General features: G+C 73.5%; 414 protein-coding genes, 8 tRNA genes, 1 other RNA gene, 1 pseudogene and 1 riboswitch. Of the genes and pseudogenes, 169 read left to right on the top strand and 255 right to left on the bottom strand.

Annotated features, from left to right (window positions below):
- Nucleotides 1–133: 133 nt before the first annotated feature.
- From K0V08_RS03405 to K0V08_RS03390, 4 genes are read right to left on the bottom strand one after another with little or no spacing between them, the layout of a single operon-like run.
- Nucleotides 134–1063 carry an ABC transporter substrate-binding protein gene (locus K0V08_RS03405; RefSeq protein WP_079533014.1) on the bottom strand — a complete coding sequence of 310 codons (930 nt, stop codon included), beginning with the start codon at nucleotides 1061–1063 and terminating at the stop codon, nucleotides 134–136.
- Between the two features lie 13 nt (nucleotides 1064–1076).
- On the bottom strand, nucleotides 1077–1802 hold the full coding sequence (locus K0V08_RS03400) for an ABC transporter permease (RefSeq protein WP_079533011.1): 726 nt from the start codon (nucleotides 1800–1802) through the stop codon (nucleotides 1077–1079).
- Nucleotides 1799–2500 carry an ABC transporter permease gene (locus tag K0V08_RS03395; protein WP_012038217.1) on the bottom strand — a complete coding sequence of 234 codons (702 nt, stop codon included), beginning with the start codon at nucleotides 2498–2500 and terminating at the stop codon, nucleotides 1799–1801. Before K0V08_RS03395 ends, K0V08_RS03400 begins: the two co-directional genes overlap by 4 nt.
- A complete protein-coding gene (locus K0V08_RS03390) occupies nucleotides 2497–3402 on the bottom strand; it encodes an ABC transporter ATP-binding protein (RefSeq protein ID WP_012038216.1) in 906 nt (301 codons plus the stop codon). The genes K0V08_RS03395 and K0V08_RS03390 overlap by 4 nt, the downstream gene beginning before the upstream one ends.
- 190 nt (nucleotides 3403–3592) lie before the next feature.
- On the opposite strand from K0V08_RS03390, the gene K0V08_RS03385 reads away from it, so the two are divergent.
- Nucleotides 3593–4324 (top strand): SOS response-associated peptidase, encoded by a 732-nt coding sequence (locus tag K0V08_RS03385; protein ID WP_012038215.1) that lies wholly within the window; start codon nucleotides 3593–3595, stop codon nucleotides 4322–4324.
- A gap of 38 nt (nucleotides 4325–4362) precedes the next feature.
- A complete protein-coding gene (locus K0V08_RS03380) occupies nucleotides 4363–5460 on the top strand; it encodes an App1 family protein (RefSeq protein ID WP_231689052.1) in 1098 nt (365 codons plus the stop codon).
- Nucleotides 5461–5530: 70 nt separating this feature from the next.
- Here K0V08_RS03380 and K0V08_RS03375 read toward each other — a convergent pair whose 3' ends face one another.
- Nucleotides 5531–6400: an aldo/keto reductase gene (locus tag K0V08_RS03375; protein WP_012038213.1), complete on the bottom strand. Its 870-nt coding sequence runs from the start codon at nucleotides 6398–6400 to the stop codon at nucleotides 5531–5533.
- Between the two features lie 253 nt (nucleotides 6401–6653).
- On the opposite strand from K0V08_RS03375, the gene K0V08_RS03370 reads away from it, so the two are divergent.
- Together K0V08_RS03370 and pnuC are read left to right on the top strand one after the other, a co-directional pair.
- Nucleotides 6654–6977, top strand: coding sequence for a DUF6504 family protein (locus K0V08_RS03370; protein ID WP_012038212.1), 324 nt, complete (start codon nucleotides 6654–6656; stop codon nucleotides 6975–6977).
- Between the two features lie 136 nt (nucleotides 6978–7113).
- A complete protein-coding gene (pnuC, locus tag K0V08_RS03365) occupies nucleotides 7114–7812 on the top strand; it encodes a nicotinamide riboside transporter PnuC (RefSeq protein WP_079533009.1) in 699 nt (232 codons plus the stop codon).
- An 18-nt stretch (nucleotides 7813–7830) separates the two neighbouring features.
- On the opposite strand, the gene K0V08_RS03360 is transcribed toward pnuC, so the two are convergent.
- Nucleotides 7831–8358, bottom strand: a complete 528-nt coding sequence (locus tag K0V08_RS03360; RefSeq protein ID WP_012038210.1) for a GNAT family N-acetyltransferase — start codon at nucleotides 8356–8358, stop codon at nucleotides 7831–7833.
- A 68-nt stretch (nucleotides 8359–8426) separates the two neighbouring features.
- Here K0V08_RS03360 and K0V08_RS03355 point away from each other — a divergent pair, with 68 nt between their 5' ends.
- Nucleotides 8427–9347: a LysR family transcriptional regulator gene (locus tag K0V08_RS03355; protein ID WP_079533006.1), complete on the top strand. Its 921-nt coding sequence runs from the start codon at nucleotides 8427–8429 to the stop codon at nucleotides 9345–9347.
- A gap of 34 nt (nucleotides 9348–9381) precedes the next feature.
- On the opposite strand, the gene K0V08_RS03350 is transcribed toward K0V08_RS03355, so the two are convergent.
- The 3 genes from K0V08_RS03350 to K0V08_RS03340 all read right to left on the bottom strand — a co-directional run bounded on the left by K0V08_RS03350 (nucleotide 9382) and on the right by K0V08_RS03340 (nucleotide 12971).
- Complete coding sequence (locus K0V08_RS03350; protein WP_043560780.1) at nucleotides 9382–10644, bottom strand: LCP family protein; 1263 nt, start codon at nucleotides 10642–10644, stop codon at nucleotides 9382–9384.
- 108 nt (nucleotides 10645–10752) lie between these two features.
- Nucleotides 10753–11502: a dienelactone hydrolase family protein gene (locus K0V08_RS03345; RefSeq protein WP_079533005.1), complete on the bottom strand. Its 750-nt coding sequence runs from the start codon at nucleotides 11500–11502 to the stop codon at nucleotides 10753–10755.
- Nucleotides 11503–11603: 101 nt separating this feature from the next.
- Nucleotides 11604–12971, bottom strand: a complete 1368-nt coding sequence (locus K0V08_RS03340; RefSeq protein ID WP_012038206.1) for a glucose-6-phosphate dehydrogenase — start codon at nucleotides 12969–12971, stop codon at nucleotides 11604–11606.
- Between the two features lie 114 nt (nucleotides 12972–13085).
- Between K0V08_RS03340 and K0V08_RS03335 the strand changes: the two genes are divergently transcribed.
- From K0V08_RS03335 to K0V08_RS03320, 4 genes are all read left to right on the top strand, one after another.
- On the top strand, nucleotides 13086–16508 hold the full coding sequence (locus K0V08_RS03335) for a DNA polymerase III subunit alpha (protein WP_079533003.1): 3423 nt from the start codon (nucleotides 13086–13088) through the stop codon (nucleotides 16506–16508).
- Nucleotides 16509–16579: 71 nt separating this feature from the next.
- Nucleotides 16580–17626, top strand: a complete 1047-nt coding sequence (locus K0V08_RS03330; protein ID WP_012038204.1) for an FUSC family protein — start codon at nucleotides 16580–16582, stop codon at nucleotides 17624–17626.
- Complete coding sequence (locus K0V08_RS03325) at nucleotides 17623–18555, top strand: alpha/beta hydrolase (RefSeq protein WP_079533000.1); 933 nt, start codon at nucleotides 17623–17625, stop codon at nucleotides 18553–18555. The genes K0V08_RS03330 and K0V08_RS03325 overlap by 4 nt, the downstream gene beginning before the upstream one ends.
- Before the next feature lie 112 nt (nucleotides 18556–18667).
- A complete protein-coding gene (locus tag K0V08_RS03320) occupies nucleotides 18668–19678 on the top strand; it encodes an alpha/beta hydrolase (protein ID WP_231689051.1) in 1011 nt (336 codons plus the stop codon).
- 136 nt (nucleotides 19679–19814) lie between these two features.
- Here K0V08_RS03320 and K0V08_RS03315 read toward each other — a convergent pair whose 3' ends face one another.
- Nucleotides 19815–20381 (bottom strand): YceI family protein, encoded by a 567-nt coding sequence (locus K0V08_RS03315; protein ID WP_012038201.1) that lies wholly within the window; start codon nucleotides 20379–20381, stop codon nucleotides 19815–19817.
- A gap of 154 nt (nucleotides 20382–20535) precedes the next feature.
- Between K0V08_RS03315 and K0V08_RS03310 the strand changes: the two genes are divergently transcribed.
- Complete coding sequence (locus tag K0V08_RS03310; RefSeq protein WP_012038200.1) at nucleotides 20536–21513, top strand: NAD(P)H-quinone oxidoreductase; 978 nt, start codon at nucleotides 20536–20538, stop codon at nucleotides 21511–21513.
- On the opposite strand, the gene K0V08_RS03305 is transcribed toward K0V08_RS03310, so the two are convergent.
- The 3 genes from K0V08_RS03305 to K0V08_RS03295 all read right to left on the bottom strand — a co-directional run bounded on the left by K0V08_RS03305 (nucleotide 21510) and on the right by K0V08_RS03295 (nucleotide 24682).
- The gene (locus tag K0V08_RS03305) at nucleotides 21510–22943 is read right to left on the bottom strand and encodes an MFS transporter (RefSeq protein WP_079532998.1); all 1434 of its coding nucleotides are present in this window, start codon (nucleotides 22941–22943) and stop codon (nucleotides 21510–21512) included. The genes K0V08_RS03310 and K0V08_RS03305 overlap by 4 nt on opposite strands.
- A 31-nt stretch (nucleotides 22944–22974) precedes the next feature.
- The gene (locus K0V08_RS03300) at nucleotides 22975–23709 is read right to left on the bottom strand and encodes an esterase/lipase family protein (protein WP_012038198.1); all 735 of its coding nucleotides are present in this window, start codon (nucleotides 23707–23709) and stop codon (nucleotides 22975–22977) included.
- A gap of 67 nt (nucleotides 23710–23776) precedes the next feature.
- Nucleotides 23777–24682, bottom strand: coding sequence for an alpha/beta fold hydrolase (locus tag K0V08_RS03295; protein WP_012038197.1), 906 nt, complete (start codon nucleotides 24680–24682; stop codon nucleotides 23777–23779).
- Nucleotides 24683–24766: 84 nt separating this feature from the next.
- Between K0V08_RS03295 and K0V08_RS03290 the strand changes: the two genes are divergently transcribed.
- Nucleotides 24767–25885 carry a histidinol-phosphate transaminase gene (locus tag K0V08_RS03290; RefSeq protein WP_012038196.1) on the top strand — a complete coding sequence of 373 codons (1119 nt, stop codon included), beginning with the start codon at nucleotides 24767–24769 and terminating at the stop codon, nucleotides 25883–25885.
- A gap of 15 nt (nucleotides 25886–25900) precedes the next feature.
- On the opposite strand, the gene K0V08_RS03285 is transcribed toward K0V08_RS03290, so the two are convergent.
- On the bottom strand, nucleotides 25901–26830 hold the full coding sequence (locus K0V08_RS03285; RefSeq protein WP_079532995.1) for an SDR family NAD(P)-dependent oxidoreductase: 930 nt from the start codon (nucleotides 26828–26830) through the stop codon (nucleotides 25901–25903).
- Nucleotides 26827–29367, bottom strand: coding sequence for a DEAD/DEAH box helicase (locus K0V08_RS03280; protein ID WP_079532992.1), 2541 nt, complete (start codon nucleotides 29365–29367; stop codon nucleotides 26827–26829). Before K0V08_RS03280 ends, K0V08_RS03285 begins: the two co-directional genes overlap by 4 nt.
- A gap of 87 nt (nucleotides 29368–29454) precedes the next feature.
- Here K0V08_RS03280 and K0V08_RS03275 point away from each other — a divergent pair, with 87 nt between their 5' ends.
- Both K0V08_RS03275 and K0V08_RS03270 read left to right on the top strand, forming a co-directional pair.
- Nucleotides 29455–29730, top strand: coding sequence for a hypothetical protein (locus K0V08_RS03275; protein WP_079532990.1), 276 nt, complete (start codon nucleotides 29455–29457; stop codon nucleotides 29728–29730).
- Nucleotides 29731–29811: 81 nt separating this feature from the next.
- Complete coding sequence (locus K0V08_RS03270) at nucleotides 29812–31359, top strand: SDR family oxidoreductase (RefSeq protein WP_375232099.1); 1548 nt, start codon at nucleotides 29812–29814, stop codon at nucleotides 31357–31359.
- Nucleotides 31360–31433: 74 nt separating this feature from the next.
- Here the strand turns inward: K0V08_RS03270 and K0V08_RS03265 are convergent, their stop codons facing one another.
- The 6 genes from K0V08_RS03265 to K0V08_RS03240 all read right to left on the bottom strand — a co-directional run bounded on the left by K0V08_RS03265 (nucleotide 31434) and on the right by K0V08_RS03240 (nucleotide 37104).
- Nucleotides 31434–31706 carry an HPr family phosphocarrier protein gene (locus K0V08_RS03265; RefSeq protein ID WP_012038191.1) on the bottom strand — a complete coding sequence of 91 codons (273 nt, stop codon included), beginning with the start codon at nucleotides 31704–31706 and terminating at the stop codon, nucleotides 31434–31436.
- A 55-nt stretch (nucleotides 31707–31761) separates the two neighbouring features.
- Complete coding sequence (locus K0V08_RS03260; protein WP_079532987.1) at nucleotides 31762–33819, bottom strand: PTS fructose transporter subunit IIABC; 2058 nt, start codon at nucleotides 33817–33819, stop codon at nucleotides 31762–31764.
- A 22-nt stretch (nucleotides 33820–33841) separates the two neighbouring features.
- Nucleotides 33842–34813, bottom strand: coding sequence for a 1-phosphofructokinase family hexose kinase (locus K0V08_RS03255; protein ID WP_079532985.1), 972 nt, complete (start codon nucleotides 34811–34813; stop codon nucleotides 33842–33844).
- Nucleotides 34810–35598 carry a DeoR/GlpR family DNA-binding transcription regulator gene (locus tag K0V08_RS03250; protein ID WP_012038188.1) on the bottom strand — a complete coding sequence of 263 codons (789 nt, stop codon included), beginning with the start codon at nucleotides 35596–35598 and terminating at the stop codon, nucleotides 34810–34812. Before K0V08_RS03250 ends, K0V08_RS03255 begins: the two co-directional genes overlap by 4 nt.
- A 136-nt stretch (nucleotides 35599–35734) precedes the next feature.
- Nucleotides 35735–36739 (bottom strand): SGNH/GDSL hydrolase family protein, encoded by a 1005-nt coding sequence (locus K0V08_RS03245; RefSeq protein ID WP_012038187.1) that lies wholly within the window; start codon nucleotides 36737–36739, stop codon nucleotides 35735–35737.
- Nucleotides 36740–36780: 41 nt separating this feature from the next.
- Complete coding sequence (locus tag K0V08_RS03240; protein ID WP_012038186.1) at nucleotides 36781–37104, bottom strand: hypothetical protein; 324 nt, start codon at nucleotides 37102–37104, stop codon at nucleotides 36781–36783.
- Between the two features lie 120 nt (nucleotides 37105–37224).
- Here K0V08_RS03240 and K0V08_RS03235 point away from each other — a divergent pair, with 120 nt between their 5' ends.
- Nucleotides 37225–38160: a nuclease-related domain-containing protein gene (locus tag K0V08_RS03235; RefSeq protein WP_043560772.1), complete on the top strand. Its 936-nt coding sequence runs from the start codon at nucleotides 37225–37227 to the stop codon at nucleotides 38158–38160.
- Between the two features lie 59 nt (nucleotides 38161–38219).
- On the opposite strand, the gene K0V08_RS03230 is transcribed toward K0V08_RS03235, so the two are convergent.
- From K0V08_RS03230 to rplU, 11 genes are all read right to left on the bottom strand, one after another.
- Nucleotides 38220–38292 (bottom strand) — tRNA-Ala (locus tag K0V08_RS03230).
- Nucleotides 38293–38393: 101 nt separating this feature from the next.
- The gene (locus tag K0V08_RS03225; protein ID WP_012038184.1) at nucleotides 38394–38810 is read right to left on the bottom strand and encodes a TFIIB-type zinc ribbon-containing protein; all 417 of its coding nucleotides are present in this window, start codon (nucleotides 38808–38810) and stop codon (nucleotides 38394–38396) included.
- 31 nt (nucleotides 38811–38841) lie between these two features.
- Nucleotides 38842–39219 (bottom strand): ribosome silencing factor, encoded by a 378-nt coding sequence (rsfS, locus tag K0V08_RS03220; RefSeq protein ID WP_012038183.1) that lies wholly within the window; start codon nucleotides 39217–39219, stop codon nucleotides 38842–38844.
- A gap of 39 nt (nucleotides 39220–39258) precedes the next feature.
- Nucleotides 39259–40785: a hypothetical protein gene (locus K0V08_RS03215; RefSeq protein WP_012038182.1), complete on the bottom strand. Its 1527-nt coding sequence runs from the start codon at nucleotides 40783–40785 to the stop codon at nucleotides 39259–39261.
- On the bottom strand, nucleotides 40782–41384 hold the full coding sequence (gene nadD, locus K0V08_RS03210) for a nicotinate-nucleotide adenylyltransferase (RefSeq protein ID WP_012038181.1): 603 nt from the start codon (nucleotides 41382–41384) through the stop codon (nucleotides 40782–40784). The genes K0V08_RS03215 and nadD overlap by 4 nt, the downstream gene beginning before the upstream one ends.
- A gap of 17 nt (nucleotides 41385–41401) precedes the next feature.
- Nucleotides 41402–41617: a hypothetical protein gene (locus K0V08_RS03205; protein ID WP_012038180.1), complete on the bottom strand. Its 216-nt coding sequence runs from the start codon at nucleotides 41615–41617 to the stop codon at nucleotides 41402–41404.
- Between the two features lie 100 nt (nucleotides 41618–41717).
- Nucleotides 41718–43016, bottom strand: a complete 1299-nt coding sequence (locus tag K0V08_RS03200) for a glutamate-5-semialdehyde dehydrogenase (protein ID WP_172401739.1) — start codon at nucleotides 43014–43016, stop codon at nucleotides 41718–41720.
- Between the two features lie 47 nt (nucleotides 43017–43063).
- Entirely contained in the window at nucleotides 43064–43843 is a 780-nt protein-coding gene (gene proB / locus K0V08_RS03195; RefSeq protein WP_079532982.1) for a glutamate 5-kinase, read from the bottom strand.
- A 3-nt stretch (nucleotides 43844–43846) separates the two neighbouring features.
- A complete protein-coding gene (gene obgE, locus K0V08_RS03190) occupies nucleotides 43847–45385 on the bottom strand; it encodes a GTPase ObgE (RefSeq protein ID WP_079532979.1) in 1539 nt (512 codons plus the stop codon).
- Nucleotides 45386–45504: 119 nt separating this feature from the next.
- Entirely contained in the window at nucleotides 45505–45759 is a 255-nt protein-coding gene (gene rpmA / locus K0V08_RS03185; protein ID WP_012038176.1) for a 50S ribosomal protein L27, read from the bottom strand.
- Nucleotides 45760–45783: 24 nt separating this feature from the next.
- Nucleotides 45784–46092, bottom strand: coding sequence for a 50S ribosomal protein L21 (rplU, locus tag K0V08_RS03180; RefSeq protein ID WP_012038175.1), 309 nt, complete (start codon nucleotides 46090–46092; stop codon nucleotides 45784–45786).
- A gap of 289 nt (nucleotides 46093–46381) precedes the next feature.
- On the opposite strand from rplU, the gene K0V08_RS03175 reads away from it, so the two are divergent.
- Nucleotides 46382–46660, top strand: a complete 279-nt coding sequence (locus tag K0V08_RS03175; protein ID WP_079532976.1) for a DUF4031 domain-containing protein — start codon at nucleotides 46382–46384, stop codon at nucleotides 46658–46660.
- Nucleotides 46661–46749: 89 nt separating this feature from the next.
- Here K0V08_RS03175 and K0V08_RS03170 read toward each other — a convergent pair whose 3' ends face one another.
- Nucleotides 46750–49779, bottom strand: coding sequence for an Rne/Rng family ribonuclease (locus tag K0V08_RS03170; RefSeq protein WP_079532973.1), 3030 nt, complete (start codon nucleotides 49777–49779; stop codon nucleotides 46750–46752).
- 305 nt (nucleotides 49780–50084) lie between these two features.
- Between K0V08_RS03170 and K0V08_RS03165 the strand changes: the two genes are divergently transcribed.
- Complete coding sequence (locus tag K0V08_RS03165) at nucleotides 50085–50693, top strand: vitamin K epoxide reductase family protein (RefSeq protein WP_012038172.1); 609 nt, start codon at nucleotides 50085–50087, stop codon at nucleotides 50691–50693.
- 61 nt (nucleotides 50694–50754) lie between these two features.
- Here the strand turns inward: K0V08_RS03165 and ndk are convergent, their stop codons facing one another.
- The 7 genes from ndk to K0V08_RS03130 all read right to left on the bottom strand — a co-directional run bounded on the left by ndk (nucleotide 50755) and on the right by K0V08_RS03130 (nucleotide 59100).
- Nucleotides 50755–51174, bottom strand: coding sequence for a nucleoside-diphosphate kinase (ndk, locus tag K0V08_RS03160; protein ID WP_012038171.1), 420 nt, complete (start codon nucleotides 51172–51174; stop codon nucleotides 50755–50757).
- A 9-nt stretch (nucleotides 51175–51183) separates the two neighbouring features.
- Entirely contained in the window at nucleotides 51184–51681 is a 498-nt protein-coding gene (locus tag K0V08_RS03155; RefSeq protein ID WP_012038170.1) for a DUF4233 domain-containing protein, read from the bottom strand.
- The gene (locus tag K0V08_RS03150) at nucleotides 51678–53252 is read right to left on the bottom strand and encodes a bifunctional folylpolyglutamate synthase/dihydrofolate synthase (protein WP_079532969.1); all 1575 of its coding nucleotides are present in this window, start codon (nucleotides 53250–53252) and stop codon (nucleotides 51678–51680) included. Before K0V08_RS03150 ends, K0V08_RS03155 begins: the two co-directional genes overlap by 4 nt.
- Nucleotides 53249–56551: an isoleucine--tRNA ligase gene (gene ileS / locus K0V08_RS03145; RefSeq protein ID WP_079532966.1), complete on the bottom strand. Its 3303-nt coding sequence runs from the start codon at nucleotides 56549–56551 to the stop codon at nucleotides 53249–53251. Before ileS ends, K0V08_RS03150 begins: the two co-directional genes overlap by 4 nt.
- 246 nt (nucleotides 56552–56797) lie before the next feature.
- Nucleotides 56798–57547 carry a class I SAM-dependent methyltransferase gene (locus K0V08_RS03140; protein WP_079532963.1) on the bottom strand — a complete coding sequence of 250 codons (750 nt, stop codon included), beginning with the start codon at nucleotides 57545–57547 and terminating at the stop codon, nucleotides 56798–56800.
- Between the two features lie 76 nt (nucleotides 57548–57623).
- Complete coding sequence (locus K0V08_RS03135) at nucleotides 57624–58385, bottom strand: expansin EXLX1 family cellulose-binding protein (protein ID WP_079532960.1); 762 nt, start codon at nucleotides 58383–58385, stop codon at nucleotides 57624–57626.
- A 109-nt stretch (nucleotides 58386–58494) separates the two neighbouring features.
- Complete coding sequence (locus tag K0V08_RS03130; RefSeq protein ID WP_079532957.1) at nucleotides 58495–59100, bottom strand: TetR/AcrR family transcriptional regulator; 606 nt, start codon at nucleotides 59098–59100, stop codon at nucleotides 58495–58497.
- Between the two features lie 104 nt (nucleotides 59101–59204).
- On the opposite strand from K0V08_RS03130, the gene K0V08_RS03125 reads away from it, so the two are divergent.
- The 4 genes from K0V08_RS03125 to K0V08_RS03110 are packed head-to-tail and all read left to right on the top strand — an operon-like array spanning nucleotide 59205 to nucleotide 64436.
- Nucleotides 59205–60851: an ABC transporter substrate-binding protein gene (locus tag K0V08_RS03125; protein WP_079532955.1), complete on the top strand. Its 1647-nt coding sequence runs from the start codon at nucleotides 59205–59207 to the stop codon at nucleotides 60849–60851.
- Nucleotides 60848–61918 carry an ABC transporter permease gene (locus K0V08_RS03120; RefSeq protein ID WP_079532952.1) on the top strand — a complete coding sequence of 357 codons (1071 nt, stop codon included), beginning with the start codon at nucleotides 60848–60850 and terminating at the stop codon, nucleotides 61916–61918. The genes K0V08_RS03125 and K0V08_RS03120 overlap by 4 nt, the downstream gene beginning before the upstream one ends.
- Nucleotides 61915–62775 (top strand): ABC transporter permease, encoded by an 861-nt coding sequence (locus K0V08_RS03115; RefSeq protein ID WP_012038162.1) that lies wholly within the window; start codon nucleotides 61915–61917, stop codon nucleotides 62773–62775. The genes K0V08_RS03120 and K0V08_RS03115 overlap by 4 nt, the downstream gene beginning before the upstream one ends.
- Nucleotides 62772–64436: a dipeptide ABC transporter ATP-binding protein gene (locus tag K0V08_RS03110; protein ID WP_079532949.1), complete on the top strand. Its 1665-nt coding sequence runs from the start codon at nucleotides 62772–62774 to the stop codon at nucleotides 64434–64436. Before K0V08_RS03115 ends, K0V08_RS03110 begins: the two co-directional genes overlap by 4 nt.
- An 18-nt stretch (nucleotides 64437–64454) precedes the next feature.
- On the opposite strand, the gene K0V08_RS03105 is transcribed toward K0V08_RS03110, so the two are convergent.
- Nucleotides 64455–65882, bottom strand: a complete 1428-nt coding sequence (locus K0V08_RS03105) for a helix-turn-helix domain-containing protein (RefSeq protein WP_079532946.1) — start codon at nucleotides 65880–65882, stop codon at nucleotides 64455–64457.
- Nucleotides 65883–65993: 111 nt separating this feature from the next.
- Between K0V08_RS03105 and K0V08_RS03100 the strand changes: the two genes are divergently transcribed.
- The 4 genes from K0V08_RS03100 (at nucleotide 65994) to K0V08_RS03085 (ending at nucleotide 71427) form a co-directional block, all read left to right on the top strand.
- The gene (locus K0V08_RS03100; RefSeq protein WP_079532942.1) at nucleotides 65994–67934 is read left to right on the top strand and encodes a phosphoenolpyruvate carboxykinase (GTP); all 1941 of its coding nucleotides are present in this window, start codon (nucleotides 65994–65996) and stop codon (nucleotides 67932–67934) included.
- Between the two features lie 135 nt (nucleotides 67935–68069).
- Entirely contained in the window at nucleotides 68070–70715 is a 2646-nt protein-coding gene (gene valS / locus K0V08_RS03095) for a valine--tRNA ligase (protein WP_079532940.1), read from the top strand.
- Nucleotides 70712–71164, top strand: coding sequence for a GNAT family N-acetyltransferase (locus K0V08_RS03090; protein WP_079532937.1), 453 nt, complete (start codon nucleotides 70712–70714; stop codon nucleotides 71162–71164). The genes valS and K0V08_RS03090 overlap by 4 nt, the downstream gene beginning before the upstream one ends.
- Nucleotides 71164–71427, top strand: coding sequence for a hypothetical protein (locus K0V08_RS03085; RefSeq protein WP_012038156.1), 264 nt, complete (start codon nucleotides 71164–71166; stop codon nucleotides 71425–71427). Before K0V08_RS03090 ends, K0V08_RS03085 begins: the two co-directional genes overlap by 1 nt.
- Nucleotides 71428–71439: 12 nt before the next feature.
- On the opposite strand, the gene K0V08_RS03080 is transcribed toward K0V08_RS03085, so the two are convergent.
- Nucleotides 71440–72243 carry a methyltransferase domain-containing protein gene (locus K0V08_RS03080; RefSeq protein ID WP_079532934.1) on the bottom strand — a complete coding sequence of 268 codons (804 nt, stop codon included), beginning with the start codon at nucleotides 72241–72243 and terminating at the stop codon, nucleotides 71440–71442.
- 39 nt (nucleotides 72244–72282) lie between these two features.
- Between K0V08_RS03080 and K0V08_RS03075 the strand changes: the two genes are divergently transcribed.
- Nucleotides 72283–74346 (top strand): M3 family metallopeptidase, encoded by a 2064-nt coding sequence (locus K0V08_RS03075; protein WP_079532931.1) that lies wholly within the window; start codon nucleotides 72283–72285, stop codon nucleotides 74344–74346.
- Between the two features lie 81 nt (nucleotides 74347–74427).
- On the opposite strand, the gene clpX is transcribed toward K0V08_RS03075, so the two are convergent.
- The gene (gene clpX, locus K0V08_RS03070) at nucleotides 74428–75708 is read right to left on the bottom strand and encodes an ATP-dependent Clp protease ATP-binding subunit ClpX (RefSeq protein WP_079532928.1); all 1281 of its coding nucleotides are present in this window, start codon (nucleotides 75706–75708) and stop codon (nucleotides 74428–74430) included.
- Between the two features lie 151 nt (nucleotides 75709–75859).
- Between clpX and sfnG the strand changes: the two genes are divergently transcribed.
- Nucleotides 75860–77002, top strand: coding sequence for a dimethylsulfone monooxygenase SfnG (gene sfnG, locus K0V08_RS03065; protein ID WP_079532925.1), 1143 nt, complete (start codon nucleotides 75860–75862; stop codon nucleotides 77000–77002).
- Nucleotides 77003–77066: 64 nt separating this feature from the next.
- On the opposite strand, the gene K0V08_RS03060 is transcribed toward sfnG, so the two are convergent.
- From K0V08_RS03060 to K0V08_RS03045, 4 genes are all read right to left on the bottom strand, one after another.
- Nucleotides 77067–77747, bottom strand: a complete 681-nt coding sequence (locus K0V08_RS03060; RefSeq protein WP_012038151.1) for an ATP-dependent Clp protease proteolytic subunit — start codon at nucleotides 77745–77747, stop codon at nucleotides 77067–77069.
- A 36-nt stretch (nucleotides 77748–77783) separates the two neighbouring features.
- Nucleotides 77784–78371, bottom strand: a complete 588-nt coding sequence (locus K0V08_RS03055; protein ID WP_012038150.1) for an ATP-dependent Clp protease proteolytic subunit — start codon at nucleotides 78369–78371, stop codon at nucleotides 77784–77786.
- Between the two features lie 220 nt (nucleotides 78372–78591).
- Nucleotides 78592–80046 carry a trigger factor gene (gene tig, locus K0V08_RS03050; RefSeq protein ID WP_079532922.1) on the bottom strand — a complete coding sequence of 485 codons (1455 nt, stop codon included), beginning with the start codon at nucleotides 80044–80046 and terminating at the stop codon, nucleotides 78592–78594.
- 65 nt (nucleotides 80047–80111) lie between these two features.
- A tRNA-Pro gene (locus K0V08_RS03045) sits at nucleotides 80112–80187 on the bottom strand.
- A gap of 191 nt (nucleotides 80188–80378) precedes the next feature.
- On the opposite strand from K0V08_RS03045, the gene K0V08_RS03040 reads away from it, so the two are divergent.
- From K0V08_RS03040 to K0V08_RS03030, 3 genes are all read left to right on the top strand, one after another.
- Nucleotides 80379–80452, top strand: a tRNA-Gly gene (locus tag K0V08_RS03040).
- Nucleotides 80453–80616: 164 nt separating this feature from the next.
- The gene (locus K0V08_RS03035) at nucleotides 80617–86052 is read left to right on the top strand and encodes an SCO7613 C-terminal domain-containing membrane protein (protein WP_079532920.1); all 5436 of its coding nucleotides are present in this window, start codon (nucleotides 80617–80619) and stop codon (nucleotides 86050–86052) included.
- A gap of 152 nt (nucleotides 86053–86204) precedes the next feature.
- The gene (locus tag K0V08_RS03030; RefSeq protein ID WP_012038147.1) at nucleotides 86205–86690 is read left to right on the top strand and encodes a Dps family protein; all 486 of its coding nucleotides are present in this window, start codon (nucleotides 86205–86207) and stop codon (nucleotides 86688–86690) included.
- A gap of 182 nt (nucleotides 86691–86872) precedes the next feature.
- Here the strand turns inward: K0V08_RS03030 and K0V08_RS03025 are convergent, their stop codons facing one another.
- From K0V08_RS03025 to K0V08_RS03015, 3 genes are all read right to left on the bottom strand, one after another.
- Nucleotides 86873–87862 (bottom strand): Fpg/Nei family DNA glycosylase, encoded by a 990-nt coding sequence (locus K0V08_RS03025; RefSeq protein ID WP_012038146.1) that lies wholly within the window; start codon nucleotides 87860–87862, stop codon nucleotides 86873–86875.
- A 6-nt stretch (nucleotides 87863–87868) separates the two neighbouring features.
- Nucleotides 87869–88357: a ribose-5-phosphate isomerase gene (locus K0V08_RS03020; protein WP_012038145.1), complete on the bottom strand. Its 489-nt coding sequence runs from the start codon at nucleotides 88355–88357 to the stop codon at nucleotides 87869–87871.
- Nucleotides 88358–88473: 116 nt separating this feature from the next.
- The gene (locus K0V08_RS03015; protein ID WP_079532917.1) at nucleotides 88474–89100 is read right to left on the bottom strand and encodes a mycothiol-dependent nitroreductase Rv2466c family protein; all 627 of its coding nucleotides are present in this window, start codon (nucleotides 89098–89100) and stop codon (nucleotides 88474–88476) included.
- A 151-nt stretch (nucleotides 89101–89251) separates the two neighbouring features.
- On the opposite strand from K0V08_RS03015, the gene pepN reads away from it, so the two are divergent.
- The 3 genes from pepN (at nucleotide 89252) to K0V08_RS03000 (ending at nucleotide 93672) form a co-directional block, all read left to right on the top strand.
- Nucleotides 89252–91795 carry an aminopeptidase N gene (gene pepN, locus K0V08_RS03010; RefSeq protein ID WP_079532915.1) on the top strand — a complete coding sequence of 848 codons (2544 nt, stop codon included), beginning with the start codon at nucleotides 89252–89254 and terminating at the stop codon, nucleotides 91793–91795.
- A gap of 162 nt (nucleotides 91796–91957) precedes the next feature.
- Nucleotides 91958–93277: a mechanosensitive ion channel family protein gene (locus tag K0V08_RS03005; RefSeq protein ID WP_079532912.1), complete on the top strand. Its 1320-nt coding sequence runs from the start codon at nucleotides 91958–91960 to the stop codon at nucleotides 93275–93277.
- Nucleotides 93277–93672 carry a globin gene (locus K0V08_RS03000; RefSeq protein WP_079532909.1) on the top strand — a complete coding sequence of 132 codons (396 nt, stop codon included), beginning with the start codon at nucleotides 93277–93279 and terminating at the stop codon, nucleotides 93670–93672. The genes K0V08_RS03005 and K0V08_RS03000 overlap by 1 nt, the downstream gene beginning before the upstream one ends.
- A gap of 27 nt (nucleotides 93673–93699) precedes the next feature.
- On the opposite strand, the gene K0V08_RS02995 is transcribed toward K0V08_RS03000, so the two are convergent.
- Complete coding sequence (locus K0V08_RS02995; RefSeq protein WP_079532907.1) at nucleotides 93700–94395, bottom strand: DUF8185 domain-containing protein; 696 nt, start codon at nucleotides 94393–94395, stop codon at nucleotides 93700–93702.
- A gap of 83 nt (nucleotides 94396–94478) precedes the next feature.
- On the opposite strand from K0V08_RS02995, the gene K0V08_RS02990 reads away from it, so the two are divergent.
- Entirely contained in the window at nucleotides 94479–95384 is a 906-nt protein-coding gene (locus K0V08_RS02990; protein WP_012038139.1) for an acyl-CoA thioesterase, read from the top strand.
- A 20-nt stretch (nucleotides 95385–95404) separates the two neighbouring features.
- On the opposite strand, the gene K0V08_RS02985 is transcribed toward K0V08_RS02990, so the two are convergent.
- The 7 genes from K0V08_RS02985 to msrA all read right to left on the bottom strand — a co-directional run bounded on the left by K0V08_RS02985 (nucleotide 95405) and on the right by msrA (nucleotide 100031).
- The gene (locus K0V08_RS02985) at nucleotides 95405–95884 is read right to left on the bottom strand and encodes an acyl-CoA thioesterase (protein ID WP_012038138.1); all 480 of its coding nucleotides are present in this window, start codon (nucleotides 95882–95884) and stop codon (nucleotides 95405–95407) included.
- Between the two features lie 4 nt (nucleotides 95885–95888).
- The gene (gene ettA, locus K0V08_RS02980; protein WP_012038137.1) at nucleotides 95889–97571 is read right to left on the bottom strand and encodes an energy-dependent translational throttle protein EttA; all 1683 of its coding nucleotides are present in this window, start codon (nucleotides 97569–97571) and stop codon (nucleotides 95889–95891) included.
- Between the two features lie 63 nt (nucleotides 97572–97634).
- Nucleotides 97635–98108, bottom strand: coding sequence for a DUF6993 domain-containing protein (locus K0V08_RS02975; RefSeq protein ID WP_012038136.1), 474 nt, complete (start codon nucleotides 98106–98108; stop codon nucleotides 97635–97637).
- Nucleotides 98105–98668, bottom strand: coding sequence for a MarR family winged helix-turn-helix transcriptional regulator (locus tag K0V08_RS02970; protein ID WP_079532904.1), 564 nt, complete (start codon nucleotides 98666–98668; stop codon nucleotides 98105–98107). Before K0V08_RS02970 ends, K0V08_RS02975 begins: the two co-directional genes overlap by 4 nt.
- Nucleotides 98665–99042 (bottom strand): hypothetical protein, encoded by a 378-nt coding sequence (locus K0V08_RS02965; protein WP_128516978.1) that lies wholly within the window; start codon nucleotides 99040–99042, stop codon nucleotides 98665–98667. Before K0V08_RS02965 ends, K0V08_RS02970 begins: the two co-directional genes overlap by 4 nt.
- A 131-nt stretch (nucleotides 99043–99173) precedes the next feature.
- The gene (locus tag K0V08_RS02960; RefSeq protein ID WP_227267253.1) at nucleotides 99174–99398 is read right to left on the bottom strand and encodes a hypothetical protein; all 225 of its coding nucleotides are present in this window, start codon (nucleotides 99396–99398) and stop codon (nucleotides 99174–99176) included.
- A gap of 105 nt (nucleotides 99399–99503) precedes the next feature.
- On the bottom strand, nucleotides 99504–100031 hold the full coding sequence (gene msrA / locus K0V08_RS02955; protein ID WP_012038132.1) for a peptide-methionine (S)-S-oxide reductase MsrA: 528 nt from the start codon (nucleotides 100029–100031) through the stop codon (nucleotides 99504–99506).
- Nucleotides 100032–100199: 168 nt separating this feature from the next.
- Between msrA and K0V08_RS02950 the strand changes: the two genes are divergently transcribed.
- Nucleotides 100200–100436, top strand: coding sequence for a hypothetical protein (locus K0V08_RS02950; RefSeq protein WP_012038131.1), 237 nt, complete (start codon nucleotides 100200–100202; stop codon nucleotides 100434–100436).
- 81 nt (nucleotides 100437–100517) lie between these two features.
- A complete protein-coding gene (locus K0V08_RS02945) occupies nucleotides 100518–101225 on the top strand; it encodes a hypothetical protein (protein ID WP_079532899.1) in 708 nt (235 codons plus the stop codon).
- A gap of 78 nt (nucleotides 101226–101303) precedes the next feature.
- On the opposite strand, the gene nadE is transcribed toward K0V08_RS02945, so the two are convergent.
- The 4 genes from nadE to K0V08_RS02925 form a co-directional block, all read right to left on the bottom strand.
- Nucleotides 101304–102125, bottom strand: coding sequence for an ammonia-dependent NAD(+) synthetase (nadE, locus tag K0V08_RS02940; RefSeq protein WP_079532897.1), 822 nt, complete (start codon nucleotides 102123–102125; stop codon nucleotides 101304–101306).
- Between the two features lie 40 nt (nucleotides 102126–102165).
- Nucleotides 102166–102238 (bottom strand) — tRNA-Arg (locus K0V08_RS02935).
- A gap of 14 nt (nucleotides 102239–102252) precedes the next feature.
- Nucleotides 102253–102552, bottom strand: coding sequence for a thioredoxin family protein (locus K0V08_RS02930; RefSeq protein WP_079533747.1), 300 nt, complete (start codon nucleotides 102550–102552; stop codon nucleotides 102253–102255).
- A 65-nt stretch (nucleotides 102553–102617) separates the two neighbouring features.
- Nucleotides 102618–102833, bottom strand: a complete 216-nt coding sequence (locus K0V08_RS02925; protein WP_079532894.1) for an SCO4848 family membrane protein — start codon at nucleotides 102831–102833, stop codon at nucleotides 102618–102620.
- A 56-nt stretch (nucleotides 102834–102889) separates the two neighbouring features.
- Here K0V08_RS02925 and orn point away from each other — a divergent pair, with 56 nt between their 5' ends.
- From orn to K0V08_RS02910, 3 genes are all read left to right on the top strand, one after another.
- Nucleotides 102890–103510 (top strand): oligoribonuclease, encoded by a 621-nt coding sequence (gene orn / locus K0V08_RS02920; RefSeq protein WP_079532891.1) that lies wholly within the window; start codon nucleotides 102890–102892, stop codon nucleotides 103508–103510.
- Between the two features lie 44 nt (nucleotides 103511–103554).
- Nucleotides 103555–103630, top strand: a tRNA-His gene (locus K0V08_RS02915).
- Between the two features lie 136 nt (nucleotides 103631–103766).
- Nucleotides 103767–104117 (top strand): metallopeptidase family protein, encoded by a 351-nt coding sequence (locus tag K0V08_RS02910; protein ID WP_158219004.1) that lies wholly within the window; start codon nucleotides 103767–103769, stop codon nucleotides 104115–104117.
- Between the two features lie 93 nt (nucleotides 104118–104210).
- Here K0V08_RS02910 and K0V08_RS02905 read toward each other — a convergent pair whose 3' ends face one another.
- The 6 genes from K0V08_RS02905 to K0V08_RS02880 all read right to left on the bottom strand — a co-directional run bounded on the left by K0V08_RS02905 (nucleotide 104211) and on the right by K0V08_RS02880 (nucleotide 108647).
- A complete protein-coding gene (locus tag K0V08_RS02905; RefSeq protein ID WP_012038124.1) occupies nucleotides 104211–104483 on the bottom strand; it encodes a hypothetical protein in 273 nt (90 codons plus the stop codon).
- Between the two features lie 9 nt (nucleotides 104484–104492).
- Nucleotides 104493–105041, bottom strand: a complete 549-nt coding sequence (locus K0V08_RS02900; RefSeq protein ID WP_079532886.1) for a nucleoside/nucleotide kinase family protein — start codon at nucleotides 105039–105041, stop codon at nucleotides 104493–104495.
- Nucleotides 105031–105825, bottom strand: coding sequence for an energy-coupling factor transporter transmembrane component T family protein (locus K0V08_RS02895; RefSeq protein WP_079532883.1), 795 nt, complete (start codon nucleotides 105823–105825; stop codon nucleotides 105031–105033). The genes K0V08_RS02900 and K0V08_RS02895 overlap by 11 nt, the downstream gene beginning before the upstream one ends.
- The gene (locus K0V08_RS02890) at nucleotides 105822–107384 is read right to left on the bottom strand and encodes an ABC transporter ATP-binding protein (protein WP_079532880.1); all 1563 of its coding nucleotides are present in this window, start codon (nucleotides 107382–107384) and stop codon (nucleotides 105822–105824) included. The genes K0V08_RS02895 and K0V08_RS02890 overlap by 4 nt, the downstream gene beginning before the upstream one ends.
- 2 nt (nucleotides 107385–107386) lie before the next feature.
- Nucleotides 107387–108040 carry an ECF transporter S component gene (locus K0V08_RS02885; protein WP_079532877.1) on the bottom strand — a complete coding sequence of 218 codons (654 nt, stop codon included), beginning with the start codon at nucleotides 108038–108040 and terminating at the stop codon, nucleotides 107387–107389.
- 35 nt (nucleotides 108041–108075) lie between these two features.
- Nucleotides 108076–108176: riboswitch (TPP riboswitch) on the bottom strand.
- 138 nt (nucleotides 108177–108314) lie between these two features.
- Nucleotides 108315–108647 (bottom strand): hypothetical protein, encoded by a 333-nt coding sequence (locus K0V08_RS02880; protein ID WP_012038119.1) that lies wholly within the window; start codon nucleotides 108645–108647, stop codon nucleotides 108315–108317.
- Nucleotides 108648–108857: 210 nt separating this feature from the next.
- On the opposite strand from K0V08_RS02880, the gene glgX reads away from it, so the two are divergent.
- The 4 genes from glgX (at nucleotide 108858) to K0V08_RS02860 (ending at nucleotide 116692) form a co-directional block, all read left to right on the top strand.
- Complete coding sequence (glgX, locus tag K0V08_RS02875) at nucleotides 108858–111062, top strand: glycogen debranching protein GlgX (RefSeq protein ID WP_012038118.1); 2205 nt, start codon at nucleotides 108858–108860, stop codon at nucleotides 111060–111062.
- Complete coding sequence (gene treY, locus K0V08_RS02870; protein WP_079532875.1) at nucleotides 111059–113410, top strand: malto-oligosyltrehalose synthase; 2352 nt, start codon at nucleotides 111059–111061, stop codon at nucleotides 113408–113410. Before glgX ends, treY begins: the two co-directional genes overlap by 4 nt.
- Nucleotides 113407–115209: a malto-oligosyltrehalose trehalohydrolase gene (treZ, locus tag K0V08_RS02865; RefSeq protein WP_079532872.1), complete on the top strand. Its 1803-nt coding sequence runs from the start codon at nucleotides 113407–113409 to the stop codon at nucleotides 115207–115209. Before treY ends, treZ begins: the two co-directional genes overlap by 4 nt.
- Before the next feature lie 169 nt (nucleotides 115210–115378).
- Nucleotides 115379–116692, top strand: a complete 1314-nt coding sequence (locus K0V08_RS02860) for a UDP-glucose dehydrogenase family protein (RefSeq protein ID WP_012038115.1) — start codon at nucleotides 115379–115381, stop codon at nucleotides 116690–116692.
- A gap of 48 nt (nucleotides 116693–116740) precedes the next feature.
- On the opposite strand, the gene K0V08_RS02855 is transcribed toward K0V08_RS02860, so the two are convergent.
- From K0V08_RS02855 to K0V08_RS02820, 8 genes are all read right to left on the bottom strand, one after another.
- Nucleotides 116741–117244, bottom strand: coding sequence for a hypothetical protein (locus K0V08_RS02855; RefSeq protein WP_079532870.1), 504 nt, complete (start codon nucleotides 117242–117244; stop codon nucleotides 116741–116743).
- An 11-nt stretch (nucleotides 117245–117255) separates the two neighbouring features.
- Complete coding sequence (locus K0V08_RS02850; RefSeq protein ID WP_012038113.1) at nucleotides 117256–118548, bottom strand: DNA polymerase IV; 1293 nt, start codon at nucleotides 118546–118548, stop codon at nucleotides 117256–117258.
- Nucleotides 118549–118630: 82 nt separating this feature from the next.
- The gene (locus K0V08_RS02845) at nucleotides 118631–119629 is read right to left on the bottom strand and encodes an oxygenase MpaB family protein (RefSeq protein WP_012038112.1); all 999 of its coding nucleotides are present in this window, start codon (nucleotides 119627–119629) and stop codon (nucleotides 118631–118633) included.
- A 116-nt stretch (nucleotides 119630–119745) separates the two neighbouring features.
- Entirely contained in the window at nucleotides 119746–120279 is a 534-nt protein-coding gene (locus K0V08_RS02840) for a DUF1697 domain-containing protein (RefSeq protein ID WP_079532867.1), read from the bottom strand.
- 64 nt (nucleotides 120280–120343) lie between these two features.
- A complete protein-coding gene (locus K0V08_RS02835) occupies nucleotides 120344–121066 on the bottom strand; it encodes an FAD-binding oxidoreductase (protein WP_227325287.1) in 723 nt (240 codons plus the stop codon).
- Nucleotides 121067–121068: 2 nt separating this feature from the next.
- Nucleotides 121069–121695, bottom strand: a complete 627-nt coding sequence (locus K0V08_RS02830) for a sulfite oxidase-like oxidoreductase (RefSeq protein ID WP_079532863.1) — start codon at nucleotides 121693–121695, stop codon at nucleotides 121069–121071.
- 58 nt (nucleotides 121696–121753) lie between these two features.
- The gene (locus tag K0V08_RS02825) at nucleotides 121754–122020 is read right to left on the bottom strand and encodes a GNAT family N-acetyltransferase (RefSeq protein WP_231689096.1); all 267 of its coding nucleotides are present in this window, start codon (nucleotides 122018–122020) and stop codon (nucleotides 121754–121756) included.
- Between the two features lie 63 nt (nucleotides 122021–122083).
- Nucleotides 122084–122296 carry a hypothetical protein gene (locus K0V08_RS02820; protein ID WP_228510687.1) on the bottom strand — a complete coding sequence of 71 codons (213 nt, stop codon included), beginning with the start codon at nucleotides 122294–122296 and terminating at the stop codon, nucleotides 122084–122086.
- 65 nt (nucleotides 122297–122361) lie between these two features.
- Between K0V08_RS02820 and K0V08_RS02815 the strand changes: the two genes are divergently transcribed.
- Nucleotides 122362–122868, top strand: a complete 507-nt coding sequence (locus K0V08_RS02815; RefSeq protein ID WP_079532860.1) for a metallophosphoesterase family protein — start codon at nucleotides 122362–122364, stop codon at nucleotides 122866–122868.
- Here the strand turns inward: K0V08_RS02815 and K0V08_RS02810 are convergent.
- Together K0V08_RS02810 and K0V08_RS02805 are read right to left on the bottom strand one after the other, a co-directional pair.
- Nucleotides 122865–124094 carry a M20/M25/M40 family metallo-hydrolase gene (locus K0V08_RS02810; RefSeq protein WP_231689095.1) on the bottom strand — a complete coding sequence of 410 codons (1230 nt, stop codon included), beginning with the start codon at nucleotides 124092–124094 and terminating at the stop codon, nucleotides 122865–122867. The two genes, K0V08_RS02815 and K0V08_RS02810, sit on opposite strands and share 4 nt — an antisense overlap.
- Nucleotides 124091–124444, bottom strand: coding sequence for a hypothetical protein (locus K0V08_RS02805; RefSeq protein ID WP_079532858.1), 354 nt, complete (start codon nucleotides 124442–124444; stop codon nucleotides 124091–124093). The genes K0V08_RS02810 and K0V08_RS02805 overlap by 4 nt, the downstream gene beginning before the upstream one ends.
- Nucleotides 124445–124565: 121 nt before the next feature.
- On the opposite strand from K0V08_RS02805, the gene K0V08_RS02800 reads away from it, so the two are divergent.
- The 6 genes from K0V08_RS02800 to K0V08_RS02775 all read left to right on the top strand — a co-directional run bounded on the left by K0V08_RS02800 (nucleotide 124566) and on the right by K0V08_RS02775 (nucleotide 132107).
- Complete coding sequence (locus K0V08_RS02800) at nucleotides 124566–125495, top strand: oxidoreductase (protein WP_012038105.1); 930 nt, start codon at nucleotides 124566–124568, stop codon at nucleotides 125493–125495.
- 64 nt (nucleotides 125496–125559) lie between these two features.
- Nucleotides 125560–127248: a long-chain-fatty-acid--CoA ligase gene (locus K0V08_RS02795; RefSeq protein WP_079532855.1), complete on the top strand. Its 1689-nt coding sequence runs from the start codon at nucleotides 125560–125562 to the stop codon at nucleotides 127246–127248.
- Nucleotides 127249–127345: 97 nt separating this feature from the next.
- Nucleotides 127346–128344, top strand: coding sequence for an SDR family oxidoreductase (locus K0V08_RS02790; protein ID WP_079532852.1), 999 nt, complete (start codon nucleotides 127346–127348; stop codon nucleotides 128342–128344).
- A gap of 9 nt (nucleotides 128345–128353) precedes the next feature.
- A complete protein-coding gene (locus tag K0V08_RS02785; protein WP_079532847.1) occupies nucleotides 128354–129802 on the top strand; it encodes a phytoene desaturase family protein in 1449 nt (482 codons plus the stop codon).
- A 73-nt stretch (nucleotides 129803–129875) separates the two neighbouring features.
- Complete coding sequence (locus K0V08_RS02780) at nucleotides 129876–130322, top strand: SRPBCC family protein (protein ID WP_012038101.1); 447 nt, start codon at nucleotides 129876–129878, stop codon at nucleotides 130320–130322.
- A gap of 96 nt (nucleotides 130323–130418) precedes the next feature.
- A complete protein-coding gene (locus K0V08_RS02775) occupies nucleotides 130419–132107 on the top strand; it encodes a long-chain-fatty-acid--CoA ligase (protein WP_079532845.1) in 1689 nt (562 codons plus the stop codon).
- Nucleotides 132108–132154: 47 nt separating this feature from the next.
- Here the strand turns inward: K0V08_RS02775 and K0V08_RS02770 are convergent, their stop codons facing one another.
- Together K0V08_RS02770 and K0V08_RS02765 are read right to left on the bottom strand one after the other, a co-directional pair.
- Nucleotides 132155–132823: a hypothetical protein gene (locus K0V08_RS02770; RefSeq protein WP_012038099.1), complete on the bottom strand. Its 669-nt coding sequence runs from the start codon at nucleotides 132821–132823 to the stop codon at nucleotides 132155–132157.
- 126 nt (nucleotides 132824–132949) lie between these two features.
- Nucleotides 132950–133666 (bottom strand): DedA family protein, encoded by a 717-nt coding sequence (locus tag K0V08_RS02765; protein WP_012038098.1) that lies wholly within the window; start codon nucleotides 133664–133666, stop codon nucleotides 132950–132952.
- Nucleotides 133667–133812: 146 nt separating this feature from the next.
- Here K0V08_RS02765 and K0V08_RS02760 point away from each other — a divergent pair, with 146 nt between their 5' ends.
- Nucleotides 133813–135462, top strand: coding sequence for a hypothetical protein (locus tag K0V08_RS02760; RefSeq protein WP_079532843.1), 1650 nt, complete (start codon nucleotides 133813–133815; stop codon nucleotides 135460–135462).
- A 24-nt stretch (nucleotides 135463–135486) separates the two neighbouring features.
- Here K0V08_RS02760 and K0V08_RS02755 read toward each other — a convergent pair whose 3' ends face one another.
- Genes K0V08_RS02755 through gatC form a run of 4 tightly spaced genes read right to left on the bottom strand, consistent with a single transcriptional unit; the run spans nucleotide 135487 to nucleotide 140546 of the window.
- A complete protein-coding gene (locus tag K0V08_RS02755) occupies nucleotides 135487–137124 on the bottom strand; it encodes an ABC-F family ATP-binding cassette domain-containing protein (RefSeq protein ID WP_079532840.1) in 1638 nt (545 codons plus the stop codon).
- Nucleotides 137121–138623, bottom strand: a complete 1503-nt coding sequence (gatB, locus tag K0V08_RS02750) for an Asp-tRNA(Asn)/Glu-tRNA(Gln) amidotransferase subunit GatB (protein ID WP_079532838.1) — start codon at nucleotides 138621–138623, stop codon at nucleotides 137121–137123. The genes K0V08_RS02755 and gatB overlap by 4 nt, the downstream gene beginning before the upstream one ends.
- Nucleotides 138623–140170 (bottom strand): Asp-tRNA(Asn)/Glu-tRNA(Gln) amidotransferase subunit GatA, encoded by a 1548-nt coding sequence (gene gatA / locus K0V08_RS02745; RefSeq protein WP_079532835.1) that lies wholly within the window; start codon nucleotides 140168–140170, stop codon nucleotides 138623–138625. Before gatA ends, gatB begins: the two co-directional genes overlap by 1 nt.
- Nucleotides 140171–140177: 7 nt before the next feature.
- Nucleotides 140178–140546: an Asp-tRNA(Asn)/Glu-tRNA(Gln) amidotransferase subunit GatC gene (gatC, locus tag K0V08_RS02740; protein WP_079532833.1), complete on the bottom strand. Its 369-nt coding sequence runs from the start codon at nucleotides 140544–140546 to the stop codon at nucleotides 140178–140180.
- 56 nt (nucleotides 140547–140602) lie between these two features.
- Here gatC and K0V08_RS02735 point away from each other — a divergent pair, with 56 nt between their 5' ends.
- On the top strand, nucleotides 140603–141049 hold the full coding sequence (locus K0V08_RS02735) for an META domain-containing protein (RefSeq protein WP_174240535.1): 447 nt from the start codon (nucleotides 140603–140605) through the stop codon (nucleotides 141047–141049).
- Nucleotides 141050–141060: 11 nt separating this feature from the next.
- Here the strand turns inward: K0V08_RS02735 and K0V08_RS02730 are convergent, their stop codons facing one another.
- From K0V08_RS02730 to K0V08_RS02715, 4 genes are all read right to left on the bottom strand, one after another.
- Nucleotides 141061–142443 (bottom strand): alpha/beta hydrolase, encoded by a 1383-nt coding sequence (locus K0V08_RS02730; RefSeq protein ID WP_079532828.1) that lies wholly within the window; start codon nucleotides 142441–142443, stop codon nucleotides 141061–141063.
- Nucleotides 142444–142555: 112 nt separating this feature from the next.
- Nucleotides 142556–145117: an NAD-dependent DNA ligase LigA gene (gene ligA, locus K0V08_RS02725; protein ID WP_079532825.1), complete on the bottom strand. Its 2562-nt coding sequence runs from the start codon at nucleotides 145115–145117 to the stop codon at nucleotides 142556–142558.
- 7 nt (nucleotides 145118–145124) lie between these two features.
- Nucleotides 145125–146288: a tRNA 2-thiouridine(34) synthase MnmA gene (mnmA, locus tag K0V08_RS02720; RefSeq protein ID WP_172405422.1), complete on the bottom strand. Its 1164-nt coding sequence runs from the start codon at nucleotides 146286–146288 to the stop codon at nucleotides 145125–145127.
- Nucleotides 146285–147490 (bottom strand): cysteine desulfurase family protein, encoded by a 1206-nt coding sequence (locus tag K0V08_RS02715; RefSeq protein ID WP_079532823.1) that lies wholly within the window; start codon nucleotides 147488–147490, stop codon nucleotides 146285–146287. The genes mnmA and K0V08_RS02715 overlap by 4 nt, the downstream gene beginning before the upstream one ends.
- A gap of 19 nt (nucleotides 147491–147509) precedes the next feature.
- On the opposite strand from K0V08_RS02715, the gene K0V08_RS02710 reads away from it, so the two are divergent.
- Nucleotides 147510–149567, top strand: a complete 2058-nt coding sequence (locus K0V08_RS02710) for a glycogen debranching protein (protein WP_228510685.1) — start codon at nucleotides 147510–147512, stop codon at nucleotides 149565–149567.
- A 156-nt stretch (nucleotides 149568–149723) separates the two neighbouring features.
- Nucleotides 149724–151022, top strand: coding sequence for an SGNH/GDSL hydrolase family protein (locus K0V08_RS02705; RefSeq protein WP_232265385.1), 1299 nt, complete (start codon nucleotides 149724–149726; stop codon nucleotides 151020–151022).
- Between the two features lie 39 nt (nucleotides 151023–151061).
- Here the strand turns inward: K0V08_RS02705 and glgP are convergent, their stop codons facing one another.
- Nucleotides 151062–153617 carry an alpha-glucan family phosphorylase gene (gene glgP / locus K0V08_RS02700; RefSeq protein ID WP_079532815.1) on the bottom strand — a complete coding sequence of 852 codons (2556 nt, stop codon included), beginning with the start codon at nucleotides 153615–153617 and terminating at the stop codon, nucleotides 151062–151064.
- A 556-nt stretch (nucleotides 153618–154173) separates the two neighbouring features.
- Between glgP and K0V08_RS02695 the strand changes: the two genes are divergently transcribed.
- Together K0V08_RS02695 and glgB are read left to right on the top strand one after the other, a co-directional pair.
- Complete coding sequence (locus K0V08_RS02695; protein WP_183130586.1) at nucleotides 154174–156312, top strand: alpha-1,4-glucan--maltose-1-phosphate maltosyltransferase; 2139 nt, start codon at nucleotides 154174–154176, stop codon at nucleotides 156310–156312.
- Complete coding sequence (gene glgB / locus K0V08_RS02690; RefSeq protein ID WP_079532812.1) at nucleotides 156309–158897, top strand: 1,4-alpha-glucan branching protein GlgB; 2589 nt, start codon at nucleotides 156309–156311, stop codon at nucleotides 158895–158897. The genes K0V08_RS02695 and glgB overlap by 4 nt, the downstream gene beginning before the upstream one ends.
- 75 nt (nucleotides 158898–158972) lie before the next feature.
- On the opposite strand, the gene K0V08_RS02685 is transcribed toward glgB, so the two are convergent.
- On the bottom strand, nucleotides 158973–159977 hold the full coding sequence (locus K0V08_RS02685; protein ID WP_079532810.1) for a tetratricopeptide repeat protein: 1005 nt from the start codon (nucleotides 159975–159977) through the stop codon (nucleotides 158973–158975).
- The gene (locus K0V08_RS02680; RefSeq protein ID WP_079532807.1) at nucleotides 159974–161833 is read right to left on the bottom strand and encodes a DUF8094 domain-containing protein; all 1860 of its coding nucleotides are present in this window, start codon (nucleotides 161831–161833) and stop codon (nucleotides 159974–159976) included. Before K0V08_RS02680 ends, K0V08_RS02685 begins: the two co-directional genes overlap by 4 nt.
- 282 nt (nucleotides 161834–162115) lie before the next feature.
- Between K0V08_RS02680 and K0V08_RS02675 the strand changes: the two genes are divergently transcribed.
- Nucleotides 162116–163891, top strand: a complete 1776-nt coding sequence (locus K0V08_RS02675) for a coiled-coil domain-containing protein (RefSeq protein ID WP_079532804.1) — start codon at nucleotides 162116–162118, stop codon at nucleotides 163889–163891.
- Between the two features lie 29 nt (nucleotides 163892–163920).
- Nucleotides 163921–164979, top strand: coding sequence for an AI-2E family transporter (locus K0V08_RS02670; protein WP_012038079.1), 1059 nt, complete (start codon nucleotides 163921–163923; stop codon nucleotides 164977–164979).
- 28 nt (nucleotides 164980–165007) lie between these two features.
- On the opposite strand, the gene K0V08_RS02665 is transcribed toward K0V08_RS02670, so the two are convergent.
- The 11 genes from K0V08_RS02665 to K0V08_RS02615 all read right to left on the bottom strand — a co-directional run bounded on the left by K0V08_RS02665 (nucleotide 165008) and on the right by K0V08_RS02615 (nucleotide 175402).
- Complete coding sequence (locus K0V08_RS02665; protein ID WP_012038078.1) at nucleotides 165008–165742, bottom strand: alpha/beta hydrolase; 735 nt, start codon at nucleotides 165740–165742, stop codon at nucleotides 165008–165010.
- On the bottom strand, nucleotides 165739–166035 hold the full coding sequence (locus K0V08_RS02660) for a hypothetical protein (protein WP_012038077.1): 297 nt from the start codon (nucleotides 166033–166035) through the stop codon (nucleotides 165739–165741). Before K0V08_RS02660 ends, K0V08_RS02665 begins: the two co-directional genes overlap by 4 nt.
- 35 nt (nucleotides 166036–166070) lie before the next feature.
- On the bottom strand, nucleotides 166071–167801 hold the full coding sequence (locus tag K0V08_RS02655) for a cation:proton antiporter (protein ID WP_079532801.1): 1731 nt from the start codon (nucleotides 167799–167801) through the stop codon (nucleotides 166071–166073).
- A gap of 70 nt (nucleotides 167802–167871) precedes the next feature.
- Nucleotides 167872–168486 carry a lytic transglycosylase domain-containing protein gene (locus K0V08_RS02650; protein ID WP_227267228.1) on the bottom strand — a complete coding sequence of 205 codons (615 nt, stop codon included), beginning with the start codon at nucleotides 168484–168486 and terminating at the stop codon, nucleotides 167872–167874.
- 193 nt (nucleotides 168487–168679) lie between these two features.
- Nucleotides 168680–169225 carry a DivIVA domain-containing protein gene (locus K0V08_RS02645; protein WP_012038074.1) on the bottom strand — a complete coding sequence of 182 codons (546 nt, stop codon included), beginning with the start codon at nucleotides 169223–169225 and terminating at the stop codon, nucleotides 168680–168682.
- Nucleotides 169226–169235: 10 nt separating this feature from the next.
- Nucleotides 169236–170276 carry a phosphatidate cytidylyltransferase gene (locus K0V08_RS02640; RefSeq protein WP_012038073.1) on the bottom strand — a complete coding sequence of 347 codons (1041 nt, stop codon included), beginning with the start codon at nucleotides 170274–170276 and terminating at the stop codon, nucleotides 169236–169238.
- Nucleotides 170277–170795, bottom strand: coding sequence for a ribosome recycling factor (frr, locus tag K0V08_RS02635; protein ID WP_050976299.1), 519 nt, complete (start codon nucleotides 170793–170795; stop codon nucleotides 170277–170279).
- Between the two features lie 152 nt (nucleotides 170796–170947).
- Nucleotides 170948–171664: a UMP kinase gene (gene pyrH / locus K0V08_RS02630; protein WP_012038071.1), complete on the bottom strand. Its 717-nt coding sequence runs from the start codon at nucleotides 171662–171664 to the stop codon at nucleotides 170948–170950.
- 156 nt (nucleotides 171665–171820) lie between these two features.
- A complete protein-coding gene (gene tsf, locus K0V08_RS02625) occupies nucleotides 171821–172648 on the bottom strand; it encodes a translation elongation factor Ts (RefSeq protein ID WP_012038070.1) in 828 nt (275 codons plus the stop codon).
- A 110-nt stretch (nucleotides 172649–172758) separates the two neighbouring features.
- A complete protein-coding gene (gene rpsB / locus K0V08_RS02620) occupies nucleotides 172759–173706 on the bottom strand; it encodes a 30S ribosomal protein S2 (protein WP_012038069.1) in 948 nt (315 codons plus the stop codon).
- A gap of 238 nt (nucleotides 173707–173944) precedes the next feature.
- Complete coding sequence (locus tag K0V08_RS02615; RefSeq protein WP_079532798.1) at nucleotides 173945–175402, bottom strand: sugar porter family MFS transporter; 1458 nt, start codon at nucleotides 175400–175402, stop codon at nucleotides 173945–173947.
- 166 nt (nucleotides 175403–175568) lie between these two features.
- Here K0V08_RS02615 and K0V08_RS02610 point away from each other — a divergent pair, with 166 nt between their 5' ends.
- Nucleotides 175569–176072: a murein hydrolase activator EnvC family protein gene (locus tag K0V08_RS02610; protein ID WP_227267226.1), complete on the top strand. Its 504-nt coding sequence runs from the start codon at nucleotides 175569–175571 to the stop codon at nucleotides 176070–176072.
- Between the two features lie 70 nt (nucleotides 176073–176142).
- Here K0V08_RS02610 and K0V08_RS02605 read toward each other — a convergent pair whose 3' ends face one another.
- The 9 genes from K0V08_RS02605 to K0V08_RS02565 all read right to left on the bottom strand — a co-directional run bounded on the left by K0V08_RS02605 (nucleotide 176143) and on the right by K0V08_RS02565 (nucleotide 183608).
- The gene (locus K0V08_RS02605) at nucleotides 176143–177120 is read right to left on the bottom strand and encodes a tyrosine recombinase XerC (protein WP_172406912.1); all 978 of its coding nucleotides are present in this window, start codon (nucleotides 177118–177120) and stop codon (nucleotides 176143–176145) included.
- A 92-nt stretch (nucleotides 177121–177212) separates the two neighbouring features.
- Nucleotides 177213–178508: a DNA-processing protein DprA gene (gene dprA, locus K0V08_RS02600; RefSeq protein WP_079532795.1), complete on the bottom strand. Its 1296-nt coding sequence runs from the start codon at nucleotides 178506–178508 to the stop codon at nucleotides 177213–177215.
- Nucleotides 178509–178702: 194 nt separating this feature from the next.
- Complete coding sequence (locus tag K0V08_RS02595) at nucleotides 178703–180259, bottom strand: YifB family Mg chelatase-like AAA ATPase (protein WP_012038064.1); 1557 nt, start codon at nucleotides 180257–180259, stop codon at nucleotides 178703–178705.
- Nucleotides 180259–180615 (bottom strand): YraN family protein, encoded by a 357-nt coding sequence (locus K0V08_RS02590; RefSeq protein WP_012038063.1) that lies wholly within the window; start codon nucleotides 180613–180615, stop codon nucleotides 180259–180261. Before K0V08_RS02590 ends, K0V08_RS02595 begins: the two co-directional genes overlap by 1 nt.
- Nucleotides 180616–180726: 111 nt before the next feature.
- Nucleotides 180727–181050, bottom strand: coding sequence for a DUF2469 family protein (locus K0V08_RS02585; protein ID WP_012038062.1), 324 nt, complete (start codon nucleotides 181048–181050; stop codon nucleotides 180727–180729).
- Nucleotides 181051–181123: 73 nt separating this feature from the next.
- Nucleotides 181124–181783 carry a ribonuclease HII gene (locus K0V08_RS02580; protein ID WP_012038061.1) on the bottom strand — a complete coding sequence of 220 codons (660 nt, stop codon included), beginning with the start codon at nucleotides 181781–181783 and terminating at the stop codon, nucleotides 181124–181126.
- Nucleotides 181783–182535 (bottom strand): signal peptidase I, encoded by a 753-nt coding sequence (lepB, locus tag K0V08_RS02575; protein ID WP_012038060.1) that lies wholly within the window; start codon nucleotides 182533–182535, stop codon nucleotides 181783–181785. The genes K0V08_RS02580 and lepB overlap by 1 nt, the downstream gene beginning before the upstream one ends.
- A 66-nt stretch (nucleotides 182536–182601) precedes the next feature.
- Nucleotides 182602–182946 carry a 50S ribosomal protein L19 gene (rplS, locus tag K0V08_RS02570; RefSeq protein WP_012298189.1) on the bottom strand — a complete coding sequence of 115 codons (345 nt, stop codon included), beginning with the start codon at nucleotides 182944–182946 and terminating at the stop codon, nucleotides 182602–182604.
- A 170-nt stretch (nucleotides 182947–183116) separates the two neighbouring features.
- Nucleotides 183117–183608 (bottom strand): hypothetical protein, encoded by a 492-nt coding sequence (locus K0V08_RS02565; protein ID WP_012038058.1) that lies wholly within the window; start codon nucleotides 183606–183608, stop codon nucleotides 183117–183119.
- A 70-nt stretch (nucleotides 183609–183678) separates the two neighbouring features.
- On the opposite strand from K0V08_RS02565, the gene map reads away from it, so the two are divergent.
- Nucleotides 183679–184446, top strand: coding sequence for a type I methionyl aminopeptidase (gene map, locus K0V08_RS02560; protein ID WP_012038057.1), 768 nt, complete (start codon nucleotides 183679–183681; stop codon nucleotides 184444–184446).
- Nucleotides 184447–184465: 19 nt separating this feature from the next.
- Here the strand turns inward: map and trmD are convergent, their stop codons facing one another.
- The 4 genes from trmD to rpsP are packed head-to-tail and all read right to left on the bottom strand — an operon-like array spanning nucleotide 184466 to nucleotide 186420.
- Nucleotides 184466–185152, bottom strand: coding sequence for a tRNA (guanosine(37)-N1)-methyltransferase TrmD (trmD, locus tag K0V08_RS02555; protein ID WP_079532792.1), 687 nt, complete (start codon nucleotides 185150–185152; stop codon nucleotides 184466–184468).
- Nucleotide 185153: 1 nt separating this feature from the next.
- Nucleotides 185154–185789: a ribosome maturation factor RimM gene (gene rimM, locus K0V08_RS02550; RefSeq protein WP_050976297.1), complete on the bottom strand. Its 636-nt coding sequence runs from the start codon at nucleotides 185787–185789 to the stop codon at nucleotides 185154–185156.
- A complete protein-coding gene (locus K0V08_RS02545; protein WP_012038054.1) occupies nucleotides 185767–186003 on the bottom strand; it encodes an RNA-binding protein in 237 nt (78 codons plus the stop codon). Before K0V08_RS02545 ends, rimM begins: the two co-directional genes overlap by 23 nt.
- A gap of 3 nt (nucleotides 186004–186006) precedes the next feature.
- Nucleotides 186007–186420, bottom strand: a complete 414-nt coding sequence (gene rpsP / locus K0V08_RS02540; protein ID WP_015490055.1) for a 30S ribosomal protein S16 — start codon at nucleotides 186418–186420, stop codon at nucleotides 186007–186009.
- A gap of 273 nt (nucleotides 186421–186693) precedes the next feature.
- Here rpsP and K0V08_RS02535 point away from each other — a divergent pair, with 273 nt between their 5' ends.
- Both K0V08_RS02535 and K0V08_RS02530 read left to right on the top strand, forming a co-directional pair.
- A complete protein-coding gene (locus K0V08_RS02535; RefSeq protein ID WP_043560749.1) occupies nucleotides 186694–187827 on the top strand; it encodes a glutamate--cysteine ligase in 1134 nt (377 codons plus the stop codon).
- Between the two features lie 19 nt (nucleotides 187828–187846).
- A complete protein-coding gene (locus K0V08_RS02530) occupies nucleotides 187847–189040 on the top strand; it encodes a MarP family serine protease (protein WP_227267223.1) in 1194 nt (397 codons plus the stop codon).
- A gap of 9 nt (nucleotides 189041–189049) precedes the next feature.
- Here K0V08_RS02530 and K0V08_RS02525 read toward each other — a convergent pair whose 3' ends face one another.
- From K0V08_RS02525 to K0V08_RS02510, 4 genes are all read right to left on the bottom strand, one after another.
- Nucleotides 189050–189427, bottom strand: coding sequence for a VOC family protein (locus tag K0V08_RS02525; RefSeq protein WP_012038050.1), 378 nt, complete (start codon nucleotides 189425–189427; stop codon nucleotides 189050–189052).
- A 143-nt stretch (nucleotides 189428–189570) separates the two neighbouring features.
- The gene (ffh, locus tag K0V08_RS02520) at nucleotides 189571–191145 is read right to left on the bottom strand and encodes a signal recognition particle protein (RefSeq protein WP_079532789.1); all 1575 of its coding nucleotides are present in this window, start codon (nucleotides 191143–191145) and stop codon (nucleotides 189571–189573) included.
- Nucleotides 191146–191206: 61 nt separating this feature from the next.
- Entirely contained in the window at nucleotides 191207–192082 is an 876-nt protein-coding gene (ftsY, locus tag K0V08_RS02515; RefSeq protein ID WP_012038048.1) for a signal recognition particle-docking protein FtsY, read from the bottom strand.
- 20 nt (nucleotides 192083–192102) lie between these two features.
- Nucleotides 192103–195858: an AAA family ATPase gene (locus K0V08_RS02510; RefSeq protein WP_079532787.1), complete on the bottom strand. Its 3756-nt coding sequence runs from the start codon at nucleotides 195856–195858 to the stop codon at nucleotides 192103–192105.
- Nucleotides 195859–196014: 156 nt separating this feature from the next.
- On the opposite strand from K0V08_RS02510, the gene K0V08_RS02505 reads away from it, so the two are divergent.
- Nucleotides 196015–197133: a GNAT family N-acetyltransferase gene (locus K0V08_RS02505; RefSeq protein ID WP_079532784.1), complete on the top strand. Its 1119-nt coding sequence runs from the start codon at nucleotides 196015–196017 to the stop codon at nucleotides 197131–197133.
- A gap of 12 nt (nucleotides 197134–197145) precedes the next feature.
- Here K0V08_RS02505 and mutM read toward each other — a convergent pair whose 3' ends face one another.
- From mutM to K0V08_RS02460, 9 genes are read right to left on the bottom strand one after another with little or no spacing between them, the layout of a single operon-like run.
- Entirely contained in the window at nucleotides 197146–198081 is a 936-nt protein-coding gene (gene mutM / locus K0V08_RS02500; RefSeq protein ID WP_012038045.1) for a bifunctional DNA-formamidopyrimidine glycosylase/DNA-(apurinic or apyrimidinic site) lyase, read from the bottom strand.
- Nucleotides 198082–198087: 6 nt separating this feature from the next.
- Nucleotides 198088–198804, bottom strand: a complete 717-nt coding sequence (rnc, locus tag K0V08_RS02495) for a ribonuclease III (protein ID WP_012038044.1) — start codon at nucleotides 198802–198804, stop codon at nucleotides 198088–198090.
- A 25-nt stretch (nucleotides 198805–198829) separates the two neighbouring features.
- The gene (rpmF, locus tag K0V08_RS02490) at nucleotides 198830–199033 is read right to left on the bottom strand and encodes a 50S ribosomal protein L32 (RefSeq protein WP_012038043.1); all 204 of its coding nucleotides are present in this window, start codon (nucleotides 199031–199033) and stop codon (nucleotides 198830–198832) included.
- 2 nt (nucleotides 199034–199035) lie between these two features.
- Nucleotides 199036–199608, bottom strand: a complete 573-nt coding sequence (locus K0V08_RS02485; protein ID WP_012038042.1) for a YceD family protein — start codon at nucleotides 199606–199608, stop codon at nucleotides 199036–199038.
- A gap of 19 nt (nucleotides 199609–199627) precedes the next feature.
- On the bottom strand, nucleotides 199628–200119 hold the full coding sequence (coaD, locus tag K0V08_RS02480; RefSeq protein ID WP_012038041.1) for a pantetheine-phosphate adenylyltransferase: 492 nt from the start codon (nucleotides 200117–200119) through the stop codon (nucleotides 199628–199630).
- A gap of 26 nt (nucleotides 200120–200145) precedes the next feature.
- Nucleotides 200146–202329 carry an ATP-dependent DNA helicase RecG gene (locus tag K0V08_RS02475; RefSeq protein WP_079532782.1) on the bottom strand — a complete coding sequence of 728 codons (2184 nt, stop codon included), beginning with the start codon at nucleotides 202327–202329 and terminating at the stop codon, nucleotides 200146–200148.
- Nucleotides 202326–204869: a transglutaminase TgpA family protein gene (locus K0V08_RS02470; protein WP_079532779.1), complete on the bottom strand. Its 2544-nt coding sequence runs from the start codon at nucleotides 204867–204869 to the stop codon at nucleotides 202326–202328. The genes K0V08_RS02475 and K0V08_RS02470 overlap by 4 nt, the downstream gene beginning before the upstream one ends.
- Nucleotides 204866–206194, bottom strand: coding sequence for a DUF58 domain-containing protein (locus K0V08_RS02465; protein ID WP_231689094.1), 1329 nt, complete (start codon nucleotides 206192–206194; stop codon nucleotides 204866–204868). Before K0V08_RS02465 ends, K0V08_RS02470 begins: the two co-directional genes overlap by 4 nt.
- 4 nt (nucleotides 206195–206198) lie before the next feature.
- Nucleotides 206199–207173, bottom strand: a complete 975-nt coding sequence (locus K0V08_RS02460; RefSeq protein WP_043561627.1) for an AAA family ATPase — start codon at nucleotides 207171–207173, stop codon at nucleotides 206199–206201.
- 254 nt (nucleotides 207174–207427) lie between these two features.
- Here K0V08_RS02460 and rsmD point away from each other — a divergent pair, with 254 nt between their 5' ends.
- Entirely contained in the window at nucleotides 207428–208039 is a 612-nt protein-coding gene (gene rsmD / locus K0V08_RS02455) for a 16S rRNA (guanine(966)-N(2))-methyltransferase RsmD (RefSeq protein WP_079533735.1), read from the top strand.
- On the opposite strand, the gene K0V08_RS02450 is transcribed toward rsmD, so the two are convergent.
- Nucleotides 208036–209121 carry a thiamine-phosphate kinase gene (locus K0V08_RS02450; RefSeq protein WP_012038035.1) on the bottom strand — a complete coding sequence of 362 codons (1086 nt, stop codon included), beginning with the start codon at nucleotides 209119–209121 and terminating at the stop codon, nucleotides 208036–208038. The two genes, rsmD and K0V08_RS02450, sit on opposite strands and share 4 nt — an antisense overlap.
- Nucleotides 209122–209145: 24 nt before the next feature.
- Between K0V08_RS02450 and K0V08_RS02445 the strand changes: the two genes are divergently transcribed.
- On the top strand, nucleotides 209146–209658 hold the full coding sequence (locus tag K0V08_RS02445; protein WP_012038034.1) for a DUF3515 domain-containing protein: 513 nt from the start codon (nucleotides 209146–209148) through the stop codon (nucleotides 209656–209658).
- Here K0V08_RS02445 and K0V08_RS02440 read toward each other — a convergent pair.
- The 9 genes from K0V08_RS02440 to K0V08_RS02400 all read right to left on the bottom strand — a co-directional run bounded on the left by K0V08_RS02440 (nucleotide 209615) and on the right by K0V08_RS02400 (nucleotide 219055).
- Complete coding sequence (locus tag K0V08_RS02440) at nucleotides 209615–210532, bottom strand: glycosyltransferase family 2 protein (RefSeq protein ID WP_172404017.1); 918 nt, start codon at nucleotides 210530–210532, stop codon at nucleotides 209615–209617. The genes K0V08_RS02445 and K0V08_RS02440 overlap by 44 nt on opposite strands.
- A gap of 102 nt (nucleotides 210533–210634) precedes the next feature.
- On the bottom strand, nucleotides 210635–211744 hold the full coding sequence (locus K0V08_RS02435; protein ID WP_012038032.1) for a D-alanine--D-alanine ligase family protein: 1110 nt from the start codon (nucleotides 211742–211744) through the stop codon (nucleotides 210635–210637).
- A 2-nt stretch (nucleotides 211745–211746) separates the two neighbouring features.
- A complete protein-coding gene (locus K0V08_RS02430; RefSeq protein WP_079532777.1) occupies nucleotides 211747–212793 on the bottom strand; it encodes an NAD(P)H-dependent glycerol-3-phosphate dehydrogenase in 1047 nt (348 codons plus the stop codon).
- A gap of 7 nt (nucleotides 212794–212800) precedes the next feature.
- Nucleotides 212801–213538, bottom strand: a complete 738-nt coding sequence (locus K0V08_RS02425) for a lysophospholipid acyltransferase family protein (protein WP_012038030.1) — start codon at nucleotides 213536–213538, stop codon at nucleotides 212801–212803.
- 123 nt (nucleotides 213539–213661) lie between these two features.
- Nucleotides 213662–215032, bottom strand: coding sequence for a UDP-N-acetylglucosamine 1-carboxyvinyltransferase (gene murA, locus K0V08_RS02420; protein ID WP_015490031.1), 1371 nt, complete (start codon nucleotides 215030–215032; stop codon nucleotides 213662–213664).
- A complete protein-coding gene (gene leuD / locus K0V08_RS02415; RefSeq protein ID WP_012038028.1) occupies nucleotides 215033–215647 on the bottom strand; it encodes a 3-isopropylmalate dehydratase small subunit in 615 nt (204 codons plus the stop codon).
- A gap of 2 nt (nucleotides 215648–215649) precedes the next feature.
- Nucleotides 215650–217131 carry a 3-isopropylmalate dehydratase large subunit gene (leuC, locus tag K0V08_RS02410; protein ID WP_043560742.1) on the bottom strand — a complete coding sequence of 494 codons (1482 nt, stop codon included), beginning with the start codon at nucleotides 217129–217131 and terminating at the stop codon, nucleotides 215650–215652.
- A 65-nt stretch (nucleotides 217132–217196) separates the two neighbouring features.
- Nucleotides 217197–218018, bottom strand: a complete 822-nt coding sequence (locus K0V08_RS02405) for a PP2C family protein-serine/threonine phosphatase (protein WP_012038026.1) — start codon at nucleotides 218016–218018, stop codon at nucleotides 217197–217199.
- On the bottom strand, nucleotides 218015–219055 hold the full coding sequence (locus K0V08_RS02400) for a TerC family protein (RefSeq protein WP_079532774.1): 1041 nt from the start codon (nucleotides 219053–219055) through the stop codon (nucleotides 218015–218017). Before K0V08_RS02400 ends, K0V08_RS02405 begins: the two co-directional genes overlap by 4 nt.
- Nucleotides 219056–219204: 149 nt before the next feature.
- Between K0V08_RS02400 and K0V08_RS02395 the strand changes: the two genes are divergently transcribed.
- Nucleotides 219205–219879: a TetR/AcrR family transcriptional regulator gene (locus K0V08_RS02395; RefSeq protein ID WP_079532772.1), complete on the top strand. Its 675-nt coding sequence runs from the start codon at nucleotides 219205–219207 to the stop codon at nucleotides 219877–219879.
- A 38-nt stretch (nucleotides 219880–219917) separates the two neighbouring features.
- Here K0V08_RS02395 and K0V08_RS02390 read toward each other — a convergent pair whose 3' ends face one another.
- Nucleotides 219918–220715, bottom strand: a complete 798-nt coding sequence (locus tag K0V08_RS02390) for an SDR family NAD(P)-dependent oxidoreductase (RefSeq protein WP_012038023.1) — start codon at nucleotides 220713–220715, stop codon at nucleotides 219918–219920.
- 135 nt (nucleotides 220716–220850) lie between these two features.
- Here K0V08_RS02390 and K0V08_RS02385 point away from each other — a divergent pair, with 135 nt between their 5' ends.
- The 6 genes from K0V08_RS02385 to K0V08_RS02360 all read left to right on the top strand — a co-directional run bounded on the left by K0V08_RS02385 (nucleotide 220851) and on the right by K0V08_RS02360 (nucleotide 227512).
- Nucleotides 220851–222221, top strand: coding sequence for a bifunctional o-acetylhomoserine/o-acetylserine sulfhydrylase (locus K0V08_RS02385; protein ID WP_079532769.1), 1371 nt, complete (start codon nucleotides 220851–220853; stop codon nucleotides 222219–222221).
- 41 nt (nucleotides 222222–222262) lie between these two features.
- A complete protein-coding gene (gene metX / locus K0V08_RS02380; protein WP_079532767.1) occupies nucleotides 222263–223474 on the top strand; it encodes a homoserine O-acetyltransferase MetX in 1212 nt (403 codons plus the stop codon).
- A gap of 119 nt (nucleotides 223475–223593) precedes the next feature.
- Nucleotides 223594–224274, top strand: a complete 681-nt coding sequence (locus K0V08_RS02375) for a response regulator transcription factor (protein WP_012038020.1) — start codon at nucleotides 223594–223596, stop codon at nucleotides 224272–224274.
- A 170-nt stretch (nucleotides 224275–224444) separates the two neighbouring features.
- Nucleotides 224445–225599: a sensor histidine kinase gene (locus K0V08_RS02370; RefSeq protein WP_079532764.1), complete on the top strand. Its 1155-nt coding sequence runs from the start codon at nucleotides 224445–224447 to the stop codon at nucleotides 225597–225599.
- Complete coding sequence (locus K0V08_RS02365; protein ID WP_079532761.1) at nucleotides 225596–226828, top strand: hypothetical protein; 1233 nt, start codon at nucleotides 225596–225598, stop codon at nucleotides 226826–226828. Before K0V08_RS02370 ends, K0V08_RS02365 begins: the two co-directional genes overlap by 4 nt.
- A gap of 78 nt (nucleotides 226829–226906) precedes the next feature.
- Nucleotides 226907–227512 (top strand): LuxR C-terminal-related transcriptional regulator, encoded by a 606-nt coding sequence (locus tag K0V08_RS02360; RefSeq protein WP_174239867.1) that lies wholly within the window; start codon nucleotides 226907–226909, stop codon nucleotides 227510–227512.
- A gap of 39 nt (nucleotides 227513–227551) precedes the next feature.
- Here K0V08_RS02360 and K0V08_RS02355 read toward each other — a convergent pair whose 3' ends face one another.
- Nucleotides 227552–228832, bottom strand: a complete 1281-nt coding sequence (locus K0V08_RS02355; protein ID WP_012038016.1) for an MFS transporter — start codon at nucleotides 228830–228832, stop codon at nucleotides 227552–227554.
- A 75-nt stretch (nucleotides 228833–228907) separates the two neighbouring features.
- Complete coding sequence (locus K0V08_RS02350) at nucleotides 228908–229225, bottom strand: thiamine-binding protein (protein WP_012038015.1); 318 nt, start codon at nucleotides 229223–229225, stop codon at nucleotides 228908–228910.
- 207 nt (nucleotides 229226–229432) lie between these two features.
- Here K0V08_RS02350 and K0V08_RS02345 point away from each other — a divergent pair, with 207 nt between their 5' ends.
- Complete coding sequence (locus K0V08_RS02345) at nucleotides 229433–230113, top strand: YceI family protein (protein WP_012038014.1); 681 nt, start codon at nucleotides 229433–229435, stop codon at nucleotides 230111–230113.
- On the opposite strand, the gene K0V08_RS02340 is transcribed toward K0V08_RS02345, so the two are convergent.
- Entirely contained in the window at nucleotides 230110–230988 is an 879-nt protein-coding gene (locus K0V08_RS02340; RefSeq protein ID WP_375232098.1) for an ADP-dependent NAD(P)H-hydrate dehydratase, read from the bottom strand. The two genes, K0V08_RS02345 and K0V08_RS02340, sit on opposite strands and share 4 nt — an antisense overlap.
- A 137-nt stretch (nucleotides 230989–231125) precedes the next feature.
- Between K0V08_RS02340 and K0V08_RS02335 the strand changes: the two genes are divergently transcribed.
- Nucleotides 231126–232205, top strand: a complete 1080-nt coding sequence (locus tag K0V08_RS02335) for an NADH:flavin oxidoreductase/NADH oxidase (RefSeq protein WP_012038012.1) — start codon at nucleotides 231126–231128, stop codon at nucleotides 232203–232205.
- A gap of 69 nt (nucleotides 232206–232274) precedes the next feature.
- On the opposite strand, the gene K0V08_RS02330 is transcribed toward K0V08_RS02335, so the two are convergent.
- From K0V08_RS02330 to guaB1, 3 genes are all read right to left on the bottom strand, one after another.
- Entirely contained in the window at nucleotides 232275–233318 is a 1044-nt protein-coding gene (locus K0V08_RS02330) for a hemolysin family protein (RefSeq protein ID WP_079532756.1), read from the bottom strand.
- Nucleotides 233311–234741 carry a hemolysin family protein gene (locus K0V08_RS02325; protein WP_079532751.1) on the bottom strand — a complete coding sequence of 477 codons (1431 nt, stop codon included), beginning with the start codon at nucleotides 234739–234741 and terminating at the stop codon, nucleotides 233311–233313. The genes K0V08_RS02330 and K0V08_RS02325 overlap by 8 nt, the downstream gene beginning before the upstream one ends.
- A gap of 113 nt (nucleotides 234742–234854) precedes the next feature.
- Nucleotides 234855–236294 (bottom strand): GMP reductase, encoded by a 1440-nt coding sequence (gene guaB1, locus K0V08_RS02320; protein WP_079532748.1) that lies wholly within the window; start codon nucleotides 236292–236294, stop codon nucleotides 234855–234857.
- A 180-nt stretch (nucleotides 236295–236474) separates the two neighbouring features.
- On the opposite strand from guaB1, the gene K0V08_RS02315 reads away from it, so the two are divergent.
- On the top strand, nucleotides 236475–240293 hold the full coding sequence (locus tag K0V08_RS02315; RefSeq protein WP_079532746.1) for a multifunctional oxoglutarate decarboxylase/oxoglutarate dehydrogenase thiamine pyrophosphate-binding subunit/dihydrolipoyllysine-residue succinyltransferase subunit: 3819 nt from the start codon (nucleotides 236475–236477) through the stop codon (nucleotides 240291–240293).
- Between the two features lie 101 nt (nucleotides 240294–240394).
- Here K0V08_RS02315 and K0V08_RS02310 read toward each other — a convergent pair whose 3' ends face one another.
- From K0V08_RS02310 to K0V08_RS02300, 3 genes are read right to left on the bottom strand one after another with little or no spacing between them, the layout of a single operon-like run.
- Complete coding sequence (locus K0V08_RS02310) at nucleotides 240395–240835, bottom strand: GNAT family N-acetyltransferase (protein ID WP_012038007.1); 441 nt, start codon at nucleotides 240833–240835, stop codon at nucleotides 240395–240397.
- A 35-nt stretch (nucleotides 240836–240870) separates the two neighbouring features.
- Entirely contained in the window at nucleotides 240871–241113 is a 243-nt protein-coding gene (locus K0V08_RS02305; RefSeq protein WP_012038006.1) for a zf-HC2 domain-containing protein, read from the bottom strand.
- A complete protein-coding gene (locus tag K0V08_RS02300; RefSeq protein WP_228510682.1) occupies nucleotides 241110–241868 on the bottom strand; it encodes a sigma-70 family RNA polymerase sigma factor in 759 nt (252 codons plus the stop codon). The genes K0V08_RS02305 and K0V08_RS02300 overlap by 4 nt, the downstream gene beginning before the upstream one ends.
- A gap of 130 nt (nucleotides 241869–241998) precedes the next feature.
- Here K0V08_RS02300 and aroA point away from each other — a divergent pair, with 130 nt between their 5' ends.
- From aroA to K0V08_RS02285, 3 genes are read left to right on the top strand one after another with little or no spacing between them, the layout of a single operon-like run.
- A complete protein-coding gene (aroA, locus tag K0V08_RS02295; RefSeq protein ID WP_079532743.1) occupies nucleotides 241999–243462 on the top strand; it encodes a 3-phosphoshikimate 1-carboxyvinyltransferase in 1464 nt (487 codons plus the stop codon).
- Nucleotides 243459–244535, top strand: a complete 1077-nt coding sequence (rsgA, locus tag K0V08_RS02290; protein ID WP_079532741.1) for a ribosome small subunit-dependent GTPase A — start codon at nucleotides 243459–243461, stop codon at nucleotides 244533–244535. The genes aroA and rsgA overlap by 4 nt, the downstream gene beginning before the upstream one ends.
- Nucleotides 244536–244545: 10 nt before the next feature.
- Nucleotides 244546–245358 carry an inositol monophosphatase family protein gene (locus tag K0V08_RS02285; protein WP_079532739.1) on the top strand — a complete coding sequence of 271 codons (813 nt, stop codon included), beginning with the start codon at nucleotides 244546–244548 and terminating at the stop codon, nucleotides 245356–245358.
- A gap of 31 nt (nucleotides 245359–245389) precedes the next feature.
- Here the strand turns inward: K0V08_RS02285 and K0V08_RS02280 are convergent, their stop codons facing one another.
- The gene (locus K0V08_RS02280; RefSeq protein ID WP_079532736.1) at nucleotides 245390–246892 is read right to left on the bottom strand and encodes an MFS transporter; all 1503 of its coding nucleotides are present in this window, start codon (nucleotides 246890–246892) and stop codon (nucleotides 245390–245392) included.
- A gap of 239 nt (nucleotides 246893–247131) precedes the next feature.
- On the opposite strand from K0V08_RS02280, the gene K0V08_RS02275 reads away from it, so the two are divergent.
- Genes K0V08_RS02275 through K0V08_RS02265 form a run of 3 tightly spaced genes read left to right on the top strand, consistent with a single transcriptional unit; the run spans nucleotide 247132 to nucleotide 251056 of the window.
- On the top strand, nucleotides 247132–248214 hold the full coding sequence (locus tag K0V08_RS02275) for an extracellular solute-binding protein (protein ID WP_012038000.1): 1083 nt from the start codon (nucleotides 247132–247134) through the stop codon (nucleotides 248212–248214).
- On the top strand, nucleotides 248214–249242 hold the full coding sequence (locus K0V08_RS02270; protein ID WP_012037999.1) for an ABC transporter ATP-binding protein: 1029 nt from the start codon (nucleotides 248214–248216) through the stop codon (nucleotides 249240–249242). The genes K0V08_RS02275 and K0V08_RS02270 overlap by 1 nt, the downstream gene beginning before the upstream one ends.
- 2 nt (nucleotides 249243–249244) lie before the next feature.
- Entirely contained in the window at nucleotides 249245–251056 is a 1812-nt protein-coding gene (locus K0V08_RS02265) for an ABC transporter permease (protein ID WP_079532733.1), read from the top strand.
- Between the two features lie 100 nt (nucleotides 251057–251156).
- Here the strand turns inward: K0V08_RS02265 and ssrA are convergent.
- The 5 genes from ssrA to prfB all read right to left on the bottom strand — a co-directional run bounded on the left by ssrA (nucleotide 251157) and on the right by prfB (nucleotide 255965).
- Nucleotides 251157–251532, bottom strand: a transfer-messenger RNA (tmRNA) gene (gene ssrA, locus K0V08_RS02260).
- Nucleotides 251533–251673: 141 nt separating this feature from the next.
- A complete protein-coding gene (gene smpB, locus K0V08_RS02255) occupies nucleotides 251674–252150 on the bottom strand; it encodes an SsrA-binding protein SmpB (protein WP_012037997.1) in 477 nt (158 codons plus the stop codon).
- A gap of 66 nt (nucleotides 252151–252216) precedes the next feature.
- Nucleotides 252217–253134, bottom strand: a complete 918-nt coding sequence (gene ftsX / locus K0V08_RS02250; protein ID WP_012037996.1) for a permease-like cell division protein FtsX — start codon at nucleotides 253132–253134, stop codon at nucleotides 252217–252219.
- Complete coding sequence (ftsE, locus tag K0V08_RS02245) at nucleotides 253131–254786, bottom strand: cell division ATP-binding protein FtsE (RefSeq protein WP_172407305.1); 1656 nt, start codon at nucleotides 254784–254786, stop codon at nucleotides 253131–253133. The genes ftsX and ftsE overlap by 4 nt, the downstream gene beginning before the upstream one ends.
- 75 nt (nucleotides 254787–254861) lie before the next feature.
- A complete protein-coding gene (gene prfB, locus K0V08_RS02240) occupies nucleotides 254862–255965 on the bottom strand; it encodes a peptide chain release factor 2 (protein WP_012037994.1) in 1104 nt (367 codons plus the stop codon).
- Nucleotides 255966–256040: 75 nt separating this feature from the next.
- Between prfB and K0V08_RS02235 the strand changes: the two genes are divergently transcribed.
- On the top strand, nucleotides 256041–257348 hold the full coding sequence (locus tag K0V08_RS02235; protein ID WP_079532731.1) for an MFS transporter: 1308 nt from the start codon (nucleotides 256041–256043) through the stop codon (nucleotides 257346–257348).
- A 7-nt stretch (nucleotides 257349–257355) separates the two neighbouring features.
- Here the strand turns inward: K0V08_RS02235 and K0V08_RS02230 are convergent, their stop codons facing one another.
- From K0V08_RS02230 to xylB, 8 genes are all read right to left on the bottom strand, one after another.
- Nucleotides 257356–257895, bottom strand: coding sequence for a pilus assembly protein TadG-related protein (locus K0V08_RS02230; RefSeq protein WP_079532727.1), 540 nt, complete (start codon nucleotides 257893–257895; stop codon nucleotides 257356–257358).
- Complete coding sequence (locus K0V08_RS02225) at nucleotides 257892–258347, bottom strand: hypothetical protein (RefSeq protein WP_079532724.1); 456 nt, start codon at nucleotides 258345–258347, stop codon at nucleotides 257892–257894. Before K0V08_RS02225 ends, K0V08_RS02230 begins: the two co-directional genes overlap by 4 nt.
- Nucleotides 258322–258699, bottom strand: a complete 378-nt coding sequence (locus tag K0V08_RS02220) for a TadE/TadG family type IV pilus assembly protein (protein ID WP_012037990.1) — start codon at nucleotides 258697–258699, stop codon at nucleotides 258322–258324. Before K0V08_RS02220 ends, K0V08_RS02225 begins: the two co-directional genes overlap by 26 nt.
- Nucleotides 258699–258893 carry a hypothetical protein gene (locus tag K0V08_RS02215; protein ID WP_012037989.1) on the bottom strand — a complete coding sequence of 65 codons (195 nt, stop codon included), beginning with the start codon at nucleotides 258891–258893 and terminating at the stop codon, nucleotides 258699–258701. The genes K0V08_RS02220 and K0V08_RS02215 overlap by 1 nt, the downstream gene beginning before the upstream one ends.
- A 50-nt stretch (nucleotides 258894–258943) precedes the next feature.
- Nucleotides 258944–259894 (bottom strand): type II secretion system F family protein, encoded by a 951-nt coding sequence (locus K0V08_RS02210; RefSeq protein ID WP_079532721.1) that lies wholly within the window; start codon nucleotides 259892–259894, stop codon nucleotides 258944–258946.
- The gene (locus tag K0V08_RS02205; protein ID WP_079532719.1) at nucleotides 259891–260754 is read right to left on the bottom strand and encodes a type II secretion system F family protein; all 864 of its coding nucleotides are present in this window, start codon (nucleotides 260752–260754) and stop codon (nucleotides 259891–259893) included. The genes K0V08_RS02210 and K0V08_RS02205 overlap by 4 nt, the downstream gene beginning before the upstream one ends.
- Entirely contained in the window at nucleotides 260751–261986 is a 1236-nt protein-coding gene (locus K0V08_RS02200; protein ID WP_012037986.1) for a TadA family conjugal transfer-associated ATPase, read from the bottom strand. The genes K0V08_RS02205 and K0V08_RS02200 overlap by 4 nt, the downstream gene beginning before the upstream one ends.
- A gap of 71 nt (nucleotides 261987–262057) precedes the next feature.
- Nucleotides 262058–263491, bottom strand: coding sequence for a xylulokinase (gene xylB / locus K0V08_RS02195; protein ID WP_079532716.1), 1434 nt, complete (start codon nucleotides 263489–263491; stop codon nucleotides 262058–262060).
- Between the two features lie 32 nt (nucleotides 263492–263523).
- On the opposite strand from xylB, the gene K0V08_RS02190 reads away from it, so the two are divergent.
- Both K0V08_RS02190 and K0V08_RS02185 read left to right on the top strand, forming a co-directional pair.
- A tRNA-Leu gene (locus K0V08_RS02190) sits at nucleotides 263524–263608 on the top strand.
- Nucleotides 263609–263749: 141 nt separating this feature from the next.
- Nucleotides 263750–264478 (top strand): DedA family protein, encoded by a 729-nt coding sequence (locus K0V08_RS02185; RefSeq protein WP_079532713.1) that lies wholly within the window; start codon nucleotides 263750–263752, stop codon nucleotides 264476–264478.
- A gap of 54 nt (nucleotides 264479–264532) precedes the next feature.
- Here the strand turns inward: K0V08_RS02185 and K0V08_RS02180 are convergent, their stop codons facing one another.
- The 5 genes from K0V08_RS02180 to K0V08_RS02160 form a co-directional block, all read right to left on the bottom strand.
- Nucleotides 264533–265450: a cation diffusion facilitator family transporter gene (locus K0V08_RS02180; protein WP_012037983.1), complete on the bottom strand. Its 918-nt coding sequence runs from the start codon at nucleotides 265448–265450 to the stop codon at nucleotides 264533–264535.
- A gap of 90 nt (nucleotides 265451–265540) precedes the next feature.
- Nucleotides 265541–266149 (bottom strand): RdgB/HAM1 family non-canonical purine NTP pyrophosphatase, encoded by a 609-nt coding sequence (gene rdgB / locus K0V08_RS02175; protein ID WP_079532711.1) that lies wholly within the window; start codon nucleotides 266147–266149, stop codon nucleotides 265541–265543.
- A gap of 11 nt (nucleotides 266150–266160) precedes the next feature.
- Entirely contained in the window at nucleotides 266161–266898 is a 738-nt protein-coding gene (rph, locus tag K0V08_RS02170; protein WP_012037981.1) for a ribonuclease PH, read from the bottom strand.
- A gap of 8 nt (nucleotides 266899–266906) precedes the next feature.
- Nucleotides 266907–267791 carry a glutamate racemase gene (murI, locus tag K0V08_RS02165; protein ID WP_079532708.1) on the bottom strand — a complete coding sequence of 295 codons (885 nt, stop codon included), beginning with the start codon at nucleotides 267789–267791 and terminating at the stop codon, nucleotides 266907–266909.
- 58 nt (nucleotides 267792–267849) lie between these two features.
- Nucleotides 267850–269313 carry a cryptochrome/photolyase family protein gene (locus K0V08_RS02160; RefSeq protein WP_079532706.1) on the bottom strand — a complete coding sequence of 488 codons (1464 nt, stop codon included), beginning with the start codon at nucleotides 269311–269313 and terminating at the stop codon, nucleotides 267850–267852.
- 90 nt (nucleotides 269314–269403) lie between these two features.
- On the opposite strand from K0V08_RS02160, the gene K0V08_RS02155 reads away from it, so the two are divergent.
- Complete coding sequence (locus tag K0V08_RS02155; RefSeq protein WP_079532703.1) at nucleotides 269404–270720, top strand: nicotinate phosphoribosyltransferase; 1317 nt, start codon at nucleotides 269404–269406, stop codon at nucleotides 270718–270720.
- A 24-nt stretch (nucleotides 270721–270744) separates the two neighbouring features.
- On the opposite strand, the gene K0V08_RS02150 is transcribed toward K0V08_RS02155, so the two are convergent.
- The 3 genes from K0V08_RS02150 to K0V08_RS02140 are packed head-to-tail and all read right to left on the bottom strand — an operon-like array spanning nucleotide 270745 to nucleotide 274501.
- Nucleotides 270745–271032 (bottom strand): DUF3039 domain-containing protein, encoded by a 288-nt coding sequence (locus K0V08_RS02150; protein ID WP_012037977.1) that lies wholly within the window; start codon nucleotides 271030–271032, stop codon nucleotides 270745–270747.
- Between the two features lie 53 nt (nucleotides 271033–271085).
- Nucleotides 271086–272657 carry an ABC transporter permease gene (locus tag K0V08_RS02145; protein ID WP_079532701.1) on the bottom strand — a complete coding sequence of 524 codons (1572 nt, stop codon included), beginning with the start codon at nucleotides 272655–272657 and terminating at the stop codon, nucleotides 271086–271088.
- Nucleotides 272633–274501: an ATP-binding cassette domain-containing protein gene (locus K0V08_RS02140; protein ID WP_231689093.1), complete on the bottom strand. Its 1869-nt coding sequence runs from the start codon at nucleotides 274499–274501 to the stop codon at nucleotides 272633–272635. The genes K0V08_RS02145 and K0V08_RS02140 overlap by 25 nt, the downstream gene beginning before the upstream one ends.
- A gap of 292 nt (nucleotides 274502–274793) precedes the next feature.
- Here K0V08_RS02140 and K0V08_RS02135 point away from each other — a divergent pair, with 292 nt between their 5' ends.
- The 4 genes from K0V08_RS02135 to K0V08_RS02120 all read left to right on the top strand — a co-directional run bounded on the left by K0V08_RS02135 (nucleotide 274794) and on the right by K0V08_RS02120 (nucleotide 277498).
- On the top strand, nucleotides 274794–275486 hold the full coding sequence (locus K0V08_RS02135; RefSeq protein ID WP_012037974.1) for a phosphocholine cytidylyltransferase family protein: 693 nt from the start codon (nucleotides 274794–274796) through the stop codon (nucleotides 275484–275486).
- 36 nt (nucleotides 275487–275522) lie between these two features.
- On the top strand, nucleotides 275523–276323 hold the full coding sequence (locus K0V08_RS02130; RefSeq protein WP_172404016.1) for an ABC transporter permease: 801 nt from the start codon (nucleotides 275523–275525) through the stop codon (nucleotides 276321–276323).
- Nucleotides 276323–277102: an ABC transporter ATP-binding protein gene (locus K0V08_RS02125; RefSeq protein WP_079532696.1), complete on the top strand. Its 780-nt coding sequence runs from the start codon at nucleotides 276323–276325 to the stop codon at nucleotides 277100–277102. Before K0V08_RS02130 ends, K0V08_RS02125 begins: the two co-directional genes overlap by 1 nt.
- A gap of 84 nt (nucleotides 277103–277186) precedes the next feature.
- Complete coding sequence (locus K0V08_RS02120; protein ID WP_012037971.1) at nucleotides 277187–277498, top strand: hypothetical protein; 312 nt, start codon at nucleotides 277187–277189, stop codon at nucleotides 277496–277498.
- Here the strand turns inward: K0V08_RS02120 and K0V08_RS02115 are convergent.
- Nucleotides 277488–277811, bottom strand: a complete 324-nt coding sequence (locus K0V08_RS02115) for a helix-turn-helix domain-containing protein (RefSeq protein WP_012037970.1) — start codon at nucleotides 277809–277811, stop codon at nucleotides 277488–277490. The two genes, K0V08_RS02120 and K0V08_RS02115, sit on opposite strands and share 11 nt — an antisense overlap.
- 154 nt (nucleotides 277812–277965) lie before the next feature.
- Between K0V08_RS02115 and K0V08_RS02110 the strand changes: the two genes are divergently transcribed.
- Nucleotides 277966–278715 (top strand): hypothetical protein, encoded by a 750-nt coding sequence (locus K0V08_RS02110; RefSeq protein ID WP_012037969.1) that lies wholly within the window; start codon nucleotides 277966–277968, stop codon nucleotides 278713–278715.
- Nucleotides 278716–278761: 46 nt separating this feature from the next.
- Here the strand turns inward: K0V08_RS02110 and K0V08_RS02105 are convergent, their stop codons facing one another.
- The 7 genes from K0V08_RS02105 to K0V08_RS02075 all read right to left on the bottom strand — a co-directional run bounded on the left by K0V08_RS02105 (nucleotide 278762) and on the right by K0V08_RS02075 (nucleotide 286384).
- On the bottom strand, nucleotides 278762–280048 hold the full coding sequence (locus K0V08_RS02105; protein WP_079532693.1) for a hypothetical protein: 1287 nt from the start codon (nucleotides 280046–280048) through the stop codon (nucleotides 278762–278764).
- A 97-nt stretch (nucleotides 280049–280145) separates the two neighbouring features.
- The gene (locus K0V08_RS02100) at nucleotides 280146–281021 is read right to left on the bottom strand and encodes a glycosyltransferase family 2 protein (RefSeq protein ID WP_079532690.1); all 876 of its coding nucleotides are present in this window, start codon (nucleotides 281019–281021) and stop codon (nucleotides 280146–280148) included.
- Nucleotides 281018–281839, bottom strand: a complete 822-nt coding sequence (locus K0V08_RS02095; RefSeq protein WP_012037966.1) for a CDP-alcohol phosphatidyltransferase family protein — start codon at nucleotides 281837–281839, stop codon at nucleotides 281018–281020. Before K0V08_RS02095 ends, K0V08_RS02100 begins: the two co-directional genes overlap by 4 nt.
- A complete protein-coding gene (locus K0V08_RS02090; protein ID WP_012037965.1) occupies nucleotides 281836–282909 on the bottom strand; it encodes a glycosyltransferase family 2 protein in 1074 nt (357 codons plus the stop codon). Before K0V08_RS02090 ends, K0V08_RS02095 begins: the two co-directional genes overlap by 4 nt.
- 150 nt (nucleotides 282910–283059) lie before the next feature.
- Nucleotides 283060–284595 carry a S1C family serine protease gene (locus K0V08_RS02085; RefSeq protein WP_079532688.1) on the bottom strand — a complete coding sequence of 512 codons (1536 nt, stop codon included), beginning with the start codon at nucleotides 284593–284595 and terminating at the stop codon, nucleotides 283060–283062.
- Between the two features lie 224 nt (nucleotides 284596–284819).
- Nucleotides 284820–285368: a hypothetical protein gene (locus K0V08_RS02080; protein ID WP_228510681.1), complete on the bottom strand. Its 549-nt coding sequence runs from the start codon at nucleotides 285366–285368 to the stop codon at nucleotides 284820–284822.
- A gap of 350 nt (nucleotides 285369–285718) precedes the next feature.
- Nucleotides 285719–286384 (bottom strand): hypothetical protein, encoded by a 666-nt coding sequence (locus K0V08_RS02075; RefSeq protein WP_227335166.1) that lies wholly within the window; start codon nucleotides 286382–286384, stop codon nucleotides 285719–285721.
- A gap of 72 nt (nucleotides 286385–286456) precedes the next feature.
- On the opposite strand from K0V08_RS02075, the gene K0V08_RS02070 reads away from it, so the two are divergent.
- From K0V08_RS02070 to ypfJ, 10 genes are all read left to right on the top strand, one after another.
- Nucleotides 286457–287662: an aminotransferase class I/II-fold pyridoxal phosphate-dependent enzyme gene (locus K0V08_RS02070; protein ID WP_079532682.1), complete on the top strand. Its 1206-nt coding sequence runs from the start codon at nucleotides 286457–286459 to the stop codon at nucleotides 287660–287662.
- A gap of 129 nt (nucleotides 287663–287791) precedes the next feature.
- Nucleotides 287792–288727, top strand: a complete 936-nt coding sequence (locus K0V08_RS02065; protein WP_012037960.1) for an ABC transporter ATP-binding protein — start codon at nucleotides 287792–287794, stop codon at nucleotides 288725–288727.
- Entirely contained in the window at nucleotides 288724–289563 is an 840-nt protein-coding gene (locus K0V08_RS02060; RefSeq protein WP_012037959.1) for an ABC transporter permease subunit, read from the top strand. Before K0V08_RS02065 ends, K0V08_RS02060 begins: the two co-directional genes overlap by 4 nt.
- 23 nt (nucleotides 289564–289586) lie before the next feature.
- Nucleotides 289587–290903, top strand: a complete 1317-nt coding sequence (locus K0V08_RS02055; RefSeq protein WP_228510680.1) for a sensor histidine kinase — start codon at nucleotides 289587–289589, stop codon at nucleotides 290901–290903.
- Entirely contained in the window at nucleotides 290900–291598 is a 699-nt protein-coding gene (locus tag K0V08_RS02050; protein WP_012037957.1) for a response regulator transcription factor, read from the top strand. Before K0V08_RS02055 ends, K0V08_RS02050 begins: the two co-directional genes overlap by 4 nt.
- Before the next feature lie 88 nt (nucleotides 291599–291686).
- Nucleotides 291687–292061, top strand: a complete 375-nt coding sequence (gene clpS, locus K0V08_RS02045; protein WP_079532679.1) for an ATP-dependent Clp protease adapter ClpS — start codon at nucleotides 291687–291689, stop codon at nucleotides 292059–292061.
- Nucleotides 292058–292573: a DUF2017 family protein gene (locus K0V08_RS02040; protein WP_012037955.1), complete on the top strand. Its 516-nt coding sequence runs from the start codon at nucleotides 292058–292060 to the stop codon at nucleotides 292571–292573. Before clpS ends, K0V08_RS02040 begins: the two co-directional genes overlap by 4 nt.
- A 113-nt stretch (nucleotides 292574–292686) precedes the next feature.
- The gene (locus K0V08_RS02035) at nucleotides 292687–293700 is read left to right on the top strand and encodes an NAD-dependent epimerase/dehydratase family protein (RefSeq protein WP_012037954.1); all 1014 of its coding nucleotides are present in this window, start codon (nucleotides 292687–292689) and stop codon (nucleotides 293698–293700) included.
- A complete protein-coding gene (locus K0V08_RS02030; RefSeq protein WP_128516946.1) occupies nucleotides 293697–294317 on the top strand; it encodes a DNA alkylation repair protein in 621 nt (206 codons plus the stop codon). Before K0V08_RS02035 ends, K0V08_RS02030 begins: the two co-directional genes overlap by 4 nt.
- Before the next feature lie 41 nt (nucleotides 294318–294358).
- Nucleotides 294359–295270: a KPN_02809 family neutral zinc metallopeptidase gene (gene ypfJ, locus K0V08_RS02025; RefSeq protein WP_079532676.1), complete on the top strand. Its 912-nt coding sequence runs from the start codon at nucleotides 294359–294361 to the stop codon at nucleotides 295268–295270.
- 16 nt (nucleotides 295271–295286) lie between these two features.
- Here ypfJ and K0V08_RS02020 read toward each other — a convergent pair whose 3' ends face one another.
- Together K0V08_RS02020 and K0V08_RS02015 are read right to left on the bottom strand one after the other, a co-directional pair.
- Nucleotides 295287–295589 carry a CDGSH iron-sulfur domain-containing protein gene (locus tag K0V08_RS02020; RefSeq protein WP_012037951.1) on the bottom strand — a complete coding sequence of 101 codons (303 nt, stop codon included), beginning with the start codon at nucleotides 295587–295589 and terminating at the stop codon, nucleotides 295287–295289.
- The gene (locus K0V08_RS02015; protein ID WP_012037950.1) at nucleotides 295586–296725 is read right to left on the bottom strand and encodes an iron-containing redox enzyme family protein; all 1140 of its coding nucleotides are present in this window, start codon (nucleotides 296723–296725) and stop codon (nucleotides 295586–295588) included. Before K0V08_RS02015 ends, K0V08_RS02020 begins: the two co-directional genes overlap by 4 nt.
- A gap of 171 nt (nucleotides 296726–296896) precedes the next feature.
- On the opposite strand from K0V08_RS02015, the gene K0V08_RS02010 reads away from it, so the two are divergent.
- The 5 genes from K0V08_RS02010 (at nucleotide 296897) to K0V08_RS01990 (ending at nucleotide 304795) form a co-directional block, all read left to right on the top strand.
- Nucleotides 296897–298162, top strand: a complete 1266-nt coding sequence (locus tag K0V08_RS02010; protein ID WP_079532673.1) for an ROK family protein — start codon at nucleotides 296897–296899, stop codon at nucleotides 298160–298162.
- A 177-nt stretch (nucleotides 298163–298339) separates the two neighbouring features.
- Nucleotides 298340–299731: an extracellular solute-binding protein gene (locus tag K0V08_RS02005; RefSeq protein ID WP_012037948.1), complete on the top strand. Its 1392-nt coding sequence runs from the start codon at nucleotides 298340–298342 to the stop codon at nucleotides 299729–299731.
- A gap of 2 nt (nucleotides 299732–299733) precedes the next feature.
- Nucleotides 299734–300738 (top strand): carbohydrate ABC transporter permease, encoded by a 1005-nt coding sequence (locus tag K0V08_RS02000; protein ID WP_079532670.1) that lies wholly within the window; start codon nucleotides 299734–299736, stop codon nucleotides 300736–300738.
- A gap of 2 nt (nucleotides 300739–300740) precedes the next feature.
- The gene (locus K0V08_RS01995; protein WP_079532668.1) at nucleotides 300741–301649 is read left to right on the top strand and encodes a carbohydrate ABC transporter permease; all 909 of its coding nucleotides are present in this window, start codon (nucleotides 300741–300743) and stop codon (nucleotides 301647–301649) included.
- Between the two features lie 119 nt (nucleotides 301650–301768).
- Nucleotides 301769–304795, top strand: coding sequence for an alpha-mannosidase (locus K0V08_RS01990; RefSeq protein ID WP_079532665.1), 3027 nt, complete (start codon nucleotides 301769–301771; stop codon nucleotides 304793–304795).
- Between the two features lie 27 nt (nucleotides 304796–304822).
- Here K0V08_RS01990 and K0V08_RS01985 read toward each other — a convergent pair whose 3' ends face one another.
- A complete protein-coding gene (locus K0V08_RS01985; protein ID WP_079532662.1) occupies nucleotides 304823–305470 on the bottom strand; it encodes a DinB family protein in 648 nt (215 codons plus the stop codon).
- 164 nt (nucleotides 305471–305634) lie between these two features.
- Here K0V08_RS01985 and K0V08_RS01980 point away from each other — a divergent pair, with 164 nt between their 5' ends.
- The 3 genes from K0V08_RS01980 (at nucleotide 305635) to K0V08_RS01970 (ending at nucleotide 308892) form a co-directional block, all read left to right on the top strand.
- Nucleotides 305635–306378 carry a hypothetical protein gene (locus K0V08_RS01980; RefSeq protein WP_079532660.1) on the top strand — a complete coding sequence of 248 codons (744 nt, stop codon included), beginning with the start codon at nucleotides 305635–305637 and terminating at the stop codon, nucleotides 306376–306378.
- Between the two features lie 49 nt (nucleotides 306379–306427).
- Complete coding sequence (locus K0V08_RS01975) at nucleotides 306428–307471, top strand: NAD(P)-dependent alcohol dehydrogenase (RefSeq protein ID WP_079532657.1); 1044 nt, start codon at nucleotides 306428–306430, stop codon at nucleotides 307469–307471.
- A 317-nt stretch (nucleotides 307472–307788) separates the two neighbouring features.
- Nucleotides 307789–308892, top strand: coding sequence for a fatty acid desaturase family protein (locus tag K0V08_RS01970; RefSeq protein WP_012037941.1), 1104 nt, complete (start codon nucleotides 307789–307791; stop codon nucleotides 308890–308892).
- Between the two features lie 124 nt (nucleotides 308893–309016).
- Here K0V08_RS01970 and K0V08_RS01965 read toward each other — a convergent pair whose 3' ends face one another.
- From K0V08_RS01965 to K0V08_RS01950, 4 genes are all read right to left on the bottom strand, one after another.
- Nucleotides 309017–310195 carry an AAA family ATPase gene (locus K0V08_RS01965; protein ID WP_079532655.1) on the bottom strand — a complete coding sequence of 393 codons (1179 nt, stop codon included), beginning with the start codon at nucleotides 310193–310195 and terminating at the stop codon, nucleotides 309017–309019.
- Nucleotides 310196–310250: 55 nt separating this feature from the next.
- A complete protein-coding gene (locus K0V08_RS01960; protein ID WP_079533727.1) occupies nucleotides 310251–311267 on the bottom strand; it encodes a diacylglycerol/lipid kinase family protein in 1017 nt (338 codons plus the stop codon).
- Between the two features lie 129 nt (nucleotides 311268–311396).
- On the bottom strand, nucleotides 311397–313226 hold the full coding sequence (locus tag K0V08_RS01955; protein ID WP_012037938.1) for a BCCT family transporter: 1830 nt from the start codon (nucleotides 313224–313226) through the stop codon (nucleotides 311397–311399).
- A gap of 136 nt (nucleotides 313227–313362) precedes the next feature.
- Complete coding sequence (locus K0V08_RS01950; RefSeq protein WP_079532652.1) at nucleotides 313363–315009, bottom strand: sensor histidine kinase; 1647 nt, start codon at nucleotides 315007–315009, stop codon at nucleotides 313363–313365.
- Nucleotides 315010–315366: 357 nt separating this feature from the next.
- Between K0V08_RS01950 and K0V08_RS01945 the strand changes: the two genes are divergently transcribed.
- From K0V08_RS01945 to K0V08_RS01930, 4 genes are all read left to right on the top strand, one after another.
- Nucleotides 315367–315912, top strand: coding sequence for an alternate-type signal peptide domain-containing protein (locus tag K0V08_RS01945; protein WP_079532649.1), 546 nt, complete (start codon nucleotides 315367–315369; stop codon nucleotides 315910–315912).
- Between the two features lie 96 nt (nucleotides 315913–316008).
- On the top strand, nucleotides 316009–316611 hold the full coding sequence (locus K0V08_RS01940) for a TasA family protein (RefSeq protein WP_012037935.1): 603 nt from the start codon (nucleotides 316009–316011) through the stop codon (nucleotides 316609–316611).
- Nucleotides 316608–317510 carry a hypothetical protein gene (locus tag K0V08_RS01935; RefSeq protein WP_079532647.1) on the top strand — a complete coding sequence of 301 codons (903 nt, stop codon included), beginning with the start codon at nucleotides 316608–316610 and terminating at the stop codon, nucleotides 317508–317510. The genes K0V08_RS01940 and K0V08_RS01935 overlap by 4 nt, the downstream gene beginning before the upstream one ends.
- A 26-nt stretch (nucleotides 317511–317536) precedes the next feature.
- Nucleotides 317537–318337 carry a signal peptidase I gene (locus K0V08_RS01930; RefSeq protein WP_079532644.1) on the top strand — a complete coding sequence of 267 codons (801 nt, stop codon included), beginning with the start codon at nucleotides 317537–317539 and terminating at the stop codon, nucleotides 318335–318337.
- 9 nt (nucleotides 318338–318346) lie between these two features.
- On the opposite strand, the gene K0V08_RS01925 is transcribed toward K0V08_RS01930, so the two are convergent.
- The 8 genes from K0V08_RS01925 to K0V08_RS01890 form a co-directional block, all read right to left on the bottom strand.
- The gene (locus K0V08_RS01925) at nucleotides 318347–318631 is read right to left on the bottom strand and encodes a hypothetical protein (protein WP_079532642.1); all 285 of its coding nucleotides are present in this window, start codon (nucleotides 318629–318631) and stop codon (nucleotides 318347–318349) included.
- A gap of 120 nt (nucleotides 318632–318751) precedes the next feature.
- Nucleotides 318752–319960: a multiple monosaccharide ABC transporter permease gene (mmsB, locus tag K0V08_RS01920; protein WP_079532639.1), complete on the bottom strand. Its 1209-nt coding sequence runs from the start codon at nucleotides 319958–319960 to the stop codon at nucleotides 318752–318754.
- Complete coding sequence (gene mmsA / locus K0V08_RS01915) at nucleotides 319957–321501, bottom strand: multiple monosaccharide ABC transporter ATP-binding protein (RefSeq protein ID WP_079532637.1); 1545 nt, start codon at nucleotides 321499–321501, stop codon at nucleotides 319957–319959. The genes mmsB and mmsA overlap by 4 nt, the downstream gene beginning before the upstream one ends.
- A 123-nt stretch (nucleotides 321502–321624) precedes the next feature.
- Nucleotides 321625–322767: a substrate-binding domain-containing protein gene (locus K0V08_RS01910; protein ID WP_079532636.1), complete on the bottom strand. Its 1143-nt coding sequence runs from the start codon at nucleotides 322765–322767 to the stop codon at nucleotides 321625–321627.
- 300 nt (nucleotides 322768–323067) lie between these two features.
- Entirely contained in the window at nucleotides 323068–323742 is a 675-nt protein-coding gene (locus K0V08_RS01905; RefSeq protein WP_079532634.1) for a response regulator transcription factor, read from the bottom strand.
- A complete protein-coding gene (locus tag K0V08_RS01900) occupies nucleotides 323739–325004 on the bottom strand; it encodes a sensor histidine kinase (RefSeq protein WP_174240320.1) in 1266 nt (421 codons plus the stop codon). Before K0V08_RS01900 ends, K0V08_RS01905 begins: the two co-directional genes overlap by 4 nt.
- A 39-nt stretch (nucleotides 325005–325043) precedes the next feature.
- Nucleotides 325044–325907: an ABC transporter permease gene (locus tag K0V08_RS01895; protein WP_012037926.1), complete on the bottom strand. Its 864-nt coding sequence runs from the start codon at nucleotides 325905–325907 to the stop codon at nucleotides 325044–325046.
- Nucleotides 325904–326830: an ABC transporter ATP-binding protein gene (locus K0V08_RS01890; protein ID WP_079533725.1), complete on the bottom strand. Its 927-nt coding sequence runs from the start codon at nucleotides 326828–326830 to the stop codon at nucleotides 325904–325906. Before K0V08_RS01890 ends, K0V08_RS01895 begins: the two co-directional genes overlap by 4 nt.
- A 129-nt stretch (nucleotides 326831–326959) precedes the next feature.
- Between K0V08_RS01890 and K0V08_RS01885 the strand changes: the two genes are divergently transcribed.
- The gene (locus K0V08_RS01885; RefSeq protein ID WP_079532629.1) at nucleotides 326960–328198 is read left to right on the top strand and encodes a DUF418 domain-containing protein; all 1239 of its coding nucleotides are present in this window, start codon (nucleotides 326960–326962) and stop codon (nucleotides 328196–328198) included.
- Here the strand turns inward: K0V08_RS01885 and K0V08_RS01880 are convergent.
- Both K0V08_RS01880 and K0V08_RS01875 read right to left on the bottom strand, forming a co-directional pair.
- Nucleotides 328185–329315 carry an SDR family oxidoreductase gene (locus K0V08_RS01880; protein ID WP_079532627.1) on the bottom strand — a complete coding sequence of 377 codons (1131 nt, stop codon included), beginning with the start codon at nucleotides 329313–329315 and terminating at the stop codon, nucleotides 328185–328187. The genes K0V08_RS01885 and K0V08_RS01880 overlap by 14 nt on opposite strands.
- Nucleotides 329316–329381: 66 nt before the next feature.
- Complete coding sequence (locus K0V08_RS01875) at nucleotides 329382–329651, bottom strand: hypothetical protein (RefSeq protein ID WP_079532625.1); 270 nt, start codon at nucleotides 329649–329651, stop codon at nucleotides 329382–329384.
- A gap of 105 nt (nucleotides 329652–329756) precedes the next feature.
- Between K0V08_RS01875 and K0V08_RS01870 the strand changes: the two genes are divergently transcribed.
- On the top strand, nucleotides 329757–330197 hold the full coding sequence (locus K0V08_RS01870; protein WP_043587511.1) for an iron chaperone: 441 nt from the start codon (nucleotides 329757–329759) through the stop codon (nucleotides 330195–330197).
- Between the two features lie 5 nt (nucleotides 330198–330202).
- Here the strand turns inward: K0V08_RS01870 and K0V08_RS01865 are convergent, their stop codons facing one another.
- Nucleotides 330203–331330 carry a hypothetical protein gene (locus tag K0V08_RS01865; protein WP_079532622.1) on the bottom strand — a complete coding sequence of 376 codons (1128 nt, stop codon included), beginning with the start codon at nucleotides 331328–331330 and terminating at the stop codon, nucleotides 330203–330205.
- Nucleotides 331331–331412: 82 nt separating this feature from the next.
- Between K0V08_RS01865 and K0V08_RS01860 the strand changes: the two genes are divergently transcribed.
- The 5 genes from K0V08_RS01860 to K0V08_RS01840 all read left to right on the top strand — a co-directional run bounded on the left by K0V08_RS01860 (nucleotide 331413) and on the right by K0V08_RS01840 (nucleotide 335640).
- A complete protein-coding gene (locus K0V08_RS01860; RefSeq protein ID WP_079532620.1) occupies nucleotides 331413–331976 on the top strand; it encodes a hypothetical protein in 564 nt (187 codons plus the stop codon).
- 61 nt (nucleotides 331977–332037) lie between these two features.
- Nucleotides 332038–333015, top strand: coding sequence for a ring-cleaving dioxygenase (locus K0V08_RS01855; RefSeq protein WP_079532617.1), 978 nt, complete (start codon nucleotides 332038–332040; stop codon nucleotides 333013–333015).
- Nucleotides 333012–333635 (top strand): alpha/beta hydrolase, encoded by a 624-nt coding sequence (locus tag K0V08_RS01850; protein ID WP_079532615.1) that lies wholly within the window; start codon nucleotides 333012–333014, stop codon nucleotides 333633–333635. Before K0V08_RS01855 ends, K0V08_RS01850 begins: the two co-directional genes overlap by 4 nt.
- Nucleotides 333636–333795: 160 nt before the next feature.
- Nucleotides 333796–334011, top strand: a complete 216-nt coding sequence (locus tag K0V08_RS01845) for a hypothetical protein (RefSeq protein WP_128516947.1) — start codon at nucleotides 333796–333798, stop codon at nucleotides 334009–334011.
- Between the two features lie 138 nt (nucleotides 334012–334149).
- Entirely contained in the window at nucleotides 334150–335640 is a 1491-nt protein-coding gene (locus tag K0V08_RS01840) for a Stk1 family PASTA domain-containing Ser/Thr kinase (protein WP_079532610.1), read from the top strand.
- Here the strand turns inward: K0V08_RS01840 and K0V08_RS01835 are convergent.
- Complete coding sequence (locus tag K0V08_RS01835) at nucleotides 335637–336266, bottom strand: helix-turn-helix domain-containing protein (protein WP_079532607.1); 630 nt, start codon at nucleotides 336264–336266, stop codon at nucleotides 335637–335639. The two genes, K0V08_RS01840 and K0V08_RS01835, sit on opposite strands and share 4 nt — an antisense overlap.
- A gap of 47 nt (nucleotides 336267–336313) precedes the next feature.
- Between K0V08_RS01835 and K0V08_RS01830 the strand changes: the two genes are divergently transcribed.
- The 3 genes from K0V08_RS01830 to K0V08_RS01820 all read left to right on the top strand — a co-directional run bounded on the left by K0V08_RS01830 (nucleotide 336314) and on the right by K0V08_RS01820 (nucleotide 339859).
- The gene (locus tag K0V08_RS01830; RefSeq protein WP_079532605.1) at nucleotides 336314–337171 is read left to right on the top strand and encodes a class I SAM-dependent methyltransferase; all 858 of its coding nucleotides are present in this window, start codon (nucleotides 336314–336316) and stop codon (nucleotides 337169–337171) included.
- A 97-nt stretch (nucleotides 337172–337268) separates the two neighbouring features.
- The gene (locus tag K0V08_RS01825; protein WP_079532602.1) at nucleotides 337269–338006 is read left to right on the top strand and encodes a hypothetical protein; all 738 of its coding nucleotides are present in this window, start codon (nucleotides 337269–337271) and stop codon (nucleotides 338004–338006) included.
- A 92-nt stretch (nucleotides 338007–338098) separates the two neighbouring features.
- Nucleotides 338099–339859 carry a DEAD/DEAH box helicase gene (locus tag K0V08_RS01820; RefSeq protein ID WP_012037911.1) on the top strand — a complete coding sequence of 587 codons (1761 nt, stop codon included), beginning with the start codon at nucleotides 338099–338101 and terminating at the stop codon, nucleotides 339857–339859.
- 92 nt (nucleotides 339860–339951) lie between these two features.
- Here K0V08_RS01820 and K0V08_RS01815 read toward each other — a convergent pair whose 3' ends face one another.
- A complete protein-coding gene (locus tag K0V08_RS01815; protein ID WP_079532599.1) occupies nucleotides 339952–340146 on the bottom strand; it encodes a hypothetical protein in 195 nt (64 codons plus the stop codon).
- Between the two features lie 170 nt (nucleotides 340147–340316).
- On the opposite strand from K0V08_RS01815, the gene K0V08_RS01810 reads away from it, so the two are divergent.
- Both K0V08_RS01810 and K0V08_RS01805 read left to right on the top strand, forming a co-directional pair.
- Nucleotides 340317–340883: a GNAT family N-acetyltransferase gene (locus K0V08_RS01810; RefSeq protein WP_079532597.1), complete on the top strand. Its 567-nt coding sequence runs from the start codon at nucleotides 340317–340319 to the stop codon at nucleotides 340881–340883.
- Complete coding sequence (locus K0V08_RS01805; RefSeq protein WP_079532595.1) at nucleotides 340880–341731, top strand: alpha/beta fold hydrolase; 852 nt, start codon at nucleotides 340880–340882, stop codon at nucleotides 341729–341731. The genes K0V08_RS01810 and K0V08_RS01805 overlap by 4 nt, the downstream gene beginning before the upstream one ends.
- Nucleotides 341732–341741: 10 nt before the next feature.
- Here the strand turns inward: K0V08_RS01805 and K0V08_RS01800 are convergent, their stop codons facing one another.
- Nucleotides 341742–343058, bottom strand: a complete 1317-nt coding sequence (locus K0V08_RS01800; RefSeq protein ID WP_079532593.1) for a carboxylesterase family protein — start codon at nucleotides 343056–343058, stop codon at nucleotides 341742–341744.
- Between the two features lie 77 nt (nucleotides 343059–343135).
- Between K0V08_RS01800 and K0V08_RS01795 the strand changes: the two genes are divergently transcribed.
- Nucleotides 343136–343762, top strand: a complete 627-nt coding sequence (locus tag K0V08_RS01795; RefSeq protein WP_012037905.1) for a TetR/AcrR family transcriptional regulator — start codon at nucleotides 343136–343138, stop codon at nucleotides 343760–343762.
- A 31-nt stretch (nucleotides 343763–343793) separates the two neighbouring features.
- Here the strand turns inward: K0V08_RS01795 and K0V08_RS01790 are convergent, their stop codons facing one another.
- Nucleotides 343794–344231, bottom strand: a complete 438-nt coding sequence (locus tag K0V08_RS01790; RefSeq protein ID WP_012037904.1) for an arsenate-mycothiol transferase ArsC — start codon at nucleotides 344229–344231, stop codon at nucleotides 343794–343796.
- A 110-nt stretch (nucleotides 344232–344341) separates the two neighbouring features.
- On the opposite strand from K0V08_RS01790, the gene cmtR reads away from it, so the two are divergent.
- Nucleotides 344342–344695, top strand: coding sequence for a Cd(II)/Pb(II)-sensing metalloregulatory transcriptional regulator CmtR (gene cmtR / locus K0V08_RS01785; protein WP_012037903.1), 354 nt, complete (start codon nucleotides 344342–344344; stop codon nucleotides 344693–344695).
- Nucleotides 344692–345396, top strand: coding sequence for a cation efflux transmembrane domain-containing protein (locus K0V08_RS01780; protein WP_079533723.1), 705 nt, complete (start codon nucleotides 344692–344694; stop codon nucleotides 345394–345396). Before cmtR ends, K0V08_RS01780 begins: the two co-directional genes overlap by 4 nt.
- Before the next feature lie 57 nt (nucleotides 345397–345453).
- Here K0V08_RS01780 and K0V08_RS01775 read toward each other — a convergent pair whose 3' ends face one another.
- Nucleotides 345454–348807 (bottom strand): sialate O-acetylesterase, encoded by a 3354-nt coding sequence (locus K0V08_RS01775; protein ID WP_231689092.1) that lies wholly within the window; start codon nucleotides 348805–348807, stop codon nucleotides 345454–345456.
- Between the two features lie 380 nt (nucleotides 348808–349187).
- Between K0V08_RS01775 and K0V08_RS01770 the strand changes: the two genes are divergently transcribed.
- Nucleotides 349188–349703, top strand: a complete 516-nt coding sequence (locus tag K0V08_RS01770; RefSeq protein WP_227325233.1) for a DUF3817 domain-containing protein — start codon at nucleotides 349188–349190, stop codon at nucleotides 349701–349703.
- Between the two features lie 10 nt (nucleotides 349704–349713).
- Here the strand turns inward: K0V08_RS01770 and K0V08_RS01765 are convergent, their stop codons facing one another.
- The 4 genes from K0V08_RS01765 to K0V08_RS01750 form a co-directional block, all read right to left on the bottom strand.
- On the bottom strand, nucleotides 349714–350376 hold the full coding sequence (locus K0V08_RS01765) for a YitT family protein (protein WP_079533719.1): 663 nt from the start codon (nucleotides 350374–350376) through the stop codon (nucleotides 349714–349716).
- Nucleotides 350377–350519: 143 nt separating this feature from the next.
- The gene (locus K0V08_RS01760) at nucleotides 350520–351041 is read right to left on the bottom strand and encodes a hypothetical protein (RefSeq protein ID WP_079532589.1); all 522 of its coding nucleotides are present in this window, start codon (nucleotides 351039–351041) and stop codon (nucleotides 350520–350522) included.
- A gap of 58 nt (nucleotides 351042–351099) precedes the next feature.
- Nucleotides 351100–351678, bottom strand: a complete 579-nt coding sequence (locus tag K0V08_RS01755; RefSeq protein ID WP_079532586.1) for a hypothetical protein — start codon at nucleotides 351676–351678, stop codon at nucleotides 351100–351102.
- Nucleotides 351679–351831: 153 nt separating this feature from the next.
- A complete protein-coding gene (locus K0V08_RS01750; protein ID WP_079532584.1) occupies nucleotides 351832–352731 on the bottom strand; it encodes a siderophore-interacting protein in 900 nt (299 codons plus the stop codon).
- Nucleotides 352732–352834: 103 nt separating this feature from the next.
- On the opposite strand from K0V08_RS01750, the gene lipB reads away from it, so the two are divergent.
- The 4 genes from lipB (at nucleotide 352835) to K0V08_RS01730 (ending at nucleotide 356947) form a co-directional block, all read left to right on the top strand.
- Nucleotides 352835–353536 carry a lipoyl(octanoyl) transferase LipB gene (gene lipB / locus K0V08_RS01745; RefSeq protein ID WP_079532582.1) on the top strand — a complete coding sequence of 234 codons (702 nt, stop codon included), beginning with the start codon at nucleotides 352835–352837 and terminating at the stop codon, nucleotides 353534–353536.
- Nucleotides 353533–354528 carry a lipoyl synthase gene (gene lipA, locus K0V08_RS01740; protein ID WP_079532579.1) on the top strand — a complete coding sequence of 332 codons (996 nt, stop codon included), beginning with the start codon at nucleotides 353533–353535 and terminating at the stop codon, nucleotides 354526–354528. The genes lipB and lipA overlap by 4 nt, the downstream gene beginning before the upstream one ends.
- A 128-nt stretch (nucleotides 354529–354656) precedes the next feature.
- On the top strand, nucleotides 354657–355229 hold the full coding sequence (locus tag K0V08_RS01735) for a PadR family transcriptional regulator (protein ID WP_079532577.1): 573 nt from the start codon (nucleotides 354657–354659) through the stop codon (nucleotides 355227–355229).
- The gene (locus tag K0V08_RS01730; protein ID WP_079532575.1) at nucleotides 355226–356947 is read left to right on the top strand and encodes an ABC1 kinase family protein; all 1722 of its coding nucleotides are present in this window, start codon (nucleotides 355226–355228) and stop codon (nucleotides 356945–356947) included. Before K0V08_RS01735 ends, K0V08_RS01730 begins: the two co-directional genes overlap by 4 nt.
- A 174-nt stretch (nucleotides 356948–357121) precedes the next feature.
- On the opposite strand, the gene K0V08_RS01725 is transcribed toward K0V08_RS01730, so the two are convergent.
- The gene (locus tag K0V08_RS01725; RefSeq protein ID WP_128516948.1) at nucleotides 357122–357916 is read right to left on the bottom strand and encodes a hypothetical protein; all 795 of its coding nucleotides are present in this window, start codon (nucleotides 357914–357916) and stop codon (nucleotides 357122–357124) included.
- Between the two features lie 296 nt (nucleotides 357917–358212).
- Between K0V08_RS01725 and K0V08_RS01720 the strand changes: the two genes are divergently transcribed.
- Nucleotides 358213–358878, top strand: coding sequence for a peroxiredoxin-like family protein (locus K0V08_RS01720; protein ID WP_079532573.1), 666 nt, complete (start codon nucleotides 358213–358215; stop codon nucleotides 358876–358878).
- A gap of 78 nt (nucleotides 358879–358956) precedes the next feature.
- On the opposite strand, the gene K0V08_RS01715 is transcribed toward K0V08_RS01720, so the two are convergent.
- The 3 genes from K0V08_RS01715 to K0V08_RS01705 all read right to left on the bottom strand — a co-directional run bounded on the left by K0V08_RS01715 (nucleotide 358957) and on the right by K0V08_RS01705 (nucleotide 363371).
- A tRNA-Met gene (locus tag K0V08_RS01715) sits at nucleotides 358957–359030 on the bottom strand.
- A 157-nt stretch (nucleotides 359031–359187) separates the two neighbouring features.
- A complete protein-coding gene (locus tag K0V08_RS01710; RefSeq protein WP_012037890.1) occupies nucleotides 359188–362139 on the bottom strand; it encodes a UPF0182 family membrane protein in 2952 nt (983 codons plus the stop codon).
- 140 nt (nucleotides 362140–362279) lie between these two features.
- Nucleotides 362280–363371: a YlbL family protein gene (locus K0V08_RS01705; protein WP_079532570.1), complete on the bottom strand. Its 1092-nt coding sequence runs from the start codon at nucleotides 363369–363371 to the stop codon at nucleotides 362280–362282.
- A gap of 212 nt (nucleotides 363372–363583) precedes the next feature.
- Between K0V08_RS01705 and K0V08_RS01700 the strand changes: the two genes are divergently transcribed.
- Together K0V08_RS01700 and K0V08_RS16115 are read left to right on the top strand one after the other, a co-directional pair.
- Nucleotides 363584–364987: a zinc-dependent metalloprotease gene (locus K0V08_RS01700; protein WP_012037888.1), complete on the top strand. Its 1404-nt coding sequence runs from the start codon at nucleotides 363584–363586 to the stop codon at nucleotides 364985–364987.
- Between the two features lie 142 nt (nucleotides 364988–365129).
- Nucleotides 365130–365906: pseudogene (locus tag K0V08_RS16115) on the top strand (TOMM precursor leader peptide-binding protein); the annotation flags it as partial.
- Here K0V08_RS16115 and K0V08_RS01690 read toward each other — a convergent pair.
- Entirely contained in the window at nucleotides 365881–367794 is a 1914-nt protein-coding gene (locus K0V08_RS01690; protein ID WP_079532568.1) for an ATP-dependent helicase, read from the bottom strand. The pseudogene K0V08_RS16115 and the gene K0V08_RS01690 overlap by 26 nt on opposite strands.
- 10 nt (nucleotides 367795–367804) lie before the next feature.
- Complete coding sequence (nudC, locus tag K0V08_RS01685; RefSeq protein WP_012037885.1) at nucleotides 367805–368758, bottom strand: NAD(+) diphosphatase; 954 nt, start codon at nucleotides 368756–368758, stop codon at nucleotides 367805–367807.
- Nucleotides 368759–368893: 135 nt separating this feature from the next.
- Between nudC and K0V08_RS01680 the strand changes: the two genes are divergently transcribed.
- Nucleotides 368894–369970 (top strand): phosphotransferase, encoded by a 1077-nt coding sequence (locus tag K0V08_RS01680; protein ID WP_012037884.1) that lies wholly within the window; start codon nucleotides 368894–368896, stop codon nucleotides 369968–369970.
- Here the strand turns inward: K0V08_RS01680 and K0V08_RS01675 are convergent.
- Together K0V08_RS01675 and K0V08_RS01670 are read right to left on the bottom strand one after the other, a co-directional pair.
- Nucleotides 369883–373158, bottom strand: coding sequence for an ATP-dependent DNA helicase (locus tag K0V08_RS01675; protein ID WP_079532566.1), 3276 nt, complete (start codon nucleotides 373156–373158; stop codon nucleotides 369883–369885). The genes K0V08_RS01680 and K0V08_RS01675 overlap by 88 nt on opposite strands.
- Nucleotides 373155–376424 carry an ATP-dependent helicase gene (locus K0V08_RS01670; protein ID WP_079532564.1) on the bottom strand — a complete coding sequence of 1090 codons (3270 nt, stop codon included), beginning with the start codon at nucleotides 376422–376424 and terminating at the stop codon, nucleotides 373155–373157. Before K0V08_RS01670 ends, K0V08_RS01675 begins: the two co-directional genes overlap by 4 nt.
- Before the next feature lie 193 nt (nucleotides 376425–376617).
- On the opposite strand from K0V08_RS01670, the gene K0V08_RS01665 reads away from it, so the two are divergent.
- On the top strand, nucleotides 376618–376842 hold the full coding sequence (locus tag K0V08_RS01665) for a DUF3107 domain-containing protein (protein ID WP_012037881.1): 225 nt from the start codon (nucleotides 376618–376620) through the stop codon (nucleotides 376840–376842).
- 9 nt (nucleotides 376843–376851) lie between these two features.
- Nucleotides 376852–377139 (top strand): hypothetical protein, encoded by a 288-nt coding sequence (locus K0V08_RS01660; protein WP_079532561.1) that lies wholly within the window; start codon nucleotides 376852–376854, stop codon nucleotides 377137–377139.
- An 81-nt stretch (nucleotides 377140–377220) separates the two neighbouring features.
- Here the strand turns inward: K0V08_RS01660 and K0V08_RS01655 are convergent, their stop codons facing one another.
- Nucleotides 377221–377940, bottom strand: a complete 720-nt coding sequence (locus K0V08_RS01655) for a ferritin-like fold-containing protein (RefSeq protein WP_227267281.1) — start codon at nucleotides 377938–377940, stop codon at nucleotides 377221–377223.
- A 149-nt stretch (nucleotides 377941–378089) separates the two neighbouring features.
- Between K0V08_RS01655 and K0V08_RS01650 the strand changes: the two genes are divergently transcribed.
- Nucleotides 378090–379643, top strand: coding sequence for a DEAD/DEAH box helicase (locus K0V08_RS01650; protein WP_079532557.1), 1554 nt, complete (start codon nucleotides 378090–378092; stop codon nucleotides 379641–379643).
- An 89-nt stretch (nucleotides 379644–379732) separates the two neighbouring features.
- On the opposite strand, the gene K0V08_RS01645 is transcribed toward K0V08_RS01650, so the two are convergent.
- Nucleotides 379733–380608: a PHP domain-containing protein gene (locus K0V08_RS01645; protein ID WP_012037877.1), complete on the bottom strand. Its 876-nt coding sequence runs from the start codon at nucleotides 380606–380608 to the stop codon at nucleotides 379733–379735.
- A 92-nt stretch (nucleotides 380609–380700) separates the two neighbouring features.
- Between K0V08_RS01645 and K0V08_RS01640 the strand changes: the two genes are divergently transcribed.
- Both K0V08_RS01640 and K0V08_RS01635 read left to right on the top strand, forming a co-directional pair.
- Nucleotides 380701–381726, top strand: coding sequence for an endonuclease/exonuclease/phosphatase family protein (locus tag K0V08_RS01640; protein ID WP_043560712.1), 1026 nt, complete (start codon nucleotides 380701–380703; stop codon nucleotides 381724–381726).
- Nucleotides 381727–381774: 48 nt separating this feature from the next.
- Nucleotides 381775–383400, top strand: a complete 1626-nt coding sequence (locus K0V08_RS01635) for an aminopeptidase P family protein (RefSeq protein ID WP_079532555.1) — start codon at nucleotides 381775–381777, stop codon at nucleotides 383398–383400.
- A gap of 28 nt (nucleotides 383401–383428) precedes the next feature.
- Here K0V08_RS01635 and K0V08_RS01630 read toward each other — a convergent pair whose 3' ends face one another.
- Nucleotides 383429–384097 (bottom strand): YflT domain-containing protein, encoded by a 669-nt coding sequence (locus K0V08_RS01630; RefSeq protein WP_012037874.1) that lies wholly within the window; start codon nucleotides 384095–384097, stop codon nucleotides 383429–383431.
- Between the two features lie 58 nt (nucleotides 384098–384155).
- Between K0V08_RS01630 and K0V08_RS01625 the strand changes: the two genes are divergently transcribed.
- Genes K0V08_RS01625 through K0V08_RS01615 form a run of 3 tightly spaced genes read left to right on the top strand, consistent with a single transcriptional unit; the run spans nucleotide 384156 to nucleotide 387199 of the window.
- Complete coding sequence (locus tag K0V08_RS01625) at nucleotides 384156–385502, top strand: magnesium transporter MgtE N-terminal domain-containing protein (RefSeq protein WP_012037873.1); 1347 nt, start codon at nucleotides 384156–384158, stop codon at nucleotides 385500–385502.
- Entirely contained in the window at nucleotides 385486–386034 is a 549-nt protein-coding gene (locus tag K0V08_RS01620) for a DUF1003 domain-containing protein (RefSeq protein WP_012037872.1), read from the top strand. Before K0V08_RS01625 ends, K0V08_RS01620 begins: the two co-directional genes overlap by 17 nt.
- Nucleotides 386024–387199: an Mrp/NBP35 family ATP-binding protein gene (locus tag K0V08_RS01615; protein WP_079532553.1), complete on the top strand. Its 1176-nt coding sequence runs from the start codon at nucleotides 386024–386026 to the stop codon at nucleotides 387197–387199. The genes K0V08_RS01620 and K0V08_RS01615 overlap by 11 nt, the downstream gene beginning before the upstream one ends.
- A 91-nt stretch (nucleotides 387200–387290) precedes the next feature.
- Here the strand turns inward: K0V08_RS01615 and K0V08_RS16055 are convergent, their stop codons facing one another.
- A complete protein-coding gene (locus tag K0V08_RS16055; protein ID WP_255522660.1) occupies nucleotides 387291–387413 on the bottom strand; it encodes a hypothetical protein in 123 nt (40 codons plus the stop codon).
- Between the two features lie 115 nt (nucleotides 387414–387528).
- On the opposite strand from K0V08_RS16055, the gene K0V08_RS01610 reads away from it, so the two are divergent.
- Nucleotides 387529–388446, top strand: a complete 918-nt coding sequence (locus K0V08_RS01610; protein WP_079532551.1) for a LysR family transcriptional regulator — start codon at nucleotides 387529–387531, stop codon at nucleotides 388444–388446.
- A gap of 45 nt (nucleotides 388447–388491) precedes the next feature.
- On the opposite strand, the gene K0V08_RS01605 is transcribed toward K0V08_RS01610, so the two are convergent.
- Entirely contained in the window at nucleotides 388492–388866 is a 375-nt protein-coding gene (locus tag K0V08_RS01605; protein WP_012037868.1) for a twin-arginine translocase TatA/TatE family subunit, read from the bottom strand.
- A 150-nt stretch (nucleotides 388867–389016) separates the two neighbouring features.
- On the opposite strand from K0V08_RS01605, the gene K0V08_RS01600 reads away from it, so the two are divergent.
- Entirely contained in the window at nucleotides 389017–389649 is a 633-nt protein-coding gene (locus tag K0V08_RS01600) for an O-methyltransferase (RefSeq protein WP_012037867.1), read from the top strand.
- A gap of 109 nt (nucleotides 389650–389758) precedes the next feature.
- Here K0V08_RS01600 and K0V08_RS01595 read toward each other — a convergent pair whose 3' ends face one another.
- The 3 genes from K0V08_RS01595 to dapE all read right to left on the bottom strand — a co-directional run bounded on the left by K0V08_RS01595 (nucleotide 389759) and on the right by dapE (nucleotide 392391).
- Complete coding sequence (locus K0V08_RS01595; RefSeq protein ID WP_012037866.1) at nucleotides 389759–389932, bottom strand: DUF3117 domain-containing protein; 174 nt, start codon at nucleotides 389930–389932, stop codon at nucleotides 389759–389761.
- Between the two features lie 147 nt (nucleotides 389933–390079).
- Nucleotides 390080–391312 carry a hypothetical protein gene (locus K0V08_RS01590; protein WP_012037865.1) on the bottom strand — a complete coding sequence of 411 codons (1233 nt, stop codon included), beginning with the start codon at nucleotides 391310–391312 and terminating at the stop codon, nucleotides 390080–390082.
- Nucleotides 391294–392391 (bottom strand): succinyl-diaminopimelate desuccinylase, encoded by a 1098-nt coding sequence (gene dapE, locus K0V08_RS01585; RefSeq protein WP_012037864.1) that lies wholly within the window; start codon nucleotides 392389–392391, stop codon nucleotides 391294–391296. The genes K0V08_RS01590 and dapE overlap by 19 nt, the downstream gene beginning before the upstream one ends.
- Before the next feature lie 80 nt (nucleotides 392392–392471).
- Here dapE and dapD point away from each other — a divergent pair, with 80 nt between their 5' ends.
- A complete protein-coding gene (dapD, locus tag K0V08_RS01580; protein ID WP_079532549.1) occupies nucleotides 392472–393470 on the top strand; it encodes a 2,3,4,5-tetrahydropyridine-2,6-dicarboxylate N-succinyltransferase in 999 nt (332 codons plus the stop codon).
- Between the two features lie 30 nt (nucleotides 393471–393500).
- Here dapD and K0V08_RS01575 read toward each other — a convergent pair whose 3' ends face one another.
- Nucleotides 393501–394337 carry a PP2C family protein-serine/threonine phosphatase gene (locus K0V08_RS01575; RefSeq protein ID WP_012037862.1) on the bottom strand — a complete coding sequence of 279 codons (837 nt, stop codon included), beginning with the start codon at nucleotides 394335–394337 and terminating at the stop codon, nucleotides 393501–393503.
- On the bottom strand, nucleotides 394334–395509 hold the full coding sequence (locus K0V08_RS01570; RefSeq protein WP_079532546.1) for an FHA domain-containing protein: 1176 nt from the start codon (nucleotides 395507–395509) through the stop codon (nucleotides 394334–394336). The genes K0V08_RS01575 and K0V08_RS01570 overlap by 4 nt, the downstream gene beginning before the upstream one ends.
- A gap of 229 nt (nucleotides 395510–395738) precedes the next feature.
- Here K0V08_RS01570 and K0V08_RS01565 point away from each other — a divergent pair, with 229 nt between their 5' ends.
- The 3 genes from K0V08_RS01565 to K0V08_RS01555 all read left to right on the top strand — a co-directional run bounded on the left by K0V08_RS01565 (nucleotide 395739) and on the right by K0V08_RS01555 (nucleotide 397535).
- Nucleotides 395739–396218 (top strand): Lrp/AsnC family transcriptional regulator, encoded by a 480-nt coding sequence (locus tag K0V08_RS01565; protein ID WP_012037860.1) that lies wholly within the window; start codon nucleotides 395739–395741, stop codon nucleotides 396216–396218.
- 106 nt (nucleotides 396219–396324) lie between these two features.
- Nucleotides 396325–396945, top strand: coding sequence for a methylated-DNA--[protein]-cysteine S-methyltransferase (locus K0V08_RS01560; RefSeq protein WP_079532543.1), 621 nt, complete (start codon nucleotides 396325–396327; stop codon nucleotides 396943–396945).
- Nucleotides 396942–397535, top strand: coding sequence for a DNA-3-methyladenine glycosylase I (locus K0V08_RS01555; RefSeq protein WP_079532541.1), 594 nt, complete (start codon nucleotides 396942–396944; stop codon nucleotides 397533–397535). The genes K0V08_RS01560 and K0V08_RS01555 overlap by 4 nt, the downstream gene beginning before the upstream one ends.
- A 12-nt stretch (nucleotides 397536–397547) precedes the next feature.
- Here K0V08_RS01555 and yaaA read toward each other — a convergent pair whose 3' ends face one another.
- From yaaA to K0V08_RS01495, 12 genes are all read right to left on the bottom strand, one after another.
- On the bottom strand, nucleotides 397548–398303 hold the full coding sequence (yaaA, locus tag K0V08_RS01550) for a peroxide stress protein YaaA (protein WP_079532539.1): 756 nt from the start codon (nucleotides 398301–398303) through the stop codon (nucleotides 397548–397550).
- A 118-nt stretch (nucleotides 398304–398421) separates the two neighbouring features.
- On the bottom strand, nucleotides 398422–398691 hold the full coding sequence (locus tag K0V08_RS01545) for a F0F1 ATP synthase subunit epsilon (RefSeq protein ID WP_012037856.1): 270 nt from the start codon (nucleotides 398689–398691) through the stop codon (nucleotides 398422–398424).
- Nucleotide 398692: 1 nt separating this feature from the next.
- Entirely contained in the window at nucleotides 398693–400153 is a 1461-nt protein-coding gene (gene atpD / locus K0V08_RS01540; protein ID WP_012037855.1) for a F0F1 ATP synthase subunit beta, read from the bottom strand.
- A gap of 35 nt (nucleotides 400154–400188) precedes the next feature.
- Nucleotides 400189–401088, bottom strand: a complete 900-nt coding sequence (locus tag K0V08_RS01535) for a F0F1 ATP synthase subunit gamma (protein WP_012037854.1) — start codon at nucleotides 401086–401088, stop codon at nucleotides 400189–400191.
- Between the two features lie 49 nt (nucleotides 401089–401137).
- The gene (gene atpA, locus K0V08_RS01530; RefSeq protein ID WP_079532536.1) at nucleotides 401138–402775 is read right to left on the bottom strand and encodes a F0F1 ATP synthase subunit alpha; all 1638 of its coding nucleotides are present in this window, start codon (nucleotides 402773–402775) and stop codon (nucleotides 401138–401140) included.
- Between the two features lie 55 nt (nucleotides 402776–402830).
- Nucleotides 402831–403622 carry a F0F1 ATP synthase subunit delta gene (locus tag K0V08_RS01525; protein WP_079532533.1) on the bottom strand — a complete coding sequence of 264 codons (792 nt, stop codon included), beginning with the start codon at nucleotides 403620–403622 and terminating at the stop codon, nucleotides 402831–402833.
- Complete coding sequence (locus K0V08_RS01520) at nucleotides 403622–404188, bottom strand: F0F1 ATP synthase subunit B (protein ID WP_012037851.1); 567 nt, start codon at nucleotides 404186–404188, stop codon at nucleotides 403622–403624. The genes K0V08_RS01525 and K0V08_RS01520 overlap by 1 nt, the downstream gene beginning before the upstream one ends.
- Before the next feature lie 11 nt (nucleotides 404189–404199).
- On the bottom strand, nucleotides 404200–404433 hold the full coding sequence (locus K0V08_RS01515) for an ATP synthase F0 subunit C (protein ID WP_012037850.1): 234 nt from the start codon (nucleotides 404431–404433) through the stop codon (nucleotides 404200–404202).
- 46 nt (nucleotides 404434–404479) lie between these two features.
- The gene (atpB, locus tag K0V08_RS01510) at nucleotides 404480–405160 is read right to left on the bottom strand and encodes a F0F1 ATP synthase subunit A (protein ID WP_043561591.1); all 681 of its coding nucleotides are present in this window, start codon (nucleotides 405158–405160) and stop codon (nucleotides 404480–404482) included.
- 322 nt (nucleotides 405161–405482) lie between these two features.
- On the bottom strand, nucleotides 405483–405953 hold the full coding sequence (locus K0V08_RS01505; protein ID WP_079532531.1) for a Cg1360 family ATP-synthase-associated protein: 471 nt from the start codon (nucleotides 405951–405953) through the stop codon (nucleotides 405483–405485).
- Nucleotides 405950–407269 carry an MraY family glycosyltransferase gene (locus K0V08_RS01500; protein ID WP_012037847.1) on the bottom strand — a complete coding sequence of 440 codons (1320 nt, stop codon included), beginning with the start codon at nucleotides 407267–407269 and terminating at the stop codon, nucleotides 405950–405952. Before K0V08_RS01500 ends, K0V08_RS01505 begins: the two co-directional genes overlap by 4 nt.
- Entirely contained in the window at nucleotides 407266–408207 is a 942-nt protein-coding gene (locus tag K0V08_RS01495) for an L-threonylcarbamoyladenylate synthase (RefSeq protein WP_310886194.1), read from the bottom strand. The genes K0V08_RS01500 and K0V08_RS01495 overlap by 4 nt, the downstream gene beginning before the upstream one ends.
- A 71-nt stretch (nucleotides 408208–408278) precedes the next feature.
- Here K0V08_RS01495 and K0V08_RS01490 point away from each other — a divergent pair, with 71 nt between their 5' ends.
- Nucleotides 408279–408932, top strand: a complete 654-nt coding sequence (locus K0V08_RS01490) for an HAD-IA family hydrolase (protein WP_012037845.1) — start codon at nucleotides 408279–408281, stop codon at nucleotides 408930–408932.
- Between the two features lie 27 nt (nucleotides 408933–408959).
- On the opposite strand, the gene prmC is transcribed toward K0V08_RS01490, so the two are convergent.
- The 9 genes from prmC to argS form a co-directional block, all read right to left on the bottom strand.
- Entirely contained in the window at nucleotides 408960–409835 is an 876-nt protein-coding gene (prmC, locus tag K0V08_RS01485) for a peptide chain release factor N(5)-glutamine methyltransferase (RefSeq protein ID WP_012037844.1), read from the bottom strand.
- A gap of 24 nt (nucleotides 409836–409859) precedes the next feature.
- On the bottom strand, nucleotides 409860–410939 hold the full coding sequence (gene prfA, locus K0V08_RS01480; RefSeq protein ID WP_079532526.1) for a peptide chain release factor 1: 1080 nt from the start codon (nucleotides 410937–410939) through the stop codon (nucleotides 409860–409862).
- A gap of 5 nt (nucleotides 410940–410944) precedes the next feature.
- Nucleotides 410945–413416, bottom strand: coding sequence for a transcription termination factor Rho (gene rho, locus K0V08_RS01475; RefSeq protein ID WP_079532523.1), 2472 nt, complete (start codon nucleotides 413414–413416; stop codon nucleotides 410945–410947).
- A 296-nt stretch (nucleotides 413417–413712) separates the two neighbouring features.
- Entirely contained in the window at nucleotides 413713–414663 is a 951-nt protein-coding gene (gene thrB, locus K0V08_RS01470; protein ID WP_012037841.1) for a homoserine kinase, read from the bottom strand.
- A gap of 11 nt (nucleotides 414664–414674) precedes the next feature.
- Nucleotides 414675–415751, bottom strand: a complete 1077-nt coding sequence (thrC, locus tag K0V08_RS01465) for a threonine synthase (RefSeq protein WP_079532519.1) — start codon at nucleotides 415749–415751, stop codon at nucleotides 414675–414677.
- A complete protein-coding gene (locus K0V08_RS01460) occupies nucleotides 415751–417082 on the bottom strand; it encodes a homoserine dehydrogenase (protein ID WP_012037839.1) in 1332 nt (443 codons plus the stop codon). Before K0V08_RS01460 ends, thrC begins: the two co-directional genes overlap by 1 nt.
- Entirely contained in the window at nucleotides 417079–418578 is a 1500-nt protein-coding gene (locus tag K0V08_RS01455; protein WP_079532516.1) for a diaminopimelate decarboxylase family protein, read from the bottom strand. Before K0V08_RS01455 ends, K0V08_RS01460 begins: the two co-directional genes overlap by 4 nt.
- 157 nt (nucleotides 418579–418735) lie before the next feature.
- Entirely contained in the window at nucleotides 418736–419566 is an 831-nt protein-coding gene (locus K0V08_RS01450; protein WP_043560708.1) for an LmeA family phospholipid-binding protein, read from the bottom strand.
- A gap of 12 nt (nucleotides 419567–419578) precedes the next feature.
- Nucleotides 419579–421243 carry an arginine--tRNA ligase gene (gene argS, locus K0V08_RS01445; protein WP_079532513.1) on the bottom strand — a complete coding sequence of 555 codons (1665 nt, stop codon included), beginning with the start codon at nucleotides 421241–421243 and terminating at the stop codon, nucleotides 419579–419581.
- A 199-nt stretch (nucleotides 421244–421442) separates the two neighbouring features.
- Here argS and K0V08_RS01440 point away from each other — a divergent pair, with 199 nt between their 5' ends.
- Nucleotides 421443–422090 carry a hypothetical protein gene (locus tag K0V08_RS01440; protein ID WP_012037835.1) on the top strand — a complete coding sequence of 216 codons (648 nt, stop codon included), beginning with the start codon at nucleotides 421443–421445 and terminating at the stop codon, nucleotides 422088–422090.
- Between the two features lie 27 nt (nucleotides 422091–422117).
- Here K0V08_RS01440 and K0V08_RS01435 read toward each other — a convergent pair whose 3' ends face one another.
- Nucleotides 422118–422912: a transglutaminase-like domain-containing protein gene (locus tag K0V08_RS01435; RefSeq protein ID WP_079532511.1), complete on the bottom strand. Its 795-nt coding sequence runs from the start codon at nucleotides 422910–422912 to the stop codon at nucleotides 422118–422120.
- A gap of 75 nt (nucleotides 422913–422987) precedes the next feature.
- Nucleotides 422988–424016, bottom strand: coding sequence for a LacI family DNA-binding transcriptional regulator (locus K0V08_RS01430; RefSeq protein ID WP_172401797.1), 1029 nt, complete (start codon nucleotides 424014–424016; stop codon nucleotides 422988–422990).
- Nucleotides 424017–424187: 171 nt separating this feature from the next.
- Between K0V08_RS01430 and K0V08_RS01425 the strand changes: the two genes are divergently transcribed.
- Genes K0V08_RS01425 through K0V08_RS01405 form a run of 5 tightly spaced genes read left to right on the top strand, consistent with a single transcriptional unit; the run spans nucleotide 424188 to nucleotide 429068 of the window.
- A complete protein-coding gene (locus K0V08_RS01425; RefSeq protein ID WP_079532508.1) occupies nucleotides 424188–425213 on the top strand; it encodes an asparaginase in 1026 nt (341 codons plus the stop codon).
- Between the two features lie 25 nt (nucleotides 425214–425238).
- Complete coding sequence (locus tag K0V08_RS01420) at nucleotides 425239–426129, top strand: polysaccharide deacetylase family protein (protein ID WP_079532505.1); 891 nt, start codon at nucleotides 425239–425241, stop codon at nucleotides 426127–426129.
- Nucleotides 426130–426163: 34 nt separating this feature from the next.
- Nucleotides 426164–427552, top strand: a complete 1389-nt coding sequence (locus tag K0V08_RS01415) for an MFS transporter (RefSeq protein WP_172405436.1) — start codon at nucleotides 426164–426166, stop codon at nucleotides 427550–427552.
- Nucleotides 427549–428316, top strand: coding sequence for an SDR family NAD(P)-dependent oxidoreductase (locus tag K0V08_RS01410; protein WP_012037829.1), 768 nt, complete (start codon nucleotides 427549–427551; stop codon nucleotides 428314–428316). The genes K0V08_RS01415 and K0V08_RS01410 overlap by 4 nt, the downstream gene beginning before the upstream one ends.
- The gene (locus tag K0V08_RS01405; RefSeq protein WP_079532503.1) at nucleotides 428313–429068 is read left to right on the top strand and encodes an SDR family oxidoreductase; all 756 of its coding nucleotides are present in this window, start codon (nucleotides 428313–428315) and stop codon (nucleotides 429066–429068) included. The genes K0V08_RS01410 and K0V08_RS01405 overlap by 4 nt, the downstream gene beginning before the upstream one ends.
- A 49-nt stretch (nucleotides 429069–429117) precedes the next feature.
- On the opposite strand, the gene K0V08_RS01400 is transcribed toward K0V08_RS01405, so the two are convergent.
- The 3 genes from K0V08_RS01400 to K0V08_RS01390 all read right to left on the bottom strand — a co-directional run bounded on the left by K0V08_RS01400 (nucleotide 429118) and on the right by K0V08_RS01390 (nucleotide 431289).
- A complete protein-coding gene (locus tag K0V08_RS01400) occupies nucleotides 429118–429888 on the bottom strand; it encodes a gamma-glutamyl-gamma-aminobutyrate hydrolase family protein (RefSeq protein ID WP_079532501.1) in 771 nt (256 codons plus the stop codon).
- Between the two features lie 110 nt (nucleotides 429889–429998).
- Complete coding sequence (locus K0V08_RS01395) at nucleotides 429999–430691, bottom strand: pyridoxine/pyridoxamine 5'-phosphate oxidase (RefSeq protein ID WP_079532498.1); 693 nt, start codon at nucleotides 430689–430691, stop codon at nucleotides 429999–430001.
- A gap of 526 nt (nucleotides 430692–431217) precedes the next feature.
- Nucleotides 431218–431289 (bottom strand) — tRNA-Arg (locus K0V08_RS01390).
- Between the two features lie 208 nt (nucleotides 431290–431497).
- Between K0V08_RS01390 and K0V08_RS01385 the strand changes: the two genes are divergently transcribed.
- From K0V08_RS01385 to K0V08_RS01340, 10 genes are all read left to right on the top strand, one after another.
- A complete protein-coding gene (locus K0V08_RS01385) occupies nucleotides 431498–431737 on the top strand; it encodes an antitoxin (RefSeq protein WP_043560705.1) in 240 nt (79 codons plus the stop codon).
- Nucleotides 431734–432291 carry a 2'-5' RNA ligase family protein gene (locus K0V08_RS01380; protein ID WP_231689100.1) on the top strand — a complete coding sequence of 186 codons (558 nt, stop codon included), beginning with the start codon at nucleotides 431734–431736 and terminating at the stop codon, nucleotides 432289–432291. The genes K0V08_RS01385 and K0V08_RS01380 overlap by 4 nt, the downstream gene beginning before the upstream one ends.
- An 88-nt stretch (nucleotides 432292–432379) precedes the next feature.
- On the top strand, nucleotides 432380–434419 hold the full coding sequence (locus K0V08_RS01375) for a TPM domain-containing protein (RefSeq protein WP_079532496.1): 2040 nt from the start codon (nucleotides 432380–432382) through the stop codon (nucleotides 434417–434419).
- An 84-nt stretch (nucleotides 434420–434503) separates the two neighbouring features.
- Nucleotides 434504–435247, top strand: coding sequence for a PspA/IM30 family protein (locus tag K0V08_RS01370; RefSeq protein WP_012037822.1), 744 nt, complete (start codon nucleotides 434504–434506; stop codon nucleotides 435245–435247).
- A 94-nt stretch (nucleotides 435248–435341) separates the two neighbouring features.
- Nucleotides 435342–435992, top strand: coding sequence for an NADPH-dependent F420 reductase (locus K0V08_RS01365; protein WP_012037821.1), 651 nt, complete (start codon nucleotides 435342–435344; stop codon nucleotides 435990–435992).
- Nucleotides 435993–436097: 105 nt separating this feature from the next.
- A complete protein-coding gene (locus tag K0V08_RS01360) occupies nucleotides 436098–436940 on the top strand; it encodes an arginase family protein (RefSeq protein ID WP_079532493.1) in 843 nt (280 codons plus the stop codon).
- 68 nt (nucleotides 436941–437008) lie between these two features.
- Nucleotides 437009–437848: a crotonase/enoyl-CoA hydratase family protein gene (locus tag K0V08_RS01355; RefSeq protein WP_079532491.1), complete on the top strand. Its 840-nt coding sequence runs from the start codon at nucleotides 437009–437011 to the stop codon at nucleotides 437846–437848.
- A gap of 56 nt (nucleotides 437849–437904) precedes the next feature.
- Complete coding sequence (locus K0V08_RS01350; protein WP_079532489.1) at nucleotides 437905–439338, top strand: dihydrolipoyl dehydrogenase family protein; 1434 nt, start codon at nucleotides 437905–437907, stop codon at nucleotides 439336–439338.
- On the top strand, nucleotides 439335–439727 hold the full coding sequence (locus tag K0V08_RS01345) for a Fe-S oxidoreductase (RefSeq protein ID WP_079532486.1): 393 nt from the start codon (nucleotides 439335–439337) through the stop codon (nucleotides 439725–439727). The genes K0V08_RS01350 and K0V08_RS01345 overlap by 4 nt, the downstream gene beginning before the upstream one ends.
- Nucleotides 439724–440602: an SDR family NAD(P)-dependent oxidoreductase gene (locus K0V08_RS01340; protein WP_079532483.1), complete on the top strand. Its 879-nt coding sequence runs from the start codon at nucleotides 439724–439726 to the stop codon at nucleotides 440600–440602. The genes K0V08_RS01345 and K0V08_RS01340 overlap by 4 nt, the downstream gene beginning before the upstream one ends.
- 25 nt (nucleotides 440603–440627) lie before the next feature.
- Here the strand turns inward: K0V08_RS01340 and K0V08_RS01335 are convergent, their stop codons facing one another.
- Both K0V08_RS01335 and K0V08_RS01330 read right to left on the bottom strand, forming a co-directional pair.
- Nucleotides 440628–441032 carry an SIP domain-containing protein gene (locus K0V08_RS01335; protein WP_043560703.1) on the bottom strand — a complete coding sequence of 135 codons (405 nt, stop codon included), beginning with the start codon at nucleotides 441030–441032 and terminating at the stop codon, nucleotides 440628–440630.
- A 2-nt stretch (nucleotides 441033–441034) separates the two neighbouring features.
- Nucleotides 441035–442027, bottom strand: a complete 993-nt coding sequence (locus K0V08_RS01330) for a siderophore-interacting protein (protein WP_079532480.1) — start codon at nucleotides 442025–442027, stop codon at nucleotides 441035–441037.
- A gap of 80 nt (nucleotides 442028–442107) precedes the next feature.
- On the opposite strand from K0V08_RS01330, the gene K0V08_RS01325 reads away from it, so the two are divergent.
- Entirely contained in the window at nucleotides 442108–442845 is a 738-nt protein-coding gene (locus K0V08_RS01325) for a sulfite exporter TauE/SafE family protein (RefSeq protein WP_079532478.1), read from the top strand.
- A gap of 9 nt (nucleotides 442846–442854) precedes the next feature.
- Here K0V08_RS01325 and K0V08_RS01320 read toward each other — a convergent pair whose 3' ends face one another.
- The 3 genes from K0V08_RS01320 to K0V08_RS01310 all read right to left on the bottom strand — a co-directional run bounded on the left by K0V08_RS01320 (nucleotide 442855) and on the right by K0V08_RS01310 (nucleotide 447990).
- Nucleotides 442855–444282 carry an amidase gene (locus K0V08_RS01320; protein WP_079532475.1) on the bottom strand — a complete coding sequence of 476 codons (1428 nt, stop codon included), beginning with the start codon at nucleotides 444280–444282 and terminating at the stop codon, nucleotides 442855–442857.
- A gap of 110 nt (nucleotides 444283–444392) precedes the next feature.
- Nucleotides 444393–446540, bottom strand: coding sequence for a bifunctional metallophosphatase/5'-nucleotidase (locus tag K0V08_RS01315; protein ID WP_079532472.1), 2148 nt, complete (start codon nucleotides 446538–446540; stop codon nucleotides 444393–444395).
- A 124-nt stretch (nucleotides 446541–446664) separates the two neighbouring features.
- Nucleotides 446665–447990, bottom strand: a complete 1326-nt coding sequence (locus K0V08_RS01310) for a LuxR C-terminal-related transcriptional regulator (protein ID WP_094182707.1) — start codon at nucleotides 447988–447990, stop codon at nucleotides 446665–446667.
- Between the two features lie 119 nt (nucleotides 447991–448109).
- On the opposite strand from K0V08_RS01310, the gene hxlB reads away from it, so the two are divergent.
- Nucleotides 448110–448718, top strand: coding sequence for a 6-phospho-3-hexuloisomerase (gene hxlB / locus K0V08_RS01305; protein WP_079532469.1), 609 nt, complete (start codon nucleotides 448110–448112; stop codon nucleotides 448716–448718).
- Nucleotides 448719–448770: 52 nt separating this feature from the next.
- The gene (gene hxlA / locus K0V08_RS01300) at nucleotides 448771–449394 is read left to right on the top strand and encodes a 3-hexulose-6-phosphate synthase (protein ID WP_012037809.1); all 624 of its coding nucleotides are present in this window, start codon (nucleotides 448771–448773) and stop codon (nucleotides 449392–449394) included.
- A gap of 282 nt (nucleotides 449395–449676) precedes the next feature.
- Here the strand turns inward: hxlA and K0V08_RS01295 are convergent, their stop codons facing one another.
- Entirely contained in the window at nucleotides 449677–450777 is a 1101-nt protein-coding gene (locus K0V08_RS01295; protein ID WP_128516949.1) for a hypothetical protein, read from the bottom strand.
- Nucleotides 450778–450951: the final 174 nt, after the last annotated feature.

Below are 450951 nucleotides of genomic sequence, written 5' to 3'. Positions count from 1 at the left end.
CTGCCATCGGGAAAGGTCGTGTGCGGTGGATCCATCATGCTCCGTCGTGCGCACGGGCATCGACGGCGCGAGGGGCCGGCGCTCGCGCGTCGACCCCTCGCGGGTGCCGGGCGTCCCCGCCCGATCGGCGCCTCTAGAAGAGGGCCTTCTCCTTGAGCCAGTCGGCGGCGATCGCCTTCGGCTCGGCCTTCTCGTCGCCCTGGTTGCGGCGGTTCATCTCGGTGAGGTCCTCGGTGGTCAGCGCGGCCGACACCTTGTCGAGGATCGCCGTGACGTCCGGGTTCATCTTCGCGGTGTTCACGAGCGGCACGACGTTCTGCGCCTTGATGAGGTTCTCGGGGTCCTCGAGCGTGACGAACCCGTTGTCGAGGATCGACGGCGTGGTCGAGTAGATGTTCGCCATGTCGACCTGGCCGTCGAGCAGCGCCTTGACGGTGTTGGGGCCGCCCTGGTCCTCGATGGTGACGAGGCTCGCGTCGACGCCGTACGTGCCCGTGAGGCCGGGGATCCCGTACTCGCGCTCGCCCAGCACCGCGCCGCCGCCGACGCGGACCGTCTTGCCCTTGAGGTCGGAGAGGCTCGTGACGCCGTTGGTCTCCGAGTACTCCTTCGTGACGTTGTACGAGTCCTTGTCCTCGGCGGGCGACTCGTCGAGCACCTCGAAGCCGTCCGGCAGCGCGTCGCCGAGAGCGGCGTACACGTCGTCGCTGGAGGTGGCGGTCGAGTCGGCGTCGTACGCGGCGAGCAGGTTGCCCGTGTACTCGGGGATGAGGTCGATGGACCCCTCCTCGAGCGCCTTGAGGTAGACCTCGCGCTCGCCGATCTGCAGGTTGCGCGTGACCTTCACGTCGTTGGCCTCGAGGGCCTGCGCGTAGACCTCGGCGAGGATGACGTTCTCGCCGAACGCGGCCGAACCGACGGAGATGGTGTCGGTGGGGGCGGCCGAGGCCGACTGGCCGCCGGTGGGGTCGGTGGGGTCGCCGGACGCGCAGCCGGCGAGGGCCATCGCGGTGCCGACCGCGACGGTGCCGAGGAGGACCCGGCGGGAGATGCTGAGGGACATTGCTGTGTTCCTTTCAGGAGGTGGTGCTGACCGCCGGCCTCGACGAGGCACGGACGGAGTCGGAGGGGCGGCCCGCCGCGGCGACGACGCCCCGGGGGACGACGAGGCGCTGGACGATCGCGAGCACGCCGTCCACGACCAGCGCGAGGACGGTGACGAGGATGGAGGCGGACACCATGAGCGGGTAGTTGCGCGTGGTGAGGCCGGTGAAGATGTCGGGCCCGAGGCCGCCGAGTCCGAGGTAGGCGCCCAGCGTCACGGTGCTGATGACCTGGAGGGTGGCGGCCCGGAAGCCGCTGATGATGAGCGGCAGGGCGAGCGGGATCTCGACCTTCCCGAGGATCTGCCACTCCGTCATGCCGACGGCGCGAGCGGCGTCGACGGTCGCGCGGTCGACGGCCTGGAGTCCGGCGTAGACGCCGGCGAGCAGCGGCGGGATGCCGAGGATCGCGAAGGTGATCATCGGGCCGGTGAGACCGATGCCGAACACCAGCCCGAAGATCACGAGGACCCCGAGCGTGGGGAGGGCACGGAACCCGCCCGAGAGGGAGACCGCGATGGTGCGACCGCGCCCGGTGTGGCCGATGTAGAGCCCGGCGGGGACCGCGACGAGCGCGGCCAGGAAGATGGCGAGGAACGTATAGGAGATGTGCTCCACCAGCCGGACGCCCGTCCCGGTCGACCCGCTCCAGCGGCTCGCGTCGAAGATGAGGGCGAACGCCTCCGCGAACAGGTTCACGACAGGCCTCCGGTCACGGCGATCGGGGACGCCGCCGTGGAGCTGCGTCGACGCGCACGGGATGACGTCGAGCGCGACCAGGGCATGAGGGCGCGGCCGAGGAGCACGAGGATCAGGTCGAACACCAGGGCGATGACGAGGATGCCGACTACGCCGGTGAAGATCTCGGTGAAGAAGGACCTGCGGTAGCCGCTGAGGATCATGGTGCCCAGGCTCTGCACGCCGATGAGCGAACCGACCGTCACCATGCTCACCGTGCTCACGGAGACCACGCGCAGGCCCGCCAGCAGCACGGGCCCGGCCAGCGGGAGCTCCACGCGCCAGAACCGTGCCCAGCCAGCGTAGCCCATGGCGGTGGCCGACTGCTTCACGTCCCCCGGCACCGAGGCGAGCGCGTCCGTGGTGATGCGGACCATGAGCGCCACGGCGTAGACGGTCAGCGCGATGACGATGTTGCGGGGGTCCAGCAGCGACGTGCCGATGAGCCCGGGCACCACGAGGATCAGCGCGATGGACGGGATCGTGTAGAGCAGCCCGCCCGCCGTGAGCAGGAGGCCACGGGCACGCGTGTAGCGGTTGGCGAGCCAGCCCAGCGGGAGGGACAGGAGCAGCCCGATGACGATGGGCGGCGCGGCCAGCGCGATGTGCGCGACGGCCAGGTCGAGCACCGTCTGGATGTTGGCGATGACCCAGTTCACGCGGGTCCCGCACCCTGCGCCGGAGCACCGGGGGCGTGCGCGGCCCCCGCCTCGGTCGGAGCGGATGCGGATCGGGCGGCGGCGCGGCCCTCGTCGTCGAGCACGCCCACGAGCCGGCCGTCTCGGTCGACGAGCACCTGTCCCGTGCCGGTGTCCTCGACGTGCAGCGCGCGCTTGCCCTTGTCGGCGCCCACGAAGTCGCGGACGAAGTCGTTCGCCGGGTTCGACAGGATCTCCTGCGGCGTGCCCTGCTGGGCGATGCGGCCGCCCTTCTCGAGGATCACGACCTGGTCGCCGAGCAGGAACGCCTCGTCGATGTCGTGCGTCACGAAGACGACGGTCTTGTCGAGCTGGGTGCGCAGGCGGATGAGCTCCTGCTGGAGGTCGTCGCGCACGAGGGGGTCGACGGCGCCGAAGGGCTCGTCCATGAGCAGGATGTTCGGGTCCACCGCGAGGCCGCGGGCGACGCCGACGCGCTGCTGCTGCCCGCCGGAGAGCTGCGACGGGTAGCGGTCCGCCATCGAGCGGTCGAGGCCCACGGTGTCCATGAGCTTCAGCGCGCCCTCGCGGGCCGTGCGCTTGTCCACGCCGGTGAGGCGCGGCACGGTCGCGATGTTGTCGACGACCTTGCGGTGCGGGAGGAGGCCGGAGTTCTGCATCACGTAGCCGATGCTGCGGCGGAGCCTCACGGCGTCCTGGGTGGCGATGTCGGTGCCGTCGATCTCGATGCGGCCCGAGGTGGGCTCGACCATCCGGTTGATCATGCGCATGAGGGTCGTCTTGCCGCAGCCCGAGGATCCGACGAGGACCGTCGTGGTCTGCGAGGGGACGACGAGGCTGAAGTCCTCGATCGCGAGCGTGCCGTCCGGGTACTGCTTGCGGACGTGGTGGAACTCGATCATGGTGGCTCATTCCTCGTATGCGCTACGAATCGACACTTGCCAGGTCCTCCAGCGAACCACGCCGGCGGCGCGGCGACCGCACCGAGCGGTCCGCTGTCGCCACTTCGTAACAAATGGTGCCTGCGCGGATAGCCCACGGATGCCGCGCGCGTGACGGTCGACGGCGGGCGGGTCGGCCAGGATGGAGGGCATGACGCGCATCCTCGCCAGGTCCTCGACCGCCGACGACCTGGTCGGGCTCCTCGACGTGGATCACGCGGGCGAGGCCGTGCCCGCGCCGTCCTGGCGCATCGAGCCGGGCCAGCGCCTGGCGGTCCTGGTCGACACGCTGCCCCGCCGCGCGGAGGGCGACACGGAGGAGCAGGTGCCCGTACGCCGCCTCGAGTCCGCCAGGTGGGGCCTCGTCCCCGCGGGATCGCCCGGCCCGGACCAGGCCCCGTCGCTGGCCGAGGTCCCCGCCGAGCAGCTCGGCTCACGCCCGGAGCTCCTGCAGGCGCTCGTGTCCCGGCGCGCGGCGATCCCGGTGTCCGGCTACTACGAGCACCACGAGACCGACGACGGCCTGCGCACCCCCTACCTCGTCGGCGCGGGCGACGGCATCGTGCTGCTCGCGGCGCTGTACGGGTGGTGGCGGGATCCGGCGCGCGCCGCCGACGACCCGGCCCGCTGGGTGCTGACCTGCGCCGTCCTCACGCGGCCGTCGGCCGGCACCGTGGAGGCGCTCGCGGAGCGCATGCCCGTCGTGCTCTCCCCCGACGTGGTCGAGGCGTGGCTCGACCCCACGGCCGAGGGCTCGCCCGACCTGCTCCGGGCCGTCGCCTCCCAGGCGGAGGACGTGATCGAGCAGCTGGCGATGGACGAGGTCGGACCCGGCATCGACCGGGGCGCGCCCGACACCGCGGAGCTCGCCCGGCCTGTGTGACGACCGGCCGCCTCCCCCGCGTCTGGTTGACTGTGCCCGTGGCCCCCTCCTCGAAGAAGAAGAAGCACGCGACCCGCACGCTCCTCGAGTCACCGGCCGCCGCACCCGTGCTGCACCGGGCGGCGCGCATCGAGGACCGCATCCACGAGATCCGCGAGGGCCGTGCCCGCAAGCGCGGGCTGAAGCCCACCGTCATCCCCTACGCCGGCTACGGATCCGTGCGCTGGGTCCGTGTCCTCTGCCGTGTCCTCCTCACCGACCCGAAGAGCAAGCGCGCGCTGGCCGGCGACAAGGTCGTCCGCGGCTGGCGCAGCTTCACCAGCGTCCCGCTCACCGACGTCGACGTCGTCGTCGAGATCGACGGGACCGAGCACCACGTGCGGGCGGACCGCGGCGGCGTCGTCGACCAGGTCGTCGAGGCGAGCCTGCCGAGCGGCTGGCACACCATCCGCATCCGGGCCCAGGGATCCGAGACCGTCGAGGCGCCCGTCTTCATCGTGGGCGACGACGTGCGCACCGGGATCCTCAGCGACATCGACGACACCGTCATGGTCACCGCGCTCCCCCGGCCGTTCCTCGCCGCGTGGAACACGTTCGTGCTCGACGAGCACGCGCGCACGCCCACCCCCGGCATGGCCGTGCTCTACGAGCGCCTCCGCCTGCAGCACGAGGGCGCACCCGTCCTCTACCTCTCCACGGGGGCGTGGAACGTCGCGCCGACGCTCACCCGGTTCCTGTCCCGGAACCTCTACCCGCCGGGACCGATCCTCCTCACCGACTGGGGCCCCACCGTCGACCGGTGGTTCCGCAGCGGCATTGAGCACAAGCGGAACAACCTGCAGCGCCTCGCGGCCGAGTTCCCGCACGTCAAGTGGATCCTCGCGGGCGACGACGGCCAGCACGACGAGCTGCTCTACGGCGAGTTCGCCGAGCGGCACCCCGACAACGTCGAGGTCGTCCTCATCCGGCAGCTCTCGGCGGGCGAGGCCGTGCTCGCGGGCGGACGGGCGAAGGCGGAGAAGCGCGCGCTCGACAGCTCGATCCCGTGGGTCTACGCGCCGGACGGGGCGAGCCTGCTCGCCCAGCTCGACGACCTCGGCCTCGCCGACGACTCGGGCACGCGGATCGGCACCTGACCCGGACGCCGACCGGCACGACGAAGGGCCCCGCGATCCGCCGCGGGGCCCTTCGTCGTCGTGCGGTGGATCAGACGGCGTCGGTGAGCGCCTGGAACTCGTCGTCGGTGAGCTCGATGCCCGCCGCGGCGATGTTGTCCTCGACGTGGCCGACCGACTTGGTGCCGGGGATCGGCAGCATGACGGGCGAGCGGCGCAGGAGCCAGGCGAGCGCGAGCTGCGAGGCGCGCGCGTCGTGCTGCTTCGCGAGGGCGTCGAGCGGGCCGCCGTCCTTCGCGAGCTCGCCGGTCGCGAGCGGGAACCACGGGATGAAGGCGAGGCCCTCGGCCTCGGCGTAGTCGAGCAGCGGCTCGGCGTCGCGCTTGGCGAGGTTGAAGAGGTTCTGCACGGAGACGATCTCGGCGATCTCGCGGGCGGCCTTCACGTCGTCGACCTGCACCTCGGAGAGCCCGATGTGGCGGATCTTGCCCTCGGACTGCAGGTCCTTGAGCACGCCGATCTGGTCGGCGAGCGGCACGGCAGGGTCGATGCGGTGCAGCTGGTACAGGTCGATGCGCTCGAGGCCCAGGTGGCGCAGGCTCAGCTCGGCCTGCTGGCGCAGGTACTCGGGACGGCCGACGGGCTGCCAGTCGCCGGGGCCGGGGCGCGTGAGCCCGCCCTTGGTCGCGATGACGACGTCGTCGGCGTACGGGTGGAGCGCCTCCTTGAGGAGCTCCTCGGCCACGAACGGTCCGTAGGAGTCGGCGGTGTCGAAGAACGTGACGCCGAGCTCTGCGGCGCGGCGGATGACGCGGACGGCCTCGTGCGGGTCCTCGGGGGCGCCCCAGACGCCCTCGCCGGTCAGCTGCATGGTGCCGTAGCCGAGCCGGACGACGGGCAGGTCGCCGCCGATGGCGAAGGTGCCGGAGGCCCCGGCGGGGCGGGTGGTGGTGTCGGTCATGTGGACCCTCCTCGGGTGTCGATGACGAGGGGGCGTCTGCCGCCCTCGGGACACCGGGGCCAACGCGGCGGGTGGCGGATCCATGCCCGATGCGCGCGATCCGGACCGGACCCTCAGGCTCCGGTCGAGGGTGAGGTGGATCCGCCCGCTCCCCTCGTGGATGTCGGCGGGCGTTCCTACACTCGGATCAGACGTTCGAACATCCGTTCGAACGCGGGAGCGCGGCCGGCGCGAAGGCGAGAGGAGCGGCACCATGCGGATCGACGAGGACGTGGAGGTCGAGCTCTCGGGCGACGGATCGCCGCTGCGGTTCACCTGGCGGGGCGTGGTCTACGGGGTGGTGAGCTCGCCCGAGCGGTGGATCGCGCGGGTCGACTGGTGGCAGCGCACGGGCCGCGCGCCCCGCGGCGCGAGCGCCCACCTGCTGGAGCTGTCGATGTGGCGCGTCGAGGCCGTGCCGCTCACCACGGGCGCGCGCCGGGTCGACGGCTCGTTCGACCTGAGCGTCGACGCGCGCGGCCGCTGGTCGCTCGTCACCGCGTCGGACGAGGAGCTCGACGTGCGCCTGTTCGCCTGATCCCGCCCGCCCCGTCCACCCGGTCCGCACGGGCTGCGGGGAATAGCAGGGGACGCCCGCGCCTTCACCCCATCGGCGCCGCGCACGGCGTCCCGCTCGCTGGCCATCCGGGTCGCGGCGCACGGAGGGATCCCGCATGGCGGCACTCGAGTGGCTGTTCGACGCGCAGCTCCGCATCGGCGACCAGGCCATCCTCTGGCGCGAGATCGTCGGCAACCTCTTCGGCCTCGCCAGCGCGCTCGGCGGCATGCGTCGCAAGGTGTGGGCGTGGCCCGTCGGCATCGTCGGCAACGTGCTCCTCTTCACCGTCTTCCTCGGCGCGGTCTTCGGCACGCCGAACCCCGTCAACCTCCTCGGCCAGGCCGGCCGCCAGGTCATGTTCATCGCCGTGTCGGTCTACGGCTGGTACCGCTGGCAGCAGGCCAGGCACGGAGGCGCGCCCGTCGTGCCGCAGTGGGCGTCCGGTCGCGAGCGGATCCTGCTCGTGGTCGCGCTCGTCGGCGGCACCGCGATCCTGACGCCCGTCTTCCGCGCGCTCGGCTCCTACGAGCCCGTGTGGGCCGACGCCTGGATCTTCGTCGGCTCGCTCCTCGCCACCTACGGCATGGCCAAGGGCTGGGTCGAGTTCTGGCCGGTCTGGGTCGCCGTCGACCTCGTCGGCGTCCCGCTCCTCGTGAGCGCCGGCTACTACGCCTCCGCCTTCATGTACGTCTTCTACGGCGCCTTCACGCTCACGGGCTTCTTCGTGTGGATGCGCGCCCGCGGCACCGACGCGCCCGCGGTCGAGACGGCCTTCCCGGATCCGCGGATCGTCGAGGCGCCCGCCGAGCGCTGAGGCACGGCTCCGGGATCGCTAGGCCCCGGGCGTCCCGCCGAGGTCGTGGCGCATGAACACGCTGGCCCGCGCGTAGGGCATGTGCCCGACCTCCTCGGGCCGCACGTGCCGGAACCCGACGCTCTCGTAGAGGTGGACGGCCGCCGGCAGGTCGACGCTGCTGCCGAGCACGACGGCGCCCGCTCCCCGTCGTCGTGCCTCGTCGAGCGCGGCCAGGAGCAGCCTCCGCCCGGTCCCCCGCCCGCGGACGGACTCGTCGACCGCCATCTTGGCGAGCTCCCACATGCCGTCGCCCTCGGGGATCAGGGCCACGCAGCCGACGACGCGGTCCCCATCGCGGGCGAGGAGCACCGCGCCGCCGCGGTCGACGATCTGGCCGCGGGGGTCCGCCAGCACGCGCTCGTCGTCGGGCTCGAGCGCGAACAGCGTCGTGATCCATGCCTCGTTGAGGGCGCGGAAGGCGTGGGCGTCGGCGTCGCCACCGAGCGGCGAGATCTCGATCGCGGCGGACGGGGACGGGGACGGGCTCTCGGCGTGCGTGGTCATGGATCCAGCTTCCCCGCCGCCGCCAGCCGCGTCCAATATGAAAGACACCGCTCCGATAGCTTTCGTGAATGGATCTCGACCTCCGCCTCGTCCGCTCCTTCCTCGCCGTCGCCGACGAGCGGCACTTCGGCCGGGCCGCCGAGCAGCTCGGCATCGCGCAGCCGGTGCTGTCCCAGCAGGTGCAGCGCCTCGAGCGCCGGCTCGGCGTGACGCTGCTCGTCCGCACCTCCCGGAGCGTCGCCGTCACTCCGGCGGGCGCGGCGCTGCGGGAGCGCGGACGGGCGCTGCTGCGGCAGGCAGAGGCCGGGCTCGACGAGGTGGCGCGCATCGCCCGCGGGGACGCCGGGCGGCTCGAGATCGGCATGGTGCACTCGACCGTCGCGATCCCCGCGGAGCGGACCGGACCCGTGGAGAGCATCCGGCGGTTCCGCGCGCACCACCCGGATGTCGAGGTGCGGGTGCGCGAGGGCCTCACGGCCGACCTGATGGAGTCGCTGGAGCGGGGCGAGCTCGACGTCGCGCTCGTGCGGGACCCGGATCCGACCGACGGCGTCGACCTCGTGGAGCTCCTCACCGAGCCGTTCGCGGCCGTGGTGCCGGTCGCGCATCCGCTGGCCGCCCTGCCCGCGGTGGACGCGGCGCTCCTCGCCGACGAGCCGTTCGTGTTCCCGCCCCGGCGTGCGAGCGACGACGCCTACCGGCGGAACCTCGAGCCCGTCACCGAGCGCGGCCGACTGGTGCGGGTGGTCCAGGAGGGGTCGACCTGGACCATGATCATCCACCTCGTGGGGGCCGGGCTCGGCGTGACGATCGCCCCGCGGAGCGCGACCGTCGGCGCGCCGGACACGGTGCGCGTCCTCCCGCTCCTGGACGCGCACGCGACCTCGACGGTCCACGTCGCGACGCGCGCGGCCGACCCCAACCCCGTCGTGCGGGCGTTCCTCGAGGCGCGCCTGCCCGGAGTCCGGCCCGCGCCCGGCCCGGCCTGACGCTGACGGTCGCCGCGCGAACCGGCGTGCCCGGTCAGCCCTGGCCGTTGGAGCAGGTGCTCTGCGCCGCGGTCTGGCCGGTGATGCTCGGGTCGAGCACCTCGGCCGTCGCGGTGGGCGGCGTCGTCGGGGTCGACCCGTCGGTCGGCGGGGCGGTCGTGGCCGGCGGCGTGGTGGCGCCCTCCGCCGGCACGCTGCCGGACTCGTCGGAGGCCGCCGCCTCGCCGAGCGAGAAGTCGGCGTCGGAGGCGAGCAGGCTCACGAGCTGCGCCGCCGCCGCCTCGTCCGGCTGGACGCGCCCGTTGGCGAGGACCGTGCCCGGGTACTGCAGGAACACGACGTCGTCGAGCGGGATGTCCTTGAAGGTGAGCGCCACCGAAACGAGCGTGTCGAGGTCGGCGAGCGAGGTGGACAGCTGCATGTTGTCGACCACGGCGCGCGCGATGCCGTAGAGCTTGGCGGGGTTCGTCAGGGTGTCGGAGCTCTTGATGGTGCGCACGAGCGCGCTCAGGAACACCTGCTGGTTGCCGATGCGCGAGATGTCGCTGCCGTCGCCCACGCCGTAGCGGGTGCGGAGGAACTGCACGGCCTCCTTGCCCTGGAGCGGGTGGATGCCGGGATCCAGCGAGAGGTCGGTCTTCGGGTCGTAGATGCCGTTGGCCACGCAGACCTCGACGCCGCCGACCGCGTTCGACATCTCGACCACGCCGTTGAACTGCACGACTCCGCCGTACGGGATGTCGAGACCGGTGAGGCCCTCGATCATCCGCACGGTGCACTCGAAGCCGCCGCGCGACAACGACTCGTTGAGCTGGGCGCGGGAGCTGGCGGCGTACTTCGTGCCGTCGGGCCCCTCGCACTCCGGGATGGGCACGAGCATGTCGCGCGGGAAGGAGATGACCGTCGCGCGGCTGCTGTCCTCGCTGATGTGCAGCAGCATCGTGACGTCGTTGAGGGTGGCCGTGCCCACGTCCTTCGCCGCGCCGTAGCCGTCACCCTGGCCGGCGCGGCTGTCGCTCCCGACGATGAGGATGTTCGCGCCGCCGTCGATGCCGCCGAGCGAGGGCGGGAGCGTCTGGCCGCCCGAGATGTCGACGGTGTTGTCGGCGACGGTGCGGGAGAGGTCCACGAAGACGATGGTCAGCAGGGACGCGGCGGCGGCGAACGAGACCGCGGCGACCATGCCGATGCCCCTCATCACGGTGCGTCCCGCGCTCGGGGTGCGCAGGCGGCCATGACGGGCGATGCCGCGGACGCGGGCCCGGTCGGCGCGGGTCCTCTGGGGGGCGTGCTGCATGGGTGGATCTCTCGTCGCCGGGCGGGGAGGGCCGGGCGCGGGCACCCGGATCCTCCACAGGCTAGCCGAGGCCGGTGGAGAGTCCTCTCGGCGCGCGGGCCCGATGCGCTATGCCCCCGTGCGCTCCTCGCCGCGCAGGTGGGCGTCGAGGAACGCGTCGATCCGGCGCCAGGCGTCCGCCGCGGACGCGGGCTCCGGTCCCATCCCCACCGCGCGCAGCACCGGGCGGAGCGGCCGGGGACCCATCTCGGCGTCGTTGAGGAAGGAGTGCCCGGCGGCGGCGTACTCCCGCACGTCGTGGTCGATGCCACGTGCCACGAGCGCGGCCTCGAGACGGTCGGCGGATCCCGCGAGCTGCCGGTCGCGGCCGCCGTAGCTCGCGACGATCGGGCACGCGCCGTCGAGCACCCCGTCGAGGTCCTCCGGGAGCATCCCGTAGTTCACGCTCGATGCGTCGAAGCCGCGGGAGGCCGCCGCGAGGGCGAACCCGCCGCCCATGCAGAAGCCGATGACGCCGACGCGGCCCGTGCAGTCGGCGCGGGCGAGGAGCGCGCGGCGAGCGGACTCGACGTCGACGAACGCCCGGCCCTCCCCCGCCGCGAGCGTGCGGAAGGTCGCGACCAGGCAGCGGCGCGCGCCGCCGGCGGAGAAGAGGTCCGGCATGAGCGCCAGGAAGCCGGCCTCGGCGAGGCGCTCGGCCTGGCGGCGCATGACGTCGGTGACGCCGAAGGCCTCGTGCACCACCACGACCGCGGGCCACGGGCCCTCGCCCTGGGGCACCGCCAGCACGCCGTGCAGCCCGGGCGACGCATCCGGCGAGGCCGCGGGCAGGGGGATCTCGGTGAGGGTCACGGGCATGCCCTCACGCTAGGACGCGGCGAGGGCGCCGCCGCCGGGAGGCGACGACGCCCAGGGAGCCGTCATGCGGGCCCGCCATGCGCGGCGGGAGCACCGGGCGGTCAGCGCCAGGCGGTCGGCCCCGCGGATCCGGCGCGGTACTCGGCCATGGGCACGCGGTCGCCCTTCCAGGCGCGCATGACGGGCGCGACGATGCGCCAGCAGCGCTCGGCCACGTCGCCGCGGACCGAGAGGCGCGGGTCGCCCGCGAGGATGCCGTCGAGCACCTCGCCGTACGGCGTGAGCTCGGGCTCGGCGAACTCCGCGCGGAACGTGGACTGCGTGAGGGTGAAGGGCTCGCCCGTGCCGTCCATGGTGACCTCGAGCGAGATGCCGTCGGGCTTGAGGTCGATGACGAGCCGGTCCGGCCGCGCGGATCCGTGGAGGCCCCGCGGCAGGTGCGCCACGGGCTTGAAGGTGACGACGATGCGCTTGGACGCCTCCTTGAGGGCCTTGCCCGAGCGCAGCCGGAACGGCACGCCCGCCCAGCGCGCGTTGGCGACGCCGAAGGTGACCTCCGCGAGCGTCTCCGTCTCGTTGGCCGGATCCACCCCGTCCTCCTTGGCGTACGCGGGGATGCGGGTGCCGTCGACCGTGGCGCCCGTGTAGCGGGCGCGACGGCTGTACGTGACGGGGTCGTTGTCCCACACCTCGGTGGCGCGGAGGACCGCGGCGATGTTCGAGCGCAGGTCGTCCGGGTCGATGCTCGCGGGCGGCTCCATCGCGAAGACCGCGAGCACCTGCAGCAGGTGGCTCTGGATCATGTCGACCAGCGCGCCCGACTTGTCGTAGTAGGCCGCGCGGCCCTCGAGCGCGAGCGTCTCGTCGTAGACGATCTCGACCTCCTCGATGTCCCTCGCGCTCCACACCGACTCGAAGAAGCGGTTGGCGAAGCGCAGCGACACGAGGTTGAGCACCGTGGAGAGGCCGAGGAAGTGGTCGGTGCGGTGGATGCGGTCCTCCGGCACGAGCTTCTGCAGCTGGCGGTTGAGCTGCGCCGCGCTCCGGCTGTTCGACCCGAACGGCTTCTCGAGCGCGAGCGTGGTGCCCTCCGGCAGGTCGAGCTTCGCCAGCTGCTCGCAGACCTGGATGGAGATGGCCGGCGGCAGCGCGAAGTAGAGCGCGGGCGCGCCCTCGCACGCGGCGAGGATCCGCTTCAGGTCGTCGAGGTCGGTGGGGTCGGCCTGGATGTACTTCGTGGACGAGACGATGCCCGCCGCCCGGCGTCCCGTGGCGTCCACCGAGTCGAACGCGGTCTTGACCGTCTTCGTCCACTCCGACGCCGTGCGCTCGCTCCGGCCGGTGCCGATGAGCTGGATCCGCCGCCCCCGATCGCTCGCCACGAGGCTGCCGAGACCCGGCAGGAGGAGGCGTTCCGTGAGGTCGCCGCTGGCGCCGAGGATGACGAGGGTGGAGGGTTCGCTGGTCATCCTCCGAGACTACGGGTCGCGGCTGCCGGGCAGCCGACCTACACTGGGCGAGTCGAACATCCGTTCGAACATCGCGCCCGGGGAGGACGCGGGCGGACATCGAGGGAGGCGCGCGTGAGCTTCACCCACCTGCACGTCGCGTCCGCCTTCTCCGCCCACTTCGGCACCTCGGCGCCCGAGGCGCTCGTCGACCGGGTCGCGTCCGAGGGCGCGCCGGCCGCGGCGATCACCGACCGCGACGGGCTGTACGGCGCGGTCCGCCACATCCGCCGCTCCCTCGCCGCCGGCGTCTCCCCCGTGGTCGGCGCGGAGCTCGGGCTCACGGGCGAGCACCCGGGCCGGATCACGGTGCTCGCGCACGGCGGCACGCGCGGCCAGGGCTGGGCGGCGCTCAGCCGGCTCATCAGCGCGAGCCACGGGCGCGGCACGGCGAGGAGCACCGCCCGGAGCGCGCAGGCCGGCATCGCGCGCACCCGGCCGCCCGCGTTCCTCCTCGGCGAGGACGGTCCGGTGGGCACGGTCATGCTCGGGCCCGACTCGGACGTCGGCCGCGCCGTCGCGGCGGGCGACCACGCGCTCGCATCCCGCCACCTGGCCGAGTGGGCGCGGCTGCTGCCCGGCGCGGTGGTCGTCGAGGTGGTCTGCCACTTCACAGAGCCCGGCGAGTCCGCGAGCCTCCGCCACGCCGCCCGCATGCTCGAGCTCGCCGACGCCCACCGCGTCCCCGCGGTGCTCACCAACGCCGTCCGCTACCTCGAGCCCGACGACGCGCTCACGGGCGACGTGCTCGACGCGGCCGGCACGCTCCGGCCGCTCGGGTCCTTCCGCCCGCAGCCCAACGGGCAGGCGTGGCTGAAGACCCCTACCGAGATGCAGGGGATCGCGCGGGAGATCGCGGGCGCGTCGTCGCTCGACCGCCGGGCGGGCGAGGCGCTGCTGCGCGCCACCGAGGAGCTCGCCGACCGCTGCCGGCTGGATCCGGACGCCGACCTCGCCTGGAGGAAGCCGAAGCTGCCGGAGAAGTCCGTCATCGGCGTCACGGGAGACCCGGACGAGGCGCTCTGGCGGAAGGCCGAGGCCGGGGCCACCGAGCGGTTCGGGCACGTCGACGAGGCGATGCGGCAGCGCGTGCTCGCGCGCATGCGCACCGAGCTCACGACCATCACGGGCTTCGGCTTCGCCACCTACTTCCTCACGGTCGCCGACGTCTGCGCGCTCATGCGCGACATGGGGGTGCGCAACCAGGCCCGCGGATCCGGCGCGGGCAGCCTCGTCAACTACCTGCTGCGCATCTCCAACGTCGACCCGCTGGAGCACGACCTGCTCTTCGAGCGCTTCCTCGGCAAGGTCCGCTCGACGCTGCCCGACATCGACATCGACGTGGAGTCGGCCAGGCGGCACGAGGTCTACCACCGCGTGTTCGAGAAGTACGGCAGCAACCGGGTCACCCTGCTGTCGATGCAGAACACCTACCGGGCCCGCGGCGCCGCGCGCGACGCGGGGCTCGCGCTCGACCTCGACGAGCAGCAGATCGACTTCATCGCCAAGAACATCTGGCGCTTCAACGCGCGCGAGTTCCGGGCGGTGCTCGAGACGAAGCCCGAGCTCAAGCCCATCGCCGACCTCGTGCGCGACGACCCGAGCATCGACCTGCTGGTCGACCTCACCGAGCGGCTCGACCGGCTCCCCCGGCACATCTCCATGCACCCGTGCGGCGTGATCCTCGGCGACTCCGACCTGCTCAGCACGAGCCCCGTGCAACCGAGCGGCATGGGCCTGCCGATGAGCCAGTTCGACAAGGACGACATCGACGACATGGGGCTCCTGAAGCTCGACATCCTCGGGGTGCGGATGCAGAGCACCATGGCGTACGCGCTGGACGAGATCCACCGCATCCACGGCGCGCGCTCGGCGGTCGCGGGCGGCATCCCGGTCGACGCGCGCTACGTGCACCGCGACGGGCGCATCGAGCTCGACGAGATCCCCCACGACGACGAGGAGACCTTCGCCGCCATCCGCACCACGCACACGCTCGGCATGTTCCAGATCGAGTCGCCCGGGCAGCGCGAGCTCATCGGCAAGATGCAGCCGGACGTCTACGAGGACCTCATCGCCGACATCTCGCTGTTCCGGCCGGGCCCCATGAAGGGCAACATGGTCGCGCCGTTCCTCGACACGAAGCACGGCATCACCCGGCCCGACTACCTGCACCCGCGGTTCGCGCCGTTCCTCGCGCCCACGTTCGGCGTCGTCATCTACCACGAGCAGGTCATCCGGATCTTCGCCGACTGCATGCAGGTCTCCCTCGCGGAGGCCGACGAGCTGCGCCGCAACATGGAGCGGATGGACACGGTGGTCGAGCAGGCGTTCCGGGAGCGCACCGCCATGCACGTGGACGGGCGCACGGGCCGGCGCCCCTTCTCGGACGCCGACGTCGAGCGCATCTGGAAGGCGCTGAAGGGCTTCGGCTCGTTCGGGTTCTGCAAGGCGCACGGCGCCGCGTTCGCGCTGCCCACCTGGCAGAGCGCGTGGCTGAAGACGCACTACCCGGCGGAGTTCCTCGCGGGGATCCTCACGCACGACCCCGGCATGTACCCCAAGCGCCTGCTGCTCACCGAGGCCCGTCGGATGGGCGTGCCCGTGCTGCCGCTCGACGTGAACCGGTCGCGGGGCGTCTACCGCGTCGAGCGCGTCGAGGGCGGGGAGACGACCGGGCGCACGCGCATCGGCGAGCTCGGGATCCGGCTGTCGCTGCAGGACGTGCACGGCATGAGCGAGGCGGAGCTGGAGCGCATCGAGCGGGGGCAGCCCTACGACTCCATCAGCGACTTCTACGCGAAGGCGCAGCCGTCGCGCGCGCTGCTCGAGCGGCTGGCCGCCGTGGGCGCGCTCGACCCGCTCGCCACGAACGAGGACGACCGGGCGGCGCGCGGGGCCGCGTCCCGCGGCGACGTCATGGCGTACGTGCGGCGGCTCACGGCGCGCGCGGCCCGGCCCGCGGATCCGGCCGGGCAGCTGCCGCTCTTCGTCGACGACCGCGACCTCATCCCGCGCGGCTCGCCCGACCCCGACGGCCGCGCGCGCGTCGCCGCCGAGCTCGACATCCTGCAGATGGAGGTCACCGAGCACGTGCTCGAGAGCTACCGGCCCATGCTCGACGAGCTCGGGGTCATCCCGGCGAGCCAGCTGCTCGAGGTGCGCAGCGGCTCCGAGGTGGTGGTCGCGGGGATCCGCATCGCCACGCAGACGCCGCCCATGCGCAGCGGCAAGCGCGTGGTCTTCATCAGCCTCGACGACGGCACGGGCTGCTCCGACTCCACCTTCTTCGACGAGGCGCAGCAGAAGGCCGGGCCCATGCTCTTCGGCACGCGGCTGCTCGTCATCCGGGGGCGCACCCGGCGCACGGGCGAGCGCGGCGTCTCCATCCAGGCGGAGGACGCGTGGGACCTGAAGGAGATGTGGGCGCGCTGGCAGGACGCCCGGCGGCAGGGCGGCGGCGGCCCCGACGGGCTGGACGACGCGGCCCAGGTGGCCTGAGGCCCCGGTCGCCCGGGGCCCTCCGCCCGCGGGATGATGGATCCACCCGAGACCGCCGCCGGAGGCCGCACGTGCGCATCACCACGACCGTCCGCACCACCACGCGGATCCCGTTCGTCCAGGTGGTCAAGACGTCGGTCGCCGCGATCATCGCCTGGTTCGTCTGCATCGCCCTGCTGCCCGCGCAGCTGCCCATCTTCGCGACGATCGCGGCGCTGCTCGTGGTGCAGCCGAGCATCAACCAGACCTTCGGCAAGGCGGTCGAACGCAGCCTCGGCGTGATCACGGGCGTGCTGCTCGCGCTCGGGCTCGGCCTCGCGCTCGGCACGTCGAGTGGGGTGGTCCTGCTCGCGGTCGTCGTGGCGGTGCTGGTGGGCTGGGTCTTCCGGCTGACGCCGGGGTCGAGCACGCAGATCCCGATCAGCGCGATGCTCGTGCTCGCCATCGGCCAGCTCTCGCCCGTGTATGCGGTCGACCGCATCGTGGAGACGATCCTCGGAGCGGCCATCGGCGTGGTCGTCAACATCGCGATAGCGCCGCCCGTGCTGCACGAGGCGAGCCGCCGCGCGGTGGTCGGCCTCGCGGGCGACTGCGCCGCGGCCCTCGACCGGCTCGCCGGCGCGCTGTCGGAGCCCGTCGAGCGCGAGGAGCTCGACCGCATGCTCGTCCGCGCGCGCGAGCTGCGGCCGCGGCACACGAAGGCCGTCGCCGAGGTCGACAGGGGGCTCGAGAGCCTGACCCTCAACCCGCTCCGGCGGCGGCACCGGGCGCTGCTCGAGGCCGACCGGGAGCTGCTCGCGACGCTCACCGTGCTCGTCAACCGCGTGGTCGGCATGACGCGCGCCGTGCACGACCGCTACGACCCGTCGCTCGCCGAGGAGCCCGTGGTGCGTGGGATCGCGACCGAGCTGACGCGCGCCGCCCACGACGTGCGGCTCCTCGCGGAGCACGCGCTGCCGGGCGACGCCCGCGCGGATGGCGCCGACCCGCGGGAGGAGCCCGCGCTCACGGCCCCGCTCGTGGTGCTGCAGCCGAGCGACGAGCACTGGATCCTCATCGGCTCGCTGCTGGAGGACATCCGCCGCATCCGCTCGGAGATCATCGGCGGCGCCGAGTGACCCGGCCCCTGCCCGGCTACAGCCCGCTCGAGCTCGATGCGGATCCCGCCGGATCCGGCCTCGTTCGCGGCACCACGCCCACCGGGCTCGGCGTCGTGCGGCACCACCACGTGCGGGTCCGCGGATCGGACACCGCGACGGTGCTGCTGCACGGCGCCGCGGGATCCTGGACCACCTGGACGCCGCTGATCCGCACCGCGCGCGACGCGGGCGTCCCGTTCGCCGACGTGGTCGCGATCGACCTGCCGGGCTGGGGCGGATCCCCGCTCGACGCGACCGACGACGAGGCGACGGTCGACGCCATCGCCGACGCCGTCCGCGCGGTCGTCGACGGCCTCGGCTACGCGCGCTGGCGGCTCGTCGGCCACTCCATGGGCGGCTTCATCGCGCTGCACATCGCAGCCGGCGATCCCGATCGCGCGGTCTCCGTCGCGCTCGTCTCGCCCACGACGTACTCGGTCATCGCGAGCGTCGCGCATCCCGTGCGGGAGTTCCGGCTCATCCCGGGCTTCACGATGATGCTCGGCGTGATGCGCACCATGCGCCGGCTCGGCCGCCCGGGCACCGCGCTCATCCGCGGCGTCGGCCGCATCCGCCTCATGCGGCCGATCGCGCTGCCGCTGTTCGCCCACGGCTGGCACGTGCGGCGCTCGATCGTCGACGCGATCGCGACCGAGGCCCGGCCCCGCGCGTTCTCGCTCGCGGCGGAGGTCACGCGCGGCTACGACGCCGACGGGCTCTGGTCGCGCATCGCCTGCCCGGTGGTCGCGGTGCGGGGCGACGACGACGTCTTCGTCTCCCGGGACGACCTCGACCTGCTGGCGCGGGCCGTGCCGTCGCTGCGCTCCGCCGTGATCCGCGACGCCGGCCACTTCGCGCACGTGGAGCGCCCCGTCGAGACGCTGCGGGCGCTCGGCCTCGACGCCTGAGGCGCTCCACGTCCTGCGGCGGACGGGCCGGGCGGCCCTGGGGAGGGGACCCGCGCCGCGGGACGACCGTCCGCGAGCATGTCCGGATCCCGTACCGCTCCGGAGGCCGTCCGTGCGCATCCCCCCGCTCCGTCCCCGTCCCGAGGGATCCGCCCCCGTCGTCGTGGACGGCGGTCGGCCGTCGCGTCGCCCGGCTCCACCGGAGGACGGCTACTGCCCCTCCGAGCTCGACCCGGATCCGCGCGCCGCCGGCCTGGTCGCGGGGTCGACCGACACGGCGCTCGGCGTCGTCCGGCACCACCACGCGCCGACGCGTCGCTCGGAGACGGCCACCGTGCTGCTCCACGGCGCGGCCGGCGCGTGGACCACGTGGACGCCCGCCCTCCGCGCCGCCCGGGACGCCGGTCACCCGCTCGAGGACGTCGTGGCCGTCGACCTCCCCGGCTGGGGCGGCTCCGCGGGCCCGGAAGACGCCGCCCGGTCCACCCCGGAAGCCGTGGCCGACGCCGTGATCCGCGTGGTCGACGACCTCGGGTACGTCGGCTGCCTGCTCGTCGGGCATTCGATGGGCGGCTTCCTCGCCCTCGACCTGGCAACCAGGCACCCGGGTCGCGTGCGCTCCGTGGCCCTGGTGTCGCCCACCCTGTACTCCGTCATGCGCAGCGCGGCCCACCCGATCCGGTGCTTCGGCACGCTGCCGGGCTTCAGCATGATGCTCGGCTCGATCCACGTGACGCGCCTCCTCGGCGCACCCGGGCTCGCGCTCGTCCGGATGCTCCAGCGCACGGGCCTCCTGCGTCAGCTCACCCGGCCCCTGTTCGCGCACGGAGGGCGGGTGCGCGGGTCGGTCATCGCCGCGCTGGCCGTGGAGGTGCGGCCCCGCGGGTTCCTCCGCGCCACGGAGATCGCCGTCGCCTACCCCGCGGGTGACCTGTGGCCGCGGATAGCCTGCCCGGTCACCGCCGTGCGGGGCCGCCGTGACGTCTTCGTCACGCCGGACGACCTGGCCCGACTTGCACGCGACATCCCGGGTGCCTCCTCCGCGGTCGTCGCCGACGCCGGGCACTTCGCGCACGTCGAGCGCCCCCTCGAGACGCTCCGCGCGCTCGGCCTCGTGCCCTGACCGGAGGCACCCCCGGCCCGACGCCCCGTGGCACGACGCGTCCGGGCACGACGACGCCCCCGTTCCAGCGAGAGGAACGGGGGCGTCGGATCCGCGCGTGGCGGAGGCGGCCGGACGGAGGCCCGGCCGGCGCGAGCTAGGCCGCGGGGGTCGCGAGGACCGCCTGGATGTCGAGCGTGATGGTGACCTTGTCGCCGAGCAGCACGCCGCCGGTCTCGAGGGCCGCGTTGTAGGTGAGGCCGAAGTCCTCGCGGTTGATGACCGTGGTGGCCGTCGCGCCGAACTTGGTGTTGCCGTAGGGGTCGCCGCCGAAGCCGCCGAACTCGACGTCGAACGTGACGGGCTTGGTGACGCCGCGGACGGTGAGCTCGCCGTCGACCTTCGCGTCGCCGTCCTTCTCCACGCGCACGGCGGTGGAGACGAAGTCGATGGTGGGGTTGTTCTCGGCGTCGAAGAAGTCGTTGGTGCGCAGGTGCTGGTCGCGGTTCGGCTCGTTCGTGTCGATCGAGGCGATGGTCGCGTGGGCCTTGACGGAGCTCTGCTCGGGGGTGGCGCCCGTGACGATCTCGGCGTCGAAGTCCTTGAACGTGCCCTTGACCTTGCTGATCATGATGTGGCGGATGCTGAAGCCGACGGAGCTGTGGGTCTTGTCGATGGTCCAGGTGCCGGCGATGTAGCCGGGGACGGTGGTGGTGTCGCTCATGTGCGTGCCTTTCGTACAGGGGTCATGGGTGCGGGCCGACGGCCTCGAAGGTATGCAAGCGCATGGATCGGAGTCCTATTCCCGGATTCAGTTGCGAGTTCATGTACTTCTGGGGGCGGCCGGATGCGGGCCGCGGCGGGCGTACCGTGGCGGGATGCGCGCGATCACCTTCCCCTCCCCCGGCGGCCCCGACGTCCTCTCCCTCACCGACCTCCCGGATCCGGTCGCCGGCCCCGGAGAGGTCCTGATCCGCGTGGCCGCCGCCGGCGTCAACCGCGCCGACCTCAGCCAGCGCCAGGGCGCGTACCCGCCGCCCGCAGGCGCGCCGACGCACCTGGGGCTCGAGGTGTCCGGCACGGTCGCGGCCGTCGGCGCGGGTGCGACGCGCTGGGGCGTCGGCGACCGCGTGTGCGCGCTGCTCGCCGGCGGCGGCTACGCGGAGCTCGTCGCGGTCGACGAGCGCCACGTCCTCCCGGTGCCCGATGGCCTCGACCTCGTGGAGGCGGCCGGCCTGCCCGAGGTCGTCGCGACAGTGTGGTCGAACGTCGTGCTCGACGCTGGGCTCGCTCCGGGCGAGACGCTGCTCGTGCACGGCGGGTCGAGCGGCATCGGCACCATGGCGATCCAGCTGGCCGCCCGGCTCGGCGCCCGCGTGGCGGTGACCGCGGGCAGCCCGGCGAAGCTCGAGGCGTGCCGGGCGCTCGGTGCGGACATCCTCATCGACTACCGCCAGCAGGACTTCGTCCAGGCGCTCCTCGAGGCCACCGACGGGCACGGCGCCGACGTCGTGCTCGACGCGATCGGCGGCGACTACATCGACCGCGACATCCGGGCCCTCGCGCGCGATGGCCGGATCATGGTCATCGGCGCGCAGAGCGGCGCGCCCACGAGCATCGCGCTCGGCCAGCTGATGGCACGCCGCGGACGGATCTGGGGTACGACGCTCCGGGCCCGCGACGCCGACGACAAGGCGCGCATCGTCGCCGCGATCCGCGCGGACGTGTGGCCGGCGGTCGCCGACGGATCCGTGCGACCGGTCGTCGACCGCGTCTTCCCCCTGGAGGATGCGGCCGCCGCGCACGCCCACGTGGCGTCGTCGCAGCACGTCGGCAAGGTGCTGCTGGCCGTCTAGCCCGCCGCGTCGCCCGAGGCAGGGGCAGCGGCCACGGCGCGGCGCGAGCGGATCCCGACGAGGGACACCAGCCCGCCCGCGATGAGCAGCGCCGCCGTCACGAGCACCACGCGGTGGAAGGCGGCCACGTCGAGGTCGGGCCCGGCGACCAGGCCGATCGCGGCGATCGCGACGAGCCCGGCGACGCGCGAGACGGCGTTGTTGACGGCCGACGCGATGCCCGCTTGCGCGGGCGGGACGGCCTCGAGGATCGTCGCGGTCAGCGGCGCGACCGTCATCGACAGGCCCAGGCCGAAGACGAGGATGCCCGGCAGGAGCTGCCCCCAGTAGTCCACGGGCTCGGCGACGCGCAGCATCAGCAGGTAGCCGCCGCCCGCGACGATCGGACCCGCGCCCATGAGGAGCCGCGGCCCGATCCGCCCGGCGAGGGCCCCGAACCGCGTCGACAGCAGCAGCATGATCACGGTGGTCGGCACGAGCGCGAAGCCCGCGGCCGTCGCCGACAGCCCACCGGTCTGCTGCAGGAAGACCGCGATCACGAAGCCGCCGAGCGACAGCGCGCCGTAGATGCCGATCGTCGCGATGTTGCCGACGAGGAAGTCCCGCTCCCGGAAGAGCGACAGCGGCAGCATCGGGTGCGCGGTGCGCCGTTCGCGCACCACGAAGAGCACGAGGCACGCGACGCCGACGACGAGGCTGCCGACCACGAGCGGGTGCCCGATCCCGAGCCGCGACTGCTCGATGAGCGCGAAGACGGGGCCGCCGATCCCGAGGGCGCCGAGCACCGCGCCCGGCACGTCGACGCGCGTGCCGTCCGCCACCGGCGCGTCGTGCGGGAGCCGCGCGAGGAGCACGAGGGTCACGGCGATGGGCAGCACGTTGATCCCGAACACGAGCCGCCAGTCGAGCGCGTCCACGAGCACGCCGCCGAGCACGGGGCCGACGAGCATGGCCGTACCGGTCCACGCCGTCCACGAGCCGATGGCGCGCGCCTGCGCGGGACCGCGGAAGGCCTGCGCGATGAGGGCCAGCGAGCTCGGCACGAGCAGCGCGCCTGCCGCGCCCTGGGCGGCGCGCGCGGCGATGAGGATCACGGCCGTCGGCGCGATCGCGCACACGAGCGACGTCACGCCGAAGCCGACGAGGCCCCAGCGCAGCACGCGCACGCGGCCGAAGGCGTCGGAGAGCGAGCCGGCCAGGAGGATCAGCGCGCCCAGGGTGATGAGGTAAGCGTCCACGACCCACTGCTGCAAGACGAGACCGCCGCCGAGGTCCTCCCCGATGGCGGGCAGCGCGACGTTGACCACCGTGCCGTCGAGGAACGCGACGAAGGAGGCGAGGATCGCGACGACGAGCACCGTGCGCCCGCGGCCGTCTGCGGTGCCGTCCGGGTGGCCGTCCGCGCGGGCGGGGGCGGCGGGGTCGGGCATGTGCCCAGTATGCGCCGCGCCCGGAGCGGTATCAGGCGGGCGGTGCGGCCGAGGACCCGGCCCGGTCGATCGCGGCCTCGACGCGGCGCAGCACGTCCTCGTCGCCCATGATGCGGAAGTGCCCCGACGCCCGGACGCGCTCGTCCGTCGCGCCGTCGAGCGCGCTCCCGCCGGGGATGTGCGGGTCGAAGCGCGCGAAGAGGCTCGTGATCCGCGCGTTGACCTCGCGCGACCGACCGAGCTCCACGAGCGCGGCGTCCCGCGGCGAGAAGTCGCGGATGCTGCGGACGGGGAACAGGCGCGCGTACGAGGATCCCCCGAACGGCGCGTTGATCGCGACCATGGCGCGGATCCGCCGGTCCGGGTCGCCGAACGCCATGAGGTGCTTGCCGATGAGGCCGCCCTTGCTGTGCGCGACGATGACGACGTCGCGCAGGTCCTCGGCCTCGAGGTACGCGCGGGCCCGGCGCGACATCTCGGCGATCCGGCCCACGTTCGCGCCGAGCGTGCCGACCACGTGCACGCCGTGCCCGCGCGCGTGCAGCCGACGGATGATCGGCAGCATGAACTGCCAGCGCTCGTAGACTCCGGGAAGCACGAGGATCGTCGGCCGGTCGTCGCGCCCGTCCTCGAAAGAGCGCGCGTCGTCGCGGGAGAGCGTGGCGGCGATCTGCCAGCGGAGGACGTAGGCGTAGTCGAGGGCCCAGTCGAGCGCCTGGCGGAGGAGCGGCAGCGGCGGGAGCGGGTCGGGTCCTGCGTCGGTCACCCGTCCATCCTGCCCGGGCGCGGCGGGCCTGACCGGCGCGCGGTGCGTCGGCCGCGCATCCGCCGCCTCAGCTGGCCCGGGCATGCTCCACGATCGCGCGCGCGACCCCGAGGGGATCGGTGTACATCACGACGTGCGGGCCGCGCGCCACGCGGTACGTCCCGCGCGGGATCCGGGAGGCGAGGTCGCGCGCGAACCGGCGGTCGACCACGGCGTCCCGGTCGCCCACCAGGACGAGCGTGCGCGCGCGGATCCGCGGCGCCCGCTCCTCGATCGCGTCCTCGATGAGGTGCGGCAGCTGCCGGAGGTAGTACGGGATCCCGCAGCGCAGGAAGTAGTCGCCCAGCACCACGGCGTTCGCCAGCAGCGGCTCGCGGAGGGTGTCGACCGCGAGCGCGAGGGCCGCCCGCACGAGGCCGCGCGTCCGCGGCGGGAGCGTCGGCGCGATGAGCACGATCCGGTCGGCGACCTCGGGGTGGTCGACGGCGAGCCGCGTCACGATCTGGGTCCCCATCGAGTGGCCGACGACGACGGGATCCACGAGCCCGTGCATGCGGATCACCTCGGCGACGACGGCCGCGTGGTCGTCGAGCGTCACGTCCCGATGGACCCGCGGCGACTCGCCGTAGCCCGGCAGGTCGATCGCGTACACGGTCCCGTGCTCGGCGAGGAACGCGGCCACCGGGTGGAAGTAGCGCGAGGAGACGCCGATCCCGTGCACGAGCACGAAGGCCGGCCGCGCGTCCCGGGGAGCGGCCGAGGGCGTGCGGCCCGCGTTGCCCCCGGGCGACCGGAACACCTTGATCGCGACCCGGAAGCCGAGCACGATGCGCCGTTCGAGGTCGTGCTCGACGGGGATCGCCCGCGACCCGTAGCGGCGGGAGAGCAGGAGCCAGCGCGGCGGCGCGGACTCGGTGCGGTGCACGTCCCCCGGGAGCCGCACGCGGGTGATCCGGGCGAGGGGGGAGCGCATCCGTCGACCCTAGCCGCCCCGCGCCGGGCGTCCGCCTGCCCGGTCGATGGGAGGATGGGGACCCGACCGAACCCGAGGAGACCCATGAGCCCCGACTGGTCCGAGACCACCCTCGCCGACCTGCCCCTCCGCGACGGGATCCGCGGCGAGGAGCCCTACGGCGCCCCGCAGCTCGACGTGCCCGTGCTCCTCAACGTGAACGAGAACCCGTACCCGCTGCCCGAGGAGGTCGCGGTGGCCGTGAGCGAGGCCGTGCTCGAGGCCGCGCGGGGGCTCAACCGCTACCCGGACCGCGAGTTCCTGGAGCTCCGCACCGAGCTCGCGGACTACCTCACGGCGGACAGCGGCCTGGAGCTCGGGCCGGAGAACGTCTGGGCGGCGAACGGATCCAACGAGGTGCTGCAGCAGGTGCTCCAGGCCTTCGGCGGCACCGACCGCGTCGCCCTCTCGTTCGCGCCGCACTACGCGATGTACCCGGAGTACGCGCGCAACACGCTCACGCGCTGGGTCTCGGGGCGCCGCCAGGAGGACTTCACGCTCGACCTCGCGAACGTCACGGCGCTCGTCGAGCAGCACCAGCCGAGCGTCGTGTTCCTCACCTCGCCGAACAACCCCACGGGCACCGCGCTCACGATCCCCGAGATCGAGCACGTGCTCTCGGTCGCCCCCGGCGTCGTGGTGATCGACGAGGCCTACGCCGAGTTCCGTCGCGAGGGCGTGCCGACGGCGATCTCGCTGCTCCCCGACAACCCGCGCCTGATCGTGTCGCGCACCATGAGCAAGGCGTTCGCCTTCGCGGGCGGCCGGCTCGGGTACCTCGCGGCGTCCCCCGCGGTCGTCGACGCGCTCCGGATCGTGCGCCTGCCGTACCACCTGTCCCGGATCACGCAGGTGAGCGCGACCGCCGCCCTCCGGCACAGCGGGGTGCTGCTCGCGCAGGTCGCGTCGCTGCGCGAGGAGCGGGACGCGCTCGTCGAGTGGCTGCGCGGCCGCGGCTTCGAGGTGGCGCCCTCGGACGCGAACTTCGTGCTCTTCGGCCGGTTCCCCGATCGCCACGCGGTGTGGCAGGGGCTGCTCGACCGCGGCGTCCTGATCCGCGAGACCGGACCCGAGGGCTGGCTCCGGGTCTCCGTCGGCACCCCCGAGGAGACGGCCGCGTTCCGCGACGCGCTCGACGACGTGCTCGGGACGCCGCGGGGCTGAGCCGGGCGGCCGTGGTCAGGGCCGGAAGCGGATCCCCGTCGCGTCCTCGGCGGCGGCCCACAGCTGCTCCGCGACGGCCCGCGATCGCGCGTGCTCCGCGACGAACGCGGGAGCAGGCGCGCCCGTCAGCTCGAGCGGACCGCAGGGACCCCAGAAGGCGCCGCCCGTGACGCCGTCCGCGGCCGCGGCGTGCGCGACCGGCCACGCGCCGGCGTCCTTGCCCTGCACGAGGACGCGGCCGGCCCTCGAGAGCCGTCGGCGCGCGGCGTCGAGTCCGTGCGGATGGTGGGCCGGATCCTGCGGCGGCGTCAGCGCGTCCACCGAGTAGCCGGGGTGCGCCGCGAGTGCGACGCGGTCGGATCCCGCGGCGCGCCACCGCCGGTCGAGCTCGGCCGCGATCACCATGCAGGCCGTCTTCGATCGCCCGTACCGGACGAGCGCCGGCATGCGGCGCTCCCCCGCGAGGTCGCCGAGGTCGAGCGGCGAGAAGCGATGGGCGAGGGATCCGAGCATCACCACGCGTCCGCCCGCCCGCAGCCGCGGCGCGAGCCCGGCGACGAGCGCGAAGTGGCCGAGCGCGTTCGTGCCCATGAGCTCCTCGAACCCGTCGATCGTCGTCCGGCGGTGCCGCGCGCGGCCGCCCGCCGGGGTCAGGCCCGCGTTCGCGACGATCGCGTCGAGGTCCTCCCGCACGGCGGCGACGCAGGCGTCCACGCTGGCCAGGCTCGCGAGATCCAGGGACACGACATCCACGTCGGCCCCCGGCACGCGCGCCCGGAGCGTCCGGGCGGCCGCGTCCCCGCGTCCGGCGGAGCGGCAGGCGAGCAGCACGCGGGCGCCCGCCGCGGCGAGCTGCGCGGACGTCCAGAACCCGATGCCGCCGTTCGCGCCCGTGACGAGGATCGTCCGCCCGGACAGGTCGGGCAGACGGGGCGCGACGCTCACGAGAGTGTGCCCACGCGGGTTACGCGCACGACGGCCTCGCCTGCCTCGTTCGACGCGTCGAGGTCCACCGTCGCCTCGATGCCCCAGTCGTGGTCGCCCTCGGGGTCGTGCAGCGCCTGCCGGACGGTCCACGCGGTCGGGCCCTCCTCGATCGTGACGAGCGCCTGGCTTCGGGCGTCGCCGTCGGTGAGGATCCGGTCGTACTCGCCGAAGTAGCCGTCGAGCGCGTCGCCCCACGCGTCCGCGTCGAAGCCCGCCGCCTGATCCAGCTCGCCGAGCGCCTGGAGGTCCTCGCGCGCCGCGAGCTGCACGCGGCGGAACAGCTCGTTGCGCACGAGGATCCGGAACGCGCGCGTGTTCGACGTGAGGAGCTTCGGCGCGGGCGGAAGCACGGGCGCGTCGCCGGGAGCCTGGGTCGGGTGCGACAGCTCCTCCCACTCGTCGAGGAGGCTCGAGTCGACCTGGCGCACGAGCTCCCCCAGCCACTCGATGACGTCGAGCAGCTCCTCGGTCTTCGCCTCGTCGGGGACGGTCTGCCGGAGCGCCCGGAACGCGTCGGAGAGGTAGCGGAGCACGAGCCCTTCGGAGCGCATGAGCCCGTAGAACGAGATCAGCTCGCTGAAGGACATCGCCCGCTCGTACATGTCGCGGACGACCGACTTCGGGCTGAGCGCGAAGTCGCCGATCCACGGCTGGCTCGCGCTGTAGGTCGCGAACGACTGGTCGAGCAGCTCCTCGAGCGGCTTCGGGTGGGTGATCCCCTCGAGCAGCTCCATGCGCTGGTCGTACTCGATGCCCTCGGCCTTCATGGCCTGCACGGCCTCGCCGCGGGCCTTGAACTGCTGCTGCGACAGGATCGGCCGCGGGTCGTCGAGGGTCGCCTCGACGACGCTCACCATGTCGAGCGCGTAGGTCGGCGACTCGCGGTCGAGGATCTCGAACACGGCGACCGCGAACGGCGACAGCGGCTGGTTGAGCGCGAAGTCGGCCTGCAGGTCCACCGTCAGCGTGATCCGGGTGGGCCCGCCGTCGGGGCCGTCCACCTGCTCCACTATCCCGGCCGTCCGCAGCGTCCGGTAGATGGCGAGGGCACGACGCGCGAGCGCGAGCTGGCGGCCCCTGGGCTCGTGGTTGTCCTCGACGAGCGCGCGCATGTCGGCGAACACGTCGCCGCCGCGCGCGATGACGTTGAGCATCATCGCGTGGCTCACCTGCATGCTCGACGTCAGGCGCTCGGGCTCCGCGTCGATGAGCTTGCGGAAGCTCGGCTCGCCCCACGAGACGAAGCCCTCCGGCGCCTTCTTGCGCACGAGCTTCCGCCGCTTCTTCACGTCGTCGCCCGCGCGCTCGAGCATCTTGATGTTCTCGGTCTCGTGCTCGGGTGCCTGCGCGACCACGGTGCCCGCGGTGTCGTACCCGGCCCGGCCCGCGCGTCCCGCGATCTGGTGGAACTCGCGCGCGTTGAGCTGCCGCATCCGCGTGCCGTCGTACTTGGTGAGGCCCGTGAAGAGCACCGTCCGGATGGGGACGTTGATCCCCACGCCGAGGGTGTCGGTCCCGCAGATCACCCGGAGGAGGCCCTGCTGCGCGAGCTGCTCGACGAGCCGCCGGTACTTCGGCAGCATGCCCGCGTGGTGCACGCCGATCCCCGCGCGCACGAGCCGCGACAGCGTCTTGCCGAACGCCGTGCTGAACCGGAAGCCGCCGATGATCTCCGCGATCTCGTCCCGCTGCTCCCGCGTCACGATCTTGATGCTCGACAGCGCCTGCGCCCGCTCGAGGGCCGCCGCCTGCGCGAAGTGCACGATGTAGACGGGCGCCTGCTTCGTGTCGAGCAGCTCCTCGACGGTCTCCTGCACGGGCGTCACCGCGTAGTGGAAGAACAGCGGCACCGGCCGCTCGATGCCCGTGATGCGCGCCGTCGGACGCCCGGTGCGGCGCGTGAGGTCGTCCGCGAGGTCGGTCACGTCGCCGAGCGTCGCCGACATGAGCACGAACTGCGCGTGCGGCAGGAGCAGGAGCGGTACCTGCCAGGCCCAGCCGCGCTGCGGATCCGCGTAGAAGTGGAACTCGTCCATCACCACCTGGTCGACGGGCGTGTCCGCGCCGCCGCGGAGCGACCGGTTGGCGAGGATCTCGGCGGTGCAGCAGATGATCGGCGCGTCCGGGTTCACGGAGGAGTCGCCCGTGACCATGCCCACCTGGGCCGCCCCGAACAGCTCCACGAGGGCGAAGAACTTCTCGGAGACGAGCGCCTTGATGGGCGCCGTGTAGTACGAGCGGCGTCCCCGGGCGAGCGCCGCGAAGTGCGCTGCCACCGCGACGAGCGACTTCCCCGTGCCGGTCGGCGTCGAGAGGATGAGGTTCGCGCCCGACGCGATCTCCAGCGCCGCCTCGTCCTGCGCCGGGTACAGCTCGATCCCCTGCGCCAGCGCCCACTCGGCGAACGCGTCGTAGATGGCGTCGTCGGTCGCCCCGTCCACGGCCAGCCGGGCCGCCTCCTCGGTGAGCGTGGGGGCGAGCGCGGTGTCCGACATGATGCGTCCATCCTCCCCCACGCGTCCCGCTGCGGAGTTCTCCACAGGCGGCAGGGTCCTCGGGGCGCCAGCGCGTACGGTCGCCGGATGCCGTCCCTCCCGCTCGACCCGCGTCCCGACCGCGCCCCGCTCCACCCGACCCCGGCATCGACGCCGCCCGCCGCCCCGGACGAGGCCACCGCGGGTCACGTCGCGGACGACGCGACCGCCGTCGTCGCCGCCCTCGAGTCCGTTCCCGTCGACCCCGAGACGGAGCGGGCTCGCTGGCGCGACCGCCGCACCGGGGTCATCGCCCTCGTGGTCGTCACCATCGCGCTCTGGGCGGTCATCGCCGCCGCGGTGGGCTTCGCCACCACGATGTAGCGCCGCCCGGTCCCCGTCGGCCGCCGCCGCCGTCGAGCCGTCGACGCCCGGGAGCCGTCGACGCCCCGGGTATCATCTCCTGTGCCCTCCGACGCCCTGCCCGACGACCCCGCCCGCCCCGCGGATCCCGTCACCCCCCTGCCCGATGCCATCTCCTCCCCCGACCGGTCGGCCGCCCCCGGATCGGCCATCGATCCCGCCGACCTCGCCGTCGCCCTCCGCGTGCTCGGCTCGCTGGCCGACATCGATGAGGAGCACCCCGACTTCGTCGCCGTCCGCCGCGCCACCGCCTCCATGTTCAAGCAGGTGAAGAAGGCCCGCCGGCTCGAGAAGCGCGAGGCCGTCGCCAGCGCCGACCGCGCCGTCGTCGCCGCCACCGCCACGGGCGCACCCGACCGCATCGACGACGAGACCCGCGGGATCCCGCTGGCCATCACGACCGCGAAGCCCACCGCCGGCACGCTCCTGCGCTCGCGCCCCTGCTACATCTGCAAGCAGCACTACACGCAGGTCGACGCGTTCTACCACCAGCTCTGCCCGGACTGCGCGCTCCTCAACCACGCGAAGCGCGAGGCCCGCACCGACCTCTCCGGCATGCGCGCGCTCCTCACGGGCGGCCGCGCCAAGATCGGCATGCACATCGCGCTGCGCCTCCTCCGCGACGGCGCCCACACCACCATCACCACCCGCTTCCCGCGCGACGCCGTGCGCCGCTTCGCAGGCCTGCCCGACGCGCACGAGTGGGTGCACCGCCTCCGCATCGTGGGCCTCGACCTCCGCGACCCCGCGCAGGTCATCGGGCTCACGGACGCGGTGGCCGCCGCCGGTCCGCTCGACATCCTCATCAACAACGCCGCGCAGACCGTGCGTCGCTCCCCTGGCTCGTACGCGCCGCTGTCGGAGGCCGAGGCGGCGCCCCTGCCCGACGGCGACCTCCCCGAGCTGCTCACGTTCGGCCACACGGCCGATGCGCACCCGGCGGCCCTCGCCGCGTCCGTCGCAGCGCACCCCATCCTCTCGACCGCCACCGGGATCACCGCCGCCGAGGTCACCGAGCTCGCCATGACCGCGGGCTCGTCGTCGCTGGCGCGCCTCGCGGCCGGCACCGCGATCGACGCGGGCGGCCTCGTGCCCGACCTGCACGACGCGAACAGCTGGACCCAGGTCGTGCACGAGGTCGATCCCCTGGAGATGCTCGAGGTCCAGCTCGCCAACGTCACGGCGCCGTTCCTGCTCGTCAGCCGGCTGCGCCCCGCGATGGCCGCGTCGGCGTCGCGCCGGAAGTACGTCGTCAACGTCAGCGCCATGGAGGGCCAGTTCGCCCGCGCGTACAAGGGCCCCGGCCACCCGCACACGAACATGGCGAAGGCCGCGCTCAACATGATGACCCGCACCTCGGCGCGCGAGATGCGCGAGACGGACGGCATCCTCATGACGAGCGTCGACACGGGCTGGATCACCGACGAGCGCCCGCACCCCACGAAGGTGCGCCTCGCCGAGGAGGGCTTCCACGCGCCGCTCGACCTCGTCGACGGCGCCGCCCGGGTCTACGACCCCATCGTCATGGGCCAGGCCGGCGAGGACATCTCGGGCGTCTTCCTCAAGGACTACCGCGTCGCCGAGTGGTGACCAGCCGCGTCGCCTGACACGACGAGAGGCCCGGACCCGCATCGCGGTGTCCGGGCCTCTCGACGTGGGGTCGGCTACTCGACGGCGTCGAGGTCGCTCTCGAGCAGCGCCGCGAGCTCGTCGAGCGCGGCGTCCGCGCCGTCGCCCTCGGCCGTGAGGACCACCTGGTCGCCGTTGGCGGCGCCGAGGCTCATCAGCGACAGGATGCTCGTCGCGTCGAGCGGCGTGCCGCCCGGCTTGCTGATCTTCACCGGCATGCCCGTGCGGCGCACGGCCTCGATGAAGAGGGATGCGGGTCGGGCGTGCAGGCCCACGCGGCTGCCGATGGTGGCGGTGCGCTCGGTCATGGACGTTCTCCTTCAGGTGTTTCGGATGGGACGGGCGGGTTCGGACGGGTCGGGATCAGGACGCGACGGGGACGCCCTGGTCGGCGGCGGACGTCTCGGCGACGGCCTCCGGGCGCTTCGTCGTGAAGCGCTTGAAGAGCACGACGAGGAACGCGGAGATCACCGCTCCGACCGCGACGGACGCGAGGAAGCCGAGGAACGTGCCGTTCATCGCGAAGAGCACGAACACGCCGCCGTGGGGGGCCTGCGACACGACGCCGAGGCCCATCACCATGGCGCCCGTGACGGCACCGCCGACGATGCTGGCGGGGATCACGCGCAGCGGGTCGACGGCGGCGAACGGGATCGCGCCCTCGGAGATGAACGCGGCGCCGAGGAGCCACGCGGCCTTGCCGTTCTCGCGCTCGGCCGGGCTGAACAGGCGGCGGTCGATCACCGTGGAGGCGAGCGCCAGGGCGAGCGGCGGCACCATGCCGGCGGCCATGACCGCGGCCATGATCTCCCACGGCGTCTGGTCGGTGATGGATCCGGCGCCGAGGCCGGCGACCGCGAACGAGTAGGCCACCTTGTTGATGGGGCCGCCGAGGTCGATGCACATCATGACGCCGAGGATGATGCCCAGGACGATGGCCGACGTGCCGGTGAGGCCGGAGAGGAACCCGTTGAGGCCGCGCGTGAGGGCCGCGATCGGGCCGCCGAGCACCATGACCATGAGGCCGGAGGCGACGATCGAGGCGAGCAGCGGGATGATCACGACGGGCATGAGGCCCCGCAGCCAGCGCGGCACGTCGATTCGGCCGATGGCGTAGGCGATGCCACCGGCGACCAGGCCGCCCACCAGGCCGCCGAGGAAGCCGGCGCCCATGATGACGGAGATGGATCCCGCGACGAAGCCGGGCGCGATGCCCGGCCGGTCGGCGATGGCGTAGGCGATGTAGCCGGCCAGCGCGGGCACGAGGAACGCCATCGACGCGTTGCCGATGACGAACGCGACGGCGCCGAGGTACTGGCCGAGGCCGCCCGCGGGCAGGTTCGCGAGCGAGTTCTGCAGCACGACATCGGAGGCGGTCTCGGTGATCCGGTACCCGCCGAGGAGGAAGCCGAGCGCGATGAGGAGGCCGCCGCCCGCGACGAACGGGATCATGTAGCTGACGCCCGTGAGCAGCCAGCGCTTGAGGCGCGCGCCCACCGACTGCGACGCCTGCGGGGAGGCCTGCTCGGATCCGGCGGACGACGACGCGCCACCCGGAACGCGCGGGGCGCTCGGGTCCTTCGCCGCCGCGACGGCCTCGGCGACCATCTGGTCGGGCTGGTCGATGCCGCGCTTGACGGGCGACTGGATGACGGGCTTGCCGGCGAAGCGCGCGCGATCGCGCACGTCCACGTCCACCGCGAAGATCACGGCCGTCGCCCGCGCGATGATCGCGGGGTCGACGGGCGTGACCGAGGAGGATCCCTGGGTCTCGACGTGCAGCTCGACACCTGCGCGCTTCGCCGCCGCGACGAGGGAGTCGGCGGCCATGTACGTGTGCGCGATGCCGGTGGGGCACGCGGTGACGGCGATGAGCACGGGCGCGTGCGCGTCCGGCGCTGTCGCCGCGGGTGCGGACCCCGACGTGGCGGGAGCGGCAGCGGCCGGGGCGCCCGTCGAGGAGGCGGGCTCGTCCACGAGCGCGCCCTCCACGAGCGAGACGACCTGGTCCTCGTCCGTCGCGGTGCGCAGCGCCTCGACGAACTCCGGCTTGATGAGCGACCGGGCGAGGCGCGACAGCAGCACGAGGTGCTCCTGGTCGGCTCCGTCGGGCGCGGCGATGAAGAAGACGAGGTCGGCGGGGCCGTCCGGGGCGCCGAAGTCGACGGCGGGCTTCGGGCGTGCCATGACGAGCGTGGCCTCGGTGACCGCGGCGGAGCGGCAGTGCGGGATCGCGAGCCCGCCGCCCATGCCGGTGTCGGTCTTGGACTCGCGCTCCCACGCGTCGGCGAAGAGGGCGTCGGCGTCGGTGGCGCGGCCCTCCGCGACCACGCGCTCGGCGAGCGTGCGGACGGCGTGCTCGCGGTCGGCGCCGAGGTCGGCGTCGAGGAGCACGAGGCGGTTCGTGATGAGCGATGGCATGTTCTTCTCCTGGTGGGGCGGGTCAGCGATCGGCGGCGATCGGGAGGAGCGGCTGGACGGTGACGCTGTCCGGCCGTGTCTGGTCGGGGGACGGCATGGTGCTGCCGGGCAGGGACGCGGCGGCGGATCCGTGGGCGACGGCCTGCGCCAGCCGCCCCTCGGGTCCTGCCCCGCGGTGGTCGGCGAACAGGTAGCCCGCGAGCGACGAGTCTCCCGCGCCCACGGTGCTCACCGGCACGATCGGGGGCATGGTGGCGAGCCACCCGCCCTCGGACGTGGTGAGGACGGCGCCCCGCGCGCCGAGGGTCGCGAGGACCGCCCGGCAGCCGCGCGAGACGAGGGAGCGGGATGCGTCGTGGGCCAGCCGGGGGTCGGCCTCGAGCGCATCCGGGTCGGGGAGGCCGACGAGCTCGGCGAGCTCCTCGGCGTTGGGCTTGACGAGGTCCACGACCGCGCCGGATGCGACGAGCGCGGCCATGGGCGCGCCCGACGAGTCGACGGCGATCAGCGGCGCGGCGTCGCCGAGCTCGGCGCGCACGGCCTGCACCACGCGGGCATGGAAGTCGTCGTCGAGGCCGGGCGGCAGCGATCCCGCCAGCACGAGCCAGCTCGCCCGGCGCGCGTGCCGGATGACGAGCGCCACGAGCGCGTCCGCCTCGGCCGCGGAGAGCACGGGCCCCGGCTCGTTGACCTTGGTGGTCGTGCCGTCGGGCTCCGTCAGCGTGACGTTCTGGCGCACGCGGCCGTCGATGTCCAGGTGGTCCAGCGGGATCCGCTCGGCGGCCAGCGCCACGAGCATCGGGTCGTCGAGGCGCCCGGGCAGCAGCGCGATCGTGTCGAGGCCCGAGGCGATGAGCGCGCGCGAGACGTTGACGCCCTTGCCCCCCGGCTGCTCGGCGACGCCGCGGGCCCGCTGGACGGCGCCGCGCGCGAGGGCGCCGGCGAGGTCGATGGTGCGGTCGAGGCTCGGGTTGGCGGTGAGGGTGAGGATCACGCGACCATCACCTCCACCTCGGCGGCCGCCAGCGCCGCGGCCAGCGGGCCGTCGGGCGCGACGTCGGTCACGAGCGCGTCGAGGTCGTCGAGGGCCGCGAAGCCGACGAGCGCCTCCTCCCCCGCCTTCGACGCGTCGACGAGCGCCACGGCGCGTCGGGATCCACGGGTCAACGCGGTCTTCACGGCCGCCTCCTCTTCGTCGGGGGTGCTCAGGCCGAACTCCGCGTGGATCCCGTTGGCGCCGATGAAGGCGATGTCGGGTCGCAGGCGCGCGAGCTGGCCGAGGGTGGCGGGGCCGACGGCCGCGCTCGTGATGCCGCGGACGCGGCCGCCGAGCAGCTGCACCTCGACGGCGGGGTTGCGGGTGACGGTCTGCGCGACGGCCATGGAGTGCGTGACGACCACGAGCGTGCGGCCGGGGACCTCGGGCCGCCAGGCGGCGACGCGCTCCGCGACGAGACCCGTGGTGGTGCCCGCATCGAGCGCTATGGATCCCTCGAAGCTCGCGGGCAGGAAGGCCATGGCCGCGTCGGCGATGCGCGCCTTGGCCGCCGTGTTGCGCGCCCCGCGGGTGTCGAGGCTCTCCTCGGCCCGGGTGGACCGGTCGGCCCGGACGGCGCCGCCGTGCACCCGGCGGAGCACGCCGCGGCTCTCGAGCTGCGCCAGGTCCCGGCGCACGGTCTCGGTCGTCACGTCGAAATCGCGGGCCAGGCCGAGGACCGCGACGCGGCCGGTGCGCTCGAGGAGGGCGACCACCCTGTCCTGGCGCTCTTCGGCGTACATGGGCGGTCTCCTTCGACTCCGTGGGGCACTGGCGCCTCGCGTCCTCGCACTGTAGCCCCGATCCGCGGGAGAAGCAACACGATCCCACAGGAACCCACACGAACCAAGAATCGCCGTCCCGGGCCGCGGCCGCGGATCAGCGGCCGAGCGCCGTCGCCTCCTCGCGCAGCACGTCGGCGAGGACCTCCGACTCCCAGGCGAGCCCCGCGGCGTTCGGATGCAGGGGCACGTCTCCCGCGCTGCCGCCGAGCCCCGCGACGTACGGATCCCCGGCATCGCCCGCGCACGCGCCGTGCGCGGCCGTCGGCGTCTCCTGGTCGACGAATCGCGCGCCGGCGTCGGCGGCCGCCCGCGCGATCGCGCCGTCGAGCTCGCGCTGGATCCCTGCGAGCCACGCCGCGTCCCGGTCGGCGAGGAGCACCTGGCCGTTGACCGCCGACGTGGCCGTGGCTCGCAGGCAGCCCTCGGGCGGGAGCGCATCCGGGTCGCCGAGCACGGTGAGGTAGCCGAGCGCGACGATGCGCGCTTCGGGGGCCGCGGCGAGGATCCGCGCGAAGGCCTCGGCGAGGCGCGTCGCCACCTCGCCGTCGATGCGGGCGCGGACGGCGTCGGTCCCGCCCGCGGGCGCGAGCGCGTCCACGCACGTCGTCGGCCCGGCGGCGACGGGTCCCGCAGGATCCCGCGCGAGGCACCCGCCCACGAGGGCGGGGAAGCCGAGGTCGTTGCCCCCGAGGCGCACGAGGACCACGTCGGCGCCGTCGGCGAGGGCGTCCAGCTGCGCGGGCACCGTCTGCCCGCCTCGCTCGCGCGTGCCCACGAGGTCCGCCGTGCTGGCGCCGTCGCAGGCCGCGTCGACGAGATCCGCGCCGACCGCGGCCGCGGCGACCCGGACGGAGGAGGCGACGGTGCGCCCGCACACCCCCGGGTCGCCGGGCAGAGGCTCGGCGGGTCCCGTGCCCGTGGAGTAGGAGTCGCCGAGGGAGACCACCCGCAGCGGTGCCGTCGGCGTCGCGGTCGGCGGTTCCATGGCATCCGGCGAGGTGCAGCCGCTCACGAGGAGGAGGACGGCGGTCGTCGCGGCGAGGAGGGCGGCTCGGCGGATCCGCGGACGGAGACGGAGACGGGCGGGACGGGCAGGCATCGCCTCGACCCTACGCGCGTGCGGCAGGCCGATCGGCCGGGTCAGTCCTCGACGCCGCGCTGACGCGCGTAGACGACGACGGCCACGATGAGCCCGACGAGGAGGCCGGCAGCCAACGGGAAGAGGAACCCGCCCGGGCCGATCTGCGTCACGACGCTGCCGTGGTCGATGCGGGTGTCGACCACGCCCGGCACGTCGAGCCCGGGGTAGCCCTCGGTGCCCTGCGCGAAGGAGGTGATGAGGAGCGTCACGATCACGGCCGCGCCGACCACGAAGGCGGACAGGAACCCCAGCACCGCGGAGCCGACGACCGACGTGCGGTGCGGGTCGGTGGTGCGCGTCCGGTGCAGAGTGGCGTGCGACATTGTGGAGCTCCAGGGGTCGATGACCTGAGCAACGGTACCCGGGTCCTCCAAGTGGAGGACAGCCCCCCGATCGGGGAGCGGATCCTGCGCGGACGGGAGCCCTCGTGCTTGCCTGACCCCATGCAGATCGCCGCCTGGACCCTCGTCGTCCTGCTCCTCGTCGCCATCGCCGTGCTGGTCCGGGTCGGCCGCCGCATCGACGCGCGTCGCACAGAGGCCGCGCGAGAGGAGAGCGAGCTCCACGCACGGCGGGTCGCCGAGCTCGAGGCGGGGCATGCGTCGCTCCTCAGCTCCCGGTCGACCGCCCATGCGCGGGAGCTCGCGCTGCTCGACGAGCGTCTCGCCGCGGCTGTCGCCGACGCGGAGGAGGCCCGCGGCCGTCTCGCCACCACCTGGGAGAGCGAGGCGGTGTCCCATGCGCTGATCGCCGCGTCCTGCGCCGCCGCGCGTCTGCCGGGCCTGCTGGCGACCAACGTGGTCTTCGTCGTGACGGAGGACGAGAGGCGCTTCATGGCGCAGGTCGATCACGTGCTGGTCACTCCGCGGGGTGCCCTCATCATCGAGAACAAGCACTGGGCGGGCGTCGTCTTCGACGGCGTCCGCCCGTCCTCCGTGCACGCGTCGTTCGGCGCGCTCCTGCAGCTGCCCGAGGGCGCCGAGACCTCGGCCGTGCAGGTGCGGCCGGATCCGCAGACCGGGACGCTCGTCGTCCGCACCCACATCGGAGCGAAGGCGCCCGTGAAGCAGGTGCGCATCCAGTCGGAGCGGCTGAGGGCCCACCTCGTGCGGGAGGTGGGCTCGGCGCCCTGGTTCCAGACCGTCGTGCTGTACAGCCACGCGGACGTCGTCCTCCATGCGGCCGCCGAGCAGCGTCCGGGTCATTCGCGGGTGCCGACCCACGTCGTCCGCGGAGCGGGCGGGCTGAGCGCCGTCCTGGCGGGCCTCGAGAGGGGACGGGGCTCCACGGTGGAGGAGTCCGCCATCGAGCGGCTGGAGCGGCTGTTCTCGAGCGGCGGGGCACACGTCGAGCGCGTCGGGCCGGCCCGAGCGTCCTGATCCTCCCGGCGAGACGGGAAGAGCCCCGCGCCTCCGTGAGGAGGAGCGGGGCTCGAGGGTGGATCTGAGGGGATTCGAACCCCTGACCCCCTGCATGCCATGCAGGTGCGCTACCAACTGCGCCACAGACCCGTGATCCGCTTCCCTGCGGAAGCGACTCGTCTACATTACTACACATTCCGACCGCCCCATGACCAGGGCATCCTCGTCGGCGGCCGACCTCCGAGCGTCGCTCAGTCGAAGAGCTCGCTGAGCCAGCTCTCCTTCTTGCGGCGCTTCCCGCCGTGCCCGTCGCCGTCCCCGTATCCGCCCGTGCGGGGGTAGCCCTGCCCTCTGCGGTCGCCGTAGCCGTCCGCGGGGATGCCGTAGCCGCGATCGCAGTCGTCCTCCCGGCGGCGGTCGTCCCCGCGGCGGTCGTCATCCCGACGGCGGTCGTCGCGACCCGGGTCCGGGTACCCGCCGAGCGGTGCCGCGGGGGGAACGGGCGACGCGGCCGCCGGGGCGGACCGCATCTCCTGCTCCGCGCGATCGAGGATCTTGTCGAGCTCGCCGCGGTCGAGCCACACGCCGCGGCAGTCGGGGCAGTAGTCGATCTCGACGCCGGCGCGCTCGCTCATCACGAGCGTGGCCGAGTCGTTGGGGCACTTCATGCGAGCTCCTCGCGGGTCGCGTGGCGGAGGATCAGGATGCGGACGCCGTCGGCTCGATCTCGAGGGCGACGACGGGGCAGTCCTTCCAGAGGCGCTCCAGCGAGTAGTACATGCGGTCCTCCTCGGTGAAGACGTGGGCGACGACGTCGCCGAAGTCGAGGAGGATCCAGCGACCCTCGCTCTTCCCCTCGCGGCGCAGCGGCTTGGCGCCGGCCTCGATCATCTTGTCCTCGATCTCGTCGGCGACCGCCTGCGCGTTCCGCTCGTTGCGGGCCGAGGCGATGAGGAAGACGTCCGTGAGGGGCAGCGGCCCGGAGACGTCGAGCGCGACCAGGTCGATGGCCTGCTTGGAGTCGGCAGCGAGGGCGGCGACCTTGAGCAGGTCGAGGGCGCGGGGAGAAGCGGTCACAGAGTCCTTCCGGGACGGGTGGGATGGTGCATCAGACGATCAGAATACATTCGTCATGAACGCGACGATGACGAGGCCGGCGCCGATGACGGCGACCCCGCCCGCGGCGACGGCCGCGACGACAGGCGCGGTGAAGCGCTTGCGAGGCGGCGGCTGCACCACGGCGCGCGTCGAGGTGTGCGTGCTGACGGCGCGGCTGGCGCGGACGGGCTCCGAGTCGGTGCCGCCCGGCGCGTGGTCGTGGTCGTCGCCCTGCTCGAGGATGCGGTCCATGTCGGCCGTGTCGAAGCGGTCCGGGTGCGTGCCCATGGAGCCGAGGCTGCGCGGCAGGTCGATGGAGCCGGTGATGATGATCTCGCCCGTGCTGTTGAGCGCCTGCTGCATGTCGTTGGCGTGCGGCACGGTCGGGAGGATGAAGTGGTTGCCCGTGTGGGGCTGGTGCTCGTCGACCTGGTCCTGCACGGACCAGTGACCCGTCGGCGGGGTGTACGGCGCGCGGGCGTCGGGCGCTGCGGAGTCCGTCGGGGCGGGCACGGTCGAAGCGGAGTCGGCATCCGGCGTCTCGGTCCGATCGTCCGGGAGGTCCTCCGCGGCGGACGCCCGCGTGCCGAACGCCGGCTCGAGCGCCGGCTCGGCGGATCCCGTGACCCACGGCGTGGCGTCGAGTGAGGGGGTGGGACGCGGATCCTCATCGGAGCGCCGCGAGTGGGCCGCGAGGGGCGGGACGGTCGGCTGCTCGCCCGACGCGTCCACGTCGCGACCCGCGGCGTCGCCCGAGGGGACGATCGGCGCGAACGGCCAGGCCGACGGCGTCTCGGCGGGGGTCGCCTCGCGGTCCGCCGGCACGGTCGCGTCAGATGCCTTCTCCTGAGCCTCGACGTCCGCCGCGGGTGCGTCCGCTGCGGGTGCGCCCGTCGCCTCCGCGGCGGTCCCCCGACGGTAGGCGCTCCCGTAGGGCGCACGGGGCCGCGGCGTCGCGCGGGATCCTCGGCCGTACCGCGCGTACGGCGGGACGGACGTCTCTGACGAGGAGGGAGGCGCGTCGTCCACGGCCGCGGCGGTGGGCTCCACGTCGGACGGTGTCGAGCCCGTCTCCGAGCCGGCGGGCGTCGACTGCGCCTCATCGTGCTCGGATCCGCGCTGCTCGCGGGCGGCCTCCTCGGCCTCGCGGATGGCGCGGAGCTGGCGTCGCGTGAGCACTCCGCCCGACAGGAGGATGGCCGAGGTGTCGGGGCCGATGCCCGGAGCGGACAGCGGGACGGCCGGAGGCGTCGTCGCCTCGTCGGGCCGGGACCCCGATCCGTCTCCTCGCGAGGTGGAGGAGGCTTCGGCGTCGGCAGTGGTCGGCGTCGCGGGGCGCTCGTCGGAGGGACCGGCGGTCGGGTCGTCCGCGGCGGCGGCGGGCTCGTCCGCGGGGGCGTCGTCCGCCTCGTCGATGCCGAGCGCCAGCGCGCGGGCGCGCTCCGCGGCGCGCATCTCGCGGCGGCTGAGGCCGAGGGTCGCGGGAGCGGGACCGTCGTCGAACGAGGTCGGCCCGGTGTCGGGCGCGTCGTGGGAGGGGGTCATTGCGGGCTCCGATACAGGTGGTGCTTGGAGATGTACTGGACGACTCCGTCGGGGACGAGGTACCACACGGGGAAGCCCCGTCCGACACGGGCTCGGCAGTCGGTCGAGGAGATCGCCAGCGCCGGGACCTCCAGCAATCTTACGTCGGCGTGCGGGAGGCCGCTCTCGGTGAGGTCGTGCCCGGGGCGGGTGACGGCGACGAAGTGCGCCAGGTCCCACAGCTCGGCGACGTCCTTCCAGCCCAGGATCTGCTGGATGGCGTCCGCTCCCGTGATGAAGAACAGCTCCGCGTCCGGGTGCGTCCGCCGGATGTCGCGGAGCGTGTCGATCGTGTACGTGGTGCCCGCGCGGTCGATGTCGACGCGGCTGACGGTGAAGCGCGGGTTGGCCGCGGTCGCGATCACGGTCATCAGGTAGCGGTGCTCGCCGTCCGTGACGGTCTGCTTCTGCCACGGCTGACCGGTGGGGACGAAGATCACCTCGTCGAGCTGGAGGTGCTGCTGCACCTCGCTCGCGGCGACGAGGTGGCCGTTGTGGATGGGGTCGAACGTGCCGCCCATGACCCCGATGCGGAGGCGCGGGGCCGCGGGTGTCGTCATCTGGCGGGTGCTCGCGCTCAGTGCGTCGAGTCGGCGGTGCCGTGGCCCTGCTCGGCGACCGGGGGCTTGCCCCACTTCTCCGAGTGGCGGTTCGCCACGTCACGGAAGCTGAACATGACCACCCCGAGCGCGAGGAACGCGACCGCCGCGACCGCGGGGAACACCCAGAGCGGAGCGGCGAGCTCCATGGCGTGCTCGGTCTCGGCGAGGATGGTGGTGGTCAGCGCGTGCATGTGATCTCCGTTCGTGGCACGCCCCGTCGAGCGGAGGCGGCGCCTGCCATCCTACCGGCGGGCCCCCGCACGGGGCGCGCACACGAGCCCGGGCGTGCCGTCAGCCGCGGACCTGCCCGCTCCCCCGCACGATCCACTTGGTGCTGGTGAGCTCCTGCACTCCCATCGGACCCCGCGCGTGCAGCTTCTGCGTGGAGATGCCGACCTCCGCGCCGAAGCCGAACTCGGATCCGTCTGTGAAGCGCGTGGACGCGTTGACCATGACGACGGCCGAGTCCACGGCGGCGAGGAAGCGCTCGGCCACGGCGAGGTCGGACGTGACGATGGACTCGGTGTGGTGCGTCGACCAGCGGGCGATGTGGGCGACCGCATCCTCCACGGAGTCGACGACGCGCACCGCCAGGTCGAGCGAGAGGTACTCGGCCGCCCAGTCCTCGTCCGTGGCGGCGACGGCGTCGGGCCACATCGCGCGGACCGCGGCGTCGCCGTGCACGGTCACGCCGCGGTCGCGGAGCGCGTCGAGCACGGCGACGAGGACCCGCGGCGCCGCGTTGCGGTGCACCAGCAGCGTCTCCATCGCGTTGCACACGCTCGGCCGGCTGACCTTGGCGTCGACCGCGATGTCGACGGACATGCGCGCATCGGCCGACGCGTCGAGGTAGACGTGGACGACGCCGGCCCCGGTCTCGATGACCGGCACGGTCGACTCCGCGACGACGGTGCGGATGAGCTCGGCGGATCCCCGCGGCACGAGCACGTCGACGAGCCCGCGTGCCCGCATGAGCCGGGCAGCGCCCGCGCGGCCGTGCGCGTCGACCGTCTGCACCGCGTGCGCGGGGAGGCCGACGCGCTCGAGGGCTCCGCGCATGACGTCCACGAGGACGGCGTTGGTGCGCAGCGCCGCGGATCCGCCGCGGAGCACGACGGCGTTGCCGCTCTTGAGGGCGAGCGCCGCGATGTCGACCGTCACGTTGGGGCGGGCTTCGTAGATCGCGCCGACGACGCCGAAGGGGACGCGCACCTGGGAGAGCAGCAGGCCGTTCGGGAGCGTGCGGCCGCGGACGACGAGGCCGAGGGGGTCGTCGAGCCCGCGGATCCCGGTGACGGCGTCGGCCAGGGACGCCACGCGCCTCGCGTCGAGCGTCAGCCGGTCGAGCAGGCCTGCTGCCAAGCCGGCATCCCGGCCCGCGGCGAGGTCCTCGGCGTTGGCCGCGACGATGCGATCCGCTCCGGAGACGAGAGCGGCCGCGATGGCGTCGAGCGCGGCGTCACGCTGGACGGAGGTGCTGGCGGCGAGGGAGGTGGATGCGGTGCGGGCGGCCTCGAGGATCCGCTCGAGCTCGTCGGCGGGGAGGACCTCGGCGGTGGTGATCGGGGCGGCGGGCACGTTCGAGGGCATGCACGGCAGCCTACTGACGCGCCGTCGGCCCGATTGGCGCGGGGCGTTCAGCCGCGGGGCGCGAACCACGTGCCGACGTGCTCGCCGGCGAGGGCCGAGTGGACCTGCGCGGTCGATGTGAGGAGCACGCCTGTCCCCGCCTCGGCGGCGAGGCGCGCGGCGGCGACCTTGGTGACCGCTCCCCCGGTGCCGACGCCCGTGCCGGTGCTGCCGATCTCGACGCCGTCGAGCTCGTCGCCGAACCCCACGTGCTCGATGCGGCGGGCGCCCGGCTCCTCCGGCGGTCGCGTGTAGAGCGCGTCCACGTCCGAGAGGAGGAGGAGCAGGTCAGCGTCCACGAGCCGGGCGACGAGCGCCGCCAGCCGGTCGTTGTCGCCGAAGCGGATCTCGTGCGTGGCGACGGTGTCGTTCTCGTTGACGATCGGCAGCAGGCGGAGACCCAGCAGCCGTTCCATGGCGCGCTGCGCGTTCTCCCGGTGGTCGGGCGCGGCGAGGTCGCCGGCTGTAAGGAGCACCTGGCCCGCGACGATGCCGTACCGGTCGAGGCTCTCCTGATACCGGAAGATCAGCACGCTCTGGCCGACCGCGGCCGCTGCCTGCTGGGTGGCGAGGTCGGCCGGGCGGCCGTCGAGGCGGAGGAAGGGCATCCCCGTGGCGATGGCGCCCGACGACACGAGGACGACCTCGGCGCCGCGCGCGTGCACGGACGCGATGGCGTCCACGAGGGGTGCGATCTGCCCGGCGTTGCCCCCGCTGATGGACGACGACCCCACCTTCACGACGATGCGCCGCGCGGACGCGATGCCCGCGCGCGAGGCCGTCCCCATCCGCTAGGCCTTCGCGTCCGAGGACGCGTCCTCGTCCGTCCCGTCCTCGTCCGCCCACAGGCCGGCCTCGCCCTCGCGCACGAGCTGCGCTCGCGCCTCGGCCTTGGCGTCCATGCGGGCGAAGTAGTCCTCGCGGCGCGCCTGGTTGGTGCGGCGGCTGATGGGGTCGACGCGGGCGTCGGCGCCGCGGGGGCTCGTGATGAGCTCCGCGGTCGACGTGAGGGTCGGCTCCCAGTCGAAGACGATGCCGTCGCCCTCGCCGATGACGACGCTGGATCCGGCCACCGCGCCCGCCTTGAACAGGCCGTCCTCGACGCCGAGCTTGGCGAGACGGTCCGCGAGGTAGCCGACGGCCTCGTCGTTCGTGAAGTCGGTCTGCTGCACCCAGCGCTCGGGCTTGGTGCCGATGACGCGGTAGATGTCGCCGTAGCTGCCGCCGTCGACGCGGATGGTGAACGGCTTCTCGTTGACGGCGCGGGGACGCAGCACGATCCGCGGGGCCTCGGGCTCCTCGGCGGCCTTCGTGCGGGCGTCCTCGACGAGCTCCGCGAGGGCGAAGGACAGCTGGCGCAGGCCGTCGTGGCTGACCGTGGAGATGTCGAAGACGCGGTAGCCGCGGGCCTCCAGCTCCGGGCGGACGAGCTCCGCGAGCTCCCGGGCCTCGGGGACGTCGATCTTGTTCAGCGCGATGAGCTGCGGGCGATCGAGCAGCGGCACCTGGCCGTCGGGGACCGGGTACGCGGCGAGCTCGGTGAGGATGATGTCGAGGTCCGAGATGGGGTCGCGACCGGGATCCAGCGTCGCGCAGTCGAGCACGTGCAGGAGCGCGGAGCAGCGCTCGACGTGGCGGAGGAACTCGAGGCCGAGCCCCTTGCCCTCGCTCGCGCCCTCGATGAGGCCGGGCACGTCGGCCACGGTGTAACGCGAGTCCGCGACCTCGACGACGCCGAGGTTCGGGTGCAGCGTGGTGAAGGGGTAGTCGGCGATCTTCGGCTTCGCGGCCGAGATGGCGGCGACGAGGCTCGACTTGCCCGCCGACGGGTAGCCCACGAGCGCCACGTCGGCGACGACCTTGAGCTCGAGGACGACGTCGCCCTCGTAGCCGCGCGTGCCGAGCAGCGCGAAGCCGGGGGCCTTGCGCTTCGTGGTGGCGAGGGAGGCGTTGCCGAGCCCGCCCTGGCCGGCCTCGGCGGCGATGAACCGCATGCCGGGCGTGGCCATGTCGGCGAGCTCGTTGCCGTCGGCGTCCTTGACGACGGTGCCGACGGGGACGTGGAGCTCGAGCGCCTCGCCGAGCGTGCCATGGCGGTGGTCGCCCATGCCGGGACCGCCGTTGCGCGAGGAGCGGTGCGGTCCGCGGTGGTAGGCCAGGAGCGTGGTGACCTGGGGGTCCGCGACGAGGACGATGTCCCCGCCGTTGCCGCCGTTGCCGCCGTCGGGTCCCGCGAGGGGCTTGAACTTCTCACGGCGGACAGAGACGCAGCCGTTCCCGCCGTCTCCCGCCCGCAGGTGGAGGGTCACGGTGTCGACGAATGTCGCCATGGCTGTAGCTCGTTTCTTCTAGAGGTGTTCCCTGCGGAACGCAGACAAGGGCGGGCCGAGGCCCGCCCTTGAAGTGCTGCGCGACAATGCCGCCGCAGCGTCCGTGCTGTCGGCCTGCGCTAGGCCGGGACGACGATGTTGACGACCTTGCGGCCGCCCTTGACCCCGAACTGCACCGAGCCGGCGGAGAGGGCGAACAGCGTGTCGTCGCCGCCACGGCCGACGTTGACGCCCGGGTGGAAGTGCGTGCCGCGCTGGCGGACGATGATCTCGCCGGCGCCGACGACCTGGCCGCCGAAGCGCTTCACGCCGAGGCGCTGGGCGTTCGAGTCACGGCCGTTGCGGGTAGAGCTCGCGCCCTTCTTGTGTGCCATCTATTTCTCCCTGCGGTCTCGGTGCTAGTTGATCTCGGTGACCTGGACGCGCGTGAGGTCCTGGCGGTGCCCCTGGCGCTTCTTGTACCCGGTCTTGTTCTTGAACTTCTGGATGACGATCTTGGGACCGCGGAGGTCGTTCAGGATCTCGGCGCTGACGGTGACGTCGGCGAGCTTCGCGGCGTCGGTGGTGATGGTGTCGCCGTCGACGAGCAGGACCGCGGGGAGCACGACCTTGCCGCTCTGCTGGTTCTTGACCCGGTCCATCGTCACGATGGTCCCGACCTCGACCTTCTCCTGCCGACCGCCGGCGCGCACAACTGCGTAAACCACTTTTCCGTACCTGTTTTCTCTCGCGGGCTTGACTCACTGGGGACTTGACGCCCTGTGGCCCGAATCATTGGAGGAAGTCTGCCGCAGGCGCACGATCACCTGGATCGGCGCATGCCAGCGACTCACGTTACCGGAACGCCGGACAGGGGTCAAACTCCGGACCCCCGGCGTCCTCGGTCGATCATACGCGAGCCGGGGCGTCCTGGCCGCATGCGCGCCGGGCGCGTCGTCGGCGACCCGAGGGCCCGTCGGCGCGCACATCGGGGACGGGCCTGCCTAAGCTCGCAGGATGAGCGTCCTCCTCGATCGACCGGCCTGGCCCGCGCACGGCAGGCTCTGGGCGCACCTGGTGAGCGACGTGTCCCTCGAGGAGCTGCACACCTTCGCCCGCGCCGCCGACATCCCGGAGAGGGCGTTCGACCGCGACCACTACGACGTGCCCGAGGAGCGGCACGCGGAGCTGGTGGCACGCGGCGCCGTGGCGGTCTCGAACCGCGACCTCGTCCGACGGCTGCAGGCGAGCGGGCTGCGGGTCACCCAGCGCGAACGGCGCGGGCTGGGATCCTGACGCGGCGAACGCGCGGTCGCACGAGGGAGGGCCCGGAGCATGCGCTCCGGGCCCTCCCTCGTCCGGCTGCCTGACGGGCAGCCGGCGCGTCAGCTCGCGTCGTCGGCCGGGGCCGGCGTCGTCAGCGTCTGCGTGGAGACCCGGCGGCTGCGCGACCGCCCCTGTCCGGGCTCCTTGGGGTGCGGCAGCGCGTCGAGGACGGAGCCGAGGAGCTGCTCCGCGTCCGCCGAGCTGACGCGGCGCGGTGCTGTGCGCGCGCTCGCGACCGGGATGTCGAGGATCTGCACCGGCTCGAGGCGGATGGCCTCGCGCGGCTCGAGCGTCGACAGCGCGGGCTCCTCGACCGGCGCGTCGGCCGGCGTCGGGTCCTCGACGGGAGCGGACGCCGCCTCGGCGGCGGGGGCCTGCGGCTCCGAGCGATCCTGCGCCTCGACGGTCGCGGACGACGCGCGTCCCCGGCCCCCGCGGCTCCGACGCGGACGGTCGCCGCGGGTCTGCTCCTCGAGGGGGGCCGACTCGGGCTGCACGGCCGCGTCCGTGCTCTCGTCGGGCGTGCGCACGACGTCCTCGACCCGGTCGATGGCCTCGTTCACCGTCTGGATGGTGCTCGTGGCGATCTTGGCGAGGGCGGAGCGCGCGTCGTCCGTGATGCTGTGCGTGCTGGCGGCGGGCGTGCGCTGCTGCTGCTGCGCCTGGCCGCCCCCGTTGCCGCGGCCGCCGCCGTTGCCCCCGCTGCCGTTGCCGTGCTCCTGCTGGCCCTTGCCGCCGCGACGGCGGCCCTGGCCCTGCACGGGCTCCTGCGGCGTCTGCTTGTGGGCCATGAGCGGATCGTGGTGGATGATGATCCCCCGCCCGGCGCACGTCTCGCAGTTCTCCGAGAACGACTCGAGCAGCCCGAGGCCGAGCTTCTTGCGGGTCATCTGCACGAGCCCGAGCGAGGTGACCTCGGCGACCTGGTGCTTGGTCCGGTCGCGGCTGAGGCACTCCACGAGGCGGCGCAGCACGAGATCGCGGTTGGTCTCGAGCACCATGTCGATGAAGTCGACGACGATGATGCCGCCGATGTCGCGCAGGCGCATCTGGCGGACGATCTCCTCCGCGGCCTCGAGGTTGTTCTTGGTGACGGTCTCCTCGAGGTTGCCGCCGGATCCGACGAACTTCCCCGTGTTGACGTCGACCACGGTCATGGCCTCGGTGCGGTCGATGACGAGCGAGCCGCCGGAGGGCAGCCAGACCTTGCGGTCGAGCGCCTTCTCGATCTGCTCGCTGACGCGGTGGTGGTCGAACGAGTCCTTCTCGCCCGAGTACGTCTGCACCCGGTCGATGAGGTCGGGCGCCACGCCGCGGAGGTAGCCCTCGATGATCTCCTGGGCGTCGCCGCCGTCGATCACGAGCTCGCGGAAGTCCTCGTTGAAGACGTCGCGGATGATCTTCAGCAGCAGGTCGGGCTCCGAGTGCAGGAGCGCGGGCGCCTGCGCCTTCTCGACCTGGCGGCTGATCTCGGCCCACTGCGAGGTGAGGCGCTCGACGTCGAGCTTCAGCTGCTCCTCGGTCGCGCCCTCGGCCGCGGTGCGGACGATGACGCCCACGTTCTCGGGCAGCACCTCCTTGAGCGTCTTCTTGAGGCGCGCGCGCTCGGTGTCGGGGAGCTTCCGGCTGATGCCGTTCATGGACCCGTTGGGCACGTACACGAGGTAGCGGCCCGGGAGGCTCACCTGGCTCGTGAGGCGGGCGCCCTTGTGGCCGACCGGGTCCTTGGTGACCTGGACGAGCACGCGGTCGCCGGGCTTCAGCGCGACCTCGATGCGGCGCGCGTGGCTTCCGCCGCCCTTGTCGGCGTTGGCGGCCTCCCAGTCGACCTCGCCCGAGTAGAGCACGGCGTTGCGGCCGCGGCCGATGTCGATGAAGGCGGCCTCCATGCTGGGCAGCACGTTCTGGACGCGGCCGAGGTACACGTTGCCGATGAGGGAGGCCTCGTCGGCGCGTGCCACGTAGTGCTCGACGAGGACCTGGTCCTCGAGCACGCCGATCTGGATCTTGCCGTCCCGCGAGCGCACGATCATGCTGCGGTCGACCGACTCGCGGCGGGCCAGGTACTCCGACTCGGTGAGCACCGGACGGCGGCGGCCGGCGTCGCGACCGTCGCGGCGGCGCTGCTTCTTGGCCTCGAGGCGCGTGGATCCCTTGATGCGCTGCGGCTCGGTGATGCGTTCGGGCTCGCGGGGCGTGCGGACCTTGACGACCGTGCCGGGCGCGTCGTCGCCGTCGCGGCCCTCCTCGCCGGAGCGGCGGCGCGCACGGCGGCGAACCGACGGGGAGTCGTCCTCGTCGTCGTGGTCGTCGTCGTGGGTGTCGCGGCCCCGGCCGTCGCGGCTGATGCCGCGGTCCTGGCTGCGGTCCTGTCCGCGGCCGCCGCGGCGCGAGGAGCGCGAGGGGCGCTCGTCGCGGTCGTGGTCGTCGTCCTCGTCGCGCGAGTCGTCGCGGCGGTCGTCCCGCTCGCGGCGGGGAGGCAGCGGCGCGATGTCCGGGGCCTGGAAGAAGACGGAGAGGGACGGGACGGCGCGGACCGGAGCGGCGGGCGCCACGACGGGAGCGGATGCGTCGACCGGCTCGGCAGCGGCGGGCTCGTCGGCCGTCGCGTCCGCGTCGGGGACACGGGCGAGCGGCGCGTCGGGGGCGGCGGGCGCGGCGGGGGCCACGGCGGCCTTGCGCGGGGCGCGCTTCCTCGGGGCGCGGGCAGCGGGAGCGGCGGGCTGCTCGTCCGCGGGCTGCTCGCCGGCGGCGTCCGCGGGAGCGGAAGCCGAGGCGGACGCGTCGACGCTGGCGTCGTCCGGCTGGGCGACCGCGGACGCGGATGCGGGGGTGCTCGCGCGGCGGGAGCGGCGGGCGACCGGCGCCTCCTGCTCGTCGTGCGTGGTCCGGGTGTCGTCGTTCTCGTTCAGGGTGTGGCCCTTCGCTTCGGAGGCGGCGGGCGTGCCGCTCGCCTCGGGGGTGAGGGAAGCGGGGAACGCGGGCGTGCCGCCGGTCCCCGTCGCCGCGGTCGTGTCGGCGCGGCGGCCCGTGAGCCGCTCGAAGAGGCTGGGTCGCCTCCTGCCGGTGTTCTCGTCTCTCTCCACCATCTCTGGTGCACTCCTCAACCGGTCGGTACGGCCGCGCCGTACCCCGGTAGCTCTCCGAGTGGATCCCCGCGTACGCGGCTCTCCGTCGATCCTGGTCTGCGACGTCCGGCCCGAGGCTTCGGTCGTGCGCACTGGTACGGAACTGGCTATCCGCCGCCGGACGTGCCTGGCGGCCCGGGTCTGCCCCGGGAAAGACTCTTCATGGCGGTCGTGCCGCGCGGCGGTCCGACCTGCCTGCCAGTATCGCACGCCGACGCCCACCTGGCCGTCAGGGTCGGCCCTCCCCCGTCTGCCATGATCGCCGCATGACCGCGACCCGGGCCCCCGCGCACCCCCGCTCCCTGGCCGTCCTGCTCGTCGTCACGGGCGTCGTCGGCTGGATCGGCGCGTTCGTGCTCGTGCTCGACCGGCTGCACCTGCTCGAGAACCCGGGCGCGTCGCTCTCGTGCGACGTGAACCCGTTCATCTCCTGCGCCACCGTCATCGAATCCCCGCAGGGCTCGCTGTTCGGCTTCCCCAACCCGCTCATCGGGGTCGCCGCGTTCGTGGTGCCGATCGTGATCGGCATGGCGCTCCTCGCGGGCGCGCGGTTCGCGCGATGGTTCTGGACGCTGTTCGCGGTGGGGACGTTCGCCGGCTGGGTCTTCGTGACGTGGCTGTTCACCCAGAGCGTGTTCGTCATCGGCGCGCTCTGCCCCTACTGCCTGCTCGTGTGGAGCGCGATGATCCCGCTGTGGTGGGGCACGCTGTCGGCCACCGCTCGCGCGGGGCTGCTGCCGGTGCCCGCGGGGATCCGCCGGGCCGCCGACGCCGTGGCGCCGTACACGTGGGCGGTGGTGGTGCTGAACTACGCGATCATCGTGGTCGCGATCATCGCGACGTTCCCCGCCCTCATCCCGACGCTGCTCGGCTGAGACGACGGGACGACCAGAGGGGCCGACCGGATCCCGGTCGGCCCCTCTGGTCGTGCGGGTCCTAGAACCAGAGCGCGAGCTCGCGCGCGGCCGACTCGGGCGAGTCGCTGCCGTGCACGAGGTTCTGCGCCACGGCGAGGCCCCAGTCGCGACCGAGGTCGCCGCGGATCGTGCCGGGGGCGGCGCCCGTCGGGTCGGTCGTGCCGGCGAGCGAGCGGAAGCCCTCGATCACGCGGTTCCCGGCGACGCGGACGGCGACGATCGGGCCCGACTCCATGAACTCGACGAGCGGCTCGTAGAACGGCTTGCCCTGGTGCTCCTCGTAGTGCTGCTCGAGCAGGGCGCGCTCGGCTTGCACCATGCGGAGGTCGACGATCTGGTAGCCCTTGGCCTCGATGCGGCGGAGGATCTCGCCGGTGAGGCCGCGGGCGACGCCGTCGGGCTTGACGAGGACGAGGGTCTCCTGGACGGGAGCGGACATGGGTGCCTCCTACGGGGTGGGAGCCGGCGGCTCGGTGGTCGGTCGGTGGTCGGTGGGGCGGTCGTCGCCCGGGGCCGGAGCGTCGCCCGCCGCGGCCTGCTCGTCGAGCATGGCCTGCTCCCACGCGCCGCGGGCCGCCGCCTTCTCGCGGTCGATCCGGGCGCCCTGGACCATGGCGTAGATCCACAGCAGCAGGAAGAAGCCGCCGACGGCGAACATGGCGGGCAACACGAAGCCGGTGAGGACGACGAGCACCTGCACGACCCAGCCGGCGCGGATGCCGAGCGGGGTGCGCAGGGCGCCGACGACGGCGAGCATGGCGAGCACGAGGAGCGCACCGCCGCCGAGCGCGGGCAGCGCCGGCAGCGCTTCGAGGCCGAAGGCGACCAGGCTCGCGAGGAACACGACGATGACCTGGAAGCCCATGACGATGGATCCGAGGATCTCGACCGTCGTGCGGGGCGGTCGGGGTCGCCTGGTGCGGGCCGGGCGGCCGTCGGCGCTCACGCGGTCTTCCAGCCCTCGTCGGCGGCGTGGGCGATGGCCTCGCCGACGAGGAGGATCGAGCCCGTGACGAGCGCCGCGCCCTTCTCGGTCTCGCCCGCGGAGTCGCGCGCGTCCTCGAGGGCCGTGCGGAGGTCGGGCTCGACCGTGACGCGGTCGCGGCCGACGACGTCGACGACGATGCGCGCCAGCTCGTCCGGATCCACCGAGCGCTCGGACTGGGAGCGCGTGACGATGAAGTGGTCGACCACGGGCGCGAGCTCGCGCACGATGCCCTCCGCGTCCTTGTCCGCGAGCACGCCGATGACGGCGGTGACGCGGTCGAACGTGAAGTAGACGGGCAGCGCGGCCGCGAGCGACGCGGCGCCCGCGGGGTTGTGCGCGGCGTCGACCAGGACGGTCGGCTCGGTGCCCACGACCTGCAGCCGGCCGGGGCTCGTCGCCGTGGCGAGGCCCTCCGCGAGCACGTCGTCGTGGATGGCGTGGTCGCCGCCGCCGAGGAACGACTCGACCGCGGCGATCGCGACGGCGGCGTTCTGCGCCTGGTGCGCGCCGAACATCGGGAGGAACACGTCGCGGTACGTGCCCGCGAGGCCCTGCACGCTGATGACCTGGCCACCGACCGCGAGGGTCGTGTCGAGGAGGCGGAACCGCTCGCCCTCGATCGACCAGGTGGACTCCGTGAGCTCGGCGGCGCGCACGAGCTCGGCCACGACGTCAGGGGCCTGCGCGCTGGACACGACGTCCGCTGCGGGCTTGACGATGCCGGACTTGGTGCGCGCGATCTCCGCCACGGTGGATCCCAGGCGCTGCGTGTGATCGAGGGAGACGGGCGTGAAGACCGCGACCTGGCCGTCGCCGACGTTGGTGCTGTCCCACTCGCCGCCCATGCCGACCTCGATCACGGCCACGTCGACGGGCGCGTCGGCGAACGCCGCGAACGCGAGCACCGTCAGCGCCTCGAAGAAGGTGACGGGCTCCTCGCCCGCGGCGACGAGCTCCCGGTCGACCAGGTCGATGAAGGGCTCGACGTCTGCCCAGTTGCGGCTGAGGGCCTCGTCGGTGATGGGCAGGCCGTCGACCACGATGCGCTCGTTGAAGCGGACGAGGTGCGGGCTCGTGAAGAGGCCCGTGCGGAGGCCCGCGGCGCGCAGGATGCTCTCGGTCATCCGGCTCGTCGACGTCTTCCCGTTGGTGCCGGTGACGTGCACGATCGGGTACGCGCGCTGCGGGTCGCCGAGGAGCTCGACGACGCGGCGGGTGGCGGACAGGCGCGGCTGCGGCGCCTGCTCCCCCATCCGCGAGAGGAGCGCCTGGTACACGGCGTCGCCCTCGCGCTCGAAGTAGTTCTCGTCGTCGACCTCGCGGCCGGCCACGATCGACTGCTCGGCCTCGCGGCGGAGCTCGGCCGCGTCGTCGGCGAAGAGCTGGTCGTCGCTCAGGCCGTCGACGTCGGGGTCGAGGGCGCGCGCCGCGGCGTCGACGCCCTCGTCCGTCTCCGGCTCGAAGTCGTCGTCGCGCCGGACGTCGTCCGCGTCGTCGTCGAAGGGCTGTCCGCCCAGCTGGTCGCTCATGCTCGCTCCACCTCGATGTACAGGGGCGATCCGCTGCCGACGGTGATGCCGGACTCCGTCGCCTGGTCGTCCGCGTCGATCCGCAGCGCCACCGCCAGGGTCTCACGGGCGATGAGGTCGCGGAACCGCTCGGCCTGCTCGGCGCCCGCGGCGTCCAGCCGGATCACGAGGGAGATGCGGTCGCTCACGTCGAGCCCCGCGCCCTTCCGCGCGTCCTGCACGTTCCGCACGACGTCGCGCGCGAGGCCCTCGGCCTCGAGCTCGGGGGTGAGCGCGGTGTCGAGCAGCAGGAACCCGCCGCCCGGCAGGAGCGCGAGCGCCTGGTCGGCGCGGTCGCCCGCGACCTCCAGCACCAGCTCGTACTCGCCGGCCACGAGAGGCACGCCGCCCGCCACGACCTCGCCGTCGGACTCGGTCCAGTCCCCGGAGCGGGCGGCCTGGATCACCTGCTGCACGCCCTTGCCGAGGCGCGGCCCGGCGATGCGCGCATTCACGGTGAGGCGGCGCGTGATGCCCGCGTCGGAGGCGCTCGTGGGGGTCAGCTCCTCGACGGAGACGGCCTTGACGTTGAGCTCGTCGCGCAGGATGTCCTCGAACCGGGCGAGCCCGTCGGCGTCGTCGCTCACGACCGTGAGCCGCGCGAGCGGCTGGCGGACGCGGAGGCCCGACTGCTTGCGGAGCGAGAGCGCGGTCGAGGCGACCTGGCGGACCCGGTCCATCACCTCGACGAGGCGGTCGTCCGCGGGCAGGTCGTCGGGCTCGGGCCAGTCCTCCAGGTGGACGCTGCGCCCGCCCGTGAGGTCCTTCCAGATGCGCTCCGACACGAGCGGCAGCAGCGGCGCGGCCACGCGCGTCACGGTCTCGAGGACCGTGTGCAGGGTGTCGAAGGCGCGCGTGTCGCCGGCTTCCGTGCCCGCCCAGAACCGGTCGCGGCTGCGGCGCACGTACCAGTTGGTGAGCACGTCGGCGAAGTCGCGGAGGGACGCGGCGGCGAGCGTCGAGTCGAGGGCGGTCATGTGCTGCGTGACCTCGGTGACGAGGCGGCGGGTGCGGGCCAGGATGTAGCGGTCCAGCACGTCGTCGCTCGTCGTGTCGCGGTGCGCCTCGTAGCCGCCCGGCTGCGCGGAGTTGGCGTAGAGGGAGAAGAAGTACCAGGTGCTCCAGAGCGGGAGCAGCACCTGGCGGACGCCCTCGCGGATGCCCTCCTCGGTGACCACGAGGTTGCCGCCGCGGAGCACGGGGCTCGCGAGGAGGAACCAGCGCATGGCGTCGGATCCGTCGCGGTCGAACACCTCGTTGACGTCCGGGTAGTTGCGGAGCGACTTGGACATCTTCTGGCCGTCGTTGCCGAGGACGATCCCGTGGCTCACGACGCTCGAGAACGCCGGCCGCCCGAACAGCGCGGTCGACAGCGCGTGCAGCGTGTAGAACCAGCCGCGGGTCTGGCCGATGTACTCGACGATGAAGTCCGCCGGGCTGTGCTCGTCGAACCACTCGCGGTTCTCGAACGGGTAGTGCACCTGGGCGAAGGGCATGGATCCGGAGTCGAACCAGACGTCGAGCACGTCCTCGATGCGACGCATGGTGCTCTTCCCCGTGGGGTCGTCCGGGTTCGGGCGCGTGAGCTCGTCGATGAACGGGCGGTGCAGGTCCGTCGGGCGCACGCCGAAGTCGGCCTCGAGCTCGTCGAGGCTGCCGTACACGTCGATGCGCGGGTAGGCCGGGTCGTCGCTCTTCCACACCGGGATCGGGCTGCCCCAGAAGCGGTTGCGGCTGATCGACCAGTCGCGCGCGTTGCCGATCCACTTGCCGAACTGCCCGTCCTTCACGTTCTCGGGCGTCCACGCGATGTCCTGGTTGAGGCGCACCATGTCGTCGCGGAAGTCGGTGACGCGCACGAACCAGCTGGAGACGGCCTTGTAGATGAGCGGGTTCTTGCAGCGCCAGCAGTGCGGGTAGGAGTGCTCGTAGCTGGCCTGGCGGATGAGGCGGCCCTGCGCCTTGAGCATGCGCGTGAGCGTCCTCCCGGCGTCCGACCACAGCTCGCCCGCGACCTCGGGAACGGTGTCGACGAAGCGGCCGCCCTCGTCGAGCGACAGGATCACGGGGATCCCGGCCGCGGCGCAGACCTGCTGGTCCTCCTCGCCGTAAGCCGGGGCCTGGTGGACGATGCCGGTGCCGTCGGTCGTCGTGACGTAGTCGGCGACGAGCACCTGCCACGCGTTCTCCGTGCCGAACCTCTCGCTGTCCGCGTAGAAGTCCCAGAGGCGGTCGTACGCGACGCCCTCGAGCTGGCGGCCGAGCACGGTGCGGGAGACGGCGGCGCGGGCCTCGTCGGCGGACGCGTAGCCGAGGTCCTTGGCGTAGTTCCCCACGAGGTCCTGGGCGATGAGGTACTCGGATCCGAGCACCTCGGCCGCGAGCTGCACGCTCGACGCGCGGGGCAGGGAGTCGGGCGCCTCGGCGTCGGGGGTGCCCGCGGGGCCGGCGGGCACCACGGCGTAGACGATGTCCGGCCCGACCGCGAGCGCCATGTTGGTCGGCAGGGTCCAGGGCGTGGTCGTCCAGGCGAGCGCGCGCACCGCGGTGAGGCCGAGCGACTCGGCCTTCGCGCCGACGAGCGGGAACGTGACGGTCACGGACTGGTCCTGGCGCATGCGGTAGACGTCGTCGTCCATCCGCAGCTCGTGGTTGCTCAGCGGCGTCTGGTCGTGCCAGCAGTACGGCAGCACGCGGAAGCCCTCGTAGGCGAGGCCCTTGTCGTGCAGCTGCTTGAACGCCCAGATCACCGACTCCATGAAGTCGACGTCGAGCGTCTTGTAGTCGTCCTCGAAGTCGACCCAGCGGGCCGAGCGGGTGACGTAGTCCTCCCACTCCCCCGTGTACTCGAGCACCGAGCGACGGGCGACGGCGTTGAACTCCTCGACGCCCATCTCCTCGATCTCGCTCTTCTCGGTGATCCCGAGCTGGCGCATCGCCTCGAGCTCGGCGGGCAGTCCGTGCGTGTCCCAGCCGAAGCGGCGGTGCACCTGCTTGCCCCGCATGGTCTGGAAGCGCGGGAAGGCGTCCTTCGCGTAGCCCGTGAGGAGGTGCCCGTAGTGCGGGAGGCCGTTGGCGAACGGAGGGCCGTCGTAGAAGACCCACTCGTCGCAGCCCTCGCGCTGCTCGACCGAGGCGCGGAACGTGTCGTCGCGCTTCCAGAACGCGAGGATGCCCTTCTCGACGTCCGGGAAGCGCGGGCTCGCGGCGACCTGGTCGGGGGCGCTCGGGTCGTCGGGGACGGGACGGGGGTAGGTCATGGCATCTCCTGCGGGGACGGGCTCTCCGCGAGGACGCCCGGATCCCTCATGCGGATCCCCGAGCGCGGTACCACCCCGCTTGCCACGCGATGCGCGACCACTCTCCTGAAGGCGATGACGGGCCCTGTCCGTTCGGTTCTACTCGTCGCGTGCTCCGCGGCTTTCTTCCGAAGGCTCCCCGGTGATGGCCGGATCGGCGCCTGTGCTGACGATCCTAGCGCCCGTCGGACCGCAGCCCGTGGGCGCTCATCCGCCGAGCTGTGCGCGGTACGCGTCGGCGCGGTACGGCAGGTCGAGCGCGTCGCGGCCCGCGGTGTCCGGGTGTCCGGCGAGGAGGGTCCTGATGTCGTCGAGGACGCCGGCGCGCGCGTCGTCGGGCAGCGTGCTGATCCGGCTGATGGATCCGGCGAGGTCCACCACGTCCTCGGGGGTCATGCGCTGCGCATGCGCGAAGGACGCGTGCTCGACGGGGCCGAAGCCGGGGAACGGGCCGGGCTCGGCCGCCCGTGCGCCGCCGCGCCGACCCCCGTCGAGGATCGCGTCGAGCTCGCGGACCCAGTCGACCTCGCCGTCCATGACGTTCCAGACGATGCCGAGGCGACCACCGGGACGGAGCACGCGCGCGGCCTCGCGGGCCGCCTCGCCCGCGTCCATCCAGTGCCAGGCCTGCGCGACGAGCACGGCGTCCTCCTCGCCGTCGCCCACGGGGATCGCCTCGCCGGATCCGCGGACGGCCGTCACGCCCGGCAGCCGGTCCGCGAGCACGGCGCGCATGCGGTCGTCCGGCTCGACCGCCGTGACGTCGAGGCCGCGATCCGCGAGGAGGCGCGTCAGCTTGCCCGTGCCCGCGCCGAGGTCCACCACTCGGCGGGCGCCGGCGGGGAGCATCCACGCCACCGCCTCGTCCGGGTAGGCCGGCCGCACCCGGTCGTACTGCTCGGAGACGCCGCCGAACGAGGAGGACAGGGCGGCGAGGTCGGGCGAGTCGGAGGTCATGCGGACATCCTGGCCGAGAGCGGGACGGCGCGCGATCCACGCGGAGGACGCGGCTCGTCGGGTGCGCGCCGCGCCGTCAGCGGAGGCGCGATGCGGTGTGCTGCAGCCTCATCGGGTCGAGCACGATGCCCTGCACCGTGGCCGTGCGCCCCGTGGTGTCCGTGACGCGCACCGTGAAGGGCCCCGCGCCCACGTACCCAGGAGCCAGCCAGTAGCCGTAGTCCGTCAGGGAGAGCGGCACCCACCGCGCGCCCACCCACAGCTCGACCGATCGGAGCCGCACGCCGGCGTCGAGCACCTGCAGGGCCGCCCAGTACGCCGAGGAGCCGTCCTTGAACCGGAAGGAGAGCGGGGGGACGGTCGACGCCGCGACCGGCACGTACGAGGTGGTGATGATGCCGGCGTCGTAAACGCCGATGGCCCGGAACGCCTCCTCGCTCAGGTCGAGGTGGCCGTGCACGCACTCGTGGCAGGAGTCGGCGACCTCGACGCGCACCGTGCCGTGGGGTCCGGTGACGTCGAGGTAGCTGCCGCATCCGGCACCGCCGGCGTAGAGGTCGGGGCCGACCGCCACGTAGAGGCGGTCCTTCGGGATGGCCGGGAGCGAGCAGTTGCCGTTCGTCGTCCTCCCGTCAGGCCCGAGCGAGTAGTGCGTGGCGTAGCCGGACAGGCGGGCGGGGCCGGCCGCCGGGGCAGCCGATGCGGCCGACGCCGCCATCGCGGGGCCCGCTACCGCGACCAGGACCGCCAGCGCGGCCGACAGGATCCGGCGACGAGCGGCGGTGAACGGGCGACGCGGCGCTCGGGGGCGGCCGGGCAGGGCGGATGCACGGGTCATGGCGTCTCTTCTCGTGGTCGAGGGAGCGGACGCGGTCGGGCCGCGCGCACAGGTTAGGAGACCCGTGGCGGACAGCGGGGCATCCCTCCCGAGGCCTCGAGCCGCGCGGTCAGGCGAGGAGGGCGGCGAGCGCCGTGCGGAGCGGATCCAGCGCCCGGCGCACGGCGTCCTCCAGAGGGCCCCGTCCCACCCCGTCCCCGGCCCACGCGACGACGGCCGCGGCGGTGGCGGCCGCGATCACGGCGGCGGCGATCCGCACGGGGGCGACCGAGGCACGGCGGCCGGACGCGCGCGCGAGGGCCTGCGCGACGGGATCCACGAGCGGCGCCGCGCGTGCCACGCCCTCCCCCGGCACGTCGGAGCCGAGGCCCATGACCTCGTGCTGCGTCAGGGCGAGCGGCAGCCAGCCCACGCCGCGGGAGCAGGCGGCGGCGATCAGCGCGTCGACGACGCCGTCGCCGGGCGCCCCGGCGGGACCCACAGAGGAGAGCGCGTCGCCGAAGGCGCGGAGCGTGTCGTCGAGCCCCGCCCACAGCAGGTCGGCCTTGGACGCGAAGTAGTTGAAGAACGTGGCACGGCTGACCCCGGCGCGCTGGGCGATCTGCTCGACGGTCGTGGCGGCGTAGGTGTTCTCGAGGAAGAGCTCGGCGGCGGCCTCCTCGAGGGTCGCGCGCGACGAGCGACGCGGGCGACCGGCGGGACGGGCGGGAGTCATGCGCCCATCCTGGTGCACCGGGGTGACCGCGTGCGCGTATTGTTGGACGCGGTACAGAAACACCCGCACCAGCGTCCGCCGCGGCGCGCACATCGGAAGCACCCATGATCCACACCCCACGCACCCGCGCGCTCGCGGGCCTCGGCGCCCTCGCCACGACCGCCCTCCTCCTCAGCGGATGCACGTCCGCCACCCCCGAGGCGTCGACCACCCCCGTCTCCGGAGGCACGCTCGTCTACGCGTCCGGCGACGCGGAGCCCGACTGCCTCGACCCCCACGTCGGCGGCAACTACCCGCAGGCGCTCGTCTCGTCCCAGTTCCTCGAGCCGCTCGTGTCGCTCGACGGGAAGGGCGGGATCACGCCGTGGCTCGCCGACAGCTGGACCTGGAGCGACGACGGCCTGGGGCTCGAGCTCACGCTGCGCCAGGGCGTCACCTTCACGGACGGCACGCCGTTCGACGCCGACGCGGTGGTCGCGAACATCCGCCGCGTGCAGGATCCGGCGACGCTCTCCTCCACCGGGTACCTCGCGCTGCAGGCGGTCACGGACGCGACCGCGGTCGACGCGTCCACCGTGCGCCTCACCCTCTCGACGCCCGACAGCGCGCTGCTCGAGTCGCTCTCCCAGCCGTGGCTCGCGATGGAGTCGCCCGCCGGGATCGCCCGCGGCACCGATGCGAACTGCGCCCAGCCCATAGGCACCGGGCCCTTCAGCGTCGAGCGCTGGGACCGCCAGCAGTCCATCTCGCTCGTGCGCAACGACGCGTACGCGTCGCCGCCCACCGACGCCGCGCACACGGGGCCCGCGTACCTGGAGCGCATCGACTGGCGCTTCCTGCCGGACGCCGCCTCCCGGTACGCGGCCCTGCAGAGCGGCGAGGTCGACGTGATCGACAACGCGCAGCCCGACGCGATCGTCTCCGCCACGGCGGGCGGCGCGCTCGGCGAGCTCGACGCGCCCCGGCCGGGCGCCTCGAACCGCATCGAGCTGAACTCCGGCCAGCCGCCGTTCGACGACGAGCGCGTGCGCGAGGCGTTCATCCGCTCGGCCGACGTCGACGCGGGGATCACCGCCCTCTTCCAGGGCACCGCCGAGCGCTCGCACTCGCCGCTCGCGAGCACCGAGCCGGCCGCGGTCTCCGATCCGGACCTGTTCGGCATCGACGTCGACCGGGCGGCCACGCTGCTCGACGAGGCCGGCTGGTCCGCGAAGGGACCCGACGGGATCCGCACGAAGGACGGCGCGCGCCTGACGCTGCGCTTCCCCGTGAGCACCAACCAGTCGATCCCCGCCGAGCAGTCGCTGTTCGAGCAGATCCAGGCGAACGTCAAGGCCGTGGGCTTCGACGTGCAGCTCGAGCCCATGGACCTCGGCTCCTGGTACGAGGCGCTCGGCGACGACGCGTACGAGCTCGTCAGCGCGCCGTACACGAAGGCGGGTCCCGACGTGCTGCGGATCCTCTACGACACCTCCGGCATCACGCCCGCGCCGAGCGGCTACTTCGCCAACCACGCCAAGGTGTCGGTGCCCGAGATCGACCAGGCGCTCGCCGAGGCGCGGGCGACGACCGACCCCGACCGGCGGAACGCGCTCTACGCGGACGTGCAGCAGCGCGTGATGGCCGGGTACTGGATCCTGCCGCTCTACGACCAGCAGAACCACTTCCTGCACGGCACGGCGGTCCAGGGGCTCCGGGCGCTGCCCTCCGTCGCGACGCCGACGATGTACGACACCTGGCTCGCCCGGTGAGGCGCGGCCGCGCCGTCCGCGCGTCCGGCCCCCGTCGATCCGCGCTCCTCCGCGCCGTCGGGGCCCGGATCGGCGGCGCGGTCCTCGTGCTCTGGGCGGTCGCGACCGTGACGTTCCTCGCGGTGCGGCTGATCCCGGGAGACCCGGCGCAGGCGATCCTCGGCGGCCCCGGCTCGCAGGCGCCGCCCGAGGCCGTCGCCGCGGTGCGCGCCGAGTACGGGCTCGACCAGCCTCTCCTCGTGCAGTACCTCGCGCAGCTGGGGCGCCTCGCGCAGGGCGACCTCGGCCGGTCGTACGCGCTGCGCGAGGACGTCGTCGCGGTGCTCGCGCGGCAGCTGCCGGGCACGCTGCTGCTGGCCGTGCTCGCGCTCGCCGTGGCGTGGATCCTCGCGCTCGGCCTCGCCCTCGTCTCCTCGGGCGCGGGCCGGGTCGCCGCGGCGATCGGCGCGGGCGTCGAGATCGTGGCGGCCTCGCTGCCGCACTTCTGGATCGGCGTGGTGCTGATCCTCGTGTTCTCCACCGGCCTCGGCTGGCTGCCGGCCGTGAGCGGATCCTCGCCCGCGGGCCTCGTGCTGCCGGTGCTCACCCTCGCGATCCCCCTCGCCGGGTTCCTCGGCCAGATCATGCGAGAGGCGCTGCTCGACGCGCTCGACTCCCCGTTCGCGCTGGCGGCCCGCGCCCGCGGCGAGTCGGAGGCCGGCGTGCGGCTGCGGCACGCGCTGCGCCACGCGGCCGCCCCCGGGATCGCGCTGTCCGGCTGGGCGTTCGGCTTCCTCATCTCGGGCGCCGTGGTGGTCGAGCAGATCTTCGCCCGGCCCGGCCTCGGACGCACGGCGCTCTCGGCCGTGACCAGCAGGGACGTGCCGGTCATCGTCGGCGTGGTGCTCGTGGTGGCCGTGATCTACATCGTGCTCACGGCCGTGACCGACCTGCTCGCGCGGATCGTGGACCCGCGGCTCGTCGACGCGCGCACCGGGCCCGTGCCCGCGGCCGCTCCGGTCCCCGCGGGCGTCGCGCCCGTGGCCGGCCCCGCGGCAGCGGCAGACGCGACGGCGGCCGCCAGATGAGCGACCCCCGCGCCGAGACGCTCCTCGCCGCCGCCCCGTCGCGCCCCCCGGTCCGGATCCTGGCCGTGGCCGGCACAGCGGGCGCCGCGATCGTCGTGCTCGCGCTCCTCGTCTCCGCCCTCGCCCCCGGGATCCTCGCGCCCGGCGACCCGCTCGCCATCGCACCCGCCGAGGCGTTCCGTCCTCCCGGCGCCGGGCACCTCCTCGGCACCGACGAGTCGGGCCGCGACGTGCTCACGCGCGTCGTGCACGGCGCCGGCCCCAGCCTCGTGATCGGCGTGAGCGCCACGGCCATCGGCCTGGGCCTCGGCGCGGTCCTCGGGCTCGCCGCCGCGCTCCTCGGCCGCGTCGCCGACTTCGCCGTGAACCGCGTGATCGAGGTGGTCTTCGCGTTCCCCGGCCTCCTGCTCGCGCTCTTCCTCATCGTGATCCTCGGGCCAGGCATCGGCAGCGCCACCCTCGCCGTCGGCATCTCGGCCGCCCCTGGCTACGCGCGCATCATCCGCGGCCGGGTCATGTCGGTGCGCCGCTCGGCGTACGTGGAGGCGGCGACCGTGCTCGGCCGCCCGCCGCTCGTGGTGCTCGCGCGGCACATCCTGCCGAACACGGCCGCGCCGCTCTTCGTGCTCGGCACGCTCGGCGTCGGGCAGGCGATCGTGTGGGCGTCCTCGCTGAGCTACCTCGGGCTCGGGACGGTGCCGCCGGATCCCGAATGGGGCGCCATGCTCGCGGCCGGACGCACCTACATCGGCTCGGCGCCGTGGCTCACGGTGGTGCCCGGCCTCATGATCGTGCTGACGGCGACCGCGTCGACCGTGCTCGGCCGGGCTCTCGAGCGACGGGTGCGTGAGTCGTGACGGACGGATCCGGGCCGGTGGGGGCTGCACCCGCCCTGCGCGTCGAGGACCTCCGCGTGTCCTTCGACGGCGTGCCCGTCGTGCACGGCGTCTCGCTGCGGATCGCGCCGGGCGAGTGCCTCGCGCTCGTCGGCACGTCCGGCTCAGGGAAGAGCGTGACCGCGCGGAGCCTCCTCGGGCTCGCCGGCCCGGGCGCCGACGTCCGGGCGGACGTCCTCGAGATCGGCGGCCGCGACCTCCGCGACGCGGGGCCGCGCGAGTGGCGACGCGTCCGCGGATCCGGCGTCGGCCTCGTGCTGCAGGACGCGCTCTCCTCGCTCGACCCGCTCCGCCCCATCGGCCGCGAGATCGGCGACGCCCTCCGCGTCCACGGGATGCGGGACCCGCGCGCCCGACGGGCGCGCGTGCTCGAGCTGCTCGAGCGCGTGGGCATGCCGGATCCCGCGACGCGCGTGCACCAGCGCTCCGGCGAGCTCTCGGGCGGACTGCGGCAGCGGGCGCTGCTCGCGGCGGCCCTCGCGCTGGATCCGCCGCTCCTCGTCGCCGACGAGCCCACGACCGCGCTCGACGCGACGGTGCAGGCGCGCATCATCGACCTGCTCGCCGACCTGCGCTCGCGCGGTCAGGCGACCCTGCTCGTCAGCCACGACCTCGCCGTCGTCGCGCGGCTCGCCGACCGCGTCGCCGTGATGCACGACGGCCGCGTCGTCGAGGAGGGCCCGACCGCGGAGATCCTCCGCACGCCCGCCCACCGCCGGACGCGCGCGCTCGTGGCGGCCGTGCCGACGGGCGTCCCGCGCGGCACGCCCCTCTCGGAGGCCCGGCTCGAGGCCGCCGCATCCGCACCCGCATGGACCGCGGAGCCACGCGCGGACGACCGCGTCGTCCTCCGCGCCACCGGACTGACCCGCTCCTACCGTCGCCCCGGCGGATCCGCGCGCACCGCCGTCGACGGCGTCTCCCTCGAGGTCCGCCGCGGCCGCACGCTCGGCCTCGTCGGGGGATCCGGCTCGGGCAAGACCACGGTCGCCCGCCTCCTGCTCGCGCTCGAGGAGCCGGACGCGGGCGACGTGACGCTCGACGGCGCGCCGTGGAGCGGCATCCCGGAGCGCGAGCGCCGGAGCCGACGCGCGCGGATCGGCGCCGTCTACCAGGACCCGCTCGCGTCCTTCGACCCGCGCTGGAGCGTCGACCGGATCCTGCGGGACGCCCTCGCCGTAGCCGGCCTCCGCGGCGCCAGCGCCTTCGACTCCCCCGGGACGCTCCTCGCGCAGGTGGGCCTGGATCCCGCGCTCCTCCCCCGCCGTCCCGCGCGGCTCTCCGGCGGCCAGCGTCAGCGCGTCGCCATCGCGCGCGCCCTCGCGGCCCGCCCCGACGTGCTCATCTGCGACGAGCCCGTGTCCGCCCTCGACATCGCCGTGCAGGCCCAGGTGCTCGACCTCCTCGACGAGCTGCAGCGCCGTCTCGGCCTCGGCCTCCTGCTCATCTCGCACGACCTCGGCGTCGTCGCGCACATGAGCGACGAGGTCGCCGTCATGTCCGACGGCCGGGTCGTGGAGCGTGGATCCGCCGACGACGTGCTCCTCCGCCCGACGCACCCCGTCACCCGGGCGCTCCTCGCCGCCGTCCCGCGCCTGGATCCGGACGCCGCGCCGCGCTAGCCGCCGCGGGTCCGCGCGTCACGCCCCCGCGTGCCGGTCGAGGAACGCGTAGAGCTCGCGGTCGTCCACCCCGGGGAATGAGCCGCGCGGCAGCGGAGCGAGGATGTGCGCGTGCAGCCGGGCGCTCGGCCACGCCCGGTCGCGCCAGCGGCCGGCGTCCTCGGGATCGGCGCGGCGGCAGCACGACTCGTCCGGGCAGCGGGAGACGCTCCTGGCCGTCGTCTCGCGTCCGCGGAACCACTTCGCGTGCGCGAACGGCACGCCGAAGGAGATGGAGTACTCCCCCTCGGCCGTGGATCCCGTCTGCGTCGAGCACCAGAACGTGCCCGCGGGCGTGTCCGTGTACTGGTGGAACTCGGTCGTGCGGTTGGTGCGGTCGAACGCGCCGCGCGCCGCCCACTCCCGGCACACCGGCTGACCCTCGACCGCGCCCGTGACGTCGACGGGCAGCGGCAGCCCGTCGTTCTCGTACGCCTTGTAGACCGCCCCGTCGCCGCCCACGCGCAGGAAGTGCACGCGGAGGTCGAGGTGCGTGGTGCTGATGTTCGTGAGCCGGAGGGCCGCCGCCTCGTGCGTCACGCCGAACGCGTCACGGAAGTCCTCCACCGCGAGGTCGCGCCGGGACTTCGCCTCGCTGAGGAACTCGACCGACTGCATCAGCGGCATGAGGCACGCAGCGGCGAAGTAGTTGATCTCGAGTCGCTGCCGCAGGAAGTCGGCGTAGCTCGCGGGCTCCTCGTGCCCGAGCACGCGGTGCGCCATCGCCTGCAGCGCCATCGAGCGGAGGCCGTGGCCGCCGGGGATCGACGCGGGCGGCAGGTAGATCCGCCCCTCCCCGATGTCGGTGACCGAGCGCGTCGACCGCGGCAGGTCGTCCACGTAGATGAGCTCGAAGCCGAGCCCCTCCGCCATGCGGCTCACGCTGCGGTGCGAGAGGGCCCCGCTGCGGTGGCCGACGTCGGCCAGCATCCGCTCGGCCAGCTCCTCGATGTCGGGGATGTGGTTGTCCTGCTGCCGCATGCTGAGCCGCTGCTCGGTGTTCGCCCGCCTGGCCTCCTCGGGCGTCGCGATCGACTCCCGCTCGCGTCGCGCCAGCTCGCGGTGCAGCCCCACCAGCGCCTCGAGCGTCTCCTGCGGGAGCGCCCGACTCGCCGGCACCGCGGGCAGGCCGAGGCCGCCGTAGAGCGACGAGCGCTGCGCGCGGTCGAGCTCGATCTCCAGGGCCGAGCGGGCGTCCGGCGCGTCGGCCGCGAGCAGGTGCGTGACGTCCACGCCGAGCGCGCCCGCGATCCGCCCCAGGGTCGACAGCCGCGTCTCGCGCCGGCCGTTCTCGATCATGCTCAGCTGGCTCGGCAGGATCCCCGCCCGCTCCCCCAGCGCCTGGAGCGTGAGCCCGGCGCCCTTCCGCGCGTGCCGGATGCGCCGGCCGATGACGAGCTGGTCCATTCCTTCACCTCTCCGTGAACATCCGCGCTTCTTCACGCGGATGGATCCCCGAACCCCATCCTGACCGGTCGCAGGCTGGAACAACAGACCGATCGACGAGGACGGACCGACATGACCACCATCCAGGACGCACCCCCGCTCACCGCCGACCGCCCGCGCGGCAGCCGGACCGGCACCGAGACCGCCGGCGCGGCGCCCGACGCCCGGCCGCTCCCGCCCGGCGCAGCTGCCCCCGCGCGCTGCCGCGATCCCCGCATCGCCGAGTGGGTCGCCGAGGTCGCGCGGCTCACGCTCCCGGACCGGGTCGTCTGGTGCACGGGCAGCGTCGCCGAGTACGACCGCATCACGCGGCAGATGGTCGACGCCGGCACGCTCATCCGGCTGAACCCCGAGTGGCGCCCGCACAGCTTCCTCGCGCGCAGCGCCCCGGCCGACGTGGCCCGCGTCGAGGACCGCACCTTCATCTGCTCGGAGGATCCCGCCGACGCCGGCCCCACGAACAACTGGCGCGACCCCGCCCAGACGCGAGCGGAGCTCCGCGACCTCTTCGCCGGATCCATGCGCGGCCGGACGCTCTACGTCGTCCCGTTCTCGATGGGCCCGCTCGGCGGCGCGATCTCGCAGCTCGGCGTGCAGATCACCGACAGCCCCTACGTCGTCGCGAGCATGGCGCTCATGACCCGGATGGGCGACGACGCGCTCCGCCTCATCGGCCCCGACACCACGTGGGTCCGCGCGCTGCACGGCGTCGGCGCGCCGCTCGTCGACGACGCCGGGATCCGCCGCACGGACGTCGCGTGGCCGCACAACGCCGACAAGCGCATCTGCCACTTCCCCGAGGAGCGCGAGATCATCTCGTTCGGATCGGGTTACGGCGGCAACGCGCTGCTCGGCAAGAAGTGCTTCTCCCTCCGCATCGCCTCCGTGATGGCGCGCGACGAGGGCTGGCTCGCGGAGCACATGCTCCTCATCCGGATCACGAGCCCCGAGGGCCGCCGTTTCCACGTCGCGGCCGCGTTCCCGTCGGCGTGCGGGAAGACGAACCTCGCGATGCTCACGCCCACCATCCCGGGCTGGACGGTCGAGACGCTGGGCGACGACATCGCCTGGCTCCGTCCCGACGCGCGTGGCCGCCTCCGCGCCGTCAACCCCGAGCGCGGACTCTTCGGCGTGGCGCCCGGCACGGGCGAGGGCACCAACCCCGTCGCCATGTCGACCGTCTGGGGCAACGCGATCTTCACGAACGTCGCGCTCCGCCCCGACGGCGACGTGTGGTGGGAGGGCATGACGCCGAGGCCGCCCGCGGGTCTCGTCGACTGGCAGGGGAAGGCGTGGTCGCCCGGATCCGGCACCCCCGCCGCGCACCCGAACGCCCGGTTCACCGTGGGGATCGAGCAGTGCCCGTCGCTGGCGGACGACTGGGACGACCCCGACGGCGTCGTGGTCGACGCGATCCTGTTCGGCGGCCGCCGTGCGACGAACGTCCCGCTCGTCGCGGAGGCGGACGACTGGGAGCACGGCGTCTTCGTGGGGGCCACCATGGCGTCGGAGCAGACGGCCGCCGCCGAGGGCCGGGTCGGCGAGCTCCGCCACGACCCGTTCGCGATGCAGCCCTTCTGCGGATACGACATGGCCGACCACTGGCGGCACTGGCTCGAGGTGGGGCGGGGCCTCGGGGACGGGGCGCCCCGCGTCTTCCAGGTCAACTGGTTCCGCAAGGGCGACGACGGGTCCTTCCTCTGGCCGGGCTTCGGCGAGAACGCCCGCGTCCTCGAGTGGATCGTGCGCCGCCTGGAGGACCGCGTGACCGTGGTGCCGACCCCGGTCGGCGGCCTGCCGCTGCCCGAGGACCTCGACGTCCGGGGCCTCGACCTCGCCGACGACGCGCTCCACGAGCTCCTCGCGCTGGATCCGGCCCTCTGGCTCGAGGAGCTCGACGCCGTGGAGGCGCACTTCGCGCGCTTCGGCGGCCGGGTGCCGGCGGAGCTGACGGCCCGCCTCGACGCCATGCGCGTGGCCTTCCGGGAGACCGCGACGACCGGGCCCGCCTAGCCGGGAGGCCGGATGCCCGGGCTGCCCATGCCCTCGCATCCGGCCTCCGCGCCCCCATCCGGTAGCGTGAACCCCGCACAGAAGGCACCTCACCACCGACACGGTGCCGTCCACATCGAGGGAACCGGAGCACGCATGGCTGACGAACGACGTCCGGACACCGCGCAGGGAGCGACCGGAGAGGCCGCCCGGGTCCCCGACAAGCCGGCCCTCGAGGGCCTCGAGGCCAAGTGGGGCGACCGCTGGCAGGCCGACGGCACGTACGACTTCCGCCGCGACGAGGCCGCGGCGGGCACCGTCTTCTCGATCGACACCCCGCCGCCCACGGCGAGCGGATCCCTGCACATCGGCCACGTGTTCAGCTACACGCACACCGACGTCATCGCCCGCTACCGCCGCATGCGCGGCGAGAGCGTCTTCTACCCGCTCGGCTGGGACGACAACGGGCTCCCCACCGAGCGCCGCGTGCAGAACTTCTACGGCGTCCGCTGCGACCCCACGCTCCCCTACGACCCCGCGTACCAGCCGGCCGAGACCGGCGGCACGTCGAAGCCCGGCGACCAGCAGCCCATCTCCCGACGCAACTTCATCGAGCTGTGCGAGCGCCTCACCGAGGAGGACGAGAAGCAGTTCGAGGACCTCTTCCGCACGCTCGGCCTGAGCGTCGACTGGCGCCAGAGCTACCGCACCATCGGCGCCGAGGCGCAGGTCGCCTCGCAGCGCGCGTTCCTCCGCAACCTCGCCCGCGGCGAGGCCTACCAGGCCGACGCCCCGACGCTCTGGGACGTCACCTTCCGCACGGCGGTCGCGCAGGCCGAGCTCGAGGACCGCGAGCAGCCGAGCGCCTACCACCGCCTCGCGTTCCACCGCGCGGGCGGCGACGACGTGATCATCGACACCACGCGCCCCGAGCTCCTCGCGGCGTGCGTCGCCCTCGTCGCGCACCCGGACGACGAGCGGTACCAGGGGCTCTTCGGCACGACCGTCACGACGCCGGTGTTCGGCGTCGAGGTGCCCGTGCTCGCGCACCACCTCGCGCAGCCCGACAAGGGATCCGGCATCGCCATGGTCTGCACCTTCGGCGACCTCAACGACGTCGTCTGGTGGCGCGAGCTGCAGCTGGAGAACCGCGCGATCGTCGGCTTCGACGGCCGCATCGTCTCCGAGGCGCCCGCCGCGATCACGTCGGAGGCGGGACGCGCGGCGTACGCCGCCCTCGCCGGCAAGACCGTCTTCTCCGCGAAGGCCGCCATGGTCGAGCTCCTCACGGAGTCCGGCGAGCTCATCGGCGAGCCGCGCAAGATCACGCACCCCGTGAAGTTCTACGAGAAGGGCGACAAGCCGCTCGAGATCGTCTCGACCCGCCAGTGGTACATCCGCAACGGCGGCCGGGACGAGGACCTGCGTGCGGGCCTCATCGGCCGCGGCCGCGAGATCGGCTTCGTCCCCGACTTCATGCGCGTGCGTTACGAGAACTGGGTGGGCGGCCTCAACGGCGACTGGCTCGTCTCCCGCCAGCGCTTCTTCGGCGTGCCGCTGCCCGTCTGGTACCCGCTCGACGCCGACGGCAACCCGGAGTTCGAGAAGGCCATCACGCCCGCCGAGGACCAGCTGCCCGTCGACCCGTCGTCGGATCCCGCCCCCGGCTACGCAGAGGACCAGCGCGGCGTCCCCGGCGGCTTCCAGGGCGAGCTCGACGTCATGGACACCTGGGCCACGTCCTCCCTCACCCCGCAGCTCGCGGGCGGCTGGGAGCGCGACCCCGAGCTCTTCGACCTCGTCTTCCCGTTCTCGATGCGGCCGCAGGGCCAGGACATCATCCGCACGTGGCTGTTCTCCACGGTGCTGCGCGCCGAGCTGGAGCACGGCACCGCACCGTGGAAGACGGCGGCGATCTCCGGCTGGATCCTCGACCCCGACCGCAAGAAGATGTCGAAGTCCAAGGGCAACGTCGTGACCCCCGCGGCCACGCTCGAGCAGTTCGGCTCCGACGCGGTGCGCTACTGGGCCGCGTCCGCCCGCCTCGGAGTGGACGCCGCGATGGACCCGCAGAACCCGACGCAGATCAAGATCGGCCGTCGCCTCGCGATCAAGGTGCTCAACGCGGCGAAGTTCATCCTCTCGTTCGAGGCCCCCGAGGGCGCCCGCGCGACGCACGCCATCGACGTGGGCATGCTCGCCGCCCTCGCGGAGGTCGTCGAGACGGCGACCACCGCGCTCGAGGAGTACGACCACGCCCGCGCGCTCGAGGTCACCGAGAGCTTCTTCTGGACCTTCTGCGACGACTACCTGGAGCTCGTCAAGGACCGCGCCTACTCGGCCGACGCCGACCCGGCCGACCGGGGATCCGCGGTCGCCGCGCTCCGCGAGGCCCTCGACGTGCTGCTGCGGCTGTTCGCGCCCTTCGTCCCGTTCGCGGCGGAGGAGGCGTGGAGCTGGTCGCACGACGGCTCGATCCACACCGCCGCGTGGCCGACCGCGCCGACCCCCGCCGCCCCGGCGACCGGCGGCGCGGCCGACCCGCGGCTGCTCGCGCTCGCCGGCCGGGCGCTCGTGGGCATCCGCCGCGCCAAGACCGACGCCAAGGCCTCGCAGAAGACGCCCGTCGCGGAGGCCGTGGTCTCCGCTTCGCCCGAGGACATCCGCTCGCTCGAGCTCGTGGCGCGGGACCTCCGCGCCGTGGGCCGCATCACCGACCTGACCTTCACCGAGGGGGACGGCCCCGCCGTAACCCGCATCACGCTCGCTCCCGCCGAGCAGCCCGAGGAGAACCGCGCATGACCATCTCGATCCGTCCCGTCCGCGACGGCGACTTCTTCCCCTGGTTCGACCTGTTCGCGGGCTACGCCGGGTTCTACGGCACCGAGCTGACCGACGAGGCGGCCGTGCTCGCCTGGAGCCACCTCATCGACGACGCGCACGCGAGCTCCGCGCTCGTCGCCGTCGACGACGCGCACGAGGGCGCCCTCGTCGGCCTCGCGCACTTCCACCGCTTCGCGCGCCTGGCCCGCGGCACCGACGGCCTGCTGGTCGACGACCTGTACGTGCGCGAGGTCTCGCGCCGCCAGGGCGTGGGCGAGCAGCTCATCGCGGCGGTCGCCGAGGTCGCCCGCCGCGACGGCGCGAGCATGCTCCGGTGGATCACCGCCGAGGACAACGCGGACGCGCAGCACCTCTACGACCGGGTCGCCCGCCGCACGACGTGGGTCACCTACGAGCAGGACGTCTGATGCAGCTCGGCACCCGCTGGCCCGTCGGCGGCACCGCCCCGGCGGACCTGCCCGAGGTCGTCCTCCTAGCTGTGAAGACCGTCGAGTCCGACGTCGTCGCCCTGGAGACCGACACCTCGCAGTGGCGCTGGACGCTCACGTGGCTCGAGCGCAAGCCGGTGGTCGAGCTCGACGACGGCACCGTGATCCGCTACGACCCGGTCGAGGACGCGGCGACCATCACGATCCCCGGCGAGTCGACGGACGACCCCTTCGACGACTGACCGCCCGCCGCGTCAACGCCGGGCGAGGATCTCGCCGTGCGGTATCGCGAGGAAGCCGTCGTCGTCCGCGGCCCACTCCTGCCAGCCGGCGCGGATGGCCTGCAGGTCGTCGTCGGTGGCGAAGCCGCCTTCGCGCGCCTGGCCCGCGAACGACGACGCGACCGCGCGGTCGGCCCAGGCGCCGCCCCACCAGGCGCGCTCCGCATCCGAGGAGAAGCACCACACGGATGCGCTCGACGCGATGTCCGTGAACCCCGCCTGGCGCGCCCACGACTTGAGGCGGGATCCCGCGTCGGGCTCGCCGCCGTTCGCCCGGTGGACCGGCAGGTACACGTCGGCCCAGAGCCGCAGCCCGTCCGACTCGGGGAACAGCGCGACCTTCGAGTAGATGACGTCGCGTGCTGCCACGAGCCCGCCGGGGCGCGTGACACGACGCATCTCCGCCAGCGCGCGGACGGGGTCGCCCACGTGCTGCAGCACCTGGTGCGCGTGGACGACGTCGAACGCCGCGTCGGGGTAGGGCAGCTCGTACACGGATCCCGTGACGAACTCGACGTTCGCCGTGCCCCGCGACGTCGCCAGCTCCGACGCCTGCCGCACGACGTCCTCGGACATGTCCAGTCCGACCACGCGGCCGGGCGCGACGAGGTCGGCGAGCTCCACCGTGATGGTGCCCGGGCCGCTGCCGACGTCCAGGACGTCGAGCCCGGGCCGCAGGTGCGGCTCCAGGTAGGCGGCGGAGTTCCGGACGGTCCGCGCGCTGTGCACGCGGAGGACGCTCTCGTGGTGGCCGTGGGTGTATCGCTCGATCTTCACCCTCCGAGCCTAGGTCGCCGCCCGGCCTAGGCTCGCCGTATGACGACGCCCCCGAATCCCTTCCTCGAACCGAGCACCCTCCCCTACGGCATGCCCCCATTCGCCGACATCCGCGAGGAGCACTTCCGCCCCGCGTTCCAGGCCGGTATCGCCGAGCACCTGGCCGAGGTCCGCGCGATCGCCGACTCCCCCGAGCCGCCCGCCTTCGAGAACACCCTGGTCGCCCTCGAGCGCGCGGGGCGCACGCTCGACCGCGTCGGCCACGTCTTCTTCACGCTCTCCTCCGCGGACAGCTCCCCCTTCACGCGCGAGCTCGACGCCGAGATCGCCCCCGAGCTCGCGGCGCACGAGGACGCGATCCGCCTCGACGCCGCCCTCTACGCCCGGATCCGCGCCGTGCACGACGCACGCCACGACTCCGGCCTCGACGCCGAGTCCGTCTACCTCGTCGAGCGCTACCTGGCCGAGTTCACGATCGCGGGCGCGGGCCTCGACGACGACGCCAAGGACCGCCTGCGCGACCTGAACCGCCGCCTGTCCGTCCTCACCACGCGCTTCGAGTCGAACCTGCTCGAGGACACCAACGACCTCGCCGTCGTGGTCGATGACGTGGCGGAGCTCGACGGTCTGGGCGCGGGCGCCATCGCGGCCGCCGCGCAGGCCGCCGCCGACCGCGGACTGGAGGGGAAGCACCTCATCACGCTGGTGCTGCCGACCGGCCACCCGTACCTCTCGCAGCTGACGGACCGGGGCCTGCGTCAGCGGATCATGGAGGCGTCGCTCGCCCGCGGCGCACGGGAGAACGAGTACGACAACCGCCCCCTCGTGCTCGAGATCACCCGCCTCCGCGCCGAGCGCGCCGCGCTCCTCGGATTCCCGAGCCACGCCGCCGCCGTCACCGCCGACCAGACGGCCCGCACGCCCGAGGCCGTCGCCGACATGCTCGGCCGCCTCGCCCCCGCCGCGGCCCGGAACGCCCGCGCCGAGGCCGTCGAGCTGCAGCGCGTGATCGACCGCACGCAGGAGGAGCGCGGCGAGCCGACGTTCGAGCTCGCGGCCTGGGACTGGGCGTTCTACAGCGAGAGGGTGCGCACCGAGCGCTACGACGTCGACACCGAGCGGATGCGCCCCTACCTCGAGGCCGATCGCGTGCTGCGCGACGGCGTGTTCCGCGCGGCCACCGCGCTGTACGGCGTCACCTTCACGGAGCGCGACGACATCGTCGCCTACCACCCCGACGCGCGCGTCTTCGAGGTGCGCGACGAGGACGGATCCCCCGTCGGCCTGTACGTCCTCGACCTCCACACCCGTGACTCCAAGCGCGGCGGGGCGTGGATGAACCCGCTCATCTCGCAGAGCGCGCTGCTCGACACGCCCACGGTCGTGCTCAACAACCTCAACGTGCCGAAGCCGCCGGCCGGTCAGCCGACCCTGCTCAGCTACGACGAGACCACCACGCTGTTCCACGAGTTCGGCCACGCGCTGCACGGCCTCTTCGCCCGCGTGACCTACCCGCGCTTCGCCGGCACGAACGTGTTCCGGGACTTCGTCGAGTTCCCCAGCCAGGTCAACGAGATGTGGATGCTGTGGCCCGAGATCCTCGCGTCCTACGCCGTGCACCACGAGACGGGCGAGCCCATGCCGGCCGAGCTCGTCGCCGCCGTCCAGGCGTCCAGCGCCTTCAACGAGGGCTTCCTCACCTCCGAGTACCTGGGCGCCGCGCTCCTCGACCAGGCGTGGCACCGCATCGGCGTCGACGACCGGATCGAGGACGTGGACGCGTTCCAGGCCGACGCCCTCGCGGCGGTCGGCCTCGACGTGCCCGCCGTCCTCCCCCGCTATGCGTCGAGCTACTTCCAGCACACGTTCGCGGGCGGCTACGACGCCGGCTACTACTCCTACATCTGGAGCGAGGTGCTGGACGCCGACACGGTCGAGTGGTTCCGCGAGAACGGCGGCCTCACGCGCGATAACGGCGACCGCTTCCGCTCGCTCCTCCTCGGCGTCGGCGGATCGAAGGACCCGCTGGAGGCGTACCGCGACTTCCGCGGCCGCGACGCCGTCATCGAGCCGCTGCTCGAGCGCCGGGGCCTCGCCGACTGATCCGGGCCCCACATGACGAGAGCGCCGCGCCCCTCACGGGGTGCGGCGCTCTCGTCGTCTGCCGGCGGTGAGCCGGCCGGATCAGGCGGACTTCTCCGCACGGAGCATCGACGCGCGCAGCACGATGGTGGGCGCGGCGTTCTGCACGACCGACTCACGGGTGATGACCACGCGGCCCACCTCGTCGTCCGAGGGGATGTCGAACATGATCGGCCCGAGCACCTCCTCCAGGATGGCGCGCAGCCCGCGCGCACCCGTCTGCCGGAGGACGGCGAGGTCGGCGATCGACTCCAGCGCGCCCTGCTCGAACTCCAGCTCCACGCCGTCGAGCTCGAACATGCGCTGGTACTGGCGCACGAGCGCGTTGCGCGGCTTGGTGAGGATCTCCATGAGCGCGCGCTGGTCGAGCTGCGTGACCGTGGTGACGACGGGGAGGCGACCGATGAACTCGGGGATGAGCCCGAACTTGTGCAGGTCCTCCGGGAGCACCTCGCCGAACACGTCGGCGTTCACGTCCTTACGGTGCAGCGGGGCGCCGAAGCCGATGCCCTTCTTGCCCGCGCGCTGGCTGATGATGTCCTCGAGCCCCGCGAACGCGCCCGCGACGATGAACAGCACGTTGGTCGTGTCGACCTGGATGAACTCCTGGTGCGGGTGCTTGCGGCCGCCCTGCGGCGGGACCGAGGCCACCGTGCCCTCGAGGATCTTCAGCAGCGCCTGCTGCACGCCCTCGCCCGACACGTCGCGCGTGATGCTCGGGTTCTCGGCCTTGCGCGCGATCTTGTCGACCTCGTCGATGTAGATGATGCCGGTCTCGGCCCGCTTCACGTCGTAGTCGGCGGCCTGGATGAGCTTCAGCAGGATGTTCTCGACGTCCTCGCCGACGTAGCCCGCCTCGGTGAGTGCCGTCGCGTCGGCCACGGCGAAGGGCACGTTGAGACGCTTCGCCAGCGTCTGAGCCAGGTAGGTCTTGCCGCAGCCGGTGGGCCCGATGAGGAGGATGTTGCTCTTGGCGATCTCGATCTCGTCGCCCACGGTCTCGGCCGGCCCGATGGTGCTGACGGCACGCACGCGCTTGTAGTGGTTGTAGACCGCGACGGACAGGGCTCGCTTCGCGGCCTCCTGCCCGATGACGTACTCGTCGAGGAAGCCGAAGATCTCCTTCGGCTTGGGCAGCTCGAACTCTCCCGTGGTCTCCTCGCTGGCTTCGGCCAGGCGCTCCTCGATGATCTCGTTGCAGAGCTCCACGCACTCGTCGCAGATGTAGACGCCCGGTCCCGCGATCAGCTGCTGGACCTGCTTCTGGCTCTTCCCGCAGAAGGAGCACTTGAGCAGATCCGCGCTCTCGCCGATGCGTGCCATGGAAGCCTCCCGGAAGTCGTGCGGTGTCCCACGAGCCTAACGCGTGCATGGGACATCGCCAGGACCCCTGGGAGCACGGCCCGTCGCGTGCCAGCCGTCACACGGCGCAACACTCGGGGTCCGCCCCAGCGCACGCCCCCACCATGTCCGCATGACCGAGAACACCGCCACCGCATCCCCCGACGCGCTGTCCTTCGCCTACTGGGTCCCGAACGTCTCGGGCGGCCTCGTGACGAGCGACATCGAGCAGCGCACCCACTTCGACTTCGACTTCAACGTCCGCGTCGCGCAGCTCGCCGAGCGCAACGGCTTCGACTACGCCCTCAGCCAGGTGCGGTACGCCGCGTCCTACGGCGCCGACCAGCAGCACGAGTCGACCTCGTTCTCGCTCGGCCTCCTGCTCGCGACCGAGCGGCTCAAGGTGATCGCCGCCGTGCACCCGGGCCTCTGGCACCCGGGCGTGCTCGCCAAGTGGATCATCACGGCCGATCACATGTCCCACGGCCGCGCCGCCGTCAACGTCGTCTCCGGCTGGCTGAAGGACGAGTTCGTCGGCTTCGGCGAGCCGTGGCTCGAGCACGGGGAGCGCTACCGGCGTACCGAGGAGTTCATCCGAGTGCTCCGCGGCCTCTGGACGGAGAAGGAGTTCACGCACCTCGGTGACTTCTACCGGATCCACGACTTCACGCTGAAGCCGCCGCCCGTCGACGTGCCCGGCCGCGCGCACCCGGAGATCTTCATGGGCGGCAATAGCACGGACGCGCGCGAGATGGGCGGCCGGGTCACCGACTGGTACTTCTCCAACGGCAAGGACTTCGCGGGCTTCGAGGAGCAGCGCACCGACGTCCTCGCCTCCGCCCGCGCCGCCGGCCGCGGCGAGCGGGTCAGGTTCGGCCTCAACGGCTTCGTCATCGCGCGCGACACCGAGCAGGAGGCGCTGGACGTGCTCGAGGAGATCATCGCGAAGGCGAACCCCGACGCCGTCGAGGGCTTCCGCCAGGCCGTGAAGCAGGCCGGGGCATCCACCGGCGACGGCAAGGGCATGTGGTCCGACTCGACGTTCCGCGACCTGGTGCAGTACAACGACGGCTTCCGGACCGGCCTCATCGGCACGCCCGAGCAGATCGCGCGGCGCATGGTGGAGTACCGCAAGCGCGGGGTCGACCTGCTGCTCCTCGGCTTCCTGCACTACCTCGAGGACATCGAGCAGTTCGGCACGCAGGTGCTGCCCATCGTGCGGGAGCTCGAGCGGGAGGCGATCGAGCGCGGCGAGATCGCGGAGCCGGCGGCCTGACTCGTCCGGGACAGGAAGAGGGGCGGTCGGCTGATGCCGACCGCCCCTCTTCCGCGGTGCGGGCCTAGCGGGCGGGGATCGCCGCCGTCAGGTTCTTGCGCGAAGTGAGCACCTGGTCGATGAGGCCGTACTCGAGCGCCTCGTCCGCACCCAGGATCTTGTCCCGCTCGATGTCGCGGTTGATCTGGTCGCGGTCGCGGTTGGTGTGCTTCGCGAGCGTGTCCTCGAGCCAGGAGCGCATGCGCATGATCTCCGCGGCCTGGATCTCGATGTCGGACGCCTGGCCGCCGCTCGACTCGCCCGTGGCGGGCTGATGGATGAGCACGCGCGCGTTCGGGAGCGCCAGGCGCTTGCCCGGGGCGCCGCCGGCGAGCAGAACGGCGGCGGCAGATGCCGCCTGGCCGAGGCAGACCGTCTGGATCTGCGGGGAGACGTACTGCATCGTGTCGTAGATCGCCGTCATGGCCGTGAACGAGCCGCCGGGCGAGTTGATGTACATGACGATGTCGCGGTCCGGGTCCATCGACTCGAGCACGAGCAGCTGGGCCATGACGTCGTCCGCGGACGCGTCGTCGACCTGCACGCCGAGGAAGATGATGCGGTCCTCGAAGAGCTTGGCGTACGGGTCCTGGCGCTTGTAGCCGTAGGCCGTGCGCTCCTCGAAGCTGGGGAGGATGTACCGCGACGACGGGCTCGTGGCGGTGGAGCCGGCGCCACGGGCGCCGCCGAAGGTGGGGAGTTCCATGTTCTTCTTCTCTGCCTGTCTCTTCTGTCGCGTGCTCTAGGAGGTCTCGGTGCCGCCGCCGCCGACGACGTCGGTGGCGGACTCTCGGATGTGGTCGACGAAGCCGTACTCGAGCGCCTCCTGGGCGGTGAACCAGCGGTCGCGGTCGCCGTCCTCGTTGATCTGCTCGGCCGTCTTGCCCGTCTGGCCCGCGGTGATCTCGGCGAGGCGCTGCTTCATCGAGAGGATGAGCTGGGCCTGCGTCTGGATGTCGCTCGACGTGCCGCCGAAGCCGCCGTGGGGCTGGTGCAGCAGCACGCGCGCGTTCGGCGTGATGTAGCGCTTGCCCTTGGTGCCGCTCGTGAGGAGCAGCTGTCCCATGGAGGCGGCCATGCCGATCCCGACGGTCACGATGTCGTTGGGGACGAACTGCATGGTGTCGTAGATGGCCATTCCCGCGGTGATGGAACCGCCGGGCGAGTTGATGTACAGGAAGATGTCCTTCTCGGAATCCTCCGCCGCCAGCAGCAGGATCTTCGCGCAGATCTCGTTCGCGTTGTCGTCGCGGACCTCGGATCCGAGCCAGATGATGCGGTCCTTCAGCAGTCGGTCAAAAACACCGGGTACCAGTGTCGGTTCGGCCATTGTTCGAGCTCCCATTCATTCGTCGCTTCGAGTCACGAATCTATCGGAGCGCATCCGCGCCTACGCCCGTGTTCGCCGCGGGCGGAGAGCGCAGCCGCCGCGGGCGGAGAGCGCAGCCGCCGCGGGCGGAGAGCGCAGCCGCCGGACGCGCGAGGGCCCGGGGAGCATCAGCTCCCCGGGCCCTCGCGTCACCGCCCGTCGAGACGAGCGGCGGTGGCGACTACTCGGAGTCGGCGGCCTTCTCGGAGGCCTTCTTCTTCGCGGGCGCCTTCTTCTTCGGCTTCTCGGCCGGGGCCTCCTCCGCGGCGGGGGCCTCTGCGGCCTCCTCGGCGGGGGCGTCGGCGACGACGGCCTCGGCGTCCGCGTCGGCCGGCTCCTCGGACACCGCGTCCGCGTCGCGCACGACGGGGTTCGTGAACTCGGTCACGTCGACGACCTTGCCGTCGGCGTCCACGACCTTCGCCTTGTCGAGCACGACCGCGAGGGCCTTGTTGCGCGCGACCTCGCCGACCATGGCGGGGATCTGGTTGTTCTGCTGCAGCACCTGGACGAACTCGTTCGGCTCCATGTTGTACTGCTGCGCGCCCTGGATGAGGTACTGGGTCAGCTCGTCCTGGCTGACCTTCAGCTCCTCCTTCTCCGCGATGACGTCGAGGAGCAGCTGCTGGCGGAACGCCTTCTCGCTGGACTCCTTGACCTCGGCGCGGTGGACGTCGTCCTCGAGGCGGTTCTCGTTCTCGAGGTGGCGCTGCACCTCGTCCTCGACGAGCTTCTCGGGGACGGGGATCTCGACGCCCTCGAGGAGCTTGTCGACGATCTGGTCGCGGGCCTGGGTGACCTGGCCGAAGACCTTGGACTTGCCGACCTGGACCTTGAGGTCCGCGCGCAGCTCGTCGATGGTGTCGAACTCGCTGGCGATCTGCGCGAAGTCGTCGTCGGCCTCGGGCAGCTCACGCTCCTTGACGGACTGGACGGTGACGGCGATCTCGGCCGTCTCGCCCTCGTTGTCGCCGCCGAGCAGCTTCGACTCGAAGGTGGTGCTCTCACCGGCGGTGAGGGACTCGAGGGCCTCGTCGATGCCGTCGATGAGGTCGCCGGAGCCGAGCTCGTAGGAGATGCCGCTCGCGGTGTCGACGGCGTTGCCGCCGATGGTGGCGGTGAGGTCGATCTGGACGAAGTCGCCCGTCTTCGCGGGGCGGTCGACCGTGATCAGCGTGCCGAAGCGGCTGCGCAGGCTGTCGAGCTCGGTCGCGACCTCGTCGTCGGTGACCTCGACGGAGTCCACGGTGAGCTCGAGGCCCTCGTACGCGGGCAGGTCGAACTCGGGGCGGACGTCGACCTCGATCTCGAGGAGGAGGTCGCCGGTGAGGTCCTTGCCGGGCCACTCCTTGACGTCGGCCTCGGGGCGGCCGAGGGGACGGATGTCCGTCTCCTTGACGGCGGCCTGGTAGAAGCCGTCCATGCCGTCGTTGACGGCGTGCTCCAGCACGGCCTCGCGGCCGACGCGCTGGTCGATGATGGGCGGCGGCACCTTGCCCTTGCGGAAGCCGGGGATGGCGACCTGCTCGGCGATGTGGCCGTATGCGTGGTCGATGTGCGGCTTCAGGTCTTCGGGGGTGGCAGAGATCGCGAGCTTGACGCGCGTGGGGCTCAGCTTTTCGACCGTGGTCTTCACGTGTGGAGTTCTCCTGTAATCGCGGTACGCGCCTCGGCTGAGACGGCATTTCGTCGTCGGGGATGTGGTCGGGGCGACAGGACTCGAACCTGCGGTCTTCCGCTCCCAAAGCGGACGCGCTAGCCACTACGCTACGCCCCGGCTGCCACGCATTCCCTCGGTCGCAGCGGGCGCCGCACCCCTCTTCGTGCAGGCGCGCGGAAGCCGATCCGACCGTGGCACAGCCTATCCGACTCGTGCCCGCCGCTGGTCACCGGCGACGGGAGCCTGCGCTACGCTGGATCCCGCGCATCCGGAGCACGGCCCCTCGAGGGCGGCGGTCCGGGCATCGCGGGGATGTAGCTCAATGGTAGAGCCTCAGTCTTCCAAACTGATCACGCGGGTTCGATTCCCGTCATCCCCTCCATCACGTTCCCGTCGGATCTCCGTCGGCCTCCTCCCCAGGCCCGGCGTCGCATCGCCCATCCCCCGTTCGGGGAGACTCGGCGCCGCAGCCGACGCCGGCCCCGATAGCGTGCCGATCCGTGGATAGCCTGGGAGCTTCCGCATCGGGCGAGCTCGGGGGGCTGCATGGTCGAGGACGACGCACGTGGATCGCGGTTCCCGGCGCAACCGTGGGTCGCGTCGCCGGACGACCTCCTGCGCACGGATCTCTGCCCGGCCTGCCTCGCGCCCCTGGGCGCGCTCGTCTGCGGGCGCTGCGGTCTGGACGTCCGCGCGCCGGGGGCCGCCGCCGTGCTCGAGGCATCGCACCGGGTCGTCGAGGCGATCGCGGAACGCGAGCGCCTCGTCGGTGCCATGCGGCGCTGGAGCCAGGAGGCGGTGCGTCGCCGTCAAGCCGTGGTCGTCGCGTCCGCCGCGGCCCGCGTCCCTGAGCCCTCCGCGACCCGCGTTTCAGAGCCCTCCGCGACCGCGATCCCCGATCCGCGGCGGGCAGCGGCGCTGCCCGCCGCCGGGGCGTCGTCGGACACCGCTCCCGCGATCCTCGCGCCGACCGGCCCCGCTCCCGAAGCAGACGCGCGACGGCTGCAGCGGACGCCGGTCCAGGTCCACGCCCCTGTCTCCGCAGCGCCCACGGCACCCCGGCGTCGCATCAGCGTCCCGGCAGTGCTGCTCGCCATCGGCGTCGTGCTGCTCTCGGTGGCGGCGGTGTTCTACGTGGTCTACGCGTTCGTGACCTACGGGCTGGTCGTCCGGGCGGCGATCACCGCGGCCGTCACGGTGGCCGCGCTCGCGGCGGCGGCGGTCCTCGCCCGGCGGCGACTGCCCGGCACCGCGGAGGCCGTGGGCGTGGTCGGGATCGTGCTGCTGCACCTCGATGTCTGGGCCGTGCGGTCCTACGACCTGGCCGGAGCCGCGTCGAACGACCCGTTCGTCCACTTCGGCGTCGGGACGCTCGTCGTGTCGGCGTCGCTCCTCGTGCTCGCGCCCCTGCTCCGCATCCGCGCGCCGGGCATCGCCGGCTGGGCGGGGCTGACGGTCGCCGCCGGCCTCCTGGTCGGCGCCGTGCCGACAGCCGACGCCGGCACCCGCGTCGCGCTCGCGCTGGCAGCCGCCTCGGCCGTCGCCCTCGTCCACGCCGCGCCCCGGTCGCGCGCGGCCGCCCTCCCGGACGCGCTCGAGCGTCGCGTGCTCCGGGTCGTGGGCGTCGCGACCGCGACCGCCGCCGTCGTCGCGGGAGCCGCCAGCGCCGCTGCACGCGACGCGGTCCCGGCTCTCCCCCTCCTCGTCGCGGCCGTCGCCAGCGGCGCGCACGCCTGGGCGCTCACCCGGCCCGCCTTCCGCGCCGAGCTCCTCGGCCGCGTCACGGACGGGGACGCCGATCCGCGCCTGACCGGTGACGACGTGCCACCATCCGCCGAGGCATCGGTGGAGCTGGTCGCGGCTCCTGACGACGCGACCGACCCCGCGCCGACATCGGCTGATCCTCTGCGCGTCCTCGCCGCCGCCGTCGCGGGAGTCGGAGCATCGGCCGCCGTGCCGGTCATCGCCCTCATGGGCGGACCCGCTCTGCTCACGTTCTGCATGCAGCTCGTGGCGGCCGCGGTCGTCGCGGCCGCGCTGGACGTGGCCGCTCGCCGCCTTCACGACCCCGTCGTCGCCGCGACGGCCCGGGTCGCCGCCGTCGCCGCCCTGGTCGTCACCGTCCTGGCCGGGTTGCCCGCCGCGGTCGCAGGCATCGGCGGGATCACGGCCGTGCTGCTCGTCGGCCTGCCCGCCTGGGACCACGGAGCCCTCGACGACGCGGTGGTCCTCCTCGGCCGGACGAGCGGCGTCGCCGAACTGCCAGGAGACGTCCGCGCGGCGGCCGTCGGACTCGTCCTCGTCTGGATCCTCGCGGCGGCCGCCGCGCTCCTCGGCCGCCGCGTGCGGGCCGGCAGGAGCCTCCTCGCCTGGACCGGGGCCGCCGTCGTGCTCGCCGCGATCCCCGCGCTCGGTCCCGTCGCGGTCGTGGCCGGCGCGTACCTCGCCGCCTCCGCGGGTGCTCTGGCCTGGCGGGTCTCCGCGCGTCGCGCCCCCGGCCCCGCCGTCGTCCCCGCCGCCCCGCTCGTGGCGCTGTCGCTCGCGGCGGGCGCCCTCGCGTGGGCCGCGTCCTGGGCGAGCACGAGCACATGGTGGGTGGTCGCTCCGGCCGTCGTGCTCCTCCTCGTCGCCGGATCCCGGACCGCGCGCTCGGAGGGCACCGCGCGCCTCGCCACCGCCGGCGCCGCCCTCGCCGGCCTCGCCGCGGTCGCCGCCCTCGCGCCGTCGCTCACGGCTGCACGAGTCATCGGATCCGCGCCCCTGTCGAGCGCGCTTGACTCGGCCGGCGATCCCATCGTGCTCGTCCTGCTCACCAGCGGGCTGGCGGCCTCGGTGGCCGGTGCGCTCCCCGGGCGTCCGGGCGTCCGGCGACGAGCGCTGCTCGCGACGATCCTGCTCCCCGCGTGCCTCGCGGCCCTCCTCGTCGCGATCGTCGGCGCCGACCGCGTCGGCGGCGCGCTCACCGGATCGCCGGTCTGGTCCGTCGCGGCGCAGGCGGTCCTCGTGACCGGCCTCGTGGCCTGGACCGTGGGCGGTGCCCGCTGCGTCCCCCTGCCCGGGCGTGCGCCCCGCGCCGACGCGCAGGACGACGTGCCGCGCGCACCGGGGAGCGCCGCCCTGCGCCGCTGGCGGCTCACGACCGCGGCCCTCGTCGCGCCTTCGCTGCTGCTCGCCGTCCTCACCGCCGGCCCGCTGGTCGACCGTGGTGCGACTCCCCACGGCGTGATGCCCGCCGCCGTGGCACTCGTCGTCGCGGTCGCCGCCCTGCTCGCATACCGGCACACGTCCCCGGCGCTCCGCGTGGCCCTGGATGCGGGCACGACCGCCGTGGCGGCGGGGGCGATGCTCGTCGCCGTCTCCTTCGACCCCACGCGCGAGGCCCGCGAGCTCCTGTGGATCCCCCTGCTGACGCTCGCCGGCACCGCATCCACCCTCTCGTACGCGCACGACGGCCTGCTCCTGTCGGGCAGCGCACGCCGCGCATGGGGCTGGACAGCGTTCGCCACGGGGATCGCGGCGTCGTGGTCCCGGCTCCTCGCGGGCGGCGTGGCCTCGCCGGAGGCGTACTGGCTGCCGATCGCGGGTGTGCTGCTGCTCATCGCGGGGCTCATGCACCGCGCCGCGGTACTCGTCGATCGTGACGGCGACGCGACGGGCCCGACGGTCGGGCCACGGGTCCGCCGCGGCGTCACGGCCCTGACCCTCGCGGGCATCCTCACCGCCGTCCTGCCGCTCGTGGCCGCAGGTCGTCCCGGTGACGTGCTCCGGCCGTATCTCCTGACCGGCATCTGCGCGGCCCTCGCCCTCGGGGGCGCCGCGGTGCTGCGGCACGCCGCGTTCCCCGTGCGTCCGCTGCTGCGAGCCGTCGTGATCGGCGCGGGCCTCGGGATCCTGGCCGTCGGCGGCGTGCGTGCGCTGCGCCTCTCCGCGGGATCCGTCGCGCGCGAGACGGCCGTCGACGTGCAGCTGACGGTCACGGCCGTGCTGCTCGTCGGGCTCGGGGCGCTCGTCCTCCGCGGCGCCCGCAGCGCCGAGGACGCGCGGCTCGCGGGCTCGGCCTGGGTGGGCACGAGCGTCCTCGTGGCCGTCGTCATGGCGGCATCCGTCGGCTCTGGAGAGGGCGTCGTCCGCCCGCTCGTCGTGAGCGTGGCGCTCGTCGCGGGTGCTGGGATCCTCCTCGTCCTCCGCTCCGCGCATCGAGACGTGCTCGCGGCGTCCGCCGCGGTGGCGCTCGTCGGTGCCGTGGTCGTGGCGCTCCTCGCCTGGCGCGGCGGGTACACGGCGCTCGACCCCGCAGCGCTGGTCGTGCCGGCGATCGTGGCCGTGCTCGTGGCTGCGGTCGGTGCAGCCGATCGTCTGAGGAACCCGGCACCGGCGACGGTCCCCGGACGCGCGCCCGGTGCGGTCGCCGGCGCCGTCCGGCATGCCGCCGACACGGCGACGGGCGCGCTCGTCGCCGGCACGGTCGCGGTCGGCGTGGCCTCCGACGGCCCCGGGCTCCCCGTCGCGCTGCTGCTGTCGGCGGTGGGCGTGCTCATCGCATCCTCGGCACCGGGCTCGCATGCGCGGCGACACGCGGGCTGGATCGCCCTCGCCCTCGGCACCGCGGCGTTGTGGGTCGCGCTCGGCCGCGGACGCATCGATGCCGTGGAGCCCTACGTCCTGCCGCCCGCAGGCGTGCTGCTCGCCGTCGCGGCGCTCCTCCAGCGGGGGCTCCCCCGCGGGCGCCGTCACGGCGCGACGCAGGTCCCCGCCCGGACATCCGGCGCGGCGCCCGTCGTCCTCGGTGCCCTCCTCCTCGCCGCCCTGCCCACCGCCGTCGCGTCGTGGACGGGGACGCCCGTCCGGGCGCTCGTGCTCGGGGGTGCCGCCGGAGCCGTCCTCCTCCTGGCTGCGACCGCCCTCCGTGGGACGGACGCCGCCTCGCCGACGAGGCCACTGCTCCTGGCGACCGCCGTCGCGTCCGGCCTCGTCGTCCCGCTCGTCGGCTTCGGCCGCGCGGTGTCCGCGCTGGTCGCGAACGATCCGCCCACGTTCGCGCGCATCGACCTCTGGACGCTCTCGGCTGCCGTCGTCCTCATCCTCGCGGTCGGCCTCCTGCCCCCACGCGCGGAGGACCTCCCCCTACGGGACCCTGCCGTGGCGGTGCCCGCGAGCGGTCAGGTCGGCAACGCATCCGACACGTGGACGCCGGGGAACGCATCCGGCGGAGCGCGCACCGCCACGGACACCCTGCTCCGCGCGGCGCCCCGTGTCGTCGGGCTGGTCGCGCTGATCGGAGCGGGATCCGCGGGTGCCGCCGGGATCCTCGTCGCCCACGCCGAGCGCATGGACGGGGTCGGTCTCCGGGCCGCGCTCCTCGTCAGCGTCCTCGCCGCCCTCCACGTCGTGTCCTCCCCCTCCGGGCTGACGACGACCGGCGCCGGGACCGACGAGGCGGGACAGCGCGCCGCATCGCACCCGTCGGGCGACCGCGTCCTCGCGCTCGCGGGGCTCGTCGTCGGCGGGCTGGTCGCCGCGATCCTGGTCGTCGCGGGAGCCGCGGACCCGGTGGAGACCGTCACGGTGCCGATCGCCGTGGCGCTGCTCGTGGTCGGCGCCCGACGCCTGATCCGCGACGCGACGGCAGGCAGCACGCAGCACCTGTCGCCCGGGCTCCTCGTCCTGCTCGTCCCGCCGCTCCTCGCCGACCTCGGCCCGAGCCCGGCGTGGCGCATCGTCGGGCTCGGGGTCCTCGCGCTCGCCACGCTGCTCACCGGAGCCCGCCTGAGGCTGCGCGCGCCGTTCCTCATCGGCGCGGGCGTCCTGCTCGTGCACGCCGTCGCCCAGCTCTGGCCGTGGATACGCGAGGCATCGACGACCGTCCCCTGGTGGGCGTGGGCGGGGATAGGCGGCGTGGTCCTCATCGCGGTCGCGGCCCGCTACGAGCGCCGCATCCGGGACGTCAAGGGGGTGGCGGCCCGCGTCTCGGCGCTCCGCTGAGCGTGGGAGAGTCGCTGCCGGGAACGGATCCGGGAGCGCGCTCGACCCGGTAAGCCATGCCTCAGCTTGCTTGCGGGCGGCAGACGGATGCGCGAGATTGGCGACATCGTCCGCAGCCCGCAGACCCGTCCCGCCGCTCGAGGAGAGAACCCATGACCGACACCGTCCACGTCCCCACCAGCTCCGCATCGGCCGACGTCGCCGCCGGCGTCGCCCAGTTCCTCAGCCCCGTGGTCGTCAACCTCCAGGCCCTCGCCGTCAACGGCAAGCAGGCACACTGGCACGTCCGTGGCGCGAACTTCATCGGCGTCCACGAGTTCCTCGACGTCCTCGTCGCCCACGCGCAGGACTGGGCGGACACCGCCGCAGAGCGCGTCGTCGCCCTCGGCCTCCCGATCGACGCCCGCATCGAGACGGTCGCAGCGTCCACCACCACCGCGCCCCTCACGCCCGGCTTCCGTCCGTCGAGCGCCACGATCGCCGAGGTCATCGCCCAGATCGACGCCACCATGGAGCTCGTGAACCGCGCCGTGCAGGAGCTCGGCGAGATCGACGTCAACAGCCAGGACGTCGCCATCGAGATCGCGCGCGGGCTCGAGAAGGACCGCTGGTTCCTCTTCGCCCACATCAGCGAGTAGCACCGCCCGCGGCAGCAGCACGCCGACGGTCGAGGGGCCCGGATCCGACTGGATCCGGGCCCCTCCGTCTTCGCGCACAGTGTCAGCCGCGGCACCGACTCAGCGGCGGCACCGACTCAGCGGCAGCGCGGACCCCCGGCGACGCAGGTCAGCCGCAGGACCGGCTCAGGACCCGCGGACCGTCACGCCTGGCAGTACGGGCACCAGTACAGCTTCCGGCCGGCGGCCTCCTCCATCACGATGTTCGTGCCGCACACCCGGCACGGCAGCCCCTCGCGGTGGTAGACCCAGTGCCGGTCCGCGCGGTTGCGCAGCGCCGCGTCGAGCCTCTTGCCGCGCAGGCCGTCCATCGTCATCATCTGGCCGACCTCGACGCCCTTGCGCAGCAGCTTCGACCAGTCCTTCCAGAGCCCCCGCACGACGTCCTCGGGCACGTCACGCCCCGGTGTGTGCGGGTTCTGCCGGGCGCGGAACAGCAGCTCGGCGCGGTAGACGTTGCCGATGCCGCTGACCACCGCCTGGTCCATCAGCAGCAGGCCGATCGCGGTCGGCTTCTTCCGCACGGTCGCGGTGAAGCGGTCCTCGGAGCGCTTCCCGCCGTCGACGAGGGGATCCGGTCCGAGCTTGTCGATGGCCTGCTGCACCTCCTCGGGGCTCGCGACGACGCATGCGGTGGGACCGCGGAGATCCGCCACGGCGTGCTCGGTCAGGAGCCGAACGCGCACCTGGCCCACGGGCTCTGGCGGCCACGCCTCGGCCGAGAACGGGTCGTGGACCTTCTCCTGCTCGGCCATGCGGAGGCGCGCCCGGCGGGGCGCGCCGATGCTCGCGAGCGAGTCCTCCGCGTCGGAGTCGACGGGCGCGTCACCGACCCGGTCGTCCACGGGGACGTCGCCGCGCATGCCGTTCTGCCCCATCCGGTTGAGCGTGGAGACATCGCCCGCGAAGTCCCACGCGCCGTAGAGGCCGAGGTGCACGCGGAGCCAGACGTCGCCGTCGAACTCGAGGAACATCTGCTTCCCCACGGCCCGAGCGGCGACGAGCCGTCGTCCGTCCAGCACGGCCGCCCCCTCGGCGAAGCGGCCCTGCGGCGACGACGCCTGCACGACGTCGCCGACGAAGTGCGCCTCGAACTGCTTCGCGATCCGGTGGATCGAATGCCCCTCGGGCACGACGGCCTAGTCGGTGACGGGGTGACCGGCGATGGCCCCCGTCGTCTCGTACTCGGCCAGCTGCGCGATGCGGCGCGCGTGCCGCTCCTCCGCGGAGAACGGCTCGGCGATGAAGGCGTCGATGAAGGCCGTGGCCTCCTCGACCGTGTGCTGGCGGGCGCCGATGGAGATCACGTTGGCGTCGTTGTGCTGGCGCGCGAGCACGGCCGTCGACAGGTTCCAGACGAGCGCCGCGCGGACGCCCTCGACCTTGTTGGCCGCGATCTGCTCGCCGTTGCCCGACCCGCCGAACACCACGCCGAGCGCGGTCGCGCCGTCGCGCTGGTCGGCGACGACGGCTCGGGCAGCGCGGATGCAGAACGACGGGTAGTCGTCGAGCGCGTCGTAGGACGTGGGCCCGTGGTCGACGACGTCGTGGCCGGCGTCGGTCAGGTGCCCGGTGAGGTACCTCGAGAAGTCGAGGCCCGCGTGGTCGGTCGCGATGTGGATGCGCATCGGTGCATCCCTCCTGCCGCGCGTCGCGGCGTCGTGCCCGCTGCGCGGGCGGTGCCGGGCGCACGGCGGCCGGACGCCCGTGGACGCCCGGCCGCCGCGCACGCGACGGGAACGGGTCAGTCGAAGATGGGGCCCACGGTGCGCGAGCGCTTGATCTCGAAGAAGCCCGGGTACGCGGCCACGGCGACGACGCCGTCCCACAGCTTGACGGCCTCCTCGCCCTTCGGCGCGGGCGAGATGACGGGACCGAAGAACGCGACCCCGTCGACCGCGATGACGGGCGTGCCGACATCCTGGCCGACGCGCTCGATGCCGTCGAAGTGGCTGGCGCGCATGGGCTCGTCGTAGCGGTCGGTGCGGCTCGTCTCCGAGAGCTCCGCGGGGAGGCCGAGCTCCGCGAGGACCTCGGGGATCACGACGTCGGCGTCCTTCTGGTCGCGGAGGTGGATCCGCGCGCCGAGGGCGTCGTACAGCGGCTTGACGTGCTCCGCCCCGTGCTCGGCCTCGACCGCGGCGACGAGGCGGGTGAAGCGGAGGGCGCGCGGGAGGAACGCGGCGAAGTTCGGGTCGTCTGCCTTGTCCTCGTTGAGGACGGCGAGGCTCATGACCCGCCAGGTGATGTCGAGGTCGCGGTGGCGGGCGACCTCGTCGACCCAGCGGGAGGTCATCCACGCCCAGGGGCAGGACGGGTCGAACCAGAACTCGACGGCGGTGGTGCGGGGGCTGTTCTCAACGTCGGACATGCCGCAAGCCTAGGTCAGCCGACGCAATAGGATCGGCTCCGAAAGCGGCGCCGCTCCGCCCGCACCCGCGGTCCTCGACCGCCAGGTGCTCCATCCCGCGAGGCGCGTCCGCACGCACGGCCCACCCACCTCACGGACGAGCAGGAGCACCATGCCAGGAGAGAACCTCACCCGCGTCGAGGCTGAGGAGCGTGCCGCGCTGCTGGCCGTGTCCGAGTACGACGTGACGCTCGACCTCACCCGGGGCGCGGAGGTGTTCGGATCCACCACGACCGTGCGCTTCACCGCCACGGCGGGCGCGTCCACGTTCATCGACGCGATCACCCGCACGGTCCACGCCGTGACCCTCAACGGCCGCGAGCTCGACCCCACCGCCGTCAGCGACAGCGTGCGGATCCGCCTCGACGACCTCGCGCAGGAGAACGAGCTCACGGTCGTCGCCGACGCCATGTACACGAACACGGGCGAGGGCCTGCACCGGTTCGTCGATCCCGTCGACGACGAGGTCTACCTGTACTCGCAGTTCGAGGTGCCGGACTCCCGCCGCATGTTCGCGGTGTTCGAGCAGCCCGACCTCAAGGCGGTCTTCCGCTTCACGGTCACGGCTCCCTCGCACTGGGAGGTCGTCTCCAACTCCCCCACGCCCGAGCCCACGCCCGCAGCCGACGGCGCGTCCACGTGGACCTTCGAGCCGACGCTCCGCATGTCGAGCTACATCACGGCGCTCATCGCGGGCCCGTACGGCGTCGTCCGCAGCGAGCTCACCTCGCGCGACGGCCGCACGATCCCGCTCGGCGTCTTCGCCCGCAAGTCGCTCATGGAGCACCTCGACGCCGACTACGTGTTCGAGAAGACCCGCGAGGGCTTCGCGTTCTACGAGGAGCGCTTCGACTACCCGTACCCGTTCCCGAAGTACGACCAGCTGTTCGTCCCCGAGTTCAACGCGGGCGCGATGGAGAACGCGGGCGCCGTGACCTTCGTCGAGAGCTACGTGTTCCGCTCCAAGGTCACCGACGCCGTGAAGGAGCGCCGGGTCACGACGATCCTGCACGAGCTCGCGCACATGTGGTTCGGCGACCTGGTCACCATGAAGTGGTGGGACGACCTGTGGCTCAACGAGTCCTTCGCGACCTACATCTCGACCCTGGCCACGGCCGAGGGCACCGAGTGGACGGGCGCCTGGACCACGTTCAACGCCGGCGAGAAGTCGTGGGCCTACAACCAGGACCAGCTCCCCAGCACCCACCCGGTCTACGCGACCATCAACGACCTGGAGGACGTGCAGGTCAACTTCGACGGCATCACGTACGCCAAGGGCGCGTCGGTGCTCCGCCAGCTCGTCGCCTACGTCGGCCAGGACGAGTTCCTCGCCGGTGTGGCCGCCTACTTCAAGCGCCACGCGTTCGGCAACTCGACGCTGCGGGACTTCACGACGGAGCTCGAGGGCACGAGCGGCCGCGACCTCGAGCGCTGGACCGACCTGTGGCTGAAGACCTCCGGCGTCAACACGCTGCGTCCAGAGATCGAGACGGACGAGGACGGCGCCATCACGTCGTTCGCCGTCCTGCAGGAGGCCGCGGAGGACTACCCGACGCTCCGCCCGCACCGCCTCGCCATCGGCTTCTACGAGCTCCGCGACGCGAAGCTGGTCCGCACGGAGCGCTTCGAGCTCGACGTCGACGGCGACCGCACCGAGGTCGCCGAGCTCGTCGGGCGCCAGCGCCCCGCGCTCGTGCTGCTGAACGACGACGACCTCACCTACGCGAAGATCCGCCTGGATCCCGCGTCGCTCGAGGTCGCCATGCGGCACCTCGCCGCGTTCGAGGACTCGCTCGCCCGCTCGCTCGTGTTCGCCTCGGTCTGGGACGCGACGCGCGACGGCGAGATCCGCGCCCGCGACTACGCGCGCCTCGTGCTCGACAACGTCGCGACCGAGGACGAGTCGACGGCCCTCCGCTACGCGCTCGCGCAGCTCACCGTCGCGGCCTCGTCGTACTCGGCTCCGGACCACCGGGACGAGCTGCTCGCCACGGTCGCCACGGAGCTGTGGGCGCTCACGGCGCAGGCGGTGCCCGGATCCGACAACCAGTTCCAGTTCCTGCGCACCTTCGCGCAGGTCGCGCAGGAGCCGGCCCAGCTGGATCACGTGCAGGCGCTGCTCGACGGCACCGAGACGCTCGAGGGCGTCGAGATCGACGCCGACCTCCGCTGGGAGCTGCTGACCGCGCTCGTCGCGGGCGGTCGCGCCGGCACCGCCGAGATCGACACGGCCCTCGCGGCCGACCGCACGGCCACGGGCGCGCAGTCCGCGGCCCAGGCCCGTGCGGCCCTCCCCACCGCGGAGGGCAAGCGCGCGGCGTGGGCGTCCGTGTGGGAGGCCGACACCGAGCCGAACACGATCGTCCGCACGACGGGCCTCGGCTTCCGCCGCGCCGCCGACTCCGAGCTGCTGCGTCCGTACGTGGGCGCGTACTTCGACGCCCTGCAGGGCGTGTGGGAGTCGCGCAGCTACGCCATCGCGGCGGCGCTGATCGGCGGCTTCTACCCGTCGCCGCTCGCCGACGAGGAGCTGCGCGACGCGACCGTCGCCTGGCTCGACGCGAACCCCGAGCCGCCGGCGCTCCGCCGACTCGTCAGCGAGCTGCTGTCGGGCGTCGAGCGGGCGCTGCGGGCGCAGGCGAAGGACGCCGAGTAGGCACCATCGCTCCACCCGAGGGGGACGGTCGCGCAGGCGGCCGTCCCCCTCGTCTTCCCTCCCGCCCGACCTGCGGACGGACCCAGGGCCGGCCGGGGAGGCCGCCGGTACACTCGGCCGGATGACCTCCCCTCTCCTCACCCCCGTCGGAAGCGCGTCGCGATGGACCTGAGCATGGTGTGCTGCGGCGACGGCTCGTTCTTCTCCACGTGGGGCGTCCTGATCCAGGTCCTCTCCTTCCTGATCGGCGGCTTTCTCCTTCGGTGGATCCTGCTCGTCGTGATCCGCAACACGGTCGACCAGATCGTGTCGGGTGTGAAGAAGCGCCAGAACGTCGACGACACGCAGTCGATCCAGCCTTCGCCGCTCACCGCGGTGCGCGTGGTCCAGCGGACGCGGACGCTGGGCAGCGTGCTCAGCAACATCACGACCGTGGTGATCGTGATCATCGTCCTGTCTCTCATCGTGAACGCGGTCGACAGGACGATCCTCAGCTCCCTCGCCCTCCTCACCGCCGCCCTCGGCGCGGGCCTCGGCTTCGGCGCGCAGAACATCGTCAAGGACATCCTCAACGGCCTGTTCATGGTCGTGGAGGACCAGCTCGGCGTGGGCGACGTCGTCGACGTGGGGCCTGCGACGGGCGTCGTCGAGACCGTCGGCATCCGCATCACGACCCTCCGCGACGTCAACGGCACGCTCTGGTTCGTGCGCAACGGCGAGATCCTCCGCGTCGGCAACATGTCGCAGGGCTGGGCCCGAGTCGTCATCGACCTCGCCGTCCCCTACGACACCGACGTGCAGGCCGTGCAGGAGCGCATGCTCGCGACCGCCACCGAGCTCGCGTCCACCCCGAAGTGGCGCTCGCGCATCGTCGAGAAGCCGGAGCTCTGGGGCATCGAGTCGATCTCCGAGTCGGCCGTCGTTATCCGCGTGGTCGTCAAGACCCGCAGCAACGCCCGGGACGACGTCTCCCGCGAGCTCCGCGCCCGCCTCAAGGCGAGCCTCGACGCGATGGGCGTCACGCTGCCCTCCCTCACCGCCGTCGTCCTCACCGGCTTCGACAGCGCGGCCAGCGTGGGCGGCGCGCACCCGCCGCGCACCGCGTCGACGCCCGTGCAGCAGCCGGAGCAGCCCGCTCCCCGCAAGCGCGCCGCACGGAAGGTCGCGCAGCGGCAGCCCGGCACCCCCGCCGGGTCGACCTCCCCCGTCGTCCGCGGCGCCGCTGGCTCTCGCCCCGACCCGCGCTCGACGCAGATGATCCCCGCCCAGGACCCGGCGCCGGCCCGCGACGCTGACCCGGACGAGGACGAGGTCACCGCGACCTGGACCGTCCTCCCCGAGGACCCGGCGTCCGCGGAGCCGAGCACGAGCACGAGCGCGGACGCGGACACGGGCAGCGGATCCGAGGACGCGGCTCCCCCGAAGCCGCCGCGCGCGCCACGCCAGCCGCCGAAGCCCGCCACGCCGCCCGAGGAGTCCTGATGGCCGACCTGCTCGCGAGCTCGTTCTACGACGACGTCGGCGGCCGGCCCACCTTCGAGAGGCTCGTCCGGGAGTTCTACCGGGGCGTCGCCGACGATCCCGTGCTCGTCGCGATGTACCCGGAGGAGGACCTCGAGGGCGCGATCCAGCGCCTCACCGGATTCCTCGAGCAGTACTGGGGCGGTCCCACTACCTACAGCGACGAGCGGGGCCACCCGCGCCTGCGGATGCGGCACATGCCGTTCCGCGTCAACCCCGACGCCCGCGACCGCTGGCTCGCGCACATGCGCGTCGCCGTCGACTCGCTCGACCTAGCCCCGATGCACGAGGCGCAGCTCTGGGACTACCTGGAGCGCGCCGCCCACGCCATGGTCAACACGTTCGACGAGTCCTGAGGGCGTCCGCCGACTCCGTCTGACGCTCTAGAGGCGTCGCACGAGCACGTGCCCGCGCGCGGTGGTGAGGCGCGTCCACGGGCCGGCGCGGAACACCGCGACGGGCGCCTCCGCGTCGTCCTGCTCCGCGTCGGGGGCGGGATCCGGGCCCAGGAACCCGAGGCTGTAGGCGGCGAACGCGCCACCGGCGACGACGTCGGGCGCGCCCTCCACGGGGCGGCCCCAGACCTCGCCGCGCACGCGCGAGACGATCTGCTCGCCGATGCCCGACGGGACGGCGGCGGCCACCTCGTCGATGCCGGCCCGCGCGGCGGCGCGCAGCGCGGACGCGGCGACGTCCGATGTGCGCTGCCACCCGCCGCGCGGCGGCGAGATCCCCGCCCACGGCGCGGTGGCGGTGTCCGGCGGCACGAGGACGCCTACGGGCTCGCCCGGGGATCCGGTCGCGGGCCCCTCGAGGCGCGCGAGGCGGTCGAGCAGCGCGCGGATCGGGACCACGCTGTCCACGGGCCCCTGCGTCTCGGCCGCGAAGGTACGGAGGCCGAGCACCGTCGGCGACCGGTCGAGGAGACCGGCGGGCTGCAGCACCGAGGTGTAGACGGCGAGGACGCCGCCGGATCCGATGAGGCGCACGGCCCCGTCGTCGACGCGGGCGGAGCGCCCGAGGAAGGTCTGCAGATCCCCGAGGGCGAGGGCGTCCCGGAGGGCGAAGGAGGGCGTCATGGCGTGTCTAAGCTACTGGATGCGCCCGTGCGATCCGCCGGGCGCCCGGCTGCCCGAGGCCGGACCCGCCAGGCGGAGGACCCATGACCGACCACGCATCCGACATCCCGGACGACGGCCCGCTCGCCGGTCTGCTGACCGCCCTCGACCTCACCGACACGGGCGCCCGCACGAGCGAGGACATCTCCACCGGTCCGTCGCAGTGGATGCCCATGGGCCGCGTCTTCGGCGGCCAGGTGCTCGCGCAGTCCCTCGTCGCTGCCATGCGCACCACCGAGGCCGACCGACGCCCGCACAGCATGCACGGCTACTTCCTCCGGCCCGGCGACGTCACGAAGCCCATCACCTTCTCGGTCGACCGGATCCACGACGGCCGCTCGTTCTCCACGCGCCGCACGCAGGCCTACCAGGACGGCCGCCCGATCCTCTCGATGATCGCCTCGTTCCAGGACACGGACGAGGGCCTCGAGCACCAGGCGCCCATGCCCGAGGGGATCCCCGAGCCGGAGTCCCTGCCGAGCGCGCGCGACGTGCTGTCCCGCATCGACCACCCCGTCGCCGCGCACTGGGCCAACGACCGCCCCTTCGACATGCGCCATGTGGAGCAGCCCGTCTACTTCGGCGCCGCGCCCGACCGCGTCGCCCATCAGGCCGTGTGGATCCGCGCGATCGGCCGCCTGCCCGACGACCCGGCCGTGCACCTCGCCTCCCTCGCCTACGCGAGCGACTACTCGATCCTCGAGTCCATCTACCGCAGGCACGGACTCTCATGGGCCACCCCCGGCATCAAGGCCGCGAGCCTCGACCACGCGATGTGGTTCCACCGGTTCGGCCGCGCCGACGAGTGGATGCTCTACGTGCAGGAGTCGACGAGCGCCCAGGGCGGCCGCGGCCTGTCGCTCGGCCGGATCTACTCGCGCGACGGCGTGCTGCTCGCGAGCGTGGCCCAGGAGGGCATGGTCCGGGTCCCGGCCCAGCCGCGGGACTGACGCCCGAGGCCGGAACCGGCTCAGCCGCGTCGGCTGAAGGCCACGGGCTCCTCGACGTACTCCGCCCACGCGGCGCGCTCGTCGCCGGTGATCCGGCGGGGCCGCCCGGTGCCGGAGTCGACCAGCACGATGGTCGAGGTCGCCCGCGCGTACAGCGCCGACGGCTCGACCCCCACCGGCGTGCGCACCTCGTAGCAGGCCTCGAGGCTGGATCCGCCGAGCCGTCCCAGCCACACCTGCACGTCGAGCGGCCGCCTGCCGTAGGAGATGGGCAGCAGGTACTCGATCTCCTGCCGCGCGATCATCGTCATCGTGGCGGCGCCCGCCGTCGCGTCGATGAGCGCCATCCCCGGGTCCACGCCGCCCCCGTCGTCGTCGCCCCGCCAGAAGGCGCGGACGCGCGCCTCCTCCAGGAGCCGCAGGACCTCCACGTTGTTCACGTGGTCGTATGCGTCGAGGTCGGCCCACCTGAGGTGGACCGGGACGTGGACCCGGGTCACGGGATCAGTCGCGCGTGAGCTTGCGGTACGCGGAGCGATGCGGCTTCGCGGCGTCCGCGCCCAGGCGCTCGATCTTGTTCTGCTCGTACGCCTCGAAGTTCCCCTCGAACCAGTACCAGTTCGCGGGGTCGTCCTCCGTGCCCTCGTAGGACAGGATGTGCGTCGCGATCCGGTCGAGGAACCACCGATCGTGGGTGATGACCACGGCGCAGCCGGGGAACTCCAGCAGCGCGTTCTCGAGGCTGCCGAGCGTCTCGACGTCCAGGTCGTTGGTGGGCTCGTCGAGCAGCAGCAGGTTGCCGCCCTGCTTGAGCGTGAGCGCGAGGTTCAGGCGGTTGCGCTCGCCACCCGAGAGGATGCCGGCCTTCTTCTGCTGGTCGGGGCCCTTGAAGCCGAAGGTGGAGACGTAGGCGCGCGCGGGCACCTCCTGCTTGCCGACCTGGATGTAGTCCTGGCCGTCGGAGACGACCTCGAAGAGCGACTTCTCGGGGTCGATGCCGCCGCGGCTCTGGTCGACGTAGGAGATGTCGACGGTGTCGCCCACCTTGAGCTCGCCGGAGTCCAGCGGCTCGAAGCCGACGATGGTCTTGAACAGAGTGGTCTTGCCGACGCCGTTCGGGCCGATCACGCCGACGATGCCGTTGCGGGGAAGCGTGAAGGAGAGGTCGTCGATGAGGACCCGCTCGCCGAACTGCTTGTGCAGCTTCTTCGCGTCGATGACCTGCGAGCCGAGACGCGGACCCACGGGGATCTGGATCTCCTCGAAGTCCAGCTTCCTCGTGCGCTCCGCCTCGGTCACCATCTCCTCGTAGCGGGCGAGGCGGGCCTTGGACTTCGCCTGGCGGCCCTTCGCGTTGCTGCGCACCCAGTCGAGCTCCTCCGCGAGGCGCTTGGAGAGCTTGGCGTCCTTCTTGCCCTGGACGCTGAGGCGCTCCTGCTTCTTCTCGAGGTAGGTCGAGTAGTTGCCCTCGTAGGGGTAGAGGCGTCCGCGGTCGACCTCGGCGATCCACTCGGCGACGTGGTCGAGGAAGTACCGGTCGTGGGTCACGGCGAGGACGGCGCCGGGGTACTTGGAGAGGTGCTGCTCGAGCCAGAGAACGCTCTCGGCGTCGAGGTGGTTGGTGGGCTCGTCGAGGAGGAGCAGGTCGGGCTTCTGGAGCAGGAGCTTGCAGAGCGCGACGCGGCGCTTCTCGCCGCCCGAGAGGTTCGCGACGGAGGCGTCGCCCGGCGGGGTGCGGAGCGCGTCCATCGCCTGCTCGAGCTGCGAGTCGAGCTCCCAGCCGTCGGCGGCGTCGATGGCCTCCTGCAGCGTGCCCATCTCGGCGAGCAGGGTGTCGAAGTCGGCGTCGGGCTCGGCCATGGCCGCGGCGATCTCGTTGTAGCGGTCCACCTGCGCCTTCAGCGGGCCGACGCCCTCCTGGACGTTCTCCAGCACGGTCTTGGACTCGTCGAGCTCGGGCTCCTGCATGAGGATGCCGACCGAGTAGCCGGGCGAGAGCTTGGCCTCGCCGTTGCTGGGGGTGTCGAGGCCCGCCATGATCTTCAGGATCGTCGACTTGCCCGCGCCGTTCGGCCCGACGACGCCGATCTTCGCGCCGGGGATGAACGACATGGTGACGTCGTCGAGGATCAGCTTGTCGCCGACCGACTTCCGGGCGCGGACCATCGAGTAGATGTATTCAGCCATGCGCACGAGTCTATTGAATGCCGCGGGTGCCGGATGCCGCGCCAGGGCCCGTGGGCCCGGGCATCACCAGTCGATCGCGCGCGTCTGGCCGACGAGGCACCTGCCGGACGAGAGCGCCGGCTCGACGTGCGCGCTGAACCCGTCCTTCGCCCGCTGCCCGACGAGGCACGCGTCCGGCATGTGCACGGAGACCAGGATCGAGTCGACCGCGTTGCCGAGGGGCGTCGCGTCCGCGGTGACCTCCATGCGGTCCTTCGGGAAGCCGGCGGCCACGAGCGCGTCCACGAGGGCGCGACCCTGCGCGTTCGCATCCGCGGCGACGACCCCGCCCGCCGTCGCCTCGAAGACGGGGAGGGCGGCCTCGGCCGTGCCATCGGGATCGAGCGGCGCGACGGTGGGCGCAGCGGAGGCGGCGCCGGGGGTCGCCGTGACGGCGGCGGGTGTCGGCTCCGGCGAAGGGGCCGACTGCGTGCAGGCCGAGAGGAGTAGGGCACCGAGGAGCGCCGGCGCCAGGAGGGCGCGGGGAGCGCGGATCACGCGGCGGACTCGTCGGCGCGGTCCGGGCTGTCGTCGCGGTCGGGTGCCGGCGGGATGGCGAGGTCGTCGCCTCGGACCCCCACCTGGCCATCGTCGAGGGGGGATGCGCTCATGCTGGTGAGGATATCCCGCGCGATGGTCTCCAGCTGCGCGGTCTGCTCGTCGGTCAGCGGATCGAACACCGAGCGGAGCACCTCATCCGCGTGACCCGGTGCCGCCGCCTCCAGCGTCGCCCGGCCCTCGTCGGTGAGCTCCGCGAGCAGGCTCCTGCCATCGTGCGGCGACCGCGTGCGGCGGACCCAGCGCAGCTGCTCCAGCCGCGTGACGGCGTGCGAGGTGCGGCTCGCCGACGCCTGGAGCGCGCGGGCGAGGACGCTCATGGGCAGAGCACCGTCCTCCGCCTCGGAGAGCCGGACGAGGATCATGTAGTACGCGTGCGGCATGCCCGAGTCGCGGAGGAGCTGCCGCTCGATGCGCTCGCTGACGTTGTTCAACGCGACGATGACCGTCCGCCAGGCGCGCTGCTGATCCGGCTCGAGCCACCGGGGGGATCCGCTCATGGTGCGATCCTAGGCTCCTCGGCCTGCGTGCCGACGGCGACGGACCTGCGTCGCGCGAGCACCGCGTCCGCCGCGAGCTCGACCGCGTCGTCCTCGGGGCAGACGGCGCGACGAGGCTCGAGGCGCCCGAGGACGACCACCTCGTCCCCGACCGCCAGACGGCCCACGGCGCACGAGGAGCCGGCACCCGTGCACACCACGACGACGGCACCGTGATGCGAGCCGCCGACGTCGCGGGATCCGACGAGGAGGCTCGCGGCCTCCCAGCCCTCCGCCGTGCGGATGCACCGCGGTCGCCGAGCGACCACCCCGTGCAGCGCGACGCCCGTCCCGCTCCCGCCGTCGCGCTCCCGCCCCCTGCTCTCGTCGACCACCGGGCCGCCCCTTCCCGCGACCTCCTGACCGCGTAGCCAGGATGCGTCACAGGGGGTGCCGCGCAACCACGCGGTGCGATCAGCGCGCGCGACGCGTCAGCGTGCACGCCTGTGGAGGAGACGGACGGGGCTCAGTGCTCCGAGAAGCGGAGGTCGTCGTCCCGGCCGGCACGGAGGGCGGCCTTCGCGATCTCCAGCGTCGGGTAGGTGCCCGCGACGACGCCGCGGTGCAGAGACCGCACCTCGTAGCCGTCGTCGTGGGAGTGGATGGAGGCGAGCGCCCCCGTGGCCCCGAAGGCCACCCAGGTCTTGCCCGCGGTGCGCGGGAGCCCGGTCGTGCTCGTGCTGGTGGTCATCGACATCGTCGTCGCCTCTCCTCGCCGGGCCTCGTCGCCCGGACGTGCCGATGGTACGCCGACGCCCCGCGGCCGTACAGGCCGCGGGGCGTCGGCGAGGGTGGCTCAGGCGGCGCGCACGTACTGCGCGAACGACTTCCGCACCTTGTTCACCTTGGGCACGGCGACCGCGTTGCAGTAGCCCTGGCCTGGGTTCTTGGCGAAGAAGTCCTGGTGGTAGTCCTCCGCGTCGTACCAGGTGCCGACCGGCTCGATGGTGGTGACGGCTGTGCCGTCCCACAGCTCGCCGGCGCGGGAGATCGCGTCGCGGAACAGCTGCTCCTGCGCGGCGTCCGCGGGGAACATGGCCGACCGGTACTGGGTGCCGACGTCGGCACCCTGCCGGTTGAGCTGCCGCGGGTCGTGCAGCGTGAAGAAGACGTCGAGGATGACGTCGGCGGGGATGACCTCCTCGTCGAAGACCACCTTCACCGCCTCGGCGTGCCCGGTCGCGCCCGTGCACACGGCGTCGTAGGAGGGATGGGCGGTGTGGCCGCCGATGTAGCCGGAGATGACGTCCTGGACGCCGTCGAGCGTGCGGTAGACCGCATCGAGGCACCAGAAGCAGCCGCCGGCGAGGATGAATGTCTGCATGAGAGATGAACCTACTTCCCGTCGACGCGCGAGGTCCGCGGTGGTCGACATGGGAGGGAACCGTCACCGGACGGATCCCATTCCGCGCCTCCGCTATGTCGGTGGTCGCCCGTAGCTTCGGGGACATCGAGACATCGCCGGGCCGGCGGCGCACGGACGGAGGACACCATGCCCAGCATCACCTACACACCCCTGGCGCGTTCGGCCGTGCAGGTCCGGGAGCTGCACGACGGGCTGCTGCGCGTCACCCGGCCGGACGGTGCCGTCCTCGGCTACGTCGAGCGCATGCGCGAGCCGCAGGGCGAGCGCTTCCGCGCCAAGCGGCTCCGGCGCGACGCGCAGGGGTTCGTGCCGCTCGGCGACTTCTGGTCGCTGCAGGACGCGGTCGACTGCCTGCGGTTCTGACCGGCTGCGCCCGTGCGCGGGTGCGGCGACGCGCCCGCCCGGCCTCCCGGATCGGGCGCGGGCCCGGGGTACGGTCGCCGCATGCAGTGGTGGAATGATCTCCTCGATGCCCTCGCGTCCGAGCGGGGCACGCAGCTCCTCTCCGGCGTCGTCGTCCCCTTCGTCGCCATCGTGGTCGCCGGCGTCCTCGCCGCGGTCATCGCGCGCGGTGCCACGCAGCGGATCCTCACGCGGCACGACCGCGAGGTGAAGGCGGCCGCCATCGGCGTCCTCGTGGATGCGGCGCGCCAGGCCTCCGTCTGGGACGGGCTCACGGCGCAAGAGCGGGTGCTCGCCGACCGCGCGGCGGGCGAGGCGGACATCCGCATCCGCCTCCTCCCGGTCAAGGGCGCCGCCACGGCCGCCACCTGGGCCGCGCACGAGATCACGGAGTTCAAGCGCGGCAGCGGCAGCTTCGGCTTCCAGTTCGACGGGCAGCTCGCCGAGTTCCGCGACCGCATGGTCGAGTGGCAGCACCACCCGGGTCGCGCGCGCAAGATCTTCCAGGGCGACATCTCGCGCTGGCAGTTCGAGGACGACCAGCCCGCCGACACGTCCACCGGGACCCGCACCGCGGCGCGCCCGGAGGAGCCGACCGCCGTCGCTCCCGTGCCGGTGCTGTGGCGCAGCGGATCCGACGACCAGCCCGCCGCCGAGCGCCGCGTCGAGTCCCCCGACGAGCAGTACAGCCCGCCCGTGCCCTCCTCCTCGGCCGCGAACTCGCGCTCCGCAGAGGCCGACCGCCGCTGACGCGGACGCGCGCCGACATGTGACGACGCCCCGCACCTCCTGGGAGGTGCGGGGCGTCGTCGTCGGATCAGGCCGCGATCACTTCCACCAGTCGTCGAACATGCTCGCGGGGACGCGTCGCTTGTGCTCCGTGCTCGCGTATCTCGCCTCGATCGCCTCGGCCACCTCGTCGTCGACGTCGCGGCCCTCGAGGAAGTCGTCGATGTCGGCGTAGGTGAGGCCGAGGTTGGCCTCGTCGGTCTGACCGGGGGTGTCGTCGAGGAGGTCCGCCGTGGGGGCCTTGAGGTACAGCCGCTCCGGCGCCCCCAGGTGCTCGAGCAGCGCGCGCCCCTGGCGCTTGCTGAGGCCCGTGAGCGGGAGGACGTCCGCGCCGCCGTCGCCGTACTTCGTGAAGAACCCCGTGACGGCCTCCGCCGCGTGGTCCGTGCCGATCACCAGCAGGCGGGCCTGCCCGGCCAGGGCGTACTGGGCGACCATGCGGGAGCGCGCCTTGACGTTGCCCTTGGTGAAGTCGGTCATCGCGTGCCCGGCCGCGTCGGCGTACTCCGCCTGGAAGCCGTCGACGGCGCGCTTGATGTCGAAGACGACGCTCGACTTCGGCTGGATGAAGGAGAGCGCCAGCTGCGCGTCCTCCTCGTCGGCCTGCACGCCGTACGGCAGGCGGACCGCGACGAACTCGGCGAGGAGCCCCTCGGACGCGAGCTCCTCGATCGCGAGCTGGGCCAGGCGCCCGGCGAGGGACGAGTCCTGCCCGCCGCTCACACCGAGGACGAAGCCCTCCGCTCCGGTGGACCTGAGGTAGGCCTTGAGGAAGTCGACGCGGTTCCGGACCTCGTCGGCGGGATCGATGGTCGGGCGCACCTCGAGGGCGGCGATGATCTGTGACTGGATGTCGCGCATGCGTCGAATCTACGGCCGATCCCGCGCTTCCGACAGTCGGTCCCCCCGGCGCGACTCGAACGCGCAACCGTCGGATTAGAAGGCCGATGCTCTATCCATTGAGCTACAGGGGGTCGAGACGAGGGTACTACGCGGGGTCCGGACGCCCCGAGGCGCCCGAGGGGCCGGCCGGCGCCGGCCCGTCCATGGCCCGCACCACCGCCTGCAGCACCTGCGGCGCGGTCGGCACGCCCTCGGCGCGGAGCACCTGCCGGTCTCCGGCCCGCACGAGGATCGTCGGCGTCGACCGGATGCTCTCCGCCTCAGCCAGGTCGGGGTGCGCCGCGACGTCGAGCTCCTCCACCGGGAGCCAGGGCAGGAGCCGCTGGACGTCCGCGAGCACGCGCCGGGTCGCCTGGCACGGGACGCAGAAGAGCGAGGTGAACATGACCACGCGCACGCCATCCGCTCCCGCGGGCGCGGCGTCCGCCGCTGGAGCGCCCTCGCCGGGGGTCAGGAGAGGAACGCCGCGACGGCGGCGACGATCGACACGAGGGCGAGGAGCAGCGAGACCGAGACCAGCACGAGGTGCACGGTGAAGAACGGCGTACGCGACCCGTCGGCGGCGCGCGCACGGGGATCCTTCGCGACGCGCTTGAGGAACTGCGGCCACACGACGACGTTCCAGACGCCGTTGACGATGAGGAGGACGGCGAGGAAGGTGATCACTCCCCCATGGTAGGCGGCGCATCGGGGCCGCCCCGGCCCGCCGATAGGATCGGGGGATGGGCAACAACGCGGACCGGCTGGTGTGGATCGACTGCGAGATGACGGGGCTCGACCTCGCGATCGACGAGCTGGTGGAGGTCGCGGTGGTCGTCACCGACTTCGACCTCGTGCCCGTCGACGACGGCTTCACGATCGTGATCAACCCCGACCCCGCGGCGCTCGCCAACATGGGCGAGTTCGTCACCGAGATGCACCGCTCCTCGGGGCTGCTCGAGGAGATCCCCGCGGGCGTGAGCCTCGCCGACGCCGAGTTCGCGGTGCTCGAGTACCTGCTGCAGCACGTGCCGACCGGCGGCAAGGCGCCCATCGCGGGCAACACCATCGGCACCGACCGCGCGTTCCTCGCGAAGTACATGCCCCGCGTCGACGCGCACCTCCACTACCGCAGCGTCGACGTCTCCTCCATCAAGGTGCTCGCCAAGGAGTGGTTCCCCCGGATCTACTTCAACTCCCCCGCCAAGAACGGCGGGCACCGCGCCCTCGCCGACATCCTCGAGTCGATCCGGGAGCTCGAGTACTACCGCCGCGCGGCGTTCGTCCCGGCGCCGGGACCCGCCACGGACGACGTGCAGGCCATCTCCGCGGACGTGACGTCCGCGTGGGCTCCGCGGCTGTAGTATCCTCATCCATGGCCGTCCGCGAGAGCGGGAACGGCCGCATGGTGGGCGTAGCTCAGTTGGCAGAGCGCTGGCTTGTGGAGCCGGAAGTCGCGGGTTCGAGCCCCGTCGTCCACCCCACCGGGAAGGGCCGGGATCCGAGAGGGTCCCGGCCCTTCCGTCGTCTCCCCCTCCGTCCTCTCCTCTCCTCTGGCCCGCACGGCCGGACCTCGCCGCGGCCGGGCTCCGCCGCATGCGCGTGTGCGAGGGTGGATCCGTGCTGCACTGCGAACCCGACGACTTCGAGCGACTGGTGGTCGACGAGCTCGACGATCTGCCGGACGAGATGGTGGACGGGCTCGACAACGTCGTCTTCGTCGTCGAGGACCGGCCCGAGGACGGCTCGCTCGACCTGCTGGGCCTCTACGACGGCGTCGCCATGACGGAGCGCGGGCAGTACGGGTTCGGCGAGATGCCGGACCGCATCGTCGTCTACCGCGAGCCGCACTTGCACGAGGCGGAGGACCTGGACGCGCTGCGCGACCTCGTCCACGTCACGCTCGTGCACGAGATCGCGCACTTCCACGGCATCGACGACGACCGGCTGCACGAGCTCGGCTGGGCCTGAGGCCCCGCGCGGCCCGGACGCACGACGACCCCGGTCGCCGCGTCGCGGGCCGGGGTCGTGGGCGCGGCGCTCAGGCGCCGGGCGTGCCGGGTGTCAGAGCTCGAGGGACTCGTCGTCGCCCTCGCCGAGGACGTCGTCGCTGCCGTCGGCCACGTAGGTGTAGGTGACGCGCTGCTCGCCCGCGACCTCGGACACCTCGCCGGCGCGGTACTGGAACAGGGACTCCTTGCCCTCCACTGCCGACATCGTGCTGATGGTCTCGTCGTGCTGGCCGTCGACGAGGACGCGGGTCTCGGTGGTGCCCTCGAGGGGGCCGTCGGCGAAGACGGCGAGGTAGCGGACGTCGGACGGTGCGGAATCGGTCATGGCCTCAGGCTACCCGGCCGCCGCGACGGCGTCCGTGCGGACGACGACGTCGGCCAGGGCGCGCGGATCGTCCCGGTCGACGTGCGCGCGCCACTGCGCGTCCCAGCGCTCCCACTCCCGCGCGAACGCATCGCCGTCGCGCGCGATGGCGCGGGCCCGGCGGACGGCGTCGTCGGCCTCGACCCAGATGCGGCGCGTGGCGAGGCGCGCGGCCACCCGGGTCAGGGATCCGCAGCCCTCGACCACCAGCGGGCGTGCCGGGTCGAGGTCGTGCCACTCCGCCGGCGCGCCCGCGGCCCAGTCCCAGCGGCGCCACCGAGGGCGACCGTCCGGGCGCATCTCCTGCAGGACGTGGCGCTCGAGGTGCCGGGACGCCGCCGCGAGGCCGTCCCAGCCGGGGTAGACGTCGTCGAGGCGGAGGAGCTGCGCCCCGGGCGGCAGCCCCGCATCCAGGTCGCCGTCGCGGACGAGGGCGTCCGCGAGCGTCGACTTGCCGGAGCCGGACGGGCCGTCGACGAGGACCAGCGCCGGGCGACGCTCCCCCGCGTCAGGACGCACCGGAGCCCCACGTCCCGGCGGCGACGGCGGCCGTCACCGCGCAGGCGGCGACCAGCACCGCGACGATGACGACGAGCGCCTCGCGCCGACCGACGACGCTGGGCCGGGCCCACGTGCGCGCGATGGCGCCGCCGAACCCGCGGGCCTCCATCGCGGTGGCGAGCTTGCTGCCGCGGCGGATGGAGAGCACGAGGAGCGCGAAGGCCTGCCCGGCGAACCGGCGGATGCGACCGCGGTCGGCGACGCCCCGCGCGCGGCGGGCGAGCTCGAGCGAGCGCCAGTCGTCGAGGAGGAGGCCGACGAGCCGGACGCCCGCGAGCGCCCCGAGGACGAAGCGGGACGGCAGGCGCGCGACCTGCGCGAGGCCGTCGGCGAGGTCCGTCGGATCCACGTCCGAGAAGAGCACGAGCGACGCGACGCCGATCGCCAGGACGCGCAGCGTCGTCGCGACCGCGAGCAGCACCGACCCCTCGCTGACGACGACGAGCAGGAACTGCGCGTAGACCTCGCCGGACGTGCGGCCGTAGAGCAGGATCGTGAGGCCCGCGCCGGGGGCCGCGATCCAGATCGGGATGCCGCGCACGAGGAAGGCGCGCGGTCGGAGGCCCGCGAACGGCAGGAGGAGCAGCTCGAGCAGCAGCGCCGCGCCCGCGGAGACCACGTCGAGGCTCAGCACGAGGACCAGGGTCAGCACGAGGGCCGCCGCGAGGCGCGCGACGGGGTTGACGGCGGCGAGGCCGGTGGCGCGAGCGGTGGGGACGACGACGGACGGGGCGGCGCTCATCGCACGACCTCCAGGCGGGCCGCCCGACCGGAGGCGGCGTCGAGGCGGAGGACGTCGTCCGCCAGCCCGCGGACGAGGTCGGCGTCGTGGGTGACGGCGAGGACCCCGACGCCGTCGCGGTCGACGAGGTCGGCGAGGAGCGCGACGAGCTCGGCCCAGGTGCGGGCGTCCTGCCCGAACGTCGGCTCGTCGAGGACGAGGAGGCGCGGCGCGGTCGCGAGGGCGGTCGCCACCGAAAGGCGCCGCTTCTCGCCACCGGAGAGGGTATAGGGGTTCGCCTGCGCGAGGCCATCGAGGCGCAGGCGCACGAGCAGCTCGTCGACGCGGCGGGCGGCGTCTGCGGGATCCATGCCCACCGCACGCGGCCCGACCTCGAGCTCGGCGCGCACGGTGCCGGCGAGGAACTGGTGCTCCGGGTCCTGGAACACGGTGCCGATGCGCGCCGCGAGCTCGCGCGAGCCCCAGGTGGCGGGATCCGCGCCGAGGCCGTCGGCAAGGGCCGCCTCCGCCACGACCCGGCCGGACAGCGCGGGCAGCAGGCCGCCGAGCGTCAGCGCGAGCGTGCTCTTGCCGCCGCCGTTCGGACCGGTGAGGGCGGTGACGCGGCCGGACGCGAGCGCGACGCCGATCCGGTCGGCGACCGCGGTGCCGCGCGCGCCGCCCCTGCCGACCGCGAGGCCGTCCGCGCGGAGGAGCGGCGCGGGCGCGGCACGCTCCCGGACGGGCGTGGCGGGCTCCCGTCCCGGCACCCAGACGCCCGCGGCCGCGAGGGACGCACCCTGGTCGCGCAGGACGTCGTCCGGCGCGCCGTCGGCGAGGATCCCGCCGTCCGCTCCGAGCACGACGACCCGGTCGACGAGGTCCTGCCACACGGCGACCCGGTGCTCGATGACGACGAGGGTGGCGCCGCTCCGCTCGACCACGGACTCTACGGCGCGCCGCACCTCCCCGACGCCCTCGGGGTCGAGGTTGGCAGTCGGCTCGTCGAGGAGGAGGAGCCCGGGCCGCATCGCGAGGACGCCGGCGAGGGCGAGGCGCTGCTTCTGGCCGCCGGAGAGCGCGGTGGTCGAGCGGTCGAGGGCGACGTCGAGCCCGACGGCGTCGAGCGCGGCGCGGACGCGGATCCAGATCTCGTCGCGCGGGACGCCCAGGTTCTCGCAGCCGAACGCGACATCGTCGCCCACGCGGGAGAGGATCACCTGCGCGTCCGGGTCCTGCAGCACGAGCCCCGCGCGGCCGCGGCGGGAGGCCGGATCCTGCCCGTCGACGAGCAGGGTGCCGCGCGCCTCCCCCTCGTCGTCGCCGCCGAGGACGCCCGCGAGGGCGTGCATGAGCGTGGTCTTGCCCGCACCGGACGCGCCGAGCAGCAGCACCCGCTCCCCCGGCTCGATGACGAGGTCGACGTCGCGGACCGCCCAGGCGCTCCGGCCCGCGTGCCGCCAGCCCCAGCCCGCGGCCCGGACGGACGCGCCGCCCGCCGCGTCGGCCGTCGCCTCGGGTCCGGCGAGCGGGATGCGCGACGCGGCGACCGACGACGTGCGACGGCCCGGCCGCCGCACGGTCAGACGCGGGCCGCGGTGTCGCGGCCCGAGGCGAAGCGCGAGAGAGCGCCGGTGCGGGCGAGCGCCCGGGCGACGAGCCACGAGAGCAGCCCCGCGATGACCGCGCCCGAGACGAGCGCCGCGATCGTGTAGATCGTCGCGAACAGCGGGGTGGATCCCGGGTAGTAGGTGATGAGGTCGGTGATCGCCATGCCGAGCCCGGCTCCCATGCCCGCCAGCACGGCGACGTAGGCGCGCCAGTTCGCGTAGAGGAAGACGAGGAGGACGAGCTCGGCGCCGAGGCCCTGCGTGAGGCCGGAGAGCAGCGTGCCGACGCCCCAGACGTTCCCGACGAGCATGGAGACGAACGCCGCGAGCAGCTCCCCGTAAAGAGCGGCGCCGGGCTTGCGGATCACGATGCCGGTGAGGACGCCCGCGAACAGCCAGCCGCCGCCGGCCAGCGCCTGGAGGCCGGGGAGCAGCGGCTGGAAGAAGCCGCCGACCGGCACGGACGCCGTGTTCCAGATGACGAAGACGAGGCCGGAGGCGACGCCGAGGACGCTGGCAACGACGATGTCGATGACGCGCCAGCGGGCGCGCAGGCCGGAACGGGGCGCGCGGACGCCGGTGTCGGCGGGGACGGGGGATGCCGTGGACGACGGTGATGCGGTCATTGGACGTGCCCTTCGGATGAGTGGAAGAGGGCACGGGTGCGAGATGGAAGCCTCCCTGCGCTGGCATGATCCAGATCAGGTTCGACGGTCGAAGACTGGGTGTCTTCCTCTCAGCCCGGCTCACCGGACTCCCGTGTTCGAGGCGATCCTAGCGCGCGGTCGACGCGCCCGGGACGCGGGCCCGGGACGCGAGCCCGGGAGGCGGGCCGCCCCGGACGCACGGGAGCGCGGATGCCCGAGGGCACCCGCGCTCCGCGGTGGTCGTGCGAGCCGGCTACTTCAGCGTCTTGATGAGCTTGACGAGGACCTTGCCGGAGATCCAGATGACGGGGGTGGCCACCGCGAGCAGGGCGATGACGTTGGGCTGGAACCGCACCTCGCCGTCGGTGGCGATGTACGCGCCGATGGGCCAGGTGGCGCCGCCGCCCCCGCCGCCGCCCGCGACGTTGCCGTCGGAGTCGGGGAGGTCGCTGCCCCCGCCGAAGCCGTACCAGGCGAATGCCACGGGCACGATGGTCGAGCCGTCGATGTCGAGGGGGTCGCCGTAGACCGTCCCCACTCCGGCGTTCTTCACGTTCTCTGCGAGCTGTGCGACGAGGTTGGTCATGCGTCCCACCGTACCCCGCGGCGGCGAGACGATGCCGGGCGATCCGCGTCCTCACGGTAACCTCGCCCCTGGTGCGTCGCTGCGTCGCATCCGGCCTCCTGCCGTCGCGGCCCACGCTGATCCACCGCCTGCCCCGCCCCCGACGGACCCCGCGCACGCACGCCCGCCCGCGCGCCGTCGGCGGACGAGTCGACCCAACTGGAGGACCACTTGCACACCTGGCCCGGAAACCCCTACCCGCTCGGCGCGACCTTCGACGGGAGCGGCACGAACTTCGCGCTGTTCAGCGAGGCCGCCGAGCAGGTGCAGCTGTGCCTCATCGACGAGGACGGCACGGAGACCCGCGTGGACGTGACGGAGGTCGACGCGCACGTCTGGCACTGCTACCTCCCGCACGTGCAACCCGGCCAGCGCTACGGCTACCGGGTGACCGGTCCCTACGAGCCGGAGAACGGCCACCGGTCCAACCCCGCGAAGCTGCTGCTGGATCCCTACGCCAAGGCCACGTGCGGGGAGTTCGACTGGGACCCGTCGCTGTTCGCGTACGAGTTCGGCGACCCGTCGAGCCGCAACGACGAGGACTCCGGACCGCACATGATGCTCGGCGTCGTGGTCAACCCGTTCTTCGACTGGGACGGCGACCGCCTCCCCCGCACCCCGTACAGCGAGACCGTCGTGTACGAGGCGCACGTGAAGGGGCTGACGCAGCTGAACCCGCGGATCCCCGAGGAGCTGCGCGGCACCTACGCGGGCATCGCGCACCCCGCCGTCATCGACCACCTGCAGAGGCTCGGCATCACCGCCATCGAGCTGATGCCCGTGCACCAGTTCGTGCAGGACAACACCCTGCTCGAGAAGGGCCTCCGCAACTACTGGGGCTACAACACGATCGGCTTCTTCGCGCCGCACAACGCCTACTCGTCCACGGGCGAGCTCGGCCAGCAGGTGCAGGAGTTCAAGTCCATGGTGCGCGCGCTGCACGCCGCCGGCATCGAGGTCATCCTCGACGTGGTCTACAACCACACGGCGGAGGGCAACCACCTGGGCCCGACGCTCTCCTTCAAGGGCATCGACAACCAGGCCTACTACCGGCTCATGGAGGACGACCCCACCTACTACATGGACTACACGGGCACCGGCAACTCGCTCAACGTGCGCCACCCGCACGCGCTGCAGCTGATCATGGACTCGCTGCGCTACTGGGTCACCGAGATGCACGTCGACGGGTTCCGGTTCGACCTGGCGTCCGCGCTCGCGCGCGAGTTCTACGACGTCGACAAGCTCGCCACCTTCTTCGAGCTCGTGCAGCAGGATCCGGTGGTGTCGCAGGTCAAGCTCATCGCCGAGCCCTGGGACGTCGGCCCCGGCGGCTACCAGGTGGGCAACTTCCCGCCGCAGTGGACCGAGTGGAACGGCAAGTACCGCGACACCGTGCGCGACTTCTGGCGCGGCGAGGCCTCCTCGCTCGGCGAGTTCGCGGCGCGCATCACCGGATCTGCCGACCTCTACGAGCACTCCGGGCGCCGACCGGTGGCGTCGATCAACTTCATCACCGCGCACGACGGCTTCACGATCGCCGACCTGGTCTCGTACGACGAGAAGCACAACGAGGCCAACGGCGAGGACAACAAGGACGGCGAGAGCCACAACCGTTCCTGGAACATGGGCGTGGAGGGGCCGACCGACGATCCGACGATCGCGACCCTGCGGGGGCGCCAGCAGCGCAACATGCTCGCGACCATGATCCTGTCGCAGGGCGTCCCCATGATCCTGCACGGCGACGAGCTGGGCCGGACGCAGCAGGGCAACAACAACACCTACGCGCAGGACAACGAGATCAGCTGGGTGCACTGGGACCAGGCCGACCAGCCGCTCGTCGAGTTCACCGCGTCCGTCGTGCGGCTCCGCAAGGAGCACCCGACCTTCCGCCGCGGGCGCTTCTTCGACGGCCGGCCCGTGCGCCGCGGCGAGGGCGAGCCGCTGCCCGACATCGTGTGGCTGGACGCGGACGCGACGCCGATGGTGGACGACGACTGGGAGTCCGGCCTCCGCGCGATCGGCATGTTCCTCAACGGGAACGGGATCCGCGGGCGCGACCGCCGCGGCGAGGACATCTACGACACGCACTTCCTCCTCTACTTCAACGCGCACGACGAGCCGGTGTCCTTCACGCTCCCGTCGGACGAGTACGCGGACGCGTGGGAGACCGTGATCGACACCGCGGGCGTCGGAGCCGACTCGACGGCCCTCCGCGCGAGTAGCGTCGTGGACGTGGCGGCCAAGGCGCTCGTGGTGCTGCGCGCCTACACCGAGCCCGAGGTGGAGCCCGACCACTCGGTCGCGGCGAGCCTCGCCGTCCTCACCCACGCGCAGGCCGACCGGCCGGCCGCAGACCCAAGGAGCGACATCAGTTGAGAACCCCCATCTCCACCTACCGGTTCCAGGTGCGGGAGTCGTTCGACCTCGCCGCCGTGGCCGAGCAGCTGCCGTACGTGAAGGACCTCGGCGCGGACTGGGTGTACCTCAGCCCGATCCTCGCGGCCGAGCCGGGATCCGACCACGGCTACGACGTGGTCGACCACTCGCAGGTGGACCCGTTGCGCGGCGGCGCGGCGGGCATGAAGGCCGTCGCGGACCGCGCGCACGAGCTGGGCCTCGGCGTGCTGGTGGACATCGTCCCGAACCACGTGGGCGTCGCGACGCCCGTGGAGAGCCTCTGGTGGTGGGACCTCCTCACGCACGGCACCGCGAGCCGGTACGCCGACGCGTTCGACGTCGACTGGGACTTCGGGCAGGGCAAGGTACGGATCCCCGTGCTCGGCGACGGCGAGACCGAGCTCGACGAGCTCACGCTCGTGCGCGGCGACGACGGCACCGTCGAGCTCCGCTACTACGACCAGCGCTTCCCCGTCGCGCCCGGCACGGCCGAGGACGACGCGGACGCCCGCACGGTGCACGAGCGCCAGTCCTACGAGCTGATCAACTGGCGCCGCGCCGACGCCGAGCTCAACTACCGCCGCTTCTTCGCGGTCAACACGCTCGCGGGCATCCGCGTCGAGCTGCCGCGCGTCTTCGAGGAGTCGCACCGGGAGATCTCGCGCTGGTTCCGCGAGGGCCTCGCCGACGGGCTCCGCGTCGACCACCCGGACGGCCTGCTCGACCCCAAGGGGTACCTCGACGACCTCGCGCGGATCACGGGCGGCGCGTACGTGCTCGTCGAGAAGATCCTCGAGCCCGGCGAGACCCTCCCCACCGACTGGGCGACCGCCGGCACCACCGGGTACGACGCGCTCGCCGAGATCGACCGCGTGCTCGTCGACCCCGACGGCCAGGTCGAGCTCGACCACCTCGAGGCGTCGCTGCGCGGCCTGCCGCAGGGCGAGCTCACCAGCTGGGCCGACATGATCCGCGGCACGAAGCGCGGCATCGCGGACGGGATCCTCCGCAGCGAGGTCCTCCGCCTCGAGCGCCTCGTCGAGGACGCCCCGGCGGACGCCGCCGACGCGCTCGCCGAGCTCCTCGCGACCTTCCCCGTCTACCGCAGCTACCTGCCCGGCGGGCTGCATCACCTCGAGGAGGCCGCCGAGGCCGCGCGCGCGAGCCGCCCCGACCTGGTCGCCACCATCGACGCGCTCATGCCGCAGCTGTCCGACCCGTCCACGGCGGTCGCCCAGCGCTTCCAGCAGACGAGCGGCATGGTCATGGCCAAGGGCGTCGAGGACACGGCGTTCTACCGCTACTCGCGCCTCGTCTCGCTCAACGAGGTCGGCGCCGACCCGTCGATCTTCGCGATCGACGTCGACGACTTCCACGCGCGCCAGCAGGAGCGGCACCGCATCGCGCCGCACGCCATGACCACGCTCTCGACGCACGACACGAAGCGCGGCGAGGACGTCCGCGCCCGCATCGACGTGCTCTCCGAGACGCCCGAGGCCTGGCGCGACGCGCTCGGACAGCTCCGCGAGGTCGCCCCGACCGGCGACGGCCCGTTCGAGAACCTGCTCTGGCAGACGCTCGTCGGCACGTGGCCCGCGTCGCGCGAGCGCCTGCACGCGTACGCCGAGAAGGCGTCGCGCGAGGCCGGCGACTCGACCACGTGGACCGCGCCCGACGAGGCGTTCGAGGAGCGCATGCACGCGCTCGTCGACGCGGCCTTCGACGACCCGCGCGCCCGCACGATCGTCGCCGGGCTCTACGACCGGCTCTCCGGCCCGGGCTGGTCGAACTCGCTGGCCGCCAAGGCCATCCAGCTCACGGCCCCCGGCATGCCCGACGTCTACCAGGGCAGCGAGCTGTGGGAGACGAGCCTCGTGGATCCCGACAACCGCCGCGAGGTCGACTTCGGCATGCGCCGCGCCGCCCTCGACGCCGTGCTCAAGGGCGCCGAGCCCGCCATCGACGAGACGGGGGCCGCCAAGCTCCTCGTCACGGCGCGCGCGCTCCGCCTCCGCCGCGAGCACCCGGAGCTGTTCACGGGCTACGAGCCCGTGCGCGCGACAGGCGACGCCGCGGCCCACGTGATCGCGTTCGACCGCGGCGGGGCGATCACCGTCGCGACCCGCCTGCCCGTCGGGCTCGAGACGGGCGGCGGATGGGGATCCACCACCATCACGCTCCCCGAGGGCGAGCTCGTCGACCACGTCAGCGGTCGGCGCCTCGACGGCGGGCGCGTGTCCGTCGCCGCGCTCCTCGCCGACTACCCGGTCGCGATCCTCGCGCCCGCATCCACCGCAGCCGACCTCACCCCCGGGAGCCGAGCATGACCGACGACCGCTTCGACATCTGGGCCCCGAAGGCCCGCACCCTCGCGCTCTCCGTGGGCGACGAGCGCCTGCCGCTCTCGCCCGTCGGCGACGGCTGGTGGACCCTCGACGCCGACCGCGCCGAGGCCCTGCCCTCCGGCGACCTCGACTACGGCTACCTCGTGGACGACGCGGAGACGCCGCTGCCGGATCCGCGCTCGCGTCGCCAGCCCGAGGGCGTCCACGGCCGCTCGCGGACTTACGACCCGTCGTCGTTCGCCTGGACCGACCAGGCGTGGACCGGTCGCCAGCTCGCCGGCGCCGTCATCTACGAGATGCACATCGGGACCTTCACGCCCGACGGCACGCTCGACTCCGCGATCGACCGCCTCGACCACCTCGTCGCGCTCGGGGTCGACCTCGTGGAGGTGCTGCCGGTCAACGGCTTCAACGGCACGCACAACTGGGGCTACGACGGGGTCCTCTGGTACACGGTGCAGGAGACCTACGGCGGACCCGAGGCCTACCAGCGCTTCGTCGACGCGTGCCACGCCCGCGGCCTCGGCGTGGTGCAGGACGTCGTCTACAACCACCTCGGCCCGTCGGGGAACTACCTGCCCGTCTACGGCCCGTACCTCCACGAGGCGTCGGCGAACACGTGGGGATCCAGCCTCAACCTCGACGGCGAGGACTCCGGCCCCGTCCGCGAGTACATCATCGACAACGCGCTCATGTGGCTCGGCGACTACCACGTCGACGCGCTGCGCCTGGATGCGGTGCACGCGCTCGTGGACGACACGGCGACGCACCTCCTCGAGGAGCTCGCGGTGCAGGTCGACGTGCTGTCCGCGCACGTCGGGCGTCCGCTCACGCTCATCGCGGAGTCCGACCTCAACGACCCGAAGCTCATCACCTCGCGCGAGGCGCACGGCTACGCGCTCGACGCGCAGTGGAGCGACGACTTCCACCACGCCGTCCATGTCGCGCTCACGGGCGAGACGACCGGCTACTACGAGGACTTCGCGTCGCTCGGGGCCCTCGCCAAGGTGATCACGCGCGGCTTCTTCCACGACGGCACCTGGTCGTCGTTCCGCGGCCGCGTGCACGGGCGGCCGCTCGACACCGAGCGGATCCCGGCGCACCGCCTCGTGGTCGCGAACCAGAACCACGACCAGATCGGCAACCGCGCGACGGGCGACCGCCTCACGGCGACGCTCGACGAGGGCGGGCTCGCGCTGGCCGCCGTCCTCACGCTGACGTCGCCCTTCACCCCGATGCTCTTCATGGGCGAGGAGTGGGGCGCGACGACGCCGTGGCAGTTCTTCACGTCGCACCCGGAGCACGACCTCGGCGAGGCGACCGCCAAGGGCCGCATCGCGGAGTTCGCGAAGATGGGCTGGGACGAGTCGGTCGTGCCGAACCCGCAGGACCTCTCGACGTTCCAGGACTCGAAGCTCGACTGGTCGGAGCTCTACGGCACCGAGGCCGCCGAGTCGCAGCACGCGCGGCTGTTCTCGCTCTACTCCGAGCTGATCCGCCTGCGCCGCGCGCACCCCGACCTCACCGACCCCCGGTTCGCCGAGGTCGAGGTCGAGGTGCACGAGGAGGCGCGCCTGCTCGTCATGGACCGCGGCGAGCTGTCCATCGTCGTCAACCTGTCCGACGAGGAGCGGCGCGTGCCCGTGGTGGGCGAGCGCCCCGCGCTGCTGCTCGCGACGGCACCGGGCGTCGCGCTCGGCGACGACGAGGTCGTGCTGCCCGCGCGATCCGCCGCGATCCTGGTCCCGGTCGCGGACTCCGCGGAGGCGCTGCTGGCCTGATCCACCGCACACGGGGCGGGGTCCGACGCGGCGTGCGAGTGCACGCCGGGCCCCGCCCCTGGCGCGTCACATCACCGTGATACGGTGCCCACGCCGCCGCCCGGCGACCCGCTCGATCGTCGTCCGGCGCCCGTTCGGCGGCCCTCCCCACGACGCGAAGGACTCCCCCGTGCGCATCTCCGTCATCGGCTGCGGCTACCTCGGCACCGTCCACGCCGCGTGCATGAGCCGCCTCGGGCACGACGTGGTCGCCATCGACGTGGACGCCGCGAAGATCGCGACGCTGCAGACCGGCGTCGCCCCGTTCTTCGAGCCGGGCCTGCCTGATCTCCTCACCGAGCAGCTCGCGACCGGCCGCCTCCGCTTCACCACCGACACGGCCGAGGCCGCCGGATCCCGCGTGCACTTCATCGCCGTCGGCACGCCCCAGAAGCGCGGGGAGAACGCGGCGGACATGACCTACGTCGACGCCGCGGTCGACGCGCTGATCCCCCACCTCGCGCCGGGCGACGTCGTGGCGGGCAAGTCCACCGTGCCCGTGGGCACCGCGCGCCGGCTCGCAGAGCGCATCGAGGCGCGCGTTCCCGGGGCGACGCTCGTGTGGAACCCGGAGTTCCTGCGCGAGGGCTTCGCCGTCGAGGACACGCTCACGCCCGACCGCTTCGTCTACGGCCTGCCCGCGGGCGACGCCGGTGAGGCCGCGCGCACCGCGCTCGACGAGGTCTACGCCACCGCGCTCTCGACCGGCACGGCGCGCGTCACGACCGACTACGAGACCGCCGAGCTCGTGAAGGTGTCGGCGAACGCGTTCCTCGCCACGAAGATCTCCTTCATCAACGCCATGGCGGAGGTGTGCGAGGCCACGGGTGCCGACGTCACGCAGCTCGCGGACGCCATCGGGTACGACGACCGCATCGGCCGCCGATTCCTCAACGCCGGGATCGGCTTCGGCGGGGGCTGCCTGCCCAAGGACATCCGCGCCTTCATGGCCCGCGCGGGCGAGCTCGGCGCCGACCAGGCGCTCACGTTCCTGCGCGAGGTCGACTCCATCAACATGCGCCGACGCGTGCGCGCGGTCGACGTGGCGCGCGAGGTGTGCGGCGGATCCCTGCTCGGCCGCAACATCGCCGTGCTGGGCCTCGCCTTCAAGCCCGAGTCGGACGACGTGCGCGACTCCCCCGCGCTCAGCATCTCCGCGCAGCTGCAGCTGCAGGGCGCGCGCGTGCTCGCGACGGATCCGTACGCCAACGAGAACTCGCGCCGCCGCTTCCCGGAGCTCACCTACGTCGACACCTGGCAGGAGGCGGCGCGCGACGCGGACGCCGTGATGGTGCTCACCGAGTGGAAGCAGTACCGGGCCATCGACCCCGCGGAGCTCAAGGCCATCGTGACGACGCCCGTGATCGTCGACGGCCGCAACTGCCTGGATCCCGTCGCGTGGCGCGCCGCCGGGTGGCGCTACCGCGGCATGGGCCGGCCCTAGCCGTCCGGCGCCGCCCCGCGACCGGGTCCGAGGCGGCGCCGGCGCGGGTCAGCGCGGGGTGGTGGCCGCGATGCCGAAGAGGGTGCCGCCCGCGATGACGATCGAGAGCACGAACGCGACGGGGATGAGCAGCAGCAGGCCGTTGAGGATGAGGCCGGTGATGGCGAAGCCGCGGCCGGCCGGCTCCTTCCTGAAGCCGATGATGCCGAACACGAGCCCGATGAGCGGGCAGAGGAACGTCCAGAAGAAGAACACCGAGACGAGGCCGAGGATCATCGACGTCAGGCTGAGGCCCTTGGGCGGCGCGGCCGCGTAGACCGGCTGGCCCCAGGCGACCGCCGCCGGGGAGGGCGGGACCGGCGCGGGGGCCAGGCCGTAGGGGGCGGCAGCCGGATGGGCGGCGGGCGGCGGGGTCGGGGCCGGAGGGGTCGGGGCCGGCGCGTAGGTGGCCGGCGGCGTGGCGGCCGGCGGTGTGGCGGCCGGTGGCGTCGGCGCCCCTCCCTCCGCCGCGGGGCTGTGGTCGTCGGATGCGGGCGCGGCGGGATCGGTCATGGGGGTCCTCGTCAGTCGGGCGGGTGTCCGGGGAGGGTACCGCGGGAGGCCGCCTCCGTGCGCGGATCCGACACCGTCGCCCGCTTCGCCCCGGGCTTGCGCAGGAGGGACGCCGGCCCGATGGCGCCGCGGCCGAACCGCTGCGCCGCCTGGTCGACCGTGCGCTCGGCCTCGCGCCAGCCCTCGTCCGCGTCCCACAGGGCGACGGCGCGGTTGTCGGCGTCGTCGAGCTGCTCGGCCCGCACGCCCACCAGACGGATCCGGTCGCCGGGTCGAGCGACCTGCTCGTAGACGTCGCGGATCTCGTCGTAGATGCGGCGCGCGACGTCGGTGGGCTCCGACAGCGTGCGGGATCGCGTGATGGTGCGGAAGTCGGAGTAGCGGAGCTTGAGCGAGACGGTGCGCGCCGTGAGCCCCGCGCGCCGCAGCCGCTCGGCCACGCGCGTGGCCTGGCCGAGGAGCTCGCGGCGGACGATCTCGGGATCCGTCACGTCGTCGTGGAACGTGTTCTCGTGCCCCATGCTCTTCTCCTCGCGGTGTGTGCTGACGCGCCGCGGATCCCGCCCCCAGGAGAGGTCGTGCAGCCGGGCGCCCGCGGACTCGCCGAGCATCGACTGCAGCGCGGGAAGCGGGGTGTCGGCGATGTCGGCGACCGTGCGGAGGCCGCGGCGGAGCAGCGCCTCCTCGGTCGTCTTCCCCACTCCCCAGAGCGCGCCGACCGGCAGAGCGTGCAGGAACGGCAGGGTCTCGGCGGCGGGGATGACGAGCAGGCCGTCGGGCTTGCAGCGCGTGCTCGCGAGCTTGGCGACGAACTTGGTGGAGGCCGCCCCGACCGAGCAGGTGAGGCCGGTCTCGGCGTGCACGCGGCGGCGGATCATGGCGCCGATCTCGGCGGGCGAGCCGAAGAGCCCGCGGGCTCCCGCCACGTCGAGGAACGCCTCGTCGATGCTGAGCGGCTCCACGAGCGGCGTGACGTCGCGGAAGATGCCCATGACCACGCGCGACCAGTGCGCGTACTTCTCCATGTGTCCGCCGATGACGGTGGCCTGCGGGCAGAGGCGCAGCGCCTGGGCCATGGGCATGGCCGAGCGGACACCGAAGCGCCTGGCCTCGTAGGTGGCGCTGGTGACCACGCCGCGGCCCGATGACCCGCCGACGATGACCGGCGTGCCGCGCAGCTCCGGCCGCTCGAGCAGCTCGACGGCGGCGAAGAACGCGTCCATGTCGATGTGCAGGATGGTCGCCTCGGAGTCGTCCGCGCTCGCGTCGGACGTGCGCCTGGTCGATCCGTCCTGCCTGCTCATGTCGTCCCCACGCTAGCCCGGGCCGCCGACATCGGCCGCGCGAGCCGGACTGCGACGGGTGCCGGCCGGGAGACCCGCAGGATCAGGCCGCGGGCTGGGCGCGGTGGCCGGTGTCGTCGCCGCGGCCGGGGCACGGCTCCGCCGCGCCGTCGGGCGCCGACGCGCTCGACCCGCCCTCCAGCCGCGCGATGCGCTTGAGCGCCGCCTCGTGGCTCGTGGACTGCTCGCCCATCACGCGCCCGGCGACGCCGAGCATCACCCGGGTCGACGCGAGCGCCGGCAGCGGGAACGGGCCGAACGACGCCCGGTCGAGCCCGAGGAGCTGGCGGTACCTCGGCTCGAGGGAGGCGACGGCGCCCGCGAACAGCACGCGGTAGGCCGGCAGCATGGAGGCGCGGAGCGGCGGCTCGCGGAGGAAGGAGATCGTCTCGCGGGTGCGCTCGTCGGCGCGGAGCAGGCCCTGGTCGTGGAAGGCGTCGATCTGCGCGTGCAGCTCGGCGTGCGAGCGCGGCGGCGCCTCGACGCCCATGAGCTCGCCCGCCTTGGCCCACTCGGCCACGTACCGGTCGGGCCCGCCGGGGATCGGCGGCCCCCACTGCATGTGCGTGCTGAGGAACGCGTCGGTGAAGACCATGTGCACCCAGGCGAGCAGGTCGGGGTCGTTCGCGCTGTAGGGGCGCTCGACGCCGTGGCCGTCGACGTAGGTGCCCTGCACCTTGCGGTGGTAGCCGCGGACGCGCCGGCTGACGTCGACGGCGGTGTCCCGGTCGCCGAACGAGGTGGTGATGACCCAGCGCACGGTGCCGGCGAGCCGGCCGAGCGGATCCTCGCGGTAGCGCGACCAGTCGTGGACCCCGGCCATGGCGCCCGGGTGCAGCGTCTGCATGAGGAGGGCGCGGATCCCCGCGACGAGCGTCGGCATCCCGCCGTGCACGGCCCAGACCGCGGAGCCGGGCCCGAACCAGCCGGCGTCGTCGCCGTCCTCCAGGTCCTGGATCCACTGGGGTCGCCCCTCGGAGTCCGCGGAGAACGTCTCCAGGATGTGGGACTTCCAGCGGTCCGCGAATCTGCTCACGTCCACGAACCTATCCCCCTGCCCGCGCCGTGAGGAGGCCGCGGCACCCCCGATGCGGGCTGGATCCCCTCGGGTGCCCGGCCATCACCCCCGTACTGGGGGACGCGTGCCGGGCGCGGGCGTCAGGCGTCGAGGAGCGCCACGAGCGCGGCGACGGTGCGGGCGTTCCGCGCGGTGACGGATGCCCCGAGCCCGCGCCAGAACGCCGGGGGCACGCGCGACGCCGAGACGCCGTCGGGGTGCCAGGAGTACACGGCGTCGCGGCCGACCGCGACCAGGTCGGGGGCGATCTGCGCCGCCGGTGGCGGTGCGGGCAGCGGGTCCAGCGGCCGGTCGAGGAACGAGACGAGGAGGCGGGACGGGTCGTCGGCGACCGGGCCGAAAGGGATGCCGGCAGCGCTGCGCCGGAAGTCGTCCGCGGGCACGAGGTGGACGTCCGCGGTCACGCCCGTGGCGAGCCGCACCGCGTCCTCGATCGCGACCGCCGCGCCGCGGCCGACCGGCCGCTCGTGGTCGACGACGGCGTTGCCGCTCCGCAGGTGGGTGCGGACACGCAGGTAGCCGAGGCCCTCGAGCGCCGCGGTCAGCTGCGCCATGGGCACCTGCTTGGCCCGCCCGACGTTGATCCCCCGCAGCAGCACGACCGATCGCTCCATGCGGCACCCGCTCCCCGCGGCTCCGTCGCCGTCCGCCCCAGTGTGGCCCGGCGGGACGCCGCCGTCACTCCCCCGACGGGCCGAACTGCTCGATGCGGATCGCGTCGCGGCCGACGCCGGCGTCGAGCAGCAGGCGCGTGGCCCCGCCGGCGAACGCGGTGGATCCGCACACGAGCGCCACCCGCGCGCCCGCCGCGAGCCCCGCGACCTCGTCGGCCCGCAGGCGCCCGAAGCCGCGCGCCCCGTGCCGCTCCCGGGTCGTGACGATGAGCGCGGCGGTGTCCTCGAGCTCCGCGCGGCACGGGACGTCGGCCGCCGTGCGCGCCGAGACGGCAACGCGGACGAGGTGCGGGACGCCGAGGTGCCGCGCGTGGCGGACCATCGACACGAGCGGCACCGCGCCGGTGCCGCCGCCGAGCGCGACCGCGGGGGTCGCCCCGTCCCAGACGAAGAAGCCGCCGATGGGCAGGCGCATCTCGATCGCGTCGCCGACCCGGGCGACGTCGGCGAAGAAGCCGCTCACCTCGCCGTCCTCGTAGCGCTCCATCAGCAGCTCGACGCCGTCCTCGTGCGGCGCGGAGAGGATCGAGTACGAGCGCTGGGCCGTGTACCCGTCCTCCGCGCGCAGCCGCACCACGCAGTGCTGGCCGGGCAGGTGCGGGATCCGGTCGGGCACGTCGAACCGCAGCAGGACGGTGGTGCGCGTGGGGTGCTCGAGCGCGGTGATCGTCGCCGTCCGCCACTCGCCGCCGACGGAGGCCGGGGCGGCGGGCTCGCGCGCGGGCACGCTCAGCGGTCCCCCTGGTAGCGCTGCTCGCGCCACGGGTCGCCGCGGTCGTGGTAGCCGTTGCGCTCCCAGAAGCCCTGCTGGTCGCGGTCGAGGAGCGTGAGGCGGGCGATCCACTTGGCGCTCTTCCAGAAGTAGAGGTGCGGCACGAGGAGCCGCGCGGGTCCGCCGTGGTCGGGCGTGAGCGGGCGGCCGTCGGCCTCCCACGCGATCCACGCCCGGCCGCCGCGGAGGTCCTCCAGCGGGAGGTTCGTCGTGTAGCCGGAGTGCGAGGTCGCGAGGACGAAGCGCGCCTCCGGGAGCGGCCCCGCGGCTTCGAGCAGGGTGTCGACGCTGACGCCCGCGAACCGCGTGTCGAGCCGGGTCCACGTGGTGACGCAGTGGATGTCGCCCGCGTACTCGGATCGGGGCAGCGCGTGCGCCTCGTCCCAGTCCCACGTCGTCGGGCGCTCGACGAGGCCGTCGACGGCGATCGACCAGCGCGACTCCGGCAGGTTCGGGACGGCCTCGGCGGTGAGGACGGGCCAGCCGCCCTGGGTGTCGTACTGGGTGTCGTACTGGCCGGGCGGGAGGCGGTCGGCCGGGCCTTTCCGCGGGCGGCCGACGAAGCCGCGGGTGATGCCGGTCATGGGCGCCTCCTTCAGGGGCGGGCGGTGGACGGGGTCCCGTCCATCATGGCGCGCTGGATCAGCGGGCGGACGGGTCGGACGGGTCGGACGGGTCCGGATCCACGGGGGCGGACAGCATCGCGACCGCGTGCAGCCCGTCGGGGTCGACGACCTCGGCGAGGCGGACGAAGCCGAGCCGGCCGTGGAAGGCGAGCGACCCGGGGTTCGGCGGGAGCGTGTTGACCTCGCACGTGACGGCCGCGCGCCCGGTGCGCCTGGCCTCGGCGAAGACGCGGGCGTAGAGGACCTGCCCGAGCCGGCTCCCGCGATGGCCATCGGCGACCACGATCCGGTCGACGTAGAGGCCGTCGACCCCGTGCTCGGCGAACCAGCGGTAGTTCGGGCTGTCTTAGGCTCCGCCCGGCTGCATCGCGAGGAGCATGCCGACGGGTGCCGCGTCGGGCGCGTCCACGTCGAGGACGGCGATCGCGAGGTCGGCGCGGCCGAGCACCTCGCCGAGGGACGCGGCGTCCATCGCCGGGACCGCGGGCACGGCCGAGTTGTTGAGCGGCACCATCCAGGCGAGGTCGGCGGGCACGAGGTCGCGGGTGGCGGGGGTCACGGATCGAGGGTACGGGAGCCGGGCGACCGGACCGGCCGGCCCGGCGCCCGCGTACCGTTGCCCGGGTGACCGCATCGCTCGTGCTCCTCAGCGACACCCACCTCCCGAAGCGCGCCAAGGACCTGCCGCAGGCGCTCTGGCGCGCGATCGACGTCGCCGACGTCGTGATCCACGCGGGTGACTGGGTCGACGAGCCCGCCCTCGACGTGCTCGAGGCGAGATCCGCCCGGCTGCTCGCGTGCTGGGGCAACAACGACCCCGCGGGGCTGCAGGCGCGGCTGCCGGAGACGGCGCGGGCGGTGATCGAGGGGATCCGCTTGGCCGTCACGCACGAGACCGGCGCGTCCACGGGCCGCGAGCGGCGGATGGACGCCGCGTTCCCGGACGTCGACGTGCTCGTCTTCGGCCACAGCCACATCCCCTGGGACACCGTGACGCCCGCGGGCATCCGGCTCCTCAACCCCGGCTCCCCCACCGACCGGCGCCGTCAGCCGGACTTCACCTGGATGACCGCGACGGCCGACGCGGGGCGGCTCGACGTGGAGCTGCACCGGTCGGCGACGCGCGACTAGGCGATCGGGCGGCTCGTCGGCACGATGCGGTCGCCGCCGCAGAAGTCGAGGATCGCGCCCTCGAGCACGTCGGCCAGCCGCCGGATCGAGTCGACCTCGGCCCACTCCTCGTCCGCGTGCGCGCCGCCGCCGGTGACGCCCAGGAGGATGCACGGGATCCCGGCCTCGTGCACGAGGCCGGCGTCGGTCCAGAACGGCTCGCCGCGGTGCGGGACGGGCGAGCCCGCGACGCGCGCGCCGCTGTCGAGCACGGCGCGCGCGAGCGGTCCGTCGACGTCCGCCTCGAAGGCCGCCCGGGCGACGAGCACCTCGAGCTCGACGTCCATGTCCGGCGTGCGCGCGGCCACCGCGTCGAGCGCCGCGCGCAGCTCGGCCTCGACGTCGGCCGTCGACTGGCCGGGCAAGAAGCGGCGTTCGATCGTGAGGACGCAGGAGTCGGCGACCGTGGCCGCGTCCGAGCCGCCGTGGATCCGGGAGACGCGCACCGCACCCGTGCCGAGCAGCAGGTGGCGGGGACCCGCGGCGAGGCGCCCCGCCAGCGCGTCGAGCTCGCGGAGCACGAGGCCGGCGTGCGCGATGGCGTCGACGCCCTGCTCGGGCATGGACCCGTGCGCCGCGCGCCCGCGCAGCCGGATCCCGTACCAGCCGAATCCGCGGTGGGCGACGATCGCCTCGGACTGGCTGGGCTCGGAGATCACGGCACCGTCGATGCGCCTGCCGTCTGCGGCGAGAGCACGGAGCGCCTCCTCGGTCCCCCGGCTCCCGAACTCCTCGTCGGCGACGAGCGCGAGCACGACGTCGCCGCGCGTGCCGACCCGCCGGGCGCGGTCGGCGGCGACCATCATCGCGGCGAGGCCCGCCTTCATGTCGAAGGCGCCGCGGCCGTGGAGGCGTCCGTCCTCGATCCGCGGGAGCAGGCCGCCGCGCTCGAGGTCGCCGGGCGGCACGGTGTCGAGGTGCCCGTCGAGGAGGATCGTGCGGCCGCCGCCCGTGCCGCGCGCGGTGGCGAGGACGGTCGGGCGACCCGGCGTCCCCTCGAGGACGCGGACGTCGAAGCCACGGGCGCGGAGCCATGCCGCGACGTGCGCGGCGACGGCGGTCTCGCCCGCTGCGCCCGGCACGAGGTCGGGGTTGGTCGAGTCGATGCGGATCAGCTCGGCGGCGAGGTCGACGGGATCCACGATCCCCGCGACGCCCGCGTCGGGTCCCGTCACGGTGCCGGTCACGCGTGCGGCGGCAGGTCGTCGACAGGCAGCGCGGACGCCGTCTCGTCGGCGTCGTCCACCAGGCGCAGGGCGCTCTGCGGCACCACGACCCGGCGACCGGCCGTCCCGTCGTCGTCGGAGCCGAGCTCCACGACCCACGCGCGGCCGCGCGCGGTCGGCACGGGGCTGACGCTGCGCAGGCCGTCGGAGGCGGAGGCGACCACGAGGCCGACGGGCTCGCCGTCGAGCGCGGGGTCGCCCGTGGCGGCGGCGCCGTCGAGGATCACGACGACGGCCCCGACCCCGATCGCGTGCGTCCCGTCGCTCCCCCGCTCGCCCTCGGATCCGTCCCGGCCGCGTCTCATCCACATGCCCCGATCCTCCCATCGGCGGCCTCCGACGGCCGTCCGGCGCGCGGCCCCGCGCCACCCGCACGGGCGACGTCCGGCCGACGTCGCTAGCGTGGGGATCCCACCCGCAAGAGGAGTCCGCGTGCCCCGTCCCACCGACATCATCATCAGCCCGCTCGACGGGAAGCGCGCCGTCGTCACCGGCGGCAACAGCGGCCTCGGCCTCGAGACCGCGCGCCGGCTCGCCGCGGCCGGCGCCTCCGTCGTCCTCACGTCGCGCGACCCCGAGCGCGGCGAGGACGCGGCCGGCACCATCCGTGACCGCCACCCGGGCGTCCACGTGGAGGTCGGATCCCTCGACCTCGCCGACCTCGCCTCCGTGCGCGCCTTCGCCGACCGCGAGATCGAGCGCGGGCCGATCGACATCCTCGTCGACAACGCCGGCGTCATGGCCCCGCCGGACCGGCGCGAGACGGCCGACGGCTTCGAGATCCAGCTCGGCACGAACCACCTCGGCCACTTCGCGCTGACCGGGCTGCTCCTGCCCGCGCTGCAGGCGGCCGACGCGCCCCGCGTGGTCGTCGTCTCGAGCCTCGCGCACTGGATGGGCCGCATCGCGTTCGGCGACCTGCAGTCCGAGCGGCGGTACAGCGCCTGGGCGGCGTACGGCCAGGCGAAGCTCGCGAACCTCCTCTTCATGCGTCGCCTGCAGGCGCTCTCCGAGGAGCGCGGCTGGGGGCTCACGGCCGTCGCCGCCCACCCCGGCGTCACGTCCACGAACCTCGCCAAGAACGGTCCGGGCTCCGGACCCCAGGGCGTGATGAGCGACCTGGCGGCCAGGTTCGGTCCTGCCGCGCTGGGGCAGGACGTGCGCGTGGGCGCGCTCCCGCAGATCCAGGCCGCGACCGGCCTCGGCGTCCACCCGGGCGACTACTACGGTCCCGCGGGCCCCGGCGGGATGAGCGGCATGCCGCACCTGGCCGCGTCGAGCCCGTGGTCGAAGGACCCCGAGCTCGCGCGCCGCCTCTGGGACGCGTCCGAGCAGCTGACCGGGGTCGTGTACCCCGCCTAGCCCGCTGCCGATGCACGGCCGATGCGCCCGGGATCCCCCCGGGCGCATTCCCTATGGTGGGGACATGAGCATCGACGCCGACCGCCCCTGGGTACGCAGCTACGCGGACGGGGTGTCGGCCGACATCCCGCCCGTCATCGGATCCCTGGTCGACATGGTCGAGCGCTCCATCCAGCGGCACGCGAAGGCCGTCGCCCTCGAGTTCTTCGGGCGCGAGACGACGTACCGCGAGATGGGCGACCAGATCGCGCGCGCCGCCGAGGGCCTCCGCCGCCTCGGCGTCCGCAAGGGCGACCGCGTCGCGCTCGTGCTGCCGAACTGCCCGCAGCACATCGTCGCCTTCTACGCCGTGCTGCGGCTCGGCGCGATCGTCGTCGAGCACAACCCGCTGTACACGCCGCGGGAGCTCCGCCACCAGTTCGAGGACCATGGCGCCCGCGTCGTCATCGCCTGGAACACGGTCGTCGGCACCATCCAGGACATGCCGCGGGACGTGCCCGTCGACACGATCGTCTCGGTCGACCTCCCCGCCGCCATGCCGCTCGCCACGCGCCTGAAGCTGCGTCTCCCCGTTCCCGCCGCGCGTCGCGCCCGCGCCGCGATCACCGCGCCCGTGAAGGACACCGTCACGTGGGAGACGCTGGTGGACCACCGCCGCATCGCCGCGTCCCGCCCCAGGCCCGAGCTCGACGACGTCGCGATCCTCCAGTACACGAGCGGCACGACGGCGAGCCCCAAGGGCGCGATCCTCACGCACCGCAACCTGCACGCGAACGCCATGCAGGGCCGCGCCTGGGTGCCCGGCCTCGCGGACGGCGGCGAGACGGTCTACGGCGTGCTGCCGATGTTCCACGCCTACGGCCTCACGCTCTGCCTCACCTTCGCCATGGCGATCGGCGCCCGCCTCGTGCTGTTCCCGAAGTTCGACGTGGACCTCGTGCTCGCCGCCGCGCGGAAGCACCCGCCGACGTTCCTGCCGGCCGTCCCGCCCATCTACGAGCGGCTGGCCCGCGGCGCGAAGGAGAAGCGCGTCGACCTCACGGGCGTGCGGTTCGCGATCTCCGGCGCCATGAACCTGCCGGTCTCCACCGTCGAGCTGTGGGAGGGCCTCACCGGCGGGTACCTCGTGGAGGGCTACGGCCTCACGGAGACGTCGCCCGTGGCGCTCGGCAACCCCATCGGGCCGTCTCGCCGGCCCGGCACGGTGGGCGTCCCGTTCCCGAGCACCGAGGTGCGCGTCGTGGATCCCGAGGATCCCACCGTCGACCGCCAGCCCGGCGAGGAGGGCGAGCTGCTCATCCGCGGGCCGCAGGTGTTCCAGGGCTACTGGCGCCGCCCCGACGAGACGCGCGCGGCGCTCTTCGACGGCGGCTGGTTCCGCACGGGCGACATCGTGCGCGTCGACGCCGACGGGTTCACGACCATCGTCGACCGGATGAAGGAGCTCATCATCACGGGCGGCTTCAACGTCTCCCCCAGCGAGGTCGAGGACGTCGTGCGCGGCGCGCCGGGCGTGCAGGGCGCGGCTGTCGTCGGGCTCCCGTCCGCGGACGGCGGCGAGGACGTCACGGCCGCGGTCGTGCTGGATCCGGGTGCCACGCTCGACGAGGCCGCCGTCCGCGCCTACTGCCGCGCGCACCTCACCGCCTACAAGGTCCCCCGTCGCGTGATCCAGGTGGACGCGCTGCCCACCTCCCTCATCGGCAAGGTGCTCCGCCGCCAGGTGCGCGAGGAGCTGCAGCGCGAAGGCTGACCGCCGCCTGGCAGGACGCGCCCCTGGCCGGGCCGGCGGGCGCGACGGTCCTACGGTGGAAGAGCACGTTTCGTGCACCAACCATCGAAGGAGCCACATGACTCGAGGCATCGCCGTCGTCACCGGAGGATCGGCCGGACTGGGCCGAGCGACCGTGCGGGAGCTCGCGGACCGCGGCTGGGACGTCGCCGTCCTCGCGCGCGGCGAGGACGGCCTCGCGGGCGCCGTCGCCGACATCGAGGCGCGCGGACGCCGCGGCCTCGGCATCTCCACCGACGTCGCCGACCGCCTCGCCGTCGAGGCCGCGGCCGACCGCGTCGAGGACGAGCTCGGCCCCATCGACCTGTGGGTCAACGATGCCATGGTCGGCGTCTTCGGCGAGTTCCTCACCACGGATCCGGCCGACTTCGAGCGCGCCACCGCGGTCAACTACTTCGGCTTCGTCAACGGCACGCGCGCGGCCCTCTCGCGCATGGTGCCGCGCGACCGCGGCCACGTGATCCAGGTCGGCTCCGCGCTCGCCCACCGCGGCATCCCGCTGCAGGCCGCGTACTGCGCCGCCAAGCACGCCGTGCAGGGCTTCACCGAGTCGGTGACGACCGAGCTGATCCACAACGGGAGCAAGGTCGTCATCTCCACCGTCGACATGCCGGCGCTCAACACGATCCAGTTCAACTGGGTCAAGTCGCAGCTTCCGCACCACCCGCAGCCCGTGCCGCCGATCTTCGAGCCCGAGGTGGGCGCGCAGGCCATCGCCGCGGTCGCCGAGAAGCCGAAGCGCCGCAACTGGGTCGGCGAGCCGACCGTGATGACCGTGCTCGGGAACCGCTTCGTCGCGAACTGGCTCGACGGCTACCTCGCCAAGACCGGGTACACCGGCCAGCAGGCCGAGGACAAGACGCAGCCCATGCTCACGACCAACCTCTACACGCCGACCGCGGGCGATCAGGGCGCGCGCGGCATCTTCAGCGACCGCGCGCGCATGATGAGCCCGCAGGTGTGGATCGTCCGCAACCGCGCGAAGACCGTCGCCATCGGCGCGGGCGCGCTCCTGTCGGGCGTCATCGCCGGCACCGCCGCGCTGCGTCGCCGATAGCCTCGACGCATGGCTGACATCGACGCGATCGTGGTCGGATCCGGACCGAACGGGCTGGCCGCGGCCGTGACGATGGCGCGCGCGGGCCTCCGGGTCGAGGTGCACGAGCGGGCCGACACGATCGGCGGCGGCAGCCGCACTGCCGAGCTCACGCTCCCCGGCTTCCACCACGACATCTGCTCCGCCGTGCACCCGATGGCGCTCGCGTCCGGGTTCTTCCGGGCGTTCCAGCTCGACCGGCGCATCGACCTCGTCGTGCCGGAGATCTCCTACGGGCACCCGCTCGACGGCGGCGTCTCGGGCATCGCCTACCGCGACATCGACCGCACGGCCGACGGGCTCGGCGTGGACGGCCGGGCGTGGCGGCAGCTGATGGGGCCGCTCTCCGCATCGGCCGACCGGGTCGCCCAGTTCACGAACGGCCCGCTGCTGCAGGTCCCGCGGCATCCGCCGACCGCCATCCGCCTCGGCCTCCGCGCGCTCGAGCAGGGCTCGCCCGCCTGGAACGCGCGCTTCCGGGGCGACGTGGCGCCCGCCATGTTCACCGGCGTCGCCGCCCACGCGATCCAGACCATGCCGAGCGTGTCGACGGCCGCCGCCGCGCTCTCCCTCGGCGCCTACGCCCACGCGCGCGGCTGGCCGGTGCCGATCGGCGGCAGCCAGTCCATCGTCGACGCGATGGTCGACGACCTGCGGGCGCACGGTGGCGAGGTCATCACGGGATCCGAGGTCCGGACGCTGCGCGAGCTGCCTGCCGCCCGCGCGGTGCTCCTCGACACCAGCGCCCGGGCCCTCTCGCGCATCGCGAGCGACCGCCTGCCCGCGCGCTACCTCCGCGCTCTCCGCCGCTTCCGCTACGGCAACGCCGCCTCCAAGGTCGACTTCGCGCTCTCCGGACCTGTCCCGTGGACCGATCCCGAGCTCCGGAAGGCGGGCACGCTGCACGTCGGCGGCACCCGGGCCGAGATCCAGCGCGCCGAGAGGGATGTCGCCGCCGGCCGCCACAGCGACGACCCGTACGTGCTCGTCGCCCAGCCCTCCATCGACGACCCGGGCCGCGCGCCCGCGGGGAAGCACGTGCTGTGGGCGTACACGCACGTGCCGGCGGGATCCACGGTCGACCAGACCGAGGCCATCACCCGGCAGATCGAGCGCTTCGCCCCGGGCTTCCGCGACCTGATCCTCGCCTCCTCCAGCATCGACGCCGTCGGCATGGAGGAGCACGACCCCAACTACATCGGCGGCGACATCGCGGCCGGTGCCGCGAGCGTCTGGCAGCTGCTCGCACGCCCGGTGCTGTCGCCGGATCCGTGGCGCACGCCGGCCGCGGGCGTCTACCTCGCGTCGAGCTCGGCGACCCCGGGCCCCGGCGTGCACGGCATGGCCGGGTACCAGGCCGCCCGGAGCGCGCTGCGGCACGAGTTCGGGATCGACCGCGGGCCGGATCTCTCGCTGTAGCAGGGCGGTCTCCGGGCGTCGAGCCCCGCTGCCCTGATTACGCGGGCCTGGACGCGCCCACCAGACTGGACCCATGTCCGTCACCCGCCGCCGCATGCAGTGCTCCCCCGCCGACGTCGCCGAGGTGGTGGCCGACGGCTGGCTGTTCCCCTCGTGGGTCGTCGGCGCCTCCCGGATGCGGGCCGTCGACGACGCGTGGCCCGCGGTCGGCGCGCAGCTGCACCACTCGTTCGGCTCCTGGCCCGTCCTCATCGACGACGAGACCACGATGCTCGAGTGGGATCCGCCGCGCCGCGTGGTCATGCAGCCGAAGGGCTGGCCGATCGGCGAGGCGCGCGTGACCCTCGAGGTGCGCACGCTGCCCGACGGCTGCGAGGTGCGCATGACCGAGGAGGCCGTGCGCGGGCCTGGTCGCCTCGTGCCGGCGCCCGTGATGGACGTGCTGCTGCACGCGCGCAACGTGGAGACGCTGCGCCGACTGGCCTACCTCGCCGAGGGGCGGCACGCGGGCCGGGGCTGATCGCCACGACGACCGCGGGTGCGACGCCGTCCGCATCCCCGCACGGTCGCCTCCGCGTCACCGGCGACGACACGCACGCGGCCTAGGGTGGGAGGGGTGACCACCCCCACCGAGCGGCCCTGGCTGGCCAGCTACGCGCCCGACGTCCCGCACGAGATCGATCTGCCGCAGGGATCGCTCGTCGACATCGTCGACCAGTCCGTGCTGCGCTTCCCCGGCGGCACCGCGCTCGACTTCCTCGGCGCGGAGACGAGCTACCGCGACCTCGGCGAGCAGATCGCGCGCGCCGCCCAGGGGCTCGCCGACGCGGGCGTGCGCGCGGGGGATCCCGTCGCGATCGTCTTGCCCAACTGCCCGCAGCACGTCGTCGCGTTCTACGCGGCGCTGCGCCTGGGCGCGGTGGTCGTCGAGCACAACCCGCTCTACACGCCGCGCGAGCTGCAGCACCAGTTCGAGGACCACGGCGCGCGCACCGTGATCGCGTGGGACAAGTCGGTCGCGACGATCCAGGCGCTGCCCGAGGACGTGCGGCCCGAGCGCATCGTGTCCGTCGACGTGACGCGCGCCATGCCCCGGCGCACGCGCCTGCTCCTGCGTCTGCCCGTCCCGAAGGCCCGCGCAGCCCGCGCCGCGATCGCCGCGAAGGTCACGGGCACGATCACCTGGGAGCGGATCTCCGCCGCCGCGCCCCTGCCCGTCGACCACCCCCGCCCGGCGGCGACCGACCTCGCGGTGATCCAGTACACGAGCGGCACGACGGGCGCGCCGAAGGGCGCCGAGCTCACGCACCTCAACCTCAGCGCGAACGCCGCCCAGTCCCGCGCGTGGGTCCCCACGGTGTCGCGCGGCACGAGCGTCGTGTACGCCGTGCTGCCCATGTTCCACGCGTACGGGCTGACCCTCTGCCTCACCTTCGCGATGAGCATGGGCTCGCGCCTCGTGCTGTTCCCCCGCTTCGAGCCCGACCTCGTGCTGCAGGCGATCCGCCGCCACCCGCCGACGTTCCTGCCCGCGGTGCCGCCCATCTACAGGCGGCTGCGCGAGGCCGCCGAGGCGGAGGGCGTGTCGCTCGCCGGCATCTCGATCTCCATCTCCGGCGCGATGGCGCTGCCCGAGTCGGTCGTCGTGCCGTGGGAGGAGCAGACCGGCGGCTGGCTCGTCGAGGGCTACGGCCTCTCGGAGTGCTCGCCCGTGCTGATGGCCAACCCGGTCGGCGACACGCGTCGCGCCGGGACGGTCGGCCTGCCGCTGCCGAACACCGAGGTGCGCGTCGTGGATCCCGAGGACCCGACGATCGACCGGCCCGCGGGCGAGCCCGGCGAGCTCCTCGTGCGCGGGCCCCAGGTGTTCCGCGGGTACCACGGCCGCCCCGACGAGACCGCCGCCGTGCTGCTCGAGGGCGGCTGGTTCCGCACGGGCGACGTGGTGACGATCGACGAGGACGGCTTCGTGCGCATCGCCGACCGGATCAAGGAGCTCATCATCACCGGCGGGTTCAACGTCTCGCCGAGCGAGGTCGAGGACGCCGTCCGCGAGCTCGACGGCGTGCGGGACGCGGCGGTCGTCGGGATCCCGCGCGACGGCGGCGACGAGGAGGTCGTCGCGGCCGTGGTGCTCGAGGAGGGCGCGACGCTCGACGAGCAGGCCGGGCGGACGACGCTGCGCGCCGAGCTCGCGGCCTACAAGGTGCCGAGGCGGATCGTGGTGCTCGACGAGCTGCCGACGTCGCTCCTCGGCAAGGTGCTGCGCCGGAAGGTGCGCGAGGGGATCGTCGAGGCGGGCTAGGCGCCCGGCGTCCCGCCCCGCCCGGGCTGCGCCGACGCGGCGACGCGCTAGAAGAAGTCGCCGCCCCCGAAGTCCCCGCCGCCCATGTCGGCGCCGCCGCCGAAGTCGCCCGCACCGAAGTCGCCGCTGCCGAAGTCGCCGGCGCCCGCGTCGGCACCGCCCGCGTCCGTCGCGCCCGCGTCCGCGCCGCCGTCGGCGCCCGCGTCGGCACCGCCGTCGGCACCGTCCGCACCGGCCTGGTCCTGCCCGACCGCGTCCGGGATGAGCGCCTGCGCGATGGCCGAGCCGACCACGACGCCGGCGATGGTGCCGAGCATGGATCCGGCGATCATGCCGCCCATGCCCATCCCGGCGCCTCCGCCGCCCGCGAGGCCGCCGCGGGGACCGAGGGTGCGCTCGAGCGTGCCGGGCGCGCGCATCTCCGAGCGGGTGGCCGAGCGTGCGAGGGACTCGGGGCGGTCGTCCACGGGCGCGTCGCCCTCGGCGGCGTCCGAGCTCAGCTGGCGGAAGAGGATCTCGCGCTGCTCCGGGGTGAGCTTCCGGAACGCCTCGAGGTGCACCTCCTCGATCCGCTCCGGCGGCGCGGTCCGGAGGAGGTAGCGGTAGCGCTCGACGGCTACCTCGTCGGCGCTGCGCTCGCGCGGGGTGCCGCCCGATGAGCGGTCTCGTCCGTCGGGCTGCTCGTCGCGGCCCAGGAGCCTGTCCAGGAATCCCATGGTGGTGCCTCTCGCCGCGGCCGGATCGGCGGGTGTCGCCGACCGCATCAGCCTCCGGCCACCGTACGCGGCGGGCCCGGGAGCCCCGTGGGAGGCGGATGCGCATCGCCCGCGCGATGCCACGCGTCAGCGGTCGCTCGACCCCCTGCCCCGCTGGGCGCGGCGGCGCACGGCGCGGCCGACCAGCACGAGCAGCAGGATCCCGAGCACGGCGTACACCGCGTAGTCGAGATAGTGCGCGTAGGCGTCGATCAGCTCGTACTGGCTGCCGAGGGCGGCGCCCAGCCCGATGAGGGCGCCGTTCCAGAGGCCGCTGCCGGCGATCGTGTAGAAGCTGAACTGGCCGATGGGCATGCCGGCGGCACCGGCAGGCAGGGAGATCAGGCTGCGGACGCCGGGCACGAGACGGCCGAAGAACACCGCCGAGCGGCCGTGGCGGTGGAACCAGGCAGCCGCGACCTCGAAGTCGTGACGCTCCACGAGCGGCAGCTTCGCGAGCACGCGGATCGTCCGCTCCTCCCCCGCCCTCCGGCCGAGCCAGTAGAGGAGGAGGGCCCCGAGGTACGCCCCGAGCGTGCTGGCGACGATGACGAGCACCAGGTTCATGCGTCCCGTGGCGGCGACGAAGCCGGCCAGCGGCAGCACCACCTCGCTCGGGATCGGCGGGAACACCGTCTCGACGAACGTCATGGCGCCCACGCCCACCTCGCCGAGCGCCTCGATCACGCGGGCCGCGGCGCCCACGAGCCCGTCGAGGCCCTGGAGCGGATCCGCGCCGGTCGCGGCGGGACGGGCACCGGCGATCGTCGTCGGCAGGAGGGTCGGCGGCAGGAGAGCGGTCACCCGGACACGGTACCGGGCGGCTCGAGTCGGGTCCCGGCGGCGACGCCTCGCGGATGCCCCGCGACGTCCCGACGATGCGGCCGCCCCCTCGGGGACGCCTCCGCCGTGTCCGCCCGCCCCCGCCGGGGGTCGCGTAGCGTGGTCGGGTGCCGTCCTCGATCCCCCTCCCCCGGTCCATCCGCACCTCCGTCTCCCTCCTCGCCGTCGTCGGCCTCGCCGTCGGCCTCGGTGCCTGCACCACCCAGCAGGACGCGCTCGGGATCCTCCGACCCGTGACCGCCGCGCCCGACGCGCCCCTCACGGTCGTGGGCCAGGCCGACGACTCGGACGCGTCCATCGCCATGAGCGGGAGCCTCTTCCGCCAGGCGCCCGTCGCGGTGCTGGCACCCGCCGGGGACGTCGCCGCGCAGGAGCTCGGTGCGGAGGCCGCGGTCGCGCTCGGCGCGCCGCTCCTCGTCCAGGGCCAGGGCGCGGAGTCCGAGATCGAGCGCCTGGGTTCCTCGGGCGTGCTCGCGGTCGGCGACCTCGGGGACGACGTCACCTCCGCGCTGCCCGGGTCGACCACGGTCGTGCGGGCCGACCGCGCCGCGGACGTCGCCCGCCTCACGGGAACCGACGTCGCGGACGCCACGGACCGGGATCCGTCCACGGCCGTCTCGCGCGTCGCCGGGCTCGCCGCGCCCGACGGCGACGCGTCCTCGGCGGCCCCGCCCACCGGATCCGGCGACGACGCCCTCCCCGCCACGGCACCCGCGGCCGCCCTCACCGGTGCCCACGCGCTCGCGACCGACGCCGCGTCCTCCCTCGCCGCGGTCGCCACGGCGCGCGCGGCCGGCGTCGGCGTGACCGTCCTGCCCGAGGCCTCCCCGGATCCCCGCGCTTCCGCCGACGCGGTCTCCGCGCTGCACGACGCGGGCGCGACGAGCACCATCGCCGTCGGTGCCGCCTACGCGGACGACGCCTCGCTCGAGGGGCGGATCCGCACCGCGGCCGCGGGCGACCAGCTCCCGGGCGGCGGCCAGCTCGTGCTCCCCGGCAAGCGCTACGTCGCGCTCTACGGCGCCGCCGGCACGGGCGCGCTCGGCGTGCTGGGCGAGCAGGGGCCCGCGGACGCCGTGGCTCGCGCGAAGGCGCAGGCCGCGGAGTACCAGCCGTACTCCGACGAGCCCGTGATCCCCATGTTCGAGCTCATCGCCACGGTCGCCGCCGGTTCGGCCGGCCCCGACGGCGACTACTCCTCCGAGGTCCCCGTCGAGACGCTGCAGCCGTGGATCGACGCGGCCCGGGACGCGGGCGTCTACGTCGTCATCGACCTCCAGCCCGGCCGCACCGACTTCCTCACGCAGGCGAAGCGCTACGAGTCCGTGCTGGCGCAGCCGGGCGTGGGCCTCGCGCTCGACCCCGAGTGGCGGCTCGGCCCGGACCAGGTGCCGCTGAAGCAGATCGGGAGCGTGAGCGCGGCCGAGGTCGACGCCACGACCGACTGGCTCGCGGGCGTCGTGCGCGAGAAGGGCCTACCGCAGAAGATGCTCGTGCTCCACCAGTTCCGGCTCAGCATGATCCAGGACCGCGCGTCGCTCGACATGGACCACCCGGAGCTCGCGATGCTCGTCCACGCGGACGGCCAGGGCGGCCAGCCCGACAAGCAGGCCACCTGGCGCGCCCTGCACGCCGACGCGCCGGCCGGGTTGGCCTGGGGCTGGAAGAACTTCATCGACGAGGACACGCCGATGCTCACACCGGAGCAGACGATGCGCGACGTGTCGCCGGTGCCGGACCTCGTCACCTACCAGTAGCGGCGGGGCCCGACCGGGCGGGCGTCAGGACCCGGTGACGCCGCCCCGGTCCACGTGCCAGTGCCGGTCGAGGCGCACGGCGTCGAGCATCCGACGGTCGTGGGTCACGAGCAGGAGCGTGCCGTCGTAGGAGTCGAGCGCCTGCTCGAGCTGCTCGATGGCGGGCAGGTCCAGGTGGTTGGTCGGCTCGTCGAGCACGAGCAGGTTGACGCCGCGGGCCTGCAGGAGCGCGAGGCCCGCGCGCGTCCGCTCACCGGGCGAGAGGCCGTCGACGGGACGCGTGACGTGGTCGGCGCGCAGCCCGAACTTCGCGAGCAGCGTGCGGACCTCGGCGGGCGACATGTCCGGCACCTGCTCCGCGAACGACTCGGCGAGGGGCGCGTCACCGCGGAGGGCCGCGCGGGCCTGGTCGATCTCGCCCACCTGCACGCTGCGGCCGGGCGACGCATCGCCCGCGTCCGGCGCGATGCGGCCGAGGATCAGCCCGAGCAGCGTCGACTTGCCTGCGCCGTTCGGGCCGGTGATCCCGATGCGGTCGCCGCCGTCCACCTGCAGCGACACGGGTCCCAGCGTGAACCCGCCGCGCGTGACGGTCGCCTCGCGCAGCGTCGCCACCACGGCGCTCGAGCGCGGCGCCTGCCCGATGGTGAAGGCGAGCTCCCACTCCTTGCGCGGCTCCTCGACCTCCTCGAGGCGCGCGATGCGGCTCTCCATCTGTCGGACCTTCTGGCCCTGCTTCTCGCTGGACTCGACGGACGCCTTGCGCCGGATCTTGTCGTTGTCGGGCGACTTGCGCATCGCGTTGCGGACGCCCTGCGACGACCACTCGCGCTGCGTGCGGGCGCGGGACACGAGGTCCGCCTTGGTGTCGGCGAACTGCTCGTAGGCCTCGCGAGCGTGGCGGCGCGCGACCTGGCGCTCCTCGAGGAACGCGTCGTAGCCGCCCTCGTACACGCGGACGCTGTCCTGCGCGAGGTCGAGCTCGACGACGGTCGTGACGCAGCGCGCGAGGAACTCCCGGTCGTGCGAGACGAGCACGACGCCGCCGCGCAGGCCGCGGACGAACGACTCCAGGCGCGCGAGGCCGTCGAGGTCCAGGTCGTTGGTGGGCTCGTCGAGGAGCACGATGTCGAAGCGGCTGAGCAGCAGCGCGGCGAGGGCGACGCGGGCAGCCTGCCCGCCGGAGAGGCCGGCGGTGGGGAGCTCCGGATCGAGGTCGAGCCCGAGCTCCGCGAGCGTCACGGGGAGGCGCTCGTCGAGGTCGGCCGCGCCGCTCGCCATCCAGCGGTCGAGCGCCGTGCCGTACGCGTCGTCGGCGCCGGGCAGGCCCTCGCCGAGCGCGACGGCCGTGCGATCCAGCTCGGCCGAGGCCTCGGCGCAGCCGGTGCGGCGGGCGACGTAGCCCGCGACGGTCTCGCCCGGGATCCTCTCGTGCTCCTGCGGCAGCCAGCCGATGAACGCGTCCGCGGGCGAGAGCAGCACGCGGCCGTCCTGCGGCGCGTCGACGCCGGCGAGGAGCCGGAGCAGCGTGCTCTTGCCCGCGCCGTTCGCGCCGACGAGGCCGACGACGTCCCCGGGCGCGACCGTGAGGTCGAGCCCGGAGAACAGCGTGCGGTGCCCGTGTCCTCCGGCGAGGCCGCGGGCGACGAGGGTCGCGGTCACGAGGCCTGCGCGCGCTCCAGCACGAGCTCGCGGACGCGGGCCGCGTCCGCCTGGCCGCGCATGGCCTTCATCACGGCGCCGATGACGGCGCCGGCCGCCTGCACCTTGCCGTCGCGGATCTTCGCGAGCACGTCGGGCTGCGCCTGCAGCGCCGCGTCGATCGCCTCGATGAGCGGGCCGTCGTCGGACACGACCGCGAGGCCGCGGGCGTCCACGACCTCCTGCGCCGTGCCCTCGCCGTCGATGACTCCCTCGATCACGTCGCGCGCCAGGCGGTTCGTCAGCGTGCCGGCCTCGACCAGCTCGATGACGGACGCGACCTGCGTGGGGCTGATGAGCGTCGCCGCGTCCACGCCGCGCGCGTTGGCGATGCGGGCGATCTCGCCCGTCCACCACTTGCGCGCCGCCTGGGGTGCGGCGCCGGCCTCGACCGTGTCCACGAGCTCGGTGAGGAGCCCCGAGTTCACGACGTCCTGGAACTCGAGGTCGGTGAAGCCCCACTCGCCCTTGAGCCGGCGGCGGCGGATCGCGGGCGCCTCGGGGAGCGCTGCCCGCAGCTCCTCGATCAGCTCGGCGCTCGGCTGCACGGGCAGCAGGTCGGGCTCGGGGAAGTAGCGGTAGTCGTCGGCGTCGCTCTTCGGCCGGCCGGCCGACGTGCGGCCGGTGTCCTCGTGCCAGTGCCGCGTCTCCTGAGTGATCGTGCCGCCCGCGGCGAGGATGGCCGCCTGGCGCTGGATCTCGTAGCGGATGGCGCGCTCGACCGAACGGAGCGAGTTGACGTTCTTCGTCTCCGTGCGGGTGCCGAGCTTCCCGGATCCGCGCGGGCTCAGCGAGATGTTCGCGTCGCAGCGGAGGTTGCCGCGCTCCATCTTCGCGTCGGAGATGCCGAGCGCCACGACGATGTCGCGGATGGTCGACACGTACGCCTTCGCGAGCTCGGGGGCCTCGCCTTCCGCGCCGTAGATGATGTCGGTGACGATCTCCACGAGCGGCACGCCGGCGCGGTTGTAGTCGACCAGCGAGTGGTCGGCGCCCTGGATCCGGCCCGTCGCACCGCCCACGTGCGTGAGCTTCCCGGCATCCTCCTCCATGTGCGCGCGCTCGATCGGCACCGTGACGATGCGGCCGTCGGGCATCTCCACCTCGACGGAGCCGCGGAACGCGATGGGCTCGTCGAACTGGCTGATCTGGTAGTTCTTCGCGAGGTCCGGGTAGAAGTAGTTCTTCCGGGCGAAGCGCGAGCTGGGCGCGATCTCGCAGCCGAGCGCGAGGCCCAGGCTGATCGAGTGCTTGACGGCCTGCTCGTTCACGACGGGCAGCGAGCCCGGGAGACCGAGGTCGACGGGTGTGATGTTGGTGTTGGGCTCGCCGCCGAAGAAGTTCGGCGCGTCGGAGAACATCTTCGTGCGCGTGTTCAGCTCCACGTGGACCTCGAACCCGAGCACGGGCTCGAACATCTCGATGGCCTCGTCGTAGTCCATCAGCTCGGCCTTGGCCATCAGTGCGTGTCTCCGTCCGTGGTGCGCGATGCGGCGCGCGCGAGCTCGGGTGCCTGGGCGAGCAGGGGTCCGCCCCACTGCCGCTCGAGGATCCCCTCGAGCGCGGCGCCGACCGTGTAGAGGCGCGCGTCCGCGCGGGCGGGCGCCATGAACTGGATCCCGACGGGGAGGCCGTCCTCGGGCGCGAGCCCGATGGGGAGGCCGATGCCGGGGACGCCCGCGAGGTTCGCCGGGATCGTCGTGAGGTCGTTGAGGTACATCGCCAGCGGGTCGTCGAGCTTCTCGCCGAGCTTGAACGCCGTGGTGGGCGCGGACGGCGTGACCAGCACGTCGACCTGCTGGAACGCGGCGTCGAAGTCGCGTTGGATGAGCGTGCGGACCTTCTGCGCGCTGCCGTAGTAGGCGTCGTAGTAGCCGGCGCTCAGCGCGTAGGTGCCCAGGATGATGCGGCGCTTGACCTCGGGGCCGAAGCCGGCCTCGCGCGTCGCCGCCATGACGTCCTCGACGGTGCCGCCGCCGGGCGGGTTCACGCGGAGGCCGAAGCGCACCGAGTCGAACTTGGCGAGGTTGCTCGATGCCTCGGCGGGGAGGATCAGGTAGTACGCGGCGATGGCGTGCTCGAAGTTCGGCGCGCTCACCTCGACGATCTCGGCGCCGGCCTGCTCGAGCAGGTCGAGCGCCTCGCGGAAGCGCTGCGTGACGCCGGCCTGGAAGCCCTCGCCGTCGAGCTGCTTCACGACGCCGATGCGGAGGCCCTTCACGGATCCCTCGCGCTGCCCTGCGCGCGCGGCCTCGGCGAACGAGGGCCACGCGTCGGTCAGCGACGTGGAGTCGCGCGGGTCGTGCCCGCCGATGACGTCGTGCACGAGCGCCGAGTCGAGCACCGTGCGGGAGACGGGGCCCACCTGGTCGAGGCTCGAGGCGAGCGCGATGGCGCCGTAGCGGCTCACGCCGCCGTAGGTGGGCTTGACGCCCACGGATCCGGTGACGGCGGCGGGCTGGCGGATGGAGCCGCCCGTGTCGGAGCCGAGAGCGACGGGCGCCTCGAACGCGGCGACCGCGGCCGCGGATCCGCCGCCCGAGCCGCCGGGGATTCGGTCGAGGTCCCACGGGTTGTGCGTCGCGCCGAACGCGGAGTGCTCGGTGGAGGAGCCCATCGCGAACTCGTCCATGTTGGTCTTGCCGAGCGGCACGAGACCCGCAGCGCGGAGCCGCTGGACGACCGTGGCGTCGTAGGGCGGGGTCCAGCCCTCGAGCATGCGCGAGCCCGCGGTGGACGGCATGTCGATGGTGCAGAGCACGTCCTTGATCGCGATGGGCACGCCGGCGAGCGGCCCGAGCGGGGCGCCGTCGGCGCGCTGCGCGTCGATCTCGGCGGCGCGCCCGAGCGCGCGCTCACCGGAGACGTGGAGGAACGCGTGGACGTCGCCGTCGACGTGGTCGATGCGGTCGAGGTGCGCGCGCACGGCGTCGACGCTGGAGACCTCGCGGGAGGCGAGGCGGTCGGCGAGGTCGGCGGCGCTGAGGCGCGTGAGGTCGTCGGTCATGGTGCTCCTACTGCTCTTCGCCGAGGATCGCCGACACCTTGAAGCGGGATCCGTCGTGCTCGGGTGCGCCCGCGAGCGCCTGGGCGGTGGTCAGCGTCTGGCCCGGGACGTCGGGCCGGTAGACGTTCACCAGCGGGATCGGGTGGCTCGTGGCCGGGACGTCGGGGCCGGCGACCGCGGTGACCTTCGCGACCGACTCGACGATGAGGCCGAGCTCGGTGGTGAGCGTGTCGATCTCCTCCGGGCTCAGGCGGATGCGCGCGAGGCCCGCGAGGTGCTCCACCTGCTCCCGGCTGATCTGCTCCGTGGTGGTCGGCGCCTGGGGGGTCTCGTCCCCGCTGGTCGCGTCGGCGGGCTCGGGCCGGGTGTCGGGCATGCGTCTCCAAAGGACTGTGTGCGGGGGTACCGGGAGATTCTATTAGCGTGACCCCCATGCCCACCGCAGCCCGGATCCCCGCCCGCCGTCGATCCTGGCGCCCCCGCGGGGCCGCGGTCGCCGCCCTCGCCGCGCTCGCCCTGGTGCCGCTCGTCGGATGCGCCCCCGTGAGCGACGTGCGCGGCAACTGGCACCTGGTGTCCGGATCCGACTCCTCGGGCGACCTCGGCGTCGGCGACACGCTCATCACGATGCGCGTCGGCGGCGGCGAGATCAGCGGACGCGGCCCCTGCAACGACTACTCCGGGCGGATGGCCGAGCGGGGCGACGGGATGCTCAGCGCGGTGGCCCCCGGCACGCTCCCGTGCGAGGACGGCGGCCTCGAGGCCCGCTACTTCCAGGACCTCGCCGTCGTCTCGTCGCTGCAGGTGGACGACGGCCACCTCGTCGCCACGGGACCGGACGACGTGCGGCTGGAGTACGCCGAGCGCAGCCGCGGCTGACCGCGCGTCCGCTACCTGCCGCTGGCGTCCGAGAGGACGTCGTGCGCGACCGGTCGGTCGATCCCGATGAGCGCGAGGTTCCGGAAGGACTCCGTGCCGCGGTCGAAGTAGCTGTTGTGCCCGACGACGCCCGCGAGGGAGCCGTCGGCCGAGACGCCCGATGCGGTGCCCGTGCCGGCGACGCCGAAGTGCTCGGCGCCGAACGACGCGCTACCCGGGTCCGACCCGAAGTACGACGACCCGACCACGGGATCCCACGCCGCCTCGCCCACGAACACGCGGCCGACGGGCACGTCCAGCTCCGCGGCGTCGCGGACGGCGCCTCCCGGCGACCCGACCATGGCGAGGGCGTCGACGGAGGCCCGACCGCTCGAGAGCGCGAGCAGCGCCGCCGTCGACCCGTAGGAGTGCGCGATCACGGCGAGGTACGGCGGGTCGTCGCGGCGCAGGCCCTGGATGCCCTGGATCGCGTCCTCCAGGTACTGGGCGCCCTCGTGCGCGAGGTCGAGGGTCCCGATGCCCAGCAGGTCGGGCGTGCGGTAGCCGATCCACGCGATCGTCGCGACGCCGGCCCCGCCCGCCTCCGCGCCCGCGCGTGCGCCGAGGAGCGTGGTCTGCTGCTGCTGGAGGCGCGCGGCGACGTCCGTCCAGTCGACCAGGCGGTCGGACACGGAGTAGAACATCCCGGGCACGACGATCGAGACGTACGCCGCGGTGTCGAGGTCGCCCAGCACCACGCCGGCGCGTCCCGGCCACGTCGTGTCGAGCGTGAGCAGCGACCGCGCCGGGCCGCCCGCCGCGGGCTCCAGCGCCCGACGCACCTCGGCGAGCATGTCCATGTCGCGCCCGAGCTCCTGCTGCGCGCCGCGACCCGGCGTCGTGGCGGCTCGGGCGTGCAGCTCGCGCTCGCGCTGGTCGAGGAGGCGGCGGTTGGCGGCGTCGCGCTCGATGACGGGGATGCCCTCCAGATTGCCCACGAGCTCGGGGATCCCCTCCGCCAGCTCGAGGCGCTCCGCCTGCGCGAGACCCGACCACCAGGCGGCGACGCCGGACACGGAGGGCGGACGGCGGATGATCTCGCGGATCGTCGCCGGGATGGCGCGGGCGAGCCGCCGGAGCTCGGGCACGTCGAGCGCGGGCAGCGCGCCCAGGAGCGCGACGGGGGCCGTGTCGCGGAGCGCCCGGTCGGAGACGCCCTCGTCGCGGAGCTGCTGGACCACGCGCGCGGGGCTCGGCAGGTGCGCGCCCGTGGTCGGATCCGCCGCGTCCGGCCCGGCGAGGACCGCGGGCGGACGCGTCGCCGCGACGACCGGGGCCGCGGGTGCCACGAGCGCCCCGACCAGCGCGTAGGCGATGGCCGAGGCGGTGAGCAGCGCGCGCACGCGAGTCGTCACGGTTCAGATCCCCCAGAAGGCGGCGTGGGAGGGCCGGCGACCGAGATCGGCGCGCCCCGCGCCGACGCGTGGCTCCATGCTATCGACGCGGGGTGTCGGGCGGGAGGCCCGATCAGGGGGTCTCTGCGGCGCCGCCCGGCCCGGGCTCCCCCGGCTCGGGGACGGCTGCGGCGTCCGCGTCGACGTCCGCGGCAGACGCGACATCCGCGGCGGCCGGCGCCTTCCTCTTCCGGGCGCGCTTCGGCTTCAGCTCCGCGCTCGCGTCCTCGCCCGCCTCGCCGACCGCCGGGGCCCCCGCCGCGTCGGCCGCGGGATCCGCGTCGGCCGCCGGATCCGCGTCGGCCGCGGGATCTGCGTCCGGCAGCGCGATGGCGTCGGGCCCCTGCTCCACGAGCAGGCGGAACTCGGCCGCGTCGATGATGCGCACGCCCAGCGCCTCCGCCTTCCCGAGCTTGGATCCCGCGCCCGGTCCGGCCGCGACGTAGTGGGTCTTCTTGCTGACGCTGGATCCGGCCTTGCCACCCGCCGCCATGATCGCCTCGAGCGCGCCCTCGCGCGTGTAGCCCTCGAGCGACCCGGTGGCCACGACCGTGAGGCCGGCGAGCACGCCGCCCGCCGCGGCCGCCGCGCCGGGGCCCGGGTGGCCGGGGACCGCCGTGACGACGCCCGCCTTCTCCCAGCGCTCGACGATCTCGCGGTGCCAGTCGACCTCGAACCAGTCGAGCAGCGCGTCGGCGATGATGCCGCCTACGCCGTCGACCGCGGCGAGCTCCTCGCGGCTCGCGGAGCGGATGGCGTCGAGCGAGCCGAACCAACCCGCCAGCGCGCGCGCCGCGACCGGGCCGACGTGGCGGATGCTGAGTGCCACGAGGATGCGCCACAGGTCTTGGGTCTTCGCCTTGTCGAGGTTCTCGAGCAGCACCTCGGCGGACTTCGACGGCACGCTGTCCTCGTCGCCCCACGGCGCGGCCGGATCGAAGGCGCCGTCCCGCTTCGGGGCGCGCTTGCGGCGGAACGGCGTGACGCGCTTGGCCTCGCCCGTCTTCTCGTCGACCTTCACCATCCCGGTCTCGGCGTCGCGGACGACCACGGTGATGGGCACGAGGTCGGCCATCGTGAGCTCGAACAGGCCGGCCTCGGTCTCGAGCGGCGGATCCTCCGGCTCGAGCGGCTGGGTGAGCGCGGCCGCCGCGACCTCGCCCAGGCCCTCGATGTCGAGCGCGCCGCGCGACGCCACGTGCTCGACGCGGCCGCGCACCTGCGCCGGGCAGCTGCGCGCGTTCGGGCAGCGGAGGTCGATGTCGCCCTCCTTGGCGGGGCGCAGCGGCGTCTGGCACTCGGGGCAGAGCGTGGGCATGACGAACTCGCGCTCCGTGCCGTCGCGCAGCTCGACGACCGGGCCGAGCACCTCGGGGATGACGTCGCCGGCCTTGCGCAGCACCACCGTGTCGCCGATGAGCACGCCCTTGGCCTTCACGACCTGCTGGTTGTGCAGCGTGGCCTGGCGCACCTCGGATCCGGCGACCTCGACCTTCTCCATGACGGCGAACGGCGTGGCGCGACCCGTGCGGCCGACGCTCACGACGATGTCGAGGAGCGTCGTGTTGACCTCCTCGGGCGGGTACTTGTACGCGGTCGCCCACCGCGGGGCGCGGCTCGTGGCGCCGAGCTCCTCGTGGAGCCCCAGGTCGTCGACCTTGACGACGATGCCGTCGATCTGGTGCTCGACCTCGGCGCGGTGCGCGCCGTGCCGCCGCACGAACTCCGTGACCTCGGAGATGTCGTCGAACACGCGGAAGTGCGTGGAGATGGGGAGGCCCCAGCCGGCCAGCAGCCCGTACACCTCGGACTGCGCGGACACATGGGCGTCGCTCGCCAGCTCGCGGACGGGCCATGCGCCGATGCCGTGCACGAGCATGCGGAGGCGGCGTATTCGCGCGCGCATGAGCTCGAGGCGCGCCGGGCTCTTGCCCTCCTCCTTCTGGCGCAGGGATCCCGCGGCGGCGTTCCGCGGGTTCGCGAAGACGCGCTCCCCCACCTCCAGCTGCCGGGCATTCAGCTCGTCGAACTCCGCGACGGGGAAGAAGATCTCGCCGCGCACCTCGACGAGCGGCGGGTGCCCGGATCCCGTCAGCCGCTCCGGCACCGTGCCCATGGTGAGGACGTTCTGCGTGACGTCCTCCCCGACGACGCCGTCGCCGCGCGTGGCCGCCGTGACGAGGACGCCGTGCTCGTAGCGGAGGTTGATGGCGAGCCCGTCGATCTTGAGCTCGCTGAGGTACCGGACCCGTCCGCTGCCGGCATCCCGCTCGACCTTGGCGGCCCACTCGGCGAGCTCCTCCTCGCTGAAGACGTTGTCGAGGCTGAGCATGCGCTCGGCGTGCGTCACGGGCGCGAAGAGCGTGGTCTCCGCCCGGCCGCCGACGGTCTGCGTGGGGCTGTCCTGGCTGCGGAGCGTCGGGTGCGCTTCCTCGAGCGCCTCGAGCTCGTGCACGAGCGCGTCGTACTCGGCGTCGCTGAGCGTGCTCGCGTCCGCCCCGTAGTACTCGTCGCGGTGGCGCTCGATCTCGGTGCGGAGCGCGTCCACCCGGGCGGAGGCCGCCTCGAGGTCGGCGGGCGTGGTCGCGGGGACGGCGTCGTCCGCGGCGGGCGAGTCGGTGGCGGTGTCGCTCATGCGCGCGTCACTCCCCCGCGGCTGCGCCGACGAGGGCGGCGTCGCGCATCGGCGGCCGGGCGTCGTCCACGGCGCTCACGGTGCGGTCGATGGTGACCTGGCCGAGCACGCGCGTGCCGGCGTAGACGACGGCGGTCTGCCCGGGGGCGACGCCGTGCAGGGGGTCTCTGGGGGTGATCACGAGCTGCATGCTGCCATCGACCACCGACACCGCCGCCCGCGCGGGCACGGGGTCCGCGTGCGCACGGATCTGCACGTCGCAGTCGAACGGCTGGTCCGGCCGCGTCGGAGGGGTACCCGCCCAGGTGTAGGAGGATCCGGCGATCTCGCGGATGGCGAGCGCCTCCTGCGGGCCGACCACGACCGTGTTGTCCTTGGGCCGGATCTCCAGGACGAAGCGCGGGCGCCCGTCGGGAGCCGGCGTGCCGATCGCGAGGCCCTTGCGCTGCCCGACCGTGAAGGCCGCCGCGCCCTGGTGCGTGCCGATCGCGTTCCCCTCGCCGTCGAGGATCTCTCCCGGCTCCGCGCCGACGCGGTCGGCGAGCCAGCCGCGCGTGTCGCCGTCGGGGATGAAGCAGATGTCGTGGCTGTCGGGCTTCTGCGCCACCTGGATCCCACGGGCCTGGGCCTCGGCGCGCACCTCGGCCTTGGAGGGCGTGGATCCGAGCGGGAAGTAGGAGTGCGCGATCTGCTCGGCCGTGAGCACGCCCAGCACGTACGACTGGTCCTTGGCCCAGGCGGCCGCGCGGTGCAGCTCGGGCTGCCCGTCGGGTCCCTCGATCACGTCCGCGTAGTGCCCGGTGCAGACGGCGTCGAAGCCGAGGTCGAGCGCCTTCTCCAGGACAGCGGCGAACTTGATCCGCTCGTTGCAGCGCATGCAGGGGTTCGGGGTGCGGCCCGCCTGGTACTCGGCCACGAAGTCGTCGACCACGTCGGCCGCGAAGCGCTCGGAGAAGTCCCACACGTAGAACGGGATGCCCAGCAGGTCGGCGGCGCGGCGCGCGTCCATCGAGTCCTCGATGGTGCAGCAGCCGCGGGATCCGGTGCGCAGCGTGCCCGGCATGCGGCTGAGGGCGAGGTGCACGCCCGTCACGTCGTGCCCGGCCTCGACGGCCCGGGCGGCGGCCACGGCGGAGTCGACTCCGCCACTCATCGCTGCGAGGATCTTCACTCCGCGAGCCTACGCGCCGCGCGACCCGCGAGGCCCGCCCGGGAGGCGCGCGCGACGGCGTCGGGCAGCGCCGCCAGGAGCGCGTCGACGTCGGCGTCCGTCGTCGTGCGGCCGAGCGTGAAGCGGAGCGCGCCGCGGGCCTCGCCATCCGGGATCCCCATGCCGAGCAGCACGTGCGACACCTCGGGGACGCCGGCCTGGCACGCGGATCCCGTCGACACAGAGACGCCGGCCATGTCGAGCAGGAGCAGGAGCGAGTCGCCCTGGCAGCCCGCGAAGGTGAGGTGCGCGTTGCCGGGGAGGCGGCCGGCGGGATCCGGGTCGCCGCGGAGCACGGCTCCGGGCACGTCGCGGAGCACGGACTCGACCAGGCGGTCGCGGAGCCGTGCCACGCGCACCGCCTCGGCGTCGAGCTCCGCGACGGCGAGGGTGACGGCCGCCGCGAAGGCGACCGCGGACGCGGCGTCCTGCGTGCCGGAGCGCACCTGCCGCTGCTGGCCGCCGCCGTGGATCTGCGGATCCACGGCGGCCTGCCGCGCGAGCACGAGCGCGCCGCTTCCGACGGGCCCGCCGACCTTGTGCGCCGACACGCTGACGGCATGGACGCCCGCGTCGCGCCAGCGCCGGGACGGGACGGGCATGTGGCCCAGCGCCGCGACCGCGTCGACGTGCACGGGCACGCCGTGCGCCCGGGCGAGGGCGGCGAGCTCCTCGACGGGCTGGATCGTGCCGACCTCGTTGCTCGCGGCGAGGAAGGTGAGGAGGGAGACGGATCCGGGATCCGCGGCGAGCGCGGCGGCGACCCGGTCGACCCGGATGCGCCCGAGCTCGTCGATCGGCAGCCGCTCCACGACGGCGCCGCGCCGCTCGAGCCACTCGACCGTGTCGACCGTGGCGTGGTGCTCGCCGTCGGGCACGAGGATCCGCGTGCGCCGGGGGTCGGCCGCGACGCGCGCGCCGTGCAGCCCCTTGATCCCGAGGTTCACCGACTCCGTGCCGCCGGAGGTGAGGACGACCTCGACCGGGTCCGCGTCGAGCGCGCGGGCGATGGCCTCTCGCGCCTCCTCGAGCACGCGCCTGGCCTCCTGGCCGTGCGAGTGGATGGAGGACGGGTTGCCCACCAGGGTCAGCGCCCCGGCGAGCGCCGCGATCGCCTCCGGCCGCATGGGGGTCGTCGCGGCGTGGTCGAGGTAGACCGTCATGCCCCCTACCCTAGGTCGCATGCCGCGCCCCGGACCGCCCGTGCCCCTGGGGCTGACGCTCCATGACCAGGGCGGAACGCTGCGCGTCGTGAGCCACGGCGCGTCCGCCGTGGAGCTCACCGTCTCGGCCGTCGACGACCCGCGCCGCGTGGTGGAGGTCGTGGCGATGGAGCGGGGCGACGAGGGCGTCTGGACGGGATCCAGCGCCCGGCTCGTCCCCGGCACCGCATACTCGGTGCGCGTCGACGGCGACCCCGCGCCCGGCGACTCCTTCGACCCGACGCGGCACCTGCTGGATCCCTACGCGCGCGGCCTCGTGCAGGTCGGTCCCGCCGCGTGGCGCTCGGTGGTCACGAGCGAGGTGCCCGCCGAGGAGCGCGCCGCCCGCCGTGCCGCGCGACCGGTCGTGCCGCGCGACCGCCAGGTGCTCTACGAGCTGCACGTGCGCGGCTTCACCAAGCTCGACGAGCGGCTGCCCGAGGAGCTGCGCGGCACGTACGCGGGGCTGGGGCACGCGACCACGGTGGAGCGCCTTGTCGACCTGGGGATCACGACGGTCGAGCTCCTGCCCGTGCACGCGTCCACGAGCGAGGAGCGGCTGCGCGCGCAGGGACGCATCAACCACTGGGGCTACAACACGCTCGCCTACCTCGCCCCGCACGCGCCCTACGCCACCCGCGCCGCGCGCGACGCCGGGGCCGACGCGGTCGCCGCCGAGTTCCGCGGCATGGTCGACGCGCTGCACGCCGCCGGGATCCAGGTCGTGCTCGACGTGGTCTACAACCACACCGCCGAGGAGGGAGCCGACGGCCCGGTCACGAGCCTCCGCGGCATCGACGGCTCGCGGTACTACCGGCACACGCCGGATGGGACGCCCATCGACGTGACGGGCTGCGGCAACACGGTCGACCTGTCCCGGCCCGACGCGCAGCGCCTCGTGCTCGACTCGCTCGAGCACTGGTCCGACGTCATGGGCGTCGACGGCTTCCGCTTCGACCTCGCCGTGACCCTCGGGCGCGACGAGCGCGTCGACTTCGACCCCGCGCACCCGCTGCTGCGCGCCATCGTCGAGGACGAGGCGCTCGAGGGGCTCCTCATGATCGCCGAGCCGTGGGACGTGGGCATGGGCGGCTGGCGCACGGGCGGGTTCGGATCCGGCTGGAGCGAGTGGAACGACGGCTACCGCGACGTCGTGCGCGACTTCTGGCTCGCCGACGTCGCCGAGACCCGCCGCAGCGGCCGCGCCCCGAACGGCGTGGGGGCGCTCGCCTCCTGCCTCGCGGGATCCTCCGGCACGTTCGCCGCCGATCGCGGCCCGCTCGCCTCCGTCTCCTTCGTCACCGCGCACGACGGCTTCACGCTCGCGGACCTCACCTCGTACGACCGCAAGCACAACAGCGGCAACGGCGAGTCCAACCGCGACGGCACGGACGCGAACCGCTCCTGGAACCACGGAGTGGAGGGCCCGACGCGCGACGCCGCCATCCTCGCGGCCCGACGCCGCACCTCGCGCAACCTGCTCGGCACCCTGCTCGTCTCCGCGGGCATCCCCATGGTCACGATGGGCGACGATCGCGGCCGCACGCAGCGTGGCAACAACAACGGCTACTGCCTCGACAACGCGGCCACGTGGATGCGCTGGGACGAGGACGCGTGGCGGATGGACCTGCACGCGACCACGCGCCACCTCCTCCGCATCCGGCGGGAGAACCCGGCGCTCCGGCCCGTCCGCTACGCGGAGCCCGACGCGCACGTGCCGAGCGCCTCGGTCCTCGCCTGGCGCGACGCGGACGGCGCGCCCATGACCGAGGCGGCCTGGGAGTCGACGGGCACCCGCACCCTGCAGTGGATCACCACATCCACCCCCGAGACGGAGGACCCGAACACGGTGCTCGTCGTGGTCCACGGCCAGGAGTCCCGCGCGGAGGTCACGCTGCCGGAGCACGACGGGGTGGTGCGCTGGCGCCTCCTGTGGTCGAGCGAGTGGGAGCGGCCCGAGGTCGTGGCGACGGACGACGCGCCCGGCGACCGGGTCGAGGTCGACGGACCGGCGCTGCGGATCTACCGCGCCCGCTGACCCCGTCCGGCCGGGATGCGGCGCGGCCGACGCGGCGTGCCGTCCCGGACGGGGGCCGCGCCGGGTTCGCATCGCGCGGCGCTCGTGTGCTCTCCTGGATGCGCCCGCACGATCCGCCGCGCACCGCCGCGCCCAGAGCTCCCGAGGACGCCGCACATGACCGACGAGTCCCCCGCCCCGCCCGCGGGCCGCCCCACCGATCGACGCCGCACGCTCACGCGGCGCGCGCTCGTCGCGGGCGGCGGACTCGCCGCGGTGGCCGCCGTCGCGGGCTGCACCACGACGCCCCGCCCGGCCCCGCCCACGGGCGGCACGACCGCCACCCCGACGACGGATCCCGGCGATCCGCCGGCACCCGCCGTCACCGCGTCCGGCGGCCCGCCGATCGACCCCATGACCTACGCCCCCGACGACGCGCTCGCGGGCTTCTACGCGCTCCGGGAGCAGGTGCGGGAACGCCGCCTGACCATCGGCGTGCTCGGCGACAGCATCACCGAGGGCCAGGGCGCCACCACGCTGCAGCACGCCTACCCCGCCCAGCTCCGCGACCGGCTGCGCGGCGCGCTCCCCTCGGGCGCGCGGGGTGGCCTCGACTACATCGCCTCCCGGCACCAGATCACGGTGCCGGCCGACCAGGGCTTCGCGTTCGCCGGGACGCCCGCCGCGGGCGGGCGGCACGGCTGGGGGCGGCGCGTGGTCATGCTCACCGAGGCGTCCGGTCCCGGCACGTACACCGCGCGCATGACCTCGGCGCGGGTCTGCTGGTGGGCGCCCGGCCTCGACGCCGCCATCACGGTGCAGGTCGACGAGGGCGAGCCCGAGACGGTGCGCGCCGACGTCGGCGGATCCCTCACCTGGACGAGCCCGGCCATGGACTCCGCCGAGCACGCGATCACGGTGGCGTGGGCAGGCGGCAAGCCCGAGCTCGAGGGCGCATGGCTGTTCGACGGCGACGAGGACCGCGGCGTCCACGTCATCGAGGGCGGCAACTCCGGGTCGCAGCTCTGGCAGCTCTCGGAGAAGGCGCGTCCCGATGGGGTGAGCACGTGGATCCGCTCGGCCCCGCGCTTCGAGCTCGACCTCTGGATGCCCGAGCACCTCATCAACGACGTGGTCGTCCGCACGCCCGAGCAGGTGCGCTCGGACGCGGCGGTGCTCATCGAGCTGATCCGCACCACGAGCGACGCGCCCATCCTCTTCCCGCCGCCCTACGAGCGGACGACGCTGCCGATCCGCGGCACGACCTGGGCGGACTACATCGGCGCGCTGCGGGACGCGGCATCGGCGGATCCCCTCGCCGACGTCTTCGAGATCGGCGCGTACATCCCGCGCATGGTCGGCGAGGGCGCGTCCGACCCGTACGGCTGGATGGGCCCGGACAACCACCCGAACGACCGCGGGTACGCCCGGTTCGCCGAGGTGCTCGCCGCGAAGCTCCAGGCCACCCCGGCCTGAGGTGGGCGGGCGGCGCACCGCGGACGCCGCCCGCCTGCATCAGCTGGCGACCGCGACCAGCCCGGGCTCCGCGCTCGACGCCAGCAGCTCGTGCCGCGGCACGACGCGCACGGTGTACCCGAACGGCCCCGCGGCGGTGAGCCGCACGGTGCCCGCGTACTCCTGCTGCCCGCCGGATCCGCCCACGGGCTCGAGCGCGTGCCGCACCACGTCCGTCAGCACGTCGCCCTCGCCCGTGCGCCCGTGAACGACCTCGACCGTCACGTCGCCGACGCCGAGGCCGCCGAGCGCGACCCACGCGCGCACGCGCAGCTCGTCGCCGACCTGCGCCTGGTGCTCGACGCCCTCCGACTCGACGTGGGCCACCTGCACCGACGGCCATGCGGCGACGACGCGGCCGCGCCAGGCCGCCAGCTCGCGCGCCCGGGCGGATCCGTCCGCCGCGACGACGGCCTGCGCACGCCCGGCGGGCACGTACAGCCGCTCCACGTACTGCCGCACCATGCGGTCGGCGCTGAGCTCGGGCGACAGCGTCCGCAGGGTGTGCCGGATGTCGTGCACCCAGCCGACGGGAACGCCGTCGGCGTCGCGGTCGTAGAAGCGCGGGGCGATCCGGTTCTCGATGAGGTCGTACAGCGCGGTCGCCTCCATCGCGTCGCGCTCGGCGCCGTCGTGCGCGCGGTCGGCCGACGGGATCGCCCAGCCGTTGCCGCCGTCGAAGTACTCGTTCCACCAGCCGTCGAGGATCGACAGGTTGAGCGCGCCGTTGAGCGCCGCCTTCATGCCGGACGTGCCGCACGCCTCGAGCGGGCGCAGCGGGTTGTTCAGCCACACGTCGGTGCCCGGGTAGAGCAGCTGCGCCATGCCGATGTCGTAGTCGGGCAGGAAGACGAGGCGGCCGCGGATCCCGGGCTCGGCCGCGAAGCGCACCAGCTCCTGGATGAGGCGCTTGCCCTCATCGTCCGCCGGGTGCGACTTGCCCGCGACCACGATCTGCACGGGCCGCTCCGGGTCGGTGAGGATCCGGCGGAGCCGCTCCCGGTCGTGGAGCATGAGCGTGAGGCGCTTGTAGGTCGGCACGCGCCGGGCGAACCCGATCGTGAGGACCTCGGGGTCGAGCACGTCCTCGAGCCACGCCGGCTCGACGGCGCCCGGGTTCTGCTCGCGCCAGGCGCGCACGACGCGGCGGCGGGCGTCCTCGACGAGCTGGCGGCGCATCCGGCCGCGCACGTCCCAGAGGTCGCCGTCGGTCACGGCCGGCGAAGACCAGTCGGCCGCAGTGGTGTCCCACGTGCCGAGGCGCTCGCGCGCGAGCGACATGAGCATCGGATCCGTCCACGTCGGCGCGTGCACGCCGTTCGTCACGCTCGTGATCGGCACCTCGTCGGTGTCGAACCCCGGCCAGAGCCCGGCGAACATGCCGCGGCTGACCTCGCCGTGCAGCTGCGAGACGCCGTTGGCGCGCTGCGCGAGGCGGAGGCCCATGAGCGCCATGTTGAAGACGTCGGGCGATCCGCCGTCGTGGGCCTCGGCACCGAGCCCGAGCACGCGCTCCGGCGGGACGCCCGGCAGCAGCCGCTCGGTCACGTGCTTCCGGACGAGCCCGACGTCGAACCGGTCGATGCCCGCGGGCACGGGCGTGTGCGTCGTGAAGACCGTGCCCGCGCGCACCACCTGGAGCGCCTCGTCGAAGTCGAGGCCGTCGGCCATGAGGGTGGAGATCCGCTCGACGCCGAGGAAGCCCGCGTGGCCCTCGTTGGTGTGGAAGACGCGCGGGACGGGCGCACCCGTGACGCGGGCGTGCGCGGCGATCGCGCGCACGCCGCCGATGCCGAGCAGCAGCTCCTGGTGCAGGCGGTGCTCGCCGCCGCCGCCGTACAGCCGGTCGGTGACGCCGCGGAGGTCGTCGTCGTTCTCGGGCACGTCGGTGTCGAGGAGGAGCAGCGGGATGCGGCCGACGCGCGCCTGCCAGATCCGCGCGTGCAGGGTGCGGTCGGCGGGCAGCTCGAGGGCGACGTGGACGGGCGCGCCGTCGGCGTCGCGCAGGACCTGGAGCGGCAGTCCGTCGGGGTCGAAGACGGGGTAGGTCTCCTGCTGCCAGCCGTCGGAGGAGATCCCCTGGCGGAAGTAGCCGGAGCGGTAGAAGAGGCCGACGCCCACGAGCGGGACGCCGAGGTCGGAGGCGCTCTTCAGGTGGTCGCCCGCGAGGATCCCGAGGCCGCCCGAGTACTGCGGCAGCGCGGCCGCGATCCCGAACTCGGGCGAGAAGTAGCCGATCGCCTCGGGCACGTCGCCCTCCAGCTGCTGGTACCAGCGCGGTTCGCGGACGTACGCGCGGAGGTCCGCCCGCTGCTCCTCGGCCCATGCGACGAAGCCCTCGTCGGCCGCGAGCTCCCGGAGCCGCTCCTGGTCGACCGCGCCGAGCAGCGCCACCGGATCGTGGCCCGTCCCCTCCCACAGCTCGGGGCTCACATGCGCGAATACGCGGCGGGTGGGCTCGTACCAGGACCATCGGAGGTTCCCGGCGAGCTCGTCCAGCGCGGACAGCTCCTCCGGGAGGACGGCACGGACGGTGAATCTGCGGATGGCCTTCACGGGACTCCCTCGGACCGGACGGCGGCGGGCGGGCCCGCGCGGATGGCTCCCGAGCCTAGGGCCGCGGGGTGGCAGGGCACCAGGGTCCTGCCGGCGCGTGGAGGCTCCGTGGACGCCTGCCGGACGGACGGTGAAGGCCGGGCGTCGGGCATCCGCGCGGCGCAGGCCACCGCCGCGGCGAGCGACAGCCGGACGGCGCACGGGCTACGGTCGAACAGTGACCACACCCCAGGACGGACCCGATCCCCTCCCCCGCCCGGTGCGCGGCCGTGCAGCGCGCAAGGCCGCCAAGGCCCAGAAGCTCCAGGACGCCCAGAAGCCGCCCGAGCCCCGCCTCCCGCTGATCCCGGAGGCGCCCGCGCAGACGTCGCCCGCGCCCGCCGCGGCGGAGCCCGAGGCCCCCGTGATCCCGCCGGTGCCCGCGGCCCCGCAGCCGCCCGCGGCCCCGCAGCCGCCCGCCGCTCCGGAGCCCGCTCCCGCGGCGGCGACGGGACCGACGCCGACGCGTGATCCGGCTCCCGCCGCCTCCGTCGATCCCGCCGCGCCGGTCGCATCCGTGCCGGAGCCCGTCGCGTCGGCGCCGTCCGCTCCCCGCCACGCCACGCCGGCCGCCGAGCCGACGCCGGCCGCGGCGCCGGCACCCTCCGCCGAGCCTGCGCAGCCCGCTGAGCCCGAGGCCGACGGATACGTCCCCGTCATCGGCCGCATCCCGATCCTGTCGCTCACCCCGCAGATCGAGGACGACCTCTGGCCCGCCAAGAGCTTCGTCCACGACGTGGTGCCGTTCGGCGCGACGATCTTCCGCGAGGGCCACGACCTCATCGGCGCCGACGTGCTCCTCACCGACCCGACCGGTGCCGTCACCGCGCACCGCATGTCCCTCGACGCCACGAAGCCCGGCCTCGACCGCTGGATCACGACGGCCCAGCTCGAGACGCAGGGCGTCTGGACCTGGCGCGTGAGCGCGTGGTCGGACGACTTCGGCACGTGGCTGCACAACGCGGAGATCAAGGTCCCCGCGGGCCTCGACGTCGACGTGATGCTCGCCCTCGGCGCCGAGGCGCTCGAGCGCGCGTCCGCCGACGAGACCCGGGACGCCGCCGACCGCGGCGTGCTCCGAGCCGCCCTCGCCGGCATCTCCGACGCCGACGCCGGGCCCGACGCCCGCCTCGCCGCCGCCACGACCCCCGAGGTCCTCGCGGCCATCGACCGCATCCCCCTCCGCAGCCTCGTCACCCTCTCCCCCGAGCGGACCATCGTGGTCGAGCGCGAGCGCGCCGCGGTCGGATCCTGGTACGAGTTCTTCCCCCGCTCCGAAGGCGCGGTCGAGCACGAGGACGGCTCCTGGACCAGCGGCACCTTCCGGACCGCAGCCCGCCGGCTCCCCGCGATCCGCGACATGGGCTTCGACGTCGTCTACATCCCGCCGGTGCACCCCATCGGTCGCACCAACCGCAAGGGCCCGAACAACACGCTCACCGCCGGCCCTCACGACCCGGGCTCGCCCTACGGCATCGGCTCCGAGGACGGCGGTCACGACTCCATCCACCCCGAGCTCGGCACGGCGGAGGACTTCCGCGCCTTCGTCCAGGCGGTAGCCGACCACGGCATGGAGCTCGCGATCGACATCGCGCTGCAGGCCTCGCCCGACCACCCCTGGGTGACGACGCACCCGGAGCTGTTCACGACGCTGCCCGACGGGTCGATCGCCTTCGCGGAGAACCCGCCGAAGAAGTACCAGGACATCTACCCGCTGAACTTCGACAACGCCCCGCAAGGCTCGTACCGCGAGATGCTCCGCGTGATGCGCGTGTGGCTGGGCCTCGGCGTCAAGATCTTCCGCGTCGACAACCCGCACACCAAGCCGCTCGTGTTCTGGGAGCGCCTCATCCACCAGGTGATGCGCGACGAGCCCGACGCGATCTTCCTCAGCGAGGCGTTCACGCGCCCCGCGATGATGCGCACGCTCGCCAAGATCGGCTTCCAGCAGTCGTACACGTACTTCACCTGGCGGAACACGAAGGAGGAGCTCGAGGAGTACCTCACCGAGGTCAGCCACGAGACGAGCGACTACCTGCGCCCGAACTTCTTCGCGAACACGCACGACATCCTCACGCCGTACCTGCAGTTCGGCGGGCGCGCGGCGTACCGGATCCGCGCGGCCATCGCCGCCACCGCGTCGCCGTCGTGGGGCATCTACTCGGGCTACGAGCTGATCGAGAACGTCGCGCGCCCCGGCGCCGAGGAGAACATCGACAACGAGAAGTACGAGTACAAGCCGCGCGACTGGGCCCGTCAGGAGGAGCTCGGCGGATCCATCGCGCCGGAGATCACGCGCCTCAACGAGATCCGCCGCCAGCACCCCGCGCTCCGGCAGCTGCGCAACCTCGACGTGCACTGGAGCGACGACGACTCGATCCTCGTGTACTCCAAGCACCTCGCGGCCGAGCACACGGGCACGGGCCAGGCCGACACGATCCTCGTCGTCGCCAACGTCGACCCGCACTCCGCGCGCGAGACCCAGGTCCACCTCGACCCGACCCGCTGGGGCCTCGCCGAGGACGCCGTGTTCGACGTCGAGGACCTCCTCACGGGCGACGTCTACACGTGGTCGACCTCCAACTTCGTCCGGCTCGACGCGTTCACGCACCCCGTGCACGTGTTCCGGGTCACCCCGACCGCATCGAAGGGATGACGGACATGACAGACACCACCCCCCAGGACGACCCGCAGGACCCCCAGGGCGAGCTGCCCGGCGCCGACGTGATCGTGCCGCCGGCCGCCGACGCCGACATCGAGCAGGGCGCCGACGTGGTCGTGCCCGCCGAGGACGGCGCGGCGGACGAGGCGCCCGCCTCCGCGTCCGCATCCGCCTCCGGCCCCATCCGCCTCCCCGAGGTCGCCGACGACGATCTGCGCGCCGTCGCCGAGGGCGTCCACTCCGGACCTCACTCGGTCCTCGGCCAGCACCCCGTCGCGATCGACGGCGTCGACGACGACCTCGTCGTCGTCCGCGCGCTCCGCCCCCTGGCGGAGGCCGTGTCCGTGATCCTCTCCACCGGCGCCCGCGTCGCGCTCGCCCACGTGGCCCACGGCGTCTGGCAGGGCGCGCACGTGCTCGGCCTGCAGGACTACCAGGTCGAGGCGCGCTACTCCGACGGCGGCACCTGGACGAGCGACGACCCGTACCGCTTCCTCCCGACCGTGGGCGACCTCGACCTCTACCTCTTCGGCGAGGGCCGCCACGAGCGCCTCTGGGACGTCCTCGGCGCGCACCACCGGGAGCACTGGGGCGTCGCGCAGACGTACTGGGGCGTCTCCTTCTCGGTCTGGGCGCCGCACGCCCGCGCCGTCCGCGTCATCGGCGGCTTCAACGGCTGGGACGGCGTGCAGCACGCGATGCGCCGCCTCGACGGGAACGGCGTCTGGGAGCTCTTCGTGCCGGGCGTCGAGCCGGGCGTCTCGTACAAGTTCGAGATCCTCACGCAGGCCGGGCAGTGGATCGAGAAGGCCGACCCCATGGCCCGTATGACCGAGGTCCCTCCGGCGACCGCGTCGCGCGTCGAGACGAGCGGCTACCAGTGGGACGACGCCGCCTGGCTCGAGGAGCGGGCCGCGCGCGACCCGCACGACTCCCCCATGAGCGTGTACGAGATGCACCTCGGATCCTGGCGTCCCGGCCTCGGCTACCGCGAGGTCGCCGGCGAGCTCGTCGCCTACCTCCAGGAGCTCTCCTACACGCACGTCGAGTTCCTGCCGCTCGCGGAGCACCCGTTCGGCGGGTCCTGGGGCTACCAGGTCTCCGGCTACTACGCGCCCACGTCGCGGTTCGGCTCCCCCGACGACCTCAAGTTCCTCATCGACTCGCTGCACCGCGCCGGCATCGGCGTCATCGTCGACTGGGTCCCGGCGCACTTCCCGAAGGACGCCTTCGCGCTCGCGCAGTTCGACGGCCAGCCGCTGTACGAGCACACCGACCCGCGCCGCGGCGAGCAGCAGGACTGGGGCACGCTCGTCTTCGACTTCGGCCACTCGCAGGTGCGGAACTTCCTCGTCGCGAACGCCCTGTACTGGTTCGAGGAGTTCCACATCGACGGCCTCCGGGTCGACGCCGTGGCCTCGATGCTGTACCTCGACTACTCGCGCGAGGAGGGCCAGTGGCTCCCCAACGTGCACGGCGGCCGCGAGAACCTCGAGGCGATCAGCTTCCTGCAGGAGGTCAACGCCACCGCGTACCGCACCCACCCCGGCATCGTGATGATCGCGGAGGAGTCCACGAGCTTCCCCGGCGTCACGCGCCCCACGAGCGACGGCGGCCTCGGCTTCGGGCTCAAGTGGAACATGGGCTGGATGCACGACACCCTCGACTACGCGGCCGAGGACCCGATGTACCGCTCGTACCACCACGGCCAGATCACGTTCTCGATGGTCTACGCGTACACAGAGAACTTCCTCCTCCCCATCAGCCACGACGAGGTCGTGCACGGCAAGGGATCGCTCGTCGGCAAGATGCCGGGCGACCACTGGCAGAAGCTCGCCAACGTGCGCGCCTACCTCTCGTTCATGTGGTCGCACCCCGGCAAGCAGCTGCTCTTCATGGGTCAGGAGTTCGGGCAGCCGTCCGAGTGGAGCGAGGAGCGCGGGCTCGACTGGTGGATCCTCGACCAGCCCGTGCACCGCGCCCTGTTCGACCTCGTCGGGTCGCTCAACCGCACCTACATCGACACGCCCGCGCTGTGGGCGCTCGACAACGACCCGGCCGGCTTCGAGTGGATCGACGCGGGCGACGCCGGGCGCAACGTGCTCGCGTTCCTCCGCCGCGACCGCGACGGGAACCAGGTCGCCGTCGTGCACAACTTCTCCGGGGCGCCCATCCAGGGCTACCGGCTGGGGCTGCCGCAGGCGGGCGTGTGGGAGGAGATCCTCAACACGGACGCCGAGCAGTTCGGCGGATCGGGCGTGGGCAACCTCGGCGCCGTGCACGCGGGCGACGAGGGCTGGCACGGCCGGCCCGCGTCGGCGGAGCTGACGCTGCCGCCGCTCGCGGGCCTCTGGCTGCGCATGAAGCAGGACCCGGCCGACCTCCGCCCCGTCGAGGCGCCCGCGCACGCGGCACCCGACGCGGACGAGTCGCGCGCCGACGGCACGCCGTTCGCCGAGCCGGACGCCCTGCCCGTGCTGCCGCAGTCGCCCGACGCGCAGCCGCCCGTCGAGGGGCTGTCCGCGACGGACGACGCGCCCGGCTCCGACGACGGCACCCCGCGGGTGCCCACGGTCTGACCGGACCGCGCACATGACGACGGCGCCGCATCCCCTCGGGGATGCGGCGCCGTCGTCGCGCGGGCGGGAGGCGCGTCAGTAGAGGAGGCGCGTGAGCTGGCGACGTGCCACGGCGACCCGCGGATCCTCCAGGCCGACCACCTCGAAGTGCTCGAGCAGGCGCTGGCGGACCGCCTCGCGACCGGCGGCGTCGGCCGACGGGAACAGCTCCAGCAGGCGGGTGAACGCGTCCTCGACGTGCCCGCCGGAGAGGTCGAGGTCGGCGACGAGCAGCTGCGCGTCCACGTCATCGGGCGCGGCCGCGGCGGCGCCGCGGATCTCGTCGGCCGCCTTCCCGTCGAGCCGCTCCAGGAGGCTGACCTGCGCGAGCCCCGCGACCGCGAGGGCGTCGCGCGGGTTCTGCGCGATGGCGGTGCGGTACTCGGCGGCGGCGGACGCGTAGTCGCCCTGCTCGATGAAGGCGTAGGCCTCCGCGTGGTGCGGCGGCAGCGGCTCCTCGACCGGAGCGGCCGGAGCGGCGGATGCGTCGGGGGCGACGGCCTGGCCGGTCACGCCGTTCTGCTGCGCCAGCTCCAGCACCTGCTGGATGACGTCGCGCACCTGGTCCTCCGGGATCACGCCGGCGAAGAGGCCGACGGGACGTCCGCCGATGAGCGCCGCGACCGTGGGGACGGTCTGCGCCTGGAACGCCTGCCCGAGCTGCGGGCTCTGGTCCACGTCGATGCGCACGAGCAGCACGCGTCCGCCCTGCTCCGTGACGACGCGCTCGAGCACGGGCGACAGCTCGCGGCTCGAGGCGAGTCCCGTCGAGACGAGCTCGACGATCACGGGCACCACGGACGAGATGTCGAGGAACTGCGTGAACGAGGCGTCGTCGGCCGCGAGCACGAGGCCGGGGACGTCGACCGTCTGCGGGGTGCCCGCCGCTCCTGCATCGGGGACCGGAGCGCCGGGCGCTCCGGCCGCAGCGGCTCCGGCCGACGCTCCCGCGGGCGCGGCAGGCGCCTGCGCGCGGTTCACGAGCGAGGACAGGTCGACGGCGCCGCGGAGGCTGGCGGCGGAGGGGGGCACGTTCGTCATGGGAGCTCCTTGGCCGAGGTGATGTGGGTGCTGGAGGCGTACAGGCGGATCTTCTCGCCCGAGTTCACGGGAGGCACGTACATGAGCATCTGCGCCGTGCGGACGGTGTCGAAGCCCTTGGCCGAGTCCGTGAGCCCGGTGATCGCCTGGACCTCGGGGTTCGCGTTGACCTTCGCGCCCTCCGCGGTCGGCTTCGCGACGATGCCGAGCTGCACGGTCACGCTGACGAGCGCCCCCGACTCGACGGTCGACATGGCGACGGGAGTGGCGGAGTCTGCCGTGGCCGCGAACTCGACCGTGCCCGTCTCCCCGATGGACGCCGGGAAGTCCACCTTGCGCTTGGCGTCCTGCGCCCGCACGCCGTCGTCGGTCGGGTCGAAGAGGGCGGCGTACTGGCTGGCGTCGCCGTTGTTCAGCACGTCCGCGTAGGCCGCGGAGAGCTGGTCCGGCTGCACGGCCAGGAGCTTCACGTCCGCCGCGAGCCGGGCCGCGCCGATGGCCGCAGGCGCCACGTCCGGGAGCGCCGCCGTGGTCGAGATGGGCATCGCGTAGAGCACGCGGTAGTTGTCGCGCGGGCTGTCCTGCACGAGCGTGAGCGACAGCGTGGGCGCGTCCTCCGTGTCCGGGTCCTTGACGACGGCCGCGACCGTGCGCGGCCATGCCACCGTGGCCTGCGGCAGCGTCAGCTGCAGGTCGCCGGCGGGGATCGCGGGGACTGCGGCGATGTCGGGCTTCGCCTTGCGCACCTGGTAGTCCGAGGTGCGCTCCTGGAGCGCCGGTCCGGCGAACCGGGGCGCGAGGGCGGCGGCGTCGAGCGACTGGTCCGCCGCGGTCGCGACCTCGGAGACGCGGGACACGATGCGCTCCGCCTGGTCCTGCGTCACCACGGGCGGATCCGCGTCCTCCGCCTGGCGGGCGGCGTCGAGCGACGAGGTCGGGGTGGGCGTCGCGGTGGATCCCACGCCAGCGGCGAGGTCGGCCGGCGCGCCCTGGGCGGTGCACCCGCTGAGCGCGAGGCCGGTGACGACGAGCACGGGCAGCGCGATGCGGCTGCGACGACCACGGCCGCGGGGCGTCACGGGTGCGGCGCCGCTGCCGGCCGTCAAGGCCGCTCGACGGGCTGCCGGGCCGATGCGCGGGATGCGCGGACCGCCGCGCGGCGGCAGGTTGCGGCGCGGTCCGCGGCTGCGGCGCAGGTGACGGAGCGCGAGGAGGTAGAGGACGAGCCCGACGACGAGCAGCACGATGCCGCCGACCACGAGCGGCACGACCCAGGGCGACTCGCCCTCGGACGGCCAGGACAGCTCGACGTCGGCCGGCGCGGCCGCCTGCCCGTCGGTGGCGAGGATCAGGCTGACGTCGTCCGGGAGGCGCGTGCTGAGCGACACCTCGCCCTGGCCGGTCTGCTCGGAGAGCCAGAGGTCGGATCCGCGGGGATCGGTCACCGTGGAGGTCGCCGCGGCCGCCGTGCCCGACGCGTCGGTGCCCGAGGCTCCCGCGGTGGGGCTCGGCGTGGGGGTCGGCGTGGTCGCCTCCGGCTGCACGACCTGGCTGGTCAGCGCGCCCTGGTCGTCCATGGCGATGCGCGTGTACGGGCTGCTGCCCACCCACGCCTCGACGTCCGTGGTGGGGCCGTAGGCCGCGAAGACCTCGCCGTCGCCGCGGACGACCGTGTCCTGCAGGCCGGGGTGCGCGTTGAGCGTCTTCCCGTCGACGATCGCGTACGCGGCGTCGCCGGTGGACGACGTGGCGGCGGTGATGCGGTCGGGTCCCGCCAGGAACGTGTGCTGGGCGATCCCCAGCCCGATCATGAGGGCCGCGACCACGAAGGTCGCGATCGCCAGGACGAATCGCACGGGTGTCTCCTCTCGTGTCGTCGCGGGCGGCGGCCGCATGAGCAGCGATCGGATGACGACCGCGGCGGCCGACGAGCACGGGTGCTCTCGCGACGCTCCGCCGTGCTGCAGGCGGACCGGCGGCGGACGACGACATCGAAGGATACCGGACGACCCTGGGAGCGCCTGCCCCGGGAGCCGTCGGCGCCGGGAGACGGACCGGGTCGCGGGCCGCCGACTCGGTAGGATCGGCACCTGCTGCGCCCCGCCCGGCGTCCGCGAGCCGCCCGCGAAGGAGTCCCCGTGCCCCACGACGACACGCCGTTCAGCCCCGCCATGCGCGGCTACAACCGCGACGAGGTCGACCGGGCCGTCGCCGACCTGCGCCGCGAGCTGATCCGCTCGAACCAGCAGGGCGCCGAGCTGCGTGCCGAGGCCGAGCGCCTCCGCCGCAGCGAGCAGGAGCTGCGCGACGAGCTGGATGAGGTCGGCAGCCCCACGTTCGCCGGGCTCGGCAGCCGGCTCGAGGCCACGCTCCGCGTCGCCGAGGAGCAGTCGACCCGGTTGGTCGCCCAGGCGGACGCGGACGCCGGCCGGCTCCGCCGCGCCACGCAGGAGGAGACGGACGCGCAGCGCGCCGAGGCCGAGGCGACCGCCCGCCACCTCGTGGACTCCGCGCGAGCGCAGGCCGCGCAGATCCTCGACGCCGCGCGCCGCGAGGCCGACGACCTGCACGAGCGAGCGGACGACCGCGCCGAGGGCCTCCGCAGCGACGCCGAGCGCGAGGCCGCCGCCCTCCTCCTCCGCACGCGCACCGAGGTGGCCGACCTGCGCGCCACCGCGGAGCGCGAGACGGACGCCCAGCGCGCCGAGGCGGCCCGCGAGGTCGCCGAGCTGCGCGCGCGCGTGGACCGCGAGACCGACGAGGCGCGCCGCGACGCCGCCGACCTGGCCCGCGACACCGTCCTCGCCCGAGGCGCCCTCGAGCGCGAGCTCGCCGACGCGCGTGCCCGGCACGACGAGTCGGTCGCCGAGGAGCGCGCGGAGCTCGACCGCGACATGCGGGAGACGGAGGAGCGGCTGCGGCTCGACGAGGAGACCCGGCGCATCGCCCTCACCCAGCTCGAGGAGCAGACCCGCGCCGACCTCGACCGCGAGATCGAGCAGGCGCGCACCGACTGGGACCGCGAGCTGCAGGGCTCGCGCGACGACTTCGACCGACGGATCCACGCGGAGCGCACGGCGTTCGACCGCGACGTGGAGGAGACCCGCGCCGCCCTCGAGCGGGAGATCGCCGAGACGCGCGAGGCGCTCGAGCTGGAGCTGGCGACCGCGCGCGGCGACCTCGCGCGAGATGTCGAGGAGGCCCGCACCGACCTCGCCCGCGACGTCGCCCAGGGCACCGAGCGCCTGGAGCGCGAGACCCGGGCGACGCGCGCCCAGCTCGAGCTGGAGGCCGTCACCGCCCGGGCGGCTCTCGAGCGGGAGATCGCCGAGGCCGAGGCGCTCGAAGCCGACCGTCGGGAGGCCGAGCGCCTCCGTCTCGAGCGCGAGGCCGCCGAGACCCGGCGCGAGCTCGCGGCGGAGGCCGACGAGGCGCGCCTGCTGCTCAGCCGCGAGATCGAGCAGGGCCACCTCGACCTCGACGCCGAGATCACCGCCCGTCGCGACCACGACGCCCGCGACGCAGCCGAGCGCCAGCGCGAGGCCGCCGAGCGCACGGCCGCCTACCTCGGCGAGGCGGAGGTGCGGCTGCAGGAGGTCACCGCTCTCCTCGCCTCCACGCGCGAGGAGGCGGAGGCGCTCGCGAAGGAGAGCCGCGACGCCGCGCGGAAGGCCCGGGAGGACGCCGACCACGACGCGCGAGCCGCCATCGCCGACGCGGAGCGCCGCGCCCGCGACACCGTCTCCGACGCGGAGCGCCGCGCACGCGAGACCCTCGCCGACGCGGAGGAGCGCCTCGACCGCATTAGGATCGAGCGCGAGTCGGTGGCCGCGTACCTCGAGAACGTCCGCGGCGTGCTGACCCAGGCGGACGACTCCTCATCCGACGACGACGAAACCCGCACCGCGCGCTGAGCGCGCGCCGACTCGAGAAGCCCTGAGACGTGAAGATCCAGAACCCCTACCGCCTCGGCCTCCTGGCCGGTCTCGGCGTGCTCACCGCTCTCGTCATCGGCGGCGCGCTCGTGTCGCTCGGCACCGTCCTCACCTACGTGGGCACGGCCATCTTCCTGGCCCTCGGCATCGACCCGCTCGTGACCTTCCTCGAGCGCAAGGGCGTCCCGCGCCCGGTCGCGATCCTCGTCATCTTCCTGGTGCTGCTCGGCTCCCTCGCCGGCGTGCTGCTGGCGGTCATCCCCGTCGTCGTGAACCAGGCGAGCGCCCTCGTCACCCAGATCGTCCAGTACGCGCAGAGCGTGAGCGGCGACCAGTTCATCGAGAACCTGCAGTCGTTCGTGCCGCGCGAGGTCTTCGACGTGCAGACCGGCGCCGACCAGCTCGTCCAGTACCTCTCCAACGCCTCGAACGTCGCGACCATCACGGGCAACGTCATCACCGTGGCCTTCACGATCGGCAACTTCCTCTTCGGCCTCGTGATCGTCGTGATCCTCACGATGTACTTCACGGCCTCGCTCAACTCCTTCAAGAGCGGCCTGTACAAGCTCGTGCCGGCCACCCGCCGGGCGCGCTTCGCCGACATCGCGGAGCAGATCACCCAGTCGGTCGGCCGCTACGTCATGGGCCAGGTCGGCCTCGCGCTCTGCAACGGCGTGCTCAGCTTCGTCTACCTCAGCATCGTCGGGGCCGCGCTGCCCGCGGTCTGGGCGTTCATCGCGTTCCTGTTCTCGCTGCTGCCGCTCGTGGGCACGATCACGGGCTCGGCGCTCATCGTGCTCGGCCAGATCGTGCTGCTGCCGGAGTCGATGAACACGTGGATCGCGGTGGCGATCTACTACCTCGTCTACATGCAGATCGAGGCCTACGTCCTGAGCCCGAACATCATGAACCGGGCGGTCAAGGTGCCCGGCGTCGTGGTCGTCATCGCGGCGCTCACGGGCGGGACGCTGCTCGGGGTGCTCGGCGCGCTCATCGCGGTGCCGGTGGCCGCCGCCGTGCTGCTCATCATCCGCCAGGTCGCGGTCCCGCTGCAGAACGAGCGCTGACCGCCGCTCGCGGGGATCCTCCGCGGGCTCAGCGCGCGATCGGCCACTCCGTCGGCAGCGGCAGCGCGTCCGGGGCGACCGTGCGCACGATCTCCGTGAGCACGCGCGAGACCTGCGTCTCTCCCACCCAGAGGTGCTTGGCGCCGTCCACCGCGATGAGCTCGGCCTCCGGCACCGACGCGAACCGCTCGCGCGCCTCGGCCGGCTGCAGGAAGTCGTCATGCTCGGGGACGAGGATCACGAGGCGACGCGGGTCGCCGTGCCACGCGGCCACCTCGTCGGCCGTCGCGCGGTGCAGGGGCGGCGACAGCAGGATCGCGCCCTCGATCGGGTGCGCGCGACCGTGCTTCAGCGCGATCTCCGTGCCGAAGGACCAGCCGACGATCCACGGAGCGGGCAGGCCGCGCGCCGCCACGAGGTCCATGGCGGCGGCCAGGTCGAACCGCTCGGCGTCCCCGCCGTCGAATGCGCCGTCGCTCGTGCCGCGGGCCGACGTCGTGCCGCGCGTGTTGAAGCGCAGCACCGCGAGCCCGGCCATCGCGGGCAGGCGGAGCGCGGCCTTCCGGAGGACGTGCGAGTCCATGAAGCCGCCGGCCGTGGGCAGCGGGTGGAGCGTGACGAGCGTCGCCACGGGCTCCCGGTCGGCGGGCAGCGCGAGCTCCCCCACGAGCCGCAGTCCGTCGGCGGTGACGAGCTCGACGTCCTCGCGACGAGCGGGTAGCTCGGTCGAGCTGGTGATGGGGCGGGGCGCGGTGTCCGTCATGAGACCTTCCAGCAGTGGGTGTGCCAGTGGCGGCGGGCGGCGAGGTCGCTCTGCTCGCCCATCATGCCGTCGGCGCGCCAGGCCACCACGTGCGCGTGGCCGGGCTCGATGTCGAGGGTGCAGCCGGGGCAGCGGTAGACCTTGAGGGCACGCGTCGCCGAGACGGGCTGCACGTTCCAGACGCGGCCGCGGCGGGTCTCGGTGTGCTGCGAGCCGCTGAGGAGGCGCGTGAGCACGTCCTCGTCGTCCTCCTCACGCGCGCGTCTCCCCCGGGGTCGATTGCTGCGCGGCATGTTCCGATCCTAGGCGGCGTCGCGCGTGGGTCCGGTCAGCCGGCGTCCGCCTGGCGACCGAGCCGGGCCTCCTCCTGGTCGAGCATGCGCTGGGCCCGGGCGAGCACGCGTGAGGGATGCTCCCCCGTGCCGCGCGCCTCGAGCAGGGCCGCGCGCTCGGCGTCCAGGACGTGTCGTCGGAGCATCAGGTACGCGGCGCGGGGGCTGAGGGGCGCGTCGTCGTCCGCCGCCATGGCGTCCGCGCGCTCCGTCACCCACTCGGCCTTCAGCGCCGTGTCGCGGCGCACCCGCTCGACGACCTCGTCGTCCACCGTCGTCCCCTCCGGCAGCTGACGCACGCCCTCGTCGACGGCGCGGATCCCCGCCTCGGCCAGCTCGGAGACGAGCTCCGCGAGCTGCCGCTGGTCCTCGACGGCGTCGCTGCCGCGGATCCCGCTCAGCCGGATGACCGCGGGTAGCGTGCCGCCGTTGACGAGCAGCGAGACGATCGCGACCGTGAAGGCGATGAGCACGAGCTGCGCGCGGTACGGCGTCCCCGACGGCAGCGACTGCGCCGCCGCGAGCGTCACCACGCCCCGCATGCCCGCCCAGCCGAGCACGAGCCCGCCGCGCCAGCCGAGCCCCTGCGAGCGGAGGGCCTGCAGGTCGGCCCGGCGTCGTCGGAGGATCCGCGCGGCGGCCCGCTCCCGCCGCGACGGACGATCGTCGCCGCGCTCCCGGCGGAGCCGCTCGAGCCCCCGCCGCACCCGACGCGTGCGCGCCGCGACGTGCTCCTCGTGCCGCCGGAGGCCCAGCAGCAGCGGCACCAGGAAGCCGAAGCGGATGAGCGTCAGGACGACGAGCGTGAGGATCCCGTAGGCCACCGCCGTGCCCACGCCGAGGTCGGCCTCGTGCACCTCGTCGATGATGTCGCGGAGCTCCAGGCCCATCACGAGGAAGACGCCGTTCTCGAGCAGGAACAGCACGGTCCGCCAGTTCAGCCGCTCGTTGATGCGCGACTGCGCCGACAGGGTCGAGGCGCTCCGATGACCCGACCAGATGCCCGCCGCCACCACCGCGAGGACGCCCGACGCCCCGACCTCCTCCGCGGGGATGAAGGCCACGAACGGCACGGCGAAGGAGATCGCGGTGTCGAGGACGGGGTCGTCGAGCCGTCGACGCACCTCGGTGGTGACGATGCCGACGACGACGCCGATCGCGAGGGCGCCCACCGCGGAGAGCACGAAGCCCCCGGCGGCCTGCCACAGGTCGACGGATGCGCCGACGGCGGCGATCGAGGTGCGCAGCAGGACGAGCGCCGTCGCGTCGTTCACGAGGCCCTCCCCCTCGAGGACGGTGACGAGGCGCGGTGGCAGGCCGAGCCGGCGCGCGATGCTCGTCGCGGCGACGGCGTCGGGCGGGCTGACCACGGCGCCGAGGGCCAGCGCGCCGGCGAAGGACAGGTTCGGGAAGAGCGCGTAGAGCAGCAGGCCGATCCCGAAGGCCGACACGAGCACCAGCACCACCGAGAGGCTGACGATCGTGCGGAGGTTGCGCCTCAGGTCCACGAGCGGCACCGTCACGGCGGCTCCGTACAGCAGCGGCGGCAGGACGCCCGCGAGGATCAGCTCGGGAGGCACCTCGACGGGCGGCACGCCCGGGAGGTAAGAGATCCCGACCCCGACGAGCACGAGGACCAGGGGCGTGGCCACGCCGATGCGCCGCGCCAGGAGCGTGACGGCCACGAGGGTCGCGATCCCGGCGACGCCGAGAGCCGCGTAGTCCATGCTCAGAGGCTAGCCCGACGGGACGAGCACCCGACGCAGCGTCACCGCCGAGTCAGGTGCGGTGCGGTCGTCAGTACCAGTTCTTGAGGACGCTGTGCGCCTTCGCGCCGCACGGCGAGCCGTAGCGCGAGTCGATGTAGCCGAGGCCCCACGTGATCTGCGTGGCGGGGTTCGTCTGCCAGTCGGGCCCGGCGGACGCCATCTTGCTGCCGGGGAGGGCCTGCGGGATGCCGTAGGCACCGCTGGGGTTGTACGCGTTGACCCGCCAACCGGACTCCTTGGTCCAGAGGTAGTCGAGGCACGCGTACTGGTCGTCGCCCATTCCCTGCGAGGCGAGGATGCTCCGCGCGATTCCCTTGGCGCTGCCGGGATCCGGGATCGCGATGGCACCGCCTCCGCCCGAGCCGGACGACTTCGCGCCGGAGCCCGAGCCGGTGGACGGCGCGGGGGCCACGACGGGCGGCGGGGGCGGCGGGGCCGCGACGGACTGGAAGCCGGGCTCGATCTCCACGACGGTGTCGGCGGAGGCGACGGTGAGGCTCTGCGCATCTGCGCGGGCGAGCTGGGCGACCGTGGCCTGGTACTCCTGGTACTGCGGGTTCGCGACCGCGCCGGACGTGGGATCCACGACGTTGACGAGCATGAACGCCGCAGCCGCGCCGAAGGCGATGGTGGGGGCGGCCACGCGCGAGAACGCGGAGCGCCGTCGGGGGACGGCCCTCGGAGCGGTGGTCAGCGGCTGGCGAGGAGCGAGATCGTTCGTGTGTCTACCCATGGCTCCGCACGACTTTACCCAACCGTTACCCGGATGGCGACTCCCGGACCGGATCGGGGGCGTCCTGCCAGGCGGATCGCGCCGGGGAGGAGTGGCGGAGGGATCAGCGGACGGCGTTCATGACGTCGATGACGGCGTCCAGCAGCAGGTCGACCTGCGCCTCCCGGTACCCGCCGCGGCGCGGGTGGAACGCCACCGTGCGCACGTCGTCGACGCTCATGGGCTTGGTGCCCCGGAAGTACTTGGCGACGCGGTCCGCGAAGCGATCCACCTCGCGTCGGTCGTACCCGGTCGTCAGGAACCCGGCCCGGTCGAACCGCTCCCCCGTGGGCCGGCTGACCCGGTCGAGGATCTCCTGCGCCGCGCGTCGGGCCTCGGCGTTCCACGCGTCGGTGCCTACCCGGGCCACCGTGCGGTCGCGCTCCCGGACGGCGAACGCGTCCTCCAGCCGTTCGAGGACGCGGTCCACGGCGGCGGCCGAGTAGCCCCCGCGGCGCATGTCGAAGGACACCCGGCGGATGGTCTCGGAGGTCAGGGAGCGGTCGGCCTCGTCGTCGTAGCAGCGTCTCGCGTCGCGCAGGAAGGCGTCGACCTGGTCCGGGTCGTAGCCGCGCTCGCGGCGCCCGGCGCTCGGGAAGGTGGTGGTCATCCGGGACATCCTACGAGGAAGCTCCCGTGACGATGAGGAACAGCGCATAGGCCACCGCCGCGGACGGCAGCACGGAGTCGAGGCGGTCGAGGAACCCGCCGTGGCCCGGCAGCCAGGAGCTGATGTCCTTGACGCCGAGGTCGCGCTTGATGAGCGACTCGGCCAGGTCGCCCAGGGTCGCGGTCACCACGATGACGAGGCCGAGCACGACGCCGAACCACCACTCCTGCTGGATCATGAACAGCGAGAGCAGGATCCCGGCGAGCACCGCGGCGACGACCGCGCCGGCGAAGCCCTCCCACGTCTTCTTGGGGCTGATCGTGGGCGCCATGGGGTGCTTCCCGAAGTTGAGCCCCGCGACGTACGCACCCGTGTCGCAGCAGACCACGAGGATGAGGAAGGCCAGGGTCCACCACTCGCCGCCGTCGCCCGCGGTGAGCAGCACGGCGAAGGAGCCGAGCAGCCCCACGTAGCCGAGCAGGAAGACGCTCGAGCCGATGTCGCCGACGAGCGCGCGCGCGGACGTCCGCCGGGCGGGCAGCGCCTGCTCCACCACGCGCCAGAGCGCGACGAAGCCCATGGCCCCGAGGAGGCCCAGCCATTGCCCGTCGGGCCGTCCGAAGTACGTGATCGGCATGAGCACGACGACCGCGATCACCGAGCCCACGCGCGGCACTCGGCGGCCGGCCTGGCGCAGCGCGGTGGCGAGCTCGTACGCGGTGAATGCGACGAGGGCGACGGCGATGACCAGGAAGAGCTGCTTGACGACGACGAGGCTCACGAGGACGACCCCGCCGAGGAGGAGGCCGACGCTCACCGCGAAGAGCAGGTTGCGCCCCGTGCGGGCGTTGATGCGGTCGTTCGTCGCCTCGAGCGAGGCGCGGGTGGCCCGGACCTGCGCCGTCAGGTCGGCACGCGTGGCCTGGACCTGCGCCTCGAACTCGGCGCGCGTCACGCGGCCGCGGTGCCGCCGGATCCGCGGAGCGCCGTCGGGGCCTGACGCGGGCGGCACGACGGGCGCCCGCTCGGCGGGATCCTCGGGGCTGGCCACCTAGACCTCGAGGAGTTCGGTCTCTTTGCGCTTCAGCGCGTCGTCGACCTGGTCGGTGTGCGTCTTGGTGAGGGACTCGAGCTCCTTCTCACCGCGCGCGACCTCGTCGTCGCCGACCTCGCCCTTGAGCGCGTCCAGCTCGTCCTTGGAGCGGCGGCGGATGTTGCGGACGCTGACGCGACCCTCCTCCGCCTTCCCGCGGACGATCTTGACGAATTCCTTGCGGCGGTCCTCCGTGAGCTCGGGGAGCGTGAGGCGCACCATCTCGCCGTCGTTGCCGACCGTGGCGCTGAGGTTCGGGACGTTGACGAGGGCCTTCTCGATCTCCTTGAGGGCCGTCTTGTCGTAGGGCGTGACGATGAGCGTGCGCGCCTCGGGGTTGTTCATGCTCGCGAGCTGGCCGAGCGGCGTCGGGCTGCCGTAGTACTCGACCATGACCTTCTGGAAGAGGGCGGGGTTGGCACGGCCCGTGCGCACGCTCCCGAAGTCCTCCTTCACCGCCTCGACGGCCTTGCCCATCCGGTCTCGGGCATCTGCGAGGACTTCGGCGACGGTCACGGGTTCTCCTTCGGTAGCGCGGGCGCGGTGGGCGCCCGGTCGATCTTAACGCGGATGGGGAGGCGCTCCGGCCGAGACGCGGCCCGTCGGGGCCGGCGGCGGAGCGCGGGTCGTCAGTTGGAGACGATGGTGCCGATGCGCTCGCCGCGGATCGCGCGGGTGACGTTGCCGCCCGGCTCCATCCCGAAGACGACCATCTTCATGTCGTTGTCCATGCAGAGGCTGAAGGCGGTCGAGTCGACGACCTTCAATCCGCGCTGCAGGGCGTCCTGGTAGGTGACGGTGTCGAGGAGCGTGGCCGACGGATCCGTCCGCGGGTCGCCCGTGTAGACGCCGTCGACGCCGTTCTTGGCGACGAGGACCTCGACGGCCTGGATCTCGAGGGCGCGCTGCGCGGCCACGGTGTCGGTCGAGAAGTACGGAAGGCCTGCACCGGCGCCGAAGATCACGATGCGCCCCTTCTCGAGGTGCCGGACGGCGCGGCGCGGGATGTACGGCTCGGCGACCTGGGTCATGGAGATGGCCGACTGGACGCGGGTCGCGGCGCCGGCCTGCTCGAGGAAGTCCTGCAGGGCGAGGGCGTTCATGACGGTGCCCAGCATGCCCATGTAGTCCGCGCGGCCCCGGTCCATGCCGCGCTGCGACAGCTGCGCGCCGCGGAAGAAGTTGCCGCCGCCGACCACGATCGCGACCTCGACGGTCTTCGCGGCCTCGGCGATCTCGCGCGCGAGCGCGCTCACGACGTCCGGGTCCACGCCCATCTGGCCGCCGCCGAAGGACTCCCCGGAGAGCTTGAGGAGGACGCGGCGGGTGGTGGTCTGATCGGTCATAGGTGCTGTTCCCGTCCTCGCGTTCCGGTCGCCGGATCCGGCCCCGGTCCAATCTACTGTGACGTCCGGCGGGGACGGCGGCGTATGGCGGCCGCCCCGCCCGGACATGGAGAAGGGAGCCCGGGTCGCATGCGACCCGGGCTCCCCGTGGTGGTGCTAGGCGCCGACCTTGAAGCGGGCGAAGCCCGTGACCGTGAGGCCAGCGGCCTCGACGACCTTCTTCACGGACTGCTTGTTGTCCTTCGCGTAGTCCTGCTCGAGGAGCGCGACCTGCTTGAAGAAGCCGGTGAGGCGCCCCTCGATGATCTTCGGCAGGGCGGCCTCGGGCTTGCCCTCGTTGCGGGAGATCTCGGTGACGATCGCGCGCTCGGCCTCGACCTTGTCCGCCGGGACGTCCTCGCGGGCGAGGTACTCCGGGTTGGCGAACGCGATGTGCTGGGCGATGCTGCGCGCGGTCTCGGCGTCCGTGCCGCTGTAGTCGACGACGACGCCGACCTGGGGCGGGAGGTCCTTCGACGTGCGGTGGAGGTAGACCTCCTGGTGCTCGCCGGCGAGGCGGGCGACGCGGCGGAGCGCGATCTTCTCGCCGAGGATCGCGGCCTGGTCGCTGATCAGCTGGTCGACGGTCTGCTCGCCCGCGGGGGCCTGGAGGGCTTCCTCGACGGTGGACGCGCCGGCCGCGACGACGGCGGCGAGGACGGACTCGGACAGTGCGATGAACTTGTCGTTCTTGGCGACGAAGTCGGTCTCGCACGCGAGCTCGATGAGGGTGGCGGCGCCGTCCTGCGTGGACGCGGCCACGAGGCCCTCGGCGGTGGAGCGGTCGCCGCGCTTGGCGTTGCCCTTCTGGCCCTTGAGGCGCAGGATCTCGATGGCCTTCTCGATGTCGCCGTCTGCTTCGACCAGCGCGTTCTTGCTGTCCATCATGCCGGCGCCGAGGCGGTCGCGCAGCTCCTTGACGTCAGCGGCAGTGAAGTTCGCCATGCTCATGGACTCCTTCTGTAGGTGATGATCCGGGGGTCTCCCGGTGGTGAGTGCCCGACGGGCGGGCGCGGAACCCGCGCCCGCCCGTCGGGATGGTGCGTGTGGTCGGACTACTCGGAGACGGGAGCCTTCTCGGACTCGGTCGCCTCGGCCTCGATCTTCGCCTCGGTGGCGTCGTCGGACTCGGGGGCGTGGACGGGCGCGGCGACCTCGTCCTCGGACTTCGCCTCGTTCTTGGCGGAGACCTCGGCGTCGACGTCGTTCTCCTCGACGGGCAGCTCCGCCTTCGCGGCGTCGCCCTGCTCGAGCAGCTCGCGCTCCCAGTCGGCCAGCGGCTCGGCCGGGGCGGAGCCCTCGGCGTCGGGCTTCTGGTGGCGCTGGATGAGGCCCTCGGCCGCGGCGTCGGCGATGATGCGCGTCAGCAGCGCGACGGAGCGGATCGCGTCGTCGTTGCCCGGGATCGGGTACTGGACCTCGTCCGGGTCGCAGTTGGTGTCGAGGATGCCGATGACCGGGATGCCGAGCTTGCGCGCCTCGTCGATGGCGAGGTGCTCCTTCTTGGTGTCCACGACCCACATCGCCGACGGCGTCTTGGTCAGGTTCCGGATGCCACCGAGGCTCTTCTCCAGCTTGTCGCGCTCGCGACGCTGGATGAGGAGCTCCTTCTTGGTGAAGCCGCGCGTCGTGTCGTCGAAGTCGACGAGGTCGAGCTCCTTGAGGCGGTTGAGGCGCTTGTGCACGGTCTGGAAGTTGGTCAGCAGACCGCCCAGCCAGCGCTGGTTGACGTAGGGCTGGCCGACGCGCTGCGCCTGCTCGGCGATGGACTCCTGCGCCTGCTTCTTGGTGCCGACGAAGAGGATGGTGCCGCCGTGGGCGACCGTCTCCTTGACGAAGTCGTACGCCTTGTCGATGAGGGCCAGCGACTGCTGCAGGTCGATGATGTAGATGCCGGAGCGCTCGGTGAAGATGAAGCGCTTCATCTTCGGGTTCCAGCGCGTCTTCGGGTGACCGAAGTGGACGCCGCAGTCGAGCAGCTGGCGGATGGTGACGACGGCCATGGCCGTACTCCTGTTCCGGCGCGCGCTGTCGCGGCGCGCCTCGTCGGTTCGCTCGGCGGTCGGGACGACCGCTGATCCTGGTGCCCGGCGCGCATCCGCCCCTTCGGCGACAGGGATCATCGCCACGAGGGGACCGAGTGGATGCGGCGGCCTGATGGGCACGCGTAGTCACCCGACCTGGATCGGGTGCTGGTCGATGCTACCACCCGCCGGAGGACCGACGGGGCGGCGCGTCGGATCAGGCGCGCGCGGCCTTCGAGCGCTTCGTGGGCTTGTCGACGAAGAGCGTCTCGGCCTCCTCGAGCGACATCCCGTTGGTCTCAGGGATCTTCATCAGGACGAAGACGAAGGACAGCGCGGCGAACGCGGCGTACATGCCGTAGGTGAACGGCAGCGAGAAGGCGGACAGCGCCGGGAACGACACGGTGATGGCGAAGTTCGCGATCCACTGGGCCATCGCGGCGACGCCGAGGGCCTTGGCGCGGATCCGGTTCGGGAAGATCTCGCCGAGCAGCACCCAGACGAGCGGGCCCCACGAGGCGCCGAAGCCGATGACGAAGACGTTCGCCGCGATGATCGCGATGACGCCGAAGGGCTGCGGCAGGGCCACCTCGCCGTCGACGGTCGAGGACTGGCTGAAGCAGATCGCCATCACGGCGAGGGACACGGCCATGGCCAGCGAGCCGGACAGGAGGATAGGGCGGCGGCCGATGCGGTCGACGAGCGCGATGGCGATGAAGGTCACGGCGACGTTCGTGACCGCGGTGATGACCGAGGTGAGCAGCGACTGCGACTCGTCGAAGCCGACGGCCTGCCAGAGCGTCGTGGAGTAGTAGAAGATCACGTTGATTCCGACGAACTGCTGGAACACGGACAGGATGATGCCGATCCAGACGATGCCCTGGAGGCCGAGCTTGTTCCCGCGGAGCGTTCCGGTGCGCTTGGCGACGCGGTCCTCCTCGATCTGGCGCTCGAGGTCGCGGCTCGCGCGGTCGATGTCCTCCTGCTTCCAGACGCTCGCGAGGATCGCCTGCGCCTCGTCCTTGCGGCCCTTCTCGACCAGGAAGCGCGGGGACTCCGGCAGGCGGTACGCGAGGACGCCGTAGATCACCGCGGGGATGGCGCAGACGAGGAGCATCCAGCGCCAGGCCTCGAGGCCGAACCAGAACTCCGCCGACGCGCTGCCCGCCGCTCCGGCGAACACGGCGTCCGAGAGGAGGGCGGTGAAGATGCCGAGCGTGATCGCGAGCTGCTGCAGCGACGCGAGGCGGCCACGGAGGAGCTTCGGCGAGATCTCCGCGATGTAGGCGGGGGCGACGACCGAGGCGATGCCGATACCGAGGCCGCCGATGACGCGCCAGATCGTGAGGTCCCAGACGCTGAACGCGTAGCCGGAGCCGAAGGCGCTGATGAAGAAGAAGCCGGCGCCGATGATCATCGTCCAGCGACGGCCGATGCGGTCGGCGATGCGACCCGCGAGGTAGGCGCCGAGCGCGCAACCGAGGAGCGCGCTGGCCACCGCGAAGCCGATGAGCGTCTCGCTCAGCTCGAACCGGCCCTGGATCGCGGAGACCGCGCCGTTGATGACCGAGGAGTCGAACCCGAAGAGGAAGCCCCCCACCGCGGCCGAGACGGCCAGGCCGATCGCGCGTCGTTGGAGCTTCTTGTCATCCTGGGTGGTCGTCGTCTCGTTCACAACGGACCACTCTGCCACTTCTCCGCCGGGGCGGGCACCGGGCGAGGATCCGGCGTTGCAGGGGGCATGATGCGGCCGACCGGAGGGCAGGACGCGGCCGCCGGGGAAGGAGATGCGCATGCGCGGCGGAGCGGCACGATGGAGGGCGTGCGCGGCGGGGCTCGTCGTGGGGTTGCTCGCCGGCGGGATGACGCCGGGCCTCACCGCACGGGCCTCGGTGGATGCGCCGCCTGCGTCGTCGTCCGACGCCGCGACGCCGCGATGGGAGTGGCCGGTCGATCCGCCGCATCAGGTCACGCGTCCGTTCCAGGCGCCGACCACGGCGTACGGTCCTGGACACCGGGGCATCGACATCGCGGTCGCCCCCGGCGACGAGGTCCGCGCTCCCGCCGCGGGGACCGTCTCCTTCGCCGGTGTGGTCGTGGATCGCCCGGTCGTGAGCATCCGGCACGCGGACGGCTACGTGTCCTCCGTCGAGCCGGTCGTCCCCCTGGTCGCCGCGGGCGACGCGGTGGTGGCAGGGCAGGTCATCGGCACGCTCGCCGCGTCGCCTCGCCACGCGCCCGACGGCGGGCTGCACCTCGGGGCGCGCCTGCACGGCGACTACGTGGATCCGGCCCTGCTGCTCGCCGCGCTCCAGCACGCGGTGCTGCTACCCCTGGTTCCCTGAACCCAGCCCCGGCTCGGCCGTCTCCGGAGGGAGCGCGGGCTCGATCCGGTCGCGCGCCCGCCGGTGCGGCTCAGGCGCGCGGGTGGGCGCCCTCGTAGCTGCGCTGCAACCGCTCGATCGAGACGTGCGTGTAGATCTGGGTCGTCCCGAGGCTCGCGTGGCCCAGCATCTCCTGCACGGTGCGGAGGTCCGCTCCCCCGTCGAGCAGGTGCGTCGCCGCCGTGTGCCGGAGGGCGTGAGGCCCCTGCGGCCCCGATCCGGGGATGTCGGCGAGCAGGGAGGCCACGAGGCCGTAGACGGCGCGCGAACCCAGCCGCCCACCGCGCGCCCCGAGGAACAGCGCGGTACCGGTCCGTGGCGAGACGAGCCCGGGACGGCCTCGCGCGACGTAGGCGTCGAGCGCCTCGGCGGCGGGGACGCCGAACGGCACGACCCGCTCGCGATCGCCCTTGCCGACCACGCGCACCGTGAGGCGGGAGGCGTCGACGTCGCCGAGTTCGAGGCCCGTCAGCTCGGAGACCCGGAGCGCGGACGCGTAGAGCAGCTCGATGACGGCGAGATCCCGGAGCGCGGCGGGGTCGTCCTCCGCAGCCCGTGCGGCGAGTCGGGCGAGGAGGGCCGACATCTGCTCGCGTGCCAGCACTCGCGGGAGATGGGATCCCGCCCGCGGCGCCTTCAGCCGCACGGCCGGGTCGGCCTCGACGCGGCCCGTGCGGAGGAGCCACGCGCCGAAACCCCGCACTGCGGCCGAGCGCCGCGCCAGCGTCGCGGGAGCCAGCCGCGCCTGGGATCCCCGCCACAGCCAGTCGCGCAGCACCTCCAGGTCGAGGGCGGCGGACGTCGTGACGCCCTGCCGGCCGGCATGCGCGGCGAGGTCCCGCAGGTCGGCGGAGTAGGCCCGGACGGTGTGGGCCGCGCTCCCCCGCTCCCGGTCCATGGAGGTCCCGAACGCGGCGATGTCGTCCACGAGCGGAGTCGCGGCACCCGCGCCGCCCGAGGACAGCGGACCTCCGCCCGCGCCCTCGACGCGTCCGCCGCCGACCCTCATCCTGTCCATCCACGAAGGCTACGTGGATCCGCGCGCCGTGCGGTGCGGGCTCACCTGCGGGAACGAGGTCGCCTGTCCGGGGCCCGCCCGCGTCACCGCGATCCGGATCGCCGCACCCATCCCCCATCCGCTCGGGCCACTGCCCCCTCGAGCTCGAGCATGCCCAGCACGGAAGAGGTCTCGGCGAGCCCGAGACCGGATCGTGCCGCGACGTCGGCGGTCTCTCGCCCACGGCGTACGGCGAGGGCGTCCAGCACGCGCACGACGCGCGGATCGCCTCGGACCTCAGCGGTGCGCGCGCCCGCGCGCGCGGCATCGGGTGCGCTCGGCGCGGCGCGAGATGGCGCATGCGGGGCTTCCGACGCGCGGGCCTGCGCGCCCGACCCGCTCCAGCCCGGCAGCAGCTCCATCACATCGTCGGCCGACGTGACGCACACCGCCTGGGTCTCGCGGAGGAGACGGTGGCACCCCGACGACGACGCGCTCGTCACCGGACCCGGTACGGCCCCGAGCGGCCTCTCCAGCGCGACCGCGTGGTTCGCCGTGTTCAGCGACCCGCTGCGCGCACCTGCCTCGACGACGACGGTGGCCGCGCTGACCGCCGCGATGAGGCGATTGCGCAGGAGGAACCTCCAGCGCGTCGGCGACGCCCCGCACGGCAGCTCGGACACCACGGCTCCGTCGCGTCGCATCCGCGCGAAGAGCTCCGTGTGACCGGACGGATAGAGACGGTCGACGCCGCCCGCGAGGAACGCCACCGTGCGCCCCGCCGACCCGATGGCCGCGCGGTGCGCCGCGCCGTCGATGCCGTACGCCCCGCCCGAGACCACCGCCACGCCTCGGTCGACGAGGCCGGCGGCCAGCTCAGCGGTGACGTGCTCGCCGTACCCGGTGGCCGCGCGCGCTCCCACGATCGCCACGGACCCCGGGAGCGCGGCCATCGCGTCCGGCGCCCCCGTGCACCACAGCACGAGCGGCGCGTGCGGCCCCAGGTCGTCCGCGCCTACCGGCCAGTGCGCATCCCCGGGCACCACCACCCGCGCGCCGACCGCGCACGCGGCGTGGAGCCGCGCCAGCGCCTCGGTCCGCACGACCCGGGGACGCCAGCGTTCCAGCGCCCCGTCGACCTCGCCGACGAGCGCAGCGCGCCCGTCCGCCTCCAGATGGAGCCCGGCGTCGAGCATCGCCCCGACGACCGCGTCGGCCGAGCAGCCGTCGACCACGGAGGCCAGCGCCGCGCAGGCGCCGAGCACGCCGATGACCGCCCCGGCGACGCGATCGCCGGGCTCGGCGATGCCGGACCATGTGCAGCGCGCCGCCACCTCCTCCGCATCCGCGTCGCTCGAGTCCGCGCCCGGACATGCGGCATCGGGGCGGAGCGCGGCCATCAGCTCCCCGAGATCGCTCGCCGGGAGTCCGAGGCGGGCGACGGCGCGCGCACGTGCCGAGTCGGGCCCCGCGATGCTGCTCCGCGGTGCTTCCGCAGGCCGAGCTCGGCCTCCCGAGCGGGATGGGGAGGGACGGACCGCCCCCTCGGAGGCATGCGCGTCGTCCACCACGCCGCCTCCGTCGTGGTCGGCGCTCACGACGCGCCTCGCAGCAGGAGGGCCCGGCCCAGATGATCCGCGTCGGGGCTCGACGCGCCCTCCAGGTCCGCGAGGGTCCACCCGATGCGGAGGACCCGGTCGTAGCCGCGCATGGTGAGGATCCCGCGGTCCAGCGCTCGATCGAGGGAGACGGTCGCCCCGCGGGCGATGCGGGCCTCGCGCCGGAGCCAGGTTCCCGAGACGTGGGCGTTGGTGCGCCACGGCGTCGCGGCCCATCGCTCTGCGGCCGCCGCGCGAGCTGCGGCGACGCGCAGCCGCGCCGTCGGCGTGGTCACGCGCGGCGCATCGCCCGCCGCGAGATGCACGGCCGTCGTGACCCGGCGGACGCTGAGCCGGATGTCCATGCGGTCCATGAGCGGGCCGGAGAGCCTGGCCAAGTAGCGCCGGCGAGCCTGGGGCGGGCACGAGCAGTCGGCACCCGCGACGCCGTACGAACCGCACGGGCACGGGTTCGCCGCCATCACCAGCTGGAAGCGCCCCGGGAAGTGGGCGACGCCGTTGGCCCGGTGGATGCTGATGACGCCCGATTCGAGCGGCTGCCGCAGGCAGTCCAGCACGGCGCCCGCGAACTCCGGCGCCTCGTCGAGGAAGAGCACTCCCCCGCTGGCGCGCACGGCCGCCCCAGGGCGGATGCGCCCGCTGCCGCCTCCGACGATCCCCGCGGCGCTCGCCGTGTGGTGCGGCGCCTCCAGGGGTGGACGCACGGGCAGCTCGGGTCCCAGCCTCTCCCCGCAGAGCGACCGGATGCAGCCGACCTCCAGCGCGGCCTCCTCGTCGAGGTCGGGCAGGAGGCCGGGGAGCCGCTGGGCGAGCATCGTCTTCCCCGCGCCGGGCGGGCCGAGCAGGAACATGTGGTGCCCGCCCGCGGCCGCGACCACGAGCGCCTCCACGGCCTCCTCGTTGCCGACCACGTCGCCCAGGCAGGGCTCCGCCGGCTCCGTGCCCCCGATCGCCCGCGTCGATCCGCTCCCCGTGGGCGTGGACGGACGGGCGTCGGCCTCCTCCGGCTCCGGCTCGAGCTCGGCGCCGTGGTGGATCGCCGCATCCCGCAACCCCGCCACGGCGATGACCCGCATGTCGGGCACGAGGGACGCCTCGTCCGCGTGGCAGCGCGGCACCATGACCCGGCGGGCGCCCGCTCGACGCGCGGCGAGCACCGCGGGCAGGATGCCGTGCGTCGGACGCAGCCTCCCGTCGAGGCCGAGCTCGCCGAGGTGCACGGTGCCGGCCACCGACTCGGCCGACACCGACCCACCCGCCGCGAGGATCGCGAGGGCTATCGCGAGGTCGAAGCCGGAGCCGTGCTTCGGCAGGACGGCCGGCGAGAGGTTGACGGTGACCCGGCGGACGGGGAACTCGCATCCCGCGTTGCCTGTCGCGGCGCGGACCCGCTCGCGGGCCTGGCTGAGCGCGGCGTCCGGCAGGCCGATGAGCACGAACCCGGGGAGCTGGCTCGTGATGTCGGCCTCGACGTCGACGAGCGCTCCGTCCAGGCCGGAGAGCGCGACGGCGAGCGTGCGACCGACGGCCATCAGCAGGCGCTCCGGACGACCTCGACCGACGGCTGCCCGCCCCGGGGCCAGAGCACTCCCACCACGTCGATCCGCACGGGCCCGCGCCGGTCGGGATGCGCCTGGCACCAGAGGCCCGCGAGGACCCGCAGACGCGAGGCCTTCGCGCGTGTGACCGCCTCGAGCGGATGCCCGTAGCCGAGCCCCGCGCGCGTCTTGACCTCCACGAGCACGGTCGTGCCCGCGTGCGTCATCACGAGGTCGATCTCGCCCTCGCGGCACCGCCAGTTGCGCTCGACGAGCGTGTACCCGCGCCCGATCAGATGCTGCGCGGCGATCTCCTCGCCGCGTCGTCCCAGGTCCTGCTCGCGTGTCATGCGCACCTCCGCGAGGAGGATGCGCCACCGCAGCACCGTGGTCGGCCATGGGCCGCTAGGGCGTGCAGTGCGCGTCGGGCGAGCGCCTGGGGAGGGATCCCCTCAGGGGCCCTACTCGTCGATGGCGAGCTCCTTGGGGAGCTCGAACTCCTTCGCCGACAGCTCCTCGACGTTCACGTCCTTGAAGGTGAGCACGCGGACGGACTTCACGAACCGGTCGGAGCGGTACACGTCCCAGACCCAGACGTCGGTCATGGTCAGCTCGAAGTAGAAGTCGTGCTCCGTGTCGCGCCGCACGAGCTCGACCTCGTTGGCGAGGTAGAAGCGCCGCTCGGTCTCGACCACGTACTTGAACTGGGACACGATGTCCCGGTACTCCCGGTAGAGCGCGAGCTCCACCTCGCGGTCGTAGTCCTCGAACTCGTCGTCATCCATGGTCCGTCGATCCTAACCGCCCGCGGGGCCGCCCTCCGCCGAGGGAGCCGACCCGGGCATCCCTCCCCGGGCGTCAGGGCGTCGCGTCCCCGAGCACGCCGGAGAGCCACGTGCGCCGGTGGAGGGGCGAGGCACCGCGAGCCCGGATGGCGTCGAGGTGCGCGGCGCTGCCGTAGCCCTTGTTGCCCGCCCACCCGTACTCGGGCAGGTCCTCGTGCCAGACGGCCATCATGCGGTCGCGCTCCACCTTGGCGAGCACGGAGGCCGCGGCCACGGAAGCGCAGTCGCGGTCGGCCTTCACACGCAGGCGCACGGGCACGGGGTGGGCGAGATGCGGCGTGAGCCAGTCGTGCGCACCGTCCAGCAGGACGACGCTGTCCAGCAGCGGGACGCCGGCGTGGTGCAGCTCGACGAGCGCGCGGCGCCCGGCGAGGCCGAGGCAGGCCGTGATCCCGAGCTCGTCCACCTCGGCAGCGGAGGCCATGCCGACGGCCGAGTGCCGGACCCACCCGGCGACGACCGGGTGCAGCGCCTCGCGGCGCTTCTCGCTGAGCATCTTCGAGTCACGGAGGCCGGGCGGGAAACCCACGGCGTCCGGCCCCACGACGGCCATGCCTACGGCGACAGGCCCCGCGAGCGCTCCTCGACCCACCTCGTCACAGCCGATCACGAGGGCGGCGCCCGCGTGGAGGAGCTCGTGCTCCAGATCGAGGGTGGGATCCGCGACCGGCATCAGCCCGCGGGGACGGGGTCGGGCACGTCGCCGAACGTCTCGGGGTGGTCGCTGAGGATCGACCAGCGGTCGATGGGCCAGGTGATGACGAACGCACGGCCGACCACGTGGTCGATCGGCACGAAGCCCTTGGTGGGGCCGTTGACGTTGTAGCGCGAGTCCGCGGAATTGCCGCGGTTGTCCCCCATGACCCAGAGCGAGTCGGCGGGGACGGTGACGTCGAACCCGTCGTCGGAGGCCTGCGTGTCGCCGGGCACGAGCTTCAGGTAGGGCTCGTCCAGGGGCACGTCGTTCACGCTCATCTGGCCGAGGGAGTTGCAGCAGACGACGTGATCGCCCGGCAGGCCGATGAGGCGCTTGATGAGGTGGTCGTTGCTGTCGGAGGCGGACAGGCCCACGGTCGTGAGCGCCCAGTCGACCGCGGCCGCGATGGGCGGCTTCTCGACCTGGGGAGACGGGAGGAGCCAGCCGCCCGGATCGCGGAACACGACGACGTCGCCGCGCTCGAGCGGCATGAGCCGCGGCGTGAGCTGGTTCACCACGATGCGGTCGTTGATCTGCAGCGTGTCCTCCATGGAGGACGACGGGATGTAGAACGATCTGATCAGGAACGCCTTGATCAGGATCGAGACGAGGAGGGCCACCACGAAGATGACGAGGACGTCCCGGAGGAACGTCTTCCATCCACGCGACCCGCTGCCGCTGTGCCTGCCCGAGGATCTCGTCTCCATGGGCGCCGTGCTGTCTGTCATTTAACCGCCTGAGCTCCCGGCAAGCATATGCGCCGGGAGCTCAGTGGGATGACAGGTGGGGATGCGCTAGGAGCGCTTCTCCTTGATCTTCGCCTTCTTGCCGCGCAGGTCGCGGAGGAAGTACAGCTTCGCGCGGCGCACGTCGCCGCGCGTCACGACCTCGATGTGGTCGATGACCGGGGAGTGCACCGGGAAGGTGCGCTCGACGCCGACCTGGAAGCTCACCTTGCGGACGCAGAACGTCTCGCGGACGCCCTCGCCCTGACGGCCGATGACGATGCCCTGGAACACCTGGATGCGCGAGCGGCTGCCCTCGACGATGTTGACGTGGACCTTGACCGTGTCGCCGGCGCGGAAGTCGGGGATGTCCGACCGCAGCGACGCCTTGTCGACGGAATCGAGGATGTGCATGGTGTACCGCTCTCTGCAACCGCCACGGGTCGACTGCGCATCAATGTCTGGAAGGGGAACGGCCCGCATGAGTGGTCGACTCCCCCGTGGCAGGGTCGACGGCAGGCACGATCGCCCATTCTGTCACCTCGGGCGCGTCGAGCGCAAAGCGCGGGGTCCGCGCGACGGAGTCAGTCCAGCCGGATGGTGCGCCCGGCGTCGGGGCCCTCCGCGGCCTTCCACTCGGGCGGTCGCGGCTGCGCGTCCCGCTCGATGACCGCGATGACCTCCTGCATGCGCTGCCGCGTCTCCGCGAGCAGCTGCCGGACGGCCATGGCGACGAGCGCGACGACGGCGAGCACCGCGACGACCGCGCACCAGGTGCTGACGACGGAGAAGGTGCCGGTGCCGATGACCGCGAGGGTCAGGACGCCCATGGCGATCGCATCCGTCGGGGACACGGCCCGCGCGGTGCGGACGGAGCGACGGGCCAGGACCAGGCCGAGGGCCGCGAGCAGCGCGATCCCGAGGGCGCCGGAGGCGAGCATCACGAGGAGGAGCTCCCATCCGCCGGACCCGAAGGACGCCCAGCCCACGAGGAGCCAGGCGGGGAGCACGACGACGGCCGCGAACTGCCAGCGGTAGAGCACGCGACGGAGGCCGAGGGCCGGGGACTGCTGCATGGCCTCATGCTACGAGCGGATCCTGGGCGCCCCGGGAGGGCCCGGGCCCGGCTCCCGTAGGATCCTTCGCGTGATGGAACTGCGAACCCCCGCCGAGATGGACCAGATGCGACCTGCCGGGGAGTTCGTGGCCTCCGTGCTCACAGCCCTCGCCGCGAAGGCCGACGTCGGCGTGAACCTCCTCGACCTCGACCGCGAGGCGCACCGCATGATCCGCCAGCGCGGCGCGGAGTCCTGCTACATCGACTACCACCCGTCCTTCGGCGCCATGCCGTTCGGCAAGGTGCTGTGCACGTCGGTCAACGACGGCGTCCTGCACGGGCTCCCCCACGACTACCGGCTGCAGGACGGCGACCTCCTCAGCCTCGACTTCGCGGCGTCCGTCGACGGCTGGGTCAGCGACTCCGCCGTGAGCGTCATCGTGGGCACGCCGCGCGAGGAGGACATCCGCCTCATCGAGGTGACGACGGCCGCCCTCGAGGCGGGGATCCGCGCCGCCCAGCCCGGCGGGCGCACGGGCGACATCTCCGCGGCGATCGGCGCCGTCGCGACGGAGGCCGGCTACTCGGTCAACACCGACTTCGGCGGGCACGGCGTCGGCCGCACCATGCACGGCGATCCGCACATCGCGAACCAGGGCCGGCCCAACCGCGGCGTGCCGCTGCGTCCCGGCCTGGTGATCGCGATCGAGCCGTGGTTCCTGCAGAGCACCGACGAGATCTTCACGGACAGGGACGGCTGGACCCTCCGGAGCGCCGACGGCTCCCGCGGCGCCCACATGGAGCACACCGTGGCCATCACGGAGGACGGACCGCTGATCCTCACCGAGCGCTCCTAGCTCGCCGCCAGGAGACGACTCACTCGGGCAGCAGGTCCGGGCGGACGCGGCGGGTGCGCTCGAGCTGCTGCTCGCGTCGCCATGCCGCGATCGCTGCGTGGTTGCCGCTGCGCAGCACGTCGGGGACGGCCAGTCCGCGCCACTCGGGGGGCTTCGTGTAGCTCGGGTGCTCGAGCAGGCCGTCGGAGTGGCTCTCCTCGACGAGGCTGGCGGGGTTGCCGACGACGCCGGGGACGAGGCGGCCGATCGCCTCGATCATCGCCATGACCGCGACCTCGCCGCCGTTGAGCACGTAGTCGCCGAGGCTGACCAGCCTGACCCGTGCGCGCGTGGCGGTGTGGTCGACGACGCGCTGGTCGATGCCCTCGTAGCGGCCGCAGCCGAACGCGAGGTGCGGCTCCGCGGAGAGCTCCTGCGCCATGGCCTGCGTGAAGACCTCGCCAGCGGGCGACGGGAAGATGACGACGGGATCCGTTTCGTCCGCGAGCACCTCGTCCATGGCCTCGCCCCAGGGCTCCGGCCGCATCACCATGCCGGCGCCCCCGCCGTACGGGGTGTCGTCGACGGTGCGGTGCCGATCGTGCGTGAACGCGCGCAGGTCGTGCACGCGGAGATCGATGAGGCCGGACTGCCGCGCGCGACCGAGGAGGGAGATGTCGAGCACCCCGAAGAACTCTGGGAAGATCGAGACGATGTCGATCCGCATGTCAGCGGGCGTCGTCGCCCTCGGGGGCGGGCTCCGCGGCCTCGGCCGGCGTCGGCTCTGCCGTCGGCGTCTCGTCCGGGATCTCCTCGAAGAGCCCGAGCGGCGGCGTGACGACGAGCGTGCCTGCCTCCACGTCGACCGACGGGACGATGGCCTGCACGAACGGGACGAGCACGGTGCCGGAGGGCGTGTCGACGTGCAGCAGGTCCTGCGCCGGGAAGTGGTCGACGAGAGATACGGTGCCGACCTCGACGCCGTCGCGGAGGACCGTGAGGCCCACGAGCTGGTGGTCGTACCAGGCGTCGGGCTCGGCGGCCTCGTCGGCCGGCGGCGTCATCCAGAGGATGGCCTTGGCGAGCGACTCGGCTGCGGTGCGGTCGGCGACGCCATCGAAGAACCCGACGGGGTGGCTGTTGTACCAGCGGAGCTCGGTCAGCGTGAGCGTGCGTCCGTGCCACGGCGACGACTCGGGGACCTGGAGCGAGAACTCGGCGCCCGGGACGAACCGCTTGTCGGGATCGTCCGTGAACAGCTCGAGCTTGACGGCTCCCTTGAGCCCGTGCGCCTTGGTCAGCCGGCCCACGCGGAACGCCGCGGGGTCACGGACGATGTCCTCAGGAATCGGTGTCCACCACATCGACGCGGACGCGCTGGCCGTCGGCGAGAGCCGAGACGAGCGTCCGGAGGGCCTTGGCGGTGCGACCCGCCCGGCCGATGACCCGGCCGAGGTCCTCGGGGTGCACGCGCACCTCGAGGACCTCGCCCCGGGGGGATCCCTTGCTCGTCACGGAGACGTCGTCCGGGTGCTCGACGATGCCCTTGACCAGATGAGCGAGCGCGGGAGCGAGCATGGGCTAGGCCTGCTCCTCGGTCGACTCGGCCTCGGGCGCTGCGGCCTCGGGCGCGGGTGCGGCCTTCTCGGTCTTCGGCTTGAGGACCGGCTTCTTCTTCTCGTCCGCGACGTAGGCGGGCTTCGCCTCGCGGGTGCGGACGGTGGAGACGGCGTCCTTGTCGCCCTTGAAGCGACCCCAGTCGCCCGTGAGCTTGAGGAGCGCCTCGACCTGCTCGGTGGGCTGGGCGCCCACGGAGAGCCAGTACTGCGCCCGCTCCGACTGGACCTCGATGAACGAGGGCTCCTCGGTGGGGTGGTACTTGCCGATCTCCTCGATGACGCGGCCGTCGCGCTTGGTGCGCGAGTCGGCGACGACGATGCGGTAGTACGGCGCGCGGATCTTGCCCAGGCGCTTCAGACGGATCTTGACAGCCACAATTCTCCTGAATTTCTTTTGTGTGGGGTGAACTGACGGCCGTGAGCGTGGGGGCACACTCGGCATTGGTTCGATGGGGTCTCGCGGCGCCTGATTAGAGGGTCGGACGATCGCGGACTCGACAGATCATTATGGCAGACGCGGCGCCCGGCCGGGACCCCCGCGGTCGGCGCGCCGCACGGCGTCATCGCCCGGCCGCCTCGCGGGGTGCGTGGCATGATCGGACGACACCCGGCGCATGCGCCCCGAGACCCCGTGGACGGCAGGACCCGCATGCAGATCGACTTCGCCCACCAGCCGCCGTCCCGCGTCGGGATCGAGTGGGAGCTCGCGTGCGTCGACCGCGGCTCCGGGGAGCTCGCGGGCGTCGCGCCGGAGATACTCCGCTCCTTCCCCCACGACGACGCCCACCCGCACGTGACCGGGGAGTTCCTCACCAACACCGTCGAGGTCGTCAGCGCGCCGCACTCGCGCGTCGGGCACGCGGTGGACGACCTCGCGCGGCTCATCGAACGGGTGGTGGACGTCGCGGATCCGCTCGGCATCGACCTCATGTGCGCGGGCACCCACCCCTTCAGCGCGTGGCCCGACCAGGACGTCACGCCCGACAACGAGCGCTACGCGACGCTGCTCGACCGCACGAGGTGGTGGGGGCGCCAGATGATGATCTGGGGCGTCCACGTCCACGTCGGCATCGACGACGCGTCCAAGGCGCTGCCCATCCTGAACGCGCTCCTCGTCCACCTCCCCCGCTTCCAGGCGCTCAGCGCGTCGAGCCCGTTCTGGTCGGGGCAGGAGACGGGGTACGCGTCGAACCGGGCGCTCATGTTCCAGCAGCTGCCGACCGCGGGGCTGCCGCCCGACCTCACGACCTGGGCCGACTACGAGCGGCTCGTCGGGGACATGACGCACGTCGGCGTCATCGACCACCACAGCGAGCTGCGCTGGGACATCCGGCCTGCACCCAAGTGGGGCACCCTCGAGACGCGCGTGTTCGACGGCGTCTCGACGCTCGGCGAGATCGCCTCGCTCGCGGCGCTGGTCCAGTGCCTGGTGCACGACATGTCGGCCGCCCTGGACCGCGGCGAGGAGCTGCCGAGGATGCAGCCCTGGTTCGTGCGCGAGAACAAGTGGCGCGCGGCCCGCTACGGGATGGACGCGATCATCATCCAGGACGCCGCCGGCGACGAGGCGCTCGTGGGCGACGACACCCGGGCCCTCGTGGAGCGCCTCTCCCCCACGGCGGATGCGCTCGGCTGCGAGGCGGAGCTGCGCGGGATCCTCGACATCGTCGACCGCGGCGCGAGCTACCAGCGGCAGCTGCGGGTGGCCGAGGAGAACGACGGCGCGCTCGCGCCCGTGGTCACGCACCTCGTCGAGGAGCTGCGCTCAGGATTGGGCCGGTGACGCGGGGCAGACTGTGCAGGTGAGCCCCGCCGTCGACATCGTGATCCTCGTCGTCGCCGTGCTCGCGGCCCTCGCCGGCTGGCGCCGCGGGGCCATCGTGACCGTCGCCGGGCTCGCGGGCATCGTGCTGGGCGTCCTGCTCGCGCTGTGGATCACGCCGGCGTTCCTCGCGCTCCTCGACCAGTTCGGCATCGCCACCGGGATCACCCGCACGCTCGCGGCGGCCGTGCTCATGCTCGTCACGACGTCGCTCGTGAGCGGGATCCTCGCGCAGGTCGCCAGCGTCCTCACCCGCCTGCTGCGCCCCCGGGGCGCCGCGCGCGGCCTCGACCGCGGCATCGGCGCCGTCGCGGGGCTCGCGGCCTGGGCCGTCTCCGTCTGGTTCATCGGCGGCTTCCTCGGCTCCAGCGGCGTGATCCCCGCGGTGCAGCTCGCGTCGTCGTCCCGCATCGTCGCGGCGCTCGACCGGGTCTCTCCCATCTCCAGCGGCACCGCCCTCTCGGCGCTCGACGACGCGCTCCACGACGTCGGGTACCCGCGCGTCTTCGCGAACGGCGAGGAGGCGATCGCCGACACGGCCGCACCCGACGCCGACGTGCCCGAGGCCGTGCGGCGCTCCGCCTCGAGCGTCGTGAAGATCCTCTCGTCGGCACCCGCATGCGGCACCTCGTCGTCCGGCAGCGGCTGGGTCGTGCAGGGCGACCGCGTCGTCACGAACGCGCACGTGGTGACCGGATCCGACCAGGTGTACGTGCAGCAGGGCGGCACGGGGCAGCTGCTCGAGGCGGACCTCGTGGTGTTCGACCCCGCGCGGGACGTCGCCATCCTCGCGGTGCCCGGCCTCACGGCATCCCCGCTCGCTCTCGGCGACGAGCTCGCCGCCTCCGACGAGGCCGTCGTGGCCGGCTACCCGGGCGGCGGGCCGTACCAGGCCACGGGGGCGCGCATCCGCGAGGTGGTCCAGGCGCTCGGCACCGACATCCAGCACGAGCAGCCCGTCACGCGCGAGGTCTACTCGGTCCGCGGCACGGTGCGTCCCGGGGACTCGGGCGGCGCGCTGTTCGACGCCCAGGGGCGCGTCGTCGGCCTCGTGTTCGCGACCTCGACCGTCGACTCGCAGACAGGCTACGCGATGACGCTCGACGAGATCGCGCCCGTGCTGCAGCAGGCGGGCGCGACGACCCCGGTGGACTCCGGGCGCTGCTCCCGCTGACCCCGGGCGTCAGGCCGCGACGACGGAGAGCACGTTGCCGGCCGGATCGCGGAACCAGGCGATGTCGGGGCCGTTGCCGCGCATGATGCCGCGCGCGTCCGTCGGCATCCCCGCGAAGATCGCCGTCTCGACGCCGCGCGCGTTCAGCTCGACGACCGCCTCGTCGACGTCGTCGACCTGGAGGTTGAGGACCGTGAACGTCGCGGGCTCGTGGCCCGGCTTCGGGTAGACGAGGACGCGCGCGCCGGACCCCGGGAGCACGAGCCGCAGCATCCCCATCTCGGGCACCTCCTCGACCTCGAGGCCGAGCGTGTCCCGGTAGAAGGCGAGGGCGGCGGGGACGTCGTCGACGCTGAAGCCGCTGAACGCGGTGGCGGGTGCGAACACGGGTTGCTCCTGACGCGGGATCGCGACGGGCGCCGCGGTGCTCCCCCCACGCTGGCACGTCGGAGGGCGCACGTCGAGCATGCGACGACGGCGCCCTCCGGTGGGGAGGACGCCGTCGCGGGACGTGCGGGTCGTGCGTCGGGTCAGCGCCCGAGGAACTTCTGCAGCGAGGCGAGCTCCTCCTCGCTCGGGGCGCCGTCCGCGCCGCCCTTGGCCGCCCCGGCGAGGCCGAAGCCGGATCCCGCGGGAGCAGCGGGGCCGCCGATGCGCTGGCCCGACGCGAGCGCCGCGTTCTCCTGCGCGCGCTTGGCCGGGTTGCCCGACTTCGAGCCCTTCTTCTTCTTCTGCTGCACGGGCTTGCGGCCCGAGTGCGCGCCCGGCATCGGGCCCATCCCGGGGATCTGCGGCATGCCGCCGCGGGCGACCGTGCGCATCATCTTCGACGCCTGCTCGAAGCGCTGCACGAGGCCGTTGACGTCGGTGACGGTCATGCCGGATCCGCGCGCGATGCGGAGCCGACGCGAGCCGTTGAGCAGCTTCGGGTTCTGCCGCTCGGCCTTCGTCATCGACTGGATGATCGCCTCGGTGCGGACGATCTCCTTCTCGTCGAAGTTCTCCAGCTGCTCCTTCATGGCGCCCATGCCGGGGAGCATGCCCATCATCTTCTTGAGGGAGCCCTTGCCGCGCAGCTGCTGCATCTGCTTGAGGAAGTCGTCGAGCGTGAAGGTGTCGCTCGCGAGCTTCTGGGCGACCTCCATCGCCTCCTCCTCGTCGAAGGCCTGCTGGGCCTGCTCGATGAGGGTGAGGATGTCGCCGAGGTCGAGGATGCGGCTCGCCATGCGGTCGGGGTGGAAGGGCTCGAAGTCGTCGAGGCCCTCGCCCGTGGAGGCGAACATGATCGGGCGGCCGGTGACGGAGGCGACCGAGAGGGCCGCTCCTCCGCGCGCGTCGCCGTCGAGCTTGGAGAGCACGACGCCCGTGAAGTCGACGCCGTCCTGGAACGCCTTCGCGGTCGCGACCGCGTCCTGGCCGATCATGGCGTCGATGACGAAGAGGACCTCGTCGGGGTCGGTGGCCTTGCGGATGTCCGCGGCCTGCTTCATCAGCTCCGCGTCGACGCCGAGGCGGCCCGCGGTGTCGATGATGACGACGCTGTACTGCTTGTCGATCGCGTGCTTCATCGCGTCCTTGGTGACGCGGACGGGGTTGCCCTTGCCGTTGCCGGGCTCGGGCGCGAAGACGGGGACGCCCGCCTGCTCGCCGACGACCTGCAGCTGCTGCACGGCGTTGGGGCGCTGGAGGTCGGCCGCGACGAGCATCGGCGTGTGGCCGTCCTTCGCGAGCCACTTGCCGAGCTTGCCCGCGAGGGTCGTCTTGCCCGCGCCCTGGAGGCCCGCGAGCATGATGACGGTCGGCGGCTTCTTGGCGAACTGGATGCGGCGCTGCTGGCCGCCCAGGATCCCGACGAGCTCCTCGTTGACGATCTGCACGACCTGCTGGGCGGGGTTCAGCGCCTGGCTGACCTCGCCGCCGAGGGCGCGCTCGCGGACGGACGCGGTGAACGCCTTGACGACGTCGAGCGCGACGTCGGCCTCGAGCAGCGCGCGGCGGATCTCGCGGACGGTGCCGTCGACGTCCGCGGCGCTGAGCTTGCCCTTGCCGCGCAGGTTCTTGAAGGTCTCGGCGAGGCGGTCCGAGAGTGTTCCGAAGGTAGCCATGGTGGGTCCAGCTTAACCGGCGTCGGAGCGGGGTCGGGCCAGCGCCCGGGAGGGACGCCGGTCAGCCGACCAGGTTCTGCGCGAAGACGTGCGGGGTGAAGCCCGTGAGGTCGCCGATGCCCTCGCCCTGGCCGATGAGCTTGATGGGGATGCCCGTGCGCTCCTGCACGTTGAGGATGAAGCCGCCCTTGGCTGATCCGTCGAGCTTGGTGATGACGAGGCCCGTGACGCCGCCGTGCTCGATGAAGGCCTGCGCCTGCGCGAGCCCGTTCTGGCCGGTCGTCGCGTCGAGGACGAGCAGCACCTCGGCGATGGGCGACTGCTTCTCGACCACGCGGCGGATCTTCGACAGCTCGTCCATGAGGCCGCCCTTGGTGTGCAGACGGCCGGCCGTGTCGATGATGACCATCTCCGTGCCCGTGCGCATCGCGTGCTCGACGGTCTGGAAGGCGACGCTCGCGGGATCCTGGCCGGGCTGCTGCGGGCGCACGATCTCGGCGCCGGCGCGGTCGGCCCAGGTGGCGAGCTGGTCGACGGCGGCCGCGCGGAAGGTGTCCGCCGCGCCGACGACGACCGTGCGGCCGTAGTTGCGGAGGAACTTCGCGAACTTGCCGATGGTGGTGGTCTTGCCGACGCCGTTGACGCCGACCACGAGGATCACGGCGGGGCGGGCGCTGAGCTTCAGCGTGGGGTCGTGCTTCGCCAGGCGCTCCTCGATGCTCTCGCGGAGCATGCGCTGGAGGTCGCGCGGGTCGGTCGTGCGGTAGCGCTCGACCTTCTGGCGGAGGTCGTCGATGGTGGCCTCGGTGACGTCGGGGCCGAAGTCCGCGGTGATGAGCGCGGTCTCGAGGTCGTCCCACGTGGTCTCGTCGATCGTCGGCTTCGCGAACATCCCGCGGAGCGCGCCGGAGAGGGACCAGGGGGTGCGGGCTGCCATGTGCCCAGCGTAGCCGCGGGTCAGGAGGCGGCCTGCTCCTCGGGGGCGGGCTCCTGCTCGGTCGCGGGCGCGCCGTCGGGCTCGTCCTCGCCAGCGGATGCGGGTGCCGGGTCGGGGCGGGCGTCGCGGCTCACGCGCTGGCCGACGACCGCGCTCACGCCGTCCTGCCGCATCGAGACGCCGTACAGCGCGTCGGCGATCTCCATCGTGCGCTTCTGGTGCGTGATGACGATGAGCTGCGAGGTGTCGCGGAGCTGCTCGAGGATCGTGAGCAGGCGGCCGAGGTTGGCGTCGTCGAGGGCCGCCTCCACCTCGTCCATGATGTAGAACGGGCTCGGCCGGGCGGTGAAGATCGCGATGAGCAGCGCCACGGCCGCGAGCGAGCGCTCCCCGCCGGACAGCAGCGACAGGCGCTCGATGCGCTTGCCCGCGGGGCGCACGCTGACCTCGATCCCCGTGGTGAGCAGCTGCTCGGGATCCGTGAGGTGGATGCTGCCGGTGCCGCCCGGGAAGAGGATCGGGAAGACCCGGTCGAACGCCGCCCGGGTGTCCTCGAACGCGGCCGCGAAGACGCCCTGCATGGTGCGGTCGATGTCGTCGATGATCGTGAGCAGGTCCTTGCGCGTCGCCGTGAGGTCGGCGAGCTGCTCGGTGAGGAAGAGGTGGCGCTGCTCGAGCGCGGCGAACTCCTCGAGGGCGAGCGGGTTCACGCGGCCGAGCTGGGCGAGCTTCCGCTCGGCGGACTGCAGGCGGGCGCGCTGCTCCTCGCGGTCGAACGGGCGGGTGGGGACGGGCGGGGCGTCGCCGTCCGCGTCCAACTCGGCCGCCTCGTCTGCTGTCCCGGACGGCTCCGCGCTCGGGACGGACGTCTCGGCCGACGCGGCGGCGTCGTCGGGATCGGCCGCGGCGTCGCCGACGCCGTCATCCACCGGCGCACGCGGCCGCTGCCGTGGCGGCAGCGGCGCCTCCTCGGGGACGGGCACGTCGGGCCCGTACTCGGCCACGAGAACCTCCTCCCCCAGCCCGAGCTCGCTCGCGGCGCGCTCGAGCAGCTGCGAGACCTGCAGGCGCTTCTCGTAGATCTGCAGCTCGAGTCCGTGGACGTCCTCGGTGATGCCGTGCAGGCGCGCGCGCAGCTCGGCCTCCTCGCGGCGGAGCACCACCAGCTCGGCGTTGCGGCCGGCCCTCGCCTCCTCGGCGCGGGCGAGCACGAGACGCGCCTCCGCGGTGCTGCGGTCGGCGGCGCGCACCACGGCAGGCAGCGCCTCGGCGACGGAGGCGGCCCGCGCGATCTGACGGCGGCGGATCACCTGGCGGCGGGCGGCCTCCTCCGCGGCGGCGCGCTCCGCGGCCAGGCGGCGCTCGAGCGCGACCGTGCGCTCCTGCTCGGCGCGGACGCGCTCGCGCGCGGTCTCGACCTGCAGGCGCGCCTCGATCTCGGCTTCGCGCGCCGCCTCCCACTCGGCGACGAGCGCGTCGCGGCCGCTCGCGTCGAGCACGGGCCGCGGGCGGGATCGGGCCTCGTCGAGCGCGCGACGGGCGGCGTCGTTCGCGGCGACGGCCTCCTCCACCGACGCGCTCGCGAGGTCGAGGCCGCGCTGCACGCGGGCGAGCTCGGCGGCGGCGGACTCGGCCTGCGCGCGGGATCTGCTGAGCCGCTCGGCGTGGGCGGCGAGGCGCGCGTCGGCCTCGCGCAGGCCGCCGAGCGCCGCGGATGCCCGCTCGCGGGCCGCACGGAGGCGCTCCCGTCCGGCCGCGAGGTCCACCTGCAGGTCGTCGATGCGGGCGCGGACGTCGGTCAGCGTGGTCGCGGCGGCCTCGCGCGCGGCGACGAGCTCGAGCTTGGAGCGGGTGGCGCCGGATCCGCCGCGCAGCACGTGCGCCGACACGACCTCGCCCGCGCGGGTGATCGCCGTGGCGGGTGCGTCGGGTCCGTCGAGGAGGGCGACCGCCTCCGCGAGGCCGTCGACGAAGACGACGTCCGCGAGGATCCGCCGCACGCCGTCCGGTGCCTCGACCACGGAGGCCGCGGCGACGGGACCGTCGGATGACGGCACGGCGAGCTGCGCGTCCGCGGACCCGGCCACGACCACCTCCACGCGCCCCAGGTCGTCGTCGACCGCGCGGCGGAGTGCGGCCACCGCGTCGTCGTGCGTCTCGGCGACCACCGCGTCGGCGAGCGAGCCGAGCGCGGCGGCGACGGCGGCCTCGTAGCCGGGCTGCACGTGCACGTGCTCGGCGAGGAGGCCGCGGATGCCGGGGAGGCCCGCGGCGACGAGGTCGCTGGATCCGTCGCGCTGGTCGAGCGCGCTCGCGAGGGCCTGCTCGCGCGCGGCCAGGGCGTCGCGCTCCCGCTCCTTCGCGTGCAGCTCCTCGCGCACGGCCTCGATCGCGGACTCCTCGCTGGCGACGTCGGCCTGCGCGTCCTCGTAGGCGCGCGTCAGCTCGGATCCGCCCTGCTCGTCGGCCTCGCCCTCCGCCTCGCCGCGCTCCCGCTCGGCCTCCGCTGCGGCCAGCCGGGCGCGCGCCGCGTCGAGCGCGTTCTGCTGCCGGAGCACCTCGCCGCGGACGGCCGCGAGCCGGGAACCCGCGGTCTCGGCGCGGCCCGTCAGCCCCGCGATCTCGAGGTCGTGGCGGGAGACGAGCGCGCTCTGGGCCTGGATCTCCTCGTCGAGCGCGTCGAGCGCCTGCCGCCCCGCCGCGGTCGCCTGCCGCGCGGACGCCCAGCCCGCCTCCGCCTCGGCGATCAGCGCGATCAGCCGGGCCGCCTCGTCACGGGACTCCTGCACCTGCCCGGGCGTCGTGCCCGCGGCGGCCTCGGGCGCGTCGTCGGCGGATCCGAGGAGCGCGAGCCGCTGCTGCGCGAGCGACAGCAGGTTGCGCAGCCGCTCCTGCACCTGCTCGAGCGCGAAGGCCGTGCGGCGGGCGCCGTCGACCTCATCGCCCTCCTGCTCCTCGACGATGCGCTCCGACCGGATCACCGCGCGGTCGAGCTTCTCCTGCAGCACCATGCGCTCGGTCGTGCGCTCCTCCTCGGTGCGCGTGTGCTCCGCGAGGGCGCGCCGGAGGGTCACGACCTCGTCGGCCACCAGCCGCGCGCGGGCGTCGCGGACTACGGCGGCCACGGTCTGCGCCTGCCGCGCGACCTCCGCCTGCCGGCCGAGCGGCTTGAGCTGGCGGCGGATCTCCCCCGCCAGGTCGTTGAGGCGCGTGAGGTTGGCCTGCATCCCCTCGAGCTTGCGGAGCGTGCGCTCCTTGCGACGGCGGTGCTTGAGGATCCCGGCGGCCTCCTCGATGAAGCCCCGCCGCTCCTCGGGGGTGGCGCGCAGGACGTTATCGAGCCGGCCCTGCCCGACGATGACGTGCATCTCGCGGCCGAGCCCGGAGTCGCTCAGGAGCTCCTGCACGTCGAGGAGCCGGCACGACGTGCCGTTGATCGCGTACTCGCTGCCGCCGTTGCGGAAGAGCGTGCGGCGGATCGCGACCTCGGTGTAGTCGATGGGCAGCGCGCCGTCGGCGTTGTCGATCGTGAGCGTGACCTCTGCGCGGCCGAGCGGCCCGCGGGTGGAGGTGCCGGCGAAGATGACGTCCTCCATCTTGCCGCCGCGGAGGGTCTTCGCTCCCTGCTCGCCCATGACCCAGGCGAGGGCGTCGACGACGTTCGACTTGCCGGATCCGTTCGGCCCGACGACGCAGGTGACCCCGGTCTCGAACTGGAACGTGGTCGGCTGCGCGAACGACTTGAACCCCTTGAGGGTCAGGCTCTTCAGGTGCACGCCCGTCGCCCTCCTCGCGTGATGGTCTCGATCACGGTACCGGACCCGCGGGCCGCGGCCGGGAGCCGCGCGCGGGACGCCCCGTCCGGCGGGCCGCCGCTACCGTGGGAGGGCGCGGGCCGGTCCCGGCGGCGCGCGCCGACGAGGGAGCCGACCATGCCGCACGCCGACGACATCCGCCCCTTCGACGTGGAGGAGGTCCGCCCGCCCGTGGCGGTCGGCGCGGACGGCTGGGACGCCTTCGTCGCCCTCACCGACGTCGTCAACCGGGCGCAGTCGCACGACCTCGGCCACGACGCGTTCATCTGGCTGCCGGAGGAGCTGATCGCCGACTACGCCGACGTCGCGCACGTGCGGAAGCGGCTGTTCGCCGCGCGCGCGGACGGCCGGATCGTCGGCCGCGGGCTCCTCACCACCTGGCTCAACGACCCGACCACCTCCGACGTCGCGGTGTCCGTGCTCCCCGAGCACCGGCGCCGCGGGATCGGCCGGGCCCTGCGGGAGCGCGTCGAGCGGATCGCCCTCGACGACGGCTGCCGGACGCTCACGGGCTCCACGATTCACCGCGCCGAGGCGAACGGATCCCCCATCCCCTCACCCACGGGGATAGGCGCCGTCGGATCCGACGACCCCTCCTCGCGCTTCGCCGTCGACGCCGGCTACCGCCTCGGCCAGACCGCGCGGACGAGCTCGCTCGACACCGACGCCGCGGCCCCGACGCTCGCCGGGCGCCTCGCCGACGCGCGCGGTGCCGCCGGCGACGCCTACCGCGTGGTCTCGTGGGTGGACGCGACGCCCGAGCACCTGCTCGACGACCTCGCCGTGCTGCACACGCGCATGTCCACGGACACGCCGCAGGGCGACCTCCCGCACGCGGAGGACACATGGGACGCCGGCCGGATCCGCGAGGCGGAGGCGCGGCGGGCGTCAGCCGGACGCACGGGGCTCACCACGGCTGCCCTGCACGTGGCGTCGGGCCGGCTGGTCGGCTTCACGGAGATCGCCGTCTCCCCCAGCGGCCGGCGCTCGGACGGCCACGCGTACACCTACCAGCAGGACACGCTCGTGCTGGCCGAGCACCGCGGCCACCGCCTGGGCACGCTCCTCAAGGTCGAGAACCTGCTGCTGCTCGCGCGCGAGGCCCCCGAGGCGGACCGCGTCGTCACCTGGAACGCGGACGAGAACCGGCCCATGCTCGCGGTGAACGAGGCGCTCGGGTTCCAGCACGTCGGCACGAGCGGGAGCTGGCTGCGGGAGGTCGGCGCCGCGCGCTGACCGGACGGCGGCTCAGGCGGCCGCCGCGTCCGGATCCGGCAGCACCTGGCACCGCGGGCAGAGGTGCGAGCCGCGGTTCATGAAGGCCTCGCGGACGATCGGCGTGCCGCAGCGCGGGCACGGCCTCCCCTGCTGGCCGTAGGCGTTGAGCGAATGGGAGAAGTAGCCGGACGCGCCGTTGACGTTGACGTACTGCGCGTCGAAGCTCGTGCCGCCCTCGGCCAGAGCCCGCGCGAGCACCTGGCGCACCTCGGCGAGGAGGCGCAGCGCGCGACCGCGAGCGAGGGCGTCGGTGGGGTGCGCGTAGTGGATCCGCGCGGCCCACAGCGCCTCGTCCGCGTAGATGTTGCCGATGCCGCTCACGAGCGTCTGGTCGAGCAGCGCGCGCTTGATCCCGGTTCGCCGCCGGGCCAGGCGGTCGAGCAGCAGCTCGTCGTCGAACGCCGGGTCGAGGGGATCGCGCGCGATGTGGGCGACCTGCGTCGGCACGGACGCGGCGTCGGATCCGCGGCCGCCCGCATGCCCGTCGGGCGTCGGCACGAGGCGGTCGACGGCCATCGAGCCGAAGATCCGCTGGTCGACGAAGGCGACCACCAGCTCGCCGTGCACGGGGTGCTCGATGCCCATGCGGATCCGCAGCAGGCCGTCCGGGTCGGAGCCGGGCTCCCGGAGGAGCACCTGCCCGCTCATGCCGAGGTGCGTGACGAGGGCGCGAGGCCCGGTGGCGTCGCGACCGGGGTCGGGCTCGAGCGGCAGCCACATGAACTTGCCGCGGCGGACGGCCGAGGTGATCACGCGGCCGACGAGCAGGTCGACGAACGCGCCCTCGAGCGGATCGTGCCGCTTGAGGGAGCGCGCGTCGAGGATCTCGACGCCGGTGATGCGCGCGCCGGCGACCGCGGGCTCCAGGCCGGCGCGGACGACCTCGACCTCGGGGAGCTCGGGCACCGCGGGTCAGGCCGTGGTGCGCGCCTCGAGGCGCGTCCACGCCTCGAGCGCGGCCGTCATCTCGGCCTGCTTCTTGCTGGATCCCTCGCCCGTGGTGCGGACGGCATCACCGACGGTGACGACGGCGTGGAAGCGCTTGCTGTGGTCGGGTCCGCTGTCGCTCACGTCGTAGACGGGGGCAGGCAGGCCCTGGCGCGCGGCGCTCTCCTGGAGCGCGGTCTTCGGGTCCATCGCGGCGCCGAAGCGCGCGGGGTCCTCGAGGAGCGGTGCGATGAGGCGCAGCACGAGACCGGTCGCGGCCTCTCCCCCGGCGTCGAGGTACGAGGCGCCGATGATGGCCTCGACCGTGTCGGCGAGGATGGACGACTTCGCACGGCCGCCCGTGAGCTCCTCGCCGCGTCCGAGCAGCAGGTGCTCGCCGAGCCCGATGCGCGTGGCGACCTCCGCGAGGGCGACGCTCGAGACGAGGCTGGCGCGCCGCTTGGCGAGCTCGCCCTCGTCGAGGTCGGGGTTCTCGAGGTAGAGCATGACCGTGACGGCCTGCCCGAGGATGGAGTCGCCGAGGAACTCGAGGCGCTCGTTGTGCGGGATGCCGCCGTGCTCGTACGCGTACGAGCGGTGGGTGAGCGCGAGCTCGAGGAGCTCGGGGCTCACGTCCACGGCGAGGAGGCGCCGGAGCGCGTCGCGGTCGCCGTGGACGCGGGATCCCTGGGTGTCGGTCATGTCCGACGTGCCGTGCGGGTCGCGACTAGACGTCGGCGACCTTGCGGCCCTTGTACTCCATGTACAGGGGGGTGCCGGCAGCGTCCTCGACCACGCGGGCGCGGTGGGGCATGGAGTAGACGACCTTGCCGTTCTCGATGGTCTTGACGAGCGTGGGAGCCTCGGCCTTCCACTGCGAGCGACGCGCGCGCGTGTTGGATCGGGACATCTTTCTCTTGGGAACAGCCATGGCTAACTCTCATCTCTCTGCGTTTCGGTGTCGGCGTCTTCACGCGCCGCACCGCTGTCTTCGGAAGCTCGGAAGCCGGACAGGGCTGCCCAGCGCTGATCGATCACGGGTTCCGGGTCGGAGTCCGCCAGGACCAGGCTGATGCCGGGACCCAGATCGAGATCGAGGTCCTCGCCCGGCACTTCGGGCTGGAACGGCAGTGAAAGGACCACCGCATCCCGGATGACCGGCTCCAGGTCCACGTGCTCGTCCTGGACCTGGTAGTCGAAAGCTTCATCAAGACCATACGCGAATAGCTCGGCGAAATCGACCTGGACACGCTCCTGCATGTCGGCGAGCGTGCGCGCGGACTGGCCGTCGGCCACCGTGTCGACCTCGCCGGTCGCCAGGATGCCGTCGTGCAGGGACTCGAGGCGGACGTGCACGCGCATCTCGCGCCCCGCGGGCACGGCGATGAGGCCCTCCCCCATGCGCTCGGGGGTGACGATGGTCAGGTCGAGCTCGCGCATCTCCCCGGGACGGTGCACGATGTCGTGGACGTGGACCGTGAATGGGGTCTTCTGGAACCTGGACACCCGTAGATCCTACGGGGCGTCAGCCGGCCCGCCGGACGGCCAGCGCATCGGCGACCGCCGCCGGCACGTACGGCGTCACGTCGCCGCCGAGCGCCTCGACCTGCCGCACGAGCGAGCTGGAGACGTGGGCGTGCGCGGGATCCGGCAGCAGCAGCACGGTCTCGACGTCGGCGAGGTCGCGGTTGACGAGGGCCATGGGCGTCTCGTACGTCACGTCGAGCTGCGAGCGGACGCCCTTGACGAGGACGGTCGCGCCGACCTGCCGGCAGTAGTCGACGAGGAGGCCCGCGCCCCAGGAGTCGACGCGGACCGTGTCGGGGAGGCCGGCGTCGCGGATCACGCGCTCGATGAGGGCGACGCGCTCCCCGAGCGGCAGCATGGGCGTCTTGCCGGGGTTGTGCACGACGAGCACCACGAGCTCGTCGTAGAGGCGCGCGGCCCGGCGGATCACGTCGAGGTGCCCGAGCGTGACGGGGTCGAACGATCCGGGGACGACGGCGATCCGCTGCATCCCGCCAGCCTACGGCGGGTGCTCCCCTAGTTCTTGTCGAGGAAAGCGCGCTCCTCGTCGTCCAGCCGGCGGGCGAGCGCGCGGGCGAGCGCGGGATGGCCCTGGAGGTCGGGAGACGCCTCGAGCACGTCGTGGGCGTGCTCGCGCGCGGACTCGATGAGGTCGCCGTCCTGCGCGACGCGCAGCAGGCGGAGCGACGAGCGGCCGCCGGACTGGTTCGTGCCGAGGACGTCGCCCTCGCGGCGGAGCTCGAGGTCGACGCGCGCGAGCTCGAAGCCGTCGAGCGTCGCGGCGACGGCGTCCACCCGCTCGCGGGCGACCGTCTCGGGCTCGGCGTGCGTGACCATGAGGCAGAGGCCGGGCACGCCGCCGCGGCCCACGCGGCCGCGGAGCTGGTGCAGCTGCGAGACGCCGAAGCGGTCGGCGTCGAGGATCACCATGGTCGAGGCGTTCGGGACGTCGACGCCGACCTCGATGACGGTCGTGGCCACGATGAGGTCGATGTCGCCCGCAGAGAACGCGCGCATCACGCGGTCCTTCTCCTCCCCCGACATGCGGCCGTGCAGCACGGCCCGGCGGACGGATCCGAGGCGCGGGTGCGCCGCGAGCAGCGCGTCGACCTCGGTGACGGTCGCGAGCGCGGGCCGGGTCGCCGCGTCGTCGGCGCCCTCGGCGGCGTCCTCGTCCTCGGCGTCCGGATCCTGCGGGTCGATCGCCGGGCAGACCACGAACGCCTGCCGCCCCTTCTGGATCTCCTCGGCCGTGCGCTCCCAGACCCGCTCGATCCAGCGCGGCTGCTCGTGCAGCGGGACGACGAACGACTCGATCGGCTGCCGCCCGCTCGGCAGCTCGGCGATGGTCGAGACGTCGAGGTCGCCGAACACCGTCATCGCGACCGTGCGCGGGATCGGCGTGGCCGTGAGCACGAGGACGTGCGGCGGGGTGCCGCCCTTCCGCCGGAGCGCCTCGCGCTGGTCGACGCCGAAGCGGTGCTGCTCGTCGACCACGACGAGGCCCAGGTCGAGGAACTCGACGCGGTCTCCGAGGAGCGCGTGCGTGCCGACGACGATGCGCGCCTGGCCGCTGACGATGCGCAGCAGCGCGCGCTTGCGCTCGGCGGTCGAGAGCTGGCCCGTGAGCAGGGTCGGCATCAGCTCCGCCGCGAGGTCGGGTCCGAGCGACGCCGTGAGCGAGCGGAGGTGCTGGCTCGCGAGCACCTCGGTGGGCGCGAGCAGCGCGGACTGGCCTCCCGTGTCGGCCACCGCGAGCATCGCCCGGAGCGCCACGAGCGTCTTGCCGGAGCCGACCTCGCCCTGCACGAGCCGGTTCATCGGCCAGGTGCGCGCCATGTCGGTCGCGATCTCCTCGCCGACGAGCCGCTGGTCGCCCGTGAGCTCGAAGGGCAGCTGGGCGTCGAGCCGGTCGAGGTGGCCCCCTGCGGTCGGGATCCGCGGGGTCGCCGGCAGGGCGCGCGCCGCCTGTCGCCGCTGCAGGAGCGCGGTCTGGAGGACGAACGCCTCCTGGAAGCGCAGGGCGTCGCGGCCGCGCTTCCAGTCGACGTCCTTCTCGGGACGGTGGACGCCCTCGAGCGCCTCGCGGTACGGGAGCAGGCCGCGCTCGGCGCGCACGTCGGCGGGGACCGGGTCCTCGAGGTCGTCGACCGCGTCGAGCGCCAGCTCCACCGACTTCGCGACCTGCCAGCTCGTCATGGAGGCGGTGGCGGGGTAGATGGGGATGGGCATCTCGGCCCAGCGGCGCGCGGCCGCGTCGGGCTCGCCGCCGGAGAGCTCCGGGCCCTCGTGCGCGTCGAAGAGCTCGTAGTCCGGGTGGGCGAGCTGCAGCGCGCCGCGGTAGTCGCTGACCTTGCCCGCGAAGATCCCGCGGACGCCCGGCACGAGGTCCTTGGCGCGCCACGCCTGGTTGAAGAAGGTGAGGGTGAGGAAGCCGCGGCCGTCGGTGATCCGCACCTCGAGGATGCTGCCGCGCCGCGCGCGCATGGGCCGCTCGCGCACCTCGCGCACCTCGGCGACGATGGTGGCCTGCTGGTCGACGGGCAGCTCGGCGAGGGCCGTGAGCTCGCCGCGGCGGGCGTAGCGGCGCGGGAGGTGCTCGAGGAGGTCGGCCACCGTGCGCAGGCCGAACGCCTTCTGCAGCACGCCGGCGGTGCGGCCGCCCACGACGCCCGCGAGCGCGGCGTCGGATCCGGTCATCCCCCGAGTGTACGAGGGGCGTCCGACGCGGGCGGTCCGTCGACCGGTCGGGCCCGTGGCGCGCCCGCGGTGCCGTCGTCCGGCCCGTCGTCGTCCCGCGGTCGGCGGCGGACGAGCGAGCGCGGGGCGACGAGCGCGAGGATCCGGTCGACGCGGCCCGCGCGGGCGCGCAGGGCGTCGCCCAGCGCGACGAGCGCGGCGGCCTGCGCGGCTCCGGCCGCGGCATCCACCGGCGCGTCGGCGCGGGCGAAGCGCTCCCGCTCGCGGGCGGTGACCAGGAGCGCGATCGGGTCGGCGAGCGACGGATCGTCACCCTGGAGGCGGCGGCCGAGCTCGCGCGGCGACTCGGTGTCCGGCACGCGGAGCCCGAGGTCCACCGCCTGGTCCTCCACCTCGCGCCAGGCCGTGCCCGCGGCGGCGGCGCCCGCCTCGAGCGCGCGCAGCCGGCCGGAGCGGCGGGCTCGGCGCAGCAGGGCGGGGGTGGCGAGGAGGGCGAGCACCAGGAGCACGAGGGCGACCGTGCCGAGGGCCGCCCACGGGATCCGGACGCCCGCGGTGCCGCGCGTGCCGGGCGCGGCCGACGCGGTGGGCGCGGGCGTCGCGGACGGGGTGGCCTCCGTCGGCGCGCTCGGCGACGCGGACGGCGTGGGCGCGGCGGTCGGCGCGGCGGACGGCTGGGCGTAGGGCGCGGCCTGTCCGCGACCCGGCGTCGGCTCGAACGCGATCCAGCCGATGCCGGAGAAGTACAGCTCGGGCCAGGAGTGCAGGTCGTGGGATCCGACGCGGTAGGTGATGAGGTCGCCGTCGCGCCCCACCTGGTCGCCCGGCAGGTAGCCGACGGCCACGCGCGACGGGATTCCCGCCTCGCGCGCCATGATCGCCATGGCCGACGCGAAGTGCACGCAGTAGCCCGAGCGCACGCGGAGGAACTCCCCCACGACGTCGACGCCGCTGCCGTCGTAGCCCTGCTGGACGGGCGCGTCCTCCGAGTAGCGGAACTGCCCGCCCGTGAAGAACTCCTGCAGCGCGAGCGCCTGGTCGTAGGGCGTGTCGATGCCCGCGAGCACGTCGGCGGTCGTCGAGGCGACGATGGCCGGGGTGCCGTCGGGGATCTGCAGGTAGGGCTCGAGGTCGTCGTCGGTCGCGGGGGCGACGGCCTCCAGCTGCGCGCGTTCGGGTCGCGGCAGCTCGCTCGTCACGGTGTAGCTCTGGTCGCGGCTGTCGGAGTCGGAGGAACGGATCGCGAGGCCCTGCTCCGACCAGCGCCACGAGCCCTCGAGCCCGGTGACGCTGCGGGGCGCGTAGGGCGCGGGCAGCCAGGCGCTCGAGGAGCCCTCGACCTGCACGCGGGCCTCGACCTCCTCGGCGGGGACGTCCGATCCGGATCCGAGGTCCGGCCCGATCTCGTCGACGGTGTTCCCGTCCGGCGGGCGCAGCGGCGAGGGCGCCCACTCGTCGCCCTCGAAGCGCGAGAGCGTCGTCACCTTGAAGTAGAGCGGCGTGAGGGACGCGGTCGAGTAGCGGAGCGCCTCCACGTCGACGGGGCGGCGGAGGTCGTCGCCGAGGTCGAGGATCGGGTTGACGACGCGGGAGCCGCCCTGGCCGGAGCCGGACGCCGTCGGGAAGGTCGCCGAGGTGAGCCCCGGGACGATCGCGGGCGCGACGAGGGAGAGGACGACCGCACCGCCCGCGAGCGCGCCCGCGGATACGAGCGTCGTGCGCGCGGATCCCGCCGACCGGCCCGGCGAGGAGCGGCGCGGCGCGGGCGGAGGCGCGAGCCGGGATCCCCCGAGCAGGCCCGATCCGCTCCAGCCGCCCTCCCGACCGCTCTCGCGCGCGTCGGCGGCTAGCACCGCGAACCAGGCGAGCGCCGTGACGGCGAAGGACGCGATCGAGAACTCGCCCACGAGGACGGCCCCGGGGACCGAGACGAGCACGAGGAGCGGGAGCCCGGTGACGGCGGGCAGGCGGAGCGCGTGCGCGAGCACGTCGAGCACGACCGCGAGCGCGCCGACCGCGGCCACGATCACGAAGACGATGGAGGCGAGCGGCGGCACGGGCGCCGACCGCCGGTAGATCTCGCCGCCCGCCTGCTCGCCGACGGCGAGGAGGGTGCGCACGGTGTCCGGGGTGGGGATCACGCCGAGCACGGCGGTGCGCGCCGCGAAGACGAGCGTCAGGAGGAGCACGAGGAGCACGAGGCCGCCCGCGGACGCGAGCAGGCGCGGCACCCCGACGGAGCGGAGCAGGGCCGCGGTCCCGAGCACGGCGGCGACGACCACGACGCAGAGCAGGAACCAGGCGCCCGGCTCGACGAGGAGGTGGAGGCTGGCGGCTCCCGCGAGGAGGGCGACGCCCAGCGCGGCGGTGAGCGGCCAGCGTGCGGCTGCGCGGCCGGCGCCGGGACCGCGGCCGCGAGGGCCCGATCCGTCCCCGCGGCCGCGTCCGCCGGGTCCGCCCGAGCGCTCGCCCGGCAGCGGGCGCGGCTCGACGCTCCAGTGCTCGCGGCCGCCGAGACCCACGGCGTCGAGGTCGGTCATCGCGCCATCTCCTCGGCGCGGGCCGCGCTCCAGGCTTCGGCGGGACGGGTGCCCTCGTCGAGGACGACGGTGCGCCAGCCGGACTCTCGGAGGATCCGCGTGGCCTCGCCGTCGTCGCGGCCGTCGACGCGCCCGCTGTGCGCGAGGAACGCCACAGCGGGACGGCACGCGGCGCCGAAGCCCGCGAGGCGGCGCGCCTCGTCCTCGTCGAGGTGGCCGAGGACGGCGTGGATCGGGACGGCGCGGCGGCTCCGGCGCAGGTCGGCCAGGGCCTCCTGCACGCCGTCGCGCTCGGGGTCGGACGCGGCAGGGCGCACGCCCGCGAGATGGAGGAGCAGGTCGCCCTCGGCGGCGGCGTCGCCGGGACGGGCGGAGACGGGGGCCTGGCGGTCGGATCCCGCGGCCGTCTCGATCAGGTGCACCGCGTATCCGCCGCGCTGCAGGTGGACGCCCACGGATGCCGCGAACGCGACCGCGCGCTCGAACGCCCGGTCGCTCTCCCCGTCGTCGTCGGCGTGCTGCGGGAAGCCGGCGGCGCGCGTGTCGAGGAGCACCAGCGAGCGCGGGCTCGACCGCTGCTCCTCCTGCCGCACCATGAGCTCGCCGTGGCGAGCGGTGGCGCGCCAGTGCACGCGGCGGAGCGGATCCCCCGCCCGGTACTCGCGCGTGCCGAGGTCGTCCTCGCCGCCGTCGGCGCGGCGCTGCACGCGCTCGGACTCGCCCTCGGAGGAGACCTGCCCGCCGGGATCGGCCTCGAGGTCCGTCAGGCGCGGCGTCACGACGAGGCGCGACGTGCCGCCCGCGACGTGCCGCAGCCCCATCAGGCGGAACGGGTCGTGCTCCTCGACGGCGAGCGGGCCCACCTCGTGGATCCCCCGCCGCTCGGGCGTGAGGTCGTAGCGGAGGACGGGACGGGCCGACGAGCGGCGGGATCCTCGCGCGAGCCCCCGCATCGAGGGCAGCTCCGCGGGCGGCGTCGCCCCGTCGGATCCGGGCACGAGGTCGAGCACCCAGGAGCGTGGCGTGGGCATGGTGCCCACGTTCGCGACGGACACGGTCACGGTCGTCGCCGTGCCCGACTCCACGACCGCGGACGTGAAGGAGCGCTCCACGTGCAGCCGCACCCGCGCGATCACGAGCCAGACGGCCGCGAGCAGCGGGAGCGCGAGGAGGGCGACGCCGATGAAGACGAACTCGCGGCGCCCCGCGATGAAGGCGCCCGCGAACGCGGCGACCCCGGCGGCGAGCAGGGCTATGCCGCGGAGGGTCGGGTGCGGGACGGCCTCGATGCCGATCCGGCGCATCAGGCGCGCGAGGGGCGGCACGGGGTCAGCGCGTCCGTCCCGCGGCGCTCAGCGGCACGGCGGTGGAGGCGACGATGCGCTCGAGGATCTCGATGACCGCCGCCTGCCCGCGGCCGCGCTGGCCGAGCGCCCGTCCGGTCGCGACGAGCCGATGCGCGAGCACGGGCGCGGCGAGGGCGTCGATGTCGTCGGGGAGGACGAAGTCGCGTCCGTCGAGCGCCGCCCGGGTCTTGGCGGCCCGGATGAGCTGGAGCGTGGCGCGCGGGCTCGCGCCCAGGCGGATGTCCTCGTGGCCGCGCGTGGCCTGCACGATCGCGACGGTGTAGCGCGACACGGGGTCGGACACGTAGACGCCGCGGGCCGCGTGCATCATCGCGTCGAGGTCCTCCGCGTCGACCACGGGCCGCAGCTCGTCGAGCGGGCTCACCGTGTCGCGGGAGCGGAGCATGGCGAGCTCGGCGGATGCGTCGGGATAGCCCATCGAGATCCGGGCCATGAAGCGGTCGCGCTGCGCCTCGGGGAGCGCGTACGTGCCCTCCATCTCGACCGGGTTCTGCGTGGCGACCACGGTGAAGGGCTGCTGCAGCGGATGCGTGACGCCGTCGACCGTGACCTGCCCCTCCTCCATGCACTCCAGGAGCGCCGACTGCGTCTTGGGGCTCGCCCGGTTGATCTCGTCGCCGATGACGATGTTCGCGAAGACAGCGCCCGGCTGGAACTCGAAGCGGTGGTCGGCCTGGCTGTAGACGGAGACGCCCGTGACGTCCGAGGGCAGCAGGTCGGGCGTGAACTGGATCCGGTTCACGGTGCAGTCGACGCTGCGCGCGAGCGCCTTCGCGAGCATGGTCTTGCCGACTCCCGGCACGTCCTCGATCAGGAGGTGGCCACCGGAGAGGAACACGGTGAGCGCCATGCGGGTGGCGTCCTGCTTGCCGGACATGACGGAGTCGATGTTCGCGAGGATGAGGTCGGCGAGCCGGCGCACCTCCTCCAGCGGCATGGCGGGCGCGTGGTCGGCCTGGCGCGCGGCGGCGCGGATGCGGGCGGGGTGCGGGCTCGATCCGGCGTGCAGGGGAACGGACTCGGACTCGGGACTCGTCACGGAGGTCCTCCAGCGTCGTGGGCGTGTTCGCAGCATACGTGAGGGATCCGGGAGCGTCCGGCCCGCCTCCGGGTGCGGACAGGCCGGGTAGCGTGGTCGCCCGTGCACCCCGCTCCGAACGCCGCCGTCCCGCGTCCCGCCGGGCGGCCGTCGTGACCCGCATCGTCGCCGGGTTCGCCGGCTCCCTCGTCCTCCGCGTGCCGAGGACCGGGACGCGCCCCACGAGCGACCGCGTGCGCGAGGCCCTGTTCTCCGGGCTCGAGGCACGCGACGCGCTCGACGGAGCCCGGGTCCTCGACCTGTACGCCGGATCCGGGGCCCTGGGGCTCGAGGCCGCCAGCCGCGGTGCGCGCGAGGTCGTCCTCGTGGAGCGCGCGGTGCCGGCGGCGGCCGTCTGCCGGTCGAACGCGGGCATCGTCGAGCGCGCGGCGCCGAGGGGTTCCGCGCCGCGGATCAGGGTGGCCTCCCAGAGCGTGCACGCCTTCCTCACGGGCGACCGCGGCTCCTACGACGTCGCGTTCCTGGATCCCCCGTACGAGGTCGGCGACGCCGAGCTCGCGGAGGAGCTGGCCGCGCTCGTCCCGCGGCTCGTCGACGGGGCCGTGGTCATGGTCGAGCGCAGCGCGCGCTCCGCCGAGCCGGCGTGGCCCACGGGGATCGAGCTCGACCGCCGCAAGGCCTACGGCGACACGGTCGTGTGGTGGGCGGTCGCCGTCTCGTCCGACGAGGACGCGTCCGAGGACGCGGGGCCTCCCGCGCCCTAGCGCGCCCCGTCCCAGTCGGCGTACGGATCCCACCCGCCGAGCGTCGTGCGCGGCCCGGCGTAGGGCGCGCCGTCCACGGTCACGGCCGGACCCGCTGCACCGGCGGCGGCGACCCGGCCGATCGCGCGGAACGGATGCGGGAGCGCCGCCTCGGCGGGGAACGCGGCGACCAGCGCGTGGTCCTCTCCGCCGGTGAGCACGAGGTCCAGCGCCAGCGGCGGCAGGGACGGATGCGCGGCGGCGACCCGGCGGGCGTCGTCGGCGAGGGCGGCGGATCCGAGGTCGATGCCCACGCCGCTCGCGCGCGCCATGCGGCCGAGGTCGAGGAGGAGGCCGTCGGACACGTCGAGCATGGCGGTCGCCCCGGCACGCGCCGCCTCGACCCCCGCGGTCAGCGGCGCGACGGGCGCCAGCTGGGCCTCGACGGCCGTGGGATGGGATGCGCGCAGCGCCCGGGCGAGCGCGGCATCGGGGACGGGGACGTCGTCCGCCTCGGCGCTCCTGGCGTGGTCGAACAGCAGTCGCACGCCGGCCGCGGCCATGCCGAGCGTGCCGGCCACCGCGATCACGTCGCCGGGTCGTGCGCCCGAGCGCAGCACGGGATCGCGCCCCTCGAGGTCGCCCGTGGCCGTGACCGTGATCACCAGCGCATCCGCGACGGACAGGTCACCGCCCACGACCCCGCAGCCGGGCGCCTGGAGGAGGCAGCCCTCCCGCAGGCCGTCTGCCAGGGCCTCGAGGTCGGCGACGCGCGTCGCCGCGGGCGCCGCGATGGCGACGAGGAGCGCCGTCGGCCGGGCGCCCATGGCGGCCACGTCCGCCAGGTTCGAGGTCGCGGCGCGCCGTCCGAGGTCGTGGGTGCTCGACCACGCCAGGCGGAAGTCGGGGCCCTCGATCATCATGTCCGTCGTGATCACGAAGCGGCCGTCGGGCGCCCGCACGACCGCGCAGTCGTCGCCGGGGCCGACGTCGGCGTCGTCCGAGGAGGGCAGGTGCGGGAGGATCCGCGCCAGCGTCGCCAGCTCCCCCGCGCTCCCGAGGGTGGCCGCGTCGGCAGCGGAGGGCGTCCCAGGAGTCGTCACGACTGCCACGGTAGCCTGATCGCGATGACTCCCCGCCGCCCCGCCCGCTCCCTGCTGCGCACCGTCGCCGCCGCAGCCGCCGCGTGCGGCATCGCCCTCGCCGTCGCCGGCTGCGCCCCCACGGTCTCGCTCGAGGCGGCCCCCGACGCGACCGATCCGCTGTGCGCCGACGTGGTCGTCCACCTCCCCGCGACGCTCGGCACGGCGCCGCTCCGCGAGACCGACGCGCAGGGCACGGGCGCGTGGGGCGACCCGCAGAGCACCGTCATCCTCCGCTGCGGCGTCGCGACGCCCGGACCCACCACGGACGCGTGCATCAGCTACGACGACGTCGACTGGGTCGAGGACGACTCGCGTTCGCCCGACATCCGCTACACGACCTACGGCCGCACGCCCGCCGTCGAGGTCGTCATCGACTCGACGCAGGCCAGCTACACCGCGCTCACCGACCTCAGCGGCGTCGTCTCGGTCATCCCGCAGACCGCCAAGTGCGTCAGCGCGCAGGATCTCGGGGACGCGCCGCCTCCGGGGAGCTGACCGGGAGCGATCCCGGGGGCACGGATCCCGCGCCCACGGACCGCGCCCGCCCTGGCGCCACCGCACGACGCGCGCCGCGCTCGCGGATCACCTGCCGGCCCGTCCGCCACCAGCGCAGCCACGGCAGCTCGTGCGGCCAGTGCACCGTCAGCGAGGTCATGCCGCGGCTCATCCGCAGCGGCAGGGTCGACGGCCGGGTGAGCGGCCGCATGCTGATGCCCATCCCGAGGTGCGGGTCGAGCACGATGCGGTGCTCGGGGCCGAGGTGCACGGACAGGTCGATGTCGTCGTGCAGGTGCGTCCCCTCGCGGTGCACGTCGTCGCGCACCTCGAGCCAGGCGTCCCGGCGGAGCGCGAAGTTGGATCCGAACAGCGGCGGGTGCCCGAGCGCGAGCGTGACGGACACGAAGTACGCGCCGAGGTAGGCGACAGCCGCGACGCCGCGGAGCGCGCGGGGTCCGTCGAGGAAGCGCGCCGCCCCCGTGACGGCCGCGACGTCGGGACGTGCGGCGAGCACGTCGCCGAGCCGCTCGATCCAGTCGGCGGGCGGCACGCAGTCCGCGTCGAGGCGGGCGATGACCTCATGACGCGCGGCGTCGTACCCCGCGGACGCGGCCGCGGGGATCCCCACCACGGGCTCGCGGACGACGCGCGCGCCGGCCTCGCGCGCAACCTCGGCGCTATCGTCGCGCGACGCGTTGTCGACCACCACGACCTCGTCGGGCGCGACCGTCTGCCGCGCGAGGGCCTGCAGGCACGCCCGCAGGTGACCCGCGTCGTCGCGCACCGGGATGACGACGGAGACGGTGGGCCGGGCCGACGGCGCCGGGCGGATCGCCGTCAGGCCGCCGCGGGCGCGGTCCCCGAGTCGCACGGGTCTGCCGGATCGGGCGTCGGGATGGAGGCGGGGCCGGGCGACGGATCGTCCTACGAGCATGCGCACGAGCCTAGGCTCATCGGCCCGGCGCGACAGGCCTCAGGCGCGGGCGCCATCCGCCTCCCACGCCAGCGCCACGTCGAGCAGGCGCGAGATGAGGTCCGGGTACGCGAGGCCCGAGGCCTCCCAGCACGCGGGGAACATCGAGATGGGCGTGAAGCCCGGCATCGTGTTGATCTCGTTGAGCACGAAGCCCTCCGCCGTGAGGAAGAAGTCCACGCGCGCCAGCCCGCGCGCGTCGACGGCCCGGAAGGCGCGGATGGACAGCTCGCGCAGCTCCGCGAGCTCGGCGTCGGTGACGTCCGCGGGGCACACGAGGTCGATGCCGTCGGCGCCGAGGTACTTCGCGTCGAAGTCGTAGAAGTCGCGGCCGGACACCACGATCTCGCCCGCGACCGACGCGCTGGGCTCGCGACCCGGGCCCTCGTCGAGGATCGCGCACTCGACCTCGCGGCCGACGAGGCCCGACTCGACGAGCACGCGGTCGTCCTCGCGGAAGGCGACCTCGAGCGCGGAGTCGAGCCCGGCGTCCGCGGACACGCGGCTCACGCCCACGCTGGATCCGGCGCGGGCCGGCTTCACGAACGCCGGCAGCCCGAGCGCGGCAGCCCGCTCGCGGACGCCCCCGGGATCCGCGGCCCACTCGTGCCGCGACACCGTGATCCACGGCGCGACCTCGATGCCGGCTGCCCGCAGCACGGTCTTCGCGTAGTGCTTGTCCATGCCGAGCGCCGACGCGAGCACGCCGGATCCGACGTACGGCAGGCCGGCGAGCTCGAGCATGCCCTGCACGGTGCCGTCCTCGCCCTGCGTGCCGTGCAGGATCGGGAAGACGACGTCGACCCGGCCGAGGGAGCGCTCGGCGCCGTCCGCGTCGCGCACCGTGAGCTCGCGCCCGGCCGTGCCGTCGGGCCAGCGCACGCGCGTCCCGTTGTCGGCCACGCGGGGCAGGGCGTCGGCGTCGAGCGCGAGCGCGGAGGCGTCGTCCTCCTGGAGGGTGAAGGCCCCGTCAGGCGTGATGCCCACGGGGATCACCTCGAACCGTTCCCGGTCGATGGCGCCCAGCACGCCGCTCGCGGTCGCGCAGCTGATGGAGTGCTCGCTGGAGGTGCCGCCGAAGAGGAGCACCACCCGGATCCGTGCGGTCATGGTCACTCCCCCTGGGGCGTGTCGTCGTCGGTGGTCAGGTGCGGTGCGATGTCGCGCGGGGACAGCGTGCCCGCCAGCACCTGCGACACCTGCTCCACGATCGGCATGGGCACGCCGCGCTGGCGCGCGAGCTCGAGCACGGGCGCCACGGAGGACAGCCCCTCGGCCGTCTGCTGCATGCTCTTCACGACGTCGGTGAAGCTGTAGCCCTGGCCGAGCAGGCGGCCGGCGGTGTTGTTGCGGGACAGCGACGACTCGCACGTGGCGATGAGGTCGCCGAGGCCCGCGAGGCCGGCGAGCGTCTCGGCGCGGGCGCCGTACGCGACGGAGAACGCCGTCATCTCCGCGAGACCGCGCGTGATGATCGACGCCTTCGTGTTCTCGCCGTAGCCGACGCCGTCGACGATGCCCACGGCCACGGCGATGAGGTTCTTGAGCACCCCGCCGAACTCGGTGCCGATCACGTCCGTGTTCACGAACGAGCGGAAGTAGGAGCTGCGGGCGATCTTCGCGACCCGCTCGGCGGTGGCCTGCTCGGCCGACGACACCACGACGGCGGTCGGCTGCTCCCGGGCGATCTCGAGCGCGAGGTTCGGCCCCGACGCCACGGCGATGCGCTCCGGGCCGATCCCCAGGACCTCGGCGATCACCTCGCTCATCCGGAGGCCGGTGCCCTTCTCGACGCCCTTCATGAGGCTCACGACGACCGCGTCGGACGGGATCAGGTCGCGCGCCGCCTCGAGGTTGGCGCGCAGCGTCTGACTGGGCACGGACACGAACACGTCGGTCGCGCCGGCGAGCACGCGCTCGAGCGACGGGTCGGCCGTGAGCCGCTGCGGCAGGTTGATCCCCGGCAGGTAGTCGCTGTTGCGCTTGGCCTCGGTGATCTCCCGGGCGAGCTCGGGGCGACGGGCCCACATGACGACGTCGTTCTCGCCGTCGGCCATGACCTTGGCGAAGGTGGTGCCCCAGCTGCCGGCGCCGAGGACGACGATGCGGCGCCGCTCCCCTCCGTCGGCGTCGGGCGTCGGTGCGGGGGTCGGGCTCACGGTCGCGTCACTCAAATCGGCCGGTCTCCTTCTGGTTCTTGGAGCGGGGATCCCACCGCTCGGTCGGGGCGGTCTCGCCGCGCAGCTCCTCCACGAGCTCCGTGATGGCGGCCATGACGACGGCGGTCGCCTCGGTGAGGGTCGCGGAGTCGAGGCTCCGGTCGCGGAAGCGGTCGAGGTCGACGGGCTCGCCGATGGCCACGTGGATCGTCGTCCGCGGGAACAGCCGCACGCGCTTCGAGTAGCGGCCCATGAGCTCCTGCGTACCCCAGTGCGCGGCGGGGATCACGGGGATCCCGGCCTGCAGCGCGAGGCGCACGGCGCCGGTCTTGCCGCGCATGGGCCAGAGGTCGGGGTCGCGAGTGAGCGTCCCCTCGGGGTAGACGACGACGATGCGGCCGTCGCGCGCGAGGTCCGACGCGGCCTCGATCGCCTTCCCGCCGCGGACGCCCCCGTCGCGCTGCACGGGGATCTGCCCGGAGCGGCGGAGGAACCAGCCCACCACCGGCACGTCGAACAGCGACGCCTTGGCGAGGAAGCGGGGCAGGCGCCCGAGCTTCCACGCCACGGCGCCCATCACGACGGGGTCGATCTCGCTGTGGTGGTTCGGCGCGAGCACGTACGAACCCGTCCGCGGCAGCCGCTCCGGGTGCCGGATCTCGAACCGCACGGCCGCGTTCAGCACCGGCAGCACGAGGGCGGCCAGCACCCAGAAGATCGACGGTCGGGCCTTCTCGTTCGCCATGGATCCTCCGGTCGGGTCGCGGTCGTCGTCGGTCGCCCGCCGGGAGCCGCCCGACGTAGGGTCGGGCGCGTCCGTCGTGGACGCGCCCGGTCGGCGTGGGCGGCGCGGGCACCGCCGGTGAGGCTATCCCTCGTAGGAGAAGTCCGCGCCCAGCTGGCGCAGCTTCCCGATGAAGTCCTCGTAGCCGCGCGAGATGATCCCGACGTTGCTGACCGTGGACCGGCCCTCGGCCGTGAGCGCGGCGATGAGGTGGCTGAACCCGCCGCGCAGGTCGGGGACGGTGATGTCCGCGCCGTGCAGGTGCGTCGGCCCGGTGATGACCGCGGCCTGCTCGAAGTCGCGTCGCGCCACGCGGCGCTCGTGGCCCTCGAGGCCCTCCTTGTGGACGACGATGTCGGCGCCCATCTCGTTGAGCGCGTCCGTGAAGCCGAAGCGGTTCTCGTACACGGTCTCGTGGATGATCGAGACGCCGGGCGCCTGCGTGAGCGCCACGACGAGCGGCTGCTGCCAGTCCGTCATGAAGCCGGGGTGCACGTCGGTCTCGATGACCACGGGCTTGAGGTCGCCGCCCGGGTGGTAGAACCGGATGCCGTCCTCCTCGATGTCGAACGCGCCGCCGACCTTCCGGAACACGTTGAGGAAGGTCATCATCTCGGCCTGGCGCACGCCGCCGACGAAGATGTCGCCGCCGGTCGCGAGCGCGGCCGACGCCCAGCTCGCGGCCTCGTTGCGGTCGAACAGCGCGCGGTGCGTGTAGCCCTCGAGGCGGTCGACGCCCTCGATGAGGATCACGCGGTTCGGCTCGACGGAGATGATCGCGCCCATCTTCTGCAGGATCGCGATGAGGTCCATGATCTCGGGCTCGATGGCCGCGTTCTTGAGCTCGGTGATGCCCTTCGCGCGGACGCCGGTGAGCAGCACCTGCTCGGTCGCGCCGACGCTCGGGTAGGGCAGCTCGACGTTGGCGCCCTTCAGGCCGTTCGGCGCCGTGAGGCGGATCCCGCTCGGGAGCTTCTCGACGACCGCGCCGAACGCGCGGAGGGCGTCGAGGTGGAAGTCGATGGGGCGGTCGCCGATGCGGCAGCCGCCGAGGTCGGGGATGAACGCCTCGCCGAGGCGGTGCAGCAGCGGCCCGCAGAAGAGGATCGGGATCCGGGAGCTGCCGGCGTGCGCGTCGATGTCCGCCATGTGGGCGCTCTCGACGTCCTTCGGGTCGAGGATGAGGTCGCCCTCCTGCTCGCCCTTGCGGAGCGTCACGCCGTGCACCTCGAGGAGGCCGGAGACGACGCGGACGTCGCTGATGTCCGGCACCGAGCGCAGGAGGCTGGGGCTCTCGCCGAGGAGCGAGGCGACCATGGCCTTCGTCGCCAGGTTCTTGGCCCCGCGGACCTCGATGCGGCCGCGCAGCGGGATGCCGCCGTTGATGACGATGGAGTCGGACAGGAGACCCACTCGCTCTCCCGCCTTCTTGGCGTCGCTGACTAGTGAGTTCATTCAGTTCTCCAGAGCTGCCGGCCGGGCCGGCAAGGTGCGCGGGCGCCATGAGGCCCGTCGGTGTTCGAAGGTGGTGATGGCGTCCTCGTCCCGGAGGGTGAGGGCGATGTCGTCGAGCCCCTCGAGGAGCCGCCACCGAGTGTATTCGTCGATCTCGAACGGGACCGTCAGGCCGGGTGCCGTGGCGATCCGCTCGACGAGGTCGACGGTGAGGTCGAGTCCGGGCTCCGCGTCCATCGCGGCCCACAGCCTCTCGACGTCGTCCTCCGTCACGATCCCCGTGAGGAGGCCCTGCTTCCCCGAGTTGCCCCGGAAGATGTCGCCGAACCTCGGGCTGAGCACGGCCCGGAAGCCGTAGTCGCGCAGCGCCCACACGGCGTGCTCGCGGGACGAGCCGGTGCCGAAGTCCGGACCGGCGACGAGGACGGTGGCGCCCTCGTAGGCCGGCTGGTTGACGAAGAACGCGGGGTCCTTGCGCCACTGGAAGAACAGGGCGTCCTCGAAGCCGGTCTTGGTGACGCGCTTGAGGAACTGCGAGGGGACGATCTGGTCGGTGTCGACGTTCGATCGCTTGAGCGGCACGCCGGTGCCGGTGACGCGGGTGATGGGCTCCATGCTCAGGCCCCCTGTCCGACGGACGCGGCCTGCCGGATGGACTCGGCATCGACGACGCCGGCCTCCTGCAGGTCCCACGGGCTCGAGAGCGTGCCGCGGATCGCGGTGGCCGCGGCGACGAGGGGCGACACGAGGTGCGTGCGCCCGCCCTTGCCCTGGCGGCCCTCGAAGTTGCGGTTGCTCGTGGAGGCGCAGCGCTCCCCCGGCGCGAGCTGGTCGGGATTCATCCCGAGGCACATGGAGCAGCCGGCGAAGCGCCATTCGGCGCCGAAGTCGGTGAAGACCTTGTCGATCCCCTCGGCCTCGGCCTCGAGCCGCACGCGGGCACTGCCCGGGACGACCATCACGCGCACGCCCTCGGCCTTGGTGCGGCCGCGCACGATCTCGGCGGCGGCGCGCAGGTCCTCCACGCGGCTGTTGGTGCAGGATCCGATGAACACGGTGTCGACCGCGATCTCCTTCATGGGCGTGCCGGGGGCGAGGTCCATGTAGGCGAGAGCGCGCTCGGCGGCGGCGCGCTCGTTCGGGTCGGCGACGGCGGCGGGATCCGGCACGGGCTCGCTCAGCGAGACGCCCTGTCCGGGGTTCGTGCCCCACGTGACGAACGGCTCCAGCGTGTCGGCGTCCAGGAAGACCTCGGCGTCGAACACGGCGTCGTCGTCGGTGGCGAGGGTGTCCCAGTAGGCGACGGCCTCGTCCCAGTCGGCGCCGGTCGGCGCGTGCGGGCGACCCTCCAGGTAGTCGTACGTGGTCTGGTCGGGGGCGACCATGCCGGCGCGCGCGCCCGCCTCGATCGACATGTTGCAGATCGTCATCCGGCCCTCCATGGAGAGCGAGCGGATGGCGCTGCCGCGGTACTCGAGCACGTAGCCCTGGCCGCCGCCCGTGCCGATCTGCGCGATGACCGCGAGGATGATGTCCTTCGCCGTGACGCCGGGACGCAGCGTGCCCTCGACCGTGACGGCCATGGTCTTGAACGGCTGGAGCGGCAGGGTCTGCGTGGCCATGACGTGCTCGACCTCGCTCGTGCCGATGCCGAAGGCCATGGCGCCGAACGCCCCGTGCGTGGAGGTGTGCGAGTCGCCGCAGACGACCGTGATGCCCGGCATCGTGAGGCCGAGCTGCGGGCCGACGACGTGCACGATGCCCTGCTCGATGTCGCCGAGGGAGTGCAGGCGGATCCCGAACTCCTCGGCGTTCTTGCGCAGGGTGTGGATCTGCGTGCGGCTCGTGAGGTCGGCGATGGGCTGGTCGATGCCGACGGTCGGCGTGTTGTGGTCCTCGGTCGCGATGGTGAGGTCCGGGCGGCGCACGGGGCGGCCGGCGAGCCGGAGTCCGTCGAACGCCTGCGGGCTGGTGACCTCGTGGACGAGGTGGAGGTCGATGTAGAGGAGGTCGGGCGTCCCGTCCGCCCCCTCGGCGACCAGATGGTCGGCCCACACCTTCTCGGCCAGTGTCTTCGCAGGCTGCACGGCTCTCCTCATGGCAGTGGCGCGAGGGACCCCACGCGCATCATGGGAGTCTAACGCCGGGTGCCCGCGGCTATTCCTCAGGCGGTGGGCGCGCCCGCGGACACGTCGCCCTGCGGCTCGTCGTCGGCGCGGGCCTCGATCACCACGACGGTGACGTTGTCGCGGCCGCCGGATGCGAGCGCCTGCGCGACGAGCGCGTCCGCCGCCCGGTCGACGCCGCCGCCGTCCGCGCGCGCGAGCTGCAGCACGCCGGAGATGGCCTGGTCGTCGAGCTCCTTGGTGAGCCCGTCGGAGCAGATGAGGAACACCTGGTGCTCGACGACCGGCAGCAGCCACTCGTCGGCGGCGACCTCGTCGTGGGATCCGACGGCGCGCGTGATGAGGTTGCGCACCGGGCTCCGCTCGGCCTCCGCGCGGGTCATGCGGCCCTGGTCGACGAGCTCCTGCACGGCCGAGTGGTCGATCGTCACCTGCTCGAGGCGCCCGTCCGTCCAGGCGTACACGCGGGAGTCGCCGACGTTGAAGACCATCCAGAGCGGGTCGCCGGCGTCCGAGCGCACGAGCGCCACGCCCGCGAGCGTGGTGCCCGCCACGGTGCCGGGCGGGTCGTCGCCCGTGATGAGGTCGCCGATCGCGTCGTTGGACGCGTCGACCGCCTCGACGATGAGGTCGCGCGTGACGGGGGCGTCGCCGGACAGGCCGCCGAAGGTCTCCACGAGGGTGGCGCTGGCGCGGTCGCCGAACGCGTGCCCGCCCATCCCGTCGGCCACCAGCCAGACGGGCGGGTCGGCGAGGAGGCCGTCCTCGTTCACGGCGCGCACGCTGCCGACGTCGGTGCGGGCTGACCACGTGACGTGGATCCTGCGCCCGCCGAGCGCGATGGTGCGCGCCTCGGTCACCGGGCGTCCCGGTCGTCGGCGCCGCGCTCGACCGGAGCGGACCCGTCGGCCGCCCCGGTGACGGGGACGCCGTCGGCCCGCATCTTGATGAGGCTGGCCACGGTCGCGACGACCATCGACGCGAGGATCACGACGAGGCTCACGATGGTCGGGATCTCGGGCGCCCACTCGATGCCCTCACCGCCGTTGACGAACGGCAGCGTGTTCTCGTGCATCGCGTGGAGCACGAGCTTCACGCCGATGAAGAAGAGGATGAACGCGATGCCGTACTTGAGGTAGACGAGCCGGTCGAGCAGGCCGCCGAGCAGGAAGTAGAGCTGGCGGAGGCCCATCAGGGCGAAGATGTTGGCGGTGAAGACGATGAACGGCGACTCGGTGATGCCGAAGATGGCCGGGATCGAGTCGAGGGCGAAGATCAGGTCCGTGGTGCCGATCGACACGAACACGATCACCATGGGCGTCAGCACCTTGCGGCCGTCGATCACGGTGCGCACCTTCGCGCCGTCGAAGTCCGGCGCGATCTTGAGGCGCCGGCGGAGGAATCGGATGAACAGCGAGTCCTCGCTCTCCTCGTCCTCGTCGCCCACGGCCTGCTTCACGGCCGTGTAGAGCAGGAACGCGCCGAAGATGTAGAAGATCCAGCTGTAGCTCTCGATGAGCTCGGCGCCCAGCAGGATGAAGATCCCGCGCAGCACCAGCGCGATGATGATGCCCACCATGAGCACCTCCTGCTGGTACTTCCTGGGCACGCTGAACCGGCTCATGATGATGACGAACACGAACAGGTTGTCGATGCTGAGGCTGTACTCCGTCAGCCACCCCGCGAGGAACTGGCCCGCGTGCTCGCCGCCCGCCACGAACAGCATGATGACCGCGAACACCAGCGCGAGCCCCACGTAGAACGCGACCCAGAGGGCCGACTCCTTCGTCGACGGGACGTGCGGGCGCCGGTAGACGATCAGCAGGTCGGCGACGAGGACGAGGACGAGGACCGTCAGGGAGACGATCTCGAACGGGAGGGGGAGGACCAGGGGCACGCGGAGGCTTTCTGCAGCACGGGACGGCACGGACATGCCTCGACGAAACTACATGGCGGCCGACGGGTTGTTCACAATTCCCCCATCCGGGGCATCCGGCCGACGGCCCGCGGTTACGGTGGTCGCTCATGACACGAGAGGGACGCCCCATGTCCGTACTGGCGAACGAGCTCGATGCACCCGACCACGGCGGGGAGGACACCGGCCCCCGTCGCCGCGGCCCCCGCACCTCCGGCGACGCCCGGGCCAGCATCATCGAGGCGGCCCGCATGCTCTTCATCGAATCCGGCGCCGACCGCGTCAGCGCCCGACGGATCGCCGCGGCGGCCGGCGTCGACCCGAGCCTCGTCCGCTACTACTTCGGCTCGCTCGAGGCCCTGCTCGAGGAGGCGCTCCGCCCCTCGGAGGACCTCATCGCCCCCTACCTCCGGCTGCGGGAGCTGCCCGTCGAGGAGCGCGGCGCCGCCCTCGTCGCCGCGGCGTTGCACACGTGGGAGCACCCGGTCGGATCCACGATCATGCGCTGGGTCACCGTCTCGTCCGACCACGACAGCGCCGCCTACCGCCGGTTCGCCGAGGCGGCGCCTCAGCACTGGATGGGCGCGCTGCCGGAGGAGGTCCCGGCAGAGGAGGCCGGCATCCGCAACTCGCTCGTCGGCGCCGCCCTCGGCGGCATCGCCATCACCCGCTACATCTGGCGGATGGAGCCCATCGCCAGCATGTCGCGCGAGACGGTCGTCGCGCTGCACGGGCCCGTGGTGCAGGGATTCCTCACCGGCCCCCTCCCTGCCGTCCCGGCCGTGGCGTCGGTGCCCGCCGCCTGACCGCGACCCGTCGATCGTGACGGCGAGGTCGATGCGGCTCAGCTCCGGTCGGTGAGCTCCTCGCGGACCGCGAGAGGCGCACGCACCAGCTTGTGCGGCGCGGCCTGCGCGACGGGCTTGAGGGTGAGCAGGTCCACGTTCACGTGCGGCGGCAGCTCCACCGCGTGCACGATGGCCTCGGCCACGTCCTCGGCGGTCAGCGGTCCGGGGACGCCGTCGTACACCGCGTCGGCCTTCGCCCGGTCGCCGCCGAAGCGCACCAGCGAGAACTCCTCCGTGCGCACCTGGCCGGGCGCGATCTCGATCACGCGGATCGGCTCCCCCGCGAGCTCGAGGCGGAGCACGCCGAGCATCGCGTGCGCGGCGGCCTTCGCGGCGTTGTAGCCGCCGCCGCCCTCGTAGGGCACGTGCGCGGCGATGGAGCTCACGGTCACGATGTCGGCGCTGCCTCCCTCGGGGACGCCGGCGCGGAGCAGCGGCAGGAGCGCGCTCGTCACGCGCCGCACGGCGAGCACGTTGATCTCGTACATCCAGGCCCAGTCCTCGGACGAACCGCCCTCGACGGAGTCGGTGCCCACGGCTCCCCCGGCGTTGTTCACGAGGGCGTGCACGTGGCCGGTCTCGCGCAGGTGGTCGCGGAGCGCGTCGACGTCGGCCTGCACCGTGAGGTCGGCGACGGCGTAGGTCGCTCCGGTCTCCTCGGCGAGCGCCCGCAGGCGGTCCTCGCGGCGGGCGACGCCGACGACGTCCCACCCCCGGCTCCGGAACAGGCGGACGGTGGCGGCGCCGATCCCCGAGCTCGCACCCGTGACGACGACCCTCTTGCTGCTGGACATGACCCCAGCGTAGGGAACGCGGGCGGCCCCGGGTTACGCCGCGAGACGGGGCCGCGTTGACCGGTCATCCCGGCGATTCCTACAGTCGGGGAGCGCCCGCACGGGCGGCACCGACGCACGAGGGAAGGCACGACGATGAGCGACCACGACGAGGACCGGGCAGCGGGCTGGCGCTTCGAGACGCAGCAGATCCACGCGGGGGCGGCACCGGATCCGGTCACCCACGCGCGCGCGACGCCCATCTACCAGACCACGTCCTACGTGTTCGACGACGCCCAGCACGCGCAGGACCTCTTCGCGCTGGCGCAGCCCGGCAACATCTACACGCGCATCATGAACCCGACGCAGGCCGTCGTCGAAGAGCGCATCGCGGCCCTCGAGGGCGGGACCGGGGCGCTGCTGGTCGCCTCCGGGCAGTCGGCCTCCACCTTCGCGGTGCTCAACATCGCGCAGGCGGGCGACCACATCGTCTCGAGCTCGTCGATCTACGGCGGCACGTACAACCTCTTCAAGTACACGCTCGCGAAGCTCGGGATCCAGACGACGTTCGTCGAGGACCAGGACGACCCCGAGGCGTGGGCCCGCGCCGTGCGGCCGAACACCAAGCTTCTCTTCGCAGAGACCATCGGCAACCCGCGCATCAACATCCTCGACATCCGCGCCGTCGCCGACGTGGCGCACGAGGCGGGCGTGCCGCTGATCGTGGACAGCACCATCGCCACCCCGTACCTCATCCGGCCGTTCGAGCACGGCGCGGACATCGTCGTCCACTCGGCCACCAAGTTCCTCGGCGGGCACGGCACGGTCATCGGCGGCCTGGTGGTGGACGGCGGCCGGTTCCCGTGGTCCGAGCACGCGGAGCGCTTCCCGGGGCTCACGACCCCCGACCCGTCCTACCACGGCGTAACCTACGCCGAGGCCGCGGGTGACGGGCTCGCCGACATCACCAAGGCGCGCGTGCAGCTGCTGCGCGACCTCGGGGCGTCCATCGCCCCGGCGAGCGCCTGGCAGCTCATCCAGGGCATCGAGACGCTGAGCCTCCGGATCGAGCGGCACGTGCAGAACGCCCAGGCGGTGGCCGAGTGGCTCGACGCGCACGAGGACATCGCGAACGTCTACTACGCGGGCCTCCCGTCGAGCCCCTGGTACGCGGCGGCGAACCGCTACGCGCCGCGCGGCGTCGGCGCCGTCCTCTCCTTCGAGCTGAAGGGCGGGGTGGACGCCGGGCGCGCGCTCGTCGACTCGCTGCAGCTGTTCAGCCACCTGGCGAACATCGGCGACGTGCGGAGCCTCGTCATCCACCCGGCGTCGACCACCCACGCGCAGCTCACGCCCGAGCAGCAGCTGACGGCGGGCGTCACCCCCGGGCTCGTGCGCCTGTCGGTCGGCCTCGAGAGCATCGACGACATCATCGAGGACCTCGCGGCCGGGCTCCGGGCCGCGCGGGCCGTCAAGGACGACGCCGCCGCGCCTGCGCTCGCGGGCACCCGGTCGAGCGGGGCGTAACACTCGGGCGCGCGTCCGCCGCGGGTGCTTCACTGACCGGGATGGACTGGCAGACACCCGAGGACACCGTCCCGTCGAGCCTGGTGACGGACGCGCAGATCCGCTCCCTGATCGGACGACCGCCCGCGTCGGGCGCGTGGCGCGAGGGCGACCCCGTCGCCGACCGGCTGTTCGCGTCGGTGGGGGGCGTCGACCTGGAGGCGGGCGGGCGGATCCCGTCGGTGCGGGTCGCCTACGAGACCTTCGGCGAGCGCGACCCCGACGGGGGCAACGCCGTGCTGGTGCTTCACGCGCTCACGGGCGACAGCCACCTCCGCGGACCGGCGGGTCCCGGGCAGCCGACGGGCGGATGGTGGTCGGGCATCGTGGGTCCGGGCCTCGCCATCGACACGGACCGCTGGTTCGTGGTCGCCCCCAACATGCTGGGCGGCTGCCAGGGCACGACCGGCCCCGCCTCCCTGGCGCCCGACGGCGCCGAGTGGGGCGCGCGCTTCCCCTTCATCACCATCCGCGACCAGGTCGCCGTGCAGGCCGCCCTCGCCGACGCGCTCGGCATCGACGTGTGGGCGGCGGTCGTCGGCGGGTCCATGGGAGGCATGCAGGCGCTCGAGTGGGGCGTGGGGCTCCCCGGCCGGATGCGCCGGCTCGCGATCCTCGCGGCCCCCGCCATCGCCAGCGCCGACCAGATCGCGCTCAACTCCGTGCAGGCCGAGGCGATCCGGATGGATCCCGCCTACCGCGACGGCGACTACTTCGACGCGGCCGACGGCGACGGCCCGCACCGCGGCCTCGCCCTCGCCCGCCGCATGGCGCTGCTGAACTACCGCAGCCCGGATGAGCTCAACCAGAGGTTCTCCCGCTCGTGGCAGAGCGGCATCAGCCCCATGGGCGACGAGGGGAGGTACGCCGTGGAGTCGTACCTCGACTTCCACGGCAACAAGTTCACCCGGCGCTTCGACGCGACCAGCTACATCCGCCTCATCGACGCGATGAGCTCGCACGACGTGGGCCGCGACCGCGGCGGCGTCGAGGCGGCGCTCGCCCGGGTGCGGGCGGCGACCCTCGTGGTGGGCATCGACAGCGACCGGCTGTTCCCCGTCCCGGACCAGCGGCTCGTCGCCCGGCACGTGCCCGGGTCCGTCGACGGCGGCGAGGTCGTGGTGATCTCCTCCGACTACGGCCACGACGGGTTCCTCATCGAGAACGAGGCCGTGGGCCGCGCGCTCGCGCGCCTCCTCGACGCCCCCGCGTAGGAGCGCCCCAGTCCGGGGGTGAGTTCCGCGCGCGGCATCGCCCGCGACATCATGCGTTCCTATGCTTCCCCTGGGAGCACGCCGCCCCCTCCGGGCACCGGCGTACGAGGGGAGCACCGATGAGCCGACGTCCGCTGCACGCGACGGGCCACGGCCAACGGGTCCGCGTGGCGCTGGTCGACGACCACGTCCTCCTGCTCGACGGCCTGAGCGCCCGGCTCTCCCGTCCCCGCACGGGCGTCGAGGTGGTCGCGACCTCCCCGACATGGAACGGGCTCGTGCGCGACGACCGCTTCCCGGAGGCCTTCGACGTCGTCGTCCTCGACCTCGCCCTCCGCGACGAGGTGCCGGTCGCGCAGAAGATCCGCACGCTCACGGGCGCCGGCCTCACGTCCGTGCTCCTGAGCACGCACGCCGACCCCTCCACCATCCACGGCGCCATGCGCGCGGGCGCGTCCGCCGTCGTGCCCAAGGCCGAGTCGTCGGAGGAGCTGATCGCCAGCATCCACGCCGCCGCCGACGGCACCCCCCGGCAGAGCGCGCTCGTCCAGCAGGCGATGCAGGACTTCCACGCCGAGGAGGATCCGCGGCTCGGCCAGCAGGAGCAGCGCGCGCTCGTGCTCTACGCCGGCGGGCGGTCGATCCGCGACGTCGCGGAGGCGATGAGCACGACGGAGGAGACCGTCAAGTCGTACATCAAGCGGGGGCGCCGCAAGTACCTGCACGCGGGGACGGACCTCGGCACCAAGCTGCTGCTGCGGCGCCACGCGATCCGCCACGGCTGGATCGCGCCGGAGTAGGAGACGGATCCATCCGCCGCCGACCGGCCCGGGTGGCGCGCGATCCTACGGCATGTGGACAATCGCCCCGCGCCGTCACGCGGGCGTGCCAGGCGTGTGACGGACGCGCCTAGGATCGGAGCACACCGAGCGCACGCCACCGGCGTCGGCGCACTCCGAGCGGGGACCCGATGGATCGCATGAAGCGCGAACGCGAGCGCCTGCTGCAGCGGACCGCACGCGTGTACGGCCTCAGCTTCACCGCGGTCGCCGCCGCGTGCATCCTGCTGCCGGGCGAGGTCCCGGTGCCCGCGGCGGCCGGCACCGTCGCGCTCCTCGCCGTGCTGGCCGTCGCCCAGTGGCGGATCGGGACCGACGCGCGCGTCAGGTGGATGGTCGTCGTGCTCGTGACGGGCATCGCCGCCATGGTCGTCGCCCAGCTCGGCGGGCGCTCGGCGTCGTCGCTCACCGCCCTCACCCACCTCTCGGTCGGCTCCGTCGGGTCGCTCGCGCTCCTCGAGACCATCCGACCGGGTCGGCTCCGCGTCGTGGCGGCCGCCTTCGTGCTCACCAGCGTCGTCGCCGTCGGAGCCTCCTGGGACACCGCGGGCTTCCCCTACGTCGTGCTCGTGCACGTGTTCGGCTGGATGCTCGCGGGCATCCTCGGCTACTGGCTGAGCGTGGCCGTGCACCGGGTCGGTCGCCGCATCACCGACATCGGGCGCGCCCACCGCGCCGAGCGCATGGCGAGCGAGCTCGAGGCCCAGCGCCGCCAGGGCGCGAGGCTCCTGCACGACACCGTGCTGGCGACGCTCACCCTCCTCGCGCACTCCGGGGTCGGCGTAACGCCGCAGGCAATGCGCCAGCAGGCGGCCGACGACGCCCGCCTCCTCCGCCAGCTCCGCCTGGGCGCGAACCCCACCCCCCAGGCATCGGGCGGCTACACCCTCGAGCCCGTGGAGCAGTCGGTGCTCGGCAACACGCTGGAGTCGGTCAAGCAGCGCTTCGGCCGGATGGGCCTCGAGGTGAGCTGGCACGGGACCGGTCAGGTGCTCCTGCCGAGCGACATCCTCGACGCCTTCCTCCTGTCCCTCGCCGAGTGCCTGGAGAACGTGCGGCGGCACGCGGGCGTCACGGAGGCGCACGTCACCATCACCGACGACGACACCACGGTCCGCGCCATGGTCACCGACGCGGGAGTCGGCTTCGACCTCGCGCACGTGGACCAGGCGAAGCTCGGCTTCAAGGAGTCGGTCGTGGCGCGCCTCACCGACGTGGGCGGCAACGCCCGCCTGTTCTCCTCCCCCGGGTCCGGGACGACGGTCGTCCTCGAGGTGCCGAAGTGAGCGGCCGCACGGACGCCGAGTCGCCGCGCACCAGCCGTCGGGTCCGCCTCCCCGCGGGCACGCCGGCGCAGCCCACGTCCATCGGCCTCGGGTACATGGGCGCCGGATCCGCGGTCGTCTGCGCCATCGCCATGGGGTACGGCCTCGTCCGCTTCGCGCTCGACTACCGGATCATGCCGTCGCCGGGGCTCACGGCGACCGCGTGGATCCTCCTGGTCGCGCTCATCGCCGCGGTCGTCGTGGCCATACGCGCCCTCCGCGACCGGATGCCCGGACCGCTCATGGCGGTCTTCGTCGGCGGCCTGGGCATCGTCGTCGCGCTGGACCTGGTGGCCGTCTGGCCCCTCGGCGATGTCATGCAGCACGCCACCGCGGGCATCGCCGCGGGCGCCGCGCTCCTGACGACGGTCACCTACCGGGCGGCGCGCGAGGTCCTGGCGGTCGATGCCGCCCTCGGCGCGGTGCTCCTCGCGGTGTTCCTCTTCTCGGACCCCGTGCGCCCCGCCGACCTCGCGCCCGAGATCTCCGCCATCGCCCGCGCGGTGGTTCCCGCGGCGTTCGGCGTGGCGGTGGTCCGCGGCTTCCGCCGGCTGACGGAGATGGAGCTGGACCGCGTGCTCGTGCAGAGCACCGTCTCCGCGCCGCGATACGCCGTCGGCATGATGGCGTCGGAGGAGCTGGCGCGTCTCGACCTCGCGGCGGAGCAGCTCCTCGACGACGTCGCGAACGCGCGCGAGCCGCTCCCGCTGTCGCCGCTGGCCGCCTCGACGGCCGCGTCGCTCGCGACCGAGCTGCGGCTGCACCTCATCGAGGGCCGGCGTGAGACCTGGCTGCACCACGCCATCACGGAGTCGGAGTTCCTCGGACCGGATGTGACGCTCAGCGACCCGAACGCCCTCGCCGGCCTCCTCGACCGCCGCCAGCGCGACGGCCTGCTCTCGGCGGTCTGGCTCCTCCTCACCTCGACCGAACGGCGCAACGGCGTGCCCGAGGTGTCGGTGCAGCTCGCGCTCGGACCGCTCCGCGGACGGCCGCCCGGCGCGCAGCCCGTGCCCCTGCGCCGTGCAGTCGTGCCCATCGTCGTGACGACGACCGGGCTCCCCCGCACCCGACTGGATCCCTCGACGTGGGATGCTATCGACAAGGTCGGCACGCACACCGAGAGCACCCGCGGGTCGAGCCTCCTGATCACCATCGACTGCGTAGTGGACAACCCCGCCGACCGGTGAGGGCCCCGCACAAGGACCGGAGAGCACGTGTCAGCTGAGAACCGACCGATCACCCTCGCCATCGTGGACGACCACAGGATGCTGCTCGGGGCCTTGACCGAGTGGATCCGCAACGCCGCGTCCGACATCGAGATGGTCGCCGCCGTGTCCACCTGGCCCGACCTGCTGACCCATCCGCGCTTCCCCGTGGACGTGGTCCTCCTCGACCTCGACCTCAAGGACAACCTGCCGATCTCGCTGAAGATCGCGACCCTCAAGACCACGGGCGTGAAGACCGTGCTCATGAGCACGTACTCGGAGCCGAACGTGGTGCGCGAGGCCCTCGCGTCCGGCGCCCTCGGCTACCTCGTGAAGAGCGAGGACGCCAGCATGATCGTCGACGCCATCCGCCTCGCGGCCGACGGGCAGTCGTACATCTCCGCGGAGCTCGACCTGGCGATCAACAGCACCGACGTCGGCGGCGTGCCGAAGCTCAGCGCGCAGGAGCGCCGCGTCATGGCGCTGTACGGCGGCGGCGAGCCCGTCAAGTCGGTGGCCTACAGCCTCGGCATCTCCGAGGAGACGGCGAAGTCGTACCTCAAGCGGATCCGCGAGAAGTACCGCGTCGCGGGCTTCGACGTCGGCACCAAGGTGGCGCTGCGGAAGCGCGCGATCCAGGACGGCATCCTGCTCCAGGGCGAGTAGCCCGGGCGCGGTCCAGCCGGCGGCGGTCGCGCGCCCCGCTCAGCCGCCGATCCCGATCGGCTGGGTCGTGGGCCGCTGACCGTCCGTCGGCCGGCGAGATCCGCGACGGCGCCGGTCGAGCCCGAAGCTCGCGAGCGCGATGAGCAGCCCGGCGATGCTCAGCCCCACGCCGACGATCGCCGGCGACGTGTAGCCGAGCCCCGCCGCGACGGTCACGCCGCCGAGCGCCGCGCCGACCGCGTTGCCCGTGTTCAGCGCCGAGTGGTTGAGCGCCGCCGCGATGGACTGCGAGTCGTGCGCCACGTCCATCAGCCGGATCTGGATCCCGGGCGACAGCGCCGCAGCCGACCCGCCGATGAGGAACAGGAACCCGAACAGCCCCACCGGGTTCGACGCGGTGAGCACCAGCCCCACGAGCGAGACGATGAGCAGCCCGAAGAGGGAGAGGAGCGCGGCCTTCACGTCGCGGTCCGCCCACCAGCCGCCCGCGAGGTTGCCGGCCGTCATGCCGAGGCCCACGACGACGAGCGCCAGCGGCACCGACCACTCCGGCAGCCCGGTCACCTCGGTGACCATGGGAGACACGAACGTGTAGACGGCGAAGAACCCGCCGAAGCCGATCGCGCCGATGAGGAGCGCCAGCCACACCTGCAGCCGGGTGAACGCCCTGAGCTCGCGCCGGAGCGTCGCCTCCGGGTTCCCCGCCTGCGCGGGCACCGCGAGGAAGACGGCGACGAAGGTGGCGGCGAAGATCGCGGCCACGACGAGATACGCGACGCGCCAGCCCGCGTTCTGCCCGATCCACGTCACGATGGGCACGCCGATGACGTTGGCGATGGTGAGCCCCGCGAGCACGAAGGCGACGCCCCGGGCGCGCTTGCCCTCCCCCATCAGCTGCGCGGCGACGAGCGACGCGATGCCGAAGTAGGCGCCGTGCGGCAGGCCCGCGACGAAGCGGGCGAGGACCACGAGGCCGAAGCTCGGGAGGATCGCGCTGAGGACGGTCCCGAGCGTGAAGGCCAGCAGCAGCCAGAGCAGCAGCTTCCGCCGGGGGGCCCGGGCCGACGCGGCCGCGATGGTCGGCGCGCCCACCACCACGCCGAGGGCGTAGGCGCTGATCAGCGTGCCGGCCTGCGCGTTGGCGGCCTCCGTCGAGCGCGCGGCCACCTCGGGCAGCAGGTCGGCCGCGAGCTGCGGCAGGAGCCCCATGGCGACGAACTCGGTGGTGCCGATGGCGAACCCGCCCATCGCGAGGGCGAGCAGGGCGACGCGGACGCGGGCCGGCGACAGGGTCGCCCGCCCGGTGGAGGGGGGATTCACCCGACGAGCCTACCGGCGGTCGGGATCCGGTCCCGGCCTCGGCACCGGCACCGGCACCGGCGCGGGCGTCAGGCGTCAGGCGTCGGCGCCGCGGGCCTCGATGGCCTGCTCGAGGCGCTCGAGCTTGCCCGTCAGCTCGCCCTCGTAGCCGGGTCGGATGTCCGCCTTCAGCACGAGCGACACGCGCGTCCCGAAGGGCGCGACCGCCTCGGTGGCGCGTCGCACGACGTCGAAGACCTCGTCCCAGTCGCCCTCGATGGTGGTGAACATGGCGTCGGTGCGGTTCGGCAGACCGGACGCGCGGACGACGGCCACCGCGGCGGCCACGGCATCGTGCACGGAGGCGTCGGGCGCGTCGCCCCCGCTGGGGGCGACGGAGAAGGCGACGAGCATGGGGACCCCCGGGGTTCGACGGCGGCGGTGCTCCGGGCGGTCGCCCGGCCGGCGTCCGGCTGTGCGCACCAGGCTACCGACGGCGGCCCGACCTGTGGACGGCGGCCGACGCGCGCTCGGCCGCCCCGCGAGACTCCTCAGGTACTTGAAAGTTCATAGAACGGGTGGGACGCAGCGCCCGCCCGCATCGCACGGAGGAGCAGCGCCATGGACAGGAAGACCAAGATCATCATCGGGGTGGCGGGCGGCGTGGTCGTCCTCGTCGGAGGCTTCGCGGCGTTCGGCGGCCCCATCTACAAGCAGCTGGCGGGCACTCCGGACGCCGCCCCCACCCTCGCGTCGACGCCCGCGCCGGGCGGCGCGGTCGGCGACCTCTCCGGCGACTGGAAGGTGGGCGGGTCCTCGTACGCCGGCTACCGCGTCGACGAGGTGCTGAACGGCACGCCCGTCACGGTGAACGGCCGGACGGACGCCGTCACGGGCGACATCACGGTCGCCGGATCCCAGGTCACGAAGGGCACCATGACGGTCGACGTGACGAAGATCCACACCGACCAGCCCCCGCGCGACGCGTACTTCCAGAACGAGGCGATGAAGACGGGCGACTTCCCGACCGCGACCTTCACGCTGACGCAGCCGATCGCGGCCGACGGCGTCGAGGCGGGAGTCCCCGCGACGTACGACGTGACGGGCGACCTCACGCTGCACGGGGTGACCAAGAGCGTGACCGCGCAGATGCAGGCGAGCTTCACGTCCGATGGCGGGCAGATCGTTGGCTCCATCCCGATCACGTTCCAGGACTTCGGCGTGCAGGCCCCGAGCCTCGGCTTCGTGACGGTCGAGGACCACGGCTCGGTCGAGTTCTCGCTCGACGTGGCGAAGGCCTAGCCGCCGGATCCCGCCAGCGTCTCCCGCACGGCCCTCGGCATCGCCTCGGCGACGTCGAGGGCCGTGGTCGGTCCGCCGCCGGACGCGAGGCCGCCCGCACGACCGTGCAGCCACGCGGCGGCCGCGGCGACGGCGGCGAGCTCCGCGAGGGGATCCGCCGCGTCGGCGATCCGCGCGGACGCCCCCGCCGTGAGGGCGCCGAGCACACCGCCGAGGACGTCGCCCGAGCCCGCGGTCGCGAGCCAGGGCGTGCCGGCCCGCACCGCGATGCGCGCGGACCCGCCGACCACGAACGTGGTCGCGCCCTTGAGCAGCACGCAGACGCCGAGCTCCCGCGCCGCGCGCTCGGCCCAGCCGGAGGCGTCCGCCGCGATGTCCTCCGCGGACGCCCGGATGCCGGCGCCGTCGAGCAGCCGGGACAGCTCGCGGAAGTGCGGCGTGACGACCACGGGTCCCGTCGCGCGCCCGACGAGGTCGAGCGCGCCCGCGTCCACGACCGCCGGGAGGCCCTGCCCGAGCGCGGCGACGATCGCGTCGGTCGCGGCGGCGTCCCGGTGCGCCCGGTCCATGCCGGATCCGACGAGCCACGCCTGCACGCGCCCGTCGGCCGTGACGACCTCGGGGCGGCGGGCGAGCACCGAGGCGGACGCGCCCGCGGGCCCGAGGTAGCGGATCATGCCGACGCCCGTGCGCGCGGCCGCCTCGACGCCGAGGACCGCGGCGCCCGGGTAGCGGTCGGAGCCGGTGCGGACGCCGAGGACGCCGCGCGTGTACTTGTCGTCGTCGTCCCGCGGGAGGCGGATGGCGAGGCGCGTCCTGTCGGCGTCCTGCCGGATCCAGCCGTCGGGTGCGTGGTCGTCGTGCGCGTCGCTCATGCCCACACGATAGGCGCGCGGGAATGCGGCGGGCGCGCCGGGCCTTGGGACCATGAGGCCGCCGACGCCCTCCGCCCGTCCCCGCGCGCCGCGCCTCCCTCGAGGATCCGCGCCGCCGCCCGCCTGGAAGGATCCCCATGACCACGTCCCCGCTCTTCGAGCCGATCACCGTCCGCGGCGTCACCGCCCGCAACCGCATCTGGGTCGCGCCGATGTGCCAGTACAGCATCGACGCCCGCGACGGCGTGCCGGGCGCCTGGCACCTCGCGCACCTCGGCTCGTTCGCCCGCGGCGGCGCGGGACTCGTGATGGCGGAGGCCACCGGGGTCAGCCCCGAGGCGCGCATCACGCCCGAGGACACGGGCATCTGGGATGACGCGCAGCGCGACGCGTGGAAGCCGATCGTCGACTTCATCCACGAGATGGGCGCGGTCGCGGCCATCCAGCTCGCGCACGCCGGCCGCAAGGCATCCACCTACTCGTTCTCCGGCCGCGGCACCATGCCCGCCGAGGAGGGCGGCTGGGAGACGGTCGCCCCGTCGGCCGAGCCGTTCCCCGGTTACGGCACGCCCGTCGCGCTCGACGCCGCGGGCCTCCGGAAGGTCGTCGACGACTTCGCCGCGGCCGCCCGCCGCTCGGTCGACGCCGGATTCGACGTGCTCGAGATCCACGCCGCGCACGGCTACCTCATGCACCAGTTCCTCTCGCCGCTGAGCAACCACCGCGACGACGAGTTCGGCGGCAGCCTGGAGAACCGGGCGCGCCTGCTGCTCCAGGTGATCGACGCCGTGCGCGCCGAGGTCCCCGACGTGCCGCTGCTGGTGCGCTTCTCCGCGACCGACTGGGCGGGCGACGCCGGCTGGGACGAGCAGCAGACCGCGACGGTCGCCGGCTGGGCCGCCGAGCACGGCGCCGACTTCTTCGACATCTCCACGGGCGGCAACACGACCGGGGTCACGATCCCCGTCGCGCCCGGCTACCAGGTGCCCTTCGCCGAGTACGTGAAGGAGCACGCGAAGGTCGCGCTCAACGCCGTGGGCCTCATCACCGAGCCGGCGCAGGCCGAGGCCGTCGTCGCCGAGGGCCGCGCGGACGCCGTGATGCTCGGCCGCGAGATGCTCCGCGACCCGCACTTCGCGCTGCGGGCCGCGCACGAGCTGGGCGTCGAGATCGACTACTGGCCCAAGCAGTACGACCGCGCGCGCTGGGCCGCCTGACCCTCCGATCCCGACGACGACGGCCCGGCATCCCCCTGGGGTGCCGGGCCGTCGTCGTGTGCGGGCGGGTCAGACCCGTCGGGTCGCGTCCTGCACCTCGCCGACGAGCTCCTCGATGATGTCCTCGAGGAACAGCACACCCGTCGTCTCGCCCGCCTCGGTGAAGGCGCGGGCGAGGTGGGCGCCGGAGCGGCGCATCATCGCCAGCGCATCCTCCAGCTCGGTGCCCGCGAAGACCGACACCAGCTGACGGATCCGCTTGGCCGGCACGGGCCGCAGGAACTCGTCGGCCTCGTCGAGGTCGATGACGTCCTTGAGGTGCAGGTAGCCGGTCGGCTCCCCCGCCTCGTCCACGATCACGTACCGCGAGAAGCCGTGCCGGGCGACGGCGCGCTCGACCTCGGATGGCGACGCGGTATCCGGCAGGCTCACCAGCGCGTCCAGCGGGATCGCGATGTCCTGCACCTTCTTGCCCGTGAACTCGAACGCCGCGGTGAGCGCGCCCGTCCGGTCTTCCAGCAGCCCCTCGCGGGTCGACTGGTCGACGATGCCCTGCACCTCGTCGAGCGTGAACGCGCTCGCGGCCTCGTCCTTCGGCTCGACCTTGGCCAGGCGGAGCACCGCGTTGGAGATCGCGTTGAGGGCCACGATGAGCGGCTTCACGACGCGGGCGATGCCGACGAGCGGCGGCGCGAGCAGCAGGGCCGCCCGATCCGGCACGGAGAACGAGATGTTCTTCGGCACCATCTCGCCCAGCACCACGTGCAGGAACGAGACGATGAGCAGCGCGATGACGAACGCGATCGTGGAGATCGCCTCCTCCGGCAGCCCCGTGGCGCCCAGCGGGATCTCCAGCAGGTGGTGGATCGCCGGCTCGGACACGTTGAGGATCAGCAGCGAGCACACGGTGATGCCGAGCTGCGTCGTGGCGAGCATGAGCGTCGCGTGCTCCATCGCGAACAGCGTGATGCGCGCGGCCCGGCTGCCCTCCTCCGCCCGCGGCTCGATCTGCGACCGCTTCGCGGAGATGACCGCGAACTCGGCGCCGACGAAGAAGGCGTTGACGGCGAGCAGCACGACGAGCGCGATGATCCCCCCGGCGTACTCACCCACGGGACGGCTCCTTCCTCATGGCGGCGCGTTCCGCGTCCGCCTGTCGTCCGGCCTCGCGACCGGCCTCCCGCTCCGCATGGCGGTCCGCCTGGCGCTCGGCGCGCGTGGTGCCCACCGCGGTGGCGACGGGTTCGGGGACGGGCGTGAAGCGGATCCGGTCGATGCGCCGGCCGTCGAGCCGCTCGACCCGCAGCGTGCCGGTCTCGAGCTCGAGCTCGTCTCCCACCACGGGCAGGCGGCCGAGCTCGCTCATCACGAAGCCGGCCGCGGTCTCGTACGGACCGTCGTCGGGGATGCGCAGACCCGTGCGCTCGAGGAGCTCGTCGGGCCGGAGCATGCCGGGGAAGGTCAGCGAGTCCCGCGATCGGACGACGCCCGCGCGCGCGCGGTCGTGCTCGTCGGCGAGCTCCCCGACCAGCTCCTCGACCAGGTCCTCGAGGGTCGCGACCCCGGCCGTGCCTCCGTACTCGTCGACGACGACGGCCATCTGGAACCCGCGGCCGCGCAGCTCGCCGAGGAGGTCGTCGAGCTTCATGGTCTCGGGCACGCGGATCGCCTCGGACTGCAGGGCGGTGACGGGCACGAGCGCGCGCTTCTCCCGCGGCACGGCGACGGCCTGCTTCACGTGCACGAGCCCGATGACGTCGTCCACGCCGTCGTCCGTCACGGGGAAGCGGGAGTAGCCGGTGGTCATCGCCAGCTCGATGACGGTCTGCGCGCTGTCGGTGCGCTCCACCGACTTGACGCGGAGGCGCGGCGTCATGACGTCGGACGCCGTGAGGTCGGCGAACCGCAGCGTGCGGCTGAGGAGCATCGCCGTGTCGTCCTCGAGGAGGCCGGCGAGCGCGGAGCGGCGGACGAGCGAGGACAGCTCCTCGGCGCTCCTGGCTCCGGACAGCTCCTCCTTGGGCTCGATGCCGACGAGCCGCAGGATCCCGTTCGCGCTGTTGTTGAGCAGCAGCACGGCGGGCTTGAACACCGTGGTGAAGAGGGTCTGGAACGGGATCACGAGCTTGGCCGTCTCGCGCGGCAGGGCCAGCGCGAAGTTCTTCGGCACGAGCTCGCCGATGATCATCGACAGCAGCGTCGCGACGACGAGCGCCACGACGGTCGACACCGGGGAGACGAGGCCGTCGGCGAGCCCCGCGGACGTCAGCGGGCCGGCGAGCAGCAGGCTGAGCGCCGGTTCCATCGTGTACCCGGTGAGCAGCGTCGTCAGCGTGATGCCGAGCTGGGCGCTGGAGAGGTGGGTCGAGGTGATGCGGAGCGCCCGGATGGACGGGCCGAGCCGCTTCTCGCCGCGCTCCTGGCGCTTCTCGAGGTCGGAGCGGTCGAGGTTGACGAGCGCGAACTCGCTGGCGACGAAGAGGCCGGTGCCGAGGGTCAGGAGGAGACCCACGGCGAGGAGGAGCCATTCATGCAAGGGGATGGCTCCCGGGCACCGGGCGCGCGGCCGGCTTCAGTGGGAGGGGCGCGCGCAGCGGGGGTCTATGAGCAGGAGGGGGGTCGTCCATCGTCCGTCGAGCATACCGGGGCTCACCAGCCGACCGGCAGGGGCTTGCCCTCCTCGTAGCCCGCCGCGGACTGGATCCCGACGGCGGCCCGCTCGGCGAACTCGGCGCGCGTGCGCGCCCCGGTGTAGGTGAACGCGCTGCGGACGCCGGACGTGATCGTGTCGAGCAGGTCCTCGAGGCCGGGGCGGAGCGGGTCGATGCGGATCCGGCTGGTCGAGATGCCCTCCGCGAACAGCGTGCGCCGCGCCAGCTCGAACGCCTCGCGCCGCCCGAACCGCTCCTGCACGGCGCGGGTGGACGCCATCCCCCAGCTCTCCTTGGCGAGCCCGCCGTCCTCGTCGACGAGCAGGCGGCCGGGCGACTCGACGGTGCCGGCGAACCACGATCCGATCATCACGCTGGCGGCGCCCGCGGCGAGGGCGAGCGCGACGTCCCGCGGGTACCGCACTCCCCCGTCCGCCCACACGAGCGCGCCGGCGGCGCGGGCCGCCTCGGCCGTGTCCAGCACGGCGGAGAACTGGGGCCGGCCGACCGCGGTCATCATGCGCGTCGTGCACATCGCGCCCGGGCCAACGCCGACCTTGACGATGTCGGCGCCCGCCTCGACGAGGTCGCGCGCGCCCTCGGCGGTGACGACGTTGCCGGCGACGATCGGGACGCGCGGGTCGAGGGCCCGTACGTCGCGGATCGCGCGCAGCATCGCCTCCTGGTGCCCGTGCGCCGTGTCGAGGACGAGCACGTCGACCCCCGCGGCCAGCAGCGCGCGGGCACGGCCGACCGGGTCGCCGTTGACGCCGACGGCGGCGCCCACCGCGAGGCGCCCGTTCCCGTCGATCGCGGGCGCGTAGACGGTGGACCGCAGGGCGCTCCGTCGGCTGAGCGTGCCGACCAGGCGGCCGTGGGCGAGCACGGGCGCGAAGTCGATCCCGGCGGCGTGCATCAGGTCGAACGCCGCTCGGCCCGTGGGCACGTCGTCGGCGTCGAGGGAGGCGAGCGCGCCGTGCGGCAGGTCCCCGAGCCGGGTGCCGTCGGGGACGCCGGCGAGCTGCGTCCCCTCGAGGCAGCCGATCATCTCCCCGTCCGCGTCGCGCAGCACGATGCCGTGCCCGGCGATGGGCGGCAGCAGCTCGCGCGCCTGGCCGGCGGTCGCGTCCGGCGGCAGCTCGAGCGGCGAGTCGTAGGCGACCGGCTGGTCCTTGACCCGGTGGATCGCGGCGTCCAGCTCCTGGGGCCGGAGGTCCTGCGGCAGGACCCCGATGCCCCCGCGCCGGGCGAGCACGGCGGCGAGGCGCGGCCCGGTGACCGAGCCCATGTTGCTCGCGACGATCGGGATGGTGCACGGCGTGCCGTCGCCCGGGGCGAGGTCGACGTCCATCCGGCTCGCGACGTCGGACCTGCCCGGGCTCAGGAACACGTCCGAGTACGTCAGGTCGTGGGCGGGAGCCTCTCCGGTGAACCTCATCCCCCGACGGTAGCCCCGCCGTCCGGGCCCGCACCAGGCCGTCGACCGTGCGCGGCTTCCGACGCGCCGCTCCCGGCGGCCCGACCGGGGGAAGGTTTAGGCTGGGTGATCGTGGACGCGCGGCACGCGAACGGGCCGCGCGAGGCAGACGACCAACAGCAAGAGAGCGGGCGATCAACTGTGTCGAGCCAGGTGACTGGTACGGGGACCGATGACGGTTCCACGGGCGACTTCGGAGCCAACGAATGGCTCGTCGACGAGATGTACGAGAGGTTCGTGGTCGACAAGGACTCCGTCGACCGGAGCTGGTGGCCGATCCTGGAGAACTACCACACCACCGTGATCGAGGGCCGCGAGGCGACGCCGGCCACCGGCGAGCAGACCGCCGAGGCGCAGATCCCCGACCCGTCGGGCACATCAGCCCCCGCGTCGACCAACACGGGCAGCCCGGCGCCGACGCCGGCCCCCGCGTCCGCCGGCCAGCCCGACGCGCAGGCGCAGCAGCCCGCGACCGGGTCCCAGCCCGCCGCGCGCACCACGAGCATCGCCCCCAAGCAGCAGCCGATCCCGGCGCAGGCGCCCGCGAAGGCGCCCGCCAAGAAGGGCGCCGAGCCCACGCCGCCCGGTGAAGACGAGGTCTCCCCGCTCCGCGGCATGGCGAAGAGCCTGGCGACCAACATGGACGCGTCGCTCACCATCCCGACCGCGACGAGCGTCCGCACCATCCCGGCGAAGCTGATGATCGACAACCGCATCGTCATCAACAACCACCTCAAGCGCGCCCGCGGCGGCAAGGTCTCCTTCACCCACCTCATCGGCTGGGCGCTCATCCAGGCGCTCAAGGAGTTCCCGAGCCAGAACGTGCACTACGACGAGGTCGACGGCAAGCCCAGCGTCGTCTCCCCCGCGCACATCAACCTCGGCATCGCGATCGACATGCCGAAGCCCGACGGCACCCGGGCGCTCCTCGTCCCGAGCATCAAGGGCGCCGAGGCCATGACCTTCGGCGAGTTCCTCTCGGCCTATGAGGACCTGGTGAAGAAGGCCCGGAGCAACAAGCTGGCCGCGGGCGACTTCGCCGGCACCACCATCTCGCTCACCAACCCGGGCGGCATCGGCACGGTCCACTCCGTGCCGCGCCTGATGAAGGGCCAGGGCGCCATCATCGGCGCCGGCGCCCTCGAGTACCCGGCCGAGTTCCAGGGCTCCTCCCCCAAGACGCTCGTCGAGCTGGGCATCGGCAAGACCATCACCCTGACGAGCACGTACGACCACCGCGTGATCCAGGGCGCGGGCTCCGGCGAGTTCCTCAAGATCGTGCACGAGCGCCTCATCGGCCAGCACGGCTTCTACGAGGACATCTTCGCGGCGCTCCGCATCCCGTACGACCCGATCCAGTGGGCCACCGACATCAACGTCGACCTGTCCGAGCGCGTCTCCAAGACCAGCCGCGTGCAGGAGCTCATCAACGCCTACCGCGTCCGCGGGCACCTCATGGCGGACATCGACCCGCTCGAGTACCAGCAGCGCACGCACCCGGACCTCGAGATCACGAACCACGGGCTCACCTTCTGGGACCTCGACCGCGAGTTCGTGACCGACGGATTCGGCGGCCGGCGCCAGGCGCTCCTCCGCGACGTCCTCGGCATCCTGCGCGACTCCTACTGCCGCACCATCGGCATCGAGTACATGCACATCCAGCAGCCCGACGAGCGCCGCTGGATCCAGGGCAAGGTCGAGCAGCCCTACGCGAAGCCCACGCACGACGAGCAGATGCGGATCCTGTCCAAGCTCAACGAGTCCGAGGCGTTCGAGACGTTCCTCCAGACGAAGTACGTCGGGCAGAAGCGCTTCAGCCTCGAGGGCGGCGAGTCCACGATCTCGCTCCTCGACACGCTCCTCCAGGGCGCGGCCGACCACGGGCTCGACGAGGTCGCGATCGGCATGGCACACCGCGGTCGTCTGAACGTCCTCACCAACATCGCGGGCAAGAGCTACGGCCAGATCTTCCGCGAGTTCGAGGGCACGCAGGACCCGCGCACCGTCCAGGGTTCCGGCGACGTGAAGTACCACCTCGGCACCGAGGGCACCTTCCGGGGAGTCCACGGCGAGGAGATGCCGGTGTACCTCGCGGCGAACCCGTCGCACCTCGAGGCCGTCAACGGCGTGCTCGAGGGCATCGTCCGCGCCAAGCAGGACCGGAAGCCCATCGGCTCGTTCTCCGTCCTGCCGATCCTCGTGCACGGCGACGCGTCGATGGCCGGCCAGGGCGTGGTCTTCGAGACCCTCCAGCTCTCGCAGCTGCGCGCGTACCGCACGGGCGGCACGGTCCACATCGTCATCAACAACCAGGTCGGCTTCACGACGCCGCCGTCGGAGTCCCGCTCGTCGGTGTACTCGACCGACGTGGCCAAGAGCATCCAGGCGCCGATCTTCCACGTGAACGGCGACGACCCCGAGGCCGTCGCGCGCGTCGCGCACCTCGCCTTCGAGTTCCGCCAGGAGTTCAAGAAGGACGTCGTCATCGACCTCGTCTGCTACCGCCGCCGCGGTCACAACGAGGGCGACGACCCGTCGATGACCCAGCCGCTCATGTACAACCTCATCGAGGCGAAGCGCTCGGTACGCAAGCTGTACACGGAGGCGCTCGTCGGTCGCGGCGACATCACGCAGGAGGAGTACGACGCGGCGCAGAAGGACTTCCAGGACCGCCTGGAGCGCGCCTTCGCGGAGACGCACGCGGCGCAGACCTCGTCCATCCCGATCCAGACCCAGGACGCCGGCGCCGTCGCGGACCTGGAGCGCCCCGACTCGCAGCAGGACGACGGCCACGGGGAGCCCGAGACCACGGGCGTCTCGGAGTCGGTGATCCAGACGATCGGCGACGCCCACGACAACCCGCCGCAGGGCTTCTCCGTCCACCCGAAGCTGCAGGCGCTGATGCGCAAGCGGCTCGAGATGAGCCGCAGCGGATCCATCGACTGGGCGTTCGGCGAGCTCCTCGCCATCGGCTCCCTGCTGCTGGAGAACACGCCCGTCCGCCTCGCCGGCCAGGACTCGCGCCGCGGCACGTTCGTCCAGCGCCATGCGGTGCTGCACGACCGGGACAACGGCCAGGAGTGGCTGCCTCTCGCGAACCTCAGCGACCGCCAGGCGCGTTTCTGGATCTACGACACGCTGCTCAGCGAGTACGCGGCCATGGGCTTCGAGTACGGCTACTCGGTCGAGCGGCCCGACGCCCTCGTGCTGTGGGAGGCGCAGTTCGGCGACTTCGCCAACGGCGCGCAGACCATCATCGACGAGTTCATCTCCTCCGCCGAGCAGAAGTGGGGCCAGCGCTCGAGCGTCGTGCTGCTGCTTCCGCACGGCTACGAGGGCCAGGGCCCCGACCACTCGTCCGCGCGCATCGAGCGCTTCCTGCAGCTGTGCGCCGAGCAGAACATGACCGTCGCGCGTCCCTCGACGCCCGCGTCGTACTTCCACCTGCTGCGCCGCCAGGCGTACTCGCGGCCCCGCCGCCCGCTCGTGGTCTTCACCCCGAAGGCCATGCTGCGGCTCCGCGGCGCGACGAGCGACGTCGAGGCATTCACATCGGGCCGCTTCGAGCCGGTGATCGACGACGTCCGGATCCAGGACCGCGGTGCGGTCCGCCGCGTGCTCCTTCACTCGGGCAAGGTGCACTACGACCTGCTGGGCGAGCTGGAGAAGCGCCAGGACACCTCGATCGCCCTCGTGCGCCTCGAGCAGTTCTACCCGTTCCCCGAGGAGCAGGTGCGCCGGGTCGTCGAGTCGTACCCGGACGCCGAGGTCGTCTGGGTGCAGGACGAGCCCGAGAACCAGGGCGCCTGGCCGTTCGTCCACGTGGAGCTCGGCCGGGTCATCCCCGACCGGCAGGTGCGCGTCGTCTCCCGCCCGGCCGCCGCGTCGCCCGCCGCAGGCTCGAGCAAGCGGCACGCCACGGAGCAGACGGACCTGATCGCGCGGGCCACCGCGGAGTGATCCGCCCGGGCTCGCGCCCGGCAAGACGAGAGGCCCGATCCCCCAGGGGATCGGGCCTCTCGTCGTGCAGGCGGTGCGGCGCCGGGAGCGCCGACGGCCGGTCAGCCGAGCTTCGAGTAGCGGATGCCGGACGCGTGGTATCCGCGTCGGGCGTAGAAGCGCGTGACGTTGTCGCGGGCCGCCGCGGAGGTCGCGAGGAACCGCGTCGCGCCGTGCTCGCGCGCCCACGCCTCGTAGTGGCGGATGAGGTCGGAGCCGATTCCGCCCGCCTGGCGTCCCTCGCGAACGACCAGGATGATCAGCTGCGCGATGGGCTCGTCGTCGGCGAGGCCCCACATGAGGTGGCCGCCCGCGAGACCCGCGATGGCCCCTGCGTCGTCGCGCACGACCCACGTCTCGTGGCCGGCCGCGGCGGTCATGCGCGAGAGCCGCGCGGCGACGCGGTCCTCGTCCACCTCGTAGTCGAGCAGCCGGAGCAGCTCGACGATGACGGTGAGGTCTTCCGGGGAGGGCGTCCCGAGGGACTGGATCGCGTTGGTCACATGCCGAGATTACCGGCCGCGCGCGAGCCGCCGGGTCAGTGGGTGGCCTGGATGGCGCGCAGCTTGTCCATCACCTGCGTACGCAGGTCCTCGGGAGCCGCCTCCTTGCACGCGCGGCGCACGGTGTCCCGCAGGACCACGCCGACGCGGTGCTCGCGCGCGCAGTCCGGGCAGTTCGCCATGTGCTCGCGGATGTCGGCGGCATCCGCCTTGTCGAGCTCGTGGTGCAGGTACTCCTCGAGATCCTTCTTGGCCTTGTCGCAGCCGCAGTCGCTCATTTCGTCGCTCCAGTGAGGTGCGCGGTGGAGATGCCCCGCTCGCGCGCGTAGTCGGAAAGCAGGCTCCGCAGCATCCGGCGGCCGCGGTGCAGGCGGCTCATGACGGTGCCGACGGGGGTCTTCATGATGTCGGCGATCTCCTGGTAGGAGAAGCCCTCGACGTCCGCGAAGTAGACGGCCATGCGGAAGTCCTCCGGGATGGACTGCAGCGCGTCCTTGACGGTGCTGTCCGGGAGGTGGTCGATGGCCTCGGCCTCGGCGGAGCGCGTGGTGGTCGCCGTGGCGCTCGTCGCGCCGCCCAGCTGCCAGTCCTCGAGCTCGTCGATGGTGCCGTTGTAGGGGTCTCGCTGCTTCTTGCGGTAGTTGTTGATGAAGGTGTTCGTGAGGATCCGGTACAGCCAGGCCTTGAGGTTCGTGCCCTGCTTGAACTGGTGGAAGGCCGTGTAGGCCTTCACGAACGTCTCCTGTACCAGGTCCTGCGCGTCGGCGGGATTGCGCGTCATGCGCAGGCCCGCGGCGTACAGCTGGTCGATGAACGGGAGCGCCTGCTCCTCGAAGAGCTCGCGGTTGTCGCCGGGCTGGGCCTTGCGGGGCTCCTCGACCTCCGCCCGCTCCGCCTCCTGCTGGTCGGCGGCCTCCTCGGTGGAGTGCACGACGGCCTCCACGAGCTCCGCGGGCGCGGCGGATGCGGTGGGCGCGGCGCCCCCGGTGGTGTCGGCCGGCGCGTCGTGACTGGTGTTCCCTGAAGTGGCCATCAGGGCAGATTCTACGGCGCGCACGAGCTCGGCGGACGGGGCCGCCGGTGCTGTCCTCGTGATCACGGGTGATCCTTCCCGGCCCGGGATCCGGGCCTGCCGGACGACTGCCCGGTACTCTGGTGAACCCATGGAGATCTTCAGGTATTCCGGTCCCACCTTCAGCCCGTACGACGACGACCCGACCCACGCGCCCGTGCCGACGGACGACGGCCCGTGGGCCGCCCCCGTGGCGGACGGCCCGCTGGACGCGACCGTGCCGCTGCCGGGGTCCAAGAGCCTGACGAACCGCGAGCTGGTCCTGTCCGCCCTCGCGGACTCCCCGTCGACACTGCGCGCTCCGCTCCGCTCCCGCGACACGCGGCTGATGATCGAGGCCCTGCGATCCCTCGGCACGGTCATCGAGGAGGTCGACGGCGGGGGTGCCTTCGGGCCCGACCTGCGGATCACCCCGGCGGAGCTCGCGGGCGGCGTCACCATCGAGTGCGGCCTCGCCGGCACCGTCATGCGCTTCCTCCCGCCCGTCGCCGCGCTGGCCCTCGGCCCGGTCTCGTTCGACGGCGACCCGAGCGCCCGCCGGCGTCCCATGTCCGGCACCATCGAGGCGCTCCGGGCGCTCGGGGTCGACGTCAACGACGACGGCCGTCGCGCGCTGCCGTTCAGCCTCTACGGCACGGGCGAGGTGCCGGGCGGCGAGATCGCCATCGACGCGTCCGCCTCCAGCCAGTTCGTCTCCGGCCTGCTGCTCGCCGCGCCCCGGTTCGCCCAGGGGCTCCGGCTCCGGCACACGGGAGCGACGCTGCCGAGCATGCCGCACATCGAGATGACGATCCGCACGCTCGCCGAGCGCGGCGTCGTGGTCCAGAGCCCGGAGCCCGGCCTCTGGGTCGTGCCCTCCTCCCCCATCGCCGGCCGCGAGGTGCGCATCGAGCCCGACCTCTCCAACGCCGCGCCCTTCTTCGCCGCCGCGCTCGTCGCGGGCGGACGGGTCGCGATCCCCGGCTGGCCCGAGGAGACGACGCAGGTCGGCGCGGACCTCGCGCACCTGCTGCCGCGCTTCGGCGCCACCGTCACGCGCGAGGGCGACGCGCTCGTCGTGGACGGCGGCCCCGGGCTCGCGGCGGGCGGCCGCATCCCGGGCGTCGACCTCGACCTCAGCACGGGCGGCGAGCTGGCGCCCGCGCTGGTCGCGCTCGCGGCCCTCGCCGACGGACCCAGCCGCATCACGGGCATCGGGCACCTGCGGGGACACGAGACGGACCGGCTCGCGGCGCTGGCGGCGGAGATCACCGGGCTCGGCGGATCCGTCACCGAGCTCGATGACGGCCTCGCGATCGAGCCCGCCCCGCTGCACGGCGGCCCGTGGCGCGCGTACGAGGACCACCGCATGGCGACCGCCGGCGCGATCGTCGGCCTGGCCGTGCCGGGCGTGGAGATCGACGACATCGGCACGACCGCGAAGACCCTGCCCGAGTTCCCGGAGCTCTGGCTCGGACCGCTCCTCGGCCGTGCGCCGCGCGCGGCCGTCGAGCCCCTCGCCCTCGGCGGCATCACCGGGCCGGGCGCCGCGGGCGGGCTCGGCGGCCTCCTGTGAGCTGGCTCGCGGATCCCGAGCAGGACGACGGCGTCTGGGACGCCTACGACGAGTCCTCGGTGCGCGTCCGGCCGAACCCCAAGGGGAACAAGCCGCGCAGCAAGCAGCGGCCCGGCCACACGGACTCCGTCGAGGGCCGCGTGCTCACGGTCGACCGCGGCCGCTTCGGCGTCCTCGTGGGCGAGGACACCCCTGACGAGCACACGCTGATCGCCACGCGCGCCCGGGAGCTCGGCAAGAAGGCCGTGGTCACGAACGATCGCGTCGACATCGTGGGCGACACGTCGGGCGACGAGGGCAGCCTCTCCCGCATCGTCCGCATCGCCCCGCGCCGGACCCTCCTGCGCCGGAGCGCCGACGACTCCGACGCCGTCGAGCGCGTGATCGTCGCGAACGCCGACCAGATGCTCATCGTCGTCGCGGCCGCCGAGCCCGAGCCGCGCGCGCGCCTCGTCGACCGCTACCTCGTGGCCGCGTTCGACGCGGGGATCCAGCCGATCCTCTGCATCACCAAGTCGGACGTCGCCGACCCCGCCCCGTTCGCCGCCCACTTCCGCGTGCTCGACGTGCCCATCGTGCTGAGCCGCTCGGACGACGTGCCGCTCGACGAGCTGCGCGCGCTGCTGGTCGACCGCACGACCGTCGCCGTCGGCCACTCGGGCGTCGGCAAGTCGACGCTGGTCAACGCCCTGGTGCCGGACGCGAAGCGCGCGACGGGCGTCGTCAACCAGGTCACCGGGCGCGGACGCCACACGTCGAGCTCGACCGTGTCGATGCGCGTCGAGACGGGCGACGGCGGCCACGGCTGGATCATCGACACCCCGGGCGTCCGCTCGTTCGGGCTCGGGCACGTGGATCCGGCGAACATCCTGCGCTCCTTCGCCAGCTACGCGCACCTGCCCGAGGGGGAGCCGCCGGGCGGCATCCCGCTCACGGAGGCGCACGACTGGGAGATCGTCGACCGGGTCGAGGCGGGCGAGCTCGGGGACGCCGGTCGCGAGCGCCTGCACTCGCTCCAGCACCTCGTCGCCAACCGGTCCGACGCGTCGAAGGGCGACCAGGCCGATCGCTAGGCTCGACCCCGTGGCCTCCGAACCCCTGCACTCCCTGTCGTCCGACCTGCGGCTCGCCCGGGAGCTGGCCGACATGGCCGACGCGATCTCGCTCGATCGCTTCCGCTCGGCCGACCTCGCCATCGAGACGAAGGCCGACTCCAGCTGGGTCACCGACGCCGACACGTCGGTCGAGCGGGCGATCCGCGCCGGCATCGCCGAGAGCCGCCCGCACGACAGCGTGCTCGGCGAGGAGTACGGCACGTCCGGGTCTTCGTCCCGGCAGTGGATCGTGGATCCCATCGACGGCACCTCGAACTACGCGCGCGGCGTGCCCGTGTGGGGCACCCTCATCGCGCTCGCCGTGGACGGCGTGCCCGTGGTGGGCGTCGTCAGCGCGCCCGCGCTGGGCCGCCGCTGGTGGGGCGCGACGGGCCTCGGCGCCTACGTCGACGACACCCTCGGACAGGCGACGACGTCGGAGGAGCGCCGGATCCGGGTCTCGGACGTCGACCGGCTCGAGGACGCCTCGATGAGCGTCGCCGGCGTCCAGCGGTGGCGCGACGCCGACCGGCTCGACGAGCTGCTCGACCTCTCCGCCCGCGTGAAGCGCTCCCGCGACTTCGGCGACATGTGGGCGTACATGCTGCTCGCCGAGGGCCTCATCGACATCGCGGGCGAGCACGACCTGAAGCCGTACGACATGGCCGCGCTCATCCCCGTCATCGAGGAGGCGGGCGGACGCTTCACGTCGATCGACGGCGAGGCGGGGCCGTGGCACGGATCCGCGCTCGCCACGAACGGGCGCCTCCACGACGCCGTGCTGGCGGTCGTCGCGCGCTGAGCCGGCGTCCGCCTGGCGCCACGCCTCCCGCTCAGGCGGTCGCGGCGCGCTCCCGGCGTCGGCGGCGCTGGCCGAGGTCGACCAGGCCGAGCGTGAGGGCCACGGCGACCAGCGCGATCGTCACGAGGAAGCCGTTGCGGAACCCGTCGTGGTACACCGAGAGGCTGGCGTCGCCGCCGCCCGCGGCCTCCGCGTAGAGCGTGCTGAAGAAGGTGGCCGACGCGGCCGCGACGCCCACGGCCGTCCCGACGCGCTGGCCGACCTGGGCCATGGATCCGGCGACGCCGCCCTCGGTCACGGGGATCTCGGCGAGCGTGAGCGTCTGGTTCGGCGAGATCACGAAGCCCGCCCCCACGCCCGCGACGAGCATGGCCGCGGCCATCGCCCACGGCGTGACCTCTTGCGGCGTGAGGACCGCGGCGAGGAGCAGCAGCGTGATGCCGACCGCGACGATCGCGAGGCCGATCACGACCAGCTGCCGGCCGAGGCGCGAGACGAGGCGCCCGCCGATCCAGGCGGTGACGGCCGACGACAGCGCGAACGGGATGCTGACCATGCCCGCGAACACGGGCGCGAGGCCCAGCCCCTGCTGGAGGTACAGCGTCGTGAGCAGGAAGACCGCGGGGATGGCGGCGAAGTACGCGGTGGCGATGAGGATCCCGTTGCGGTACGAGGAGAGCGTGAAGAGCGCGAAGTGCACGACGGGCGACTTCCCCGACCGCTCGTAGCGCCGCTCCCACGCGACGAAGAGCGCTGCCGCGACGACGGCCGCGGCGAGCCAGATCCACCGGAGCGGGTCGTCGTCGGGCCCGCCCGTGGTGAGCACGAACGGCAGCATGAGCGAGAAGGTGGCGATCGCCAGGAGTACGACGCCAACGGGGTCGAGGCCCGTCTTCTGCTGGGGCCTCGCCTGCTTCCGCGGCAGCAGCTTGAGCGCGAACGCGATGGCGACGATGCCGAGCGGGATGTTCATCCAGAACAGCAGGCGCCAGCCGTCCTCGGGGCCGCCGAGCTGGATCAGCAGGCCGCCGAGCGTCGGCCCGAACGCGGTCGCGATGCCGACGACGGCGCCGAACAGGCCGAAGGCGCGCGCCCGCTCCTCCCCCTGGAAGAGCTGCTGGATGAGGCCGAGCACCTGGGGCATCTGGATGCCGGCGGCGACGCCCTGCAGGATCCGCGCGACCACGAGGGTCTTCACGTCCGGCGCGATGGCGCAGAGCAGGCTCGCGACGGTGAAGGAGCTGAGGCCGACCACGAACATCAGCCGGCGGCTCCTGATGTCGCCGAGACGGCCGGCCGGCACGAGCGCGAGGCCGAACGCGAGGGCGTAGCCGGCGACGATGAGCTGCAGGTCGGTGGATCCGGCGCCGAGGGACTCCTCGATCGACGGGAGGCCGACGTTGACCTTCGACAGGTCGAGGATGGTGAGCGCCGCGACGCCGACGCAGACCCAGAAGGCCTGCCAGCGGGTGCGCTCCTGGTCGTCGGTCGGGGTCGAGGTCGGGGTCGTGCCCGCGGTGGTGCGTCCGGTCATGAGGTATCGAATCCCATACACGGGCTATGTATTCCCGCTCCCGCGAGCGGTGGCGACCTGCCTCGACCAGCCTGCTCCTCATCCGAGGGAATCGTCCGGGGTGTCCCTATGCTGAACAGCGAGCCAACAGCGTCCGCCGGGTCGGGCCGCCGAGGATCCCGCTCCTAGCCTGGGGACTTCGTGCCGGCCAGGCGCGACCGCCCGCGAGCACACCGACGTGCTCACTCCGAGAGGACACCATGAAGAACCGCGCCCGCCGTCTCACCGCCTCCCTCGCTGCCGTCGTCGCGGCCGGGCTCGCCCTCAGCGGATGCGGGTCGTCCCAAGACAGCGGCACCGCGGACCCCGCCGTCTCCCCCGCCAGCGGGGACACCCTCATCGTCTACACGAACTCCAACGGCGACGGCCGCGGTGACTGGGTCACGGCCGAGGCGGCGAAGGCGGGCTTCGACATCCAGATCGTGGGCCTCGGCGGAGCGGACCTCGCGAACCGCATCGTGGCGGAGAAGAACAACCCCGTCGGGGACGTGGTGTTCGGCCTCAACAACATGTACTTCGAGAACCTCAAGGCGGAGGACGCCATCACCGCATACACGCCCGCGTGGTCGGGCGAGGTCGACCAGGCCGCGGGCGACCCCGCCGACGGCGCGTACTGGCCGCTCGTGGAGCAGGCCATCGTCACCGTCCACGACGCGAAGCAGACCTCGGGCGGCGACGTGCCGAAGGACGTCACCGACCTGTACTCGTCGAAGTACGAGGGGAAGTACGAGGTGAACACGCGCCTAGGCGAGGCGACCCCGCAGCTCATCCTCGCGGGCCTCCTCGCCCCGTACGAGGACCCGGACGGCGACCTCGGCATCAGCGACGAGGGCTGGCAGGTCGTGAAGGACTACTTCGCGAACGGATCCCCCGCGGTCGAGGGCACGGACCTCTACGCCCGCCTCTCCCGTGGCGAGGTCGCGTTCGGCACGCTCGCCTCGAGCGGCATCGCGGCGCGCGACGCGCAGTACGGCACGACCACCGAGATCGTGCCCGCGAAGGCCGGCGTCCCGTTCGTCACCGAGCAGATCGCCGAGATCGCCGGCACGAAGAAGGAGGAGCGCGCCCGCGCGTTCATCGACTGGTTCGGCAGCGCCGACGTCCAGGGCGCGTTCGCGGAGAAGTTCTCGAGCTACCCCGTCAACACGACGGCGCGCGAGAAGGCGCTGCCGGCCGTGAAGGAGCTCATCGAGTCGCTCGACAAGCAGGACGTCGACTACGGCTTCGTGCGCGAGCACATCGCCGACTGGGTCGAGAAGACCGAGCTGGAGTACCTGCCCTGATGATCCGCTTCGACGACGTCGAGGTGCGCTTCGGCGACCAGGTGGCGATCCCGGGGCTCGACCTCGAGATCCACGAGGGCGAGTTCTTCACGCTCCTCGGGCCGTCCGGCTGCGGCAAGACGACGGCGCTGCGGACGCTCGCCGGCTTCGTCGACCCGAGCCGCGGCGACATCGTCATCGACGGCCAGGTCGCCACGCGGCTGCCGAGCGAGAAGCGCCGCGTGGGCATGGTCTTCCAGAACTACGCGCTCTTCCCCAGCATGTCGGTGCGGCAGAACATCGCGTTCGGCCTCACGGTCCGGAAGGCCGGCAAGGCCGAGACCGACCGGCTCGTGCGTGCGATGGCCGACCAGGTCGAGCTGAGTGAGGCGCAGCTCGACAAGAACGTGGCCGAGCTCTCCGGCGGCCAGCAGCAGCGCGTCGCCATCGCGCGGGCGCTCGTGCTCGAGCCGCGGATCCTCCTGCTCGACGAGCCGCTGTCCAACCTCGACGCGAAGCTCCGCGTGCAGCTGCGCGACCAGCTGAAGGGCCTGCAGTCGCGTCTGGGCATCACGACCGTGTACGTCACGCACGACCAGGAGGAGGCGCTCACCATGAGCGACCGCATCGCCGTCTTCGACGCGGGGCGGATCGAGCAGGTCGGCACCCCGGAGGACATCTACGACCGCTCGGCCACCGAGTTCGTCGCCACGTTCGTCGGCGCCATCAACGCGCTCGGGCCCTCGACGGTCGGGCGCCTCCGCGACGCCGGGGCGGCCGACCTCGACGCCTCGGGCCGCGCCTACGTGCGGCTGGAGCGCGTGTCGGTGGACCCGCGCGGGGCAGCCCCCGCGGATGCCCGCCGCGTGCGCATCGACGGCGTGGTCGCCGAGCGGTCGTACCACGGGTCCTACAGCACCTACCGGGTCGACCTCGGGGACGACGCCGTCCAGGCGCTCGTCGCCGAGACGGGCGCCCCGCCGCTCGCGCCCGGCACCGAGGTCGTCGTGGGCATCGACCCGGCCGCGATCCTGCAGTACCGGTCGTAGCCGTGCGCACCCCCATCCGCGCCCTGCTGCGCTCCCCGCTCGGCGTCGTGGTGCTGATCGCCGCGCTGTGGTTCGTCGTCACGTTCCTGGTCTTCCCGAACGCGAACCTGCTCGTCACGACCTTCTTCCCCGACGGCGCGTTCAGCGGACGCGCGCTCGAGAAGCTCCTGAGCTCCGACCGGGCGATGCGCAGCGTCGGCAACAGCCTCCTGCTCGCGGTCACCCTCGCGATCACGGTCAACGTGGTCGGCATCTTCATCGTGCTGGTGACCGAGTACTTCGTGGTGCGCGGATCCCGCGTCCTCTGGCTCGGCTACGCCACGACGCTCATCTACGGCGGCATCGTGCTCGCGGCCGGCTACAACTTCATCTACGGCCGCTACGGGTTCGTCACGGCCATCGCGCAGCGGGCGTTCCCCGACCTCGACCCCGACTGGTTCTCGGGCTACTTCGCGGTCGTCATCGTGATGACGTTCGCCACCACGACGAACCACATGCTGTTCCTCCGCTCGTCGCTCGCGGCGATCGACCACCAGACCATCGAGGCCGCGCGCAGCATGGGCGCGGGCACGGGTCGCATCCTCTTCCGCATCGTGCTGCCGGCCCTGCGCCCGATGATCTTCGCGGTCACCGTCCTCACGTTCCTCACCGGCCTCGGGGCGCTCACCGCTCCCCTGGTGCTCGGCGGCACGGGCTTCCAGACGGTGGCGCCGATGATCGTCACGTTCTCCAAGAGCACGAGCTCCCGCGACCTCGCGGCGCTCCTCGCGATCGTGCTGGGCGTCGCGACCATCGTGCTGCTGGCCATCATGAACCGCGTCGAGAAGTCGGGCGTGTACTTCTCGGTGGCCAAGGTCGCGACGCCGCTGCAGAAGCAGCGCATCCGGAACCCGGTCGTGAACGGCGTCGTGCACGTCGTCGCGTACGCGCTGTTCGTGGTCTACGCGCTGCCGGTGATCCTCATCGTGCTGTTCTCGTTCCTCGACTCGAAGAGCGTGCAGACGGGCACGATCACGCTGGACTCGTTCACTCTGCGGAACTACGCGACCGTCCTCGGCTCCCCCGACGTGCTCCGGCCCTTCATCGTGAGCCTCGTCTACAGCGCGCTGGCCGCCGTCATCGTCGTGGCAGGGCTCCTGTTCGTCGCGCGCATGATCCAGCGGAACCGCAACTGGGTCACCGCGACGCTCGAGTACCTGCTGCACATCCCGTGGATCCTGCCGACCATCCTCATCGCGCTCGCGCTGCTGCAGACGTTCGACCGGCCGCAGCCGCTCATCGGCGGGCAGGTGCTCACCGGCACGACCTGGCTGCTGCTCGTGGCATACATCATCGTCAAGGTGCCGTTCACGCTGCGCCTGCTGAAGGCGGCGTTCGCGAGCGTGCCGCAGTCGCTCGAGGACGCGGCGCGGATCCTCGGCGCGAAGTCGCTCACGACCTTCCGCCGCGTGCTGGTGCCGCTCGTGATCCCCACCGTCGCCGCCATCACGGCGCTCAACTTCAACAGCCTGCTCGACGACTACGACGCGGCGGTGTTCCTCTACCAGCCGCTGTACGAGCCGCTCGGCATCGCGATCAAGGCGAGCACCGAGGGCGAGGCCAACCTCGACTCGATGAGCATCACGTTCGTCTACACGGTCCTGCTCATGATCATCATGGGGCTCACGATGTACCTCGTGTACGGGCGCTCGGGCGGGCGGAAGCGGCGACGCGGGCGGACGAGCTCGCCCGAGCTGGAGCCGACAGCGCCGGCCCTCGCGACGAGCGACCCCGGAGCGCCCGCCCCGACGGCGCCGCGCACGCCGGTGGGCTGATCCATACGGCGAACACGACGAAGGCCCCGTCCGGGTGGACGGGGCCTTCGTCGTGCCGGAGGGTTCCGGACCCTCGACGAGCGTGGAGCATGCGACGCGATGGTGGAGATGCGGGGAATCGAACCCCGGTCCACTGCTGTAATCCTGCGCCTTCTACGGGTGTATCCAGGAAAGGCGTCCTGCTCGGCCCCGGAACTTGCTCCTGGCATCTGATCCGACGGGCCCAGCCTCAGTTCGAGTCCCGCGCGGCCCTGAGGCACGACCGCGCAGCGAGCTCCCTTTTCTGACGCCGACTTACCGGTTAGAGAGCATCACCGGGTCGACGGTCCTGTTAGTGCGCTCGCTTAGGCAACGAGAGCGAAGGACGACTGCTTGTTATTGGCAGTTGTATTTTGCAGAGAGCGTTTACGAGATAGCCCTGCATCCTCGACCCGCTTCTCGCAGTCATTCAGGCAATGTCGAAACCGATCATCCCCATGAACGGCCCAGCGCCTCGAGAGGCGCCCGAGCCGGGTCGCATGTTCCACGCTGTCGAGTTGTCAATCGCCGGTCGCGACATCCGCGACCAGCCCTCCATGGTACCCGACCGCTGACGGTCGCACCACCGGGAGGAGGGGCTATTCGCCGAGGCGACGGTGGGACGACATCGCCCGGTCCGCCTCGCGCTTGTCCTGCCGCTCGCGCAGCGTCTGGCGCTTGTCGTACTCCTTCTTGCCCTTCGCGATGGCGAGCTCGACCTTGGCGCGGCCGTCGACGAAGTAGAGCTGCAGCGGGACGACCGTGTAGCCGCCCTCCTTCACCTTGGAGTGGATCTTGAGGATCTGCTCCTTGTGCAGGAGCAGCTTGCGCTTGCGGCGCACCGGGTGGTTGTTCCACGTGCCCTGGTTGTACTCGGGGATGTGCACCGCGTCGAGCCACGCCTCGCCCGCGTCGACGAACGCGTAGCCGTCGACGAGCGAGGCCCGCCCCTGCCGGAGCGACTTGACCTCGGTGCCGGTGAGCACGAGGCCAGCCTCGTAGGTCGACTCGATGGTGTAGTCGTGGCGCGCCTTGCGGTTGGTCGCCACCACCTTCTCGCCACGTTCCCTGGGCACGGTGGACTCCTCGATGGTTCGGGTGGATCTGCCCGGATCCGGGCAGCCCATCAGCCTACCGGAGGATCAGATGCGCAGATAGCGGCTGATGGCGAAGTTCGCGGAGACCGCCGCGAGCACGACGCCCACCCCCAGCAGGATCGGCACCACGAGCAGCGCGTCATCCATGTTCACGAGGGATATCGACGTGAGCCGCGTGCTCAGGAACCCCTGGACGAAGAACTTCACGAGCGCCACCGTCGCCGCGCTGGCGAGCACCGACCCGATGAGCGCCGCGAACACGCCCTCGAGGATGAACGGGGTCTGGATGAAGCGGTTCGACGCCCCGACCAGCCTCATGATGCCCAGCTCCCGTCTCCGCGAGAACGCGGACAGGCGGATCGTGGTGGCGATCAGCAGGGCGGCGGCGACGAGCATCAGGCCGGCGATGCCGACGGCGGTGAGGCTGGCGGCGTTGAGGATGGAGAAGATCTGGTCGAGGTACTGCCGTTGGTCGGTGACGTTCTCGACACCGGCTAGCCCGGAGAGGCTGTCGCTCAGGATGTCGGACTTCGACGGGTCCTTGAGGTTCACCCAGAACGCCTCGTTGAGGAACTCCGGCTGCACCAGCTCGGTGACGGGATCGCCCTTGAACTGCTCCTGGAAGTTCTTGTACGCCGTGTCCTGGTCCTCGAAGTAGTACTTGTCGATGAACGGGGCGAGCGTGTCGCTGTCGAGCTGCTGCTTGACGGCGTCGATCTGCTCCTGCGTGGCCTTGCCGTTGACGCAGGTCTCGCTCGGCACCGAGGTGTCGGTGCAGAAGTCGATCGCGACCTGGGCGCGGTCGTACCAGTAGTTCTTCATCTGGCCGATCTGCATCTGCAGCAGCACGGCGGCGCCCACGAACGTGAGCGAGATGAAGGTGACGAGCACGACCGAGACGACCATGCTGACGTTCCGACGGAGGCCGTGGCCGACCTCGGAGAGGACGAGTCCGAGTCTCATCGCGTGGGCCCCACATCCTGTACGCCGGTGTCGTCCGGCGACTCTCCTCGGGCGCGGAGGCCCAGCTTCTCGGCCAGGCCGAGCTCGGCGAGCTCGGCGTCGTCGCGTCCGTGGGCGGGCGCGGATCCGCCCTCGCCGTCGGACAGGTCGGGGAGGCGGATGACGCCGGTGCCCTCGGGGAGCCGCCGGATGGATCCGGTGCTCGGGGCAGCGGGGGCCGCTCCCCCGCCGTTCCGCCTGCTCGGCGGGGTGGGCGCGGTGGGCGGTCCGTCGTCCACGGGCGCGGCGGCATCCCGGGTGACCGGGGCGGCACGCGACGGCGCCGGCTCGACGGGTCGCGCGGGGACCTGCTCGGCTGCGCGCGGCTCCGGGCGGGAGGGGGCGGCCTCGCGGCGCTCCTCCGCGGCCGGGGGCGGGGTCGGGCGGTCGCGCTCGGCGTCGCGCTCGATCTCGCGCTCGGGGACGGGATCCACGCGCGCGGCCTCGGCGAACGCGGAGGGCGCGTAGGCGGGAGCCACCGGCCGGGATCCGTGGTCGGACCCGCCGTCGCGTCCCGCTTGCGCCGCTCGTGCGGGCTCGGTGTCGCGGTCGGGCGAGGTGGCCGGCACGATCGGCACGCCATCCTCGGCGGGCGCGGCGGATGGTGCGGCGGAGGGCGTGGCGGATGCCGGCGCAGCGACGGCGGCCGGAGCGTCGGCGCCCTTCGCGGGCTTCCTCGATGCCTTGGCGGCGGCGGCCTCGCGGGTCGCCTCCTCCTTGGCGCGGGCCTTCTCGTCGGCGCGTCGCTGCTTGTCGCGCCTGGCCTGCTCGCGGCGTTCCGCGGCGTTCGCGGGCTCCGCCGGAGCGGTCGGGCGCACGGGTGCCGGGAGCGGCGCGGCGGGCACGAACACGGGCGTCGGCGCGGCGACGGGCGGGTGCTCCGGGTTCACGCCGACCGGGTTCTCGGCCGTGCGCGGCAGGTCGATCGCGGAGGTCTGGTACTGGCCGCCGACCTCGTCGCGGACGACCTCCCCGCCGATCAGCTCGATCACGCGCTTCTGCATCTGGTCGACGATGCCGGAGTCGTGGGTGGCCATGATCACCGTGGTGCCGTTGGCGTTGATCCGCTCGAGCACCTGCATGATCCCCGCGCTCGTCAGCGGGTCGAGGTTGCCCGTGGGCTCGTCGGCGAGGAGCACGGCCGGCTTGTTGACCACGGCGCGGGCGATGGCCACGCGCTGCTGCTCGCCGCCGGAGAGCTCGTGCGGGAGGCGCTGCTCCTTGCCCTGGAGGCCCACCATGGCGAGCACGTCCGGGACGGCCTCCTGGATGAAGCCGCGCGACTTGCCGATCACCTGGAGGGTGAAGGCGACGTTGTCGAAGACCGACTTGTTCGGGAGCAGCCGGAAGTCCTGGAACACAACCCCCAGGCTGCGCCGGTAGTACGGGACCTTGCGGCTCGACAGCTGGTTCAGCTGCTGGCCCAGGACGTGGATCGTGCCGTTGGTCGGCCGGTCCTCCTTGAGCACGAGACGCAGGAAGCTGGACTTGCCTGACCCGGATGCGCCGACGAGGAAGACGAACTCCCCCCGCAGGATCTCGAGGTCGACGGAGCTCAGCGCCGGTCGGGGGTTGCCGGGATACACCTTGGATACGTGGTCGAACCTGATCATGTCGGTACGACCCTAGGCACGGGAGGTGCCTTTCGCCGCATCGACTCACCGCGGCGAGCGGTCCTCCGGACTCTCTCAGGCGCGGTCGGGCGACTTCCGCCAGCGGATCCCCGCGGAGATGAAGCCGTCGAGGTCGCCGTCGAACACGTTGGACGGGTTGTTCACCTCGTGCTCCGTGCGGAGGTCCTTGACCATCTGGTACGGCGCGAGCACGTAGCTGCGCATCTGGTCGCCCCAGCTCGCGGTGATGTTGCCGGCGAGCTCCTTCTTGGTGGCCGCCTCCTGCTCGCGCTGCACGAGGAGCAGGCGCGACTGCAGCACCCGGAGGGCGGCGGCGCGGTTCTGGATCTGGCTCTTCTCGTTCTGGCAGGTGACGACGATACCGGTCGGCAGGTGGGTGATGCGCACGGCGGAGTCGGTCGTGTTGACGGACTGGCCGCCGGGGCCGGACGAGCGGAAGACGTCGACGCGCATCTCGTTCTCGGGGATCTCGATCGACTCCGTCTGCTCGATGAGCGGCACGACCTCGACCGCCGCGAACGACGTCTGGCGCTTCCCCGCGGAGTTGAAGGGGCTCATGCGCACGAGGCGGTGCGTGCCCGCCTCGACCGAGAGCGTGCCGAATGCGTACGGCGCGTCGATCTCGAAGGTGGCGGACTTGATGCCCGCCTCCTCCGCGTAGGAGGTGTCGAGCACGGTGGCGGAGTAGTCGTGCTGCTCGGCCCAGCGCAGGTACATGCGCATCAGCATCTCGGCGAAGTCCGCGGCGTCTACGCCGCCGGCGCCCGCGCGGATGGTGACGACCGCGGGGCGCGGGTCGAACTCGCCGTTGAGGAGCGTCTGCACCTCGAGCTCGTCCATGATCTTGGTGATGCCGGCGAGCTCGACGACCGCCTCCTCGGCGGACTCCTCGTCGTCCTTGGCCATCTCGACGAGCACGTCGAGGTCGTCCAGGCGGCGCTGCAGCTCGTCGATGCGCTTCAGCTCCGACTGCCGGTGGCTCAGGTCGCTCGTGACCTTCTGCGCCTTCTCGGTGTCGTCCCAGAGGTCCGGCTCGCCCGCCTGGGCGCTCAGCTCCTCGACCTCCTGCTGCAGGCGCTCGACGCCGATCACCGAGCGGATGTTGGAGTAGGTGTCGCGCAATTCTGTGATCCGCGAAGAGAAGTCCTGGTCGATCATGGTGCCGCCCAGCCTACCGTCAGGGCCGTCGGCGGCGTCCGGGGCGGGGGCCGCCCGCGCGTAGGCTCGGGGGCGATGTCGACCCCCGATGCCCCCTTCTCCCTCCGCGCGGTGGCGCTCCCGGCGCTGCTGCCCGCGCTCCTCTTCTCCATCGGCGAGGGGGCGATCATCCCCATCATCCCGATCGTCGCGGGCAGCCTCGGTGCCTCGCTCGCGATCGCCGCGTTCATCGGCGGCATGATCATGCTCGGCGAGCTCGTGGGCGACATCCCGAGCGGATCCGTGGTGAGCCGCATCGGCGAGCGGACCGCCATGATCGGCGCGGCCTTCGTCTCCATCGGCGGCCTGGTGCTCTGCCTCCTCGCGCCGAACCCGCTCGTGCTCGGCATCGGCGTCTTCCTCATCGGCGTCTCGACGGCCGTGTTCGCGCTCGCCCGGCACGCGTTCATGACGAGCTTCGTGCCGCAGGCGTACCGCGCCCGCGCGCTCTCGACGCTCGGCGGCACGTTCCGCGCCGGCTACTTCGTGGGGCCGTTCCTGGCCGCCGGCGTGATCCACCTGACGGGCGCCTCGCAGTCCGCGTTCGTGATCCACATCGTGGCGTGCCTCGCGGCCGCCGTGACGCTCCTCGTGCTGCCCGACCCGATGGACGTCGTGCGCCGCAACCGCACCGCCGACCTGCGGAGCGCGGCACCCGCGACGGCCGGCGAGCCGCAGGACGACGAGTCCGTGGCGGCGACCGCGGGCGCCGCTCCCCCAGCGCGCGAGTCGGCCGGGCTCGCGCGCACGCTGTGGCGGTTCAAGGGCGTGCTCGTGAAGCTCGGCTCGGGCGCGGCCCTCATCGGCGCGATGCGCGCGGGCCGCGGCGTGCTCCTCCCCCTGTGGGCCGTGAGCATCGGCATCTCGGACGCGAACACGGCCCTGCTGATCGGCATCGCGGGCGGCGTGGACTTCGCCCTCTTCTACGCGAGCGGCCAGATCATGGACCGCTTCGGCCGCCTGTGGAGCGCCGTGCCGTCGATGGTGGGGCTCGGCCTCGGCTACCTCGTGCTCGCGTTCACGCCCGACCTGCCGACGAGCGTGCAGTGGTTCATCGGCGTGGCCATGTTCATGTCGGTCGCCAACGGCGTGGGCTCGGGGATCCTCATGACCCTCGGCGCCGACCTCGCGCCGCGTGAAGACCCGGCCCCCTTCCTCGGCGCCTGGCGCTTCACGGGCGACGCCGGCAGCGCCGCGTCCCCGCTCCTCATCGCCGCCCTCACCTCCGCCGCGTCGCTCGCCGTCGCCAGCGGCGTGATGGGGGTGCTCGGGCTCATCGGCGCGGGGATCCTCGTGCGGTACGTCCCGCGGTATGTGCCGCGGAAGCCGCGGCCGACCGCCTGAGGGCCACTCACCCACCTCCCGCCGGCCCGACCGGCGCGGCGCCCGGCCCCACCAGCACGCTGCGGGCGGTGCTCGTGACGTCGATGCGCACGCCGTCGGGGGCGAACAGCGAGGCGACCGGCGGGATCCACGTGGCGGAGAGGGTGACGCGCGCGCTGCGGCCGTCCGGCGTCGTGGCGCCGTCGACGCGGAGGTCGTGGATGCCGGCCGTCGGCTCGTCGGCGAGGAACGCCGTGACCGTGGAGGCGACGCCCGCGTCCGTGAGGGGCGGGAGCGCGACGCCGTCGTCGCCGACCGCGACAGCCGCCGGTCCGCCCCCGTCCACGTCGAAGGACTCGGCGCCCGCCAGCGCGGCCGCGTCCGCGAGGGAGAAGAGCCGGACGCGTTCGAGGTAGAGCGAGGACGCCGCGGACACCATGAGGATCACGGCGAGGCCGAGCGCGCAGGACGCGATCACGAGCGGAAGGATCGAACCCTCGTCCTCGGCCGGGGCGACCGCCGGGATCGCCGCGCGGCCGCGACGAGGCCGCGTCCTGCCGGCGGTCATCGTCCCCCTCGTGCGAAGACCGAGACGCGCTCGTCCGCATCGCCGTGGACCGCGACCGATCCGGGCGCGTCCGGCCCGGCGACGGGCGGCGCGAGAGGCAGCTCGGCCGCGACGCGCACCGACACGTGCACGAGCGACCGCGGGGCGTGGCAGCTCTGCGGATCCGGCGTGCACGTGATGTCGAGGGCGATCCCGCCGGGGGCGATCCCCTGGTCGGCGAGCGTGACCTCGACGGCCGACCGCGCCTCGCGGCGTCCTGCGGCGTCGTCGTCCGCCCGCACGTAGACGCGCGCAGCCTGCCGGGCTGCGCCCTCCGTGCCCAGCGCCGCACCCTGGATCGCGGACAGGGCGAGGACGAGGTAGACGAGCGGGACGAGGAGGAGCACACCCGCCGTGATGAACTCGAGCGCCGCCGAGCCCCGGTCGTCAGCCCAGGCGCTCCACGGCCGCATGGCCCGTCACCTCCAACCCGCGGTCGACGCCCAGGAGGCCGATGAGGGGCAGCGTCGTCCGCACGGTGACGCTGACGACCGCGTGCCCGAGCACGGTGCCCGTACCCGCGGTGACGTCCTCCGCGTACCGAGCTCCCACCGCCGTCGTGATCAGCTCGCGCGTGCGCTCGATGCCGTCGGCGCGGGTGGCGCCCGCGAGCGCCGCAGTGCGCGCGCCCTCCGCGGCGGCGTCGAGCACGGTCGTCCGCACGTGCAGCGCCAGCGCGAGCTGGACCACCGACAGGGCGAGGACGACGAGGAGGGCGCCGACCATGACGAACTCGGCTGGTGCCGAGCCGCGGTCGTCGCGCATCAGAACGACGTGACCCGGTCGATGGCCTGGGTGAACACGTTCTGCAGGAGGGGGCCCGCCACTCCCCAGAGGATGATGACGAGCCCGGCCGTCATCAGCGTGATGAGCACCCAGCCGGGCACGTCGCCGCGGTCGTCGTCCCACGGCGCTCCGGGCGTCGCATCCGTGCCCAGTGCGTCTCGTTCGTCGGTCATGTCGTGCCTCTCGGTCGGTCTCGGTGTCGGGATGGGTCGTCGGTGCCCGCCTACAGCCCGAGCTGCAGGACGAAGATGCCAGGGAACAGGGCGAAGACGATGGTGAGCGGGAGGATCAGGAACACAAGCGGCACCAGCATCCCCACCTCCTTGCGGCCGGCGCTCTCGAGGAGCTCGCGCTTGGCGACCTCGCGCGCGTCCTGGGCCTGCGCGCGGAGCACCTCCGCGAGCGGTGTGCCGCGCTCGAGGGATCCGGCGAGCTGGTCGACGAGACGCGACACCGCGGGCATGGCGAGGCGTCGGGCGAGGTCGTCGAAGGCCCGGGTGACGGGGATGCCGGTGCCGACGTCGGCGACGACGCGCCCCAGCTCCATCGCGAGCTCCCCCGAGCCGACGCGGGCCACGCGGCGGAGCGCGTCGAGCAGGCCCTCCCCGGCCGCGAGGCTGAGCGCCAGGAACTCCAGCACGGTGGGCAGCTCCGCCTGGATGCGCGCGATCCGCCGCTTCGCGCACCGCTCGAGCGCGGTGTCGCAGGCGACCAGGCCGGCGACGGCCGCGACGAACGGCACAGCGACCAGCTGCGCCTGAGGCAGCCCTCCGGCCACGACCGCGGCGCCGCCGAGCAGAGCGGCGATCACGATGCCGGCAGCGGCCCCGAGGACGAGGCCGACGAGCTGGCGCGATCGGTGCCGCTCGACGTCCTCGGGCGAGCCGGACTGTCCGAGCAGCCGCTCGATGCGCTCCGTGCCGCCGAGCACGCGCGCGAGGCCGCGTCGCAGCGGGATCACGGCCGGGGCTCCGAGCGTCCCGAGCACGGGCAGCGGGTGGACGGTGGTGAGGGCGAGGTGCCGACGCGCGCCCTCCGAGACGTCGAGGACGTGCGGGGCCACTCGGTCGAGCAATCGAGCGCGACGGAACCGGGGAACCGCTCCCATCATCGTCCAGAGCCCCACGCCAGCGACGAGGCCGAGGACGGCGCCCCAGGACTCGACCCCCGTCACGCGAACCACCTCCGGTCCTCCGGCAGCCGCCCGAGGGCGAGCATCAGCCGGTACGCGATGGCGGACACGACCAGCCCGACGACGATCACCACTGTGCCCGCGGCGGTGTCGTACGCGGCGACGGCCTCGTGTCGGGTGGACAGCAGGGCGAGGATGATCCAGGGGGCCGCGACGCCCAGCTTGGCCGCGTTCACGACCCACGACTGCCGGGCCTCGGCCTCGCTCCGGATGGCGGCCTCCTCCCGGAGGAACCGGGCCAGCCCGCGGAGCACGTCGGGCAGCTGCGTGCCACCCACCTCGCGCGCCATCCGCAGCGTCTCCAGGATGCGATCGGCCGTCGGATCCGCCAGCTGATCCTTGAGCTCGTCGAGCGCCACGGCGAAGCTCCCGGTCGTGCGGTGCACGGACGCGAAGTCCCGGAAGGCGGGCCGGAGGACCGCGGGACCCGCGACGGCGAGCGACGCCACCGCATCCGGCAGCCCCATGCCCGCACGGACCGCGCTGACGAGGTGGTCGACGACGTCGGGCCACACCTCGCGATGGGCTCGACGACGTGCCGCGGATCGCGCGCCGACGACGGCCCACGGGAGCAGCAGGCCGGTGGCCGCTGCGGCGAGGGCGGCGCCGTCGACGCGGAGGAGCGCCTCCACCAGCACGCCCGCAGCGAGGCCGACCAGCCCGGAGACGGCGAGGAAGGAGCTCACCGAGACCCGGGCCAGCCCCGCGTGGGTGAGGCGGTCGTGCACGGACGCGGTCAGCCCACGGTCGCGCGCCGACCCGTCGGACGAGGCGGGCCACAGGCGCGGCGAGATGAGGAGCACCAGGCCGGCGCCGAGCGCCAGCCCGAGGGCGACGCTCACGGAGCGCCCACCAGGACCCGGAGCGGGTCCAGCCCGGCCGCGCGGAACTTGGCCAGGTGCGCGGGCTGGCCTCCGGTGGCGGTCAGGATCCCGTCCTCCAGGGCGAACACCGAGCTCGCCTCGATGACCATGCCCGAGTGACGGCCACCGGGCGCGAGGACCTCGACCACCCGCCGGGCACCGGACGGCAGCACCTCGAGGTGCACGACGAGGTCGACCGAGGTCGCGACGGTCGGCACGACGAAGGCGGAGTCGATGTTGCGGCCGGCCAGCAGCGGCAGGGTGCACAGCTTGACGAGCGCCTCGCGCGCGCTGTTCGCGTGGATCGAGCACATGCCCGGCACGCCCGAGTTGAGCGCGATGAGGAGGTCGAGGCACTCCGCCTCCCGTACCTCGCCGACCACGAGCCGGTCGGGCCGCATGCGCAGCGCCTCCTTGATGAGGCGCCGCAGCGTGATCTCGCCCGACCCCTCGAGGCTGGGCTGGCGGCACTGCATGGCCACGACGTCACGGCCGGCCGGATCCAGCTCGAAGGTCTCCTCGACCGTGACGATGCGGTCCGATGCACGCGCCGAGGACAGGAGGGCGTCGATCATCGTGGTCTTGCCCGTGTGGGTGGCCCCGCTGACGACGATGGAGAGGCCCGCGCGCACGCTCATGCGCAGGAACTCGGCGGCCTGCAGCGGCAGGCTGCCGAGGGCGACGAGGTGGTCGAGCTCGCGGATCCGCCGGGAGAACTTCCGGATGTTGACGGCCCAGTGGCGGCGCGTGACGTCCGGGATCACCACGTGGAGCCGCGACCCGTCCGGCAGCGACGCGTCCACGAAGGGCGTGGAGAGGTCGACGCGGCGCCCGGAGGACTGCAGCATCCGCTCGACGAGGTCGCGCACCTCCGCGTCGGTGAGGACGAGCGGCGTCAGCTCGGGGACGCCGGCTCGCGCCACGAAGACGCGCGTGGGCGCGTTGATCCAGATCTCCTCGATCGAGTCGTCGTCGAGGAGGGGCTGCAGGGCGCCGAAGCCCGTGATGCGCGCGAGCACCTGGCGCTCGGTGGCCGCCTCGTCGTCGAGTAGCCGGGAGTCGGATCCGAGCGCCTGCTCCGCGAACCGCCTGACCTCCTCGCGGACGACGGCCGCCGTGCCCGAGGGATCGGCCGCCGCCCCGTCGTCCCGCAGGCGCTCGCGCACCCGTCCGGCGATGGTGTCGAGTGGGGTCCGCGTCTGCACCCGCACAGGATGCTGATCAGGGGCCGATCCCGTCGGGGTCGTCCACAGGTCGAGGCGTCAGGGACGGCTCGACCGGGTCAGTACCCGAGCTCTGCCTTCGCCGACGCGTACGCCGCACGAACCGCGGGCACGCCCGGCGCGTCGAAGACCTCGTCGCCCGCGAGTGGCCACTCGGGTACCGAGCCGGTGAGGATCCACGCGGCCTGCTTCGCGGCACCGTCGGCGACGAACTCGCCCGCGTCCGGCACGTGGATGGGGACGCCGAAGATCGTGGGCGCGATCTCGCGCACGGCACGGCTCTTCGCCCCGCCGCCGATGAGGAGCACGCGCTCCACCTGGACGCCCTGGCGCGTGATCGCGTCGAGGCCGTCGGCCAGGCCGCACAGCATGCCCTCGACGTGCGCGCGGGCCATGGTCGCCGGCGTGCTGTTGCGGAGGGTCATGCCGTGCAGGGACGCGGTCGCGTCGGGCAGGTTCGGGGTGCGCTCGCCCTCGAAGTAGGGCAGGAGCACGAGGCCGTCGGATCCCGCGGGCGCCTCGAGCGCGAGCTCGGACAGCCGCGCGTGGTCGACGCCGAGGAGGCGCGCGCCGCCGTCGAGCACGCGGGCGGCGTTGAGGGTCGCGATGAGCGGGAGGAAGTTGCCCGTGGCGTCCGCGAAGCCGGCGACCGTCCCGGTGGCGTCGGTGATCGGATCCGCCGTGACGGCGAACACCGTGCCGGACGTGCCGATCGAGACGACCACGTCGCCCGGCACCGCACCGAGGCCGAGCGCGGCGGCCGCGTTGTCGCCCGCGCCGGGGCCGACGGGGATGCCTGCCGGGACGCCGGGGATCCCGTCGCCCGTGACGCCGGCGGACTCGCCGGGCCCGAGCACGCGCGGCAGGCCGACGACGCGGCCGAGCGCGCGCTCCAGCAGGTCGAGCCGGTACTCGCCCGTGACGCTCGACCAGTAGGCGGTGCCGCTCGCGTCGGAGCGGTCGGTGGCGAGGGCCGCGAGGTCCGGGGATCCGACGCAGTGGCCGAGGAGGCGCCAGGTCAGCCAGTCGTGCGGGAGGGCGACGGCGGCGACGCGAGCGGCGTTGTCGGGCTCGGCGTCGCGGAGCCAGCGGAGCTTGGTGGCAGTGAAGGACGCGACGGGGACGACGCCCGTGGCGCTCGCCCAGGCCTCGTCGCCGAGCTCGTCGCGGAGGTCGGCGGCGGCCTTCGCGGATCGCGTGTCGTTCCAGAGGAGCGCGTCGCGGATCACCGCGCCCTGCTCGTCGAGGCAGACCATGCCGTGCTGCTGGCCGCCGACCGAGATGGCGGCGACGTCGTCGAGGCCGCCCGCGTCGGCGATGGCCGCGAGCAGGGCGTCCCACCAGGCGGCAGGATCCACCTCCGTGCCGTCGGGGTGGGACGCACGGCCGGAGCGCACGAGGGCGCCCGTGTCGAGGTCGCGGACGACCACCTTGCAGCTCTGCGTGGAGGAGTCGATGCCTGCTACCAGTGTCTTCGTTGTCACGATCAACATATTAGGGGGCGTCCTAAGCTGGTCGGGCACCCGCGGGAGTGGTGGAATCGGTAGACACGCAGGATTTAGGTTCCTGTGCTTTCGAGCGTGAGGGTTCAAGTCCCTTCTCCCGCACCAGCGACCTCGGCGCCTGACCCGCGCCACGACCCTCGACCGGGGGTGTCCGGGACTCGGCGCGCTGACGGCCGCTCCCGATATCCTGTGCTCTGCCGCAGGTCGCTCCGCTCACGTCGCGACCCACCACGACTGGAGCCCCACGTGCACCCCCAGCTCTTCGACTTCCTCGACTCGACGACCCTCATCGAGTCGTTCGGGGGATTCGCCCTCATCGGGATCTGCCTCATCATCTTCGCCGAGACCGGCCTGCTCTTCGGGTTCCTCTTCCCCGGCGACACGCTCCTCGTCATCGCGGGCCTGACCCTCCCCGGGATCACCGGCATCGACATCTGGTGGGTCTGCCTCGCGATCGCGTTCTCCGCGTTCGCGGGCGGCGAGGTCGGCTACCTCATCGGCCACAAGGCAGGACCCAAGGTGTTCGAGCGCAAGGACTCCGGCATCTTCAGCCGGCAGAACGTCGTGCGGACGAACGCGTTCTTCGCGCGCTTCGGCGGGCTCGCCGTCATCGCGGCGCGCTTCGTGCCCATCGTCCGCACCTTCGCGCCCATCGCGGCCGGCGTCGGCCACATGGACTACCGCAAGTACTCCTTCTACAACGCGATCGGCGCCCTCATCTGGGGCGCGGGGCTCACCTTCCTGGGCCACCTGCTCAACGGCTTCCCGCCCATCCGCGACTTCGTCACGCACTACATCGACTACGTGCTGCTCGGCGCGGTGTTCATCACCGTCGTCCCCGCGGCGATCCACTTCCTCCGCGCCCGCAAGCACGCGCACGACGGGGAGTCGGCGGGAGTCGCGACGGACGGCGACGACCTCGCGCTCACCCCGGAGGAGTTCGACCAGGACCCCTCGAACGACCCGCGCCGCTGAGCCGGCAGCCGCGGGCGCGGGATCCGGGACGCGGTCCCCCGGGATCCCGCCGGATCAGACGTGGTGGCGGTGCTCGTGCCCGGCGTGCTCCTCGGGCTCCAGCTGGAACGTGCTGTGCTCGACGTCGAAGTGGTCGTCGAGGCAGCCCGACAGCAGGTCGAGCAGCTCGCCCGTGCGGCCCTCGCGGAAGACCTCCTGCTCCACCACGACGTGCGCGGTGAACACGGGCGAGCCCGACGTGATGGCCCACACGTGCACGTCGTGCACCGCGGTGACGCCGGGGGTCTCCAGCAGGTGGGCGCGGATCCGCTCGGGCTCGGTCCCCACGGGCGTCGACTCGTTCAGCACGCGCACCACGTCACGCAGCAGCACGGCTGCCCGCGGCACGATGAGCGCGGCGATGACGAGCGACGCGATGGCGTCCGCGCGGCCGAAGCCGGTGACCGCGATGACGACGCCCGCGGCGATGGTGGCGACCGATCCGAAGGCGTCGCCGAGCACCTCGAGGTAGGCGCCGCGCATGTTGATCGAGCGCCCCGCCCCGCCGCGGAGCACCAGGAGCGACGCGACGTTGGCGACCAGGCCGATGCCGGCGGCGAGCAGCATGATCCCGGGATCCACCACAGGGCCCGCCGGCGCGAGCAGGCGCTCGACGCCCTGCACCGCGACGTAGACGGCGACGCCCGCGAGGATCAGGCCGTTCACGAGGGCGCCGAGCACCTCGCCGCGCTGGAAGCCGAAGGTGTGCCGGTCGGTCGCGGGGCGCGCGGCGACGATCGTGGCGACGAGGGCGATGCCGAGGCCGAGCAGGTCGCTGGTCATGTGACCCGCGTCGGCGAGCAGCGCCAGCGACCCGGAGACGAGCGCGCCGACGACCTCGACCACGAGGACCGTCGCGGTGATCGCGATGGCGACGACGAGGCGCCTGCGGTCGGTCGTGGACGCGCCGTGGTCGTGCGATCCGGAGCCCATGCGTCCACCGTACGGGCCCGCAGGCGCGCGGATCCAGCCGACGGCGCAGTCGGGAACGACTCCCGCTCTCAGCAGCGTCGGGGGAAGGCGTCAGGCCTCGCCGAGGAGCTCGTGACGGACCACGGGCATGATCGCGTCGAACGCCAGCGCGCGGTGGCTGACCCGGTTCTTCTCGTCGGCGCTGAGGGCCGCGGCGCTCGCTCCGCCGGTGGCGGGGCGGAAGATCGGGTCGTAGCCGAAGCCGCCCTCCCCCGCGACCTCGCGGAGCACGGATCCCTCCCACGCTCCGAGGGCCGTGCGCTCGACGAGGCCGTCCGCGGTGGGGACGACGAGCGCCGCGGCGCACGTGAAGCGGGCGCCGCGGTGCACGTCCGGCACGTCCGCCAGCTGCCAGAGCAGGAGCTCGAGGTTCTCGCGGCTGTCGCGCGCGGGGCCCGCCCAGCGCGCCGAGAAGATCCCGGGCGATCCGCCCAGGATGTCGACGGAGATGCCGGAGTCGTCCGCGAGCGCCGCGTGCCCCGTGTGCAGCGCGGCCGCACGCGCCTTGATGAGCGCGTTCTCCTCGAACGTCGTGCCGTCCTCCACGGGCTCCGGCCCGTCGTAGGCGACGAGGTCGATCCCGTCGAGACGGGTGCCGAGGATCCGGCGCAGCTCCTCGACCTTGTGGGCGTTGTGCGTGGCGAGGACGAGCGGTATCACGGCCGGTCCTCTCAGCGGCCGAGCGCCTGGGCCTGCAGCGCGGTGAGCGTCGTGCCACCGCCGAGAGCGAGGTCGAGGAGGGCGTCGAGCTCAGCGCGGTCGAAGGGCGCGCCCTCCGCCGTTCCCTGGACCTCGACGAAGGATCCGCTGCCCGTCATGACGACGTTCATGTCGGTCTCCGCGCGCACGTCCTCGACGTAGGCGAGGTCGAGCAGCGGCTTCCCGTCGACGATGCCGACCGACACCGCCGCGACGCTGTCCTTCAACGGGGTGGCGCGCTGCGCGATGAACTTCTTCTCGCGGCCCCACTCGAGCGCGTCGGCGAGGGCGACGTATGCGCCCGTGATCGCCGCGGTGCGCGTGCCGCCGTCGGCCTGCAGCACGTCGCAGTCGATGACGATCGTGTTCTCGCCGAGCGCCTTCATGTCGACGACGGCGCGGAGGCTGCGGCCGATGAGGCGCGAGATCTCGTGCGTCCGGCCGCCGACCTTGCCCTTGACGGCCTCGCGGTCCATGCGCTCGTTCGTGGCGCGCGGGAGCATCGCGTACTCGGCCGTGACCCAGCCCTGGCCGCTGCCGGCCTTCCAGCGCGGGACGCGGTTCGTGAAGGACGCGGTGCAGAGGACGCGGGTGCGCCCGAAGGAGATGAGGGCGGATCCCTCGGCCTGCTCGCTCCAGTTCCGCTCGATGGTGATCTCGCGCAGCTGGTCGGCGGTGCGGCCGTCGTGGCGGGGGGTGTCGTCGGTCATGTGCGGCCTCAGCTCGGGTCGGGGGTGGATGGGGTTCCGTCGGCGGGCGACGCGTCGGACGCTCCGTCCCGCGGCCGGTGGGGCAGGGAGATCGCGCCCGTCTCGACGAGCTCGACGTGGGTGACGCCCGAGCCGAGCATGCGGTGCGCGAGCGTCTCGAAGTCCGATGCGCTGCCGCCGGTGGCCTCGTACCGGATCACGGGCGGCGCGTCGGAGCGGCGCTCGAGGCCCGCGGACACCAGCTCCCGGTACACGTCCTTGGCGGTCTCGGTGTCGCTGGAGACGAGGGTGACGTCGGGGCCCATGAGCAGCGAGATCGCGCCCTCGAGGAACGGGTAGTGGGTGCAGCCGAGGACGAGCGTGTCGATGCCGGCCGCACGCAGCGGCGCGAGGTAACCCTCGGCGGCCGCCATCAGCTCGGGACCCGATGTCACGCCTCGCTCGACGAAGGCGACGAAGTCGGGAGCCTCCGCGGAGGTGAGCTCCAGGTGCGGCGCGGCGGCGAAGGCGTCGTCGTAGGCGCGGCTGGTGACGGTGGCGTGCGTGGCGATGACGCCCACGCGGTGGTTGCGGGTGACGCTGACGGCCGTGCGCACGGCCGGTTGGATCACCTCGACCACGGGGATGTCGTAGCGCTCGCGGGCGTCGCGGAGCATGGCCGCCGACGCCGTGTTGCACGCGATGACGAGCATCTTCACGCCGCGCTCCACGAGGTCGTCGAGGACCGCCAGCGCGTAGCGCCGGACATCCGCGATGGGCTTGTCGCCGTAGGGCGTGTGCGCGGTGTCGCCGATGTAGATGATCGACTCCCGCGGCAGCAGGGTCGCGACCGCGCGGGCCACCGTGAGGCCGCCGACGCCGGAGTCGAAGATCCCGATCGGCGCGTCGCTCATCGGGCCAGCCTACCGGCGGGTCCGGGCGCGACCGGAGCCGGCGTCCGGCTGGCGCGCGTCACAGCGACCGCCGCGCGTCCTCCTGCGCCACCAGCTCCGGCAGGTCCTTCAGCCGCCCCAGCCCCGCGAGCGGCTGGGCCATGCGCGCGTTGCCGCGGAGCCGCTCCCGGTTGCGGTCGAGGAACCACCAGTAGCCCGCCGTGTACGGGCAGGCCGTGGGGCCGACGCGCACCTTCGGGTCGAACGGGCAGCCCCCGCAGTGGTCCGACATCCGGTCGATGTACGCGCCGCCTCCCGCGTAGGGCTTCGTCGCCATGCGCCCGCCATCCGCGTGCAGCGCCATCCCGACGACGTTCGCCGGCATGACCCACGGCGTGCCGTCGACGAAGGAGTCGATGAACCAGTCGTTCATGGCCGCGGGGTCGTAGCCGCGCTGGAGCGCGAGGTTGCCCAGGATCATGAGCCGCTCGATGTGGTGCGCCCAGCCGTGCGTGCGCACCTTGTCGACGACGTGGGAGAGGCAGGCGGCCTCGATGCCGGATGCGTCGAGCTCCTGCAACGCGGTCGGCACTCCCCGGTGCGCGTCGAGCCGGTTCTGCGAGGTGTAGTCGTCCTCGAAGGCCCAGTAGAGGTGCCACACGTAGTCCCGCCAGCCCATGATCTGCCGCACGATGCCCTCGACGCTCTGGATGGGCGCGCGCCCGGCCGCGTGCTCGGCCGTGATGCGCTCGATGACGTCCGCCGGATCCAGCACGCCCATGTTCATGTTGGCGCTCAGGAGCGAGTGCGCCATGGTCCAGTCCCCCTGGAGCGACGCGTCCTCGAAGGGGCCGAAGTCGTTGAGGCGGCTGGCCACGAAGTCGTCGAGCGCGAGGCGCCCCTCCTCGGGCGTGACGGCGAAGCGCCGCGGGCCGTCCTCCCCCACGAAGCGCACGATGCCCTTGCGCTCCCACTCGTCGAGGTCGGCGCGGACCTCGGCGTCGATGTCGTCCTCCTCGGGCCACCACGGCTCGGGCAGGCCGAGGCTCGTCGCGCCCTTCGGCGGGCGCTCGCGGTTGTCGTGGTCGTAGTTCCAACGGCCGCCGACCGGGTCGTCGCCGTCCATGAGGATGCCCGTGCGAGCGCGCGACCACCGGTAGAAGTCCTCCATGACGAGCCGGTTCGAGGTGCGGCCCGCCATCCACTCCGCGAACTCCTGCTCGCTCGTGACGAAGCCGCGGCTCGGCAGCACCTCCGCCCCGATCTCCGCGACGAGGCGCCGCAGCCCGCGGGAGGTGGGGTCGATGACCTCGAGGTCGTCCCGCCCCTCGACGACCTCGCGGTAGTGGTCCACCTGGTGGAACTCGACGCGGTCGCCCAGGGCCCGTGCGCGGTGTCGGATGCCCGAGAGGATGAGGTGCGCCTTCGCACGGTGGTACGGCCTCCGGGCGAGCAGGCCACGCGACTCGATGAGCAGCATGGGCCCGCCGTCGTCGAAGTGGTCGCCCAGCTGGTCGGCGAGGATCCATCGCGTGCGCTCCATGGCACGAACCTAGGCCGGACCCCCGTCATCGTCCCGCGGCGCGCGCCAGGCGGATCGGACCGCCGCCGGACGCCGCCCTAGGCTGAGCGGGTGACCCAGGCGACCTCCCTCCTCACCGACCGGTACGAGCTCACGATGCTCGACGCAGCGCTGAAGGCGGGCACCCACGACCGCGAGTGCGTCTTCGAGTGCTTCGCCCGGCGCCTCCCGAGCGGCCGCCGGTTCGGCGTGGTCGCGGGCACCGGCCGGCTGCTCGAGCTCATCCGCGACTTCCGCTTCGGCGACGCCGAGCTCGAGTACCTGCGTGCCGAGCGGGTCGTGGGCGAGGAGGCGTTGGCCTGGCTCGCCGACTACCGCTTCCGCGGCCGCATCACCGGCTACCGCGAGGGCGAGGTCTACTTCCCCGGATCGCCGCTCCTCACGGTCGAGGCGCCCTTCGCCGACGGCGTGATCCTCGAGACGCTCGTGCTCAGCGTCCTCAACTACGACTCCGCGGTCGCGAGCGCCGCCGCGCGCATGGTGCAGGTCGCCGGCGACCGCCCGCTGGCCGAGATGGGATCCCGCCGCACGGGCGAGCGCTCGGCCGTCGCCGCCGCGCGCGCGGCCTTCATCGCGGGCTTCAGCGCCACGTCGAACCTCGAGGCGGGCCGCGCGTGGGGCGTCCCGACCATGGGCACGGCGGCCCACTCCTTCACGCTGCTGCACGACACCGAGGAGCAGGCCTTCCGGGCCCAGGTCGACGCCCTCGGAGCGGGCACCACGCTGCTCGTCGACACGTACGACGTGCGGCAGGGCGTGGAGACCGCGGTCCGCGTCGCCGGCCCCGGCCTCGGCGCCGTCCGACTCGACTCGGGCGACCTCCCGGTGCTCGTCGGCGAGGTGCGCGCGCAGCTCGACGCGCTCGGGGCGACGGGGACGCGCATCACGGTCACGAACGACCTCGACGAGCACGGCATCGCCGGCCTCGCCGCGTCGCCCGTGGACTCCTACGGCGTCGGGACCTCGCTCGTGACCGGATCAGGGGCCCCGGCCGCGGGCATGGTCTTCAAGCTCGTCGCCCACCGCGACGCGGGCGGCGCCGGCGACTGGGTGTCCGTCGCGAAGCGGTCGACGGGCAAGCAGAGCCGCGGCGGCCTCAAGGCGGCGCTGCGCCGGCACGACGCGCAGGGCATCGCCACGAGCGAGCTCGTCACGGTCGGGCCGCACCCCGCACCGCTCCCCAGTGACCGCGACCTCGTCGTCACGCTGGCGGAGGGGGGCGAGCCGGATCCGCGCTGGCTCGGACCCGAGGGGACCGCCGCGGCCCGCGCGCACCACGCCCGGGTCGTGCGCGACCTGCCCGCGCAGGCCTTCCGGCTGCGCGCCGGCGACCCGGCGATCCCCACCGAGGAGGGCGCGACCGCCTGACGCGGGCGGCCGGTCGGATGCGCCCTACTCGGGCTTCATGTTCTCGTAGATGCGCTTGCAGTCCGGGCAGACCGGGAACTTCTCGGGGTCGCGACCCGGCAGCCACTTCTTGCCGCAGAGCGCCTTCACGGGCTTTCCGCTGATGGCGGACTCGAGGATCTTGTCCTTCTTCACGTAGTGCGAGAAGCGCTCGTGATCGCCGGGCTCGATCGTCTCCTGCTCGAGGAGCTCCTCGAGCTCGCGGTCGAGCGTGTCGGTGCCGCCGCCCTGCGCGGGGCTTCCAGGGGCCTGTTCGATGCTGAGGATGACCATGCGGCCATCCTACTTTTCCGCCGCGGGGGTACCGGCGGCGCGAGCCCCGGGGATCAGTGCCGCAGCGCGAAGGCCAGGAGCTCGGGGCCGCGTCGCTCGAAGACGCGACCTCCGCCGGCCACGCCGACGACGAGCGTCACGACGCCGATGCCCAGCCCCACGAGGAGCGACCACATGGGGTACGCGCCGCCGTGGACGAGCCCCATCCAGCCGAGCCAGACGGACGGCAGCGCGAGGACCACGGTGGCGAGGAAGGTGAGCGTGGGCACGGTGGATCCGCCGGCGCTCACGCTCTGCGGCGCGTGGAAGGGGCTGTCCCCGGGACGGGACGCCGGATACGGGAAGCGCGCGGAGAAGAGCGACGCCAGCCCGACTCCGGCGAGGAGGACGCCTCCGCTGACCCCGATGACGGAGGGCAGGACGGACGGGTCGCCGAAGCCGAGCGCGCTGAGGGGCGCGCCGAGCGCGACGAGCGGGATGCCGATGGCGAGGACGGGCACGATGCGGCCGACGCGGTCCGCGACGCCGCGGATGCCGGACACGACGTGCAGCCACACCGCGGTGTGGTCGTGCGCGGTGTCGTTGTGCACGCTCCAGCCGAGGAAGAGCGCCATCACCGGCAGCGGCACCAGGGCGAGCACGTGCGCGTCGACGTCGACGATGACGAGCGGGATGAGGAGCACGAGCGGGAGCACGGGGATCAGCACGAGCGTGGCGCAGTAGCGCGGGTCGCGGATCCAGTAGGTGACGCTCCGGGCGGCCACGGCGCCCGTGGGCGACGCGCCGAAGCGGCCGAACCAGCCGAGGCCGGTCTGGGCGCGGCCGCCGCCCGCGCGGTCGGGAGCCGTGAGGGCCCACGGCACGAGGCGGACCCAGGCGAGCGCGAGCAGCGCCGCCGAGGCGACGGCCACCAGCAGCATCCCCGACGCAGCGCCGGCGTCGCCCTCGACGGCCGCGGCGGGAGCGGACCAGGCCGCGCCGAGCGGGGTCCAGGCGACGACGCCGAGCACGCCGCGCGCGGGGCGGAGCCCGTCGTCCAGGAGGTCGGCCTGCGCCAGCGCGACCACAGCGGGGACGAGGAGCACGGCCACGAGACCCGCCGTGAGCCCGGTCGCCTCGCGTGCCCGGCGCGTGCTGAGCAGCACGGAGGAGAGGACGGTGCTGATCCGGGCGACGAGCACGCAGGTGACGACCGCGGCACAGGCGGCGATCACGGCGACGAGGGCGGTGAGCGGATCGCGGGCCCACGTGACCACGGTGGTGAGCGCCACGACCACGAGCACCGCACCCGGGACGCTGACGACGGCGGCCACGCCGAGCGCCAGGGCGAGTCGTCGGGGCTCGATGCCGTAGAGCGCGAAGCGGCGCGGGTCCATGGCGTCCTGGGTCCCCAGCACGAGCGGCACGACGAGCGACCCGAGGACGACGAGCGCGCCACCGGCCACGACCACGTCCCGCGCGGCGGCGACGTCGGCGTCGCGGAGGCCGGCCAGCGCGCCGACGGCGAGCACCGTCACGAGGATCCCGTACACCGCGGCCGCCACGAGCCCGAGGACCTGCCAGGGGCTGCGGCGGAAGGCGTTGGCGAGGAGGGCGAGCCTCAGTCGGAGAACGAGTGCAACCACGAGAACCCCTCCGCCGTGCGTCGACCGCCGGCCAGGGCGACGAAGCGCTCCTCCAGCGAGCGGCCCGCGCGGACCTCGTCCATGGTGCCCGCGGCGAGCACCCGGCCGTTGACGATGATCGCGACGTGGTCGCAGATGCGCTGGATGAAGTCCATGCCGTGGCTCGACAGCACGACCGTGCCGCCGTGGGCCACGTAGTCCTGCAGGATCTCGACGACGTTGGCCGCCGACACCGGGTCGACCGACTCGAACGGCTCGTCGAGGACCAGCATGCGCGGCGAGTGGATCATGGCGCAGGCGAGCGCGACCTTCTTGGTCATGCCCGCCGAGTAGTCGGTGACGAGCCGCCCGACGGCGTCCTCGAGCCCGAAGGCGGCCACGAGGTCGGCCGAGCGGCTGCGGATCTCCGAGTCGGGGAGCCCCCGCAGGGCGCCCGAGTAGTGCAGGAGCTGCGCGCCGGTGAGGCGGTCGAAGAGGCGGAGACGGTCCGGCAGCACGCCGATGCTCCGCTTCGCGGTCAGCGGCTCACGCCAGACGTCGATCCCGTTGACGGTGACGGTGCCCGCATCGGGCCGGAGGAGCCCCGTGACCATGGACATGGTCGTGGTCTTGCCCGCCCCGTTGGGGCCGACGATGCCGTAGAAGGAGCCGGCGCGGACGGTGAGCGCGATGTCGTCGACGGCGACCTTCTCGTCGAAGCGCTTGGTGAGCCCCTCGATCACGAGGACGTCATCCCCCAGCTCCGGAGCGGCTGCGCGGTCGCCGCGCACGGACGGCGTGAGGGCGGTCTCGGCGACTCCGGCGAGGCCGGGGCGGGTGGAGCGGGGCGCGGTGAGGCTGTCGGTGCGCACGGTCACGGCGCGGGCCGTCCCGGGCTCGGGATCCGGACCGGGTCCCGGCACGGCGTCGGCGTCCGAATCCGGGTTCGCGGACTCGTCGTCGACGACCTGCTCGGACGTCTCGGCGGCCTGGGCCTCAGCCTCAGCGGTCGGCTCGAGCGCGGTCTCGTGATCCGTGAGCGGCTCGGGCTCGGGCTCGGGCTCGGGCTCGACGCTCGCATCAGGCTCGGCGGCCGCGTCCGGGGTGTCGAGGGCGTCGGGGACCGCGTCGCCCGGATCCGTCGCCTCCACGCCCACGGGGTCGACCGGATCTGCGTCCGCAGACGCCGGATCGGGTCCATCCGCGGCTGCCGCCGCCGAGACGACGTCGGTCGGCGCCGTGCCGTCGTCCTCCAGGACGGGGCGGACGGGATCGCCCGTGGGCTGGCGGTCAGCATCCGAGAACATGCTGCTGAGCTGCGTCAGGCCGTCCTGGTCTGGCGCCGTGGGTCCGGCATCGTGCGGGTCCGCTGCATCCGGCACCTCGGCGGGCGTCGTAGGCGAGTCCACGGACATGCCGGTCGCCGTCCGCTCCTCGGCCACGTCCGAAGCCGCGCTGTCCTCGGAGGCCACGACGGCCTCCGCGCTCCCGGCCGCTCGCTGCACGCGGGTGCGTCGTCGGACGCGCGGAGGGCGCGATGCCGCGGACGTGCTCTCCCCCGCATCGTCCGCGGAGACGGGCAGCCGCGACGCGGGCGCGACGACGGGGCTCGACTTCACCCGGGGCGGCGTTGGCGCCACGACGACGGCGGGCGCGGTGCGCGGGGAGGGCGCGGTGGCACGACGCGGGACGCGCTGACCGGGGCGCGGCGGGCGCGGCACGGCGGCCGGACCCTCGGCCGGGACCGCGGTGACGGGCGGATCCTCCGCCGGCACGGCTGCGGCGCTGTCGGCGTGATCCCGGGGCTCCGCGGAGGAGTCGGACGTGGCGTCAGGGGAGGTCGTCTCGTCGGGGGCGTCGGTCACGGCCCCACGTTAGCAAGGTGGTCCTCCGCGCCCGGTGCGTCGTCCTCGGCGGTCCGCGCACGACGTCGCCCCGGCCTCGGATCGCACCGGACGCGCCTCCTGCTGGAGAGCATCCACATCACGAAAGGGACACGACCCCGCCCCCGATCCCGCCTATTTCCCCGCCCGCGGCCTACGATGGAGGAGGCATGACGGCGTGTCGAACAGGAAACCCGCGGGTGAAGTCCCGGCGAACCCTCGACGTCCGAGGGCTGCCGAGCGGACTCGGCACCCCGCATCGAACGGAGAAGACATGACCACGCAGGTAGTCATCCTGGCGGCAGGCATGGGCAGCCGTCTCGGACGCAGCCTCCCCAAGCCCCTCACCGAGCTGAGCGACGGCCGCACCATCATGGGCCAGCAGTTCGACAACATCCGCTTCGGCCTCGGCGACGACGCCAAGGTCAGCATCGTCGTGGGCTACAAGCTCGACCACATCATCGACGCCTTCCCGGACGCCGACTACATCTACAACGAGCAGTACGACCAGACGAACACGTCCAAGAGCCTTCTCCGCGCGCTCCGCGCCTCGGGCCCCGGCGGCGTCCTCTGGATGAACGGCGACGTCGTCTTCGACCCGATGATCCTGCGCCGCGCCGCCGCGATGATCGCCCGGGACCAGTCCTTCGTCACCGTCAACACCTCGCGCGTGTCCGACGAGGAGGTCAAGTACACGACCAGCCCCGAGGGCTTCATCCGCGAGCTGTCGAAGACCGTGAAGGGCGGCCTCGGCGAGGCGGTCGGCATCAACTACGTCTCCAAGGCCGACAAGCCCGTCCTCATCCGCCAGCTGGCCCGGGTCGCCGACCAGGACTACTTCGAGCGTGGAATAGAGTTGGCGATCGAGCAGGACTCCCTGCTCGTCGAACCGGTAGACATCTCCGACCTGTACGCGGTCGAGGTCGACTTCGCGGAGGACCTCGAGAGGGCCAACCTCTTCGTCTAGACCGCCACGGGGATGCTGACGCAGAGGATCCCCGCCGTGCCCGATGCCGCCAGTACCGGTCGCGCATCCCGCACCCCCGCCGCCCGCTACCGCAGGTCGCTCTGGCTGCTGACGACGCGTGACCTCAAGGTGCGCTACTCGACGAGCGCGCTCGGCTGGTTCTGGTCGATCCTCGACCCGCTCGTGATGTCGGGCATCTACTGGTTCGTCTTCACGGTCGTGTTCTCTCGCGACGTCGGCGAGGAGCCGTACATCGTGTTCCTCCTCGCGGCGCTCCTGCCGTGGATGTGGTTCACGGGCGCGACGAGCGACTTCACGAGGGCATTCAGCTCCCAGGCGAAGCTCGTGCGCTCGACCCGCATCCCGCGCAGCATCTGGGTGCTCCGGCTCGTCCTCGCGAAGGGCTTCGAGTTCGTCGCGAGCCTCCCGGTCCTGGCCGTCTTCGCCATCGTCGCGGGCGCGCGCCTCGACGTCCACTTGCTGCTGTTCCCGCTCGCCGTGCTCATCCAGGCGGCGCTGCTCCTCGGCATCGGGCTGATCGTCTCGCCCCTCGTCGTCTTCTTCCGCGACCTCGAGCGCGCCGTGAAGCTCGTCCTGCGCTTCCTGTTCTACGCCTCCCCCATCGTCTACTCGTCGAGCGACCTGCCCGCCGAGCTGCATCCCTGGGCTGCGCTCAATCCCCTCACCGGCGTCTTCGGCCTCTACCGCGCCGCGTTCTTCCCCTCCGAGCTCGACTGGTACGCGGTCGGGGTCAGCGCGGCGATCTCCGCCGGCCTGGTCGTGGTCGGCGCGCTGGTCTTCCGCCGCTCCCTGCCCGCCGTCCTGAAGGAGATCTGATGGAGGCATCGCTCCCGTCGCCGGACGCGCGCACCGTCCTCTCGGTCGACGACGCCGGCATCCGCTTCCGGCGCAACCGGAAGGCCCGACGCAGCTTCAAGGACCTCTTCGCGGGATCGGCGCGGCGCGCGCGACCGGGCGAGTTCTGGGCCCTGCGCCACGTCTCCTTCGAGGTGCGGCAGGGTGAGGCGATCGGCGTGGTCGGCCGCAACGGCCAGGGCAAGTCGACGCTCCTCAAGCTCGTCGCCGAGGTGCTCATCGCCGATGAGGGGTCGATCGGCGTCCATGCCGGCGTCGCTCCACTCATCGAGATCACGGGCGGCTTCGTCAACGACCTCACGGTCCGCGACAACATCTACCTCACGGCGGGTCTCCACGGCATGTCCAAGGCCGAGATCGACGCGCGGTTCGACGAGATCATCGCCTTCGCCGAGATCCCGGACTTCGTCGACACCCCCTACAAGCACCTCTCGAGCGGGATGAAGGTGCGCATCGCCTTCGCCGTGATCTCGCGGCTCGACGAGCCGGTGCTCCTCGTGGACGAGGTGCTCGCCGTGGGCGACCGGGCCTTCCGGGAGAAGTGCTACCACCGGATCGAGGAGATGCTAGCGGAGGGGCGCACGCTGTTCTTCGTGTCGCACAACGAGCGCGACCTCCGCCGCTTCTGCACGCGCGGGCTGTACCTCGACAAGGGCGCGCTCGTGCTCGACGGCCCCATCGACCAGGTCATGGACGCCTACAACGCCGACCACAGCCCGCCGGCTCCGACCGGCGCGTAGGCGGAGGCGCTCCCCTCCTCCCCAGCCCTTCCCTTCCACAGGCCCGCGACCCCGCACGTCGCACGCCGCCCCTACCGTGCACGCATGCTGCGACCGGTCCCGCCCCTGCCCATCCGCCCCGATCCCGAGCCCGCGTACCGCGTGCCCTGGCACTTCGACCGCACGCTCGAGCGGCCGCGCTTCGCGCTGGTCAACGTCGGCGACGAGGTGCTGCACGCCATCTCGTTGCACCTGCTCGGGTCCGGCACCATGCTGTCGCGCGCGCCCGTCACGGTGCGGCCGGCAGAGCGCCTGTCCACCACGATCCGGGGCGACGACCTGGCGCTCGACACGATCCTCGTGGTGCGCTGGTTCCGGCCGGACGGGGGCGAGTACCTGTGGCGGGTCAGCTTCTGATGGGCGTGGTGCCGCGTCGGTCCCGCTCGCGCTCCAGACGGATGAGCTCGGCGGGCGAGTCCCCGTCGTCCTGCGGGAGCATGTCCGCCGTGAGGCCCGTCACCAGGAGCCCCGCGTCCACGTCGAGCCCGCTCGCTATCTTGATGATGTTGCGCAGGCTGGGGTTCCGCTGGCCGCGCTCGATCTTGCCGAGGGCGGTCCAGTGGATGCCCGAGAGCTCCGCGAGCGTCTCCTGGCTGATGCCGATGCGCTGGCGCTGCTCGCGCACGCGGGAGCCGAACTCGGCGGCGGCGTCGGAGACGGTGGTGACCATGGCACATGCTTATCCGTCACATGGAGGAATGACCAGAGCGCCAACGCCCCATGCGCTTGTGCCCGCACCTCCGCGGATAGGTCGATCGCGCTCGCCTCCATCCGCTGGACGACGAGGGGACGAACGGCACAGGTGCCGCGCGTAGGCTCGGAGGATGAAGGACGCCTCCGAGCTCGACCCGGCCGTGGCCACCGGCATCGATCGTCTCCTGTCCGTGCAGCGCCCCGTCGTGCTCGCCCACATCCGCTCGATCCGCGCCCGCCACCCCGACGCCTCACCCGACCGCATCATCGCGATCCTGGAGAAGCGCTTCCTCGCCGCCGTCACCGCCGGTGGCGCGGCCGTGGGAGCGAGCGCCGTGATCCCCGGCGTCGGCACCGGCGTGTCCCTCGCGCTCACGGGGGTGGAGACGGCCGGCTTCCTCGAGGCGAGCGCCCTGTTCGCGCAGTCCATCACCGAGGTGCACGGCATCACCGTCGAGGATCCGGCCCGCGCCCGCGCCCTCGTCATGACGATGATGCTCGGCGCTCCGGGCGCGCAGGTCATCCAGCAGTTCACGGGGCAGTTCTCCGGCCAGCCCGTCGACCGGAACGCCAACTGGGGCCGCGCCATCACCTCGGGCCTGCCCTCGTTCGCGATCGGGCCCATCGCCGACCGCATCAAGCGCGCCTTCATCAAGCGCTTCGTGGTGAACCAGAGCGCGAGCGCCATAGGCCGCGCCGTCCCGTTCGGCATCGGGGCCGTCATCGGCGGCGCCGGCAACCGGATGCTGGGCAGGAAGATCGTCGCGAGCTCCCGTCAGGCCTTCGGACCCGCTCCCGCAGGATTCCCGGACGAGCTTGCGGTGCCGGAGAAGAAGCCGCGCGTGATCCGCGTCGCCGAGAAGAAGGCCGCGAAGGGCTGACGCGACCCGCGGGGACATGGGCGTCGTCGCCCCACCCCGCCGAGCCTCAGGCGTCCTCGTCCTCGTCGTCGACCTGGTCGTCGGACGGCGGACCGTCGCCGCCGTCCCGGGCGTGCAGCGCCGCGTGGCGCTCCCACTCCCCCATGAGGTGGTCGATCGCCCCGTGGAAGCGCGCGGTCGCCGCGCCGGGCGAGGTGTCGCCGAAGTAGTGGCGGACCCATGCGGCGAGCCGCCGATCCGCAGCCGCGTCGTGCTGCAGCGCGTCCAGCCGGGTGACGATGTCGCGCGCATCTTCCGCCGTCAGCCACTCGCAGTCGGAGAGGTAGCCGTCGGTGTCGATCTGGGCCTCCGGCCGGACCGGCCGCGTCACCATCAACGGACGCCCCGCGGCGAGTCGGTCGTAGACCATCGCGGAGATGTCGACGATGGCGAGGTCGGCGGCGGACAGCTGCCAGGCGAGCTCGCGCGAGCGGTCGACGACGTGCTGGGCCGATGGATCCTGCGCGTTCGCCCGCTCGAGCATGGCGGCGATCTCCCGGTTCGCGCGCGCGTACCCGGGATCGACGACGCCCGACCGCGGGTGCGGCCGGTAGACCACCCGATGCCGCCCGGTCGCGATGAGGTCGCGCACCAGCGGCACGCCGTGCGACGCGATGGACCCGTACGCGGCGGCCGCGCGGTCGCCCTCCCATGTGGGTGCGTAGAGGACGACGGTACGGTCGTCGGGCGCGTACGGCAGCTCACCGGAGTAGTGGTCGGCCTGCGGGCGGCCGATGGGGATCGCGCGACGGTCGAGGTCGTAGTCCCAGAGCACCTTGCCGAGACGGGCGCGCGCCGCGTCGCCCGCGATGAGGCTGTAGTCGTACGCCTTGAACTGGTTGGTGGTCATGTACATCTTGTCGGACTCGCCGTGGTTGACGAAGACGTGCCAGCGGCGCCCGTACCGCATCATCTGGAAGTTCCGGGTGTTCTGGTTGACGTAGAGGACGACGCGGATGTCCTGCTCCGCGATGACCCGCTCGAGGTCCGCGACGCGGCGCACGTACTCCACCGGGAGGGGGCTCTCGTCGAGGAGCGCGTTCGCCCCGCTCGGGTGGCGGCTCAGGATGACGACCGGATGCGTGCGCGCCAGCTCGACGAGCGGCCGGTACCACTGCCGGATCTGGTACATGTTCACGGCCGAGTCGGCGAAGTACACGGCGACGCGGTACTCGCCCCGCGGCGAGCGGGCGCGGAGCGCGAGCTTGCGCTGGAGGGTCCCGCGCGCACGGCGCTGCTGGACCAGCGAGCGGACAGCGCGCACGCCGAGGCGAGCGTCGTTCAGGAGACCCATGCCTCCACCGTAGCCAGCGCTCAGGGTGCCTCCGGACGCGCCCCGGCCGGGGGCGCGGAACGGTGTGCGATCGTGACCGAGCGGGGTCGGATCACGATCAGATGACGGGCGGCCTGCCCGCGCGCGTCATGCGGACGACGGTGCTCCACGACATCGGACGACGCGGCCCGGGCGACGTCGTCCACCCCTCGCGCCAGCCGCGCAGCCAGGAGCCGATCCCGTCGCGGTTCCGCGCGGAGCGCAGCAACTGCACCGCGGTCCACGACCCCACGTACACGGGCACGAGCGGCAGCGGCAGGTTGCGCCGGGCGAGCCAGACCCGGTTGCGCGCGGTGAGGCGGTGGTACTCCGCGTGCCGGGTGGGGGCGACGGCGGGGTGGTGGGCGACGAGGTCGCCCGCGTACCAGGCGCGGAGCCCCTGGTCCCAGATGCGCCAAGCCAGCTCGATCCCCTCGTGGGCGTAGAAGAACTCCCCTGCCCAGCCGCCAGCGGCCTCGAACGCGTCGCGGCGGACGACGACGGCGCCCTCCAGCACGGACATGACCGCGCTCGAGCTCGCCGGATCTCCCTTGCGGATGCGCGGGATCCAGCGGCGCGGCGTAGCGGCACCCGTCGGATCGACGATCCGCGGCTGGATGAGCGCGATGTCGTCGCTCCGACGCATCAGCTCGAGGCAATCGGCGAGGAACGATGCGCTCGGCACGGTCTCGTCGTCGTCGAGGAAGAACAGCGTCTCGCCGGTGACGAGCGGGACCCCGGCGTTGCGCCCGGCGGGGATGCCCAGGTTCTCGGGCAGGTGCAGGCCCCGCACGCCGTCGGGCAGGCTCACCGGATCCCAGCCGTTGCCGACCACGACGACGTCGAGGACGACGCCCTGCTGACGCAGCACCGAGGCGAGCGACGCCGCCAGCCCCTCCGGCCGGCGCCCCTGGGTGAGGACGACGACGCCGACGCGCGGGGCGGCGCCCGTCACGCGGACGTCAGCCGACGCGAGGTGACGATCATCACGAAGTGCCCGACGAGCGCCAGCACCGCGAGCGGCAGCAGGACGACGAGATACACCCGGTCGGTCTCCGGCTGACCCGCGACGAGGCCGACGAGCGCGACGACGAAGGTCACGATGGTGAGCTCCACCGAGTGGAACATGCGGTGGAAGGGCAGGAACCGCACGACGCGGCGCGCCGTGGCGATCAGGGAGTGCTGCGACGCGACCGTGCCCGCGCCGACGGGAGCCTTGGGCAGGTCGGCCGACGCCCGCGCAACGCGGACCATGTCGTTCAGCGCCTTGTTCAGCACGATCACGAGCGCCAGGGCGAACGCGAGGGTGGTCCACGGCAGGTCGCCCGGCGCCTCGAAGGGGTACGCGGCGGCGCGGATGCCGAGGGCGAGCGCGATCAGCGTCTCGGTGGAGTAGTGCCCGACGGCGTCGAGGAAGTGGCCCACCGGCGACGACGTGCGGCGCCAGCGCGCCACCTCGCCGTCGCAGCAGTCCACCAGCATCTGCAGCTGGCCGAGGACCAGCGCGAGGGCGGCCCCCGCGATGCCGGGTATGAGGAGCACGGCGGCGGCCGCCCAGCCCGTGAGGATCATGACGACGGTGACCCCGTTCGCGCTGATCCTCGTCCGCAGCAGCAGCCAGGTCAGGTACGGAGAGAGGTCTCGGAGGTAGAGGTGCGCCGTCCAGTGCTCGGCGTTGGCCCGCAGGCGCACCTCGGGCGGCTGCGTCACCCGCCTCAGCTCCGCGATGGACGAGGGCAGGCCGCGGTCGCCGGTGCCGGGAGCGGCGCTCATCGGCCCGTGTGCCCGTCGAGGTCGTCGGTGAGCTCGAGGAAGCCGAGGACGAAGCCGGTGCCCCAGCTGAAGTGGATGGACGGCAGGACGGCGGCGAACCGCAGCATCGTCGCCGCGCCGTCCCGGGAGGCCACCGAGACGGTGCTCACCAGCACGAAGCCGGCGTACACGCCGGGGACCACGAACGCGCCGACGAGGCGACGCAGTCCCGGCATCCCCAGCGCGGCGCCCACGAGACCCGCGGTGCCGAGGAGGAGCCCCGCGGCCACCCCGGCGACGGCGACCGGCGGCACGAAGTACCGCACGGAGTTCTGCCGCGTGTAGCGTCGCGCGAGCTCGCCGCGCCACAGTCCGGTCGCGAAGAACTGGCGGATGAGCGAGCGGAACGTGGAGCGCGGGCGGTAGGTGACCTTCATCCGCGGCGTGAACCACACGAGGCCGCCGCTCTGCCGGAGGCGGCGGTTGAGCTCCCAGTCCTGGCCGCGTCGCACGCCCTCGTCGAAGAGGCCGACCTCCACGAGACGCTCGCGACGGAAGGCGCCGAGGTAGGCGGTCTCCGCCGGCCCCTCCTTGCCGCCCACGTGATGCGCGGTGCCGCCGAGCCCGACGCGGGCGCCGTACGCGCGGGCGACGGCCTTCTCGAACGCCGTGCGCCCCTCGGCCGACATGAGACCGCCGACGTTGTCGGCGCCCGTGGCCTGCAGGGTCTCGACGGCGATGCGCGTGTAGTCGCGCGGCAGGAGCGAGTGCGCGTCGACGCGGATCACGATGGGATGGCGCGTGGCGCGGATGGCCGCGTTGAGGCCGCCGGGCGTCGATCCCGTGGGGTTGTCGACGCTCGTGATGCGCGGATCGGCCCGTGCCATCTCCCGGACGACCTCGGTCGTGCCGTCGGTGCTCGGACCGAGGGCGAGCACGACCTCGAAGTCGCCGGCGTAGTCCTGCTCCATCATGCTGTCGACGGCGGCGCGGATGTGGGCCGCCTCGTTGAGGATCGGCATGACGTACGAGACGGCGGGGAGATCGCCGGGGCTGCCGGCGACGGGGTCTCGTCGCGGGTGATGCGCCATCTGAGCCGATCTCTTGAGGGAGGTGCGGCCGGGGCCTGTCGGGGGCCGAGCCTCGCAGGAGTTTACCAGCCTCCCCGTCGGTCGCCCGCCGGTCGGTGACGACGAGGGGCGGACCGGCACCAGCCGATCCGCCCCTCGTGACGCTCCGGACTACTGCTGCAGCGTGCCGAGCGTGACGTCCACCTTCTGCTTCTGCCCACCGCGGATGACGGTGAGCTCAGCAGCGCTGCCGCCGGCGAGGGCCCGCACCTGAGCGGTGAGGTCGCTCGCCTTGCTGATGGGGATGCTGCCGATCGCGGTCACGATGTCGCCCTGCTTCAGCCCCGCCGCAGCAGCCGCGCCACCGCTCTGGACCTCGGCGATGAACGCGCCGCCGACCGGGGTCGTCGAGTCGCCGCTGGCGACGTCGCGGACGCTCGCCCCGAGGAGCCCGTGGGACGCCGTGCCGTTCTGGATGATCTCCTGGCCCACGCGCTTCGCGAGGTTCGACGGGATGGCGAAGCCTACGCCGATGCTGCCGGCGGTGGAGCTGGTGCCGCCCGCGTTCGCGATGGCGACGTTCACGCCGATGAGCTTTCCGTCGCCGTCGAGTAGCGCACCACCCGAATTGCCAGGGTTGATGGCCGCGTCGGTCTGGATCACCGCGAGGTTGATGTTCGCCGAAGCCTGGCCCTGCGCACCCGAACCGCCCTGGCCGCCGGAACCGCCCTGGCCGCCCTGGCCCTCGTTCCCGAAGGGCCAGAAGTTGAACGGGGTCTCGTCGCTCTGGCTGCCGTCGCCCGGTGTCGCCGGGGCTGCCGAGGACGCGACCTGGATGCTCCGGTCGAGCGCGCTGACGATGCCGTCGGTGACGGTGCCGGACAAGCCGAGAGGGGCGCCGATGGCGATGGCGGTGTCGCCGACGTTGAGCTTCGACGAGTCGGCGAACTCGATGGGCGTGAGACCGCCCGCGTTGTCGAGCTTGATGACGGCGAGGTCGACGACGGGATCCGTGCCGACGAGCTTCGCCGTGTAGAGGGCCCCGTCCGCGGTCTTCACCTGGATGGTGGCGTCGCCGGTCTGGCCGTCGAGCGTCACCACGTGCGTGTTGGTGAGGATGTAGCCGTCGCTGGAGAGCACGACGCCCGAGCCCGTGCCGCCGGCCTGCGCACCGGCCACCTCGATGGTGACGACCGAGCCGGACACCTTGGCGGCGACGGCCGTGATGGGCGTCGCGTTGTCCGGGTCGTTGACCGTGATGTTCGCCGGGGACTGGCTGACCGACTCGGTCGAGGCGTCGTCGTGCGCGATGGCCCAGGTGGTGAGACCGCCGGCGGCACCGCCGATGAGGGCCCCGACGGCCAGCATGGCGACGAGGGGCAGTGCCTTGTTCGGCTTCTTCTTGGGAGGAGCGGTCGCGGTGTCGCCGACCGGCTCGGATTCCGCCGCCGCAGCACCACCGAGAGGCGCGGTCGCCGCGTGGTCGGTCGGTGCTGCCGTTCCGTAGGCGAGGGTGTCCCGCTGATCCGGCGTGGTCGGCGCGGGGTGGGACGCGGCCGCGGGGCCGGCGGGCGCCGGCCAGGCCGGTCCTTCGTCGCGCGACTGAGGGGCATCGGACGACGTCGCACCCGTCGAGGAGCCCTCGGCTCGGCCGGCTGCCTCGCGGCCGCCCTCGTGCTCGTCGTCGCCGTGGCTTGTGTCGGTCATCGGTGGTGCTCCTCTCAGGTCATGCCAGCATTCAGGGCGAGTCTGGGCGTTCCCTATGGCCGCCCTGACAGGGCACCGCCGCCGGACCTCGGGAGGCACGGGCGGTTCGGGACCGGACACGCTCAGCTCACGAGCTGGCTCGAGCGTACGCGGCGACGATGTTCCTGCCGCCGGTCACGCCGTGAGACTCGCCGCCCGCGACCCCGCGCGCTGTCGGAGGAATCTCACGGGCATCCGGGGCCGGCGTCCCGCTCCCCGCACGCACCCCCGACCAACACCGTCGACCCCTGCAGCACGCGGATCGTCACCGGGCCGACCTGCACCGGCAACGTGCCCGCGATCTGCTGCCACCCACCCCCGTCGAACCGGTAGCTGGGCGAGTACGCGATCGTCAAGGTCACCTGCCGGTCACCGACGCTCGGATACACGTGGCTCGTGTCCGTCGCGGTGAAGTCCTGCTGTCCCAACTCACGCCACGACGCGCCCGGACCCACCACCGTCGTCGACGTGCCATCGCCGTGATCCCACGCGAACGACACCGGCACGAACCGCACCTGCGCCGGACGCCCCAGCAACACCCCGTCCACCACCTGCGGCGTCGCGTCCGTGAACAGGTTCACCGGCGCCCCCACGATCGCCCACCCGTTCGGCTGCGACCGGATCGACGCATCCCGCGGCACGAACTGCGCCACATCCGCAAGTGACACCGCCGGAACCGCCGCCACGACCGGCACCGGATCCGCCGGCTTCGACGGTCCCTTCGCCGGCGGCAAGAACGCATGCTGCCCATCCGAACACTGACCCCCACCCGACAGACGCGCGCTCGGAGCGCACGGCACATCCACATCCGCCGCCATCCGCCCCCGCGGCACCAGAGGCGGCACCAGCGGCGTCACGACAGTGATCGCGGGCGGTTCCGATTCCCCTCCGAGGGTCGAGTGCTGCGACTCGGGCGGGCGCCCATCTTGGGCCCTCACCGAGACGCCGTTCCCCTCGATCTCACCGGACGCGCAGCTGCCCACGCTTCCCGACGACTGCCCGCATGAAGCCGCGAACGCTCGGGCGGAGGAGGGAAGCCCGAGCACCACGGATGAAGCGACAGCAGCGGCGACGAGGACAACCGTCACCCGCATGCTCGAACCGATTCATTGCGGAGGGAATCGCTGATGCGCCACAAGCCGTCCGTGGACCTCTTGGCCTTCATCTGCAGCGATAGGCGGACATCGCGGCTCGGAGTGACGTCGTTGCCGCTCTGGTCGAGTATTCGGATGCCGCTCACGTCCAGGCAGGCCTGAGCGACCATGAAGTCACCCTGCGCGTCCGAACCGTGGCTGGTGACCGCGAAGGCCGACTCCGTCGCCTTGCCGACGCCGTGTTGGCCCTTCCCCTGGGTGTCACGCACAGACGAGATCTCGCCTTCGAGGGCATCGCCGGTGAGGAGGCCAGCGAGCACCTCGTCCGTCTCCTGACTCTGATCCAGGCTCACGTAGCGCATGAATACATCCCGGAATTCCGCCTCGTCCTGCTGCTCCTGCGTGAGCGACGGGGTCGGGGCGGGTGTGGGCGCCGGGGACGTTGAGGCGGCGCATCCGGCGAGCAGGTGGCAGGAGGCGATGACGGCCGCCGATGCGGCGACCGCTCCCACTCGTCGTCGCAGGGGGATGCGCGGTCGGTCGTTCAAGGTCGTCTCCCCCGGGCCGTACGGATCCCGCGCGAACAGGCAGGCACGAGAGCGCCGGGCATCGCGGGTCCAGGAAAGGTAGCCGGGGTCGCGGAGCGCGGACCTCATCGCTCCACACCATCCCGGGCGCGTTCTGCGCCGCCGCCTGTGGAGGACGAGCAGGCGCGGGATGATGGGATCATGAGGATTCCCGGCGCGTGGGTGCGCGCGGCCCGTGGGGCGATGCTGCTGACGCCCGACGGGATGCCGGGCACCACCGTGTTCGCGGAGATGAGCGCGCTGGCCGCCTCGACCGGCGCGATCAACCTCGGTCAGGGCTTCCCCGACGAGGACGGGCCCCGCGAGGTGCTCGAAGCCGCCCGTGCCGCCATCTCGGCCGGCATGAACCAGTACCCGCCCGGGCGCGGTACGCCCGAGCTGCGGGAGGCGATCGCCGCGCACCAGGCGCGCTTCTACGGCCTCGCCGTGGATCCGGACACGGAGGTCCTCGTCACCGCCGGCGCGACCGAGGCCCTCTCCGCCACGCTGCTCGCGCTGGTCGAGGAGGGCGACGAGGTCGTGACGCTCGAGCCGTTCTACGACGCGTACGGGGCGCTCATCTCGCTGGCCCGCGGGATCCACCGGACCGTGCCGCTTCGCGCCCCCGACTTCCAGCCCCGGCTCGACGACCTCCGTCGTGTGATCACCGACCGCACCCGCGTGATCCTCCTCAACGACCCGCACAACCCCACCGGCACGGTGCTCAGCCGCGAGGTGCGGGAGCTCGTGGTCGAGCTGGCCGTCGCGCACGACGCGGTGATCGTCACGGACGAGGTCTACGAGCACCTCGTCTTCGACGCGCCCCACGTGCCCATCGCGACGCTGCCCGGGGCACGCGAGCGCACGGTGACGATCTCCTCGGGCGGCAAGACGTTCCGCACCACGGGGTGGAAGGTCGGCTGGCTGACCGCGCCCGCGCCGCTCGTGTCGGCGATCCTCGCGGTGAAGCAGTTCCTGACGTTCGTGAACGGGGCCCCGCTCCAGCCCGCCATCGCGACCGGCCTGGCGTTGCCCGACGCGGTGTACGCGGAGATCTCGGACGACCTCCGACGGAAGCGCGACGTCCTCGCGGCGGGGCTGACCGCGGCGGGCTTCCGCATCCACCTGCCCGCCGCCGGGTACTTCATCGTCGCGGACGCGGCCCCGCTCGGCTTCCCCGACGCCCGGGAGCTGTGCCTGCGCCTCCCGGAGCTGGCCGGCGTCGTCGGCGTGCCGCTGTCCGCCTTCTGCCATGCGCCGCTCGCCGCGGAGCACGCGTCCCTCGTGCGGTTCGCCTTCTGCAAGCGGATCGACGTGCTCGAGGAGGCGGCGAGGCGGCTCGGCGCGCTGGCGACAGGGACCGCCTGAGCCGGCACCCTGGTACCAGCCTCCCGCGCGAGACGGGGGCCGGAGGGGGGACGCCCCCCGACAACCCCGCCCCTAACGTTGCTTCCGCGGGCGCTGGGCCCGCGCAACCACCCTGAGGAGGCAGCGCGCATGATCGTCGCTGAGAACCTGACCAAGCGCTACGGCGCGAAGACCGCCGTGGACGGCGTGAGCTTCACCGTCCAGCCGGGCATGGTGACCGGATTCCTCGGTCCGAACGGCGCCGGCAAGTCCACCACGATGCGCATGATCGTGGGTCTCGACCGCCCCACGTCCGGCACGGTGACCGTCAACGGCCGCCGCTACCGCGACCTCCAGGCCCCGCTCCACGAGGTCGGCGCGCTCCTCGACGCCAAGGCCGTCCACACGGGCCGCTCCGCCTACAACCACCTGCTCGCGATGGCGGCCACGCACGGGATCCCGCGCTCGCGGGTGGACGAGGTCATCGAGATGACCGGCCTCCAGCCGGTCGCCAAGAAGCGCGTCGGCGGCTTCTCCCTCGGCATGGGACAGCGCCTCGGCATCGCCGTCGCTCTCCTCGGGGACCCGCGCACGCTGATCCTCGACGAGCCCGTCAACGGCCTCGACCCCGAGGGCGTCATGTGGGTGCGCAACATCACCCGCTACCTCGCCGGCCAGGGACGCACCGTCCTCCTCTCCTCGCACCTCATGAGCGAGATGGCGCAGACCGCCGACCACCTCATCGTCCTCGGGCGCGGTCGCGTGCTCGCCGACGCTCCCGTCGCGGCGGTCGTCGCCGGGGCCACGAGCGCCATCGTCCGCGTCCGCTCCCCGCACGCCGACCAGCTCGGCCAGGCGGTGGCGCGACCGGAGGTCGTGGTCACCAGCGTCGAGCGCGACGTGATCGAGATCACCGGCCTCACGGCCGCTCAGGTCGGCGACGCCGCGATGTCCGCCGGGGTCGTGCTGCACGAGCTCACGCCCGTGACCGCGTCCCTCGAGGACGCCTACCTGTCGCTCACGCAGGGCGACGTCGAGTACCACAGCGCCGCAGTCGGCACGACCGAGCAGGAGATCGCACGATGACCGCCACCAGCACGACCTACGCGCCCGCACCGGTGACCACGGGCCGGCCCACGCTCCCCCGCCTGATGCGCTCCGAGTGGATCAAGCTGCGGACGCTGCGCTCCACCGTCTGGTGCTTCGCCCTCGTCTTCCTCCTGCTCGCCGGCTTCTCGGCGCTCTTCACGCCCTTCGTCGTGGACCAGCTCCGGACGCAGCTGTCCCTCCCCGGCGTCCCCGCGACGGACCTGCTCCTCCAGGTGGGGCTCAGCGGCGTCACCCTGTCGATGCTCGTCGCCGGCGTGCTCGGCGTGCTGGTGATCAGCGGCGAGTACTCGACCGGCATGATCCGCTCGTCCTTCAGCGCCGCGCCGCGCCGCCTGGGCGTCATCGCCGCCAAGGCGATCGTCTACACGGTGGTGACGTTCGTCATCACCGCGATCGCGGTGGCCGCCGCGCTCCTCATCGCCCGCGGGTACTTCGCGTCCGCCGGCGCCGAGGTCGACGTGCTGGACGGCGACTTCCTGCTCGCGGCCCTCGGCGGCGTGCTCTTCGTCGTGCTCATCGGCCTGATGGGCTTCGGCTTCGGACTGCTGCTGCGCAACGGCGCGGCGGGGATCGGCGCCCTCGTCGGCCTCGTGCTCGTCGTGCCGATCGTCGGCCAGCTGCTCGGCGGCGTGCTCGACTGGGTCGCCGATCTCGCGCCGTACTTCCCGCTCAGCGCCGGCAACCGGCTCTACAGCATGGCCACGGGAGCGCCCGGTGAGCTCGAGTTCTGGCAGGCGCTGCTCGTCATGGTCGGGTGGGTCGCCGTGATCCTCGTGCCCGCGATGATCCTCGCCCGGAAGCGGGACGCCTGATCGACGCGGGACGGAGGGCGCCGTTGGGCGCGGCGGACACCGCCGCGCCCGACGGCGTCCGCCTGCCCACCCCGCCGGGCGCCTTCCGCGGCTGGATGGCCCGGCACCCGCGAACGGTCGACGCGGTCATCGCCATCGCGTTCACGCTGCTGTCGGTGAGCGCGGCCCCCGTCGTCGGGAGCAGATCCCCCGGTCTCGCCGGAGGCGTGGTGCTGGCAGCGCTCAGCGTCCTGACGGGCGTCGCCCTCATGCTCCGCCGAAGCCGGCCCGTGACGGTCCTCGCCGTCTCGGGGGCGGCGGCCGCCGCGGGTGCCCTCGTGTCCGGCGCCTTCGACGGCGGCGCCGTCCCGCTCGCGCTCTACGCGCTGGCCGTCTACGGGTCCGCCCGGCACGCGTGGATCGGGTTCGGCGGCGTCGCCGTCCTCATCGCGGTCGTCGCGCCGTCGACGGCGGGCGAGGGGCCCATGGCCCTGTCGATCGCCACCATGCTGCTCATCAACCTGATCCTCCCGCTCATCGCGACGCTCATCGGCATCAACGTGGGAGGGCGCAAGCGCTACGTCGAGGCGCTCCGGGACCTCGCCGTGCAGCTCGCCCGCGAGCGCGACCAGCAGGCGCGGCTCGCCACCGCGGCGGAGCGGACGCGGATCGCGCGGGAGATCCACGACATCGTCGCCCACGGGATCACCGTCATGGTGACGCTCGCCGACGGGGCGGCCGCGAGCGCCGTCGCCCGACCGGAGCTCGCCCGCGACGCGATGCGCGAGGTCGCCGAGACCGGTCGCACCTCCCTGTCCGAGATGCGCCGCATGCTGGGCGTCCTCGCCGAGGAGCCCGGCGCGGGCGACGCCGTCCCGCCGTCGCTCCGCGCGCCCCAGCCCGGGCACGCCGACCTCGCCGCGCTGGTCGACTCGTTCCGCTCCACCGGCCTCCCTGTCCGCTTCACCAGCACGGGCACGCCTCCCGACGACCCGGGACGGCAGCTCGCCGTCTTCCGCGTCGTGCAGGAGTCGCTGACCAACGTGCTCCGGTACGCGCCGAACGCCGACCGGGTCGAGGTGAAGCTCGACCACCGGCCGGAGGAGATCATCGTCGAGGTCACGGATGACGACCTCACGGGCCCCGTCGTGCCGCCCGTCCCCGGCAGCGGCCGCGGCCTCGTGGGCGTCGCGGAGCGCATGGCGGTGTACGGCGGCACCGCGACCGCCGGACGACGCGAGGCCGGCGGCTGGCGTGTGCTGGCCACCATGCCCAGCGGGCTCCACGACGTGCGTCCCGGTGACGCGCGCCGGACCGCCGACCCCATCGACCGCACCACCCGCGCCCAGGAGGACCGATGACCGACAGCAGCACCCCCGTCCGCGTGCTCATCGTGGACGACCAGGCGCTCGTGCGCATGGGCTTCCGCATGGTGCTCGACGCCGAGCCCGGGATCGAGGTGGTGGGCGAGGCCGCCGACGGCCGCGCGGCCGTGGAGCGCACGGGCGCCCTCGCCCCCGACATCGTGCTCATGGACGTGCGGATGCCCGGGATGGACGGCATCGACGCCACCGCCGAGATCGTCGCCCGGCACCCGGCGACGCGCGTCATCGTGCTGACCACGTTCGACCTCGACGAGTACGCGTTCGCCGGGCTGCGCGCCGGCGCGAGCGGGTTCCTGGTGAAGGACACGCGGCCCGAGCACCTGATGGAGGCGATCCGCGCGGTCGCCGACGGCGACGCCGCCATCTCGCCCCGGGTCACCCGGCGCATGATCGAGCTGCTCGGCCCGACGATGCCCGCGACGGGCGGCGCGGCCGGCACGGGCGAGGGCGCCGCCGACCCGCGCCTGCGCCCGCTGACCGCGCGCGAGCTGGAGGTGCTGACGGCGCTGGCCGAGGGGCTCACGAACCAGGAGATCGCGGGCCGCCTGTACCTGTCGGAGTCGACGGTGAAGACGCACGTGGGCCGGGTGCTCGCGAAGCTCGAGGTGCGGGACCGCGTCCAGGCCGTGATCCTCGCGTACGACTGCGGACTCGTGCGGCCCGGTGCATGACGCGGCGCGAACGAGGTCGCCGGCGAACCGCCCGGCGGGAGAGGATGGACGCTCCGGCCGCTCGCCGGGACGACCCCACAGGAGCGCGATGACCACCACCGCCGCGGACGCGCGGGCCTCCCGCCTCCTCCCCGCCGCTCGCCGCGCCGCCGACCCGCCCGCGGGCGACCCCGGGTCGGGCACGCGCACGGTATCCGACACCAGCCTGCTCGAGCGCGCGTCGACCCCGCCGGTGTGGAGCTGCGTGGTCTGGAACGATCCCGTCAACCTCATGACCTACGTCTCGTACGTGTTCCGCAGCTACTTCGGCTTCCCCCGCGAGCGCGCCGACGAGCTCATGCTCCGCGTGCACGAGGACGGCCGGGCGGTCGTCGCGACGGGGATCCGCGAGGAGATCGAGCGCCACGTCCTGGCGATGCACGTCTACGGCCTGTGGGCCACGCTCGAGCGGGTGGACGCGTGAGGGCCTTCCGCGCGCGCCCCGACGGCACGGTGGCCGCGCACCTCGAGCCGCACGAGGTCGCCATGCTGCGCGGCCTGCTCGGCGAGCTCCGCGGGATCCTGGACGAGGGATCCGCGCCCGGCGGCGCCACGGACGGCGCCGCACCCTCCCCCGTCGTCGAGCGCCTGCTGCCCGACGCGTACCCGGACGACATCGAGGCCTCCGCCGAGTTCCGGCGGTTCACGGCGGCGGACCTCAGCGAGGCGAAGGCCGCGAACGCGACCGCGGTCGAGGCGACGCTGGCGGAGGCCGACGCGCGCGGAGCCGGCCGACGCGGACTCCTCGTGGTGCTCGATCCGATGGGCGCGCAGGCCTGGCTCCGCACGCTGAACGACCTGCGGCTCGCGATCTCGGTGCCGCTGCGCATCGACGAGGCGGACGGCTGGCGCGACGGCGCACCGCAGGAGAGCGCGAGCCTGTACGACTGGCTGACGTTCGCCCAAGGGTCGCTCATCGAGGCCGTCGACCGCTGAGCATCGGCCCGCGCCGCCCGCCGGCCGGCTCGGCGGCGACCGACGGCGAGCATGATGGAGGGGACCCGCGGATCAGCCGGCCCGACGGGTCCCGTCCGCAGGAGAGGAGCAGCATGCGCGTCGTCGTCATCGGAGCGACCGGGAACCTCGGGACCGGGGTGCTGCGCCGCCTCCACGCCGCGGGCGCGGAGATCGTGGGCGTCGCCCGGCGAATGCCCGACGCGTCCCTCGAGCCCTACTCCGAGGTCACCTGGCGCCTGGCCGACATCGGCGCGGCGGGCGCGGTCTCCGGGCTCGCTGCCACCATGCGGGGCGCCGACGCGGTGATCCACCTCGGATGGGCGCTGCAGCCGAACCACCGCGAGCGCGTGATGCACCGCACCAACGTCATCGGCACGGCGCACGTGCTCGAGGCCGTCGCGCAGGCGGGCGTCGCGCAGGTGGTCGTCGCCTCGTCGGTCGGCGCGTACAGCGCGGCGCCCAAGGACCGGCCGCGGGACGAGACCTGGCCCACCGGCGGGATCCACACCTCCCACTACTCCCGGCACAAGGCCGAGAACGAGCGCGCGATGGACGCGTTCGAGCAGGCGCACCCGGAGGTCGTGGTGACGCGCATGCGACCCGGGCTCGTGATGCACGACGAGGCCGCCGCGGAGATCGCCGGGCTCTTCCTCGGGCGCTGGATCCCCACGCGCTGGCTGGGACTGGCCACCCGCACCCCGGTGCTGCCGCTCCCCCGCGAGCTGGTGTCGCAGGTGGTGCACAACGAGGACGTCGCGGACGCGTTCTGGCGCGCGGTGGAGCGGCGGGCGCCCGGCGCGTTCAACGTCGCTGCGGATCCCGTCGTGGATCCCGCGCTCGTCGGCCGCCTGCTCGACGCGCGCGTCGTGACGGTGCCGCTCCCGGCGCTCCGCGCGCTCGTGTCGGCGAGCTGGCGGCTGCGCGTGCAGCGGACGGATCCGGGCTGGATCGACATCGCCGCGAACGTGCCCGTGATGTCGACCGATCGCGCCCGCGAGGTGCTGGGCTGGGTGCCGACGCACACGGCGGAGGAGGTGCTGGTCGAGTTCGGCCGCGCCTTCGTGCACCGCAGCGGGCGCGAGGGCTCGGCACCGCTCGCCGGATGACCAGGGACGCCGAGTTCGTCGCGGCGGCCCTCGAGCGGGAGGGCGCGTGGTACCGCGCCGAGGCGGAGCGCGAGCGGCTGCGCTCCGACCTGGAGTTCGTAGGTGCGTCCGTCGGTGCCGTGCGCGGGACGGTCCGCGACCTCGGCCGGCGGCGGCCGGGCATGACCCGGGACGAGGCCGTCGCCCTCGCGTCCGAGCTGTGGCGATCGCGGGTGTACGAGGAGCGCCTCGCGGCCGTCGTGCTGCTGCAGGAGCACGTCGACCGCCTCGACAACGGCGACCTGACGCGCATCGAGGGCTTCGTGCGGGACGCGCGGCTGCGCGCGCTCGTGGATCCGCTCGCCCTCGACGTCGTCGGTCCGCTCGTCGAGCGGCTGGCCGGTGCCGCGCGCACCCGGGCCGACCAGGCGCTCGACCGCTGGGCGGGCGAGGGGGACGTGTGGCTCCGCCGGGCCGCCCTGCTGGCGCCGACGCGACCGCTCCGGGCCGGCGGCGGCGACTGGGACGGGTTCCTCCGTCGCGCCCGCACCGCGCAGGCGGCTCCTCGCGGCGGGCACGACGTGGTGCGCGAGGCGGTCGAGGGGGGTGCGGGAGGTCGTGCGCGAGACGCGGCCTGATCTCGCCTGACGCCCCCGCTCCCCGCGGGTACGTTCGGGACATGACCTTCGACGACGACGCCCGCATCGACAGCAGCAAGGTCACACGGCGTCGCGGCGGCAGGGGACGCACGACCGGCATCGCGGCCGGCGGCGGCGGGCTCCTGGTGGTGGTCGCGGTGATCCTCGTGCAGCAGTTCACGGGCGTCGACCTGTCGCAGCTCGTGGGCGGGGCGGGCGGCTCGGGGACGGCCGGGTCGTCACAGGAGCAGGACGAGGCGATCGAGGGCTGCACGACCGGCGCGGAGGCGAACGCGAGCGTCGAGTGCCGCATGGCGGGCGCGGCCGACTCGCTCGACACGTACTGGAGCACCGCGGCGGCCGAGGTCGGCATCGCCGACTACACGCGACCGGACTTCTCGCTGTTCTCCGCGGCGACGAGCACCGGATGCGGCGAGGCGACGAGCGCCACCGGCCCCTTCTACTGCCCGCCGGACCGGCGCCTCTTCGTCGACGTCACGTTCTTCGACGAGCTGCGCACGCGCTTCGGCGCCTCGGGCGGGCCGCTCGCGCAGATGTACGTCGTCGGGCACGAGTGGGGCCACCACATCCAGCAGCTGTCGGGCGCCTTCGACCGCGCCGACCGGAGCGGGACGGGACCGGACTCCGACTCCGTGCGGCTCGAGGTGCAGGCCGACTGCTACGCGGGCGCATGGGTCGGCGCGGCCTCCGAGGTGCGGGACGACACGGGGACCGCGTTCCTCGAGCCCGTGTCCGCGGCCGAGGTGGCGGACGCGCTCGACGCCGCGGCCGCCGTGGGCGACGACCGCATCCAGGCCCAGTCGGGCGGCGGGGTGGATCCGGACACCTGGACGCACGGATCTGCCGAGCAGCGCCAGCGCTGGTTCGAGGCCGGTCGCGCGGGCGGCCCCACGGCGTGCGACACGTTCTCGGTGCCGGGCAGCGCGCTCTAGGCCGCGCGCGCCGCCGTCACTCCGCGCCGGGCGCGGGCGGATCCGTGCGGAAGCCGACCAGCCGGTGCGTGCCGTCGCAGTAGGGCTTGATCGAGGAGACGCCGCAGCGGCAGAGCGCGACCGTGCTGCGCGTCCGCGGGACCGGGCGGCCCTCGGGATCCACGATCTCGAAGTCGCCGCGGACGAGCAGCGGCCCGTCGGGGTACGCGATGATCCGCGCCGGCTCGGAGGCGGACGACCGGGCAGGCGCGGGGACGGCGGCGGCGCTGGGCGCGCCGGGGACGGGCGCGGCCGCGTCACCCGCGGACGGCGCGCTCACGCGGCGACCACGGCGGCCGTCGATCCCTCGCGCAGCGACGACCGCCCGGCCTGCCAGCTCGCCAGCACGTGCGCACCGACCCAGCCCTCGACCTCGAGGCACGCGGCCGCGCCGAACAGCACGTCGTCGAGCAGCTCCGGCTCGGACTCGACGAGCCCGCCCGCGAGGTCGTGCGCCGCGATCTGCTCGTGCACGGCGTCGGCCTCGACGTGCTCGTCGTAGTACCAGGCGACGTCGTCGCCGAAGCCGAGGCGGCGGATCCCGCTCGCGTAGAGGCGGCTGGGCACGCTCGACGTCATCTCGAACGCCGCGAGGTGGCCGACGATGGCGCCGCGGAGGCGCCGGTGCAGGCCGAACAGCGACATGGCGTTGGAGGACGCGAGCGTGATCGCGGGCACGTCGTCGAGGTACGCGCCGTAGCGCTCGTCGAGGCCGACGCCGCGGAGGGTCGCGCCGAAGATCGTCGCGTGGACGCGCTCGGGTCGGCCGCCGCCGTACTCGTCGGCCTGGATCTCCACGAGCGCGGCCTTGGCGCGACCGCGGAGTCGCGGGATCGCCCAGGAGTGCGGGTCGGCCTCGCCGAGCGTGTAGATCGAGCGCTGCACCAGGAACTCGCGGAGCTGCTCGACGCTCGCCTTCCGCGCCACGAACCGCGAGAGGGACGGACCGGAGTCGGCCGAGGTGAGCGCGAAGAGCGCGGCGGCGACGCCCGCGGACGTCGGCTCCGGGCGCTCGGGAACGGCGATGCGCTCGCGCAGGGCGGCCTCGAACGCGCGCTCGAGGATCCCGCGGACGGCGATCAGCCGCGGGTCCCACTCGCGGTCGTCGTCCACCCCCTCGAGGCCGGCGTGGTGCAGCTCGTAGAGGCAGAACAGGGAGAGCTGGACGTCGTCGTCGCGGACCACGTCGTCCGTGGCGGCGAGCGCCTCCGCGGCGAGCGCCGCGAGGTCGGGGGCGGAGGCGATCGCCCGGGCGTCGCGGGAGGTGCCGGCGGCGGCGGATCCCGTCCCGGCCGGGGAGGAGGATCCCGCGACGAGGTCGGCGAGGAGCGCCGCGCTGAGCGGCCCGCGCGCGGCGGGGAGGGGCGAGGGGAGGGTGCTGGCCGCTTCGTGGGCGGTCGCGAGCAGATCGGTCATGCATCCACCCTCCTCCGCCCCCGGCCGGCGCGGCCGGGCGTGTCGCGGTCTCCCCCGGACAGCGGTGAGGCATGTCGCCCGCGCCGAGCACGATGCGGCCGCCGTCCGCGCATCCGGGATACTGCGGGGAGGCCCGCGCCCGGCGGGCGAGGCCCACGCGAGGAGGTGCCCATGCGACGCGGCACCAACCTGCCCGCCATCGGCGGCTACAACCGCACCGTCGTGCTCGACGCGGTGCGCCGCGCGGCCGAGGGCGCCAGCCGCTCCGAGGTCGCCGAGCGCACGGGCCTCAGCGCGCAGACCGTGACCAACGTGACCCGCCGACTCATCGACGAGGGGCTCGTGCGCGAGGGCGGCACCGTGATCCGCGGGCCCGGCAAGCCGCGCACGCTCCTGCACCTCGTGGCCGACGGCCGCTTCGCGGTGGGCGTGCACGTGGATCCCGCGGTCATCACCTCCGTGCTGCTCGACCTCGAGGGCACGGTGCTCCGGCACGTCAGCAGCCCCACGCCGTCCGCGTCCCGCCCCGACGAGGTGGTGGCGCTCGTGGCCCGGCTCGTCGACGGGCTCATCGCCGACGCGGGGGTCGACCGCCAGGCCGTGCTCGGCGTCGGACTCGCGGCGCCTGGCCCCATCGACGTCGGCGCGGGCCTCGTGCTGGATCCCCCGATGCTCCCCCGCTGGCGTCACGTGCCGCTGCGCTCGGCCCTCAGCACCGCGACCGGCCTGCCGGTGCTGCTCGAGAAGGACGTGACCGCGGCGGCCGTCGCCGAGCTGTGGTTCGGCCCCGGGGATCGCCGCCACCTCGCGTTCGTGTACTACGGCACGGGCTTCGGCACCGGGCTCGTGCTCGGCGGCGAGCCCGTGCGGGGAGCCAGCTCCAACGCCGGGGACGCCGGGCACATCATGGTCGCCTCGCGCGGCAGGCGCTGCACGTGCGGGCGCGTCGGCTGCGTGGGCGAGCTGATCACCCCGCACGCGCTCGTGCGCCTGGCGGTCGAGGGCGGCGTGCTCGGGGCGGGCGACGTGTCCGACGCGGCGCTCGCGGAGTCCGCGGCGAGCGGCGACGCGGTCGACATGCGGCTGATCGGCGAGGCCTTCCACGCGCTCGCGGCCCGCGCGGACGCGGAGGACGGGCCCGCCCGCCGGATCGTGGAGGCCGCGGCCCGCCACCTCGCGCGCGCCATCGTGATCCAGGTCAACCTGCTCGACGTCGACGAGGTCGTCTGCGGCGGGCCCTTCTGGCACCCCATCGCGCGACTCGTGCTCGAGACGCTGCCCGAGGAGGTGCGGCGGTCCCCCGCGCTCATCGCCAAGCACCCCGTGCGGGTGGTCGAGTCGGCGGTCGGCGAGGACGTCGCCGCCGTGGGCGCCGCGTGCCTCGTGCTGGACAACGCGTTCTCGCCGCGTCCGTCGGCGATGCTCATCCGGGGCTAGCCGCCCGCGCTCCACGCCGCCGCCGCCGGACCGTCCCGCGCCCGCCCGTCCTCCCGCCGCGCCCCGAGACCGGATCGTCACCATGATGTCTTGACATGGATTAGTCCATACGTTTGGCTAACCCTCGACGGTCCGCGACGACGCCGACCGTCCGAGCCAGTGGAGCAAGGGAGCACCATGACGAATCGAACGCCTCGCCGCAGAACGCGGGCCCGCGTCCTCCAGATCACGGCGGCGTCCGTCGCCGCCCTCCTCCTCGCGACCGGCTGCTCGGGCGGCGCGGGCGGCGGGGACGACGGCACGACCATCAAGGTCGCGTACCAGAAGTTCGGCACGTTCACCCAGATGGACGCCCACATGAAGGAGACCGCGAAGACCTTCGAGGCCGCGAACCCCGGCATGAAGGTCGAGTTCGTGCCCATCGCCGCGCAGAACGACGACTACTTCACGAAGCTCGCGCTGATGAACCGCTCGGCCTCCACCGCCCCGGACGTGATGTACGAGGACACCTTCAAGGTGAAGTCCGACGCGGCCGCCGGCTACCTCCTCCCCCTCGACGACCAGGTCGCGAAGTGGGACGACTGGTCGAAGTTCTTCGACTCCGCCAAGCAGGCGGGCGTCGGCGAGGACGGCAAGGTGTACGGGATCCCGATGGGCACCGACACGCGCGCCCTCTGGTACAACAAGGACCTCTTCCAGAAGGCCGGCCTCCCGGTGCCGTGGGAGCCCAAGACCTGGGACGACGTCCTCGACGCGGCGAAGACCATCAAGCAGGAGATGCCGGACGTGATCCCGCTCAACGTCTACTCGGGCAAGCCGCAGGGCGAGGGCGCGACCATGCAGGGCTTCGAGATGCTGCACTACGGCACCCCCACCGGCACCCTGTACGACGACTCGACGAGCAAGTGGATCACGGGCTCGCAGGGCTTCGAGGACTCGCTCGGCTTCATCCGCGACGTCTACCAGGGCGGCATCGGCCCGAAGCCCGAGGAGGCGCTCGACACCAACATCGGCACCATCGTCGCCGGCCAGTGGATCCCCCAGGGCAAGCTCGCCATCGACCTCGACGGCTCGTGGCTGAGCGGCACCTGGCTCGACACGGGCACGAACCCGTGGCCCGAGTGGAGCGACGTCATGGGCCAGGCGCCCATGCCCACGCAGGACGGCCAGGCCCCCGGCGCGGTCAGCATGTCCGGCGGGTGGACCCTCGCGGTCGGCGCCAAGACGAAGGTCCCCGACAAGGCGTTCGAGTTCATCGCCGACGCGCTCGACAAGGACGGGTCGCAGTCGTACGACATCGCGGCGAGCCAGATCGCGGTCCGCAGCGACGTGGCCGAGGACCCGGAGTACGTGGCGTCCAACCCGACGTTCGAGTTCTTCTCCTCGATCGTCGACAAGACGCACTTCCGCCCCGCGACCACCGACTACAGCCGCATCTCCAACGCGATCACGGTCGCGATGGAGTCGGTGATGACCGGCCAGCAGACCCCACAGGAGGCCGCGGCCGCCTACGACCAGGCCCTCGTCGGCATCGTCGGCGAGGACGGGACGCAGAAGGCGAAGGGCTGACGGTGGCCACCATCGCCCCCGTCCCGGTCGGCCGCGACGCCGATGCGCGGAGCGCCGACCGGCGGGGCGCGGCGGGACCCGGCGGCGCTCCGGGCGCGGGAGGGCCTCCTCCCGTCCGCCCCGGCCGGGCCCGCGCCCGCGCGCTCCGCACCGGCGCGCGCACCATCCCGCTGATCCCCTCCATGGTCCTGCTCGCCCTGTTCCTCCTCGGCCCCGTGATCTCGAGCCTCTACGGCTCCTTCACCGACGCGTCCCTCACCGGGTACGCGGCCGGAGGCGCGCAGTTCATCGGCTTCGACAACTACACGGCGCTGTTCGCGGACCCCGACTTCCCGAAGTCGGTGCTCCTCACGCTCGCGTTCGTCTTCTTCTCGGCGGTCGTCGGGCAGAACGTCGTCGGTCTCGGGCTCGCGCTCCTCATGCGGCAGGGCAACCGGGTCGTCCGCGCGATCGTCGGCACCTTCGTCATCGCGGCGTGGGTCCTGCCGGAGATCGTGGCCGCGTTCGCCGCGTACGCGTTCTTCAACGACTCGGGCACGCTCAACACGATCCTCGGCTTCTTCGGGATCCAGGGCGCGAACTGGCTGTACGGCCTGCCGCTGCTCTCGGTGATCCTCGCGAACGTGTGGCGCGGATCCGCCTTCTCCATGCTCGTCTACGCGGCGGCCGTGCAGGAGGTGCCGCCGGAGATCACCGAGTCCGCGGAGGTGGACGGTGCGACCGGCTGGCAGCGGCTCGTCTTCATCACGCTGCCGGTGATCCGCCGCAGCATCTCGACGAACCTGATGCTCACCACGCTGCAGACGCTGTCGGTCTTCACCCTCATCTTCGTGATGACGGGCGGCGGCCCCGGCACCTCCAGCTCGACACTGCCGATCCTCGCCTACCAGGAGGCGTTCCAGTTCTCGCAGCTGGGCTTCGGCACCGCGATCGCCACGATCATGCTGCTCGTCGGAGCGGTGTTCAGCGTGATCTACATCAGGGCCCTGCGCCCGGAGGTGGACTGACCATGGCCGTGACCACGATGACCCCGCCCGCCACCCGGCCGGCGCGAGCGAGGCGGGCGGCCCGACCGCCCGGCTCCCGCATGACCTCGCCGAGCGGACGCGTGATGCGCCAGGTCGCGAACGGCGTGCTGGTGCTCGTCGCGCTGTGCTTCGCCGTGCCGCTCGTGTGGCTCCTGCTCGCGGCCTTCGATCCGTCCGCGACGCTGTCGGCGAAGGTGCCGAGCGAGTTCACGCTCGACAACTTCCAGGCCGTGCTCACGCCGGAGATCTCGTTCATCCCGCTGATGAACAGCCTCGTGCTCTCGGGCGGCTGCGCCGTCGTGACGGTGGTGGTCGCGATCCTCGCGGCGTACCCGCTGTCGCGGTACCGGATGCGGATCAACAAGCCGTTCCTCTACGGGATCCTGTTCGGCACGTGCCTGCCCATCACCGCGATGATGGTGCCCGTCTACAGCCTCTTCGTCACGCTCGACCTCATCGACTCGATCGGCGGCACGGTCTTCTTCCTCGCCGCCACGAGCCTGCCGATGGCGATCTGGATGGCGAAGAACTTCATGGACTCCGTGCCGATCTCCCTCGAGGAGGCCGCGTGGACCGACGGCGCGTCGATGATGCGCACGCTCACCCACATCGTCGTGCCGCTCATGCGGCCGGGGATCGCGGTGGTGTTCATCTTCGTGTTCATCCAGGCCTGGGGGAACTTCTTCGTGCCCTTCATCCTGCTGCTGAGCCCGGACAAGCAGCCGGCCGCCGTGAGCATCTTCAACTTCTTCGGGCAGTACGGATCCGTCGCGTACGGCCAGCTCGCGGCGTTCTCGCTCGTCTACTCGGTGCCCGTCATCGCGCTGTACGTGCTCGTCTCGCGCACGCTCGGCGGATCCAACGCGCTCGCCGGCGCCGTGAAGGGCTGACCGGCCCGCGCATCCATCCGCACCACCACCGCACCATCCGCCGCCGGACGCCGACGCCCGCGCGGCGCACGCTGGAGACACCCGCCCGCGGTCCGCCGCGCCATCGACTGGAGACGACCATGCCCCCCACCACCGCGCTCGCCGAGGCCCGTGTCGAGCGGTTCGTCCGCGACCGCCTCGTGCCGAACGTCCACCGCCGACGGATGCCGCTCGCGATCGAGGCGTGGGACGCGCCGGGCGAGCCCGTGCCGTTCGCCGAGGCGGTGCGGCAGGACTACCGGCCGTTCGCCGTCGGCACGCCGTGGAGCTGGGCGTGGGGCACGACGTGGTTCCACATCACCGGCACCGTGCCGGACGACGGGGCCGCGGACGGCACCGCGCTCGAGGTGCTCGTCGACCTCGGCTTCAGCGACCGGCAGCCGGGCTTCCAGGCCGAGGGCCTCGTCCACCGGCCGGACGGCAGCGTCGTCAAGGCCATCGAGCCGTACAACGGCTACGTGCCGCTCGCCGCGATCGGTGCCGGCACCGCGCCGGGGACGCGCATCGACCTCTGGATCGAGGCGGCATCGAACCCCGACATCGGCGGCGACTCCTTCCACGGCGAGACGCCGCTCGGCGACCTCGCCACCGCGGGCGACGAGCCCATCTACCGGCTGCGCACGATGGACCTCGCGTGGCGCGACGAGGCCGTCTGGGAGCTCGACCGCGACGTGTGGACGCTGCGCGGGCTCATGGGCCAGCTGGATCCGGCGTCATCGCGGCGCGCGGAGATCCTCGCGGCGCTCGAGCGCATGTGCGACGCGGTGGATCCCGACGACGTCGCCGGCACCGCCGCCGCCGGCCGGAGGGAGCTCGCGGCCGTGCTCGCCGCGCCCGCCCACGCGAGCGCGCACCGGGTCACCGCGGTCGGCCACGCGCACATCGACTCCGCCTGGCTCTGGCCCGTGCGCGAGACGCGCCGCAAGGTCGCCCGGACCTTCTCGAACGTGCTCGCGCTCATGGACGAGGATCCCGACTTCGTGTTCGCCGCCTCCAGCGCGCAGCAGTACGCCTGGCTGAAGGAGGACCACCCGGAGCTCTTCGAGCGCCTCCGCCAGCGCGTCGCCGAGGGCCGGTTCGTGCCAGTCGGCGGCATGTGGGTCGAGTCGGACACGAACATGCCGGGCGGCGAGGCGCTCGTCCGCCAGCTCGTGCAGGGCAAGCGGTTCTTCCTCGACGAGTTCGGGATCGACGCCCGCGAGGTGTGGCTGCCCGACTCGTTCGGCTACACGGGAGCGCTGCCGCAGATCGTGCGGGGCGCGGGCGCCGAGTACTTCTTCACGCAGAAGCAGTCGTGGAACGAGACCAACACGATGCCGCACCACACGTTCCTCTGGGAGGGCATCGACGGGAGCCGGGTCTTCACGCACTTCCCGCCGGTGGACTCCTACAACTCCGACCTCTCCGGGGAGGACCTCGCGCGCGCCGAGCGGCAGCACGCCGAGAAGGCCGTGAGCAACGCGTCCATCGTCCCGTTCGGATGGGGCGACGGCGGCGGCGGGCCGACCCGCGAGATGACGGCGGCGGCGCACCGCACGCGCGACCTCGAGGGGTCGCCGCGCGTGACCCTCGGCACGCCGCTCGCGTTCTTCGACGCCGCGAAGGCCGAGATCCGGGATCCGCACGTGTGGTCGGGCGAGATGTACCTCGAGTTCCACCGCGGCACGTACACCTCGCAGGCGCGCACGAAGCAGGGCAACCGGCGCAGCGAGCACCTGCTGCGGGAGGCGGAGCTGTGGCTCGCGACCGCCGCGGTCCGTGACCTCGGCGTGTACCCGCACGACGAGCTCGACGCCCTGTGGCGCACGGTGCTGCTGCTGCAGTTCCACGACATCCTGCCGGGCACGTCGATCGCGTGGGTGCACCAGGAGGCGGAGCGCGAGCACGCCCGAGTGCAGGGCCGCCTGCGCGAGCTCGTCGCCCGGGCGCAGTCCGCGCTCGCGGGACCAGGCGACCGACGCATCTCGTTCAACGCGGCGCCCGTGGACGCGGACGGCGTCGGCGCGCTGTCGGCCGCGGTCGTGGACCCCGCCCCCGCCTCCCCCGCGCCCGTCGCGGACGGCGACGGCTGGATCCTCGACAACGGGCTCATCCGGGCGCGCGTCGACGCGGACGGCACCGTCTCGTCGCTGGTCGACGCCGCGTCCGGCCGCGACCTCGTCGCCCCCGGTCAGCGCCTCGGCCTCCTGCAGCTGTTCCGCGACACCCCGAACCAGTGGGACGCGTGGGACATCGACGACGCCTACCGCCGCAACCGCACCGACCTCACCGAGGTGACGGCGGTGCGGATCGACGGCGACGCGCTCGTGGTCGAGCGCGCGTTCGGCGCGTCGCGGGTCACGCAGACCTGGACGCTCGCGGCGGGCGAACCCGAGCTGCAGGTGGTCACCGACGTCGACTGGCACGAGCGGCAGAAGCTCCTCAAGCTCGCCTTCCCGCTCGACGTGCACGCCGACCGCGCCGCGTCCGAGGTCCAGTTCGGGCACGTGCAGCGCGTCACGCACGCGAACACGTCGTGGGAGACCGCGCGCTTCGAGACGGTGGCGCACCGCTGGGTGCACGTGGGCGAGCCGGGCTTCGGCGTCGCCGTGGCGAACGACGCGACGTACGGGCACGACGTGACGCGGATCCCCCGCCCCGACGGCGGCAGCGCGACCCTCGTGCGCCAGTCGCTGCTCCGGGCGCCCGTGTTCCCCGACCCGCACGCCGACCAGGGCCGCCACGTGCTGCGCTCCGCGGTCCGGGTCGCGCCGGATGTGCTCGACGCCGCCGACGCGGGCTACCGGCTCAACCTGCCGGTGCGAGAGGTCCGGGGCGACCACGGCGTCGACCCGCTCGTCGCCTCGTCGAACGCGGCCGTCGTGATCGAGGCCGTCAAGCTGGCCGAGGACCGCTCGGGCGACCTCGTCGTGCGGCTCTACGAGGCGCGCGGCGGCCGCGAGCGCGCGGTCGTGCGGGTGGACCCGGCGGCCGGCCTCGGCGACGCCGTCCGCACCGACCTGCTGGAGCGGCCCCTCGAGGGTGCCGTCTCGGAGCCGTCCGCCGACGGGGTCGAGCTGACCCTGAGGCCGTTCGAGATCGCGACCCTGCGGTTCGCGCACCGCTAGACGCGCGTCACGCGGCGGGGCGCCCGGTCAATCGACCGGGGGCAGCCCCGCCGCGACGCGCGCGACCCGTGCGGTCTCGGCGTGCTCGGCCCGCCAGAACGCGGAGTCGCCCTCGGGCAGGTTGCCGCTGTCCTGGCGGAGTCCCACGGCTCCGTCCACGAGCTCGCGGAGGACGTCGGCGTGCCCGGCGTGCCGGTTGAGCTCGGCGACCAGGTGCACGGCGATCCGCCGCACGGTCACCCGCCCGGCCTCCCCCGGCCACCACGGCACGCGGCCGACGGCGTCGAGCGGCAGCGCCCGGAGAGTGGCCTCGGAGTGCGCGCCGACCCGCTCGGACAGGCCCACGATGTCGGCCCGCGACTCCTCCGCTGTGGCGCGCATGTCGGCGTTCGGCGGCGCGTCCTCCTCCATCCACGGCAGCTTCTCGGGGAACGGCCGGCCGAAGACGAACCCGAGGTAGCCGGCCTCGACGCCCGCCGCGTGCTTCACGAGCCCGTGCAGGTTGGAGCCCGTCGGCACGAGCGGACGGCGGATGTCGTGCTCGCCGAGGCCCTCGAGCTTCCAGACGAGCGCCTCCCGCGCGAGCCGGAGGTGGCGGATGAGGTCGTCGCGCACGGCGTCGTCGTCCGGCACGCGGGCGGGGTCGGATGCGGAGGAGGGCTGCGCTGCGGTCATGCCGCGAGCATCCCAGCCACCGCCGACATCCGTCCAGCCCCGGCGGGCGAGCCCCGCGTCGCTGGCGCGCCCCGGACAGGGGGCGCACGACGGTCCGTCCCCGGCCCGTCCGCCCGGGAGGATGGACGGGGGCGGGTCGACCGGCCCCGGACCGGGAGGCCCGCATGACCGCCGATGACACGACCGCGGACGGCGCTGCCGCCATCGAGGCCGACGGGTCCGCCGACCCGGGCCACGGCAGGCGCGCGCTCGCCCGCATCGGCTCCCGCGCCGTGGCCGCCTGGATCGCCGAGGTCGTCACCCCGCTCCGCCGTCTCGTGGCGCTCGGCGTCGCGCTGGTCGCGGGCGTCGCCATGGCGCTGCTGATCGAGCCCGTGCTCGCGCGCGCGGACGGCCCCGAGACCGCGCTCCCGGGAGCGATCGTGCTCGGTGCGGTGGTGGGCACCGCCGCGGCCGTGATCCCGGTGACGATCTGGCTCGCGCGCGCGATCCGCCGCCACCCGACGGTCGCCGGGACGCACCCGGCCTGGCGGGACGCGGGCCTCCTCGACGCCGCCGTGGACCCGCGCGGCCGGGTAGCCCTCGCCCCCGGGACCGCCGGACGCGTGGCCACGGAGTCCCGCCGGGCGATCGCGCAGTCGGCCGCGCCCGTCCCCGGGGCGCTCGTCCTCAGCGTCATGGCGCTCGTCGGGCTCCCCGCCTACGCCCTCGCGGGAGACCCAGGCACCCTGCTGTGGTTCGCGCCGATCTACCTGCTGATGTCCGCGTCGACGCTCTGGACGCAGTCCCTCGCCGCCGGTCGCATGGCGCTCCTCCGCGACGCCGCCGACGCGGAGCTCGCCCTCCCCGAGTCCGAGCGCACCGTCGCGCCGCCCGTCGTGCCGCCGCACGGCACCCGCCTGCCCTGACGAACTCCACGCCCAGGGGGTTCCCCCGCTCGGGGAATACGGTGGGGGCATGAAGGCCCTCCAGTACACCCGCATCGGATCCCACCCCGAGGTCGTCGAGATCGACAGGCCCGTCCCCGGGCCCGGTCAGGTCCTCCTCCGCGTCACCGCCGCCGGCGTCTGCCACTCGGACGAGTACGTGATGGGCCTCTCGGAGGAGGAGTACCGCTCCGCCGGCTACCCGCTCCCCCTGACGCTCGGCCACGAGGGCGCGGGGGTCGTCGAGGAGCTGGGCGCGGGCGTCGAGCACCTCGCCGTCGGCGACGCCGTCGCGGTCTACGGCCCCTGGGGCTGCGGCCGCTGCCACGCGTGCGCCGAGGGCCGCGAGAACTACTGCGAGAACGCCGCGGCCGAGGGGATCCAGCCTCCCGGGCTCGGCGCGCCCGGCGCCATGGCCGAGTACATGATCGTCGACGACCCGCGCCACCTCGTGCCCCTCGGCGACCTCGATCCCGTCGCGAACGTCTCGCTCACCGACGCCGGCCTCACCCCGTACCACGCGATCAAGACGTCGCTGCCGAAGCTCGGCGCGGGCACCTACGCCGTCGTCATCGGCACGGGCGGCCTCGGCCACGTCGGGATCCAGATCCTCCGCGCCCTCAGCGGCGCCACCGTCATCGCCCTCGACGTCACCGACGAGAAGCTCGAGCTCGCCCGTCACGTCGGCGCGCACCACACGGTGATCAGCGACCAGCACGCCGCCGACGGCATCCGCGCCATCACCGGCGGCCGCGGCGTGCAGGCCGTATTCGACTTCGTCGGCGCGACCCCCACCATGGCGACGGCCCTCCAGGTGGTCGAGCCCGCGGGCGACGTGACGATCGTCGGCATCGGCGGCGGCACCGTCGAGGTCGGCTTCGGGACCATCGCGTTCGACGCCGCCGTGCGGATCCCCTACTGGGGCAGCCGCTCCGAGCTGATCGAGGTGCTCGACCTCGCGCGCTCCGGGCAGGTCACCGTCGAGACGCAGCGGTACGCGCTGGAGGACGGCCCCGAGGCGTACGCCGCGCTCGCCGCGGGCACCGTCTGCGGACGCGCGGTGATCGTGCCGTAGCCAGCCGACGCATCGCCGGATCCTGGCCGTCGCCGGCGTCCATGCCGCGGCGGGAATGCGTCCGTGGAGCTCCTCCAGCGGTCGGGGACCGAACCGCGGGGCGGGCGGCCACGAACATTACACGCGACCGACGAGCCGCGACGCACCGACGGTTTCTCAGCCCACGGCGCCTCGCGGCATGGCAGGGTAAGGACTCGGTCGCCCCTGATCCCCGGCAGCCGGAGCGTCACGCGGATCACGGCGCTGCATCCCCTTGGTCCCGTGAGACGGGCCGCTCCCCCTGGCCGCGAGGCCCCGACCTTCGAGTGAGCAGGCACATGACAGACACCGACACCTCCGCCCCTCCCCGCATCGTGCTGACCAAGCCCAAGCGCGGCGGTGGATCGAATCCCACCACCGCCTACTCGGGTCTGCTCAACACCGTCCGCGAAGCCGGGCTGCTGGAGCGCCGCGTCGGATTCTACGTGCTCATGTTCGCCGGCATCACCGCGGCGCTCGTCGGCCTCGGCATCGGGTTCGTCGCGCTGGGCGACAGCTGGTTCCAGCTGCTCATCGCCGCCGGGCTCGGCATCATCTTCACCCAGTTCGCCTTCCTCGCCCACGAGGCCTCGCACCGCCAGGTGTTCGAGTCCGGCAAGGCCAACGACATCGCGGGCCGCACGCTCGCCAACCTCTTCGTCGGCATCAGCTACTCCTGGTGGATGACGAAGCACTCGCGCCACCACGCCAACCCGAACGTCATGGGCAAGGACCCGGACATCGAGCGCGACGTCATCTCCTTCACGCAGGAGGACGCCGCCCGCGCGAAGGGCCTCTACGGCTGGTTCACGCGCCACCAGGGCTACGCGTTCTTCCCCATCCTGATGTTCGAGGGCCTGAACCTGCACGTGCACGGCTTCCGCACGGTCTTCGGTCGCGGCAAGGTCGACAAGCGCTGGCTCGAGATCTCGATGCTCTCCACGCGCATCATCGCCTACCTCGCCGTCGTCTTCTTCTTCCTCCCGCTCGGCATGGCGTTCGCGTTCGTCGGCGTGCAGCTCGCCGTCTTCGGCGTCTACATGGGCGCCTCGTTCGCCCCGAACCACAAGGGCATGCCCGTGCTGCCGAAGGACTCGAAGGTCGACTTCCTCCGCCGCCAGGTCCTCACCAGCCGCAACATCAAGAGCACCTGGCTCACCGACATCTACATGGGCGGCCTCAACTACCAGATCGAGCACCACCTCTTCCCGAACATGCCCCGGCCCGCGCTGAAGAAGGCCCAGGTCATCGCGAAGGAGTACTGCGCGACGCACAACATCCCGTACACCGAGACCACGCTCCTGGCCTCGTACGGCATCGTCATCGCCTACCTCAACCGCGTCGGCCTCTCCGCCGGCGGCGACCCCTTCGACTGCCCCGCATCGGCGGCCTTCGGACGCTGATCACGGCCGCTGATCACGGCACCCCGCACCACCCGACGCCTCCCGCTCGCTCCGCCCCTCCGGGCCGCGACCGGGAGGCGTCGTCGTGCACCCGGCGCCCGTCGTGCCGGCCCCGCGCCGACCGCTAGCGCGTGCCCCAGTCCCACGACGGGGCGCTGAGCAGCCCCTGACCGCGCAGGACCGTCTCGCCGTGGGGCTTCTCCAGCAGGAGCTCGCCCGCCTCCGCGTGCCCCGACACCGCCGCGGCCAGGCCGGGTGCGTGCGTGACGACGAGGATCTGCACCTTCCGCGACGCCTCCGCGACGAGCTCGCCGAGCGCGGGCAGCAGATCCTGGTGCAGGCTCGTCTCCGGCTCATTCAGCACCATGAGCTCCGGCGGCTCCGTCGTGAGCAGGGCGGCCGTGAGCATGAGCATCCGCAGAGTGCCGTCCGAGAGCTCGGCCGCGTCGAGCACGCGGAGGATGCCGGGCTGCCGGAGCCCGAGCGACAGGACGCCGTCCTGGGAGCGGACCACGATGGTCGAGCCGGGGAACGCGCGGTCGACCAGGGCGTCGAGCGCGTCGCCGTCGCCCCACTCCCGGATGGTCTGCACGGCGGCCGCGAGGTCCGAGCCGTCGCTCGCGAGGACGGGGGTGCGCGTGCCCACGCGCGGCCGGCGGGCGGGAGCGTCGGCGTCGGTGCGGAGGTGGTCGTAGAAGCGCCAGCCGCCCATGCGCCGCCGGAGGATCATCGCCTCCGGGCTGGTGACCGCGTCCGCCACCTCGCTGAGGACGCTGAGGTGCGGCGGCACCATCGCGGGCACGTGCTGCCAGCCGTCGGCCTCGTCGCGGACGCGCACGTCCTGCCAGCGGCGCTCCAGCACCAGCGAGCGGGGACGCGCCACCGGTCCGCTGAAGACCAGCTCGCGCTTGATCTCCGGGTCCCGGCCGAACATGGTCGGGGGCAGGGCCCGCGGATCCCGCTGCGGGATGCCGAGGTCGACGAGGTAGCCGAGCTCGTCGCCCGCGAAGCCGAGCCGGAGGGCGATGGGGCCCTTCCGCATGGTGCCCTGCACCTCGTGGTCGCCGTCGCGCATCGCGCGGCTGAGGCCCTCGGGGCCCGCCCACAGCACGGCCTCGAGGCCGCCCTCGCGGGCGAGCGCCCCGACCGCGCCACCCTGCGCCATGTCCGCGATCAGGCGGAGCGCACGATAGACGTTGGACTTGCCGCTGCCGTTGGCGCCCGTGACGATGTCGAGGCCGGTGAGGGGCAGCGCCAGGTCGCGGACGGAGCGGTAGCCGGAGACGGCGAGGGTGCGGATCATGCCGCGACCCTCCCATGGGCCGCCGACAGATGCGTCCGCGGCCCGGCGACGCGGATCAGGAGTCCTGCGGCACCCGCACGGTCAGGCCGCCGGGGAGGACCTGGATCTTGAAGCCGATGGCGCGGCCGAAGGGATCGCCGTCGAGCTCGATGTCCTCCTCCTTCTCGAGGCGGACCACGACCTCCTCGGCGGTGCGGTACTCGAGCGCGCGCACCTCCTTCTCGGGGCCCATGAGGCGTCGGCCGGCTGCGGTGCGGCGGACGACGCCGTTCTCCCACGCGACCTTGAGCCAGATCTGGATCCAGCCGAGGATGCCCTCGGGGCGCATGAGCACGACGTCGAGGATCCCGTCGTCGACCGCCGCGTCGGGCAGCAGCAGGATGTTGGCGGGCAGCGACCCGCAGTTGCCGACGATGAGCGTGTGCGCGCGGCGGCGGTGGACGCTGCGGCCGTCGAGGCGGTAGCGCAGGCGGAGCTGGTCCCTGTCGCGGAGCGCCTTGAAGATCGCGTCGACGTAGGCGAGCCAGCCGACCCTCTTCTTCAGCTCCGAGTCGGTGTTGGCGAGCATCTTCGCGTCGATGCCGACGCCCGCCATGACGACGAACACGTGCTTGTCGCGTGACTCGTCCTCGCGCAGGATCTCGATGGCCGCGAGGTCCACCGTGCGGTCCCGCCCGGAGAACGCCGCCTCGAGCGAGTGGTCGACGTCGTTGAGCGTGAGCTTGAGGTTGCGGGCCAGCAGGTTGCCCGTGCCGGAGGGCAGGAGGCCGAGCGAGACGCCCGATCCCGACATGCCCTCGGCGACCGCGCGGACCGTGCCGTCGCCGCCCGCCGCGATGACCATGTCGACGTCGTGCGACAGGGCCTCCTGCGCGGCGCCCTTGCCCGGGTCGTCCTCGCTGGTCTCGAACCAGAGGGTCTCCTGCCATCCGGCGGTGCCCGCCGCCTGCGCGACCTTCGTCTTGAGGGACGCGAGGTCGACCTTGATGGGGTTGTAGACGACGGCGGCACGACGGCGCGAGCCGTCGGTGGACGCGGGCGAGGGTGCGGAGGCGGGGGTGGAGGTCGTCATCATGGTCACCCTACCGACGCGCGCGGCCCGCGAGGGGTGCGGGCGCCCCCGCGTGCGCCGGGCGGACCGGACGACGAAGCCGACCCGCGCGCACAGGGCGCGGGTCGGCTTCGTCGTGCGTGGCCGGCGTCAGGAGCGCCGGGCCTCGTCCTCGTCGCCGAGGGGCTCGCGGACCTCCGCCTCGTCCGGCTCGACGGGGTCGACCGAGAGCTGGAAGTGGTCGCCGTGCTGCTCGACGCCGTTGACCACGGCGTCGCGCATCATCTCGACCGCGACCTGACGGCGCACGATGAGCGGATCCGTGCGCAGCTCCTTCCAGAGCGCGTAGCAGGCCACGAGCATCACGATCACGAACGGCAGCGAGGCAACGACCGTGAGGTTCTGCAGGCCGGTGAGGGCCTCCGTGCCTCCCCCGCCGATGGCGAGCATGATCGCGGCGACCGCGCCCATGACGACGCCCCAGAACACGACGACCTTGCGGCTCGGGTGGAGCGCGCCGCGCTGCGAGAGCGTCCCCATCACGATGGACGCCGAGTCGGCGCCCGAGACGAAGAAGATCGCGACGAGCAGCATCACGAGGACGGTGCTGATGCTCGCCAACGGGTAGTGGTTGAGCAGCTGGAACAGCGTGTTGTCGCTGACCACGGCACCGTCGACGGTCATGTCGCCGTCGGTCTGCTGCGCGTGGATGGCGGATCCGCCGAAGATCGAGAACCAGATGAGGGCCACGATGCTGGGCGCGAGGAGCACGCCGACCACGAACTCGCGGATGGTGCGACCGCGGCTGATGCGCGCGATGAACATGCCGACGAACGGCGTCCACGAGATCCACCAGGCCCAGTAGAAGACGGTCCAGCTGGACAGCCAGGCGCTCATCTCGTCGCCGCCGGTCGCCGCGGTGCGCGACGCCATCTCGGTCATGTCGCCGAGGTAGGCGCCGAGCGTGGCGGGGATGAGGTTCAGGATGAGGAGCGTCGGGCCGACGACGAACACGAACACGGCCAGCACGACGGCCAGCACCATGTTGATGTTCGACAGCCACTGGATGCCCCGGGCGATGCCCGAGACGGCCGAGAAGATGAACGCGATCGTGAGGACGACGATGATGCCGATGAGGAGCGGGGCCGTGGCCTCGTCCACCCAGCCGTTGAATTCGAGGCCCGCGCCGATCTGCGTCGCGCCGATGCCGAGCGAGGCCGCCGAGCCGAAGAGCGTGGCGAAGATCGCTAGCATGTCGATGACGCGACCCGCCCAGCCCTCGGTGCGCTTGGTGCCGAGCAGCGGCTGGAAGATGGAGGAGAAGAGCTGCTTGCGCCCCTTGCGGAACGTGCCGTAGCCGATCGCGATGCCGGCGACCGCGTAGATCGCCCACGGGTGCAGGCCCCAGTGGAACATCGCGGTGGCCATCGCGGTGCGGATCGCCGCCTCCGACTCCGGCTGCGTGGTGCCGGGCGGCGGGGTGACGAAGAAGCTGAGCGGCTCGGCCGCGCCGAAGAACATCAGGCCGATGCCCATGCCCGCGCTGAACATCATCGCGATCCACGAGACCGTCTTGAACTGCGGCTTCTCGTCGTCGGCACCCAGCTTGATGCGGCCGTAGCGGCTCGCGGCCAGCCAGATCACGAAGATCACGAAGAAGCTCGCGGCCAGCACGAACAGCCAGCCGGTCTGGTTGATGACCCAGCTCTGCGCGGTGCCGGAGATCGTCGCGAGGCCGTCGGTGCTCACGATGCCCCAGACGACGAAGCCGACCGCGAGGACGGCCGTGACGCCGAAGACGAGGCGGTCGATCTTCGGGTGCTCGGGCTCGTAGAGGTCGACGGACCCGGTGAACCTGGCCTCGAGGAGGCGGTGGTCGGAGTGGTCGCGGCGGGGTGGCCGGGTCCCGTCGGGGCCCGATCTGCGCTTCGGGACGAGACGGTCGAGCAGGCGTTCTGCGGACGTGCGCGTGGAGGTCATGGAGGGGATGGGCTCCTGTGGGCTCGGATTCCTGGGCATCGCACGCAGGGGTCCCGCGAGCGACCGGCCGAGTCTAGGCGGCGGGCGCGGTTTCTGCCGATTCGCCCGTGGGCCTTGCCATCGGCTATGACGAGGGCTAGGCGCCCGTCGCGTCGTCCCGCCGCGGGAGGGTCACGACCACTCGCGTGCCGTGGCCGAGGCGGCTCGCGATGCGCACGCGTCCGCCGTGCGCCGTGACGGTGCGCTCGGCGATGGAGAGGCCCAGGCCGATCCCGGGGACGGCGCCGTCGCGGGCCGACTGCGCGCGGAAGAAGCGGTCGAACACGTGCTGCTGGTCCTCCTCGCTGAGGCCGACGCCCGTGTCGACCACCGAGATCACGGCGTCGTCCCCCTCGGTGACGACGGCCACGTCGATGCGGCCGGATGGGGTGAAGAGGAGCGCGTTCGAGACGAGCGCCTCGACGACCTGCGTCAGCCGATCCGCGTCGCCGTCCAGCGTGATCCCGGGCTCGAGCCTGGCGTCGAGCACCAGGCCGCGCTCGGCGGCCCGCGCGGCGGCCGGCCGCGCGACGGCGTCGACGAGCGCCGTCAGGTCGACCGCTCCACGCCGGAGGGCGGGCGCGTGGTCGGCGCCCTCGAGCAGCGAGCCGATGATGCTCGACAGCTGCGCCACGTTCCGCTGGATGACGGCGAGCTCCTCCTGGATGCCCAGCTCGGCGGGGTCGTGCAGCTCGTCGAGCAGGTCGAGGTAGCCGACGATGCTGGTGAGCGGCGTCCGCAGCTCATGCGACACGGTCGCCAGGAACTCGTCGCGCACCTGGACGGCCTGGGCGAGGTCGGTCACGTCGTACGCCCCGAGCACGGTGCCCGCCAGCTGGCCGGTCCGGCGGCCGATCGGTCGGACGGAGAGCACCAGGGCGCGCTGGTTGCCGGGCTCCCCCACCCAGTAGACGGGCCCGTGCACCTTGTCGGCGTACACCGCCTCCATCAGGACCCTGCCCTCGCGCGCGACGGGCGTGACGCGGTCGGACCCGTAGACGGACGTCGCCATGCCGGTCTCGTGGTCGTAGCCCGCGATGTCGAGGAGCGTGCGGACGGCCGCGTTGCGGATCACGGGCCGGTCGTCGGCGTCGAAGAAGACGATGCCCACGTCGACGGCGTCCGCGACGTCGCGGATGGTGGCGGTCTGCTCGCGCGACTCCGCGAGGAGCCGGGCTTGGGCCGCCGTCGCCTCGGCGAGCTCGCGCTGATCCCGGCGCTGCGTGGCCGCGGCCTGCGCCGCCGCGCCGACCAGCAGGGCGATGAGGAGGAGGCCGCCGACGAGGTCGGCCCACCCGGCGCTCGTCTCGGGGAACCCGCCCTCGCGGAGCACGGGGAACACGGTGATGGCGAGCGCGCCCGCGACGGCGACGGGGACGCCGCCCGACGGGAAGCCGAACACGAGCCAGAGGAGCGGGAAGATCACGAGCAGCGCCGCGGCGGGGAGGGTGGCGACCGTCGCATCGCGGATGAACGCCACCGCGAGCAGGTCGAGCGCGGGCACCGCGATGAGGGCGGCGGACGGGATCCGGGTGGTCGCGACCACGACGGCGAGCACGGAGCCGGCCAGCACCATGGCGACGGCGACGGCGAACCAGGCGTCGAGCTCGATGACCGGCTCGACCACGGCCACGATTACCGCGACGACCGCGCAGCTGAGGAGGAACGGGACCTGCGCGCGGGTGGACCCGCGCCGCCGCCGCGCGTCCGCGGACGACCGGGCCGCGAGGACGGGAGAGGTCATGCGCGTTCCTCCTCGTTCCGCCGTCGGAGGACGCCGTGGCCCGAGCCTAGACCGAGGGACCCGCGCAGCCCCCGACCGCGACGCCGTGCGGATCCGGCCGGACCGTCCGCGGACAGCCCGCCCGGCCTTGAGCCGAAGCCGGGGCGGGCTTGCGGGAAAGCTCGGGGGGACTTGCGGATTGCCAGCGGGTGGCTTGAGACCGCTCCGTCAGAGTGATGCATGTCGAAGGAACACCGGTACGACACCGCAGGAGCGCCGCCCAGGCGCCGACGCAGGACCGGAGACGACCGGCGGGACACCCACCCGCCGCCTCCCCATGAGCATGCGCGGCACACCGCGCGAAGAACAGGAAACCCCATGAACAAGATCGTCTCCGGTGCCGTCGCAGGTGCCGCCGGAATCGTCCTCCTCCTCGGCGGCGCCGGCAGCTTCGCGCTGTGGAACGCCAACGCCACGGTCGCCGCCTCCAGCGTCTCCTCCGGCAACCTCGCCCTCGCCGCCGACACCGCGGGCGTCTGGACCGACATCACCAACGGCGGCAGCAAGGTCATCGACCCCGCGACCTACCGCATCGTGCCGGGCAACGTCCTCCAGTACACGAGTGCCCTGACCGTCACGGCGACCGGCGACTCGCTCGCCGCGGACCTCACCTACAACCCCGTCTCCATCACGGGCGACGCGGCGCTCAAGGCGGCCATCACCACGAAGCTCGACGTCACCTCGACCGACGCCAGCATCGCCCCCGCCAGCGCCGCGAACACCTTCACGGTCAAGCCCTCCACGTCCGCCTCCAAGGTGAACGTCGTCCTCACGGTGACCTTCCCCTCCGCCGCGACGACCGGCCAGAACGGCACGCTCTCCTTCGACAAGCTCGCCTTCACGCTCACCCAGCGCGCGATCTAGTCGCCCTGTCTCCCCTCCCCGCGGTGACGTCGCCCGCGGGGAGGGGGCTCCACCCGCACCACCGCACCAGCCACCACCACCCGGAACGAGGACGACATGCGCAGGAACGAGGCCCCCGCCCCGCGTCCCGCGCACGGCCGTCGCTCCGCGCGACCGGCGCGGCGCAGCCCCCTCCGCGCCGCCTGGCTCACCACCGGCCTCCTCGCCGCCGTGGTCGTCGCCTCCCTCGCCGCGACGGGCGGCAGCTACGCCCTCTGGAACGGCGCCGCCAGCACGAAGCCCGCGAGCGTCACCAGCGGGACGAGCGGGCTCGTCGTCACCCAGCAGTCCGCCCTCGACTCCTCGAAGCTCCTCCCGGGGCAGAGCACCCTCGGCACCTTCACCGCGAAGAACACCGGGACGATAGCCTTGGACGTGGCCATCTCCACCCGAGGCACCTCCTCCAACAGCGCCTTCCCCGGCGAGCTCTCGCTGCGCCTCGGACCGGTCGCCACCACGGCCGACTGCGTCCACGGCGCCACGACGTTCTCCGGCCGCCCCGGCCAGCTGCACACGCCCAGCGGGTTCGTCCGCATCCAGCCCGGCGCCTCCTCGGTCGTCTGCACCGAGGTCCTGCTCGACACGGACGCGCCGCAGAGCGTCCAGGGATCCACCGCGCAGCTCACCTTCGCCATCGTCGGCACGCAGGTGCAGCCGTGAGCCGCACCCGCCGTCCCTGGGGGCGCGCGCACGCCGCGCTCCTGGTGGGACTCACCGTCCTCCTCGTCGGGCTCGGCGCCACCGCCGGCCACGCGCTCTGGGCGTCGTCGACCTCCACCAGCGCGAACGTCGCGAGCGCCAGCGTCGCCGTGACGGAGAGCGGCTTCGACCGCCTCGCGGGCGAGCTCACCTCGCAGAGCCCGAGCCGCACCGCGACGGTCCTCGTCACGAACACGGGATCCACCCGCGACTCGTGGACCGGCACCATGGCGGCGCCCACCTCCTCGACGAACGACCAGTACTTCGCGCGCAACGTGCGCGTCGTCGCCTGGGCCGCGAGCGGCTCGAGCTGCACGGCCAGCACACCCGTCGGCTCTGGTGCCTCCACCGCCAACTGGGTGGTCCCGCCCACGCTGTCCGGGACGCTGTCCCCGGGCGCCTCGGCGACCTGGTGCGTGCGCACCACCGCGACCGCGTTCCCCCAGGACGCGGCATCCGTCACGGCCACGCTCACGACCGTGCTGGGATCCGGCAGCTGGACGGGTCGCGACACCGCGACCGCGAAGCAGACCACCCCGGCACCCGCCGTCACCGGCGGCTTCCGATGCGAGCCGACCGACGGGAACTGGTACGTCTTCGTCGCCTGGGACACCTCGGTCGCGTCCTCCGACTCGAACTACGGCGTCATGGTCAACGGCACGCGCATCGCCACGTCGCAGGGCTCCTACGGCAAGGCCGCCATCACGCGCGACCAGGTTCCGTCGACGCTCGCGGCCGACGGCACGGTGCCCGTCTCCGTCGACCTCCTCGACGGCAACGGCGCGAAGGTCCGCCAGGTCGCCAACGGCACGGTCGTCGCCTTCCAGCAGAGCGGCGCGCGCGGCTTCCGCTGCTCCTGATCCCGAACCGACCCGGACGACAGACCATGCCCCGCCTCCTCCCCCGCCTCCGCGCACGGCACGCCGACGCTCTCGCGCGCCCCGCGGACGACCTCGCCCCCGTCGAGCTCGAGGCCGGCACCCGGCCCCGCGGCGGCGTCACGCAGCTCGCCCGCTCGGCGGCCGTGGGGCTCAGCGTCGGGATCCTGCTGCTCGTCATCGCGCTCGCGGCCGTGCTGCTCGTGGTGCCGAAGGTCTCGGGATCCGTCCCGCTGACGATCCTGACGCAGTCGATGGAGCCGACGCTCCCGCCGGGCACGCTCATCGTGGTGCGGCCCGTGGACCCCGACGCGCTGGAGATCGGCGACGTCGCGACATACCAGATCCGCTCGGGCGACCCTGCCGTCATCACCCACCGGATCACCGCCATCGCGTCCGCCTCCGACGGCACGCGATCCTTCACCTTCAAGGGCGACAACAACGCCTCCCCCGACTCGCTGCCCGTGACGCCCGGACAGATCCAGGGCGAGGTCTGGTACTCGGTGCCGCTCGTCGGCTGGGCGAACCAGGCCGTCAACGGGCAGGCGCGCAGCTGGATCATCCCCGCCGCGGCGGTCGCGCTCCTCGCCTACGCGGCGGTCACGATCATCACGGGCGCCGTGCAGACCCGGAAGAGGCGCACCGCGTCGGCCGCGGCGGACGTCGTGGCGGAGGGCGACCACGTGCACTCCGACGCGATGGCGGCGGGCGTCGCCGAGGCCGCCCGCGTGGATCCGTCGCACCCGGGCGTCGACGCGACCGAGCCTGCCCCGGCGGCCGTCCGCACCCGGGGGCGCCACCGCGGCTGATCAGACGGGTCAGACGTGCCGGTGCTCGGGGCCCTCGTCGAAGAGGAGCACCGGGCGGCCGGCCTCCTCGCGCTCGACGACCAGCATCCAGTTGCGTCCCGAGGGCAGGATGCCTCGGCGGAGCTTCGCCGGCGACGGCACCCGCTCGAGCACGCCGTCCGGGAGCGTCCGTCCGGCCCCGCGCGACTCCGGGATCCGCGCGCCGGAGCACCAGGAGATGCGCCACGCGCACCCCTCGTCGAGCCGTGCGGCGACCTCGTCGCGCGACAGCGCATCGTGCGGTCCGTGTCCCATGCCCCGAGGGTGTCAGCCGCGCCTGATCCGGCGCGCGATCCGCCCCCACCCGGACGACGGACGGCCCGGCCGCTCCCCGCGTGAGGGAGCGGCCGGGCCGAGAGCCGTGCGCGTCGCGGGTCAGCGCCCGGAGCGCCGCTTGCTGTAGACGTCGAAGGCGACCGCGAGGAGCAGCACCAGGCCCTTGATGACCTGCTGCCACGCCGCGTCGACCGACAGGATCGACAGGCCCTGGTTGAGCACGCCCATCACGAGGCCGCCGATGACCGCGCCGACCACCGTGCCGACGCCGCCCTGCACGGCAGCGCCGCCGATGAACACCGCGGCGATGGCGTCGAGCTCGAAGCTCTGTCCGGCCGAGGCCACCGCGGATCCGGCGCGCGCCGTGCTGACGACGCCCGCGAGCCCGGCGAGCAGTCCCATGTTCACGAAGATGAAGAAGTTGACCCAGCGGGTCTTGACGCCCGACATCATCGCGGCGAACAGATTGCCGCCCATCGCGTACACGTGCCGGCCGAAGACCGTGCGCGTGAGGAGGAACGAGTAGAGCAGCACGAGCGTCGCCAGGATGATCAGGATGATCGGCGTCCCGCGGTTGTACGCCAGCAGGTAGCAGAGGTACATGATCGCGAAGACGGCGATGGCGGTGCGGATCCAGAACGAGACGCCCCTCTCGCGCGGCAGCTCGAGCTTGCGGAGCGTCGCGCGGGTGCGCAGCTGCTGCACGACGAGCGCGACCGACACGAGCGCGCCGATCCCGAGCGTGAGGAGGTCGGGCGCGCCGGTGGTCGGCAGGTTGCCGGATCCGATGGAGTTGAACTCGGCCGGGAGCCCGGAGATCGTGCCGCCCGTGAGGAGCACGAGCGCGACGCCGCGGAACACGAGCATGCCCGCGAGCGTGACGATGAACGCCGGTATGCCGACGAACGCCACCCAGAAGCCCTGCCACGCGCCGATGAGCGCGCCCACCACGAGCGACAGCACGACCGCGGTCCCCCACGGCAGCCCCCACTCGTTCATGCTGAGCGCGGCCACGGCGCCGACCGTCGCGACGACCGAGCCCACCGACAGGTCGATGTGGCCCGCGATGATCACGATGACCATGCCCATCGCGAGGATCAGCACGTAGGCGTTCTGCTGGATGAGGTTCGCGACGTTGCCCGGGTAGAGCAGGCGCCCCTCGGTGAGGATCTGGAACAGCAGGATGATGACGGCCAGCGCCGCGAGGATCCCGTACTGGCGGAGGTCGATGCGCCGGCGCGGGCGCTTCTTGACGGCGTCCGGCGTGGGGACGTTCGGCGCGGTGGCCTGCTCGGGCATGACGGTCACTGGTCGACTCCTGACTTCCGGCTGGCGGTCATGTGCCGCATCAGCTCCTCCTGTGTCGCGTCGGCCCGGGAGACCTCCGCGGTGAGCCGCCCCTCGGCGATCGTGTAGATCCGGTCCGAGAGGCCGATGAGCTCGGGCAGCTCGGAGGAGATGACGATGACCGCCTTCCCCTCGGCCGCGAGCTGGTTGATGATGCTGTAGATCTCGTACTTCGCCCCCACGTCGATGCCGCGCGTGGGCTCGTCGAGGATGAGGACGTCGGGACCCGAGTAGATCCACTTGCTGAGCACGACCTTCTGCTGGTTGCCGCCGGACAGCTTGCCGACGACCCCCGAGACGTCGGGCGTCTTGATGTTCATCCTCTTGCGGTAGTCGTCGGCGACCGCGTACTCGCGGTGCCGGTCGATCACGCCGAGCCGGACGAGCTTCGAGAGGGCGGCGGCCGAGACGTTCACCGTGATGCTGCCGATGAGGTTGAGCCCGTAGCGCTTGCGGTCCTCCGTCGCGTAGGCGATGCCGTTCTTGATGGCCTCGATCACGGTGCGGGTGCGGATCTCCTTGCCGTCCTTGAAGATCCGGCCGGTGATGCCGGTGCCGTACGAGCGCCCGAAGATGCTCATCGCGAGCTCGGTTCGACCTGCGCCCATGAGGCCGGCGAACCCGACGACCTCGCCCGCGCGGACGGTGAAGGACGCGTCGTCGACGACGATCCGGTCGACGTCGACGGGGTGGTGCACGGTCCAGCCCTCGACTCGGAGCTTCTCCTCGCCGATGTGCGGGTCCCGCGGCGGGAACTGCGCGTCAAGCGGCCGGCCGACCATCGCGCGGATGATGCGGGTCTCGATCTCGTCGGAGTCGGTGACGGGGAACGTCTCGATCGTCTTGCCGTCGCGGATGACGGTGACGTCGTCCGCGATGGCCCGGATCTCGTTGAGCTTGTGGCTGATGATGATGCTCGTGATGCCGTCGTCGCGCAGCAGGCGGATGAGGCCGAGCAGGTGCGCGGAGTCGTCGTCGTTGAGCGCGGCGGTCGGCTCGTCGAGGATCAGCAGCTTCACCTCCTTGGAGAGCGCCTTCGCGATCTCCACGAGCTGCTGCTTGCCGACGCCGAGCTCGAGCACGCGCGTCGCCGGGTTCTCGTCGAGGCCCACGCGCCTCAGCAGCTTGACGGCCTCGAGGTTCGTCCTGTTCCAGTCGATGACGCCGCCTCGCGACATCTCGTTGCCGAGGAAGATGTTCTCCGCGATGGAGAGGTAGGGGCTGAGCGCGAGCTCCTGGTGGATGATGACCACGCCGTCGCGCTCGCTGTCGTTGATGGATCCGTAGCGGACCTCGCGGCCGTCGATGGTGATCGTGCCCTCGTAGGAGCCGTGCGGGTACACGCCGCTGAGCACCTTCATCAGCGTCGACTTGCCCGCGCCGTTCTCGCCGCAGATGGCGTGCACCTCGCCGCGGCGGACGGTGACGTCCACGCCGTCGAGGGCGCGCACGCCCGTGAACTCCTTGACGATGCCGGTCATCTGCAGGATGACGTCGTCCATTGCTGCTCCTGGTTCCCGTTCGGGTCGGTGGCGCGTACCGGATCGGCGCGCGCCGGGTGGAGACGGATGCGCGGCCGACGGGCGCCCGGCGTGGTGCCGGGCGCCCGTCGGCCGCAGGTCGGGCTACAGGCCGACGTCGGACGCCTTGAGGAAGCCGGAGTCGATGAGCACGGACTGCACGTCGTCCTTGACGACCACCTGCGGGTCGAGGAGGAACGACGGGACGACCTTCTTGCCGTTGTCGTACGACTTGGTGTCGTTGACGGTGACCTCGTCGCCCGCGACGATCTCGCCGATCATCTTCTGGACCTGGTCGCCGAGCGCCCGGGTGTCCTTCCAGACGGTCATGGACTGCTTGTCGTCGAGGATCGCCTGCACGTTCGCCTTGTCGGCGTCCTGGCCGGTGATGACGGGCCAGTCGGCGCCGGGCGCGTAGCCGGCGCTCGCGAGCGACGCCTCGATGCCGAGCGCGAGGCTGTCGTTGGGCGAGAGGACGACCTGGACCTTCTGGCCACCCGTGTAGAACGACTGCAGGCGGTTGTCCATCTCGGCCTGCGCGTCGTCGGATCCCCAGCCGAGGATGCCGATGGCCTGCCAGTCGGCGCTCGTGGCCGGCGACTTGCCCGAGGGCACGGTCAGCTTGCCGCTCTCGACGTAGGGCTGGAGGACGTCCCACGCGCCGCCGAAGAAGAAGCCCGCGTTGTTGTCGTCGGGGCTGCCGGCGAAGGGCTCCATCGTGATGGGGCCGGTCGCGGTGTCCAGCTCCAGCTGGTCCTTGATGAACTCGCCCTGGAGCTGGCCGACCTTGTAGTTGTCGAAGGTGGCGTAGTAGTCGACGGCCTCGGTGCCGTTGATGAGGCGGTCGTAGGCGATGACCGTGACGCCCTGGCTCTTCGCGTCCTCGAGGGCCGGGCCGAGCGTCTTGCCGTCGACGGCCGCGACCACGAGGATCTTGGCGCCGCCGGCGACCTGGTTCTGGATCTGGCTGATCTGCGCGTCGGTCTTGTTGTCGGCGTACTGGAGGTCGACGGTGCAGTCGTCGCCCTCGAGCTTGGTCTTCAGGCCCTCGCCGTCGTTGATCCAGCGCTCGAGGCTGCGCGTGGGCATCGAGATGCCGACGTTGCACTCGGTGCCGGCCGCGGCATCGCCGCCGTCACCGGAGCCGGTGTTGGTGGCGCCCTGCGGCGCGCACGCGGTCATGCCGACGGCGACGCCGGCGAGGAGGAGGAGGGAGCTGATCTTTCGTGCGTTACGTCCGGATGCCATGGCGGCGGGTCCTCTCGGGTGGCCCGTCCGGGTCGTGCGGGCACCGGGCGGTCGCGTCGTCGCGAGGGCCCGAGTGCTCCGACGCGTCCTCGGGTCGGGTGCTGGTGCGGTGAGTGCTGGTGGTGGTGCGGGTTCCGTGCGGGGCGACCCTCGGCGGAGCGGCCGGGTCGCGGCGGTCCGTGCGTTTGTCGTCGGTCAGAACTTATCCATTTCCGCAGCCGCCGATACGGCTTCCGGGAGACGTTATCCAAGCGTTACCGCGGGTCGCCCTCGGACGGGGGCGGCGGCACGGCGGGCGGTTCAGCCGCGCGTGGGGCGGGCGGCGGCGGGCAGCAGGCCGAGCTCCATCGCGAGGGTGACCGCGCGGGTCCGGTCGCCGACGCCGAGCTTCTCGAAGACGTGCAGCAGGTGCGTCTTGACGGTCGCCGGAGTGACGTGCAGCTCCCGGGCGATGCGCGCGTTGGTGCGGCCGGCGGCCACGAGCGCGAGCACCTCGGTCTCGCGCGGGCTCAGGGTCGGCGTCGGGGTCGCGGGTCCCGCGGCGGGGCGCCCCACCTGGCGGACCAGCGCGGCGGCGATCGCGGGCGCGAGGGCCACCTCGCCGCGGGCCACCGCGCGGACGCCCGCGAGGATCTCCTCCTCGGGCGCCGCCTTCAGCAGGTAGCCGCTCGCACCCGCCTCGATGGCGGTGAGGATGCTCGCGTCGGTCTCGTAGGTCGTGAGCACGAGGACGCGCACGTCGGGCGCCTCCTCGCGGATCCGCGCGGTCGCGCCGACGCCGTCGAGCACGGGCATGCGGAGGTCCATGAGGACGACGTCGGGGCGCTCGGCGATGGCCAGCTCGACCGCCGCCTCGCCGTCGGCCGCCTGGCCGACCACGTCGATGTCGTCGGCGGAGGCGAGGAGCGCGGCGAGCCCGCCGCGGACGACGGGGTGGTCGTCGACGACGGCGACGCGGATGGGCGCGGGCGTCATGCGCGGGCCCGCGCGGGGGTAGGGGCAGGTGCCGAGTCGGGCGTCGTGGCGGCGTCGTGCGGCTCGACACGGGCCCGCGCGGGTGGGGCGTGCGCGGGGATGCGCGCCGTGAGCCGCGTGCCGTCGGGGCCGCTCGCGACGTCGAGGCGCCCGCCGGCCGCGGCGAGCCGACGCCGCATGCCGTCGAGGCCGTAGCCGCCGGACGCGCGCGCCGGGTCGAACCCGCGGCCGTCGTCGCGGATCACGAGCACGACGTCCCCGCCGTCGCGGTCGAGGACGAGCTCCACGGCGGAGGCGTCTGCGTGGCGGCGCACATTGGCGAGGCCCTCCTGGGCGCAGCGGAGGAGGACGACCTCGGCGTCGCGGTCGACGGATCCGACGCCGGGGTCGGCCCGCACCTCGACCGGGATGCCTGCCTCGCGGGACAGGCGCTCGCCGAGCCGGGCGAGCGCCTGGCCGAGGCCGTCCGTGAGCTCCATGGGCGCCGTGGCCGCGACGATCGCGCGGGTCTGCGTCAGCGCGTCCCGCGCGCCCTCCTCGAGCTCGGCGAGGGTCGCCCCCGTCGCGTCGGCGTCGCCGCCGCGGAGCTCGCGCCTGCCGCGCTGGGCGAGCATGACGAGCCCGGTGAGGTCCTGCGCGACCGTGTCGTGGATGTCGGCCGATAGGCGCTCCCGCTCGCGGGCGGTCCCCGCCTCGCGTCCGAGCTCCTCGACCTGCGCCTGCGCCGCCCTCAGCCCCTCGAGGAGCTCGAGGCGCTCGCGGCTGAGGTCGGCGATGCGGGTGATCCAGAGCCCGAGGGCGATGGTGCCGACGAGGCTCAGCCCCTGCGACAGGGCCATCGTCGGGAGGGCGCCCGGCAGGTCGCCGAAGCCGACCACGAAGCCCACGGCGATGGATCCGGTGAGCACGAGGGTCCCGATGACGGCGTCGCGCACCCGGTCGAGGAGCAGCCAGACGAGCGGGCACAGCACGCACTGGACGACGGCGAAGGACGACAGGCTCGCGACGCCCCAGGTGGCGGCCGGGATGACGAGCGCGAGGAAGACCAGCGCCGTCGGCTCCGGGGGCAGCCGGGCCTCCGTGGCGGCCGCCGCGGCGGAGGCCTCGAGGGCGCGGCGGCCCAGCAGGAGGTACAGGGCGCTCATCGCGGCGATCGCGCCCCACGCGCCCCAGCCGACGTCACCGCCCGAGCCGAGGGCGAGGAGGACCAGCAGCGCCATCGTCACGGCGTAGCCGGCGTGGACGGTGCGGGTCGGGATCATCCCCTGAGCCTGCCATCCCGCCCCGTGGTCGCGCACCGCTCAGGAGTCCCGACGGATCCAGCGGAAGGTGGCGACCGCGGCGATCGTGCCGCCGACCAGCCAGATCGCGAGGACGACCGCGACGCCCGCGAGATCCCACGTGCCGCCGCGCTCGACGGCCGCGAGCGCGTCCGGCAGGAACACGGCGCGCATCCCCTGCGCCATCCACTTCAGCGGGAGGAAGGCCGCGACGTCCTGCAGCCAGGTCGGCAGCATCGTGAACGTCAGGTACACGCCGCTGATGAACTGCAGCACGAGCACGATCGGCGTGATGACCGCCGTGGCCGAGGCGCCGGAGCGCGGGATGCGGCTGAGCGCGATGCCGAGCACGGCCGACGACGTGATCCCGAGCCCGTACACCCACGCGAACGTGGCCCAGCGTCCGGCGTCGGTCGGCAGCTCCACGCCGAACGCGAACCGGGCGACGAGGAGCAGCACGACCACCTGGAGCAGGGAGGTGACGATCACCTGCCCGCCCTTGCCGATGAAGTACGAGAGCACGGGCAGCGGGGATCCGGCGAGCCGCTTGAGCGTGCCGTCGCTGCGCTCCATCGCGATGTCGACCGCGAGGTTCTGCACGCCCGAGAGGAGGATGCCCGCCGCGATCATGCCCGGCAGGTAGTAGGCCGCCGCGCTGACGCCGCCTGACCCGTCGGGCGCCGTGCCGAGGTTGCCGGACGAGCCGAACGCGACCGAGAAGATCGACAGCATGATGACCGGGAAGAGGAACGTGAAGATGATCGTGTCGGTCTGGCGGAAGTAGCGGCGCACCTCGTAGCGGACGCGGTGGATCCCGAGGGGCAGGACGCCGGGGAGGGCGAGGGCGCGGTCGGCGACGGGGCGCGCGGGGCTGAGGGCGGTCATGCCGCCACCCCCTCGGTGGTCGCCGGGGCAGCGGAGGGCGTCGGCGCGTCAGGCGCGTCGGTCGCGCCCGCCTCCGCGAGCAGCCCGAGGTACACGTCCTCGAGGCTCGGCCGGACGATGCGCAGGTCGCGCGGCTCGCCGCCGGGCGTCGCCGCCGACAGGCTCGCCACGAACGCGCCGGGCGTCCGGGTGCGCTCGTCGTGGGATCCGTCGTCGTCGCGCCAGAGCACCCGCGGGATCCGCGCCTCCTCTCCCCCGATCTCGTCGAGCCGGCCGATCGCCACGAGGCTGCCGCCCGCGATCACCGCGGCCCGGTCGCCCAGCTGCGCCGCCTCGTCGAGGTAGTGCGTGGTGAGGAGGATGGTCGTGCCCTCCGCCTTGAGCTCGCGGATGAGGTCCCAGAACCGGTGCCGGGCCTCCGGGTCGAATCCCGTGGTCGGCTCGTCGAGGAAGAGCAGCTCGGGGCGTCCGATGATCCCGAGGGCCACGTCCACCCGCCGGCGCTGACCGCCGGAGAGCGCGCGCAGCAGCGTGCCCGCCTTCTCGGTGAGGCCCACGGCCTCGATGGTGGCGTCGACGTCGCGGGGCCGCGGGTACATCGCGGCGAAGTGCGCGACCTGCTCGCGGACGGTCATCGCGCCGCTCTCGGAGCTCGACTGGAGCACCATGCCGATGCGGGCGCGCCAGGCGCGGCCGCCCGTCGCGGGGTCCACGCCGAGCACGGTCGCGGATCCGCCGGTGCGGAGCCGGTACCCCTCGAGGATCTCGATGGTCGTGGACTTGCCCGCGCCGTTCGGCCCGAGGAGCGCGAACGTCTCGCCGCGGTGGATGTCGAAGGAGACGCCTCGGAGGGCGGTGGTCGTGCCGTAGGTCTTCTCGAGGTCGCGCACGCTCACGTGCTCCTCGACGGCTGCTGTGGTCATGGGTCCAGCCTCGCGCGCGCCGGGCGGGAGCGGAACGGCCGAGCGGTCGATCCGCGGCATCGGCCGATCGGTGGATGCGCGGCGCGGCGCGCAGTGGCGTGCCGATCACCGCACGGGCAGGCTGGACGGGTGACCCCGCTCCCCGGATCCCCCGCGCCCGTCGCCCACGCCGGCCCGACGCCCGCGGCGGAGCGCAGCCTCGCGCCCGACCTGCTCCGCGGGATCGCCCTTCTCGGCATCGCGCTGGCCAACTCCGTCTACTTCATCGCCGGCCGCCCGACCGGTCCGCTCGGCCGCCCGACGGACGGCACCGCGCTCGACCACGTCGCCGACGTGCTCGTGGGCACGCTCGTCGACAACCGCGCGTTCCCGCTGTTCACGATGCTCTTCGCCTACGGCTTCGCGGTGATCCTCAGGCGCCAGGCGGCAGCGGGCGTCGACGGGCCGCGCGCCCGCGGGCTGCTCCTCCGCCGCAGCCTGTGGCTCATGGCGTTCGGGGCGCTGCACGTGGTGCTGCTGTTCGAGGGCGACATCCTGCTGTCGTACGGGATCCTCGGGCTCGGCCTCGCCGCCCTGTACCGCGCGAGCGACCGCGCCTTCCGCGTGCTCGTGTGGGCGCCCGCGATCGTGTTCCTCGTCGTCGCGGGGGCGGACGGCCTCGCGGGCGACGACGGATCCGGCTCCCTCCTCGGCGGCGACGGCACCTTCGTCGGCGACCTGACGAGCCGCGCGGTCGCGCTCGCGGCGCTGCTCGTCGCGACACCCGTGACGGTCGGGGCGCTCGTGCCGCTCGCCGCGATCGGGATCCTGCTCGGCCGCCGCCGCGTGCTCGAGGACCCGGCCGCGCACGTCCCGCTGCTGCGCCGGCTGGCGCTCGTCGGCCTGCCGCTCAGCGTGCTCGGGGCGCTACCGCTCGTGCTCGCGGCGGTGGGCGCGATCGACGCGGATCCCGTGGCGCTCTACCTGCTCGGCGTGCTGCACGGCGCGACCGGGGTGGGCGGCGCGCTCGGGTTGCTCGGCCTCGTGGGTTGGGCGGTCGCGGCGCGTGCCAGGCGCGGGGATGCCGCTCCCGGCCCGGTGCTCCGTGCGCTCGTCGCCGTGGGCCGCCGCTCGATGACCTGCTACCTGCTGCAGTCGGTGCTGTTCGCGATCCTGCTGGAGCCGTGGTCGCTCGGACTCGGCGTCGGCGCGGGGACCGCCCGCATCGCGCTGATCGCGATCGGCGTGTGGCTCGTCACGGTCGCGGTGGCCGTGGCGCTGGAGCGCGTCGGCCGGGCGGGTCCCGCGGAATGGGCGATCCGCCGCCTGGCGTACGGGCGCCCGGCCGCGGGCCCCGCGGGACCCGCGCAGCCGGTCAGCGCGGGATGAGCCCCTCCGCGCGGTAGCGCTCGAACAGCCCGAGGAAGCTGTCGAGCGTGCGGTGGTGCGTGTGGAACCCGGCGAGCCGGCTCTTGCTGATGTCGGTGACGACCTCGATGTCGCGGCCGAGGTCGGCGTCGGTGTGCCACCACGACGCGATGCGGTTCACATCCGACTCCGCGAGACCGGCCTCGCGCGCGATGCGGGCCCACTCGTCCTCGTGGCCGGCCATCTGCTGCTCGAGCGGACGCGGCGCGTCCTGGAAGCCGACGGGCTCGACGCCGAAGTACGCGGCGAGCCGCGGCCACATCCAGCGCCAGCGGAAGACGTCGCCGTTGACCACGTTGAACGCCTCGTCGCGGCCGGCCTCGGTCGTGGACGCCCAGATCATCTGGTCGGCGAGCACGGTCGCGTCGGTCACGTCGGTGAGGCCGTCCCACTGGGTCGCGCTGCCCGGGAAGACGAACGGCAGGCCGAGGTCGCGGCAGATGGATCCGTAGACCGCGAGCGTCAGCCCCATGTTCATCTGGTTGCCGACCGCGTGCCCGATGACGGTGTGGGAGCGGTGCACCGACCACGCGAAGCCCTGGCGCTCCGCCGCCGCGAAGAGCTCGTCCTCCTGCGCGTAGTAGAAGTTCGGGGCCTCGAGGCGCTCCTCCTCCTCGTGGAAGGGGGTGTCGGGCATGTTGCCCTGCCCGTACGCCTCGAACGGGCCGAGGTAGTGCTTGAGGCCGGTGACGAGCGCGGCGTGCTCGACGGGCGCGCCGTCGAGGGCCGCGAGGAGGTCGCGCACCATGCCGCCGTTGACGTCGATGTTCTCCTGCTCGGTGGCCTGGCGCGACCACGCCGTGAAGAACACGTGCGTGGGCTGCTCGCCGGCGAGCGCGCGGCGGAGGTCGTCGGCGGAGCGGAGGTCGGCGCTGATCCAGCGGACGCCCGGGCGGTCGGCGCCGGCGCGGCGGCTGAGGGCGAGCACGTCCCAGCCCTCGGCGGTGAGCTGGTCGACCAGCGCGGATCCGCTGATGCCGGTCGCGCCGACCACCAGGGCCGTGCGGCCGGATCGGTCGGAGCGGGGGGACGCGGCGGGGGCGGGCGTGCGGGCGGGGGTCACTCGGTTCTCGGTCATCCCCTGCCCCAACGGCGAGGAGCCGCCCGGGCATTCCGGGCGGCTCCTCGCGGGCGTGTCGGCGGATCAGGCGGGGTGCGGCCCGTCGACCTCGGCGTCGGCCTCGCCGTCGATGCCGTCGCTGCCGGTGGATGCGGACTGCGTCGCCGCCGGGTCGGCGGGCTCCTCGGCGAGGCCGGCGTCCCGGGTGCGGCGGTCGAGGTCGGCGGCCATGGCCTCGGATCCGCTGTTCCGGTGGTCGTAGGCGACCTGCTCGGCGAGCCCGGCGCGCTTCTCGTCCGCGGTGGCCTCGCCGGCGCCGTCCATGATCGGCTGGTCCTGCTCGTGGGTGCTCATGGTCCGACGGTACGCCGTCCGACCGGGGTGCGGATCCGCGCGGCGCTTGTCGGCTCCCCCGCCGCCTGTCACGCTCCAGGCACACCACCACGCGAGGGAGCGGACATGACGGACAGCGGATTCTCCAAGGACGAGCGCGACGCGATGAAGCAGCGCGCCCGCGAGCTGCGCGAGGAGGCGAAGCTCCAGAAGGCCGCCGACAAGCAGGCCGCCGCGCTGCAGGGCGTGCTCGACGCGTTCGCCGCGATGCCGCCCGAGGAGCGCGCGATCGCCGAGTGGCTGCACGGCATCGTGCTCGAGCACGCGCCCGACCTCGCGCCCAAGACCTGGTACGGCTTCCCGGCCTACGCGGACGCCGACGGCAAGCCCGTCGTGTTCTTCCAGCCGGGCTCGAAGTTCGGCACGCGGTACTCGACGCTCGGCTTCCAGGATCCGGCGCAGCTCGACGAGGGCACCATGTGGCCGACGTCCTACGCGCTGACCGCGGTGGATCCCGCGAACGAGGAGCGCGTCGCGGAGCTGGTGCGGCGGGCCGTCGGCGGCTGAGCCGCTCAGCGCCCGTCGATGATCGACATGAAGCCCGCGAAGGCGAAGACCGCGGGCACGAAGATCAGCGCGGCGCGGAACGCGATCCACGCGAACCAGCCGACGGCGCCGAGGCAGCCCGTGCGGCGGTCGCGGACGTCGAGGCGGCGGCCGTCGGCGGCGATGCGCGGGGCGCGGGGATCGGGAGGCTGCTCGTCGAGGTCGGCCCGCAGCAGGGCGGCCGGCCCGCCGTCGTCGAGCAGGACGCGCTCGTCGCGGTACCGGACCGCGCGACGCCGGATGCGCGCGGCGACGCCATCGAGGATCCGGCCGGTCGCCTCCCACGGCCCCGCCTCGGCGAAGTCGGCGAGCTCCCGGCGGAAGAACACGAGCGTGCTGTCGACCATCTCCACGTCGAAGTCCGCCGCGTCGTCGACGAGCGCCGCCATGACGTCGGGCGTCAGCAGGTAGAGGGCGTCGCGCTCGTACTCCGCGGGCGCGTATAGGCGGAAGTGCCGGTCGAAGTCGCCTTCGAGCGAGAGGCGCTGGCCCCGCCGCACGCTCGCCGGGAGGTCGCCGCCGCGCGCGTCGTTCACCGTCGCATCGAGCAGCAGGTGCGGGAGCGGCACGGGCAGGGTGACCGCGACGTAGGTCCACCCGCTGCGCCGCGCGCGCTTCCGCACGACGTTGCCGAACTCGACGCCCGCGGCCTGGAAGCGGGGGACGACGAGGACCCCGCCCGCGTCCTCCGTGATGAGCGCCCGGAAGGTGCGGCCGCCGCTCGGCTGCGGCGCGAACCCGTTGGCGAGGGCTGTCAGGTGCTGCCGCCACTCCCGCCCGCGGGCTCGCGGCGACGGCGGCCTCGCCGCCCAGCGGTGCAGGAGGCGGGACCCGAGGAGCCAGACGGCGAGGACCACGGCGGCTCCCGCGAGCCCGGCGATCGTCGCGGGCGTGACGGCGCCGTCGCCCGCGCCGTCGGTGACGACGCCCCAGTACAGGAGGACGATGCAGACGTACCAGAGGATCAGCGAGTCGTTCACGTGCGCCAGGACCTTCCGACGCGACGGCACCCATGACGGCCGCGCGCTCTGCCGCACGGTGCGCATCGCCTCCGCGACCTCGTCGTCTGGCGCGCTCAGCCAGCGCAGGTCCATGGGCGTCCCCCTCGTGGATCCAGGCTAGAGGGACGGTCGCGCCCCGATGCCCTCGCCGCCCTCGGGATGGGACCATCTCCCCATGACCGACCTCGCCCGCCTCGGCTTCGCCTCCGTCGACGACCCGGACGAACCGGGCGCCTCGAAGCGCGATCTGACCCTCGATGACGTCGGCGCGGAGGAGGCGCTCACCGATGCGTCCGTGGCGTGGGACGTCCACAGCGCGCCCATGTGGGACGCGCCCGCCTACCTCGCCTCCCTCCTCGGCACCGGACCCTCGGTGGTCGAGGATCTGCCGCCCGGGCGAATCGCCCTGCTCATGTGCACCGCGTGCGGCGACCCCTACTGCGGCTTCGTCGCCGCGGACCTGGTGATCACACAGGACCGCGTCCTGTGGACCGGTGTGCGCTTCGAATGGCCGCCGGGCATGTGGGAGTCCGCGCCGTCGGGCATCACGAGGTGGATGCGACGCCTCCTCGGCCGCGAACGACCCGAGGACCTCGAACCGTGGGCTGCTGAGACCGACCCCGTCCACGAGGACCTGGTCTTCGACCGCGTGCAGTACGAGGCCGCCGTGCGCCGCGAGATCGCCCGGAGCACCGATCCCGGGGCCGGCTCCGCCGCACCAGAGGCACCGCGGGAATGATCCGCCGCCTCATGCGTTTGCATGGACATGGCCCGACCGGGCCGCGCGGAAGGAGCGCCTCATGACCGCCAGCACCCAGGGACTGCATCACGTGACCGCCATCGGCGGCGACCCGCAGCGGAACGTCGACTTCTACGTGCGCGCGATGGGCCTCCGGCTCGTCAAGCGCACCGTCAACTTCGACAGCCCCGGCAGCTACCACCTCTACTACGGCGACACCGAGGGCCGACCCGGATCCCTCCTCACCTTCGTCCCGTGGAAGGGCGTGCCCGCGGGCCGCGTCGGCGCGGGCCAGTCCACGACGACCGCGTTCTCCGTCCCCGCCGGGAGCCTCGGCTGGTGGACCGCGCACCTGCGCGAGGTCGGCGTCGCCTCGTCGATCTCGTCGACCGGATCCGAGGAGGAGCGCCTCTCGCTCCGCGACCCCGACGGCCTGCAGATCGACCTCGTCGCCTCATCCGTCGCCGACCCGCGCGCGCCGTGGGATTCGGCCGACGTGCCCGCCGAGCACGCGATCCGCGGCCAGCACTCCTCGGTGCTCACGGTGCGGGATCCCGCGGGCACGGCGTCCGTCCTCACCGACGACCTCGGGCTCCGGCTCGTGGACGAGCGCGACGGACGCTTCCGCTTCGCCGCGGGCGACGGCGGACCGGGCGCGATCGTCGACCTCGTCGCCGACCCGGGCGCGCAGCAGGGCCTCACCGCCGGCGGAACCGTGCACCACGTCGCGTTCCGCGTGCCCGGCCGCGTCGAGCAGCAGGCGTGGCGCGACGAGCTGGTGGATCGCGGGCACCAGGTGACGCAGATCCTCGACCGGCAGTACTTCACCTCCATCTACTTCCGCGAGCCCGGCGGCGTGCTGTTCGAGATCGCGACGGACACGCCCGGCTTCGACATCGACGAGCCGCTGCTCGAGCTCGGCCGCAGCCTCCGGCTCCCGCCGTGGCTGGAGCCCAGCCGCGCCGACATCGAGGCCGCGGTGCCGCCGCTGCGCCTGCCCGACGAGGAGCCCGTGCCGGCCGGAGGATCCGCCGCGTGAGCGCGCTCCTCGACGCGACGCCCCACGAGTTCCAGCCGGGCGCGGGCACCGGCCCCGTGATCCTCGGCCTCCACGGCCCGGGCGCCGACGAGCGGCAGGGACTCGAGCTCGCGCGGCTCCTGGCGCCCGGCCAGCCCGTGCTGGCACCGCGCGGGAGCGTCCGCGAGGGATCCGCCGCCCGGTGGTTCCGCCGCCACGCGGAGGGCGTCTTCGACGTCGACGACGTGGTCGCGCGCGCGGCGGATCTCGCCGGCCTGGTCGCCGAGGCCCGCGCTGCCTACGCCCTGGGAGACCGGGAGATCCTCGCCGTCGGGTTCTCGAACGGGGCCAACATGGCGCTGGCGACCACGCTGCTGCACCCGTCGGCGCTGACCTCGACGATCGCCTTCTCCGCGCGCTGGCCGCTCGGCGACCGGGAGCCGGCCGCCGACCTGTCGGGGGCGCGGATCACGCTGCTCAACGGCGACGCGGACGCGATGGCCCCGCTCGTCGACGTGGAGCGGACGGCGCGCGAGGCCGATGCCCGCGGCGCCGACGTCTCCTCGCACGTGCGACCGGGCGGGCACGGGCTCGACGCGCGCGACCTCGACGCGGCCCGCGCGCGGATCCGCACCCACTGACCACCGGAGCGCCCCTCCCGACCGTCCCGCGGGGCCGGCCCCGCGTCTCCCCCCTCGGGACGAGGCGCGGGGGCCCCGAGGAGGACGCGCGCGCACGGCGGGTCCGCGAGCCTGGGTGCACCGCCCGCCCGGGCGGTGAGATCAGGAGGATCCCGTGCCCGTGTCCGTCTCCCCCACCGTCGCCCGCGCCAGCGCCCCGACTCCGACCCCGGCCGCGGCCGCCCCGCTCCCGGGCGATCCCGTGTGCGTGGCCTTCGCGGGCAGCGCCGACGGCTTCCGCCACGCCGGCACACGCAGCCTCGCGGTCGACCTCGCGCCGCTCCTGGCCGCGGCGAGCGCCACTGCACCGGTGGCCGACGCACCGCTCGCCGCCTGACTCCTCGTGCCGCGCCCCTGATTGGGGGTGCCGGAGGCCGCACGGCGACGCGCCCGGGCTACCCGGCCGGCCGAGCGCCGCCTAATCTGGGCGGAAGGGCAGTTCCCTCACCTGAGGAACGCTCTCCTGAGGAGCACCATGTCGTCGACCCCGCCGCCCGTCTCCCCGACGTCGGTCACCCCGTCGTCCGACGAGCCCGGCTGGTTCGGCGACGGCGAGGGCAACCAGCGCTTCTGGGACGGCGCCCGCTGGACGTCGCTCGTCTCCAGCCGCCGCGTCTTCCCGGGCCGCGCGTCGTCGACGCCCGAGCCCAAGCTGATCTCCGAGTCGCCGCTGCCCGAGGACTACGCGCCCGGGGCCGCCCCGCTCGCCCCGCCCGCCGGATCCGCCGTCGACGCCTCGGTGGACGCCGGACCAGCCGGGGCTCCGCTCGCGCCGCCCACGGGTGCGCCCGTCGCGCCGCCCGCGGGATACCCGATGGCCCCGCCGACCGGTGCGCCCGTCGACCCTCCCGCCGGTCTCCCGATGGCCCCGCCGACCGGTGCGCCGCTCGGCGCTCCCGCGCCGCGCACCTCCTCCGTGGCCGGCAGCTTCGCGCCGCCGCGTCCGGCCACGAGCGCCGCGTCCGCCCCCACGCCCCGCGCCGCCGCGACCGCGCCGGCCCTCCGCGGCCGCAGCACCTGGCCGTGGGCCGCGCTCGCGGTCGCCGCGGTGCTCGTGGTCGCCGCCGCGGTCATCGCCGGGATCCCCGGCCTCCTCATCGCGCTCGGCGTCGTCGCCCTGGTCGCGGGGCTCATCCCCCTGATCCGCAGCGGCGCCGCATGGATCCCCGGCGTCCGCACGCGCGCCACCGGCGGCGTCGCGGCCGGCCTCGCCCTCGTCCTCATCGCGGGCGGCGCGGTCGCCTCCACCCTCCGAACGCCGACCGACGAGGTCGCGGACCCCGACACCATCGAGATCTCCGACTCGCGTCCCGTGCCGGACGCGACGGATCCCGCCAACCCGCTCCCGATCTCCGCGGACGGCCTGGTCGAGATGGTCGACGTGACCCGCATGACCGGCGCCGACGCCGGCGACACGCTCGCCGCGTCCGGCTTCGGCATCGCGTTCGCGGGCGCGGGCGGCGGCGCGTTCGTGCGCCAGGACGTCGGCATCGTGGCGAGCCAGGACCCGGCGGCCGGCACGCGCGTCGCGCCCGGCACGGTCGTGACCCTCACGCTCGCCACCGCGGCTCCCGAGCGCATCGCGCTCCCGGTCGTGCCGAAGGCGCCGAACATCCCGTCGCGTCCCGGCACGCGGCCGGGCACGGGGACGTTCACCCCGGGCACCGGCGGCGGCAACAGCGGTGGCGGCGGCACGAATCCCGGAACGCCGTCGAACCCCGGCACCGGTGGCGGCTCGCCCTCGAACCCGGACCCGACGACGCCGGCGGACCCCGATCCCCAGCCCGAGCCGACGACGGACCCGCCCACGGTGCCGACGCCCGACCCGACCACGCCCGCGCCCGTGGATCCCGAGCCGTCGCCCGAGCCCCCGGTCGAGAGCCCGGAGCCGACGACGCCGCCCGCCCCGCCGGAGCCGGAGACGCCGGTCGAGCCCGTGCCCGAGACGCCGCCCGCCGAGGGCTAGCCCTCCGTCGGGTCGTCTCCCGGGTGCGCCTCGTGCGCGGCGGGAGCGACCCCCGTCGTCCGCAGGTGCGCGCGCTGCCCGTCGCGGTCGAGGATCGTCAGGATCTCGACCACGCCGCGGTGCGCGCCGATGGCGTGCGGCACCATGGTCGAGAACTCGGCGGCGTCGCCCGCCTCCACGAGGATCGTCCGCTCGCCCAGTTGGAGCCGCGCGGTGCCCGAGAGCACCGTGAACCAGTCGCGGCCGGGGTGCACGCCGAGCTGGTCCACCGGCACGGGCCGCGTCGGCGTCATGCGCATCTTCGCGACGAACGGGCCGGAGCCGCTGGCTCCGCCGCGCGACAGGATCCACATCGTGCGCCCCGCCTCCGAGTCCGCCTGGGGGCGGATCACGACGTCGGCGTCGTCGCCCGACTCGATGAGCGCGTCGAGCGACGTCTCGAGGGCCTGCGCGATGGGCACGAGCTGGTCGAGGGCGATGCGCCGGTGACCGGTCTCGATGCGGCTGAGCGTCGACGGGCTGAGGAAGCACCGGGCCGCGAGCGCGTCGAGCGACCAGCCGCGGGCCTCGCGGAGGCTCCGGATGCGCTGGCGGACGAGGGCGTCGACATCGGGCTCTTGCGTCATGGGCAAGATCGTATGCGCCTGCGGCAGCAGTGCACCACCCTGGATGCATGACCCACCCGCACCACGCCCACGGCCCCGCCGACCCGTCGCTCGCCCGCATGCTCGACCTCGACGCCCGGATCCTGCACGGCCACCAGCGCGAGCTCACCGCCTGGGTGCGCCGCCTCGCGCGCGACACCGCCGGCCGCGTCGTCGTCGACCTGGGCGCGGGGACCGGCACCGGCACGGTCGCGCTCGCGTGGCGCTTCGACCGGGCCGAGGTGCACGCCGTCGACGCGAGCGCCGCGATGCTCGACCGGGTCACCGAGCGCGCGGTCGTCGACGGCCTGGCCGACAGGATCCGCACCGTGCACGCCGACCTCGACGCGGACTGGCCCGCGCTGCCGCCCGCAGATCTGGTGTGGGCGTCGCTCGTGCTGCACGAGGTCGCCGACCCGGCCGGGCTCCTCGCGCGCGTCCACGACGGCCTCGCGCCGGGCGGCCTGCTCGCCGTCGTCGAGATGGACGGCCCGCCGCGCTTCCTGCCCGACCGTCTCGATCCCGCGCTCGGCCGCCCGGGCCTCGCCGACCGCCTCGACGGCGCCGTCACGCACGGAGGCACCGGCGGCCCGTCGCACCCGGACTGGGCGCCGTGGCTGCGCGACGCCGGCCTCGTCGACGTCGCGACGCGCGTCTTCCGCGTCGACCCCGACCCGGCGGATACGATCGCCGCCGCCGCGACCCTCCCCTACGCACGAGCGTGGCTGGCCCGCCTCCGCGACCGCGCCGCCGACCGCCTCGACGCCGGCGACCGCGCGGCCCTCCACGCCCTCCTCGACGACGACGGCCCGCACGCCCTGGCGCGGATCCCGGGCGTCGCCCTCCGCGGCACCCGCACGGCCTACGTCGGGCGCCGGCCGCGCTGACCGTCCGCCGCGTGGGCGCCTCCTGGAATTCACCAGGTGGGGAGACTCGACGCCCTCCCGTCACCCGCGGAGGCGGCGGATGCGGTACTGCTGGGCCATGAGCCTGATCGAGCGCCCGCTCCCCATCCCCGCGCACCGCCGCGCATCCGCCGCGTGGCGCGTCATCGCGGCCGCCCTGCTCGCGGCCTCCGCGGCCCTCCAGCTCCACGCCTCCACCGCGCGTTGGATCACCGCCGCCGCATCGTGGGACGACCCGGAGGCGGGGGTGCAGGACGGGCGGTTCGACCACTCGTTCCCCTCCCGCGACTGGGTCCCCCTGGGCGACGCCGCCGAGACCCACGGCGTCGGGATGCTCCTGCTCGCCCTCGCGGTGCTCGCGGTCGCGCGGGCCGTGCGGATCACGGGCGCGACCGGCGCGCTGGGCGTCGCGCTCGTCGCGGGATCCTTCACGGCGATCGGGACGAACGCTCTCGTCGCCGGGCTGACGGGGACCGCGACGCCCCTGGGCGACGCCTACCTCCCCCTGCATCTCCTGGGCCTCGCCGGGGCGGCGGTCGTCGCGGTGGCGGTGCGACGGGGACGCGCGCCGGGCGGGACGGCGTGGGACGCGCTCGGGACGGTGCTGATCCTCGGCAACGGCCTCATCGGACAGCTCCTGGCCCTCCTCGCCATCGCCCCGGCGATCTGGGGCGGGAGCTACTCCGACACGCCGATCCACACGGAGAGCGTCGTCGCCACCAGCACGGCCTGCGCCGCCGTCGCCATGCTGATCGCCGCGGTGCTCGCGCGCCACCGCGGACACGTCCCCGCACCCGACCTCGTCCCGGCCGCCTGACGCGGTCGGCGGAGGAGCGGGCGACGCCGGGATCGCCAGCCGATCCGCATGCCGTGGGGCCCGGGGTGCCCCCGACCCCCTACCGTTGAGGCATGAGCACTGACGACACCGCATCCACCCCCGACGCGGACGCCGCCCCCCGCACGACCTTCAGCGACCTCGGTCTCTCCGACCAGGTGCTCAAGGCACTCAAGGACGTGGGCTACGAGACGCCCTCCGCGATCCAGGCGGCCACGATCCCCTCCCTCCTCTCCGGCCGCGACGTCCTCGGCGTCGCGCAGACCGGCACCGGCAAGACGGCCGCGTTCGCGCTGCCGATCCTCTCCAACCTCGACGTGTCCCAGAAGACCCCGCAGGCCCTCGTGCTCGCGCCCACCCGCGAGCTCGCCCTCCAGGTGTGCGAGGCGTTCGAGCGCTACGCGTCCGGCATGCGCGGCGTGCACGTGCTCCCCGTCTACGGCGGCCAGGGCTACGGCGTGCAGCTGTCGGCGCTCCGCCGCGGCGTGCACGTGGTCGTCGGCACCCCCGGCCGGATCATGGACCACCTCGACAAGGGCACCCTCGACCTGTCGCAGCTGAAGTTCCTCGTGCTCGACGAGGCCGACGAGATGCTCAAGATGGGCTTCGCGGAGGACGTGGAGACGATCCTCGCCGACACCCCGAAGTCGAAGCAGATCGCGCTGTTCTCGGCGACGATGCCCGCGCAGATCCGCCGCATCTCGGGCAAGTACCTGCAGGACCCCGAGGAGATCACGGTCAAGAACAAGACCACGACCTCCGCGAACACGACTCAGCGGTACCTGATGGTGTCGTACCCGCAGAAGGTCGACGCCCTCACGCGCATCCTCGAGACCGAGAACTTCGAGGGCATGATCGTGTTCGTCCGCACCAAGAACGAGACGGAGACGCTCGCGGAGAAGCTGCGGGCCCGCGGCTACGCGGCAGCCGCCATCTCGGGCGACGTCGCGCAGGCGCAGCGCGAGCGCACGGTCGAGCAGCTCAAGAACGGCAAGCTCGACATCCTCGTGGCCACCGACGTCGCGGCCCGCGGGCTCGACGTCGACCGGATCAGCCACGTCGTCAACTACGACATCCCCATCGACACCGAGTCGTACGTCCACCGCATCGGCCGCACGGGCCGCGCCGGACGCAGCGGTGCGGCGATCAGCTTCGTCACGCCGCGCGAGCGCCGCCTCCTCACCGCCATCGAGAAGGCCACGCGCCAGCCGCTCACCGAGATGCGCATGCCGAGCGCCGAGGACGTGAACGTGACGCGCCTCTCCCGCTTCGACGACGCGATCACCGCGGCCCTCGCCGACCGCGAGCGCCTCGATGCGTTCCGCGACATCGTGGGCCACTACGTGAACCATCACGACGTCGTCGAGTCCGACGTGGCCGCCGCGCTCGCCATCGTGGCGCAGGGCGACACGCCGCTCCTGCTCTCGGCCGACGACCTCCGCCCGCCGCGCGTCGAGCGCGAGCGCCGCGACGACCGCCCGGGCCGCGACGGCGACGAGCGCGGCGAGCGTCGCGCCCGTCCCGCGCGCGGCAGCGGCAACATGGCGACGTACCGCATCGACGTCGGCCGCCGTCACCGCGTGGAGCCGCGCCAGATCGTCGGCGCGCTCGCCAACGAGGGCGGCTTCAGCCGCGAGGACTTCGGCCACATCGACATCCGCCCCGACTTCTCGCTCGTCGAGCTGCCGGCGGGGCTGCCGCAGGACCGGATCGACAGGCTCGCGAGCACGGTCATCAACGGCCGTCCGATCGACATCCGCCCCGACCGCGGCGGCCCCCGTGCCGCCGAGCGCGGTGCGGCCCCGGAGCGTCGCGGGCGGAAGCCGCGCGACTGATCCGCTGACCGCACTGACGGCCCGTCCCCTTCCGCAGGGGGCGGGCCGTCTTCGTCTCGCATGTGGCGTGCGCACCTCGCTGCGCGTCGCTCTCAGCGGCGGGGCCTCCGGCGCTGGACGCGTCGCATGGGGACGTAGGCCACCCCGATCCCCGTGGCCGCGACGCAGAGGGCCCGCCCGCGGATGTCCTCGAAGTCCGAGGTCGCGAGCAGGATCACCCCGGCGATCAGCAGCCCCACCGTGATCACGAGGGTCGTGGCGAAGATGATGCGGTGCCGAGTCGTCATCGCGTCCCGCTCCCGTCATCGTCCGTCGGCACAGCGCCGTAGGAGGAGATGATGACGCGGACCCGCGTCGCAGCGCCAGAGCATGCCGCCCATCGCGCGCGCTGCCCCGGCGTCGTGCAGCGACGCGGCCGCGACGGAGCGGTGATCTGGCGCTCCGGTAGCGTGGCGCGATGGATCCCGTCACCCTCCGCACCCCGCGACTGACGCTCCACCCGCCCGCGGTCGACGACGTCGACGCGATCACGGCCGCGTGCCAGGACCCGGCGATCCAGCGCTACGTGCCCGTCCCCGTGCCGTACGCGCGCGAGGACGCGGTCTCCTACGTCACCGAGTTCTGCGCCCTCGGCTGGGCGTCGGGCGACCGCCTGACCTGGGCCGTGCTCGAGGGTGGCCAGCTCGTGGGCACCGTGGGGCTGCACGCCATCGCGGACGCTGCCGCCGAGATCGGGTACTGGCTGGCACCCGGGGCGCGCGGCCGCGGGATCATGCGCGAGGCCGCGGCGGCGGTCGTCGACCACGGGTTCGATGCGTCCGCGGGGCTGGGCCTCGCGCGGATCGGGTGGCGCGCATATGCCGGGAACACCGGATCCGCCGGCGTCGCCCGCGCGCTCGGCTTCCGCTTCGAGGGCGTCGCCCGCCTCGGTGCGATGGGTCGCGACGGTCGCGAGGACGACTGGCTGGCCGGCCTCCTCGCGACCGACGACTGGACGCCGCAGCCGTGGACGGTACTCGCGTGAGGGACGGCCTCCTCGGGGGCGACGTCACGGTCACGACGCCGGACGGCCGCCGCCTCCGCGCGATGGTCGCCGGGACCGGCGACGACCTCGTGGTCCTGGAGGCGGGCCTCGGCGGCAGCGGGCTGACATGGGGGCTCGTGCACGGGATCCTCGCGCGCACCCACCGCGTCGTCGCGTACGACCGCGCCGGGCTCGGTGACAGCGACACGGATCCCGCGCCGCGCGACCTCGACCGGCTCGCCGACGACCTGGAGGCGGTGATCGCCGCGTTCCCGCATCGCCGACTGGTGCTCGCCGGGCACAGCTGGGGCGGGCCGGTCGTGCGCGTGGTGGCGGCGCGGCGGATCGCGCGCGGGCTGCCAACCGCCGGCGTCGTGCTGGTGGATCCCAGCGACGAGCGCGCCCGCGGCTACGGCTCCGCCGCCGCGCGCATCGGCTTCGCTACGCAGGCGGCCTTGGTCGTCCCGCTCGCGCGGCTCGGGCTCCTGCGACGGCTGCACCGGATGGCGCTGGCCGGCCTGCCGGAGCCGCTCCTCGCGGCGGCCGCCGACGCCGCCGGCTGGGTGCGGGCGGCGCGCGCGACCGCCGCCGAGCAGCAGCACCTGCTTCCGGGCCTCGCGGGGCTCGTCGGATCCACCTCCCCGCTCCCCGGCATCCCCGTGCGCGTGATCTCGGGCACGGCCTCGAGCCCGCTCACCCGCGGCCAGCGGCGCGACCTCGTGCGCGCGCACCGGTCGTCCGCGGCGGCCTTCGAGCAGGGCGCGTGGATCCCGGCACCGCACTCCGAGCACATGGTGCCCGTGACGGATCCGGACGTGGTCGCCACGGCCATCCACCACCTGCTCTGAGGTCGGGAGCTCAGCCGCGCACGCGCCGCAGCTCGAGCACGCCCGGGATCAGCTGCCGCGTCGGGATGCGCCCGCGCGCGAAGTCGCCCCACACCTGCCGCACCCGGCGGGCGTCGCGCTGGATGCCGTCCCAGTCGCCGCCGCCGAGGAGGCCGGCGCCGCGCCACGCCTCCTCGTCGCCGAAGAGCAGCGGCAGGTCCACGGTGTGCGCGGCGCCGAACGGGCTGCCGGGCGCCGACCAGCGGATCACGTAGCGGTGCGCCGTGCCGCCGGCGCGCGCGTGGCGTCGGGCGAAGCGGCGACCGGGGACGCCGTAGACGATCCCCGTGACCGCGGCGACGGCCGCGCGACGCACGAGCGGGCCGGCCACCGGGAGCCGCGTGAGGCGCGCGAGCCACGGGATCCCCGGCAGGAAGAGCCGCGCCTCCTCGGCCGTGTTGCCGATGAGCACGTCCACGCCGGGCGCGGCGGCGTCCCAGGCCGCGTCGATCCCGGACTCGGGTGGCAGCGGCGCGTGCCCGTACTGCGTGCCGAACGGCATCGCCCCGAGCAGCCCGAACGGCACGGCGGCGCGCTCGACCTCGGCCTGCCGCGCGAGCACCTCCGCCACGGGCATCTCGGCCGTGAGCCCGCGGGAGGCGCGCGCCATCGCGGCCGCCATGCGGCGTCGGCCCCGCGAGATGCCGAGCGGCGCGCTCTGCACGATCGCCCGACGGAAGAGCCCGGCCGCCTCGGGCACGGCCATCAGATGCGCGACAGCGTCACCGCCCGCCGACTGCCCGAACGCTGTGACGCGGTCTGGGTCCCCGCCGAACGCGCGGATGTTGCGCGCCACCCAGCGGAACGCCTCCAGCTGGTCGAGGAGGCCGAGGTTCGCCGGCCGGTCGCGGCCGTCGCCGAGGTATCCGAGGAGCCCGAGCCGGTAGGTGACCGTGACGACCACCACGCGCTGCTCGGCGACGAGCGGCGCGGGATCCATGATCGGCACGTCGCCCGCACCGGACACGTACGAACCGCCGTGGATCCACACCATCACCGGCAGCGCGTCGTCCGGCCGCACGTCGCGCGGCATCGTGACGGAGACGCGCAGGCAGTCCTCGTCGACGGCGAGGCCCGCGAAGCTGCCGAGCACGGCGTCGAGCTCCTCCATGGGCGGCTGCGGGCACGCGGGCGCCCACGAGGTCGCGGCGCGGGGCTCCGTCCAGTCGGGGTGCGGGACCGGCGGCGCGAAGCGGGCGGCCGTGGCGTACGGGATCCCGGTCGCGCGGACGACGTCGCCGTCCGTCCAGCCGACGACGGGGCCGCAGGGCGGCGAGAAGGCGCTCATCCGCTCGACGCTACCGTTCGGGAGGCGTTCGCCGGGAGGCCCACGGGCACGTCGGATCCCGGTGCTACCGTGACGCCATGCCGCGCCTGATCGACCACGCCCGCCGCGAGGACGAGCTCGCCGAGGCGGTCTGGCGGGTCATCCGGCGCGACGGCGCGAGCGGCGTCTCGGTCCGCACGGTCGCCGCCGAGGCGGGCCTCTCCACCGGATCCCTGCGCCACAGCTTCCCCAGCCGCATCGACCTCGTCGCCCACGCCACCGGACTCGTCGCCCGGCGCATCGACGGCCGCATCCGGAGCCGCCGCACCGATCCGGACGCGCGGCGGCGGGCCGTGCGGATCCTCGCGGAGCACCTGCCGCTGGACGACGGACGACGGGGAGAGGCCGAGGTCACGGCCGCGCTCCTCGCCGACGCGGCGTCGCACCCGCGGCTGCGCGAGGTGCGAGCCGCCGCGCACGCGGCCGCACGCGAGACCTGCCTCGAGCAGCTCGCGCAGCTGCGCGCAGCTGGCCTGCTCCGGCCCGACGCGGATCCCGAGGCCGAGGCCGACCACCTGCAGGCGCTGCTCGCGGGCCTGGCGCTGCAGCTGCTCGTGGAGGAGCCGGATCCGGCCCGCAGCGCCCGCGCGCTCGGCGTGCTCGAGCGGCACGTGGACGCGCTCGTCGCCCGCCGGGTCGACCGGCCGGCGCACGTCGACGCGTAGCCCGCGTCGACCAGCCGCCGCGCGTCGGGGCCTAGCGCGCCGCCGGGTCGCCCTCGACGCCGCCGAGCCGGGCGCGCAGCTCCTCGACGCGCGCGCGGATGTCGTCGCGCACGAGCCGCATCCGCTCCATGCCGTCGATGCCGCGCTCGGACGGCTCGTCCGTGATCCACGTCTCGATCGCGACGTCCTGGTCGCCGTCCACGTGCGCCTCCGCGCCGAGCACGACCACGAGGTCGGCCTCGCGCACCATGTCGTCGGTGAGCGGCTTCGGGCGCTCGCCCGCCACGTCGATGCCGAGCTCGGCGAGCGACTCGACCGCGAGCGCGTTCAGCGAGGTGCCGGGATCCGTGCCCGCCGACGTGACGGCGACCGCGTCGCCCGCCGCCTGCCGCATGAGGGCGGCCGCGAGCTGGGACTTGCCGCCGTTGCGGGCGCAGACGAAGACGACGTGCGGGATGCGCTCGGCCATGGATCCTCCGGTCGGGACGTCGCCCGCGGGTGGGGCGTCCTCCTGATCCTGGCAGACCGTCACAGCCCCGCCACTCGACATCGGTACAGCCATCGCTGTACCGTCGTCGCATGCCCACCCTCGCTCCGCGCCTCGACGTCATGACCCGGCTCGGCCGTGCGCTCGCGGATCCGACCCGGGCGCGGATCCTCATGGAGCTGCTCGACGGCCCCGCCTACCCCGCGCTCCTCGCCGAGACGCTCGGCCTCACGCGCCAGAACGTCTCCAACCACCTGGCGTGCCTGCGCGGCTGCGGCATCGTGCGCACGGTGCCCGAGGGGCGCAGCACGCGCTACGAGATCCAGGATCCGCGCATCGCCCGCGGGCTCGGCGCGCTCGTGGAGGTCGTGCTCGCGGTGGACGACGACCGGGCGTGCGTGGACCCGGCGCTCTGCGACCCCGGCTGCTGCGCGGCGGGCGCATGAGCGGCATCGCCCCGGCGCCGGGACTCACGATCGCGCGCCGCGACGTGCTGCGCCGCCGCATCCGCTGGATCGTCGCGGGCACCATCGCGTGGAACACGGTCGAGGCCGTGGTCGCGCTGACGGCCGGCGCCGTCGCGTCGTCCACCGCGCTCGTCGCGTTCGGGCTCGACTCGATCGTGGAGGTGCTCGCCGCGTCCGCCGTCGCGTGGCAGTTCTCCGCTCCGGATCCGGAGGCGCGCGAGCGCACGGCCCTCCGGCTGATCGCGGTGTCGTTCCTCGGGCTCGCGGCCTACGTGAGCGTGGACGCCGTGCTCGCGCTGGCGGGCGGATCCGAGGCGCGCCCGAGCACCACGGGCATCGTCCTCGCGGCACTGAGCCTCGCCGTGATGCCGGCCCTGAGCCTGCTCGAGCGCCGCACGGGCACCGAGCTCGGCTCCGCGAGCGCGGTCGCCGACTCCCGGCAGACCCTCGTGTGCGCGTGGCTGTCGGCCGCGCTCCTCGTCGGGCTGCTGCTCGACGCCGGGCTGGGCTGGTGGTGGGCGGATCCCGTCGCAGGGCTCGCGATCGCCGCGTTCGCCGTCCGCGAGGGCCTCGAGGCGTGGCGCGGCGACGCGTGCACCGTGCCCGTCGGCGCGCTCACGGGCGAGCGGCAGGCCGACGCGGACGCCGACGCCGACGCCCACCGCGACGCCTGCTGCTGACGCCCGAGCCCTCCGGACGGCAGGCGGCCGGTCATCGCGTGCGGCCGCCCGCCTCCCCTACTTCGACAGCTGCACCGCGCCCGTGGCCCGCTGGTAGGCGGCGAAGTACTTGTCGCCCATGGCCCGGGCACCGGCCGCCGTGTAGTGGATCGAGTCCTCGGCCCTGCTGTAGCCCGCGGCTCCCGGGATGTACGACACGTTCGCACGCAGCGCGGGCATGCCCTGCTGCGCGGTGTCGATGGCCTGGCGCAGCGTCGACACGTTCAGCCACTCGGGCACCATGCCGCCGATGAGGAACGGCACCGCGCCGTACCGCGTGTTCAGCCGGTCGACGAGGTCGAGCAGCATCGACTGGTAGCCGGCGGCGTTCGTGCGGGTCGCGTCGGACTCGCCCTGGGCCCAGACGACCGCGACGAGGCGGTTGTCGGGATCCTGCGCGAGCGCGGCGTCGATCTGCCCGAGCGCGCGGGTGAACAGGTTGATGCGCGACCGGGTGTCGGCGGGGTTCCACGCGTAGGTGCCGTCGCCCGTCATCGAGGTGGACGCCATCGCCGCGGGGACGAGCAGCACCTTCCGGCCCGGGCGGGCGTCGGCGAGCATGTGCCGACCGAGCTCCATCCCGGGGCCGACGGCCTGCACGCCGCCGGAGGTGGTCCAGGTGGTCACGTGGCTCAGCGAGTCCTTGGCGGGCACGATCTGCCCGGCCTTGGCGCCGCTGCCGGCGAGCTGGTCGAGGCCGGGCACGCTGACGTCGATGGACGGATCCCAGCCGGTGCCGACGCCCTGCGCGTTCGACTGGCCGAGGATCACGACGACGTCGTAGCCCTCGCCTGTCGACGCGATCTGGCGCGGCACGGACGTGCGGGACGTCGGCGCGACGCCGTCGGCCCGCCCGGTGACGGTCACGGTGACCTGCGATCCGGCATCACGCGGAGCGGGCACGTAGGTCGACGCGGTGCGGCCGGGGACGACGACGCCGTTGCGCTTCCACACGTAGGAGAGCGCGGTGGCCTCGGGGGTCCACGCGGGCGTCTCGGCCGTGAGGGTGGATCCCACGCTCGCGTCACCCGTGATGGTCGGGCTCGGCGTGTCCGTGAACGGCTGGTCGTCGGGCGACGGCGCGGGCTCGGCGGGCGGCACGTCGAGGGCGTCGACCACGACGGCGGTCGGCTCGCTCGTCACGCTCGTGGCCTTGTAGCCGGAGCGCGTGCCGGTGACCGTCACGGTGATCCGCGACCCGGCGTCCGCGCGGCGCACCGTGTACGTCGCGTCGGTCGCGCCGAGCACGGTCACGCCGTCGCGGGCCCACGCGTAGGCGTACGCGGTGGCCTCCGGAGTCCATGCGGGCGTCTCGACCCGCAGGGGGCTGCCGGCGACGGGCGATCCCTGGATCACGGGCGTCGTCGTCGCCTCGAACGGGACGGACGGCGCGGGCGGCGGCGGCGTGACGGGCGTCGCGACGACGGCGACGCCGGGGCTCGTCACGGTCTGCGTGACATACCCGGTCTTCGTGCCGGTGACGGCGACCGAGATGCTCGTGCCCACGTCGCTCGCGACGACCCGGTAGCTCGCGCCGGTCTGGTCGGGGATCGCGACGCCGTCGCGCAGCCACGCGTAGGAGAAGGACGGCCACGGCGACCACGTGCCGGACTTCGCATTGAGCGTGTAGTCCACGCGGCCGAGGCCGGTGATGGACGGGGTGCCGACGGTCTCGAACGCGACGTCGGGGGCGGGCGTCGGGTCCGGCGTGGGCACGGTGGGCTCCGGCGTCGACTCGGGCAGGGGCACGAGGAGGCCGTCGCTCGGGAGCGCCTGCGTCACGTACCCGGTCTTCGTGCCGGTGACGATCACGGCGATGGTGGTGCCCTGGTCGCCCTCCTGCACGCGGTAGGTGACGGCGGTCTGGCCGTCGATGGCGACCCCGTCGCGGGTCCACTGGTAGGAGAAGGTCGGCCAGGGCGTCCAGACCCCGGCGCGCGCGGACAGCGTGAATCCGACGCGGGCGGTGCCGGCGATGGTCGGGGTGGCGGCCGCCGAGAACGGCGCGTCCTCGGCCGGGGCGGTGGGCTCCGGGGTCGGGACGGGCGTCGTCGCGGTGGGCGTCGGCGTCGGCGTGCCCGGCGTCGCGGTGGGTGTCGGCGCGGGCGTCGTCGGGGCCGGGGTGGGCGTCGGCGTGCTCGCGGCCGGGACCTGGAGCTCCGCGCTCGTCAGCGACTTCGTCGCGTAGCCGGTCTTCGTGCCCGTCACGGTGACGCTGATGCGGGATCCCGCGTCCCCGGCCTGCACGCGGTAGGTCACGCCGGTCTGGCCGGCGATCACGACCCCGTCGCGCAGCCATGCGTAGGAGAACGTCGGCCACGGGGTCCACACCCCGGCGCGCGCGGACACCGTGAATCCGACGCGCGCGGTGCCAGCGATGGTGGGCGTCGCGGCGGCTGTGAAGGGCGCGGCGGCGGGCGTCGTGGGCGCCGGGGTCGGCGCGGTCGTGGGGGCGACCGTCGGGGTCGGGGTGGGCGTCGGGGTGGGCGTCGGGGCCTGCGTCGGCGCGACAGTCGGGGTCGGGGTCGGCGTGGGCGCCTGCGTCGGCGCGACAGTCGGGGTCGGGGTCGGCGTGGGCGCCTGCGTCGGCGCGACCGTCGGGGTCGGCGTCGGAGCCGTCGGCGGCGTGGCCGTCGGCGTCGGGGCGGGCACGCTCATCGCGTCGCTCGTCCGGGTCGTCGTCGAGTACCCCGTCTTCGTGCCGGCGACGGTCACGGCGAGGTCCGCACCGCGGTCCGCCTCGGCGACCCGGTAGGTGACGCCGGTCTGGCCGGCGATCAGCACGCCGTCGCGGGTCCAGGCGTAGGAGAAGGTCGGCCACGGAGTCCAGGTGCCGGACCGCGCGGTGAGCGTGAAGCCCACCTGCGGGGATCCGGCGATGGTGGGCGCCGGGGCGGCGGTGAACGGCGCGACGACGGGCGTCGGGACGGTCGCGGTCGGCGCGCTCGTCTGCGTGCTCGTGTCGTAGCCGGAGCGGCTGCCGGTGACGGCGACCGTGATGACGGATCCCGCGTCGGCGGCGCGCACCGTGTACGCGGTGCTCGTCTGCCCGCTCACGGGCACGCCGTCGACGAGCCACGCGTACGTGCTCGTCGTCGCGGCGGGGGTCCAGCGCGCGGTGGTGGCGAGGAGACGCTGGCCGATGACGGCCTTGCCGGTGATGACGGGCGCGGGCGTCGCGGTGAACGGCGCCGCTGCGGCGGTCGCCTGCAGCAGGCGCATCATCGACGCGGTGGTCGGCGCACCGTCGGTCGCGGCCGGCTGCACGACGCTCGTGCCGGGCGCGATGACGCGCGCGGTCGACGCAGCGGTGCCCGCCGTGGCGGCCTCGGCCGGAGCCGCGGTCGGCTCCACGGCGACGAGCAGCGTCACCCCGAGGCTGAGCCCCGTGACGGCGGCGATGAGTCGTGCGCGTGCGGATGCGGTGCGCGTCCCCCGTGTCGAGGCACGGCGGACGGCAGAGTGGTGCTCCCCCAATTGATCCCCCCAGATCGTCGAGGCGAATTCCGCCTCATGTGGAAATGGTCGCACAGCGCCACGGTGATGCGTGACACGTGTCCGGTGAGGACCTCGCGCACGCCCCGCTCACAGGCGATGCACATGCCCCACGCACGGCCGCAGCGGTCCCGCCCCCCCCCCCGCTCGCCCGTGCCGGATCGCGTCCCAGCTCCCGCCCGACGCCGCCCCGTACCCTGGCCTCGACCTGCCCCGCCCGTCGGATCCCCGTGGATCCCCCTGCCCCGGAAGGCCCCATGACGAACGCCCCGCACCCCGACGCCGCCCCGCCCGCCGAGCCCGGGGCCCGCCCTGGGGGGTCGGCCGTCTCCCCCGCCGCTGCCGGCTCCGCGCCGGCCACCGGATTCGCGGCGCTCGTGCGCGGCACGCGCGATCGCTCCGACCGACCGTCGCGCCTCGGACGCCTCTTCGCCGTGGTCGCGATCGTCGAGGCGATCACGTGGACCGGCCTCCTCGTCGGCATGTTCCTCAAGTACGTGACGGAGACGACCGAGCTCGGCGTCTACGTCTTCGGCCGCCTGCACGGGGTCGCGTTCGTGCTCTACGTGATCGTCACGGCCGTCGCCGCGATCCGCCTCCGGTGGGGGTGGAAGCCGGCGCTCCTCGCGGGCGTCGCGGCGATCCCGCCGCTCGCGACGCTGCCGCTCGAGGTCGGGCTGCGTCGCCGCGGGTACCTGCGCCAGCCGGCCGACGCGGTCGACGGATCGGCGCCCGCGGGAGCCGCGCCGGGCGGCGCCACCTCACGCGGCTGACCGCCGCGGATCAGATCCCGGTGTAGCGCCCCGGCCGGTGGTTGAGCGCGAGCACCAGGTTGAGCAGCACCGCGCCGAGCGCCGACATCACGACGCCGCCCACGGACACGACCGTGAGGCCCAGCAGGATGACGACCACGTCGAGGATCATCTGCGCGTACCCGGCCCGGAACCCGAACCGCTCCTGCACGATGAGCGCGACGATGTTGAACCCGCCGAGGCTGGATCCGTGCCGGAAGACCACCAGCAGCCCGATCCCCACGAGCAGGTTCCCCGCCAGCACGCCGTAGACCGGCTGCAGCTCGAGCCCGGTGACCATGGCGGGGTGCAGCGTCGAGAACAGCGACACGAGCGCGACCGAGATGGCCGTGCGGATCGTGAACCGCCACCCCTTCTTCCACACCGCGAGCGCGAAGAACGGCGCGTTGACCACGAAGAACAGCACCCCGAACGGCAGCACGCCCGTGTAGCTCAGCAGCAGCGCGAGACCGGCGGTGCCGCCCGTGACGGCGCCGGCGTCCCGCAGCAGGAACAGGCCGAACGAGGCGACGAAGGTGCCGGTGAGGATCCCCAGCACGTCCTCGATCACGGAGTGCGGGATCCCCGCGGTCGACGGCTCGTCGGGCGAGGGGGCGATCGGCGTGGGCAGGGGCTCGGACGCGGAAGCGGTCATGGCGGTCTCCGGGGTGGGGGGACGGGATCCGCGCGGGCGGTCGTGCCGCATCACGCGCAGGGAACAGCATGGCGGATCCGTGGGGTGCCGGAGGACGCGGCGCGGGCGCGCGCTCCCGGCTCCGCCGCCCGGACGCTGCGGTCTCAGCCGAACGGCTCCTCGAAGGGCCCCACGTCGAAGAACGCGACGGGCCCCTTCCTCCGGCGACCGGAGATCGAGCCGAACGACAGGCGCTGCCATCGCGTCAGGCGCTCCCAGGAGCGGTCGGAGTGCCGGACGAACCACGCCCTCGCCTCCTCCCATGCCTCGGGGGACGCGTCCCACCGGACGTCGAGCGCGGTGGTGACGACGTCGATGAGACCGCCCTCTGGGCCCGGCAGGAACCCCGAGTCGGGCATGGTCACCATCCAGTCGTCCTCGCCGCCGTACCGCAGCTCCTCGGGGAGCACCAGGCGGTAGGCGTCGGGACCGAGCTCGTCGTCCCCGTACATGGTCCGGGCCATAACCCACGGGTGCGGGTAGCCGGGCAGCCGGATGCGCCCGGCGATCCCGGCCGGCAGCCAGTCCTCGTACGGCGGGACCGCGGTGCTGCGCAGGAAGGAGCGGGGGGCGTACGGCGCGAACTCGACGGGGATGCGGGGGCGCCGTCGCCAGGGGAGGATCACGACGACCGCCCCGCATCGTGCGCGCGGGCGCACCGGCGGCGGCCTGCCGCCTCGGCCATCACCCCTCCGCCCGCGCCCGTGCAGCGGCGAGCCGCTCGGAGCGCGAGGGATCGCGCAGGGGCTCGCCGTCGTCGTCCACGAGCTGCCCGGGCGCCGCGCAGGCGTCGAGCGGGGCGATGCGGCGGGCCAGAGGCGGGCCGGTCTCCGAGCGACCGATCACCGGGATCCTGAGCCGCGACGCCGCGATGCGCGCACCGCGGGCGAGCAGGCGGCGGCGGGTGCTGCGGCGGACGGTGTCGACGACGTCGACGGCCACCTGCACCACGTCCGTCTGCCACTGCATGGACAGCGCCAGCGGGAAGGAGAGCAGGTGCTCGCGCACGTCGGCGAAGTCGCGCAGGCCGCGGAAGCCTCCGCGCAGCTCACGCGGGATCTCGCGCATGCGGTACGCCGACTGGTCCGGCCACTCCCGGCGGCAGGAGGCGGCGTTCCCGACGGCGGTCTCGAGCGCGGTCACGTCGTCCGCCAGCTCGTCGAGCTCAGCGGTCCAGAGGGCCCAGCGGGCCCGCCACGGCAGGAGGCGGAACGACCCGCTCACCCACATGGACGACACGGTTCCGTCGTCGTCGATCCACATGATGCGCTCTTCCGGGTCAGCGACATGCGCTGTCGGCGAGCGGGCCGGCCTCGGGCGGAGGACGCCTCGGGAGGCACGACCCCGGTGAGCATAGGGAGCCCGCGGCGCACGGTGGGGGACGCGTCCACAGGCGGCTCCTCCTCCGGGGCGCCCTCACTCCGCGAAGATCGCCCCCACCGACTCGCGCTTCTCCGCCTGGAAGCGGTCCTCCGCGCGGCCGAGCGCCCAGTAGGCGGAGAGCGAGAGGGCACGGCGATCGAGGCCCCAGCCGTCCTGCAGGAGCGCGCGGATCTCCTTGATCGCGCCGCGCTCGCCGTGCGCGAAGACCTCGACCTCGCCGTCCGGCCGCTCGATGACGCGCACCGCGTCGACGAGCGGCGCGCCCGGCACGGCGCCCGGCGTGCGCGAGCGGTGGATCCAGCGCAGCTCCACGCCCGCCGGGTGCGCGAGCGGGAGCTCGTCGGCGGGCCCGTCCACCTCGACGACCGCCACCCCGCGCGCGTCAGCCGGCATCGCGGCGAGCGCCGCGGCGATCGCGGGCACGGCCGAGTCGTCCCCGATCAGCAGCCGCGCGACCGCGGGATCGTCGGTCGGCCGGAACAGGCCGCCGGGACCGCTCGCCGCGATCAGGTCCCCGGGCTGCGCGGTCGCCGCCCACGGACCTGCGAGTCCCTCGTCGCCGTGCACCACGAAGTCGATCGCGCAGGTGCCCGCGGCCGGATCCGCGTGGCGCAGCGTGTAGGTCCGCACGGCGGGCAGCGCCTCGGGCGGCAGCGTCTCGCGCAGGGCGGGGAGGTCGAACGGCGGCACGACGCCGGATCCCGGCTGCGGCAGCATGAGCTTCACGTAGGCGTCGGTCGCGGCGAGCCGCTCGGGGACGGCCTGCTCGAGCAGCGCCCGCGTCCCCTCCCCGCCGAGGTGCACGCGGACGAGGTGCGGGCTGAGGCGCTCCGTGCGGAGCACCTCGAGGACGTGCTGCGCGCGCGGAGCGCGGACGGGACGGTCGGCGGCGGGAGGGGCGGGCGGGGCGGCGGGTGCGGCGGAGTCGGTCATCGAGGATCCATCCTCCGCTCCCCCGCGTCCCCGGGCAACGTCCCGTCGCGTCGCGCGCCGCCCGGGCGTCGGTGCCCGCTGGCAGTGCGCCTACACTGGCCGCGTGGTCGACATCGTCGTCACGGGGCTAAGCGCCAACTCCGTGCCGTACATCGAGGCCCTCGAGCGTCAGCGTGCCCTGCATGCCGACGTCGTCGCGGGCCGGGCGCAGGACACCGTCATCCTCCTCGAGCACCCCAGCGTGTACACCGCGGGGAGACGCACCGAGCCGGAGGACAGGCCGCGCGACGGCACGCCCGTCATCGACGTCGACCGCGGCGGACGCATCACCTGGCACGGGCCGGGGCAGCTCGTCGGCTACCCGATCGTGCGGCTGCCCGAGCCCCTCGACGTCGTGGCCCACGTGCGCCGCCTCGAGGGGGCGCTCATCGCCCTCCTCGCCGACCTCGACGTCGCGTCGTACCGCGTCGACGGCCGCTCCGGCGTCTGGATCCGCGGCGCAGCCCCCGACGGGAGCCCCCGCGACGAGAAGGTCGCCGCCATCGGGGTCCGCGTCGCCGAGCGGGTCACGATGCACGGCTTCGCCCTCAACTGCAGCAACGCGTTCGACGCCTACGACTGCATCGTCCCGTGCGGCATCCGCGACGCCGGCGTCACCTCGATCAGCCGCGCCATCGGCCGCACGGTCACGCCCGCCGACGTCGTCCCCCTCCTCCGCCCGCACCTCGTGCGCGCCCTCTCCTCGAACGGATCCGCCATGCCCGCCACCGCTCCCCTCTCCTCCGTCGCCGGAGCCCGCGCATGACCGCCGCCACCGCACCGGACGGCCGCCGCATGCTCCGCCTCGAGGTCCGCAACGCCGAGACCCCCATCGAGCGGAAGCCCGGCTGGATCAAGACGACGGCCCGCATGGGGCCCGAGTACCAGGCGCTCCAGCAGCTCGTGAAGACGGAGGACCTGCACACCGTCTGCCAGGAGGCGGCCTGCCCGAACATCTACGAGTGCTGGGAGGACAGGGAGGCCACGTTCCTCATCGGCGGATCCCAGTGCACGCGCCGGTGCGACTTCTGCCAGATCGACACCGGCAAGCCGGCCGACTACGACACCGACGAGCCCCGCCGCGTGGCCGACTCGGTGCGCCGCATGGGCCTCCGCTACGCGACGGTGACGGGAGTGGCGCGCGACGACCTGCCCGACGAGGGCGCGTGGCTGCACGCCGAGACCGTGCGGCGGATCCACGCCGACAACCCGGGCACGGGCGTCGAGATCCTCGCGACCGACTTCTCCGGGAACCCCGACCTGCTGGCCGAGGTCTTCTCCTCCCGTCCCGAGGTCTTCGCGCACAACGTGGAGACGGTCCCGCGCATCTTCAAGCGGATCCGCCCGGCGTTCCGGTACGAGCGCTCGCTCGACGTGATCACGCAGGCGCGGGACGCGGGCCTCATCACGAAGTCGAACCTCATCCTCGGCATGGGCGAGACGCGCGAGGAGGTCTCGGAGGCGCTCGTCGACCTGCACGACGCGGGCTGCGACATCATCACGGTCACGCAGTACCTCCGCCCCTCGCCGCGGCACCTGCCCGTCGCGCGCTGGGTGCGGCCGGAGGAGTTCGTGGAGATCAAGGCGGAGGCGGAGGCGATCGGGTTCCTGGGCGTGCTCGCCGGCCCGCTCGTGCGCTCGTCGTACCGCGCGGGTCGCCTGTACGCGCAGTCGATGCGGGCGAAGGGCCGGGAGCTGCCGGAGGGTCTCGCGCACCTCGCGGATCCCGCGAACGGCTTCGCGCAGGCCGTCGGCTGACCCCGCCTGCCCCTCCCCGCCTCGCGGACCTGTCGGCTCGCTGACGAACGGGCCGCTCCCGGGTCCGCGACCAGGTGCGCGGCCTATCGTCGGAGGCACCGCGCACGTCCCACAGCAAGGAGCTCGACATGGCCGCATCGTCCCCCACCTCAGGATCCGCGTTCGGCGACGCCGCCGACGGCGTGTGGCAGGCGATGGAGTCGCTCCGCGCCCGCTTCGAGAAGCGCGACGGCACCCCGACCGGGCACGGCACCGGCCCGCACGACGTGCGCCACGCGGTCCTCGCGCTGCTCGCCGAGGAGCCCATGCACGGCTACCGCATCATCCACGAGATCCAGGAGCGCACCGCAGGCGCCTGGACCCCGAACGCCGGCGCCGTCTACCCGACGCTCCAGCTCCTCGCCGACGAGGGCCTCATCGCCGCCGAGACCACCGACGGCCGCAAGGTCTGGGCGCTCACGGAGGCCGGCCGGTCCGCGGTCGCGCGCGACGGCATCACCGCCCCGTGGGCCGACGCATCCGAGCACGGCCATGACGCGCACGACCGCCACGACCGTTCCGCGCTCCCCAAGGCCGGCCTCTTGCTCGCGCAGGCCGCGGCCCAGGTGCAGCGCACGGGCACCCCAGCGCAGGTCGCCGAGGCCGTGACCGAGCTCGACGCGGCCCGCCGCCGCCTCTACGCGATCCTCGCCCGGGAGTGACCGCGGCCACGGCCGGCGCCGTCCCCGGGGCGGATCCCGAGGCCGACGCCCCGGAGACGCGCGCCCGCTACCGCCGGATCCTCCGCTTCGCCGCCTGGAACCTCGCCGTCACGTGGTGGTACGAGCTGTTCCTCCCCCGCGTCGGCCTCCGCCGCATCGCCGACCGCACGCGCACCCGACGCATGAAGCTCTTCGCCCGCCGCTTCCGCGTGCTGGCGGTCGAGCTGGGCGGCCTCATGATCAAGGTCGGCCAGTTCATGTCGTCGCGGCTCGACGTGCTTCCGCCCGAGATCACCGCGGAGCTCGAGGACCTGCAGGACGAGGTGCCTGCGGTCCCCTTCCCCGAGATCCGCGCGCTCGCGGAGCGCGAGCTGGGCATGCCCCTCGCCGACGCCTTCGCGTGGGTAGACGAGACGCCCGTCGCCGCCGCGTCCCTCGGCCAGGCGCACCGCGCGATCCTCGGCCCGCTCGACTCCGCCGACACGGGCCTCACGGGCGCCGTCATCAAGGTGCAGCGGCCCGGCATCGACGACGTCGTCCGGATCGACCTCGCCGCGCTCCGCCGCATCGGCGGCTGGCTCACGCACGTGCGGCTCGTGTCCGACCGGGTGGACGCGCCCGCGCTCGTGGAGGAGTTCGCCGAGACGAGCCTCGAGGAGATCGACTACCTGCATGAGGCGCGCAGCTCCGCGCGCTTCCAGGAGATGTTCGCCGCCGACGAGCGCGTGGCCGTCCCCGAGATCGTCTGGGAGCGCAGCACCCGCCGCGTGCTCACGCTCGAGGACGTCACCGCGATCAAGATCACCGACCACGCGGGGCTCCTCGCCGCCGGGATCGACCCCGTCGAGGTCGCGCCCGTGTTCGCCGCCGTGATGTTCGACCAGCTCTTCGCCGACGGCTTCTTCCACGCGGATCCGCACCCCGGCAACGTCTTCGTCACGCCCGTCACGGACGGCTCCGTGGCGCAGGGCTGGACCCTCACCTTCATCGACTTCGGGATGATGGGCGAGGTGCCGCCGAGCACCCGCCGAGGCCTGCGCAAGATGCTCATCGCGGCCGCCTCCCGCGACGGCAAGGGCCTCGTCGACGCGGCCCGCGACATCGGCGTGCTGCTGCCGTCCGCGGACACCACGCAGCTCGAGCTCGCCATGACGCGCCTCTTCGCGCGCTTCGGCGGCCTGGGCTTCGCGGAGCTGCGCGAGGTGGATCCGCGGGAGTTCCGCGCCTTCGCGAACGAGTTCCAGGAGGTGGTCCGCACGCTGCCGTTCCAGCTGCCGGACGACTTCCTGCTCATCATCCGCGCCATGTCGCTCACCTCGGGCGTGTGCAGCGCGCTGGATCCCGCGTTCAACCTCTGGGACTCCGTCGAGCCGTACGCGCAGCGCCTCATCCGCGAGGAGCGCGGCAACGTCGTGCGCGACCTCGGCACGCGCGTCTCGGACACCGCGGGCACGCTCGCCCGCCTCCCCGGCCGGCTCGACGCGCTGCTCACCCGCATCGACGACGGCGCCCTCCCCATCAGCGATCCCACGCTCGAGCGCCGCGTCGGTGCCCTGGAGCGCACCCTCCGCCGCGCGGTCTCCGCTCTCGTGTTCGGCGGGCTCCTCGCGGGCGGCGTGCTCCTCCGCCCCGACGACGAGGTGCTCGGCACCGTGCTGCTGGTCGTCTCGGTGATCCCGCTCGCGCAGGCCCTCCTCCCGGGCCGCCGCGGTCGCTGAAGCCTACGTCTCTACGGCTTGATCAGCGCGACCATGAAAAATGGGCATCTCGGGCACATGGATATCGGCCACACCGCGGCATGAACGTGCACTTCACTCATCATCACAGGATGAAGCACCACCGATGCGGTGTGACATAGGGCACCATAAGCTACCCACTAATACGCAGATTATTTAGTCATTCCATTCCTCGGGACAGTATTTCGCCAGCAGACCCTCGACGAGCGCCATCCCGGACCCATGAAGCTGATCTCGATCTGCCGCAGCCGACCCTTCTGTGAAGTCGATCGGTTGTCCAACGGGTAGATCTACCCTTACTGCGTACTCAGCGGTAACACGCGCCCCATTGTGCGTAACGGCATTTCGCTTCAACCGAATAAGCTCCAAAGCCTCGATGTTGACGTTTGTGTTAGAGAGCAGGTCTACGCCAAGGCGTTCCTTGATGTACGTCAGTTGCTCTCGCACTCCTGAATAGGCGATCTTCCTGACACGACGCTCGGCCAGCACGTCGATAAGAGAACCTTGTAGCTGATGTTCGATGATCTCGTCCCATGTCATAGTTTCTTTTGACTTCAGATGCTGCGGCATGCTCAAGATAGTTGCACGGACAACATCGGCAAACAAAGCGTCCCAAAGCGCACAAGCATGCGTGAGGCTCATTTGGAGCAGCACTTCCGGGTGGGTTGATCGGGCCGAGTGGGCCATCTCCATAGTTACAAGCAGATTGTTGTACTCTTCCCTTGTGAATGAGAGTGTATCAATTTGAGCACCTACTTTGGGGTCAAAGACAGGAAACTCGACGTTCCCGTCCTCCGGAGGAGTAATTTGAATTTTTCTCTGAATCTCGGCCGCTTGCTCAGATGCTGCCACGACCGCCCTAAGTGACTCACGCACAAATAAATTAAGACCGTAAGCTGATTCACTATAAGCCAAACCAGCTCTAGCTATAGTCTTCGATAAGGTGCTCATGTGCCTACTTTAGACGATTGACGCCGACTCAACGCCACAACCTTCAGAGGCCTGCCACGCGAAGGAAACACGGTGAGACATGATGTCTGAATTCCAGCTCAGTGCCCACTACGGGCTACGGGCTACGACTTCGATTCGGCAGGTGCGCGGCCGAATCCGCCCGGACACTAGCGCCTCGCATGTCCTGCACCCATCCGCTCGATGTCGGTCGTGACGCCGTGTGACGCGCCTCAGGCCGACCTCCCGGCGGGCCCGCCTACCGTGGCCGCACCGACCCGACGGACCGAGGAGACACCATGACCGACACGACCATCCAGGCGCAGATCGCCGACTTCGACCGCGGCTTCGCCGAGCAGATCGGCCCGGACCTCTCCGCCGTCTTCGCCGCGGAGCAGCGGGCTCTCCGGGAGGGCGGCGTCCCGTCCGGCGCGGTCTCCCCCGGCGACGCGCTCCCCGCCGCGACCCTGGTGGATCCCGACGGCGCGGAGGTCGACCTGCATGCCGCCCTCGGCTCCGGCCCCGCGGTGATCGTGCTCTACCACGGCGCCTGGTGCCCGTACTGCAACCTCACCCTCCGGCAGTACCAGGCCGAGCTGCTGCCCGCCCTGCGCGAGCGTGGCGCGACCCTCGTCGCCGTCAGTCCGCAGACACCGGAGGGCAGCGCACAGGCCGTCGCCGGCGGCGGGCTCGACTTCGCCGTGCTGTCGGATCCGTCCAACGCGTTCGTCCGCGCGCTCGGCCTCCTCACCGAGCCGACCCCCGAGGCCCGCGAGGCTCACGCGCAGCTCGGGTTCGACGTCGCGGACAGCAATGCGGACGGCACCGGCGACATCCCGTTCCCCACCGTGATCGTGGTGGACGCCGACCGACGCGTGTCCTTCGCCGACGTGCACGTGGACTACACGACCCGCACCGAGGTGCCGGAGATCCTCGCGGCCGTGTACGCTCTCCTCGCCCGCTAGCGGGCGCCTCCGGACGCGCTGACTCGCGTCCAGGAAAAGCAGAAGGCCCGGTCTCGAGGAGACCGGGCCTTCATCTTGTTGCGGGGGCAGGATTTGAACCTACGACCTCTGGGTTATGAGCCCAGCGAGCTACCGAACTGCTCCACCCCGCGCTACGAGGAATACATTACCAGACCTCCGAGGTGCTCATGACCACGTGCGCGGCACCGCGCACATCCGACCCGCCGGATGCCCTTCCCCCTACCAGGACGGCCCCGGCGGCACCCGCATCGCGGGGCCGCCGGGGCCGTCCTGGTCAGCAGCTGTTCGCTACTGCTGCTGGCTCAGCTCGTACGCGCGCTGCACGGCCTCGGTGAACCGCTGGTCCGCCTGCGCGGCGGCCACGAGGTCGCCGGACGCGTACGCGGCCTGCCGCTCCTGCAGGGCCGTGTTGGCCGCGTCGAGCGCTGCCTGCACGTCCTGCGCGGGAGCCGAGGGCGAGGTCGTCGGCGCGGGCGTGGGCGTGGATCCCGTGCCCCCGTCCGTCGCGCCGTCGGTGGCCCCGTCTCCCGTGCCGCCGTCGACGGGCGTCGTGGGCACGACGTCCTCGTCACCGGCCGTGGCTCCCGAGTCGCCCTCGAAGATGCTGTCGAGGGCCGCGTCCAGCGTGTCCTCGAACGCGATCTTGTCGCCGAACGCCACCAGCACCTTGCGGAGCAGCGGGTAGCTCGTGTCGCCCGTCGAGCGGACGTACACGGGCTGCACGTAGAGCAGGCCGCCGCCGACCGGGAGGGTCAGCAGGTTGCCGCGCACCACGCTCGTGCGCCCGCCGCGTTCCAGCAGGTTGAGCTGGTTCGCCACGTTCGTGTCGGAGTTGAAGTTGTTCTGGATCTGCGTCGGCGCCGGGATGGTGTCGTCGTTCGGCAGCGTCAGCAGACGCAGCTTCCCGTAGTCGGCCGCCTTCTCCCCCGCCGTGCTGCCCGCATCCGAGTCGACCCCGAGGTAGCCCGTGAGCACGCTCCGGGAGGTGTCCTGCGTGGCCGGCGGGATGAAGGTCGAGTACAGCGAGAACCGCGGTGCGTCCTGACCCGGCATCTGCATGGTCAGGTAGTACGGCGGCTGGAGGCTCGCCGGGGTGCCCGCCTCGGTGGTGGCGGTCGGGTCGTTCGGCGTGGTCCAGAGGTCCTGGTTCGAGTAGATCGAGCCGGGATCCGTCACGTGGTACTTGCCGAGGACCGCGCGCTGCACCTTGAACATGTCCGCGGGGAAGCGCAGGTGGCTCATGAGCTCGCCGGAGATGTCCGAGATCGGCTTGAGGGTCGAGGGGAACACCTTCTGCCACGTCTTGAGGATCGGGTCGTCGGTGTCCCACGCGTAGAGCGTGACCTTGCCGTCGTAGGCGTCGACCGTGGCCTTGACCGAGTTGCGGATGTAGTTGATCTGATCCGTCGGCACGAGCGGCTGCGTCTGCTGCGAGTCCGCGATGAGGCGGCTCATGTCCTGGCGCTGCGAGTACGGGTACTGGTCGCTCGTCGTGTATCCGTCGACGATCCACACCACGCGGCCGTCGACGACGCTGGGGTACGGGTCCTTGTCGATGGTGAGGTACGGCGCGACCTTGCCGACGCGCTCCGCCGGGTCGCGGTCGTAGATGATCTGCGACTGGTCGTTGATCTGGTTGGCCAGGAAGATCTGCTCCGACTGGAACTTCAGCGCGTAGATGAGGCGCTTGAAGACGTTGTCGACCTTCGGCCCGCCGTCGCCCTGGAACGTCGTGTACGTCTCGTCCGCGCCGTCGACGCCGGACGGGTAGTCCAGCTCCACCTTGTCGCCCGACTCGGGTCCGCCGACGATGGAGTAGTCGGGCGAGTTCTCGCCGAAGTACACGCGCGGCTCGAAGTCCCCCAGGTCACCCGAGGCGGGGATGCCCGACTCGAGGAACACGGGCTGGCCGTCGGAGGTGCGCTGCGTTCCGTACGCCGCGACGAGCGAGTAGCCGTGCGTGTAGACGAGGTGCTGGTTGACCCACGACGTGCCCGTGTTGGTGGGGCTCAGCTCACGGACCGCGACCACCGTGTCCTGCACGCGGCCGTCGATCTGGTACCGGTCGACGTCGAGGTTGTCGCCGAACTGGTAGTACTGCCGGAACTGCTGCAGCTGGCTGAACGCGTCGCCCACGACAGCGGGGTCGAGGATGCGGATGTTCGCCGTCGTCGCGGCGTCCTCGCGGAGCGCGCCCGGGGTGGTGTCCGTGGTCGCGTCGTAGGGGATCTCCTCGATGTCCGCGAGGCCGTAGGCCTGCCGCGTCGCCTCGATGTTGCGCTCGTAGTACTGCGACTCGAGCGCGCGCTCGTTGGGCTCCACCTGGAAGCGCTGCACGATGGCCGGGTAGGCCGTGCCGACGAGGATGCTGGCGACGATCAGGCCGGCGGTGCCGATGATCGGCAGGCGCCAGCGGCCGATGACGGCCGTGACGATGAAGAACAGCGCCACGACGCCGGCGATGCCGGCGAGGATCGCGCGACCGGGGATGACCGCGTTCACGTCCGAGTACGCGGCACCCGTGAACAGCCCGCCGTTCGCGTTGTTGACCACCGACGAGTACTGGTCGAGCCAGATGCTCACGCCCTGCAGCAGGAAGTAGACGCCCGCGGTGATCGCGATCTGGATGCGCGAGCTCTTGGAGATGCGCACCTCGCGGCCCGTGAACCGCACGGCGCCGTAGAGGTAGCTCGTGGCGAGGACGCCGAGCATCGAGATGATGACGACCGCCGACGCGAAGCCGACGACCGCGTGGTAGAAGGGCAGCTCGAACATGTAGAAGGAAGTGTCGAGCTGGAACTGCGGATCCACCGTGCCGGAGGGCGTGCGGTTGAGCCACAGCAGCGTGCGCTGCCAGCCGCTCGAGGCCGAGACGCCCGCGAAGAGGCCGAAGACCGCGGGGATCGCGAACATGGCGAGGCGGCGCAGCGGCTCGACGACCTGCTGGTAGCGGTCGAGCTGCGAGTTGAGCTTCGCGTAGACGGGCCGTGAGCGGTACGCGACCTGGATGCTGACGAACACCGGGATCGCCATGGCGAGGAACCCGACGAGGAACAGCGCGATGCCCGCGCCCCACTGCGTGAGCAGCACCCCGAGGTAGCCCAGCTGGTCGTACCAGAGGACGTCGGCGTAGAAGCCGGCGAAGATGAAGAACGCGATCACCAGCGCTGCGATGATGGCCGCGGTGATGGCGAGGGGGGCTCGGCTCCGTCTGGCGGGCCGGGCGGATGTGCTAGTCACAGATGTGCCTCAGAGTCGTAGGACAGCGGAGTCCTCATCCTAGGCGGGGCGGTTGCCAGGTACCTGCGAGCGATCAGGGGTTCCCGTCTGGTAAGGGGGACCTCGCGAGCACCGGTGGACGCCGTCGGCCTCCTGCTGTCTCAGCAGGTGGGCAGCGCGTCCAGGTCCCCGCCGGTGGAGATGGCGGCGAGCGCCGCGAGCGAGTCGTCGAGCGTCGAGACGGAGAAGACGCGCAGGCCGTCGGGCACGTGCCCGCGCACCTCGTCGCAGTTGTCGGCGGGCGCCAGGAAGTACTCGGCGCCGGCGCGCTCGGCGCCGAAGAGCTTCTGCCGGATCCCGCCGATGGGGCCGACCGTGCCGCCCGCGTCGATCGTGCCCGTGCCGGCGATGGCCTTGCCGCCGGTGAGCGAGCCCTCCTCGAGCTTGTCCATGATCCCGAGCGCGAACATCATCCCCGCGCTCGGACCGCCGACGTCGTCGAGCTGGATGTCGACCTCGAACGGGAACTCGTACGAGGTGGAGGTGACGATGCCGATGACGGGGCGGCCTTCGCGCTCGGCGGGCGTGACCTCGACCGTGCTGTCCTGGCCGTCGCGCGTGATCCCGAAGGACAGCGGCGTGGTCGTGCCGGCGGCCGCGACGCGCGCCTGCAGGTCGGCGAGGTCGACCACGTCGGCGCCGTCGACCGTGCGGATCGCGTCGCCCGTGCGGAGGGGCCCGTCGGCCGGGGACCCGTCGACGACGCTCTGCACCTGCAGGGTGCGCGGCACCTGGATGCCGAGCTCGGTGAGGGCGGCGGCGACGGCGTCCTGCTGCGAGTCGGTCATCTGGACCTGGTTCTGCGCGTCGCGATCCTCGGCCGTCTGGCCCGCGGGGAAGACGGCCTCCATGGGGACGACGCTGCGGCTCGGGTCGAGCCAGGCGGAGACGACCGCGAACCAGTCGGGGCGCTGCGCGGGGTTGCCGACGACGCTGACGGTGAGCATGTCGAGGCTGCCGTCGGTGGGGTACGTGGTGCGGTCGGGGATGGAGATGAGGGGGCGCTCGGTGCCCTCGTGGTCGCTCGTGCCCAGGGTGTCGAACACGGGACCGGGCTGCTCGATGACGTACGGCGACGGCATGAGGCCGAGCGCGAGGGCGAGCACGGCGCCGGTGCCGGCGAGCACGCGGCCGACACGGCGGCGGCGCGGGGGCCGGGGTGCGCGGGGGGCGTGCTGGGCGAACAGGCTCATCCGGATGTCCTCGGTGTCGGGGCGCGCCGGGCCGGGAGGCGGCCGGACGACGGGCGTCGGGGCGGCCCTCACGGCCGCTGTTCGCGGCGGGCGGAAGCCGCGAGGGCTCAGCCTAGGCGAATGCGGATGGGTTTCCCGTGGGCGCGGGCTAGCGTGGATCCACCGGCCGCGGCACCGCGATCCGGACCCCCTCGACCCCCGGGAGACCCTCCATGGCCGACGAGCCCACCCCGAACCCCGAGGACGAGTTCCGGCGCATGCTGGAGCGGTTCCTCGGCGCCGACGGGCAGATCGACCCGGACAAGCTCGCGGGTGCCGCGGGTCTGCCGCAGGACCCCGAGATGGTCCGCCAGCTCCTCGCGCAGCTCCAGGGCGCGCTCGCCAACACCGGCGACGGCGTCGACTGGAAGGTCGCCCGCGAAGGCGCCAGGCAGCTCGCCGCCGCCGAGCAGACGCAGGTCACCGCCGCCGCGTCCGCCCCGCTCGACCAGGCGTTCCAGGTCGCGGCGCTGTGGCTCGACGAGGTCACCTACGTCAGCCAGCTCACGGTGGCCCCGCGCCTCATCACCCGCGCGCAGTGGACCGAGCTCACGATGCCGGTGTGGACCCAGCTCGCCGAGCCCGTCGCGCTCAGCATCGCCGACTCGCTCACCGAGGTGCTCCAGCAGAACGCGCCCGAGGAGATGCAGGGGATGGTCGCGGGCGCCGGCCGCATGATGCGGAACCTCGGCGGCACGCTGTTCGCGATGCAGCTCGGCCAGGTGGTCGGGCAGCTCTCCACGGAGGTCGTCTCCGGCGGCGACGTCGGCATCCCGCTCCTCGACGACCAGCAGGCCGCGCTCCTCCCGCAGAACGTGGCGGCGTTCGGCGAGGGGATCGACGTCTCCGACGACCAGGTGCAGATCTACCTGGCCGTCCGCGAGCTCGCCCACGCGCGCCTCTTCCGGCACGCGCGCTGGCTGCGGCTGCAGCTCATCTCCTCCATCACGGAGTTCGCCAAGGGCGTGCACATCGACACCGACCGGCTCGAGTCGCTCGCCGAGGGCTTCGACCCGTCGAACCCCGAGGAGCTCCGCCAGGCCATGGTCGACGGATCCCTCATCCCGCCGAAGACGGACGCGCAGCTCGCCGCCCTCGCGCGCCTCGAGACGATGCTGGCGCTCATCGAGGGCTGGGTGGACGTGGTGACCGCCGCCGCGACGGTGCGGCTCCCCCGGGCGTCCGCCATCGCCGAGACGGTGCGCCGCCGCCGCGCGACGGGCGGTCCCGCCGAGTCCGCGTTCGCGACGCTCGTGGGCCTCGAGCTCCGGCCGCGCCGCCTGCGCGAGGCCGCGGCCATGTGGCAGGCCGTCACCGACGGCGTCGGGGCGGAGCAGCGCGACGCGCTCTGGTCGCACCCGGACGTGCTGCCCACCTCCGAGGACATCGACGCGCCGCACGCGCTCGTGGCGCGGCTCACGCAGGGCGAGCCCGAGCCCGACGAGGTCGACCAGGCGCTCGAGGACCTGCTGAGCGGATCCGACGCCGGCCGCCCCGTCGAGGACGGCCAGGGTCGCGCGACCGAGCCGGGCGACGGTCCGGACGACGCGCCCGGGACGGATCCGCGCCCGGTCTGAGACCCGACCCGCACCACCCGGCGAGGCCGGCACCGCCACCGCGGTGCCGGCCTCGCGCACGTCCGCCCGGCCGCGCTTCGACCGCGTCGGACCTGTGGACGCGCTCCCCGCGAGCCGCGCCCGTCGGGCACTCTGCGCGCCCATGGCCATCCGACTCGATCCCCGCCTCCCGCTCGTCTGGCGCACGCCGGACTCCCTCCAGCTCGGCGTCGACCGTCCGCCCGTGGTGCTCAGCGCCGTGTCCCGGCTCGACGAGCGGCTGCTCGACGCGCTCGGTCGCGGCATCAGCCGCGGCGGGCTCGACATGATCGCGGCGACGGAGGGCGCGACGCCGGCGCACGTCACGCAGCTGCTCGACCTGGTGCGGCCCGCGCTCCTGCCGCCGCGCGACGAGGACCTCCCCCGCCGCACGCGCACCGGCCCGGTCGCGATCGTGGGCGGCGGACCGACAGCCGACCGCATCGCCGACGCCCTCGCCCGTGCCGGGCACGACGTGGCCCCGCGGCAGATGGCCGGCGACGCGGATCCGCGCACCGCCCTCGCCGTGATCGTCGCGCACTTCGCCATCGCCCCTGCCGTCTACGGACGCTGGTCCCGGGAGGACGTGCCGCACCTGCCGGTGGTCATCGGCGACCGGCACGCCGTCGTCGGCCCGCTCGTCGAGCCCGGGCGGACGGTCTGCTGCTACTGCCTCGACCTCGCGCGCCGGGACGCGGATCCGGCATGGCCCGCCATCGCGACCCAGCTGCTCGGGCGCGACAGCGGATCCGAGCGGGGGCTCGTGCCCGCCGAGCTCGCGGCCCTCGCCGCGCGGCCCGCCGACCGGCTGCTCACGACCGGCGAGAACGCGCTCCAGGCGCACCAGGCGGTCCTCGATGTCCGGACGGGACGGGTCACGCGCCGCGCTTCGCGCCCCCACCCGCGATGCGGGTGTCGAGCTCTGCCAGGAACCGCGACGGCTCCCGCTGCCCCGACCGATGCGGTCCGCTGCGGCTCCAGGACAGCCGCAGCCCGGAGCGCGCGCGCGTGATCCCCACGTAGAGGAGGCGCCGCTCCTCGTCCACCGCCTCGAGCGTCTGCGCGTAGCTGATGGGCACGAGCCCCTCGCTCAGCCCCATCAGGTAGACGTGCTCCCACTCGAGGCCCTTGGCGGAGTGCAGCGTCGCGAGCGTGACGGCCGAGACGGTCGGCTCGTGCTGGCCCGCCTGCCGTTCGAGCAGCTCGTCGGTGAAGGCGCGGAAGGTGCTGCCCGCGGGCATCCGCTCGGCGAGGCCCATGATCGCGTCGAGCGACTCCCAGCGGTCGCGCACGGCGCCCGGCTGCTCCGGCGGCGCCTGACTCCATCCGAGGCCGCGGAGCACGTCGCTCACCGACTTGAAGAGCGGCTCGCCCGAGATGGACACGGACGCGCCACGCAGCGCGAGGAGCGCCTGCTTGATCTCGGGGCGGTCGAAGAACCGCTGGGATCCGCGCACCTGGTAGCTGACGCCCGCGTCGCCCAGCGCCTGCTCGAGCACCGCGGACTGGCCGTTCATGCGGTAGAGCACGGCGATGTCCTCGGGCGCGATGCCCGAGGCGATCTGCTGGGCGATCGCGCCCGCGATCGCCCGCGCCTCGGCGCCGTCGGACGGGAACGCGCTCACCTGCGGCGCGCGGAAGCCCTCGCCGCGGCCGGGGACGGCGGCGGATCCGCGGCCCTTCGCACGCGAGGAGGCCGTGCCCGTGCCGTCGCCGTCCGGATCCGCGTCGGCCGAGGCCAGCGTCAGCGCGCCGGGTCGGCCGCGCATCAGCCGGTTCGCCGCCTCCGTGATGCCCGAGGTCGACCGGTAGTTCCGCTCCAGCCGCACGACGGTCGCCTCGGGGAACCGCGACGCGAAGTCGAGGAGGTACGCGCTCTTCGCGCCCGCGAACGAGTAGATGGTCTGGCTCGCGTCGCCGACGACGCAGAGGTCGCGGCGGTCGCCCATCCAGAGGTCGAGGATCGTCTGCTGCAGCGGCGAGACGTCCTGGTACTCGTCGACCACGAAGAAGCGGTACTGCTCGCGCACCTGCTGCGCGACCCATGGCTCCGCCTCGATCATGCCCGCGGTCGCGAGCAGCACGTCCTCGAAGTCGAGCTGGCGGCGCTGGTCCTTGATGTCCTCGTAGGCCTGGAGGAGCGCGACGGCCTGGTCGGCGTCGAGCTGCGGCGGCAGCGTGCGCGTGGTGCGCGCCGCGAGGCCGTACTCCTCGACGGAGATCATCGAGACCTTCCGCCACTCGACCTCGGCGGCCATGTCGCGGAGCGCGGCCGTGTCGAGGCGGAGGCGGAGCGACTCGGCGGCGTGGCCGAGCATCCGCCCCTTGCTCTCGATGAGACGCGGCATCGTGCCGCCGACCACCTGCGGCCAGAAGAAGTTGAGCTGCTTGAGGGCCGCGGCGTGGAAGGTGCGCGCCGCCACGGGTCCGGCGCCGAGCTCGCGCAGGCGACCGCGCAGCTCCGCCGCGGCGCGCGAGGTGAAGGTCAGCGCCATGACGCGGTTGGGCGGGTAGACGCCGGCCTGGATCCCGTAGGCGATGCGGTGCGTGATGGCCCGCGTCTTGCCCGTGCCGGCACCCGCGAGCACGACGACGGGCCCGAGGAGCGCCTCGGCGGCGAGCCTCTGCTGGTCGTCGAGCGCCTCGAGCAGGGACTCCGCGGATGGCGCCTCCTCCACGGGCTCGTCCGCGGTCGCGGGGCCGAGGGAGACGGGCGCGGGGAGGGCGCCCGGCGCGGCCGACCCGTAGGGGTCGCGCCCGGGCGTGCCGGGGACGAGCTGGTCGGTCACGATCGGCGGATCACCACTCCCGCTCGCCGTCCTCGAGGGGTCCGCCGTACCACTCCTCGATGATGGCGCGCGCGATGGACGACGGGCCGGGCAGCGCGATCTCGCCGAGCGACGCGCGCAGCTCCTCGCGGCTGAACCAGCGCAGGTCGACGATCTCGACGCCGTCCGGGGTCGCGGGTCCGCTCGACGCGGCGACCCGCGCGAGGAAGCCCACCATGACGGACGCGGGGAACGGCCACGGCTGGCTGCCGAGGTAGCGGGGATCCTCGACCGTGATGCCGGACTCCTCGAGCACCTCGCGCTTCACGGCGGCCTCGAACGACTCCCCCGGCTCGACGAAGCCCGCGAGCAGCGAGTAGCGGTCGCCGCCCCACATGGCGTTGGCGCCGAGGAGGAGGCGGTCGTCCTGGTCGACGACGCCCATGATCACGGCGGCGTCGGTGCGCGGGAAGACCTGCGAGCCGTCGGAGGGCGCGCGGCGCACCCAGCCGCCCTGCTCGACGACGGTCGGCTCGCCCGTCTTCGGCGAGAACGGGTGGGAGGCGTGCCAGTTCGCGGTGGCGAGCGCGCCCGTGAACAGCGCGGCGTCACGGTCGTCGAGCTGCGTAGCGGTCGTCCGCAGCTCCAGCCAGCGCGCATCGGCGGGCTCGAGCTCGGCGGCCGCGGCGTCGGTGAGGACCGCGGCGACGACGGGCGTGCCGACCGGCTCCCCCTCGTGCGCGATGGTCGTACGGCCGAGGTAGATGCGGACGGTCGCGGCGGTGACCCGGTCGACCGGCAGCAGGTCGAGCGCGGCGCTGCCGTCGGCTGCGGATCCCAGCGCGCGGTGACCGTGGAGCGCGAGGACGCGCGTGGCCGGATCCGCCCACAGCTCGTCGAAGAGGGCGGGCGAGTCGCGGTTGAGGCCGTCGCGGTCGACGCCCTCGCGGGACAGGGGCAGGCGGGAGAGGAAGCTGTCGAGCACGGGGGACCAATCGACTTCGAGGGCGGACGGGCCGAGGGGCGGGACGTCATGCGTCGTGATCCGCCCACGGTGCGCGGGGCCGGAAGCGCGTGGCGCGGTGAGACGGAGGGCTCCCAGCGACCTAACCTGTAAGGCATGGCCAGATCCCACCTCACTCTAGCCGCGTTGGCGACCTCGGCCGTCTCGGGGCTCGACGTGGTCCGCAGCACCCCGTTCACGGCAGGCGGCGCCGGCGACTTCGACTCCGCGCTCCTCACCACTCGGGACGGCCGCGAGCTCCTCGTGCGCGTGCCGACCACGCAGGCCGCCGAGTCCGAGCAGTCCGCGGACCTCGTCGCGCTGCGGGCGCTGAGCACCGGGATCCGCTCGCGGCTGCCGTTTCAGGTGCCCGAGTTCCTGGGGCAGGCGCCCATCAAGCCCACCCGCGGCTTCGTCTACGGGCACGTGCCGGGACGGGTCATCTCGCTCGACGAGATCCCCGCGGGCGACGGCCTCGCGCGCTCCATCGGCGCCGCCGTCTCCGCCGTGCACAGCCTGCCGACCGGGTTCGTCGCCGACGCGGGGCTGCCCGTGCTCTCGGCCGCGGAGATCCACAGCCAGACCGCGGCCCTCATCGACCGGGCCGCCGCCACCGCGCTCGTGCCGAGCCTGCTGCTCTCGCGCTGGGAGGAGGCGCTCGACGACGCGTCGCTCTGGCAGTTCCAGCCGGCCGTCGTGAACGGCGCCGTGCAGGCCTCCTCGTTCCTCGTCGACGGCGACGACGTGACGGGCATGATCGGCTGGTCGGAGCTGCGGGTCGCGGACCCCGCTCACGACCTGCACTGGGTGCTGGGCGCGCGCGCCGAGCACGTCGCCGAGAGCGTCTTCCGCGCCTACAACCAGGCGCACCACGTGACGGTCGACCGCCAGCTCAAGCAGCGGGCGCTCCTCTACGCCGAGCTCGAGATCGCCCGCTGGCTGCTGCACGGGACGGACACGCGCAACCAGGGCATCATCGACGACGCCGTCAACATGCTCAGCGCGCTCGTCGACACGGTGCGCGCCGACGAGGGCCAGCGCATCGCGCACGAGACGCTGCCGGTGATGGACGTCGACCAGGTCGAGGAGATGCTCGACTCCCGGCCTCAGCCCACCGTCTCCCCCGACGGCGCACGCGACGCGTCGGGCGTGCGCGCACCCGACCAGAGCCCCACCAGGTCCTCCTCGGAGTAGAGCCGCTCCGGCTTCAGGGACCGGCCCTCCGCGACGAAGTAGAACTCGGCGTCGATGAGGTCGGGGTCGATGCCCCGCCACTTCGCGAAGGCGAGGCGGTAGAGGGCGAGCTGGAGCTGCTTGAGCTCGAGGTCGGCGGCGTCCTTCGGGGTGCGGCCGGTCTTCCAGTCGACGACGCGGTAGCGGCCGTCGATGAGGAACACCGCGTCGATCTTGCAGATGACGACCTGCCCGGCGAGCTCCATGTGGATCTCGACCTCGACCTCCTCGGGCTTCCTGCTCGCCCACTCGCTCGCCTCGAAGGTCGCGCGCAGCCGGTCGAGGTCCTCCTGCTCCACGGGCGGCTCGGTCGGATCCGCATCCAGCTCGACGCCGGACGCGTCGATGACGTCGGCCGTGCCCGCGGGCCCGTAGCGGGCCTCGACCCAGCCGTGGAAGAGCGTGCCGAGCCGGGTCTGCCGATACGGGCGCTCGGGCATGGGGCGGCGCAGGCGCGCGGCGACGCCCGCGGGGTCGCTCACGAAGTCCTTGAAGCGCGACGCCGGGATGCGCGTGGGCAGGTCGACGAGCTCGGCGTCACGTGCGCGGGCGTCGCGCTCGGCGAGGAGCAGGTCGATGTCGCGGGTCCACACGGTCTCCGCGCCCGGGTCCGCGTCGGCGACGGCATCGGAGGCGGCGCGCACGCGGGCCTCGCGGGGGCCGAGCGGCGGCAGCGGCCAGGCGACGCGCGCGGATCCGGGCTCGAGCGGGTTCTCCTCCAGCTCGGGCGCCTCGGGCAGCGCGTCAGGCGCGATGAGGCCCACCTGCTGGATCTCGCGCAGGAACGCCCCGGGACCCCGCGGCTTCTGCTGCGTCGACCAGAACGAGCCGCTCAGCAGCAGGTCGGACCGCGTGCGCGTGATCGCGACGTACGCGAGCCGCCGCTGCTCGGCGGCGTTGCGCTCCTCGAGCTCCTCGCCGAACGCCTCCATCGCCTCGGCGAACTCCTTCTGCGTCTCCGCGCCGCGCCACGCCAGCGACGGCAGCTCGGCGGAGTCGCCGCGGAATTCGAAGGGCAGGGCGCCGAACGCGACCCAGCCGCGCTTCTCCCGGAGCGTGCCGGGCAGCTCGCCCTCGACCATGCGCGGCACGGCCACGACGTCCCACTCGAGGCCCTTCGAGCCGTGGATCGTGAGGATCTGCACCGTGCCGGGCTCCGGCTCCTCGGTGCGCGGCGCGAGGTTGTCACGCCGCTCGGCCTCGGCGAGCCACGCGAGGAACGGGCCGAGCGTGCCGGCGGAGTCGCCCTGGAGGTAGCCGGCCACCTGCTCGGTGAAGGCCTCGAGGCTCGCGCGGCCGAGCGGATCCGTCTCGTTGGCGGCGACCTCGATGTCGAGGAGCAGCTCCTGCTGGACGACCGTGACGAGGTCCACCAGGTCGAGCCCGACGCGGGAGCGCAGCACCTGCAGCTGGCGGCCCGCGGCACGGAGGCGCGCGAGGCCCTCGGCGCTGAACCCGGCGAGCGCGGTGTGGCCGTCGCGGGCGTCGACGACGAAGTCGAGCGCGTCGACGACGGACCCGACCTCGTCCGGCACCACGGAGGCCCGGAGGCCGTCGCGCACCTCCTCGGCGAGCGGCTTCTGCGCGTGATCCCGGGACATGAGCCAGGAGGCGACGCGGCTGAGCGCGTGCACGTCCTTGGTCCCGATGCGCCAGCGCGCGCCTGTGAGGAGGCGCACGAGCTCGCTGCCCGCGGTGGGGTCGTGGAGCACGCGGAGGACGCACACGAGGTCGACGACGGCGGGCTGGTCGAGCAGGCCGCCGAGGCCGAGCACACGGAACGGCACGCCCCGGTCGGCGAGCGCCGTGGTGAACGGCTCGATGGTCTTGAGCGAGCGGCACAGCATGGCGGCCGAGCGGGGGCGGCCGTCGGATCCGGTCTGCCGCAGCCGGTCGGCGAACCACGCGGCGACGCTCGCGGCCTCGTCGGCGACCGTCTCCTCGTACGCGACGTCGAGCCGGCCGTCGCCCGCGTCGGGCCGGGGCTCGAGGCGCGCGACGGGGATCCGGGAGGCCGCGGTCAGCGGCTCGACGATGCGGTTCGCCGCGCCGAGCACGGAGGCCGGGTTCCGCCAGCTGGTGGAGAGCGCGTAGACGGGCACGTCGGCGGAGGCGGCGCCGGTCGGCGCGAAGTCGGCGCCGAAGCGCGCGAGATTCGCCGCGCTCGCGCCGCGCCAGCCGTAGATGGACTGGTGCGGATCCCCCACGGCCATGACCGGCGTGCCGCCGAAGAGCGTGGAGAGGAGCCGGGTCTGCACGACCGAGGTGTCCTGGTACTCGTCGAGGAGCACGACGCGGAACCGCTTCCTGTGCTCCGCGACGACCTGCGGCACCCGCTCGCAGATGGCGAGCGCGAACGCGACCTGGTCGCTGTACTCCACGAGCCCGCGCCGGGTCTTCTCCTCCTGGAACCGCACGGCGAGGTCGACGAGCGGCGGCAGCGCGCCGACCGCGGCGACCGCCTCGGCCGCCGGGGCCTTCCTGATCCGGGCGGATCCGAACGGCAGCTCCGCGAGGCCCGTGAACGACCCGGCGAGCCGCACGACCTCGGCCGGGTCCGCGACGTTCTCGCTCATGGCCCGGCTCAGGGAGATGACGGCCTGCGTGATGGGATCCACCCCGCGTCCGAGCTCCAGCAGCCGCGGGTCGGTGCTCTCGACGACGAGGCGGCGCGCGAGCTGCCAGGCGGACGCCTCCGTGAGCACGACCGACTCCGCCTCGCGGCCGATGAGGGTGGCGCTGTCGCGGAAGATGCCGTTCGCGAACGCGTTGTAGGTCTGCACGGTGGGCGTGGCGAACGCGTCCGCGGGCACGGCCGCGAGCCCGGCCTGCTGCAGCTGCTCGATGCGGGCGCGGATCCGCACCCCGAGCTCCCCCGCGGCCTTGCGCGTGAAGGTGAGGCCGAGGATCTCCTCGACCCCGACGTGCCCGTTGGCGAGCAGCCACACCACGCGGCTCGCCATCGTCTCGGTCTTGCCGCTGCCGGCGCCCGCGACCACGAGGCCGGGCTCGAGCGGCGACTCGATGACGCGCCGCTGCTGCTCGGTGGGGCTCGGCAGGTCGAGCGCCTCGGCGATGCGGCGGGCGCTGATCACGCCGCCGCCGCCCGCGCCGGTGGTCCCGACGCCGGCAGCGCCGTCGCCGCTCACGCCGACACCGCCCGCACGAGGTGGATGCGGTACCGCCTGGCCGACCCCGGATCCCGCTCCCCCAGATCCGGCGTGCCGTCGAAGGTCGCACCCGCCATGCCCGTGGCCGCCTCGGCGATGCGCGCCCGGAACCCGTCGAGCTCCTCGCGGGTGAGCGGCTCCTGCGGCAGCTCGCGGTACGGCAGGCCGCGCGTGCCGCCGGAGACGTACAGCAGCTTCGCGCCGCCGGACGGCGTGCCGGCGGGCACCTGCTCGAGCGAGCCCTCGACGTACGCCAGCTGATAGGAGCCGAGCTGCGCGTGCGCCGGGATCTCGGCGCGGGTCGGGAAGTGCCGCCCGGTCTTGAGGTCGACGATGACCACCTGGCCCTCCTCCGTCAGCTCGATGCGGTCGATCTTCCCGCGGAGGCGCGCGACGCCCACCTCGAGCTCGAAGCCGCCCTCGGCCGCGAGCATCCGCCCGCCGCGGGCCTCGAAGTCGCGGAGGTACCCGCTGACGCCCGCGATGAGCTCGCCGGCCTGGCGCCGCTCGCGCTCGCCCACCCAGGGCGACTCGAAGGGCAGCTCGCCCCACCGCTCGTCGAGGCGCTCCTCGAGGGCGGCCGGGCGGAGATCCGCCTCGGGGTCGAGGCTGGCCTCCTCCATGACGGCGTGCACGATGGTGCCGATGCCCATGGCCGTGCTCGTGGATCCGCCGGACGCCTGGTCGATGAACCAGTTGAGCGGCGAGCGCTCGAAGGCCTCCAGCCGCGAGGGCGAGACGGGGACGCGGGCCTCGGGGTCGGTCAGGTCGACGACGGGCTCCGTGGTCGACGGCTCGCGCAGCCCGTACCACTCGGCCGGATCCGCGCCCGTCACGCCCTCCGCCGCGAGGCGCGCGAGGGCGGATGCCGCGGCACGGCCGCGCTCGCGGGTGGCGTCGGCGGCTCGCCGCGCCGTGCGGTCGCCCGAGACGACCCGGCCGTCGTCGAGGAGCACGGCGTCGCGGTGCACGACCGCGAGCTCGCGACGGAGCGCGCCGACGAGGCCGCGGAGCGAGAGCGGGTGATCCGGGCGGATCCGCAGCGCGGCGGGCGCGTCCTTCGCCACCCGCCCCGACTCGACGCCGGCCTCCGCCTCGGCGATGCCGGGCGCGGGCGGCACGAGGCGGAGGAACGGCGACGGCGCCTCCTCGTCGTTGGCGGTCGCGCTGAGCACCACGACGCGGGACGCACGGGAGACGGCGAGCGCGAGCATCCGCAGCTCGTCGCCGAGGACCTCGGCGCGCTCGTCGACGTCGGCCCGGTCGAGGCCGCGTGCGACGGCGGAGAGGCGCTGGGGGTGCAGCAGGGATCCGCGCAGCCGCAGGTTCGGCCACACGCCCTCCTGCAGGGCCGCGACCGCGACCACCTCGTATCCCGCGCCCACGACCGCGGACGGCGTGGCGACCAGCACGGTGTCGGCGAGCGGCTGCGGCGAGAGCGTGTCCTCCGGCACCTCGGCGCCGAGCAGCTCCTCCACGAAGTCCGACGCGGGACGGCCCGGGCTCCGTTCGACGAACCGCCGCGCGGCCGTGAAGAGCGCGACCACGCCGTCGAGGTCGCGGTTCGCCTGGTCGGCGACGATGCCCGTCTGCAGCGCCTGCTCGAACCACGGCTTCGCCAGCTTCGAGCCCTCCCACAGATGCCAGAGCAGCTCCTCGATGGTGCCGTCGGCGGATGCGAGCTCGCGGGCCCCCTGCAGCGTGCGCGCGAGCCGGCCGAGGCGACGCGCCGGCGCGAGGTCGAGCGTCTCGAGCCGGCCGGGCGCGGCGAGCGCCTCGACGAGCAGCTCGTCGCTCGAGCGGTGCCCGTCGCCCGCGAGCTCCTCCTGCCGCATCGCGAGCCGGAGCCGACGGAGCGCGACGCCGTCGAGCCCGCCGAGTGGACCCGTGGCGAGCTCCGCCGCGATGTCCGGCGTGAGCGGCACTCGGCCGAGCACGACGTCGACGGCCCGGATGAGGGCGAGCGCGGCGAGATCGTCGCGGAGGGCGCGCCCGGCGACGGCCGTGCGCGTGGGCACCTCGGCGGTCGCGAGGCTGCGGGCGACCTGGGGCACGAGGGATCCGGAGCGCACCAGCACGACCATGCGCGCCCACGGCACGCCGCCCAGCAGGTGCTCCTCCCGGAGCCGCCGCGCGAGGCGGGCGAGCTCGAGGGCGCGCGTCGGCGCCTCGATGATCTGGATCGGGTCGGCGTCGTCGTCGAGGCCCGGGGCGGATCCCGCCTGCCGCTGCCGCCCCGCGCCCGCCGCGCCGATGCGCGCCATGACGGCCGAGGTGAGCGCCCGGAGCGCGGGCGGCTGCCGGTGCACCCGGTCGAGCACGAGCGTGCGGAGGCCGGGCAGCCCGAGCACGGTGGAGAGGCGTCCGAGCGCCGATGCCTCCGCCCCGCGGAAGGTGGCCGCCGCGACGTCCGGGTCGCCGAACGCGACCACGTCGGCACCGCGCGCGGCGAGCGCCCGGAGGAGGGACAGGGTCGCGACGGTCGCCTCGTGCAGGTCGTCGGCGACGACCAGGCGGATCCCCGTCAGCGCTTCCCCCCGCGACACGAGCAGCACGGCCTCGGCGAGGAGCTCCGCGCTGTCGAGGTGGTCGCCGCGGAAGGAGTCGACGACGTCCTCGTACTCGCGGGCGAACGCGGCCGCGGCGATCCACTCGGGCACGTCGTGCGCACGGCCGAGCTCGGCGAGGGCGTCCGGCCGCACGCCCTCCTCGGTCGCGCGCATGAGCAGCTCGCGGAGCTCCGTGCGGAAGGCGCGGAGACGGCGCACCTCGACGCCGAGCGGATCCGGCCACGCGGGCCCGGTGCCCAGCTCCTCGTGCCCGGCGAGGAGGTCGGCGATGATCTGGTCCTGCTCGGCGCCCGTGAGCAGCCGGGGCGGCTCGGTGCCGGTCTCGGCGGCGCGGCGCGCGAGCACCTCGAAGGCGACGGACGTGGCGGTGCGGGCGAGCGGCCCGAGCGTGGGCACCCCCACGCGGAGCGCGAGCTCGTCGCGCAGGCGCGTGGCGGCCGCGCGCGACGGCGCGAGCACCAGCACCTCGGCGGGGTCGAGGCCCTGGACGAGGATCCGCTCGGCGACGAGCTCCCGCAGCGTCGTGGTGCGACCCGAGCCCGGCGCCCCGATGACTGCTGCGCTCACCCCGACGGGCAGCTCCACGACGGCGCGCTGCGACGGGTCCAGCTCCATCTCGGGGATCTGTCCGCCGGCGACGGAGGCTGGCGGCTGGCGGAATCCCCTGATGGTCACGCGCCCACGCTACCGGCGGCCCCCGACGGCGGCCGATCCCCGCATCGCCGCCCGCCACGCGGCCGCCGAGGGCGCACCCCGGGCCGGCCCCGCGCCCGCCCGTCCGCCCTCAGTGAACGCCGCCGGGCCGCGCATCCGGGTGCCCTAGCCTGAGGGGGCACCGTCGCATCCGACGCATCGAAAGGCACCTCCCGTGGAAATCCGTATCGGCCTCGTCAACACCGCCCGCGAGCTCTCCTTCACCACCAAGCAGACGCCCGAGGAGGTCCAGCGGACCGTCACGGACGCCGTCCGCGACTCCTCGCCCTTCATCTCGTTCACCGACGACAAGGGCGCCACGCACCTCGCCGTCACCGCCCACCTCGCCTACGTGGAGCTCGGCAGCGCCGACGCCCCGCGCATCGGCTTCGTCCGCTAGCCCACACCCGTGGAGCTCCTCTTCGTCGCGATCTTCGGCGCCCTCATCGGCATCGTCGCGCGCTACGCGCTCCCCCACCGCGCCACGCACGGCGCTCTGCTGGTCCCCGCCGTGGGCACCGTCACGGCCATGGTCGCGTGGGTCGCGCTCACGTGGGCCGGCCTCCGCTGGGACCAGGGGGTCATCTGGATCGCGACGCTCGCGCTCTCGGCGCTCGTCGCGGCCGGCACCGACCTGCTCCTCGGCCGTCGACGCTCCTCCGCGGACGCCCGCGACCTGGCAGCCATCGGCGGCTGACATCACCCGCACGCGACGACGCCCGGTCCCGTCGAGGGGACCGGGCGTCGTCGCGTGCCGGGCCGGAGCCGGCGGGCCGCGTCAGGCCGTGAGCCCGAGGGCGTCCATCCGCCGGGTGTGGGCCGTGATGATCCCCGCGAACACGGGCTCGAGATGCACGCGAGCGTCGTCCGGGTCGGCGAGGGAGGCGCGCATGGCCGTCCCCGCGACGAGCAGCGTGTCGCCGACGAGACGGCGGCCCCACATGGCGAGACGCGACGCGAGGCGCGGGTCGCGGCGGATCCCGGCGCGCACCGCGTCGACGATGCCCTGCTGCCCCACGCCCGACGACAGCAGCACGACGACGCGCTGGCGCTGGTCCGACGGGAGCCCCGAGGCGAGGCGCACGAAGAAGTCGTCGAGCAGCCCCGTGGTGATGTAGGCGGAGAGCAGGCACTCGTACCAGTCGGCGCCCGCGACGGTGGCGGTGAACCGGTCGAACGCAGCGCGGTGCGGCTCCATGACGACGCTCGGGTCGCCGTCCTGCCGCTTGATCTCCGCGGCGAGCGCCTGGTGCTTGCCGAGCGCGATGCCGGCGGCGGTCGAGACGGCCTCCTTGCCCGCGAGGTCCGGCGCCTCGGCGACCGCGCGCGAGAGGGTCTCGAAGACCGTCAGCTGCAGGTAGGCGACGGCCCCGAGGAAGCGGAGGGTGTCGGGCGAGAAGTCGTCCACGCTCACGGTCGTCGCCGGGGATCGACGCTTCGACTCGCCGCGGGACCTGACCCGGGGCGCCTCGATCGTCGTCGACCGGCGTCCGAACATCTTGAGCACGTGGCCAGCGTATAGGGCGGCGGAGGCGGCCATCGGGCGCCCGCCCGCTAAACTCGCCCGTGGTCCCTCAACGGAAGGGCCCCATCGCGCCCGCAGAGAAGCAGTCCGGGCGTGGACCGCACCGCTAGACAGGGCACAACGTGACTTTCACCGAACTGAACATCGACGAGGACATGGTGCAGGCGCTGGCCGACCACGGGATCCTCGAACCCTTCCCCATCCAGGAGCAGACCATCCCCCTGGCGCTCTCCGGCCAGGACATCATCGGCCAGGCCAAGACGGGCACCGGCAAGACCTTCGGCTTCGGCCTCCCGCTCATCCAGCGGCTCGGCCTCACCCCGGAGCCCGGCGTGCAGGCGCTCGTGGTCGTGCCGACGCGCGAGCTCGCCGTCCAGGTCACCGAGGACCTCCAGATCGCCACCAAGCACCGCGCCACCACGGTCGTCTCCATCTACGGCGGCAAGGCGTACGAGGGGCAGATCGAGCAGCTCAAGGCCGGCGCGCAGATCGTCGTCGGCACGCCGGGCCGTCTCCTCGACCTCGTGGGCCAGCGCCTGCTCTCGCTCCAGAACGTGCGCGAGATGGTGCTCGACGAGGCCGACAAGATGCTCGACCTCGGGTTCCTCTCCGACATCGAGAAGCTCTTCGCGCAGACCCCGGCCGTGCGCCACACCATGCTGTTCTCGGCCACCATGCCGGGCCCGATCGTGGCGCTCGCCCGCCGCTTCATGACGAAGCCGATCCACATCCGCGCGACGGACCCCGACGAGGGCCTCATGCAGGCGAACATCCGCCACCTCGTCTACCGCGCGCACAACATGGACAAGGACGAGGTCATCGGCCGCATCCTCCAGGCCGAGGGCCGCGGCAAGACCGTCATCTTCACGCGCACCAAGCGCGCCGCCGCCCGCCTCGTCGAGGAGCTCAACGACCGCGGCTTCAACGCCGCCGCCGTGCACGGCGACCTGAACCAGGAGCAGCGCGAGCGCGCGATGGCCGCGTTCAAGGCCGGCAAGAAGGACATCCTCATCGCCACCGACGTGGCGGCGCGCGGCATCGACGTGCTCGACGTCACCCACGTGATCAACCACACCATCCCCGAGGACGACAAGGCGTACCTGCACCGCGTCGGCCGCACGGGCCGCGCGGGCAAGACCGGCATCGCGGTCACGTTCGTCGACTGGGACGACCTGCACAAGTGGGCGCTCATCAACCGCGCCCTCGAGTTCGGCCAGCCGGAGCCCACCGAGACGTACTCGTCCTCGCCGCACCTCTACACCGATCTCGACATCCCGGCCGGATCCAAGGGCCGCCTCCGCGCGACCCCGACGGTCAACCCCGACGGAACCCCGCGCGAGCGCCCGGGCAGCCGCGGCTCCGACTCGGGTCGCGACGGCGGACGCGGCGGGAGCCGGGACGGCGGACGCGGCGGCGACCGGGGCGGCGACCGCTCGGGCAGCCGCTCCTCCTCGACCGCGTCCTCCACCGGTGGCGGGGACCGCGACCGCTCGCGCAGCCGCAGCACGTCGACCGCGTCGGCCACCGCGCCCGCGGACGCCACCGCGACGATCGGCAGCGAGCAGCCGAACACGGCGGGCGGCCACGACGCGCCCCACTCCGACGGACAGACCCGCCCGCGCTCGCGCAACCGCCGTCGCCGCTCGGGCGGCGACCGCCCCACCGCGACGTCCTAGCGCCCCGCCGCGCGGATCGCACGGAGAGGGGCCGCATCCACCGGATGCGGCCCCTCCGTCGTGCCCGGCCCGTGCGTCGCCGGTCGCGGTCAGGCCGCGGGCACGGGCACGACGGGCGCCCAGCCCGTCGCGCGCTCGACGATGCGGGCGAGCACCGCGGGCTCTGTGGTGTTCTCGGCGAGCCGATTCGGCTTGCCCGCGCCGTGGTAGTCGCTGGATCCCGTGATCTCGAGCCCGAACCGCTCCGCCAGCTCCGTGAGGCGCACGCGCGAGGCGGGCGGGTTGTCGCGGTGCCGCACCTCGACGCCGAAGAGCCCGGCGGAGACGAGCGCGGTCATGCGCGAGTCCGACAGCACGCGCTCGGGCCCGCGGGCGCCTGGGTGCGCGAGGACGGCCAGGCCGCCCGCCGCCGTGATCAGCTCGACGCCGAGGATCGGATCCGGCGCGTAGTGCGGGCGGTAGTAGCCCCCCTGCCAGTGCAGGATGCTCTCGAACGCGGCCGTGCGCGTCGGCACGTGCCCGCGGGCGACGAGCGCGTCGGCGATGTGGGGCCGGCCGATGGTGCTGCCGGGCGTCGTCTGCGCGAGCACGTCGGCCCAGGTGAGGTCGTAGTCGCGCGAGATGCGGCCCACCATCGCCTCGGCGCGGGTCATGCGCTCCGAGCGGACGCGGGCGGTCATCGCCGCGAGGTCCGCGTCCTCCGGATCGAAGAGGTACGCGAGCACGTGGACGCTCGCGTACTCGAGCTGCGTGCTCATCTCCATGCCGGGGACGAGCGTGATGCCCTGCACGAGCGCGGCGGCCGAGGCATCGCCCCAGCCCGCGGTGGAGTCGTGGTCGGTGAGCGCCACGGCGGACAGGCCCTGCGCGGCTGCCTGCGCGACGAGCTCGACGGGGGTCTCGGTGCCGTCCGAGACGGAGCTGTGCGTGTGCAGGTCGATGGGACCTGGCTGCTGCTCCGGCATCCCTCCATCCTAGGCGGCGGCCCGATGCCGCCCGCCTGGCCGGGGCCCGCGGCGGCGCTCTCCCAGAGAGCCGCCATAGTGTGGTGGACGTCATGGGTCGGATCGTCGGAGCAGCAGTCATCCTCGTCACGGCTGCAGGGCTCCTCATCGTCACCTGGCCGCAGCTCCTCGGGCTGGAGCAGACGTACCTCGTCGCCCACGCCGTGGCCATCCGCGGCGGCCTCGTCGCCGCAGCGGCCGCCGTGCTGGTGCTGACCCTCGTCCTCTGCCTCGCGATCCGCCCCGGCCGCCGTCTCCTCGGCAGCATCGCCGTGCTGCTCGTGCTGTTCATCGGCGCCAACTCGGCCGTGCTCGCCACCCGCGGGCTCGGCGACACGGCCTTCCAGGAGGCGCAGGACGACGACGTCACCGTGCTGACCTGGAACACGCTCGGCGGCGCGACCGGCGCCCGCGCGGTCGCCGACCTCGCCATCGAGTCCGGGGCCGACGTCATCACGCTCCCCGAGACGCGCGAGGAGACCGGCGCGGAGATCGCGGTGCTCATGCGCGACGCGGGACGGCCCATGTGGGTGCGCACCGCGGCGTTCGACGACGTGGCCGCGGCCCGCTCCACCACCATCCTCATCAGCGCGGCCTACGGCGACTACCGCATGGACGAGTCGCGCGGCACCACGAGCGTGCTGCCCACGGTCATCATGGAGCCGGTCGACGGGAACGGCCCCGTCATCATGGCCGTGCACCCCGTCTCCCCCATCCCCGAGCAGATGGACAACTGGCGCGCCGACCTCGCGTGGCTCGGCCAGCGCTGCGACGAGGGCAACGTGATCATCGCGGGCGACTTCAACGCGACGCTCGACCACATGAGCCGGTACGGCGGCGCGCCCACCGAGCGCGACCAGGTCACCGACCTCGGGAAGTGCGTGGACGCCGGACGCGCGTCGGGCAACGGCGCCGTCGGCACCTGGCCCACGGGGCTCCCCGCGCTCCTCGGCACGCCCATCGACCACATCATGGCCACGCCCGGGTGGGCGGTCACGGGCTTCCGTGTCGTCGAGGACCGCGACGGCGCCGGCAGCGACCACCGCCCGGTGATCGCGCAGCTCACGCCGCTGCGCTGAGCGCCGCCGCCCCGCCTCGGCGTCGCGCGCAGGTGGGATGATCGACGGATGGCCGAGAACACCGACACCGCGTCCGAGACCGCCCCCGCCGAGATCGCCGCCGATCCGGCCGCGCCCCTGGCGACGACCGAGACCGCGGCCCCCGCGGTCTCCGCGCCCGGATCCGGCGACGCGCCCGTCCCCCGCGCCACCAGCAACCGCAGCACCACGCCCGCGAGCACGGCCTTCAGCGACTTCGTGTCCACGAACTGGGCAGACCGCGAGGAGGTCGACCCGGCGGCGCGCGAGCAGGCGCCCTACGCCGCCGACCGCCGCCGCCGCCTCTCCGCCCTCCACGTCGGCACGCGCCTCGTGATCCCCGCCGGCCGCCTCAAGCAGCGCAGCAACGACACCGACTTCCCGTTCCGCGCGCACTCGGCCTTCGCCCACCTCACCGGATGGGGCGCCGACAGCGAGCCCGGCGCCGTCCTTGTCCTCGAGCCGGTGGCCGAGGGATCCGCGGCCGACGGATCAGCGCACGACGCCACCCTCTACTTCCGCGAGCGCGCCGGCCGCGACAGCGACGAGTTCTACGCCAACGCCGAGATCGGCGAGTTCTGGATCGGCCCGCGCCCCTCGCTCCGCCAGGTCGCGGCCGACCTCGGGATCGCCACCGCGCCCCTCGCCGACGTGGACGCCGCCATCGCCGCGACGGGTCCCGTGCGCGTGATCCGCGAGGCCGACCCGGCACTCGCCGCGCGCGTGGACGACGCCCGCGCCGCCGCCGCCACCGACGACGACGACGACGCGAGCGACCAGGAGCCCGCCGACGGGGACGCCCTCCTCGCGCGCGACGCCTCCGAGCTCCGCCTCGTCAAGGACCAGTACGAGATCCGCCAGATGCGCGAGGCCGTCGACACCACCGGCCGCGGCTTCTCCGACGTGATCGCCGACATGCCCGCCGTCGTCGCGCACGCGCGCGGCGAGCGCGTCGTCGAGGGCGTCTTCAACGCCCGCGCCCGGGCCGACGGCAACGCGGTCGGCTACGACACGATCGCGGCGTCCGGCCCGCACGCCTGCATCCTGCACTGGACCCGCAACGACGGCCGCGTGGTCGAGGGCGACCTGATCCTCATCGACGCCGGCGTCGAGCTCGACAGCCTCTACACCGCCGACATCACCCGCACGCTCCCCGTCTCGGGCACCTTCACCGACGTGCAGCGCGAGGTCTACGAGGCCGTGCGCGAGGCCGCCGACGCGGCGCTCGCGATCGTGCGGCCCGGGATCCGCTTCCGCGAGGTGCACGCCGCCGCGATGGACGTCATCGCCCGCAAGGCCGCCGACTGGGGCATGCTCCCCGTCACCGCGGAGGAGGCGCTCGAGGCCGACAACCAGCACCACCGCCGCTACATGGTCCACGGCACGAGCCACCACCTCGGCCTCGACGTGCACGACTGCGCGCAGGCCCGCCGCGACATGTACATCGACGGGATCGTGGAGGCCGGCATGGTATTCACGATCGAGCCCGGCCTGTACTTCCAGCCCGACGACCTCACGGTGCCCGAGCGCTTCCGGGGCATCGGCGTGCGCATCGAGGACGACATCCTCGTGACGCGCGACGGGGCGGAGAACCTGTCCGCGAGGATCCCGCGCACGGCCGACGAGGTCGAGGCGTGGATGGCCGGACGCGCCTAGCCGCCGCGGTGGGCGGGGCGCGCGGGGATCAGGCGCCCTGCGCGCCCTGCTCCCCCACGGGACGGTCGGTCGACGTGGGCGGCGCGGTCGGCTCGGGGGCGTCCGACGCGCCGGGCTCGGGCACGCGCTCCCCGTACGGGCCGACGGGACGCGAGACGGGCGGCGCGGTCGGCGGCGCGGTGACCACGGGCTCCCCGTAGACGGAGGTGCTCGCTCCCCCGATGCCGAGCACGTCGCGCGCGCGGTGCATCGAGTCGGGCTCGACGACCACCGAGTAGCTCGTGGCCGTGACCTGCATCACCGAGGTGAAGTCCCGGCGACGGCGCGTGATGCTGTAGCTGACGATCCCGTAGATGGCGCCGAAGCCGACGCCGATGATGACCGCTCCGACGACGAAGGAGATGTTCGGCACGGGCGAGAACAGGAACGTGACCAGGCCGAGGAAGAGTCCGAGCCACGCGCCGCTCGCGGCTCCCGCGACCGCGGCCCGGGCGGAGGTGAGCTTCCCCGTGACGCGCTCGACGCTCGTCAGCTCGTTGCCGACGATGCTCACCTGCGTCACCGGGAAGTCGGCCTCGGCGAGCGTGACGACGGCCTTCTGGGCCTCGTCGTACGTCTCGTAGGTGGCGACGGGCTCCCCCTTCGGCAGCTTCGGCATGCGGGCACGGGACGGGCGTCCGAGGAGCGGGTTGGTCACCGGTCCAGTCTTCCACGGGGTGCCGGGCGGGCGCTGGGCGAGCGACTAGATTGACTCTGTGAGCGCCTCCCGAGTCTTCGTCGCCCGGCTCGCCGGGTGCAGCGTGTTCGACCCCGCAGGAGACCGCGTCGGGCGCGTCCGCGACGTGCTCGTCGTCTACCGCAAGGACGATCCGCCGCGCGTCGTGGGCCTCATCGTCGAGATCCCCGGCAAGCGCCGCGTGTTCCTCTCCATCGGCCGCGTCACGAGCATCGGCTCCGGGCAGATCATCACCACCGGCCTCATCAACCTGCGCCGCTTCGAGCAGCGCGGGGGCGAGGTGCGCGTCATCGCCGAGATCCTCGGGCGTCGCGTGAGCATGCGCGACGGATCCGGGAACGCCGTCATCGAGGACGTCGCCATCGAGGAGTCCGGCCAGGCCGAGTGGGAGGTCTCGCAGCTCTTCTGCCGCCGCCCGCGCACGAGCCCGTCCCCCTTCGCCAAGGGCGCGACCATGTTCGCCACGTGGGAGGAGGTGGCGGAGCTCCAGGACGACGGGGTCGCCCAGTCAGCCTCCCAGTTCCTCGCCGCCTACTCCGACCTGCTGCCCGCCGACCTCGCCAACACCCTCCTCGACCTCCCCCAGGCGCGCCGCCTCGAGGTCGCGGAGGAGCTGCCGGACGCGCGCCTGGCCGACGTGCTCGAGGAGATGCCCGAGGCCGAGCAGGTCGAGATCATGGCCACGCTCGACGACGACCGCGCGGCCGACGTGCTCGACCAGATGCAGCCCGACGACGCGGCCGACCTCATCGCGCAGCTGTCGGACGAGCGCGGCGAGACCCTCCTCGAGCTGATGCAGCCGGAGGAGGCGGACGACGTCCGCATGCTCCTCAGCTACGCGCCGGACACCGCTGGCGGCCTCATGACGACGGATCCCGTCATCGTGTCGGGCGACGCCACCGTCGCGGAGGGCCTGGCGCTCATCCGCCGCCACGAGCTCGCGCCCACGCTCGGCGCCGCGGTCTGCGTCACGTTGCCGCCGTACGAGCCGCCCACGGGACGCTTCCTGGGGATGGTGCACTTCCAGCGGATGCTGCGCTACCCGCCCCACGAGCGCCTCGGCACCCTGCTCGACCAGGGCCTGGAACCGGTGCGCGCGGACACGAGCGCAGCCGAGGTGTCGCGCATCATGGCGAGCTACAACCTGGTGTCGGTGCCCGTGGTGGACGAGAACCACCGTCTGGTCGGCGTCGTCACCATCGACGACGTCCTCGACCATCTCCTGCCCGACGACTGGCGGAGCGCCGACGCGGAACGCGAGACGCGCAAGCGCGCCACGGCCCGCTTCCACGGCACGGCCACGGCCGCCATCCCCACCGCAGGACCCGTACGAGGACGGAGGATCCCCCGTGGCACGGCAGAGTAACCGCGACGTCCGCCTGGACGCGCCCAAGGGCCTCCGCACGACCGTCCTCCCCATGCGCAACCGCGCGAGCCGCGACCGGTTCGGCCGCTTCACCGAGTCCATCGCCCGCGGCATGGGCACGCCGTGGTTCCTGGTGGGCCTCACGCTCTTCTGCGTCGCGTGGATCGGCTACAACACCTACGGTCCGGAATCGGCGCGCTTCGACTCGGCGGCCCTCGGCTTCACGGCGCTCACGCTGATCCTGTCGCTGCAGGCCTCGTACGCGGCCCCGCTCATCCTGCTGGCGCAGAACCGCCAGGACGACCGCGACCGCGTGCAGATCGAGCAGGACAGGCAGCGCGCCGAGCGCAACGTGGCCGACGTCGAGTACCTCGCCCGCGAGGTCGTGTCGCTGCGCCTCCAGATGAAGGACGTGGCCTCGAAGGACTTCATCCGCGCCGAGCTGCGCCAGCTGCTCGAGGAGCTCGACCGCCGCGACGATCCCGAGGCGGACGACGCCGACGGCACGACCCGCAGGACGCATGCCCGCTGAGGCCGGCGGCTCCGGGGCGCTGACGGCGGACGCCGTGCGGCGCGCGCTCGCCCGCGTGGTGGATCCCGAGATCCGCAGCCCCATCACCGAGCTCGACATGGTCTCCGACGTGCGCGTCGAGGCGGACGGCGTGGCCCACGTGGACATCGCGCTGACGATCGTCGGCTGCCCGGCCGCGACCTCCATCGAGCGCGACGTGCGCGAGACCGTCGAGGCCGTGCCCGGGGTCGCGCGGCTCGAGCTCACGGTCGGCGTGATGAGCCCCGAGCGGCGTCGCGCGCTCACCGAACGGCTCCGCGGTCCCGCCGCCCAGCGCGGCATCCCGTTCGGCCCCGACAGCCTCACGCGCGTCTACGCGGTCACGAGCGGCAAGGGCGGCGTCGGCAAGTCCACGCTCACCGCGAACCTCGCGGTCGCGCTCGCGGCGAAGGGCCTCGCGGTCGGCCTCGTCGACGCCGACGTGCACGGCTTCTCGATCCCGGGGATCCTCGGCCTGGTCGACGCCGACGGCCGCACCGCGCAGCCCACGCGCGTCGGCGACATGATCCTGCCGCCCGTCGCGCACGGCGTGAAGGTCATCTCGATCGGCATGTTCCTCGATCCCGACGCCACCGGCGGCACCGCCGTGTCGTGGCGCGGGCCCATGCTGCACCGCACGATCCAGCAGTTCCTCACCGACGTCTTCTTCGGCGACCTCGACGTGCTGCTGCTCGACCTGCCGCCCGGCACGGGCGACGTCGCGATCACGGTCGGCCAGCTCCTGCCGAACGCGGAGGTGCTCGTCGTCACGACGCCGCAGCCCGCCGCAGCCGACGTGGCCGAGCGCAGCGGCCTGGTCGCGCGGCAGACGGGCCAGCGCGTCGCCGGCGTCGTCGAGAACATGGCCGGGTTCGCGCAGCCCGACGGATCCGTGCTGGAGCTCTTCGGCGCGGGCGGCGGCGAGGAGGTCGCGCGTCGGCTGTCCGCGGGGCAGGACGAGCCCGTGCCGCTCCTCGCGAGCGTGCCGCTCAGCATGTCGCTCCGCGAGGGCGGCGACGCCGGGGCGCCGCTCGTGCTGGCCGCGCCCGAGGACCCCGCCGCGGTGCAGATCCTCCGCGTCGCGGACCACCTCGCCTCCCGCGGTCGCGGCCTCGCGGGACGGCGGCTGGGCCTGTCCGTCTCCTAGGCCCCGAGGGACCCGACGACGACCCCATGACGCACGAGGAGGACGGCAGCCCGCGGGCTGCCGTCCTCCTCGTGCGTGCTGCGGGCGCTGCCTACACGTGGCTGCGGTGCGTGCGCGTGGGCAGCGCGCGGTAGCCGTCGCGCGCCGTGACGACGACGGTGCCGGCGATGGCGGAGACGGAGAGGGCGGCGATGGCGATGAGGAAGACGGTCATGGTGGTGCTCCTGCGAGAAGGCGGATGGCGGCGCATTCCGCCGCACCTCCATGGGACCACCGCGCACCGTTCAGGACAAGCTCATAGTCCTTGCCTGGTTGTGTAGCCTGCCTTCATGGACATCCGTCGCCTGGAGCTCCTCCGCGAGCTCGCCGACCGCGGCAGCGTCGGCGCCGTCGCGCGCGCCGCCGGCCGGACCCCGTCCGCCGTCTCGCAGCAGCTCAAGGTGCTCGAGCGCGAGGCCGGCGTGCCGCTCACGGAGCGCTCGGGGCGAGGGATCGTGCTGACCGACGCCGGTCGAGCCCTCGCCCGCACGGCGACCGACATCGCGGTCGCCGTGGCGCGCGCCGAGGCCCTGTGGGAGGACTTCCGGCACCAGCCGTCCGGCGAGGTCACCCTCGCCACGTTCCCCACCGCGGCGCAGATGCTGCTGCCCGGCCTCCTCGACCGGGTCGCCGGGATCCCCGACCTCACGCTGCGGGCGAGCGACCGGGATCCGGCGTCCCGCGCCTTCGCCGACCTCACCGCCGACTTCGACGTGGTCATCGCCCACTCGCTCGCGGGCGCCGGCACGTGGCGCGGTCTCGGCCTCGTGATCGTGCCGCTCATGGTGGAGCCGCTCGACGTGGCGATGCCCGCGGACCACCGCCTAGCCGGGCGTGCGTCGGTGAGCCCGACCGACCTCAGCGGCGAGTCGTGGATCGGCGTGCCGCAGGGCCTGCCCTTCGACCGGATCCTCCTCGACATCGAGCAGGCCGTGGGCGCGCCCGCGCGCGTGGTGCAGCGCTTCAGCGACACCCGCATCACGGAGTCGCTCGTGGCGTCGGGGCACGGGATCGCGCTGCTGCCCCGGTACACCGCCGGCTCGCACGAGGGCGTGGTGGTCAAGCGGCTGTCGGGCGTGACGTCGAAGCGGCACCTGCACGTGCTGCTGCGCCCGGACCGCGCCGAGCGGCCGTCGGTGCGCGCCGTCGTGGACGCCCTCCGCGAGGAGGCGAAGGCGGTGGACGCGCGCTTCAGCGGGAACGGCTGAGGTGCGACGGGAGCCCCGACGACGCTGTGGGACGGATCACGCGCGTCAGGTGGCCTCGGCGTCGAAGGGAGCGGGCTGGGCCGACGCGGCGGCCGCCTCGCGCTCCAGGCGCTGGCGGCGGGCGATGGTGGTCTCGACGGGGACGCGCGGCTTCGTGACGACGGGCTCGTCCTCGAACAGCGCCTCCTTGATGATGCGGCGCGGGTCGTACTGGCGCGGGTCGAGCTTCTTCCAGTCGACCTCGTCGAACTCCGGGCCGAGCTCGTCGCGCATGCGCTCCCGGGCGCCGGTGGCCATGCGCCGCGCGGCCTTCACCAGATCCGCGAGCTTCTGGGTGTAGACCGGCAGCCGCTCGGGGCCGAGCAGGAACACGGCGATGATGCCGATGAGCATCAGCTTCTCGAACGTCAGGCCGAACATGATCACAGGCTAGCCGGTCGACGCCCGGACCGAGCCCGTCCGCAGGGTCCGGTCAGCGGGAGGCGCACATCCGATCCGCACCGGACACCCGCCGGTCGGGCGGGTGCCGCCGGGCCGATACCCTGGGGACCCGGAAGAGGGAGGTGCCGCGTGTCCGACCAGGAGACCGGGTGGAAGTTCGCCGAGGACGTCGTCGTGGAGGACGAGCACATCGCCCTGGCGCGCCAGCACTCCCGCGAGCTCGGCATCGAGGCCGTCTCCCCCGCCGTCGGCGCCCAGCTCTCGCTCCTCGCGGCGGCGACGCGCGCGACCAGCGTCATCGAGATCGGCACGGGCGCGGGCGTCTCTGGCCTATGCATCTTCCGCGGCGCACCGCGGGCGGTGCTCACCAGCATCGACGTCGAGTTCGACCACCAGCAGGCCGCGCGCGAGATCCTCGCGGACGCCGAGGTGCCCGCCAACCGCGTGCGCCTCATCACGGGCCGCGCCCTCGACGTGCTGCCGCGGATGAGCGACGCGAGCTACGACCTCGTGCTCGTGGACGCGGATCCCGCCCAGGTCATCGAGTACGTCGAGCACGGCCTGCGCCTCGCGCGCATCGGCGGGCTCGTCCTCGTGCCGCACGCGCTCTGGCGCGGACGCGTGCAGAACCCGGCCGCGCGGGACGCGCAGACGGCGGCGTTCCGCACGCTCGTGCAGGAGACGGCGGGATCGGGCGCCGTGGTCGCGTCGCTGTCGCCCGCGGGCGACGGCCTGCTGCAGATCGCCAAGACCGGGCGCTGACCGTCGCGTTCCGCCCCTCCCTCGACCGCCGTCGCCGGGAGCCCCGCGCAGACGACACCGCCCGCCCCGTCGTCGACGGGGCGGGCGGTGTCGCGTGATGCGGTCTCGACTAGCTCGCGCTGGTCACCGCGGCGAGGGCGTCGTGAAGCTCCTTCGCTTCGGCGTCGTTGACGGAGACGACGAGTCGTCCGCCTCCCTCCAAGGGCACGCGCACGATGATGAGCCTGCCCTCCTTCACGGCCTCCATCGGTCCGTCGCCGGTCCTGGGCTTCATGGCTGCCATTCGGCTCCCCTTTCGTGGATGTGCGTCTATTATCCCGCATGGACACGCTCCCCGATGAACGCGCGGCTCCGTGCTACGGCCGACGCGCCCCCATCCGGCGGTGGAGGGGGCGCGGCGAGGCGGCCGGGAGGAGTCGCGGGCGTCGGGTCACGGCGGCGTCCAGTCGCCCGCGGTGGCACGCCAGAAGACGTCGATCCAGATCCACTGGCCGACGACCATGGCGACGACGACCGCGACGCGATACGCGCGCGACCGGGGCACGGCGAGCGCCCCGGCCAGCGGGATCATGGGCAGGAGCAGACGGAAGACGCTCGACTGCGGGAAGAAGACCGCGAAGAGGTACAGGCCGTAGGACGCGATCCAGATGCGGAGGTCGGGGCCGAGCGCGCGCACGGAGGGGCGCAGGAGGATCAGGACGAACGCCGCCACGGCGAGCAGCACGGCGATCGCGCCCGCCATCCCGCCGATCCAGAAGTCGCCCGCGTCGAACCACGCCTCGAAGGGCACGAGGTGGCGGTAGCCGACGTACGCCGCGCGCCAGGAGAGCTCCGTGTCGGTGTACGCCGTGAAGGAGCCCGTGCGGATCCAGGCGATCACCGGCCACGCGGCGCCCGCGGCGACGGCGGAGGTCGTCGCCAGGACGAGCCGGGCCCGTTCCGCGGGCGGGAACGGATCGCGGCGGGCCGTCGCGATCCGGTGGGCGCCGTGCAGCACCAGCGCGAGCGCGAAGGCGAGGCCGAGGGGGCGGGTGAACGCCATGACCACCACGACGGGCGCGAGCAGCACGTAGCGCCGCTCGACCAGGAGCAGCAGGGCTGTGAGGAGCAGGAGCGTCTGCAGGCTCTCCGCGTACGCGATCTGGAAGAGCGGCGAGACCGGGGCCACGCAGACGATGACCACCGCGGTGAGGGTGGACGAGGGCGAGAGGACGCGCGACAGCAGGCGGTGCAGCACGAGCACGGCGCCGCCGCCGGCGAGCACCGAGACGGCGACCGCGGTCACGTCGAACGGCGCGCCCGTGGCGTCCTGGATGGCGCGCACGATGGCCGGGTAGACGGGCAGGAAGGCCCACGGGTTCGACTGCACGTGGCCCGCGGCGTCGACGGGCAGCACGGTCGGGTAGCCGAAGGTCGCGATGTCGCGGTACCAGCCGGCGTCCCAGAAGGTGGCGTACTGCAGGTAGGACGGTGACGCGGGGGCCCACCGGGTGCGGATCTGGCTGCGGGCCGAGACGAGCATCAGCACGGTCGTGAGGACGCGGCTCGCGGCGTAGACGCCGAGGACCGCCGCCCACCAGGGGACGCGTCCGGCGGGTCCTGCGTCCGGCAGGTCGAGCGGCGCCGGGCGCCCGACCGGCCGGGTCAGCGCGCCGTCAGCCACGCCCGCAGCCCGCGCTCGCACGACGTGATCTGGGCGACGTCGACGCGCTCGTCGTCGTGGTGGGCGAGGAGCGGATCCCCGGGGCCGTAGTTCACCGCCGGGACGCCGAGCGCGCTGAAGCGGGCCACGTCGGTCCAGCCGTACTTGGGGCGCGCCTCCCCGCCGACCGCGGCGAGGAACGGCTGCGCGATCTCGGCGTCGAGGCCGGGTCGCGCGCCCTCCGCGAGGTCGACGACCGTGACCTCGAAGCCGGGGAAGAGGCTCGTGACGTGGTCCACGGCCTCGGCGCCGGACCGGCTGGGGGCGAAGCGGTAGTTGACGTGCACCATGGCCTCGTCGGGGATCACGTTGCCCGCGATGCCGCCGGAGACGCCGACGGCGTTGAGGCCCTCGCGGTAGACGAGGCCGTCGACCTCGACCTCGCGCGCCTCGTACGCGGCCAGCGTGTCGAGCACGGGCGCGATGCGGTGGATGGCGTTCTCGCCGACCCAGGAGCGGGCCGAGTGCGAGCGCTTCCCGAAGGCGCGGACCTCGACGCGGAGGTTGCCGTTGCAGCCGCCCTCGATCTCCGAGCGCGTCGGCTCGCCGAGGATCGCGAAGTCGCCCTCGAGGAGCTCGGGGCGGGTGCGGGCGAGGCGGCCGAGGCCGTTGAGGCTGTCGGACACCTCCTCGTGGTCGTACCAGATCCAGGTGATGTCGTAGGCGGGATCCACGAGCTCGGCAGCCAGCACGAGCTGCACGGCGACGCCCGCCTTCATGTCGACCGTGCCGCGCCCCCAGAGATACTCGACGCCGTCCTCGTGCTCGATGCGCGTGGGCAGGTTGCGGTTGAGCGGGACGGTGTCGATGTGGCCGGCGACGACGACGCGGCGGTCGCGGCCGAGGTGCGTGCGGGCGACGACCGCGTCGCCGTCGCGCTCCAGCTGGAGGTGCGCGCAGCCGGCGAGGGCCCGCTCGATGGCGTCGGCGAGCGTGGCCTCGTCGCCGGAGACGGACTCGATGTCGCAGATCGCGCGGGTGACCTCCACGCTCCCCGCCGCGAGGTCGAGCACGGGTACGGGGGGCGTCTCGGTCGGCATGCGGATCATCCTAGGTCGGGGGCGGCACGCGGTCCTGGGGAGGACCCGGGACGGGCCACGGCGATCGGTACGCTGGCCGCATGGCCTCCCCCGATTCGCCCTCGTCCGACGCGCCCGCCTCCGCTCCCGCCTCCGGATCCGCGTGGGGATACGGCCTCGCGACCGTCGCCTCGGACGGCACCGTGCTCGACACCTGGTTCCCCGCGCCCGAGCTCGGGTCGCTGCCCGCCGGCCGCGACCGCTGGATCGCGCCGGCCTGGATCGAGGAGCTCGCCGTGGCCGACCCGCGACGCGGCGTGACGATCGACATCGTCACGGTCGAGATCGACCTGCGGACGCCCCCCACGTCGACGCCCGACGCGTACCTCCGGCTGCACCTGCTCAGCCATCTGCTCGTGGCGCCGAACACGATCTCCCTCGACGGGATCTTCGGCCACCTCCCCATCGTCGTGTGGACCAACGCCGGGCCCGTGCACCCCGACGACTTCGACCGGCTGCGACCGTCGCTCCAGCGAGCGGGCATCGCCGCGCACGGCATCGACAAGTTCCCGCGCCTGCTGGACTACGTCACGCCCGACCGCGTGCGCATCGCCGACGCCTCGCGCGTGCGGCTCGGGGCGCACCTCGCGCCCGGCACCACCGTGATGCACGAGGGCTTCGTCAACTTCAACGCCGGCACGCTCGGCGCATCCATGGTCGAGGGGCGCATCACGCAGGGCGTCGTCGTGGGCGACGGCTCGGACGTCGGCGGCGGCGCCTCCATCATGGGCACGCTCTCGGGCGGCGGCACGCAGCGCGTCGTCATCGGCGAGCGGGCGCTCCTCGGCGCGAACTCGGGCGTCGGCATCTCCATCGGCGACGACAGCGTCGTGGAGGCGGGCCTCTACGTGACGGCCGGCACCAAGGTCCGGCTCGCGGGCGAGGCGCCCGGTCCGGACGGCACCGTGCCGCAGGTCAAGGCCGTCGAGCTGTCCGGGCGGCCCGGGATCCTGTTCCGCCGCAACTCGCTCACCGGGGCCGTCGAGGCGGTCCCGCGGCGCGGCGGCGGCTCGATCCTCAACGACGCGCTGCACGCCTAGCGCAGGCGTCGCGGACCGGCCGCCCCGGGCTCAGCGCCGCAGGCCTCGGCGACGCGGGGCCTCGGACGCGTCGGCGGCCGGGTCGATCCGCAGCACGTCGACCACGACCGCCGTCACGTTGTCGCGCCCGCCGTTCTCCAGCGCGTGCACGACCAGGTCGCGCACCGCCGTCGCCGCGTCGTCGGCGCGCAGCAGGTGCCCGCGGATCTCCGCGTCTGCCAGCTCCTTGGTCAGCCCGTCGGAGCAGACCAGCAGCCGCAGCCGCGCGGTCACGGGCAGCAGCCAGTAGTCCGCCTCGGCGGCGTCGCCGACGCCCACCGCCCGGGTGATGATGTTGCCGTCCGGGTGCCGGTCGGCCTGCGCGCGCGTGATGCGGCCGGCGTCCACCATCTCCTGCACGACGGAGTGGTCGACGGTGACCTGCTCGAGCACGTCGCCGCGGAGCTGGTAGACGCGCGAGTCGCCGACGTTGAAGACGGCCCAGTACGGGCGGTCGGACACCAGGGTCAGGCAGGCGCCCGTGACGGTCGTCCCGGCATGCAGCTCCAGCTCCCCTGTCTCCTCGCGGATGTCGCCGACGGCCAGGTCGAGCGCCGGCTCCACGCCCTCGGGATCCGCGAACCCGGACTCCGCGCGCTCCTGCTCCTCGGCGAGGCGGCGGATGACGGCGTCGCTCGCCACGTCGCCCGCCGCGTGGCCGCCCATCCCGTCCGCCACCGCGAAGTACGGCACGGCCGCGAGCACGCTGTCCTCGTTGTGGTCGCGGCGGAGCCCGCGATCGGTCATGGACGCCCAGCCGAGCACGAGCGTGCGTCCGTCAGGCAGGGCGAGGGACGCCTCAGGGACATCCGCTCCGATGGCGGTCATCGGGCGGACAGGATCTCGAGGACGACGCCGTCGCCGATGTCGATGCGCGTGCCCGGGACGACCACGAGCGACTCCCCCGGACGCAGCGCGAGGTGCTCGGCCCCGGGCGCGAGCACGACGGTGCCGTTCGTGGAGTCGAGGTCGGTCACGACGATGACGCCGGCGTCCTGCCGGAGCCCGAGGTGCGTTCCGGAGATCTCGCCGAGCGGCGATGGCACGGCCACGAGCCGCGGGGCGACGCCACGGACGACGCGCGGAGGTCGGGGGCGGCGGCCGACGATCGCGGGCGCGTCGAGGGGGATCCGGTCGGGGACGACGGCATCGACGTGCGGCACGCCGTCGCGCAGGATGCGGAACGCGTGGATGACGCGCGCGGCGTCCGCGTCCGCGTCCTCGGCCGCTGCGGGCGCGGCGGGCATCGCGACGGTGGGGACGCCGGCGGATCCGGCGCGGGCCTCGGCCTCGGCCTCGCGGGCATCGGGTCCCCCCGCGTGCTCCCCCGGATCCGCCGGCCCGTCGAGGACGGTGGCGACGAGGCCGGGGTCGACGGAGCCGGGGTCGACGGGCGGCGCCGCGTGGCGAGCGGAGGGCGAGCCGCCGCGGCGGTCCGCGTGAGCGCCCGCGGCGTCGCCGGACCGCGCGTCGCCGGACCGCGCGTCGCCGGACCGCGCGTCGCCGGACCGCGCGTCGCCGAGCCGCCAGTCCACGGCGTCGGCGGCCACGGCGCCCGCGATCAGGGGGAGGCCCCCGCTCGCGGTCGCGCCCGCCTCGGCGTCCGCGCGGCCGGCCCGGTACGCGCGCACGCGGTCGAGGGTGGCGAGATAGAAGGGCTGGGCCCGCCGCGCGTCGACACGGCGGGCATCCGCGTCACCGTCGACGTCGGCGTCCACGACCGCGTCCCCGCGCAGCACCACCTGGAGGCGCGCGCCCTCCGACCCCACAGCCTCGTGGACGATCACGGCGAAGGAGACGACCTCGTCCGCGCCCCGCAGAGGCAGCGCCGCGACGACCGCCTCCGCCGTGGTGGCCGGATCCGCGAGGATGCGCCAGAGGTCCTCCACGACGCGCGTCGGGGCGCCGCCGGGCAGGAGCACCACGGCGTGGGGCGTCACGACCGCGAGGCCGGCCGATCCCCGGGCGGCGGGAGAGGAACGGTGGGAGCCCTCGCTCACGTCATCGGCTCCATCGGGGCTCGGCGCCCGGTCGGGCGGTCGGCGCCGGGCCTCGGGCGGCCGGACGCGCTGACAGGGATCCTACCGGGCGGCCGCATCCTGGCCGGCTGCTGCGCCGCCGCCGGACAGCGTCCATGTGCGGCGCCGAGAAGGGGCATCCGGACCTCGGGGAGGGACGCTCGCCGCGGATCCGGTTGCCCGGCCACCGCGGGACTGCCATGCTCGGACGATGAGCACGCCGCAGCGCCCCTCCGCCCGCGGGCTCCCCGTCGACGCGATCTCCCGATCCATCGTCGAGCAGCTGCGGGAGGACGGGCGACGGTCGTACGCCGAGATCGGCAAGGCCGTCGGCCTCAGCGAGGCCGCCGTCCGGCAGCGCGTGCAGAAGCTCACGGACGCGGGCGTGATCCGCATCGTCGCGCTCACCGATCCGCAGCAGCTCGGGCTCACCCGCCAGGCCATGATCGGCGTCACCGTGAGCGGCGACGTGCGGGTGGTCGCGGACGCCCTCGCGGACATCCCCGCCGTCGACTACGTGGTCATGACGGCGGGCACCTTCGACCTGCTCGCCGAGGTGGTGTGCGAGGACGACGAGGAGCTGGTCGAGCTGCTCAACGGGCGGATCCGCGCGCTCGATGGCGTCGTGAGCACGGAGACGTTCGTCTACCTCAAGGTCCACACGCAGGACGGGCACGGGCGCTCCCGGTGACGGCGGCGCGCTCCTCCGCCTCCTCCCCCGGCGGCGGCTCTCGCCATCGCTCCCCCGACCACGGCGTCCCCGGCGCCATCCGCGCGGCCCGTCGTACGGTCGCCGCATGACTCCCTCCTCCGCACCCGCCGTCGCCCCCGCGCGCCCGATCGTGCCCCCGCCTGGCGGTCACCGTCCCGGATCCCCTGCTCGAGACGGCGATCCCCGCCGTCCGCTCCCACCCGCAGCGGGCCTCCTGCCCGTCGGCGCCGCTCTCCTCCGGGTGCCCTCCCCCGTCGGCCGCCTGGAGCTCGTGGCCGAGGGCGACCGGGTCGTCGCCCTGTCCATCGCGACCGACGGCGTCCTGCCGCTCGACCACCTGGACGACAGGCCGAGCGCGGTGCTCGCGGAGACGTCCCGGCAGCTCGGCGAGTACTTCGCCGGCCTCCGCACCTCGTTCGACGTCCCGGTGCGCCTGACCGGGACCCCGTTCCAGGTCGCCGTCTGGGAGGCGCTGGCCCGCGTCCCCCACGGCGGCGTCACGACGTACGGCGCCCTCGCGCAGGCGGCGGGGCGTCCCGGCGGGGCGCGCGCGGTGGGCGGCGCCGTCGGCGCCAACCGGCTCTGCATCCTCGTCCCGTGCCATCGCGTCCTCGGCTCCGACGGGCGCGTGACCGGCTTCAGCGCGGGTGACGGGGTCGCCACCAAGGTCCGCCTGCTCGCGCTCGAGGGCTCGGTGCTGTCATGACCCGGGCGTCGGTCGTCGTCGGCGACGACGGCGTCGCGCGCTGCGCCTGGTCCGCCGCCGACCCGGAGTACCGCAGGTACCACGACGAGGAGTGGGGCCGTCCGCTGCACGGCGACCGCCCGCTCTTCGAGAAGCTCTGCCTCGAGGGCTTCCAGGCGGGCCTGTCGTGGATCACCATCCTGCGCAAGCGCCCGCGCTTCCGCGAGGTCTTCCACGGATTCGACGTCGACGCGGTCGCCGCCATGGACGATGGCGACGTCGAGCGGCTCATGGGAGACGCGGGGATCATCCGCAACCGCGCGAAGATCCTCGCGGCCGCCGGCAACGCGCGCGCCGTGCGTGCCCTCGTCGACGCGCACGGGGACGGCGCCCTCGACCGGATGATCTGGGCGCACGCGTCCGATCCCCTGGTCCGCCCACGACCGACGACGGCAGACGAGCTCCCCGCCGTCACGGCGGAGTCCACGGCCCTCAGCCGCGAGCTGAAGGCGCACGGCCTCCGCTTCGTGGGCCCCACCACCGTCTACGCGCTCATGCAGTCATCGGGCCTCGTCGACGACCACGTCGTCGGCTGCCACCTGGCCGCCTGACCCCGGGCGCCGTCAGTGCGGCGCGGCGACCAGGACGAGCTCGCCGGAGCCGCCGCGTGACAGCTCGACGCCGGCGTCCTCCGCCCAGTCCAGCAGCTCCGCCACGGATCCGAGGTCGCGGCCGGCGAGGATCAGCGCCCGCACCAGCTCGCCCTTCGCCTTCTTGTTGAAGTGGTTGAGCGCCCGCACGGTGCCGTCCGCGCCGCGGGCGACCACGCGCACCACGGCGGAGTCCTCATGTCCCGGACGCGGTCCGAGGGCCGCGTATCCCTCGGATCGGAGGTCGAGCACGAGGCCAGGGATCCCCTCCAGCACCCGGCGGACCGAGGCCACCCAGTGCGCCTTCATCCGTATGCCCGGCACCCGGCTGTCGTGCGAGAGGCGGTACGCGGGGATCGGGTCGGTCGCCCGGACGGGCCCGAGGAGCGCGGAGTGCACGGCCACGTGGCGACCGGCGAAGGCGAGCTGCGCGGCATCCAGGGAGTCGGCGCCGATGGGGTCGTAGAGCACGCCGGTGTAGCGACGGATCGCCGACATGGTCGGCGAGGACTCGAGCACGCGGTTCCGCTCGACCTCGCCGGCCTGGCGCGGACCGAGCTTGAGGGCGCGCGCGGCGGCCACGGGATCCTGGGCGAGGTCGGCGACGGCCCGCACGACCGTCCGCCGCTCGGCCGTCAGCTCGGGGAAGGCGAGGAGGTCGAGGTCGAGGTGCGATCCCTCCGTCCCGCCGTCGCGCTTCGTCTCGGACGGGGGCAGCAGGACGAGCACGGGACCTCCGGGAGCGGATGGGGCGGATGGTGGGTCGGCAGGGACGAGCATCGCCCGCCCGGACGCACGAAGGCGGACGGCCCCCGAGGGGACCGCCCGCCGTCGGACGGAGGTGATGCTACGCGACCAGCGCGGCCTTGCGCGCGACCACGGTCACGTTGTCGTTCTCCACCGAGAGGAAGCCCTCGTCGGCGTCGGCCGTGATCACGGCGCCGCCGTCCTGCGTGATGCGGACGTTGCCGGTCGCGAGGATCGCCAGGAGCGGCTCGTGACCGGCGAGGATGCCGATCTCGCCCTCGCTCGTGCGTGCGACGACCATGGACGCCTGTCCCGACCAGACCTGCTGGTCGGCCGAGACCACGGTCACCGTGAGATCAGCGCGGGCCATGTCAGCCGTTCTCCTTCTGGATCTCGGACCAGCGGCGCTCGACGTCGTCGAGGTCGCCGACGTTGAAGAACGCCTGCTCGGCGACGTGGTCGTAGTCGCCGTCGGCGATCTTCGAGAACGACTCGATGGTGTTCTTCAGCGGCACCGTGGAGCCCTCGACGCCCGTGAACTTCTTCGCCATGTAGGTGTTCTGCGAGAGGAACTGCTGGATGCGGCGCGCACGCGACACCGTGACCTTGTCCTCCTCGGAGAGCTCGTCGACGCCGAGGATCGCGATGATCTCCTGCAGCTCCTTGTTCTTCTGCAGGATCGCCTTGACGCGGGTGGCCGTGTCGTAGTGCGCCTGGCCCAGGTACCGCGGGTCGAGGATGCGGCTGGTGGACGTCAGCGGGTCGACGGCCGGGTACAGGCCGCGCGACGCGATCTCGCGGCTGAGCTCCGTGGTCGCGTCGAGGTGCGCGAACGTGGTGGCCGGCGCCGGGTCGGTGTAGTCGTCCGCAGGGACGTAGATGGCCTGCAGCGACGTGATGCTGTGGCCTCGGGTCGACGTGATGCGCTCCTGGAGCACACCCATCTCGTCCGCGAGGTTGGGCTGGTAGCCCACCGCGGACGGCATGCGTCCGAGCAGCGTGGAGACCTCGGAGCCGGCCTGCGTGAAGCGGAAGATGTTGTCGATGAAGAGCAGCACGTCCTGGTTCTTCACGTCGCGGAAGTACTCCGCCATCGTGAGCGCCGACAGGGCGACGCGGAGACGCGTTCCCGGCGGCTCGTCCATCTGGCCGAAGACCAACGCGGTCTTGTCGAAGACGCCGGCCTCCTCCATCTCCATGATGAGGTCGTTGCCCTCACGTGTGCGCTCGCCGACGCCGGCGAACACGGACACGCCGCCGTGGTCCTGCGCGACGCGCTGGATCATCTCCTGGATGAGGACGGTCTTGCCGACGCCCGCTCCGCCGAACAGGCCGATCTTGCCGCCCTGCACGTACGGGGTGAGGAGGTCGATGACCTTGATGCCGGTCTCGAACAGCTGCGTCTTGGACTCGAGCTGGTCGAACATCGGGGGCTTGCGGTGGATGGGCCAGCGCTCGGTGATCTCGATCGGCTCGCCACCCTCGTTGTTGAGGATGTCACCGGTGACGTTGAAGACCTTGCCCTTGGTGATGTCGCCGACGGGCACCGAGATGGCGGCACCCGTGTCGCGCACCTCCTGGCCGCGGACGAGGCCGTCCGTGGGCTTCAGGGCGATGGCGCGCACGACGTCGTCGCCGAGGTGCAGCGCGATCTCGAGCGTGATCTCCGTCGACTCCTCGCCGATGGTGATCGTGGTCTTGAGGGCGTTGTAGACCGGGGGGATCGAGTCGTGCGGGAACTCGATGTCCACGACCGGGCCGGTGACGCGGACGATGCGTCCGACGCCGGCCACGCTGTCGCTGGCGACCGGCGCAGTGGCGGTGTCAGTCATTGATGTCTCTCTTCTTCATTCGTGGAGCAGGAGTGTTACTTGCTGGAGGCGAGCGCGTCCGCGCCGCCGACGATCTCGGAGATCTGCTGCGTGATCTCGGTCTGGCGCGCGTTGTTCCGCAGCCGCGTGTAGGTGGTCACGAGCTTGTCGGCGTTGTCGCTCGCCGACTTCATGGCCTTCTGGCGCGCGGCGTGCTCGGAGGCGGCCGACTGGAGCATCGCGTTGAAGATGCGGCTCTCGATGTAGACGGGCAGCAGCGCATCGAGCACGTCGCCCACCTCGGGCTCGAACTCGTAGAGCGGCAGGACGGCACCCTCGCCGGGCGCCTCCACCCCCTCGACGACCTCGAGCGGCAGCAGGCGGACGACCTCGGGCTTCTGCGTCGCGATCGACACGAAGCGGTTGAAGACGATGTGGATCTCGTCCACCCCGCCCTCGGACGCCGGCGTCACGAACTTCTCCACGAGCGCGTCGCCGATGGACTTCGCGGTCTCGAACTCCGGCTTCTCGGTGCTGCCGGTCCAGATGCGCTCCGAGGAGCGCTTCCGGAACTTGAAGTACCCGACGGCCTTGCGGCCCACCAGGTAGTAGACGATGTCCTTGCCCTGCGAGCGGAGGAGCTCGGCGAGCTGCTCCGACTCCTTCAGGACGCTGGAGCTGAACGCGCCGGCGAGGCCGCGGTCGGAGGCGAAGATGACGATCGCCGCCCGCTCCACCTTCTCGGGCTCGGTCGTGAGGATGTGGTCGACGTTGGAGAACGTCGCCACCGCCGAGACCGCGCGCGTGACGGCGCGGGAGTACGGCGCGGACGCCGCCATCCGCTGCTGCGCCTTCTGGATGCGCGACGCGGAGATCAGCTCCATCGCGCGGGTGATCTTCTTCGTCGTCTGCGCGGACTTGATCTTCTGCGTGTAGACCCGGAGTTGCGCTCCCATGAGTCTCCCTATCGGTCTCGGTCGGTGGCGGATCGGTGAGGCGAGCGCGTCAGCGCTTGCCCTTGACGATCTGCTCCTGGTTGACGTCCTCGGCCTTGGCGGGCTCGAACTTCTCGGATCCCACGGAGGCGAGCGGCTTGCCCTCGCCCGTCTGGAACTCCAGCTTGAACTGGTCCACGGCCTTGTCCATCGCGTCGACGATGTCGTCGGTGAGGACGTTCTTCTCCTTGAGCTGCGACAGCACCTCCGTGTTGCGGTGGAGGTGGTCGAGCAGCTCCCGCTCGAAGCGGAGGATGTCCTCGACGGGGACCTCGTCGAGCTTGCCCTTCGTGCCCGCCCAGATCGAGACGACCTGCTCCTCGATGGGGAACGGCGAGTACTGGGGCTGCTTGAGCAGCTCGGTGAGGCGCGCGCCGCGGGCGAGCTGACGACGGCTGGCCGCGTCGAGGTCGGACGCGAAGATCGCGAACGCCTCGAGGGAGCGGTACTGCGCGAGCTCGAGCTTCAGCGTGCCGGAGACCTTCTTGATGCTCTTCACCTGGGCGTCGCCGCCGACGCGGGACACCGAGATGCCGACGTCCACCGCGGGACGCTGGTTCGCGTTGAACAGGTCCGACTGGAGGAAGATCTGGCCGTCGGTGATCGAGATCACGTTGGTCGGGATGTACGCCGAGACGTCGTTCGCCTTCGTCTCGATGATGGGCAGGCCCGTCATGGAGCCGGCGCCCAGCTCGTCCGAGAGCTTGGCGCAGCGCTCGAGCAGGCGGGAGTGCAGGTAGAAGACGTCGCCGGGGTACGCCTCGCGTCCCGGCGGGCGGCGCAGGAGGAGCGAGACGGCGCGGTAGGCCTCGGCCTGCTTGGACAGGTCGTCGAAGATGATGAGGACGTGCTTGCCGCCGTACATCCAGTGCTGGCCGATGGCCGAGCCGGTGTAGGGCGCCAGGTACTTGAAGCCGGCGGGGTCGGACGCGGGGGACGCGACGATGGTCGTGTACTCCATGGCGCCGGCCTCCTCGAGGGCACCGCGCACCGAGGCGATGGTGGAGCCCTTCTGGCCGATGGCGACGTAGATGCAGCGCACCTGCTTGTTCGTGTCGCCGGACTCCCAGTTGGCCTTCTGGTTGATGATCGTGTCGATCGCGATGGCCGTCTTGCCGGTCTGGCGGTCGCCGATGATGAGCTGGCGCTGGCCGCGGCCGATCGGGATCATGGCGTCGATGGCCTTGATGCCGGTCTGCATGGGCTCGTGCACGCTCTTGCGCTGCATGACGCCGGGCGCCTGGAGCTCGAGCGCGCGACGGCCCTCGGAGGCGATCTCGCCCTGGCCGTCGATGGGGTTGCCCAGCGGGTCCACGACGCGGCCGAGGTAGCCGTCGCCGACGGGGACGGAGAGCACCTCGCCGGTGCGGCGCACCTCCATGCCCTCCTCGATGCCGGCGAACTCGCCGAGCACGATGACGCCGATCTCGCTCTCCTCCAGGTTCTGGGCGAGGCCCAGGGTCCCGTCGGCGAACGTGATGAGCTCGTTGGCCATGACGCCGGGCAGGCCCTGCACGTGGGCGATTCCGTCGCCCGCGTCGAGCACGTAGCCGACCTCGGTGGTCGAGGCCTTGCCGGGCTCGTAGGACTGCACGAAGTCCTTGAGCGCGTCCCGGATCTCGTCGGGGCTGATCGAAAGTTCTGCCATCTTCTTTCCCTTTGCATTCACGAGGGCCGACGGCCCCCGAGGTGACGCCCGCCGGTCAGGCGAACTGGAGTCTCAAATCGTTGATCCTGGTGGCGACGCTGCCGTCGATGACGTCGTCGCCGATCTGGACGCGGAGCCCGCCGACGAGGTCGCGGTCCACGACCTGGTTCAGCTCGACCCGCCGGGAGTACCGGCGGCTCAGTGCCTGCGCGAGCCGCTCCGACTGCTCGGGCGACAGGGGCGACGCGACGCGGACCGTGGCGATGGTGAAGCCCGCCTGGTCGGCCACGACGGTGGCGGCGAAGCGCACGAGCTCTCCCATGCGGCGGCCGCGGGGCTGCTGCACGAGCTGCTCGACGATGACGATCGCCTGCTCCGACGCCCGGCCGTCGAGGAGACGGTGCACGAGCGTCGACTTCGCCACGGGGTCGCCCAGCTTGTCGCCGAGGGCGAGCTCCAGGGCGTCGTCCGTGGACACGGCGCGTCCGAACGTGAACAGCTCGGACTCGACGGGCGTGCCCTCGGGTGCCGAGATCGCGACGGCGCGGATGCCGAGCTCCTCGATGCCCGCCAGCAGCTCGTCGTGCGACGACCAGCGCCCGTCGACGACCGCGCGGAGGACGCGCAGCGCCGGCTCCTGCACGGTGGCGCCGAAGACCCGGTCCACGATGCTGTGCTTGACCTCCGGCGCGATGCCGGTGTCCGCCAGCGCGGAGAGCAGGTGCGTGGATCCGCCGATGGCGCGGCCGGCTCCGAGGAGCTGACCGGCCGTCGACAGGTCGACGCCCCCGAGCTCCGCGAGGACGCGGCGTGCGGAATCGAGCGATGCGCGCGATGCACTGCCCATCAGCTGGCGGATCCCGTCCTGCCGGCGGTCTCGCTGGCCTCCAGGTCGGCGAGGAACCGGTCGACGAGCGCGGTGGAGCGCTGGTCGTCCGTGAGGCTCTGGCCGATGACGCCCGACGCGAGGTCGATCGCGAGCGATCCGACCTCGGAGCGGAGGGAGACGACCGCCTGCTGGCGCTCGGCCTCGATCTGCTGCTGCGCGCTCGCGGTGATCCGGGCTGCGTCGGCCGTGGCCTGCTCCTTGATCTCCGCGGCGATCGCCGTGGCGTCGACGCGGGCCTGCTCGCGGATGCGGCCGGCCTCGGCGCGTGCCTCGGCGAGCTGCGCCGTGAGCTCGGCCTTCGCGGCGTCGGCTTCCGCCTGCGCGCGCTCGGCCTTCTCGATGCCGCCGGCGATGGCCTCGGTGCGGCCGTCGAGCATGGCGTAGACGCGCGGGAGCGCATACTTCCAGATGACGACCAGGAGGACGACGAACACGACCGCCGACCACACGATGTCGTAGACCGCGGGTAGGAGGATGCTCGGCGCTTCTTCACCTGCCGCCATCACGTTGTGGGGCGTGAGCATGTGCGTGTCCCCTAGTTGGTGAAGATGAAGTAGGTCGCGAGGCCGATGAGCGCGAGCGCCTCGGAGAACGCGATGCCGAGGAACATCGTGGTGCGGAGGCTGCCTGCCATCTCGGGCTGGCGGGCCATGGCCTCGACGGTCTTGCCCGCGACGATCCCGACACCGATGCCGGGGCCGATCGCTGCGAGGCCGTAGCCGACGGTCGCGATGTTGCCGTTGATCTCGGCGAGAATGATGGGGTCCACTGGGGTTTCCTTCCGGTTGGGTGATCTCGTTGGTCGACGAGATCGCTTAGTGCTCCTCCGCCACGGCCATCTGGATGTAGACGGCGGTGAGGAGGGCGAAGATGTAGGCCTGCAGGACGGCGACGAGCAGCTCGAAGAGCGTGAACGCGAACCCGAGGACGAGGGTGCCTGCGCCCAGGATCTTGAGCGCGCCCTGTGCCTCGAAGAGGAAGAACCACGTCGCGGAGAAGCAGAGCACCAGCAGGAGGTGCCCCACGAGCATGTTCATCAGGAGTCGGAGCGTGAGCGCGACCGGCCGGATGATGAACGTCGAGAGGAACTCGATGGGCGTGAGGAGCAGGTAGACCGGCTTCGGCGCACCGGCGGGGAACAGCGTGTTCTTGAAGAACATCACTCCCCGGTCCTTGATGCCGGCGTAGATGAAGGTCACGTACGCCACGAGGGCCAGGAGCAGCGGGAGGCCGATGACCGACGTGCCCGCGATGTTGAGGAAGGGCACGACGCCCGTGAGGTTCATGCCGAGGACCAGGAAGAAGATGGTCATGATGATCGGCAGGAAGCGGCGACCGTCCTTCTTGCCGAGGATGTCCTCCGCGATGTTGACGCGGACGAAGTCGACGCCCATCTCGACGAGGTTCTGGCCGCGGCCGGGCACCAGCGCGAGCTTGCGCGTGCCGACGACGAACAGGACGACGAGGACCGCCATCACCAGGAGCCTGATGAGCATGATGCGGTTGAGGTCGAAGCCCGTGCCCTCGAAGAAGGCGATCGGCGGGAAGAACTCCTCGAGCGTGGGAGCGTGGAACCCCTCACCCGAGTCTTCAGCGGCGAGGGTGATGATGCTGGGTGCAGCGGTGGCTAACAGCGCTATCTCCTGTTTCGGGGCGTGGAGCACGAGCTCTCGCGGCGACGAACGGATGGGGTGAGAAGACGCCGGCGTGAGGTGGATCTGGGCACGGCCCGACGGGAATCGTCTTGACAGAGACTATCAACAATGAGGGTGCCCTGACTAATCGCGTCCCCTCTTCCCGCGGCCCGAGGGCGCGCGGCTAGCGCCCGGGGAGCTGCGCGTCGCTGACGTAGCCGACGCGGGCCTTGGTGATCACGATCATGTCCATGACGAGGGTGCCCACGACGCCCACGATCACCGTCACGAAGAGCACGACCAGGTTGATCCACTGCTGCTCCTTGAGCACCATCGCGACCGCGAGGAACACCACGAACTTGAGGAGCCACGCGCCGAGCACGACCGAGAAGAACAGCGTCGGGTAGATCGGCGAGGACTGGAACCGGTTCGCGAAGAGGATGCTGCCGGCCGTGAGCCCGAGGAACACGAGGGCCATGGCGCTGCCGATGACGGCGCTGAGGAGGCCGCGGCCGCCGTCGACCGCGAAGCCGACGATGCCGCCCACCACCGCGATGGCGAGGGCGAGCAGCGCTCCCCCGATGAGGATGCGCGTGAAGACGTCCTTCTTCGCGGGGGTCTCCGCCGGGGCGGGGGCGCTCGGGCTGTCGGTCATGTCGTCTCCTTGGCTGTCCCCGGGTTCGGGGCGTCGGTGGGGCGGGTCGCGATGGCTCCCGTGGCGAGCTCGGCGTGCTCGCGCTCGACCTCCTCGAGCTCGGACTCCGTGAGGCGCGCGAGCGGCCGGTCCGCCGCGGCCTCGTCGAGCGGGTCGAACGCCGCGGCGTCCTCGGACTCGGCGTCGGCGGGCACGAGCTGCGCGGCGGCCTCGAGGCGCTTGCGGCGGCTGAGCGGGGCCAGGGTGACGACCGCGCAGGCGACCATGCCGACCGCGATGAAGGCCACGCCCCACGCGTACGGCTGCACGACGAACATGAGCAGGCAGCCCACGGACACGACGCCCGTCCAGGCGTAGAAGATCAGCGTCGCGTGCAGGCGCGAGTGGCCCATGTCGAGCAGGCGGTGGTGCAGGTGCTTGCGGTCGGCGCTGAAGGGCGACTTGCCGGCCTTGAGGCGCCGGAACACCGCGAGGGCGAAGTCGAGCAGCGGGACGATGAGGATCGCGAAGGGCAGGAGGATCGGCAGGAACGCGGGAAGCAGCTGCGAGCGGCCGAACGTCTCCGGGTTCGGGTCGATCTCGCCCGTGACGGCGATCGCGCTCGTGGCCATGAGGAGGCCGACGAGCAGCGCGCCCGCGTCGCCCATGAAGAGCTTCGCGGGGTGCCAGTTGAACGGGAGGAAGCCGAGGCACGCGCCGATGAGGATCGCGCTGATGAGGGACGCGAGGTTGAAGCGCTCGGTCTGGCCGGTGGCCGTGTCCGAGAGCAGGAAGCTGTAGAGGAAGAAGGCGCCGTTCGCGATGATCGCGACGCCGGCGACCAGGCCGTCGAGGCCGTCGATGAAGTTGACGGCGTTCATCACGAGCACGATGGCGAAGATCGTCAGCATGATCGACATCTGCGACGAGCCGACCGTGAGGCCGCCGATGGGGAGCGAGGAGATCGCGACGCCCTGCCAGGCGAGGAGGCCGGCGGCGAGGATCTGACCGGCGAGCTTGATCATCCAGTCGAGGTCGTAGATGTCGTCGAGCACGCCGATGACGACGATCATGAGCGCGGCGCCGAGGATCGCGAACACCGGGCCGGGGCGGTCGAAGACGAGGCTGAACCAGGACACCTGCGAGGCCACGGCGAACGCGACGAGGATGCCGGCGAACATGGCGACGCCGCCGAGCCGGGGCGTCGGGCGCGTGTGGACGTCGCGCGCGCGGATGGCCGGGTAGAGCCGGTAGCGGTAGCCGAGCTTCATGACGACCATCGAGAGCACGAGCGTGATGACCGCCGAGACGACCGCCATGGCGGCGTAGTAGGTCACCGGGGGTGCGCGGGCGGATCCGCGGGGGGCTCGGTCGCGGTCGGGTCGGCCGGCGTCGGGTCGGCTGGCGTCGGGTCGGCGGGCTCGACGAACTCGGGGTACGTCGGGCCGGCGTCGGTCGACGCGTCGACGACGGGCGCGGCGTCGGCAGCGGGCGCGGCGTCGGGATCCGCGGATCCGTCGATGCGCTCGGCGCCGCTCGCCGTGCCGCGCGGGGCCTCGGGCGCGTCGGGGACGGCCGGCTCCTCCGGCTCCGTGGGAGCGGTGACGACGGGCTCGAGCTCGTCGCCGATGAGCTGCTGGATCTGCGCACGCGTGATCGCGCCCTCGCGCACGATGCGGACCCGGCCGCCCGCCTGGTTGACGCGCGAGGCGTCGACGATGGTCGAGGCCGCTCCTCCGGCGGCTCCCCCGTCGAGGAAGACGTCGACCGACCCGCCGAGCTGGTCCACGGCCTCCTGGGCGGTCGCGGCGGCGGGCTGCCCCGTCCTGTTGGCGGACGAGACCGCGAGCGGGCCGGTCTCCGCGAGGAGTTCGAGCGCGAAGGAGTTCGCGGGCATGCGCAGCGCGACGGTGCCGCGGGTCTCGCCGAGGTCCCAGACGAGGGAAGGCTGCGCCACGAGGATCACCGTGAGGCCGCCCGGCCAGAACTCGTCCGCCAGGCGGCGGACCACGTCGGGGACGAAGTCGGCGAGGGCGTCGAGCGTGGACTGCCCGGGGATGAGCACGGGCGGCGGGGCGTCGCGCCCGCGGCCCTTCGCGTCGAGCAGGCGCTGCACCGCGTCGGGGTTGAAGGCGTCGGCGGCGATGCCGTAGACGGTGTCCGTGGGGATGACGACGACCTCGCCGCGGCCCACCGCCTGTCGGGCGAGTCTCATGCCGGTGAGGAGGTCGGTGTCGACTGAGCAGTCGTAGATGCGCGCCATGTCGTCGCTCATCGTAGCCGAGCGCGTGGCCGGCGCCCTGAGCGAGGGATCCGCGCCACGCCGACGCCCGCATACTGGGCGTGATGACCTCCGCGCCCCGCTCCCCCGGCCCCCACGGGCTCCTGTTCGTGTTCGACATGGACGACGTGCTGTACGACCACGACTGGCGGGGGCCCGCCGACCGCATCACGGCGGCGACCGGGCACGACCTGCCGGAGCTGCGCCGCCGCTGGTACAACGACGACGGCGAGTGGGCCGCGGAGGCGGGCCGCATCGACGCCGACTCCTACCTCGACGCGTTCTGCGCCGCGGTGGGCGTGGAGATGGACGAGGACGAGTGGGTGCGGCGTCGCCGGGCGTCCATGACGGTGCGGCCGCAGGCGCTCGCGGCGGTGGCCCGGGCGCGCGAGGCGGGGCGGATCACGCTGCTCACCAACAACAACGCGCTCGCGGCCCGGCACCTCCCGGAGCTCGCGCCCGAGCTGGTGCCGCTGTTCGGAGTCGAGCACCTGCGGACCTCGAGCGGGTACGGCGCGCGGAAGCCGGATCCGGCCGTGTTCCGCGGGGTGCTCGCCGCGTACGGGCAGCCGGCCGCGCGGACGTTCTTCGCGGACGACCGGGAGGACAACGTCGCGTCGGCCCGCGCGCTCGGCATCACCGGGCACCACGTGCGCGGCGACGGGGACCTGCTTCCGGCGGTCGAGGCCTTCATCCGGGCCCAGGCGCACGCGGGCTGACCCCGGGAGCCGGGCTCGCGATCCCCGTCAGCGCAGCGCGGTCGTCGCGCGGTCGCGCCGGGTGAGGTCCTCGTGCGTCGCGGTCGCGCGCCAGCCGTCGGCGTCGAGGAGGGCGCGGATCGCGTCGCCCTGCAGCTCGCCGTGCTCGATCACGAGCGCGCCGCCCGGGTGGAGCAGCCGCCGCGCGGTCGTCGACACGAGCCGCACGACGTCGAGGCCGTCCGCGCCGCCGTAGAGCGCGAGCGCGGGATCGTGCAGCCGCACCTCGGGGTCCCGCGGGATCGCGTCGGCGGGGATGTAGGGCGGGTTCGAGACGACGACGGACACCGTGCCGTCGAGCCCGGGGAAGGCGTCGGCGAGGTCGCCGAGCACGAGGTCCACGTGCGGCGCGAGGCGCTCCACGTTGCGTGCCGTCCAGGCGTGCGCCTCGGGCGACACCTCGATCGCGTGCACGCGGGCGTGCGGCACCTCGGTCGCGAGGGCCAGGGCGAGGGCGCCGGATCCCGTGCCGAGGTCGACGGCGACGGGCGCCTCCCCGGGCGCGGCCGTCAGCGCGTCGATCGCGAGCTGCGCCACGTGCTCCGTCTCGGGGCGCGGCACGAAGACGCCGGGTCCGACCAGGAGCTCGAGCGAGCGGAAGTGCGCGACGCCCGTGATGTGCTGCAGGGGCTCGCGCCGGGCGCGTCGGGCGGTCAGCTCGAGGACGCGCGCGGCGTCCCCGGCGTCGACGGCCGCGCGCGTGATCGCGCGCGACTGCACCTGCCCGCGCGAGAGCCCGAGGACGTGCCCGACGAGGAGCTCCGCGTCGACCGCGGGATCCTCGATGCCGGCGGCCGCGAGCGCCTGGCCGACCCGCATGCGGAGGGCGTCCACGGTGACCGGGACGCCCTCCCCGTCAGCCACGGGCGAGCGGGACACGCGAGGGCGTCACGCGTCCGTCCCGAGCGCGTCGAGGCGCGCCTCCTCGTCGGCCAGGATGCACGACTCCACGACCGGGTCGAGGGCGCCGTCCATCACGGCGTCGAGGTTGTACGCCTTGTATCCCGTGCGGTGGTCCGCGATGCGGTTCTCCGGGAAGTTGTACGTGCGGATGCGCTCGGACCTGTCCATCGTGCGGATCTGGCTGCGGCGCACGGCCGAGGCCTCCGCGTCGATCTCCTCCTGCTGCTTCGCGAGCACGCGGGCGCGCAGGACGCGCATCCCGGCTTCGCGGTTCTGCAGCTGGCTCTTCTCGTTCTGCATCGCGACCACGATGCCCGTGGGCAGGTGGGTGATGCGGACGGCGGAGTCGGTCGTGTTGACCGACTGGCCGCCGGGGCCGGACGAGCGGTACACGTCGATCTTGAGGTCATTGGGGTCGATCGCGACCTCCTCGACCTCCTCGACCTCGGGGATCACGAGCACGCCCGCGGCCGAGGTGTGGATGCGCCCCTGCGACTCGGTGGCCGGCACGCGCTGCACGCGGTGCACGCCGCCCTCGTACTTGAGGTGCGCCCACACGCCGAGCGCGGGATCGTCGGACGTGCCCTTGATGGCGACCTGCACGTCCTTGTAGCCGCCCAGGTCGCTCTGCGTCTGGCTGAGGACCTCGGTCTTCCAGCGGCGCGACTCGGCGTAGTGCAGGTACATGCGGAGCAGGTCGGCGGCGAACAGGGCGCTCTCGGCGCCGCCCTCCCCCATCTTGATCTCCATGATGACGTCGCGCGCGTCGTCGGGGTCGCGCGGGATCAGGAGCCGCCGGAGCTTCTCCTGCGCCGCATCCAGCGCCTGCTCGAGGCCGGGGATCTCGTCGGCGAACGCCGGGTCCTCCTCGGCCAGCTCGCGCGCGGCGGCCAGGTCGTCGCCGAGCTGGGTCCACTCCGCGTGCGCGGCGACGATCCGGCTCAGCTCCGCGTAGCGGCGGTTGACCTTGCGCGAGCGCGACGCGTCGGCGTGCAGCTCGGGGTCGCCGAGCTGCTGCTGGAGCTCCTCGTGCTCCTCCAGCAGCTGGACGACGGACTCGAACACGGGGGTCAGCCCTTCTCGTGCGCGCCGTGCCCGTGGCTCTGGTGGGACACGCCGTTGCCGGTGTTGGGCATGGAGGCCTGGACCTTCATGAGGAACTCGACGTTGGACGTCGTCTCCTTCAGGCGGCTGAGGACGATCTCGAGGGCCTGCTGCTGCTCGAGCCCGGCGAGGGCGCGGCGCAGCTTCCAGGTGACCTTGACCTCGTCGGCGCCCATGAGTATCTCCTCGCGGCGCGTGCCGGAGGCGTTGACGTCGACCGCGGGGAAGATCCGCTTGTCGGCGAGGGCCCGCGAGAGGCGGAGCTCCATGTTGCCGGTGCCCTTGAACTCCTCGAAGATGACCTCGTCCATCTTGGATCCGGTCTCCACGAGCGCCGTGGCGAGGATCGTGAGCGATCCGCCGTGCTCGATGTTGCGCGCCGCGCCGAAGAAGCGCTTCGGCGGGTAGAGCGCCGACGAGTCGACGCCGCCCGAGAGGATCCGGCCCGACGCGGGCGCCGCGAGGTTGTACGCGCGGCCGAGGCGGGTGATGGAGTCGAGCAGCACGACCACGTCGTGGCCGAGCTCCACGAGGCGCTTGGCGCGCTCGATGGCGAGCTCGGCGACCGTGGTGTGGTCCTCGGCGGGACGGTCGAAGGTCGAGGCGATGACCTCGCCCTTCACCGTGCGCTGCATGTCGGTGACCTCCTCGGGACGCTCGTCGACCAGCACGACCATGAGGTGGACCTCGGGGTTGTTGGTGGCGATGGCGTTCGCGATGGCCTGGAGGACGAGCGTCTTGCCGGCCTTGGGCGGCGAGACGATGAGGCCGCGCTGGCCCTTGCCGATCGGCGACACGAGGTCGATGATCCGCGTCGTGAGCTTGTTGGGCTCGGTCTCGAGGCTGAGGCGGTCCTGCGGGTACAGCGGCGTGAGCTTGCCGAACTCGACGCGGTTCGCGGCCTCCTCGGGAGGCAGGCCGTTGACCGAGTCGATCTTCACGATCGCGTTGTACTTCTGGCGGCTCTGGCTGTCGTTCTCCCGCGGCTGGCGGATGGCGCCGACGATCGCGTCGCCCTTGCGCAGCGAGTGCTTCTTGACCTGGCCGAGCGAGACGTAGACGTCGTTCGTGCCGGGCAGGTAGCCGCTCGTGCGGACGAACGCGTAGTTGTCGAGCACGTCGAGGATGCCCGCGACGGGCAGCAGGACGTCGTCCTCGGTGACCTCGGGCTCGAAGTCGTCGCCGCCCTGTCCGCGGCCGCGCTTGCGGTCGCGGTACCGGCTGCGGCCGCCGCGGTCGTCGTCGCGGCCGAGGTCGGCGCGGGCCTGGTCGGCGCGCACGTCCTGCGTGCGGTCGCCCTGGCCGCGGCCGTTCTGGCGCTGGCGACCCGTGCGGGCCTCCTCCTGCGCCTCGTCGTCGGCGTCGGGCTCGCGGGGGGCCTGCTGCGGCTGGCCCTGGTCGCGGCCGTTCTGCTGCTGGTCGTCCTGGTCGCGGCCACGGTCGCGGTTGCGCCGGTTGCGGCTGCGGTTGCGGCCGCCCTCGCGACCCTCGCGGCCCTGGTCGTCGCGGCGTCCGCCCTGGTCGTCGCCGTCGCGGTCGTCGCGCTGACGGTCGGCCTGCTCCGCGGCGGGGGACTCGTCTGCGGTGTCCGGGGCGGGCGCGTCCTGCGCGGCGGCGCGGTCGGCGCCGTCCTGGGCGTCGCGTCCGCCGCGGCGACGGCCGCGGCCGGAGCGCTGCGCGGGGGCCTGCTCCTCGGTGGGCGCGTCGACGGCGGGCGCCTGCGCGTCGGCCTGCGCGTCGGCGGGGACGAGCTGGTCGGCGGTCTGGCCGCTGTTCACGTGCTGCGCGGCCTGGCGCGGGGCCTCGGTCGCGGGGTCCACGACGCCGGAGCTCGTGGCCCGGCGGGATCCGCGGCCGGAGCGCGCGGGCGCCTCGGTGCGGGGTGCCTCGGTGAGGGGCTCCTGCGTGCGGCCTGCCGTGGCCTCGGCGATGCGGGCCTCGAGGCCGGTACCCGCGGGCTCGGCGGCGGGCGCCTCGACGGTCTCGGCGATGCGCTCGGGCACGATGCGGGCGGTGCTGGCGCGGCGGGATCCGCGGCCGGAGCGCGCGGGCTGCTCGGCCGGGGCGTCGACGGCGGGGGTCGCGGCGACGGGCGCCTCGGCGGGGGTCGCGTCCGCGGCTGGGACGGCGTCCGCGATCGGGGCGGCGTCGGCGACGACGGGCTCCGAGGCGGGGGCCTCCTCGACGGCGGCGGCGGGCTCGGCGGCCGCGGGGGCCGCCTCGCTCGTCTCGGCGGGCGCGGCGGCCTCGGGGGCCATCTCGTCGGCGGGGGCGGTGGTCCCCCCGGCTGCCTGGATCTCGGAGATCGCGGTCACGAGCTCGCCCTTCCGGAGCTTGGAGCCGCCCGGGATCCCGAGCTCGGAGGCGATCGCCTGGAGCTGCGAGACGCGGAGCGCGCTCAGGTCCGCGGTGGTGGCGCGGGTGTCGACATCGGTCATGTGCGTGGGTCCTTTCCCCTGTCCGGCGGGACGAAGCCCGTGCGGAGGAGAGCCGATCGCGTGTGTCTCTGCGAAAGCGGCGGACGGTCTGATTCCGTCCGGAGCTGCTGTCGGGCACGATGGCACGGGATCTTGCAGAGACGACAGCGGGTGAGTGGTGAGGAACGACCACCGGGACCGGATCTCCGACGCGCATGCGTGGATCCGTTGATTCCGGGGTCGAGCAGAGCCTAGCACCCGGCGTCCCGCCCGCGGAGGGAACGGCGCGCCGGGTGCGCAGGAGAGGCGTGATCCGGCTAGGCGGCGGGAGCGGATCCCTCGTCGACGACCTGGACGGTCGAGCCCTTGACGTCGACGGCGAGCATGAGCGCGGTCCACGGGTTCGTGCTGCGCTCGGCGACGAGCTCGGCCGCGGTGAGCCGCTGGCCCGGGTCGCTGCCGAGGACGAGGAGCGAGGGACCCGCGCCCGAGACGACGGCCGCGTAGCCGCGCTCGCGCAGCAGGTGCACGAGCTCGTTGGTCTCGGGCATCGCGGCGGCGCGGTAGTCCTGGTGCAGCCGGTCCTCGGTCGCCGCGAGCAGCAGCTCGGGGCTCTGGATGAGCGCCGCGATGAGCAGGGCCGAGCGCGACACGTTGAAGATCGCGTCCTCGTGCGGCACCGACTCCGGCTGCAGGCTCCGGGCGAGCGCCGTGGACATGGTCGCGACCGGCACGAGCACGAGCGGCGAGACGCCGCGGTGCACGGCGAGCTTCTTGTGCTGCGGGCCCTGGCCGTCGACCCACGCGATGGTGAGGCCGCCGAAGAGCGCGGGCGCGACGTTGTCGGGGTGGCCCTCCATCTCGGTGGCGAGGCGGAGGAGCGCGTCGGCGTCGATCTCGACCGTGCCGGCGAGGAGGCCCTGGGCCGCCATGATGCCGGACACGATGGCGGCGCCCGAGGATCCGAGGCCGCGGCCGTGCGGGATCCGGTTCTCCGCGACGAGGTCGAGACCCGGCATGGGCTGGTCGAACGCGGCGAAGGTGTGCGCGATGGCCGTGACCACGAGGTTCGTCTCGTCGGTCGGCACCTCGCCCGCGCCCACGCCGCGCACGTCGACCGTGGCGCCGGGCGCGTCGCGCACCGTGACCGTGAGGTCGTCGTACAGCGCGAGCGCGAGGCCGAGCGTGTCGAAGCCGGGGCCGAGGTTGGCGCTCGTCGCGGGCACGCGAACCTGGACGCGGCGACCCGTCGCGAGCGCCGAGCGCATCGGACCGTCGGTCACGACGCGACCAGGTCGAGCACGCCCGCGATCTCCGCGATGTCGACGCCGACGCTCGTCGGGGCGACGTCCGAGCCGTCCGCGGTGCGGAGCGCCCACTGCGGGTCCTTCAGGCCGTGACCGGTGACCGTGAGGACGACCGTCGCGCCCTTCGGGATCTGCCCGGCCTCGGCGCGCTCGAGGAGCCCGGCGACGCTGATGGCCGACGCGGGCTCGACGAAGATGCCGACCTCCGCGGAGAGGATGCGGTGCGCCTCGAGGATCTTCGCGTCCGAGATCGCGCCGAAGTAGCCGTCGGTGAGCAGCTGCGCCTCGAGCGCGAGCTTCCACGACGCGGGGTTGCCGATGCGGATCGCGCTGGCGATCGTGTCGGGGTCCTTGACGATGGCGCCGTCGACGATGGGCGCGCTGCCCGCGGCCTGGAAGCCGAACATGCGCGGCAGCTTCGTGGCGTTGCCCGCCTCGAGGTCCTCGCGGTAGCCGCGCGTGTAGGCGGTGTAGTTGCCGGCGTTGCCGACGGGGATGAGGTGGAAGTCGGGCGCGTCGCCGAGCACCTCGACGACCTCGAACGCGCCCGTCTTCTGGCCCTCGATGCGGTCGTTGTTGACGGAGTTCACGAGGTGCACCGGGTAGTTCGCGCTGAGCTCGCGCGCGATGTCGAGGCAGTCGTCGAAGTTGCCGCGCACCTGGAGGAGCTGCGCGTCGTGGGCGACGGCCTGGCTGAGCTTGCCCATCGCGATCTTGCCCTCGGGCACGAGCACGGCGGCCGTGATGCCCGCGTGCGTCGCGTACGCGGCGGCCGATGCCGACGTGTTGCCGGTCGACGCGCAGATGACGGCCTTCGCGCCGTGCTCGACGGCCTTGGAGATCGCCATGGTCATGCCGCGGTCCTTGAAGGATCCCGTCGGGTTCATGCCCTCGTACTTGACCCACACCTTCGCGCCCGTGCGAGCGGACAGCGCCGGCGCGGGGATGAGCGGCGTGCCGCCCTCGCCGAGCGTGATGATCGGGGTGGCGTCCGTGACGTCGAGTCGGTCGGCGTATTCGCGGAGCAGTCCGCGCCATTGGTGGGCCATCAGGCTCCTTCTACTCGGAGGACGCTCGCGACTGCCGTCACCGCGTCGAGGTTCGAGACCGCGTCGACGGTGGCCCGGAGGGCCGCGTCGGTGGCGCGGTGCGTGCCGATCACCAGGCTAGCGGTGGGCCGGGCGCCCGCCCCTCCCGCCACGGGGGCCTGGTGCGTGGTCTGCTCGAGCGTCTCCACGGAGACGCCGTGCTCGCTGAACAGCTGCGCGATGCGGGCGAGCACGCCCGGCTCGTCCGCGACCTGCAGCGTGATCTGGTACTGGGTCGTGATCGCGCCGACGGGCAGCGTCTCGAGGTCGGCGTGCGTCGACTCGGCGACGCCCGGGCCGCCGACGACGTGGCGCCGCGCGGCGGAGACGACGTCGCCGAGCACGGCGGACGCGGTCTGCACTCCCCCGGCGCCCGCGCCGTAGAACATCAGGTCGCCCGCGGCCTCGGCCTCGACGAACACGGCGTTGTTCGCGCCGTGCACCGCGGCCAGCGGGTGGTCGCGCGGCACGAGCGCCGGGTAGACGCGGGCGGAGACGGCGTCGCGGCCGGTGGCGGGATCCGTGAGGCGCTCGCAGATGGCGAGCAGCTTGATCACGTAGCCGGCCTTGCGGGCGGAGTCGAACTGCGCGGCGGTGAGGCCCGTGATCCCCTCGCGGTGCACGGCCTCGACCGGCACGCGCGTGTGGAAGGCGAGGCTCGCGAGGATGGCGGCCTTCTGCGCGGCGTCGTAGCCCTCGATGTCGGCCGTGGGATCCGCCTCCGCGTAGCCGAGCTCGGTGGCGGTCGCGAGGGCCTCGTCGAAGCCGAGCCCGTGCGTGTCCATCTCGTCCAGGATGTAGTTGGTCGTGCCGTTGACGATGCCGAGGATCCGCTCGACCCGGTCGCCCGCGAGGCTGTCGCGGAGGGGCCGGATGATGGGGATCGCGCCGGCCACCGCGGCCTCGTAGTAGAGCTGCGCGCCGACCTGCTCGGCCGCCTCGAAGAGCTCGGGGCCGTGCGTCGCGAGCAGCGCCTTGTTGGCCGTGACGACGTCGGCGCCGGAGGAGATGGCCGCGAGGATGTGGGCCCGGGCCGGCTCGATGCCGCCCATCAGCTCGATGACGATGTCGGCCCCGAGGATGAGCGACTCGGCGTCCGTGGTGAGCAGCTCGCGCGGCATCGACGGGTCGCGCGGCGCGTCCTGGTCGCGGACCGCGATGCCCACGAGCTCGAGCCGCGCGCCCACGCGCTGGGCCAGCTCGTCGCCGTGCTCCCGCATGAGGCGCGCCACCTGGGTGCCGACCGAGCCGCAGCCCAGCAGGGCGACGCGCAGGTTCCGGTACTCGATCATCGTGCTCCGTTCACGTCGGGGGATGCGGCCGCGGGCGTGCCCGCGTCGCGCGCCAGCAGGTCGGCCTCGGTCTCGCCGCGGACGATGACGCGCGCCTCGCCGTCGCGCACGGCGACGACGGGCGGGCGGCCGATCCAGTTGTAGTTGCTCGCGAGCGCCCAGCAGTAGGCCCCGGTCGCGGGGACGGCGACGAGGTCGTCGGCGCGGACGTCGCCCGGCAGGTAGTCGGCGAGGACGACGAGGTCTCCGCTCTCGCAGTGCTTGCCGGCGATGCGCACGAGCGCGGGATCCGCCGCGGAGGCGCGGCCGGCGATGCGCACGGAGTAGTCCGCGCCGTAGAGGGCGGGCCGCGCGTTGTCGCTCATGCCGCCGTCGACGCTCACGTAGCGGCGGACGGCCGTCTGGGCCTCCTCCGCGACGCGCGGGTCCTCGACGTCGCCCGTCGCGGAGGAGGCCTCGGCCACCTCGCCGTCGACGCCGCCGACGGTCACGAGCACGTCCTTGACCGTGCCGACCGTGTAGAGCGTGACGGTGGACGGGCCCACGATGCTGCGGCCGGGCTCGACCGCGATGACCGGCACCGCGATCCCCCGCCTGCCGCACTCGTCGCCGACGATGCGCGCGAGCCGCCGGGCGATCTCGGGCACGGGCACGGGCCGGTCGACCGACGTGTAGGCGATGCCGAAGCCGCCGCCGAGGTTGAGCTCGGGCACGGGGCCGTCGGCGAGGAGGCGCTCGTGCAGGTCGAGGAGGCGGCGGGCGGACTCGACGAAGGCGTCGGTCTCGAAGATCTGGCTGCCGATGTGGGCGTGCAGGCCCGTGAAGGAGAGGGACGCGTGCGACCGGATGCGCGCCACGAGGCCGGGCGCGTCGGCCAGCGTGATCCCGAACTTCTGGTCCTCGCGGGCCGTGGCGAGGTACTCGTGCGTGTGGGCGTGCACGCCGCTGTTCACGCGGAGGCGCACGGGCTGGACGCGGCCGTGCCCTGCCGCCGCGGCGGCGACGCGCTCCACCTCGATCGCGCTGTCGACGACGATCTGGCCGATCCCGGCACCGACGGCCCGGTCGATCTCGGCGACCGACTTGTTGTTGCCGTGGAAGCCGAGGCGGGCCGGATCCGCTCCCCCGGCGAGCGCGACGGCCAGCTCCCCGCCGGAGCAGACGTCGATGTGCAGGCCCTCGTCGACCATCCAGCGCGCGACCTCGATGCTGAGGAACGCCTTGCCCGCGTAGTAGACGCGCGCGCTCGTGCCGACGGCGGCGGCCTCGCGGGTGAACGCCGCGAGGGTCTCCGCGGCACGGCCGCGCACGTCGTCCTCGTCCATCACGTAGAGCGGCGTGCCGAAGCGCGTGGCGAGCTCCGTCGCGGGCACCCCCGCGATGCGGATGGCGCCGTCCTCGTCGCGGGCGGTGCCGCGCGACCAGACGGCCGGATCCAGCGCGTTCGCGTCGTCGGGCGGCCGCAGCCAGGACGGGGCCAGCGGGTTCGCGGTCACTCGGGTCACCTCTTCGGGCGCGGGGCGGACGTGCGGGATGGCGAGCGGACCCGGTGTGGTCCCTGGAGCCGTGAGGGGGGGCGGTGCGTCCGATCCTACCGAGGCCGGACGGGGCTCCCGCCCATGTGACGGTGGCCGCCCGCCCCGGCCGGAGCCGCTACCCGCAGCTGCCGGTGACCCCGAGCGAGTCACGGGTGAGCTTCACCGAGGACGACTGCACGGTCATCGACGCGCGCCCGTCGGCGACGGTCACGTCCTGCACCTGGACGCCCGCGGGCAGGTACTGCGCGACGCACACGGGGTAGGTGATGTCGCGGATCCCCTGGATGGTCTGCGCCAGGTCGACCTTCAGCGATCCCGCCTGCAGCTCCACCTCCGCGGGCGTGATCACGATCGTGGATCCGTCCCGCAGCACGGGCTCCGCGGCCACGGTGTACCCGAGCGTGAGGCCGAGGATCCGCGTGGAGCCGGAGTAGCCGAGCGTCCCGTCGCCGAAGCGCAGGTCGGGCGGCGTGCCCGCGGTCTTCGCGAGGAGCGCGCTGGCGGGATCCTGGTCCATCGACACGGTCGCGACCACGTCCCCCACGGTGCGCTCCTGGTCGGTCGGCACGTCGGTCGCGACGATGTGCGCCTGGAAAGGCGTGCCGTCCGCCTGGAGGTTCGGGCCGTCGAGCACCACGCGGTCGAGCGTGCCGCGGATGAGCTGCGGGATGACCCAGTCGCCCTCGATCGAGACGTTGACGCGCCCGGTGATCTGCCCGGGCAGCTGGTCGGCGATCTGCTTCTCGGCCTGGTCCTGGGCGACGCCACGGACGGTCTGGTCGATGATCCGCAGCCCGAACGCGAGCCCCACGCCGATCACGGCGAGCACGAGGAGCCAGATGAACACGGTGCCGCCGCGCGGACCGCGTCGGCGTCGCCGGGCCTCCCGCGGGTCGCGCCGCTCGGGCGCCTCGAAGACCTCCGTGCCCTGGAACCGCCCCGACATGATCCGCTCCCCCTACATGCGCTCGGGGGCCGAGACGCCCACGAGGTCGAGCCCGTTGGCGACCACCTGCCGGACCGCGTCGTTCAGCCACAGGCGCGTGCGATGCAGGTCGGTGACCTCCTCGTCGCCGCGCGGGACCACCCGGCAGCTGTCGTACCAGCGGTGGTAGGAGCCGGCGAGCTCCTCGATGTAGCGCGCGACCCGGTGCGGCTCGCGCAGCTCGGCGGCCTGCGCCACGATGCGCGGGAACTCCTGCAGGAGCCCGAGCAGGGCCGACTCAGTCGGGTGCGTGAGGAGCTCCGGCGCGAACGCGCTCCGGTCGACGCCCGAGGCGGCCGCGTTGCGGTCCACCGCGCAGGTGCGCGCGTGCGCGTACTGCACGTAGAAGACGGGGTTGTCGTTGGTGCGCTTGCCGAGCACCGCGAGGTCGATGTCGAGGTTCTGGTCGGCGGAGGAGCGCACCAGGGAGTAGCGGCCGGCGTCGACGCCCACCGCGTCGACCAGGTCGTCGAGCGTGACGATCGTGCCGGCGCGCTTGCTCATCTTCACTGGCTCGCCGTCGCGCAGCAGGTTGACCATCTGGCCGATGAGGATCTGCAGGTTGACGCCCGGGGTGTCGCCGAACGCCTCCGCCATGGCCATCATGCGGCCGACGTAGCCGTGGTGGTCGGCGCCCAGCATGATGATGTTCTGCTCGAAGCCGCGCTCGCGCTTGTCGAGGTAGTAGCCGAGGTCGCCCGAGATGTAGGCGGGCTCGCCCGTCGAGCGGATGACCACGCGGTCGCGGTCGTCGCCGAAGGTCGTGGTGCGGAGCCAGACGGCGCCGTCCTCCTCGAAGACGTGGCCGAGCTCCTTGAGCCGCGCGACGGCGCGGTCGACGGCGCCGGACTCGTGCAGCGAATCCTCGTGGAAGAACACGTCGAAGTCCACGCCGAAGTCGTGCAGCTTCTGCTTGATCTCGCCGAACATCAGCTCGGTGCCGGCGCTCCGGAACACCTCCTGCTGCTCCTCGCGGGGCAGCGCGTCGATGTCGCCGTCGTACCCCTCCACCACGCGCGCCGCGATCTCGCCGATGTAGGCGCCGCCGTACCCGTCCTCGGGCGTCTCCTCGCCGAGGTGGCTCGCGAGGAGGCTGCGGGCGAAGCGGTCGATCTGGGATCCGTGGTCGTTGAAGTAGTACTCGCGCGTGACGTCCGCGCCCTCGGCCTGGAGGATGCGCGCGAGGCTGTCGCCGACCGCGGCCCAGCGGACGCCGCCCAGGTGGATGGGGCCAGTCGGGTTCGCGGAGACGAACTCGAGGTTGATGCGGATCCCGTCGAGCGTGTGCCCGCGGCCGTACGCGGGGCCCGCGTCGACGATGGTGCGCGCGAGGGCGCCCGCGGCCGCCGCCTCGAGCGTGATGTTGATGAAGCCGGGACCCGCGACGTCGGCCTTCGCGACCTGCGGCAGCTCGCCGAGCGCCGCGGCGATGTCGGCCGCCAGCGCGCGCGGGTCCTCGCCCAGCGGCTTCGCGATGCGCATGGCGATGTTGGTGGCCCAGTCGCCGTGGTCGCGGTTGCGCGGGCGCTCGAGCACGACCATGTCGGGGCTGAGCGCGAGGGCGTCGCCACCCGGTCGTCGTCCTGCCGTCCGGGCCACGATGTCGAACAGGGCGCCGGTCAGGTCAGGGGTCGTCATGGGGATCGATCCTACCGGCGGGCGCGACCCGCCCCTCCCGGCGCGCACGCCCGCGCGAACCGCCCCCAGCGCGGCCGCACGTCCCAGCGGGGCCCCGACCGGTCTCGGTAGGGTGTCGATCCCGCCTCCCGCTCGTGGCACGTCGCCGCGCGCCGAGCGTCGCACCCCGCGGCGCGCCCGGATCCGAAGGAGCACCACCATGCCCGTCCGCCTCCCCGCGCCCACCCGACCCCGCATCGCGCGCACCATCCCCACGGCCGCGGCCGCCGGGCTCGCGGTCGCCATGCTCCTCGCGGGCTGCTCCAACCCCGCTCCCCTGCAGCCCACGACGCCGGACCCCTCGGCGAGCGCGGGCGGCGGCGGCGAGGCCCAGGGCGGCGGATCCGGCAGCGGGCCCACCTCATCGCCCACGCCGGCGCCCCCCAAGGGCACGCCGGTCAGCACCACGTGCGCCCAGCTCCTGCCCGACCTCGCCCAGTTCGGCACGGGCTTCGCGAGCGAGGCGCTCCCGGCCGACACCTCGACGGACGGCCTGCGCGCCGACGTCCTCACGATGCAGGGCATCGCCTGCGCGTTCCGGTCGTCGGACGGGACCGCGGTCGAGATCGACGTGGCCCAGCCCGTCGCCGCGGAGCTGCAGTCCCGGCGCGACGCGGCCATCCTCCTGGCCGACCCCATCGCGGGGTACCCCTCCGGCGTCGAGGCCTACTTCGAGCTCGAGGACGCGATCGGCGTCTCCACCATCTACTCCTCGAAGCACATGATCGTCATGCGGTCCGCCGCGTTCTACGAGCCGGGCGACCACGCCGACCTGGGCAACGCGGTGCTGAAGACCGTCGGCGGCTGATCCGCCCCGTCCGCCGGGGCGTACGGCTCAGCCCAGGCGTACGGCCGCGGAGACGTCGTCGACCGGCAGCTCGTCGACCGTGGCCATGACCTCCATGCGCGAGATGGTCACGAGGCTCCGGGTGTTGGTGAGGAACGCGGTGTCGGAGGCGTCGCGGCCCGTGGAGATCCGCAGCAGGCTCTGCCGGGGCGCGAGCCCGGTGGCGTCCACGACGTGCCACGCGCCGTCGACCCACGCCTCGGCCACCGCGTGGAAGTCCATGGGGCTGAGCCCGGGCGCGTAGACGGCGGCCAGCCGCGCGGGCACGTCGAGCGCCCGCAGCATCGCGATCACGAGGTGCGCGTAGTCGCGGCAGACGCCGCGTCGGGCGAGCAGCGTGCGGACGGCGCCGTCGGTCGGGAGGCTGGATCCCGGCGCGTACCGCAGCGACTCCGCCACGAACGCGCGCACGGCGGCGAGGAGCGGCAGGCCGTCGAGGCCGCGGAACTCGCCGCGGGCCGTGGGGAACAGCGTGTCCGACTCGCAGTAGCGGCTGGGGCGGCGGTAGATCCAGAGGTCGACGTCGTCGACGGGCGCGGGGTCGCGGCGGCCGGTGACCGTCGCGCGGTACTCCATCGTGAACGCTCCCGCTCCTGTCGTCAGGACGTGCAGCCGGGTGTCGTGCCGGTCCACCACCTCGGTCGCCTCGATCGGGCGGCCGTCGAGGGCGAAGGAGAGGTGCTCGGACGCGACGTCGGCGCCCCGGGCGACGGCGACCGCGAAGGCCATCTCGCTCTCGCCGGAGACCTGCAGCTCGAGCATGGAGGAGACGTCGCGGCGCATGCGTCCATCGTGGCATCCGATCCGCCCCGCTCGGTGCGCCTGCCCCGTGCGCCTGCCCGCACGAGCGGCCGCCGCTCAGGCCGGGTGCGGTCCCGTCGACGCGCGCGCCACGAGCGTCGGCTCGAGCAGCCGCGAGGCGGCCTCCCGGCCGTCGACGAGCGCGAGGAGCGTCTCCAGCGCGATCCGTCCCATCTCGTGGACGGGCGAGCGCACGCTCGTGAGCCCGATGGATCCCGACGCCGCGAGCGGGGTGTCGTTGTAGCCGACCAGCGCCACGTCGTCGGGCACCGACAGGCCCGCGTCGCGGAGGGCCCCCATCGCCCCGATCGCCGCGAAGTCGTTGGTCGCGAAGAGCGCGTCCGGCGCGTGCCCGGCGCGGAGCACCTCCTCGGTCGCCTCCCGGCCGGCCGCGGCGTCGAAGCCCCGCTCGATCACGCGCTCGGGCGGCACGGGCATCCCCGCCTCCGCGTACGCCTCGAGGAAGCCGCGCGTGCGGTCGACCGCGGTGGAGGCGAACGACATCCCCGCGAGCACGGCCGGCCGCGTGCGCCCCTGCGCGATGAGGTGCTCGGCCGCCAGGCGGCCGCCGGCCACGTCGTCGCACGTGACGGCCACGTGGTCGCCGCGGCGGCGCGAGACGAGCACGAAGGGGACGCCCTCCTCCGCGAGCTCGTCGAGCAGCGGGTCGTCGAGGTGGGCGTCGCCGAAGATCATCCCGTCGACCCGGCGGTCGAGCATGCTGCGGGTGCGGCTGCGCTGGAGGTCGGGACGATCGAGGCTGTTCGTGACGAAGGTGGAGATGCGGCGCTCGGTGGCCGCCTCGTCGATGCCCTCGTACACGGTCGCGAGCACGTAGTCCTGGAGGCGCGGGACCAGCACGCCGACGAGGTCGGAGCGGGAGGTGCGCAGGCTCGCGGCGTGCGGGTTCGGCCGGTAGCCGCTGCGCTCGGCGATGTCGAGGATGGCGGCGACGGTCTCTGGTCCGGCCCAGCGACCGGGGTGCTCCTCGCGGGAGTTGAGCACGCGGGAGACCGTGGTGATGCTGACGCCGGCGAGCTCCGCGATCATGCGCTGCGTGGTGGGCGGCTGGCGCTTCCGGGTCACTCGGGCCTCCTCACCCGATCCAGCATGGCACAGCGTCGCGGGCCGGCAGCGGGCGGCCCGCGATGCAGCCGACAAGCCTCCGACGGGGAAACATCCCCGCAACAGGACGGCAACGTGATCGTTCGACGCAAACCATTGACGCAATCGTTTGTGCGACCGAGGATCGACCGCATGCCCCACGTCCTCGTGCTCGCCACCGGCGGGACCATCTCCTCGCGCACGCGCCCCGACGGAGCCGCGGTCGCCGCGGATCCCGCCGACCGCCTGCTCGGATCCGTGCCCGCCCGGCCCGCCGGCGTCACCGTCGAGACGCGCGACGTCCTCCGGGTCAACTCGTTCGCGCTCACGCACGCCGACCTCCGCACGATCCAGGACGCGGTCGCCGAGGCGCTCGCGCGCGACGACGTGGACGGCGTGGTCGTCACGCACGGCACGGACACCCTGGAGGAGACGGCGTTCCTGCTCGACCTGGTCACGGACGACCCGCGGCCGGTGGTGCTCACAGGCGCCCAGCGCTCGGCCGACGACCCCGCGGGCGACGGGCCCGGGAACCTGCGCGACGCGATCGTGGTCGCCGCGTCGCCGGACGCGCGGGGAGCCGGCGTGCTCGCCGTGTTCGCCTCGCGCATCCTCGCGGCCGACGGCCTGGTGAAGGCGCGCACGCTGGATCCCGACGCCTTCGCCGCCCGCGACGGCGCACCGCTCGGCCGCGTGACCGGCGACGAGGTGCGCATCGCCCGCCTGCCGCGCGCGCTGCCGATCCTGCCCGCGCCCACTCCCCGCTTCGACCGGATCCGCGTGGACTGCGTGAGCGTCCACCCCGGGGCCGACGCCGTGCTCTTCCGGGCGGCGATCGCCGCGGGGGCCGCGGGCGTCGTCGTGATCGGCACGGGCGCCGGCAACGCGAATCGCGCGCTCGTGCCGGAGATCCGGGCGGCCGCCGACGCGGGCGTCCTCGTCGCCCTCGGCACGCGCGTCGCCCACGGCCCGGTCGCCGCGATCTACGGCGACGGCGGCGCAGTCGACGCCGTCGCGGCGGGCGCCGTGCCGATCGGCAGCCTCTCCGCTGCGCAGGCCCGCATCCTCGTGGCCCTCCTGCTCGACCACCACCCCGTCGACGAGGCGCGCCGCCTGCTGGCCGTCGCCGCCGACCCCGAGACCCGCATCCCCACCCCGGCCGGCTCCCTGCCTGCCTGATCCATCACCCGACGGAAGGACCCCCATGGCCAAGGACATCATCATCGCGTTCGGCATCGACGTCGATGCCGTGAGCGGCTGGCTCGGCTCGTACGGCGGGCAGGACTCGCCCGGTGACATCTCCCGCGGGCTGTTCGCGGGCGAGGTGGGCGTGCCGCGCCTCAACGCGCTGCTCGCCAAGCACGACCTCCCCTCCACCTGGTTCTGGCCGGGCCACTCGATCGAGACCTTCCCGCGCGAGTTCGACCAGGTCGTCGCCGCCGGTCACGAGATCGGCGCGCACGGCTACAGCCACGAGAACCCCATCGAGATGTCGCGCCAGCAGGAGGCGGACGTGCTCGACCGCTCCATCGAGCTCATCGAGTCGCGCGCCGGCCGTCGCCCCACCGGCTACGTGGCGCCGTGGTGGGAGTTCTCGCGCGTGACGAACGAGCTCCTCATCGAGCGCGGGATCCGCTACGACCACTCCCTCATGCACCGCGACTTCGAGCCGTACTACGTGCGCGTCGGCGACACGTGGCAGGGCGTCGACTACACGAAGGACGCCGCCAGCTGGATGCACCCGCTCGTGCGCGGCGAGGAGACCGACCTCGTCGAGATCCCCGCGTCGTGGTACCTCGACGACCTGCCTCCCATGATGTTCGTCAAGGGCAGCCCGAACAGCCACGGCTTCGTGAACCCCCGCCACCTCGAGGAGATGTGGCGCGACCAGTTCGACTGGGTCTACCGCGAGCACGACTACGGCGTCTTCACATTCACGATCCACCCCGACGTCTCGGGCCGCCCGCAGGTGCTCCTCATGCTCGAGCGGCTCATCGCCCACATCAACTCGCACGAGGGCGTCCGCTGGGCGACCTTCGACGAGATCGCCCAGGACTTCCAGCGACGCTCCCCGCGCACCCCGCGCGTCCCCTGATCCGCGAACCGACCGACCGCAGGAGACCACCACCATGAGCACCGACACCTCCCGACCCGGGACCGCATCCGCGGACACCGGCGCAGCCGCCGCATCCTCCGGCGCGCTGCCGGCCGGCCTCGAGAAGGTCAGCGTCCGACAGACCCGCCGGGTCACGGGCATCGCCTTCCTCGCGTGGACCATCGCGGTCTACGACTTCATCCTCTTCGGCACGCTGCTGCCCGACATCTCGCGCGACTTCGGCTGGGACACGAGCGAGTCGTTGCTCGTCTCGACCCTCGTCAGCGTCGGCACGGCGGTCGTCGTGCTGCTCGTCGGCCCGATGGTCGACCGCCTCGGCCGCCGCATCGGCATGGTCGTGTCCGTCACCGGCACGGCGCTGTCGTCGGGCGCGACCGCGCTCAGCGCCGGGGCGGTCTCGCTCGTCGGGATCCGCAGCATCAGCGGCTTGGGCCTCGCCGAGCAGTCCATCAACGCCACGTACCTCAACGAGATCTACGAGCAGACGGAGGACGAGCGGATCCGCCGCAACAAGGGCTTCGTCTACGCGATGGTGCAGACGGGATGGCCGCTCGGCGCCCTGCTCGCCGCCGCGTTCGTGGGCCTCATCACGACGGCGTTCGGGCCGGGCAGCTGGCGCATCGCGTTCGGCCTGGCGACCGTGCCCGCGCTCGTGGTCGCGGCGATCTGCCTCACGCTCCGGGAGAGCCCGCAGTTCGTGGCGCAGCAGCGGATCCGGCGCCTGCGGGCCGCCGGCCTGCACGACGAGGCGGCCGCGTTCGCCCGCGCCACCGGGCTCGACGTGCAGAAGTCGGCCCCCATCGCGCGCATCTTCCAGGGGAAGCACCTGCGCAGCACGATCGTGCTGAGCCTGGCGTGGCTGCTCAACTGGTTCGGGATCCAGACCTTCTCCGTGCTCGGCACCACCGTGCTCGAGTCGGGCAAGCACATCGACGCGTCGAACGCGCTGCTGCTGATCATCGCCTCGAACTGCGTCGGCGTGGTCGGGTACCTCGTGCACGGCTGGCTGGGCGACCGGCTCGGCCGCCGCAACGTGATCGTCGGAGGCTGGCTCGTCGCGGGCCTCGCGTTCGCGGTCATGCTGCTCGGGCCGGACGACCCGACGTTCGTGATGGGGGCCTACATGGTCGGGCTGTTCTTCCTGCTCGGGCCGTACGCGGCGATCCTGTTCTTCCAGGCCGGCTGCTTCGACAGCGACTGCCGGGCGACCGGATCCAGCTTCATCGGCGCGATGAGCCAGCCGGGCGCCATCATCGGCGGCTTCCTGCTCACCGGCCTCACGGCGAGCGCGATGTCGTTCGGCCAGGCCGCGCTGTGGGTGGGCGCGGGCGGGATCCTCGCCTCGGCCCTCGTGATGCTGCTCGCCAAGCCCACGGGCGAGACCCGCGAGGCGGTCGCGTGACCGGGGCGGCTCCCGTCGCGCTCGTCACGGGCGGGGCCTCCGGCATCGGCCGTGACACCGCCGTGCGCCTCGCCGCCCGCGGCGACCGCGTGGTCGTCGGCCGCTTCCCCGGCGACCCGCACGACGCGGGCGCGACCCTCGAGGCCGTGCGCGCAGTCGGCGGCACGGGCATCGCGGTGGACCTCGACGTGGCCTCCACCCCGTCGGTCGACGCGTTCGTCCGGGCCGCGCTCGAGGAGTACGGCCAGGTGGACCACGTGATCGCGGCCGCCGGGATCCTCCGCCGCGCGCCACTCGGCGCGATGACGGACGAGCGGTGGGACGAGGTGCTGGGCGTCGACCTCGGCGGCGTGATGCGCGTGATCCGCGCCGCCGAGCCGCTCCTCGGCCGCGGCTCCTCGATCGTCGCGGTGTCGTCCATCGCGGGCGGCGTCTACGGCTGGGGCGACCACGCGCACTACGCGACCGCGAAGGCGGGGGTCGTCGGCCTCGTGCGCAGCGCGGCCGTGGAGCTCGCGCCGCGCGGGATCCGGGCGAACACCGTCATCCCGGGCCTCATCGAGACGCCGCAGTCGCTCGACGCGGTGAACTCGCTCGGGCCCGACGGGCTGCGGCGCGCGGGCGACCGCATCCCCGCCGGGCGCGTCGGCCGGCCCGAGGAGGTCGCGTCGGTCATCGCGTTCCTCGCCTCCGAGGACGCCGGCTACGTGACGGGCCAGACGCTCACCGTCGACGGCGGCCTGACGATCCGGATGCAGGAGTGACCGCGCCCGTGCCCCGCAGCGACCGGCTCCGCGGGCGCACCGCGCTCGTGACCGGCGCCGCCAGCGGCATCGGCGCGGCCATCGCGCGCCACTTCGTGCTCGCGGACGCGGAGGTCGTGCTGCTCGACCTCTCGCCCGCCGTGCACGAGGAGGCGCGCCGGATCGGGGCGGTGGGCGCGGTCACGGCGGACGTGTCCGACGAGGCCAGGGTCGCTGGCGCCGTCGCGGAGGCCGGGCGCATGCTCGGCCGCATCGACGTGCTCGTCAACTCCCACGGGATCCTCACCGAGGCCCCCGTCGCGGAGATGACGCTGGCGACGTGGCAGCGCACGATCGACGTCGACCTCACGAGCGTGTTCCTGCTGACGCGCGCCGTGCTGCCGGGGATGCTCGAGCGGCGCGACGGCCGGATCATCACGGTCGCGTCGCAGCTCGGCCAGAAGGGCGGCGTGGGGCTCGCGCACTACGCGGCCGCGAAGGCCGGGGTCATCGCGTTCACGAAGTCGCTCGCGCTCGAGGTGTCCGGCTCGAACGTGCTCGCGAACGTCATCGCGCCGGGTCCGATCTCCACGCCGCTCGTCGACGCCATCTCGGAGGACTGGAAGGACGCCAAGCGCAGGGAGCTGCCCCTGGGCCGCTTCGGCACCGTGGACGAGGTCGCGCCGACCGCCGTGCTGCTGGCGGCGGATCCCGACGGGAACCTCTTCGTCGGCCAGACGCTCGGGCCCAACAGCGGCGACGTGATGCCCTGACCCGAGCCTCGCGGTGATGCGCGCCGCGGTCGTCCTGTCCGGTGTCGGCTCAGGCGGCCGCGGTGCGCGCGGCGTCGGCGGGCTCCCGCAGGGCGCACGCGTCGGCGAGCGCGTCGAGCAGGGCGGGGAGCTGGTCGCGCGCGGCGCCCGGGTCCTCCGGGTGCCACTGCACGCCGATCACCGGCGCGCTCTCGTGCTCGACGGCCTCCGGCACGCCGTCGGGCGCGACCGCGACCACGCGGAGTCCCGTGCCCGGCCGGTCGACCGCCTGGTGGTGGGCGCTCCGCACGACGACCTCGGTGGATCCCAGCACGCGGGCGAGCCGGCTGCCCGCGACGACGCGCACGTCGTGGTCGCGCATCACGGCCGTGATCTCCTCGGCGTCGTTTCGGTGCTCCCCCACGCCCTCGATGTGCTGCTGCAGGGTGCCGCCGAGCGCGACGTTGACGATCTGGGCGCCGCGGCAGATCCCGAGCAGCGGCGTGCCCTCGGCGACCGCGCGGCGGACGAGCGCGATCTGCCCGGCGTCGGCGACCTCGCGGTGCGTCGAGCGGCCCTCGTACTCGGCGGGCCCGCCGTAGAAGCGCGGGGCGACGTCCTCGCCGCCCATGATGACGACGGCGTCGGCCTCGCGCGTGCGGGCGAGCAGCGACTCGACGCCCTCGTCCTCCGCGGCGATGTTCTCGACCAGCCAGCCGGCCTCGTCGGCGACCTCGGCGACGCGCGCGTTGAGGCCCTGCACGAGCGTGTTGTACGCGGCGGCCTCGGGGCGGGAGCGGGTCACCTGCACGACGGCGAGGCGGCGGAGGGGGGCGGGCATGGATCCAGTGTGCGGCGTCGCCCGCGGGATCGCACGCCGCGCGTCATGTTCCGCAACACGCGCAGGCCGCGACGCGCGTCGCACGCGATACGCGCCGGCCGCGGCGGCCCTCACGGCCAGACGAGCGTGTGCGACCAGGACCCGTCGGGCCCGGACCGGTACACGATCCGCAGCTGGCCGTGGTCGGCGGTCGCCTGCCAGAACTCGACGACCGTCGGCTGGAGCACGTAGGCGCGCCACGAGTCGGCGACGAGCTCCGGATCCGCCTCCACCGCCTCCCGCGCCCGGGCGATCCGCGCGTCGCGCTCGGCGGCGTCGGGCATCGGCTCGCTCTGGTCGCCCGCGATCACCTCGGCGCGCGATGCGGGATGCCGGGCGAGGAAGTCGCGCTCGCTCACCTCGCGGTCGCCGTGGAAGACGGGGCCGGTCGCGCGGATCTGGCGCCCGCGCTCCCGCCAGTACGCGACGAGCGCCGCGCGCGGGTTGGCCTCGAGGTCGCGCCCCTTGGGGCTGTCGGCGAGCGAGGAGAACCACAGGGCGCCCGGCTCGTCGTCGACCGTGGGCGTCACGTCCTTGAGCAGGAGCGTGCGCGCGCTCGGGCGGCCCTCCGCGTCGGCAGTCGCGAGGACGACCGCGTTCGGCTCGGCGGCGTCGTGGGCGACGGCGTCCCGGATCCACGCGATGACGAGGTCGATCGGATCGTCCGGCAGGTCCGCGGGGTCGAGCTGCGGGAAGTCGTGGGGCGCGGGCTTCGCGCCCGTGAGGAGGTCGCGGATCGAGGTGGAGTCGTCGTCGTCTGCCATGCGCCGAGCCTAGGCCGGCCGGCCGAGGATGCCCGGCCGACCGGGTCTCGAACGCGCGACCGCGCATCCTGCCTGTCCGGGACGCGGCACTTCGTCGCGATGCGGGAATCGGATTGGTCGCTGCACCACTGGACTTTTCCAGTACCGGGCGGCGTGGTCGTCCCGCCGGTCGCCCACTACCTTCGTCTCTAGGCCCGCTCCCCCAGTTGGGCCCAGCACCACGCGGCGGGAACCCGAGACCCGTCTCGGGCCCCGCCGCGTGTGTTCACGCGCCCTCCGCCCCTGCCGCGCTGCGAGCGACATGCGCGCGTCGAGTCGATGCGATCTCCTCCGTCGTGCCGGTGCGCGTCATCTCGCGCGGCGGCGTTCGCACCTCGCCGTCAGCGCACGAGGTAGCCCCGTGCGCGCGGAGCCGCGACGGCGGCGACGGCGGCGACGAGCGACACGGATCACCCGGATGCACGAGAGGCCGGCCCCGCAGACGGGACCGGCCTCTCACCGCACCAACACGGGATATGGGAAGGTGTGCCCCCAGGAGGATTCGAACCTCCGCCCCTGCCTCCGGAGGGCAGTGCTCTATCCCCTGAGCTATGGGGGCCAGGGTGCGCGCGAGCGCGGATCCAGGGTAGCACCGGCGACGAGGCCCGCCGCGCCGCCGTCACGGGCCGGTGATCGCCGACGCATTCCCTCTCCCGGGGAGACTCCCCGCTCCGGCACAGGCGCGGCACGCCAGGATGGACGCAGGACGACCGCCGCGCCGCCCGGGCACGGCGGCCCACCCGATCCCCCTTCAGAGGAGACCACCCGTGAAGCTGTCCCGCATCGCCGCCGCCGCCACCGGCTTCCTGCGCACGTCCAAGGGCCAGGACGTCGGCCGCACCGCCATCGACAAGGTGTCCGGCATCGCCGACAAGGCCACCGGCAGCAAGCACGCCGACAAGATCCAGAAGGCGCGCCAGGCCGCCGACGACCAGCTGCGGAAGCTCGGCCCGGACGGCGGCCGCGGCCAGGGCCACACGCCCCCCTCGACTCCGCCCCGCCCCTGAGCGCCGGCAGCCTCGAGCTCACGCTGGACGCGGCCTCCGACGCCGCGGTCCGCGCATCCTGGCGCGCCCTCGCCGACGCCGGCCTGCCGAGCCTGGCCGACCACGCGGGCGAGACCAACCGCCCGCACGTGACGCTGCTGGCCGCCACCGATCTCGGTGGATCCGCGGACGACGCCGTCCGCGCCCTCGCCGCTGCCTCTCCCCTGCCGACGCTCCGGCTCGGCGGGCTCGTCGTCTTCGGAGTCCCGCCGCGAGGCCTCGTGCTCGCGCGGCAGGTGGTGGTCGACCGGCCGCTGCTCGACCTGCACGCGCGGATCCACGCGGCCGTCGACCAGGCGTCCGCCGACCCGGACCCCGACGCCGCACCCGTCGAGGTCGTCCCGCACACGCCTCCGGGTCCGTGGACGCCGCACGTCACGATCGCCCTGCGGCTGACGGCCGAGCAGCTCGGCGCGGCGGTCGCGGCCCTCGGTCGCATCGACCCGCTCGACGCGCCGGCCGCGGGCATCCGCCGCTGGGATCCCCGCGACCGCACCGTGACGGAGCTCGCGTGACCCGCGCGGCCCGGATCCTCACGGCCAGCGCACGCGCCCGCGCCACTAGCCTGGATGGAGCACGTACTTGAGACGACGGAGGAGTCGCATGCCGCGGTCCGCGAGATTGATCGGGGCCGCGCTCGCGCTCGGCCTGGCCGGGGCCCTGGTGCCGATGTCCGCGCAGGCGACGGGGCCGGTGGACTTCGGCGGGGCGACGATCCTCGACCAGGTCGACGCGGTGACGCCCGCGCAGGAGCAGCAGATCCAGCAGGCGATCGACACGCTCCGGACGGACACCGGGATCACCCTCCATGTCGCGTACGTGGACACCTTCACCGGGGAGGCGGATCAGGCGGCCTGGGGCCGCGCGACGAACTCCGCCAACGGCTTCGGGGGCTCCGACGCGCTCCTCGCGGTCGCCGTCGACGGCCGGCAGGTCTCCTTCGGGGCTCCCGCGCAGCTGTCGGAGTCCGCACGCGACCAGCTCCTGCAGAACGGGATCCGGCCGGAGCTGCAGGACAGCGACTGGTCAGGGGCCGCCGTCGCCGCCGCGCAGGGCATCGAGTCCCAGGCACGCACCGGCACGGGCACCGAGTCGGGAACCGGGGCCACCCCGTCGTCCGGGAACTCCTCCGGCATCGACTTCGGCCTCGTCCTCCTCCTCGTGCTGGGCGCGATCCTCGTGGCAGCCGTCGCGACGACGCTCGTCGGCCGGCGGAAGAAGCGGAAGGCGGTCGCCGCGAAGCGCCAGGCCGCGCTCGCGGAGATGAGGACAGCTGAGCAGCGCGCCGGCAGCATGCTCGTGCAGCTCGACGACGCGCTCGAGACCAGCGAGCAGGAGGTGGGCTTCGCCGAGGCGGAGTTCGGATCCGGCGCCGTCGGCCCGTACCGCGAGGTGCTCGTCTCGGCGGGCGGCAAGGTCCGCGAGGCGTTCGCCCTGAAGCAGAAGCTCGACGACACGATCGAGGACACCGACGAGGAGCGCCGCACCTGGGCGGCGCGCATCGTCGACCTCTGCGAGGAGGCGCGCGCCGAGCTCGACGCGCAGGCCGAGTCGTTCGAGGAGCTCCGGGCGCTCGAGGAGAACGCGCCGCAGACCCTCTCCGCCATCGTCACCGAGGCGGAGTCGCTGAAGACCCGGATCGAGCGGACGCAGGAGGCGGTGGACCTCCTCGGCCGCCGCTACGCCGGCCCGTCGATGACGACCGTCACCGGCAACGTCGACCAGGCCCGCTCGCTCCTCTCCTTCGCGACCGACACCGCGCAGGAGGCCGCCGAGGCGATCCGCGCGGGTGATCGCGCGTCGACCGGCGAGATCGCGGTCAAGGTGCGCGCGGCGCAGCAGGCGGTCGGCCAGGCCGGCACGCTCCTCGACGGCGTCGACCGCGTCTCGTCCGACCTCGAGCACGCGTCCACGCGCGTGCAGGAGGAGATCGCCGACGTGCGCAGCGACATCCAGGACGCCCGCGCCGCGCAGCGCGGCGGGCGCATGCCGGAGCTGACGCGCCTGGTCGAGGCAGCCGAGCAGGCCATCGCCGACGCGAAGCCGCTGCAAGGCCGTCTCGCGGACCCGCTCACGAGCGTCACGCTGCTGCAGGAGGCGGAGGCCCGTCTCGACGAGGCGCTCGCGCCCGTGCGGGAGCAGCAGGAGCAGGTGCAGCGCGCGATCGGCTACCTGCCGCGCGCGCTGTCGACCGCCGAGAGCCAGGTGGCCACGGCGCGCGACTTCATCTCCACGCGCCGCGGCGGCGTCGGCGAGGAGGCGCGCACGCGCCTCGCCCACGCCCAGCGCGCGCTCGACGACGCGCACGAGGCCGCCCCGCGGGATCCCGTGCGCGCGGTCGCCGCGGCGCAGGCCGCGACCTCCTACTCCGCGCAGGCCATCGAGGCCGCGCAGCGCGACCTCGACCAGGGCGGCGGATACGGCGGCTACGGCGGCGGCATGATGGGCGGCCGCGGCGGCGGGGACGCCTTCGGCGGCGCGATCATGGGCGGCATCATCGGCGGCCTGCTGAGCGGTGGCGGCGGCTGGGGTGGCGGCGGAGGAGGCGGCGGCTTCAGCGGCGGGGGCTTCGGCGGAGGCGGCGGGTTCAGCGGCGGCGGCTTCGGCGGAGGCGGCGGCGGCTTCAGCGGCGGCGACTTCTAGCGACGACCAGCACGACGACGAGAACGAGAGCGACCCATGATCAACCCATTCCGACGAAGCACCAGACGAGAAGGAGCAGCACCCATGTCCAAGCAGTCCATCCTCGGCCGCATCGCCCAGCTCGCGAAGGCCAACATCAACAACCTCATCGACCAGGCCGAGGACCCGCAGCTCATGCTGGACCAGATGGTCCGCGACTACACGGAGAGCATCCGCGAGGCGGAGAGCGCCGTCGCCCAGACCATCGGCAACCTGCGGATGATCGAGGACGACCACCGCGAGGACGTCCAGGCCGCGCAGGACTGGGGTCGCAAGGCCCTCGCCGCGAGCCAGAAGGCGGACGAGTACCGGAACGCCGGCAACACCCCGAACGCCGACAAGTTCGACGCGCTCGCCCGCGTCGCCCTCCAGCGCCAGATGCAGTCGGAGAGCGAGGCGAAGGGCGCCGAGCCCACCATCGCGTCGCAGACCGAGGTCGTCGAGAAGCTCAAGCAGGGCCTCGACACCATGCGCGGCAAGCTCCAGCAGCTGTCGTCGAAGCGCGACGAGCTGAACGCGCGCCAGAAGACGGTGCAGGCGCAGTCGCAGGTGCAGGACGCGATGAAGAGCATCGACATCATGGACCCGACCAGCGAGGTCAGCCGCTTCGAGCAGAAGATCCGCCGCGAGGAGGCCCGCGTCCGCGGCGCCGAGGAGCTGCAGGCGTCCAGCCTCGACGCGCAGTTCGAGGAGCTCGAGGACCTCGGCGAGCTGACCGAGGTCGAGGCGCGCCTCGCCGCGCTGAAGTCCGGCGGATCCGCGCCGAAGCAGGTCACGTCCGGCGAGTAGCCCTCGACCGGATCCACGGGCGCCGTCCTCCGGGGCGGCGCCCGTCGTCGTCCGCCCGGGGAATTCCGCCCGGCCGGACGCCGTTCCCCTCAGCATGACCAACATCGGAATCATCGGCGCCGGACTCATCGGCAGCCAGCTCGCCCGCCTGTTCACCTCCACCGGCCACGACGTGGTGATCGCCAACTCCCGCGGCCCGGAGACCCTCACCGAGCTCATCGACGAGCTGGGCGACCGCGCCCGCGCCGCAACCGTCGAGGAGGTCGCGGAGGCCGGCGAGATCGTCGTCGTCACCATCCCGCTCAAGAACATCGACAGCGTCCCCGTCGCGCCCCTCGCGGGCAAGATCGTGATCGACACCGACAACTACTACCCGGAGCGCGACGGCCACATCGCCGAGCTCGACGACGAGACCACGACGACCGCGGAGATGCTGCAGCGGCACCTGCCCGAGTCGAAGGTCGTCAAGGCCTTCAACCACATCTACGCGGCCGACCTCACCGAGCACGGCACCCCCGCCGGCACGCCGAACCGCCGAGCGCTCGTGATCGCGGGCGACGACGCCGACGCCAAGGCGACCGTCACCTCGATCCTCGACTCCTTCGGCTACGACACGGTGGATGCGGGACCGCTCGCGGAGGGCTGGCGCATCCAGCGCGACACCCCCGGCTACGGACCGGCGCTCGACGCAGACGGCCTCCGCCAGGCGCTGGCCGACGCGAAGCGCTACCGCGACATGGAGTAGCCGGGCGGAGCGACAGCTCCTCCCCACGACGATGCCCGTCGCCCGCGGCCACGACCGCGGGCGGCGGGCATCGCCATGTCCCGCGCCGCACGGGATACTGAGGACGTGCCCGCCTCCTTCGTCGTCGTCCCCCAATGGCAGGGCTCGGGCTCGTCCCGCGCCATGAGGCTCGCGGACGGGGCCGAGGCGATACGCGGCGACCTGCCCGCATCCGCCACACGCGTCGTGGACGTGCCCGTCGAGGCCGGCGAGTCGCTCGGCACGGGCGTCCTCCGCTACGCGTCGCTGCTCGCGGTGCGCACCCGCCAGGAGGCGGCGCTCCAGGCGGCGTCCGCGTCCGGGTCCGGCCCCGTCGTCACCGTCGGCGGCGACTGCGGCGTGGAGATCGCGGCCATCGGGCACGCGGCCGCCGCCTACCCCGGGCTCGCGGTCGTATGGCTCGACGCGCACGCCGACCTCAACTCCCCCGCGTCCTCGCCGACCGGCGCCTTCCACGGCATGGTGCTGCGCGCCGTCATCGGCGAGGGCGTCGACGGGCTGGAGCTCCCGGCTGGCGCGGTCACGGCCGACCGCGTCGTGCTCGCCGGCGTGCGCGCGCTCGACGACGCGGAGTCCGACCTCGTGGACTCGCGCGGGATCGCGCTCCTCGGCGTCGACGCGATGACGCCCGAGGCGCTCGTGGCGGCTGTCACGGCGACCGGCGCGACGGACGTGTACGTCCACGTCGACCTCGACGTGCTCGACCCGGGCGGGATGTCCGGCGTCGGCCACCCGGAGCCGTTCGGGCTCGACGTGCAGGCCGTCACCGAGTCGATCAAGGCGCTGCGCCGGTCGTTCGGGCTCGCGGGCGCCGGGATCACCGAGTTCGCGCCGTCCTCCCCCGCGGCCGCCGTGGACGACATGGGCACCATCCTTCGGATCATCGGGGCGCTGACCGGGCCGGTCTGACCCGGACGGGAGGTCGCGCCGCCCGCCGCGCCCTGCGAGGCTGGACCGGACGATCGAAGGAGACCGCCGTGAGCGACGACGCCCGCACCGCATCCACCGCAGAGCCCCAGGCCGACGACGCCCCCCGCGTGCGCGTCGAGCGGCGCGGGCACCTGCTGCTCATCGGCCTCGACCGGCCGGCCAAGCGCAACGCCGCCGACATGCGCATGCTCCGCGAGCTCGCGAGCGCGTACGGGCTGCTCGACAGGGATCCGGAGCTGCGGGTCGGCGTGGTGCACGCGGTCGGCGACCACTTCACGGGCGGGCTCGACCTCGCCGACGTGGCCCCGCACATCGGCCGCGGCCCCGACGGCGGCCTCGACACGGTGCCGGACAACGGCGTCGACCCGTGGCGGATGGTCGGCGACGGCGTCGGCAAGCCCGTGGTCCTCGCGGTGCAGGGCACGTGCCTCACGCTCGGGATCGAGCTGGCCCTCGCGAGCGACGTCGTGGTGGCGGCCGCCGGCACGCGGTTCGGGCAGATCGAGGTCGCGCGCGGGATCCTGCCCTTCGGCGGCGCGACCCTCCGCTTCCCGGCCGTCGCGGGCTGGGGCGACGCCATGCGCTGGATCCTCACGGGCGACCCCTTCGACGCGGAGGAGGCCAGGCGCATGCGCATCGTGCAGCTCGTGGTGCCGGACGGCGAGCAGCTCGCGGCGGCCGTCGGGATCGCCGAGCGCATCGCCGCGCAGGCCCCGCTCGCCGTGCAGGCGACGCTCCGGAACGCCCGCGCCGCCGTCCGCGACGGACACCGGTCGGCGGCTGCCGCGCTCTCGGCGGAGCTCGTGCGGCTCGCGGGATCCGAGGACGCGGCGCGCGGGATGCGCGCCGCCGCGGAGCGCCGGCCCGCGGACTTCGTCGGTCGCTGATCCGTCGACCGAACCCGCCCGGCCGATGCCCGGGACGCCCGGCGTAGGGTCGGGTGATGACCTCCTACGACCTCATCGTCATCGGTGCCGGCCCCGTCGGCGAGAACGTGGCCGACCGCGCCAAGCAGGGCGGGCTCTCCGTGCTCGTCGTCGAGTCCGAGCTCGTGGGAGGCGAGTGCTCCTACTGGGCCTGCATGCCCAGCAAGGCGCTCCTCCGCTCGGGCAGCGCCCTCCGCGCGGCGCGCGCCGTCGCCGGGTCGAAGGAGGCCGTCACAGGCGAGCTCGACGTGGCCGCGGTCCTGAAGCGCCGCGACTCCTTCACCAGCTCCTGGGACGACCAGGGGCAGGTGAGCTGGCTCGAGGGCATCGGCATCGACCTCGCGCGCGGCCACGGGCGCATCTCCGGGCCGCGCCGTGTCACGGTCACCGCACCGGACGGGTCCGTGACCGAGCACGAGGCCGCGCACGCCGTCGTCGTCTCCACCGGCACCGCGGCGCTCCTCCCCGACATCCCGGGCCTCGCCGAGTCGCAGCCGTGGACGAGCCGCGAGGCCACCAGCGTCGAGGTCGTGCCGACCTCGATCGTCGTCATCGGCGGCGGCGTGGTCGCGGCCGAGATGGCCACCGCCTTCGCGTCGCTCGGCAGCGCCGTCACTCTCGTCGCCCGCAGCGGCCTGCTCAGCGGGCAGGAGCCCTTCGCGGGCGAGCTCGTCGGCGACAGCCTCAGGGACATGGGCGTCGACGTGCGCCTCGGGGGATCGCCCTCCCGCGTCACCCGCGACGGCGACGAGGTCACCGTCGAGCTCTCCGACGGATCCGCCGTCACGGCCGCCGAGGTGCTGGTCGCCACCGGCCGCACCCCGCGCACCGAGGACCTGGGCCTCGACGCCGTCGGCCTCGAGGCCGGCGCGTACCTCGACGTGGACGACACGATGCTCGTCACGGGCGACGTGAACGCGGAGACGCCGTGGCTGTACGCCGTCGGCGACGTCAACCACCGCGCGCTCCTCACCCATCAGGGCAAGTACCAGGCGCGCGCGGCCGGCGAGGTCATCGCCGCGCGCGCGACCGGCGGCACCGTCGACGACGCGCCCTGGGGCGTCCACGTCGCGACGGCCGACCACCGCGCCGTCCCGCAGGTCACGTTCACCGACCCGGAGGTCGCGAGCGTCGGCCTCACCGCGAAGGCGGCGGAGGAGGCCGGGATCCGCACGCGCGTCGTCGACTACGACCTCGGATCCGTCGCGGGTTCGAGCCTGCACGCCGACGGCTACGCGGGGAAGGCGCGCATGGTCGTCGACGAGGACCGCGGCGTGATCGTCGGCGTCACCTTCGTCGGCCAGGACGTCGCCGAGCTGCTGCACTCCGCCACGATCGCGGTCGTCGGCGAGGTGCCGGTCACGCGCCTCTGGCACGCGGTGCCGTCGTACCCCACCATCAGCGAGGTGTGGCTGCGCCTGCTCGAGACGTACGGGCGGCCGACCGCGTGATCCGCGCGGGGCTCGGCACGGCGGCGGGCGCCGTCCGCGGCGTCCTGCTGGACTCCCCCGTCTCGCGCGCGGGCAGCGGCGTCGCGACGGGCATCGCGCTCGTCATCGGCCTCCCGCTCAGCACGGGCGAGGTGCAGCGTCACGGCGACCTCATCGTCCTCACCGGCCTGCCGTCCTGGGTCTTCGGGCGCGGCGGCACCTGCGTCGGCCGCGTCTACCTCACGCGCGACAACGACGGACTCGCGGTGCTCGAGCACGAGGCCGTGCACGTCACGCAGTGGCGCCGGTACGGGCTGCTGATGCCGCTGCTCTACTGGTGGGCGGGGCGGGATCCGCTGCGCAACCGCTTCGAGATCGAGGCGGGCCTCGAGAAGGGCGGCTACCGGTGACCGGCCCGCTCGACGGCCGCACGGTCGTCATCACGGGCGCGAGCTCCGGCATCGGCCGCATCGCCGCCCGCGAGCTGCACGACCGCGGCGCCGACGTGGTCGTGGTGGGTCGCGATCCGGAGCGCACGCGCGGCATCGCCGCCGAGCTGGGCGCGCGGCACGTCCTCGCCGACATGGACCGGCTCGACGAGGTGCGCGCGCTGGGGGCGACCCTCCTGGAGACGTGCCCGCGGATCCACGTGCTCGCCCTCAACGCCGGCAGCCTCGTGCCGCGGCGCGCCATGACGGTCGACGGCCACGAGACGACGTTCCAGCGCAACGTCCTCGCGCCGTTCCTCCTGACGCGCCTGCTGCTGCCGCGCCTCGAGGAGACGCAGGACGCGCTCCGCGCCGACGAGAGCCCGGTGCGCGTCATCGGCACCGCGAGCCGCGCGAACCTCTGGGGCCGCGTGCGGCTCGACGACCTCGACTGGCGGAAGCGTCCCTGGCTCGGCGGCTGGCAGGCCTACGGCACGTCGAAGGCGATGATGATCCTGATGATGCGCACGCTCGCGGAGCGCATCGGAGCCCGCGGACTCGAGGCGTGCTCGTTCCACCCGGGGCTCGTGCGCACGTCGTTCGGATCCGACAGCACCGTGATGAAGGCGCTGCTCGCTCTGTCGATGGGCGCCTACGGCATCTCCGCGGAGGCGGGCGCCGTGCCGCTCGTGCAGCTCGCGTCGGTGCCCGACCTGGGCGCGCCGAGCGGGACGTACTTCGACCAGCTCACGCCCGACGGGAAGACGACCGCGCAGGCCGCGGACCGGCAGCTCGGGAGGGACCTGTGGGCCGCCCTGGACCTGGCGGCGGGGACCGACGAGCCCGTCCGGCGCTGAGCCGACATCGCCCGACGGATCCGGGTCAGCGCGTCGCGAGCAGGTGCAGCAGGTCGTCGTGGCCGCCGACGTGACCGCCGAGCAGCACGCTGACCTCGGTGACCGGGTGCTCGTCGGAGATGGGCGCGGCGAACACCATCATCTCGCTGGCCCACGCGCCGACCGCCCGGGCGACCGCGGTCATGGGCGCCGCGGGTGCGCCGTCGATCCCGCGGCCCTCGCGCGCGATCACGGTGACGACCATGCGCGGCGGGTGCGCGAGCGCGACCTCGGCGGACGCGTCGGGCACCTCGACGAACACGCTGCCGCGCGTGCACAGGGGCAGCGCGGCGAGCGCGGTCTGCGTCGCGGCGAGGCCGGTCTCGTCGGTGACGAGCAGCACCTGGCGCTTCACGTCCTTGCGCGTGCGCGAGCGGGTGGCTCCGGCCATGGTCAGGATCCCTCGGCCGCGCCGGCGCGCCAGTAGCCCATGAAGGCGACCTGCCGGCGATCGATCCCGGTGTCGCGCACCAGGAAGCGGCGCATCGCCTTGATGCAGCCGGACTCGCCCGCGAGCCACGCGTAGAGCGTGGAGCCCTCGTGGACGACCGGCGCGTCCCACACGATGCCCTCGGCGTCGTCCTCCGCGAGCGGCTGCGCGTCGTCGGCGAGCGCGACCTCGGGGGCGGCGATGGCGCCGACCTTCACGTGGCAGTCGACCCAGTGGCGCACGGCCTCCTCGAGGCGGGATCCGTTCGGGCGGCCGTCGCGCGGGAGCCAGGTGAGGTTCACGCCCTTCGGCACGCGCACGTCGAGGCGGTCCCCCGTGACGGGCACCTCGATGAAGGCGCAACCCACGGCGTCGTCGGGGAGGGAGGAGAGGATGTTGCAGATGGCGGGCGCGGCCGTCTCGTCGCCCGCGAGGAGCAGCGAGCGCGCGGCTCCGGGATGCCACTCGATGCCGAGGCCGCGCGCGGGGCTCAGGGCGTCGGGGCCGATGAGGACCATCTCGTCGCCGACCCGCGCGGAGCCCGCCCAGCGGGAGGCGGGGCCCATGTCGCCGTGCAGCGCGAAGTCGACGTCGACCTCGCCGAGGTCGCGGCGGACGGCGCGGGACGTGTAGGTGCGGAGCGGGTTGCGCTCCGCGTCGGGCAGGGCGCGCCACCAGGCGAACCAGTCGTCGCCGCCCACCCCGGTGAGGTCGGGCAGCCCGTGCTCGGCGACCGGCAGCAGCAGCTTGATGCGCTGGTCGAGGCACTCGTCGCCGAAGTCGCGGAGGTCGTCGCTCTGGAACGTGATCCGGAGGAACGTCGGGCTGATGCGCTCGGTGCGGGCCACACGCGCCGCGAACGGCCGGTAGGCGGGGCGCTCGACCGCGGGTTGCTCCTCGACCGCGTCCTCGACGGGAGCGGTGCCGGCGGCGAGGGTCGCGGTGGAGGTAAGCACAGCCTAAGTATGGCATGCCTAACCGCAGCGGTCGAGGCCGACCGGACGATCGGGCGGTGGATCCACGGGAGGATGTCATCGTGTCCGCCCTCGTCCTCGCCGCCGTCTTCGTGGGCGCCGTGGCCCAGCGCGTCACCGGCCTCGGCTTCGCGCTCGTCGTCTCGCCCGTGCTCGTGATCCTGCTCGGTCCCTTCGACGGCGTGCTCATCGTGAACCTGTGCGGCGCGCTGTCGGCGGCGATCATCCTGGCGGGGGTCCGGCGGGACGTGGAGTGGCGGCGCTACCTATTCCTCGCGATCCCCGCGCTCGTGGGGATCGTGCCCGGCGCCCTCCTCGCGTACCTGCTGCCGGACGAGGCGCTGGAGATCGGGATCGGCCTGCTGCTCATCGCGGCCCTCACCACCTCCCTCGTGCTCCGGCGCACCGCGCGCGCGATCGACGGTCCGGGCGTCATGGCGGGCTTCGGCTTCGCATCGGGCGTCATGAACGCGGCGGCCGGCATCGGCGGGCCGAGCCTGAGCGTCTACGCGGTCGTCAGCCGCTGGGAGCAGCGGGCGTTCGCGGCGACGCTGCAGCCGTTCTTCGTCACCGTCGGGGCCTCGTCCCTGCTCACGAAGCTGCTCATCGCGCCGGAGCGCTGGCCGGACCTGGGGACGGCGGCGTGGGTGGGCATCATCGTGACGATGCTCGCGGGGATCGGCGCGGGCACGCTCCTCGGCCCCCGGATCCCGACGCGCGCCGCCCGCGCGGCCGTCGTGGTGCTGGCGTTCGGCGGCGCGGTCTCGGCGATCGTCAAGGGGATCAGCGGTCTGGCCTGACCCGCCGCCTCACCACTGCGGCGGGTGCCGCCGCTGCCAGTGCAGCCGCCGCTCGAGCTGCCGGCCGATCGCGAGGAGCGTGGCCTCGCCGCCCGGCCGCCCGATGAGCTGCACGCCCATGGGCAGGCCGTCGTCGGTGAGGTGCACGGGCAGCGTGATCGCGGGCAGGCCCGTCACGTTCGCGAACGACGTGTACGGCGTGTACGCGACCTGCTGCGCGAAGTTCCGCTCGCCGTCCTCGGCGTCGTACCAGCCGACCGGGCGCGGCTCCTGCGCGAGCGCGGGGGTGAGCACGGCGTCGACGTGGGCGAACTGCGCGATGACGCTGCGCTCGTAGGCGGCGAGCTGCGCGAGCGCGCGGGCGAGGTCACGCGCGCTGAGCTCGCGGCCGCGCTCGACGAGCCAGCGCGTGAGCGGCTCGAGGAGGTCGAGCTGCTCCCCCTCGGCCGGGATCCCCGCGGCGCCGGCCTGCCAGATGGTGCGGAAGGCGGGCGCGTAGGTGGGATCCGGCCGGAGCGCGAGGTCCTCGAGGCCGTGGCCCATGGTCGCCAGCTCGCGCACGGCGAGCGCGAGGGCGTCGTCGGCGGAGGGGTCGCGGACGATCTCGTAGGCGTCGTCCCACGGCGTCGTGGTCATCACGCCGATCTGGAAGCGGCCCTCGCCGCGGACGGCCGCGCCGAGCAGGTCGCCGTCCGGGTCCTCGGGCGCGCGCAGCGTGAACGGGTGCGGGATGCGGCCGTTGACCCGGCCGATCATCGCGTCGAGCAGCATGGCGGCGTCCGCGACGCTGCGCGCGAGCGGGCCGGGGACGACGAGGCCGGCCAGCGACTCCTGGCCGGATCCCGCGGGCACGAGACCCCGCGACGGCTTGAGGCCGACGAGGCCGGTCGCGGCCGCGGGGATGCGGACCGAGCCGCCGCCGTCGGATCCCGGCGCGAAGGGCAGGAGGCCCGCCGCGACCGCGACGGCCGCTCCCCCGCTGGATCCGCCGGCGCCGCGCGTGGTGTCCCAGGGTGTCCGGGCGGGTGGCGCGACGAGGCTCTCGGTGTACGACGGCAGGCCGAACTCGGGCGCGCTCGTCTTGCCGAGGCTGATGCCGCCCGCGTCGTCGAGCGCCTGCGGGATCGCGTCGGTGCGGTCGGACACGTGGTCGCGGAAGAGGCGCGAGCCGAAGGTGGTGCGGACGCCCTGGCGCTCGGAGAGGTCCTTGTCGCCGAACGGCAGGCCCCAGAGCGGTGCGGTGCGCGGCACCTTGCGCTCGACGAACCGCGCGCGTTCGAGGGCCAGGTCGGCGGTGACGGTCGTGAAGGCGCCGAGGCCCGGATCCAGCCGCTCGATGCGCTCGAGGTAGTGGGTCACGAGCTCGGTCGGGGTGACCTCGCCGCGCTGGAGCTGGTCCCACAGGTCCTGGGCGCTGAGGTGGTGGAGTTCGAACACCGCTCCAGCGTAGGCCGGGGCCGGGTCAGGCCGACCGGCGGCTGATGCTGCCGGCGGGGCGGGCGCCGGTCGTCCGACACCCGCCCCGTCCGCGGATGGTCGCGCGACCGTCAGCGGCGCGCGGCCGCCGCCGCCCGACGGCGGAACGCGACGAGCGCGAGGCCCAGGGCGAGCGCGGCGAGGGAGGTGCCGAGCACGGGTCCGGACTCGGATCCGGTCGCCGCGAGCGTCGGCTCGGAGCTCGGCGCGGGCACCGTGCCCGTGCCGGACGGGACGACGGATCCCGCCGACGTGTCGAGCGCGTAGAGCACCGAGGCACCCGTGCTCGGCAGCAGGAACGCGAGCTGGTGCGCTCCCGCCGTGAGGCCGGCCGGCACCGTGAACCGGACGCTCGCGCGGCCCTGCTCGTCGGTCGTGTCGACGACCGCGGCGTCGATCGGCGTGCGCGCGACCTCCTCGCCGTCGATGAGCGTCACGACCTCGGTGTCCTGCACGGGCGCGTTCGAGACGAGCAGCGAGGAGAGCTCGTAGGAGCGCTCCTGCCCGGCGGCGGGAGCCGCGCCCGTGGTGTCGACGATCCCGATGGAGCGCGTCGCCGAGTCGGGCTCGACGGGAGAGAACTCGGTGATGTAGTCGACGAACGCGGTGAGGTCGACGCGGCCGGAGTCGCTCTGCTCGGTCGAGTTCGCGAGCTCCGTGAAGTTGTCGCCGCCCTCCGCGAGGAAGCTGTTCGCGACCATCGTGAAGACGCGCGCGGGATCCACCGGCTCGCCCTGGAAGAACACGCCCGTGATCCGCTCGCCGCGCGCGGCCGTCGGGTCGTATGTGTAGGTGAGGTCGCGCGACAGGCCGAGCTTGAGGAACGGCCGCGAGGACCCCTCGGGCTGCCACTGCTGCTCGAGCACGGCCTTCACGCCCGCGCCCGTGATCTTCGCCGTCGTGAGCGTGTTGGCGAACGGCTGCACGATGGCGGCCTCCTTGTAGGTCACCTCGCCCTCCGCGTCGCCGGCTCCCGAGGACGCGACGGTGAGGTCCTGGCGGATGCCGCCGGGGTTCATGAAGGCGATCTCGGTGCCGAGGTCCGCCTGCGTCGCCCACAGCTGCGCGTCGGCGACGAGGTTGCCGATCGTGGACTCGCCGCCGCGGTTCTCGGAGCCGTCCGCCTGGCGGGCGCGCGTGATGTCGCCCGTGATCTCGCCGACCGTGCGGCTGCCGATGACCTCGGCCTTCGCGACCGCGGCGTCCACGATGCGCTGCACGGCGGGATCCGCCGGGAACGCCGGCTTCCCGTCCGCGGTGAGCAGCGGCACGAGCTCGCTGGAGATGGAGGTGAGCGCCTTGGTGGCGGGATCCACCGTGAGCGACAGGTGGCCGAGGTTCGTGCCGTAGCTCCCGGTCTGCAGCACGGGGAGCGGCAGCGCCTTGCCCGCGACCGGCAGCTCGTAGTCGTAGCCGAGGTGGGTGTGGCCGGAGATCACGGCGTCGACGTCGGCCTGCACGCCCGTCACGATGCGGCCGAAGACCGAGTCGTCGGTGAGGGAGGACTCGTCGGAGGTGGACGCGCCCTCGTGCACGACGAGCACGACGACGTCTGCCTCGCCGTTCGCGTCGTCGCCGTCGCGGAGCGCGCGGGCGGTGGCGGTGGAGGCGTCGACGACGCTGCCGACGTCGAGCGTCGCGATCCCGGCCGGGCTCACGAGCTCGGGCAGCGCCTCGGTGGTCGCGCCGACGAACGCGACGCGCACGCCGTCGATGTCCTGCACGTCGTACGCCGCGTACGCGTGCTCCTTCGTGCCCTTCTCGTAGAGGTTCGCCGAGATGTAGGGGAAGTCGGAGGCGGGGACGACGCGGCCGTCGACGTCGTCGCGGCCCTGGTCGAACTCGTGGTTGCCGAGGGTGGAGACGGAGACGCCCATGGCGTTGAGCGCGTCGATGGTTGGCTCGTCCTGCTGGGACAGCGATGTGAAGGTCGATGCGCCGATGTTGTCGCCCGCGCTGATGAGCGTGCTGTTCGGGTTCTCGGCCTTCGCCTGCTGGAACGCGCCCGAGATCACGGCGGCGCCGGCGGTGGACGAGGTGGTCTCGAGCCGGCCGTGGAAGTCGTTGATGGAGTAGACGTCGATGGCGACGTCGCCCTCCGCGGCGGAGGCGGGCGTGGCGCCGAGGCCGAGGAGCGCCGTGGCGGAGAGACCCGCCACGAGGGCGAGGGCGCCGGAGCGCGCGGCTCCGGACGGGCGGCGGGTGGGAGCTGAGCGCATGCGGGGACATCCTCGTTCGGGCGGGCGGCGGTGGTCAATACCTTACGGAGCTGAGGTTTCCGTGGGGTTAACTCCGGGATCCGCTGCGAGCGCCGTCCCGCTGTCGTGCCGCCGGCGCGCCGCCTCAGCCCCGCACGAGCCCCGCGAGCTCCGCGCGGGTGGACGCGCCCATCTTCCGCAGCAGGTTCGCGACGTGGAACTTCACCGTGTTCTCGCTGATCCCGAGGGCCGTCGCGATGGCGCGGTTGCGGGATCCGCCGGCCACGAGCGCGAGCACCTCCCGCTCCCGCGCGCTGAGCCCGGCCTCCCCGGCGGCGTCGAGGCCGGCGGCGGGCGCGTCGAGCGGCAGGCGCACGGCGATCTCGGATCCCCAGCCGGGCGTCGCCGTCACGTCGAGCGCGCCGTCGAGCGCGGCGACGCGGTCGGTGAGGCGGCGGAGCGCGTCGAGGTCGGCGGTGGTGGCCCCCGCGCCGTCGTCGCGGATCCCGACGAGGAGGTTGCTGCCGTCGCAGTCCCACTGGATCCGCACGCGCGTCACGTCCGGCTGCTCGACGAGCGCGAGCACGGCGCCGCGGACGATCGCCCGTCCCGCGTGCGCGACCTCGCCCGGGAGCGCGCGCCCGTCCACGGGCGGCTCGACGAACTGCACGTCGAGGTCGCGGAAGCGGACGAGCGGGCGGAGGTCGTCGCGGAGGCGGGCGAAGGCGCGCGCGACGGGCTCCTCCCCGAGGGAGCGGTCGCGGTCGCTCGCGGCCCGCAGCTCGACCATGGCGTTCGTGGCGAGGTCGGCCGCGGTCTGCCGGGCGGCCGCGTCGCCCGTGCGGGAGGAGCGGAGCACCGCGAGCAGCGACTCGAGGGTCGTGGCGTGCGCGTCGCCCAGCTCGGACACGACGCGGGCGCGCTCCGAGGAGACGGCGCGCGCCTCGGCGAGGTACGCGGGCGGCGCGGCGGCGACCTGCTGCCGGATCCCGTGGGCGACGCTCCGCCACAGCGCCCGCACCAGCTCGCGGGCGGCGGGCACGTCGTCATGCGCGGCCACGGGATCCACGAGGACGAGGAGCGCGCCGCTGTCGGCACGCCAGGCGGCGACCGTGCGCGGCCGGCCGCCGACGGGGTGCTCGACGGCCCAGGCCCCGGCCGCGTCGGCGTCGCGGCGGTCCCCGGATCCGTCGGCGAGGCTCGCGAGGATCCGGTCGAGCTCGGCGATGGTCACGTTCTCCACCACCTCCGCCTCGCCGGCCTTCTTGCGGGGGCGGCCGGTGCAGTCCTCGGTGAATATCACGAGGGCGCGGTGCGCGACCACCGGCTGCAGCAGCCCGGACAGCGCCTCCGCGACCTCCTGCAGCGGGGCGGCGAGCGCGTCGTGCAGCCCGTCGAGGAGCGCGACGGCGTCGGCGGATGCGGCGGCAGGGCGGGCGGAGGGATCGACGGGGTGGGTCCGGGATGGCATCCCGCCACCGTACGCCCACCCTATTCGCCGCCAGCGGGACGACGACCTACTCGGACGGGTAGGCGGATCCACCCGTCGGGTGGGCGGCACGGACAGGCCGCGAGGAGCACCCTCGAAGGGTGACGAACACGACGCACCCCCGGCCGTCCGGCGACTCCCCCGTCGACGTCGCCGCCGCGATGACCCTGATCTCCGACGAGAACGCCCGCGTCGCCCGCGCGCTCACCGACCCGGACCTCGCCGCGCGCCTCGACGAGGCCGCCCGTGTGATCCGCGACGGCCGCCGCGTCTTCGCCCTCGGCGCCGGCCGCTCGGGCCTCGCGCTCCGCATGACCGCCATGCGGTTCATGCACCTGGGGCTCGACGCGCACGTCGTCGGCGAGGCCACCTCGCCCGCGATCGAGGACGGCGACGTCCTCCTGGTCGCGAGCGGATCGGGGACCACCGCCAGCATCGTCAGCGCCGCGGAGACGGCGCACGAGGTCGGCGCGCGGATCGTCGCGCTCACGACGGCCGACGACTCGCCGCTCGCCGACCTCGCGGACGTGACCGTGCTGATCCCCGCGGCCGCCAAGCAGGACCACGGCGGCACGGTCTCGGCGCAGTACGCGGGCGGGCTCTTCGAGCTCAGCGTCGCGCTCGTCGGCGACGCCGTGTTCCACGCGCTGTGGCAGGCGTCCGGCCTCACGGCCGACGAGCTTTGGCCGCGTCACGCCAACCTCGAGTGACCGACGGTCGCTCGATCCCCACCCCACGCATCACGACAGGAAGAGGAACCGCATGAAGCTCCAGGTAGCCATGGACGTGCTCACGACCAAGGACGCGCTCGAGCTGGCCGGCAAGGCCGCGCCGCACGTCGACATCATCGAGCTGGGCACGCCGCTCATCAAGGCCGAGGGCCTCTCCGCGATCACCGCGATCAAGGAGGCGCACCCCGACAAGATCGTCTTCGCCGACCTGAAGACGATGGACGCCGGCGAGCTCGAGGCCGACATCGCGTTCTCCGCGGGCGCCGACCTCGTCACCGTCCTCGGCGTCGCGGGCGACAGCACCATCGCGGGCGCCGTCAAGGCCGCGAAGAAGCACGGCAAGGGCATCGTCGTCGACCTCATCGGCGTCCCGGACAAGGCGAAGCGCGCGAAGGAGGTCACCGAGCTCGGTGCCGAGTTCGTGGAGATGCACGCGGGCCTCGACGAGCAGGCGGAGGACGGCTACACGTTCGGCGACCTGCTGGAGGCCGGCAAGGCATCCGGCGTCGCGTTCTCCGTCGCGGGCGGCGTGAAGCCCGGCACCATCGGCGACGTGCAGGACGCGGGCGCCGTCGTCGCCGTCGCGGGCGGCGCGATCTACTCGGCCGACGACCCGGCCGCGGCCGCCGCCGAGCTGCGGGCTGCGATCCGCTGATCCACCCTGCTCCATACGAGCGCCGCGCACCCCGTCTCCGGACGGGTGCGCGGCGCTCGTGCGTGCAGCGGAACGTTTCGAGTAACGCCTTCCCAATACGAGGGAGGAGCGAAACGTCTCGACTACGAGGCGAGCTAAGGGACGAGCCAATGCTCGGTCTGATGGCGTGCACGCCTCATGCGGATGAGGACAGCAACGGACGAGGAAGGAACAAGAGAAATAAACGGCGATTTTACAGTACGCCGCATTTCCTTACGCCGCCGGCCGTCCGCATGCAGTCCATCATGCGCGCCGCCACGCCATGCGACCTATGCGATCAGCTTGTTCCGCGTCCGAACCGCCGTCACGTGCATAGCTCTCGAGAGCAGTCTCCGCGGCCGCCTGTCGTCCTCCAACCTTTAGCTCAAAAAACTGCCAGTCCTCAGCGTTGTCGTGATTCTCAAAAATAGGGCGCACGCGAGCGAGAAAGTCGTCGATTTGAAGCTTCCAGTCAGGTGCCCCAAATACCACCTCTTCGCAAGCCTCTTCGGCGCCTTGATTCAGGGCGATTTCAAATCCCTCAATACTCCCCGCTTTACTGAGAGCTATGGCGGTCGCTTCATACCAGAGAACAAGACTCATGGGCGCCGGAAGAGTCATACCCTTGAGAGCCCTGACCGTCCCGTCCAATGTTGCACTGTCCGCGAGGCCCTGATAAAAGGCGTTTGCAAGTAGCGCACGTCGCTCGAGTTGGTAATTTCGGGACTGAGCAATAAGGACAAGCGCCCCTACGCACATCAAGACACCCACCCACCACGTGAATAGAATGCTGAGCTGAATCGCCAATACAATTATTGGCAGTGCCACACCAACTCGAAAATCTGACTCGCCACGTAACCGGTCGCTCTCCTGGTACTGGTCGGCAGCCTTGTGCCAAATTTGCAGCGACATTGGCTCAAGCTGAGCTTCGATCAACTCAAAAGGAAATGCCAGATACGCACTTGACGAGAATCCAGCCGACGAGTACTTTTGACTGACCGCATCCATAATCACCGGGCGTACTCCGTATTTTTCTTGCCTTTTATAAATTAGTTGGCGCCAACGCCTGAGCACTTTCGCATCGGAGTAGCGAATGCGATACTCCAACAGGGCAAGAAGCCGTGTAACGCGGCCCGCTAGCCAGGAAGAGGCCCCCTGAGTCATGGACCCTACCAGGTAGGCAATAAATGCAAGGGCACCCAGGGTGTAAATACTTTCGAAGGAGTTCAAGTCGCTCGCAAGAGCCCGCAGAAGTGGAAATGCGATGACTAAATCATCCCGCTGCGGCCGGATCGCGAGATAAATGACCCCCAGCCACAGGGCCCCTGCAGCGAGAGGAGTGCGCAGTTGTCGCACACCAGGCATGAGCGCAGTCAAGAAGTTCATATTTATTTACACTTTCCGTCGTCAAGTCATGCACAGTGCGCAATAGCATTCGCGGCCCCGATTTGGCTTCGCACTGATCATTCACGAACACTATGCACGTCCTTCGCGACAAACCAGGATTTCCCTGATGCGCCTAACTTCTCCGTCTGCAAA

This window comes from Clavibacter michiganensis, from assembly GCF_021216655.1.
GTDB lineage: Bacteria > Actinomycetota > Actinomycetes > Actinomycetales > Microbacteriaceae > Clavibacter > Clavibacter michiganensis.
The sequence above is the reverse complement of the archived record's forward strand: the minus strand, read 5'-3'. Positions and strand labels throughout refer to the sequence as shown.

What these genes read in the sequence shown, in the direction of transcription:
- K0V08_RS03405 (WP_079533014.1), bottom strand. Translation starts at nt 1,063, where the DNA reads ATGTCCCTCAGCATCTCCCGCCGGGTCCTCCTCGGCACCGTCGCGGTC.
- K0V08_RS03390 (WP_012038216.1), bottom strand. Translation starts at nt 3,402, where the DNA reads ATGATCGAGTTCCACCACGTCCGCAAGCAGTACCCGGACGGCACGCTC.
- K0V08_RS03385 (WP_012038215.1), top strand. Translation starts at nt 3,593, where the DNA reads ATGACGCGCATCCTCGCCAGGTCCTCGACCGCCGACGACCTGGTCGGG.
- K0V08_RS03375 (WP_012038213.1), bottom strand. Translation starts at nt 6,400, where the DNA reads ATGACCGACACCACCACCCGCCCCGCCGGGGCCTCCGGCACCTTCGCC.
- K0V08_RS03370 (WP_012038212.1), top strand. Translation starts at nt 6,654, where the DNA reads ATGCGGATCGACGAGGACGTGGAGGTCGAGCTCTCGGGCGACGGATCG.
- pnuC (WP_079533009.1), top strand. Translation starts at nt 7,114, where the DNA reads ATGGCGGCACTCGAGTGGCTGTTCGACGCGCAGCTCCGCATCGGCGAC.
- K0V08_RS03360 (WP_012038210.1), bottom strand. Translation starts at nt 8,358, where the DNA reads ATGACCACGCACGCCGAGAGCCCGTCCCCGTCCCCGTCCGCCGCGATC.
- K0V08_RS03355 (WP_079533006.1), top strand. Translation starts at nt 8,427, where the DNA reads ATGGATCTCGACCTCCGCCTCGTCCGCTCCTTCCTCGCCGTCGCCGAC.
- K0V08_RS03350 (WP_043560780.1), bottom strand. Translation starts at nt 10,644, where the DNA reads ATGCAGCACGCCCCCCAGAGGACCCGCGCCGACCGGGCCCGCGTCCGC.
- K0V08_RS03345 (WP_079533005.1), bottom strand. Translation starts at nt 11,502, where the DNA reads ATGCCCGTGACCCTCACCGAGATCCCCCTGCCCGCGGCCTCGCCGGAT.
- K0V08_RS03340 (WP_012038206.1), bottom strand. Translation starts at nt 12,971, where the DNA reads ATGACCAGCGAACCCTCCACCCTCGTCATCCTCGGCGCCAGCGGCGAC.
- K0V08_RS03315 (WP_012038201.1), bottom strand. Translation starts at nt 20,381, where the DNA reads ATGAGCGACACCACCACCGTCCCCGGCTACATCGCCGGCACCTGGACC.
- K0V08_RS03310 (WP_012038200.1), top strand. Translation starts at nt 20,536, where the DNA reads ATGCGCGCGATCACCTTCCCCTCCCCCGGCGGCCCCGACGTCCTCTCC.
- K0V08_RS03305 (WP_079532998.1), bottom strand. Translation starts at nt 22,943, where the DNA reads ATGCCCGACCCCGCCGCCCCCGCCCGCGCGGACGGCCACCCGGACGGC.
- K0V08_RS03295 (WP_012038197.1), bottom strand. Translation starts at nt 24,682, where the DNA reads ATGCGCTCCCCCCTCGCCCGGATCACCCGCGTGCGGCTCCCGGGGGAC.
- K0V08_RS03290 (WP_012038196.1), top strand. Translation starts at nt 24,767, where the DNA reads ATGAGCCCCGACTGGTCCGAGACCACCCTCGCCGACCTGCCCCTCCGC.
- K0V08_RS03280 (WP_079532992.1), bottom strand. Translation starts at nt 29,367, where the DNA reads ATGTCGGACACCGCGCTCGCCCCCACGCTCACCGAGGAGGCGGCCCGG.
- K0V08_RS03275 (WP_079532990.1), top strand. Translation starts at nt 29,455, where the DNA reads ATGCCGTCCCTCCCGCTCGACCCGCGTCCCGACCGCGCCCCGCTCCAC.
- K0V08_RS03265 (WP_012038191.1), bottom strand. Translation starts at nt 31,706, where the DNA reads ATGACCGAGCGCACCGCCACCATCGGCAGCCGCGTGGGCCTGCACGCC.
- K0V08_RS03260 (WP_079532987.1), bottom strand. Translation starts at nt 33,819, where the DNA reads ATGCCATCGCTCATCACGAACCGCCTCGTGCTCCTCGACGCCGACCTC.
- K0V08_RS03250 (WP_012038188.1), bottom strand. Translation starts at nt 35,598, where the DNA reads ATGTACGCCGAAGAGCGCCAGGACAGGGTGGTCGCCCTCCTCGAGCGC.
- K0V08_RS03245 (WP_012038187.1), bottom strand. Translation starts at nt 36,739, where the DNA reads ATGCCTGCCCGTCCCGCCCGTCTCCGTCTCCGTCCGCGGATCCGCCGA.
- K0V08_RS03240 (WP_012038186.1), bottom strand. Translation starts at nt 37,104, where the DNA reads ATGTCGCACGCCACTCTGCACCGGACGCGCACCACCGACCCGCACCGC.
- K0V08_RS03235 (WP_043560772.1), top strand. Translation starts at nt 37,225, where the DNA reads ATGCAGATCGCCGCCTGGACCCTCGTCGTCCTGCTCCTCGTCGCCATC.
- K0V08_RS03225 (WP_012038184.1), bottom strand. Translation starts at nt 38,810, where the DNA reads ATGAAGTGCCCCAACGACTCGGCCACGCTCGTGATGAGCGAGCGCGCC.
- K0V08_RS03215 (WP_012038182.1), bottom strand. Translation starts at nt 40,785, where the DNA reads ATGACCCCCTCCCACGACGCGCCCGACACCGGGCCGACCTCGTTCGAC.
- nadD (WP_012038181.1), bottom strand. Translation starts at nt 41,384, where the DNA reads ATGACGACACCCGCGGCCCCGCGCCTCCGCATCGGGGTCATGGGCGGC.
- K0V08_RS03205 (WP_012038180.1), bottom strand. Translation starts at nt 41,617, where the DNA reads ATGCACGCGCTGACCACCACCATCCTCGCCGAGACCGAGCACGCCATG.
- K0V08_RS03200 (WP_172401739.1), bottom strand. Translation starts at nt 43,016, where the DNA reads ATGCCCTCGAACGTGCCCGCCGCCCCGATCACCACCGCCGAGGTCCTC.
- proB (WP_079532982.1), bottom strand. Translation starts at nt 43,843, where the DNA reads ATGGGGACGGCCTCGCGCGCGGGCATCGCGTCCGCGCGGCGCATCGTC.
- obgE (WP_079532979.1), bottom strand. Translation starts at nt 45,385, where the DNA reads ATGGCGACATTCGTCGACACCGTGACCCTCCACCTGCGGGCGGGAGAC.
- rpmA (WP_012038176.1), bottom strand. Translation starts at nt 45,759, where the DNA reads ATGGCACACAAGAAGGGCGCGAGCTCTACCCGCAACGGCCGTGACTCG.
- K0V08_RS03175 (WP_079532976.1), top strand. Translation starts at nt 46,382, where the DNA reads ATGAGCGTCCTCCTCGATCGACCGGCCTGGCCCGCGCACGGCAGGCTC.
- K0V08_RS03170 (WP_079532973.1), bottom strand. Translation starts at nt 49,779, where the DNA reads ATGGTGGAGAGAGACGAGAACACCGGCAGGAGGCGACCCAGCCTCTTC.
- K0V08_RS03165 (WP_012038172.1), top strand. Translation starts at nt 50,085, where the DNA reads ATGACCGCGACCCGGGCCCCCGCGCACCCCCGCTCCCTGGCCGTCCTG.
- ndk (WP_012038171.1), bottom strand. Translation starts at nt 51,174, where the DNA reads ATGTCCGCTCCCGTCCAGGAGACCCTCGTCCTCGTCAAGCCCGACGGC.
- K0V08_RS03150 (WP_079532969.1), bottom strand. Translation starts at nt 53,252, where the DNA reads ATGAGCGACCAGCTGGGCGGACAGCCCTTCGACGACGACGCGGACGAC.
- ileS (WP_079532966.1), bottom strand. Translation starts at nt 56,551, where the DNA reads ATGACCTACCCCCGTCCCGTCCCCGACGACCCGAGCGCCCCCGACCAG.
- K0V08_RS03140 (WP_079532963.1), bottom strand. Translation starts at nt 57,547, where the DNA reads ATGACCTCCGACTCGCCCGACCTCGCCGCCCTGTCCTCCTCGTTCGGC.
- K0V08_RS03135 (WP_079532960.1), bottom strand. Translation starts at nt 58,385, where the DNA reads ATGACCCGTGCATCCGCCCTGCCCGGCCGCCCCCGAGCGCCGCGTCGC.
- K0V08_RS03130 (WP_079532957.1), bottom strand. Translation starts at nt 59,100, where the DNA reads ATGACTCCCGCCCGTCCCGCCGGTCGCCCGCGTCGCTCGTCGCGCGCG.
- K0V08_RS03125 (WP_079532955.1), top strand. Translation starts at nt 59,205, where the DNA reads ATGATCCACACCCCACGCACCCGCGCGCTCGCGGGCCTCGGCGCCCTC.
- K0V08_RS03115 (WP_012038162.1), top strand. Translation starts at nt 61,915, where the DNA reads ATGAGCGACCCCCGCGCCGAGACGCTCCTCGCCGCCGCCCCGTCGCGC.
- K0V08_RS03105 (WP_079532946.1), bottom strand. Translation starts at nt 65,882, where the DNA reads ATGGACCAGCTCGTCATCGGCCGGCGCATCCGGCACGCGCGGAAGGGC.
- K0V08_RS03100 (WP_079532942.1), top strand. Translation starts at nt 65,994, where the DNA reads ATGACCACCATCCAGGACGCACCCCCGCTCACCGCCGACCGCCCGCGC.
- valS (WP_079532940.1), top strand. Translation starts at nt 68,070, where the DNA reads ATGGCTGACGAACGACGTCCGGACACCGCGCAGGGAGCGACCGGAGAG.
- K0V08_RS03090 (WP_079532937.1), top strand. Translation starts at nt 70,712, where the DNA reads ATGACCATCTCGATCCGTCCCGTCCGCGACGGCGACTTCTTCCCCTGG.
- K0V08_RS03085 (WP_012038156.1), top strand. Translation starts at nt 71,164, where the DNA reads ATGCAGCTCGGCACCCGCTGGCCCGTCGGCGGCACCGCCCCGGCGGAC.
- K0V08_RS03075 (WP_079532931.1), top strand. Translation starts at nt 72,283, where the DNA reads ATGACGACGCCCCCGAATCCCTTCCTCGAACCGAGCACCCTCCCCTAC.
- clpX (WP_079532928.1), bottom strand. Translation starts at nt 75,708, where the DNA reads ATGGCACGCATCGGCGAGAGCGCGGATCTGCTCAAGTGCTCCTTCTGC.
- sfnG (WP_079532925.1), top strand. Translation starts at nt 75,860, where the DNA reads ATGACCGAGAACACCGCCACCGCATCCCCCGACGCGCTGTCCTTCGCC.
- K0V08_RS03060 (WP_012038151.1), bottom strand. Translation starts at nt 77,747, where the DNA reads ATGGAACTCCCCACCTTCGGCGGCGCCCGTGGCGCCGGCTCCACCGCC.
- K0V08_RS03055 (WP_012038150.1), bottom strand. Translation starts at nt 78,371, where the DNA reads ATGGCCGAACCGACACTGGTACCCGGTGTTTTTGACCGACTGCTGAAG.
- K0V08_RS03035 (WP_079532920.1), top strand. Translation starts at nt 80,617, where the DNA reads ATGGTCGAGGACGACGCACGTGGATCGCGGTTCCCGGCGCAACCGTGG.
- K0V08_RS03030 (WP_012038147.1), top strand. Translation starts at nt 86,205, where the DNA reads ATGACCGACACCGTCCACGTCCCCACCAGCTCCGCATCGGCCGACGTC.
- K0V08_RS03020 (WP_012038145.1), bottom strand. Translation starts at nt 88,357, where the DNA reads ATGCGCATCCACATCGCGACCGACCACGCGGGCCTCGACTTCTCGAGG.
- K0V08_RS03015 (WP_079532917.1), bottom strand. Translation starts at nt 89,100, where the DNA reads ATGTCCGACGTTGAGAACAGCCCCCGCACCACCGCCGTCGAGTTCTGG.
- pepN (WP_079532915.1), top strand. Translation starts at nt 89,252, where the DNA reads ATGCCAGGAGAGAACCTCACCCGCGTCGAGGCTGAGGAGCGTGCCGCG.
- K0V08_RS03005 (WP_079532912.1), top strand. Translation starts at nt 91,958, where the DNA reads ATGGACCTGAGCATGGTGTGCTGCGGCGACGGCTCGTTCTTCTCCACG.
- K0V08_RS03000 (WP_079532909.1), top strand. Translation starts at nt 93,277, where the DNA reads ATGGCCGACCTGCTCGCGAGCTCGTTCTACGACGACGTCGGCGGCCGG.
- K0V08_RS02995 (WP_079532907.1), bottom strand. Translation starts at nt 94,395, where the DNA reads ATGACGCCCTCCTTCGCCCTCCGGGACGCCCTCGCCCTCGGGGATCTG.
- K0V08_RS02990 (WP_012038139.1), top strand. Translation starts at nt 94,479, where the DNA reads ATGACCGACCACGCATCCGACATCCCGGACGACGGCCCGCTCGCCGGT.
- ettA (WP_012038137.1), bottom strand. Translation starts at nt 97,571, where the DNA reads ATGGCTGAATACATCTACTCGATGGTCCGCGCCCGGAAGTCGGTCGGC.
- K0V08_RS02970 (WP_079532904.1), bottom strand. Translation starts at nt 98,668, where the DNA reads ATGAGCGGATCCCCCCGGTGGCTCGAGCCGGATCAGCAGCGCGCCTGG.
- K0V08_RS02960 (WP_227267253.1), bottom strand. Translation starts at nt 99,398, where the DNA reads ATGACCACCAGCACGAGCACGACCGGGCTCCCGCGCACCGCGGGCAAG.
- msrA (WP_012038132.1), bottom strand. Translation starts at nt 100,031, where the DNA reads ATGCAGACATTCATCCTCGCCGGCGGCTGCTTCTGGTGCCTCGATGCG.
- K0V08_RS02950 (WP_012038131.1), top strand. Translation starts at nt 100,200, where the DNA reads ATGCCCAGCATCACCTACACACCCCTGGCGCGTTCGGCCGTGCAGGTC.
- K0V08_RS02945 (WP_079532899.1), top strand. Translation starts at nt 100,518, where the DNA reads ATGCAGTGGTGGAATGATCTCCTCGATGCCCTCGCGTCCGAGCGGGGC.
- nadE (WP_079532897.1), bottom strand. Translation starts at nt 102,125, where the DNA reads ATGCGCGACATCCAGTCACAGATCATCGCCGCCCTCGAGGTGCGCCCG.
- K0V08_RS02930 (WP_079533747.1), bottom strand. Translation starts at nt 102,552, where the DNA reads ATGTTCACCTCGCTCTTCTGCGTCCCGTGCCAGGCGACCCGGCGCGTG.
- orn (WP_079532891.1), top strand. Translation starts at nt 102,890, where the DNA reads ATGGGCAACAACGCGGACCGGCTGGTGTGGATCGACTGCGAGATGACG.
- K0V08_RS02905 (WP_012038124.1), bottom strand. Translation starts at nt 104,483, where the DNA reads ATGACCGATTCCGCACCGTCCGACGTCCGCTACCTCGCCGTCTTCGCC.
- K0V08_RS02895 (WP_079532883.1), bottom strand. Translation starts at nt 105,825, where the DNA reads ATGAGCGCCGCCCCGTCCGTCGTCGTCCCCACCGCTCGCGCCACCGGC.
- K0V08_RS02885 (WP_079532877.1), bottom strand. Translation starts at nt 108,040, where the DNA reads ATGACCGCATCACCGTCGTCCACGGCATCCCCCGTCCCCGCCGACACC.
- K0V08_RS02880 (WP_012038119.1), bottom strand. Translation starts at nt 108,647, where the DNA reads ATGACCAACCTCGTCGCACAGCTCGCAGAGAACGTGAAGAACGCCGGA.
- treZ (WP_079532872.1), top strand. Translation starts at nt 113,407, where the DNA reads ATGACCGACGACCGCTTCGACATCTGGGCCCCGAAGGCCCGCACCCTC.
- K0V08_RS02855 (WP_079532870.1), bottom strand. Translation starts at nt 117,244, where the DNA reads ATGACCGATCCCGCCGCGCCCGCATCCGACGACCACAGCCCCGCGGCG.
- K0V08_RS02850 (WP_012038113.1), bottom strand. Translation starts at nt 118,548, where the DNA reads ATGAGCAGGCAGGACGGATCGACCAGGCGCACGTCCGACGCGAGCGCG.
- K0V08_RS02840 (WP_079532867.1), bottom strand. Translation starts at nt 120,279, where the DNA reads ATGGAGCGATCGGTCGTGCTGCTGCGGGGGATCAACGTCGGGCGGGCC.
- K0V08_RS02830 (WP_079532863.1), bottom strand. Translation starts at nt 121,695, where the DNA reads ATGACCGGCATCACCCGCGGCTTCGTCGGCCGCCCGCGGAAAGGCCCG.
- K0V08_RS02805 (WP_079532858.1), bottom strand. Translation starts at nt 124,444, where the DNA reads ATGTGGATGAGACGCGGCCGGGACGGATCCGAGGGCGAGCGGGGGAGC.
- K0V08_RS02795 (WP_079532855.1), top strand. Translation starts at nt 125,560, where the DNA reads ATGAGCATCGACGCCGACCGCCCCTGGGTACGCAGCTACGCGGACGGG.
- K0V08_RS02790 (WP_079532852.1), top strand. Translation starts at nt 127,346, where the DNA reads ATGACTCGAGGCATCGCCGTCGTCACCGGAGGATCGGCCGGACTGGGC.
- K0V08_RS02785 (WP_079532847.1), top strand. Translation starts at nt 128,354, where the DNA reads ATGGCTGACATCGACGCGATCGTGGTCGGATCCGGACCGAACGGGCTG.
- K0V08_RS02780 (WP_012038101.1), top strand. Translation starts at nt 129,876, where the DNA reads ATGTCCGTCACCCGCCGCCGCATGCAGTGCTCCCCCGCCGACGTCGCC.
- K0V08_RS02770 (WP_012038099.1), bottom strand. Translation starts at nt 132,823, where the DNA reads ATGGGATTCCTGGACAGGCTCCTGGGCCGCGACGAGCAGCCCGACGGA.
- gatB (WP_079532838.1), bottom strand. Translation starts at nt 138,623, where the DNA reads ATGGCCAAGGCCGAGCTGATGGACTACGACGAGGCCATCGAGATGTTC.
- gatA (WP_079532835.1), bottom strand. Translation starts at nt 140,170, where the DNA reads ATGACCGACGACCTCACGCGCCTCAGCGCCGCCGACCTCGCCGACCGC.
- gatC (WP_079532833.1), bottom strand. Translation starts at nt 140,546, where the DNA reads ATGCCCGACACCCGGCCCGAGCCCGCCGACGCGACCAGCGGGGACGAG.
- K0V08_RS02735 (WP_174240535.1), top strand. Translation starts at nt 140,603, where the DNA reads ATGCCCACCGCAGCCCGGATCCCCGCCCGCCGTCGATCCTGGCGCCCC.
- ligA (WP_079532825.1), bottom strand. Translation starts at nt 145,117, where the DNA reads ATGAGCGACACCGCCACCGACTCGCCCGCCGCGGACGACGCCGTCCCC.
- K0V08_RS02715 (WP_079532823.1), bottom strand. Translation starts at nt 147,490, where the DNA reads ATGACGGTCTACCTCGACCACGCCGCGACGACCCCCATGCGGCCGGAG.
- K0V08_RS02710 (WP_228510685.1), top strand. Translation starts at nt 147,510, where the DNA reads ATGCCGCGCCCCGGACCGCCCGTGCCCCTGGGGCTGACGCTCCATGAC.
- K0V08_RS02705 (WP_232265385.1), top strand. Translation starts at nt 149,724, where the DNA reads ATGACCGACGAGTCCCCCGCCCCGCCCGCGGGCCGCCCCACCGATCGA.
- glgB (WP_079532812.1), top strand. Translation starts at nt 156,309, where the DNA reads ATGACGGACATGACAGACACCACCCCCCAGGACGACCCGCAGGACCCC.
- K0V08_RS02685 (WP_079532810.1), bottom strand. Translation starts at nt 159,977, where the DNA reads ATGACGAACGTGCCCCCCTCCGCCGCCAGCCTCCGCGGCGCCGTCGAC.
- K0V08_RS02665 (WP_012038078.1), bottom strand. Translation starts at nt 165,742, where the DNA reads ATGACGGACACCGCGCCCCGCCCCATCACCAGCTCGACCGAGCTACCC.
- K0V08_RS02660 (WP_012038077.1), bottom strand. Translation starts at nt 166,035, where the DNA reads ATGCCGCGCAGCAATCGACCCCGGGGGAGACGCGCGCGTGAGGAGGAC.
- K0V08_RS02655 (WP_079532801.1), bottom strand. Translation starts at nt 167,801, where the DNA reads ATGGACTACGCGGCTCTCGGCGTCGCCGGGATCGCGACCCTCGTGGCC.
- K0V08_RS02645 (WP_012038074.1), bottom strand. Translation starts at nt 169,225, where the DNA reads ATGACCACCACCTTCCCGAGCGCCGGGCGCCGCGAGCGCGGCTACGAC.
- frr (WP_050976299.1), bottom strand. Translation starts at nt 170,795, where the DNA reads ATGGGCAAGGCCGTCGAGGCGGTGAAGGAGGACTTCGGGAGCGTGCGC.
- pyrH (WP_012038071.1), bottom strand. Translation starts at nt 171,664, where the DNA reads ATGACCGATCAGACCACCACCCGCCGCGTCCTCCTCAAGCTCTCCGGG.
- tsf (WP_012038070.1), bottom strand. Translation starts at nt 172,648, where the DNA reads ATGGCGAACTTCACTGCCGCTGACGTCAAGGAGCTGCGCGACCGCCTC.
- rpsB (WP_012038069.1), bottom strand. Translation starts at nt 173,706, where the DNA reads ATGGCCGTCGTCACCATCCGCCAGCTGCTCGACTGCGGCGTCCACTTC.
- K0V08_RS02605 (WP_172406912.1), bottom strand. Translation starts at nt 177,120, where the DNA reads ATGAGGGTCGGCGGCGGACGCGTCGAGGGCGCGGGCGGAGGTCCGCTG.
- dprA (WP_079532795.1), bottom strand. Translation starts at nt 178,508, where the DNA reads ATGGCCGCGCTCCGCCCCGATGCCGCATGTCCGGGCGCGGACTCGAGC.
- K0V08_RS02595 (WP_012038064.1), bottom strand. Translation starts at nt 180,259, where the DNA reads ATGGCCGTCGGTCGCACGCTCGCCGTCGCGCTCTCCGGCCTGGACGGA.
- K0V08_RS02590 (WP_012038063.1), bottom strand. Translation starts at nt 180,615, where the DNA reads ATGACACGCGAGCAGGACCTGGGACGACGCGGCGAGGAGATCGCCGCG.
- K0V08_RS02585 (WP_012038062.1), bottom strand. Translation starts at nt 181,050, where the DNA reads ATGGATGACGACGAGTTCGAGGACTACGACCGCGAGGTGGAGCTCGCG.
- K0V08_RS02580 (WP_012038061.1), bottom strand. Translation starts at nt 181,783, where the DNA reads ATGCCGGTCGCGGATCCCACCCTCGATCTGGAGCACGAGCTCCTCCAC.
- lepB (WP_012038060.1), bottom strand. Translation starts at nt 182,535, where the DNA reads ATGACAGACAGCACGGCGCCCATGGAGACGAGATCCTCGGGCAGGCAC.
- rplS (WP_012298189.1), bottom strand. Translation starts at nt 182,946, where the DNA reads ATGCACATCCTCGATTCCGTCGACAAGGCGTCGCTGCGGTCGGACATC.
- K0V08_RS02565 (WP_012038058.1), bottom strand. Translation starts at nt 183,608, where the DNA reads ATGCAGCAGTCCCCGGCCCTCGGCCTCCGTCGCGTGCTCTACCGCTGG.
- trmD (WP_079532792.1), bottom strand. Translation starts at nt 185,152, where the DNA reads ATGCGGATCGACATCGTCTCGATCTTCCCAGAGTTCTTCGGGGTGCTC.
- rimM (WP_050976297.1), bottom strand. Translation starts at nt 185,789, where the DNA reads ATGTGGTGGACACCGATTCCTGAGGACATCGTCCGTGACCCCGCGGCG.
- K0V08_RS02545 (WP_012038054.1), bottom strand. Translation starts at nt 186,003, where the DNA reads ATGCTCGCTCCCGCGCTCGCTCATCTGGTCAAGGGCATCGTCGAGCAC.
- K0V08_RS02535 (WP_043560749.1), top strand. Translation starts at nt 186,694, where the DNA reads ATGCAGATCGACTTCGCCCACCAGCCGCCGTCCCGCGTCGGGATCGAG.
- ffh (WP_079532789.1), bottom strand. Translation starts at nt 191,145, where the DNA reads ATGGCTACCTTCGGAACACTCTCGGACCGCCTCGCCGAGACCTTCAAG.
- ftsY (WP_012038048.1), bottom strand. Translation starts at nt 192,082, where the DNA reads ATGGCAGCCCGCACCCCCTGGTCCCTCTCCGGCGCGCTCCGCGGGATG.
- K0V08_RS02505 (WP_079532784.1), top strand. Translation starts at nt 196,015, where the DNA reads ATGCCGCACGCCGACGACATCCGCCCCTTCGACGTGGAGGAGGTCCGC.
- rnc (WP_012038044.1), bottom strand. Translation starts at nt 198,804, where the DNA reads ATGACCGACACCCAGGGATCCCGCGTCCACGGCGACCGCGACGCGCTC.
- rpmF (WP_012038043.1), bottom strand. Translation starts at nt 199,033, where the DNA reads ATGGCTGTTCCCAAGAGAAAGATGTCCCGATCCAACACGCGCGCGCGT.
- coaD (WP_012038041.1), bottom strand. Translation starts at nt 200,119, where the DNA reads ATGCAGCGGATCGCCGTCGTCCCCGGATCGTTCGACCCCGTCACGCTC.
- K0V08_RS02475 (WP_079532782.1), bottom strand. Translation starts at nt 202,329, where the DNA reads ATGACCGGATCCGACGCCGCGCTCGCGGGCGTCGTGGGCGGCCGCACC.
- K0V08_RS02470 (WP_079532779.1), bottom strand. Translation starts at nt 204,869, where the DNA reads ATGACCGACCTCGACGCCGTGGGTCTCGGCGGCCGCGAGCACTGGAGC.
- K0V08_RS02460 (WP_043561627.1), bottom strand. Translation starts at nt 207,173, where the DNA reads ATGCCGCTGGAGGAGGTGCGCCGGCTCGCCGACCTCATCCTCGCGAAC.
- K0V08_RS02445 (WP_012038034.1), top strand. Translation starts at nt 209,146, where the DNA reads ATGACTCCCCGCCGCCCCGCCCGCTCCCTGCTGCGCACCGTCGCCGCC.
- K0V08_RS02435 (WP_012038032.1), bottom strand. Translation starts at nt 211,744, where the DNA reads ATGACCGCACGGATCCGGGTGGTGCTCCTCTTCGGCGGCACCTCCAGC.
- K0V08_RS02425 (WP_012038030.1), bottom strand. Translation starts at nt 213,538, where the DNA reads ATGGCGAACGAGAAGGCCCGACCGTCGATCTTCTGGGTGCTGGCCGCC.
- murA (WP_015490031.1), bottom strand. Translation starts at nt 215,032, where the DNA reads ATGAACTCACTAGTCAGCGACGCCAAGAAGGCGGGAGAGCGAGTGGGT.
- leuD (WP_012038028.1), bottom strand. Translation starts at nt 215,647, where the DNA reads ATGGAGCCCATCACCCGCGTCACCGGCACCGGCGTGCCGCTCAAGCGA.
- leuC (WP_043560742.1), bottom strand. Translation starts at nt 217,131, where the DNA reads ATGAGGAGAGCCGTGCAGCCTGCGAAGACACTGGCCGAGAAGGTGTGG.
- K0V08_RS02395 (WP_079532772.1), top strand. Translation starts at nt 219,205, where the DNA reads ATGTCCGTACTGGCGAACGAGCTCGATGCACCCGACCACGGCGGGGAG.
- K0V08_RS02390 (WP_012038023.1), bottom strand. Translation starts at nt 220,715, where the DNA reads ATGTCCAGCAGCAAGAGGGTCGTCGTCACGGGTGCGAGCTCGGGGATC.
- K0V08_RS02385 (WP_079532769.1), top strand. Translation starts at nt 220,851, where the DNA reads ATGAGCGACCACGACGAGGACCGGGCAGCGGGCTGGCGCTTCGAGACG.
- metX (WP_079532767.1), top strand. Translation starts at nt 222,263, where the DNA reads ATGGACTGGCAGACACCCGAGGACACCGTCCCGTCGAGCCTGGTGACG.
- K0V08_RS02375 (WP_012038020.1), top strand. Translation starts at nt 223,594, where the DNA reads ATGAGCCGACGTCCGCTGCACGCGACGGGCCACGGCCAACGGGTCCGC.
- K0V08_RS02370 (WP_079532764.1), top strand. Translation starts at nt 224,445, where the DNA reads ATGGATCGCATGAAGCGCGAACGCGAGCGCCTGCTGCAGCGGACCGCA.
- K0V08_RS02360 (WP_174239867.1), top strand. Translation starts at nt 226,907, where the DNA reads ATGCTGCTCGGGGCCTTGACCGAGTGGATCCGCAACGCCGCGTCCGAC.
- K0V08_RS02350 (WP_012038015.1), bottom strand. Translation starts at nt 229,225, where the DNA reads ATGCTCGTCGCCTTCTCCGTCGCCCCCAGCGGGGGCGACGCGCCCGAC.
- K0V08_RS02345 (WP_012038014.1), top strand. Translation starts at nt 229,433, where the DNA reads ATGGACAGGAAGACCAAGATCATCATCGGGGTGGCGGGCGGCGTGGTC.
- K0V08_RS02340 (WP_375232098.1), bottom strand. Translation starts at nt 230,988, where the DNA reads ATGAGCGACGCGCACGACGACCACGCACCCGACGGCTGGATCCGGCAG.
- K0V08_RS02335 (WP_012038012.1), top strand. Translation starts at nt 231,126, where the DNA reads ATGACCACGTCCCCGCTCTTCGAGCCGATCACCGTCCGCGGCGTCACC.
- guaB1 (WP_079532748.1), bottom strand. Translation starts at nt 236,294, where the DNA reads ATGAGGTTCACCGGAGAGGCTCCCGCCCACGACCTGACGTACTCGGAC.
- K0V08_RS02305 (WP_012038006.1), bottom strand. Translation starts at nt 241,113, where the DNA reads ATGAGCGACTGCGGCTGCGACAAGGCCAAGAAGGATCTCGAGGAGTAC.
- K0V08_RS02300 (WP_228510682.1), bottom strand. Translation starts at nt 241,868, where the DNA reads ATGGCCACTTCAGGGAACACCAGTCACGACGCGCCGGCCGACACCACC.
- aroA (WP_079532743.1), top strand. Translation starts at nt 241,999, where the DNA reads ATGGAGATCTTCAGGTATTCCGGTCCCACCTTCAGCCCGTACGACGAC.
- K0V08_RS02280 (WP_079532736.1), bottom strand. Translation starts at nt 246,892, where the DNA reads ATGACCGGACGCACCACCGCGGGCACGACCCCGACCTCGACCCCGACC.
- K0V08_RS02275 (WP_012038000.1), top strand. Translation starts at nt 247,132, where the DNA reads ATGAAGAACCGCGCCCGCCGTCTCACCGCCTCCCTCGCTGCCGTCGTC.
- K0V08_RS02270 (WP_012037999.1), top strand. Translation starts at nt 248,214, where the DNA reads ATGATCCGCTTCGACGACGTCGAGGTGCGCTTCGGCGACCAGGTGGCG.
- ftsX (WP_012037996.1), bottom strand. Translation starts at nt 253,134, where the DNA reads ATGAGACTCGGACTCGTCCTCTCCGAGGTCGGCCACGGCCTCCGTCGG.
- ftsE (WP_172407305.1), bottom strand. Translation starts at nt 254,786, where the DNA reads ATGATCAGGTTCGACCACGTATCCAAGGTGTATCCCGGCAACCCCCGA.
- prfB (WP_012037994.1), bottom strand. Translation starts at nt 255,965, where the DNA reads ATGATCGACCAGGACTTCTCTTCGCGGATCACAGAATTGCGCGACACC.
- K0V08_RS02235 (WP_079532731.1), top strand. Translation starts at nt 256,041, where the DNA reads ATGTCGACCCCCGATGCCCCCTTCTCCCTCCGCGCGGTGGCGCTCCCG.
- K0V08_RS02230 (WP_079532727.1), bottom strand. Translation starts at nt 257,895, where the DNA reads ATGACCGCCGGCAGGACGCGGCCTCGTCGCGGCCGCGCGGCGATCCCG.
- K0V08_RS02225 (WP_079532724.1), bottom strand. Translation starts at nt 258,347, where the DNA reads ATGCGGCCGTGGAGCGCCTGGGCTGACGACCGGGGCTCGGCGGCGCTC.
- K0V08_RS02220 (WP_012037990.1), bottom strand. Translation starts at nt 258,699, where the DNA reads ATGCGCGACGACCGCGGCTCGGCACCAGCCGAGTTCGTCATGGTCGGC.
- K0V08_RS02215 (WP_012037989.1), bottom strand. Translation starts at nt 258,893, where the DNA reads ATGACCGACGAACGAGACGCACTGGGCACGGATGCGACGCCCGGAGCG.
- xylB (WP_079532716.1), bottom strand. Translation starts at nt 263,491, where the DNA reads ATGTTGATCGTGACAACGAAGACACTGGTAGCAGGCATCGACTCCTCC.
- K0V08_RS02180 (WP_012037983.1), bottom strand. Translation starts at nt 265,450, where the DNA reads ATGGGCTCCGGATCGCACGACCACGGCGCGTCCACGACCGACCGCAGG.
- rph (WP_012037981.1), bottom strand. Translation starts at nt 266,898, where the DNA reads ATGACCGACGACACCCCCCGCCACGACGGCCGCACCGCCGACCAGCTG.
- murI (WP_079532708.1), bottom strand. Translation starts at nt 267,791, where the DNA reads ATGAGCGACGCGCCGATCGGGATCTTCGACTCCGGCGTCGGCGGCCTC.
- K0V08_RS02160 (WP_079532706.1), bottom strand. Translation starts at nt 269,313, where the DNA reads ATGGAGCGCACGCGATGGATCCTCGCCGACCAGCTGGGCGACCACTTC.
- K0V08_RS02150 (WP_012037977.1), bottom strand. Translation starts at nt 271,032, where the DNA reads ATGGTCATCCTCAGCATCGAACAGGCCCCTGGAAGCCCCGCGCAGGGC.
- K0V08_RS02135 (WP_012037974.1), top strand. Translation starts at nt 274,794, where the DNA reads ATGACCACGCAGGTAGTCATCCTGGCGGCAGGCATGGGCAGCCGTCTC.
- K0V08_RS02125 (WP_079532696.1), top strand. Translation starts at nt 276,323, where the DNA reads ATGGAGGCATCGCTCCCGTCGCCGGACGCGCGCACCGTCCTCTCGGTC.
- K0V08_RS02120 (WP_012037971.1), top strand. Translation starts at nt 277,187, where the DNA reads ATGCTGCGACCGGTCCCGCCCCTGCCCATCCGCCCCGATCCCGAGCCC.
- K0V08_RS02115 (WP_012037970.1), bottom strand. Translation starts at nt 277,811, where the DNA reads ATGGTCACCACCGTCTCCGACGCCGCCGCCGAGTTCGGCTCCCGCGTG.
- K0V08_RS02110 (WP_012037969.1), top strand. Translation starts at nt 277,966, where the DNA reads ATGAAGGACGCCTCCGAGCTCGACCCGGCCGTGGCCACCGGCATCGAT.
- K0V08_RS02105 (WP_079532693.1), bottom strand. Translation starts at nt 280,048, where the DNA reads ATGGGTCTCCTGAACGACGCTCGCCTCGGCGTGCGCGCTGTCCGCTCG.
- K0V08_RS02095 (WP_012037966.1), bottom strand. Translation starts at nt 281,839, where the DNA reads ATGAGCGCCGCTCCCGGCACCGGCGACCGCGGCCTGCCCTCGTCCATC.
- K0V08_RS02090 (WP_012037965.1), bottom strand. Translation starts at nt 282,909, where the DNA reads ATGGCGCATCACCCGCGACGAGACCCCGTCGCCGGCAGCCCCGGCGAT.
- K0V08_RS02085 (WP_079532688.1), bottom strand. Translation starts at nt 284,595, where the DNA reads ATGACCGACACAAGCCACGGCGACGACGAGCACGAGGGCGGCCGCGAG.
- K0V08_RS02075 (WP_227335166.1), bottom strand. Translation starts at nt 286,384, where the DNA reads ATGAGGTCCGCGCTCCGCGACCCCGGCTACCTTTCCTGGACCCGCGAT.
- K0V08_RS02070 (WP_079532682.1), top strand. Translation starts at nt 286,457, where the DNA reads ATGAGGATTCCCGGCGCGTGGGTGCGCGCGGCCCGTGGGGCGATGCTG.
- K0V08_RS02065 (WP_012037960.1), top strand. Translation starts at nt 287,792, where the DNA reads ATGATCGTCGCTGAGAACCTGACCAAGCGCTACGGCGCGAAGACCGCC.
- K0V08_RS02060 (WP_012037959.1), top strand. Translation starts at nt 288,724, where the DNA reads ATGACCGCCACCAGCACGACCTACGCGCCCGCACCGGTGACCACGGGC.
- K0V08_RS02050 (WP_012037957.1), top strand. Translation starts at nt 290,900, where the DNA reads ATGACCGACAGCAGCACCCCCGTCCGCGTGCTCATCGTGGACGACCAG.
- clpS (WP_079532679.1), top strand. Translation starts at nt 291,687, where the DNA reads ATGACCACCACCGCCGCGGACGCGCGGGCCTCCCGCCTCCTCCCCGCC.
- K0V08_RS02035 (WP_012037954.1), top strand. Translation starts at nt 292,687, where the DNA reads ATGCGCGTCGTCGTCATCGGAGCGACCGGGAACCTCGGGACCGGGGTG.
- K0V08_RS02030 (WP_128516946.1), top strand. Translation starts at nt 293,697, where the DNA reads ATGACCAGGGACGCCGAGTTCGTCGCGGCGGCCCTCGAGCGGGAGGGC.
- ypfJ (WP_079532676.1), top strand. Translation starts at nt 294,359, where the DNA reads ATGACCTTCGACGACGACGCCCGCATCGACAGCAGCAAGGTCACACGG.
- K0V08_RS02015 (WP_012037950.1), bottom strand. Translation starts at nt 296,725, where the DNA reads ATGACCGATCTGCTCGCGACCGCCCACGAAGCGGCCAGCACCCTCCCC.
- K0V08_RS02010 (WP_079532673.1), top strand. Translation starts at nt 296,897, where the DNA reads ATGCGACGCGGCACCAACCTGCCCGCCATCGGCGGCTACAACCGCACC.
- K0V08_RS02005 (WP_012037948.1), top strand. Translation starts at nt 298,340, where the DNA reads ATGACGAATCGAACGCCTCGCCGCAGAACGCGGGCCCGCGTCCTCCAG.
- K0V08_RS01995 (WP_079532668.1), top strand. Translation starts at nt 300,741, where the DNA reads ATGGCCGTGACCACGATGACCCCGCCCGCCACCCGGCCGGCGCGAGCG.
- K0V08_RS01990 (WP_079532665.1), top strand. Translation starts at nt 301,769, where the DNA reads ATGCCCCCCACCACCGCGCTCGCCGAGGCCCGTGTCGAGCGGTTCGTC.
- K0V08_RS01985 (WP_079532662.1), bottom strand. Translation starts at nt 305,470, where the DNA reads ATGACCGCAGCGCAGCCCTCCTCCGCATCCGACCCCGCCCGCGTGCCG.
- K0V08_RS01980 (WP_079532660.1), top strand. Translation starts at nt 305,635, where the DNA reads ATGACCGCCGATGACACGACCGCGGACGGCGCTGCCGCCATCGAGGCC.
- K0V08_RS01975 (WP_079532657.1), top strand. Translation starts at nt 306,428, where the DNA reads ATGAAGGCCCTCCAGTACACCCGCATCGGATCCCACCCCGAGGTCGTC.
- K0V08_RS01970 (WP_012037941.1), top strand. Translation starts at nt 307,789, where the DNA reads ATGACAGACACCGACACCTCCGCCCCTCCCCGCATCGTGCTGACCAAG.
- K0V08_RS01965 (WP_079532655.1), bottom strand. Translation starts at nt 310,195, where the DNA reads ATGATCCGCACCCTCGCCGTCTCCGGCTACCGCTCCGTCCGCGACCTG.
- K0V08_RS01960 (WP_079533727.1), bottom strand. Translation starts at nt 311,267, where the DNA reads ATGACGACCTCCACCCCCGCCTCCGCACCCTCGCCCGCGTCCACCGAC.
- K0V08_RS01955 (WP_012037938.1), bottom strand. Translation starts at nt 313,226, where the DNA reads ATGACCTCCACGCGCACGTCCGCAGAACGCCTGCTCGACCGTCTCGTC.
- K0V08_RS01950 (WP_079532652.1), bottom strand. Translation starts at nt 315,009, where the DNA reads ATGACCTCTCCCGTCCTCGCGGCCCGGTCGTCCGCGGACGCGCGGCGG.
- K0V08_RS01945 (WP_079532649.1), top strand. Translation starts at nt 315,367, where the DNA reads ATGAACAAGATCGTCTCCGGTGCCGTCGCAGGTGCCGCCGGAATCGTC.
- K0V08_RS01940 (WP_012037935.1), top strand. Translation starts at nt 316,009, where the DNA reads ATGCGCAGGAACGAGGCCCCCGCCCCGCGTCCCGCGCACGGCCGTCGC.
- K0V08_RS01930 (WP_079532644.1), top strand. Translation starts at nt 317,537, where the DNA reads ATGCCCCGCCTCCTCCCCCGCCTCCGCGCACGGCACGCCGACGCTCTC.
- K0V08_RS01925 (WP_079532642.1), bottom strand. Translation starts at nt 318,631, where the DNA reads ATGGGACACGGACCGCACGATGCGCTGTCGCGCGACGAGGTCGCCGCA.
- mmsA (WP_079532637.1), bottom strand. Translation starts at nt 321,501, where the DNA reads ATGGACGACGTCATCCTGCAGATGACCGGCATCGTCAAGGAGTTCACG.
- K0V08_RS01910 (WP_079532636.1), bottom strand. Translation starts at nt 322,767, where the DNA reads ATGGCATCCGGACGTAACGCACGAAAGATCAGCTCCCTCCTCCTCCTC.
- K0V08_RS01905 (WP_079532634.1), bottom strand. Translation starts at nt 323,742, where the DNA reads ATGACGCCCGCGCCCATCCGCGTCGCCGTCGTCGACGACCACCCCGTC.
- K0V08_RS01900 (WP_174240320.1), bottom strand. Translation starts at nt 325,004, where the DNA reads ATGATCCCGACCCGCACCGTCCACGCCGGCTACGCCGTGACGATGGCG.
- K0V08_RS01895 (WP_012037926.1), bottom strand. Translation starts at nt 325,907, where the DNA reads ATGACCGCCCTCAGCCCCGCGCGCCCCGTCGCCGACCGCGCCCTCGCC.
- K0V08_RS01890 (WP_079533725.1), bottom strand. Translation starts at nt 326,830, where the DNA reads ATGACCACAGCAGCCGTCGAGGAGCACGTGAGCGTGCGCGACCTCGAG.
- K0V08_RS01880 (WP_079532627.1), bottom strand. Translation starts at nt 329,315, where the DNA reads ATGACCGAGAACCGAGTGACCCCCGCCCGCACGCCCGCCCCCGCCGCG.
- K0V08_RS01875 (WP_079532625.1), bottom strand. Translation starts at nt 329,651, where the DNA reads ATGAGCACCCACGAGCAGGACCAGCCGATCATGGACGGCGCCGGCGAG.
- K0V08_RS01870 (WP_043587511.1), top strand. Translation starts at nt 329,757, where the DNA reads ATGACGGACAGCGGATTCTCCAAGGACGAGCGCGACGCGATGAAGCAG.
- K0V08_RS01865 (WP_079532622.1), bottom strand. Translation starts at nt 331,330, where the DNA reads ATGGACCTGCGCTGGCTGAGCGCGCCAGACGACGAGGTCGCGGAGGCG.
- K0V08_RS01860 (WP_079532620.1), top strand. Translation starts at nt 331,413, where the DNA reads ATGACCGACCTCGCCCGCCTCGGCTTCGCCTCCGTCGACGACCCGGAC.
- K0V08_RS01855 (WP_079532617.1), top strand. Translation starts at nt 332,038, where the DNA reads ATGACCGCCAGCACCCAGGGACTGCATCACGTGACCGCCATCGGCGGC.
- K0V08_RS01840 (WP_079532610.1), top strand. Translation starts at nt 334,150, where the DNA reads ATGTCGTCGACCCCGCCGCCCGTCTCCCCGACGTCGGTCACCCCGTCG.
- K0V08_RS01835 (WP_079532607.1), bottom strand. Translation starts at nt 336,266, where the DNA reads ATGACGCAAGAGCCCGATGTCGACGCCCTCGTCCGCCAGCGCATCCGG.
- K0V08_RS01830 (WP_079532605.1), top strand. Translation starts at nt 336,314, where the DNA reads ATGACCCACCCGCACCACGCCCACGGCCCCGCCGACCCGTCGCTCGCC.
- K0V08_RS01825 (WP_079532602.1), top strand. Translation starts at nt 337,269, where the DNA reads ATGAGCCTGATCGAGCGCCCGCTCCCCATCCCCGCGCACCGCCGCGCA.
- K0V08_RS01820 (WP_012037911.1), top strand. Translation starts at nt 338,099, where the DNA reads ATGAGCACTGACGACACCGCATCCACCCCCGACGCGGACGCCGCCCCC.
- K0V08_RS01815 (WP_079532599.1), bottom strand. Translation starts at nt 340,146, where the DNA reads ATGACGACTCGGCACCGCATCATCTTCGCCACGACCCTCGTGATCACG.
- K0V08_RS01810 (WP_079532597.1), top strand. Translation starts at nt 340,317, where the DNA reads ATGGATCCCGTCACCCTCCGCACCCCGCGACTGACGCTCCACCCGCCC.
- K0V08_RS01800 (WP_079532593.1), bottom strand. Translation starts at nt 343,058, where the DNA reads ATGAGCGCCTTCTCGCCGCCCTGCGGCCCCGTCGTCGGCTGGACGGAC.
- K0V08_RS01795 (WP_012037905.1), top strand. Translation starts at nt 343,136, where the DNA reads ATGCCGCGCCTGATCGACCACGCCCGCCGCGAGGACGAGCTCGCCGAG.
- K0V08_RS01790 (WP_012037904.1), bottom strand. Translation starts at nt 344,231, where the DNA reads ATGGCCGAGCGCATCCCGCACGTCGTCTTCGTCTGCGCCCGCAACGGC.
- cmtR (WP_012037903.1), top strand. Translation starts at nt 344,342, where the DNA reads ATGCCCACCCTCGCTCCGCGCCTCGACGTCATGACCCGGCTCGGCCGT.
- K0V08_RS01780 (WP_079533723.1), top strand. Translation starts at nt 344,692, where the DNA reads ATGAGCGGCATCGCCCCGGCGCCGGGACTCACGATCGCGCGCCGCGAC.
- K0V08_RS01770 (WP_227325233.1), top strand. Translation starts at nt 349,188, where the DNA reads ATGACGAACGCCCCGCACCCCGACGCCGCCCCGCCCGCCGAGCCCGGG.
- K0V08_RS01765 (WP_079533719.1), bottom strand. Translation starts at nt 350,376, where the DNA reads ATGACCGCTTCCGCGTCCGAGCCCCTGCCCACGCCGATCGCCCCCTCG.
- K0V08_RS01755 (WP_079532586.1), bottom strand. Translation starts at nt 351,678, where the DNA reads ATGTGGATCGACGACGACGGAACCGTGTCGTCCATGTGGGTGAGCGGG.
- K0V08_RS01750 (WP_079532584.1), bottom strand. Translation starts at nt 352,731, where the DNA reads ATGACCGACTCCGCCGCACCCGCCGCCCCGCCCGCCCCTCCCGCCGCC.
- lipA (WP_079532579.1), top strand. Translation starts at nt 353,533, where the DNA reads ATGACCGCCGCCACCGCACCGGACGGCCGCCGCATGCTCCGCCTCGAG.
- K0V08_RS01735 (WP_079532577.1), top strand. Translation starts at nt 354,657, where the DNA reads ATGGCCGCATCGTCCCCCACCTCAGGATCCGCGTTCGGCGACGCCGCC.
- K0V08_RS01725 (WP_128516948.1), bottom strand. Translation starts at nt 357,916, where the DNA reads ATGAGCACCTTATCGAAGACTATAGCTAGAGCTGGTTTGGCTTATAGT.
- K0V08_RS01720 (WP_079532573.1), top strand. Translation starts at nt 358,213, where the DNA reads ATGACCGACACGACCATCCAGGCGCAGATCGCCGACTTCGACCGCGGC.
- K0V08_RS01705 (WP_079532570.1), bottom strand. Translation starts at nt 363,371, where the DNA reads ATGAGCCTGTTCGCCCAGCACGCCCCCCGCGCACCCCGGCCCCCGCGC.
- K0V08_RS01700 (WP_012037888.1), top strand. Translation starts at nt 363,584, where the DNA reads ATGGCCGACGAGCCCACCCCGAACCCCGAGGACGAGTTCCGGCGCATG.
- K0V08_RS01680 (WP_012037884.1), top strand. Translation starts at nt 368,894, where the DNA reads ATGGCCAGATCCCACCTCACTCTAGCCGCGTTGGCGACCTCGGCCGTC.
- K0V08_RS01655 (WP_227267281.1), bottom strand. Translation starts at nt 377,940, where the DNA reads ATGTTCGGACGCCGGTCGACGACGATCGAGGCGCCCCGGGTCAGGTCC.
- K0V08_RS01645 (WP_012037877.1), bottom strand. Translation starts at nt 380,608, where the DNA reads ATGCCGGAGCAGCAGCCAGGTCCCATCGACCTGCACACGCACAGCTCC.
- K0V08_RS01640 (WP_043560712.1), top strand. Translation starts at nt 380,701, where the DNA reads ATGGGTCGGATCGTCGGAGCAGCAGTCATCCTCGTCACGGCTGCAGGG.
- K0V08_RS01635 (WP_079532555.1), top strand. Translation starts at nt 381,775, where the DNA reads ATGGCCGAGAACACCGACACCGCGTCCGAGACCGCCCCCGCCGAGATC.
- K0V08_RS01615 (WP_079532553.1), top strand. Translation starts at nt 386,024, where the DNA reads ATGCCCGCTGAGGCCGGCGGCTCCGGGGCGCTGACGGCGGACGCCGTG.
- K0V08_RS16055 (WP_255522660.1), bottom strand. Translation starts at nt 387,413, where the DNA reads ATGACCGTCTTCCTCATCGCCATCGCCGCCCTCTCCGTCTCCGCCATC.
- K0V08_RS01610 (WP_079532551.1), top strand. Translation starts at nt 387,529, where the DNA reads ATGGACATCCGTCGCCTGGAGCTCCTCCGCGAGCTCGCCGACCGCGGC.
- K0V08_RS01605 (WP_012037868.1), bottom strand. Translation starts at nt 388,866, where the DNA reads ATGTTCGGCCTGACGTTCGAGAAGCTGATGCTCATCGGCATCATCGCC.
- K0V08_RS01595 (WP_012037866.1), bottom strand. Translation starts at nt 389,932, where the DNA reads ATGGCAGCCATGAAGCCCAGGACCGGCGACGGACCGATGGAGGCCGTG.
- dapE (WP_012037864.1), bottom strand. Translation starts at nt 392,391, where the DNA reads ATGCCGACCGAGACGCCCCCCGTACCCGTGCTCGACCTCGCGGCGGGG.
- dapD (WP_079532549.1), top strand. Translation starts at nt 392,472, where the DNA reads ATGGCCTCCCCCGATTCGCCCTCGTCCGACGCGCCCGCCTCCGCTCCC.
- K0V08_RS01575 (WP_012037862.1), bottom strand. Translation starts at nt 394,337, where the DNA reads ATGACCGCCATCGGAGCGGATGTCCCTGAGGCGTCCCTCGCCCTGCCT.
- K0V08_RS01565 (WP_012037860.1), top strand. Translation starts at nt 395,739, where the DNA reads ATGAGCACGCCGCAGCGCCCCTCCGCCCGCGGGCTCCCCGTCGACGCG.
- K0V08_RS01560 (WP_079532543.1), top strand. Translation starts at nt 396,325, where the DNA reads ATGACTCCCTCCTCCGCACCCGCCGTCGCCCCCGCGCGCCCGATCGTG.
- K0V08_RS01555 (WP_079532541.1), top strand. Translation starts at nt 396,942, where the DNA reads ATGACCCGGGCGTCGGTCGTCGTCGGCGACGACGGCGTCGCGCGCTGC.
- K0V08_RS01545 (WP_012037856.1), bottom strand. Translation starts at nt 398,691, where the DNA reads ATGGCCCGCGCTGATCTCACGGTGACCGTGGTCTCGGCCGACCAGCAG.
- atpD (WP_012037855.1), bottom strand. Translation starts at nt 400,153, where the DNA reads ATGACTGACACCGCCACTGCGCCGGTCGCCAGCGACAGCGTGGCCGGC.
- K0V08_RS01535 (WP_012037854.1), bottom strand. Translation starts at nt 401,088, where the DNA reads ATGGGAGCGCAACTCCGGGTCTACACGCAGAAGATCAAGTCCGCGCAG.
- atpA (WP_079532536.1), bottom strand. Translation starts at nt 402,775, where the DNA reads ATGGCAGAACTTTCGATCAGCCCCGACGAGATCCGGGACGCGCTCAAG.
- K0V08_RS01525 (WP_079532533.1), bottom strand. Translation starts at nt 403,622, where the DNA reads ATGGGCAGTGCATCGCGCGCATCGCTCGATTCCGCACGCCGCGTCCTC.
- K0V08_RS01520 (WP_012037851.1), bottom strand. Translation starts at nt 404,188, where the DNA reads ATGCTCACGCCCCACAACGTGATGGCGGCAGGTGAAGAAGCGCCGAGC.
- atpB (WP_043561591.1), bottom strand. Translation starts at nt 405,160, where the DNA reads ATGCTCATCAGGCTCCTGGTGATGGCGGTCCTCGTCGTCCTGTTCGTC.
- K0V08_RS01505 (WP_079532531.1), bottom strand. Translation starts at nt 405,953, where the DNA reads ATGACCGACAGCCCGAGCGCCCCCGCCCCGGCGGAGACCCCCGCGAAG.
- K0V08_RS01495 (WP_310886194.1), bottom strand. Translation starts at nt 408,207, where the DNA reads ATGAGCGACGACATGGCGCGCATCTACGACTGCTCAGTCGACACCGAC.
- K0V08_RS01490 (WP_012037845.1), top strand. Translation starts at nt 408,279, where the DNA reads ATGACCTCCGCGCCCCGCTCCCCCGGCCCCCACGGGCTCCTGTTCGTG.
- rho (WP_079532523.1), bottom strand. Translation starts at nt 413,416, where the DNA reads ATGACCGATGTCGACACCCGCGCCACCACCGCGGACCTGAGCGCGCTC.
- thrB (WP_012037841.1), bottom strand. Translation starts at nt 414,663, where the DNA reads ATGCGCTCGGCGCTCGCGACGGGTCGCCGCGTCCAGGTTCGCGTGCCC.
- thrC (WP_079532519.1), bottom strand. Translation starts at nt 415,751, where the DNA reads ATGGCCCACCAATGGCGCGGACTGCTCCGCGAATACGCCGACCGACTC.
- K0V08_RS01460 (WP_012037839.1), bottom strand. Translation starts at nt 417,082, where the DNA reads ATGATCGAGTACCGGAACCTGCGCGTCGCCCTGCTGGGCTGCGGCTCG.
- K0V08_RS01450 (WP_043560708.1), bottom strand. Translation starts at nt 419,566, where the DNA reads ATGTCGGGGCGGTTCCAGGGCACGGAGGTCTTCGAGGCGCCCGAGCGG.
- argS (WP_079532513.1), bottom strand. Translation starts at nt 421,243, where the DNA reads ATGACGACCCCTGACCTGACCGGCGCCCTGTTCGACATCGTGGCCCGG.
- K0V08_RS01440 (WP_012037835.1), top strand. Translation starts at nt 421,443, where the DNA reads ATGCCCGTCCGCCTCCCCGCGCCCACCCGACCCCGCATCGCGCGCACC.
- K0V08_RS01435 (WP_079532511.1), bottom strand. Translation starts at nt 422,912, where the DNA reads ATGCGCCGCGACGTCTCCTCCATGCTCGAGCTGCAGGTCTCCGGCGAG.
- K0V08_RS01425 (WP_079532508.1), top strand. Translation starts at nt 424,188, where the DNA reads ATGCCCCACGTCCTCGTGCTCGCCACCGGCGGGACCATCTCCTCGCGC.
- K0V08_RS01420 (WP_079532505.1), top strand. Translation starts at nt 425,239, where the DNA reads ATGGCCAAGGACATCATCATCGCGTTCGGCATCGACGTCGATGCCGTG.
- K0V08_RS01415 (WP_172405436.1), top strand. Translation starts at nt 426,164, where the DNA reads ATGAGCACCGACACCTCCCGACCCGGGACCGCATCCGCGGACACCGGC.
- K0V08_RS01400 (WP_079532501.1), bottom strand. Translation starts at nt 429,888, where the DNA reads ATGCCCGCCCCCCTCCGCCGCCTCGCCGTCGTGCAGGTGACCCGCTCC.
- K0V08_RS01395 (WP_079532498.1), bottom strand. Translation starts at nt 430,691, where the DNA reads ATGGCAGACGACGACGACTCCACCTCGATCCGCGACCTCCTCACGGGC.
- K0V08_RS01375 (WP_079532496.1), top strand. Translation starts at nt 432,380, where the DNA reads ATGCCGCGGTCCGCGAGATTGATCGGGGCCGCGCTCGCGCTCGGCCTG.
- K0V08_RS01370 (WP_012037822.1), top strand. Translation starts at nt 434,504, where the DNA reads ATGTCCAAGCAGTCCATCCTCGGCCGCATCGCCCAGCTCGCGAAGGCC.
- K0V08_RS01365 (WP_012037821.1), top strand. Translation starts at nt 435,342, where the DNA reads ATGACCAACATCGGAATCATCGGCGCCGGACTCATCGGCAGCCAGCTC.
- K0V08_RS01350 (WP_079532489.1), top strand. Translation starts at nt 437,905, where the DNA reads ATGACCTCCTACGACCTCATCGTCATCGGTGCCGGCCCCGTCGGCGAG.
- K0V08_RS01335 (WP_043560703.1), bottom strand. Translation starts at nt 441,032, where the DNA reads ATGGCCGGAGCCACCCGCTCGCGCACGCGCAAGGACGTGAAGCGCCAG.
- K0V08_RS01315 (WP_079532472.1), bottom strand. Translation starts at nt 446,540, where the DNA reads ATGCGCTCAGCTCCCACCCGCCGCCCGTCCGGAGCCGCGCGCTCCGGC.
- K0V08_RS01310 (WP_094182707.1), bottom strand. Translation starts at nt 447,990, where the DNA reads ATGCCATCCCGGACCCACCCCGTCGATCCCTCCGCCCGCCCTGCCGCC.
- hxlA (WP_012037809.1), top strand. Translation starts at nt 448,771, where the DNA reads ATGAAGCTCCAGGTAGCCATGGACGTGCTCACGACCAAGGACGCGCTC.
- K0V08_RS01295 (WP_128516949.1), bottom strand. Translation starts at nt 450,777, where the DNA reads ATGCCTGGTGTGCGACAACTGCGCACTCCTCTCGCTGCAGGGGCCCTG.